The organism is Pseudomonas sp. PLMAX (assembly GCF_046042685.1).
Lineage (GTDB): Bacteria > Pseudomonadota > Gammaproteobacteria > Pseudomonadales > Pseudomonadaceae > Aquipseudomonas > Aquipseudomonas putida_AE.
In genome coordinates, this window is the sequence record NZ_CP064949.1 from 4840497 (window position 1) to 5300816 (window position 460320).

The following is a 460320-nucleotide window of genomic DNA, read 5'->3' on the forward strand; positions in this document are numbered from 1 at the left end:
TGTGTTCTCTTGAGATCAGGTCGTCTGTCAGGCCGCCATCGCCGGCAGGCCAGCTCCCACAAAATCGCTCTGCGCCATGGCGTCCACCAGGCCTGTTGACTACCATCGGCGGCAAGCACTTCATAACCCAGTCAGTGAGAAAAAAAACGATGGTCACCTGCTACCTGAAATATGTGCTGGACCCGTACAAGCTCGACGCATTCGAACACTACGGCAAACTGTGGATTCCACTGGTGGAGAAATTCGGTGGCCAGCATCACGGCTACTTCCTGCCGTCCGAGGGCGCCAACAATATCGCCCTGGCCATGTTCACCTTCCCGAGCCTGGCGGCCTACGAAACCTATCGCCAAGAGTCGATGAACGACGCTGAATGTATCGCCGCCTTCAAGTACGCAGAAGAAACCCGCTGCATCCTCAGTTATGAACGCTCCTTCTTTCGGCCCGTGTTCGGTGAGCCGAAACAGTAAACCGCTCAATCGTAGTCAACGAAAATGTCGCCTGTCGGGCGGCATTTTTTATTTCTCGAACATGGGCTGTCACTGCGCAATAAAACGTCAGATGAATGGTCAGCCAATACAGGGCGAGTTGCCATTGGTAGGACTAACTTTATAAGTCCGCATTGCCAACCCGGCATTCTTAACGCGGTGACCTCCCATGGAAAACATCTCTGTCACCCGCATCACTGGAACAGTTCTTGCCCTGACCATCGGATTGAGTACACCAACAGCACAGGCCGATGAGGCCTATGCCAAGACGTTGATCAAGAAGATGTCCGACTATATGTCAGCGCAAAAAAATATATCGTTCAACTATGACACCATCCTTGAAGTGGTCACCAAAGATAAGCAACGACTGGCACTGGCAGGTTCCGGCACAGTCGCTCTCACCCGGCCTGACAAGTTGCGCAGTACCCGCGCCAGTGGTTTTGCCGACCTGGAGATGGTGTTTGATGGCAAGACCCTGACCCTGTTGGGAAAAGGCAAGAATATCTACACCCAGGTCGAAGTCCCGGGCACGCTGGATCATTTGCTCGATACGCTACGGGATAAATACAACCGGCCGCTTCCCGGCGCAGACCTGTTCATGTCCAATCCCCAGGATCAATTAATGGCCGGCGTGACCGACATCAAGGATCTGGGCAGTGGCGTTATCGGCGGTACCGAATGCGATCACCTGGCTTTCAGGAAGAAAGAAGTTGATTGGCAGATCTGGATCGCCCAGGGCGACAATCCCTACCCTTGCCGTTATTCCATCACTTCAAAAACCATTGCCGGCAGTCCGCAGTACAGCATTCAGCTCAGCGACTTTAAAAGTGGCGATGCCGCACCGGCTGATGATTTCGCTTTCAACAATTCGACCAATGCCCAGAAAATCGAACTGAAAGACCTGCCCAACGCCGAGGACCTGCCCAGCAACTTTGTGCGAGGAAAAACCAAATGAACCTCTTGATCAAATCCTGCGGCTTCCTGCTGGTGGGATTGGTAGCGGTGTGCGCGCTGGAGCTTGGAGAAACCTTGTCGATTCCCGGCGTGCACAGTGTTATCCCTCAAGCCGAAGCGGTGGTCGGGCGTCCACTGACGCCGGTCAGTGTTGCCGGCGTCGCGAGGCGATCGGCGCGGCGCGATTAACCGCCTGCAAAACGATCAACGCTGCAAGTCCAGGCAGTAGGTGTAGTAGCCCGGATCGCGCACGTAACCCAGGGACTCATACAGACGCTGGGCACTGAAGTTGTCGGTGGCGGTTTCCAGGGTCATGCCCTTGGCGCCCATCAACCGGGCAAAGTCGCGGGCGGTGTTCATCAGCAGCGTGCCAACCCCTTTGCCCCGGGCGGCGGGCGTGGTGAACAGGTCGCCGAGCAGCCAGGTGCGGTGTGCGTCGATGGAGGAAAAGGTCGGGAACATCTGCACGAAACCCAGGGTTTCGCCGTCGGTATCCTCGGCGAGAAAGATCACCGACTCATCGCGGGCGATGCGTTCGGCGATGAAGTTGCGCGACTGTGGCAGGTTCGACGGCTGGCCGTAGAAGCCGCGATAGGCGTCGAACAAGGGGGCGATTTTTTCGATGTGGGAGGCGTCAGCGCGCAGGGCCAGGATAGGCATGAGGGTGCTCCATTGCGGTCTCGAGGATCTACAGCCTAGCAACCACAATAGAAATCTTCCTGAATACATCGCAACCTTGTGGGAGCGGGCTTGCTCGCGAAAGCAGAGTGTCAGTCGACACATGTATTGATTGACACACCGCCTTCGCGAGCAAGCCCGCTCCCACAATGGATCGCGGAAAGCAGTTAGACCCGCACGTTACGCCCCGGCAATGTCGTGCGCTGGCTGTTTTCCCAGTTCTCCACCAGCCCCACCGGCACATCCGCCGCCGGCAACATCTGCACCCCACGCACCAGATCCGAAGCCCGCTCGGCAAGCATGATGGTCGGCGCATTGAGGTTGCCGTTCGGCTCGGTCGGGAACACCGAGGAGTCGATCACCCGCAACCCCTGGATGCCGTGCACCCGTAGTTCTGAATCCACCACCGCCATGTCGTCCTCGCCCATGCGGCACGAGCCACACGGATGGTAAGTGCTTTCGAGGTTGTCACGGACAAAGGCATCGAGGTCTTCGTCACTGGTCACCAGCGCGCCGGGGGCGATTTCGCCGTCGCGGAAACGGTCCATGGCTTTCTGGCCGATGATCTCGCGGGTCAGGCGGATGCAGCGGCGGAAGCCTTCGCGGTCCTCTTCGCGCTCCAGGTAGTTGAAGCGGATTTCCGGATGCTCATACGGATCGGCCGAACGCACCCGCACATAACCCCGGCTTTTCGGTTTGTTGGGACCGGTGAGCACCATGAAACCGTGGCCCTTGATCGGCTTGTTGCCGTCGTAGCGCATCGCTGCCGGCAGGAAGTGGAACTGGATGTCCGGCCAGCGCAGGCCCTTCTCGGAGCGGATGAAGCCACCGGCCTCGAAGTGGTTGGTGGCCCCCAGGCCGTCCTTGAACAGCAGCCAGCGCAGGCCGATCATCAGTTTGCTCAGCGGGTCCATCTTGCTGTTGAGGGTCACCGGTTCCTTGCAGCCGAACTGGATGTACACCTCGGCGTGATCCTGCAGGTTCTCCCCTACCCCCGGCAGGTCATGGCGCACGCCGATCCCGGCCTTGCGCAGGACTGCGGCCGGGCCAATGCCCGAGCGTTGCAGCAGGTGCGGCGAACCGATCGGCCCGGACGCGATCAGCACTTCGCGGTTGCAATACACCTGGTGGGTCTGGCCACCGTGGTCATACATGACCCCCACCGCACGCTTGCCTTCGAGAATGACCTGGCGGGTCATCGCATGGGTGATCACCGTCAGGTTCGGACGGCCCATGGCCGGACGCAGGTAGGCATTGGCGGTGGAACAGCGCACACCGTTCTTCACGGTCATGTGCATCGCGCCGAAACCTTCCTGCATGTAGCCGTTGCAGTCTTCGGTCTTGATGTAGCCCGCCTCGGCACCGGCTTCGACCCAGGCTCCGTACAACGGGTTCTTCATGTTGTTGCCGTTGGTGGTGTGCAGCGGCCCGGTCTGCCCGCGATAGCTGTCGCCACCGGACTCGTAGCTTTCGGCACGCTTGAAGTACGGCAGGCAATGCTTGTAGCCCCAGCCCTGGGCGCCAAGGGATTCCCATTCGTCGAAATCCAGGGCGTGGCCGCGGATGTACACCAGGCCGTTGATCGACGAGGAACCACCCAGCACCTTGCCCCGTGGGCAGTGGATGCGCCGGCCGTTGAGGTAGGTTTCCGGCTCGGTTTCGTAGCGCCAGTTGTACTTTTTGGTGTTCATCGGGATCGAAAATGCGCTGGGCATCTGGATCACTACGCTCTTGTCACTGCCGCCGAACTCCAGGACCAGCACCGAGGTGGCCGGGTCTTCGCTCAGGCGGTTGGCCAACACACAACCTGCCGAGCCTGCGCCAATGATGATGTAGTCGTATTTTTGTGTAGACATTCTTTGCGTGGTCATAGCTATCTCCCGACCGTCGATTCAGTGAATACCGGTTGTGGTGACTGTTTGTGGGTCAGCGTGTCGCCGGTGGTGTATTGCGGGGAGGTCTTCTCGATCTGCTGGATCACCGCTTCTTCGCGCTTGAGGTCGATCGAGCGGCTCAGCCAGTAGTACGCCAGGCCCGAGACGATCAGCCCCACCAGCCAGGCGATGTCGATGCTGCCCAGCGCCTTGGCCAGCGGGCCGACATAGACTTCGCGCTGCTCGACGCCGTCGTAGATGTAGAAGAACGGAATCATCGAGAGGAAGCCGATGGCATAGGCGGCGATACCGCGCAGGCCCCAGCTGCCGTAGATGTTGCCGTGGGGCATGAAGAAGTGCGGGATGGCGTAGCGGCCCTTGCGCACGAAGAAGTAGTCGGTGAGGTTGACCGAGGTCCAGGGCACCAGGAAGTACAGCATCACCACCAGGTAGATGCCGAGCACCGACAGGCCTTTGCCGGAACTCTGGATGCTCAGGGCCACGCCCAGTTGCAACAGGATCACGAAGGCGATGGCGAGGATCCGCGCCTTGCGGGTTGGTTCGATGTGCTTGATCGAATCGACACAGGTCAGGGTGGTCAGCTTGGCGCTGTAGATGTTCATCGCGATCACCGGCAGGAACGCCAGGATGGTCACCACCACGACCGCGGTGCCGATCAGCGGCGACACGGTGTTGCCGACTTGACCCAGGGCCACCAGCACGTCGGTTGAGTGCAGGTGATCGGCCAGCCAGCCACCGACGGAAATCATCCACGCACCGGACAGCGAAGCACCGAGGAACACCACGGCGATCAACTTGCCGCTGGAGGTGTTCTTCGGCAGGTAGCGCGAGTAGTCCGATACGTACGGGGCATAGGCGATGTTGTAGCTCGCCGCCGCCGCGAACTGGGCGATGAAACCGGTCCAGTTGAAGCCCAGCGGCGCCGGGGCCACTTCGCCTTCGGCCAGTGCCGGCAAGACCGCATCCGGCACCCAGCCCATCACCACCGCCAGGGTCACCAGGCCGTACAGCGGCAGCGACAGGTACAACGCCCATTTGAAGCTGCGGTGCATCCAGTCATGGCCGAGGATGGCCAACACCGCCGCCGGAATGGTCACCGCCACCGCGATCACTGCGGGGTTGAAACCGAACAGCGTGTGCAGGCCCTGCATCATCAGGACCAGGTTGACGATGTTGAACCCGGCGAACACGAACAGCGTCGCCAGCAGCACGAGGATCACGCCGCGGTAACCGAACTGCGCACGGGACTGGATCATCTGCGGCAAGCCCAGGTGCGGGCCTTGGGATCCGTGAAACGCCATGAACAGCGTGCCGAACATGATGCCCAGGGTGCCGGCGAGCGTGGTCCACAGCGCGGTCAGGCCGACGCTCGGGCCGACGAAGCCGATGGTCATGGTGAAGAAGGTGAAGTTGCCGAGAAACCAGAACGGGCCCTGGCTCGACAGTTTGTCGGTGCGTTCGTCCTCGGGGATGAAGTCAATCGAATGCCCCTCGACGACGGACTTGTCATCGAGGGAGGACACACTCGTGGCGGACTTGGCGTTTGTGTTCATGATGGACTCTTATTGTTGGAAGATCATGACGAGATAACCGCATTCTTCGGGTGAACGACGCCCGGGGGGCCTCCATGCCGTTCCTGATGTTCAAACGTGTAAATGACGAAAAACCTGTAGGAGCGAGCTTGCTCGCGAAAGCGGTGGGTCAGGCAACATATTTGTCGAATGTGCCGGCCTCTTCGCGAGCAAGCTCGCTCCTACAAAGGGCAGGCGTCAGGCTGGCAGCGTGATCCACACCGCCTTGGTTTCGAGCAGGTAGTCGAGCTGCTCCGCGCCCAGGTCCTTGCCGAAGCCGGACTGCTTGTAGCCACCGAACGGCATCGACGGGTCCAGGGTGCCGTGGGCGTTGACGTAGACCGAGCCGGCCTTGAGGCGTGGAATCAGGCTGTGCACCTTGCCCAGGTCGTTGGAATACAGTGCCGCCGCCAGGCCGTAGACCGAGTCATTGGCCAGGGCCAGCGCCTCTTCCTCATCGTCGAAGGGTGCGGTGACCAGCACCGGACCGAAGATCTCTTCCTGGACGATGCGCATGTCGTTGCGGCAATTGGCGAAGATGGTCGGCTCGACGAAGAAGCCAGGGCCATCCACCGGTTGGCCGCCGTAGACCAGTTCGGCGCCTTCGGCCTTGCCGGTCTCGATGTACTCGGTCACGCGCTGCTTTTGCAGGGCCGAGACCAGTGGGCCGATGAAGCAGTCCGGGTCCAGGCCCGGGGCCATTTTCAGGGTGCGCGTATAGGCGATCAGCTCACCCAGGAATTGTTCGTAGACGCTGCTATGAATATAGGCCCGCGTGCCGGCGTCGCATACCTGCCCGGAGTTGAAAAACACCCCGTTGGCGACCGCTTGTGCCGCCGCCGGAATGTCGGCATCGGCAAACACGATGACCGGTGACTTTCCGCCCAGTTCCAGGGTCAGGCGCTTCATGTCGTCCAGCGCCGCGCGGCCAACGGTAAGGCCGACCGGGGTCGAACCGGTGAAGGTCAATTTGTCGATGCCGGGATGGGTGGTCATGGCCGCACCGACCACGCTGCCGCGTCCGGTGACGATGTTGATCACGCCGTCCGGAATGCCCGCTTCCTGCACCAGTTCCGCGAAACGCAGGGCCGACAGCGAGGTCAACTCGGCGGGCTTGACCACCACGGTGCAACCGGTGGCCAGCGCCGCGCCGAGTTTCCAGGCCATGGTTTGCAGCGGGAAGTTCCACGGCACGATGGCACCGACCACGCCCACCGCTTCCTTGCGGGTATAGGCCAGGTAATTGCCCGGCAGCGAAGGCTCGACGGTGCGGCCGTGGAGCTTGGTGGCCCAACCGGCGAAATAGCGCAGGGTATCGACGGTGCCCTGGATGTCGACGTCCCTGGCGAAGGCGACCGACTTGCCCATGTCGATCGATTCGATTTGCGCGAGTTCGGCGGCGTTCTGTTCGATCAAGTCCGCCAGGCGCTGGATCAGGCGTTCCCGTTGCGCCGGTTTGGCCTGGCTCCATTCGCCACCGTCGAACTGCGCACGGGCGGCTAACACCGCGCGGTCCAGGTCAGCGGTGGTGCCCATGGGAATGCGGGTGATCAGGCCTTCGGTGGAGGGCTCGATCACATCGGAAGTCTGGCCGTCGCTGGCTTCGACCCAGGCGCCGCCGATGAACATCTTCTGCACTTTGCTGAGGAAGGTCTGGGTGGCTTCGCTCACGCCGAATTTTTGCAGGTAACTCTTGACGATCGTGTCCATTTTTATTCTCTCTGCCCGGCAGTCAGGCACTGCCGGGGTATGGGTTTCGATGTTCAGGCCTGCTCTTAAGCCAGTGTCGCTTCACTCTCGGCGGCCGCACGTACCAAGCCACGCTCGTGAAAGATGAAACCGATGCTGTTGAGCAGCAGTTGCGCGGCGAGGATCGAGGTCATGCCGGTCGGGTCGTACACCGGTGCAACCTCCACCAGGTCCATGCCGACGATGTTGCCCTTGCTGCGCTTGGCCAGGGCCTGGATGATTTCCAGCACTTCGTAGTAGAGGAAGCCGCCGTGGCTCGGAGTGCCGGTGCCCGGGGCGATGGACGGGTCGAAGCCGTCGATGTCGATGGTGATGTAGTAGTTGATGTTCTCCGGGATCAGCGCCAGTACACCGTCGACGCCGAGGCGACGCACATCGCGCACCGAGAGGATCTTCGAGCCGGCTTCGTGGGCCGCTTCGTAGTCGTCGCGGTTGGACGACGAGACGTTGCGGATGCCCATCTGGGTCATGCCGACGATGTGGTTCATTTCCGAGGCGCGGCGCAGCGGGTTGCCGTGGCCGTAACGCACGCCGTGGCGCTCGTCGACGAAGTCCAGGTGCGCATCGAAGTGGATGATGTGGATCGGGCCACGGCCTTCGAAGGCCTTGATCACTGGCGCGTGTACCGAGTGATCGCCGCCGAGCACCACCGGCATCACACCGGCATCGAGGATCTTGCGCACGGCGTATTCGGTGTTCTTGTTACTGGTGGCCATGTCGGTGTGGACGATGTCGGCATCACCGACGTCGACCATGCGCACGTCCGAGGCGGTGAGGTACATCACGTCATCTTCGTGATCGTAGGCGCCGGCGTGGCCGAAGGAAAACAGCGTCGATGCTTCACGGATCCCGCGTGGTCCGAAGCGTGCGCCGGAGCGCCACTGGGTGCCCATGTCGTTGGGCACGCCAAGCACCGCGACGTCGGCATCCAGGGCATCCCAATCGGTGCACACCGGGGATTTGCCAAAGGTGCAATGACCCACGAATGGCAGGTTCAGACGACCGGATTCATAACCGTTGTTCGACATTTCTAGCCTCTCCACTTCTTGTTATCGGCTTGGCGGAACTGCAAGGCGACCGCCGTTGGAGTGACTATGGGCGCAGGTTTTCGTGGAAAAAATGCTAAACATCAGATACTCATATCGGCATTACCGATGCATCCACAGGCCGGAGGTCAACGTGATTCAACTGCACGATGTCGATCTGAAGTTGCTCAGGGTGTTTGCCACGATCGTCCGCTGCGGCGGTTTCTCCGCCGCCCAGGCGGCGTTGAATGCCGGGCAGTCGACGATCAGCGAACAGATGACCCATCTGGAAACCCGCCTTGGGGTCAAGCTGTGCCAGCGCGGGCGCAGCGGGTTCCGCCTGACCGAGCAAGGGGTGGCGATCCATGAGGCGACCCAGCGCCTGCTGTCGGCGGTGGAAAATTTCTGCATGGACGCCGACGTGCTCAAGCAGCACATCAGCGGCAAGCTCAACCTGGGGATCATCGACACCACCATCACCGACCCGGACTCGCCCATTCCGCGCACCACCCAGCGGTTCGTGTCGCGCGGGCATGACGTGCACCTGAACGTGTACGTCGGCACCCCCGCCGAGCTGGAAGAACGGGTGCTCGACGGTCGCCTGCACCTGGCCATCGGGCACTTTCCGATCCATGTGCCGGGCCTGCTGCAATCGCCGCTGTACCAGGAAGCGCTGGGCTTGTATTGCGGGCGCCGGCATCCGCTGTATGGCAGCCAGGCTGAGGGTGAGGAACTGCTCGAAGAAGTCGCGGCCGGGCGGATCGTCGTGCGCGGCTACATGCAGCAATACGACCTCGAACACCTGGGCGTGAGCAAGGCGGCCGCCACCGTGGACAACATCGAAGCCACTGCGATCCTGATCATTTCCGGCGCCTACCTGGGTTTCCTGCCGGAGCACTTCGCCGCGCAATGGGTCAAGAGTGGCGAGATGCACCAATTGGCCCCGGGGAGTTTGCGCTTGCGATCACCGTTCGACGTGATCACCCGGCGCGGCGTGGCACCGCCGCCGATCCTGCAGGCGTTCCTCGAGGACCTGGCGGCCAGTGCGCGTAAAACCGGCAACCCGTGACATCACGCTCGCCAAATTCCAAGAGCCCCCGGCATACTGATTTTCGTTTGCCAATTTTGCAGGTCCGTCATGCGCATCCACGTCACCTTCATCGACCGCGTCGGCATCACCCAGGAAGTGCTGGCCCTGCTCGGCGGGCGCAGCTTCAATCTGGACGCCGTGGAGATGGTGCCGCCGAACGTATACATCGACGCCCCGACCCTCGGCGCCGAAGTGCTGGAAGAGTTGCGCGAGGCGCTGTTCGGCGTGCGCGGCGTGCAGGCGGTGACCATGGTCGACATCCTTCCGGGGCAACGTCGGCGCCTGCAACTGGATGCCCTGCTCGCCGCCAGTTCCGACCCGGTGCTGGCGGTGGACGATCGCGGGCATGTGCTGCTGGCCAATCCGGCATTGATCGCCCTGTGCGGTCGCGAACCGGCCGGTGAATCCCTGAGCGCACTGTTCGACGACGCCGATCTGCAACGCACCTTGATCACCCACCACTTCCGCCTGCCCATGCACGAGGTCAGCCTCGGCGGCCACACCCTGCTACTCGATGCCATGCCGATCACCGACGCCGGCGCCCTGCTCACCCTGTACCAACCCAACCGCATCGGCGAGCGCCTGTCGGCGCTGCACCATGATCACGCCGAAGGTTTCGATGCGCTGCTCGGTGAATCGCCGCCGATCCGCTCGCTCAAGGCCCGCGCGCAACGGGTGGCGGCCCTCGATGCACCGCTGTTGATCCAGGGCGAAACCGGCACCGGCAAGGAACTGGTGGCCCGCGCCTGTCACGCCATCAGCGGTCGGCGGGACGCGCCCTTCCTGGCCCTGAACTGCGCGGCGCTGCCCGAAAGCCTGGCCGAAAGCGAGCTGTTCGGCTACGCCCCCGGCGCGTTCACCGGGGCGCAACGGGGCGGCAAGCTCGGGCTGCTGGAACTGGCCGACCAGGGCACGGTATTTCTCGACGAAGTCGGCGAGATGTCGCCGTATCTGCAAGCCAAGTTGCTGCGCTTCTTGAGCGATGGCTGCTTCCGTCGGGTCGGTGGCGATCGTGAGGTCAAGGTCAACGTGCGGATCCTCAGCGCGACCCACCGCGACCTGGAAAAGATGGTCAGCGAGGGGCACTTTCGCGAAGACCTGTTCTACCGCCTCAACGTGCTCAACCTGCAAGTACCGCCGCTGCGCGAACGGGGCCACGACATCCTGTTGATGGCCCAGCACTTCATGCAACAAGCCTGCGCACAGATCCAGCGCCCGGTCTGCCGCCTGGCGCCCAGCACCTTTCCCGCCCTGCTCGGCAACCGCTGGCCGGGGAACGTACGGCAACTGCAAAACGTGATCTTTCGCGCTGCGGCGATTTGTGAGAATCCGTTGGTGGATATTGATGATCTCGATATTGCCAGGACGGCGGTGGAGCGGCAGAACGATGGCGAGGTGGGCAGCCTCGAGGATGCCGTCGAAGGGTTTGAAAAGAATCTGCTGGAAAAACTGTATCGCAGCTATCCGTCCAGCCGCTTGCTCGCGGCGCGCCTGCAAACCTCCCATAGCGCGATCGCCATCCGGCTGCGCAAATACGGCATACCCAACAAATCGTAAGACAGCCTCGATCAAATGTGGGAGCGGGCTTGCTCGCGAAGGCGGTGTGTCAGGCACCTACAGAGTTGCTGACCCGACGCCTTCGCGAGCAAGCCCGCTCCCACAGGGATTGAGTGGCATTCGATATAGTCTTCGAATCGATACAGCGTATCGAAATCAAGACAATACCCTCTCAACCTGTCTGGCCCGGGCTTTGGCCCCTTCCCCTCTCCTGCCTGTATTGATTTCAATACGCCAGCCGCCCCCGAAACAGCCTTATAAAACACTAAGCCATTGATTTAAAACAACAAACCAACCTTGGCACCGCCCTTGCTATCTCTCCTCCAGCCAAGCTCAACGCGAGCCTGCCCATCGCCCTCCGCCACCTGCAGCGGATGAGTCTGAACAATGAGGAGTTGATATGAGCGAATTGCGTTTTACCGTCGATCACGAATGGCTGCGCACCGAAACTGACGGCACTGTCACCGTTGGCATCACGGCGTTTGCCCAGCAGGCCTTGGGGGATGTGGTGTTCGTTCAGGTGCCCGAGCTGGGCAGCTTTGATGCCGGTGCCGAAGTGTCGGTGCTGGAATCGGTGAAAGCCGCCAGCAGCATCGGCATGCCGCTGGACGGCGAGGTGCTGGAAGTGAATTCGGAATTGGACAGCACCCCGGAGCTGGTCAACGAAGACCCGCTGGGCGAAGGCTGGTTCTTCCGCTTCAAACCCGCTGACGCTGCGGCGGTCGGTCAACTGCTGGACCAGGCTGCCTACGAGCGCCTGATCCAAGACCAGACCGACGCGTGAGGACACCCCATGACCATCCGCCTCGACACCCATGACGAATTCATCGCCCGCCACATCGGCCCCCGCGCCGGTGACGAGCAGGCCATGCTCAACACCCTCGGTTTTGACTCCCTCGAAGCCCTGAGCGCCAGCGTCATCCCCGACAGCATCAAGGGCACCAGCGTGCTCGGCCTGGAAGACGGCCTGAGCGAAGCCGACGCCCTGGCGATGATCAAAGGCATCGCCGGCAAGAACCAGCTGTTCAAGACCTTCATCGGCCAGGGCTACTACGGCACCCACACGCCGTCGCCGATCCTGCGCAACCTCTTGGAAAACCCGGCCTGGTACACCGCCTACACCCCATACCAGCCGGAAATTTCCCAGGGCCGCCTCGAAGCCCTGCTGAACTTCCAGACCCTGATCAGCGACCTCACCGGCCTGCCGATCGCCAACGCCTCCCTGCTGGATGAAGCCACCGCCGCCGCCGAAGCCATGACCTTCTGCAAGCGCCTGAGCAAGAACAAGGGCAGCCACCAATTCTTCGCCTCCGTGCATTGCCACCCGCAGACCCTCGACGTGCTGCGCACCCGTGCCGAGCCGCTGGGCATCGAGGTGGTGGTCGGTGACGAGCGTGAACTGAGCGACGTGACGCCGTTCTTCGGCGCCCTGCTGCAATACCCGGCGAGCAACGGTGACGTGTTCGACTACCGCGAACTGACCGAGCGCCTGCACGCCGCCAACGCCCTGGTGGCCGTGGCCGCCGACCTGCTGGCCCTGACCCTGCTGACCCCGCCAGGCGAATTCGGCGCCGACGTGGCCATCGGCAGCGCGCAACGCTTCGGCGTGCCGCTGGGCTTCGGTGGCCCGCACGCGGCCTACTTCTCCACCAAGGACGCGTTCAAGCGCGACATGCCGGGGCGTCTGGTCGGCGTGTCGGTCGACCGTTTCGGCAAGCCGGCCCTGCGCCTGGCGATGCAGACCCGCGAGCAGCACATCCGCCGCGAGAAGGCCACGTCGAACATCTGCACCGCGCAAGTACTGTTGGCCAACATCGCCAGCATGTACGCCGTGTATCACGGTCCGAAAGGCCTGACGCAGATTGCCCAGCGTGTGCATCACCTGACTGCGATTCTGGCCCAAGGCCTGAAAGCGATCGGTCTGAACGTCGAGCAAGAAAACTTCTTCGACACCCTGACGATTGCCACTGGCGCCAACACCGCCAAGCTGCACGAGCAGGCCCACGCCCAACAGATCAACCTGCGCGTGGTCGATGGCGAGCGTCTGGGCCTGTCCCTGGACGAAACCAGCACCCAGGCCGACGTGGAAACGCTGTGGGCGCTGTTCGCCGACGGCAAAACCCTGCCGGACTTCGCCGCCCTCGCCGCTTCCGTCTCCAGCACCATCCCGGCCACCCTGGTGCGCCAATCGCCGATCCTCAGCCACCCGGTGTTCAACCGCTACCACTCGGAAACCGAGCTGATGCGCTACCTGCGCAAGCTGGCCGACAAGGACCTGGCGCTGGACCGCACCATGATCCCGCTGGGTTCGTGCACCATGAAACTCAACGCCGCCAGCGAAATGATCCCGGTGACCTGGGCCGAATTCGGCGCCCTGCACCCGTTCGCCCCGGCCGAACAGAGCGCCGGCTACCAGCAACTGACCGATGAACTGGAAGCGATGCTCTGCGCCGCCACCGGCTACGACTCGATCTCGCTGCAACCGAACGCCGGTTCCCAGGGTGAATACGCCGGCCTGCTGGCCATCCGCGCCTACCACCAGAGCCGTGGCGAAGACCGCCGCGACATCTGCCTGATCCCGTCCTCGGCCCACGGCACCAACCCGGCCACTGCGCAGATGGCTGGCATGCGTGTCGTGGTCACCGCCTGCGACGCCCGCGGCAACGTCGACATCGAAGACCTGCGCGCCAAGGCCATCGAGCACCGCGAACACCTCGCTGCGCTGATGATCACCTACCCGTCGACCCACGGCGTGTTCGAGGAAGGCATCCGCGAAATCTGCGGCATCATCCACGACCACGGTGGCCAGGTGTACATCGACGGCGCCAACATGAACGCCATGGTCGGCCTGTGCGCCCCGGGCAAGTTCGGCGGCGACGTGTCGCACCTGAACCTGCACAAGACCTTCTGCATTCCTCACGGCGGTGGCGGCCCGGGCGTCGGCCCGATCGGCGTCAAGTCGCACCTGACACCGTTCCTGCCAGGCCATGCGCAAATGGCCCGCAAGGAAGGCGCGGTCTGCGCTGCACCATTCGGCAGCGCGAGCATTCTGCCGATCACCTGGATGTACATCCGCATGATGGGCGGCGCTGGCTTGAAACGTGCTTCGCAGCTGGCGATCCTCAATGCCAACTACATTTCCCGTCGCCTGGAAGAGTACTACCCAGTGCTCTACACCGGCAGCAACGGCCTGGTCGCGCATGAATGCATCCTCGACCTGCGCCCGCTCAAAGACAGCAGCGGCATCAGCGTCGATGACGTCGCCAAGCGCCTGATCGATTTTGGCTTCCACGCCCCGACCATGTCCTTTCCGGTGGCCGGCACCTTGATGATCGAGCCGACCGAAAGCGAATCCAGGGAAGAACTGGACCGCTTCTGCGACGCCATGATCCGCATCCGCGAAGAAATCCGCGCAGTGGAAAACGGCACGCTGGACAAGGACGACAACCCGCTGAAGAACGCCCCGCACACCGCAGCGGAATTGGTCGGCGAGTGGTCGCATCCGTACAGCCGCGAGCAGGCTGTTTATCCGCTGGACACCTTGATCGACAGCAAATACTGGCCGCCCGTAGGCCGAGTCGACAACGTCTTCGGCGACCGCAACCTGATCTGCGCGTGCCCATCCATCGCCGACTACCAAGACGCATAACCCTGCGCGTAACCCCTGTAGGAGCTGGCTTGCCAGCGAAGCTTTAGGCGGCCTTGATGGCCCCTTCGCTGGCAAGCCAGCTCCTACAAGGTGTGTGCGCCCCCCCCCTTTCGAGAACAACAGAGGACCTTCACCATGTTCAGCAAGCACGACCAGATCAAAGGCTACGACGACCAACTGCTCGCAGCGATGAACGCCGAGGACGCGCGGCAGGAACACCACATCGAGCTGATCGCCTCGGAGAACTACACCAGCCAACGGGTCATGGAGGCACAAGGCAGCGGCCTGACCAACAAGTACGCCGAAGGCTATCCGGGCAAGCGCTACTACGGCGGCTGCGAACACGTCGACGTGGTCGAACAACTGGCCATCGACCGCGCCAAACGGCTGTTCGGCGCCGACTATGCCAACGTCCAGCCGCACTCAGGCAGCCAGGCCAACGCCGCGGTTTACCTGGCGTTGCTGCAGGCCGGCGACACTGTGCTGGGCATGAGCCTGGCCCACGGCGGTCACCTGACCCACGGTGCCAAGGTGAGTTTTTCCGGCAAGCTCTACAACGCCGTGCAATACGGCATCGATACCGCGACCGGGTTGATCGACTACGACGAAGTCGAACGCCTGGCCGTCGAGCATCAACCGAAAATGATCATCGCCGGGTTCTCCGCTTACTCCAAGACCCTCGACTTCCCGCGCTTTCGCGAGATCGCCGACAAAGTTGGCGCTTATCTGTTCGTCGACATGGCCCACGTCGCCGGGCTGGTGGCCACCGGTCTGTACCCGAATCCTCTGCCCTACGCCGACGTGGTCACCACCACGACCCACAAGACCCTGCGCGGCCCGCGCGGTGGCCTGATCCTGGCCAAGGCCAATCCCGAGCTTGAGAAAAAACTCAACGCCGCCGTGTTCCCCGGTGGCCAGGGCGGCCCGCTGATGCACGTGATCGCCGCCAAGGCCGTGTGCTTCAAGGAAGCGCTGGAGCCGGCGTTCAAGACCTATCAGGCGCAAGTGATCCGCAACGCCCAGGCCATGGCGCAGGTGTTTATCGAGCGCGGTTATGACGTGGTGTCCGGCGGCACCGACAACCACCTGTTCCTGGTCAGCCTGATCCGCCAGGGCCTGACCGGCAAGGACGCCGACGCTGCCCTCGGCCGTGCCGGCATCACCGTGAACAAGAACGCCGTGCCCAACGATCCGCAGTCGCCGTTCGTGACCTCGGGCCTGCGCATCGGTACGCCGGCGATCACCAGCCGCGGGTTCAAGGAAGCCCAGAGCATCGAGCTGGCCGGCTGGATCTGCGACATCCTCGATCACCTCGGCGATGCCGATGTCGAGGCTCAGGTCGCCCGTCAGGCCGCTGCGATGTGCAGCGATTTCCCGGTCTACCGCGACTAAGCACACACCGCAAAACCTGTAGGAGCTGGCTTGCCAGCGAAGACGTCGGCAAATTCAACATAGATGTTGATCGTTCGACCGCTTTCGCTGGCAAGCCAGCTCCTACAGGTCCGGTTCTTGTCTGACAGACCATGGGAAACCTATGAACAAAGTGCAAGTGGGCACCAAACTGCGCGGCGCGGAAAAGGTCGCGCGGATTCCGGTCAAGATCATTCCAACCGATGAATTCCCGCGCAAACCGGACTGGATCCGCGTGCGCATGCCGACCTCCCCCGAGGTCGACCGGATCAAGCAACTGCTGCGCAAACACAAGCTGCACAGTGTCTGCGAGGAAGCCTCGTGCCCGAACCTGGGCGAGTGTTTTTCCGGGGGCACCGCGACCTTCATGATCATGGGCGACATCTGCACCCGGCGCTGCCCGTTCTGTGATGTCGGCCACGGGCGTCCGAAACCGCTGGACGTCGATGAACCGGGCAACCTCGCCGTGGCCATCGCCGAACTGCGCCTCAAATACGTGGTGATCACCTCGGTGGACCGCGACGATTTGCGCGACGGTGGCGCCCAGCACTTCGTCGACTGCCTGCGCGAGATCCGCAAGCTATCCCCGGGCATCCAGCTGGAAACCCTGGTGCCGGACTATCGCGGACGGATGGACGTGGCCCTGGCGATTACGGCGCTTGAGCCGCCCGATGTGTTCAACCACAACCTGGAAACCGTGCCGCGCCTGTACAAGGCCGCTCGGCCGGGCTCGGATTTCGAGTGGTCGCTGGACCTGCTGCAAAACTTCAAGCAGCGGGTGCCGCACGTCCCCACCAAATCCGGGCTGATGCTGGGTCTTGGGGAAACCGACGAGGAAGTGATCGAAGTCATGCGGCGCCTGCGCGAGCACCATGTCGACATGCTCACCCTCGGCCAGTACCTGCAACCGTCGCGCAGCCACTTGCCGGTGCAGCGTTTCGTGCACCCGGACGTGTTTGCCTGGTTCGCCGAGGAAGGCGCGCGGATGGGCTTCAGGAACGTCGCGTCCGGGCCATTGGTGCGTTCGTCCTATCATGCCGATCAACAACTTCATGGAGGTGTGGCGGCTTTCAAGCCATGATGAGGTGACTTGTAATGGATTTCAGGAGGCCCGGCCCGATGCCCTTTGCCGCTCGATCATCGCTTTTGTTTTTAAGTCTTGCCCTACCGAGCCTCGCCGGTGCCGAGCCGAAGCCCGAGTACATGGTGTATTTGCGCACCATCGCTCCGGGCATCGAGCAGGACATCCGTTATGCCAGCGCCCACAATTTCACCGGTCACCCGCTCGACGGCTATGAAGCGCCCGAGTGCCTGTTGTCCCAGGAGGCCGCCAAGGCCCTCGGCCGGGTGCAAACGGCGCTGCAGGCGCAAGGCTATGGCTTGAAGGTGTTCGATTGTTATCGCCCCAGCCGCGCGGTCGCCGACATGGGGCGCTTCGCCACGGAGCCGGGCGATCCGCGCAAGGCCGAATTCTATCCACGGGTGGACAAGCAGGACTTCTGGCGCCTGGGTTATGTGGCGCGGGTGTCCAACCACTCCAAAGGTGGCACCGTCGACCTCAGCATGACGGGGCCGGGCGCCCTGCCCGCCGACACCTGGACGCCGTCAGTCACGCCAGTCGATTGCACGGCACCTTATGGTCAGCGTTGGCACGACGGCGCAGTCGACATGGGCACCGGTTTCGACTGCTTCGATGAGCGCGCCCATACCGATTCGACGTCGATCACGGAGGCGGCCATGGAAAATCGCCAGCGACTGACCCGCGCCATGGAACAGGAGGGATTCACCGGTTACTCCGCCGAGTGGTGGCACTTCACCTATACCCGTGATGCGTCGTTGAAGACCGTCATGGACTTCCCCATTACCCCGCTCGCGCCATGAACAGGCTTGGCAAAATCTGCGCGTGGCTGCTCCTGCTGCTGCCCTGTGCTGCGATGGCGCAAGGGCTCGATGGCAGTGGTCAGTTGATCGTGGTCACCAGCAACAACTGGAATGCCATCCAGGGCATCGCCCAACGGTATGAACGCCGCGGCAGCACCTTCGAAAAGGTCGAAGCGCCGTTTGCGGTGGTTCTCGGCAAACACGGCATGGGCTGGGGCAAGGGACTGCTCGACACCCGGCCACTTCAGGGGCCGGTGAAACAGGAAGGCGACGGCAAGGCGCCAGCGGGGTTGTTCAAACTGGGCAGCGCTTTTGGCTACGACGCTTCCGTTGAGACTCGCCTGCCCTACCTCGCACTGACCTCGACCATCGAATGCGTGGATGATAGTCGGTCCGCCCGTTACAACGAACTGGTCGACGGCGCCACGATTACAAAAGACTGGAACAGCGCCGAACGCATGCGCCGCAAGGATGACTTGTATCGCCAGGGCATCTTCATCGAGCACAACACACCGGCATCCCCGGCGGCCGGCTCGTGCATCTTCTTCCACATCTGGCGTGGCCCCACGGCACCGACCCGGGGTTGCACCGCGATGGACCCGACGGATATCGCACGCCTGCTCAGTTGGCTCGACCCGCGCCAGGCTCCGCTGCTGGTGCAATTGCCCGAGGCGCAATACGAGCAGTTGCGGGATCGCTGGCACCTGCCACCGCGCTGACCCCCAGCGGGCGCCTGGCCAGGCGGATCTTGCCCAGCGTGTCGACAAAGGGCGTGACGATCAGGCTGTACAGGCTCAAGTAACGGCCATGATCCGCCTCGCCGGTGCCGAAGCGGATGGGCTCCGGTTGCGCCTGGGTGACGTACAGCGTGCCGAACATCCAGTCCCAGAGTGACAGGTTGACCCCGAAGTTCTTGTTGAAATGTCGCGGTGCGTCGCTGTGGTGAATCTGGTGCTGGGCCGGGCTGTTCAGCACGTGCTCGACCCGCGGCCCGAATGACAGCCAGACATGGCTGTGGCGCAGATTGGCTGCCAGGGCGTTGAGGATGAACACCATGTAGGTCACGCCGAACAGCGTGTAACGGCTGATCTCCCCGCCGCAGGCGTACCAGAAGATGCCGGCAAAGGCGCTGACGAACACGATATCGATCAAGCGCTCGACCACCTTCTCGAGGAAATGCACCCGGCTCGCCGTCACCGGTACCAGCACGGTCGCCGAATGATGAACTTTGTGAAACGCCCACAGGTAGCGCGAGTGGTAAGCGCGGTGGGCCCAGTAATGGATGAAGTCCTGCAGCAGGAACACGCCCAGGCCATAGAGCAAGGACAGGGCCAGGTGCTCCTCGACCTGCACCCGTGCGCCCCACAGCCGGGTGAAAAAGCGCATGTAGTCCCCGGAGCGCAATACGTACGGATCGACCAGGCCGACGATGGGCACCACCAGCAGGACTTTGAGGATGGCGCGCACGAAGTAGTAACGGTAATCGAGCAGCGCCGAAGGATGAAAATGCACGCGGTTGCCGCCGATGAACTGCCAGAAGGTGGGAGCGTCGGTCAGCCCGCGGGATCTGCGCCAGCGAAACAGGCCGTAGGCCACGGCGTAAGAGGTGAAAAGGAAGGCCACACAGAGACGACCATTGAGGTCGAAGAGCCCCAGGAACTGGTCGCTGACAGGCGCGATCAGCCACCGGTGCAGGTACTGGTCGATCGGTGCGAGAACATCCATGAAAGGCTGCCCCCTGCGCAAGTAGAGCGTTGGGTAGGTTCGAAAAACGCTTATCGCTGGAGCACGGCTTGCCGGCGATGACGACCTTGAGAACGCCTTCGCCGGCAAGCCGGCTCCTACAGAATGTTATTGCGGATGTATCTTATTCAGGTCTTTGAATTTCGGCAACTGGCACAACCCCTGTCGAGGTCTTGGCCATCAGGAAATACAGGATTCCTGGCACCACCAGGCCGACGATCCAGGAAATATCCACGCCGCCAAGTTGCGCGACCATCGGTCCGGAATAGAAATGGGTGTCGACGAAAGGCAGCTGGATCAACACGCCGATCACGTACACGCTGATGCCCAGCATGTTCCAGCGACCATAGCGCCCTGCCGGGTCGGACAATGCCGGGATGTCATAACGCTCCTTGTTGATGAAGTAGTAATCCACCAGGTTGATCGCACTCCAGGGGGTGAAGAACGTCAGCAGGAACAGGATGAAGTACTTGAACGAATTGAGGAACGAGTACTGGCCCAGCAGTGCGAGGGTGGTGGACGCCGCGACGATAACCAGCACGAACAGCATGCGCTGGCCGGCGCTGATTTCCAGGCGACGGCGAAAGCCGCTGATGATGGTGGCCACGCACATGAAGCTGCCATAGGCATTGAGGGTCGACACCGTGACCTTGCCGAAAACCACGCTCAGGTACAGCAAGGAAGCCATCACCCCGGTACTGCCCAGGCCGACGATGGTCGCCACTTCATGTCCGCGAAAGTTCGCCCCCGCCAACGCCGCGGCGAATACGCCCAACACCATCGACGCCTGGGCGCCCAGCACGGTGCCGAGGCCGACGGCGGCGAAGGTTTTCCAGGATGAGGTGTTGCTCGGCAGGTAGCGCGAATAGTCCGCCACGTACGGGCCAAAGGCGATCTGCCAGGAAGCCGACAGCGACACCGCGAGCAGGAAGGTGCTCCAGCTGAAGTGGCGGTTTTCCAGCAACAGGCCGATGTCGTTGAGGCTGATCAAGCGGCTGAACAGATAGACGAACGCGATCACGCCCAACACGCTGGCCACCCGCCCGACCAGGTGGATCACCCGGTAACCGAACATCGTCAGCAGTGCGATGCAGGCGGCGAAAATCAGGATGCCGGCACTGTCGCTGACGCTGATCAACTGGGCAATCGCCTGCCCGGACAACACCGCACCGGTGGCGCTGAAGCCGAGGTACATCAGGCACACCAGCACAATCGGGATCGCCGCGCCGTACACCCCGAACTGCACGCGGCTGGAAATCATCTGCGGCAACCCGAGCTTCGGCCCTTGGGCGGCGTGTAGCGCCACCACGGCGCCGCCCAGTATTTGGCCGATCAGCAGGCCGATGAGTGACCAGAACACATCACCGCCCAACACCACGGCCAACGCCCCGGTGACGATCGCGGTGATCTGCAGGTTGGCGCCGAGCCACAGGGTGAACTGGCTATAGAGACTGCCGTGGCGCTCGGCCTCGGGGATGTAATCGATCGAGCGGGTCTCGATCAGGGGACTTCGTTGCTGACTATCGGTCATTATTGTTGTTCTCTTGTTAAAAGCACAATCGTGCACGCCGCACACCGCCCCTGTAGGAGCTGCCGCAGGCTGCGATCTTTTGACTTTGATTTTTAAAAACAAGATCAAAAGATCGCAGCCTGCGGCAGCCCTACAAAAAGCCTTTACCGTTTGGCCACCTGCCCCACAAACGGTGCCTTCGCCCACACCACCTTGCCGCCCACCAGCGTCAGCAACACCTGATTGCGCCCCAACTCGTCCTCAGGCACCTGCATGAAGTTCTTGTCCAGGACGATCAGGTCGGCAAACTTGCCCACCTCGACCGAGCCCGTCACTTTTTCCAGCCTGAGTTGCTCGGCCGCATTCAGGGTGATGGTGCGCAGCACCTCGGCACGGGACAGCGACGGGGCATCGTTGAGCCTGCCCGCGTATTGGGGGCCATAGCTGTGCGGGTTCTGTGGATCGCCCGCGCGGGTGACACCGATTTTCAGCGCGAGGAACTCGTCCAGCGGGTCCACCGGCCAGTCGCTGCCATACGCCACCCGGCCACCAGCGCGAGCGATGCTGCCCGAGGGTTCCATGCGGGAAAATCGCTCGGCGCCCAGATGTTCATTGGTCCCGTCCACCGTGGACGGTGCCTGCTGCGCCCACTGGAAAGACATGTTGGCGGTCACGTCCAGCGCCTTGAAGCGCCCGTAATCGGCCGGGTCCACCGACTCGGCGTGGGTGATGGCCGGGCGGAACGGGTTGCCGGGCAATTGCTGGCGCACGTAGGCGATGCCGTTGAGCGAGTCGCGTACTGCGCGGTCGCCGGTGGCGTGCAGGTGCGGATCGAGACCGGCCTGGACGGCCTTGAGCAGCAGCGGATTGAGAACCTGGGGCGGGAAATACAGCTCGCCACGGTTCTTGCCCGGCGCCCATTTCGGTGCCATTTCGGTGCCGGCGTTGTGCAGGTACGGCGTCAACATCGCCCCGGTGTCGGCCGGCGCATTGATGATGCCGTCCATGAACAACTTGACGTGACGCATGCTCACGCCCGGCGCGACCTTGGTTTCCCCCTGGTCGTAGGTGCTGGCCAGGGCCTTGGCCTCGGCGATGGTTTTATCCGGGTCTGCAGTGGCGGCGGCCGGGTCCAGCTTGATCGCCAGCAAGGCCCGGGCGGTGAGTTCGCCGGACTGCGCGAGGGAGGTGAATGCCTTGGCGTTCTCCGGTCCCGACATGGCATCGAAGAAACTGGTGATGCCCTGCTGGCGCATGGCGTCGAGCGCGGCGCGGCTTTGCATCAGCTTCTCGGCGTCGGTGGCCGGCGGAACCACGGCGGCCATGGCATCCGCCGCGCCGTCCTCGCAGATGCCGGTCGGATTGCCGGCACTGTCGCGCACGTACTTGCCATCGCCGGGGTTGGCCGTGCGCTTGTCGATGCCCGCCACCGCGAGGCCGCGGGAGTTGAGCAGCACGGTGTGGAAGTCGGTGGAGCGCACCTGGATCGGGCGCCGGGTCTTGAGCGCATCGAGGGTCGATTTGTCGGCATCGCCGTCGAGGCCGGTCATGCCCATGCGATCCCAACTGCCGACTTCGAGCCAGACGTCGTCGCCCTTGTCCTTGTCCGCATCCAGACAGGCCTGGATGGTTTCCTGGAACACCTTGCGGGTCATCGTCTGGTACTTCAGATCGCACAAGGTCATGGCGCGACCGCCGTCCCCCGGATGCATGTGCGCATCGATGAAGCCCGGCATCAGCATGCGCCCGGCCAGATCGATCACTTGCGTCTGGGTGCCGATGTAAGAAGCAGCGCCCTCATCGCTGCCGACATACAGGATCTTCCCGTCCTTGACGGCAACCGCCTGCTGCACCGAATCCTTGCCGTCGACGGTGTACACGTAACCGTTGCGCATGACCATGTCGGCACTGGTCGAACCCTGGCTCTGGCACCCCACCAGCGCCACGCAGGACACGACCGTCGCACCGGCAACGGCGATAAATAGCCCGGAGAATTTCAATGGCCTCACCTCTGTTTTTATAGTTTTTGAAGGGCCCTGCCAGTCTGCCGCGCAAGCCCTTGATATGCAGGGCATACCCTATAGGGCACGGCATTCGAATGGACCTCTGCAAATGAGGAGGGTAGGAATAAAGTTTGGGGTTTGTGATGTATGCATACCCTCCTGCCCAGATTTGCATAGGAGGGTGTGGAGCGCTAGCGCAAGCACTACCCTTCGCGTCGAGCATTTCGGTTGAAAAACTGAAGATATCGCTGCCGAAGTTGTACGTCAGTTAGCGGGTTAATACGCCCAGTCCTGATCCTGTGGATCAACATGCTTGGCATAACGCCTGGAACATTACCTGTCAGCCCACTATCAATTCGTGCCAATACACGGTCGGGGTCTATGGAAGGACTAACATTGGACGTGCTGGGAGACGGAACAGATAGAAGATTGCGAATATTGATTTCGGAATTTTGTTGATACACGCCTAATACTGCCTCGTGCTGCGGGTGGCGTGGGTTTCTAAATATGGCGTCCAGCTCTGAACCCGATGCTGCATCGAATTGCCTTTGGTTTCTTGTTGGGTAAACCAGCCTTCGGCGGTGCAGATTGGAGGTATAGTTATGCAGTACGATATTTGGTGTATCAGCGTACCTCGTAGAATAACTTCTCAACCGATTGGAGGTACCAGCCGTCGAGACGTGTTGGTCCATTGTGGCAATACCTAGATTCTCTATTGCGGCAGGACTAACAAAATATTCTCGACTGATTCTTCCTCCGACCGGAAGAGATAAGTTGGCTCTGGCTTTCCCTACCCATCCCGACACTAATGCTTTAACTCTGGATGGAAGAATGAAATGCCCACTCGGATCGCTATTATTTACCGGATCACCCAGACAATAGGCATACGAATTCACGCCCCCCTGCCCGAACGGACTGAAACCGTCCGGGCTGTGAAACCGCATCAGCACCGAATTGAACGCCCGATACCCCTTCCCCAACAAATAGTGCCCGGTCAGTGGATCCACAGGTTCGCCGTTGAATCCCAACAGACTGGCCAATTCGTCAACACCAGGGCGGTAGCCATAGGCGGAGTAGGCCATGGCCTTGGGCGCAATGGCAGTGGCAGTGGCAGTGGCAGTGGCAGTGGCAGTGGCAGTGGCAGTGGCAGTGGCAGTGGCAGTGGCAGTGGCAGTGGCAGTGGCAGTGGCAGTGGCAGAATGCAGCACCGAGCGTTGCTGATCAACGGCCAGTAACGCGGCTTCATCTATCACACCGTGGAGTCGTCGTTGCGCCAACAACTGGTCGCCGTTTTGGAACAGTGAATAACTAATTGTTCCTTGCACCTGGGTGGCCAAGTGACTTTTGCAGTAGAAGAGTTGCCGCTCGCAGGTACCTGTCAGCGTATGACCGATGAGTCGGTCCAGTGCGTCGTAGCGATACTGGTACATCAGCATTTCACGCGGACGTGACATCGGTGAGCACTCCTGAAGATCGAACGTCAGATGGACCGAGTATTGACGGTTCTACTCACGATGGGAACTAGCAGAACTGATAGGTGAACGGGCTGATAAAGCACCGGATCACCCACCGAAGTCCCCGACCCGCGACATTCAATCCCGGGGCACCGCAAGCGCATTTGGCGAACGCAGCACCGAACCCAGTTCCACCTTGCTCTTCACGCCCAACTGCAAGTAACAGTTGCGCAGGTAGGTGCGCACTGTGGAGGGGCTGAGGGAAAGAATTTTGGCAATCTCCTTATAGGAATGACCCGCCGCGAACAACATCGCCACCGTCCGCTCCCGAGGTGCCAGCACCGCACCGCGTGGCTGGGTTTCCAGCGACAGGATGACGTGCTCGGCGTTCGGGCTGAGGGTCAGTGCCGAGCGGCCCAGGTGCATGACGCAGGGCGCTTTGGGCAAGTGCGCGATGATTTTGTCGGGCAGCGTCGAGCCATTCCAGCCGGGCAACTCCCGTTGAATGACCGAGCACAACCCGGCGCCAATGTAGAGCAGGCCACCGTCGCGTCGTGCGACCCCAAAATCGCTGGCGCCGTTGCCGGTGTCGACGCAGATCATGTCCTGCACCTGGAATCGCCACAGCTGCAACAGGTGGTCGCAGAACGCGGAAAACAGATCGGCCTCGCCGTCGCTGAAGGCCATTGCATCGGCGCCACGGTAGAGGCAGACGAAAAACATCAAGCCGCTTTCCGGCAGCTCGAAGGTGATGCACATCAGGTGATAGAGATCATGGCGCCGGGCGAATGCATCCACTTCGGCGTTGGGGTCGTTGAAGCCGCTGTCGCGGATGACCTCGCCGGGACGGCTCAAGGTGTCATGGGAAAATCTGTCGCTGCCGGCGTTCTGTTGCCATTCGCCGGCAAACGAGTCAGGCAGGTCGATGCGCCCGTGCATCCAGCTTTGCGGCGGTGCGCTGGCGACCGAGGTGGACATCTCGCCCCACCAAGCCGAAGCGAATGGAACCAGTTGACGGAACGCCTGCAAGCCGTCGGCGATGAATTCGGCAGCGCCACGTTCGCGTGCCAGACGTCCCAGGTGCAGCACGCAACGGTTGAACGCCTGCAGGGTGTTGCCACCCAGATTACCCTGCTCCATCGTGCCGATCCTGTTCGCTGCATGGTTTGTCGCCGGGACCATGCCACAGGCGCCGCGATGGCGTCCACCGGCGGATTTGGGGATGAGACTGGCTCTATCGCTATATAGTTTTGTATATTGCGAAACTCAAATCGCCAAGAAGTCCCCATGAGCCGTATTCGCCAACACAACCAGCAGCTGATCCTGGAGGCCGCCAGCGCGGAATTTGCCGCCAGGGGCTTCGACGCCACCCAGACTCGCGACATTGCGGCGCGGGCCGGCGTGCCGAAAGCCAACCTGTACTATTACTTCCAGAGCAAAGAAAACCTCTACGCCAAGGTGCTGCTCGGGTTTGTCGAGCCGCTGCTGGAAGCCTCTGCGGTGCTGCGCGAGAGCGACGACCCGTTGGTGAGCCTGCCGGCCTACATCGAGGCGCGGATTCGTATCGCCCGGGAGCACCCGCACATTGCAAAGGTGTTCAGCGATGAGCTGTTGTTGAGCGCCAAGCACCTGCCCGAGGAATGTCGAGACCTGCTGTACGCCGAGGCCCGGCGCAACGTCGAATGCCTGGGCAGTTGGATCGAACGGGGTGTTCTGGCGCCAGTGGATCCGGAGCATCTGATGTTGTTCATCTGGTCGGCGACGCGCACGTACACCAACCTGGGATGGCAGATGGCGCATATCACCGGGCGCGGGACGCCACAGGACGAGGATTACGACAACGCGGCGGCGACCATTACCCGGCTGGTGCTGGGCGGCGTGGTGCCGTTTGTGGTGCGGGAAGACAGGGTTTTGAAGTTTGCGACTTGAACTGGGCGAGCGCTGCATTCCCCTGTAGGAGCCCGGCTTGCCGGCGAAGGCGCCCGCAAGACCAGCGCAATATTCAAGGACGCCTTCGCCGGCAAGCCGGGCTCCTACAAGGGGACTGCGTAGCTTAAAACAGGACTTTTGCGGCCGGGACCACGTCGATCCGCGCCACCGAACCGGTCAGGTGCGCCAGGTCCTTGTTGTGTTCGGCAATGATGTCTTCGGCGCTGAGGTTGCCGTTGTCGACCGTGGAGTGCGCGTCCGCCGCCAGCACTACGTCGTAGCCCAGTTTCAACGCCTGGCGCACCGTGGCGTTGACGCAATAATCGGTTTGCAGCCCGCAGATGACCAGGCGTTCGAAGTCATCGATCGGCAACAGCTTCTGCAGGTTGGTCTGGTAGAACGAATCCGGGGTGGTCTTGCGTACGCGCGCATCCTTCGCTGAAGTTTCCAGCCCTTCGGCCAGTTGCCAGCCCGCCGCCTCATGGGCAAAGGGACTGCCCTTTTCCTCGTGCTGGATGAACACCACCGGCACGCCGGCCTTTCGCGCCCGGGCAGAGAGATCGTTGATGGTGGTGATGACACGCGAGATCTGAAAACACTCGTACTCGCCTGCGCACAAGGCTTGCTGTACATCGATGATCAGCAGTGCAGTGGTCATGGTTCCTTCCTTGAAGAAGTCAGTGGATCAGGGACGAACATAAGTCCGTCCCCCTCCAAACACAAGCCTCAGTAGCCGAGCGACAACCCGGTATTACGCCGTGGATCGTTGGCCCCGTAGAAACGGTTCTTGCCCACCGGCTTGCCCTCCAGCGACGGCGCGCCCACCAGGATCGCCGCCAGGTGGTTGGCATCCTGGGGACCGGCAAACTTGTGGCCCCAGCTTTCGAGGATCTTCACCGTGTCCGGGCTGGTGGTGAAGGTCTCAAGGTTGGTTTCCTCCGGCAGCCATTGCTGGTGGAAACGCGGTGCATCGACCGCTTCCTGGATGTTCATGCCGTAGTCGATGACGTTGAGCATGGTCAGCAGGGTCGCGGTGATGATACGGCTGCCGCCGGGGGTGCCGACCACCATTACCACTTTGCCGTCCTTGGTGACGATGGTCGGGCTCATGGACGACAGCGGCGCCTTGCCGGGTGCGATGGCGTTGGCCTCGCCCTGCACCAGGCCGTACATGTTGGGTACGCCGATCTTCGAGGTGAAGTCGTCCATTTCATCGTTGAGGATGACCCCGGTCTTGCTCGCCATGACCCCGGCACCGAACCAGTCGTTGAGGGTGTAGGTCACCGACACCGCATTGCCCCATTTGTCGACGATGGAGTAATGGGTGGTGTTGCTGCCTTCATGGGGGGCTACGCCAGGCTTGAGGTCCTTGGACACCCCGGCCTTTTGCGGGCTGATGGCTTCACGCAGCTTGGTCGCGTAGTTTTTGTCGAGCAGATGCGCAATCGGGTTTTTCACGAAGTCCGGGTCGCCCAGGTAGCTGTTGCGGTCCACATAGGCGTGGCGCATCGCTTCGATCTGGTAGTGCATGCCCTGGGCCGAGTGATAGCCCAGGTCCTTCATCGGATAGCCTTCGAGGATGTTCATGATCTGGCAGATCACCACTCCGCCGGAGCTCGGTGGCGGTGCCGAGACCACATGGTAGCCGCGGTAGTCGCACTCGATGGGCGCCAGTTCGCGGGTCTTGTACTTGTCGAGGTCGGCCTGGGTGATGATGCCCTTGTTGGCCTGGCTGGAGGTGACGATGGCGTCGGCCACCCAGCCCTTGTAGAAGCCGTCGGCGCCTTTCTCGGAGATCTCCCGCAGGGTCTTGCCGAGGTCTTTCTGCACCAGTTTCTGCCCGACCTGCATCGGCTCGCCGTTGCTCAGGAAGATCGCGCCGGAATCCTTGATGTCCTTCTTGAACACGTCGGTGGCGTACTCCAGCAACTCGACGTCACCCTGCTCCAACTCGAAACCGTCTTCGGCGAGCTTGATGGCCGGGGCGATCACTTCCTTGCGCGGTTTGGTGCCGTATTTGGAGAGCGCCAGTTCCATGCCGGACACGGTGCCCGGCACGCCGACGGCCAGGTGACCGCGGGTGCTCAGGTCGGGGATGACGTTGCCATCTTTGTCCAGGTACATGTCGGCGGTGGCGGCCAGCGGGGCTTTTTCACGGAAGTCGAGGAACGTCTTGCGCCCGTCCGCCAGCTGGATGGTCATGAAACCACCACCCCCCAGGTTACCCGCCGCGGGATAGACCACCGCCAACGCGTAACCCACCGCAACAGCGGCGTCGACCGCGTTGCCACCGTTCTTCAGCACATCCACGCCCACATGGCTGGCCAGGTGCTGGGCGGTGACCACCATGCCGTTTTCGGCGGCGACCGGGGCCACGGAGGCCGCATGGGCCATCAGGCAGCTGAGCGCCAATGAGGTCGCAATCAGCGATTTGGCAAAAGGTTCGTACTTCATGAGTCGGTCTCTTCTTCTTATTTAAGTAGGAAAACGCATCAAAAGCCGTAGGCAAGTATGGTCGCGATTGCGTATTGCGCCTCCTCGGTGAAGCAGTATCCTTAACGCCTGTTCAACAATTCGGCGATGCTTGCGACATGACCTACACCTGCATCACCCTGGCGTCACCGGTCGGCGAGTTGAAGCTGGTGGCGAACGGTTCACGTCTGGCGGCCATCCTCTGGGAAAACGACAAACCGGGCCGTGTGCGCCTGGGGCCGATGAGTGAAGCGCCGGACAACCCGCTCCTGCAACGCACCGCGCAACAACTGCGCGAATACTTCGCGGGCACGCGCCAGTCTTTCGAGCTGGAGCTTGATTTTGTCGGGACGGACTTTCAGAAGAAGGTCTGGATGGCCTTGTTGACCATCCCCTTCGGCGAGACCCGCAGCTACAGCCAGATCGCCGAGCAGATCGGCCACCCGAGCGCGGTGCGGGCAGTGGGCGCGGCGAATGGGAGGAATCCGATTTCGATCATCGCGCCTTGTCACCGGGTGATTGGCGCGTCGGGGAAACTGACCGGGTTCGCCGGGGGGCTGGAGGCGAAGCAGACGTTGCTCAGCCTGGAAAGCCGAACACCTCGCCTGCCCGGGTTTTGATCTTTATGTAGGAGCTGCCGCAGGCTGCGATCTTTGACTTTGATTTTTTAAAAACAAGATCAAAAGATCGCAGCCCGGCAGCTCCTACAGGGGGGCGTTCGGTCAAGCAAGTTGCGCCTGGTATTCCTTCTCGTATTGGCCCGCCAGCGACTCTTTCTGCTTGTCGTCAAGCAACTTGCCGGCCATCTGGAAGAACTTCTGCTCCTCTTCCTCGAGATGGTGATGAACCTTTTCCGACAGCTTCTTTGCGGTCGCGAGCCAGGACGGGCTGGACATCTCTGTACTGTCCAGTTCTTCCATCATTTCATCCATCTCGTGGTGCTCGGCGATCGCGTGGCGGCTCAAGTCGACGCCGTTGTCGAACTCCATCAGCGGGATGTAGAAATGCCGCTCTTCGGCGGTTTCGTGAGCCTGCAGTTCTGACTTGAGCTGCTTGTACGCCTCGACTCGTTCAGGGCTATCGCCGCTGGTGCGGATCAAGGCTTTGGCGTAGGTACGCTGGCGCTCGTGGCTTTCGCGCAAGGCTTCGAAAATATTCACGGAATGTCCTCATCGGTCGCACTCTGGAATGGCGCGTCACAGTAAATGACATCTGCGTATTGGCGAGGGTTCCACTGGCTGAGGGTGCTGGAACAATGACAGGGACCACGATAGGCTGCCGGTTCACTGCCATAAGGATATAGCCATGAACCTGCGAATAGAGTTTTCGCCCACCCCCACGGAAGAAGAGCGCCAGGCCATCCTGCTGCCGCTGCGCGCCTACAACGCCTCGAAGGCCGACGGCGCGGTACCCGAGCACATCGCCCTGCTGGTGCGCGACGATAACGATGCGATCCTCGGCGGCCTTTATGCCCGGTTGTTTTACCAGTGGATGTTCATCGACCTGCTGTCGGTACCGGAACAGGCCCGGGGACAGGGCATGGGCACCCGGCTGATGCAGATGGCCGAAGAGCTGGCGCGGGAGAGGAAGTGCGTAGGACTGTGGCTCGACACCTTTGAATTCCAGGCGCCGGAGTTCTACAAAAAATGCGGCTATAGCGAGATCGGGCACATTGCCGATTACCCGCCGGGGTACAAGCATTTCTTCTTCCAGAAACGCCTGAGCTACTGACCACGACACAAAAACCCTGTGGGAGCAGGCTTGCTCGCGAAAGCGGTTTTTCATTCAACATCGATGCTGACTGACCCACCGGCTTCGCGAGCAAGCCCGCTCCCACATGGGGAATTGCATTGACCTTAAAGGCAGGTGGCCAACGCCGCCAACCGCCGCTTGGCGACAAAATCATCCTGCTGCGCGTAGTAACTCAGCACCGTGCCCGAGGCATCGGTGGTCACGTCGACAAAAGACTCCGCCGAGCGGGTGTACACGGTGGTGCTGCCCTTCTCTCCCGGTTCCAGGTACGCGGCAGCATCGACACCGAACACCGCTTCGTCCTGCCAGGAAAACTGCACGCACTGGGCGACGTCCTTGGCCGGCTTGTCCGAGTTGAGAGTCTTGTACGGGGCCTTGGTACGAGCGTCGTTCATCGCCGAGCTCGCGCATCCCGCCAGCAAGGTAACGGCCAGCGCAACCATCAGAATTCGCATTGCATTCACTCATCAGGAAAAAGCGGACTGTATCACCGTGGCACTGCGTATCGTTCTGCTTTACTTCATTTATACCGCGACAGCGCCTGACGATTCGCGCACCCTGTCGCGCCAATAGCGCTGTATTGCACTTTTCACTGGAAGCCCCATGACACCCAATGCCGAATTCTACAAACCGACCACTGAATACGCCGACAAACTGATCAGCCAGATCGGTCAGACACCTTCCTGGATCGCCAAGCGAATCGGCGTCACCGACAAGCGCATTCGTTACATCCTCGACGGCGAAAGAACCGTCAAGGGTGAAACCACGCCGATCCAGATGACCTATACCGAGCAGTTCGCCCTCGAGTGTCTGGCGGCAGCGGCCAAGGCCAGCAAGAAACAGTCTTCATAATCCGTTCCCAAGGAGTGACCATGGCGGCATCCGAGCAGCAACACGAACACGCACTGAAGAAGTTTCTCGACGAGCGTCCCGAACTGCGCGTCGAGCTCGACAACCTCAACCCGCTGCTGGCCCAGGCCAAGGGCGAAACCCTCGCGCAGTTTCGCGATGAACGCCTGCATGAGGCCTTCGAAGCCGAAGCCGAACAACAGGGTTTGTTTGCCTGGGAGCTGACGCTGCTTTTGACCGCCGCCACACCAGAGGAATACCAGGCCCAGCGCCTGGAAGTGCACAAGGAAGTGGCGGAAATGGCCGGCATGGACTGGCTGGAGTATTGCGACCTGTACGGGATAACCCCCTGACCACCGCTCGAGGACGTCACCGCCAATGCTGCCTTCCGCCTCCAGGCCCCACGCCAGCCCCGGACACCTGCACACGCAGAAATGGCGCGGACGAATCGGCATGAGCCTGGTGGCCATGCTCTCGGTGCTGGCCGGCATGACCGACGCGATCGGTTTCATGGCCAGCGGCGACTTCGTCTCGTTCATGAGCGGCAACACCACGCGAATGGCGGTGGCCATCAGTGCCGGCGACCTGGGGTTGACCCTGCGCCTGGTGATCCTCATCGCCACCTTCATTGTCGGCAATGCGCTGGGCATTATCGTCAGCCGCCTGGGCCGGCGCCGGTCACTGCCCTTGCTATTGTGCATTGCCGCCCTGCTGTGCGCCGCGGCGGCTTGGCCCTACGACAATCAACTGCCCGCCCTGCTGGCGGCGATCATCGCCATGGGCATGCTCAATGCTGCCGTGGAAGAGGTCAACGGCCTGCCGGTCGGCCTGACCTACGTCACCGGCGCCCTGTCGCGCTTCGGCCGTGGGCTGGGGCGCTGGATGCTCGGCGAGCGCCGCAATGGATGGAGGGTGCAATTGATCCCCTGGACCGGCATGTTTGCCGGTGCGGTGGTCGGTGCGGTGCTGGAACATCATTTCGGGCTCAAGGCGTTGTTTGCCAGCGGCTTGCTGGCGGCGGCGCTGGGGCTGTTGTCGTTGAAGATTCCACGGCGTTGGCAGTTGGGGTATATGCCCCGTTGATTGTTGTTGCCTGTGCGGGCCCCTTCGCTGGCAAGCCAGCTCCTACAGTTGATCTGTGGCGATCTGCAATTTTGTGACCGACGCATTTCCTGTGGGAGCGGGCTTGCTCGCGAAGAGGCCCGCACAGGCGATATCGATTTAGCCCATACGCCGATAAAGCTTTATCATGGCCGCAGTTTCGCTGATCGAGTCCGCCATGAAGTTCGCCATCGCCGTATTTTCCGCCGCCCATGCGCCCTCCTCGCGCCGCGCCTTGCTGTTCGCCCAGGCTGTGCTGGCCGGTGGGCATGAGATTGTCCGGCTGTTTTTCTACCAGGATGGCGTCTACAACGCGTCCGCCAGTGTGGTCACGCCCCAGGACGAGCTGGACTTGCCCAAACAATGGCGCGCCTTCGTCAGCGAACACCAACTGGACGGTGTGGTGTGCATCGCCGCCGCCCTGCGCCGTGGGGTGTTGAACGAAGAAGAAGCCAAACGCTATCAGCGCGAAGCTGCCGCCGTCGGCGCGCCGTGGGAATTGTCCGGGCTCGGCCAGTTGCACGATGCGGTGCAGGACGCCGACCGCCTGATCTGCTTCGGAGGTGCGTGAGATGGCCAAATCCTTGCTGATCATCAGCCGCCAATCGCCATGGTCCGGGCCGGGCGCGCGGGAAGCGCTGGACATCGTGCTGGCGGGCGGTGCCTTCGATTTGCCGATCGGCCTGCTGTTTCTCGACGACGGCGTGTTCCAGCTCGCCGCGAAACAGGACGCCAGGGCCCTGCAACAGAAAGACTTGAGCGCCAACCTGCAGGCTCTGCCGATGTTCGGCGTCGAAGAACTGTTCGTCTGTGCCGACAGCGCCGGCGAACGTGGCCTGGACCGTGGCGCCTTGTCGCTTGCGGAAGCCCGCGTGTTGGCCGCCGACGAAATCACTGCGCTCATTGACCGTTACGACCAGGTGATCACCCTCTGATGTCGACTTTGCATGTGTTGTCTCATTCCCCGTTCGGCGACGACCGCCTGAACAGTTGCCTGCGCCTGATCGGTAGCAACGACTCGCTGCTGCTGTGCGGCGACGCGGCCTATGCCCTGCAGCCCGGCACCGCACCTTTTACGGCGCTGAATGCCCGCGGCCTGGCACTCTACGTGCTGGCCGAAGATGCGCAGGCCCGGGCTATCGATGTGCCAGGCTGGGCAACAGCTGTGGGTTATCCGGCCTTCGTCGAACTGTCGATCCACCATGACAAGGTCAACAGCTGGTTATGAATGTATTGACGGTCGGCGCGCGCGCCATCGAGCTGGACAAGGACGGTTTTCTTGTGGAACTCAGCGACTGGTCGGCGGATGTCGCCAGTGCCCTGGCCGCCGCCGAAGACATCGAGTTGAGCCCCGAGCACTGGGAGATCCTCGAACTGCTGCGCAGCTTCTACGCCGAATTCCAGCTGTCGCCAGCCACCCGGCCGCTGATCAAGTACACCGCATTGAAACTCGGCCCGGACAAAGGCAACAGCCTGCACCTGAACCGACTGTTCAAAGGCACCCCTGCCAAACTCGCCGCAAAACTGGCGGGCCTGCCCAAACCGACGAATTGCCTATGACCGACTACCCAGCGCTGACCCTCGAAACGCCCGCCGAGCACCCGTTCGCCCAATTCGTGCGGATCCTCGGCAAAGGCAAGCGTGGCGCCCGCGACCTGACGCGTGAAGAAGCCCGCGCCGCCATGGGCATGGTGCTCGACGACAAGGTCGAGGACACCCAGCTCGGCGCTTACCTGATGCTTTTGCGCCACAAGGAAGAAAGCGCGCAGGAAATGGCCGGTTTCACCGAGGCCCTGCGTGAGCGCTTGCAGGCGCCGGCCCTGGCGGTGGATCTGGATTGGCCGACCTATGCCGGCAAAAAACGTCATCTGCCGTGGTATCTGCTGGCGGCCAAGTGCCTGGCACAGAACGGTGTGCGCATCTTCATGCATGGCGGCGGCGCGCACACTGCGGGTCGGCTCTACAGCGAACAACTGCTGGATGAGCTGAACATCCCGCTGTGCCGCGACTGGCAGCAGGTCGGCACGGCGCTGGACAACGGCGGCCTGGCCTTCATGCCGTTGGTGGACTGGGCACCGCAGCTGCAACGCATGATCGACCTGCGCAACACCCTCGGCCTGCGCTCGCCAATCCACTCGCTGGCGCGAATCCTCAACCCGCTAGGCGCCCGTTGCGGCCTGCAAAGCATCTTCCACCCCGGCTACCAGGCGGTGCACCGCGATGCCAGCGGCCTGCTCGGCGACACGGCGATCGTGGTCAAGGGCGATGGCGGCGAGATCGAGATCAACCCCGACGCTGACAGCCACCTGTACGGCACCCGCGGTGGCGAGAGCTGGGATGAGGAATGGCCGCAACTGTCGAGTCAGCGCCACGTCAAACCCGCCAGCCTGGAACCTGCGCATTTGAAGGCGGTATGGCGCGGCGATGTCGTCGACAGTTACCCGCAAATGGCCCTGATCTCGACCATGGCCCTGGCGTTGCGCGGCCTGGGCCAGAGCCGCGAGCAAGCGTTCGAAACTGCCCAGCAATACTGGGATGCGCGGGATAAATCGATTTAATCGATCATAACCCTTCAAGCTTTGCGCTTTTTTATCGAACCTAACAGCCTAGACTCTTCTCCAACGCTTATCGGTTGAGGAGTCTCGGACATGGGTTTGTTAGTTGAAGGTCGCTGGCAGGACAAATGGTACGAAAGCAGCAAGGACGGCGCGTTCCAGCGTGAACAGGCGCAGCGTCGCAACTGGGTCACGGCTGACGGCCAACCCGGCCCAAGTGGTGTCGGTGGCTTTGCTGCCGAGGCTGGCCGCTATCACCTCTACGTCTCCCTCGCTTGTCCGTGGGCGCATCGCACGCTGATCCTACGCAAACTCAAGGGCCTCGAAAGCCTGATCGATGTATCAGTGGTCAGCTTCTTGATGCTGGAAAACGGCTGGACCTTCGACAAGTCCCACGGCTCCACCGGCGACAAGCTCGATCACTTCGACTTCATGCACCAGCGCTACACCGCCGACACCGCCGACTACACCGGCCGCGTCACCGTGCCTGTACTGTGGGACAACCAGCAGAAGCGCATCGTCAACAATGAATCGGCGGAAATCATCCGCATGTTCAACGGCGCCTTCGATGAATTGACCGGCAATGACCTTGATTTCTATCCGGCTGCGCTGCGCGGTGAAATCGATGCGCTGAACGAGCGGATCTATCCGGCAGTCAACAACGGCGTGTACCGCGCCGGGTTTGCCACGTCGCAGAGCGCTTATGAACAAGCCTTCGATGAATTGTTTGCCGAGCTGGATCGACTGGAGCAGTTGCTGGGCGCCAACCGTTACCTGGCCGGTGAGTACCTGACCGATGCGGACATCCGTCTGTTCACCACGCTGGTTCGTTTCGATGCGGTGTATTACGGGCACTTCAAATGCAACCTGCGGCGGATCGCGGATTATCCGAACCTGTCGAACTGGCTAAGGGAGATTTATCAGTGGCCGGGGATTGGCGAGACGGTGAGTTTTGAACACATCAAGAATCACTACTATGGCAGCCACAAGACCATCAATCCGACGGGGATCGTGCCGAAGGGGCCGCAGCAGGATTTCACCGCGGGACATGACCGGGAGCGGTTGAGCGGGAAAGGAGTTTGGCGCAAGGCCTGAGATTGATAAAGGTTTGAGGGCCTCTTCGCGAGCAAGCCCGCTCCCACATTTAACCGAGTTCTAACTGAAGAATGCGATTGAATGTGGGAGCGGGCTTGCTCGCGAATGGAGGCGACTCGGTGCTCAGACTTGTGACTGAGCCCCTTCAAACCACGCCAGTTTCTCGCGCAGTTGCACCACTTCCCCCACGATCACCAATGTCGGCGCATGCACTTCATGCTCCGCCACCAGCCGTGGCAGGTCCGCCAACGTGCCGGTAAACACCCGCTGGTTGACCGTGGTGCCCTGCTGGATCAACGCCGCCGGGGTATCCGCCCCGCGACCATGCTTGATCAATTGCTCGCAGATGCTCGGCAAGCCCACCAACCCCATGTAGAACACCAGGGTTTGCGCCGGCGCGACCAGGTCGGCCCAAGGCAGATCGCTGGAACCGTCCTTCAGGTGACCGGTGATGAACCGCACCGACTGCGCGTAATCGCGATGGGTCAGCGGTATCCCGGCATAGGCCGCGCAACCGCTGGCCGCCGTGATGCCTGGTACCACCTGGAACGGGATGCCATGGGCCGCCAGTTCCTCGATCTCTTCGCCACCACGGCCGAAGATGAACGGATCGCCACCCTTCAACCGCACCACACGCTTGCCCTGTTTCGCCAGGTCGACCAATTGCTGGTTGATCTGGTCCTGGGGCACGGCGTGATCGGCGCGGCGCTTGCCGACGTAGACGCGCTCGGCATCGCGACGGCACAGCTCGAGAATCGCCGGCGCCACCAGGCGGTCGTAGAGCACCACGTCGGCTTGCTGCATCAGGCGCAAGGCCTTGAACGTCAGCAGGTCGGGATCACCTGGCCCTGCGCCCACCAGATAGACCTCACCGGTCGCCACTGGCGTTTCACCTTCGATTTTCGCCTGCAGCAAACACTCGGCCTCACTGCCCTGCCCGGCCAGTTGCCGGTCGGCAATCGGGCCCTGGAAGACGTCTTCCCAGAACGCGCGGCGCTGCTGCACATCCGGGAACAGCTTTTTCACCTGATGACGGAACCGCGCCGCCAGGCCAGCCAGCTGACCGTAGGTGGAAGGAATCCAGGTTTCGATCTTGGCGCGGATCAATCGCGCCAGTACCGGCGCATCGCCACCACTGGACACGGCAATGATCAACGGCGAACGGTCGACGATCGCCGGGAAGATCACGCTGCACAAGGCCGGCGCATCCACCACGTTGACCGGCACGCAACGCCGATGGGCATCCTTGGAGACTTGTGCGTTCAGCGCTTCGTCGTCGGTGGCGGCAATGATCAGCACGCAACCGTCCAGGTCCGCCTCGACGTAACCGCGCGTGAGGCACTCGCCATCATGGGCGCTGACCAGCTCACGCAGCTGCGTTTCGATCTCAGGTGCGACCACCCGCAGCAGCGCACCGGCATCGGCCAGCAGGCGGGATTTGCGCAAGGCAATTTCCCCCCCACCGACGACCAACACACGACTGCCGCGAAGGTTATGGAACAGCGGCAGATAGTTCATTTAGCCGATGACCTCGAGGCCACCCATGTACGGCTTGAGTACCTCAGGAATACGGATCGAACCGTCGGCCTGCTGGTAGTTCTCCAGCACCGCCACCAGGGTACGACCGACCGCCAGGCCGGAACCATTCAGGGTGTGTACCAGTTCCGGCTTGCCAGTTTCCGGGTTGCGGAAACGCGCTTGCATACGACGGGCCTGGAAGTCGCCGCAGTTGGAGCACGACGAGATTTCGCGGTATTTGTCCTGGCTCGGAATCCACACTTCCAGGTCGTAGGTCTTGACCGCGCTGAAGCCCATGTCGCCAGTGCACAGGGCAATGGTGCGATAAGGCAATTCCAGCAGCTGCAGGACTTTCTCGGCGTTGGCGGTCAGGCCTTCCAGCGCTTCCATGGAGGTCGACGGCTCGACGATCTGCACCATCTCGACCTTGTCGAACTGGTGCTGGCGGATCATGCCGCGGGTGTCGCGACCCGATGCACCGGCTTCACTGCGGAAGCACGGCGTGTGCGCGACGAACTTGATCGGCAGCAGTTTCGAATCGACGATTTCGCCGGCGACGATGTTGGTCAGCGACACTTCGGCGGTCGGGATCAGGTACAGGTCGGCTTCGCCTTCGCGGGTGATCTTGAACAGGTCTTCTTCGAATTTCGGCAGTTGACCGGTACCTTGCAGTGCCGGAGCCTGGACCAGATAAGGCGTATAGGCCTCTTCGTAGCCGTGCTCGGTGACGTGCAGGTTGATCATGAACTGCGCCAGGGCGCGGTGCAGGCGGGCGATCGGGCCGCGCAGCAACGCAAAGCGCGCGCCGGACAGCTTGGCGGCGGTCTCGAAGTCCAGCCAGCCGAATTTTTCGCCCAGGGCGACGTGGTCCTGCACCGGGAAGTCGAACGCGGTCGGCGTGCCCCAGCGGCGCACTTCGACGTTGCCGTCTTCGTCTTCGCCGATCGGCACCGATTCGTGCGGCAGGTTGGGAATGCCGAGCACGATGGCGTCCAGTTCGGTCTGGATCGCGTCCAGCTCGGTTTTACCGGCACTCAACTCGCCCGCCATGCGCTCGACGTCCGCCATCAACGGCGCGATGTCTTCGCCGCGTTGCTTGGCCTGACCGATGGATTTGGAGCGCGCGTTACGTTCAGCCTGCAGTGCTTCGGTGCGGGTCTGGACGGTCTTGCGCTGTTCTTCCAGCGCTTCGATGCGCGCGACATCCAGGGCAAAGCCACGGGATGCCAGGCGGTCCGCTACGTCCTGAAGGTTGCTACGTAACAGTTTGGAATCGAGCATGTCGGTCTCTCGTTATCAAAGTTTGGTCAAGGACAGGCCAGCCCAGGTGGCGAGCAGCCCGCCGAATACGCTGATGGCAGCATAGCCCAGGGCCAGAAGCACTTGCCCGCTTTCCAGCAGGCGCACCGTATCCAGTGAAAAGGATGAAAAAGTCGTCAGCCCTCCGAGGAAGCCGACGATCAACCCGGCGCGCACCTCGATCGGCACCTCCGGGCGTAGCAAAAACAGACCGTATAAAACGCCGATCAGCAAACAGCCGACGATATTAACGGCCAGCGTCGCGGTATAGAAGTGCCGCGGCCAATTAGCGTTGATCCAGTTGCCCGTGGCAAAGCGTAGCAAGGTGCCGGCGGTTCCGCCGATGGACACTGCAATGATCAGGGGGAGCACTATTTTCTCCGCTGCCGGGGGCTCAGTCGATCGAGCTTGGCCAGGTGATTGAGCTTCTCGCCGATCTTCAATTCCAGGCCGCGCGGCACCGGTTGATAGAAGGGTATCGGGTCGAGTTCTTCCGGGAAGTAGTCCTCGCCGGCGGCGTAAGCGTCGGGTTCATCGTGGGCATAACGGTATTCGTCGCCATACCCGAGCTGCTTCATCAGCTTGGTCGGTGCGTTGCGCAGGTGCAGCGGCACTTCCAGCGAGCCGTGCTCGGCGGCGGCACGCAGTGCGGTCTTGAAACCCATGTACACCGCGTTGCTTTTCGGCGCGCAGGCCAGATAGGTGATGGCCTGGGCCACCGCCAATTCGCCCTCGGGGCTGCCGAGGCGCTCCTGCACTTCCCACGCCGCCAGGCACAGGCTCAGCGCACGCGGGTCGGCATTGCCGATGTCTTCGCTGGCCATGCGCACCACGCGCCGGGCCAGGTACAGCGGATCGCAGCCGCCATCGATCATGCGCGCGAACCAGTACAGCGCGCCGTCGGGGTTGGAACCGCGCACGGATTTATGCAGCGCGGAGATCTGGTCGTAGAAGGCTTCGCCACCCTTGTCGAAGCGCCGACGGGTATCGCCGAGCAGGCTTTGCAGCAGGTCGGTGCCGATCTCGCTGTTGTCTTCGGCCAGGTCCGAGGCGTTTTCCAGCAGGTTGAGCAAGCGCCGGCCATCGCCATCGGCGGCCGACAGCAACATCTGGAAGCCTTCATCGCTGAGGGTCAGGTTGCGCTTGCCCAGGCCGCGCTCTTCGGTCAGCGCGCGGTGCACCAGTTTGCGCAATGCGGCTTCGTCGAGGCTCTTGAGCACATAGACCCGCGCGCGGGAGAGCAAGGCGTTGTTGAGTTCGAACGAGGGGTTTTCCGTGGTCGCGCCGATGAAGATCAGCGTGCCGTCTTCGACATACGGCAGGAACGCATCCTGCTGGGACTTGTTGAAGCGGTGCACTTCGTCGACGAACAGGATCGTCCGCCGGCCGTACTGCGCGGCCTGCTGTTTGGCGATTTCCACCGCCTGGCGGATTTCCTTCACCCCGGCCAGCACCGCCGACACCGTTTCGAAATGCGCCTCGGAGACTTCCGCGAGCAACCGCGCCAGGGTGGTCTTGCCCACTCCCGGCGGTCCCCAGAAAATCATCGAATGCAGGGCACCCTGCTCCAGGGCTTCGCGCAAGGGCTTGCCGCGAGCGAGCACGTGTTCCTGACCGACGTACTCGTCCAGGTTGGTCGCGCGCAGGCGGGCGGCCAGGGGCTGGGCGATGGGGGCGCTGCGAAACAGGTCCATGGCGTACGTTTAAAACCTCTAGTTAATCCTGAGATCGATGATTAACCCCTGTGGAGACATTGCGAAGGCGGTGTATCAGTCACCTTCAATGCTGAATGACACACCACCTTCGCGAGCAAGCCCGCTCCCACAAGGGGTTTTTGCGTTTTATTCCTGGATCACGTCCGCACCCTTGGGGATGTCGAACTTGAACTTGGAAGCCGGGATCGGCTCGTTGGCCTTCACCCCGGTGAACAGGATATTGGTGCGCTGGCCGACGCTGTCGATCAGCTGCATATCGTTGACCAGGCCATTGCGGAACGACAGGCGCAGGCTGTCGAACAGAGTGTCCTTGGTTTTCGGCTTCAAGGTGAAGTCGATCACGCCGCCGGCTTCCTTGGCGCTGATATCGAAGCTCTGGCTGATCTTCGACACGTCACCGGACAGCAGCAACGCCGGGGTCTGGGTCAGGCGCTGGTCGAGGTTCTTGATGGTGGCCTGTTCCAGGTCCGGGTCCCACAGGGTGACCTTCTTGCCGTCGGAGACCATGGTCTGCTCGGCGGGCGCATTGGTGTGCCAATAGAACAGGCCCGGGCGCTGCAGCGACATTTCGCCGGCGGTTTCCTGCAACTGGGTCCCCGAGCCATCGAGGGTCAGCTGGGAGAAACGCGCGGTCAGGGTCTGGGATTTTTCCAGCAATTGGGTCAGGCGTGCCACGTCCTTGTCATCGGCGTGGGCCGAGAGCGTGCTCAAAGCCAGTACCGGCAGCAACAGCATGCGGATCAGACGCATGGGAGTCCTCATAACATTCGTGGGAGTGCGGGCGGCGCCTCAGGACGCCGCCCCTTTTCAGTGTCGGGTCAGTCGCGTACCGGGCCGGGGGCCAGGACTTCACGCGAACCGTTGGTGTTCATGGACGTCACGACGCCGGCCATTTCCATGGCTTCGATCATGCGGGCGGCGCGGTTGTAGCCGATCTTCAGCTTGCGCTGCACCGCGGAAATGGACGCACGACGGCTTTCCAGGACGAACTGCACCGCTTCGTCATACAGCGCATCAGCTTCCGGATCATCGCCGTCGCCGCCACCGCTGCTGCCTTCAAAGCCGCTGCCCGCCTCTTCGACACCGTTGAGGATGTCGTCGTTGTATTCCGGCGCGCCACGCAGTTTCCAGGCCTCGACCACGCGATGGACCTCGTCGTCGGACACGAACGCGCCGTGAACCCGGATCGGCAGGCTGGTACCCGGCGGCATGTAGAGCATGTCACCGTGGCCGAGCAGTTGTTCAGCGCCGCCCTGGTCGATGATGGTCCGCGAGTCGATCTTGCTCGACACCTGGAACGCCATGCGGGTCGGGATGTTGGCCTTGATCAGGCCGGTGATCACGTCCACCGACGGACGCTGGGTCGCGAGGATCAGGTGGATACCCGCCGCCCGCGCCTTCTGGGCGATACGGGCGATCAGCTCTTCAACCTTCTTGCCGACGATCATCATCATGTCGGCGAATTCATCGACCACCACTACGATGGTCGGCAGCTTCTGCAGCAACGGCGCCTCGTCGTGGATGCTTTCGCGCTTGTAAAGCGGATCGCTCAATGGCTCGCCGGCATCCTGCGCTTCCTTGACCTTGGCGTTGAAGCCGGAGAGGTTGCGCACGCCCATCTTCGCCATCAGCTTGTAGCGTCGCTCCATCTCGGCGACGCTCCAGCGCAGGGCGTTGGCGGCGTCCTTCATGTCGGTCACCACCGGGCACAGCAGGTGCGGAATGCCTTCGTAGATCGACAGCTCGAGCATTTTCGGGTCGATCATGATCAGCTTGGCATCTTCCGGGCCGGACTTGAACAGGATCGACAGGATCATCGCGTTCACACCCACCGACTTACCGGAACCGGTGGTACCGGCCACCAGCAGGTGCGGCATCTTCGCGAGGTCAGTGATCACCGGCTTGCCGCCGATGTCATGGCCCAGGGCCAGGGTGACCGGGGACTTGAAGTTGTCGTACTCGGGGGTCGACAGCACTTCGGAGAAGCGCACGATCTGCCGGTCTTCGTTGGGAATCTCGATACCGACCGTGGTCTTGCCCGGAATCACTTCCACCACACGCACACTGGTCACGGCCAGGGACCGTGCCAGGTCCTTGGCGAGGTTGGCGATACGGCTGACCTTGACCCCTGCCGCCGGCTGGATCTCGTAACGGGTAATCACCGGACCCGGATGAATCGAGTCCACGGTGACTTCGACGCCGAATTCCTTGAGCTTGATTTCCAGCAGGTGGCCGACGGCCGCCAGGGATTCGGGCGAGTAATTGAGCTGTTTCTTTTCCGCCGGGTCGAGAATCGAGATCGGCGGCAAGGTGCCTTCCACGGCGCTGTCGACGAACAACGGCGCCTGTTTCTCTTTTTCCACGCGCTTGCTCGGCGCTGGCGGTTTGGGTGGCGCCGGGGCGATCACCGGCGGCACCTGCTTCTCGCGCTCGGACATGTGCTTGCTCAGGGCCTGCTCGCGTTCGATCAGGCGTTCCTTGACCTTGGCCTGCTCACGCTTGTCGGTGACGGTCGGCGCGACCACATCGTGCACGCGGTCATCGACTTCACGCAGTTGCGCAACCAGTTGCTTGCGCTCGACTCGGGCCGCCCACCAGCGATTGGCGGCGCCCTGGAACAGTTCGAACAGATCGAGGGTGATCTTGCCGGTGACGTCCATCACCTTGAACCATGACAGGTCGGTGAACACCGTGAGGCCGAACAGGAACAGGGCGATGAACAGCAGCGTGCTGCCCTGGATGTTCAGCGCGTTCTTCGCCAGGTCGCCAAGGCTCTCGCCCAGCGCCCCGCCAGCGCCGGCCGGCAGACCGGTGGCAGCATGGAAATGGATGTGCGCCAGCGCGGCACCGGATAGCACCAGGAACACCAGGCCGATCAGGCGCCAGGAGAACAGCCAGCCGCTCCACTCCCACGGCTCGTGGCGTTGACGGAAGATCTGGTAGGCCTTGATCGCCAGCAACAGCGGGAAGATATAGGCAAAGTAACCCAGCACCATGAACAGGATATCGGCGCTGTAGGAGCCCGCCGGGCCGCCGAAGTTCTGCACGTCATCGATCTTGCTGTTGTGGCTCCAGCCCGGATCGTCCTTGCCATAGGTCAGCAAGGCCATCATCAGGAACAGGCACAACGCTCCGATGGCGATCAATGCACCTTCCTTGAGGCGGTAGTGCAAGTGCTGGCGCCAGAGTGGAACAACTGTTTTGGGTGCTGCGGTGGATTTCTTCAAAACCTGCTTTTCCTGCGCCAACGGCGCGTCCATCTGTTAATGACTATGAAAAAACTGCCCAATCCAGGCAGGTAAAAAAGTTAACAGGCGTAACCGGGACTACTTTTAACACTGCGCATCGGTTTTCATAAACAGCAAATGCGCTGCCTATTTTGTTACAAACACTGTTACAGCGAGGCATTGTACGGGTTTGTACGGGCGATGCCATGCTGGCAACCCTTGGGTGTAGCATAGTCAACAGCACATGACGTGCGACTCAATTTGAGCACGCATTCTCTTTCGTGACAAAGGCTTATGAGGTGTTTTTATGAGCGAAGCGAAGCATTCCCGCCTGATCATCCTGGGTTCCGGTCCCGCGGGCTACAGCGCAGCCGTGTATGCCGCTCGCGCCAACCTCAAGCCCGTTGTCATTACCGGCATACAGGCAGGTGGCCAGCTCACCACCACCGTGGAAGTCGATAACTGGCCAGGCGATGTCGAAGGCCTGACCGGCCCGGTCCTGATGGAGCGCATGCAAAAACACGCCGAGCGCTTTGCCACCGAGATCGTTTACGACCACATCCATACCGCCAAGTTGCAACAGCGCCCCTTTGAACTCATCGGTGACAGCGGCACTTATACCTGTGACGCCCTGATCATTGCCACGGGTGCCTCGGCACAATATCTGGGGCTGCCCTCGGAAGAGACGTTCGCGGGCAAAGGGGTTTCTGCCTGCGCGACCTGCGACGGCTTCTTCTATCGCAAACAGGTGGTCGCGGTGGTGGGCGGTGGCAATACCGCCGTCGAAGAAGCGCTGTATCTGTCGAACATTGCCAGTGAAGTCCATCTGATTCACCGTCGCGACAAGTTGCGTTCGGAAAAGATTCTTCAGGACAAACTCTTCGAAAAAGCCGCCAAGGGCAATATCCGCCTGCACTGGAACCAGAACCTGGACGAGGTGCTGGGCGATTCCAGCGGCGTGACCGGCGCCCGCCTGCGCGACAGTCATACCGGTGCCATCACCGAACTGCCGCTGACCGGCGTGTTCATCGCCATCGGCCACAAGCCCAATACCGACCTGTTCGCCGGTCAACTGGAAATGCGCGATGGCTATCTGCTGGTCAAGGGTGGCAGCGAAGGCAACGCGACAGCCACCGCCATCGAAGGCGTGTTTGCCGCGGGCGACGTCGCTGATCACGTCTATCGCCAGGCCGTCACCTCCGCCGGCGCCGGCTGCATGGCCGCCCTGGACGCGGAAAAATACCGCGCCGACCTTCCCGTTGTTTGACCGCACACGTCACGGCGGGCCCTGCGCCCGCCCCGCCCGCCCCTTCTGCAAGCCCTGATGCCATGCTGACTTGGTTACAACGCAACACCCTGACGTTCCCGGCGCTGGAAAAGGCCATGCGTGATCCCAATGGATTGCTGGCCGCCGGTGGCGACCTGTCCGCCGACCGGTTGATCCAGGCTTACCGCCATGGCTGCTTCCCGTGGTTTTCCGAAGGCCAGCCGATTCTCTGGTGGTCGCCGGACCCTCGCACCGTGCTGTTTCCCGATGAACTGCATGTGTCCCGCAGCCTGAAAAAACTTCTGCGCCAACAACGCTACCAGGTGACCTTCGATCAGGATTTCGCCGCGGTCATCCGTGCCTGCGCCGCACCCCGGGAGTATGCGGACGGCACCTGGATCACCGATGCCATGCAGGACGCCTATATCGAGCTGCACAGGCGCGGCCATGCGCACTCAGTGGAAGTCTGGGACCAGGACGAACTGGTGGGCGGGCTGTACGGCCTGGCGATGGGCCAGCTGTTTTTCGGCGAATCCATGTTCAGCCTGGCCGACAACGCCTCCAAATTTGGCTTTGCCACACTGGTGCAACATCTGAAAGACTCGGGTTTTGTGCTCATCGACTGCCAGATGCCCACCGACCATTTGCACAGCCTGGGTGCCCGGGCGATTCCACGCCGCGAGTTTGCCGACTACCTGGCGCGGCATCTGGATCAACCCAATCATGCAACCTGGGTTTGCTGAGCGACTTTTGTCCGCGTGGCTTACACTTATTCAAAAGCTTATCCCGAGGGTTGATCATGACCGAGTTGGCGCGTTTGAAGTTTTATGCCACTCAACCCCACTCCTGCAGTTATCTGCCCGAGGAGCAGGCGACGACCCTGTTCCTCGACCCTAGCCAGCCCATGGATGTGCACGTCTATGCAGACCTGTCTGAAATGGGTTTTCGGCGCAGTGGCGACCATTTGTATCGCCCCCATTGCCAGAATTGCAATGCGTGCGTACCGGCGCGCATTCCAGTCGGGCAATTCACCCCCAATCGTCAGCAAAAACGCATTTTCAAACGCAACGCCGACTTGCAGGTGCGCCCCGCAAAGCCGGGCTTCAGCGAAGAGTATTTCGATCTTTACCAGCGCTACATCGAAGAACGCCATGCCGATGGCGACATGTACCCGCCCAGTCGCGATCAGTTTTCCACCTTCCTGGTGCGCGACCTGCCCTTTTCCCGGTTCTACGAATTCCGCCTCGAGGGCCGGTTGCTGGCCATTGCTGTCACCGACCTACTGCCGAACGGTCTGTCAGCGGTCTACACCTTCTATGAGCCCGCCGAAGAACGCCGCAGCCTGGGGCGCTACGCAATCCTCTGGCAAATCGCCGAAGCACGGCGGCTGGGGCTGAATGCGGTTTACCTGGGCTACTGGATCAAGAACTGCAAAAAAATGAGCTACAAGACCCAGTATCGCCCCATCGAACTGCTGATAAACCAGCGCTGGGTCGTCCTGAACTAGAGCAGGCCCTAAACCCCTTGGCTTGAACACCCTTTTTCGGGCACAATGCACGCCGCTTTTGCCTGGCGCAGTTGCACCGGGCCATTCATTGGACACCGAGGGCTTTACTGCATGTCGAAAGAAGACAGCTTCGAAATGGAAGGCACTGTCGTCGACACCCTGCCCAACACCATGTTTCGTGTGGAGTTGGAAAATGGGCACGTCGTAACCGCGCATATTTCCGGCAAGATGCGCAAGAACTACATTCGTATTCTTACCGGTGACAAGGTGCGCGTCGAGCTGACGCCCTATGACTTGAGCAAAGGGCGCATCACTTACCGCGCTCGCTAATCAGGTCAATACAAGACGCCCGGCTTATGCCGGGCGTTTTTGTTTGCCTGCGATTTGATGCAGCACACAAAACCAATGTGGAGCGGGCTTGCTCGCGAAAGCGGCGCATCAGTCAACATCGATGTGAATGTTAAGCCGCCTTCGCGAGCAAGCCCGCTCCCACAGGGGGTCGGTGTACACCTGACAGACAGCAAAAAGGCGCCAATCGGCGCCTTTTTGCTTTGTTGCGGTTTGACGTCAGGCCATTTCAGCCGTGGTTTCGAACTCGAAGGTCAGCTCGCCGTCCTTGATGTCGATGTGGACCACACCGCCATGTTCGGCCAGTTCGCCAAAGAGGATCTCCTCCGCCAGTGGACGCTTGATCTTGTCCTGGATCAGGCGCGCCATCGGGCGAGCGCCCATTGCCGAGTCGTAACCGCCAGCCGCCAACCAGCTGCGGGCTGCATCGGTGACTTCCAGCAATACACGCTTGTCTTCCAGCTGCGCCTGAAGTTCGGTAAGGAACTTGTCCACCACGCTCTTGATGACCTCATGGCTGAGGCGACCAAACTGGATGATGGTGTCCAGACGGTTGCGGAATTCCGGCGTGAAGCTCTTCTTGATCACTTCCATCGCATCGGACGAGTGGTCCTGATGGGTGAAACCGATCGAAGCACGGGCTGCGGTTTCGGCACCGGCGTTGGTCGTCATGATGACGATCACGTTACGGAAGTCGGCCTTGCGCCCGTTGTTATCGGTCAGCGTCCCGTGGTCCATCACCTGCAGCAGCAGGTTGAAGACTTCCGGGTGCGCCTTCTCGATTTCATCGAGCAACAGCACGCAGTGTGGCTGCTTGGTGATGGCTTCGGTCAGCAGACCGCCCTGATCGAACCCGACATAGCCTGGAGGTGCACCGATCAGACGCGATACGGTGTGGCGCTCCATGTACTCGGACATGTCGAAGCGAATCAGCTCGACCCCCAGCGCCTTGGCCAGCTGACGCGCCGCTTCGGTTTTACCGACACCGGTGGGACCGGCGAACAGGAACGAACCGACTGGCTTGTCAGGTGACTTGAGGCCGGCGCGGGATAGCTTGATCGCGGTCGCCAGCGAGTCGATCGCGGCATCCTGGCCAAACACCGTCAGCTTCAGGTCACGCTCAAGGTTACGCAGCAGCTCTTTATCGGAACTGGTGACGTGTTTTGGCGGAATACGCGCGATTTTCGCGACGATGTCCTCGACTTGAGGCACTTCGATGCGTTTGACGCGCATTTCGATCGGCTGCAGGCGTTGGTAGGCACCCGCCTCGTCGATCACATCGATCGCCTTGTCCGGCATGTGCCGGTCATTGATGTAGCGCGAGGCCAGTTCGGCAGCGGCGCGCAAGGCCTCATCACTGTATTCGATATTGTGATGGGACTCGAAACGCCCTTTCAGGCCGCGCAGGATACCGATGGTGTCTTCCACCGAAGGCTCCGACACATCGACCTTCTGGAAGCGACGTGCCAGGGCACGGTCCTTCTCGAAGATCCCGCGGAATTCCTGGAAGGTGGTCGAGCCGATGCAACGAATATCGCCGGACGACAGCAGCGGCTTGAGCAGGTTCGAGGCATCCATGACGCCACCGGACGCGGCACCGGCACCAATAATGGTGTGGATCTCGTCGATGAACAGGATCGCCTGCGGACGTTTTTTCAGCTCATTGAGCAGCGCCTTGAAGCGCTTCTCGAAATCGCCGCGGTATTTGGTCCCGGCCAGCAGGGCACCCAGGTCGAGGGAGTACACCACGCTGTTGGCCAGCAGGTCTGGCACCTGGTTGTCGACAATGCGCTTGGCCAGGCCTTCGGCAATCGCGGTTTTACCCACGCCCGCCTCGCCCACCAGCAGCGGATTGTTCTTGCGGCGACGGGCCAGGATCTGGGCGACGCGCTCGACTTCCAGCTCACGGCCTACCAATGGATCGATTCGACCCTGGCGCGCGAGTTCATTGAGGTTACTGGCATAAGCATCCAGAGGATTGCCTGAAGATGAAGACTCCCCGCCCTCGTCGTCCTGCATATCTTGCTCGCCCTCGGAGTGATCGCCGTGCCCTGGCACCTTGGAAATGCCGTGGGCGATGTAGTTGACGACATCGATACGGGCAACGCTCTGCTGTTTCAGCAGGAACACTGCCTGACTCTCTTGCTCACTGAAGATCGCGACCAGCACGTTGGCGCCAGTCACTTCGCGTTTGCCCGAGCTCTGTACGTGAAACACAGCACGTTGCAGGACACGCTGGAAGCCCAGGGTTGGCTGGGTCTCACGATCCTCGTCATGCACGGGGATCAGTGGCGTGGTGGAGTCGATGAACTCCTGCAGGTCATGCTTGAGTTTGTCGAGGTTCGCGCCGCACGCACGCAAAACGGTGGCGGCAGCCTCATTGTCCAATAGGGCCAGCAGCAGGTGTTCGACGGTCATGAATTCATGACGCTTCGAACGAGCCTCCTTGAAGGCAAGATTGAGGGTGACTTCGAGCTCGCGGTTTAACATAGCTTCACCTCATACCCAAGTGGTCGGCGATTAACCGTCCTTCTCGATTTCACAGAGTAGCGGATGCTGGCTTTCCCGGGCGTACTGGTTGACCTGCATGGCCTTTGTCTCGGCGATGTCGCGGGTAAACACTCCACATACTGCCCGCCCTTCTGTATGGACGGCCAGCATGACCTTGGTCGCCAGCTCGCGATTCAGGTTAAAAAACACCTCGAGCACTTCGACGACGAAATCCATCGGTGTGTAGTCATCATTGAACAAAACCACCTTGTACATCGGCGGCGCCTGTAAAGCAGGCTTGGCCTCCTGAACAGCAATGCCTGCGGAATCGTCGTCGTGTTCCTCCGGGCGATCTTTCTGGAGAGTCGGGCGATCCTGATTGAATGTTAGTCGAATCTGGCTGATTGCATGCATGGAAAGAAAGGTTCGTCAGTTGTGCAAATACAGTGGTGGGGGCGGTCTTGGGTGATTTCAACTCCGACTGCCTGGTCACCTTGACTATCGGCAAAACGGTGTTACAACCAATAGAGCCCACAGTGGGTAAAAAAGGTCCGCGGAGTCAACTTTTTTTCTAAGAAGTGACTGCGGATGTACTGGATGATACTCCAGTGATGGAGTCTGTTGCAGAGGGAGTTGGTATGTCAGGTGTCAAGGTCAGTGGCAAGGTGAAATGGTTCAACAACGCCAAGGGTTACGGTTTCATCAACGAGGATGGCAAGACAGAAGACCTGTTTGTCCACTACTCGGCCATTCAAATGGACGGTTATAGAACCCTGAAGGCCGGTCAACCCGTCGTCTTCGAGATCATCCAGGGGCCCAAGGGGCTGCACGCCGTCAACATTGGCAACCCTGTCGATAGCACAAATGCCGTGACCCCTGCTACGCAACAAACCGTTACCGTTTAACGCAGCAGCGTCATCCAGTCATAAAAAAACCGCCCGACTCAATCGCTTGAGCCGGGCGGTTTTCGCATTCCCGGATTTTCTTACATGTGCGAGATCAGCGCATCACCGAAGCCGGACGAGGAAACCAGCTTCGCGCCGTCCATCAGACGCTCAAAGTCATAGGTCACGGTCTTGGCGGAAATCGCGCCGTTGGTGCCCTTGATGATCAGGTCGGCCGCTTCGGTCCAGCCCATGTGGCGCAACATCATTTCAGCCGACAGGATCAACGACCCCGGGTTGACCTGGTCCTTGCCGGCGTATTTCGGCGCGGTACCGTGGGTGGCTTCGAACATGGCCACGGTGTCGGACAGGTTGGCGCCCGGTGCGATACCGATACCGCCCACTTCCGCCGCCAGGGCATCGGAGAGGTAGTCGCCGTTGAGGTTCAGGGTCGCGATCACATCGTATTCCGCCGGGCGCAGCAGGATCTGCTGGAGCATGGCGTCGGCGATGGCGTCCTTGACGACAACGTTCTTGCCGGTTTTCGGGTTCTTGAACTGCATCCAAGGACCGCCGTCGAGCAGGGTCGCGCCGAACTCTTCGGCCGCCACTTCATAGGCCCATTCCTTGAAGGCACCTTCGGTGAACTTCATGATGTTGCCTTTGTGCACGATGGTCAGCGAATCACGATCGTTGTCGACCACATATTGCAGGGCCTTGCGCGCCAGGCGCTTGGTGCCTTGCAGGGACACCGGCTTGACGCCGATACCGCAGTTTTCGTCGAAACGGATCTTGGTGACGCCCATTTCTTCTTTAAGGAACTTGATGACCTTGGTGGCTTCCGGGGTACCGGCCTTCCACTCGATGCCGGCATAGATGTCTTCGGAGTTCTCGCGAAAGATCGTCATGTCGACGTCGCCTGGCTTCTTGACCGGGCTTGGCACGCCTTCGAACCAGCGCACCGGGCGCAGGCAGACGTACAGGTCGAGTTGCTGGCGCAGGGCCACGTTGAGGGAACGGATACCGCCACCGACCGGCGTGGTCAGGGGGCCCTTGATGGAAACCACGTAATCCTTGACCGCGTCCAGGGTTTCCTGAGGCAGCCAGGTGTCCTGATCGTAGACCTGGGTCGCTTTTTCCCCGGCGTACACTTCCATCCAGGAAATCTTGCGCTCGCCGCCGTAAGCCTTTTTCACAGCAGCATCGACAACCTTGATCATGACCGGGCTGATGTCGACACCAATGCCGTCGCCTTCGATGAAAGGAATGATCGGGTTATTAGGAACATTGAGAGAATGGTCTGCATTGACGGTGATTTTGTCGCCGACGGCTGGAACCTGAATCTTCTTGTAACCCATGCTGAACTCCATTGATTGGATTGAACATCTGGCTTGGTTCGAGCGTAACCCAGTTAAATCGGCGCGCAAACCCTATGTTCTATCGATATGCCGCAAAGCCATACAACCTGCGCCCTACAAGCCTGAAATCAAAGGGAAAAGCGCCAAACTCAAGCACGACGAACGACCTTACGCCTTGCTCACCCCTGCGACCTTTAGACCAATGGACGACAAACGTTGTGTATGAACCATCGGCAGATTGCCAGCTACCTATGTATAATGCCGCCGCTGACTAAAGGGTCACGTCAGGTTGAACAGCTCTACGACGAGTGTTTCCACCCGATGAGACGGTCTGCTACCGCAGCCCGCCTACTTGACGCCCTACTTGATGCACCCAACATCACAGCAACGAAATCTCGATATTCGGCTCATGGATGACTTTGAACGAACGCGCTTACCCGGCGCCCCTCGAGTTTCTGCGCACGCTTTAGCAAAGAAGAGAGAGTTAATCCGAATATGCCCACCCGCTCGAAGATCATCTATACCTTCACCGACGAAGCTCCCGCCCTCGCCACCTATTCACTGTTGCCTATCGTAGAGGCGTTCACCGCCTCGGCTGATATCGCCGTTGAAACCCGCGATATCTCTCTTGCAGGGCGTATCCTGGCCAGCTTCCCCGAGCAATTGGGTGACAAAGCCGTAGCCGACCACCTCGCCGAACTGGGCGCCCTGGCCGTTACGCCTGAAGCCAATATCATCAAGCTGCCGAACATCAGCGCCTCGGTTCCGCAGCTGCAAGCCGCGATCAAGGAACTGCAGGCCCAGGGCTACGCCCTGCCGGACTATCCGGAAACCGTGAGCAGCGACGCCGACAAAGAAGCCAAGGCTCGTTACGACAAGGTCAAGGGCAGCGCCGTGAACCCGGTACTGCGCGAAGGCAACTCCGACCGTCGCGCGCCGCTGTCGGTGAAGAACTACGCGCGCAAGCACCCGCACAAAATGGGCGCCTGGGCTGCTGACTCCAAATCCCACGTTGCACACATGAGCAGCGGTGACTTCTACGGCAGCGAAAAAGCCGCCCTGATCGACGCTGCTGGCGCCGTGAAGATCGAACTGATCGCTCAAGACGGCACCACCACCGTCCTGAAAGAAAAGACCACCGTCCAGGTTGGCGAGATCCTCGACTGCGCCGTCATGAGCAAAAACGCTCTGCGTGCTTTCATCGCCGCTGAAATCGAAAGCGCCAAGGCCCAGGGCGTGCTGCTGTCGGTTCACCTGAAAGCGACCATGATGAAGGTCTCCGACCCGATCATGTTCGGCCAGATCGTTGCCGAGTTCTACAAGGACGCACTGGCCAAGCACGCTGACGTGCTGGCGCAGATCGGCTTCAACCTGAACAACGGCATCGGCGACCTGTACGCTCGCATCAAGGCCCTGCCGGCCGAGCAACAAGCGCAGATCGAAGCCGACATCCAGGCGGTCTACGCCGTTCGTCCATCCCTGGCGATGGTCAACTCCGACAAAGGCATCACCAACCTGCACGTGCCGAGCGACGTCATCGTCGACGCCTCGATGCCAGCCATGATCCGTGACTCCGGCAAGATGTGGGGCACCGATGGCCAGCTGCACGACACCAAGGCCGTGATCCCGGATCGCTGCTACGCCACCATCTACCAGTCGGTCATCGAAGACTGCAAGGCCAATGGCGCGTTCGATCCAACCACCATGGGCAGCGTGCCGAACGTTGGCCTGATGGCGAAAAAAGCCGAAGAGTACGGCTCCCACGACAAGACTTTCCAGATCAAGACCAACGGTGTAGTCCGCGTGACCGACACCAACGGCACCCTGCTACTGGAACAGTCGGTTGAAGCCGGCGACATCTTCCGCATGTGCCAGACCAAAGACGCGCCGATCCAGGATTGGGTCAAGCTGGCCGTCAACCGTGCTCGCGCCAGCAGCACGCCAGCGATCTTCTGGCTGGACCCGATGCGCGCCCACGACGGCGTGGTGATCGAGAAAGTCCAGGCTTACCTGAAGGATCACGACACTGCCGGCCTGGACATCCAGATCATGGCGCCAGTCGACGCGATGAAGTTCACCCTGCAGCGCACCCGCGAAGGCAAGGACACCATCTCGGTGACCGGCAACGTCCTGCGCGACTACCTGACCGACCTGTTCCCGATCATGGAACTGGGCACCAGCGCCAAGATGCTGTCGATCGTGCCGCTGATGAACGGCGGTGGCCTGTTCGAAACCGGCGCCGGCGGTTCGGCTCCGAAGCACGTACAGCAACTGCTGGAAGAAAACTTCCTGCGCTGGGATTCGCTGGGTGAATTCCTGGCCCTGGCCGCGTCCCTGGAACACCTGGGCGTGACCTACAACAACCCCAAGGCGCTGGTTCTGGCCAAGACCCTGGACCAGGCCACCGGCCAGTTCCTGGACAACAACAAGTCGCCATCGCGTAAAGTCGGCAACATCGACAACCGCGGCAGCCACTTCTACCTGGCGCTGTACTGGGCCCAGGCCCTGGCTGCCCAGACCGAAGACACTGCACTGCAAGCGCAGTTCGCGACCCTGGCCAAGACCCTGACCGAGAACGAGGCGACCATCGTTGCCGAGCTCAACGCCGTCCAGGGCAAGCCAGTGGACATCGGCGGTTACTACCACGCCGACGCCGAGCTGATCAGCAAGGCCATGCGTCCTAGCGCAACTTTCAACGCAGCGGTTGCAGCGTTGGTTTAAGGTTGTAAGGAAGCACCACAAACCCCGGCCATGTGCCGGGGTTTGTGTTTTCAGAATTCACACAATCCCCTGTAGGAGCTGGCTTGCCAGCGATGGCGGCCTACCATTCAACATTGAGGGCGGCTGATCCACCGCATTCGCTGGCAAGCCAGCTCCTATGTATGGACTCGCCCCCACTGTCTACCCGCTTTTAAAAAACCGTCGCCCCGTTGCATCTATGTATAAGGCCTATTCGTGGAAGCCGTCTTCGGCTTCTGGCCAAAATTGGAAAAGCTCGTGGTATGCCGATTACATTCAGGCCTCGAAGGCCAGTAGGAGCTTAGGCATCAATCCACGCCGGTCTTACCTGGGGTCAATTTTTTTCAGCAAAGGGTCGGACAGTTGGTACCTCGGTGGCAGAACTCTGTCGCTCAGTGGCTCATCGTTGCCTGCTGGCCATCTCCGGCGTGGCGACGATAAGTCTGGTCATTCTGTAGAAGCACCCAGACGATTCGCAGGTTGCGGTTGGCTAGCCTGATCGCAGCTTCCTTACGACCCAACCGGCTCATCCAGTGCAACAAGCTGGCGGTCATCGGGTTGCTGGGAATCAGGTCGTAGTTGTTGCAGCACCGCGTGGGCTCCTTGGATCATCAGGCTGCGTAAATAAGCATCACCTCGCTTGGTCATGTCCCCAGCCGGATCTTTTCCCCGCTGCTGTGCTGGTCAGGCACCATGCCAAAGTACGCGGCAAACTTGCGGGCATTGGGAAATCGCTCAGGCTTGGTTTCCTTGGCCACCAGGGCCGTGGCGGTGACTGGTCCGATGCCGCGCACAGTCATCAGTCGCTTCGCCGTCATGTCGGCGTTGGCGGCCACTTCCAGGCGTCCCGTCAGTACGCTGATGCGCTCGCCCAAATGGCGCCACTCGGCCAGCAGTTCGTCGATCAGTTCACGCAGCTTAGGGCCGGCACCGGCTGGGTAGCATCTTCCAGCACCCGCGGAATTTTCTGGCTGATCGCAACATCGCCTCTGCGCCAAGGCGACACCGTGCTCGAGCAGCAGGCCGCGCATCTGATTACTGACGGCCGTGCGCCGACGCACATAGCCCTGACGGGCGCGATGCAACGCCTGCATGGCCAGCGCCGCGACGCTTTTGACCGGTACTGCGCAGATTTTTTCATCGCGACCAGCCCGCAGAATCGCCAACGCATCGTTGCGATCATTTTTTGGCCCGCTGCGATGTTTGGCCACCAAACCGGCTGGAAGAATTCGCGCCGAATTACCTTGGTCTTGCAGTTGCCGGGCCCAGGCTTGAGCACCCGGACCGGTCTCCATCAAAACCACAACATGAGGCGGCAACTTTTGGAGAAACTCATAGAACGCCTCGCGCGACTTGATCCGTTGCTCGAAGCGCACCTGGCCGAGAACATCTTCACCGGCGACCTGAAAAACCTGCTTGGCCAGATCGACCGCCAAGGTTGTGCAGGCCGACAAATCGGTAGAAGACAGGGATTGATCAATCGAACTATGCTTTTTCATGGACTCGCCCTCGCTGTCGTTGGCTGTTTAGACTGCCACCGTGGCGCATTGACGCCTCGGCTGGGGCGAGTCCATCCAATTACAGGGGCAGCATTTCAACATTGAGGGCATTTTATGGAGTGGAAACCCCACATCACCGTCGCCACCATCGTCGAAGACAACGGCCGCTTCCTGATGGTCGAGGAGCTCAAGCACGGACGCGTGGTGCTCAACCAGCCCGCCGGCCACCTGGACCCGGACGAAACCCTGACCGAAGCCGCCGTGCGCGAAACCCTCGAGGAAACCGGCTGGGACGTCGAACCCACCGGCGTACTGGGCATTTATCTCTATACCGCCCCGAGCAACGGCGTGACCTACCAGCGGGTCTGCTTCATCGCCAAAGCACTGAAACACCACCCCGAGTATCAACTGGACGACGGCATCGTCGGCGCCAAGTGGTTGACCCGCGAGGAATTAATCGAGCAGCGCGACAACTGGCGCAGCGAGCTGATCATGCGTTGCATCGACGACTATCGGGCCGGTATTCGCTTTGGTCTCGAATTGATCCGTCCTTCTCTTTAGCCTTGCGGGCTTCGGCCTGTTAGAATCGCGTCCTTTTTCAAGACACTCATTGAATCCCTATGCGTGATCCAGCCCCTTCTGACACACAAAAGAAGCGCGTCATTGTCGGCATGTCCGGCGGCGTGGACTCTTCCGTTTCCGCCCTCCTGCTGATCGAGCAGGGCTATGAGGTGGAAGGCCTGTTCATGAAGAACTGGGAAGAAGACGACGGAACCGAATACTGCACCGCCATGGATGACCTGGCGGACGCCCAGGCCGTGTGCGACAAGATTGGCATCAAGCTGCACACCGCCAACTTCGCCGCCGAGTACTGGGACAACGTCTTCGAGCACTTCCTGGCCGAATACAAGGCCGGCCGTACGCCGAACCCGGACATCCTGTGCAACCGGGAGATCAAGTTCAAGGCGTTCCTCGACTACGCCATGATGCTCGGCGCCGACCTGATCGCCACTGGCCACTACGTGCGTCGCCGCGATATCGACGGCCGCACCGAGCTGCTCAAGGGCCTGGACCCGAACAAGGACCAGAGCTACTTCCTGCACGCCGTGGGTGGTGAGCAGATCGCCAAGACCCTGTTCCCGGTCGGCGAGCTGGAAAAACCGCAGGTGCGGGCGATTGCCGAGAAATACGAGTTGGCGACCGCGAAGAAAAAGGATTCCACCGGCATCTGCTTTATCGGTGAACGCCGCTTCAGCGATTTCCTCAAGCAATACCTGCCGGCGCAACCGGGCGAGATCAAGACCACCGAAGGCGAAATCATCGGCCGCCACCATGGCCTGATGTACCACACCATCGGCCAACGCCAGGGCCTGGGCATCGGCGGCCTGAAAGACGCCAGTGACGAGCCGTGGTACGTGCTGATCAAGGATCTTGCGCACAACGAACTGATCGTTGGCCAGGGTAACGATCACCCGTGGCTGTTCTCCCGCGCCCTGCTCGCCTCGGACATCTATTGGGTCAACCCGATCGACCTGAGCCAGCCGCGCCAGCTGACCGCCAAGGTTCGTTATCGCCAGAGCGACCAGCCCTGCACCCTGGAGAAGACCGCCACCGGCTACCGCGCGACCTTCGATGACCCGCAACGCGCGGTCACCCCGGGTCAGTCGGTGGTGTTCTACGACGGCGAGATTTGCCTCGGCGGCGGCGTCATTGAAGTGGCTGAACCCTGGACCAGCAAAGGCCAGGCTCAATGACCCCCACTCAGGAGCAACTGACGGCCCTCGGCGGTGTATTTCTCGCCGCGGTGCTGGTCGACAAGATTGCCAAGACCGGCCAGACCAACGAGGCCGGCCTGACCTGCATGCTCGGCAGCCTGCTGATCCGCGACCCCAAGGACACCCTGGAAGTCTACGGCGGCGACGACATCAACCTGCGCGAAGGCTATCGCGCATTGATCGGCGCCCTCGAACGCGATCCGAGCGCCCTGCAGCGTGAGCCGCTGCGTTATGCCCTGGCGATGCTTGGCCTGGAACGTCAATTGGCCAAGCGCAGCGACATGCTGGACGTGATCGGCAAACGCCTGCCGCAGATCCAGTCCCAGGTCGAGCACTTCGGCCCGGCCCACGAAAACGTGATCGCCGCCTGCGGCGCACTGTATCAGGACACCCTGAGCACCCTGCGCCAACGCATCCAGGTGCACGGCGACATGCGCAACCTGCAGCAACCGAGCAACGCCTCGAAAATTCGTGCCCTGCTGCTGGCCGGCATTCGTTCGGCTCGCCTGTGGCGGCAATTGGGCGGTCATCGCTGGCAGCTGGTGATCAGCCGCCGCAAACTGCTCAAAGAGCTTTACCCATTGATGCGTAACGAATAACCCGCATCGACAGCACTGAACTCAGCAATACGCGTAATACGCCGGTCAGTTGGCGACGGACCGGCGGATTTTTTCATGTATGATACGCGCCCCATTTCGTTGCCCGACTGTCCGAGAACACCCCATGCAGCTTTCTTCGCTCACTGCGGTTTCCCCTGTTGACGGCCGCTACGCCGGCAAAACCCAGGCCCTGCGCCCAATTTTCAGCGAGTACGGCCTGATCCGTGCCCGCGTCCTGGTTGAAGTGCGCTGGCTCCAGCGCCTGGCCGCTCACCCTGCCATCAGCGAAGTGCCGGCGTTCTCCGCCGAAGCCAACGCTGTGCTGAACACCCTGGCGGAAAACTTCTCCCTGGAGCACGCCGAGCGTGTCAAAGAGATCGAGCGCACCACCAACCACGACGTAAAAGCCATCGAATACCTGCTCAAGGAGCAGGCGGCCAAGCTGCCGGAACTGGCCAAGGTCAGCGAATTCATCCACTTTGCCTGCACCAGCGAGGACATCAACAACCTGTCCCACGCCCTGATGCTGCGCGAAGGCCGTGATGATGTGATGCTGCCGCTTATGCGCCAGACCGCCAACGCCATCCGCGAACTGGCCATCCGTTTCGCCGACGTGCCGATGCTGTCGCGCACCCACGGTCAACCGGCTTCGCCGACCACCCTGGGCAAAGAGCTGGCGAACGTGGTTTACCGCCTGGAGCGCCAGATCGCTCAAGTCGCTGCCGTACCGCTGCTGGGCAAGATCAACGGCGCTGTGGGCAACTACAACGCGCACCTGTCGGCCTACCCTGAGATCGACTGGGAAGCCAACGCTCGCGCTTTCATCGAAGACGAGCTGGGCCTGGGTTTCAACCCGTACACCACGCAGATCGAACCGCACGACTACATCGCCGAGCTGTTCGACGCCATCGCGCGCTTCAACACCATCCTGATCGACTTCGACCGCGACATCTGGGGCTACATCTCCCTGGGTTACTTCAAGCAGCGCACCATCGCTGGCGAAATCGGCTCGTCGACCATGCCGCACAAGGTCAACCCGATCGACTTCGAAAACTCCGAAGGCAACCTGGGTATTGCCAACGCACTGTTCCAGCACCTGGCGAGCAAGCTGCCGATCTCCCGCTGGCAGCGCGACCTGACCGACTCCACCGTACTGCGCAACCTCGGTGTCGGCTTTGCCCACAGCGTGATCGCGTACGAAGCCAGCCTCAAAGGCATCAGCAAGCTGGAGCTCAACGAGCAGAAGATTGCCGCTGACCTGGACGCTTGCTGGGAAGTGCTGGCCGAGCCGATCCAGACCGTGATGCGTCGCTACAACATCGAAAACCCGTACGAAAAGCTGAAAGAATTGACCCGTGGCAAGGGCATCAGCCCTGAAGCACTGCAGACTTTCATCGACGGCCTGGACATGCCAGCCGCGGCCAAGGCCGAGCTGAAACTGCTCACCCCGGCCAACTACATTGGCAACGCTGTAGCGCAAGCCAAGCGCATCTGATCGACCGCTAGAACCGTTTAAGACGCCCGGCCGCGCCGGGCGTTTTTATTCCCGTATGAAAAGTGCTTTTTTTCAATAGGTTACACATGAATCCTGACATTCCTCTTCAACTTCTGGGCGGTATCACGGCACGCGAGTTCCTGCGCGACTACTGGCAGAAAAAACCGTTGCTGATCCGTCAGGCGATTCCCGATTTCGAAAGCCCGATCGACGCCGACGAACTGGCCGGCCTGGCGCTGGAAGAAGAAGTCGAATCGCGCCTGGTGATCGAGAACGGCGAGCGCCCTTGGGAATTGCGTCGCGGTCCGTTCGCCGAAGACGAATTCAGCAAACTTCCGGAACGCGAGTGGACCCTGCTGGTACAAGCCGTGGACCAGTTCGTGCCGGAAGTCAGCGAACTGCTGGAAAACTTCCGTTTTCTGCCGAGCTGGCGCATCGACGACGTGATGATCAGCTTCGCCGCCCCCGGTGGCAGCGTCGGTCCGCACTTCGACAACTACGACGTGTTCCTGCTGCAAGGCCACGGCAAGCGCAACTGGAAAATCGGCCAGATGTGCGACTCCGAAAGCCCGCTGCTGCAACACGCGGACCTGCGCATCCTCGCCGAATTCGAAGCCACCGATGAGTGGGTCCTGGAACCGGGCGACATGCTCTACCTGCCGCCGCGCCTGGCCCATTGCGGCGTGGCCATCGATGACTGCCTGACCTACTCGGTCGGTTTCCGTGCACCGAGCGCCGCTGAAGTGCTGACCCACTTCACCGACTTCCTCAGCCAGTTCCTGCCGGACGAAGAGCGCTACACCGACGCCGACGCCCAGCCGGTGGCGGATCCGCATCAGATCCAGCACGACGCCCTCGATCGCCTCAAAGGCCTGCTGGCCGAGCACATGAGCGACGAGCGCCTGCTGCTGACCTGGTTCGGCCAGTTCATGACCGAGCCGCGTTACCCGGAACTGGTGGTCGGCCCGGAAGACCTCGAAGAAGACGACGTCCTCGGCGCGCTGGAACAAGGCGCGGTGCTGATCCGCAACCCGAGTGCACGCCTGGCCTGGTCGGAAGTCGATGACGACCTGCTGCTGTTCGCCAGCGGCCAGAGCCGTTATCTGCCGGGCAAACTGCGCGAGCTGCTGAAGATGATCTGCGCCGCCGACGCCCTGCACGTCGACAACCTGGGTGACTGGCTGGCCGACGAAGACGGCCGCGGCCTGCTGTGCGAACTGGTCAAGCAAGGTAGCCTGGGGTTCGCCGATGAATAAGATTCACGTACGTGTCGCAGACTGGCAGAAAGACAACGCCGAGATCCGGCGCATTCGTGAAGCGGTGTTCGTCGCCGAGCAATCCGTTCCGCCCGAGCTGGAATGGGATGCCGATGATGTGACGGCCGTGCATTTCCTCGCCCTCGAAGGCGACTTTCCCGTGGGCACCGCCCGCCTGCTGCCCGACGGTCACGTCGGCCGGGTGTCGGTCCTCAAGGACTGGCGCGGTCTGAAAGTCGGCGATGCACTGATGCACGCGGTGATCGGCGAAGCCGAAGAGCGCGGGCTGAAGCAGCAGATGCTCAGTGCCCAGGTGCAAGCCACGGCGTTCTATGAGCGCCTGGGCTTCCACATGGTCAGCGAGGAGTTCCTGGAAGCAGGGATTCCGCATGTGGACATGGTTCGCCATTCGGCCTGATAGCGAGTCGCGGCCTTCGCGAGCAAGCCCGCTGCCACAATTGGAATGCATTCCCCTGTGGGAGCAGGCTTGCTCGCGAAGAGGCCAGTAGGCACGCCACAAAACGCCCCGACATCACGCGATGCCGGGGCGTTTTGCTGTCTAGCATTAAACTTGCCCCCTCCCAGGCCGACACACTGCTATCACCCAAACCTGTAGGAGCGAGCTTGCTCGCGATGTAGGTGAACGATGACGCGTGCTGCCTGAAGCAACGTGTCGCGATCAAGTTTTTCGCGAGCAAGCTCGCTCCTACAGACATCCCAGGCCGACAAACTGGCAATATCAACATTTTGAAGCTGGCGGAGATAACGGATATGTCCCTACGCACCCTGCTCACCACACTGCTGGTGACCTGCAGTTTTTCGCTCATGGCCGCCACCGAAATCGTGCCACTGAACTACCACACCAGCGCCGACATGTTGCCGGTGGCACAGGATTTCATCGGCAAGGAAGGCCAGGTCAGCGCCTACGGCAATCAGCTGATCGTCAATGCCGATCAGCGCAAGATCGACGAACTTAAGGCCTTGATCGGTCAACTCGACACCGCGCCCAAACGCCTGTTGATCACCGTCGACACCAACGAAAACAACTCCCAAGGGAATCAGGGTTATTCGGTCAACGGCGCCAAACCGGGCCAGACCCGCATCATCAGCCACAGCACCGACAGCCGGGACGGTGGCATCCAGCAGGTCCAGGCCACCGACGGCATGCCAGCGCTGATCCAGGTGGGCCAAAGCGTACCGCTGACGAGCAGCCAGACCGACTCCTACGGCGACCTGCGCAGCCAGACCGAATACCGCAACGTCACCCAGGGCTTCTACGTCACCGCCAACGTCACCGGCGAGATCGTTCACCTGTCGATGAGCACAAACCGTGACCGAATGAGCCAGGAACGTCCCGATGTAGTGAACGTGCAAAGCACCGACACAACCGTCACCGGCCGCCTGGGCGAGTGGATCCTGCTGGCCGGGGTCAACGGTCAGACCCAGGCCGACAAACAGGGCGGAAGCCGCAGCTACTCGACCCAGAGCCGCAACGACATGACCTTGCGGGTGAAAGTCGATACTTTGGACTAAAGCCCCGAAAACTGACTGAGGAGTCGTATTAGACCAAAGATGTAGTGCCTGAAAAAAAGCACTACAAAACGTTTGACGAGCCTAAAAAGCAAAGGCATGATGGCCTCGCTCCCGCTAATCAGGGGCCCTGGCAAGGGCCTTCGAGGCGATGTTCGCATCTACCCCGCGAACCGCTTCGTGTCTGTACCGCCCACAAGGTGTGTTTGACGAGGTTGCCGACTGGAACGAAGTTGTCCCGAGGGACGGAAGCGTATTTAGGTAAACCCGGCATCACACTGAAGTTCGCACCAAGGCCCACGACGCCCGAATGCGCCCGCCAGTTCGCCCTTACCTGCTCACTTCCCCTCGAGCCCATCGTTCATCCCGTCGCCATCCCCGCCGAACCCGACTTGACCACCTAAGCTTCTGGTCAGCGAGCGCAGGAATTTTCCACCGCAGAACAACTTTTCATAAAGACGCGACGAGGTTTATCTCCCATGGCACTGACACGCGAACAGCAAATTGCAGCCCTCGAAAAAGACTGGGCTGAGAACCCGCGCTGGAAAGGCGTGACACGCACTTACTCCGCTGCTGACGTCGTCCGCCTGCGTGGCTCGGTTCAACCTGAGCACACCTTTGCAAAAATGGGCGCCGAGAAGCTGTGGAACCTGGTTACCCAGGGTGCCAAGCCAGCCTTCCGTCCTGAGAAAGATTTCGTCAACTGCATGGGCGCCCTGACCGGCGGCCAGGCTGTACAACAAGTCAAAGCCGGTATCCAGGCAATCTACCTGTCGGGCTGGCAAGTGGCTGCGGACAACAACTCCGCCGAATCGATGTACCCGGACCAGTCGCTGTACCCGGTTGACTCGGTACCGACCGTGGTCAAGCGCATCAACAACTCGTTCCGTCGCGCCGACCAGATCCAGTGGAAAGCCGGCAAGAACCCGGGCGACGACGGCTACATCGACTACTTCGCGCCAATCGTGGCTGACGCCGAAGCCGGTTTCGGCGGCGTACTGAACGCCTACGAGCTGATGAAGAGCATGATCGAAGCAGGCGCGGCCGGCGTTCACTTCGAAGACCAACTGGCTTCCGTGAAGAAATGCGGCCACATGGGCGGCAAGGTACTGGTTCCTACCCAGGAAGCCGTACAGAAGCTGACCGCTGCCCGTCTGGCAGCCGACGTTGCCGGTACCCCGACCATCATCCTGGCTCGTACCGACGCCAACGCCGCTGACCTGCTGACCTCCGACTGCGACCCGTACGACCAGCCATTCGTGACTGGCGAACGTACCCAGGAAGGTTTCTACAAGGTGCGCGCCGGCCTGGATCAAGCCATCGCCCGCGGCCTGGCCTACGCTCCGTACGCCGACCTGATCTGGTGCGAAACTGCCAAGCCGGACCTGGACGAGGCTCGTCGCTTCGCTGAAGCGATCAAGAAGGAATACCCGGACCAACTGCTGTCGTACAACTGCTCGCCTTCCTTCAACTGGAAGAAAAACCTGGACGACGCGACCATCGCCAAGTTCCAGCGCGAACTGTCCGCCATGGGCTACAAGCACCAGTTCATCACCCTGGCCGGCATTCACAACATGTGGCACAGCATGTTCAACCTGGCGCACGACTACGCCCGCAACGACATGACTGCCTACGTGAAGCTGCAAGAGCAAGAGTTCGCTGATGCTGCCAAGGGTTACACCTTCGTGGCTCACCAGCAGGAAGTGGGCACCGGCTACTTCGACGACATGACCACCGTGATCCAGGGTGGCTCGTCTTCGGTAACCGCGCTGACCGGTTCGACCGAAGAAGAACAGTTCCACTGATCTGCTTCACTTGAGACATCAGCCGCCGCGGGCCTTATAGAAAGCTAACCGCAGCGCTGCACACCTGACGCCCCGACTGGTTCGGGGCGTTTTTTTGCCCGCAATTCCCCCATACACCACAAAACCCTGTAGGAGCTGCGGACGAGTGAAACGAGGCTGCGATCTTTTGATTTTTTAGAAGCAACATCAAAGATCGCAGCCTCGTTTCACTCGTCAGCTCCTACAGTAATGCCGAAATAAGACAACTTCCCCACCCTAAACCCACTAAACAGTTTAAAAACCAGCACAAACAATATTGATTATCATTTAGCGAAAACTATGTTCGTTACATTCCTTACAAAACATAATTCCCGAAATGCCGGCTAATGCCCGCAACGCAAGGGCTACGGCGCTTTTGCCGCGCGCTATGTCCTTATTCCTATAAATAATTTCGCTATAGGAATTTTACTTGCTGGGTGTTTAGCCATAAAATCAGCGGGATTGATTGCTGCGACATATCGTCACTGCTTTGTTACTTTTTCAAGCTCAGAGACCTTTGCTCTCTGTTAAGGATTACCAGCATGCCCGAAGCGACAGGACTCATGGCCCACAACTGGGGCTTTGCCATTTTCCTTCTAGGCGTCGGCGGCCTCTGCGCCTTCATGCTCGGTGTCTCCAGCCTACTCGGGTCAAAAGCCTGGGGCCGCAGCAAAAACGAACCGTTCGAGTCCGGCATGCTACCTACAGGTGGCGCCCGCTTGCGGCTCTCAGCCAAATTCTATCTGGTCGCGATGCTGTTCGTGATCTTCGATATCGAAGCCCTCTTTCTCTTTGCATGGTCTGTGTCCGTCCGCGAAAGCGGCTGGACCGGATTCGTCGAAGCTCTCGTTTTCATAGCAATTCTGTTGGCAGGTCTTGTCTACCTATTCCGAGTGGGCGCCCTTGACTGGGCTCCGGAAGCTCGGCGCAAGCGGCAAGCGAAGCTGAAACAATGAGGCTTTGGCAATGCAATACAATCTCACCAGGATCGACCCCGATGCTCCTAACGAGCAGTATCCGATTGGCCAGCGGGAAACCGTTTCCGATCCGTTAGAAGATCAAGTCCACAAAAACATCTTCATGGGCAAGCTCGAAGACGTGCTTAACGGCACGATCAACTGGGGGCGCAAGAACTCCCTGTGGCCGTACAACTTCGGTCTTTCGTGCTGCTACGTGGAAATGACCACCGCCTTCACGGCGCCCCACGACATCGCGCGCTTTGGCGCCGAGGTTATCCGGGCATCGCCGCGCCAGGCGGATTTCATGGTTATCGCCGGTACCTGCTTCATCAAGATGGCGCCGATCATCCAGCGTCTCTACGAGCAAATGCTCGAACCTAAATGGGTCATCTCCATGGGTTCGTGCGCCAACTCCGGTGGCATGTACGACATCTACTCCGTCGTTCAAGGGGTGGACAAGTTCCTGCCCGTGGACGTCTACGTGCCTGGCTGCCCGCCCCGTCCTGAAGCTTTCCTGCAAGGTTTGATGCTGTTGCAGGAGTCGATTGGACAGGAGCGTCGTCCGCTTTCCTGGGTCGTTGGTGATCAAGGCGTCTACCGCGCCGAGATGCCTTCGGAGAAGGAAAAGCGCCGCGAACAGCGAATCGCAGTCACCAACCTGCGCAGCCCCGACGAAGTCTGATCCAGATCTGCTTCTTTAATAGAACGAGACACTGGCTTCATTCTTTACGTTGACCGAAAGCGATAAAATAACCATGACTACAGGCAGTGCTCTGTACATCCCGCCTTACAAGGCAGACGACCAGGATGTGGTCGTCGAACTGAACAACCGTTTTGGCCCGGAGGCGTTCACCGCCCAGCCTACCCGCACCGGCATGCCGGTGCTTTGGGTTGCCCGTGCCAAACTCGTCGAAGTCCTGACCTTCCTGCGCAACCTGCCCAAGCCGTACGTCATGCTCTATGACCTGCACGGCGTGGACGAGCGTCTGCGTACCAAGCGTCAAGGGCTGCCGAACGGCGTCGACTTCTCCGTGTTCTACCACTTGATGTCGATCGAGCGTAATAGTGACGTAATGATCAAGGTCGCCTTGTCCGAGAGCGACCTCAGCCTGCCGACCGTCACCAGCATCTGGCCGAACGCCAACTGGTACGAGCGCGAAGTCTGGGACATGTACGGCATCGACTTCAAAGGTCATCCGCACCTGTCGCGCATCATGATGCCGCCGACCTGGGAAGGTCACCCGCTGCGCAAGGACTTCCCGGCCCGTGCCACCGAGTTCGACCCGTTCACCCTGAACCTGGCCAAGCAGCAGCTCGAGGAAGAGTCCGCGCGCTTCAAGCCGGAAGACTGGGGCATGAAACGTTCCGGCCCGAACGAGGACTACATGTTCCTCAACCTCGGCCCGAACCACCCTTCGGCGCACGGTGCATTCCGCATCATCCTGCAGCTGGACGGTGAAGAGATCGTCGACTGCGTTCCGGACATCGGTTACCACCACCGTGGTGCCGAGAAGATGGCCGAGCGTCAGTCCTGGCACAGCTTCATTCCGTACACCGACCGTATCGACTACCTCGGCGGCGTGATGAACAACCTGCCGTACGTGCTCTCGGTCGAGAAGCTGGCCGGCATCAAGGTGCCCGAGAAAGTCGACGTCATCCGCATCATGATGGCCGAGTTCTTCCGGATCACCAGCCACCTGCTGTTCCTGGGTACCTACATCCAGGACGTCGGCGCCATGACCCCGGTGTTCTTCACCTTCACCGACCGCCAGAAAGCGTACACCGTGATCGAAGCCATCACCGGTTTCCGCCTGCACCCGGCCTGGTACCGCATCGGTGGCGTCGCCCACGACCTGCCGCGCGGCTGGGAAAAACTGGTCAAGGATTTCGTCGAGTGGATGCCCAAGCGCCTGGACGAATACCAGAAAGCCGCACTGGACAACAGCATCCTGCGCGGCCGGACCATCGGCGTCGCCGACTACAACACCAAGCAAGCCCTGGAATGGGGCGTCACCGGTGCCGGCCTGCGTGCCACCGGTTGCGACTTCGACCTGCGTAAGGCGCGTCCGTACTCGGGCTACGAGAACTTCGAGTTCGAAGTGCCGCTGGCCGCCAATGGCGATGCCTACGACCGTTGCATCGTGCGCGTCGAAGAGATGCGCCAGAGCATCCGGATCATCGACCAGTGCATGCGTAACATGCCGGAAGGCCCGTACAAGGCGGATCACCCGCTGACCACGCCGCCACCGAAAGAGCGCACGCTGCAGCACATCGAAACCTTGATCACGCACTTCCTGCAGGTTTCGTGGGGCCCGGTCATGCCGGCCAACGAATCCTTCCAGATGATCGAAGCGACCAAGGGCATCAACAGTTATTACCTGACGAGCGATGGCGGCACCATGAGCTACCGCACCCGGATTCGTACCCCAAGCTTCCCGCACCTGCAGCAGATCCCTTCGGTGATCAAAGGCAGCATGGTCGCGGACTTGATCGCGTACCTGGGTAGTATCGATTTCGTTATGGCCGACGTGGACCGCTAAGCATGAACAGCACGCTTATCCAGACAGACCGTTTCACCTTGAGTGAAACCGAGCGCTCGGCCATCGAGCACGAGCTGCATCACTACGAAGACCCGCGCGCGGCGTCGATCGAAGCCTTGAAGATCGTCCAGAAGGAACGTGGCTGGGTGCCGGACGGCGCCCTGTACGCCATCGGCGAGATCCTCGGCATCCCGGCCAGCGACGTAGAAGGCGTGGCGACGTTCTATAGCCAGATCTTCCGTCAGCCGGTTGGCCGCCACATCATTCGCGTCTGCGACAGCATGGTCTGCTACATCGGCGGCCACGAGTCGGTGGTCAGCGAAATCCAGAGCAAACTCGGCATCGGCCTGGGTCAGACCACCACCGATGGTCGTTTCACCCTGCTGCCGGTCTGCTGCCTCGGCAACTGCGACAAGGCGCCGGCGTTGATGATCGACGACGACACTTTCGGGGATGTGCAGCCAGCAGGCGTTGCCAAATTGCTCGAGGGCTACGTATGACCCTGACTTCCTTCGGTCCAGCCAACCGCATCAAGCGTTCGGCCGAGACTCACCCGCTCACCTGGCGTCTGCGTGACGACGGCGAAGCCGTCTGGCTCGACGAGTACCAGGCCAAGAACGGTTACGCCGCTGCGCGCAAGGCCTTCGCCGACATGGCCCAGGACGACATCGTCCAGACCGTGAAAGACGCAGGCCTCAAGGGCCGCGGCGGTGCAGGCTTCCCCACGGGCGTGAAGTGGGGCCTGATGCCCAAGGACGAATCCATCAACATCCGCTACCTGCTGTGCAACGCGGATGAAATGGAGCCGAACACCTGGAAAGACCGCATGCTGATGGAGCAACTGCCCCATCTGCTGATCGAAGGCATGCTGATCAGTGCCCGCGCGCTGAAAACCTACCGTGGCTACATCTTCCTGCGTGGCGAGTACACCACCGCCGCCAAGCACCTCAACCGTGCCGTGGAAGAAGCCAAGGCTGCAGGCCTGTTGGGCAAGAACATCCTGGGTTCGGGTTTTGATTTCGAGCTGTTCGTCCACACCGGTGCCGGGCGTTACATCTGCGGTGAAGAAACCGCACTGATCAACTCCCTCGAAGGCCGTCGCGCCAACCCGCGCTCCAAGCCGCCCTTCCCTGCCGCCGTTGGCGTGTGGGGCAAGCCGACCTGCGTGAACAACGTCGAGACCCTGTGCAACGTGCCGGCGATCATTGCCGACGGCGTGGACTGGTACAAATCCCTGGCCCGCGAAGGCAGCGAAGACATGGGCACCAAGCTCATGGGCTTCTCCGGCAAGGTCAAGAACCCGGGCCTGTGGGAACTGCCATTCGGCGTCACCGGTCGCGAGTTGTTCGAAGACTACGCCGGCGGCATGCGCGACGGCTTCAAGCTCAAGGCCTGGCAGCCAGGCGGCGCCGGTACCGGCTTCCTGTTGCCGGAACACCTGGACGCACAAATGTACGCCGGCGGCATCGCCAAGGTGGGCACCCGTATGGGTACCGGCCTGGCCATGGCGGTGGACGACAGCGTCAACATGGTATCCCTGCTGCGCAACATGGAGCAGTTCTTCGCCCGCGAATCCTGTGGTTTCTGCACCCCGTGCCGCGATGGCCTGCCATGGAGCGTCAAGCTCCTGATGGCCATCGAGAACGGTGAAGGCCAGCCAGGCGACATCGAGACCCTGCTGGGTCTGGTCGGCTTCCTCGGCCCAGGCAAGACCTTCTGTGCTCACGCACCGGGCGCCGTGGAGCCATTGGGCAGCGCAATCAAATACTTCCGCCATGAGTTCGAAGCCGGTATCGCGCCTGTCAGCGCCGCCGTCCCGCCTCTGGCAAGGCCGATCGTAGTCGGCGCGTAAACGCTTAAAAAAGGCGAAGGGTCCGTGCCCTTCGCTTTTCGTGCGATGACGCCTTTACCGGCTGTGTTGATTCGCGCGGATAACAAGATTCCATTAGCCACGCCCGCTGACACCGGGCCAACGAAGAACTTTGAACCATGGCCACTATCCACGTAGACGGCAAAGCGCTCGAAGTCGATGGGGCAGACAACCTGTTACAGGCATGTCTGTCTCTGGGCCTCGATATTCCGTATTTCTGCTGGCACCCTGCCCTTGGCAGCGTTGGCGCTTGCCGCCAGTGCGCGGTCAAGCAGTACACCGACGAGAACGACACCCGTGGTCGTATCGTCATGTCCTGCATGACCCCTGCCACCGACAACACCTGGATCTCCATCGAAGATGAAGAATCCAAGGCCTTCCGCGCCAGTGTTGTCGAATGGCTGATGACCAACCACCCTCACGACTGCCCGGTCTGTGAAGAAGGCGGTCACTGCCACCTGCAAGACATGACGGTAATGACCGGCCACAACGAGCGCCGTTACCGCTTCACCAAGCGTACCCACCAGAACCAGCAACTGGGCCCGTTCATTTCCCACGAGATGAACCGCTGCATCGCCTGCTACCGCTGCGTGCGCTTCTATAAGGACTACGCCGGCGGCACCGACCTCGGTGTATTCGGCGCCCACGACAACGTGTACTTCGGTCGCGTTGAAGACGGCACCCTGGAAAGCGAGTTCTCCGGCAACCTCACCGAGGTCTGCCCGACCGGTGTGTTCACCGACAAGACTCACTCCGAGCGCTACAACCGTAAGTGGGACATGCAGTTCTCGCCGAGCATCTGCCATGGCTGCTCCAGCGGTTGCAACATCTCCCCGGGCGAGCGTTACGGCGAACTGCGTCGTATCGAAAACCGTTTCAACGGTTCGGTAAACCAGTACTTCCTGTGCGACCGTGGCCGTTTCGGCTATGGCTACGTCAACCGCGAAGACCGTCCGCGTCAGCCGCTGCTGGCCAATGGTGCCAAGCTGAGCCTGGACGAAGCACTGGATAAAGCCGCCGACCTGCTGCGCGGTCGCAACATCGTCGGTATCGGTTCGCCACGCGCCAGCCTCGAAAGCAACTACGCGTTGCGCGAACTGGTCGGTGCCGAGCACTTCTACTCGGGTATCGAAGCTGCCGAGCTGGACCGCATCCGTCTGGTCCTGCAAGTGCTCAAAGACAGCCCGTTGCCAGTACCGAACATGCGCGACATCGAAGACCACGACGCCATCTTCGTCCTCGGCGAAGACCTGACCCAGACCGCTGCGCGCATGGCCCTGTCCCTGCGTCAATCGGTCAAGGGCAAGGCCGAAGACATGGCCGACGCCATGCGCGTCCAGCCTTGGCTCGACGCCGCGGTGAAGAACATCGGCCAGCACGCGCTGAACCCGCTGTTCATCGCCAGCCTGGCTGAAACCAAGCTCGACGACATCGCTGAAGAGTGCGTACACGCCGCTCCAGACGACCTGGCCCGCATCGGTTTCGCCGTGGCTCACGCCCTCGACGCCAGCGCGCCTGCCGTTGAAGGCCTGGACGCTGAAGCCCTCGAACTGGCCAAGCGCATTGCCGACGCCCTGCTCGCCGCCAAGCGCCCACTGATCATCGCCGGTACTTCCCTGGGCTCCAAAGCCCTGATCGAAGCCGCCGCGAACATCGCCAAAGCCCTGAAGCTGCGCGAGAAGAACGGTTCCATCAGCCTGATCGTGCCAGAAGCCAACAGCCTCGGCCTGGCCATGCTCGGTGGCGAGTCGGTCGACGCTGCGCTGCAAGCAGTCATCGACGGTAAAGCCGACGCCATCGTCGTGCTGGAAAACGATCTGTACACCCGTACCGACAAGGCCAAGGTCGATGCTGCCCTGAGCGCGACCAAAGTGCTGATCGTCGCCGACCACCAGAAGACCGCCACCAGCGATCGCGCGCAACTGGTCCTGCCAGCCGCCAGCTTCGCTGAAGGCGACGGTACCCTGGTCAGCCAGGAAGGCCGCGCCCAGCGTTTCTTCCAGGTTTTCGATCCGAAGTACATGGATGCGAGCATCCTGGTCCACGAAGGCTGGCGCTGGCTGCATGCCCTGCGCGCGACCCTGCTGAACCAGCCGATCGACTGGACCCAACTGGACCACGTCACCGCTGCCGTCGCTTCCAGCACCTCGATCCTGAACCGCATCGTCGATGCCGCACCGTCCGCCGCGTTCCGCATCAAGGGCATGAAACTGGCCCGTGAACCGCTGCGCTACTCCGGTCGTACCGCCATGCGCGCCGACATCAGCGTGCACGAACCGCGTACCCCGCAGGACAAGGACACCGCGTTCGCCTTCTCCATGGAAGGTTACTCGGGTTCCGCCGAACCGCGTCAGCAAGTGCCCTTCGCCTGGTCTCCGGGCTGGAACTCGCCGCAGGCCTGGAACAAGTTCCAGGACGAAGTCGGTGGTCACATCCGTGCTGGCGACCCGGGCACCCGCCTGATCGAAAGCACCGGCGACTCGTTGAACTGGTTCGCCAGTGTTCCGCGCGCGTTCAACCCGGCACCGGGTACCTGGCAGGTCGTGCCGTTCTTCCACCTGTTCGGCAGCGAAGAGAACTCTTCGAAAGCCGCGCCGGTCCAGGAACGCATCCCGGCTGCCTATGTTGCCCTGGCCAAGTCCGAAGCCGATCGCCTGGGTGTCAACGACGGTGCCCTGCTCAGCTTGAACGTGGCTGGCCAGACCCTGCGTCTGCCGCTGCGCATCAACGAAGAACTGGGCGCCGGTCTGGTGGCATTGCCTGCGGGCATCGCCGGCATTCCGCCAGCCATCTTTGGCAAATCCGTTGACGGTCTGCAGGAGGCAGCTCAATGACCTGGTTCACTCCTGAGGTGATCGACATCATCCTCGCGGTCCTCAAGGCCGTGGTGATCCTGCTCGCCGTGGTGGTCTGCGGCGCCCTGCTCAGCTGGGTCGAGCGTCGTCTGCTCGCCCTCTGGCAGGACCGTTACGGTCCGAACCGTGTGGGTCCGTTCGGCGCGTTCCAGATCGCCGCCGACATGATCAAGATGTTCTTCAAGGAAGACTGGACGCCTCCGTTCGCCGACAAGATGATCTTCACCCTGGCACCGGTAGTCGCCATGAGCGCCCTGCTGATTGCCTTCGCGATCATCCCGATCACCCCGACCTGGGGCGTGGCGGACCTGAACATCGGCATCCTGTTCTTCTTCGCCATGGCCGGTTTGTCGGTCTACGCGGTGTTGTTCGCCGGTTGGTCGAGCAACAACAAGTTCGCCCTGCTGGGCAGCTTGCGTGCCTCGGCGCAGACCGTGTCGTACGAAGTGTTCATGGGCCTGTCGCTGATGGGCATCGTGATCCAGGTCGGCTCGTTCAACATGCGCGACATCGTCGACTACCAGGCGCAGAACCTGTGGTTCATCATTCCGCAGATCTTCGGTTTCCTGACCTTCTTCATCGCTGGCGTGGCCGTGACTCACCGTCACCCGTTCGACCAGCCGGAAGCGGAACAGGAACTGGCCGACGGTTACCACATTGAATACGCCGGCATGAAATGGGGCATGTTCTTCGTCGGCGAGTACATCGGCATCGTGCTGATCTCGGCGCTGCTGGTGACCTTGTTCTTCGGTGGCTGGCACGGTCCGTTCGGCATCCTGCCGCAGATCCCGTTCATCTGGTTCGCACTGAAAACCGCGTTCTTCATCATGATCTTCATCCTGCTGCGCGCTTCGATTCCGCGCCCACGGTATGACCAAGTGATGGATTTCAGCTGGAAGTTCTGCTTGCCGCTGACCCTCGTCAACATGCTGGTGACCGCTGCGATCGTGTTGCTCAACACGCCCGCCGTCGCGGCTCAGTGAGGATAGAGAATCATGAAGTACATATTTGACATCGTGCATGGCTTCTACACCCAGCTTCGCAGCCTGGTGATGATCTTCGGCCACGCCTTCCGCAAGCGCGACACGCTGCAGTACCCGGAAGAACCGGTCTACCTGCCGCCGCGCTACCGTGGACGTATCGTCCTGACCCGCGACCCCGACGGCGAAGAGCGTTGTGTAGCCTGCAACCTGTGCGCCGTGGCGTGCCCGGTCGGTTGCATCTCGCTGCAGAAAGCTGAAACCGAAGACGGTCGCTGGTACCCGGACTTCTTCCGCATCAACTTCTCGCGCTGCATTTTCTGTGGCCTCTGCGAGGAAGCCTGCCCGACCACCGCGATCCAGCTCACGCCGGATTTCGAAATGGCCGAGTTCAAACGTCAGGACCTGGTTTACGAGAAAGAAGATCTGCTGATCTCCGGCCCCGGCAAAAACCCTGATTACAACTTCTATCGTGTTGCAGGTATGGCGATTGCCGGTAAGCCAAAAGGCTCCGCGCAGAATGAAGCCGAACCGATCAACGTGAAGAGCTTGCTGCCTTAAGGAAGAAAGATGGAATTCGCTTTCTATTTCGCATCGGGTATCGCTGTGGTGTCCACGCTTCGCGTGATCACCAACACCAACCCTGTGCACGCCCTGCTCTACCTGATCATTTCGCTGATCGCCGTGGCCATGACGTTCTTCGCCCTCGGCGCACCGTTTGCCGGTGTCCTGGAAGTGATCGCCTACGCTGGCGCCATCATGGTGCTGTTCGTGTTCGTGGTGATGATGCTGAACCTGGGGCCCGCCTCGGTTCAGCAGGAGCGCGTCTGGCTCAAGCCCGGCATCTGGCTCGGCCCGGTCGTACTCGGCGCCCTGCTGCTGGTGGAACTGCTGTACGTGCTGTTCGCCCACCAGAGCGGCCAGGCCGTCGGCCACACCACCGTAGACGCCAAGGCCGTGGGCATCAGCCTGTTCGGTCCTTACCTGCTGGTGGTCGAACTCGCCTCGATGCTGCTGCTTGCCGCAGCCGTGACGGCGTTCCATTTGGGCCGTAACGAAGCCAAGGAGCAATGACGATGCCTGCTATCCCCATGGAGCATGGTCTGGCGGTCGCCGGCATCCTGTTCTGCCTCGGCCTGGTCGGCCTGATGGTCCGCCGCAACATTCTCTTCGTGCTGATGAGCCTGGAGGTCATGATGAATGCCTCCGCCCTGGCGTTCATCGTTGCCGGTAGCCGCTGGGCGCAGCCGGATGGACAGATCATGTTCATCCTGGTGATCAGCCTGGCAGCCGCCGAGGCCAGTATTGGCCTGGCGATCCTGCTGCAACTGTATCGCCGCTTCCACACGCTCGATATCGACGCTGCCAGTGAGATGCGCGGATGAATCTTCTCTATCTGACTTTCGTATTCCCTCTCATAGGTTTCCTGCTGCTGTCGTTCTCCCGTGGACGCATCTCGGAAAACCTCGCCGCGCTGATCGGCGTCGGCTCCATCGGTCTGTCGGCGATCGTCACCGCCTACGTGATCTGGCAATTCAACGTCGCCCCGCCGGAAGGCGGCCACTACACCCAGGTGTTGTGGCAATGGATGGCGGTGGAAGGCTTCACGCCGAACTTCGCGCTGTACCTGGACGGCCTGTCGGTCACCATGCTCGGCGTGGTCGTCGGCGTCGGCTTCCTGATCCACCTGTTCGCGTCCTGGTACATGCGCGGTGAAGCCGGTTACTCGCGCTTCTTCGCCTACACCAACCTGTTCATCGCCAGCATGCTGTTCCTGGTGCTGGGCGATAACCTGTTGTTCCTGTACTTCGGCTGGGAAGGCGTGGGCCTGTGCTCGTACCTGTTGATCGGTTTCTACTACAGCAACCGCAACAACGGTAACGCGGCACTCAAGGCGTTCATCGTCACCCGTATCGGCGACGTGTTCATGGCCATCGGCCTGTTCATCCTGTTTGCCCAACTGGGCACGCTGAATGTCCAGGAACTGCTGGTGCTGGCACCGCAGAAATTCCAGGCCGGCGACTTCTGGATGGTCATGGCCACCCTGATGCTGCTGGGCGGCGCTGTCGGTAAATCCGCGCAACTGCCGCTGCAAACCTGGCTGGCGGACGCGATGGCCGGTCCTACCCCGGTTTCGGCACTGATCCACGCCGCAACCATGGTGACCGCCGGTGTCTACCTGATCGCCCGTACCCACGGCCTGTTCACCCTGGCGCCGGAAATCCTGCATCTTGTAGGTATCGTTGGTGGTGTGACCCTGGTGCTTGCAGGTTTCGCCGCTCTGGTCCAGACCGACATCAAGCGTATCCTCGCCTACTCGACCATGAGCCAGATCGGCTACATGTTCCTGGCCCTGGGCGTGGGTGCCTGGGATGGCGCGATCTTCCACCTGATGACCCACGCCTTCTTCAAGGCCCTGCTGTTCCTTGCCTCCGGTGCGGTGATCGTTGCCTGCCACCACGAGCAGAACATCTTCAAGATGGGCGGCCTGTGGAAGAAACTGCCTCTGGCCTACGCCAGCTTCATCGTCGGCGGCGCAGCCCTGGCGGCCCTGCCACTGGTGACCGCAGGCTTCTACTCCAAGGACGAAATCCTCTGGGAAGCGTTTGCCAGCGGTAACGAAGGCCTGCTGTATGCCGGTCTGGTCGGTGCGTTCATGACTTCGCTGTACACCTTCCGCCTGATCTTCATCGCGTTCCACGGTGAAGCGAAGACCGAAGCCCACGCCGGTCACGGCATTGCCCACTGGCTGCCACTGTCGGTGCTGATCGTATTGTCCACCGCCATCGGCGCGATGATCGTTCCGCCACTGCACGGCGTGCTGCCGCAGAGCGTCGGCCATGCCGGCGGCGAAGCCAAGCACAGCCTGGAAATCGCTTCGGGCGCCATCGCCCTGGCCGGTATCCTGCTGGCAGCCGTGCTGTTCCTCGGCAAGCGTCGCTTCGTCACCGCCATCGCCAACAGCGGCATCGGCCGTTTCCTCTCGGCCTGGTGGTTCGCTGCCTGGGGCTTCGACTGGATCTACGACAAACTGTTCGTCAAGCCATACCTGGCGATCAGCCACATCCTGCGCAAAGACCCGCTCGACCAGACCATCGGTCTGATCCCGCGCATGGCCAAAGGCGGTCACACCGCCCTGAGCCGTACCGAGACCGGTCAACTGCGTTGGTACGCCGCCTCGATGGCTGCTGGTGCCGTGCTGGTCATCGGCGCTGTCGTGCTGGTAGCGGTCTGATATGAACCTTGCGAATTTGCGAAAGGAAACGAACCCGTCATGATTCTGCCTTGGCTAATCCTGATTCCCTTCATCGGCGGCCTGCTGTGCTGGATGGGTGAGCGCTTCGGCGCCACCCTCCCCCGCTGGATTGCGCTGATCACCATGTCCCTGTTGCTCGCTCTCGGCCTCTGGCTGTGGGCCAACGGTGATTATTCATTTGCCCCGGCGCCTGGCGCCGACCCGACCTGGGCGCTTGAGTTCAAGCACGTCTGGATCGAACGCTTCGGCATCAACGTGCACCTGGCCCTCGACGGCCTGTCGCTGTTGATGATCATGCTGACAGGTCTGCTGGGTGTGCTCTCGGTACTCTGCTCGTGGAAAGAGATCCAGCGTCACGTGGGCTTCTTCCACCTGAACCTGATGTGGATCCTGGGCGGTGTCGTCGGCGTGTTCCTCGCCCTCGACCTGTTCATGTTCTTCTTCTTCTGGGAAATGATGCTGGTGCCGATGTACTTCCTCATCGCGCTCTGGGGTCACAGTTCTTCGGATGGCAAGAAAACCCGGATCTACGCGGCGACCAAGTTCTTCATCTTCACCCAGGCTTCCGGCCTGATCATGCTGGTGGCGATCCTCGGTCTGGTACTGGTCAACTTCAACGACACCGGCGTGATTACCTTCAACTACGCCGACCTGTTGAAGACCAAGATGTCGATGACCACCGAGTACATCCTGATGCTCGGCTTCTTCATCGCCTTCGCGGTCAAGCTGCCAGTCGTGCCGTTCCACTCCTGGTTGCCTGACGCTCACGCCCAGGCGCCGACCGCAGGTTCCGTCGACCTCGCCGGTATCTTGCTGAAAACCGCGGCCTACGGTCTGCTGCGTTTCGCCCTGCCGCTGTTCCCGAATGCCTCGGCCGAGTTCGCGCCGTTTGCAATGGCCCTGGGCCTGATCGGGATCTTCTACGGTGCGTTCCTGGCGTTCGCGCAAACCGACATCAAGCGTCTGATCGCCTTCTCGTCCGTTTCCCACATGGGCTTCGTACTGATCGGCATCTACTCCGGCAGCCAACTGGCGCTGCAGGGCGCGGTGATGCAGATGCTGGCGCACGGCCTGTCGGCGGCGGCACTCTTTATCCTCAGCGGCCAGCTGTACGAGCGCACCCACACCCGCGACATGCGTGAAATGGGTGGCCTGTGGTCGAAGATCGCCTACCTGCCGGCCCTCAGCCTGTTCTTTGCAGCAGCGTCCCTGGGCCTGCCGGGTACCGGTAACTTCGTCGGTGAGTTCCTGATCCTGATCGGTACTTTCCCGATCGCTCCATGGGTGACCATCATCGCCACCACCGGCCTGGTGTTCGGTTCGGTCTACTCGCTGATCATGATCCACCGTGCCTACTTCGGCCCGGCCAAATCGGACGCGGTACTGCATGGCATGGACGGTCGCGAAATGATCATGGTGGTCGGCCTGGCAGCACTGCTGATCTACATCGGCGTGTACCCGCAACCGTTCCTCGATACCTCTGCCGCGACGATGCATGGCGTGCAGCAGTGGCTCGGCACCGCCTTCACTCAACTCGCTTCGGCCCGGTAAGAGCGCTATGGAATTCACGACTCAACACTTTATCGCGCTAGCGCCGTTGTTGATCACCAGCGCCACGATCATCGTGGTGATGCTGGCGATTGCCTGGCGCCGCAACCACTCCCAGACCTTCCTGCTGTCGGTGGCAGGTCTGAACCTGGCTCTGCTGTCGATCCTGCCAGCCCTGAAAGTCGCGCCTCTGGCGGTGACTCCACTGCTGCAGATCGACACCTTCGCCTGCCTGTACATGGCGCTGATCCTGGTCGCCACCCTCGCCTGTGTCACCCTCGCCCACGCCTACCTCGGCGATGGCGGTTCGGGTTACCCGGGCAACCGTGAAGAACTTTACCTGCTGATCCTGATGGCCGCCGCCGGTGGCCTGGTACTGGTCAGCGCGCAGCACCTGGCCGGCTTGTTCGTCGGCCTGGAACTGCTCTCGGTACCGGTCTACGGTCTGGTGGCCTATGCCTTCTTCAACAAGCGCTCGCTGGAAGCCGGCATCAAGTACATGGTGCTGTCGGCTGCCGGTTCCGCGTTCCTGTTGTTCGGCATGGCCCTGCTTTACGCTGACGCCGGTTCCCTGAGCTTCAACGGCATCGGTCAGGCCCTGGCGGCCACCGGTCTGCCAAGTTCTCTGGCTCAACTGGGCCTGGGCATGATGCTGATCGGCCTGGCGTTCAAGTTGTCGCTGGTACCGTTCCACCTCTGGACCCCGGACGTTTACGAAGGTGCTCCGGCACCGGTGGCAGCGTTCCTGGCCACCGCGTCGAAAGTCGCTGTGTTCGCGGTGATGGTGCGTCTGTTCCAGATCTCGCCAGCAGCGAGCAGCGGTGTGCTGAGCGACGTACTGACCATCATCGCCATCGCGTCGATCCTGTTCGGTAACCTGCTGGCACTGACCCAGAGCAACCTCAAGCGTCTGCTGGGTTACTCGTCCATCGCGCACTTCGGCTACCTGCTGATCGCCCTGGTGGCGAGCAAGGGCCTCGCCGTGGAAGCCATCGGCGTGTACCTGGTCACCTACGTGATCACCAGCCTCGGCGCGTTCGGCGTGATCACCCTGATGTCCTCGCCGTACAACGGCCGCGACGCCGATGCCCTGTACGAGTACCGCGGCCTGTTCTGGCGCCGTCCGTACCTGACCGCCGTACTGACCGTGATGATGCTGTCCCTGGCCGGTATCCCGCTGACCGCGGGCTTCATCGGCAAGTTCTACATCATCGCCACCGGTGTCCAGTCGCAACAATGGTGGCTGGTCGGCTCACTGGTACTGGGCAGCGCCATCGGCGTGTTCTACTACCTGCGCGTCATGGTCACCCTGTACCTGATCGAACCAAACCTGCGTCGCCACGATGCCCAGCTGCACTGGGAACAACGCGCAGGCGGCGTGATGCTGCTGGCCATCGCGGTACTGGCGTTCTTCCTCGGCCTGTATCCACAGCCGTTGTTGAGCCTGGTACAGCAATCGGGGCTGGCGGGTTGATCGCTTAAGCTTTATGCGGTAGAAAACAGAAACGGCACCTTCGGGTGCCGTTTTTGCGTTTGGCGTATCAAGATCAAAAGATCGCAGCCTGCGGCAGCTCCTACAGGTGGATCGCATTTCAAGGTAGGAGCTGCCGCAGGCTGCGATCTTTTGATCTTTATTGCCCTCTTTTTTTTCAGGAAGTTACCTGCAGGGCGGTACGCAGTAGCTGACATTCAACAGGAGGCATTTGCCGTTAAATTTGAAGACCAGCTATCCAGAAAGAAAACCCGGTAACCGACGTTTAGGAACTGATGACATGCTTGATGACTTCGAAGGTACTCAAATCTGAGACTTCCGTCCTGCTGTCAAATGTTTGTTCGGCTGATGAAGTTTGGTGACTGGGATGGCCTCATCGCGAGCAAGCTCGCTCCCACAGGGGATCTTCTGTGGACACACTAATCGCGAACACCGCCGATCAATTGTAGGAGCAAGCTTGCTCGCGATGGCGTCGGAACAGGCACAAACGCAAACGGCACCTTACGGTGCCGTTAACGTTTCACAGCTCAGATATTACTTACGCGCCGCCTCCCACGATTTCAGCAGCTCGGCATAGCTCACGGTCTCACCCTGAGGCTTCTCGTTCGCCAGTTTCGGTTTCGGTGCACCCGGCTGATCGAACCAGTACTGCGCATCGCGCTCCGGGTTCATTTTCGGCGCGCAGGTGGCTTGGGCCTTCGAGCGTTCCAGACGGGACATGATCGCGTCCTGATCCTTGGCCAGGCCGTCCAGGGCTTCTTGCGGGGTTTTCTCGCCGCTCGCCGCTTCGGCGATGTGGCTCCACCACAGCTGCGCGAGACGCGGATAGTCCGGCACGTTGGTGCCGGTCGGGGTCCATTGCACGCGGGCCGGGCTGCGGTAGAACTCCACCAGGCCGCCGAGCTTCGGTGCCAGGTCGGTCATGGCTTGCGAGTTGATGTCCGACTCGCGGATCGGGGTCAGGCCGACGATGGTTTTCTTCAGCGAAACGGTTTTCGAGGTCACGAACTGCGCGTACAGCCAGGCCGCGAGTTTCTGTTTCTCAGGCGTGGATTTCATGAACGTCCAGGAACCCACGTCCTGATAGCCCAGCTTCATACCCTCTTCCCAATACGGCCCGCGCGGCGATGGTGCCATGCGCCATTTCGGCGTGCCGTCGGCGTTCATCACCGCCAGGCCCGGCTTGGTCATGTCGGCGGTGAAGGCGGTGTACCAGAAGATCTGCTGGGCGATGTTGCCTTGGGACGGCACGGGGCCTGATTCGGAGAAGGTCATGCCCGCCGCTTCCGGTGGCGCGTACTTCTTCAGCCAGTCGACGTATTTGGTGGTGGCGAACACCGCCGCCGGGCCGTTGGTGTCACCGCCGCGGGTCACGCTGGAGCCGACCGGGTGGCAATCCTCGACGCGGATGCCCCACTCGTCCACCGGCAAGCCGTTGGGGATGCCCTTGTCACCGCCACCGGCCATGGAGAACCAGGCATCGGTGAAGCGCCAGCCCAGGGACGGATCTTTCTTGCCGTAGTCCATGTGCCCGTAGACACGCTTGCCATCGATTTCCTTGACGTCTTCGCTGAAGAACTTAGCGATGTCTTCATAGGCCGACCAGTTCACCGGAACGCCTAGCTCGTAGCCGTACTTTTCCTTGAACTTGGCCTTGAGGTCCGCGCGCTCGAACCAGTCGGCGCGGAACCAGTACAGGTTGGCGAACTGCTGGTCAGGCAATTGATAGATCTTGCCGTCCGGCGCGGTGGTGAAGGAGATACCGATGAAATCCTTGATATCGAGGGTCGGCGAGGTGAAGTTCTTGCCCTCGTTGGCCATCAGGTCGGTGATCGATTCGGTCTTGCCATAACGGAAGTGCGTGCCGATCAGGTCCGAGTCGTTGACCCAGCCGTCATAGATGTTCTTGTCCGATTGCATCTGGGTCTGCAGCTTTTCCACCACGTCGCCTTCCTGCAGCAGGTCGTGGGTCAGCTTGATCCCGGTGATTTCGGTGAAGGCCTTGGCCAGCACCTTGGACTCGTATTCGTGGGTGGCGATGGTTTCCGATACTACCTTGATGTTCATCCCGCGAAACGGCTCCGCCGCCTTGATGAACCACTTCAGCTCTTCGAGTTGCTGATCGGCCGTCAGGGTGGACGGTTTGAATTCACTGCCGATCCATTTCTTCGCGGCGTCTTCATAGGCATCGGCCCAGGCAGACGCGCTCAAACCGCTGAGTGCCAGCATGGCTGCCAATGAAATGCTATGTCGCAGCTTATTGTTTTTGTCGAACATAGAGACCTCCTGTTTAAGTTTCGGAGCAACATTGCCGAGCGATTCGACTAGCCCCACCGCATCACAGCCAACAGCCACACCAGGGACATCGCGAAGGCGACCCAGATGCTCCAGTCGGTCACGCCGATTACCAGCAGATGCAGGTAGGCGCTGCCGAGAAGACCGATGAACAACCGATCGCCACGGGTGGTGGCAATCGGCAAAAAGCCTCGCCGAAGGATGCTCGGCGAACGCAACTCCCAGGTGGTCATGCCCACCAGGATCAAGGCAATGACAGTGAAGAACACCGCCGTCGGGACGGTCCAACTCATCCATTCCATCATCAGCTCCTCATACCCGGCCCAGGGCAAAGCCCTTGGCCACGTGGTTGCGCACAAACCAGATCACCAGCATGCCTGGCAGGATGGTCAACACCCCCGCCGCCGCCAGCACGCCCCAGTCGATGCCGGACGCCGAGACCGTGCGGGTCATCACCGCCGCGATGGGCTTGGCGTTCACCGAGGTCAGGGTTCGCGCCAGCAGCAGCTCGACCCAGGAAAACATGAAGCAGAAAAACGCCGTGACGCCGATGCCGGAGCCGATCAGCGGGATGAAAATCTTCACGAAGAACTTGGGAAAACTGTAGCCGTCGATGTAGGCGGTTTCGTCGATTTCCTTGGGCACGCCCGACATGAAGCCTTCGAGAATCCACACCGCCAGTGGCACGTTGAACAGGCAGTGCGCCAGGGCTACCGCGATGTGGGTGTCGAACAGGCCGATCGATGAATACAGCTGGAAGAACGGCAACAGGAACACCGCCGGCGGCGCCATGCGGTTGGTCAGCAGCCAGAAGAACAGGTGCTTGTCGCCGAGGAAGCGGTAGCGCGAGAACGCATAGGCCGCCGGCAACGCCACGCTCAGGGAGATGATGGTGTTCAGGCTCACGTAGTACGCCGAGTTGATGTAACCGGTGTACCAGCTCGGATCGGTGAAGATCACCTTGTAGTTGGCCAGGGTGAAATCCTGTGGGAAAAGTGTCAGGCCGCCGAGGATTTCGCTGTTGCTCTTGAAGGACATGTTCAGCAGCCAGTAGATCGGCACCAGCAGGAACAGGATGTAGATCAGCAGTGGAACAAGCTTTCTCATGCTCATGATGGCCTCAGCGGTTGGCGTCAGAGTGAGTCATGGCGGTATAGAACAGCCAGGACACCAACAGGATGATCAGGAAGTACACCAGCGAGAACGCGGCGGCCGGCCCCAGGTCGAACTGCCCGATCGCCATCTGCGTCAGGGTCTGGCTGAGGAAGGTGGTGGCATTGCCCGGCCCGCCCCCGGTCAGTACGAACGGCTCGGTGTAGATCATGAAACTGTCCATGAAGCGCAGCATCACGGCGATCAACAGCACGCTCTTGAGCTTGGGCAGCTGGATATGGCGGAACACCGCCCAGGCGGAAGCCCGGTCAATCCGCGCCGCCTGGTAATAAACATCCGGAATCGCCCGCAAGCCGGAGAAACACAACAGCGCCACCAGTGAGGTCCAGTGCCAGACGTCCATCACCAGCACGGTGACCCAGGCGTCCATGGTGTTCGCCGCATAGTTGTAGTTGATGCCCATGGCCTTGAGGCTCGCCCCCAGCAGGCCGATGTCGGCTCGGCCGAAGATCTGCCAGATGGTGCCGACCACGTTCCACGGGATCAGCAAGGGGATCGCCAGGATGATCAGCACCACCGACGACCAGCGCCCCTTGGTCGGCATGGTCAGGGCAATCGCGATGCCCAGGGGAATTTCGATCAGCAGCACGCACGCCGAGTAGATGAACTGGCGCAGCAGTGAATCGTGCAGGCGGGGATCGAGCAGCACTTGTTTGTACCAGTCGGCACCGACGAAGTAGCGGCTGGACTGATCGAAAATGTCCTGCACCGAGTAGTTGACCACGGTCATCATCGGGATCACCGCACTGAACGCCACCAGCAGGAACACCGGCAGCACCAGCCACCAGGCCTTGTTGTTCTGCACCTTGTTCATGGCTGCACCTCTTGGCTGGCATTGGCTTCGAGCAGGAAATCATCGGCATAGACCATCAGCCACTGCGCCGGAAAACTGATGTACGCCGTGCCTTCGGGCACCGGTTTGTCTTCGGCCAGGCGCACTTTCAGCGGCGCGCCGTCGAGGTTGAGAGTCATGATCTTGTAGGTGCCGAGGTCTTCGACGTGTACGACTTGTGCCCTCAGCGCGTCATCAAAGGGCTCGTCCCAGACATGGATGAACTCCGGGCGAATGCCGACTTTCAGGGTTTTCCACGTGGATTCGGCGATGCGTTTCTGCATGGCCTCGGACAAGGGCAGATGGGTCGAAGCAAACCCGACGCCACCCGGTTGCGGCCGGACTTCGATCAGGTTCATCCCCGGACTGCCAATGAAATAACCGACAAAGGTGTGGCTCGGCCGTTCGAACAATTCCCGCGGCGTGCCGAACTGCACAATCTGCCCGCCGTACATCACCGCGATCTTGTCGGCGAAGGTCGAGGCCTCCAGCTGATCGTGGGTGACGTAGACCATGGTGATGTTGAACTGCTCGTGGATCTGCTTGAGCTTGCGCCGCAGCTTCCACTTCAGGTGCGGGTCGATCACCGTCAGCGGCTCGTCGAAGAGGATCGCCGAGACGTCATCGCGCACCAGTCCACGGCCCATGGAGACTTTCTGTTTTTCGTCGGCGGTGAGGTTGCTGGCTTTTTTGCTCAGCAGGTTCTGCAGGTCGAGGACCTCGGCAATTTCCTGCACCTTGGTGTGAATCTTCGCCTCGGCCATGCCCTGGTTACGCAACGGAAAGGCCAGGTTGTCGAACACCGTCATGGTGTCGTAGACCACCGGAAACTGGAAAACCTGGGCGATGTTGCGTTTTTCCGGGGTCAGGTTGTTGACCGCCTTGCCATCGAACAGCACATGGCCCTGGGACGGGCTGAGCAAGCCGGAAATGATGTTGAGCAAGGTCGACTTGCCGCAGCCCGACGGGCCGAGCAACGCATAGGCGCCGCCCTGCTCCCAGATGTGATCCATCTGGCGGATCGCGTAGTCCTCGGGACCGCTCGGCGTGCTGGTGTAGCTGTGGGCGAGGTTCTGCAAACGGATTTCGGCCATCAGGCAACCCTCGCGACGCGCCGGCCGGGCGCCTGGACCAGCCGCCCCTGCGCATCGAACACGAACAGTTTATGGGTCGGGATGTAGATGCGGATCGGCGCATCGACGTCGTATTCGTGAACGCCGGGCAAGTGCAGCACCAGCAGGAAATGCTCGTTGCGCACGTGCAGGAAGGTTTCCGAGCCACTGATTTCCGCGACTTCGACGGTCACCGCCAGTTCCAGGTCGTCGTCGTTGCTCGGTACCAGCGAGATATGGCTGGGGCGCACGCCAAAACGGAACTCGCCCTCGCCCACCGGGCGCAAATCGACGTTGAGCGGGAAGTGCACGAAATTGGCGAAGCTCACTTCGTTGCCGGCAATGCGCCCCGGCATCAGGTTGATCGGCGGCTCGGAGAACAACTCCGCCGCCAGTACGGTCTGCGGCTGGTGGTAGACCTCGGAGGACTGGCCGCTCTGGATCACCCGACCTTCATGCAGAATCGTGGTGGTGCCGCCCAAGGCCAAAGCTTCGTTGGGCTCGGTGGTGGCATAGATGGCGATGGTGTGGCGCGCCTTGAACAGCTCGCGCATTTCCTGGCGCAGCTCTTCGCGCAATTTGTAGTCGAGGTTGACCAGCGGCTCATCGAACAGGATCAGTTCGGCATCCTTGACCAGCGCCCGGGCCATGGCCGTGCGTTGCTGCTGGCCACCGGACAGTTCCAGTGGATAACGCTGCAGGAATTTCTCGATGCGCAGCATCTTCGCGGTTTCCAGCACCTTGCTCTTGATCTGCTCATTGGAGACACCGGCCTGGCGCAACGGCGAGGCGATGTTCTCGAAGACGGTCATGGTCGGGTAATTGATGAACTGCTGATACACCATCGACACGTTGCGCAGGCGCACCGGGCGCTGGGTGACATCGACGCCATTCATCAGGATGCGCCCGGTGTCAGGCTTGTCCAGCCCGGCCATCAGGCGCATGAGACTGGTCTTGCCGGACAGCGTGCGCCCGAGCAGAACGTTGAAGGATCCGGGTTCGAAACGCAGGCACGCATCGTCGATCCAGGTCTGGCCCTCGACGGTGCGACTGACATGCTCCAGGGTTAATGACATGGCTCGGCCTTTTTTATTTTTGGAGTCAAGCGACCTGGGTGACAGAGCGACTTTCGTGCCAGAAATTTCAAGCCATTGAGCGGATTGGAGTTTTTATAAAACCGCGAAGAACCGGCGTTCGTAGCTGAACAGAAATGAACAACCTGAAGTGAACAATTGAACAGTTCACCGATTGACAATGAACAATAGTGAACAACAATCTACACACTGTTCACGACCCCCGTAGGAGCTGCCGCAGGCTGCGATCTTTGATCTTGAAAAACAAAATCAAAGATCGCAGCCTGCAACCTTCCACGAAATCGCATGCACCATAAAAACAATAAAAATGCTGATTCAGAGGCTGACTGTCATGGCCGTACCTGCCACCGCGCTATCCCACGACGCCATCATCCAGGACTCCTGGTCCCGCTGCCGCGCGTTCGGGCTCGATCACCAGAGCACCCCGGCGTTCGACCAGCTGCCGGCTGAAGGCATCGCGCAGTTGCTGGAGAGCCAGCATTCGTTGGTGCAGACCACCCATCAGGAAGTGCTGCCGTATTACGAAAACATCCTCAGCAACTCCAACTGCCTGATCATGCTCGCCGACAATCAGGGCCAGGTGCTGACGTCCTGGGGCACCCAACGGTTTATCCAGCCGAGCCTGACCCGTGGCTTCAGCGCGGGCGCCAGTTGGATGGAGCGCTGCAGCGGGACCAATGCGATCGGTACCGCCCTGGCCTGCGAGCAGGCGGTGCACATCGAGCACGATGAGCACTTCCTCAAGGCCAACCGCTTCATGACCGGTTCCGCCGCGCCGATTTTCGATGCCGAGCGCAAGGTCATCGCCGTGCTGGATGTATCCAGCGACAGCTACCTGCCGCCCTCCCATACCCTGGGCATGGTCAAGATGATGAGCCAGACCGTGGAAAACCGGCTGATCCTCAACCTGTTCCACGGCCAGCATTTTCAACTGACTTTCAACACCGGCCTGAACAACCTCGACAGCCAGTGGGCCGGCTTGCTGATTTTCGATGAGAGCGGCCAGGTGCTGTCCGCCAACCGCCGCGCCGACAACCTGCTTGGCGTGCGCCTGTCGCGGGTCAGCATCGAAAGCCTGTTCAAGGTCTCGCTGCTGGAGCTGCTGAATCAACCCGAAGGCCTGCCCTTCTCGCTCCAGGCCTCCGGACGCAATCGTTTCCAATGCTTGCTCAAACGTCCGAAACAGGTGCCGATCCAGGCCAGAGTGTTCGTGGAACCTGCCGTACAAGCACCGGCGGCGATCAGCCTCAATACTTTGCATTTTGGCGACAGCCGTGTAGAAAAAGCCGTGCGCCAGGCCGAGCGCTTGCTGGAAAAAGACATTCCGTTGTTGATTCATGGCGAAACCGGGGTCGGCAAGGAAGTGTTCGTCAAAGCCCTGCACCAAGCCAGCTCGCGCAGCAAACAGGCGTTCATCGCCGTGAACTGCGCCGCGATCCCCGCCGAACTGGTGGAATCAGAACTGTTCGGCTACGAAAAAGGCGCGTTCACCGGCGCCAACCAGAAAGGCAGTATCGGCCTGATCCGCAAGGCCGACAAAGGCACGCTGTTCCTCGATGAAATCGGCGACATGCCGCTGCCGACCCAGGCCCGATTACTGCGGGTACTACAGGAGCGGTGCGTGCAGCCCGTGGGCAGCAGTGAGTTGTTCCCGGTGGACATCCGCATCATTTCCGCGACCAACCGTTCTTTGCGTGAGCAGGTGCAACTGGGGCGTTTTCGCGAGGATTTGTACTACCGAATCGGCGGCCTGACCCTGGAACTGCCGCCGTTGAGAGAGCGCAGTGACAAGGAGGCGCTGTTCAAACGCTTGTGGGAACAGCACCGCGAACCGAGCCAGTGGGCCGGGCTGAGTCGCGAGGTGCTGGAACTATTCAGCCGTCACCCGTGGCCGGGGAATTTAAGGCAGGTCAGCAGCGTGATGCAGGTGGCGCTGGCCATGGCCGAGGAACAACCGGTGCGGCCGGAGCATTTGCCGGATGATTTCTTTGTCGATCTAGAGATGGAGCCGGTGGAGACGGCGGAGCCATTGGCGGTGGATCTTGATGATGCCGAGGCGTTGAATCGGCAGTTGCAGGCGGTCGGGGGGAATATTTCGCATTTGGCCCGGCGGTTGGGGGTTAGTCGCAATACCCTTTACAAGCGGTTGCGCCAGGCTGAGTGATGAGTTGGTCGGACGGGCCTCTTCGCTGGCAAGCCAGCTCCTACAGTGTCCGTGGTGTAGGAAATGTTGGCGAACGACGCGACCCTGTAGGAGCTGGCTTGCCAGCGAAGGCGCCAGATCAAACACCACTGGAACCCGCCAATTTGCCCAAAAACAAAAACCCGCACAAGGCGGGTTTTGTTTGTAACGCAAGCACCAATCAGTCAGCCAAACGCCAGGTCGTCCCGCCCTTGCCGTCTTCCAGCACCACGCCCATGGCGGTGAGTTGGTCGCGGATGCGGTCGGATTCGGCCCAGTCCTTGCCGGCACGTGCCGCCAGGCGCGCAGCGATCAGCGCTTCGACTTCAGCCGCATCCACACGCCCTTCGGCGCCAGCCTGCAGGAAGTCATCGGCTTCGAGCTGCAATACGCCCAACACGCTGGCCAGTTCTTTCAAACGGGCAGCCAGGCCGGCCGCTACGTTGAGATCGCTCTCGCGAAGGCGGTTGATCTCGCGGACCATCTCGAACAGCACCGCGCAGGCTTCCGGCGTGCCAAAGTCGTCGTTCATCACCTGGGTGAATCGCTCGACGAAGGCTTCGCCGCCCGCCGGCGCCACGCTCGGCAGGCCTTTCAACGCGTGGTAGAAACGCTCCAGGGCGCCCTTGGCGTCCTTGAGGTTGTCTTCCGAGTAGTTGATGGCGCTGCGGTAGTGGCTCGACACCAGCAGGTAACGCACGACTTCCGGGTGGTACTTGTCGAGCACGTCGCGAATGGTGAAGAAGTTGTTCAAGGACTTGGACATCTTCTCGCCATTGATGCGGATCATGCCGCAATGCATCCACGCGTTGGCGTAGGTCTTGCCGGTGGCCGCTTCGCTCTGGGCGATTTCGTTTTCGTGGTGCGGGAACTCGAGGTCGCTGCCGCCGCCATGAATGTCGAAGGTCTCGCCCAGGCAGCAGGTCGACATCACCGAGCACTCGATGTGCCAGCCCGGACGCCCGGCGCCCCATGGCGATTCCCAGCTTGGCTCGCCCGGCTTGGCGGCTTTCCACAGCACGAAGTCCAGCGGGTCCTGCTTGGACTCGTCGACTTCGATGCGCGCGCCGATGCGCAGGTCTTCGATTTTCTTGCGCGACAGCTTGCCGTAGCCCATGAACTTGCCGACGCGGTAGTACACGTCGCCATTGCCCGGGGCGTAGGCGTAACCCTTGTCGATCAGGGTCTGGATCATCGCGTGCATGCCAGGGATGTGGTCCGTGGCGCGCGGCTCCATGTCCGGCTTCTTGATGTTCAGGCGCGCTTCGTCTTCGTGCATCGCCGCGATCATGCGCTCGGTCAAGGCTTCGAACGACTCGCCGTTCTCATTGGCCCGGTTGATGATCTTGTCGTCGATGTCGGTGATGTTGCGCACGTAGGTCAGGTCGTAGCCGCTGAAGCGCAACCAGCGGGTCACCAGGTCGAAGGCGACCATGCTGCGACCGTGGCCCAGGTGGCAGTAGTCGTACACGGTCATGCCGCACACGTACATGCGCACCTTGTTGCCATCGAGCGGCTTGAAGACTTCTTTGCTCTTGGTGAGCGTGTTGTAGATCGTTAGCACGTTATTTCCTTGAATCACTGGCCCCAGGAGTCACGCAGGGTCACGGTACGGTTGAACACCGGAGCGCCCGGTTTCGAGTCCTTGATATCCGCGACGAAGTAACCTTCGCGCTCGAACTGGAAACGGTCTTCCGGCTGTGCATTGCCCAGCGAGGGTTCAGCACGACAACCGGTGAGTACCTGCAGCGAGTCAGGGTTGATGTTGTCCAGGAAACTGGCGCTGTCTTCGGCCTTCTCCGGGTTCGGAGAACGGAACAGGCGATCGTACAGGCGCACTTCGCACTCGACGCTGGCAGCGGCCGGCACCCAGTGCACCACGCCCTTGACCTTGCGGCCTTCAGGGTTCTTGCCCAGGGTGTCCGGATCGTAGGAGCAACGCAGTTCGACGATGTTGCCATCGGCGTCCTTGATCGCTTCGTCGGCGCGGATCACGTAGCTGCCGCGCAGGCGCACTTCGCCGTTCGGTTCCAGGCGCTTGTAGCCCTTTGGCGGCTCTTCCATGAAGTCTTCACGGTCGATGTAGATTTCCCGGGCGAACGGCAGGACGCGCACGCCCATGTCTTCTTTCGGGTGGCATGGCAGTTCGAGGTTCTCGACCTGGCTTTCCGGATAGTTGGTGATCACGACTTTCAGCGGACGCAGCACGCACATGGCGCGCGGGGCGCTCTGGTCGAGGTCGTCACGGATGCTGAATTCGAGCATGCCGAAGTCGACCACGCCGTCGGAGCGGTTGGTGCCGATCATTTCGCAGAAGTTGCGGATCGACTTCGGCGTGTAGCCACGGCGGCGGAAGCCCGACAGCGTGGACATGCGCGGGTCGTCCCAGCCGTTGACGTGCTTTTCATCGACCAGCTGCTTGAGCTTGCGCTTGCTGGTGATGGTGTAGTTCAGGTTCAGGCGGCTGAACTCGTACTGGCGCGGGTTGGCCGGTACTGGCAGGTTGTCGAGGAACCACTCGTACAGCGGACGGTGGCTTTCGAATTCCAGGGTGCAGATCGAGTGGGTGATGCCTTCGATGGCGTCCGACTGACCGTGGGTGAAGTCGTAGTTCGGGTAGATGCACCACTTGTCACCGGTCTGGTGGTGATGCGCGTGACGGATGCGATACATGATCGGGTCGCGCAGGTTCATGTTCGGCGAGGCCATGTCGATCTTGGCGCGCAGCACACGTGCACCGTCCGGGAACTCACCGGCGCGCATGCGGGCGAACCAGTCGAGGTTCTCTTCAACCGAACGATCGCGGAACGGGCTGTTCTTGCCCGGCTCGGTAAGGCTGCCGCGGTATTCCTTGGCTTGTTCAGGGGTCAGGTCGTCGACATAGGCCTTGCCGGACTTGATCAGCTCCACCGCCCAGTCGTGCAACTGGTCGAAATACTGCGAGGCGTAGCGCACTTCACCGGACCATTCGAAGCCCAGCCACTTGACGTCGCTTTCGATCGCGTCGATGTATTCCTGGTCTTCCTTGGCCGGGTTGGTGTCGTCGAAACGCAGGTGCGTGACGCCGCCGAACTCCTGGGCCAGGCCGAAGTTCACGCAGATCGACTTGGCATGGCCGATGTGCAGGTAGCCGTTGGGCTCAGGCGGAAAACGGGTGACGATCTGCGTGTGCTTGCCCGAGTCCAGGTCTGCCTGGATGATCGGCCGCAGGAAGTTGACCGGCACGGCAGGGCCGGTCTTGGCATTCGAGGTAGGGTCGACAGTGGGCTTGCTCATAGGATCCTTGAACGTACTGGTGCGTGGCCGTAATGAAGGCCGGACAAAACAAAGCCGCTATCATAGCCGATGCCGTCAAGTACCTGACAGAGCGCACCCTGTAAACCGTCGTATTTAATAGGCCGTAAATGAAAAAACAGCCTCGAAATTCGCGCCTGTCACGCTAAACTGCGCACCTTGGCCGAGACTGGCTGAACCGGTTGCGGGACCCAATGTCCCAACACCACGAATTCCTCTTGATGAGTAACGATCATGACCCAAGTCAAACTGACTACCAACTTCGGCGACATCGTCCTCGAACTGAACGCCGACAAAGCCCCGATCACCGTGGCCAACTTCGTCGAGTACGTTAAAGCCGGTCACTACGAAAACACCGTTTTCCACCGTGTCATCGGTAACTTCATGATCCAGGGCGGCGGTTTCGAGCCAGGCATGAAAGAAAAGAAAGACAAGCGCCCAAGCATCCAGAACGAAGCCGACAACGGTCTTTCCAACGACAAGTACACCGTCGCCATGGCCCGCACCATGGAGCCGCATTCGGCTTCCGCACAGTTCTTCATCAACGTGGCTGACAACAGCTTCCTCAACCACAGCGGCAAGAACGTGCAAGGCTGGGGCTACGCGGTATTCGGCAAAGTGACCGCCGGCACCGACGTTGTCGACAAGATCAAAGGCGTGGCCACCACGTCCAAGTCCGGCCACCAGGACGTACCGGCAGACGACGTGATCATCGAGAAAGCCGAGATCATTGAGTGATACTGCTGATTTCAGACTTGCATCTGGAAGAGGAGCGCCCGGACATTACCCGGGCGTTTCTGGATTTGCTCGCCGGACGCGCCCGTTCGGCGAGTGCTCTCTACATTCTGGGCGACTTTTTCGAGGCGTGGATTGGCGACGATGCCATGACGCCGTTCCAGCGTTCCATCTGCCAGGCCCTGCGCGAGTTGAGCGACAGCGGCACGGCGATTTTTCTGATGCACGGCAATCGCGACTTCATGTTGGGCAAGGCGTTCTGTAAACAGGCCGGCTGCACCCTGCTCAAGGATCCGACTGTCGTGCAATTCAATGGCGAACCCGTGCTGTTGATGCACGGCGACAGCCTCTGCACCCGCGACGAAGCCTACATGAAGCTGCGTCGCTACCTGCGCAACCCGATCACCCTGTTTATCCTGCGGCACCTGCCGCTGCGTACCCGCCATAAGCTGGCGCGCAAGCTGCGTAGCGAAAGCCGCGCGCAGACGCGGATGAAGGCCAATGACATCGTCGACGTCACGCCCCTGGAGATTCCGCGGATCATGCAGCAATACGGCGTGAAAACCCTGATCCACGGCCATACCCACCGCCCCGCCATCCACAAGCTGCAGCTGGGCGAACAGGCAGCCCGGCGCATTGTGCTGGGGGATTGGGACAAGCAGGGTTGGGCGTTGCAGGTGGATGAGCAAGGGTTTGCGTTGGCGCCGTTTGATTTCGTAAAACCGTAAAGATCAAAAGATCGCAGCCTTCGGCAGCTCCTACAGGTGTACACATAACCCTGTAGGAGCTGCCGAAAACTCGTCTTTTAGCAGTCAATGTCCTGCAGAAGCAGGCCCCGCCTTCGCCGCAAACGGCGGTTTCGCCAGCCAGACGATCACGATCAACCCCATGAACGCCCATCCCAGCAACGTGAAGTAATCCACGGTGGAGAGCATGTACGCCTGGCTGGTCAGCACATGATCGAGCTGCGCATACGCCTGGCTGCTCGCCCCACCCAATGAATGCAGGGCCTCGCGGGTTGCAGGCTCATAGGTGCTGATACTTTCGCTCATGTACGCATGGTGCTGGTCGGCCCGGCGGATCCAGATCCACGTGGTCAACGACGCCGCGAAGCTGCCGCCCAGGGTCCGCAGGAAGGTCGCAAGGCCCGCGCCATCGGCGATCTGGTTCGGCGGCAGGTCCGACATCAGGATGCTCAGGGTCGGCATGAAGAACAACGCCACGCCAATCCCCATGAACAACTGCACCAGGGCGATGTGCTGGTAGTCCACTTCGTTGGTGAAGCCGGCGCGCATGAAACAGCTCAAGCCGATGGCCAGGAACGCAATGCCCGCCAACAAGCGCAGGTCGAACTTGTGCGCGTATTTGCCGACAAACGGCGACATCAAGACCGGCAGGATCCCGATCGGCGCCACCGCCAGGCCGGCCCAGGTGGCCGTATAGCCCATCTGGGTTTGCAGCCATTGCGGCAGGATCAGGTTGATCCCGAAGAACCCGGCGTAGCCCAACACCAGCACCAGAGTGCCGATGCGGAAGTTGCGGTAGGCGAACAGCCGCAGGTTGACCACGGGGTGGCGGTCGGTCATTTCCCAGATCACGAACACCGCCAGCGCTATCAGCGAAATGGCCGCGCCGATGAGGATGAAGTTCGATTCGAACCAGTCGAGGTCGTTACCCTTGTCGAGGATGATCTGCAACGCCCCGACGCCGATAACCAGGCTGATCAAGCCGACGTAATCCATCGGCTGATAACTGGTCACCACCGGCCGTGCCTTGAGCTGCGAACGCACGACCATGACCGCGAAGATGCCGATCGGCACGTTGATGAAGAAGATCCACGGCCAGCTGTAGCTGTCGGTGATCCAGCCGCCTAGGATCGGGCCTGCAATCGGCGCGACCACCGTGACCATCGCCAGCAACGCCAGGGCCATGCCGCGCCTGGCCGGTGGATAAACGGCGATCAGCAACGTCTGGGTCATCGGGTACAACGGCCCGGCCACCAGGCCTTGCAGCACCCGGAAGCCGATCAATTCCGGCATCGAGGTGGAAATACCGCAGAGAAACGAAGCCAGCACAAACAGCACGGTCGCCCACAGGAACAGCTTCACCTCACCGAACCGCCGGCTGAGCCAGCCGGTCAGCGGCAACGCGATGGCGTTGCTCACCGCAAAGGAGGTGATGACCCAGGTGCCCTGCTCCGAACTGACACCCAGGCTGCCGGAAATCGTCGGCAGCGCCACGTTGGCGATGGTGGTGTCGAGCACCTGCATGAAGGTCGCCAGCGACAGGCCGATGGTGCTCAGCACCAGGCTTGGGGGCGTGAAAGACGCGTTATTGCTCATCGCGAATCCTTTGAAACCTTATTGGCGCTGCGTCTGTTACAGACGCAGCTGACCTTTTTTGTGGGAGCGAGCCTGCTCGCGATGGAGTGTCAGTCGACATTGATGTAGCTGACCCACCATCGCGAGCGAGCTCGCTCCTACAGGGGGGCGGGGTGATGGTGGATTGGCGAATCAGCGATGCACGGTCTTGCTGACCGCGGCGCTGTTGTCGTGGATCAACTGGGTGATCATGGCGTCGGCCTCGGTCAATTGGCGGTCATAGATGCCGGTGCTGAACGACGCCTTTTGCGGCGGCTGTTGCGCCAGCACCGGGCCGCTCTGGTCACGCAGGTTCACATCGACCAGGGTCGACAGGCCAACGCGCAACGGATACTCGGCCAGCTGCTGGGCGTTGATATGAATGCGCACCGGTACCCGCTGCACGATCTTGATCCAGTTGCCGGTGGCGTTCTGCGCCGGCAGCAAGGCAAAGGCGCTACCCGTGCCGGCACCGAGGCTGTCGACGGTGCCGCTGTATTTCACGCTGCTGCCATAGAGATCGGCTTCGATGTCCACCGGTTGGCCGATACGCATGTCACGCAGCTGGGTTTCCTTGAAGTTGGCGTCGATCCACAGTTGATCCAGCGGGATCACCGCCATCAGCGCCTCGCCCGGTTGCACCCGTTGCCCAAGCTGCACGCTGCGCTTGGCAACGTAGCCGGTGACCGGCGCGATCAGGGTGCTGCGGGCGTTGTTCAGGTAGGCCTGGCGCAATTGCGCCGCGGCGGCCATCACGTCCGGGTGCGAGAAAACCACGGTGTCATCCACCAGCGCGCTGGAAGTCTTGAGCTTCTGTTGCGCATTGGCCAGGGCGTTCTGTGCCGAGGTCAGGTCGTCACGGGCGTGGGACAGTTCCTCCTGGGAAATCGCCCCGCCGACGGCAAGGTTTTTCCGCCGATTGAAGTTGTCCTGGGCTTTTTGCACTTCGGCCTGTTGCGCGTTGACCTGGGCTTTCATGCCGTCGACGTCGCTGTACAGGCCGCGAACCTGACGCACGGTGCGGGCCAGGTTGGCCTGGGCACTTTGCAGGCCGACTTCGGCGTCATTCGGGTCGAAGTTCACCAGCACCTGGCCTTCGTGGACCAGATCGCCATCGTCGGCGCCGATGCTGACGACCGTACCGGTGACCAGCGGGGTGATTTCCACCACGTTGCCGTTCACATAGGCGTCGTCGGTGCTTTCGCTCCAGCGCCCGTAGAACTCGTGGTAAGCCCAGACGCCCGCGCCGCCCAATACGACCACCGCGGCCAGGACCAGCAGCATGAACTTGCGCTTGCCCGAATCGGGATTGGCAGGTTGGGTTTCAGGGGTTGAAGTTGTATCGGCAGTGGCCATGACAAATACCTTGAATTAGTGGGTCAGCGTGGCTGGCGCGGCGTTGGCCGAGGCAATGGCCTCAGGCTGGAAACCGCCACCCAGCGCCTGTATCAGCTGGATCGACAGGTCGATCTGCTCGGCATTCAGGTTGGCCAGCTGACGCTGGGCCTGAAGCAACTGCTGCTCGATGCTGAGCACGTCCAGGTAGTTACCGATGCCGGAACCGTAGCGCTGGACCACGGTGTTGTAGGAATCCTGGGCGATGTCGGTGGCGTGCTGCTGGGCAGCGATCTGCCGACCGATATCACGCAACTGGTTGATGCTGTCGCTGACGTCGCCCAGCGCCCTGACCAGGCTTTTGTTGTACTGCGCCACCGCCAGGTCGTAGTCGGCGTCGCGGGAATCGAGGTCGGCGCGCAGGCGGCCACCGTCGAAAATCGGCACGGAAATCGTTGGTGCGACATTGAAGAAGCGGCTGGCCGAACCAAACATCGCATCCCCCAACAGGGATTCGGCACCGGCCGCGGCGCTGAGGTTCAAGTTCGGATAAAACTGCGTCTTGCCGGCGTCGATATTCTTGCTCGCCGCCTCTACCCGCCAGCGCGCGGCCACCAGGTCCGGACGCCGTCCGAGCAGTTCGGCCGGCAGTACCGACGGCAAGGCCACGGCACCGGGCTTGAGAATGTTCGGCCGGGCGATTTCATTGCCGCGATCCGGGCCTTTCCCCAGCAGTACGGCTAGCGCTATCTTGGCGCTTTGCAGGCGTTTTTCGGCGTCGATCAGATTGGCCTGGGAGGTGGCTTCCAGGCTTTCGGTCTGCTGGAACTGATACTGGCTGTCGATCCCGGAGCTCAGGCGACGCTGACTCAGGTCGAGCATTTGTCGGGTGCGCTTGAGGTCTTCGGCGGACAGGTAATGGACGATGTGCGCCTGGCCCAGATCGCTGTAGGCGCGGGCCACGTCGGCGGACAGGGTCAACTGCGCGGCCTGCTGATCGACTTCGGCGGCACGGGCCTGGCCCAGCGCGGCTTCCCAGGCATCACGCTGACCGCCCCAGAGGTCGAAGTTGTAATTGAAGGTGGCGCTGACGTTGCGCACGGTGGCGTAGTTGTCGCCCTGCCCCAACGGGTCCTGGTCCCGGGCCAGGCGCGAACGGCTGACGCCGGCGCTGGCATCCAGGGTCGGCATCCGCGCGGCGTCGGCGGCGTAGGCCGCGGCGCTGGCCTGGTGGGCGCGGGCGTCGGCGATCTGCATGTCGGGGCTGTCGCGCAGGGCTTCGCGGATCAGGCCGTCGAGCTGCGGATCGCCGAGACTGGTCCACCAGTTGCTTTTCGGCCAGGCCGCCGGCGACAGCGTCACGCCGCTGAGGGATTGCCCCGCCTTGAGGTTTTTCGCGTCGAGGCTGACGCCTTCGGTGGTCAGGCCACTGTAGCTGGCACAACCGGCCAGGCTCATGGCCAACAGCACCAGGCTCAGGCCGGTGCGCAAGGTTTTACTGTTCATTGGTCACCTACCCGCAGCAGGGTGATCGAGTCACCGGCCGCTATCAGGATTTTCTTGAGGATCGACTCCAGGGTTTTCAATTCTTCCGGCGTGATGGCGCCGGCCAGTTCATTCATGGCCTGGGCGCCGATGTGCGGCAGACGATCAGCCAGTTTCTGGCCTTCGTCGGTCAGCACCAGCCGAACCTGACGACGGTCTGCTTCAGAGCGTTGGCGGGCGAGGAAACCTTTCTGTTCCAGACGATCGAGCATGCGGGTCATCGAACCGCTGTCCAGGGACAGGTGCCGGCACAGCTCGCCAGGCGAATCGACGCCGTACTGGGCGATGATGATCAACACCTTGAACTGCGCGGCGGTGATGCCGTGGGGTTCCATGTGCGTGTCGATGATGCGGTCCTTGAGCAGCGCAGCGCGCCCAAGCAGCAGGCCGAGGTGGCAATTATGGAAATCGTCTGGCGTGAAATGTTTCATCTGAACACCAATTAGCTGCCTAGGCAGTGAATGTATGTCTAGATATTACTGCCTAGGCAGTCAATGTCAACGTAATAGTTAGGTTGCTTTGTAATTAATTGAGCAATGACGTAGGGTATTGCGTCATATAAAGGGACGTCGTCGCCCTGAAACCCGCTGGAAGCAAAACTACCTATCTGGTTAAACTACGCCGCCGCGGCTCCCGGAGCCCGCCTGAAGATCACGGGGACATCACAGTGGCCGTTAGACCGCCCAAGCATTCGCGACTCACACCGCGCTGGCCATCGTTGCGCCGCCTGTTCGACAAGGGATCGGCCGGAGCGGACCGTCACTGCGCGAATGCCCGGGTCATTCACGACTACTTCCACCACAAGGCCGGTTCCCAGGGCTACACCCTCAGCCACAGCCAGCAACGGGTGATCGACTGCATGGCGCAGCACGCCTCGACGCTGTTGGGCACGCCGGGCAAAAAACTGCCCGGGCTCTACCTGCATGGCGCTGTCGGGCGTGGCAAGAGCTGGCTGCTCGACGGTTTTTTCCAGGCGATCCCCCTCGCCCAGAAGCAGCGATTGCACTTCCACGGTTTTTTCGCCCGCCTGCACCAGGGCATGTTCAGCCATCGCGAGCAACCGGATGCGCTGGCGACCACGCTGGATGAGTTGCTGAGCGATTGCCGGGTGCTGTGTTTCGACGAGTTTCACGTCCACGACATCGGCGATGCGATGCTGATCACGCGGCTGTTCAAGGCGCTGTTCCAGCGCGGGATCCTGCTGCTGGTCACCTCCAACTACCCGCCGGAAGGCCTGCTGCCCAACCCGCTTTACCATGCGCGCTTCAAACCGGTGATCGACCTGATCAATGCGCGCATGCAGGTCATGGAAGTCGGCGGGCCGCACGACTATCGCAGTCAGGCCAGAACCCACGCGCATCAGCTGTTCACCCAGGGCCGATACGTCTGGCCCGCGACGCTGGCGCAACGCCAGGCAGCGAACCTGCCGGCGCCGAACGGGCCGGCCATTGCCCTGCCGGTCGGCGCGCGCCATCTCTCGGCCCGCTACTGCGAAGGACGCACTATCGGCTTCACCTTCGGCGACCTGTGCGATCACCCCACAGCGGTCATGGATTATCTGGAACTGTGCCGGCGCTTCGATCACTGGATCATCGACGACCTGCCCGACCTCGCCGACTGCACGATTGCCGCGCAGCAGCGTTTCATCAATCTGGTCGACGTGTTGTATGACCAGGACAAGCACCTGACTTTGCTGGGCCAACGCTCCCTGCGTGAAAGTTTGGGTGGTGACGCGATTGACCTGGCGCGTACGCGTAGTCGGTTGGGGCAGTTGGTGGAGTTGCGGGAGGGGGTGTGACGGGGGGCAGGTGAAGCAAGATCAAAAGATCGTCCGAGCGCGGCCCGAACCTTCGGCAGCTCCTACAGGAGACCGCGTACGCTTGACATCAGGTCGGCTCGTAGGCCGCCTCGCTTTGGCTTTTGATCTGCTTTTGATTTTGATTTTCTTGCCCCATCGAGAGGCCGAGTGGAGGTTCTGCGCAGTGGGCAACCCGGCATGGATGCCGGGTTAGCCGCGCTGGGCCCAGAGTGTGTAAAAACTGATTCAAGCATGGTCGGCGCGTAGCGCCGACGGTGGTTGGCTGGCTAATTACACCTAAAGTGCTCTCCGTAGCTCCATTACGCTTCAATGCCACTCGTAGGGCTTCTCTGCTCGTCCATCGAGCAAAACAGGAGCCCTTTCAGGCCGTCAACGCTTTCATCAGGTTCTGCGCACCGAGGATTTTCATCACTCGCTTCAAGTTGTAAGCGAGCACATTCAAACTCATTTCGGTGCTCACTCCGGCAAGCCGTCGGGTCAAAAAGTGTGTCGCACCCATCCATTGTTTGAGCGTCCCGAAGGGATGCTCGACGGTCTGCTTGCGGATGCTCATCATCTGCGGCGTATTGGCCAGGCGAACCTGCATTTCCTCCAGCACAGTTTCATGTTCCCAGCGACGTATCTTTCGCTCTCTGGCCGGAGTGCATTGCGCCTTGATCGAACAGGACCGGCAGTTAGAGCTCCAGTAACTGTTCAACGTCCTGCCATTATCGACGTAAGAGTTGCGCCAGATCAGCGCTTCATGGGCTGGGCAGACGTACACATCGTTATCCGCGTCGTAAACAAATTCATTATTGCCGAAGCGACCTTCGTATTTGGCGCGCGAGCTCAGCGTCTTCGGTACATAAGCACTAATCCCTGCCTCGTGGCAGGCAAGGATCTCCCCGCTTTTGTAATACCCTCGGTCAGCCACCACCGACAACGATTGGAGTTTCATCGCCTCACGGGCCTGCAGCGCCATTGAACTGAGCTGATCACGGTCGTGACCCTCATTGGTCACCTCGTGCGCGACGATCAGATGGTGCTTGGTATCGACCGCCGCTTGGACGTTGTAACCCACGATGCCTTTGCCGCTCGTCATCATGGAGCGCGCGTCCGGGTCGGTCAGTGAGACCTGTTTGTCCGGCGACGCCTCAAGCTGTATTTCAATCGCTTGAAGCGCCTTCATCTGCTCCTTCAGTTTGGCGATTTTCTCCTCCAGCCCCCCTTTGGGCCCTGAAGGCTTGGTCTCTTCTCGATCAGCCGCATCCAGCGCCTTCAGATAATGGGCAATGCTCGATTCGATTTCTTCCATCCGACGCTTCAGCTTGGCGCTGGTGAAATTGCGGTCGCGGTGGTTCACCGCCTTGAATTTACTGCCGTCGATCGCAACGAGGTTTTCCGAGAAAAGCCCCAGTTGCTGACACAGCACGACAAACTGCCGACAGACGCCTCGAATGGCCTTGCCGTTGTCTTTGCGAAAGTTGGCGATGGTCTTGAAGTCCGGCATCAGCCGACCGGTAAGCCACATCAGTTCGACGTTGCGCTGCGCCTCGCGCTCAAGGCGCCGGCTCGACTGGATGCGATTGAGATAGCCGTAGATGTAGATCTTCAGCATGACTGCGGGGTGGTAAGCCGGTCGGCCCGTTTCAGCAGGGACGGCGCTTTGAAAACCCAAGGCGATCAGGTCGAGTTCATCCACGAAGACATCGACAACACGCACAGGATTGGTGTCGCTGACGTAATCGTCCAGGCTCTCGGGGAGCAAGGTACTTTGACCTCGGTGTTCACCTTGAATAAAGCGTTTCATGGGCAACCCTTGCGATGAAATCCTGGGGAATCATAGCAAGGGTTGGCTTGGATGTTTTGACACACTCTGGGCCAAGGATGGCCCATCGCGGCGGGCCCACGGAGCAGGACCGGAGCGAGGGTATGCCGAGCCACAGCGAGGCACCGAACGCCAGGGGCAAGAGCCCTTGGTTACTTGGGGCTTTTCCAAGTGACTCGCTGTAAGAGCGAAACCCTAGGTGGCCGTTACCGCAGGAATGGATATGTACACCATCAAAACATCAAGATCGGGTTAGCTGCGAGAGATGTTTAGCCGGCCAGGCCGACAAACATATCCTGCACGTCGTCATGGTTATCGAGGCCTTCCAGGAAAGCTTCGACTTCAGCCATCTGCTCATCGCTCAAGCCGCTGACCGGGTTCTTCGGCTGATAGCCCAGCTTGGCCGACAACACGGTGAAACCTTGCTCAGGCAGGGCTTTCTGCACGGCATCCAGGTCCGTAGGTTCGGTCAGGAACAGCGTCGCGCCGTCTTCGCCCGGCTCGAAATCCTGGGCACCGGCTTCGATGGCGGCCATCTCCGGATCGGCGTCCGGGGTGTCCGGCGAGGCCTCGATCATGCCCACGTGGTTGAAGTCCCAGGCCACCGAACCGGAAGCGCCCAATTGGCCCTTGCGGAAGGCCACGCGGATTTCAGCGACGGTACGGTTGATGTTGTCCGTCACGCACTCGACGATCAGCGGCACCTGGTGCGGCGCGAAGCCTTCATAGGTCACGCGATGGTATTGCACGGTCTCGCCCAACAGACCCGCACCCTTCTTGATGGCACGATCCAGCGTTTCCTTGGGCATCGAAGCTTTCTTGGCCTGTTCGACCACCAGACGCAGGTGTGCGTTGGTGGCGGTATCGGCACCGTTGCGCGCAGCAATGGTGATTTCCTTCACCAGTTTGCCGAAGATCTTGCCCTTGGCGTTGGCTGCCGCTTCTTTGTGTTTAACCTTCCACTGTGCGCCCATTAATCACTCTCTTGTCTATGGCGCCGAAACATCTATTGGCCGACGCATGCCGCCAAGTTTATACGGCCTAAAGTTGGCAATCGACCAAAAAATCTCATCCACGGATCGACATTTTTACCGATGGTTGTAGGGCGATTCTGAAATTTCGCTTTGCCATGTCCACAAGGCCTGCGGGTTTCGTACCCTCGCAGTCCCTACTCCATGGTAGAAGCGCGATCGATGCACAACGACAAGGAAAGTCCCTTCACCCTGACACTCCTCGACGACCACCTCAGTTTGCAAGTGGTGCAGTTCAGCGGTCGCGAGGCCCTCAACCAACCCTATCGATTCGATATCGAAGTGATCGGCCTGGCACCGGCCCTCAACCTTGAACGGCTGCTGCAACAACCGGCGCTGCTCGACCTTGGGCAAGGCCAGGGCATTCATGGCGTGCTGCATAGCGCCAGCTGCGAACATCGAGGGCGTGGCCGGATAGGCTATAAACTGGTGCTGGTGCCGGCCCTTCAAGCACTGGATCGATACCGATCGCGGCGGGTTTTCCAGCGCCTCAGCGTGCCCATGATCCTGCGCCAGCTGCTGGAGGAGCATGGCTTGCCTGTAGACAGCTATCGCCTGGACCTGGCAGACGGGCACTATCCCCTGCGGCCGTTTTGCATTCAGTACGAAGAAACCGCCCTGGCCTTGCTGCAGCGCCTGTGCGAGGAAGAAGGCATTCACTACCACTTCGAACATTCCGCTCAGAGCCATGTGCTGGTGTTGGCCGACGACAACATGAGCTTTCCCCAGGAGCCGCTGCTGATGCCGTTCCAGGGTGATGACAGTGCTCAACCGGCGATCAGCGAGCTGTATCAGCGCCACGCTGCACAAGCCGTTTTCCCACGAACGAATGCGAAAAATCGCGGTGCTTCGCAGGTCGGTGAAGGCGCAGCCAATCACGCTTTCACCCACACGAGCGCGCCCCGCTCCACTCAGGAGCAACGTCATCACGATCAACTCGACCGCCGCGATCTGCAGCGCATGCGTTGCCAGCAGTTGCAGCTTCACGGCCAAAGCAATCAGCCCCTGTTACGCAGCGCCCGCATCGTGCAGGTTGAAGACCATCCCGTGCCGGGGTTCAACGATCAATGGCTGGTCTGCGAGGCGCGGCACCAGGGGCAGCAGGGTTCGATCCTGGCTGAGGACAGCAGGCCCCGGCGCTATCACAATCAGTTCACGGCCATTCCCTGGTCGACGGTATTTCGCCCCCCCTTGGACCAGGCCAGGCCGCGCATCCCCGGCTTTCAGCCTGCACGGGTCTGTGGTTCGGCCGGACAGCACGCGGCACAGGATGATCAAGGTCGTTTGCAGGTAAGTTTGTGGCCCGACACGGATGTCGATCCCGCAGAGGGCCTCTGGCTACCTGTCGCACTGACAGTGTCCCAAGCCCCAACGGAACCGATCCAGCTGCCCATGGCCGGCAGCGATGGCTGGGTCAGTTTCCTCGACAGCGACCCCGACCGTCCGGTGTTCTGCGCCAGCACCGGACAGCGCCGCAGCCCGCCAGCGGTGCGCGCCGACACCCGCCACAGTGACACCCGCCTGCTGCTCGACTGGCTGATCAATCGCCCGGATGACTGAGCCTCAGCCCTTGTCCGCCTTGCCGGCCGCGGCGGCGAATTTCGCCAGGCGTACGTCCAGGTGCCGTGGCCGACGCCCGTGGTCCTCGGCGCGCTCCTTGCGGCGGATGGCGTTGCGCACCATCAACGAGCCGAGGTAGCGAATCGGTTCCGGCGGGAAAAAGCCCAGCGGTCCGTTTACCAGCGGCGAGCGGGTCCAGGGGTTATCCAGGCCCTGGACCATGGAAGCGAGGATCTGCCCGCCCATGTGGCAAGGCCCCACCCCGCTGCCCGAATAACCAAAGCCGTAGAACACGTTGCCACTGGCGCTCATCTGCCCGAAGAACGGCAACCCGGTCACCGAGCGGTCCGAGGGACCGTTCCAGGTCGCTTCGACCCTGACCCCGGCAAAGGCCGGGAAGAAATCCGCCAGGCTGTGCTGCAACAGGCCGGCATAGGGCGACGGTTGATCGAACACCGGCAGCATGCGCCCACCATAGGCGAAGGTGTTGCCTCCCTTGCCGAGCATGATCCGGCCGTCCGGGGTGTTGTGGTAGTAGTGCACGAAAATCCGCGAATCGAGCACCGTGACGCCGCTGGTCAAACCGATTTCGCTGAGCAGGTCGGGCCGCGGTTCGGTGATCAGCATGTCACTGGAAACGATCGCCACGCTGCGTTCGAACTGCGGGAAGGCCCGGGCCATCCAGGCGTTCATCGCCAGCACCACCCGGTCGGCGCGAATAGTCCCGTGCGGGGTCTGTATCCCCGCAGGCTTGCCCTCCTCCAGCCCGGTCATGGCGGTGTTTTCGTGAATCCTCACGCCCAGTTGCAAGGCGACCCGGCGCAAGCCACGCACCAGCTTGCCCGGTTGCACACTGGCGGCCGCCGGGGAAAACCAGCCTTCCAGGTGCTTGGCCGAACCGGCCATGCGCTGCACATCGGCCACGGGGCGCTGGGTGAACGAGTTGATGCCGTGGCGTTCCAGCGCGGCAATGACCGCGTCGGTGGAGCCGCATTGCGCGCGGTTGGTGGCGGTGTAGAGGGTGCCGTCAAGACGATAATCGGCGTCCACCCCATACTGCTCGCAGAAGGCGCCGATGGCGTGGATGCTGCGTTCGGACTCCTTGACCAGCCGCACCGCCTCCTCAACGCCGAACAGTCGCTCAAGGGTGAAGTACTTGGCCGACCACGACAGCGCACATCCACCGTTGCGCCCACTGGCACCGGCGCCGCAGATGTCCGCTTCGATCAGTACGACGTCCAGTTCCGGGTCCTGTTCCTTGAGCATGATCGCGGTCCACAAGCCGGTATAACCGCCGCCGACGATGCACACGTCGGCGCGGCTGTCGCCTTGCAGTGGCGGACAGGTTTCCGATGCATCCGCCTTCAAGGCCTGGTCCAGCCAAAAGGGTCTCATGGGTCAATCTCCAGTCAATTGTCCACACGCCAGCCTGCCGCAAGCGCAGCAGGCGACGCGGGAGAGGATTCAGGTACGCAGGGGTTTGATGGTCATCGCCCGGTTGGGGACGTAGGCAAAGTGAGTACCCTGGCCCCCGGGGCGGCTGTTCCAGTGGGGGACCAGCACCAGCGCCGAGAACAGCGCGCAGCCAGCGAAGACAATGAACACGGTGACGGTATCGAAGTAGCCTGGCAGCAATCCGCCGAGAATCGCCCCCACCGACCCGCAACCGTTGACGAACCCGGCCGCCGTGGCGCCAGCCTTGGCGGTACCGAAATCGATGGCGGCCGCGCCGCTGATCATCGAGTCAGGTCCGTAGAGGGTCAGACCCATGACGAACAACAGCGCCACCACCAGCATCACACTGCCGGTTTGCAGGGCGCCCATGAAGAAGGCGAGCGAGACGGTCAGCGCCAACAGGCTGATGACGCAGGCCGGCATGCGCCGGGCGCCGAACAGCTTGTCCGAGGCCAGGCCGATCATGATCGGCCCGAGCAACCCGGCCAGTTCGAACGCGGTCGGAATGATCGCGGCGCCGACCTTGCCCACCGAGGGCATCTGTTCGAAAACGATCACCGGGCCCCAGAGCAGGATCGCATAGCGCGCCGGTTTCAACATGAAGTACGCCAGGCCAAGGATCAGCACGGTGCGGTTGCGCAGGATTTCCTTGAGCGGCTCCAGCACGCTGATCTTGCTTTGGGCATAAGCCTCTTCTGCGCTCAGTTCGGGCTCCGGCTCCACGGCCGGCAAGCCCACGTCTTCAGGTTTGTTGCGTTGGAAAATAAAAAACAGCACGGCGACCAGCCCAACCACCGCCGCACTGGAAATGAACGCTGCGTGCCAGGAGCCGATCAGCGTGTAGGCCCACCATCCGGCGAATGGCGATGCCACCAGTCCGCCAAAGGCGTAGCAGGAGCTCCATAGACCCAGCACCCGCCCGCGTTGCTCGGACGGAAAGAAACTGCCGAGGTTCTTGCACAGCCCCGACCATCCGGTGGACTGCGCCAAGCCTTGAATCAGCATGCAGGTGGCGAAGATCGGCAAGGTGGCGAAACTGCCCATCACCAGCGCTGCTGCCGCCGAAATCAGCAAGCCGCCAAGGACCACCACCCGCGGCCCGAAGCGGTCGGCCAGGATGCCCCAGGTGAATTGGCCGATGGCGTAGGCGGTCAGGTAAATGGCGTCGAGGTTGGCCATGGCCATCTTGTCGAGCATGAACGTCGGGTCTTCGCCGATGCCGAGCTTGGCAACGGAAAACGCTTTGCGGGTGAAGTAGAAAGCGGCGTAGGCGAGCCAGGTGATCGCGAAGATCTGCACGCGCCAACGCTTGATGGTGCCGATGTGCTTGTTCATTGTGGTTCTGACCTCAGGGTGTGAGTGTGCCGGCAGAATTGGAAGAAAACGCCTGTGTTTTTATTGTTGAGCACTGCGAAATCACCTTGTCCCTGTGGGCGATTCCGGTCAGATGAGTCCTGTTGTTGCACGCACAGGCTCATGGCACCCGCGCTGTTCGACTGAGCAGTCACCGGGGCTGAGGTCGATCAAAACAATTACTGATTAATAAGTGAAATCGATTTATCGTATTTCCAAAATAAGCTCAGCTTGTTACTGGAGATTCCCATGTCGGTTTCCCACGCCCAGCTCAAAGCCTTCCATGCCGTGGCCGTGCATGGAAGCTTCACCAAAGCCGCCGAGCGTTTGTTTCTCACCCAGCCGGCGATTTCCGACCAGGTGCGCAAACTCGAAGAACGCTACGGCGTGTTGCTGTTCCATCGCAACAAACGCTCGGTACGCCTCACCGACCTGGGCGAGCGTTTGTTGAGCGTCACCCAGAAATTGTTCGTGATCGAAGCCGAGGCCCAGGAGCTGTTGCAGGATTCCCAGGCGTTGCAGACCGGCAGCCTGATCCTGGCGGTGGATGCGCCGGTGCATGTGCTGCCACAGATCGCCCGGTTCTGCGAGCGCTACCCCGGCATCAGCGTGAAGATCGAAACCGGCAACACCGATGAATCGCTGTTCCGCCTGTTCAACTATCAGGCCGACCTGGCGTTGCTCGGCCGCGAGGTGAGTGACGAGCGATTGATCTCGCTGCCGCTGCGCAATGATCCGATGGTGGCGTTCGTGTCGCGCAATCATCCGTGGGCGGATCGCGAGTCCATCACCCTCGCGGACCTCGACGATACGCCGCTGGTGCTGCGGGAAATCGGTTCGGTGACCCGCCAGACCCTGGAAGAAGAAATGGCCGGCGCGGGGTTTCGCATTCGCCCGGCGATTCAGGTCGAAGGTCGCGAAGCTGCGCGGGAGGCGGTGGTGGTGGGAATTGGTGTGGGCGTGGTGTCGGCGGCGGAGTTCGGTGCGGATTCGCGGGTGTGCGCGTTGCCGATTATCGATTGCAAGCGGCGCTTGACCGAGACGCTGGTGTGCTTGCGTGAACAGAGTTCGCGGCGGGTGGTGGCGACGTTTCTGCAGATGGTTCGCGAGAGTCTTGTGTAGACAGGTCTGGCCTCTTCGCGAGCAAGCCCGCTCCCACATTTGATTGCATTCCTCCAGGCAGAACGCGGTCAAATGTGGGAGCGGGCTTGCTCGCGAATGCAGGCGACTCGATTTATCGGCCAGGCGCCAAGCCGAAAAACGCCTGAATCAGGCGCAAATCCCGCCGCCGCTCCATGCACCCCATCATGTGCCGATTGACCAACCCGTCACCAATGATCGGCACCGCCGCCACCCGCGGGTCATGGCTGACCTCCACCGACGACACCACCCCCACTCCCAACTCGGCAGCGACCGCCTCGGTCACCGCTTCCCGGCTGTCCAGCTCCAGCAACACCCGCGGATTGACCTGTGCCTGGAGGCAGGCTTCATCGAAGGTGCGTCGGGTGATCGAACTTGGCTCACGCAGCACCATGATCACCTGGTCCAGTTCCTTGAGCGGCACGCCTTGAGTGCGCCGCGCCCAGGGATGACCTTCGGGCACCAGGGCGCAGATCCGCGATTCGCTCAGGGCTTGCAAATGCAGGCCCTTGCGCGGCTCGACTTCGGTCAATACCGCCACGTCGGCATGCTCGGACAACAGCGCCGCCAGGGTTTCCTGGGCATTGCCCAGGCGCAGGTTGACGGTGATCCCCGGATAACGCGCGCGCAGGCTCGCGAGCATCGGCATGACCATGTGCGGGCCGTCCGCCGCCACTTCCAGGCGCCCGGTGAGCAACTGCCGGTTGGCCTCCAGCATCGCTTGCGCCTCCTCGGCCAGGCCGAACATCGCCCGGGTGATCGCCGCCAGCTTGGTGCCCTCCTCCGTCAACTCCACTCGTCGTGCGGTGCGGCGCAACAGCGTGATCTGGTAGTGCTCTTCCAGCGACTTGATGTGCCCGGTGACCGCCGGCTGACTAATGAATAGCCGCGCGGCGGCGCGGGTAAAGCTGCCCTCCCGGGCCACGGCATCGAACGCGCGGAGCTGAAACAGGTTCATGAATAACTCTCACTGATGGCTGGCATAACAACAAACAATTTGATTGATAACTCGGCAAATTGCAATTTAAGCCCCGTAGCTTCATCCCATCGATTGCGAGGACACGAGAATGAGTACTGCCGCACCCATCCTGCTCACCCCCGGCCCGTTGACCACGTCGCCCCGCACCCGTCAGGCGATGATGGTTGACTGGGGTTCATGGGATGACCGCTTCAACCAGCTGACCGCCAGCCTCTGCGAACAACTGCTGGCGATCATCAACGGCGCCGCCAGCCATCACTGCGTGCCACTGCAAGGCAGCGGCACCTTCGCCGTCGAAGCGGCGATCGGCACCCTGGTGCCCCGTGACGGCAAGATCCTGGTGCTGATCAACGGTGCCTACGGCAAACGCTTGGCGAAGATCTGCGAAGTACTCGGGCGCTCGTTCAGCACTTTCGAAACCGCCGAAGACGAACCGACCACCGCCGCCGACGTCGAACGCCTCCTGCGCGCCGATACCGGCATCACCCACGTTGCCCTGATTCACTGCGAAACCAGCACCGGCATCCTCAACCCGCTGCCGGAAATCGCCCAGGTGGTCGAGCAGCACGGCAAGCGCCTGATCATCGATGCGATGAGCTCCTTCGGCGCGCTGCCGGTAGACGCTCAACAGGTGCCGTTCGATGCGCTGATCGCCGCTTCCGGCAAATGCCTGGAAGGCGTGCCGGGCATGGGTTTCGTGTTCGCTCGCAAAGAATCCCTGGCCAACGCCGCCGGCAACTCGCACTCCCTGGCGATGGACCTGTACGACCAGCACACCTACATGGCCAAGACCGGGCAATGGCGCTTCACCCCGCCGACCCACGTGGTTGCCGCGCTGCACGAAGCCCTGCTGCAATACAACGAAGAAGGCGGCCTGCCCGCCCGGCACCAGCGCTACGCCGCCAACTGCCAGGCCCTGATGGAAGAGATGGCCGGGCTGGGCCTGCGCAGCTTCCTGCCGGCCGCCATCCAGGCGCCGATCATCGCCACCTTCCATGCGCCGAAAGATCCGCGTTACCAGTTCAAGGAGTTCTACGAACGAGTCAAGGCCAAGGGTTACATCCTCTACCCGGGCAAACTGACTCAGGTCGAGACGTTCCGTGTGGGCTGCATTGGTCATGTGCAACCTTCAGAAATGCGCGAAGCCGTGGCTGCTATCGGCGAAGTACTTCGCGAGATGGAAGTGCTAGAGATCTAACCCACATCACTTTTCCCCTGTGGGAGCGGGCTTGCTCGCGAAAGCGGAGTGTCAGTCGACATCATTGCTGATTGTCAGACCGTATTCGCGAGCAAGCCCGCTCCCACAAAAAGCAACCCATCATTAGCCAGTTGCCACAGGATCTGATCACCATGAACTACACCAACCCAACCAAACTGCAGGCCGCCATCCTCGACTGGGCCGGCACCGTGGTCGACTTCGGCTCGTTCGCGCCGACGCAGATTTTCGTCGAGGCTTTCGCCGAGTTCGACGTCCAGGTCTCCATCGAAGAGGCCCGTGGCCCGATGGGCATGGGCAAGTGGGACCACATCCGCACCCTGTGCGACCAGCCGCAAGTCGCCGAGCGCTATCGCAAGGTGTTCGGCCGTACGCCGACCGACGATGACGTCACCGCCATCTACCAGCGTTTCATGCCCCTGCAGATCGAGAAAATCGCCGAACACTCGGCGCTGATTCCCGGCGCCCTGGACACCATTGCCGGCTTGCGTGAACAGGGGATCAAGATCGGTTCCTGCTCCGGTTATCCGAAACAGGTCATGGACAAGGTCGTCGAACTGGCCGCCACCAACGGCTACGTGGCCGACCACGTGGTCGCCACCGACGAAGTGCCGAACGGCCGCCCATGGCCCGCCCAGGCATTGGCTAACGTGATCGCGCTGGGCATCGACGACGTCGCCGCGTGCGTGAAGATCGACGACACCGTGCCGGGCATCCTCGAAGGCCGTCGTGCCGGCATGTGGACCGTCGCGCTGATCTGCTCGGGCAACGCGCTGGGCCTGGACTATGAAGGCTATCGCGCCCTGGGCAGCGATGAACTGGCCAGCGAGCGCAAGCGCATCCACGCCCTGTTCGAAGGCTCGCGCCCGCACTACATGATCGACACCATCAGCGATTTGCCTGAAGTGATTGCCGACATCAACAAGCGCCTGGCCAAGGGCGAAATGCCGCAAACCAACTGACCAAACGCGTATCGCCCTCTGTAGGAGCTGCCGCAGGCTGCGATCTTTTGATCTTGTTTTCAAGATCAAAAGATCGCAGCCTGCGGCAGCTCCTACAAGGCATTCAGCGTCAGAGAGCCTTCAAGCAAACCCGGTGAAACAGGATTACAGTTAAAGCACACCGTCGATCAAGAACGGGTGGCTTCAAACCGGACCTGTGAGGAACACCGTATGCCGTGGAAAAACTCCGACTCGCGCTACAGCACCGTCTCGATCGCACTGCATTGGTTGATGCTGGTCCTGCTGGCGCTGGTTTACGCCTGTATCGAACTGCGCGGCCTGTTTCCCAAGGGCAGCGGTGGTCGAACACTGATCGTCGAATCGCACTTCATGCTCGGCCTGACCGTCTTCGTGCTGGTCTGGCTACGCCTGTTCGCCCGCAGCCTTGGCCCGGCACCGCAGATCTTTCCGGCGTCACCCAAGTGGCAAACGCTGCTGGCCAAATTGATGCACTGGGCGCTGTACCTCTTCATGATCGCCATGCCGATCCTGGGCTGGCTGGTCACCAGCGCCAAAGGTAACCAGGTGATGTTCTACGGCTTCGACCTGCCCCTGCTGGTCGCGCAAAACAAGGACCTGGCCAAGCAGATCCAGGGCTGGCACGAACTCGGTGGCACCCTCGGTTACTGGCTGATCGGCCTGCACGCCGTCGCCGGGCTGTATCACCACTATGTGGTGGGCGACAACACCCTGCTGCGAATGATGCCCAAGCGGGTCAACAGCAATACCGGAAGCTGACGCATATCAAATGTGGCAGCGGGCTTGCTCGCGAAGGCAGTGTGTCAGTCAATCAATGATGCGACTGATGCACCGCCTTCGCGAGCAAGCCCGCTCCCACAATGGATTGCGGTGCTTTTCAGGTTTTGGAGCTGAAACCCCGGCGGCCCTGCAAACCACCGGTGTGGATAAAGATCAGCCGCGTGCCTGGGGCAAACTTGCCTGCCTCTACCTGCTGTTTCAGCGCCAGCAACGCCTTGCCGGTGTACAGCGGTTCCAGTGGAATGCCGCTGGCCTGTTCGGTCTGCTCGATGAATTCAAGCAATAGCGAATCGACCTTGGCAAAACCACCGCGGCTGGCGTCGAACAGTTCGTAAGACGGATCACTCACCCCCGCCTGCGCCAGGATGCGCTCGACCTGCTGTGCCACCCCATGATCGTCCGGCACCGCCAGCGCACCGTAGACCGAGTGCTCGCCCGCTTCGGCCATGACCAGGCCAGCCAGGGTCGTGCCGGTGCCGCAGGCCAGCCACCAACCGTCGTAGTCGTTCCAGCCCAGGTCATTCAGTTGCCGGCAGGCCAATGCCTTGAGCGGCAGGCAGCCCTGTGCACCCGGCAACCCGCCGCCGCCTTCAGGCACCGCCAGTAAGTCGGGATACTGCGCCTGCCATGGCTCCCAGAAACCCGCCTCATGCCGCGCCCGATAGCCGGCAAAACCGAGCCAGTGCAGGTGCATGCCGAACGCCTGCAAATCGTTCACCGTCGGAGTTTGCTGAGGGTGCCCGCGCAACAGGCCGACCGTGGCGAAACCGAATCGCTTGCCGGCAGCGGCCAGGGCATGCAGGTGATTGGAATGGGCGCCGCCGAGGCTGATGATGCCCTTGGCGCCTGCCTGGTCAGCGGCTTTGAGGTGTTCGGTGAGCTTGAACCATTTGTTGCCGCTGATCAGCGGGTCGATCTGGTCCAGGCGCAGGATGGCGAGTTCGATGTTGGCGGTGGTGAGCCAATCAAGGTGGAGGCGATCGAGTGGGGCTTGGGGTAGCCAGTCGGAAGGAACAATCATCAGCGCTGGGCGACCTGAAAAACCCCATTCTACCAGCCGATAAAAAACCCTGTAGGAGCTGTCGAGTGAACGAGGCTGCGATCTTTTGATTTTTAAAAGCAAGATCAAAAGATCGCAGCCTTCGGCAGCTCCTACAGTTCGGCAGCCAGTCGCGAACCCTGATTGATCGCCCGCTTGGCATCCAGCTCCGCCGCGACATCCGCGCCGCCGATCAGATGCACGTTCTGCCCCGCCGCCACCAGGCCTTCCTGCAACTCGCGCAGCGGGTCCTGCCCGGCGCAGATCACAATGTTGTCCACGGGCAGCACCTGCGGTTCACCGGTTTCGCCGATGCGAATGTGCAGGCCTTCGTCGTCGATCTTCAGGTATTCGACGCTGTTGAGCATCTGCACCTGCTTGTTCTTCAGACCGGTGCGGTGGATCCAGCCGGTGGTCTTGCCCAGGCCGTCGCCGACTTTGGACTTCTTGCGTTGCAGCAGGAACACTTCGCGGGCCGGTGCATGGGGCGCCGCCTTGATGCCGGCGACACCGCCGCGGGCTTCCAGGTGCGTGTCGATGCCCCACTCCTTCCAGAATTCATCGCGGTTCAGGCTGGTGGCCTGGCCCTGGTGAACCAGGAATTCCGAGACGTCGAAGCCGATACCGCCAGCGCCGATCACCGCGACTCGCTTGCCCACCGGTTTGCGCTCGAGCAGCACGTCCAGGTAGCTCAGCACCTTGGCATTTTCCACCCCCGGAATCGCCGGCAAGCGCGGCGCAATACCGGTCGCCAGGATGATCTCGTCGTAGCCGCCCTCGACCAGTTTCGCCACATCGACGCGGGTGTTCAGGCACACCTCGACGTTAGTGGTCTGCAGCTTGCGACCGAAGTAACGCAGGGTCTCGAAGAACTCTTCCTTGCCCGGCACCCGCTTGGCCACGTTGAACTGGCCGCCGATTTCGCTGGCCGAATCGAACAGCGTCACCGCATGGCCACGCTCGGCCGCCACGGTGGCGGCGGACAAGCCGGCAGGTCCGGCACCGACCACGGCGATTTTCTTGATCTGCTGCACCGGCACATAGTTGAGTTCGGTTTCGTGGCAGGCGCGCGGGTTGACCAGGCAGCTGGTCAACTTGCCGCCGAAGGTGTGGTCCAGGCAGGCCTGGTTGCAGCCGATGCAGGTATTGATTTCATCGGCGCGGCCCTCGGCGGCCTTGTTGACGAAGTCCGGGTCGGCGAGGAACGGCCGCGCCATGGAGACCATGTCGGCATCGCCCTCGGCAAGGATCTGCTCGGCGACTTCCGGGGTGTTGATGCGGTTGGTGGTGATCAGCGGAATGTTCACCGAGCCGCGCAGTTTGGCCGTGACCTTGCTGAAGGCCGCGCGCGGCACCTTGGTGGCGATGGTCGGGATTCGCGCTTCGTGCCAGCCGATGCCGGTGTTGATGATCGTCGCACCGGCCTGCTCGATGGCCTTGGCCAGCAGCACGATTTCGTCCCAGGTGCTGCCGCCCTCGACCAAGTCGAGCATCGACAGGCGGAAAATGATGATGAAGTTCGGGCCAACCGCCTCACGCACGCGACGCACGATTTCCACCGGCAGACGCATGCGGTTTTCGTAGCTGCCGCCCCAGCGGTCGGTGCGGTGGTTGGTGTGGGCGGCGAGGAACTGGTTAATGAAATAACCTTCGGAACCCATGATCTCGACGCCGTCGTACTCGGCCTGCTGGGCCAGGGTCGAGCAGGTGACGAAATCGCGGATCTGCTTCTCGATGCCTTCCTCGTCCAGTTCCTTGGGCTTGAACGGGTTGATCGGCGCCTGGATCGCGCTCGGCGCAACCTGTTTCGGGCTGTAGGCATAACGACCGGCGTGGAGGATCTGCATGCAGATCTTGCCGCCCGCCTCGTGCACCGCGCGGGTGACGATGCGGTGCTTGAGCGCTTCTTCCTCGGTGGTCAGCTTGGCCGCGCCGGAATACACACCACCCTCGTCGTTCGGGCCGATACCGCCGGTGACCATCAGGCCGACTCCGCCACGGGCACGCTCGGCGAAGTACGCCGCCATGCGCTCGAAACCGCCGGGCTTTTCCTCGAGGCCGGTGTGCATCGACCCCATCAGGGTGCGGTTGCGCAACGTGGTGAATCCCAGGTCCAGCGGGGCCAACAGGTGCGGGTAATGGGCGGCGGTCATCGGTAACTCCACAGCGAGCGATCACGGGAAAAGCGGAAGCTCTACGGCCCCCGTCAGTCATGTTCGACAGACTAAGAGCCGCGCAGCTGCGGCTCAATGACCGAAACTGACAACTTGATGATCGAAATGTGCAGCGACGCTCAAGCCGGTGCTCCCAGCAACTGGCTCAGCACGGCGCGCAACTTGCCGGGTTTCACCGGTTTGTTCAGCAGCGGCGCTTCGAGCCGTTGCAACGAGCGCCGGCACTGGTCCGTACGATCCGCGGTGATGATCACGGCAGGAATGGCCTGGCGGTAATGCTCGCGCAAATGCCTGACCACATCACAGCCCACCACGCCGTGGTCAAGGTGATAGTCCGCCAGGATCAGTTCCGGCGCCCGCCCCGCCAGGGCCGCCAGCGCCGAGTGTTCATCGGTGGCGGTGACCACGTCGCAGCCCCACTGCCCGAGCAACGCACTCATGCTTTCGAGGATGCTCACTTCATTGTCCAGCACCAGCAATCGCCGGCCCGGCAGCGGATTACCCGTGCCCGGTTGCGGCGCCGCGAGGCTGATGGGCAAAGGCACCTCGCGGGATATCGGTACCTCGATGCTGAACATCGATCCGCGGCCCGGAAGCGAGTGCACCTGGATGCGGTAGTCGAGGATTTTCGCAATGCGCTCGACGATCGCCAGCCCCAGCCCCACGCCCTTGCGGTCGGCGGCGCGGCCCACGTCCAGCTGATTGAATTCGAGGAAGATGGAGTCCAGGCGATCGGCGGGAATGCCGCGTCCGGTGTCCCACACTTCCAGGCGCAGCTTGTCGCCCCGGCAACGGGCCCCCAGCAGGATGCTGCCTTCGTCGGTGTAGCGACAGGCGTTACTGAGGAAGTTGCGCAGGATCCGGGTCATCAGGCGCAAGTCGGTGCGAATGGCGTAATCGCCCATGTGCACGCGCAACCGCAAGCCGGCGGCCTGGGCCACGGACTGGAACTCCGAGACCAGTGGCCCGAGCAATTCGTCGAGGCGATACAGCGCGACATCCGGCTTGACCGCCGCTTGATCGAGGCGGGAGATGTCCAGCAAGTCGGTGAGCAGGTCCTCGGCGCCTTCCAGCGCCTGATGGGTACGCTCGACCAGCACCTGCTCGACCTCGGGCAGCTTGCGCTCACGCAAGGTCGAGATCAGCAACCGCGCGGCGTTGAGCGGTTGCAGCAGGTCATGACTCGCCGCAGCGAGGTATTTGTCCTTGCTGCGGTTGGCGGCCTGCGCGGCGTCCCGGGCATCGCGCAGGGCTTCGGCGATCTGTTTACGCTGGGTGATCTGTTGTTGCAGGTTGCGGTTGGCTTCCAGCAGTTCGTCGGTGCGCGCGGTCACGCGCTGTTCCAGTTGGTCGTTGAGTTGCTGCAGGCGTTCCTGGGCAAGCTTGCGTTCGGTGATGTCGGCGACGAAACCTTCCACCAGCCCTTCCTGGTCGGGCTTGAGCAGCAGGTTCATCAGCACGTCGAGATGGCTGCCGTCCTTGCGCCGCAACTGGGTTTCATAGCCGTGCAGGCTGCCCTGGTGGGTGAGAATTTCGCCGATGTCTTCCAGCTCCTGGGCACCACCGACAAACAGGTTGCTCGCCAGGTCCGCCAGGGAGAACAGCACCTCCTGCGGGTCCTGATAACCAAGCATGCGCGCCAGGGCCGGGTTGGCGGCGCGCATGCCGTCGTGCAGGCTGGCCTGGAAAATCCCGTGGACCGCGTTTTCGAACAACCATTTGTAGCGGTTGCGCTCGGCTTCCAGTTCGTCGAGGCGCGCGGCCAGTTCCGGGTAATGGCTCTTGCGCGCCGAATGACTGCCTAATCCGAGTAATCCGGCCAGCGCCCGTTGTTGCTCGTCAGAGGGCTTCGCCATAGACGACCTCGACATCACGCTGACTGGATTCGCGCGGGTTGGTGAGGATGCACGGGTCATCCATGGCGTGTTGCGACAGGAATGGAATGTCCGAAGTCCTGACCCCATGCAGCCCGAGGGTTTCGTGGAAACCGATCGCATGCTTGAGAGCGATCAGGTGCTCGACCAGGCGCCCGCAGATCTGCCGGTGATTGAGGCCCCGGCAGTCGATGCCGAACGTCTCGGCGATGACCTTGAAACGGTCCGGCGCCGAGTCGTAGTTGAACGCCACCACGTGCTCCACCAGCACCGCGTTGCACAGGCCATGGGGCAGGTCGAGAAAGCCGCCGAGGCTGTGGGACATGGCATGCACCGCGCCAAGGATCGCGTTGGAGAACGCCAGCCCGGCCTGCATGCTGCCGAGCATGATTTTCTCACGCAGGGCGATGTCCGTTGGGTTGGCGATCATCTGCACCAGGTTGCCGTTGATCAGGCGCATGGCTTCCAGCGCATGGGGATCGGTCAGCGGCCCGTGCCCGGTCGACACGAAGGCTTCGATGGCATGCACCAGCGCGTCGATGCCGGTACAGGCCGACAGGAACGGGTCCATGCTCAGGGTGGTTTCCGGGTCGATCAGCGACACGTCCGGCACCACCGCCTTGCTGACGATGGAGAACTTCATGCGTTCCTGCTGATTGGAAATGATCACGAATTGCGAGACGTCGGCCGAGGTGCCGGCGGTGGTCGGAATCAGGATCAGCGGCGGGCTGGGCACGCGGATGGTGTCCACGCCTTCGAACTCGAGGATGCTGCGACCATGGGCGACGACAATGCCGATGCCCTTGCCGCAATCCATCGGGCTGCCGCCGCCGACGGCGACGATCACATCGCAGTGGTTTTCCCGGTACAGCTCGGCACCGAGCATCACCTCTTCCACTCGCGGGTTGGGCGAGACGCCGCTGTACAGGCAGTATTCGATGCCCAGGGCTTGCAGGCTGGCTTCGACATCCGCCACCCATCCGGCGGCAATCACCCCCGGGTCGCTGACCACCAGCACCTTGCGCGCGCCAAAGGTCTTGGCGTAGTTGCCGACGTTGTGCCGGCAACCGGCACCGAAGATGATTTCAGGCGAAACGAATTTACGCAGCTGGCTGAGACTCTGGCTCATTGGAAAGCCTGTTTTTATTGTTTTGGAAGGTAAGGCCCACACTAACGCATCCGGCTGCGAATGCAATCAGACCAATGGCTGGGTTCACCACAGGTCCCACATTGGAATTGTGTTGCCGGGGTCACCGCGGTAGATCAGCTGCGAAGCCTTCGCATTGCGCAACGTCAGGTGTTCCATGCCCTGCCCCGGCGCTTCTGCTTCCTCGCGAGCCTTGATGATGACGCCATGGTGAGGCGACTTGCTGCACACAGGGTCGGCATTGGCCGCGTCGCCGGTGAGCATGAACGCCTGGCAGCGGCAGCCCCCCAGGTCCTTGTGTTTTTCATCGCAGGAACGACACGGCTCCTTCATCCAGTCATCGCCACGAAAACGGTTGAAACCCAAGGATTGGTTCCAGATGTGCTCGATGCTGTGCTCGCGCACGTTGGGAAACTGCACCGGCAATTGCCGGGCGCTGTGGCAAGGCAGCGCCGTGCCGTCCGGGGTGATGTCGAGAAACAGGTTGGCCCAGCCGTTCATGCAAGTCTTGGGACGTTCTTCGTAGTAATCGGGGGTGACGAAAATCAGCTTGCAGGGATGCCCCTGGGCCTCAAGACGCTCGCGATATTCATTGGTGATGCGCTCGGCCCGTTGCAGTTGCTCCCGGGTCGGCAACAGGCCGACGCGGTTGAGCTCGGCCCAGCCATAGAACTGGCAGGTGGCCAATTCGACGAAATCCGCTTCCAGCTCCAGGCACAGATCAATGATCCTGGCGATGTCATCGATGTTGTGCCGATGGGTGACGAAGTTCAGCACCATCGGATAACCCTGGGCTTTCACCGCCCGGGCCATCGCCAGCTTCTGCGCGAAGGCCTTGCGCGAGCCGGCGAGCATGTTGTTCACCGCTTCGTCGGCGGCCTGGAAACTGATCTGGATGTGATCGAGCCCGGCGACCTTGAAGTCGCGCACCTTCTGCTCGGTCAGGCCGATGCCCGAGGTGATCAGGTTGGTGTAGTAGCCCATGTCTCGTGCAGCTTTGATCAACTCCGCCAAGTCCTGGCGCACCAATGGCTCACCACCGGAAAAACCCAGTTGCGCGGCGCCCATTTCGCGCGCCTCACGGAACACGCGAATCCATTCTTCGGTACTCAACTCTTCACCTGATTTGGCAAAGTCCAATGGGTTGGAGCAGTACGGGCATTGCAGCGGACAACGATAAGTCAGCTCCGCCAACAGCCACAGCGGTGGCCCCGGACGCGTCTCATTCGATCCAGAACTGAGCACGGGCCACCTCCAGAAACGCCAGCACATCCTCGTCGATTCCCGGCACACCGGGGAAACTCGCGGAGAGTAAATCAATGATCGCCGCCACACTGCGCTGACCGTCCAGCAGATCGAGAATCTGCCCGGCACTGGCATTGAGCTTGATCATGCCTTCTGGGTACAGCAGCACATGGCAGTCCTGACGCGGCTCCCACTGCAAGCGAAAACCCGGGCGCAGCGTCGGTGAATGCGCGCGTTTGACCAGGCTCACAGCGCGATCCCCCGATGCCAGACGCGCTCGGTTGTCACCGTGTGATACGGCGGGCGCTCCAGCTCATAGGCCATGCTCATGGCGTCGAGCATGCTCCACAGCACGTCGAGCTTGAATTGCAGAATCTGCAGCATGCGTTGCTGGGCCTCGAGGGTGACGTAGTGGGCCAGGGTGATGCGCAAGCCGTGTTCGACATCCCGTCGGGCCTGGCTCAGGCGCGTGCGGAAGTAGTCGTAGCCGGCGGGGTCGATCCATGGGTAATGGGTCGGCCAGGCATCGAGTCGCGACTGATGGATCTGCGGCGCGAACAGCTCGGTCAACGAGCTGCTGGCCGCTTCCTGCCAGCAGGCACGCCGGGCGAAATTGACGTAGGCATCCACGGCGAAACGTACGCCGGGGAGCACCAGTTCCTGGGAGAGGATCTGCTCGCGGTCGAGTCCCACCGCCTCGCCCAGGCGCAGCCAGGCTTCGATACCGCCCTCGCTGCCAGGCGTACCGTCATGATCGATGATCCGTTGCAGCCATTCCCGGCGCACTTCGCGGTCCGGGCAGTTGGCCAGGATCGCCGCGTCCTTGAGCGGGATGTTGAGCTGGTAGTAGAAGCGATTGGCGACCCAGCCCTGGATCTGTGCGCGGCTGGCGTGGCCGGCGTACATGGCTTGGTGGAAGGGGTGATGGATGTGGTAGCAGGCGCCCTTGGCGCGCAGGGCCTGCTCGAATTCGCTGGGGGTCATGGGGGTGTCGGTCATTGCCGGTCTCCGGATTTGGCGGTGTCTGAACTGACGCCTTCGCGGGCAAGCCCGCTCCTACAGGCTTTGAGTACACCGCAGAACCCTGTGGGAGCGGGCTTGCTCGCGAAGGGGCCATTAGCTACAACACAATGCTCATGCCGTCATAAGCCACTTCAATCCCCCGCCGCTCCAGCAGGGCCCGCTCGGCCGAGTCTTCATCGAGGATCGGATTGGTGTTGTTGATGTGGATCAGCACCTTGCGCTGGCCGGGGAAACCCTCCAGCACTTCCAGCATGCCGCCGGGCCCGCTTTGCGCCAAGTGGCCCATTTCGCTGCCCAGGTTCTGCCCGACTTCGCAAATACGCATCTCGTCGTCGCGCCACAGGGTGCCGTCGAGCAACAGGCAATCGGCGCGCTGCATCCAGGCCAGCACCTCATCGTCGATCTGCCCAAGGCCCGGCGCGTAGAACAGCGAGGCGCCGCTAAGCGGGTCTTCGATGAACAAACCGATGGTGTCGCCCGGTTGCGGGTTGCCGCGATTGGGTGAATACGGCGGCGCGTTACTGACCAATGGAATCGCGCGAAACTGCAACTGTGGGCAGGCCGCGATCTGGAAGGGCTCGCGGTCCAGTCCGACCGGTTGCCACTGCAAGCCGCCGTTCCAGTGACCGAGCATGGTGAACAACGGGAAGCCGCTGCTCAGGTCCTGATGAACCCGCTCGGTGCACCACACGTCATGCGGGCAGCCTTCACGCAGGCTCAGCAGCCCGGTGCAGTGATCGATCTGGCTGTCCAGCAGCACCACGCCGGCGATGGCGCTGTCGCGCAGGCGACGCGCCGGCTGCAGCGGCGCAAAACTGTCGAGTTGTGCGCGGATGTCCGGTGAAGCATTGCACAGCACCCAGTCCACACCGTTGTCGCTCAGGGCGATCGACGACTGCGTGCGACGCTGGGCCCGCATACTGCCATTGCGCACACCGGCGCACTGGCGGCAGTTGCAGTTCCACTGCGGGAAACCACCGCCGGCGGCGGAACCGAGAACGCGGATGTGCATGGGCAATGCTCCAGAAGGCAGGCCCGGCCAACGCCACGGCTGGCCGGGTGATCAATCAACGGTTGGCGAAATACATCGTCACTTCGAAGCCAATGCGCAGATCGGTAAACGCGGGTTTAGTCCACATGGGTCATTCCTCTTCTTGTGCCGGGCGATTCCGGTAGAGCCATTAATGCACGGTGGGCCGGGGGGTCGAATGCTACTTTCGAAGGAGGTTTGGGGGTGATTTGGTAGGGGGGGGTGACACAAATTTCCAATACCCCACATACCCATGTGGGAGCGGGCGTGCTCGCAAAGGCGGCGTCACAATCAAAAACTGGTTGACTGAAACTCCGCTTTCGCGAGCAAGCCCGCTCCCACATTTTGTTTCGCGGTGAATTCAAGGGATCAGAAGAACCCCAACGGATTGATGTCGTAGCTCACCAGCAGGTTCTTGGTCTGCTGGTAATGGTCGAGCATCATCTTGTGGTTCTCCCGGCCGACACCGGACTTCTTGTAGCCGCCGAACGCCGCATGCGCCGGGTACAGGTGGTAGCAGTTGGTCCACACGCGCCCGGCCTTGATCGCCCGGCCCATGCGGTAGGCGCGGTTGATGTCGCGGGTCCAGAGGCCGGCACCGAGGCCGAACTCGCTGTCGTTGGCGATGGCCAGTGCCTCGGCTTCGTCCTTGAAGGTGGTGACGCCCACCACCGGCCCGAAGATTTCTTCCTGGAACACGCGCATCTTGTTGTGGCCCTTGAGCAGCGTCGGCTGGATGTAATAGCCGCTGGACAGGTCGCCCTCCAGACGCTCGGCCGCGCCGCCGGTGAGCAGTTCGGCGCCCTCCTCCTGGGCGATGGCCAGGTACGAGAGGATCTTGTCGTATTGCTGTTCGGAAGCCTGGGCGCCGACCATGGTCTCGGTGTCCAGCGGGTTGCCGCGCTTGATCTTGACGATCTTCTTCATGACTTCGGCCATGAAGGGTTCGTAGATCGACTCCTGCACCAGGGCCCGGGACGGACAGGTGCACACTTCGCCCTGGTTGAAGAACGCCAGCACCAGGCCTTCGGCGGCTTTTTCGATGAACGCAGGTTCCGCGTTCATGATGTCTTCGAAGAAGATGTTCGGCGACTTGCCGCCCAGCTCAACGGTGCTCGGAATGATGTTCTCGGCGGCGCAATGCATGATGTGCGCGCCCACCGGGGTCGAGCCGGTGAAGGCGATCTTGGCGATGCGCTTGCTGGTGGCGAGGGCCTCCCCGGCTTCGCGACCGAATCCCTGGACGATGTTCAGCACGCCGGCAGGCAGCAGGTCGGCGATCAGTTCGGCGAAGACCATGATCGACAGCGGCGTTTGTTCTGCGGGCTTGAGCACGATGCAGTTGCCTGCAGCCAATGCTGGCGCGAGTTTCCAGGCAGCCATCAGCAGCGGGAAGTTCCACGGAATGATCTGCCCCACCACGCCCAGGGGTTCGTGGAAGTGATAGGCGGTGGTCAGTTCGTTGATCTCGGCGGCGCCGCCTTCCTGGGCGCGGATGCAGCCGGCGAAGTAACGGAAATGGTCGGCCGCCAGGGGCACGTCGGCGTTGAGGGTTTCGCGCACGGCCTTGCCGTTGTCCCAGGTTTCGGTGACGGCGAGGATTTCCAGGTTCTGCTCGATGCGGTCGGCGATTTTCAACAGCACCAGGGAGCGGTCCTGGGCCGAGGTCTTGCCCCAGGCATCGGCGGCGGCATGGGCGGCGTCCAGGGCCTTGTCGATGTCGGCGGCGCTGGAGCGCGGGAATTCGGCGATCACCTCACCGTTGACCGGCGAGGTGTTGGTGAAGTACTCGCCATTGACCGGCGCGACGAATTCGCCACCGATGAAGTTGCCGTAGCGTGGCTTGAACGTCACGACGGCGCCAGGTGTTCCGGGTTGGGCGTAGATCATGGTGGGCCTCTGTCTGGGTCGATGCCTGTCGTACCGACAGGCGATGCACCGATACTAGTGAGCCCCGCACGCCAGACGAATGCATCGTTGGCAGGAGGAGCTCTCGTCATTTGGTCGTAGGCGTTGCACACACCCAAATGTGGGGGGGTTATGCGGTGGACTGGGGATTAGTGTTTGGCAACGAGGTCTTTGGGCAACTTGAAGGTCCAGAGCATGCCGCCCTGGTTGAAGTCCTTGACCCGCTTGGCCACTTCGCCGCCCCACAGCGGCACGGCGCCGCCCCAGCCGGAGAGCACCGAGACGTACTGTTCGCCGTCCATTTCCCAGGTCACGGGCGAGCCGAGCACGCCGGAGCCGGTCTGGAATTCCCAGACCTTCTCGCCGGTCTTGGCATTGAACGCCTGCAGGAATCCTTCCGGCGTGCCGGTGAACACCAGGTTGCCCTTGGTGGTCAGCACACCGCCCCACAGCGGCGCGAAGTTCTTGTGGCGCCAGACTTCCTTGCCGGTTTTCGGGTCGATCGCCCGCAGCACGCCGATGTAGTCTTCATTCAACGGCTTGATGGTGAAACCGGCACCGAGGAACGCCGCGCCTTTCTTGTAGGCGATGCCTTCGTTCCAGATGTCCATGCCCCATTCGTTGGACGGCACGTAGAACAAGCCGGTGTCGCGGTTGTAGGCCATCGGCATCCAGTTTTTCGCGCCGAGGAAGGCCGGCGCGACGAACACCGAGCTGCCCTTGGCTTCCGTGCCCGGTGCGCCAGGACGGCTGGCTTCGTTGTAGATCGGCCGACCGGTCTTATCCAGGCCGGTGGCCCAGGTGATCTTGTCCACGAACGGGAAGCCGCGGATGAATTTGCCGTTGGTGCGGTCCAGCACGTAGAAGAAACCGTTGCGGTCAGCGGTGGCCGCCGCCTTGATTTCCTTGCCGCCCTCGGTGTAGTTGAACGACACCAACTCGTTGACGCCGTCATAGTCCCAGCCGTCGTGGGGCGTGCTCTGGAAGTGCCACTTGATGGTGCCGTCGTCCGGGTTGAGCGCCAGGCGCGACGACGAGTAGAGGTTGTCGCCAGGGCGCAGGTGCGAGTTCCAGGGCGCCGGGTTGCCGGTGCCGAACAACAGCAGGTTGGTTTCCGGGTCGTAATAACCGCCCAGCCAAGGCGCGGCGCCCCCGGTCTTCCACAGGTCGCCCGGCCAGGTCTTGCCCGCTTCGCCGCCGGAGATGCCGTTTTCCACGGCCTTGCCGTCCTTGTAGACGTAACCCATGTGGCCTTCCACCGTTGGCCGGCTCCACAGCAAAGTACCGTTCTTCGGGTCGTAGGCTTCGATCTTGCCGACCACGCCGAATTCGCCACCAGCCACGCCGGTGATCAGCTTGCCGTTGATCACCAGCGGCGCGGCGCTGATCGAGTAGCCTTCCTTGTGGTCGGCGACTTTCTTGCTCCAGACCACCTTGCCGGTGTCCTTGTTCAGCGCCACGAGCTTGGCGTCGAGGGTGCCGAAGATCACCAGGTCGCCGTACAGCGCGACGCCACGGTTGATCACGTCGCAGCAGGGGCGGATGTCATCCGGCAGGCGCGCATCGTATTGCCAGAGCTTCTTGCCGGTACGCGCATCCACGGCGAACACCCGCGAATAGGAGCCGGTCATGTACATCACGCCGTCCTTGATCATCGGCTGCGCCTGCTGGCCGCGCTGCTTTTCCCCGCCGAAGGAGAACGCCCACACCGGTCGCAGCTCCTTGACGTTGTCGACGTTGAGGATCTCCAGCGGGCTGTAGCGCTGACCCTGTACGCCGAGGCCGTTGGTGACGATCTGCTCGGGGTTCTTGGGATCCTGGAGAATGTCCTGGTCGGAAACCCCGGCCAAGGCCTGGCCGGACAACAGCATGGCACTGAGCAGCAGGCTCAAGACGAAGGGCTGGCGACGTGCGGGTTGAGTCATGACGGCTTCCTCTGCAGTTTTTGTTATTTCCGGGAAATTTTCCCGGTCTGGTGCAGATTCTTGGGCGCCGCCGCCCGGACAACAATTGCCCGCAATGTGGAGTTTTCTAGTTCCTTGGTACAGGGTCGGATGCGGTGACTAGCGGATTTTGTGCCCTACACAAGTCCCCTGTGGGAGCGGGCTTGCTCGCGAAAGCGGTGGGTCAATTAGCATGTTCGTGGCTGACACAACGCCTTCGCGAGCAAGCCCTCCCAAGGATTTAGTGGGTCAGTTGTTTGAGTTGGAGTCGACTCGGGTCATCTGCACTCGCTCGTAACGCGGGTACAAATGACTGACGCTGCGGATCAATTCGTAGCGGCTGAGGTTGATCCCGGCAAAGCGCTCGGGAATCGGGCTGCGGATCATCTCGCTCATGTCGCTGCCGTTGGCCGCGCCGTCGCGCATCAACTGATCGAGCCAACCCAGGTAGTCGCGCATTTGCGCGAAGGGCTGCGGATCGCTGGCGACCGGGCCGTGGCCGGGCACGATCAGTGTCCAGGGTAAAGCCTGCAGGGTCGCGATGTCGGCCAGCCACACCGCCAGCCCCGGACTGTTGGGCGTGGTCAGCGCCCGCTGATAAAACACCAGGTCCCCGGCAAATAGCACGCCGGTTTTCTGGTCGAGAATAGCCAGATCCGCACCTGTATGCCCACCCAGGCTCAGCAGGCGCAAATCGTGATTCCCAAAACTTTCCACACCCGGCGTCAGCGCCTGCGTCGGCAACACCACTTCGGTGCCGCGCATCCAGTCGCCCACCAGCCGGTACATGTTCTCGGCCATGGCATCGCCCTGCTTTTGCAGCAGCTCGCTGGTGCCGGCCAGTGCGCCAATCGGCACGCCGGTAAACGCCTGGTTGCCCAGCACATGGTCGGGGTGATGATGGGTCAACAGCACCTGGATCACCGGCTTGTCGGTGGTCGCCGCGATGGCCCGGCGCATGGCCTCGCCATAACGCCTGGACGGCCCGGTATCGATCACCACCACGCCCCGCTCGGTCACGATGAACGCCGTGTTGACGATGTTGCCACCGTTGCCTTTGGCGAAATTATCGGTGCTGCCTTCGAGCAGCCAGGTGTCTTCGGCGATCTGCCTGGGCTTGAGCGAGTACTCGAGTTCGGCCATGGCCGGCAGGCCCAGGCCGATCAACAACAGCAGCATCCAGCGCATGACAGGCTCCTTGGATTCAGGGGATCGACGCATCGAACCGATTGCCGCTGTTATCGCGCAACAACAGGCGCGTCGGCCCTGCCCCTTCGATATCGAAGGCCAGGCTGGGGTTTTCGCTGACGGCGGGGAACAGTTCGAGGCGGGCCAAAAGCTGATCGTGCTGATTGCGCAACTCGGCATGGTTGAGGAAAAATTCCGGGATGCCGCTGACCATGCCGTTGTCCATTGGATGCGCCACCTGCAGGCGCACGCGGTTGAATGCCTCCCGCGGGTAACGGCCGCCCAGCACTTCGCCGATGTGTTCTTCCCAGCCCGCCTGGGTGCGTACCACGCTGGGCGCGGTGCAGCCGCCGCCTGCCGCGTCGATCAGGGTCGAACCGACATGCCACACCCCGTCACGGGTCAACACCGCCGCGCGCAAGGGCGTGGCCTGTTCGACGCGGATGCGGATCGACAGCCACGGCAACACACCATCCAGCGGTTCGAAATCGACGATTTTCGGCAGGGGATTGAGTTCCGCCCAGGCAAGGATTTTCACCACCTCGCCCTTGAACGCCCGGGCGTCGATTTCCAGGGGCACTTGCCGGGCGTCTTCGGCGAATGGCGGTGCCAGCAGCTTGACCCGCTGATCGAACACGAACGGCGCATCGCCAAGCATCTGCTTGTGATAGAAGGCCCACATCACCGACGGTACCGGATCCTGGCCCGGATCGATGTCCACCGCCCGGACGGCCGGGCTCAGGATCAACCACGCGGCCAACAGACAACTCCCTCGCCAGATCATCCCTTGCTCCTATTGGTACATCTCGGGCACGTCGTAACGCAGGCCGTAATGGCCATAGATGGTTTTCACCGAGCCTTCGCGGATCAGGCCTTCCAGCGCCTCCTCCACGGCGTAGGCCAATTGCCGGTTGCTTTCGTGCACCGCCATGCCGATTTCCCAGAGTTGCTTGCCCATGTTCGGGTAGGCGTTTTCCGCCAGGGTCAACTGCGGGTTGGCCGCTTCATGCACTTGCCAGTCGATCTCGCCGCGCATGGCCATGACCGCGTCGACCTCGCCGGCCTTCATCGCCGCAAACGCCTGGGGCACGCCCGGGTAGTGGCGGGTCTTGCCGGCGAGCATGCCGTTGAACACCGAGGTCAGGTAGAACGACGGCACGCTGTCGACCTCGACGCCGATCGGGTGTTGCTCGAACACCGCGACGCTGGCCACCTTATCCAGCCGTCGACGGTCGTAGGCGACCTGCCACTGCTCGTTCTGGTATGGGCCGAACATCACCACATGGCCGTTTTCCATCTCGCCGAATTCGTTGCGTTTCTGCGCGTAATCGCGGTCGTACGGCACCCGCATCATCAGGTCGGCCAGTTGCTGGTTGTGCAGCGGGCTGGCCCGCCAGATGTAATCGCGCAGGTCGTCGTCGAGCTTTTCCCCGGCGGGCGCCCAGATCAGCGTCAGGCGCACGCCCAGCGCCTTGGCCAGCGCCTGGGCCAGTTCGACATCGACACCCCGGGGCTGACCGGCGTCTTCAAAACTGTAAGGGGCAAAATCCTTGTAGACCGCCACTTTCAGCTCCCCGGCAGCGATCATTTCGTCATAGTTGCGAACCTGCGCCTGCACCGACTGGCAGCACAGCCATACAGCGCCGATCAACACCGCGAGCAGGCGCATGGGTCACTCCTCGACGTGGACGCTGTCCAGGTAACTGCGCACCGCCCACAGGGCTTCCTGGCTCAGATAGTCGGCCATCTTCGGCATGTACACGCGGCCGTCACGCACCGCGCCATGGCGCACCCGTTCGACGAACCATTCATCGCCCGCCTCGCCGACATCGAGCATGCGCAGGTCCGGCGCGATACCACCGGACTTGGCTTCCAGGCCATGGCAGGCCGCACAGTTCTGGTTGTAGGCCGACGAGCCGATTTCCACTGCCTTGTCGTGCTCCGGGGAACTGCGGTAAGGGTTCACGGCGGCCCAGCCGTCGCCATCCACCTGGACGCCGGCATCCTTGATCGGGGTCAGGCCTTTGGTCTCAACGGCTTGTGGCACCACATTGCCGTGGGCCCATACGGAACCTGCACTGATAAAGCCGGCCAGCAGTCCGGCAACGAGCAAGGCGTTGCGTTTTGTTGTCATTGTTATGCCCTCTGGATTGCACGCAAGACCTCTTGGCAGAGGCTATGGCAACCATCTTAGGAACCCCGACGCGCTGACCCCATGCTGCTTTGGTGGCCGCCGTCTAGTCCCTTGGTAGTAAGGCCTTGGAGGGACGCCCAAATCAGGTGGCCCCTGGGAATTTTTCCCGGCAACGGCGGGACATTTTCCGTATCCGCCACACGGCGGGCGCCCCACCCTGTGCAGGCCAAAACCTCCACTGGGAACTGCCACCATGACAATAAGATCGCTACCCGCCCTTTCCCCCCTGACCGTCGCCGTGCAGACATTTTTGCTGGCCGCCAGCCTGTCCCTGAGTGCTACTGGTCATGCCGAGCCCACCCCGGCCACCGCTGGCAAAAACGTCAGTTGGGAAGACATTGCCAACGACCACCTGACGACGAAAGACGTGCTGCAATACGGCATGGGCACCAATGCCCAGCGCTGGAGTCCCCTGGCCCAGGTCAACGACAAGAACGTGTTCAAGCTGACCCCGGCCTGGTCCTATTCCTTCGGTGACGAGAAGCAGCGCGGCCAGGAATCCCAGGCCATCGTCAGGGACGGCGTGGTCTATGTCACCGGCTCGTATTCGCGGGTATTCGCCCTGGATGCCAAGACTGGCAAACGCCTGTGGACCTACAACCACCGCCTGCCGGACAACATTCGTCCGTGCTGCGACGTGGTCAACCGCGGCGCGGCGATCTATGGCGACAAGATCTACTTCGGCACCCTCGATGCGCGGCTGATCGCCCTGGACAAGAACACCGGCAAAGTGGTGTGGAACAAGAAGTTCGGCGACCACGCCGCGGGCTACACCATGACTGGCGCCCCGGTGCTGATCAAGGACAAGACCAGCGGCAAGGTGCTGCTGATCCATGGCAGTTCCGGTGATGAATTCGGCGTGGTCGGCCAGCTCTACGCCCGCGACCCGGACACCGGCGAAGAAGTCTGGATGCGGCCTTTCGTCGAAGGCCACATGGGCCGCCTGAACGGCAAGGACAGCACCCCCACCGGCGACGTCAAGGCGCCGTCGTGGCCGAACGATCCGACCACCGAGACCGGAAAGGTCGAAGCCTGGAGCCATGGCGGCGGCGCACCCTGGCAGAGCGCCAGTTTCGATGCCGACACCAACACCATCATCGTCGGCGCCGGCAATCCGGGCCCCTGGAACACCTGGGCGCGCACCTCGAAGGACGGCAACCCGCACGATTATGACAGCCTCTACACCTCCGGCCAGGTGGGCGTCGACCCGAGCACCGGCGAGGTCAAATGGTTCTACCAGCACACGCCGAACGATGCCTGGAACTTCTCCGGCAACAACGAGCTGGTGCTGTTCGACTACAAAGACAAGGACGGCAAGACGGTCAAGGCCACCGGCCACGCCGACCGCAACGGTTTCTTCTACGTGGTCGACCGCAACAACGGCAAATTGCAGAACGCCTTCCCCTTCGTCGACAACATCACCTGGGCCAGCCACATCGACCTCAAGACCGGCCGCCCGGTGGAGAACGAAGGCCAGCGCCCGGCCAAGCCATTGCCGGGAGAGACAAAGGGCAAGCCGGTGGAAGTCTCGCCGCCGTTCCTCGGCGGCAAGAACTGGAACCCCATGGCCTACAGCCAGGACACCGGGCTGTTCTACATTCCGGGCAACCAATGGAAAGAGGAATACTGGACCGAAGAGGTCAACTACAAGAAAGGTTCGGCCTACCTGGGCATGGGGTTTCGCATCAAGCGCATGTACGACGATCACGTCGGCACCCTGCGGGCGATGAACCCGACCACCGGCAAGGTGGTCTGGGAGCACAAGGAACACCTGCCGCTGTGGGCCGGCGTGCTGGCGACCAAGGGCAACCTGGTGTTCACCGGTACCGGCGACGGTTTCTTCAAGGCCTTCGATGCGAAAACCGGCAAGGAGCTGTGGAAATTCCAGACCGGTAGCGGCATCGTCTCGCCGCCGATCACCTGGGAACAGGACGGCGAGCAGTACATCGGCGTGACCGTCGGCTACGGCGGCGCGGTGCCGTTGTGGGGCGGCGACATGGCAGAGCTGACCAAACCGGTGGCCCAGGGCGGCTCGTTCTGGGTGTTCAAGATCCCGAGCTGGGATAACCAGACGGCGAAACGCTGATCCCCACCGCCAGCAACCTGCGCCTACAACGCGAACCTGTAGGAGCCGGCTTGCTGGCGATTGCGCCCCTCCTCACAACGAGACGCCCGCCATGAAGTACCTTCCCCTGCTGCTATTGCTAAGCGCCCTCCCGACCCACGCCGACAACGGCGACGACACCCCCCTGATCATCAACGGCTGCACCATCGCCGAACACAGCCAGTGCCCCGGCGCCAACCTCAAGGGCGCCAACCTGAGCAACCAGGACCTGCGCAACATGAACCTCAGCGGCGCCGACCTGCGCGAGGCCGAGCTGCGCCACGCCCGCCTCGACCTCGCCAACCTGGAAAAGGCCCGCCTACAGGGTGCTAATCTGACCCGCGCGAGCCTGCAGCAAAGCAATGCGCGCCTGGCGGATTTCACCGGCGCCACGCTGGTGGCGATCCAGGGCTGGGGGATGTTCGCCCAGGGCGCGCAATTCGCCAACGCCGACCTCAGCGCCGCCTACCTGCAATTCGCCCGCCTCTCCGGCGCCAGATTGCACAACAGCAACCTGCGCGCCGCCGACCTGGAGATGACCTGGCTGAGCAAGGCCGACCTCAAGGATGCCAACCTGAGCGACGCCAACCTGCAGGAGGCCAAGTTGGGTGAAAGCAACCTGGAGCACGCCAACCTCAGCGGCTCGCGCCAGCACTATGCGAATTTTCAGGATGCGAACATGGAGGGCTGTACGGGGTGCCCGACGACTTGGGACAAATGACCAGAATTCAACACAACCCCCTGTGGGAGCGGGCTTGCTCGCGAAAGCGGAGTGTCATTGAGCATTTTCGTGATTGACACACCGCATTCGCGAGCAAGCCCGCCCCACAGGGGATGGGTGTTGAATGGACGAGCGAGTCACCCCGCCTTGCGCACCACCCCCATATCAATCCCCAGATGCACCAGCTCGGCATGGGAGCTCACCTGCAACTTGCTCTTGAGCAACGTCAGGTGATTGGAAACCGTCTTGCTGCTGATGCTCAGTTGCTCGGCTATCTGCCGCGCCGGGGTGCCCTTGGCGAGCATCACGAAAATCTCCAGCTCGCGCTGGGTCATGCTCTGCAGGCGCGGGTCGCTGGCGTCCTGTTGCGCATGGCAAGCCAGTTGCGTGGCCAGCGGCTGTTCGATGTAGGCATGCCCGGCGAGTACGCGCCGCACCGCCTCGATCAACACTTCTGGCGCCGAGCTTTTGGTCAGGTAACCCGCGGCCCCGGCGTCCAGTGCCTGGCGCACCAGCGGCAGTTCATCGTGCATGCTGAAAAACAGCACCCGCAGTTGCGGCAAGCGCTGGCGCAAGCGCCGGGTGGTTTCCAGGCCGCTGATGCCGGGCAAGCCGAAATCCATGATCACCAGCTGCGGCACGCTCTCCTGAACCCGCAGCAACGCCTCCTCCCCCGTTGCCGCCTCACGCACCTGCAGCGCCGGCAACAGGGCGCGCAACAGGCTGGCGTAGCCCTGGCGGACTACCGCATGGTCATCGACCAGCAAAATACTCATGAAACCTCCAGGGGCATGCTCAAGGCCAGCGCCCAACCGGCGCCGGGGTGACTGATGATGCGCAACTCGCCGCCCAGGCTACGGGCGCGTTCGCGCATCGAATACAAGCCGACGCCGGGGCGCTGGGGTTGCGCGGCGCCGCGACCGTTATCGCGCACCAGCAGGCGCAGGCGCGCGCCCTGATGTTGCAGGCGCACCCGCACCTGGCTGGCGACGGCATGCCGGGCGATGTTGGTCAGGGCTTCCTGCAGCAAGCGGTACAGATGGGTCTTGTCTGGCGCCGACAGCGTTGGTAACTGCGCACTGAGGCGCAGTCGACAATCGATGCCCTGGCGGCGCTGCCATTGCTCCACCAGCAAGCGGATGGCGTCGGCCAGCGACAGGTGTTGCAGGACCACCGGATAGAGGTTGTGCACCAATGCCCGAAAGCCCTGTTGCAGGTGTTCGCAGTTGTGCTCCAGTTCCACCATGGTGCGCTCGACGGTTGCCGGCTGATCGGCCACCAGGCGCAGCAGACAAGCCTGGGCACGGATGCCGGCCAGGTACTGACCGAGATCGTCGTGCAGGGTCTGGGCCAGTTGGGTGCGCTCCTGTTCCTGTACGGCCAGCAAGGCCTGGGTCAGCCGGGCGTTGTCGCTGCCGGCCTGTTCCAGCGCCGCGGTCATGCGGTTGAAATGCACCGCCAGTTGGCGAGCCTCGGGCCCCCCTTCGGTGCGCAGGCGCACCTTGAGCTGGCCGGCGCACACCTGCTGCAGCGCCCGCAGCAACTCATCGAGCAAGCCCATGCCGCGGCGCACGGCCCAGCGGATGGTCAACAGACTGACCAGCAGGGCCATCGCGCACAGGCTGAGCAGCTGTTGCAGGGAATCCCGGACTTCGTCGATTTCATCCCGCGGGTCGACTGCGATCTGCACCCGTCGGCCATCGGCCAGATCGAGAACGCTTGCGCCGTGTCGGCCCTCAGTGAACAACAAGCGTGCGAGCCAGGCATCGAGTCCGTCCTGCACGGCTGGCCGGGGTTGTTCATCCGCCACCAGCCAGTGCACACGCACATGGCGCAGGCCTTGAGTCAGCCGTGGTTGCAGGCTGACCGGGTCACGGGCGGCGGTTTCGCTCAGGTACTCGACCACCGCTTCGGCCGATTGCAGTTCACGCTCCACATCCGCCAGCGCCTGATGCACCAGCAACGCCGTGCACGCCAGGGTGACCAGCGCGAAAAAGCCGCAGACCCACAGGTTGATCCGCCACAGGGCCGACATGCCTAGCGCCCCGGTGTCGCGGGCATCACCTGCATCGGTGCGGGACGCGGGCCATGGAGCCGGTCGACGCCGATCAGGGTGAGAATCAGCAGGAGCGGCAACAGCAGTGCCTTGACGATACGCATGCCCAGTCCCCTCCAGAGTCGTGGTCGTTATTGCCCATGCTAAAACCGCGCCGCCCGGTACGGGCTACTACCTTGGTACTGGCTGGTTGGTACTTTCTGCATATTTTCACGCCTGCCCGGGCTTCCTATGCTGGCGCTACCTGTAATGGAGTGCCCTATGCGCCAGCTTGCCCCTTACGCCCTGATCTACCTGCTGGCGATTGCCTGCGCCGCCGGGCTGGTCACCCAGAGCCAGGCGGCGGACGCGCCCTTGCAGGTGCGCATCGGCTACCTGGGTTATCGCCCGGACCCTGGCCCGCTGCTGTCGAACGTCATTGCCGAACCCACCGACGCCGGGCTGCGCGGCGCCGAACTGGCGATCACCGACAGCAACAGCACTGGGCGTTTTCTCAATCACGCCTACAGTCTGGTCAGCGCCAGCGTCGACAACCCGCAAGCCTTGCTCGAAGCGGCAAAATCCCAGCATGAACAAGGCCTGCGCTTGTTCGTGGTGAACGCACCGGCCAGCAGCCTGCGCCAACTCAGTGCTGCGCTGCCCGACAGCCTGCTGTTCAACGCCGGCAGCCCCGACGACAGCCTGCGCAGCACCGATTGCCTGCCCAACGTGCTGCACAGCCTGCCGAGCCGGGCGATGCTCGCCGATGCGCTGGCGCAATTTCTGGTAGTGCGCAAATGGCAACGAGCGCTGCTGATCGTCGGCCCGACCACCGACGATCAAGCCTACGCCGCCGCCCTGCGCCGAGCGGCCAAGCGCTTCGGCCTGCAACTGGTGGCGGAGAAAGCCTGGAGTTTCGACAACGATCAACGGCGCAGCGCCCAGGCCGACATGCCGCTGTTCACCCAGACCGCCGAATACGATGTGGTGCTGGTGGCCGATGAGCGCGGCGATTTCGGCGAATACGTGCCCTACCAGACCTGGTACCCGCGCCCGGTCGCCGGGACTCAGGGCCTGACCCCGGTGGGTTGGCACAAGACCGTGGAAACCTACGGCGCCGCCCAGCTGCAGAAGCGCTTCGAAGCCCTGGCCGGCCGCTGGATGAACGACCGCGACTTCGCCGCGTGGATGGCCGTGCGCAGCATCGCCAGCGCCGTGAGCAAATCGCGCCAGACCGAGCCGATGGCGATCCGCGACCTGGAAATCAGCGACCAGTTGCCGCTGGACGGTTTCAAGGGCCGCAAGCTCAGCTACCGCCCCTGGAACGGCCAGTTGCGCCAACCGATTCCGATCGTGCAGCCGCGGGCGCTGGTCAGCACCTCGCCCCAGGACGGTTTCCTGCACCCGTTCAACGAGATGGACAGCCTGGGTTACGACAAGCCCGAGGTCAGCTGCCGCTTTCCCTGAATACAACAACTACAACAAGGAAACTGCCATGCGCCGCACTCTTCTTTCCTGCGCCCTGCTGCTCGCCGCCAGCCACGCCGTCGCCAGCACCGCCTGGGTCTCCAATGAAAAGGACAACAGCCTCAGCCTGATCGACATGCAGACCCTGCAAGTCACCGACACCCTGCCCGTCGGCCAACGCCCCCGTGGTCTGCTGCTGTCCCACGACAACAAGCTGCTGTACATCTGCGCCAGCGACTCGGACCGGGTCCAGGTGATGGACGTGGCCACCCGCAAGATCATCAAGGAGCTGCCCTCGGGCAAGGACCCCGAGCAATTCGCCCTGCACCCCAACAACCGCTGGCTGTATGTCTCCAATGAAGACGATGCGCTGGTCACGGTGATCGACACCGAGACCTCCAAGGTCCTCGGCCAGATCAACGTCGGCGTCGAGCCCGAAGGCATGGCCGTCAGCCCCGACGGCAAGTGGGCGGTGAACACCAGCGAAACCACCAACATGCTGCACTGGATCTACACCAGCACCCAGACCCTGGCCGACAGCACGCTGGTGGATCAGCGCCCGCGCTTCGTCGAGTTCTCGCCGGACGGTTCACAGCTGTGGGCTTCAGCGGAAATCGGCGGCACCGTGACCATCCTCGACGTCGCCAGCCGCAAGATCCTCAAGACCCTGAACTTCCAGATCAAGGGCGTGCATCCGGACAAGGTCCAACCCGTGGGCGTCAAGCTCAGTGCCGACGGCAAGTACGGCTTCGTCGCGCTCGGCCCGGCCAATCATGTGGCGGTGATCGATGCCAAAACTTTCGAGATTCTCGACTATCTGTTGGTGGGTCGACGGGTCTGGCAGATGGCATTCACCCCGGATCAAAAACAGCTGCTGGCCACCAACGGCGTCAGCGGCGACGTCTCGGTGATCGATGTCGACAGCCTCAAGGTCAGCAAATCGGTGAAGGTCGGACGATATCCGTGGGGCGTGGTGGTGACCCCATGAACGCCCTGGAAGTCAGCGACCTGAGCTTTGCCTACGGCCCTCGGGAGGCCCTGCGCCAGGTGAACTTCAGCCTGGCGCCCGCGCGTTTCGCCGCGCTGCTGGGGCCCAACGGCGCCGGCAAATCCACCCTGATCGCGCTGCTGACAAGGCTCTATGACCTGCAGCACGGGGATATCCGGGTCGGCGGCTGTTCATTGCGCAGCGCCCCGCGCCCGGCGCTGAAACAACTGGGCGTGGTGTTCCAGCAAAGCACCCTGGACCTGGACCTCAGCGTCGAGCAGAACCTGCGTTATCACGCCGCGTTGCATGGCTTGTCCCGGCGCCAGACGCGCCTGCGGGTCGACGCGGAACTGGCCCGCCAGGCCCTGGGCGAGCGCCGCGGCGAACGGGTGCGCGAACTCAATGGCGGCCACCGCCGTCGAGTGGAAATTGCCCGTGCACTGCTGCACGAGCCGCGCCTGTTGCTGCTCGACGAAGCCAGCGCCGGCCTTGATCCGGCCAGTCGCCTGGCGCTCAACCAGCACATTCGCAAGCTGTGCCACGAGCAACGCATCAGCGTGCTCTGGACCACCCACCTGCTCGACGAAGTACAGGCCAGCGACGACCTGTTGATCCTCCATCAGGGCCGCCTGGTGGCCAGCGGACAGGCCGATGCACTGAGCCTGGAGCACGGCGGCGACCTGGACTCGGCCTTCACTCGCCTGACCACCTCAGGAGCTGCCCAATGAACGCGTACTGGCAATGTTTGCGCGGCATCGTCCTGCGCGAATGGCTGCGTTTCGTGCTGCAACGCACGCGGTTTCTCAGCGCCCTGGTGCGGCCATTGCTATGGCTGTTGGTGTTCGCCGCGGGCTTTCGCGCCGCGCTGGGCATCGCCATCATCGAACCCTACGACACCTACATCCCGTACGAGGTCTACATTATCCCCGGGCTGGCCTGCATGATCCTGCTGTTCAACGGCATGCAGGGCTCACTGTCGATGGTCTACGACCGCGAGATGGGTAGCATGCGCGTCCTGCTCACCAGCCCCCTGCCCCGGACCTTCCTGCTGTGCAGCAAGCTACTGGCCACATCGCTGATTTCGCTGCTGCAGGTGTACGCCTTCCTGGCGATTGCCTGGCTCTACGGCGTGCAGCCGCCGGCCATGGGTTTGCTTCTCGCCCTGCCGGCGCTGCTGCTGGTGGCCTTGATGCTCAGCGCCCTGGGCCTGTTGCTGTCGAACGCGATCCGCCAGTTGGAGAACTTCGCCGGGGTGATGAACTTCGTGATCTTCCCGCTGTTTTTCCTGTCATCGGCGCTTTATCCGCTGTGGAAAATGCGCGAGGCCAGCGAGTGGCTGTACTGGTTGTGCGCGCTGAACCCGTTTTCCCATGCGGTAGAGCTGGTGCGTTTTGCCTTGTATGAGCGGTTCAATCCGCTGGCGTTGGCGGTGTGCGTGGGCCTGACCCTGCTGTTTTCGCTACTGGCCGTACTCACCTTCAACCCGCAACACGCCGCCCTGCGCAAATCCACCTGACCACGAAATTGAGCATGGAAAATTAATACTTTAGTACTGGTCCTACCTGTCTATCGTCGCATTCCCAACGCCTCGCGACTGGCATGTAATGGCTGCATAACTATAAGGACCAGACCCCATGCCGCGTGCCCGACGTCACCTGCTGCGTCCCACTCTCGCTGCGCTGTCGCTGGGCCTGTGGCTGGGCGGTGCACAGGCGCAAGCCCCGCTGTTTTCCCTTGATGGCTATCGCATCGACCTGTACCGCAGCCCCACGCCGGAACAACTGCCAGGCGCGACCATCATCGACACCCCAGCCCTGCAAGCGCTGCTCGGGCAAAAGCCGCGCCCGCTGCTCATCGACGTCTACCGTCGCCAATGGCTGCAAGGCCGCTTCATCGAAGACCAGCCCCACGAAAACCTGCCCGGCAGCCACTGGCTGGCGAACACCGGCGACGGAGAGCTGACGGCGCAATGGCAGGCCTACTTCGCCGACCACCTGAAAAAGCTGACCGCCGGCGACCCGGGGCAACCGTTGGTCTTTTACTGCCGGGCCGACTGCTGGTTGAGCTGGAACGCCGTCAAGCGCGCAGCCTCTTTGGGCTATAAGACACTGTATTGGTACCGCGATGGCCTCGACGCCTGGCAAGCCGCCAGCCTGCCGGTCGCACCCGCTTTGCCCGAACCCTTTCCCTGAGCTTTACGCGTGCCTGTAGTTGCCACACCATAATCAAAATAATGAGGTGAAAGGCCATGTACAAAATTCTGATTGCCGACGATCACCCGCTGTTTCGCGAAGCCATACACAACGTCATCAGCGATGGTTTTGCCGGTAGCGAGGTGATGGAAACCGCCGACCTGGACAGCGCCCTGGCGTTGACCCAGGAGCACGATGACCTGGACCTGATCCTGCTCGACCTGAACATGCCCGGCATGCACGGGCTCAATGGCCTGATCAACCTGCGCAACGAAGCGCCGACCATTCCGGTGGTGATCGTCTCCGCCGAGCAGGACAAGCAGATCGTCCTGCAGGCCATCACCTACGGCGCCGTGGGTTTCATCACCAAGTCCTCGCCCCGCGCCCAGATGACCGAGGCCATCCAGCAGATTCTCAATGGCAATGTCTACCTGCCCCCGGACATTATCCGCACCACCAAAAGCAGCACCCACCGGCGCATGAACGATGCCCCGAGCTTCCCGCCGGAACTGCTCCAGGCCCTGACCCGCAAGCAGTTGCAGGTGCTGGAACGGATGACCAAGGGTGAATCGAACAAGCAGATCGCCTACACCCTGGAAATCGCCGAAACCACGGTCAAGGCCCACGTCTCGGCAATCCTTCGCAAGCTCAACGTGCACAACCGGGTGCAGGCGATCCTGAGTGCCGGGGATATTGATTTCGGGTCTTATTTGCGGCGTTGAATTCATCGGCAACCGGAAAACCGCGTCGACCCCTTCGCGAGCAAGCCCGCTCCCACACTGGATCTGCGTCGTACACAAAATCCGTGTTTGGCAAAGATCAAATGTGGGAGCGGGCTTGCTCGCGAAGAGGCCAGCCCCGACACCAGAGAAATCAAGGCCTGGCGAGCAAATGACTCATCGCCGTCTTCAGCTTCATCGGCCGCACCGGCTTGTGCATCAGGGTATGCCCCAGTTCGCGGATCTGCTGCTTGAGCTCGTTGCTGTAATTGGCGGTGATCATCATGGCCGGGATCGCGCAGGCGCGGCGGGCGTTGATCCGCGCGACGGCATCGACGCCGTTCTGGTCGTTGTCCAGGTGATAGTCGGCAATCAACAGGTCGGCGCCGGCATGGTAGTTGTCCACTTGCCGCGCCAGGTCATCTTCCGACAGCGCCGTCACCACACGGCAGCCCCATCCCTCCAGCAACGTACGCATGCCGGCGCAAATGGTCGCATCGTTGTCCAGCACCCAGACCCGCGCCCCGCGCAGCCGTTCGAGCATCGGTTCGCTCATCGGCAGGCTCGGCAATGGCTTGGGCGCGGTGGCGCTGATCGGCACCTCCACTGCGAACATCGAGCCCCTGCCCGGCCATGAACGCACGTGGATGCGGTGCCCGAGGATGCCGGCGATTTTCTCGACAATCGCCAGCCCCAGGCCCAACCCACGATCCTGATCCGGACGTTGCACGTCGCCGCGCTTGAACTCCTGGAAGATTTCTTCCAGGCGATTTTCGGCAATGCCCATGCCGCTGTCCCAGACCTCGATCGACAGGCTGCTTTGATGCCGCCGACAACCCAGCACCACACGACCGCTGTAGGTGTAGCGAATGGCGTTGCTCAACAGATTGCGCAGGATGCGCGCCAGTAACTGGATGTCGCTGCGCACCAGTGCCGAACACGGGATGAAATGCAGTTGCAGGCCCTCGCTGCGCGCCACCTCGGTGTATTCGGCGGCGAGATTTTCCAGCAGTTCGCTCAAGGCGAACGGCGCCACATCGGCCTTGATCACGCCGGCATCGAGCTTGGAAATATCCACCAGGGTGCCCAGCAGACTCTCCACATCTTCCAGGGAATTGCTGACATTGCGCACCAGATGCTGGTTGGCGATCGGCTCGCGGCGCTCCAGCAAGGCGCTGGTGAACAACCGCGCGGCGTTCAGCGGTTGCAGCAGGTCGTGACTGACCGCGGCGAGGAACTTGGTCTTCGACAGGTTGGCCTGTTCCGCCTCCAGTTTGGCCTCACGCAAGCGTGACTCGACCCGCCGGCGCTCGTCGATTTCACGCAGCAACTGGTCGTTGAGCTGGGTCAGTTCGGCGGTGCGTTCGCGCACCCGCAGTTCGAGGTTCTGATAGGCCTGGTGCAGCGCTTCGGCGGTACGCCGGCGTTCGGTGATGTCGCGGATCAACACGAAGATGCCCACCACCTCGCCACTGGCCAGGCGATTGGGCACGTAGGAGCGCAACATGTAGCGCTCCTGGTTGTTGACGTTGGTCTCGGCGAATTCGAAGGTCACGCTCTCCCCGGCCAGCGCCCTGGCCACGTAGGACTCCAGGCGCTGGTAATGCTGCTCGCTGTGCACCTCGCGCAGGCTCTGGCCGAGCATCACGCCGCGCGGCCAGCAGTACCATTCTTCGTAGACCTTGTTGGTGAACTCGTAGACCAGGTCGGCATTGAGGTAGGCGATCAGCGCGGGCACATGGTCGGTGATCAGGCGAATCCAGCGCTCGCTTTCGCTCAGGGCCTGGGCGTGCTGGTAGCGTTCAGTGATGTCGGTGAAGGTGTTGACGAAACCACCGGCCGGCAGTGGATGGGTGCGAATTTCCAGGACCCGGCCATCGTACAGGCGCTGTTCGCATTCCTGCACGGGACGCCCGTTCGCGCCACGACTGGCCGGGGTCAGCAGGGTCAACTCGCTGTCGGCGATGACTTCGGCAAAGGGCCGATGGGCCGCCACCGGCGCCAGGCCGCTGAGCTCCAGGAACCGCCGGTTCCACAGCTCCAGGATGCCCTCGGCGTTGACCATGGCCACGCCTTGGGACAGGTTGTCCACCGCCCGTTGCAGCAAGTGCGACTTTTGCGCCACCGCCTGCTCGCGGCGCATGGTTTCGCTCTGCTTGACGTCGGTGATGTCGGTGAACAGGATCACCCGCCCGCCCTCCTGGGTCGGCCGTTCGCTGACCTGCAGCCAGCGCCCGTCCTGCAGGCGATACAGCAGGTTCTCGTCGGCGTGCCCGCGCGGCTCCTCGGTAAACGGCCCGTTGTTCATCATCAGGCGCTTGACCTCGCCCAGGCGCATGCCGGCGTTGATCCGCACCCGGCTGTGGGTCCAGAACGCCCTGAAGCGGCTGTTAAACAGGACAATGCGTTGATCGGCATCGAACAGCACGAAGGCATCGGAAATGCTCTCGATGGCGTCGATCAGGTGTTGATGGGCGGTTTCGGCACGCAGGCGGGCTTCGCTGAGCAGGTGGTTGCCCGCCTTGAGCTCGGCCATGGCCTGGTTCAAGGCATCGGTGCGTTCACGCACCTGCTCGGCCAGCACCACCGAATGCTGGAACGCGGCATAGGGATCGTTGCCGCGGGTGATGCCGGACTCGATGCGCTCGATCAGCGCCGCGTTGATGCGCTGCAGTTTCTGATTGTCGTGCTGCAGGACGGCGATTTGCGCCCGCAGTTCAGCGCTGTCCAAGGGAGCGGCCGCGGGCAATGGCAACGCCGGTGAAGGTCTGGTTGATGTGCATGCCATTGAACTGTTCTCCGTAGGTGTTGAAGCCCATCACCCGCTGTTCGCGCAGGAAACTGCCGATCTGCTCCAGGCTGCCGGCGTCTTCCAGCTCCAGGCGCCTGAGGAAACAGTCACAACCGATGGTCAGCAACAGATCGCCGAGGCGCTCCTGCAAGCCGTCGAACAGGCGCTGCAGGTTCGGCAGCATCGGCCCCGGGGTCATGGCGGTGAGGACGATGCCGTTCTCTACGGCGCAATAAAAACTCAGGCTCAGGTCCGGATGCACCTGCTGGATGGCGCGAACGTAGTATTGATCGTTGATGCGCACCGCCAAGGGGTGTGCGGCGAAGATCCGGTGGTCGAGCTCGGCCACCGGCACGCCGATGTGCCGGGCGTACTCGGCGGCGGCCGGCTCGGCGTTGAGTTCGAAGACTCGCCGCGAGGTGCTGTCGGCGCCGGTGACCACCAGCTTCTCCGCGCGCGGCAGGATGTGATGGGTGGTGAACACTTCGAAGTCCAGCCAGGTATTGACCAGCACCACCACCGCCGCACCGCTGCGAAAGCCGCCGTCGAAGTAGACATGGGTGTGGGTCAGGTAGTTGTCGTCACCGGCCGAGCCGCCGAAATGCGGAATATCGCCCAACGCCGCACTCAAGGCGGCGAGGACCATTTCCTCGCGGCTGGACAGGCCATCGAGCAAGGTCAGGGCAAAGCTGTTGCCCTTGATCGGGGCCAGGGTGTTGCTGCGACAACCGTTGACCAGCCGCTCGACCATCTGCTGCGCGTCGATCAGGCTGAAGTGCTCCATTTCGTCGATCAGTTCCAGGGCGATGGAAAAGTAACGATGATCGAAGCCCACCGCCGTCACGCAATTGCGCCCATAACCCTGCGGGGTGATTTCCCCGGCGCTGGTGCATCCCGCCAGGCGTATGCCGCCGAACCCTTGTTGCAAGGCGCCGCCCAGGGCCTGCAAGTCGTATTCGGCGGAACAGAAGAACAACACGAACCCCAGGTGTGGGTGCAGCAACTGCCGCGCCAGCTCCTGCGCCACCTGTTGGGGATCGGTGGCCTGGGACATCGCACTGACGATCCCTTCGTTCTGGACCTGTTGCATGGTCGCCCCTCGCAGGTGCGTGTGTATGAGGCACGAGTGTACGAAGCCTGCGAAGGGCCACGAATGCTACTTGGGTAGCAGGCAGGCGCTTCAATGGGATGAGAGCTGTGTCGCAGATCCCGCGAACACCACCCCTGTAGGCCGGCGAAGGCGTCATTGAAATCGCCTTCGCCGGCAAGCCGGGCTCCTACAAGGGGTTCGTGGTTTACCAGGTCAATACCGCCCCAAGCGCAACGGTATCGGTGTCTTCGTTCTGCGCACTGTTGTCATGGCCGTTGATTTCGAACTGGTTGTACTCGGCTACCAGCTTGAGGTTGTCGTTCACGTCATGGAACAGCGCAACACCGCGGGTCTCGTAGTCGGCGCCGCTGCCGACCACGCCGTTGCCATCGTCATTGGTCTTGCCGTAGGACAACGCCAGGCGGTTCTTGCCCAGCTTGTAGGAGCCCTGCAACAGGTAGCCGTCGCTGTCGACGTTGCGCAGGGTCGGCTCGCCGGCGTTGTTGGTGAAAAACGGATTGATGCCCTTGGCCTGGAAACCGGAGCCGGTCAGGGACAAGCCGCCCATCTTCGCCTGCACGCCGTAACCGACGCCTTTGGACGTGACGGTGTCGACGGTGGAATCGGTATTGTCCGAGGTCTGGTAGCTGCCGTTGACCCAGCTGTAGATCTTCGCCCCGGCGAGGTCGAACTGGTAGGTGATCTCGCTCTCGGTGCGCGGGTTTTCCTGGTAGGCCTTGCCGGTGGGGCTGCTGTCGTTGGTGTCCACCGGGTCCATGATGCCCACCGCCACGCGCAAGCCGTCCATCACCGGCGTGCGGTAGGTGATCTGCGAGGTCGGGAACGGATAGGGGTAACCGGTGCCGATGTTGCCGAACGACACCCCGCCACCGTCCACCAGGCCCAGGGTATCGCTGACCTGACCGTAACCGGCGAGCAACTCGTCGAGCAGGATGTTGGAGCGGGCGAACAGGCCGAAGTCCTTGCCGATCAGCACTTCGCCCCACTCAGGGTTGGCCACGGTACCGTAGAACTGCCGCACATCGATGGCGGTGTCGGTGCCATTGGTTTCACTGTCGTTGATGGTGACCCAGAACGAGGCGCGAGCCCCGAGCTTGAGGTCATCGACCTGCTTGCCCATGTTGAAGCCCAGGTAGTTGGGCAAAAAACCCATCTTCACCCGCGATTGTCGGCGATCGTACTGCTCGCCGGCGCGGTCGACATCGCTGTTGACGTAGAAGGCATTGATGTAGCCGTCGGTGGAGAACGTGGTCTGGTCTTTGTCGTACAGCATGATCTCCGCCTCGGCCATGGCGCTCAGGCCGAAGGAAGACAGGCTGGCAATCAAGGCAGGCAAAAAACGCTGGGTGAAGTTCTTGTTGTTGTGCATGGCGCGCTCCGCGACTGGGACGAGTTGTCGGGGGCGATTATCGAAAGCGCGAGGGCAGCGCCATACGCTGCCTTGGGGGTGGAATCGAGGTGCTTTGGCATGGCCGCATGCGCGCGATAACTGTGGCCTAAGACCGTCTGTCGGCAAGGCTCACCACTTAGGGTGTAGGCCTGTAGCACCATGAAAAATGCCCGAGTCTTGCGACCCGGGCATTCGTTCCTCGACTGTGCTGCCGGCGTCAGAAACTCGCCTTGACCGACAACATGAAGTTGCGTGGATCGCCGTAGTAGTTACCGAAGGACTCGGTACCGATGGTGGTGTAGTAGCGTTTGTCGAACAGGTTGTTGCCATTAAGCGCAACCGACCAGGTGTCGTCGATGCGGTAGCCGATGCGGCCGTTCCAGATCGCATAACCCGACTGGGTGATTTTCTCGCCGCTAGAGGGCGAAACCCGGAAGTTATCGCTTTGCGCGTTGACCCCGGCGCCAATGGTGAATCGCTCCAGTGACCCGCCCAGGGCGTAATCGCCCCACACGCGCAACAAATGCCGCGGCACATAACTGTTGAACGCCGCGCCATTGAGGCTGCTGTCGATGTCGTCGAGGGTCTTGGTCTGGGTGTAGGTATAACCGGCCAGCAGTTGCAGGCGTTCGATGACTTCACCGCTGATCTCGGCCTCGAAACCCTGGGCGCGGACCTTGCCGGCGTTGACGTAGCAGTAGCCATCGGAGGACGGGCAGGACGAGTTGAAGTCGGTCTGCGCCTGGTCTTTCTGGATCGTACGGAACAGATTGAAGGAACTGTTCAGTCGACCGTCGAACCAGGCGCCCTTGATCCCCAGCTCGTAGCTCTGGCCCACCAGCGGCTTGAGCGCCGAACCGTCTTCGGAGCGGTAGTTGCCTTGCGGGGTGAAGATTTCCGCATAGCTGGCGTAGGCCGTCAGGTTTTCGTTGAGGTCCAGCAGCACGCCGGCAAATGGCGTTACCTGCCCGGTCTCCGTGGTGCTGGAGTGTTCCGAGGTACCGGTGTTGATGAAGTCGGAATCGGTATCGGAGTTGTACCAGCTCACCCGACTGCCGACGACGAATGTCAGCGGGTCAGCCAGTTTCAAGCGCAGGGTCGAGTACACGCCCTTCTGTTTGGTCACCGAATTGACCGGCCCGCCGCGGGACGAGTTATCGATGAAGTAACTGTCATCCGGCTCGGGGATATGCTTGTCGGGATTGAACACATTCTGGCGCTGCGGCAGAAACGCCACCGAGTAGAAGTCGTCCTTTTTCGAACGGCTGGCGTTGAAGCCCACCACCAGTTCATGGCGTTGACCGAAGGCGTCGAACTTGCCATCCACGTAGGCGTCCAGGCCGTAGTCGACCTGATCGTAGTCATACATGCTGCCCAGCATGCCGGTGGTATTGGTGCCGGGCGTCACGGCACCGGAAGCGAAGGCGTACTTGATGTCCTGGGTGTTTTTTGTGTAAACGCTGGCGACCTTCAAGGCCCAATCGTCGTTGAGCTGGTGAGTCAGGTCGCTGAACACGGTGGTGCGCTGGCTGCGCCAGGTGTTCCACGAAGGATCGAGGCAGGTCGAGCGGCTGAGTTTCAGGTCGCTGCCGTCCCGGTAACGCGGCAGGCCGCCCCAGCAAGGGTTGGCATCCACGTCTTCATAAGCGACGCCCAGGCCGAGGGTGGTGTCGGGGCTCAGGTCAAGGTCGAGCGCGCCGTAATACACCTGGTCCTTGCGACTGGCGTCGTCGACGAAGTAATGCCGGCTCTGCTCGGCCACCACGGCCCGCCCGCGCAAGGTGCCGGATTCGTTCAGCGGGCCACCGGTGTCGACCTGGCCGCGATAGTTGTCCCAGCTGCCACCGGACAGGGTGATGTCGGTGTGCGCCGAGGTCTGGCCGCGCTTGCGCACGAAGTTCACCCCGCCTGCGGTACCGCCCGCGCCTTTCATCATGCCCGCGGCGCCGCGGAGGATTTCCACCCGGTCGTAATACGCCATGTCCTGGCTGAAACTGTCGGCCTGGACATAGAGGTTGCCCATGTCCAGGGGCACACCGTCGTACTGGTACTGGCCCGACATGCGGAAGCCACGGGAATAAAAGTACTTGCCGCCCATGGTCGAGTCGTAGACGGTGATGCCCGGGGTCTTTTCCATGACCTGGTCGATGGTGTTGAGGTTCTGGTCATCGAGCATCTTGCGCGTCATCACCGTGACCGATTGCGGCGTCTCCCTGAGCGAGTGTTCGCCCTTGCCGAGGGTGACTGCACCTGTGGTGTAGGAGCCGCTGTATTCGGTGGTCGCGCCCAGCACTTGGCCATTGATGTTGGTCGCGCCCAGTTCCAGCGCCGAGCCGACAGTCGGAACCGGCCGCAGCACATAAGTCCCATTGGCCTGGGGCTCGGCCTGCAGGCCGCTGCCGCCGAGGATCCGCGCAAAGCCTTCGCTGACGCCAAACGCACCCTTGAGCCCGGGGGATTTCAGCCCGTCGGTTTGGCGCGCATCGAACGACAGCGCAGCCCCCGCTGCGCTGGCGAAATGACTGAGGACTTCGGTCAGGCCGCCGCCGGCAATGTCAAAGGACTTGATTGAGCTGTGCTGTTGCGCCGGCGGCTGTGCCGCCATGGTTATCGTTGACCAGACGCCCGCCGTCGTTGCCGCCAAGAACCCGACCTTTACTGCGGTCGTCAAACGACCCGGTTTGTACACCCGAAACATGCTTGCCCTCCCCCAAAAACAATCGGTAAACGCTCATTGAGGGATGAGCCGAACGTTGCGTATGAAAAGTGCAAAGGCAGACAAACTTTTTTCAACTCAGTGTGAAAGCGCACTGGCAGGCGCCGACACATCGACCCAATATCGGCTGTAGCGGGTGATCCGTAGCGAGAAGCCACTCTCCAGTGCAGCCAGCGCCAGGTCGGTGTCATCAATGGGGAAAGCGCCGGAGACCTTCAGCTGGGCAATGTGCGGATCGCAGCGCAGCACGCCGGTGCGATATCGCGAAAGGTCGGCCAGCAACTCGCTCAAGGGACGATTGATGGCAATGATGCTGCCCTGTTGCCAGGCTCCCACCGACGCATCGTTGCGCCGTACCGCCGCCAATGAGTGGCCATCGAAGTCCAGGGACTGACCGGCTTCCAGACGTACCATGGAGCCTGCGGAACGGACCTCCACGGCCTTCTCGAGTACCGCCACCCCACCGCCCTGCCCATTGGAGCGGACGAGAAAACGCGTGCCGAGCGCGAGCACCTCGGCATGATGGGTGAGCACCTTGAACGGCCGCTGCAGGGGATCGGTCGCGGTCGTCACCTGGATCTCGCCGCGCAACAGTTCGAGCACACGTTGACGACCGTCGAAACGCAGGTTGACCGAGGTGTCGGTGTTGAGCAGCAACGTGCTGCCGTCGGCCAGGCGAAACTCACGGCGCTCACCCACGGCGGTACGAAAATCGGCAAACAGGTTCTGCGAGGTCTCGCTGCGCAAGCCCAGCCAGCCCAGGGAACCGGCGGACGCGAGCACCAATACACTGCGCAACACCTGGCGACGGGATCGATCAGCGCCGCGCAATGCGGGTGACGCCAGGGAACCCGGCACACTCGCCATCTGCTCGCCGACGTCGACCATGCGTTGCCAGGCCTGGCGATGGGCAGGATCACCGGCCAGCCAGTCGTTCCAGGCGGCCAGGTCGGAATCGCTGGCGATACCCGAACGAAGTCGGGCATACCAGCGGGCAGCGGCGCCAATCGCCTGTAACTCGGCGGGCGAAAGGCTCATGCCAGTTGCAACTGAATCTGCATCAGGCAGCAATGCTCCATGGCCTTGGCCATGTAGTTGTTGACCGTGCGGGTGCTGATATTCAAGCGCTCGGCAATCTGCGGGTAGGTCAGGCCGTCGAACTGGGACAGGATGAACGCCTGCTTGACCTTGGTCCCCAATCCTTGCAGCAGGCGGTCGATTTCCACCAGCGCTTGCAGCAGGATCGCCTGTTCCTCCAGCGAAGGCTGCTGCCACTCAGGCATGGCGGCCAAGGCTTCCAGGTAGGACTGTTCCAGCGAGCGACGGCGAAACAGATCGATCAGCAAGCCCTTGGCGATCATCGACAGGTAAGGTCGCGGCTCACGAATCTCCAGCGCATTTCGCGCCTTGATCACCCGCACAAAGGTGTCCTGCGCCAGGTCCGCCGCATCGAACGCATTGCCCAGGCGCTGGCGCAGCCAGCCATTGAGCCAACCGTGGTGCTCGCAATACAGATCATTGACGGCGCTGCGCAGGGATAAATCGTTGGCGGACATGAGGTGGAATAGTTCGCGAGTGATAATGACTCGCATTGTCAGTCGTGCGCAGGGTAATTTGCAATAGCCACAACGGCCAACCCGCCTCGCCGCACTGGAAGGTGGGGCCAGGCAACGGCTACGCTGATATCATTCAAGTACTTACAAGCCAGGTAGAAAACATGAACCGTCAAAAAAAGCTGCAGCAGTTGTTCAAGGCCAAGGCCAAGAAGGCCAGCGCCAAACTGGCACCGAAAAAACCGAAATACATCAGCAAGGCTGACCGATTGAAACTGGCGGCTGAAGCCGGTGACGCCTCGATCAATTCCCCTAGCGAAAATTGATCCAGTTCGGCGCGCTCGAACTCATCGCCACACAGCTCGCGTAACGCTTGCAGGCCTTGACGCTGGCAGGCTCCGGTGGCACCGACACCAGCACGGTCAACACCAGGAAAAACAGGATCAAGAACGGTACGTAATAGGCGAGATGACTTTTTATTTTCATTGTCAGTGCGCTCGTGGCCCTTGAATCGAAACTGCGTGGGCAGTCCCCTTTGTAGAGGCGCCTTCGAGTGAGCGAAGGCGCCCTGTCACGCTGTCAGCGCTCGTCCACCGTGATGAACTCGCGACGTTCTGCCATGAATGCCGGCACGTCGTCCTCATTGGTGAAGAACTGCTCGTACCACTCGCGCAACTGGTAGACCGGGCCATCGGTTTCGGCCAGTACCGGCTTGTCGATGCGGATCTTGTGCTTCCAGATCACCACGTCCTGGTAGAACGAGTCGCGGTTGCCCTGGACATAGGCCCTGGCCACTTCCTGGTTCTGTTCTTCGGTCCAGCCCGGCACCCGCTTGACCATGCAACCAAAGCGCAGGTCGAAGCTGTTCGGTGTCACCGGCACGTGGCTGTTGAGCAGGATGGCGTGGATGCGCACGTCGCCGAACATCGAGCTGATGTGGGTGAAGTGGGTCGCCGGCCCGTAGTAGGCCGACGGCGCGATCAAGTCGCCGCCCAGGCGCTCGGAGTCGCCATGGAAAATCTGATGGCCGATGTGGCCTTCGAAGACGTTGGCGAAATACTTGGTCGGCGTGCCGTGCACCGGCCCGAAGTGCTGGGCGTCCACCAGGTTATCGACCAGCTCCCGTGGGTTGGTCTCGATGTGCATGGTGTCGATGTTCCAGTCGTGCACCCAGTCCGGATCGTCCATCTCGGGCAGGTGCGGAATGACCACGCCCTCCTTCGGCGCGCGGCCTTCGGGGTTGTTCCAGACGAACAGCAGGTTGTTTTCCTCGCAGGTCAACCAGCTGCGGGTCTTGGCCTTGGGCGGGATGCGCTCGCAGTAGGGAATCTCCACGCATTTACCGCCGGTGTCGTACTTCCAGTGGTGGAACGGGCATACCAGCCGGTCATTCTCGATGGTGCCCTGGGACAGGTCGGCGCCCATGTGCGGGCAATAGGCATCGAGGATGCTGATGTTGCCCTGGCTGTCGGCGAAGGCCACCAGGCGGGTGCCAAAGACTTCCAGGGTGTGGGGCTTGCCATCACGGTAATCGCTGGCATTGCCCAGGCAGTGCCAGCCGCGGGCGTAACGGTGGGTACGCTGGGCGTTCTCGATGTTGATTTCAGCGAGTTTGGTCATTGTTGTTGTTCCTCGGTTGCAGACTTGGGCAGGCAATGCCCCCAAGAAATACAGGGTGATCCCATGGCCGACATCATTGGGTAGCCGCGCCGGCAGGTCATCCTTCAGTTGGACTAGATCAAACGCGATCCACTCTCAATGGGCGCCCCAGTCACCAGGGGCGCCGCACTGGACGGTTACTGGCCGAAGCGCCGGGCAGCCTCCGGGCCGAAGTCCCGGGGACTGAAGCCGGTTTTGTTCAGCAGGTAGCCATTGCGCTGTTCGTTGATCAGGTTGAACGCCAGGTAGCTGCCGGCGTTGAGGTCGTAGTACAGGCCGACGCCCGCTTGTGGCCGCTGGCTTTCGTAGGCGTAGAAGTAATTCAGCATCGAGGTCCGCCACAGCTCGCCACGGTTGTCATAGTTGTCGGCGAGCATCGGGAACCAGGTGTCCTCGTCGATATACAACTTGCGCTTGCCATACAGGTGGCGATAACCCGGCTTGAGGGTGCCTTCGAGCTCCCACACCCGATGGCGCTCATAACGCATCGCATCGGGATTGATGTGGCCCGGCGTCAGCAGATCGGCGTACTTGAGGTTGGCCGCGTGCAGGCGGTAGGTGTTGTAGGGGATGAACATCTCGCGCTTGCCGACGATCTTCCAGTCGTAACGCTGCCCGGAACCGTTGAACAGGCGCACCTCGTCGACGGTGATCGAGCCGCCGCTGCCAGGGAACGACATGTCGAAGCCATAGCCGGGCGACTGGCGCACCCGCCGCGTGCCCGGATCGTAACGCCAGGCCTGGCGCGGTTCGGTCTTGTCATTCCAGAACTCGGTGCCGGTATTGATCTCGCCCTTGTCCCGTTGCGGCAGCAGGGTTTCGTTGAGATAGAACGACGAGTTGCCGGTGGTCTCGCCAATCCTGCCCGGCTCCAGCGCCGGTGCCAGGTTGCGCGAATGCACGCGTCCCCAGTTGATGTTGCCATCCTTGAGCACGTAGGCGTTGTCGGAGGTGTATTCCTCGGTCCAGGCACGCAGGGTAAAAGCCGAGGCGTTCTTCAACAGTTCCAGGCCGCTGCGCGGTACCGGAAAGGCTGTGCCGCCGGTTTTGCCCACTACCCCTTCACCCTCATCCACCAGGCGAGCAATGCTGGCGTTCTCGCGGGTGGCTTTGCAAACCGCGTCGTCGAAGCGGAAATCCCGGTGCGAGGGGTAGATCGGCATCTTGTAGGTGCCCGGGAACAGCTTGAACAGGGCTTTCTGGCCGTCGGACAGGTAGTCGTTGTACTGCGCGATGTTCTGCGCGGTAATCACGAACAGCGGTTTTTCGTCCGGGTACGGGTCTACCGGGTGGTTACCAGTGCCCTTGAAATCAACGTGGGGCGGTGCGCCCAGCCATTTGCCGCTGAACGCTGGAATGCTGCCGTCGGCGTTGCCGGCTTTTTCCGCGCCCACGCACGTCAGGTCTGTGCCCAGGCGGGAGGCATCTTCGGGTGCGGCATTCACCGTGCCGATGGCACAGCCCAATATCAACGCCAACGCCCAGCCAGGGGACTGATTACTGCCGGTCATTTTTATTCTCCTTAGGTTCGACAACGGTGGCCCAGTATCGACAGCCCGGTAACCCGGCAGCATCGTCCGCACGGACTAACGCATTTTGGTACGCCCCCTCGTCATAGCCGCGCCGCCGCCGGCTGCGGCGCGCCCAGGGCGACCACACTGTTGAGCATGATCCGCACCAGCTCCGTCTGGCGCCGCACGCCGGTCTTGGAAAAAATCGAGCGCAGGTGCGCACGCGCGGTATTGCGGCGGATATTCAGGAATTCCGAGGCCTCCTCCAGCGACAGGCCGTTGGCCAGTTCCAGGGCCAGCGTGGTTTCCGCCGGGGTCAGGTTGTACAGTTGCGACGTCAGCACCGTGCTCACCAGCGACTTGCTCACGGCATCGCGCACATACACCACGACCGTGGGTTTGCCATTGCCTTCGAGCAGGTCCCCCGAGGGAATCAACTCCACCACCACGCCCAGGCTGACCTGCCCGGATGGACGGGAAATCGAGGTCGCCTCGGCCACCTGCACCCCTCTGCTGGCGCCCTGCCTGGCGCGCTGGAAGGCATTGCGCACCAGCCGCGCCAACTCCCGATTGTCGCTGGGGTAAGTCGCTTCCAGCCGCCCACCGACCACCTTGAGGCCGTCCTGGCTGTCGAGGATTTCCCGGGCCACGGGATTGAGTTGCACCACAGTGCCGTGCTCATCGAGCACGATGGTCGCCACCGCCAGGCGGCTGATCGTCTGTGAATAAAGGCTGCCCAGCGACTCGCTGCGGTCGAGCAGCGAATACATGTGCAAGGCCCGGCGCAGGTGGGGCAACAACATGGCACACATGGCCCGCTCGGCGTCACTGAACCGTGGCTGGGCCCGTGGTCGATTGATTCGGAAACGCACCGTGCCGCCATCCGGCATGCGGATATCGGCTCCGAGCATGTGGTAGCAATCGTAGGGTTGACAGTACAACAGGTAAAACGCCGAGCTGGCCCATTCGCTGTCGCTGATCAGTTCGTCGACGGTGAACACCGTGTCGGTGGGCAAGCCGTCGAACAGGGTGGATTTGGCGTAGTAGGCGTAGTGGTTGATACCGCCCTTGCCCAGTTCGACATCGCCGGCGACCACCATCGGCGACAACAGCGGCTCGTCCTGGACCCGCAGGATCAAAGTGACGAAATTGGCCTTGAACAACGCTCGTACCTCGCGCAACGCGTCGCTCAAGCTGCGGGTATCCATCGCCGAATCGTAGATGTTGCCGATGATCCGTTCGTACTCGGCCAACTCCAGGCCCATGAGCGCCAGGACCTGTGCATTGGGCATACAACTTTGCATAACCATTCCCCAGCAGGGGGCCCGAGTCTCGGGCCCCATGGATTTAATCGAGCGGACGGCGCTGCCCCGCTCGCTTCATGGCAACTCGAACAGGCCGGCGGCGCCCATGCCGCCACCGATGCACATGGCAATCACCACATACCGCACGCCGCGACGTCGCCCTTCGAGCAAGGCATGGCCGACCATGCGCGCGCCGGACATGCCGAACGGGTGACCGATGGCAATCGCCCCGCCATTGACGTTCAGGCGATCTGTCGGGATCTGCAGCGCATCGCGGCAATGCAGCACCTGGCTGGCGAAGGCCTCGTTGATCTCCCACAGGCCGATGTCCTTGACGCCCAGGCCAAAGCGCTTGAGCAGCTTGGGAATGGCGATCACCGGGCCGATGCCCATTTCCTCAGGCGCGCAGCCACCCACGGCAATGCCGCGGTAGATGCCCAGTGGCGTCAGCCCGCGGCGCTTGGCCTCGGCGCGACTCATCAGCAGGCTGGCCGCGGCGCCGTCGGAGAATTGCGAAGCGTTGCCGGCGGTGACGTACTCGCCCTGCTCGATCCAGGCGCCGTCCTTCCACACCGTTTTCAAGCCCGCCAGGTCTTCCAGGCGCGTATTGGGCCGGTTGCACTCGTCTTTCACCACTTGCACGCGTTCATGGCCATTGGGCTGGCCATCGGCGGCGAACAGCAGTTTATCCACGGTCAGGCCGACGATTTCATCGTCGAACAGGCCGTCTCGCTGAGCGGCGGCGGTGCGCAGCTGGCTAAGCAGCGAATATTCATCCTGGGCGGCGCGGCTGATGCCATAACGGCGCGAGACGATCTCGGCCGTCTCGATCATCGGGATATAGGCGCTGGGCATCACCTGCAGTACGGCTTCGGAACGGGCGCGATAGGCGTTCTTGTGTTTGGTCTGGGTCAGCGACAGCGACTCCACACCGCCGCCAATGGCGATGTTCATCTCGCCGGTCATGATGCCCTTGGCGGCCATGCCGATGCTCATCAGGCCCGAAGCGCACATGCGATCCACGGCCATGCCCGGCACGCTGTCCGGCAAACCGCCGGTGTAGGCGCAGAGCCGACCGATGTTGAAACCCTGGGTGCCCTGCTGCACCGACGCGCCCATGATCACATCCTCGACCTCGGCAGGCTCGATGCCGGCGCGCTCGACTACCGCGTGCACCACATGGCCGCCTAGCACCGGGGCCTCAGTATCGTTGAACGATCCGCGAAACGACTTGGCCAACGCGGTACGGGCGGTGGCGACGATGACGACTTCATTCTGGTCCATGGCTAACTCACTCGGAAATGGCATTGAAGGTGTAGCGGCTGATGGTGTCGATCACGCAGCCGGGGCGAGCCTGGCCTTCGACTTCCATGGTCATGCGCACCACCAGTTGCACGGCGTCGCCCAGTTGTTCGGCACGCAGGATCTGGCCGCTGCCGCGCACCCGCGAGTCGACCTTGACCGGCGCCGGGAAACGCACCCGGTCGCTGCCGTAATTCACGCCCATCGCCATGTTTTCAAGGATCAGCAACTGCGGCATGAACAGATTGGCCAGGGACTGGGTCAGGTAGCCGTGAGCAATACAGGAGCCGAACGGGCCGCTGGCGGCGCGCACCGGGTCGACATGAATCCACTGGTGATCGCTGGTGGCTTCGGCGAACAGGTCGATGCGTTGCTGGCTGATGGTCAGCCATTCGGTGTGGCCCAGGTCCAGGCCCTCGGCCGCAAGCAGCGCCTGGGCGCTGTTGAATACGTGACTCATGTGCCCATCCTCACGCTTGTTGTGAACTGACGGACAGCACTTCGCCGACCATGTAGGAGGCATAGTCGCTGGCCAGGAACATCATGACGTTGGCCACCTCCCAGACTTCGGCGGCGCGGCCAAACGCCTCGCGCCCGGCCAGGCTGGCGAGCAACTCTTCGCTGGAGGCTTTCTTGAGAAAATCGTGCAGGGCAATCGATGGCGACACCGCGTTGATGCGCACGCCGAACTCGGCGGCTTCCAGGGCGCTGCAGCGGGTCAGCGCCATCACCCCGGCCTTGGCGGCGGCGTAATGGGCCTGTTCCTTCTGCGCCCGCCAACCGAGCACCGAAGCGTTATTGACGATGGCCCCGGCGCCACGGCGCTGCATGTGCGGCAACATCGCCCGGGTCATGCGGAAGGTGCCGGTCAGAGTCACATCGAGCACCCGCAACCACTCTTCGTCGCTCATTTCCATCACGCGTTTCTGGCCACCCAGGCCGGCGTTGTTGATCAGCACATCAACCCCGCCCAACGCCTCTTCGGCCGCGGCCACCAGGGCCTGGACTTCGTCTTCGACGGTGACATTGCACAGCTGGCCATAAATCGCCTGCAACCCGGTCTCGGCCTTGAGACGCTCCACAGCCTCCTCCAGCCGCCGTGCATGCACATCGGAAATCATCAGCGCCCGACATCCTTCCTCAGCACTGCGCCGTGCCGCCGAATAACCGATACCGGCACCTGCCGCCGCGGTAATCAACACCGACTTGCCGGCCAGCAATTGATGACCGGGAACATAAGGGGGGGCTTGTTTCACAGCGTCTACCTCCGAAGAAATCAATACGCTGCAGTTGTACGGAGGGAGCGATGCGGACGCATCGTCAAAATGGGGTATGAAGATCAAAAGATCGCAGCCTGCGGCAGCTCCAGGTGACCGGGTTCCCCCTGTAGGAGCGAGCTTACTGGCGAAAAACCTGAGAGCAGCGCGGGGTGTCAGGATCCTCGCGTCATCGTTGACCTCCATCGCGAGCAATCGAGCGTCGACCGGCTGCTCCTACAGTGGATCGGGTTCCCTTGTAGGAGCGAGCTTGCTCGCGAAAAACCTGAGAGCAGCGCGGGTTTCAGGATCCTCGCGTCATCGTTGACCTCCATCGCCAGCAATCGAGCGTCGACCGGCTGCTCCTACAGGTGACCGGGTTCCCTTGTAGGAGCGAGCTTGCTCGCGAAAAACCTGAGAGCAGCGCGGGGTGTCAGGATCCTCGCGTCATCGTTGACCTCCATCGCGAGCAATCGAGCGTCGACCGGCTGCCCCTACAGTGAATCGGGTACGGCCGTGGGAGATGGGTCGGCTGTCAGGACGCCATCGCCGGCAGGCCGGCTCCCCCAGTGGTCGGGGTTTCAGCTTCCCCAGACTTTCTGTGGCTTCGGCGCTTCGGCAAGGATGGCGTCCACCGCCGCGCCGATCTCTTCGACTTTCCACAACGCGCCCTTGTCGCAGGTGACGCCCGTGCGCCAGCCGTCGCCCAGGGAGATACGTCCACCCTGGCTTTCGAAGACCTGCCCGCTGACGTGGGCCGAGGCCGAGCTGCCCAACCAGACCACCAACGGCGCGACGTTTTCCGCGGCCCAGGCGTCGAAGCTGCCGTCCTCGGGTTTTTTCACTACGTCGGGCATCGCACCCTCGGTCATCGAAGTGCGGGCGGCCGGTGCCAGCGCGTTGGCGGTGACGCCGTAGCGCGCCAGTTCCGCCGCTTGCACCAGGGTCAGCGAGGCAATGCCACCCTTGGCCGCCGAATAATTGGACTGCCCCACCGAGCCTTGCAACCCGGCGCCGGAGCTGGTGTTGATGATTCGCGCGTCCACCGGCTTGCCGGCCTTGGCCAGGTCGCGCCAGCGCCGACCAAGGATGTTGGCCAGGCAGTAATGACCCTTGAGGTGCACGCGCATGACCATGTCCCAGTCCTCTTCACTGAGGCTGATGAACATGCGGTCACGCAACACGCCGGCGTTATTGATCAGCACATGCACTTCGCCGAACGCCGCCAGTGCCGCATCGACGATGCGCTGCGCCGTGGCCAGGGTGGTTATGTCGTCGTTGTTGGCGATGGCCTGGCCACCGTTGGCGCGAATCTCGCCCGCCACATCCTCCGCGGCCTCGGCGCGAATATCGTTGACCACGACACTGGCCCCTTGCGCGGCGAATGCCAGGGCGTAGGCGCGACCGAGTCCGCCGCCGGCCCCGGTGATGATCACGGTGCGGTCTGCACAGATAGCCATGTTTGACTCCTCAAAATAGTGGGTAGCTGCTCGCCCGAAGTGGCGGCCCCCCCGCATGGAAAATTACAAGCGTTCGATGATGGTCACGTTGGCCTGGCCGCCGCCCTCACACATGGTTTGCAAGCCGTAGCGACCACCACTGCATTCCAGTTCGTTGAGCAGCGTGGTCATCAATCGTGCGCCAGTGGCGCCCAACGGATGGCCCAGGGCAATCGCGCCGCCATTGACGTTGGTTTGCGCCGGGTCGTAGTCGAGCTCCTTGGCCCAGGCCATGACCACCGAGGCGAAGGCTTCGTTGATCTCGACCCGGTCGATGTCAGACATGCTCAGTCCGCTCTTGGCCAGGGCCCGGCGGGTGGCGGCAATCGGTGCGGTGAGGTGCCAGATCGGATCGTCGCCGAGCACCGTCAGGTGATGAATCCGCGCCCGTGGCGTCAGGTCGTAGCGTGTGAGTGCCGCCTCGGACACCACCAGCAATGCTGCCGAAGCGTCGCAGGTCTGGCTGGACACGGCGGCGGTGATCGACGGAAACTGCGGGTCCACCGGTTGCAATTCGGCCATCTTCGCCAGGCTGCTGTGGCGCGGCGTTTCATCCACCGCCAACCCTTGGCAACTGACGATTTCCCGGGCGAACCGGCCGCTGGCGATGGCCGCCAAGGCACGTTCGTGGCTCTGCAGGGCAAAGGCTTCCATCTGCTCGCGGCTGATCTGCCAGTGATCGGCAATCCGTTGCGCGGCATAGAACTGGTTGACCGGCTGCAGGCCAAAACGCGCCCGCCAGCCGACGCTGCCCGAGAACGGGTCGGCAAAGCCCAGGGGCTGGCCGGCGAGCATCGCCGAGGAAATCGGGATCTGGGTCATGGTCTGCACCCCGCCCACCGCGACCACGTCCTGGGTGCCGCTCATCACCGCCTGCGCGGCGAAATGCAGCGCCTGTTGCGACGAACCGCACTGGCGATCCACGGTGGTTCCGGGCACCGTCAGCGGCAGGCCGGCGGCCAGCCAACTGGTACGGGCGATGTCGCCGGCCTGAGAACCGATGGTGTCGACGCAACCGAATATCACGTCGTCGTAGTCCTCCGCGGGGATCACGTTGCGCGCGACCAGGGCCTTGAGCACATGGGCGCCCAGGTCTATCGCGTGGATCTCGCTCAAAGAGCCCTTGCGCCTGCCGGTGGGGCTGCGCAGTGCATCAACAATGTAGGCCTGGGCCATGACTCATTCCTCGAAAGTATGCCCTGGCTCCAGGCCAGTGGCGTCGGCGAACAGGTAGTCGCTGACACGGGTTTTGTGAAAGCCGCGGTCGCCCCAGGACGCATCGAGGGCCCAGGCGCGCTTCATGAACATCTGCAGGTCCACTTCCCAGGTGTACCCCATCGCCCCGTGCACCTGGATGCCCTTGCGCGCGGCGATCCAGCTCGCCTCGTTCGCCGCCAGGCGTGCTTGAGAAACCCGGACACCGGCGTTGACGTCGCCCCGGGCCAGGGCATGGGCGGCGCGATAAAGCACCGGCTTGGCCTGCTCGATATAACGGGCGACATCGGCCAGGTGATGCTTGACCGCCTGGAAACTGCCGATCGGCTTGCCGAACTGTTTGCGCTGGGCCACGTAGTCCACCGACAGGTCGAGCATGCGCTGCGCCAGCCCCAGCAATTGCCCGGCCACCGACAGCGCACCACGGTCCAGCATGCGCTCCAGCAAGGCACGGCCCTGCTCGCCACTGGCAATGCAGGTCTGCGCCGACGGAGTCCAGGTCACTTGGCCCAGGCGGCGTGAGGCATCGATACTCAGGTGGTTGTCCACGTTGACTTCGCAGCGCGGCACCACATGGATCTCGTCGCCGTGGGTGAGGATCAGCACTTCGGCCAGTTGTGCATCGCTGACCAAGGCATTGACCGGATGACTGATCGCCATCCGCAAGCTGCCGTCGGCAATCCGTGGCAGCAGGTCGGCACGCGCCGGATGCACCGCAGGCAGACCGGCGAGCAAGCCGGTGGCGACATAGGCGGTGTCGGCCAATGAGTCGGGAATGGCGTAGTAGCCCAGCTCCTGTGTCATCAATGCCCAGGTCACATCGTCCATGCCCAGGCCGCCTTCGGCCTCGGGCACCGACAAGGCGGTGAGGCCCTGGCCGGCAATCTTGTTGCGCAGGTCCCGGGAGCGCCCGGCATCGGTCTCCCAGATTTCCCGGAGCATCTCCGGCGCGGCTTCGGTCATCAGGAAACGACTGATGGCTTCGCGGAACGCCAACTGGTCATCGTTGAAAGTGAAGTCCATGGCGGTTCCTTATTTCGGCAAACCGAGCATGCGCTCGGCGATGATGTTGCGCTGGATTTCGTTGGTGCCGGCGTAGATCGGCCCGGACTGGGCAAACAGAAAACCTTCCAGCCAGCCCGCCGCATCGCCCGCTGACGCGCCCTTTGTGACCAGCTCGCCACGGGTGCCGAGAATGCGCATGGCGGTCTCGTGCATCTTCAGGTCGAGCTCCGACCAGATGATCTTGTTGATGCTCGACTCGGCGCCGATCTGCTCGCCCCGGCTCAGGCGTCCTACGGTGTAGTAAGCCGACATCGCATAGGCCTCGGCGCACATCCAGGTCTCCAGCACGGCATCGCGCAGACCAGGGTCGCGGTCGGCACTGACGCGATGGGCCTTGTACAGTTCGACCAGCTTGCGTGCCGTGGACTGGAAGCGCGCCGGTGAACGCAGCAGCAAACCACGCTCGAAGCCGGCGGTGGCCATCGCCACGTGCCAGCCCTGCCCCTGGGTACCGATGAGGTTGTTCACGGGGACCCGAACGTCATCGAAAAACACCTCGGCGAAGGCTTCCTTGCCGTTGAGTGCCTTGATCGGGCGAATGCTCACCCCCGGCGTATTGAGCGGCACCATGATGAACGACAGGCCGTGATGACGGGTTGATCCCGGCTCGCTGCGGAACAGGCCGAACAGCCAGTCGGCGAAGTTCGCCCGGCTCGACCAGGTCTTCTGCCCGTTGATCACGTAATGGTCGCCGTCGAGTACCGCCTTGCTGGTGATCGCCGCCATGTCGGAACCGGCGTTGGGCTCCGACCAGCCTTGCGCCCACATGTCCAGGCTTTCGGCCATGCGTGGCAAGAAACGCTGCTTTTGCTCCTGGGTGCCAAACTCCATCAGGGTCGGGCCGAGTAACAGCTGGCCGTTCTGGTTGATGCGCATCGGTGCGCCTGCACCGTAATACTCTTCCTCGAAGATCAGCCACTCGATCAAGTCGCTACCGCGACCGCCCAGTTCGGCCGGCCACATCACCATCGACCAACGGCTCTCGAACAGCTTGGCCTCCCAGGCGCGGTGCTGTTCAAAACCTTCGCGACTGTCGTAACTGGCGAAGGGCTCACTTGGCAGATTGTCCGCCAGCCAGGCCCGTACTTCGGCGCGGAAGGCGTTTTGCTTGGGGGTGTAAGTCAGGTCCATGGCGATCTCTCAGAACTTGGCGTCGCGTTTTTCGACGAAGGCCCGCCGCGTTTCCGCAGAATCCGGGCTGCTGTAGGCCTGCATGGTGAAGCCCTGCTCCCAGCGGTATTTGTCTTCCAGGTTGCCGTCTTCGATGCCGTTCAAGGCTTCCTTGGCGATGCGGATCATCGCCGGGCTCTTCTCGGCGATTTTCGCCGCGATGCCCAGGGCGGTTTCGCGCAACTGGTCCTTGCTGACGACGCGCTCGATAAAGCCGTATTGCAGCGCCTCTGGAGCGCCGATACTGTCGCCGGTGAAGAACAGGTAGCGGACTTTCTGCACCGGGAACAGGCGCTGCAAATGCGCACCGCCGCCCATGGCGCCGCGGTCGACTTCCGGCAGGGCGAAGGTCGCGCAGTCAGAGGCGACGACGATGTCCGCCGCACCGGTGATGCCGATGCCGCCGCCGAGGACGAAACCATGGACCGCGACAATCACCGGCACCGGGTTGCGGTGCACGGCCTTGAAGGTGGCGTAGTTACCGGCGTTGACCTCGACGATCCGCTCCGGGTACTGGTCCAGCTCCTTGATGTCGACACCGGCGCAAAAGCCCCGGCCTTCGGCGCGGATCACGATCACCCGCACTTCGGGGTTGGCCCCAAGGGCGTCGATCTCCCGCGCCAGGGCGTGCCATTGCTGGCTGTCGAGGGCATTGACCGGTGGCTTGGCGATCACGAGTTCAGCGATCCCCTGATTGAGTTGTGTGGTAAATGCCTGGTTCACAGGGGTTCTCCAATACTGGCGGGACGGTTCGATGGGAGGGTCTGGCTGCGGGCCAGGAGCGCGTCCAGGCACTGCTGGGCCTCGCTGGCGATGCCTTCGATGACTTCGCGGCAACTGAGTAACTCGCCGATGGCCGCCGCGACCTGGCCGCTGGGCAGGATGCCCTCGTCCGGGGCGCCGTCGATCATCGAGCGCTGCAACAGCACCGGCTGGTTGGCGGCCATCACCACTTGCGACAGCTGTGACGGGTCTTCACGCAACGCGCGGATGAAGACAGAAGCCATGTGCCCAAGGCTCATACCGGTCTGCTGCTTCCACTGCCAGGCGCTGCCCAGGGCAATGCGCAGGCGACCGAAGGGGCCCGCCTGCTCCAGGTGATTGATGAAGCGGTTTTCGATCATGCGGTGGCGCATGCCATCCACCGCCGTGGTCACGCGCACCCGTTGCGGATCGTTGACCTTCAGGTAGCGTTCCAAGGTCGCGGCCGGGGTCGGCGATTCGCGGGTCATGAGAAACCGCGTGCCCATGGCGATGCCGGCGCCACCGGCGGCCAGCACCGAGGCCAGGCCACGGCCGGTGGCGAATCCGCCGGCAGCGATCACCGGTACCTTCACGGCCGCCAACACCTGGGGCAGCAGGATCGAGCTGGGCACGCCGCCGGTATGGCCGCCGCCCTCGCCGCCCTGGATGGTGATCAGGTCGGCACCCAGCTCCACCGCCTTGAGCGCATGCTTCAAGGCACCGACGGTGGGAATGCACAGCACCTTGGCCGCCTTGAAGCGCGCGATGGTCTGCTTGTCCGGACCGCGCCCGTAACTCACGGCGCGCAGCCGATACTTGATCGCCAGGTCGACGCACTGCGTGGCGTTGTCCTGGAACATATGGAAGTTGAGACCGAAATTGCTGCCACCGGTGGCGTCGATCACCTTGCGGATTTCGCCTTCCAGTTCAGCAGCCGCAATGGTCGCCCCGGCCAGGAAACCGAAGCCCCCGGCCTGGGTCGAGGCGATCACCAGGTTGGCGTCGGCAACCCAGCCCATGGCGGTCTGCACGATCGGATAACGGCAACCGAGGGCCTCGGTCAGCGGCGTTTCGAGCCAGCGGTTCATTGGCTTTTATCCTCGGCCTGCTTGTTGGCCCGGGCCATGCCCTTGGCGTCGAAACCGCCCAGTTTGTCGCCGGACAACAGCTCGTTATGGGCATGGGCAAAGTGGTGCCAGGCGAACACCGCATCCATCGCCGTGCGCTTGCCTTGCAGGTCCTCGACGTGGTTGATCGCCTGCTTGGTCAGGGCCAGGCCCATGCGCGGCTGACGGGCAATGCCGGCAGCCAGGGCATAGGTGGCCTGCTCCAGTTCATCACGAGGCACCAGGCGGTTGACCATGCCCACCTGCCAGGCCCGGTTGGCGCTCATGCGATCACCGGTGAAGAGGAATTCCTTGGCAATGCGCGGGTTCATTTCATAGGGATGGGCGAAATACTCCACGCCCGGAATGCCCATGCGCACCACTGGGTCCTGGAAGAACGCGTCGTCACTGGCGACGATCAGGTCGCAGACCCAGGCCAGCATCAGGCCACCTGCGATACACGCGCCATGGACCATGGCGATGGTCGGCTTGGGCAGTTCGCGCCAGCGTCGGCACATGCCCAGGTACACCTCCTGCTCGCGGGCATACAGCTGCTCGCCACCGGGTTTGTTGGTGTGGTCCCACCACAGGTGTGCGCGCTCGAACGGCTTGTCGATATCGCGCCCCGGCGTGCCGATATCGTGGCCCGCCGAGAAGTGCTTGCCGTTGCCACGCAGGACGATGACCTTGACGCTGTCGTCGTTCACCGCCTGGCGAAAAAAGTCGTCCAGGGCGTAGGTCATCTGCGAGTTTTGCGCGTTGTTGAAGGTCGGCCGGTTCAGCGTCAGCGTGGCAATACCCTCGCCCACGCTGTACAGCACCGGGGTGTCCGTCTCGTAGACGGCGTTGTCCTGGCGGACGATGAATTCACTGTCGCTGCTGTGCATGGTCGCTGTCCTTGCCTCAGGCCGTACGGATGCCGGGCGGGTTGCCCTTGATCGCCGTGGCGCGGTAATCGTGGGGGTCGAGTCGGCGGATCAGCGCCAACTGCTCTTGAGTGGGGTGCGCGGTCTCGCGCAATTGCGCCGACTTGAGCAACGGGAAGCCGGTGTTGTCCTGGACCTGTTCGAAAGTCACGCCGGGGTGCAACGAGCGCACCTGCACCGCACGGTCCGGGCCATCGAAATCGAGGACGCAGAGGTCGCTGACCACGCAACGGATGTCCATCAGGTCGCGACGCGCGCCTTCGGGCCAGCGCTCGGCCTTGAAGCCGACACCGGAGATCATGTCCACTTCGCCGCTGACGAACACCCGGCTGTTATGGCTGGGCACGAAGAACGAGTTGAGGTGGTTGATGCTGTTGCCTGGCAGGCCGCGCACGCCGAGGATCGCCGTCTTGGGCTTTTGATAGTCGCCGACGCAGGACAGGTTGGTCTGGCCCCAGCGGTCGATCTGGGTCGGCCCGATCATTGCGTGACGGCGCCCGCCCCACACGCATTCGAATACTCGTTCGAACGACATGTAACCCGAATAACGCGCAACGTAGTCGCCACGCGGGCCCAGCGGGATCGGTTCTTCGACCAGGAACGCCTCGCTGTCGGTCATCAACAGTTCCGGGCTGTGGGTCAGTTTGGCCAGGCTGGCGCCCAGGCGCGGAATCACGCCCAGGCCCGAGGCAATCACCTCGCCATTGCCACGCCAGGCCTCGGAGGCGGCGACGATCATCAGTTCAGCGAGGGTGAAATCACAGGTTGCAGACATGGTCGATAATCCTCAGAACACGGGAAGGGGCAAGGCGCCCATGGAGTCGGCACCGCCGTTCTGTGCCTGATAGGCCTGCTCGCCACCGGCGATCCAGGTCTGCACATAGTCCTGCCAGCCGTTTTCCGCCTGGCTGCTGGCGACATAGCCCTTCAGGTGCTTCATGTCCCAGCCGTAGTCAGGGGCGCAGAGCGTCGGATGCGCACCCAGAGGTGCATGCACCACGCCGCTGACCAGATAGCGCTCGAAGGTGTTGAAACGGGCCTGCTCGGCGTTCAGCGCAAGGCGGTCTTCCAGGCGTTCGCACGAGACAAAGCACTGCTGGGCGGCGCGGGCGAACAGGTGATCGAAATACGGGTCCGGCCCGGTCACAAGGCAGTTACCCAGGCGGTCGGCGACATTGACGTGCAGGAACGCCACATCGAGGTTGAGCGCCGGCATCGCCAGCAGCACCTCGCCATCGGCGTAGGGCGACTGGATGGTCTTGAGTGCCGGGTTCAGGCGCGTCACGTCGGTGGCCAGGCCGCAACGGGTGGGCAGGAACGGCAAACGCATGCCGGCGGCGCGCAGGCCCCACTGGAACATGCCTTCGTCGAGCTCCATCAACTCCAGCTCGCCGGCTTCGCGGGCCTTGCGGTAGTAGGGTTCCAGCGGAATGGCATCGAGGGTGGCGAAGCCGAACACCAGTTTTTTGACCTTGCCGGCGGCGCACAGCATGCCCACTTCCGGACCGCCGTAGGCGACCACGGTCAGGTCCTTCACCGGTGAGCGCAGGATCTCGCGCACAATCGCCATCGGCTTGCGCCGCGGGCCCCAGCCGCCGAAACCGATGGTCATGCCATCGCGCAATTGAGCGACCGCATCGGCCGCTGTCAGTTGTTTGTTCATCATGACAATTCCTTAGTGTTGGCCGACCGAAAAGTCGTGCCCCCAAATGCTCACGCGGGTGAACTCGAAAGCCGAATGCTCGGCCCAGTCGACTAGCAACCCGCCAAAGCCGTACTCCAGATCGAAGCCGGACGGCGTCTTCATGTAGAAACTGGTCATGCGGTCGTTGAGGTGCTGGCCGAGGGTGGCCGACAGGTTCACCGCATGGGCGTGCAGTCGATCGTGGGCGCGGCCGACTTCGGTCATCGAATCGACCTCGACCATCACGTGCACGCAACCGGACGGCACCGGGTACTCGGCCAGTGCCAGGCTGTGGTGGCGAGCGTTCTGGCAATGCAGGAAGTGAATGCGGATCGGTGCTACCGAAGGGTCGGGACGGAAGTTGAAAATGTCCGACAACTCGAAGCCCAGCACATCCTTGGCGAACGCCAGGGTGGCGTCGAAGTTCGGCGCCGGCAGCACGGTGTGGCCCAGGCCCATGTCGCCGGTGATGAAACGCGGCACGCCCTGGGGCGACACGAACGGCAGGCAGTCGGAGCGATGGCCCCAGCTCAGCTCATGGCAGTTGCCCGACGGGTCGGTCACCTTGACCAGCGCCTGGACGCCGCGCTGCTCGATCTCGGTGGCGGAGCCTGGCTGCCATTCGATGCCGGCAGCGCTCAGGTGCTCGAGGGCGACCGTGAAGGCTGTCTCGTTGGCCAACTCCCAGCCAGAGGCCAGGTAACGCGCCTCGCTGCCTTCGACGATCAGCATGCGAAACGGACGCTCGTCCATTTTCACGTACAAGCCACCGCCCGGCGCCGGGTTCACTTGCATGCCGAGCACGTCTTCGGCGTAACGCTGCCAATGACTGAGGTTTTCGATCTGCGAGACGAAATAGCTCAAACCGCGAATGTCGATCATGCCTGGGTCCTCGTTGGCTGAATGACTTTTGTGGGGAGCATTGTGCGAAGCACTGGCCGAGGCTTCATCGTCCGTTGAGACTAAGCAGGCGAAGGCGTGGGCAGATGCCACATTGGCGGGCAGGATGGACGCCCACTGTAGGAGCTGGCTTGTCGGGTCGCCGCATCGCAGCGAAAGCGCCGGGTCAGGCAACACATGAGTTGCCAGGACGGACGCCTTCGCTGCCGTTCAGCGCACGCGAATCTTCGGGTCATCCGCCCCGCGGCGCAGGGTCTTGAGGAAGCCCTCCAGCGGTGCGGGTTCGGCGATTTGCGGCAGGGCGTCCCTGTCCGGGCGTTGCGCCCAGAAGGCATCCCAGGACGGAAACAGCTCGTGGAAGCTGCCGGCGTACGGCTCGCGCCCTGGCCAGCGCATTTTCAGGCCGCCGATCGGTGGTTTGTTGAGGTCGGTCGCGTACCAGTAGCACGGCAAGCGGCGACGGAAACACCAGCGCCCGTCGATCCGTTCGTAGTCGTCCCAGTACAGCATCTGCATGATCACCCACTCGGGACCGGTCTCATGTTCGTTCTTCGAATAGACCACGCCGGTGGCGTGATCGGCATCGCTGAACTCGATGATGTGCTGCCCCAGGTGATGGGAGGTGCCATGGAACTGCTTGCGCATGGTTTCGTCCAGCCATGCCTTGAGGTGCACACGACCGCTCTTGTCGCGACCCACGCGCACATCCGGGGCGAAGCAGTTGGCCATGGCATCCATGTCGCGCATGTCCAGGGCCAGGGCGTACTTGCCGGCCAGTTGGCGGATCGCGTCCAGCGACTCCAGGCGATCGATGCGCTCAAGTAAAGCGTTGGCGTCCTGGCTCATCAGTCGAGCACCGTGTACAGGTCCGAACCGCGTCCGCCGTCCACCGCCAGGCTGGCACCGGTGACATACGAAGCCTCGTCGCTGGCCAGGAACACGATGGCGTTGGCCAGCTCCACCGGCAGGCCGACCCGTTTCATCGGGATGACTTTTTCGGTGTTGCTGCGGGTCTTGGCGTCGGCCAGCATGCCGGCCGTGGCCGGGGTGTCGACCACCCCGGGAATGATCACGTTGCAGCGGATGTTGTGCGGTGCGCCTTCGCTGGCCGCCGCCCGGCTGAAGTTGATCACCGCCGCCTTGGCCGCCGAGTAACCGGCCATCCAGGCCGTGCCGAACAGGCCGCAGATCGACGCGATGTTGACGATCGAACCGCCGCCCTGGGCTTTCATCAACTGCATCGCGGTGCGGGTGCCCCAGAAGGTGCCGTCGACGGTGGTGCCAAAGTTGGCGTGCCAGTCGGCGGTGGTCATGCTGTCGATACCGCCCCAGGTGTAGGCCATCGCGTTGTTGACCAGGATGTCCAGGCGACCGTGACGTTGCGCGGTGGCTTGCAGCGCACCGACGTAGGCCTGTTCATCGCTGACGTCGGCCACGGCAATCTCGGCCTGCCCGCCTTGGGCACGGATTTTCTCCTGCACGCCTTGCAGCGGCTCAATGCGCCGCCCGCACAGCACCACCGTGGCGCCCTCTTCGGCGAACCGCAGCGCAGTGGCTTCGCCGATGCCGGAACCGGCGCCGGTGACGAAGGCGATTTTTCCTTGTAGACGCTTGCTCATGAGTGACTCCCTGATCAGATAAAGGCCATGCCGCCGTTGACGGCGATGTTCTGCCCGGTCATGAAACTGGCGTCTTCGCTAGCCAGGAACACCGCGACCCTGGCGATCTCGTCGGTCTCGCACATACGGCCCAGGGGCACGTTTTTCAGCAGCGCCTGCATGTAGTCATCGGGAATGCCGGCCATCATCGGGGTGTTGGTCGGCCCTGGTACCAGGGTGTTGACGCGGATGCCGCAGGCGGCCAGTTCACGGGCGATCGAACGGGTCAGGCCCATGACCCCGGCTTTCGAGGCGCAGTAGTGGCTCGGGCCTTCGCCGGTCAGCGCGGCGGTGCTGGAGAGGTTGATGATCGCGCCCTTGCGGCCACCCTTGACCATCAATTTGGCGCCTTCACGGCAGCACAGGAAGGTGCCGCCCAGGTTCACACCGATCACCCGCGCCCAGCTCTCGTCCGTGGTTTCGAGAAAGCTGTCCAGCCCGCCCACGCCGGCGTTGTTGACCAGGATGTCGAGGCCACCGAAGTGCTCCTCGGCCTGCCCCATGGCATCGGCCACGGAGGCGCCGTCACCGACGTTGCAGGCCAGGGCGAGCACCTTGTCGCCCAAGTCTGCCAGGCTCTCGGCCAGGGCCGCCTGGTTCAGGTCGACAGCCACCACCTTCGCGCCTTCGGCGACAAAACCACGCACGATGGCCTGGCCCATGCCTTGGGCGGCACCGGTCACGAAGGCCACTTTATCGAGTAACTTCATAGCAATCTCCAAGTGTGCGAATACGCTGCGGCCCGCTGTAATGGAGCCGTCACTTGCATGATTAGCGGCCAGGGCCTCGGCCCACATCGTCCGATGGGACTAGCGCCGCGTGGTCTGAACGGACGATGTGAATGACGGCGTCAGCGCCCAGCATTCGCTAGCGCGCACCACGCCAGGCGCTGTATTCCCCTTCAATTCACTGCGGCAATCTGCCGCAGCGCCTGGTGCCGTTGTGCCTCATGAATCCGCAGACAATGGAGAACCCCATGAACCAACCCGTAGACCTGCCCCTGCCCGTCGGCCATTACGCGACCCTGCCCAACGGCCTGCGCCTGCACTATCTGGATGAGGGCGCCGGCCCCGTGGTGCTGTGGCTGCACGGCAGCGGGCCGGGCGCCAGTGGCTTCAGCAACTTCAAGGGCAACTACCCGCAATTGGTCGCTGCCGGCTATCGCAATATCGTGCTCGACCTGCCGGGTTTCGGCCGTTCGGACAAACCCGAGGACGTGCAGTACAACCTGGACTTCTTCGTCGACTGCGTGGCGGCGTTTTTGGAGTCCGTCGGTGTGCGGCGTTGCACGCTGCTGGGCAATTCGCTGGGCGGCGCGATCGCCCTGGGCCTGGCCCTGCGCCTTCCACAACTGGCCCAGAGCCTGATCCTGCTGGCACCGGGTGGTGTCGAGGAGCGCGAGACCTACTTCAAGATGGAGGGCATCGTGCGCATGGTCAGCCTGTTCAGCGCCGGCCCCATCGGCATGGAGGAGATGCGCAGCATGATGAGCCTGCAGTTGTTCGATGCGTCGATCCTGCCGGAAAGCCTGCTGCAGGAACGCGTGGCGGTGGCGGTGACACAGCCGAAGAACCTGTTCAGCACGATGATGGTGCCGAACATGGAAGCGCGCCTGGGCGAGATCCAGTGCCCGATCCTTGGCTTCTGGGGCAGCAACGACCACTTCAACCCAATCAGTGGCGCCCAGCGCATCATCGACGGCGCACCGAATGCGCGGTTCATCGTGCTCAACCGGTGTGGGCATTGGGTTCAGGTGGAGCATCGGGAATTGTTCAACCGTAGCTGCATTGAGTTTCTGCAGCACGGTTGAACCGGCGACGCGTTGTGCGAGGCTTGCCAGCGATGGTGGCATAAGCGTCACCACCGCCATCGCCGGCAAGCGGGCTCCTACAGATGTGTGTCACACCACAAACCCAACATACCCCCACAAAACCTGTAGGAGCTGGCTTGCCAGCGATGACGGCATAACGGCCACCACCGCATCGCCAGCAAGCCGGCTCCTACAGATGTGTGTCACACCACGAACCCAACATACCCCCGCAAAACCTGTAGGAGCTGGCTTGCCAGCGATGACGGCATAACGGCCACCACCGCATCGCCAGCAAGCCGGCTCCTACAGATTTTCGTACCGCCAACAATCCGCGTACACCCGCAATCCTGTAGGAGCTGGCTTGCCAGCGATGACGGCATAACGGCCACCACCGCATCGCCAGCAAGCCGGCTCCTACAGATGTGAGTCACACCACGAACCCAACATACCCCCGCAAAACCTGTGGGAGCTGGCTTGCCAGCGATGACGGCGTAACGGCCACCATCGCATCGCCAGCAAGCCGGCTCCCACAGGCAAACCAAACCCTGGTGTATCTGTTACCCTGCCGCCTTCTGGCTGTTCAACACTGCGTCGCCGGGCTTACCCAGTACGCAGGAGGTGCCGCCGGGGGTATACATCATGGCCACGCAGCGGTTGCAGGCGGTGCAGATCGAGTCGCGGCTGGCGCCAGTGGCGAGTTTGTTGACGTAGTCGTTTTCGGCCAGCAACACCCGACCCATGGCGACCAGGTCAAATCCCTCGGCCATGATTTTCTCGATGCTCGCCAGGCTCTTGGCACCGCCCAGATAGGCCAACGGCATTTTCACCGCCGCACGTACCTTGCGTGCATGTTCCAGCAGATACAGCTCGCGGAATTCCACGGTCGGCTCCTTGCGACGCTGGATAGCCATGGCCAGGGCGATGATCTTGTTCTTCTGCTGCACGCGGTTTTCCTTGGGGAAGGAGGAACCGAACATGGTGGTGATCGACTCGGCATTCATCCCCGCGCTGAGCACCAGCAGGTGCGCGCCCTCCTCTTCCAGCATGCGTGCGATCTGCGCGCCGTCTTCGGCGCTGTTACCGGCGCGCACGCCTTCGGTCACGCTGTATTTGCAGATGACCGCCATCTCCTTGCCGACTGCATCCAGCACCGCTCGCAACACCCGACGCGGAAAGCGCAGGCGGTTTTCCAGGTTGCCGCCGTATTGGTCGCGACGCTTGTTATACATCGGCGAAATGAACTGACTGAGCAGGTAGCCGTGGCCCATGTGGATCTCCACGGCATCGAAACCCGCCTGACGCGCCAGGCGTGCGCCTTGGGCGAAGTCGCGCACCACTTGTCGCATGTCGTCTTCGTTCATCGCCTGCTTGAGGAACATGCCGCTCATCAAGCCGATCTTGTTGAAGCCGCCGCTGGCTGACAGTGGGCGCTTGGTCGAGCGTTCGCGGATGAAGGTGAAGCAACCACCATGGGTGATCTGTGCGCTGGCCAGGCCACCGGCCTGATGCACCCCGTCGGTCAGGGCCTTGAAGTGCGGCAGGCTGGATTGGCTGAGGGTCAACTGGTTGGGCAAGGTGCGACCATCGCTGCTCACCGCGCAATAGGCCACAGTGGTCAGGGCGGTGCCGCCTGCGACCAGGGCCGAGTGCAGCTTGACCAGTTGTTTGGACGGCACGCCCTGGGCACTCATGCCCTCGTTGGTGGCGGCCTTGATGAAACGGTTTTTCAGGGTCAACGGGCCAATTGCGATCGGGCTGAACGGTGATGGCGTCGGACGAGGATTCATGACAGGCCTCTCTTTATTGTTATCAGGCTAAAAGCGAACGACTGCGGCACCGGATCGCGACGCAGCCATGATCATCAAAAGGTGTACTTGGCGTTGAACGACAGGTAGTCGCGGTCGGCCAGCAAGCGGCCCTGGGCGACGTCCGGCGAGCTCAGGTAGGCGACATAGGTCATGCCGACCTGGAAGTTGCCCAGGTACTTGAAGTCGCCACCCACGGTCAGGCGCTTCTCGTCGCGCCCCAGGCCCTGGTAGGCGCTGCCGTCGACGTTCTGCGTCCACACCACCTTGGTGTTCAGGTCCAGGCCCGTGGCGATGGACGGATAGTCCATGTAGGCGCCGACGCCCAGCAGGGTCGAGCCACGGGTCTGGGTCTTCGATTCGAACTGGTCGAAGGTGCCATCCACGCCGACTCCGCCGCCGGTGATCGTCAGGCTGTCCACTCCGTCGATGTGTTGATGCACCACTTCACCCATGAAGGTGGTCTGCTGGGCGAGCAGGCTGGGGCCGAGGATGTACGAGGCGTTGAGGTTGCCCTGCCAGATCTGCCCAGTGGTCGGCGCGCCATTGTTGAGGTAGACCGAGGCGCCATCGCGATAGCTCAGGTCACCGGCGTACTGCACCGAATCGCCGACCTTGGAGCTGAAGCTGACACCCGTCAGCTTGACGTCTTCGAAGTAGCCCAGGCGATAGGACGGCGCAGTGCCGTCATGCCCGATGCCCTTGAGCGAGGAGTATTGGGTGGTGCCGGTGAAGTCGAAGAACAGCGAGCCGACGCGCTCGTTATAGCGGTAATGAAACAGCCCGACTTCGGTGTTCTCGGTGATCCGGTAGCGCACACCCAGGCCCCATTGGCCGCTGTCCTTGGCGTCTTTCTCACCGGCGTAGCCGACTGCCAGGCCGTTGGGCAGACGGTCGACCTGCCCGGCACCGAGACGGAAAAACTCGGCGCCGGGACCGAAGGTGTCGCTGCCGAAATAATCGCCCACTGGATTGAGCTGGGTCTTTTCCCACTCGTACTGGTAGTAGCCCACCAGCGCCAGGTCTTCATTCAGCGACCATGATCCGGACACCTGCCCCACGGGCAGGTACGAGTCCTTGGCCTCGGTGCCCGGCACGTTGAACTTGGTCGCATCCACCGGGGCCTGGCCCTGGCTGATGTTGGCCCAGAACAGGCTCTCGCCCCAGGCCACCAGGTGCCGCCCGGCCTTGAGCGACAGGTACTGGGTCTCGCCGAGCTCGAAGTTGCCGTACACATACGCATCGAGCAGTCGCGCCGCGCTGCCGCTCAGGCGCCGGGTCTCGTCGCTGAAGCCGTCGTTGTGGCCGGTCTTGTTCACCGTTTCCGGCGAGTCGTTGGCATTCTTCTGGTTGTAGACATCGTCGTAGAACTGACTGCCGCGCAGCACCGCCCCCAGGTTGTCGTGCCGAAGTTGCAACTCGCCGAACAGGCTCAGGCGGTTGTTGATCAGCGAGCCGCGCTTGAAGTTGCGTGTGCCGTCGTCGTTGTTCGGGTCGTTGAGGTATTGACTGGCCTGCTTGGCAGTGCGCATGGAGGCGGTGTAGTTGACCGTCAGCGACGAATCCAGGGTGGTGTTCTCCCCCAGTTCGATACTCGGTGCGGCGCTGGCCGTGGCGCTGGCGATGGTGATGGCCGTTGCCAACAGGCAGCGGCCACCGCTCAGGTTCCGCGAATGGCGCGCGACAGTATTTCCCGTGAACATGCTCCTCTCCTTTTGTTGTTGTTTTTTTCGTGTTGGCGAGATGGCTGCGCCTTACGCCGGAACGCTGTTGGCCAGCGCCGCGCGCAGTTCGTTCTTCGCCACCTTGCTCGACGGATTAAGTGGCAAGGCGTCGAAGAAACGCACCTGGCGCGGCACCTTGTAATTGGCCATTTGCTCCCGGCTCCAGGCGATCAGTTGCGCCTCGTCGAGTTGCCGCCCTTCACGCAGCACCACACAGGCACAGCCGACCTCGCCCATGCGCTCATCGGCGATGCCGATCACCGCCACCTGGGCAATGGCCGGGTGTCTGATCAGCGCGGCTTCGATTTCCGCCGGGTAGCAGTTGAAGCCGCCGACGATGTACATGTCCTTGAGGCGGTCGGTGATGATCAGATTGCCCGCCTCGTCCAGGCGCCCGACGTCGCCGGTATGCAGCCAGCCTTCGGCGTCGATGGCTTCGCGGGTCGCTTCGGGGTTCTGGAAATAACCCTGCATGATGTGGAACCCGCGCAGGCAGATCTCGCCGGTCTGCCCGGCCTCCAGCACCTGGTTGTGCGGGTCGCGGATGCTCACTTCGGTGCCGGCGATCGGCTGTCCGCTGGTGCCGGCAATAACCTTCGCCGAGTCTTGGGGATCGCATATCGTCGCCAGCCCGCCGCATTCGGTCAGGCCGTAGGCGGTGGTCACCACGGCGAACCCCAGCTCGTTGCGCATGCGCTCGATCAGGCTCGGCGGGATGCTCGCCGAACCGGTCACCGCGATGCGCAGGCTCGACAGGTCGGTCTGCTGCAGCTGCGGATGGGCCAGCAGCGAGAGATACAGGGTCGGAGCACCGGGCAGCACGCTGATGCGTTCTCGGGCGATGCGCTGGAACACCTGCTCGGCGTCGAACACCGCATGGGGCAGAATGGTCGCTCCGCCGATCAGGCAGGTCAGCCAGCCGGCCTTGTAGCCGAACGCATGGAAGAACGGGTTGACGATCAGGTAGCGATCTTCCGGCAGCAGGCCGATGACCTTGACGTATTCGGTGAAGGCCCGCAGGTTCTGGCCATGGCCGCTCATCACGCCCTTGGGTTTGCCGGTGGTGCCGGAGGTGAACAACAGGTCGCACATGGCCTCGGGCTTGATCTCCATGGCCCGGCGCCTGGCGCTGTCTGCATCGATAGTCGCCGCGCCGAGCAGGAACTGGGCAAGGCTCAGGTCCGAAGGCAACCCGGGGGTGTCGCCATCGAGCAGCACCAGGTGTTCGAGGCTGGCCGGCCGATGGGGCGCGAGCAACGCCGGGTAGTCCACGTCGAGAAAACGCTGCTGGACAAACAATACTCGGCAGCCGCTGCGCTCCAGCACATCGGCGGCCTCAAGGCCCTTCATGCGCGTGTTGATCGGTACCAGCACCGCCCCGGCGCACTGGATGCCCAGCGCCGCGAGGATCCAGTCGCCGCTGTTCGGCGCCCAGATGCCAATCCGGTCGCCGGCCTGGATGCCCAGGGCCAGCAAACCCCGGGCAAAGCCCATGACGCGCTCGGGCAGCTCGGCGTAGTCGATGCATTGGCCGTTGTCCTCGATGGCCGTGCGCCCGGCAAAACGTTCGGCACTGCTGAAGACCAATTGGGCAAGGGTGGCAGGGGCGGCGCTCAGGGGCGCGGCAAGGTTCAGGCTCTGATTCATCGTGGGCTCGCGCTGGGCATAATTGAAGGCATCAATCGGGAAAGCGGATACGCAGTTGCGCGCTGGTGGGCACCGCCTGGCAGGCCAGGATCCAGCCTTCGGCCAGGTCGCCCGCGTCCAGTGCATCGTTGTGCAGCAGCTCGACCTCGCCGCTTACCAGGGTGCACATGCACGAGGCGCAGCCACCGACTCGGCAGGCGCTGGGCGGGTTGAGGCCGGCACGCTCCATGGCGGCCAGCACGGTCTCGCCGCTGTCGCAGGCCAGTTGGTGGTCTTCTCCGTCCAGGCGCACCGCCAATTGCGCGGCCACGGCCGCTTCGCTGCTGGTCGCCAGCGGCAGCTCGCCTTCACCGGGCAGCGAGACGAAGCGCTCGACGTGCACCCGGCGATCCGGCATGCCCAGGCCCTTGAGCGCGCTGACCGCCGCGTCCATGAACGGGCCAGGGCCACAGATGAATGCCTGGGCATCGATGAACGGCCGCGCCAGCTCCGCCAGTTGCCCGACGCTCGGGATGCCCTGCACCGAATCGAGCCAATGGACGATCTGCAGGCGTTGCGGATGAGCGCTGGCCAGCTGGCGGAGTTCGTCCTTGAAAATCACCGAGGACTCATCGCGGTTGGCATAGATCAGCAGCACCCGACCAGTTCCGGCGAGCAACGCCGAACGCAGGATCGACAGCACCGGGGTCACGCCACTGCCGCCGCCAAACAGCAGCAAGTCGCCGTCGAGACTGCGCGGCACGAACACCCCGGCCGGTGGCAGCACCTCCAGGGTCTGGCCGGCCTGCAACTCGCCGCACAGCCAGTTCGAGGCGCGGCCCTCGTGCACGCGCTTGACCGTTACCCGCAACGGCTCATCCAGCAACGGCGTGCTGGACAATGAATAACAACGGGGCAGCCAGCCGTCCTCGAAAGGCACGCGCAAGGTCAGGAACTGGCCTGGTTGATAGCGAAAACGTTCGCCCAGGTGCTCCGGCACGTCGAACACCAGGGAACGCGCATCGGCGGTTTCCTCGATCACGCGGGCCACGCGCAGGGCAAGATAATTGTTCATAGGTCAGCTACTCATGACCACCTGGCCGTGCAGCACGGACAGGTGTAAACCAGGGGTGTCGAAACGCTCGCCATGGCCTCAGACGTAAGGGTCCGGGTTGGGCAGGCCGAGCAGCACCGCGCCGTAGCTGCGCCCGTAGGCCATGTAGTTGTTGGCGATGTGCCCGCGGGCCTGGTGCAGGTCGCGGAACAGCCGCGCCACCGGGTTTGTGTTGTACAGGCCGGAGGCGGCCATGCTGCGCAGCAGGTCGTTGGCCCGTTCGGCGCAGATGTTGGTCACATAGGCCGACTGGTAGCGATACAGCAGGCGGGTCTCGGTGTCCGGGTACTCGCCGGCACGTGCCAGACTCATCAGGTGGTCATAGTTGCGCTCGAGCACCAGGCGCAGGCTGTCGACGGTGATCATCGCTTCGGCCACGGCGGTTTGCGCCACCGGATCGTCAGCGGTCCGGGCGCCGTGCTTGCCGATGTGTTTGGCGGCGTTGTCTCGGAACTCGTTGATCGCGCCCTGCAGGGCACCGAGGGCCGAGGTCGAGACGGCGCGGGAGAACACCTGGGCGAACGGAATCGCGTAGATCGGATTGGTGTTGACCAGACGCCCGGGAGTCGCTTCGAGGGTGCAGTTGTTGGTGCGTTGCACGCGATGGGCCGGGACGAATACATCCTCGACCACGATGTCATGGCTGCCGGTGCCGCGCAGGCCCAGCACGTCCCAGTTGCGTTCGATCTGATAGTCGCTGAGCGGCAGCAGGAAGGTGCCGTGCTCGGCGGGCATGTCGCCATCGGGCGGCAGGATGCCCCCCAGGAACACCCATTGGCAGTGTTCGCTGCCGCTGGAGAAACCCCAGCGCCCGCTGATGCGGTAACCACCTTCAACCACCGTGACCTTGGCCGCCGGCATGTAGGTCGAGCAGATCAGCGCATTGTGGTCATCGGCCCAGACTTCGCGCTGCGCTTCGATCGGGTAACGCGCCAGTTGCCAGGGGTGAACCCCCATCACGCCGTAGATCCACGCCGTGGACATGCAACCCTCGGCGAGGATGGTCTGGATTTCGAAGAAGGTCCGCGGATCCACTTCATAACCGCCGAACGCCCTTGGCTGCAAGGCCCGCAACAAGCCGGCGGACTGCAACTCGAGGACGCTCTCCACCGGCACCTTCAAGTCCTTGTCGGCCTGCGCCGTGCGCGCCTTGAGTGCCGGCACCAGGCTGCGTGCACGTTCCAGCAGATCACGTTCGTCCTGGGTCTTTTCTCGCATGCTGTGCATCACTCAATTCTCCCGATCTCACTGCGCCACTGCGCGAGTTGAGACGGATCATCGGATTGAGCGGGTAATCCTTCATCGTCAAAGCGGACTAGGGGTGGGGTTGGGTATCGGGGTTTGGCGGGTATATCCGTTTCTTCGGTAACGACGGCTCATGGTTGCGCCCTGACGGCGGGTCACTTGTAGGAGCGAGCTTGCTCGCGAAAAACCTGAGAACACCGCGGGGTGTCAGGCTGCCCGCGTCATCGTTGACCTCCATCGCGAGCAAGCTCGCTCCTACAAAGGGCGAAACCCTGGGTGGCCGTTACCGCAGGAATGGATATGCACACACCGCCCGCTAGTCCATTGAGACGATGCTGGCCACGGCCGTTGCGGCGATATTCAATCCATCGACAATCGACCCCACGGAGCAAGGGCCCATGAGTATTTTGCAGCGTTTCCAGATGCACGGCAGCGTCGCCATCGTCACCGGCAGCGGCCGGGGTATCGGGCGGGCGATTGCCCTGGCGTATGCCGAAGCCGGCGCCGATGTGGTGTGCTCGGCGCGTTCGCTGGACGAGGTAGAGGCCGTGGCCGAGGAGGTTCGCGGCCTGGGCCGGCGCGCGCTGGCCATCGCCTGTGACGTCAACGATGCCGGGCAACGCCAGGCACTGGTGCGCCACAGCGTCGAGCAAATGGGCCGCATCACGCATCTGGTCAACAACGCAGGCGGCGGCGGTCCCAACGATCCGCTGGCAATGCCCCCTGAGCAGTTCGCCCAGGTGCTGAATTTCAACGTGACCACCAGCTACGACTTCTGCCAGTTGTGCGTGCCGCTGATGCGCGAGGCCGGTGGCGGCAACATCATCAATATCAGCTCGGTGGCGGCGCGTTATGCCCAACGCCATTTCAGCGCCTACGGTACAGCCAAGGCGGCCCTCAGCCACTTGACCCGCTTGCTGGCCCAGGACTTCGCGCCGCAGATCCGCGTCAACGCCGTCGCCCCCGGCCCGACCCTCACCGAAGCACTGAACGGCGTGATGCCCACCGCCATGCGCGAGGCCATGGAAGCCAACACCCCGCTCAAATGCCTGGGCACCCCGCAGGACATCGCCGCCGCCGCGCTGTACCTGGCCAGCCCCGCTTCGGCCTGGGTGACCGGCAAGATCATCGATGTCGATGGCGGTGCCGACTCGTCGGTGTGGCCCGGCTGAACCACTCCTTTGGGCTCGCCCCTGATGATGTCGGGGCGGGCCTTTTTTTTCTCCCACCCCACTGGAGCCCTCGCCATGGACGCCCATTTGATCAACGCGCTCGGTGACGAACTGTTCAACGCCCTGCGCAGCCGGCAGACGCTGGCCCCCCTGACCCGCCGTTATCCGCAGATCACCCTGGAGCAGGCCTACCGGATTTCCCTGCACTTCCTGCAACGCCGCGAAGCCCTCGGCGAGCAAGTGATCGGCAAGAAAATCGGGGTCACCAGCCGCGCCGTGCAGGAAATGCTCGATGTCCACCAACCTGATTTCGGCTTCCTCACCAACGCCATGCAGGTCGAGGACGGCTGCGATGTCAGCCTGGCCCTCTACAACCTGATCCAGCCGCGGGCCGAAGGCGAAATCGCCTTCATCCTCGGTGAAGACCTGCAAGGCCCGGGCATCAGCGCCGAAGACGTGCTGGCCGCCAGCCAATGGGTCGTGCCGTGCTTCGAGATCGTCGATTCGCGGATCGACGACTGGCAGATCCGCATTCAGGACACCGTCGCCGACAACGCCTCCTGCGGCGTGTTCGCCCTCGGCAGCCAGCACATCGACCCGCGCTCGCTGGACCTCGCTGCCGTGCACATGCAAATGAGCAAGAACGGCCAACCGGCGGGTTCCGGCCTGGGCTCGGCGGTGCAGGGTCATCCCTGCGCGGCAGTGGCCTGGCTGGCCAATACCCTGGGCGAGCTGGGCATCCCGTTCCGCCGTGGCGAAATCATTCTGTCCGGTGCCCTGGCGCCGCTGGTACCTGTGGTCGCCGGCGACCATATCAGCCTGTCCATGACCGGGCTCGGCGAAGCCAGCCTGCGCTTTGTCCCGTGATCGCCCTTCCCTTTCCAGGAGCCAGAAAAACATGAGCAAGAAGATCAAATGCGCGCTGATCGGGCCGGGCAACATCGGCACCGACCTGTTGTACAAGCTGATGCGCAGCGAGGTGCTGGAGCCGGTGTGGATGGTCGGCATCGACGCCACCTCCGAAGGCCTGGCACGGGCCCGCGAGCTGGGCCTGAAGACCACCGCCGACGGCGTCGACGGCCTGCTGCCCCATGTCCTCGAAGACCAGATCCAGATCGCCTTCGATGCCACCTCGGCCTACGTGCACGCGCAGAACTCGCGCAAGCTCAATGCCCTGGGCGTGTTGATGATTGACCTGACCCCGGCAGCCATCGGCCCGTACTGCGTGCCACCGGTCAACCTCAAGGCGCAACTGGGCCTGGGCGTGATGAACGTCAACATGGTCACTTGCGGTGGCCAGGCCACCATTCCTTTGGTGGCCGCGGTGTCCAGCGTGCAGCCGGTGGAGTACGCCGAGATCATCGCCACCGCCGCGTCGAAATCGGTCGGCCCCGGCACCCGGAAAAACATCGACGAGTTCACCCGCACCACCTCAAGCGCCGTGGAGAAAGTCGGCGGCGCGAAGAAAGGCAAGGCGATCATCATCATCAACCCCGCCGAGCCGCCGCTGATCATGCGCGACACCGTGCATTGCCTGACCGAGAGCGAACCCGACCAGCCGGCGATCACCGCCGCCATCGAGGCCATGATCGAGCAAGTGCAGCGCTACGTGCCCGGCTACAAGTTGGTCAACGGCCCGGTGTTCGACGGCAACCGGGTGTCGATCTTCATGGAGGTCGAAGGCCTGGGTGACTACCTGCCCAAGTACGCCGGCAACCTCGACATCATGACCGCCGCCGCCGCGCGCACCGCCGAGATGTTCGCCGAGGAAATCCTCAAGGGCGAGCTGGTGTTGCAAGCCACCGCCCAACCCGCCCACGCATAAGGAGCCGACCATGGATCTTCGCGGCAAAAGCATCACCGTTCACGACATGTGCCTGCGCGACGGCATGCACCCCAAGCGCCACCAGATCAGCCTGCAACAGATGAAAGACATCGCCTGCGGCCTCGACGATGCCGGCGTTCCGCTGATCGAAGTCACCCACGGCGACGGCCTGGGCGGCAGTTCGGTGAACTACGGTTTCCCGGCCCACACCGACGAGGAGTATCTGTCGGCGGTGATCCCGCTGATGAAAAAGGCCAAGGTCTCTGCCCTGCTGCTGCCGGGGATCGGCACCGTCGATCACCTGAAAATGGCCCATGAATTGGGGGTCAACACCATTCGCGTGGCCACCCATTGCACCGAGGCTGACGTCAGCGAGCAGCACATTTCCCACGCCCGCGGCCTGGGCATGGACACTGTCGGCTTCCTGATGATGGCCCACATGAACAGCCCTGAAGGCCTGGTAAAGCAGGGCTTGCTGATGGAAAGCTACGGCGCCAACTGCATCTACCTGACCGACTCGGCGGGTTACCTGCTGCCCCACGACGTCAGCGCCCGGGTGGCGGCGATGCGCGCGGCCCTCAAGCCGGAAACCGAGATCGGTTTCCATGGCCACCACAATCTGTCGATGGGCGTGTCCAACTCCATCGCCGCGATTGCCGCCGGGGCCAACCGCATCGACGCCGCCTGCGCGGGCCTCGGTGCCGGTGCCGGCAACACGCCGATGGAAGTGCTGGTGGCGGTGTGTGACCGCATGGGCATCGACACCGGCGTCAGTGTGTTCGGTATCCAGGACGTGGCCGAAGACCTGGTGGTGCCGATCATGGACTTCCCGATCCGCAGCGACCGCGATGCCCTGACCATGGGTTACGCCGGGGTCTACGGTTCGTTCCTGCTGTTCGCCAAGCGCGCCGAGAAGAAGTACGGCGTGTCGGCCCGGGAGATCCTCGTTGAAATGGGTCGCCGCGGCATGGTCGGCGGTCAGGAGGACATGATCGAGGACACCGCCATGACCCTGGCCCGGCAGCGGCGGCAGGCATAAGACCCTGCTGGCAGATCCACCGCTTTCGCGAGCAAGCCCGCTCCCACATTTGATTCGCGGCGCACGACACAAACCTCCTGTGGGAGCGGGCTTGCTCGCGAAGAGGCCATGCCAGTCACCCTCCAGGGCGACTGGCACACCGCTTTCGTCAACGCCAATCGGCGACGATGCCGTGCTCCAACGCAAACGGCTGCGCCGCAATGGTCCGCCGCTGAAACCCCGGTGCCTGTTTGTCTGTAGCCAGCCACAACATCACCGCCGCCGGTACATGGGGCGGCGCACTGCCGGCGCGTAAGGCAATCAGCCCCTTGTCGCCGATGGTGGCCTTGAGCGATTCGGTGGTCACCACGCCCGGATTGAGGGTATAGGCGCGCACGCCAGCCTCGCCCAGTTCCGTGCTCAATACCCCGGACAACCGCGACACCGCCGCCTTGCCCGCGCCATAGGCGTAACCCCAGCCACCCTTGCCCGCCGCCACCGGTGGGTCGCTTTCGCCGGCGCCGGAGGTGACGTTGATCACCACCCCGCCACCGCGGGTCACCATGTGTTCGGCCACCGCCCGGGTCAGCAGGAACGGGGTGAGGATGTAGCCCTTGAACATCCGCTCCAGGGTCTGGGCCTGCAGGTCCATGAACTCGGCGTTGAGGTCGCTGCCCTGGTAGATCGCATTGTTGATCAGCACGTCGATGCGCCCGTACTCGGCCAGCACCGCCTGGCAGGCATGCAGCGCCGAATCGCTGTCGAGCAGGTCCATCGGCACTACGAGCACCCGGCAACCGAGCTCGCGCAAGGTCTGGGCAGTGCCGTTGAGGCTACCGGCCAGCGGTGCTCCCGCGGCATCGCGCAGAGCATGCTCATGTTGTTCGCCCTCGTTGAGGGTACGGGCGCTGATCGCCAGGTCGAAACCGGCGCGGGCGAACGCCAGCGCCGCCTCGCGACCGATGCCACGGCTGGCGCCGGTGATGAATGCCACCTTGTTCATGCAAGTTCCTTTTTAGAAGCGCGGGGCGCGGACCATGGCGTCCATGCCGCCGTCGACGAACACGACGCTGCCATGGACAAAAGATGCCTGGGGCGATTGCAGGAAGGCTACCACTGCGGCAATTTCTTCAGGGTGCCCAGCGCGGCCCAGGGGCGCGACGAAATCGCGGGTCGCCTGGCCAAATCGGGCATCGTCCAGCGAGGCCTGGTGCAACGGGGTTTCTACCGCGCCCGGCGCCACCACGTTCAATCGCAGGCCCAGCTTTCCCCAGCTCACCGCCAGGCTGCGCACATGCTGGCTGATGGCATATTTGGAGGCGGCATAAGCGACGTGAGGCTGGCCGAGGGTGTTGGCCAAAACCAGCGCCTGGGCCTCATCGCCAGCGATCATCGCTTCGATCTGCGGTTGGCCGTCGGGGCCCGAATGGGTCGCCGCAACGGAACCGATCACCAGCGCCGCCGGTTGTTGGCCCTTGGCCAACGCCCCTTGCAGGCCGTCGAGCAACTGGCTGACGCCGAAGTAATTGACCGCCAGAATCAGGCCGCAGTTTGGCGCGGTGACACCGACGCCGGCGCAGCAGACCAACCCGTCGAGGACCCCGCCGCTGAGTTCAAGCACTTGCCCGATGGCGGCGTCGCGCCCTTGGGCGGTGGACAGGTCGGCGATGACTTCGGCGTTGCTGCGATCGATCCCGATGACCTGGTGGCCGGCGGCGCGCAGGGCGGCGGATACGGCGGCGCCGATTCCCGAGGCACTGCCGGTGATGGCTGTAATTGGCATGGTGGTTCTCCGTGATGGGTCCGCCCAGTATCGACAGGGCGATCACGGGACGGCATCGTCCGTGCGGACTAAAATCAAGCGGCGTCAACGACCGCGCCGCAGGGCAGGATGGCCCGGCGGCGGGTCTGCAGGCTCAGGCCTGGCGATAGATCGGCACGGCCAGTTGCAGCGGGGGCACCTTGATTTTCTCGGTCATTTTCAACGCCAGTTGCGGCTTGCCCAAGGCCACCACGCTGTTGAGCATGATGCGCACCAGTTCGGTCTGGCGCCGCACGCCGGTCTTGGAGAAGATCGAGCGCAAGTGCGCCCGCGCAGTGTTACGGCGGATATTCAGGACCTCGGCCGCTTCCTCAAGGGACAAACCGTTGGCCAGCTCCATGGCCAGGGCGGTTTCGGCCTTGGTCAGGTTGAACAGCTGCTTGGTCACCACTTCGCTGGCCAGGGATTTGCTCGAGGCATCGCGGATGTACACCAGCGCCGCCGGCTGGCCCTTCTCCTCGGCCCAGTCCAGGGACGGAATCGATTCGACCACCACGCCAAGGTTGACCAGCCCCGACGGCCGCGTTACCGACATGGCCTCGGCGCTTTTCGGCGCGTCCGGGCAGAATGCGCCGCGAATCAGGCGCTGCAATTCACGGTTGTCGCTGGGATACGTCGCTTCCAGGCGCCCGCCCACCAGTTTCAAGCCGTCGGAGCGGGCCAGGATTTCCTGGGCCACCGGGTTGATCTGCAACACGCTGCCGCTCTCGTCGAGCACCAGGGTCGCCACCGATAAGCGGCTGATGGCCTGGGAGTACAACTCACTCAGCGATTCGCTGCGATCCAGCAGGTTATGCAACTGCGAGGCACGCCTCAGGTGTGGCAGGAAACTGGCGCACACTGCCCGGTCATGGGCCGAGAAGTTGGGAGCCCGTTTCGGGCGGGTTATGCGAAAGCGCAGCTTGCCCCCGTCCGGGGTTGAAATGTCGGCCAGCATCAGGTGGTACACGTCATGGGGCTCGCAGAATGTCTTGAAGTAGCCGTTCTGCTCCCACTGTGAGGAACTCATGATGTCGTCCACGGTGAATACGTGGTCCAGCGGCTGATTGGAGAAAGGCGAATTGGTTTGCGGGTAGGTCATGTAGCAGACATCGCCGGCACCTTCGATGTCGCCGACGATGATCATCACACCGACATCGGGTTGATCCGGCACCCGCAGGATCAGGGTGACGAAGTTGGCATCGTAGAGTTTGAGAAAGCTCCTGAGGGCCGTGGCCATCAGTTTCGGATCGAGGGCGCCTTCGTAGATTTCGCCCACCAACTGGTTGTAGCGCACGAGGTCGAGGCCAAGACTGGCCAGGGCTTCATGGGTCAAGTCAGCGTTCTGCATAGTCTTATCTCGCTCGGGTAAGGACTGCGCCCTTCCCTTGTTATTTTTATAATTTCGGCCGGGGGAACCCTGGGTTCCCCCCTCTCGACTGCTACTTGCCTGCCAGTTTTCACTAGCGCCTGCGGACTCCACAATAGGTCCGGCAGGTTTATTTTTCGTTCGCGGTATCACGCGCCGCCGGGCTGTTTTTCAGGCGGAACTGCCCTTGTGCCGGCGCAGGCGCGTGTACCCGTTCAGTCACCAGTGGGCGCCCGCGATTGAACCAGGCGGCCAATGCCGGCAGGAGGAAAATCGCCCCCAGCACGTTGACCAGGAACATGAACGACAACAGCACACCCATGTCGGCCTGAAACTTCAGCGGTGCGAACGCCCAGGTGCAGACGCCGATCGACATGGTCACGGCCGTGAACACCGCCGCAGTACCGCGTTGGCACATGGCCTCGTAGAACGCCTCCCGCAGGTTGGCGCCGCGCAGCATCTCGTGCTGGATACGTTCGTACAGGTAAATGCCGTAGTCGACGCCCACGCCCACCCCCAACGCCATCACCGGCAAGGTTGCGACTTTCAGGCCGATCCCGAGCATTGTCATCAGCGCGTTGCACAGGATCGCGACAATCGCCAGCGGCACCAGAATGCACAGCACCGCGCGGATCGACAAGAAGGTCAGCCAGCAAAACAATGCCACCGATCCGAATAATGCGCCGAGCATGATCACTTCGGCGCGCTTGACCGCCTCGTTGGAGGCCGCCATCACCCCGACGTTGCCGCCGGCCAGGAGGAATTCGACTTGCGGCGAGCTGACTTCGGCAATGATCCGCTTGGCTTCGGCGATCGCATGGCTGACGGTGCTGCCTTCGTGATCGGCCAGGAACACCAGGATCTGCATCTGCTGGCAACCGTCGGTAACCAGTCCGTCATCCGGCATATAGGCCCGCGCGCCCTGGCTCAGGCCCCTGGGCGATCCCGGAATCGCCGCCCAGCGCGGGTTGCCTTCGTTATTGCCGGCGATCACCCGCTTGCCCATGTCCGCCACACTCTGGATCGACTGCACGCCGGTGACCGTGCGCATGCGGAAATCGAAAGCTTCCACCGCACGCATCACATCCGGCGACAGGCAACCTTCTTCGACGCCATTGACCTGGACGAACACCGACATCACATCAAGCCCGATGGAGTAGCTGCTGATGATCCTGGCGTTGTCCTGGTTGTAGCGCGAATCGGCCCGCAGCTCCGGCGCACCGGCGCCAATGTCGCCCACCGCCAGGTCGCGGGCCTTGTAGGCCCCGGCCGCCAGCAGCAACAGGCTGACCACAAACACCCCCAGGGCCGGCCCCGGTTCGGCCAGCGCCGACAGGCGCCACCACAGGCGGTGCCTGCCCGCCGGACGCGATTTCGCCCGACGCAACAGCGCAGGTTCCAGGCGCAAGTACGAAATGATCACCGGCAGCATCAGTTTGTTGGTGATGATCATCAACATCACGCCGATGCAGGCCGTCACCCCCAGTTCGTGAACGATGGGAATGTCGATCAGCATGATCACCGCGAAGCCCAGGGCGTTCATCAGCAAGGCCAGGGAACCGGGGATGAAGATCTTGCAGAACGCCGATCGCGCCGCGTCCTTCGATGTATTGCCGGCCAGCACGTCCTGCTTCCAGGCGTTGGTCATCTGCACCGCATGGGACACGCCGATGGAGAAGATCAGGAACGGCACCAGGATCGACATCGGATCGATACCCAGGCCCAGCAGCGGCAACAGGCCGAGCAACCAGACCACCGGCAGCAACGCCACCACCAGCGCCACCACCGTCAGGCGCAGGGAGCGCGAATACAGCCACAGCAGCAACCCGGTAATGATGAAGGCCACCACAAAGAAGCCGATCACCGTGTTCAGCCCTTCGACCACATCCCCCACCAGCTTGGCGAAGCCGACGATGTTGATCTCGATATCCGCGCTGTTGTATTTGGCTCGAATGTCTTCCAGGCGCTTGGCGATCTCGACATAGGACACCGGCTGGCCGGTCTTGGGGTCGATGTCCTGCAGGTCGGCGCGGACCATGGCCGACTTGAGGTCGTTGGCCACCAGGCGACCGACCTGTCCGGAGGCAGCGGTGTTGCTGCGCACCTGCGCCAGGTCCTCCGGGGTGCCGGCGAAGCGCGGTGGCACCACCACGTCGCCGAAGAAACCTTCCTCGGTGATTTCGATGTAGCGCACGTTGGCGGTGAACAGCGACGTCACACTGGGGCGGCTGACCCCGGAGATGAAAAACACGTCGTCGGTGACCTTGCGCAGGGTCTCGAGGTACTCGGTGTTGTAAATGTCACCCTCGCCCTTCCAGCGTACGCTCACCAGGAAGCGGTTGGCGCCGGTGAAGTAATGGCTGAACTTGAGGAAGTTGATCATGAAGTCATGACGTACCGGGATCTGTTTGTTGAAGCCCGGATCCAGTTGCGTGTGGGTGGCGCTGTAGCCCAGGCCCAGCGTTACCAGAACGAATAGCAACAGCAGTCCCTTGCGCCAGGCCATCAGGTAGTCCGCGCACGTTTCGACGCAGCGCGTCACCCAGTGTTTACCTTGATTCATTGCCCCGCCTCTCATTTACTGGGTGGCCTGTGTGGCCACTAGGGCAGCGACGCTGCCACTTGAACCCTGCAATACGCCGCGCTCGCCACCGACCAGCAGCCGCGAGCCGACCATCGTCGCCGAGGTCAACGTACCGAGGCCGGCCAGGCGTCCGACGCCGACCAGCGCACCCTGTGCATCCAGGCGCACCACCGAGCTGCCGGCACCGACGATCACCAGGCCCGAGTGGTCGGGCAGCAATGCATGGCCATACAACGGCAGTTGATTGCCGACCTTGACCTGGGTCCAGCTGTCGCCGAAGTCGTGGCTGACGAACACGTGCCCGCGCATGCCATAGGTCACCCAGTTGTTCGCGCTGAGGCGCACGATGCCAAACAGCGAGCCGCTGTAGAACGCCGGCAAGCTCTGCCAGTGCTGGCCGGCGTCGGTGGTGCGCAGGACCAGGCCCTGCTCGCCCACCAGCATGCGCCGGCCATCGTCGCCACCGGCCATGCTGTTGAGGTGGGCGTTGTCGATGTCCAGGGATTGCGGCGTCCAGGTCTTCCCGGCGTCAGCCGATTGATAGAACTTGCCGAAGCTGCCGAACGCCATGACGCTGTCGCCACCGCCGGTCCAGATACCCAGCAGCGGTTCGCCCAGGTCGCTGTCGTAGCGCATTTCCTGCCAGTTGCTGCCGGCATCCTCGGAACGCAGGATCCAGCCGTCATGCCCGACGGCCAGCAAGCGCTTGTCGTCCAGTGCCACCACGGCGGTCAGGGTGGCGTTGCGCTGGGTGGCGACGCTCGCAGGCTGCCAGCTGACACCCTGGTCATCGCTGAGCAGGACGCTGCCCCGCTCGCCCACGGCGACCACGCGCGCGCCAAGATTGAGCAGGCCGTTGATCTGTACCCGGTCCGGGCGCGTGGCCAGCAGTTCCGCTTGCGGTGGGGATTTGGGGGAGAAGGTGTAGCCAATGGTCAAGGCGACCACCAGGCAAACCGCGTAGCCGATCACCGAGCGCATGGGCAACGCTCCTGCTCGGGGTTGGCGTGGATAAGGCAAGTCATAGGGCCGATCCTCTTGTTTTTGTCACGCGCCAGGGCATGCGAGGCAATCGAGATGGGCGTTGCCTCTGGGGCAATAGTCGGCGCAAGGGAGGGGGGGCACATCGTCCAAATGGCTTATGCAATGGCGGGAATGGCGTGGGGTGGGATGTTGTGTTCGGCGCAGGACAACTGTGGGAGCGAGCTTGCTCGCGATGGGGCCATACCTGCCTGCATCATTGCCGACTGGTCTACGGATGCCATCGCCGGCAAGCCGGCTCCTACAGGGGATCTTCGGCGGGAATCAGGCCATGTACAGGATCACCAAATCGTTGATCACCGACGGCCGGTCCTGGCCCACCACATGGATGTTGAGCTCCAGGGTCAGTTGGGTACCACGGGCGAGGATTTCGACTTTTTTCACCCGCGCCCGCGAATGGATGCGCGAGCCGGCCGGTACCGGCGCCGGGAAGCGCAGGCGGTCGGAGCCGTAGTTGATCTGGGTGCTGAAACCGCTGATCTCGAAGCCCAGCGCCAGTTTCATCCGCGACTGCAGCACCTGTACCAGCGCGCCATGGGCGATGGTGCCGCCGAACGGGCTTTGCAGGCGCGCCCGCTCCGGATCGGTATGGATCCAGTAATCGTCGCCCGACAATTGGGCGAAGGCGTCGATCAGTGCCTGGTCGACCACCACCACGTTGCTCCAGTCACTGAACTGCTCGCTGACCAACTCTTGCAGGGCCGGGCCATCGTTGAGGTCAATCTGCCGGGCGACAGGCTGTTGCGAGGTCGCAGGTTCCGGTTCACTGTCCTGCGCAGGCAGGGGCTCAAATGCTGCTGCCTCCTTGTCCACGCCAGTAAAGCGCAGCAGGCGATTGCCCTTGGCGTCGACTTCGGCAAACACCGGCCGCAAGGGCATGCCGATGCGGATCTCGGTTTCGTCGAGGCCGACCAGGTTGGTGTTGATGCGCACCCCTTCGGCCAGTTCGACCACCGCCAGTTTCTGCGGCATCTCATCGATGAAGTCGGGCAAGGTGGCGATGCGCGTCACGGTGTAGCTGTACAGCGTTGCGGCGCCGTCGACTTCGCGCCAGGCCAGGTCATGCTCCAGGCATACCGGGCAATGCCGGCGCGGGTAGAAGTTCCAGTGCGCACAGGCGTTGCATTGCTGGATCAGCAGGCGGCGAGCCTTCAGGCCCTCCCAGAAGGGCGCGGAAATCGGCGTCGCAACCGGCATCGGTTTGTTGTTGGACATGTGCTTATGCTCCCTGAAGTATCAATGCGCCCTGCTCGCTCATCACGCCACCGGTGCCGGAGACGTAGACGCTGTCGCAGCGACCCAGTTGGCGTTCACCGGCGGTGCCGGCGATCTGCGTCACCGCCTCGATCACCTGGCTCATGCCACCGGCGGAGGCCGACTGGCCGAAACTGAGCTGCCCGCCATGGGTGTTCATCGGGAAATCGCCACGCCAGGTCAGGTCGTGTTCGCGCACGAACGCCATACCCTCGCCCTTGCCGCAGAAACCGGCATCTTCCAGGGTGAGCAACGTGGTGATGGTGTAGCAGTCGTAGATCTGCGCGGCATCGACGTCCTTGGGCTTGAGCCCGGCCATGGCAAAGGCCCGCTGCGAAGCCGGGCCGATGGGCGTGTGCAGCATGTCCTCGGCATAGGACGGCGACTTGAATGCCAGGTGTTCGCCAAACCCGGTAATGAACGCCGGACGCTTGCGCGCCCTCGCCGCCACTTCCTTGCTGGTGATAATCAGCGCGGCACCACCGGCCACCGGCATGACGATTTCCAGGACGTGCAACGGGTCGGCGACCATTTTGCTGGCCAGCACCTGCTCAATGGTCAACGGCTGGCCATAGAACATCGCTTGCGGGTTGGCCAGGGCGTTGGTGCGCTGGTCGACGGCGATCTTGGCCATCGCCCGCTGGTCATAGTCGTACTGCGCGGCATAACGCTGGGCGATCATGGCGTAGCCGGTGTTCTGGCCCATGTGCCCGTATGGCAGGTCGAATTCGGCTTCGGGTGCACCGAATGCCGTGCTGTGCCCACCAAAGCGCATGGAGCGGGCCATCCAGCCAGGATCCTCGTCGGGGCCAAATGGCGCCATGCGCGCGGGGATGACGCACAGCACGGCCTGGCACAACCCCAGTTCGATGGCGGCGGCGGCGCGCCAGACCATGCCCACCGAGGTACAGCCACCCAGGTCCACCACTTCGGCGAAGTTCAGGCGCAGGCCCAGGTACTCGGCAGCCATAGCTGGTACGAACACCGAGGCTTCATGAAAATGCGGGCCGTTGATCACCAGCCCGTCGAGGTCCGAGGCCTTGAGCCCGGCATCGCGCAGCGCCTGGGCCGCGAGGTCGGCGACTTGTTCAAGGTGAAACATCTTGGGTGCGGTGGAGTACTTCTCCGGTTTGTACTGTGCGCTGCCAACAATGGCCGCATGCCCCTTGAGCCCCATAGTGCCTCCATGCCGAAGCGTTACGCTGCGGCTTTTTCCAGGTTGTATTTGAGGTCCGGGCGCCATCGAGCGCCGCGGAGCTTGAGTGGTCGGTCAGAAGGTGTATTTCATCGAGAACGTGGCGTAGTCGCGGTCGGCGAACGGACGGTCGATCGCATCGGCTTCACCCAGGTAGGCGATGTATCTCAAGCCGAGTTCCAGGTTGCCCAGGTACTTGAAGGTCGTGCCCGCGCTCAGGCGTCGGTCGCCGGCGACGCCGGAGATGCTTCCGGCCATTGGCGTGGAGCCGCTGAAGACGTTGGAGAAGCTGAGGGGGACTTCCAGATCCCAGCCTTGGAAAACTCCCGGATAACTGAACGATGCGCCCACGGTGTAGGCACTTGAAGACTTGGTGCGGTAACCCGCGGCTGTGCTGTAGGTATAGTCATCGGAAGGAGCCACCAGGGGTGCCAGGGAAGGTAACAGGTTGACGCCTTGCAGGTTGGGCGCCGCCGAAGTGGACTCGACGCTGTCGACCTGCACGCGGATGATTTCGGCAGTCAGGCTGGTCTGGCTGGCCCACGGGCGATCGCCGAGGATTCGGATCGCCGACAACTGCATCTGCTGGCCCTTGCCCTTGGCCGGCACCGCGCCGAGGCCGGTATTGACCATCACCGGCGCCCCGTCGCGGTACGACCATTCGGCGCCGACCTGGGTGTCGCCAATCTTGGTCGAGGCGCTGATACCGGTCAGCTTGATGTCTTCGAAATACTTGATCTCGTAACCATTGCTGACGAAGGCGTTGCGGCCACCGCCCACTGGCAGCGGGTCGTAGCCGACCAGGGCGGTGGCCGGGTTCTTGTCGTGGTAGTTGACGTGAAACAGCGACAGCTCGAGGGCCGGTACCGGGCGGTAGCGCATCTGCACGCCCCACTGACCACCATCACTCGGCTTGTCGGTGCCACGGTAGGCGATCTTCTGGCCGTTGGCGTAGATAAACTCGCGACCTGGCCCAACCACGTCGCTGCCCGACAGGTAGCTGCCCACCGGCGGCAGTTCCGTGCCCTTCCATTCGTATTGCACGTAGGCACCGAAGGTCAGTTGGGGGTTCAGTCGGAACGAGCCGGAGAACTGGCCCACCGGCAACAGGACTTCCTTGACCTCGACACCCGGCTGCGACGCTTTTACCGCGTCGGAAGGGTTTTGTACGCCGTTCACACCCGGGTAGAACAGACTCTCGCCCCAGGATTCGATGTGCCGCCCGGCCTTGACGTCGAGCATGGTGTCGTTGTCAAAGCGCCAGCCGCTGAACACATAGACGTCCAGCAGTTTGCTGCGGCCGCCACTGTAGTAGCGGGTGTCACTGGTGAACTCGTCGTTGTCGCCGTTCTTGTTCACAGTGGCAGGCGAGTCGTTATCGTTCTTGCGGTGGTAGACGTCGTCGTAGAAGGTACTGCCGCGCACCACGGCGCCGTAGTTGTCCTTGCGCAGGATCATTTCCGCCAGCGCACCCACGCGGTTGGTGGTCAGGCTGCCACTGTCGAAGTTGCGGTTGGCATCGTCGGCGTTGACCGTCAGCAAGCGATCGCTCTGACTGCCAGTGCGCACACCGATGCCGTAGCTGGTGGTCACCGACCAGTCGATGGTCGCGCCATTGTCGAACTCGATCGTATCGCCCGCCCACACCGGTGTTGACACCAGCGCAATGGCCGCCGCCAGGCTGGTGAGCTCAAACGCACGCGAACCGATGACCGTGGAGTTATTGTTGTTCTTGTTGATCACACTGACTCTCCTCAATGACAACCGGCTGGCTGCCTGGAATGTTCAACACTGCTGCCGTGCTGCCCGCTCAAAAAACCTTGAGCGGGGTAGCAGCGCACGCTCCCCTTACAGCACGCCGATAGCGATATCGCCCCCGGTCCTCTTCCCGTTCCAGCGACCCTTCGGCCACCAGGTAGTTGGCATGGGCCAACGTTTCGCCCAGCGCCATCAGTTCGTCGAAACGACCCGACAGCTTGGGAAACAACACGGCCATCAGTTCGAGCACGGTGCGCGGCTCGTCACAGTTGGCCAGCACCTGCGCCAGATGCCCTTGGTGGTGGGCATGCAGTTGATCCAGGCGCTCATGCAAATTGAAAAACGGCCGCTCGTGCGCCGGCAGCACCAGCACGCTGTGGGGCAAACTGCGCAGGTGCTCGATGGAATCGAGCCAGTCACGCAGCGGGTTGGCCAACGGCTCCGTGGCATGCACGCCGACGGTGGAGGTAATGCGCGGCAGCACCTGGTCGCCGGAGATCAGCAAGCCGTCATCGGCGGCGTACAGGCAGGCATGTTCCGGCGAGTGGCCGCGACCGATGACCACCTGCCAGGTGCGGCCCCCGATAGCCAGGACGCTGCCCTCGCACAAACGGCGGTAATGGTTGAGTGGCGCGGGCAGGAAATGCGCATTGCTCATCACCGCGAACATCTCGCTGCTGTGCTCGTCGGTCACCCCGGCCTTGCGGTAGAAATCGAGGAAATCCCAACCCGGTGGCTGATCGGCGGGAAACTTGAGATGCAATGAGTGGAACTCGCTGGCGGTCATGTACACCGGGCAATGAAAACGTTCGCTGAGCCAGGCGGCGACCCCGGCATGGTCGGAGTGAAAGTGGGTGCAGACCACTGCCAGCACCGGCAGCCCGCCGCACACTTCGCTGAGCACCCGATCCCAGACCTCACGGGTTTGCGCGGTGTTCATGCCGGTGTCCACCACCACCCAGCCATCGGTGTGTCGCAGCAGATAGAGGTTGATGTGGTCCAGGCGAAACGGCAGCGGCATGCGCAGCCACCACACGCCCGGCGCCACTTCGCGCACCTGCCCGGAGTCCGGCGCCTGCGGCCAGGGGTACCGCAGGCCGCTGCGCAGTTCGTGACCGTTGGCGTCGAGATCAGCCATGGTCGGCCACCGCGAAGGGGGTCAGGCCGGCACGCGCCAGGGCTTCTGGCGAATAGGGCACATAGCTGCGGGCCTGTTCGTCGCGAATGAACAGCGGATCGCTGCATCGAGTCGGGCAGTAACCCTGGCGCTGCAGATCGACCTTGCGCAGCTTGTAGCTGGCCGTCAGGTCTGCCGCCTGGGTGACCCGTACGAACACCGGTGCCGCATAACGCGGCAGGCGCGCTTCACTGAGGGCGTACAGGGCGGCGGGATCGAAAACCTGGCCTGCCTGCATCAGCACGGCGGCCATGCCGGCGCGTCCTTCATGGCCCGGCACCTGGACGCCATAGATGTTGATCAGCTCCAGGCCCGCCAGATCGCCCAGGGCGTCGGCCACTTCCAGGGTCGAAACGTTTTCGCTTTTCCAGCGATAGGTATCGCCGATGCGGTCGACGAAGTAGCAGTAACCGTCGGCGTCCTCACGCACCAGGTCGCCGGAACTCCAGTAGGCATCACCCTCGCGAAACACATTGCGGCGGATCTTGCTCTCGGTCGCCTCGGCCGAGGTGTAACCCTCGAAACGCCCGCCGCCGATCTCTGGGTGATCAACGATAAAGCCCATGGCCTCGCCAACCTCACCCACTTTGCAGACTTGATAGAAGCCGTTTTCATCCCGTGGATGGCAGTCGTTTTCGATGTCGTAACGCACCAGCCGCAGGTTGGTCTTGTTCCAGTCCGGCACCCGTCCGCAGGAACCGAAATAGTTGTCGACGTTGATCAGTGCCGAATTGGCTTCGGTGGCACCCCAACCCTCGTACACCTGGATCGGGCCGAAGCGTTCCAGCCAGCGCTGCCAGGAGTCCGGCGACAGCCCGGCGCCGAGCATGCAGCGCAGGCTGTGTTCGCGCTCGCCCGCCTGAACCGGCTGATTGAGCAGATAGCGGCAGATCTCGCCGATGTACTGGAAGATGCTGATCTGGTGTCGCGCCACATCCTTCCAGAACTCGCGCACGCTGAACTTGCGGCGCACCACGATGGCGGCACCTGCGCGCAGCGCGGTAGAGGTCACCGAGGTGGCCGCGGCGCCGTGGTACAGCGGCAGGCAGCAATAGAACACGTCCTTGCAGGTGGCTTGCAGGGTGACTTCCATCACATCGCCCGAGGACATCCAGCGCATGTGGCTGTAGCGCGCAGCCTTGGGCAAGCCGGTAGTGCCCGAGGTAAAGATCAGCAGCATCGCGGCCTGGGCTTCGATGTGCGCGCGGATATCCCGGGGAAACGGCGTGCGCGGGGCTTTCTCCAGGCGTGCAGCGAAATGCCCGTCGATGCCCCTGGGCAGCGGGCCGCTCCAGGGATTTTCCGCGTCGCGAATCAGCCAGCACGGCAGGTCCGGAAAACCTTCGGTGGCCTGCACATTCACCAGGCATTCCTCGCCGATCACCAACGCCTTGGCGTCGGTGGTTTGCAACGCATGCAACAGCGCACGGCCGTTGACCTGGGTATTGATGAAGGCCACCACCACCCCGAGCTTGACCAGGCCGAACCAGGTGCAGAAGAACGCCGGGCGGTTTTCCATGGCCAGGGCGCAGACATCGCCGGCGCGCAGGCCATTGGCATAAAAGGTGTGGGCCATCTGGTTGGCCCGTGCATCGACCTCGGCGTAGCTCAGGGTCTGCTCGCCGTAGATCAGAAACGTGCGCTCACCCTGCTCGCTCCCCCGTTGTTCCAGGCGGTCGGCCACGGTGTAGTGATCACCCGGCTTGATCAGCCCGGCGGCGGCCGAGCGCTGGTCGAGCAGTGCCTGGGTCTGTTCCCGTGGGACCGCGCGTGTCGGCAGGCCGTGGCTCAAGTCATTCAGGTTCATTGCGCCACCTCCTGGGCATTGGCTTGATAGGTGCTGTAATCCGAGTAGCCCGCCGGGCCCGGCGTGTACAGGGTCTTGCGGTTGAAACCCGACAGCGGCAGGCCACGCTGCAAGCGCTCCACCAGATCAGGGTTGGCAATAAAGTGACGACCAAACGACACGGCAGCCCCCTCGCCCGACGCGAGAGCGGCACTGGCCGAAGGGCCGTCGAAACCATCGTTGAGGATCAAGGCATGGGGACTGTGCTGGCGCGCCAGGGCGAAGGCATCGAGCTCGGCCAGGGGCGAGCGCATGATGTGCAGGTACGCCAGGCCCAACGGTGCCACGGCTTCGCACAGGGCGGCCGCCGTCTCGGCCGGATCGCGGTCGTCGATGTCGTTGTAGGGGTTGCCGGGGCACAGGCGAAAACCGACACGGCCGGCGCCGATGGCGCTGGCCATGGCCTCGATCACGTCCTTGGCGAAACGCACCCGCCCGTTCACATCACCGCCATAGACATCGCTGCGCTGGTTGCTGCCGGAGGCCATGAACTGCATCGGCAGGTAACCGCTGGTGCAGTGCAGTTCAACGCCGTCGAAGCCGGCCAGGCGCGCATTCAATGAGGCCTGGCGATAGTCTTCGATGACCTCGCCGATGCCTTGCAGGGTCAGCGCCTGTGGCTCGTCAGTGTCCACCAGCCCGGCAGCGTCGCTGAACACCTGGGTGCGTGCACGCAATGCCGAAGGTGCTACCGTGGCCGCCCCGGCCGGCTTGTTGTGGCGGCTGGCGGCGCGGCCGACGTGCATCAGCTGCAAAACGATGCGCCCACCCTCGGCATGCACCGCCTCGGTGACCCGTCGCCAGCCGACGATCTGCTCGTCGCTGTAGATGGCCGGGGTGCGACAATAGCCCAGGCCGCTGGCGGACGGCGCAGTGCCTTCAGCCACGATCAAGCCGGCACCGGCCCGCTGGCGGTAGTATTCGACCATATCGCCGCCGGGTATCGCATCGGCAAGGGCACGGCTGCGGGTCATGGGGGCCATGACGATGCGGTTGGCCAATTGCAGTTCGCCCAGGGCGATCGGCTCGAACAAGACGCTCATTTCAATTCCTCAGCTTCTTATTGTTTTCAGGCTGTCCCAGGGCTTGCCACAACGTGGGCAAACGCTGGCAAGGCAGCGGATACGGGCTGAATGATTGACGTTGGGCGCGAGCGAAACATCGTCCGACAAGACTAGGTTTGCCAACGTGCGCGGCGGCTTGCCTGCAAAGCCGAAAATGGTCTGAATGGACGATGAAAAAAACCCGGTGCACGTAGAGCATCGCGCCAACTAGAACAAAACCGGGAGCACCCGCAGTGAACCAGTCCACCCCCGTCACATGGCGAACGCATTACGCGCTGTTCGTGCTCGCCAGCATCTATGTGTTCAACTACATCGACCGTCAGTTGATGGCGATCCTGATCGAGCCTGTAAAGCTTGAGTTCGGCATTTCCGATACCGGCATCGGCTTGCTGTCGGGGGTGACCTTTGCAGTGTTCTACACCGTGTTCGGCTTCCCGCTGGGACGCCTGTCGGACCGCATCGGGCGCAAGCCGGTGATCGCCTTCAGTTGCATCGCCTGGAGCCTGATGACCATGCTTTGCGGCATGGCCGGCAACTTCCTGACCCTGGTGCTGGCGCGGATTGGCGTGGCCGTGGGCGAAGCCGGCGGCACGGCGCCGTCGGTGGCGATGGTCTCGGATTTGTATCCGGCCAATCGCCGCTCCACAGCCCTGGCATTCCTGATGCTCGGTTCCAGCCTGGGGGCGGTTGTCGGCCTGGGGCTGGGCGGCTGGATCGCCCAACACCATGGCTGGCGCTACGCCTTCCTGTTGATCGGCGCTCCCGGCATTTTCCTCGGCCTGCTACTGCTGTTGACTGTGCGTACGCCCAAGCGAGTCGTACCGCTGAGCAGCGCCACATTGCCACATGACGGCTGGCTCAAGACCCTCACTGAGCTGTTTCGCATGCCCTCGTTCCTGTGGCTGGTGCTCACCGGCGGCGCGGCGGCGATTGCCGGCTACGCCATCGGTACCTGGAGCCCGAGTTTCCTGATCCGTTCCCACGGTCTGAACATGCAACAGGCCGGATTCCTGGTCGGCGTGGTAGGCGGCGGTGGAGCGGCCATCGGTACGCTGGTCTGCGGCATGCTCACCGACCGCATGGCACGGCGCGATGTCGGCTGGCAAATCGGCGTGCCGCTGCTGGGCACGTTGATCAGCATCCCGTTCGCCCTGGCGTACTTCCTCTGGCCGCAAGGCACGGCATTCCATATCGGCAGCATCGCCGTGCCGCAGGCGTTCCTGTTCTACAGCGCGTTCGCCTTCTTTGGCGTGTGGTGGGCAACACCCTGCCTGAGCGCCATTACCCATCTTTTCCCGGCGACACGCCTGGCCCAGGCCACGGCGATTTTCGTCATGTCCATGACCCTCCTGGGCGTGGGTATCGGGCCGCTTTTCGTTGGCATGCTCAGCGATTTCTTCGTGCCCACCCTGGGCAGTGAATCGTTGCGCTACGCCCTGGCCTCATCGGTGTCGATGCTGGCGCTGGCCAGCGTATTCCTGGCCCTGGCGTTGCCGCGTTATCGTCAACAGATGAAGAGCCCCGCTGCGTCCCTCGCGGTGATCCGGCCCGTGACTGCCTGAGCGTCTACGCACATCACCATGCCGCTGCAACCCTTGCCAGGTTGCAGCGGCTTTTTAATGGTTCCTCACGTATTGGCGGGAAACTTGGATGACGCCATTTCTGTAGGAGCGAGCCTGCTCGCGAAAAACCTGAGAGCACCGCGGGGTGCCAGGCTCCCCGCGTCATCGTTGACCTCCATCGCGAGCAAGCTTGCTCCTACACGGTCTTCGTTCCTGTTCAGCACAGTGGGTTTCTGTAGGAGCGAGCTTGCTCGCGAAAAACCTGAGAGCACCGTGGGGTGTCAGGTTCCCCGCGTCATCGTTGACGACCATCGCTGGCAAGCCAGCTCCTACAGTGGATCGAGTGAGGCCGTGGGAGATGGGTTGGCTGTCAGGCCGCCATCGCCGGCAGGCCAGCTCCCACAATGGATTGGGTATAGCCGCGAGAGATGGGTTGGCTGCCAGGCCGCCTTCGCTGGCAAGCCGGCTCCTACAAAAAAGAGGATCACCATGAGCACCAGCGCCATACAGATCTGCAACCTGCTCTACCGTTACGCTGAATACCTGGACAGCGGACAACTGGTCGAGGCGGCCGAGCTGTTTCGTCATGCCCGGATCAAGCTGCAAAGCCAGGACGCCTTCCTCGGTCACAGCGCTTTGCTGGGCATCTGGCAACAACGAATCAAGCGCTACCCCTGCGGCACACCCCGCACCCGACACATCATCAGCAACCCGATCATCGACCTCGACGAAGTCGCAGGAACCGCTAAGGTGCGCTCCTGCTACACCGTGCTGCAAGCCACCGACACCCTTCCCCTGCAACCCATCGCCAGCGGGCGCTACCTCGATGAGTTTGAACGCATGGACGGCGTCTGGCGCTTCAGCTTTCGTGATTATTCGCATCTGGACATGATGGGGGACTTGAGCGCGCATCTGTCGATGTAGATCGCGCAATCGCCAACACAAAGGGCCTGCTTCCATCCCCGGAAACAGGCCCATGCACAAGCAAATTGCGGCTATAAACCGTGAGCATAGAAATGCGGGTTGTCCAGGCCGGGCTTGCCATGACGCAGCACATCGCCGCCAAGGGTGCAGATCTGTCCACCGGCAGCCACCAGCACCGCATGCCCGCGGCAGTATCCCATTCCATGGTTAGTGACCTCCCACACGTTGGAAATTAATGCCCCCGCCCGGGTGGTCTGGGAAGTGCTCATCGATCTAGACAACTACCACCAGTGGAACAGCTTCTGTCCGCACATTCGCTACGGCCTGCAGATCGGCGACGAGGTGATTCGATCGAACACTTCGGCCAGATCGACGTACTGATCAATTCCGCCTACGCCCACGGCGCCTGGGGCAGTTCCTGCGAGGCGTCAATGGCCGACTGGCGCAATGCGATGGACGTCAACCTGTTCGGCACCATGCACATGACCCAGGCGGTGCTGCCGCAGATGAAGAAACAGAAGTCAGGCAGCATCGTCATGATCAACACCATGGCCACCCGCACCCCCAACCAGCTGGAGTCCGGTTATGCCGTCTCCAAAGGCGCGCTGAAAACCGCCGTGCAATACCTGGCCCAGGATCTCGGCCCGTTCGGCATCCGCGTCAACTCCACCTTCATGGGCTGGATGTGGGGCGCGCCGGTCATCGGTTACTTCGAGAGTGAAGCCAAGCGCCTGGGCGTCCCGATGGAGTCGCTGGTCGAGCAGGTCACGCAACAGATTCCATTGCGTAGCTTGCTCGCGAAAAACCTGAGAGCACCGCGGGGTGTCAGGCTGCCCGTGTCACCTTTGACCTCCATCGCGAGCAAGCTCGCTCCTACAGGTAACGCGTTACCTATTGCTCCCGGGATTACGTGAAGAACCAAAAAAAAGCCCCACCGGATACCGATGGGGCTTTTGTCATTGCAACGACCCGAAGCTTAACGCCCGATCGCCCGCGCCGCATCCGCGGTGTATTGGTCCGGGGTGAACTTGCCTTCGTTGAGGATCGGCCCCTTTTTCGCTTCGTTGGTCATGCCATAGCCGGTGTACTGGCCGGAGTTCAGGTCCATGAAGAACTGCGAACCGGCCTGCCAGCCGCTCATGTCGGGGTGGTAGTAGTAGTTGATCATGGCGTGCTTCCACAGCTGCCCACGGGCGTCGTAGTTGTCGGCCAGGACCGCGTTCCAGGTGTCTTCGTCGATGAACAGCACGCGCTTGCCATAGACATGGCGATAGCCTTCCTTCAAGTCCGCTTCCAACACCCACACGCGACGTAATTCATAACGCATCAAATCGGGATTGGGATGGTTGGGGGTCAGCATGTCGGCGTGCTTGACGGTGCCGGCGTTGGGCTTGAAGGCGTTGGCCGGCGTGTAGATCTCGCGCTTGCCGATCAGCTTCCAGGTGAACCGCTCTGGCGAGCCGTTGAACAAACGGTCTTCGTCGATGGTCATGGTGCCGTTGGTGCCGATCATCGGCTGATCGAAACCGTAGCCCGGCAGTTGCCGTACGCGCCGGGTCGATGGGCTGTAGGTCCAGGCCTGGCGCGCATCGGTGCCGAAGTTGTAGGGTTCATGGGAAATACTGATGGTGCCGTTGTCCCGGGCCGGCTTGAGGGTCATGTTGTTGCTCATGGCCGCAATCTTGTCTTCGGTCTTGGAGTCGGCGGCCGGTGAGTTCCCCAGTGCCAGGTTTCGCGCGTAGGCTCGCCCCCAGCCAATGCTGCCGTTGGGCAGGACCGAGGCCAGGTCGGAGGTTTTTTCCTCGGTGTAGGCACGTGCCGGCAGTTGGTGATTCCACAGCAGTTCCATGCCGTTCTTGGGGATCGGGAACGGCACCTGGCCGATCCCGGTGAAACCGGCACCGTCGTTGACCAACTGAGCGTGCAGCGCATTGTCCATCACCCGACGGCAGACGTAATCGGGGTAGCGGAAATCCCGGTGGCCGGGGTAGATGTTCATCTTGTAGGTGGTCGGGTACTTCTTCAGCAGGGCCTTCTGCCCTTCGGTCAGGTGCGCCTCGTACTGGCTCATGTTCTGCGCGGTGATCACCAGGATCGGCTTCTCCGCCGCATAGGGATCCACCGGCTGGTCGCCGGAGAATTTCACATGATTCCAGCCCGGTACTTCACCCAGGTATTTGCCGGTGTACGGCGGAATGGTGCCCTCGGCGTTGCCAGCCTGCTCGGCGCCGACACAGGTCAGCTCCTTGCCCAGCTTGGCCGCTTCCTGGGGTGACACCGCCGCGTGCGCATAACCCATCAGCCCGCTATTGGCTGTGACTGCGACCGCGAGCATGAGACCTGTTCTTGTTATTTTCATGTGATGCCTCCTACGCTGATAAGGCTGTGTGGAATGGACCCATTGTTCGTGTTCTGCCGGCCCGGACATCGTCCGGAAAGACTAAGGCGGTGTTACGCGCCCAACTTTTCTTGCAGCTGTGCCTTGAGCACCTTGCCGGTGGCATTGCGGGGCAAGGGTTCGCGAACCCGAAAGACCTGCGCCGGCACTTTGTAAGCGGCCAGGCGCTCGGCGATGAATGCGCAGATCTGCGCCTCCTGGGGCAGTGTCGAGGCCTGGCCATGCACGGCCAGCCCTACCGTCTCGCCCAGCAGCGGGTCGGCAATGGCGAACGCCGCCGCCTCCAGGACTCCGGGCATATCGAGGACGCAGGTTTCGATTTCCGCGGCGGAAATCTTCTCGCCACCGCGGTTGATCAACTCCTTGACCCGGCCGGTGATGTGGAGGAATTGCTCTTGGTCGAGGTAACCGATATCGCCAGTGTCCAGCCAACCGTCGCGCAGGCTTTGCGCAGTGGCTTCGGGCAGGTTCCAGTAGGCGCTCATCAAGGTTGGGGAACGCAACCAGATCACCCCGCGAGTGCCCGCCGCCTGGGGCTGGTCAGGGCTGTCACCGATACGGATATCGACGATCGGCAGTGCCCAACCCGCTGCCTGCGGCTTGTACACGAACGGATCGCCACCGATGGCCGCGCCGATGCCATTGCTTTCGGTCAGGCCATACCCGGCACCGCCGATGACGTCAGGCTTGAGCTTGAGCATGTCGTCCAGTACCCCGGCGGACGACGCTGCGCCGCCCAGTCCGAGACCGAACAGGCTAACGGTTTGCTCGCCGCCAAAACGGGGTGACGCCAGCAGTTGCTGCATCATCACCGGCGCCCCATTGAACTGGGTACAGCGCTCATCGCGAATGAGGTCGATGGCACGTTCGACATCCCACTTGTACATCAGCATCAAGCGCCGACCGCCGCGTAATGCCGACAAAAACTGCGCATGCAAGCCGCTGACATGGAACAGCGGCACAGCCGCCAGCGTGGTGGGTGGATAGCCGCTGTTGAGCACCACACCGATACGCTCGGGCGAGCTCATGGCGCAAAACGCGCCTTGGAAATCCAGGGCAAACACCGCCTGGCAAATGGCCCGGTGACTCGACACGGCGCCCTTGGCGCGGCTGGTGGTGCCCGAGGTGTAGAGGATCAGCGCTGGCGCGTCAGGATCGATTTCAAGAGTGGGTACCGGTAGTGCCGGAGCGCTGATCAAGTCCTCGAAACGCAGGCAGTACTCGGGCAACGTTGCTTCCTCGGCCCCGACGACGATGGTGGCGCGCTGCTCGCGGGCCAGGTCTTCGTGCAGGGTTTTCAGACGCGCTTCGTCGCACAACAACAGGCGCGAACCGCTGTCCTGCAACGCATACTGCAACTCGTCGCGCAGGCCCCAACTGTTGAGCGGCACACACACCGCGCCACAGCGCACGATCGCGGCGAAGGCCACCAGCCACGCCGGCTGGTTGCGCATGGCAATCGCCACCCGCTCGCCCGGTTGCAGGGTAAAACGGGCGACCATCTGCCCGGCCAGGCGGTCGACCTGATCGAAGAACTGGTTGAAGGTCAGGCGCTGTGACTGCCAGACCAGAAATTCACGGTCACCGTGAACCCGACCGGCGTCGAACACCTGCAGCAAGTCGTGCGCGGCGTGACGAAAGTAACGTGGAGCGCCGTCATCGGGCGTCACCACTTCGAACGGCGCACCGGGGGCGATCAGTTCGCGCCATGCGGTTTGCCAGCGTTCAATGCTCATGTTTGTTTTCTCCAGAACGGGCGAAAGACCTGTGGGGGCGACCAGCACATTCAATATCTTCATGGCCTGACACTCCGCCTTCGCGGGCAAGCCCGCTCCCACAGGGGTGTTGCGTCGTACTCAAGTGCCGGGTACCCCTGCGATTCCATGTGGGAGCGGCACATTCGACATCCTCGTTGCCTGACACTCCCCTATCGCGGGCAAGCCCGCTCCCACAGGGTGGTGCGTCGTGCTCACATGCTGGGTACACCAGCAATTCTTGTGGGAGCGGGCTTGCTCGCGAAGAGGCCGGTGCATTCAACATCCTCTTTGCCTGACACTCCGCCATCGCGAGCAAGCCCGCTCCCACAGGGGGGGGGTTACGCGTTAGAGGCGTAGCGTTCGCAATGGAAATCCCGATCGCCCAGGCTGCTCTGCGCCACGCGCACGCGCTTGAGATACAGGCCGACATCCAGTTCGTCGGTGACGCCAATGCCGCCGTGCATCTGCACTGCTTCGTTGGCGACCTTGATGGCCGTGTCGCCGGCCTTCCATTTCGCCAGGCTGACCAGTCGGGCGCGTGCCCCGGCGTCGAGGCTGGCGTCGTCCAGGGTCGCCAGCGCGGCCATCAGGGCGCTGCGGCTCAGCGCCAGGTCGACATAAAGTTGCGCGGCGCGGTGTTGCAGGACCTGGAAGGTGCCAATCGGCGTGTCGAACTGCACGCGGGTCTTGAGGTACTCCAGGGTGGTTTCGAACAATTGCTCGGCCATTCCCAACAGCTCCGCAGCCAGGCAAGTGCGACCACGGTCCAGCGCGGTTTCCAGCGCAGTCCAACCTTCGCCCAACTTACCCAGTAGCGCATCGCTGCCCAGTTGCACGCCGTCCAGTTGCAGGCGTGCGCTGTTGCGCGAATCGATCAGCGCCAGGGCGCTGACGGTCAAACCCTTCGCATCGGCCGGCACCAGGAACAGGCTGATGCCCTGGGTCTCACCCGACTGCCCGGACGTGCGCGCCGCCACCACATAGGCGTCGGCACCGAGGCCATCGACCACCCAGAACTTTTCTCCGTGCAGGCGATAGCCCTGCCCTTCGGCCTTGGCCTCGAGGGCAATACGACGCGGGTCGTGGCGCGACTGTTCGTCCACGGCCAGGGCCAGGCGCTGTTCGCCACCGATCAGCGCCGGTAACCACTGCGCCTGCTGCGCCGAATTGCCTGCAACTTGCACCAGCGAACCACCCAGTACCACGCTGGACAACAGCGGCGTGGCCGACAGGTTGCGGCCCATGGATTCGAAGATCGGCCCGAGGCCCTTGCAACCAAAATCCAGGCCACCGAACGTTTCGGGAAAGGCGATCGCGCTCCAGCCCAACCCCACCGCGTCACGCCACAGTTGCGGGTCGAAACCCAAGGCCACCGCCTCGTCACGCAGTCGACGCTGGGCACTCACCGGACTGCGGGCGGCGAGAAAATCCCGGGCGCTGTCGGCCAGCAGGCGCTGGTCATCGTTGTAACGCAGGCTCATGGGGTGACTCCTTTTTTAGCGTCGGGCAAGCCCAGCACGCGCTTGGCGATGACGTTCAACTGGACCTCCGAGGACCCGCCGGAAATGGTCAGCGCATAGCTGTTCAACCAGGAGCGGGTCACCGCCAGTTGCTGCTCGCTGAACGCCGCACTGTCCCAACCGAACGCGTGCCCGGCCATGGCATCGAGCAGCACTTCGAACTTATCGCGCTCCTGTTCGGTGTGCACCAGCTTCATGATCGACATCAGGCCGCCGATGTCATCGCCGGCCCGCGCCTCTTCACCCATGCGCTGCACGGTCAGATTGTAGGTATGCTCGTTCATCGCACAGGCCGTGGCCCGCGCCTGCAGTGCGTGTTCGCTCTGAGTCCGTGGCGCCGGCACGTACTCGCGCATCAGCGCCAGCAGGTCGAAGTGCGACGGCAGGCTGAACTCGCCGAATTTCGACATGGCCTTGCGTTCGTGCTGCAACAGGTACTTGGCCAGGTTCCAGCCGCCGTTCAACGGCCCGATCAACTGGCTCTTGGGCACCTTCACGGCGTCGAAGAACACCTGGCAGAACGCCGACTTGCCACTGATCAGATCGATCGGCTGCGGCTTCACGCCGGGACTGCGCATGTCCAGCACGATCAGGCTGATGCCCTCGTGTTTCGGCGCGCTGAAGTCGGTGCGTACCAGGGCGTACATCCAGTCGGACTTGTCGCCGTAGGAGGTCCAGATCTTGCTGCCGTCCACCACGAAATGGTCACCGGCATCGCGGGCGGCCATTTTCAGGCTGGCCAGGTCGGAGCCGGCGTTCGGCTCGGAGAAGCCCTGGCACCAGCGCACTTCACCGCGGGCAATCGGCGGCAGAAGATCGCGCTTCTGTTGCTCGCTGCCGTAAGCCAGCAGCACCGGACCGAGCATCCAGATGCCCAGGTTGATCTGCGGCGGTCGGCACTTGAGGCGGCGCATCTCGCTTTCCAGCACCGCCAGTTGTTCGTCACTCAGGCCGGCGCCGCCGTATTCCTCGGGCCACTCAGGGCAGAACCAGCGCTTGTCGCGCATGCGTTCAAACCACAGGCGTGCGTCTTCACAGGGAAACTGCGGGTTCTGGCTGCCCCACACCACATCGCCTTCACCCATGCCGGTGCGCATCGACGGCGGGCAGTTGGCCTCCAGCCAGGCACGGGTGTCCTGGCGAAATTGCTCGATAGTGCTCATGAAAGTCCCCTTCGACCCGCCCCGGATCCGGGGCGAGTGCGGTTCTTGTTGTTGATGGACGAGCGTCAGCGTTGGGTGCGCGGCATACCGAGGCCAAACTGGGCGATCAGTTCGCGCTGGATTTCATTGGTGCCGCCGCCAAAGGTCAGAGTCGTTGCAGAGCGCAATTCATACTCCAGGTCACCTTCCAACAGCGTCGCCGCCGAACCGCTGCGCATCGAGCCATTGGCACCGACGATCGCCGCCAGCTTGCGCAGGATCTCGATGGCCGACTCCGAGCCGAACACCTTGGTGGTCGAACTCAGCGCGACGCTCATGCGGTCGAGCTCAAGGTCGGCGGCAATGCGCATGTTGATCAGGCGCATCGCCTCCAGGCGCGCATAACACTCGGCCAGCGAGCTGCGCACCCAGGCCTTGTCCATCGCCCGACGGCCCTGTTCATCGCGAGCCCGCGCCCACAGGTAAACCCGGCGAAACAGCGCCACCACCTTGTCCGACCAGGTACCGAGGCCCAGGCGTTCGTGGTTTAACTGCGAGGTGATGAGTTTCCAGCCACCGTGCAACTCGCCCACCAGCATGTCGTTGGGCACCCGCACGTTGTCGTAGTAAGTGGCCGCCGTCGGATTGCCCACGGTGTGGATCAGGGTGTGGGAGAAACCCGGCGTCGTGGTATCGACGATCAGCAGCGAGATGCCTTTGTGCCGCGCCTGGGTCGGATCGGTACGGGCCGCCAGCCAGACGAAATCGGCCGATTCGGCACCCGAGGTCCACAGCTTGTTGCCATTGACCAGGAAGCCTTGATCGTCCTGGCGGGCGCTGGTTTTCAGCACCGCCAGATCGCTGCCGGCATCGGGTTCGGAATAACCGATGGCGAACATGATTTCGCCCGCGGCGATCCCGGGCAGGAAGCGCTCTTTCTGCAGCTCACTGCCATGGGCCATCAAGGCCGGGCCCACGGTGCTGATGGTCACGAACGGCAGCGGCGCGCCGGCGATGTTGGCTTCTTCGAAGAAGATCAACTGTTCGGTGGCGGCATAGCCCTGGCCGCCGTGGGCCTTGGGCCAGCCGACCGCGAGCCAGCCGTCGCGCCCCATCTGGCGGATGGTCTGGCGATACAGCTCGCCGCCTTCCTTGCCGCGCAGCTGCTCGCGCATGTCCTTGGTCATCAGGGCCTGGAAATAGTCCCGCACCTTGTGGCGCAGGGCATGTTGTTCGGGAGTGAGGTCGACGAACATCTGCTGCTCCTTAGGCTGCGCCGAGAATCAGGCCGCTGGTGGGTACGCCGGTGCCGGCGGTGACCAGCACGTTCTGCACATCTGCCACCTGGTTGACCGCCGTGCCACGCACCTGGCGCACCGCTTCGGCGATGCCGTTCATGCCGTGGATGTAGGCCTCGCCCAGTTGCCCGCCGTGGGTGTTGATCGGCAGTTTGCCGCCACGGGCGTGGTGCCCGGCGCGGATGAATTCCTTGGCTTCGCCGCGTTTGACGAAGCCGAACTCTTCCAGCTGCGGCAGCACGAACGGGGTGAAGTGGTCGTAGATGATCGCGGTCTGGAAAGATTCGGGACCAAGGCCCGACTGGCGATACAGCTCGCGGGCGACCACGCCCATTTCCGGCAGCCCGGTAATGTCGTCGCGGTAGAACGAAGTCATGCTCTGCTGGCCGTGGCTGATGCCCTGGGAACCGGCCTTGATGGTCACCGGTTTCTGCCGCAGGTCACGGGCGCGCTCGGCCGAGGTGATGACCATCGCTACCGCGCCATCGGACTCCTGGCAGCAATCGAGCAGGTGCAGCGGTTCGCAGATCCAGCGCGAGGCCTGGTGTTCTTCCAGGGTGATCGGCTTGCCGTGGAAAAACGCCTGGGGGTTGGTCGCGGCGAAATCCCGCGCGGCCACCGCGATCCGGCCGAAGTCTTCGCTGGTGGCGCCATAGGTGTGCATGTAGCGCTGGGCGAACATGCCGACCCAGGCGGCCGGCGTATGGAAGCCGTGGGGCATGTACCAGCCATAGTTGACGTTGTCGAAGATCGGCGAAGCCGCGAAGCCGTAGTTGCCGGTGCCGAAGCGGTACCAGGAACGCTCGTTCATGGCCCGGTACACCACCACCACTTTCGCCACGCCGGTGGCCACCGCCATCGCCGCGTGCATCACCGGCCCGCAGGCCGCGCCGCCGCCATGGGGCACCTGGGAGAAGAACTTGACGTCCTTGCAGCCGAGCAGGCGGGCAATTTCGTACTCCGGGACCTTGTCCACCGAGTAGGAGCTGAAGCCCTCTACTTCGGACGGGTCGATGCCGGCATCCTTGAGCGCACTCAAGGTGGCCTCCATGGCCAGGCGCAATTCGGTGCGTCCGGAGTTCTTGGAAAATTCGGTCGCGCCGAGGCCAACGATCGCGGCGCGCCCGGAAATCGATGAATCAGTCATCTGTGTCTCTCCGGCTGTCAGGGCAGGATCAGCGCGACCGTGCCGGTCACGTGGTTGCCCATGGAATTTTTGCCGCTCAAGGTGATTTCCACCGAGCGGGTTTCGGCGTCGAGTGCGCTGACGCTGCCGTTGAAGGTCATGCAGTCGCCGGGATAATTCGGCGCGCCGAGCTTGATTTTCAGCGCGGTGAACTGCGCCAGTGGCCCGGCCCACTGCTCGATGAACCGCTGCACCAGCCCGTTGGTGGTGAGGATGTTCATGAACACGTGGGGTGAGCCCAGGGCACGGGCCGCCTCGGCGTCGTGGTGACCGGGGAAGTAATCACGGGTGGCAATCGCGCCGCCGTTGATCAGGGTCACCGTGATCGGCACCGCAAGCTCCGGCAGTGCTTCGCCGGGGCGCACGTCTTCAAAGCGCTTGGTGTTCTTCGAGGTCATATTTCCATCCCAGCTTGTCGTTATCGTTGAGCCAGTCGCCCAGGCGTTCCAGGCTTGCCGCCGAGCCACCCAAGGCAAGGGACAGGCCGCGACTCCAGTAGAGAAAACGGTGGATCGGGTACGTCAGGTCGACGCCGATGCCGCCATGCACGTGTTGTGCGATATGGCCGATGCGGTGCCCCGCTTCACAGGCCAGCCAGGCCGTGGCCAGTGCCTCGCTGGGTGCCGTCAAGCCGGCATCGATGCGGTAGGCCAGTTGCCACAGCGTGGTGCGCAAGGCTTCGACGGCGATATGGGTGTCGGCCATGCTCATCTGCACCGCCTGGAAGCTGCCGATGACGCGCTCGAACTGCCGGCGCTCGCTGACATAGGCCACGGTGCGGCGGATCTGCTCTTCGCTGACCCCCAGTTGCAGGGCCGCCAATGCCGCTGTGCAACGCAGCTCCAGCCAGGCGACGGCCTCGGCCGGCAGTAGCGCGGTGGCGTTCACGGTCAAGCCTTCGATGTGCAGGTCCGTGGCGGCTTCGCCATGGGTCAGCACTGCCGACACCCGCCGAATTTCAGGCGCCGCCAAGTCGAGCAGGAGCAAGCGCGGCTGCCCTTCGGCCTGCACCAGTACCAGTGCGGCACTGGCCTGGTCACCCAGGGACAAGGCCGCGACCCGGCCACTGATCGACCAGCCCCCGGTGTTCGTCTGCGCCTGCAACTCAATGCCCCGAGCACTGCTCAAGCCATCCAAAGACAGGCTAAGCAATGCCTCGCCGGAAGCCGCTTTGGCCACCCACCCGACACTGTCGCCAGCGTCGAAACAGGCCAGGGTCGCGGACGCCAATTGATGACGCCACAACGGCACCTGGGCCAGGGCTTTACCCTGGGCCTGCAGCACCAGCATCAGTTCGGTCATGCCCAGGCCGCTGCCGCCGTACTCTTCGGGAATCGCCAGGGCGTGCAACCCGGTCTCGATGCACAACGCCCACAGAGGCGCCATCATCGATTCGCCGCTGGTGTCCCACTGGCGCATGTACTCGTCATGGCAATGGTCGACAAACAGGCCGTCGGCCATCTGCGCTATGGCGCGCTGGTCTTCGCTCAATTCGAAATCCATGGGTGGCTCCTATGCCTCTACCGGCCGGAACATCGGCAGGGTCTGTTGGTCATCGAAGGTCTGGAACTCGACCTGCAGGCGCTGGCCGATCTGCAATTGCTCACGCTCGATACCCACCAGCCCGGCGATCAGGCGCACGCCCTCCGCAAGCTCGATCAGGCCGATCGGGTTGGGGTAATCGAACGGCGGCACTTCGGGGTAGTGCATCACCACGAACGAATACAAGGTGGCGCGGCCGCTGGCCTCAAGGGTGTCCCAGTCGAAGCTGTGGCACTCGATGCACACGGGCGCCGGTGGATGGCGCAGGGTCTGGCAGGCGGTGCAGCGCTGGATCAGCAACTGACCCTTGGCGCAGCCTTCCCAGAAGAACCGGGTGTCGTCGCTGATGCCTGGCAGCGGGCGCTTGGCCTTGACCGGCGCCGCTTCAACCTTGGCCGGTGCCTGGGCATTGGCCGCGCGGAACTTGAACACGCGAAACAGCAACTGGCCCACCGGCTCGTCGCCGCCGGCTTTTTCGACGAAGTGGCTCATCACCAGGGTGACGAAAAAGCCGGTGCCCAGGGCGGTGGTTTTCTCATCGCCCACCGAATCCAGGCGCGTGGTGTAGTAGAGCTTTTCACCCAAACGCAGCGGGCGGGTGAAGCTCAGTTCGGAGTTCACCGCCACGGTGGAGGCATAGCCGTAGGCTTCCATTTCCTTGAGCACCTCGTACGGGTTCTCGTCGGTGGAGCCAGGCGGATAGTTGTTGGCGTGCAGGCCTTCCATGGTCCACACCTGCAGCATCGCAGGCGGCGCGATCAGGCCCTCGTGCCGGGTGCCCAGGGCAAATTCCGCGTCGGTGTACAGCGGGTTGTCCACGCCCATGACTTCGCACCACTGGCGAATCATCGGGGCATTGACCTCGTCCCAGGCGTACACGCGGCCGTACTCGCGCCCCACCAGGGCGCGCACATTGGATAGCAATTGTGGATCAGCCAAAGTCGTCTCCTTCACATTGAAGGCGGCCACCGAACCCGGTCGCCGCAATAGGTCGATCAGGTGGGCAGCACCTGCGCGGCGCCGAGAAATGCCGGGCGTTCACCACCGCCATGCAGCAACAGGTTGCAACCGCTGGCGTAACCGGCCAGCGGCGATGCGATATAGAGGCAGGCGTTGGCGATGTCTTCGGCCACCGCCATGCGGCCGGCCGGAATGCCCGCAGCGACGGCGGCGATACCGGCCTCGGAGCCGTAGTGCAGGTGCGCCTGATCGGTCAGCACCAGTCCCGGACTGACCGTGACCACCCGCACCTTGGGCCCCCACTCCACCGCCAGCGATTGCACCAGCGCCAGCACCCCGGCCTTGGCCGCGCCGTAAGCGGCGGTACCCGGCGATGAGCGCAGCGCACTGATGCTGCCAATGAAGACGATGCAACCGCCCTGGGTCTGTGCCTGCATCAGCCGGTTGGCGTGCTGGGCGACGTTGAGCGGCGCGATCAGGTTCAGGCCGATGATGCTTTCGTGGAACCTCGGCGAAGCTGTGGCCGCGTCGGTGGCAGGGCTGCCGCCGGCGTTGTTGATCACCACGTCGAGGCGGCCGAAGTCGCGCTCGATGGTGGCGAACAGGCGTTGCAGGGAATCGTGGTCGCGCACATCGGTGGCAATGAAGGTCGCGCGCTTGCCACCCACTGTCGGCACCTGTTCAGGTTCGCGCCGGGCACAGACGATCACCCGTGCGTTCGCGGCCAGAAATCCAAGCGCGATACCGGCGCCGATGCCCTTGGTGCCACCGGTGATCAGCACCACCTTGCCGCTGTAATCAAGACCCGAATGCAGCTCCATCATGTGCTCCTTTTCTACTGACAAGAGCCACTCTAGGGACGAACCGCGGGCCAAACTACGTCTGAACGGACGATGAAAATTCAACGCCGTGAACAGGACACTGGCGCCTTTCACACCTTGCCTGGTCTTCGAAGATGCCCATGTCCGACTCCTGCGCTGCACCGGTTCTGCTCGAACGCCCACTGCCCGGCGTGGCCCTGCTGCGGCTCAATCGCCCGCAGGCGACCAACGCCCTGAGCCTGGAATTGCAGGCGCTGCTGTCGCGTTATTTCAGTGAGCTGGCGCTTGATCCCGAAGTGCGCTGCATCGTGCTGACGGGCGGCGACAAGGTGTTTGCCGCCGGTGGCGACATCAACAGCATGGCCGGGGTCGGCGCCATCGATATCTACAAGCGCCACACCGAACGGGTCTGGGGCCCGATCCAGCACTGTCCGAAACCAGTGATCGCGGCCGTCTGTGGCTACGCCTACGGCGGCGGTTGCGAACTGGCAATGCACGCCGACCTGATCGTCGCCGGGCGCAGCGCGCGCTTCTGCCAACCGGAAATCCGCATCGGCATCATGCCCGGCATCGGCGGCACCCAACGGCTGGTGCGGGCGGTGGGCAAGGTCAAGGCGATGCGCATGGCGCTCACCGGGCAACCGATCAGCGCCGAGGAGGCCTGGGTCGCCGGCTTGGTCAGCGACCTGGTGGACGACGACCAGGTCCAGGCCCACGCCCTGGAGCTGGCACGCGTCATCGCCGCGATGCCGGCCCTGGCCGCCGAGCAGATCAAGGAAGTGATCCTGGCCGGCATGGACGCCCCGCTGGAAGCTGGCCTGGCCTTGGAGCGCAAAGCCAATGCATTGCTGTTCGCGTCACGGGATCAGAAGGAAGGCATGCAGGCGTTTATCGACAAGCGTCCGGCGCAGTTTGAGGGGTTTTAGCAAGAAACCTGTGGGAGCGAGCCTGCTCGCGATGGGGCCAGCCATTCAACTTCTCTGCTGACTGACCCGCCGCCATCGCGAGCAGGCTCGCTCCCACAGGGATTTCTACAGGTCTTGCGATCCCCTGTAGGAGCGAACATCAGAAGACGGTTTCAGGAGCCGCTAGATACTCATCACCATCTGCCCACTATCAACACGCAACTCAACACCATTGATCGCCCGCGCCTCGTCGCTGGCCAGGAACAGCACGCTGGCCGCCACATCCTCGGGGCGGCACATGCGGTTCATCGGATCGCTGTCGATGGTCAGGCGGTTGGGGTCGACGCCTTCGGGGAAGCCGCCGCGGGTCATGTCGGTGAGTACACCATCGGGGTGCAGGGTGTTGCAGCGGATGCGGTATTTGCGCCGCCGGCACATCACCGCCACCGAACGCGACAACGCCGCCACTGCGCCCTTGGAGGCGCTGTAGGCGAGGTAATCGTCGCGCCCGGCCAGGGCTGCGATGGACGACAGGTTGATGATCGAGCCACCGCTGTCCTTCATCAACGCGATGCCTTCGCGGCAGCCCAGGAACACGCTGTCGGCGTTCACGCGCATTACTTTGTGCCAATCAGCCAGGCTGGTTTCCTCGATCGAGCCGGCGATCAGGATGCCGGCGTTGTTGACCAGGATATCCAGGCGACCGTAGTGCTCGCGCACATGGTCGATGACCTGGCGCCACTGGTCTTCGCTGCTGACGTCGTGGCGAATGAAGGCGGCGGTTGGCCCGATTTCAGCGGCCAGGGCCTGGCCGGCTTCGACGTCCAGGTCGCTGATCAGTACCTGGGCACCTTCGGCCGCCAGCAGGCGCGCGCTGGATGCGCCGATGCCCCTGGCGCCGCCGGTGACCAGCGCAACCTTGCTGTGAACACGCCCGTTCTTCCTGGTTTGCTCGAGGGTCATCATGGGGTCTCCTGTGCGAGGGTTGTTTGCGATTGCTGGCTGCGGGCACGGGCGACGGCGGCACCGGCTCGACGGCCGGAGAACACGCAGTCGGCCAGGGACAGGCCACTGATGTACAGGTGCGAAGGGATGCCCAGGGCACTGCGTCCGGCGGCGTACAATCCAGTGATGGCCTGGCCTTGCTGGTCGAGCACCGCGCCGCTGCGCTCATCCACGCGCAAGCCGCCCAAGGTCAGGGCGCCCAGGGGGAATACTGGATTGGTCACCGAGATATCACAGGCATAGAACGGTCCTTGTTCAAGCACCTGGCGCCCGCCTTCGGACTTGCCGAACGGCTCCGGCGCCTCGCCACGGGCGGCGGCGTTGGCCGCCAGCACCGAGTCGCGCAGCACGGCGGGGGCCATGGACGTTGCACTGGCCAGCTCGGTCAGGCTCTTGCCCTTGCGCACCTTGAACAGCATCAGCGCCAGGGCCGGAAAGCTCTGGAACCACCAGTAGCCGCCGAACAGCGCTTCGCGGATGGCTTTCTTGCGCAGCGGCGCATCCAGCACCAGCCACGCCTTGCCGCCCTGTTCTTCCATCAAGGGTTGGCCGAGGGTGGCGCCGTAGACTTCTTCGTTGCAGAAGCGCCGACCCTCGCGATTGACCACGATGCCTTTGTGCCAACTGTACGGCGGGTTGATAAAGCGCCACGCGGATACCCGCTCAAGCCCCGCACCCTGGCCACCGACACTGGTGCCCAGGCGCAAGCCACTGCCATCGCAGCCGGTGGCGCCGACCTTGAAGTTGCGCCGGAACTTCGGCGCGTGCTGTTCGAGTAGCTGGCGATTGAAGATGAAACCGCCGGTGCTGAGGATCACACCATCGCGCGCCCGCACCCGGCGTGGCTGGGCGAAGTCCCGTTCCAGCTGGCAAACCTTCTTGCGCAGTTTGTTGCAATAGCCAGGGGCGAAGTTCTGCAAGCGTTCGGCGCGGGCCGCCAGTCGTGCATGCAGCTTTGCTTCCTTGCTGCCTTCGGGCATGCACCAGAACTCGGCGCCCAGTACCCGCCCTTGGGGATCGATCACCAGTCGTCGCGCTGCCGCCTGCAAAAGCGTCTTCGCTCCGGCCTTCAGGCACGCGGCCTTGAGGTGGGCAAACAGCACCGCGCCGCCCTGCCCTTTGCCCACGGTGCGATGCCCTCGTGGTGCAGGCGGCAAGGGACCGCCGTGATCAGGCACCAATTCGTTACCCGAGTAATAGAGGAAGTAGCCGTCGGGTGGGTATGAGGTCTTGCCCCCGCCTGGTGGCATCTGATGGGCGTAGGGCGCGCCGTGGCTTTCCAGCCACTGCAGGTTGCTCACGCTGTCTGTGCAGAAGCGCCAGAGGGTGTCATCGCTGACCACGCCCCGGGTTTCGTGCTTGAGGTAATCGAACATGGCTTCGGGGCTATCGTTGAAACCCGCTGCCTGTTGATGGAGCGTGCCACCACCGGCGTACACCACCCCGCCGCTCTTGGCGCTGGCGCCGCCGCCGGTGAAGCGGTCGGCGATCAACACGTCGGCGCCCTGGGCCCGGGCTTCCAGCGCGGCGCAGGCACCGGCCGCGCCCCAGCCGACGATCACCACGTCGCATTGTTGGTCCCACGTCACACTGTTGCCATCGGCCACTTGCAAGGGTGGCAGCACGTCGGTGCTGGGGAGGTTATCGGACATTGGCATAACCCCTCCTAACGCTGGCTGGCCAGGTGGTTGGCGGCGACATAACCGAAGGTCATCGCCGGTCCCAGGGTGCCGCCGGCGCCCGGATAGCTGGTGCCCATCACCGACGCCGAGCAGTTGCCGATGGCGTACAGGCCAGCGATGGTCGAACCGTCATCGCGTACCACCTGGGCATGTTCGTTGGTCAACAGGCCGCCCTTGGTGCCGATGTCCCCGGCGTCCAGGCGCATGGCGTAGTACGGGCCTTTTTTCAAGGGTGCCAGGCAAGGATTGGGCTTGATGTTGCAGTCGCCGTAATAGCGGTCGAAGACGTTGCCGCCACGGGCGAAGTCGAGGTCCACGCCGCTCTCGGCGTAGCCGTTGACCTTGCTGACGGTGGCTTCCAGGCCAGCGCTGTCGACGCCGATCTCCCGGGCCAGGCCGGTAAGTGTGTCGGCCTTCCAGTACAGGTTGTTGAGCCATTCCTTGCGCAGGCGGCTGTCGGGCATGATCTGGCCCGGCATCAGCGGGCCCATGGCGTAGTTGAAACGGAAATGCGCGTCGAAGATTACCCAGGCCGGCACCGATTTGCCGCCGGTTTTCTGGTTGTCCTGGTGCATGGCATCGACGAATTCCAGGTACGGCGCCGCTTCGTTGACAAAGCGTTGGCCCAGGCCGTTGACCACGATGGCACCGGGGAACGCACGCTCGGCGAAGATCCCCCGGGGCTTGTCTTCACCCGGCACGGCAATGGTAGGTGCCCACCAGGCCCAATCCATCAACGCGGTGGCCGCGCCCTGGGCCATGCCAGCTTCCAGGGCTGCGCCGGTGTTGTTGCCGGGAGGCGTCGCGCTCCAGGCCTTGCGGGTCGGCTTGGGCAGGTACTGGTCGCGCAGGACCTGATTTTGTTCAAAGCCTCCGGAGGCCAGGATCACCCCCAGGCGTGCATGCAGTTGCATCTCGGCGCCGTCACGCCGCACGGTGACTCCGGTGACCCGACCGTTATCGGTGACCAGGCCGCAGAAATCGGTGTTGAGCCACAGCGGCACGTCGCGGTCCATCAGCGAGCGGCGCAGCGAGGCCACCAATGAGCTGCCCAGAGATGCGCGGCGATCCATCTTGCTCTTGCGCCGCCATTTGAAGTCCAGCTTGTAGCGCAGCATCAGCTTCATGATCAGCAGGCGCCAGCCAAAACTGCGGGCCATGGCCTTGTGCGCATCGCGCGCGGTCCAGGCGATGCACCCCATCAGCAGGGTTGAAGGTGACGGCTTGCGCAGGTTCGCCAGTTCATCACCCAACAGGCTGGTGTCGAACATCTCCGGGTCGAGGGTCCGCCCGCCGGGCAGCGCCCCCGGCAGGTGCGGATAATAATCTGGGTATTTCGCTGCCACCGCGTAGCGCACCCGGCTGATACGGGTGAGCTGTTCGATCATCTTCGGCGCATTGTCGAGGTAGGCACGCAGGCGCGTTTCATCGACATGTTCGCCTGCCGCGGCCTTGAGATAAGTCAGCGCCGTGGCGTAGCTGTCGTTGCCGCGCTGGCGAGCGAAGTAGTGGTTGTTGGGGATCCAGATACCGCCCCCGGAGATCGCCGAAGTGCCGCCGTACTGGTCGCTTTTCTCCAGCACCAGCACGCGCATTCCCTGGTCGGCGAGGAACACCGCCGAAGTCATCGCACCTGCGCCCGAACCAACGACGATCACGTCGTAGTGGGTCTGAGACTGAACTTGAGCCGTCATTGTTGTTATGCCATTAGCTGAGGTCAGGAAGAAACCGCCGACCACGCAGGGTGCGCTGGCGGAGTGCAGCCCCATGATCGGGGCTGCGGGGGGATGGGCTCATCGTCAAAGTGGACTAGGGGCCTGGTCGTACACACCCCCTGTCATTCCATGTGCTCACCCTGTAGCTGCCTTGCCAGCGAAGAGGTCGGCAAATCCAGCATCTCAATCGGCTGACATATCGCCTTCGCCGGCAAGCCGGCTCCTACAAGGGAACCCAATCCCGGCAACACCCAATCACCCTGTAGGAGCTGGCTTGCCAGCGATGAGGCCGGCACAGCTAACATCTCCATCGCCTGACACGCCGCCATCATGAGCAGGCCCCCACAGGTATGGGATTAAAGAGCGGCGCGTCTGGCGGCCCACGGATGCGCCTGCTCCAGCTGGCTGGCCAGGCGCAGCAGTACGTCTTCGCCGCCTAAACGCGCGGTGAACATCATGCCCACCGGCAGGCCGTTGTCGCTCTGGCCCAAAGGTAGCGAGATGGCCGGCTGGCCGCTGACGTTGGCCAGCACGGTGAAGCCGGCGCTGCCCATGGCATTGTGGGCGTAGCTGTCCCAGGGCTGGTCGAGGGACAGCAGGCCGAGCTTGGGTGTGAGGCTGCCGGTGACCGGCGACAGGATCACGTCGTAGCGTTCGAAGTGCTGCTCCATTGTCGCGCCGATGTTCTCGAACGATTGGCGGGCGCGGTACAGGTCCTCGCCGCTGGTGCCCTTGGAACGCTCCAGGTTGACCAGGGTGATCTTCTCCAGATCCTGCGCCGTGGCTGCGCGGCCGAGCACCTGTTCACGGTCGTGGATCAGGGTTCGCACCGCCGTCCCGATCACCGTGCCGTGGGCGCCGAACAACTGGCGCGGATCGACCCCGAGGGTCAACTCGTCGATCTCGTGCCCAAGGGCTAGCAGTTGCTTGATGGTCTGTTCCAGGGTGGCGGCAATCGCCAGTTCCAGCGGCGCACCGGTCAGCGATTGGCGCACCACGGCTACCCGCAACTTGCCCGGTTCGCGCTGCAGCTCTTGCACATAAGGTCGTACCAAGGGTGGGCTCCAATAGGCACTTCCCGCTTCATGGCCTTGCCCGACATCGAGGAACAGCGCGGTATCGCGGACCGTGCGCGAGACCACGTTACCCACGCTGGCGCCAAACCAGCCTTCGAAATGCAGCGGTCCGCTGGGGGTGCGATAGCGACTGGGCTTAAGCCCGACCAGGCCGCAATACGAAGCCGGAATGCGGATCGAGCCGCCGCCATCGGTGGCGTGGGCCACGGGCACGATCCCCGCTGCCACCGCCGCCGCCGCGCCACCGGAGGAGCCGCCCGCACTCATGGCCAGGTTCCAGGGGTTATGGGTCTGGCCCCAGGCCAGGGATTCGGTGGTGGTGGTCAGGCCGAACTCGGGGCATGTGGTCTTGCCGAACGGCACCGCGCCGGCCTGTTCATACCGGCTGATCAGGGTACTGGTGCGGGTGGCGGGCGGTGAGTCCTTGAACATCCGGCTTCCGTTGCTGGTGACGGTCCCTTGCAGCGAGGTATTGAGGTCCTTGATCAGCAGTGGCACGCCGGCCAGGGCGCCCTGGTTTAAGGTGCCGGCCGCGCGGCGCTGGGCAAGCATGGCGCGTGCGTAGGCTTCATGCAGCATGTTCACCGCATTGACCCGGGGGTTGACCTCGTTGTAACGGGCCAGTGTCGCCGTCAGCAGGTCCTCCGCACTCAGCTCGCCGCTGCGGATCGCCTGGCTCATCGCCCAGGCGTCCATGGCCTGGTAGTCGCTGGCCGAAAGTCCCGCCGAGCGGGCGTCGGCAAACCGCCCCAGAAGTCCGACGCCGACCGCCACGGCACCGGCCTTGAGCACGCTGCGGCGCGGCCAGCCAGTGGCGGAGTTGAGTGGTGCGTTTTCGTGGTTATCCATGGTAGTGATCGCGCCCTGATTGATGATTATTATATTTGTCGTGCATGAGACACCTTGCAGGAGCCAGGCTTGTCGGCAGGGACTCAGGGTGTTCAAGCTACATTGAATCGCGCCGACAACTGATCCAGTGCCCGCGCCAGTTGCTCCAGGTCCGCGGCGGCCACCGCGCTGCGCCCGGCATTGGCCGACAGCGCACCGGTGCCGCTGGAAACGCTCTCGACCCTGGCGACCATTTCCCGAGTGACCCGCACCTGTTCGGTGATCACCGTGGCGATGGTGTCCACGCTGCGGATCACATCATCGGTGCCGCTGCGAATCTGCGCCACCGAATCGCCGGCCTCATGGGCCAGGTTGACGCCGTCACGCACCCGGCTGACCACCCGCCCCATGCCGTCGACCACCGCCAGCGTGCCTTCCTGGATGCGCTGCACGGTGAGGTCGATTTCGCCAATCGAGCTGGCGGTGCGTTGGGCCAACAGGCGAACTTCGTCGGCGACCACGGCAAACCCGCGCCCCGCCTCCCCTGCCCGCGCGGCCTCGATGGCGGCGTTCAACGCCAGCAGGTTGGTTTGCTCGGCAATGCTGCGAATCACCTTGAGCACGTGGCTGATCTCCCCGGAGAACCCTTCCAGCTGGCGAATGTGCACGGCAGTGTCACTGATCACGTCGCTGATGCGGTTCATCTCCTGGGCCATGTCGCGAATAAATTCCTCGCTCTTGCCCGAGCGCCGCGCCGAATGCTGGGTGATGTCGCGAGACACGCCGACATGGTTTTCCACTTCGCTGATCGACCCCGAGAGGTCCTCCACCGCCCGGGAAATCCCGCGCACCGCGTCCGCCTGTTGCTGGGTGGCCGTAGAAGCCGACTCCGCCGACTCAGCCATGTGCGCCGCTTCGTGACTGACCCGCTGCACCAGCTCGCGCATCTGTGAAATGAGCCCGTGCAGGCCGTCACGCATCAGCGCAATGTCGCGCAGCATCAGCGCGAACTCGTCGCCGCCCTTGATCTCGATCGGTTGCACCAGATCGCCACTGGCGATGGCCCGCACGCAGGCACCGGCCTGGGCGAAGGCACGCTTGAGCCGACGCAGCGTGGAAAACGCCGTGAGGCTGCCCACCAGCCCGCCTACCACCGCCAGTGCCAGGTAAGCCAGCAACGTCGAACGATAGCGATACTGCGCCGCCTCGTAGGCCTGCGCCGCGCGCAGCTTCTGCAAGGCCTGCAGCTTGCTCAGCTCAGCCACGGCGGCATTGCCCCGGGGCTCGGCCATGCGCAGAAAGGACAGAATGCCCGGCAGGCGAAAATCGCCGACGCGAAAGGATTCCAGAAGGATGCCCAACTCGTCCTGCCATGCCCGGTAATGCTGGTCGAACGCATCAGCCGCCTGCTGCTCTTCGCCACTCAATGAGCGTTGGCGATAGCTCGCCCAAATCTTCGCCAGCGCCACATTGTTACTCTCGATGGCGCTCAGGGTGGCTTCCACCGGACGGTCAAACGCCGCCACCAGCGGGCCTTGCGGGTCTTGCTGGATCGCCAGCAGAACCTGGCGACGACTTTCACCGAGGCGATGTTCGATGTCACCAAACATCAACAAGGTCGCCAGGTTGTCCTCGTTGATGGCCCGCAGGCTGTCGCGCGCCTGCTGCAAACCGTAGGCGCCGAACAGTACCGCCAGGGCAAACAACAAGGTGGCCAACAGCGCCCAGAGCCACAGGCGCTGGGCGATCGTAATTGCCTTGAACATGATCAATGGCCTGTCCCCTGGAGCGGATGGGGCGCAAGGCACCCCAGCCTGGAATTAGTCGCGAGTGACCCCGGCCAGCATCGCCGCCAGAAAGTGCTCGCCATAGGGCGGCAACAGGCCCCATTCCCGGCGCGGGTCGTGGGCCGAGGCCTTGAACACCGTGCGCAGGTGACTGAATTCGAGAAAGCCTTCGCGGCCATGGTAATGGCCCATGCCCGAGGCACCGATACCACCGAACGGCGCATCGTGCAGGGCGGCATGCATCATCACATCGTTGATCGTGACCCCGCCGGACAGGGTGTGCTCGAGCACATGACGTTGCTCCTGTGCATCCTCGCCGAAGTAGTACAGCGCCAACGGACGTGGCCCTGCGTTGATTTGTGCGATGACCTGATCGAGCTCGTCATAACCCAGCACGACCATGGCCGGGCCAAAGATTTCCTCGTGCATGATCAGGCTGTCCTGGACCGGATCCACCACCACCCGCAGCGGACGACGACGGTCCTGGGGATCCACGGCGAGGGGTTCGGGCAGGCACTCGATGCGCGCACCGCGCGATTGCGCATCCTCGACCAGGCCCTCGACCCGCTCCAGATGGCGCTGGTTGACCACTGCCACCACATCCGGGTTGCCGGCTACCGTCGGGATGAGATCGCGATAAGCGCTGCGCAATGCATCGAGGAAAGACTCGAGGCGGGCCTTGGGCACAAACACCAGGTCCGGGGTGATACAGATCTGTCCGCCATTGCCGGCCTTGCCTGCGGCGATGCTGAAGGCGGCCTTGTTCAGGTCGGCGCTGGACGAGACGATCACCGGCGACTTGCCACCCAGCTCCAGGGTCACCGGCACCAGGTTTTTCGCGGCATTGCCCATTACCCGCCGGCCAATCGCCGTGCTGCCGGTAAACACCAGATGATCAAAAGGCTGGCTGCTGAACGCCTCGCCCAACTCCGGGCCGCCATTGACCACGGCCACCACCAGCGGGTCGAGGTGTTCGGCGCACAGGCGCGCCACCAGTTCAGCGGTGCGCGGCACCACTTCCGACGGTTTGAGGATGGCCCGGTTGCCCGCTGCCAGCGCCGAGGCCAGAGGACTGAACAAGGTGTACAGCGGGGCGTTCCAGGTGCCGAGGATGCCCACCGTGCCTTTGGGCTGGTGCATGACCCAGGCCCTGGCGCCGAGCTGGTCATAGGGGGCAAACATTTCCCGCGGCTCGTCCTGCATCCACCCTTGCAGATGATCGCGGGCATATTTGAGCGAAGCCAGTGAACCCAGCACGTCATTCATCAGGGAAAAGCCGGCGGGCCGTCCGCCAAAGTCCTGGTCGATCGCCGTGGTCAATGCCCCGTGGTTGTCGACCAGCAGGTCGATCACTTGCTGCAGGCGCTGGCGGCGGGTGTCGACGCTGACACTGCCGGCGCCGGCAAAGGCTTCTTTCTGGCGCGCCAGCAGGCTGGAAAGGTCGTCCGAAGACGTGGCTGAACTCATTGTTATCCCCTTGCAGGTTGGCTCGATGGCCGGTGAGCGCCCGATGCGCCTGGCGCCACCCTAGCCTCGCACACGCCTGCGCCGCCTCGTCCAATCGGACGAGGCGGTGCATTAGCGTTAGTCCGTTGAGACGATGTTCAAGGCCTGCAAACGTCCAATACTGGCCATACGAAAACCTCCACCCCATGAGGCCAGTCATGGCAATGCAAAATATCAGCTTCGATCCCCAGGCATTTCGCGCCGCGCTCGGCACGTTCACCACCGGGGTCACGATCATCACCACCCAGACCGAAGACGGCTCGCCCGTGGGCATCACCGCCAACAGTTTCAACTCGGTGTCGCTCAACCCGCCGCTGGTGCTCTGGAGCCTGTCCAAGCAAGCGCGCAGCCTGCCGATCTTCAGCAGCGGCAAGCACTGGAACGTGCACGTGCTGTCCACGGAGCAGGAGACCCTGTCGGGACGATTCGCCACCCAGGGCGAGGACAAGTTCGCCGAGATCCAACTGGACAATGGCATCAGCGAGGCACCGTTGCTGCAGGATTGCACGGCGCGCTTCCAGTGCCGCACCGCGTTTCAGTACGAAGGTGGCGACCATGTGATTTTCGTCGGCGAAGTCCTCGCCTTCGATCACAGCGACCGCGCGCCGTTGGCGTTCCAGAGCGGCCAATATGCCCTGGCCACGCGCAAGCCCCGCAGCGAACTGCGCCTGGCGACCACGCCGCCACCGCCCGAGTGCAGCTACACAGAGGACTTGCTCGGCTACCTGCTGGGGCGCGGCCATTACCAGGCGCTCAATGCCCTGCGCCAACTGCTGAACAGCCAGCAGCTGGACGAACAGACGTTCTTCGTCCTGTCGATCCTGTGTATCCGCGACAACATGACGCTGGAGGAGATCAACACCTTCGTCACCTACACCGGCCGCGAAGTGACGCTGGCCAGCATGCGTTTTCTCGAGCGCCAGCGCCTGGTGGCCTTCGAAGGGCCGGCACAAGCGCCGCGTTTTGTCCTCACCGCCCAGGGCCGCGAAGTTTCGTTGCATCAGCTGGCGCTGGCCAAGGCCGTGGAAGAAGACCTGTCGGCCAAGCTCGGCGCCGCCGATGCCCAAGCCTTGAAGGTGTTGCTCAAGCGCCTGATTCACGTGAGCGACCCGGGCCTGCCTGACCTGTGGGCGCCGCGATGACCGCTCGCGCAAGTACGCTGCCGGCCGCCACGGTCGGCTGGGGCAGCCATGGCCTGCTGTTGCTGCTGGCCATGGTGTTTGCCGACAACTTTGTCGGGCGCCAGATACTCGCGGTCATGGTCGAACCGATCAAGGCCGAATTCGGCGTCAGCGACACGGCCATCGGCTTGATCTCTGGCTTGGCGTTCGCGGCCGTCTATGCACTCATGGGCCTGCCGGCCGGGCGGCTGGTGGACCGCATGCCGCGTATCCGCCTGCTGGCCATGTCCTGCCTGCTCTGGGCCGTGGCCACCATGGCGTGCGGGCTGGCGGGCAGCTTCCTGGCGCTGGCCGTTGCGCGAATGCTGGTGGCTATCAGCGAATCGCCGACCACTTCGGCCTCGCTTTCGTTGATCGCCGACCTGTATCCGGCCCATCGTCGCTCCTTCGCCATCAGTTGTTTTACCGCGGCGCCGACCTTTTCCTCGATCATCGGTTTGAGTATCGGTGCCTGGGTGGTCGAGCACTATGGCTGGCGCACGGCGTTCATTGCCCTGGGCATGCCGGCCCTGGTGTTTTGCACCCTCCTGGCGTTTTTCGTGCGCGAGCCGCAGCGTGGCCGCTGGGACCTCACGCCACACACCCACACAGCGCCCGCGCTGCTTGGCATGGGCGCCGAAGCCCGCAAGCTCTGGGCATTGCCGGCCTACCGCTGCCTGATTCTCGCGGGCGGCCTGACCACGCTCAGCTCCTATGCCATTGCCATGTGGAACACCAGTTTCCTGGTGCGCTCCCACGGCTTGTCACTGCAACACGCCGGCTTGCTGGCGGGGGTGATCTGCGGGACCTCGGCCGGGATCGGTGGTCTGTTCAGTGGCTGGTTGAGCGACCGCCTGTGCCGTCGCGATCCCCATTGGCAGGTGTCCATTCCCGTAGGGGGCCACCTCGCGGCCACCTGCGCCCTGGTCCCCTATCTACTGTGGTCCGACTCCGTGCTGGTGCATCTGGGCGACGTGCCGATCCCAGACGCCATGCTCTGGTGTGCGCTGTATTCCTTCTTTGCCGTGTGGTGGGTCGCGCCCTCCTACAACCTCGTCACGCAACTGGTGCCAGCGGGTAGGCGCGGTACCGCCATGGCGCTGCAAACCATCGTCAGCACGCTGCTCGGTATTGGCGTCGGCCCCTTGTTGACCGGCTTGTGCAGCGACATGTTGCTACCGCTGTTTGGCCAGGAGTCATTGCGCTATGCATTGCTGCTGGTGAACCTGCCAGTGATTTGTGCGGTGCTGCTGCTGATGCGCACGGCGCACCATGCTCGCGCAACAGGCTATCGCCACGCGGGATAATTTTTCCAGTTGACGGGACATCCATGCCAACCACCAGCGCATCAGCCAACCCAGTACACAGTGCCCGCGATCGACTGCTGGACGCGGCACTCGAACTCTTCGCCACCCACGGCTATCAGGCCATCGGCTTGCGCGACCTGGCGAGCTACCTGGGGTTGCATGCCGGGTCGCTCTACCACCACATCGAAAACAAGCAGGCCCTGTTATTCGAGCTCATCGAGTCGGCCTTGTCGGACTTGCTGCTGGACACGCTGCGGCGAATGAAAGGCGCACGCAACCCTCGCGCACGTCTGCGGCTGTTCATCCAGGCCTTCGTCGCTTTCAACTGTAATGAAAAATACAGACTGACCCTGGTCACCCGTGAGTTTCCCAATCTGAACGATGAACAGAAGCTGCAGGTTATCCAGCTGAAAAACCGCTACGCCGCGCTTTTAAACGCCATCATCACTGAAAGCTACGGCGAGAAAGGCGCGGCCTGTAGGGACATCTGCCCGACGACCAGTGCTGTCATTGCCATGCTGTTTGGCCAGTCGCAGTGGTACACCCTCGACTCCACCGAATCACAGCTGACAGAAACACTGACAGAGGTAGTGGCGTGCATTATCGCCAACAACCAGAAGATCAAAACACCTGCGACGCGGCCAATAACGCGAGGCGCTGTCAATTTTCCCCACCCACCGCCTGATTCGCTTTATCCTTGACGCAAATCGATGACAAGCCTGTAGAGGGCTATTGACTGTTCCCCCATGCGCAAACTTTTGTACCTGACGTTCTCCATGGCGCTTGTCGCCGCTCTTACGACCTACGCAATGTGGGCCGCGGATCGCCCGACGGGGCTGTACCTCTCAGATCTGCGGATCGATGTCGCCGTCGACCAGGGCACGCCCGCTGACCGCGGCAACTTGCTGGGCATCCAGCCCGAGCTGTTTCCCACCGACTACCAAAGCCCCGAACGCTTGCACCGCAAACTCGCCGCCTACTTGCAGAAGGCCCGGGACCAGGGGCTGTTGAATGAAAAAACCATCGTCGTATTGCCCGAACATGTCGGCACCTGGCTGATGGTCAGCGGCGAAAAGGACGAGCTGTACCAGGCCGGCACGTTCAAGGAAGCCATGAACTGGCTGGCCGTGAGCAACCCGCTGAAGTTCGTCCGCGCGCTGATTGGCGCCGAGGGCGAGAGCCGTATCGACGACGCGCACCTGCGCATGAAAGCCAAAGGCATGGCCAAGGATTACCAGGCGTTGTTCGGCGGACTGGCCAAGGAGTTTGACGTCACCCTGGTGGCCGGCTCCATCGTGCTGCCCGAACCCAGTGTCGTCGACGGCACGTTGAAAATCGGCCGTGGCGCGTTGTTCAACAGCAGCGTGGTGTTCGGCCGCGATGGCCTGCCCATCGGCCAACCCCAGCGCCAGATGTATCCGGTGTTCGAACAGCAGGAGGCGATCAAGGCCAACGGCGAACACAGGCTCAATGTCGTCGACACCCCGGCCGGGCGCCTGGGCGTGCTGATCGGCAGCGACAGCTGGTACCCGGACAACTACCGCAAACTCGATACTCAACAGGTACAGCTGGTTGCTGTCCCGGCGTTTGTCTCCGGTCGCGGTACCTGGGACCAGCCGTGGCGTGGCTACAAGGACTCATCGACACCCGCCTCCGTCAGCCTCAAGGCCGGGGAAGTCAGTGAAGGCCAGGCCTGGCAGCGCCTGAACCTGAGCACTCAAGCACCCGCCAGCCAGGCCATCGCCGGCATCAATGTATTCCTGCGTGGACAGTTCTGGGATCAGGGCAGCGCCGGGCAGAGTTTTCTCAGCAGCAACGGCCGGCATTTCGCCGACGGCAAGGCCCGCGGTGCGCGTCTGCTGAATCTTTGGCTGTAGGCCATGAAACCCACCCCCATGCGCCTGGGTGATCTGTCGGTGGGTTTTGTTCACAGCCTGGCCGACGCTGTGCGCAGTCACGGGGCAGACCCGCAGCCACTGCTCGAGCAATACGGCCTGGATGCGGCCCGGTTGAGTGAAGCCGGTGCCCGTCTCTCGATCCCGCGCTACATGCGCCTGGGCCACGCAGCCATCCAGTTGACCGGCAACCCGGCGCTCGGCTTGCAGATGGGCCTGCTCAGTCGCCTGAGCCAGGCCGGCCTTGCCGGCGTGACTGCCGCCCAGGCGCCGACGGTGCGCGAGGCGGCGCGCTGCCTGATTCGATTCGAAGCCTTGTATGGCTCCAACTATCGCGGTCAATCGAGCTTCCACGAAGATGCCCAGGGTGCCTGGTTGCGCTTCTACTCAATCAGCCCCTACAACAGCTACAACCGCTTCGTGGTGGATTCGATCATCTGTGGCTGGTTGCAGCAATTGTCCAGCGTCAGCCCTGCCCCGCTGCGCGCCGAACGCATCGACATCGAGTTCGAGGATCCCGGTTACCGCGCGGCCTACGAGGTGCTGGGCGACTGCCCGATCCAGTTTGGCGCCGAGCACAATCAACTGCGCCTGAGCCTGGCCAGCCTTGCCCAGCGCAACCCCGAGCATTGCCCGAGCACCTGGCGGCACCTGCTGCAACTGTGTGAGCGGGAGCTGGAGCAACTGACACGCACCCGCAGCCTGGGTGAACGCATCACTCAGTTGTTGGGGCCGTTGCTCAATGGTGGCCGGGAACCCGACCTGGAAGAAGTGGCGGCGCGCCTGAAGCTGCCGGTCTGGACCTTGCGCCGCAAACTCGCCGAAGAAGGCACGCAATTTCGCGCGATCCTCAACGACACCCGTCGCGACCTGGCCATGACCTACATCCGCGATACCGAACTGGCGTTCGGCGAAATCGCCTATCTGCTGGGCTTTTCCTCAGCCGAAGCCTTTCAACGCGCCTTCAAGCGCTGGACCGCCCAGACGCCCGGCGAGTTTCGCCGTAGTCGCAGAGAGACAGCCATCAGCAGCAAGCTTTAAGCTGAACGTTAAAGCTCGGTCGCGTCTTCGGCGGGTTCCAGCGGGTCCAGTTCAAACGCCTGATACTCGAGCAGTTCTTCTTGATAATCGTCCATTTTCGAATCCCCCACAGCTCATGAAAAAACGTCTGAATAAATGACCAGCGCCTTGAGCCTAAAGTGCCCACGTGAAAGAAAAATGACGCGGACACGACAGTTCGTCGCTTACAGATAAAACGTAGCAGGCGGGAGGGAATTTATCACAGGATTTTTTTGCTGCAGGCCGCAGGACGACGGTCTGTTTGACGCGGGTCAATCTTTGTAGCGGTTACGGGGCCCGCGCGAAGTCGCCTGGCCCCGTGGCGCAATCACTGGCCAGTGACGGGCATGGCCTGGATCGGTTCCGAAGGTGGCGACATGTCGCTTGGGTTGGCGGGTGGCGTGATGCTTTCCGTGGAGGGCGCTGGCTCAGCGCTTGGGGTCGAGGTAATCGGTGCAGCCTCAGGCGGCGGCGCAACCGGCTCGGAAGCGGCTGGAGCGACTTCAGGGGCCTTGGCGGCTTCTGGCGCCGGGGCAGGCTCTGGTGCAGATTCCGGTGCCAACGGCGCTGGCGCCGGTGCCGGTGCCGGTGCCGGTGCCGGCTTCGGCTCGGGCACGCCCAGGTCGGTTTTCGGCTTGTCGGGGATGTGCGCCGCGGCTTTCACTTCCTTGGGCAGGAACAGCTCGACCAGGGCGAAGAAACGCTCGTAGAACTTCGCCGAGGTGACGGTTTCGCTCGCGACCTTGACCATCGAGTCGTCCGACGAGCCGATCGGCATCGACACCGAGCCCAGCACGCCGACACCGAGGCTGGCCGAGTTGTTGGTTTTCTTCAGCGCGTACTTGTCCTGCAGGGCGTTGGCGAACACGGTGGCATGGTGCTCCGTCGTGCCGTCTTCGGTGCAGACCACGCTGAAACTGATTTCCATGTGGTTTTCGCCGGTCTGCTGGAAGCTCTTGTGTCCACTGACCAGCTTCGGATCACTGCTGGTGATGATATAGCCCTGGCTCAGCAAGGCTCGACGAGCCGCTTCACAGGAGGCCGAATCGGTCACCGGATAGTTGCGGGAAAAGGTTCCGGAATCATCGAAGTTCTCATGCTCGTAGATGGCGGCTTTCTTCGACGAACAACCGGCAGCAGCAGCCAGCACCAAGGCCAGCCCGACAACCCGCATGGGAATTGATTTAAACATTGAACATCCTGAGAGAAACGGTTCGGGGCGTATTGTGCAACAGATCGATGCTTAGCGGCGTACCGATTGTGTCTTAAAACAGTTACAGGGGTGTTGACCCGATGGTCGGGAGAAAATTACCCCGCATCGTGCAATACAGGCGAAAAAAAACCCCGGCCTAACGGCCGGGGTCTTCATATCACGCGGACTGAGATCAGAAACGCTTGATCTCGGCCTGGCTTTCCAGCTGCTTGCGGTAAGCCGCGAAGTCTTGCTGGCCAACGCGCGAAGCGAGGAAGCGACGGTATTGAGCCTTCTCTTCTTCGGTCGGCGTTGCGGCCTCGTTCACACCGTTCAGACGCACGATCATCAGGCTGCCATCGGGCAAGGTGACGCTGCTGAAAGTCGGCTTGTCCTTGGCGGCAGGCTTGGGCATGCGGAACAGCGCCTGCAGCACAGCCGGGTCAACGCCTTCCTGAGCGCGGGTCGCAGCTTCGGTAACCTTCCAGCTTTGACCGTCGATCGGCTTGTCCAGAGGGGTCTTGCCATCACGCAGGCTGGCAATCAGCTCGTCAGCACGGGTCTTGGCGGCAGCAATGGCATGCTCCTTGGCCAATTGCATGCGGATCGGACCTTCCACCTTTTCCAGTGACAGTTGTTCAGGCTTGAGGTGTTCCTTCGCACGCAACACGATCACGGTGTCGGGGTCGAGCTCGATGGCGGTGCTGTTGGCACTCTCATCGAGTACTTCCGGGCTGAACGCTGCGGTGATCACGGCACGGTTGGCCGCAATGCCTTCGCCACCTTCACGGCCGAATGGCGCGGAAGTATGAACGGTCAGCTTCAAGTCCTGCGCAGGCTGGACCAGATCGGAGGCTTCGAACGCGGCGTCTTCCAGTTGCTTGGTCGCCTCGACGAAACGCTGCTCGACCTGCTGGGCCTTCAATTCGCGGGTCAGCTTGTCTTTCAGGCTGGCCAACGTCGGCACTTCAGGCGCTTCCACGCCCAACAGCTTGATCAGGTGGAAACCGAAGTCGGTGCGAACCGGCTCGGAAACCTGGTCCTGGGCCAACGCATACAGGGCTTTCTCGAACGCCGGGTCATAGACGCCAGGACCTGCGTAGCCCAGGTCGCCGCCGTTGTTCGCCGAACCCGGGTCCTGGGAGAATTCCTTGGCCAGGGCGTCGAACTGCTCACCCTTGTCCAGGCGGGCCTTGATCTCTTCGATCTTGGCCTTGGCCTGCGCTTCGGTGGTCTTGTCGTTCACTTCGACCAGAATGTGCGCAGCCCGGCGTTGCTCGGACAGGTTCGCGGTTTCTTTCTGATACGCCGCTTGCAGGTCTTCGTCCTTGACGCTGACCTGGTCAAAGAAGGAAGCCTTCTTCAACTCCAGGTAATCGATGACCACCTGATCCGGCGTCATGAATTCCTTGGCGTGCTCGTCGTAGTAGGCCTTGACCTCTTCGTCGGTCAGCTTCACGGTCGACGGGTCGACCTTGATGTTCAGGGAAGCGAAATCGCGGGTCTGTTTTTCCAGACGGGCGAAGGCCAGGACCTGGGCATCGGTAACAAAACCGCTACCCGCCACACCGGCGCGCAGTTGCCCGATCAGCATTTCCTGAGCCAGCATCTGGCGGAACTGCATGCGGCTGTAGCCGAGCTGACGAATCACCTGGTCGAAGCGCTCAGGGCTGAACTTGCCATCCACCTGGAATTCAGGTGTTTGCAGGATGACCTGGTCCAGCGCCGCTTCGGAGAAAGCGAATTTGGAGTTTTCTGCGCCTTGCAGCAGCAGTTTGCGGTCGATCAGGCCTTTGAGGGCCGATTCGCGCAGCATTTTTTCGTCGAGCAAAGAGGCGTCGAAATCCTTGCCCAGCTGTTGCATGAGTTGACGGCGTTGCATATCGACCGCCTGGCTCAGCTCGTTCTGGCTGATTTCTTCACCATTGACCTTCGCCGCTTCGTTCTTGCTCGTCGTGGCCTGGAAAATGGCGTCGAAACCGGTCAAGGCCATCAGTGCAACGATGACCCCGATAATGGTCTTGGCAATCCAGCCTTGTGAATTGTCCCTGATATTTTGCAGCATGCGTCCCCCATAAACGGTTGAACTTCAAAATTAGGCAACCGTGGAGCGTGGGTAGAATCCGGATAGAAGAAAGGCGCATCCGAGGATGCGCCTTCTCGTAACTGGCGGAGCGGACCGATGACTCGTCTTGACAAGCCTCGGCGTCTCGGACCGGCGAACTGCCGACTGGACTACCGCTCCGCTGCCAGGTCAGGCTTGACCCCGACCCGGATAGGCAAAAACCTGAATGGAACTTAGTTGACAGCTTCTTTCAGTGCTTTACCGGCTTTGAAACCTGGTTTTTTGGCAGCTGCGATTTCCAGCGTCTTACCGGTCTGTGGGTTACGACCGATGCGAGCTGGACGATCAGTTACGGAGAAGGTACCGAAACCAACCAGAACCACGGAGTCGCCAGCCTTGAGAGCGCCAGTGACGGATTCGATTACAGCGTCCAGCGCACGGCCAGCAGCAGCTTTCGGGATATCAGCGGATGCAGCGATAGCATCAATCAGTTCCGACTTGTTCACTCTAAGTCCCCTTATATCTATTTGAGTATGATTCTAAGTTTTTTTGGTGAAAGCAAAAACGAGTGCTGAATGGCCTACAGACACTTAAGAGCCGCTTTATAACAAGGGCTCTAAAAAGCTGTCAAGGAAGCCCCCCAGGCAAATACGTACTAATGCGTGCTAATTCTTTCCTTAGAATCTGCGTCACGTTTCTCATCCTTCGCGACTATCTCCGGAGCCACATCCGGTAAGGGCTCCGGGGCGTATTGCAGCGCAATTTGCAGGACCTCGTCAATCCATTTAACTGGTTTAATCTGAAGATCTTGCTTGATATTGTCCGGAATTTCCTTCAAATCGCGAACATTCTCTTCAGGAATGATCACGGTCTTGATTCCGCCACGATGCGCGGCCAGCAGTTTTTCCTTCAAGCCGCCAATCGCCAATACCTGGCCGCGCAGGGTAATTTCACCCGTCATGGCAACATCTGCACGAACGGGGATGCCGGTCAGTGCCGAGACCAATGCCGTGCACATGCCCACGCCGGCGCTAGGGCCGTCTTTCGGGGTCGCCCCTTCCGGCATGTGGATGTGCGTGTCGCGCTTCTCGTGGAAGTCCAGGGGAATGCCCAGGCTCTTGGCCCGGCTGCGCACAACGGTCAGGGCTGCGGTGATCGATTCGACCATCACGTCACCCAGGGAACCGGTCTTGATCAACTGGCCTTTACCCGGGACGACAGCGGCTTCGATGGTCAGCAACTCACCCCCCACCTGAGTCCACGCCAGGCCGGTCACCTGACCGATCTGGTCCTGCTGCTCTGCCAGGCCGTAGCGGAATTTACGCACGCCCAGGAAGTGTTCCAGATCGTCTGCAGTGACCTTCACAGAGAAGCGTTTTTCCAGCGCATGCTCTTTGACCGCCTTGCGGCAGACCTTGGCAATCTGGCGCTCCAGGCCCCGTACACCGGCTTCGCGGGTGTAGTAGCGGATGATGTCGCGGATCGCTTCGGCGTCGAATTCCAGCTCGCCTTTCTTCAGGCCGTTGGCCGTGATCTGCTTGGGCGAGAGGTACTTGACGGCGATGTTGATCTTCTCGTCTTCGGTGTAACCCGGCAGACGAATCACTTCCATCCGGTCCAGCAGCGCCGGTGGAATGTTCATGGAGTTGGAGGTGCACAGGAACATCACATCGGACAGATCGTAATCGACTTCCAGATAGTGATCGTTGAAGTTGTGGTTCTGCTCCGGATCGAGCACTTCCAGCAACGCTGACGCCGGATCGCCACGCATGTCGCTGCCCATCTTGTCGATTTCATCGAGCAGGAACAGCGGGTTGCGCACACCCACCTTTGTCATTTTTTGAATCAATCTTCCTGGCATCGAACCGATGTAAGTACGGCGATGACCACGAATTTCCGCTTCATCGCGCACGCCGCCGAGGGCCATGCGCACGAATTTACGGTTGGTGGCGTGGGCAATGGACTCCGCCAGCGAGGTTTTACCCACCCCGGGAGGACCTACCAGGCACAACACCGGACCACGAATCTTCTTCACGCGCTTCTGCACGGCGAGGTATTCGAGAATGCGTTCCTTGACCTCTTCGAGGCCGTAGTGATCGGCGTCGAGAATGTCTTCTGCGCGAGCCAGGTCAAGGCGCACTTTACTCTGGGCCTTCCACGGCACCTGGACCAGCCAGTCGATGTAGGAACGCACCACAGTCGCTTCGGCGGACATCGGCGACATCTGCTTGAGCTTGTTCAGCTCGGCCGTCGCCTTGGCCAGGGCGTCTTTCGGCAGGCCGGCGGCATCGATGCGCTTTTTCAGCTCTTCGACTTCGTTATGCCCTTCGTCGCTGTCACCGAGCTCTTTCTGAATGGCCTTCATCTGCTCATTCAGGTAGTACTCGCGCTGACTGCGCTCCATTTGCTTTTTGACACGACCGCGGATGCGTTTTTCGACCTGCAGCAGGTCGATCTCGGCATCCAGCAAGGCCAGCACGTGCTCGACACGGGCCGACAAATCGATGATTTCGAGAATTTCCTGCTTCTGCTCGATCTTCAGCGCCATGTGCGCGGCCATGGTGTCGACCAGGCGGCCTGGCTCATCGATGCTGTTGAGCGACGACAGGACTTCAGCCGGGACTTTCTTGCCCAACTGCACATATTGTTCGAACTGCGACAGCAGGCTGCGCACGAACACTTCCGACTCGCGCTCAGGCGCATCGACCTCGTCGATCAACGACACTTCGGCGCGGCAGTGGCCGTCCACTTCGCTGAAGCGCTCCACGGCGCCACGCTGCTCGCCTTCGACCAGAACCTTGACCGTGCCGTCAGGCAGCTTGAGCAGCTGCAGAACGGTCGCAATCGTACCTACGCGATAAAGTGCGTCTTCGCCGGGATCGTCGTCAGCAGGGTTTCTCTGGGCCAGCAGAAGGATCTGCTTGTCGCCCGTCATCGCGGCCTCGAGGGCTTCGATGGATTTCTCGCGCCCCACGAACAGCGGGATAACCATGTGCGGATAAACCACGACATCACGCAATGGCAGGAGAGGCAATTCGATGGTTGTCTTCATGATTTCGCCTCTACGGCGGCCATAAGGCCGGAAACAGATGGATGTAAGCTTGAAACCAAGATGGGGGCTGCCTTGAAAAAAAACAAGCACAAAGACAGTGTTAAAAAGTGCAAAAAGCAAAGGGGCCCGAAGGCCCCTTCTTTGTACCGGCTGCGTGACGCTTAGGCGTCTGGCGCGGCCTTGGCAGCAGGCTCACTGTTTTCATAGATATACAGCGGCTTGGACTTGCCTTCTATAACGCTTTCGTCGATCACCACTTTACTCACCTCGGACTGCGAGGGGATTTCATACATGGTGTCGAGCAGTACACCTTCGAGAATCGAACGCAGGCCACGGGCACCGGTCTTGCGTTCCAGGGCACGTTTTGCGACCGATTTCAGTGCGTCGGCACGGAATTCCAGGTCTACGCCTTCCATCTCGAACAACTTGGCGTATTGCTTGGTCAGTGCGTTTTTCGGCTCGGTGAGGATCTGCATCAACGCAGCTTCATCAAGCTCGTCCAGCGTGGCCAGGACCGGCAGACGACCGACGAATTCCGGGATCAGACCGAACTTGACCAGATCGTCAGGCTCGACTTCACGCAGGGACTCACCGACTTTCTTGCCTTCTTCCTTGCTGCGCACTTCTGCACCGAAGCCGATGCCGCCTTTGGTGGAACGGTTTTGAATAACCTTTTCCAGACCAGAGAACGCACCACCGCAGATGAACAGGATGTTACGGGTGTCGACCTGAAGGAATTCCTGCTGCGGATGCTTGCGACCACCTTGAGGTGGAACGGAAGCGACCGTACCTTCGATCAACTTGAGCAGGGCCTGCTGCACGCCTTCACCGGAAACGTCCCGGGTGATCGACGGGTTGTCGGACTTGCGCGAGATCTTGTCGATCTCATCGATGTAGACAATGCCCATCTGGGCCTTTTCCACGTCGTAATCGCACTTCTGCAACAGCTTCTGAATGATGTTCTCGACATCTTCACCCACGTAACCCGCCTCGGTGAGGGTGGTTGCGTCGGCAATGGTGAACGGAACGTTCAGCAAGCGGGCCAGTGTTTCGGCAAGCAGGGTTTTACCCGAGCCTGTCGGGCCGATCAGCAAGATGTTGCTCTTGCCGAGCTCGACGTCGTCGCTCTTCTTGTCACGCTGGTTAAGACGCTTGTAGTGGTTGTACACCGCTACGGCCAGAACCTTTTTCGCACGCTCCTGACCAATCACATACTGATCAAGGATGCCGCTGATTTCTTTAGGCGAAGGCAATTTATGCGCGCTGCTCTCGGCCTGGGCTTCCTGCACCTCCTCACGGATGATGTCATTGCACAGGTCGACGCACTCGTCGCAGATAAAGACCGAGGGGCCGGCAATCAATTTGCGCACTTCATGCTGGCTTTTGCCACAGAAGGAGCAATAGAGCAGCTTGCCGTTGTCCTCGCCGTTGCGGGTGTCAGTCATTCGTTCGATCCAAATCCGATAGGCTTGCAACACAAGATGAAGGCTATTGCGGGCTTTTTCAAGCCCGCTGGTGATCGGACCCGCCGACCACCCCTATTTTGAGCTGCTTATTTTACGCGGGGCGCTGGTTGATCACTTCATCGATCAAGCCGTATTCCTTCGCAGCTTCTGCACTCATGAAGTTGTCGCGGTTGGTGTCGCGCTCGATTTCTTCCAGAGTACGCCCGCTGTGCTTGGCCATCAGCGTGTTCAGACGCTCGCGGATGAAGAGGATTTCCTTGGCATGGATTTCGATATCCGATGCCTGGCCCTGGAAACCGCCCAGTGGCTGGTGAATCATCACACGCGAGTTCGGCAGGCAGTAACGCTTGCCTTTGGCACCGGCCGTCAGCAGGAACGCGCCCATGCTGCACGCCTGACCGATACAGGTGGTCGACACGTTGGGTTTGATGAACTGCATGGTGTCGTAGATCGACATGCCCGCCGTCACCGAACCGCCCGGGGAGTTGATATAGAGATGGATGTCCTTGTCCGGGTTTTCCGCTTCAAGGAACAGCAGTTGCGCACAGATCAGGTTGGCCATGTAGTCCTCTACCGGACCCACCAGGAAGATCACTCGCTCCTTGAGAAGACGCGAGTAGATGTCGTAGGCGCGCTCGCCACGAGCGGACTGCTCGACAACCATCGGGACCAGGCCACCTGCGGCCTGGATATCAGAGTTCTGCTGAATATACGAATTACGGAACATGCTCTGCAGTCACTCCCAAATAGTTATGTCTTGAATACGCATAAGCCAGCTCGAGAGCTGGCTTATGTGTGTGCTTCTTAGCGCAAAAATGATCAGTCGGCTTGTGGAGCTTCTACCGGCTTGACCGCTTCTTCGTAAGAGACCGATTTGTCGGTCACGCTAGCTTTCTGCAGAACAGTATCCACAACTTGCTCTTCCAGCACAACCGAACGAACTTCGTTCAGTTGCTGGTCGTTCTTGTAGTACCAGGACACAACTTGCTCAGGCTCCTGATAAGCCGAAGCCATTTCCTGGATCATCTCGCGAACGCGGGCTTCGTCAGGCTTCAGGTCGAATTGCTTGACCACTTCAGCCACGATCAGGCCCAGGACAACACGGCGCTTGGCTTGCTCTTCGAACAGCTCGGCCGGCAGTTGGTCAGGCTTGATGTTGCCGCCGAACTGTTGAACAGCCTGCACGCGCAGACGGTCGACTTCGTTGGACAGCAGGGCCTTTGGCACTTCGATCGGGTTGGTGGCCAGCAGACCGTCCATGACCTGATTCTTGACCTTGGATTTGATCGCCTGGCGCAGTTCGCGCTCCATGTTCTTGCGAACTTCGGTGCGGAAGCCTTCCAGACCGGTTTCCTTGATGCCGAATTGAGCGAAGAACTCTTCGTTCAGCTCTGGCAGTTTTGGCTCGGAAACGGTGTTGACGGTCACGGTGAACTCGGCGGTTTTGCCAGCCAGGTCCAGGTTCTGATAGTCCTCAGGGAAGGTCAGGTTCAGAACGCGCTCTTCGCCGGCTTTAGCGCCAACCAGGCCGTCTTCGAAGCCAGGGATCATGCGGCCGGAACCCAGGACCAGCTGGGTGCCCTTGGCGGAACCGCCAGCGAACACTTCACCGTCGACCTTGCCAACGAAATCGATGTTCAGCTGGTCTTCGTTTTGAGCGGCGCGATCAGCCACTTCGAAACGGGTGTTCTGCTTGCGCAGGATGTCCAGCATCTTGTCCAGATCGGCGTCAGCCACGTCAGCGCTCAGGCGCTCTACGGTGATACCTTCGAAACCGGCAACGGTGAACTCAGGGAACACTTCGAATACGGCTACGTATTCCAGGTCCTTGCCCGCTTCCAGGGATTTTGGTTCGATCGACGGCGAACCCGCCGGGTTCAGCTTCTGCTCAACCACAGCTTCGTAGAAGGAAGACTGGATCACGTCGCCTACAGCTTCCTGGCGAGCGTCAGCACCGAAACGGCGCTTGATTTCGCTCATTGGCACTTTGCCTGGACGGAAGCCAGCAATCTTGGCCTTTTGGGCGGTCTGCTGCAGACGCTTGTTGACCTGGCTCTCGATGCGCTCAGCCGGCACGGTGACGCTCATGCGGCGCTCAAGAGCAGTAGTATTTTCAACAGAAACTTGCATGGATATTCCTCGTTGCACAGACGTTAGCCGGCCGTTTCCGACCCCAGAATCAAGGGCATGCATTCTAGTGGGTCAAACTCAAGAAGTCACCCTACTGAAAACGGGTAAAAACGCAGCAGGCAATTTATAGGTGCGAATGCACGAATGCACCTCGCCCCGATGGCAAATACAATCAATCACGCCAGGGCTCTGCGCCAACCTTTCTATATATAGAGGAGGTCGCCAATCATCTCCCTGGCAGCCGATCTCGCAAGCAAGGCCGGCGGGCAACACGGCATCATCGCGAAACATAAAAACGACGAAACGCCCTGCCCTTGCGACCCGGTACCTGCGGTCGCTGAATCTGCTGAAACAAAAAAGGCGCCAGACTATTAATCTGGCGCCTTTTCGAAATATGGGGTGGACGATGGGGATCGAACCCACGACAACGGGAGTCACAATCCCGTGCTCTACCAACTGAGCTACGCCCACCATATTGCGTAACAAAGAAGCCAAATCACTTCTTTGTTGAACCTCAACCAGGCCAGGCGGCATGGATGAAGTCTTGTTTGGTGCGGATGAAGAGACTCGAACTCTTACGCCTCGCGGCGCTGGAACCTAAATCCAGTGTGTCTACCAATTCCACCACATCCGCGGGATGAAGCCTTTAAAGCAAAGGCGCCAGACTGTTAATCTGGCGCCCTTCGAAATATGGGGTGGACGATGGGGATCGAACCCACGACAACGGGAGTCACAATCCCGTGCTCTACCAACTGAGCTACGCCCACCATATCGCGTTACTTGTGCCAAAGCTGCCTAATGGCGCACCCGGCAGGACTCGAACCTGCGACCATCCGCTTAGAAGGCGGATGCTCTATCCAGCTGAGCTACGGGCGCCTTGTTAATCTGTACTCTTGGAGGACTACAAACTAAGTGCTTTTCAGTCTTGCAGAACCGTAATCCCGCTCAACCTTCTCAACCAGTGCTAGGCTGTGCCCGACAAGTGCGACGAATAGTATAGAGCCCCCCGCAGGTCGTCAAATCCTTTTTGAAAAAAATTCATTTAATTAAAGGGGTTAGCGGAATTTGCAGACCAAGCGCCTTTGCCCTCACCGCATGACATGCGAGAATGCGCTCTCTTTTTTTCCCCTCTCGATGGTTAATCACGCGCAATGACTGCACAACTTATCGACGGCAAATCGATCGCCGCCAGCCTGCGCCAGCAGATCGCCCAACGCGTCAACGAGCGTCGCCAGCAAGGTCTGCGCACGCCGGGCCTCGCGGTGATCCTGGTCGGCAGCGATCCTGCCTCTCAGGTTTATGTCTCGCACAAGCGTAAAGACTGTGAAGAGGTCGGCTTCCTGTCCCAGGCCTATGACCTGCCTTCCGACACCACCCAGCAAGCGCTGGCCGACCTGATCGATCGCCTCAATGACGATCCGGCGATTGACGGCGTCCTGCTTCAGCTTCCCCTGCCGGAACACCTGGATGCCTCCAAATTGCTGGAACGCATTCGCCCGGATAAAGACGTCGATGGTTTCCACCCTTATAACGTCGGCCGCCTGGCCCAGCGCATCCCGCTGCTGCGTCCCTGCACCCCGAAAGGGATCATGACGCTGCTGGAAAGCACCGGCGCCGATCTCTACGGGATGAACGCGGTGGTGGTCGGCGCTTCCAATATCGTCGGACGCCCGATGGCGATGGAACTGTTGCTGGCCGGTTGCACCGTGACCGTCACCCACCGCTTCACCAAGGACCTGGCCGGTCACGTCGGCCGTGCCGACCTGGTGGTCGTCGCCGCCGGCAAGCCGGGCCTGGTAAAAGGTGAGTGGATCAAGGAAGGCGCGATCGTGATCGACGTTGGCATCAACCGCCAGGAAGACGGCAAGCTGGTGGGTGACGTGATCTACGAAACCGCCCTGCCCCGTGCCGGCTGGATCACGCCGGTGCCGGGCGGCGTCGGCCCGATGACCCGCGCCTGCCTGCTGGAAAACACCCTGTACGCCGCTGAAGCCCTGCACAGCTGAGGCGCAGGTAGAGGCAACCAGCGACACAAGGAACCCCGCCAATGGCGGGGTTCTTTTTTGCCCGCGGAACGGGATGACCATCCGCCGGAAAATGACGTTTTTTTCACGTTTCGAGGGTCTTTCACTCTGCCCTCGAACAACCATCGACAGTTATTCAGCCATACTCCAGAATGTCGCGCTTTTCGGGAAATAGCCCGTTACAAAACGGCTTATCAACACTTTATTGAGTCTGCCAGCGTGAAAATCCGTCTTTCCATCCTGAGCCTATTTTTTGCAGTTACAGGGACTTTCCTCACGCCAATCGCCAGTGCCGACGAGACCACCGCAGCGCCGCGGGATACCAAGTCACTCAAGCTCGCTTCCGGCAGCTCCTTGCTGCTGGACATGCAGACCAACAAAGTCATCTATGCCAGCAACCCGGACGTCGTCGTCCCCATCGCTTCGGTCAGCAAACTGATGACCGGCCTGGTCGTGGTTGAAGCCCGGCAGAACATGGACGAATACATCAACATCGACATCAGCGACACGCCGGAAATGAAAGGTGTGTACTCCCGGGTAAAACTCAGGAGCGAACTGCCGCGTCGGGAAATGCTGCTGATTGCCCTGATGTCCTCGGAAAACCGGGCCGCCGCCAGCCTGGCCCATCACTATCCAGGCGGCTATGCCGCGTTCATTGCCGCGATGAACGCCAAGGCCCGGGCCCTGGGCATGACCAACACCCATTTCGTCGAGCCGACCGGTCTCTCCGCGCGCAACGTATCGACCGCGCGCGACCTGAGCAAACTGTTGATCGCCGCGCACAAATACCCGTTGCTGACCGAGCTGAGCACCACCAAGGAAAAAACCGTCACCTTTCGTAAACCCGTCTATAGCCTGGGTTTCCGCAATACCGACCATCTGGTGCGCAAGCCGGACTGGGACATCCAGCTGACCAAGACCGGTTTCACCAACGCAGCAGGCCACTGCCTGGTGCTGGTGACCCGGATGAGCAACCGTCCGGTTGCCCTGGTGCTGCTCGACGCTTATGGCAAATACACGCACTTTGCCGATGCCGCGCGCATCCGCAATTGGGTTGAAACCGGCAAGAGCGCTGCCGTGGCTTCCGCCGCTTTACAGTACAAATCGGACAAGAACCTCAAGCAGCGCCAGAGTGGCGTGGTTGAAGCTTCGAAGTAAGCCGGCTGCTACAGCAGACAAAAGCCCCGATCAATCGGGGCTTTTTTCGTCCGCGATTAATCGTTGGGCAGTGGCATCTGGTCGTCATCCGGAATGCCATCACCCTTGCTTGGGTCGTGCCATCCCTGCGGATGCTCGGTGGGTACCACCGTTGGCCGCGCCAGCGGATCGCGCATCGGACTCTCCGGATCCATCACCGGGTCGATGTCCTGCTCAGGAGTGGTCGGTACGGTTTCCGGACGCTTGTCGTTGAAACTCGAATCGGTAGACATACGCACCTCCAGGAGGCAATCAGGGTTTCAGGTCACCGAGTGGATCGTAGGGTTTGGCCGGCGCCTTGGAATTGTCATCCGGCTTTACGTCCCTCGGTGCCTTGGCCGGCCCGATGGGATCGACCGCCGGGTCAGCGAGGTCCGGGGAGTCGGGATCAAAGTCCAACTCATCGCCGGACGAATGCTCGGACGAGTGAGGACCGTCGGGGGTATTGGAATGGGCCATGGCGCCTCCTGAGGGCCCGGGAAAATCCGGGCCTTCCCTATAAGAGGCTGGCAATGGGCGCAGGTGCCCGGCGGGTGACGAACGGGCCTACTGCGCGCCCAGCGCTTTTTTCGCCTTGGCGGCAGCCTGTTCCTGGCCTGCCTGGGCGAGATCGCTGGCGGCCTTGAGCCAGCGTTGCTGATCGACCTGGGCAGGCAGTTGGGTCGGATTCTGGATCAACACCGCCCATCCACCGGCATCCTTGAATGCCGATTCGAACGAGCCGAAGCTCATCATCAACCGCTGATCCATGCCTGCGCGCAGCAAGACGGTCTGCTTCTGCCGGTTGTAGCCGGTCAAAATCGCGTAACGCGGCTCGGCCCACAGCGCCGAGCCTTCAGTGAAGCGCACCATCACCGGGTACCCGGCCGCGACCTGGGTCAGCAAGGCCGGCAGGCTGCTGTCGAGGGGATAGACCACCATCCCGTATTCGCGGGCGAGGTTCTGCATGTTCTGTTGCAACTGGGCTTCGGCGCCCGGCAAGCGCAGCGGTTTATCGAGGAGCCCCGGGGTAATCACGATGCCCTGCTGCGACAGCATGCTCGCCAAAACCTGCGGCCCGCTTTGGTTCGCCACCCCCTTGTAGAACCGCCCGCTGAGTTCGACCCGCTCCGGCAGGCGCTGGATCTGCGGCGCAACGCTTCCCGCGCATCCCCCCAGACTGGCAACGCACCCGACAATCAGCGCCGCCGATAGCATTCGAGAAATCACTCGCACCATCATCACTCTCTTGATCAGTTGCCTGGCAATCGCATTCCCGGCTTGGCCGTCGATCATAGGATGCCGCACCGCAGCGGTATAGCCTTAACCGGCAGTTGTTTGCATTCGATAGAGCAAACTGGTTGGTGATAGGCGACCTTTGGTCAATAGCCTGAAACACGCCAGCGACTAGACTGTCACTTGGATAGTGAGTGTGCCCGCTGCAGGGCAAAGAGGAGGCCTGGATGAGCCTGGCAATGACAATTGTAATGCTGATTTCCGGCTGGCTGGCGGTGGCCGCCGCCATGTTGTGGGGCGTCCTGCGCATTACCCGCCGGCACCATCACAATCCGGTTCAGCCAACGGAAACCACCAAGCCCCCCCGCAGTCACGCCAACGCCCACTGACACCCTATAAAAACACTGCCCTTAGGAGCTGCCGCAGGCTGCGATCTTTGATCTTGAAAAATCAAAGTCAAAAGATCGCAGCCTGCGGCAGCTCCTACAGGGGCGTCAGCGTGTCAGTCAGGCCTCAGAAGCAACCCGCTTCTGCCTTGCCCGCCGGGACATCATGTTCAACACCTCGATCGCTGCCGAGAACGCCATCGCGGCATACACGTAGCCCTTCGGTACGTGGGCGCCAAAACCTTCGGCGATCAGCGTCATGCCGATCATGATCAGGAAGCCCAGGGCCAACATCACGACCGTCGGGTTGTCATTGATGAACTTGGCCAGGGGATCCGCCGCCAGCAACATCACCAGCACCGACACCACCACGGCAATGATCATGATCGGCAAGTGCTCGGTCATGCCGACAGCGGTGATGATGCTGTCGATGGAGAACACCATGTCCAGCATCAGGATCTGGCCGATCGCCGCGGCGAAGCCCAGGGTTACGGTCGAAGTAGCCGACTTCGGATCTTCCGGCGCCGGGTCCATGCTGTGATGGATCTCGGTGGTGGCTTTCCACAACAGGAACAGGCCGCCGGCGATCAGGATCATGTCCTTCCAGGAAAACGCATGGCCGAGAATCTCGATCACCGGCGAAGTCAGCTGAACGATGAACGCGATGGTGCTGAGCAAGCCCAGGCGCAGGATCAGCGCCATGCCGATACCGATGCGCCGCGCCTTCTGCCGATGCTGCTCGGGCAGTTTGTTGGTCAGGATCGAAATGAAGATCAGGTTATCGATGCCGAGCACGATTTCCATCACCACAAGGGTGGCCAGGGCGACCCAGGCAGTGGGGCTGGCGGCTAGCTGTAAAAGGTATTCCATGGGTCAGTCCTGACTCGTTGTAAGACGGTTTAGATTTCCTGGGAGGAAGATTCGGATTTTTCCGCCTCTTTTTCCGATGATTCTTTTTTGCTGATCAGCCCGCCGGTGGCTTCGCTGAGCGCTTGCTCGGCGGCTTTGTGCGTATCGTCGATCGCCTGCTTCGCGCTTTCGGCAGCCGCACCCATCAACTGCTGGGCACTTTTTTCCGCCTGGTCGCAACCGGCCAGAACCAGTAAAGACGTGATCAGCAGCGCCGTCGCTTTTAGTTTCATATGATTTTCCTCGATATAACGAACGCGGCCGAAACGATGGCCCGTTGATAGCGAGGGATTCTAGGGAAATGAATACTTCAGGAAAATTCGTATTTTTAGCGGTTATACTTCGGTTTTTACGAACCGTTGATTCCCATGCTCAACTATCGGCAATTGCATTACTTCTGGGTGGTCGCCAAGACAGGCAGCATCGTGCGCGCCTGCGAGCAACTGAACCTGACGCCACAAACCATCAGCGGGCAGATATCGCTGCTCGAACAGACCTATGGCATTGAGCTGTTCCGTCGGGTTGGTCGGCAGCTTGAGCTGACGGAGGCCGGGCGACAGACCCTGACCTACGCCGAGCAGATGTTTCAGCTGGGGGGCGAACTGGAATTGATGTTGCGGGCGCAGCCCAACGAGCAGCAGATCCTGTTTCGCGTGGGCGTGGCCGACGTGGTGCCCAAGTCCATCGTCTACCGCCTGATCGCGCCGACCATGGAATTGAATGAGCCGCTGCGCATCACCTGCCGCGAAGACAAGCTTGAGCGGCTGCTGGCCGACCTGGCCATCCAGCGCCTCGACCTGGTGATATCCGACAGCCCGATGCCATCGCACCTGGACATCAAGGGCTACAGCCAGAAACTTGGCGAATGCGGGATAAGTTTTTTTGCCACCGCCGAATTGGCCGCGCGTTACGGTCAGGATTTTCCCCGCGGCCTGCACGGCGCGCCCCTGCTGATACCCGGGCCGGAAACCGTGGTGCGCAGCCGCTTGCAACGCTGGTTCGCCGAGCAGCAGATCCAGCCGCAGATCGTCGGCGAGTTCGACGACAGTGCCTTGATGCAGGCTTTCGGCCAGTCCGGCAGCGGTATTTTCATCGGCCCGAGCGTGATTGCCGACGAAGTGAAACGCCAATACGGCGTGCAGGTGATTGGCCAGACCGACGCAGTCAGCGAGTCGTTCTACGCCATTTCGGTGGAGCGCAAGGTCAAGCACCCTGGCATTGTCGCCATTACCGAAGGTGCCCGACGCGAGTTGTTTACCGAACTGTGACGCCTCAGGCGCAAACTTCGCGGGGTTTGAACGTCATCAGGGCAATCGCCAGCAGGACCGAGGCGAGGATAAGCGCGGCCGCCGCGAAGCCAAGACCCTGCAGCCCTACGCGGTCAATCACCGACCCGCCGATCATCGCGCCCAGGCCAATGCCCAGGTTGGCGCCGGCAATGTTCAGCGAAGCGGCGAACGCTGGCGCTTCCGGAGCGGCTTTCATCAAGCGCACGTGACTGACCAGGAACATCGCCGCCTGGGTCACGCCCCAGATGCCCATCGCCGCCGCCAGACCGAGGGGCGAATGAATGTTCGGCACCAGGGCCACCAGGCCGGCAATCATCAACGCACAGAACATCATCGACGCCATCAGCGGGTGACGATCCACCGCACGCCCGCCCAGCGAGTTGCCGATCAACCCGACCGCGCCGAAGCCCATCAGGCACCAGCCGACCACAGTGCCGTTGAACCCGGCCAGGCGCTCGAGGATGTCGGCCAGGTAAGTGTAGGCCGTGAACATGCCGCTGAATACCACCACCGACAGCAACACATGCCCCAGCATCAGCGGGCTGCGCAGGATCTTGAACTGCGAAAGGAAGCTCACCTGATGCTGGTGCAGGTTGGTTTTCGGCAGGTAGATAAACAGCAGCAGCGCCTTGGCAAACGCGATGACCGCCAGGATGGCGAACGCACTTCGCCAGCCGAACGCATCGGAAATCAACGTACCTACTGGAATGCCGAATACCGTGGCGCAGACAATGCCGAAGCCGATCTTGGCGATGGCGCGGCCGGCGTATTCCGGCCCGACGATGTCCACCGCAGTCTCGCTGGCCAGGGCCCAGAACACCGGCAACCCCAGCGCCGGGACCAGCCGGGCAAACGCCATCACCCAGATGTTCGGCGCCAGCGCCGCCAGGGTGTTGGCCAGGCCGAACAGGATCAGCACCGAGATGAACAGCTTGCGCCGCTCGAAGCGGGCGAAATACGCCGTGAGGAACGGCCCGAAGGCGGCGACGGTGAAGGCGAACAGGGTGACCAGCAGGCCGGCTTGCGGGATGCTGACGTCCAGGTCCCGGGCGATGGCCGGCAACAGGCCGACGATGACAAATTCCGTGGTCAGCACCGTAAAACCGGCGGCTGACAACAGAAGAATGGGCAACAGCATGCACAACTCCAGAAAAACGACGACACCAGCGATAGCCCGAAGGCCCACTGGCAGAGATGAAATGAGGATGGCGAATGTTAACAGAGTGATAACGGATGCGGTTGCACGAACCTGCAAATTGCATTGCGTAGCCGAGCGGCAGTTCGTCACAGGTCTGAAGGATCGTGCCTACGCTGTGATAAAGTCCGCGCCCTGCAAAACGTAACACCCTGTGTTCATCGATCTTTCATGACGTCGATGGCGCGACCTTCTTCGGTTTCCTGCCTGTGGTCTGCCCCGCAGCAGCGGCGAAACCTTGCACTTATAAAAAAATACGAGATGCCGTTTTATGACCGCTTCATCCCCTTCTCTATTGCAACGCCTGAAACACCTGAGCCTGGTCACGCAAATCGTGATCGGCCTGGTCGCCGGTATTGCCCTGGCCCTGTTCGCGCCTGAAACGGCGAAGTCCACCGCATTTATCGGCAAAGTGTTCGTCAGCGCGCTGAAAGCGGTCGCGCCGATCCTGGTGTTCGTGCTGGTCATGGCGTCGATCGCCAACCACAAGCACGGCCAGGAAACCCACATCCGGCCGATCCTGTTCCTGTACCTGCTGGGGACTTTCGCCGCCGCCGTGGTCGCGGTGGTTGCCAGCATGATGTTCCCTTCCAGCCTGGTGCTGTCGGCCCACGACGTTGCGGTGACCGCACCGGGCGGCATCGGTGAAGTGTTGCAAAGCCTGCTGCTGAGCGTGGTCGACAATCCGGTCAGCGCCCTGATGAACGCCAACTTCATCGGCATCCTGGCGTGGGCCATCGGCATGGGCATCGCCATTCGCCATGCCGGCAACACCACCCGCGAAGTGCTGGGCGACCTGTCCAATGGCGTGACCGTGATCGTGCGCCTGGTGATCAGCTTCGCCCCGCTGGGGATCTTCGGCCTGGTGGCCTCGACCCTGGCCACCTCCGGTTTCGGCGCCTTGATCGGCTACGCGCATCTGCTGGCCGTGCTTCTGGGCTGCATGCTGTTCGTGGCGCTGGTGATGAACCCGCTCATCGTGTTCTGGAAACTGCGCAGTAATCCGTATCCACTGGTGCTGACCTGCCTGCGCGAAAGCGGCATCACCGCGTTCTTCACCCGCAGCTCGGCGGCGAACATTCCGGTCAACCTGGAGTTGAGCAAGCGCCTGGGCCTGCACGAAGACACCTACTCGGTGTCGATCCCGCTGGGCGCCACCATCAACATGGCCGGTGCTGCGATCACCATCACCGTGCTGAGCCTGGCGGCCGTGCACACCCTGGGCATCGCCGTGGACATCCCGACCGCCATTCTGCTGAGCGTGGTGGCGGCCATCTGCGCCTGTGGCGCGTCGGGCGTGGCGGGTGGTTCGTTGCTGCTGATCCCGCTGGCGTGCAGCCTGTTTGGCATCCCGAGCGAAATCGCCATGCAGGTGGTGGCGGTCGGTTTCATCATCGGCGTGTTGCAGGACTCGGCGGAAACCGCGCTGAATTCGTCCACTGATGTGCTGTTCACCGCGGCGGCTTGCCTGGGTGAAGAACAGAAGGCTGAGCGTCTGGCCTGACACATCCCCCAGAGCCCGGCTTGCCGGCGAAGGCGTACTTCAGATCGCCTTCGCCGGCAAGCCGGGCTCCTACAGAAAGCAGAACGCAAAAAAAGCCCGCCAAGGCGCAAACCTGGGCGGGCTTTTTTGTACCTGGACGGTTTAGAACGCGCCCATGTAGTCGCGCTTGCCCACTTCCACGCCGTTATGACGCAGCAGCGCATAAGTGGTGGTGACGTGGAAGAAGAACTGCGGCAAGCCGTAGGTCAGCAGGTAAGCCTGGCCGGAGAAACGCTTCTCTTTCGGCGTGCCTGGACGGGTCACGATCTCGATGCCTTCCTTGCCATTGATCTGCTCAGGCGAGAACTCGCCGATGTAGGCCAGGACCTTGGCGATCAGCGCTTGCAGCTCGGCGAAGGTGGTTTCGGTGTCTTCGTACTTCGGCACTTCAACTTCGGCCAGACGCGAAGAAACGCCCTTGGCGAAATCAACGGCGATCTGCACCTGACGCACCAGCGGGAACATGTCCGGGTACAGACGGGCCTGCAGGAAGGCGTTCGGGTCGATGTTCTTGGCGGTAGCGTGGGCTTCGGCCTTGTTCAGCACATCGCTCAGGGCGTTGAGCATTTGTTTGAAAACAGGGACGGAAGCGTCGTACAGGGAAATGGTCATGGCAGTCTCGTGTGATGACAGGAGGAAAACGTCGGCCGATTATAGCCGTGCGCCGCCCTCCCGGAACGGCTCTTTTTCATTTGCCTGGGCGCGGCTCTTTGGGCATGCCCAAGGCACGCTCGGCGATGATGTTGCGCTGGATTTCGTTGCTGCCGCCGTACAGGGTGTCGGCGCGGCTGAACAGGTACAGCGACTGCAGGCGGGTCAGTTGATAAGGCGCGGCTTCGAGCAATTCCGCCTCGGCGCCGAGCACGTCCATCGCCAACTTTCCGAGGCTGGCGTGCCAGGTCGACCAGAACAGTTTGTAGATGGTCGCCTCCTTGCGCAGCGAACCGTCCTGGCTACCCGAGAGCATGCGCAGCGAGTTGTAGCGCATGATCCGCAGCCCGCTCCAGGCCTCGGCCAGGCGCTGGCGCAGGATGGGATCGCGAGAAGCGCCATTGGCCTTGGCGATGGCGATGATCTCGTTGAGCTCGTTCTGGAACTGCATCTGCTGGCCGAGGGTCGACACACCGCGCTCGAAGCCGAGCAACGCCATGGCGATTTTCCAGCCATCGCCCGGTGCGCCGATGATGTTGGCGGCGTCGGTAAGGGCGTCGTCGAAGAACACTTCATTGAACTCCGAGGTGCCGGTCAGTTGCTCGATGGGCCGCACGGTAATTGCCGCCTGGGCCATCGGCACCAGCAGGAAGGACAAACCGCGATGGCCGACGCTGCCCGGTTCGGTGCGGGCGATGACAAAGCACCAGTCCGACTCATGGGCCAGGGAGGTCCAGACTTTCTGCCCGTTGATCACCCACTGCCCCGTCGCTTCATCCAGCGTCGCGCGGGTCTTGACGTTGGCCAGGTCGGAACCGGCGCCCGGTTCCGAGTAACCCTGGCACCAGAACGAACGGCCGCTGACGATGCCCGGCAAAAAGCGCTGTTGCTGTTCGACTGTGCCGAACGCAGCGATGGTCGGCCCGGCCAGGCCTTCACCGATGTGGCCCATGCGTCCGGGCCCGCCGGCGCGGGCGTACTCTTCGTGGAAGATCACCTGTTGGGTGATCGACAACCCACGCCCGCCATGCTCCGGCGCCCAGCCGACACAGGTCCAGCCACCTTCGGCGAGTTTGCGTTCCCAGGCTTTGCGCTCTTCGGGAAACATGTGCTCGTCGCCCGGCCCTCCGCGAAAACGCAGGGGCTCGAATTCGCCGCATAGGTTGTTGCTCATCCAATCGGCGACTTCCTGGCGAAAGTGCTCGTCCTGCTCGCTGAAACTGATTTTCATGGCTGCTCTCCCAGAATCACCGAAGCAATGCGCTCGCGATGCCAGGCCGGTAGCCCGAGAAAGCTCTCGCTGGCGCGGGCGCGCTTGAAGTAGAGGTGCGGGTCGTATTCCCAGGTGAAACCGACGCCGCCATGCAACTGGATCGACTCGGATGCGCAGTGGAAAAAGGTTTCCGAGCATTGGGCCTTGGCCAACGCAGCCGCCAGTGGCAGTTCGGACGCTACCTGCGGATCACCCTGCGGATCCAGGACTTCCTGGGCCACGCACGCCGCGTAATAGCTGGCGGACCGCGCGCATTCGACTTGCAGCATCATGTCGGCGGCGCGGTGCTTGAGGGCCTGGAAACTGGCGATGGGGCGACCGAACTGCTGGCGTTCCTGCATATAGGCCACGCTGAGGTCGAGCACCTGCTGCGAGCCGCCGGTCTGCTCGGCAGCCAAGGCGATGCAGGCCAGTTGCAGGACTCGCTCCAGGTGCGACCAGCCGTTGCCGAATTCACCCAGCAGGCAATCGGATTCGAGGTACAGGTCCTTGAGTTCGATTCGTGCCTGGCGCCGGGTCTGGTCCATGGTCGCCAACATTTGCCGTTCGATGCCTGCCCGCGTGGCGTCAACAGCGAACAGGCTGATGCCCGCGGTGCCGGTCGATCCGGGTTGCCGTGCGGCAATGATCAACAGGTCGGCGCCATCGCCGTCCAGCACATGCTTGAGCGTGCCGTCGAGAACAAAGCCGGCACCCTCCGCCACTGCCGCGGCCTGGATATCGTCGGCCGACCAGCCATTGGTACTGCTGAACGCCAGGGTCGCGGTCACGCTGCCGTCGGCGATCGACGGCAACCATCGCTGCTTCTGCTCATCATTGGCGGCCAGCAACAGCGCCGGCGTGGCCATGCAGGCGGTGGCGAAAAACGGCGAGCACAGCAAGCGCCGGCCCATCTGCTCCAGCAGAATTGCCAATTCGACATAACCGAGGCCGAGGCCGCCATAGGCCTCTGGAATATGAATCGCCGGCCAGCACATTTCCTGGCATAACCGCTGCCAGAGGGCTTCGTCGAAACCCCGGTCGCTGACCATCGCCGCGCGCACGGCGGCGGAATCCGATACATCGGCGAGGAAACCCTCGGCCGACTCGCGGATCATTTCCTGTTCGTCGCTGAATGCAAACTCCATCGCGGCGCCTTCTGCTCGTTTAGCGGGGCGCGCGTGGCGCAACACCCCTTTGAGCATGAAGTTTGGCGCCGCCCGGACGCGACAGAATCGTCAGCCTTGCCTAGTCCGAACAGGCGATGTCAAAGTGCGCCTACGCAAGTGAAAAACATGAATCGGCTAAGGATGCAGAACCATGAGCACTGAGCAAGAGACGACTTTCGACGAGCCGCGGCTCAACACTACGGAAATCCGCATTCTGGGCTCCCTGATCGAAAAACAGGCCACCAGTCCGGAAACCTATCCCCTGACCCTCAATGCCCTGGTGATCGCCTGCAACCAGAAAACCAGCCGCGAGCCGGTGATGAACCTCACCCAGGGCCAGGTCGGCCAGAGCCTGCGCGCCCTCGAAGGGCGCGGCTTCACCCGACTGGTGATGGGCAGCCGCGCCGATCGCTGGGAGCACAAGGTTGACAAGGCACTGGAACTGGTGCCAGCGCAGGTGATCCTGACCGGGCTGTTGTTTTTAAGGGGGCCGCAGACGGTCAACGAACTGCTGACCCGCAGCGGGCGCATGCATGATTTCGAGGATGCCGAGCAGGTCGTGCATCAGCTCGAACGCCTGATTGCCCGCGGCCTGGCCGTGCTGATCCCGCGTCAGGCCGGCCAGCGTGAAGATCGTTATACCCACGCGCTGGGTGATCCGGCGGATATCGAAGCGATTCTCGCGGCACGGCAAAATGCGCCGGAGCGCGGTGCTGGCGGCGCTGTGTCGGTTGAGCGAATCGAAGAGCTCGAAGCGCGAATCGCCGCGTTGGAAGAGCGTTTGGCACGCCTTGAGTAAAAGCTTGAATCAATAGGCAAGGCTGCTGCGAGCAAACTCCACGGCCTTTTCAAACTGCTCATCGGTCGGGCGCACGCCGGTATAGAGCACAAATTGCTCCAGTGCCTGGATCGCAATCACTTCGAGCCCGGTGATGACATGCTTGCCCTCGGCACGCGCGCGCAGGATCAGCGGGGTTTCCGCAGGAACCGCGACAACATCGAAGACGATATCCGCGGCAGTGATGACCTCGGCATCGAACGCCAGCTGATCGGCTTGCGGGCCGGTCATGCCGATGGGCGTGACGTTGATGAGCATTTGCGGGCGCCGGTCACCCAGCTCGGCTTGCCAGGGGTAGCCCAACGACTTGGCCAACGCCTGGCCGGCGCGTTCGTTGCGGGCCACGATCAGGCCATTTTTGTAACCGCCATCGCGCAAGGCGCTGGCCACCGCCTTGGCCATGCCGCCACTGCCCAGCAGGGCAAATGAGGTGTCCTTGGGCACCTGGTGGGTCTCCAGCAACTGGGCTATGGCGATGTAGTCGGTGTTGAAGGCCTTGAGATGGCCGTCGGTATTGACGATGGTATTGATCGACTGGATGGCCGCAGCAGAAGGGTCCAGTTCGTCGACCAGGGCAATGCAGGCTTCCTTGAACGGCATCGATACGCCGCAACCACGAATACCCAGGGCGCGGATGCCGCCAACGGCGCCCGGCAAGTCCTGGCTCGAGAACGCCTTGTAATAGAAATTAAGCCCCAGTTGCTCATACAGATGATTGTGAAATCGCAGGCCAAAGTTCCCGGGCCGTCCGGAGAGGGACATGCACAGCTGGGTGTCTCTGTTGGGGTTCATCTGCATGAGAATCTCCTTGCATTGCACTTTCGGATGGACGGGATTAGCCAGTCCATCGGGTTCTGATCAATCATGGTCGCACGCCTTGATCGACGCCGCGCGAGCGTAAGTTCGCCGACACAGACCTTACACAAAATTTACCTGGCAGCTGTGCTGATTTTCAAAAAAAAGCTGTCTTAGAAGTATCCCCGCGACATTCCTTGAGTCTATGGCAGACGCAAGCGCCGGGTCGAAGAACCGAGGAATCATCATGATTCGTAGAATCCCCACAGTGGCCTTGCTGATCGGCGCCCTGGCTGTCGCAGGGCAAGCAGAGGCGCATGGCGGCGGTGGTGGCTGGGAAGGACCGGCGGTGTTTGGCGCGATCGTCGGCTCGGCCATCGTTGGCTCGGCAATCATCAACAGCAACCGGCCTGTGTATGTAGCGCCGCAACCGGTCTACGCGCAGCCGGTTTACGCTCAACCGCAACCGGTGTACATGGCGCCACCTCCACCGGTCTACTACCAGCCCGCACCGGTATATGTGGGGCAACCCATCTACTATCGCCCGGCGCCGGTCTACTACGGTCCACCGCGTGGCTACTATGGCCCGCCTCGTGGCTATTACGGCCCTCCCCACGGTTACGGCCGCTGGTAACCGCGGGTTTTCTGTAGGAGCGAGCTTGCTCCGGGCGGCGTTCCGACGATGGGCGTGAACGATGACACGCGCTCCAGTGTTCACCAAAGCGTCGTCGCAACGCCGCCCGCAGCGAACTCGCGCTCGTAATTTACCGTTCGTCGTCACAGGTCTGGAAAAATCCTGTCGGTGTCGCTATCGGGACAGTCTCGACCGTTGATGTTGGCAAGATGGGTTCGTACCTGTACGGCCGATAACAACAAGGACGAGCTCATGCCCACACAAAACCCGCACCGCATCAATGGCCTGTGTACCTCCAGCAAGGTCTACAACGCCCTGACCGAACTCAAGCACCTGGAAGGCCATCGCAGCGCCAAATTCCTTTCACTGCTGACCCAGAACCTGGTGCGCAAAGGCCTGCTCAACGAGCAGGAAGTGGTGCATATGCTCGATCAGGTGGTCGACTGAGCGCCAGCCGCCTGGCAGACCTCACTAGCATCAATGACCACTATTGAAAGCGTTGATTGTTCCTCGAGACGCCCGGACCGTAAGGTGACTTCACAGATTAGTGGAGGTCCTTATGATGTCTCAGGTTCAGATCATGTCCGTTATCGGCAGCGCCGTTCCCGCACCGCTCAGAGCGCTTGGCTTGCTCGCCTGCTGGTACCTGGTCCAGGACGGCGAACAGATCAGCGGCCCGCTCACCTCGCTGCCCGACGCCCAGGCGTTGTCCCAGCGAATCGGCACGGGACAGGCAGGCAAGCTCAGTGCCTAAGGCAGCTGGACCCGCGGTTTGGTCTCGATGAAAATGGCCCAGCTCGACATGAACAGGGCCGCGATCAACGGGCCGATGACAAATCCGTTGAGACCGAACAGCGCCAGGCCACCCAGGGTCGAGATCAGGATCATGTAGTCCGGCATCTTCGTGTCCTTGCCCACCAGGATCGGTCGCAGGACGTTGTCCACCAGGCCAATCACGAACACCCCGAACAATCCCAGCACCACGCCCTGCCAGACCTCGCCGGTCAGCAGGAAAAACGCCGCCACGGGAGCCCAGACAATCCCTGCCCCGATCGCCGGCAACAACGACAGAAACGCCATCAACACCGCCCAGACCAGTGCGCTGGGAATGTCCAGGAACCAGAAAATCAAACCGCCCAATGCGCCCTGGGTGATTGCCACCAGCAGGTTGCCCTTCACCGTGGCCCGCACCACGCGATTGAACTTGAGCTGCAGACGGCGCTTCTGGTGTTCCTGCAACGGCACGGCCATGCGCACCTTGCGAGCAAGTTCGGCCCCGTCGCGCAGGAAGAAGAACAGCAGGTAGAGCATGATGAAAAAGCTGACAATGAACTGGAACGTGCCCTGGCCAAGACTGAACACCTGATTCGTCACCTCGCCACCGGCCATCGCGCTCTTGACGATTTTCTCCCGCAGCCCGTTCAACTCACCCACGCCGAACCGATCAAGCAAATGCTGGAAATACGGTGGCAGGTTGTGCTTGAACTGCGACACATAGCCGGCAATGTCCAGCTCACCGCTCTCGACGCTCTTGTACAGCGCCGCGCCTTCCTGAACCAGCAGCATGCTGATGATGATCACCGGCAGAATCGCGATCACCAGACAGATGCTCAAGGTGCACAGCGACGTCAGGTTGCGCTGCCAGCCGAACTTCAGTTGCAACCGGCGCTGCATCGGCGCAAAGACAATCCCCAGGATCACCGCCCAGAACACCGCACCGTAGAACGGTAGCAGGATCCAGATGAACGCAATGCTCACCAACACCAGCAAAACCGCCAGCGATTTATCTTTCAGCGTCTCTTCGTTCATGTCCGATCCATGTCAGTTCACCGGCACGCAACGTTGTGCCCTGATGGTTAGGCCACTACGGCGCGCGCGAGTGCCGTGCGCTTGGTGAAAAAGCATGGCAAGGGAGCTGTCGAAGAGACAGTCGTCAAATTCCAGGCAAAAAAAAAGGGGAGCACATGCCCCCCCGAGGTTTAAAGCGTTGTATCGCGGCTGTTAACTCAGCCTTCAATCTCGATCAGGATCTCGCCCGGGTTCACCCGGTCGCCCTTGGCCACGTGGATGGCGGTGACTTTGCCGGCGATGGCGGCCTGGACTTCGGTTTCCATCTTCATCGCTTCGGTGATCAGCACAGCCTGGCCCGCCTTGACGGTGTCGCCCTCCTTGACCAGCACATCGACGATGTTGCCTGGCATGGTGGTGCTGACGTGGCCCGGGGCCGACGCCTGCTTGCGTTTGCTGCTGCCGCCGCTGACGAATTCATTGAGCGGTTCGAACACCACTTCTTCCGGCATGCCGTCGATGGACAGGTAGAAGTGGCGCTTGCCTTCAGCCTTGACGCCAACACCGGTGATGTCGACGCGGTAGGTTTCGCCGTGGACGTCGATGACGAACTCGGTCGGCACGCCTTCACCGCCGGCCGAGGCGACGCCACCGGCTTCAGGAATCGGCAGCAGCACTTCAGGGGTCAGGGTGCCTGCTGCACGCTCTTCAAGGAACTTGCGCCCGATGTCCGGGAACATGGCGTAGGTCAGTACGTCTTCTTCAGACTTGGCCAGGGCTCCGATATCGGCGCGCAGCTTGGCCATTTCCGGCTTGAGCAGGTCGGCCGGACGCACGTCGATCACTTCCTCGCTACCGATGGCCTGGCGACGCAGTTGCTCGTTCACCGGGGCTGGCGCCTTGCCGTAACCACCTTGCAAGTAAAGCTTCACTTCGTTGGTGATGGTCTTGTAGCGCTCGCCGGCCAGCACGTTGAAAAACGCCTGGGTGCCGACGATCTGCGAAGTCGGGGTCACCAGTGGCGGGAAGCCGAGGTCTTCACGAACCCGCGGGATCTCTGCCAGCACTTCACCCATGCGGTTCAGGGCGCCCTGCTCTTTCAACTGGTTGGCCAGGTTGGAAATCATCCCGCCCGGTACCTGGTTGACTTGAACGCGGGTATCGACGGCGGTGAATTCGCTTTCGAACTGGTGGTACTTCTTGCGCACGGCGTAGAAGTACAGGCCGATTTCCTGCAGCAGCTCCAGGTTCAGGCCGGTGTCGAACTCGGTGCCCTTGAGCGCAGCAACCATCGACTCGGTGCCCGGGTGGCTGGTGCCCGAGGCGAAGCTGGAGATCGCGGTGTCGATGTGGTCGGCGCCGTTTTCGATGGCCTTGAGCTGGCACATGGTCGCCAGGCCGGCGGTGTCATGGGAGTGAATGAACACGGGCAGCGACTGTTCGGCTTTCAACGCCCGCACCAGCTCGCCGGTGGCGTACGGGGTCAGCAGGCCGGCCATGTCCTTGATCGCCACCGAGTCGCAACCCATGGCTTCCATTTGCTTGGCCTGTGCCACGAACGCATCGATGGTGTGCACCGGGCTGGTGGTGTAGGCGATGGTGCCCTGGGCGTGCTTGCCGGCGGCTTTCACCGCTTCGATGGCCACGCGCAGGTTACGCACGTCGTTCATGGCGTCGAAGATGCGGAACACGTCGATGCCGTTGACCGCTGCCTTGGCGACGAAGGCCCTGACCACGTCGTCGCTGTAGTGGCGATAACCCAGCAGGTTCTGGCCACGCAAGAGCATTTGCAGGCGGGTGTTAGGCAACGCGGCGCGCAGCTGGCGCAGACGCTCCCACGGATCTTCCTTGAGGAAACGTACGCAGGCGTCAAACGTCGCGCCGCCCCAGCATTCCAGCGACCAGTAGCCAACCTTGTCGAGCTTGTCGCAGATCGGCAGCATGTCTTCGGTGCGCATGCGGGTCGCGAGCAGCGATTGGTGGGCGTCGCGCAGGATGGTGTCGGTTACATGAATCTTCTTGCTCATTGTTCTATTCCTCACAGGCCTGCGTGGGCGGCGATGGCGGCGGCGATGGCCAGGGCCAGCTCTTCGGGTTTGCGCTTGATCGAGTAGTTGGTCAGTTCAGGGTGGCTTTCGACGAAGCTTGTATTGAACTGGCCGCTACGGAATTCCGGGTTACGCAGGATTTCCTGGTAGTAGGCGGCGGTGGTCTTGACGCCTTGCACACGCATGTCGTCCAGCGCGCGCAGGCCACGGTCCATCGCTTCTTCCCAGGTCAGCGCCCATACCACCAGTTTCAGGCACATGGAATCGTAGAACGGTGGAATGGTGTAGCCGGTGTAGATCGCCGTGTCGGTACGTACGCCCGGACCGCCGGGTGCGTAGTAACGGGTGATCTTGCCGAAGCTTGGCAGGAAATTGTTTTTCGGGTCTTCGGCGTTGATCCGGAACTGCAGGGCGAAACCGCGGTGCTGGATGTCTTCCTGTTTCACCGAGAGCGGCAGGCCGGACGCAATGCGGATCTGCTCGCGGACGATGTCGATGCCGGTGATTTCTTCGGTGATGGTGTGTTCCACCTGCACCCGGGTGTTCATTTCCATGAAGTACACCTCGCCCTCGGCGAGCAGGAACTCCACGGTACCGGCGTTCTCGTAACCCACGGCCTTGGCTGCACGCACCGACAGGTCGCCGATGTAGGCGCGCTGTTCCGGGGTCAGTTGCGGGCTCGGGGCGATTTCGATGAGTTTCTGGTTGCGGCGCTGGATCGAGCAATCACGCTCGAACAGGTGCACCACGTTGCCAAAGCTGTCGCCGAGGATCTGCGCTTCGATGTGCTTGGGATTGACGATGCACTTTTCCAGGAACACTTCCGCGGAACCGAACGCCTTGGTGGCTTCGGAAATGACTCGCGGGAATGCCTGTTCGAGTTCTTCACGGCTGTTGCAGCGACGGATACCGCGACCGCCACCACCGGAAGTGGCCTTGAGCATCACCGGGTAACCGATGCGGTCGCCTTCGGTCAGGGCTTCTTCAATACCAGCGACGTTGCCTTCGGTACCCGGCGTGACCGGAACACCTGCCTTGATCATGCTGCGGCGAGCTTCGGTCTTGTCACCCATGCGGCGAATGACTTCAGCCGATGGACCGATGAACTTGATCCCGCGTTCGGCGCAGATGTCTGCCAGTTCGGCGTTTTCCGAGAGGAAACCGTAGCCTGGGTGCAAGGCATCGCAACCGGTTTCCACAGCCAGGTTCACCAGCTTGCGCGGGTTGAGGTAACCGGCCAGTGGCTCGGCACCAATACTGTGGGCCTCATCCGCACGCTTGACATGCAGGGCATGGCGATCGGCGTCGGAATAGATCGCGACCGAGCGAATGCCCATTTCGGCACAAGCGCGTACGATTCGTACGGCAATCTCACCACGGTTGGCGATCAGGATCTTTTTTATCACTTGGAGTTTCCCTTGATCCGGTGGTACCCACGACCTGTTGACAGGTCGACGCGTGACCAAATGTTTCAGTTTGGTCGCAACGCCACACTAGCGCTCACAAGGGATTAACAAAAATGAATAATTATTGGGTCATGCATAAGTAAAGACTTATAGTTGACACATTCGCCAGTGGCCAGAGTGTGCAAAAAATGCGTAAGTCCTTGATGCGTATGACATTGCGTCAGTTGCAAATCTTCAACGAGGTCTGCGACCTGAGGTCCTACAGCCGCGCAGCCGACGAAATGTCACTCACGCAACCAGCCGTCAGCCTGCAGATTCGTCAACTTGAAGAGCTGGTGGGCCAGCCGCTGTTCGATTATGTCGGCAAAAAACTCTACATGACCGAAGCGGCGGAAGCCTTGCAACGTGCGAGCCGGGACATCTTCGGTCGCCTGGAAAACCTCGACATGCAGCTGTCGGACATGCAGGGCTCGCTGCAAGGCCAACTGAAACTGGCGGTGGAATCCAGCGCCAAGTATTTCGTACCGCACCTGTTTGCCGCCTTCAAGCGCCAGCATCCGGAAGTAAACCTGCAGCTGACGGTGGTCAATCGCGCCCAGGTGATCCGGCGACTGTCGGACAACCGCGACGACCTGGTGATCATGTCCATGGTACCGCAGGACATGGGGCTGGAGTTCCTGCCGTTCCTGAACAACCCGATCGTTGCGGTCGCACCGCCGGACCATCCGCTGTGCCACCTGGGGCCATTGCGCCTGCAGGATCTTGAGCCTTACACCCTGCTGATGCGCGAGGTCGGGTCGGGAACGCGAATGGCCTGCGAGGAATACTTCAAGGAAAAGCGCGTGCACTTCAACCAGACCCAGGAGGTTTCTTCAGCCGAAGCCCAGCGTGAATGCGTGCTGGCGGGTCTGGGCGTGGCACTGTTGACGCGCCACGCCCTGAACCTTGAGTTGGCCACCGGCGGCCTGATCGAGTTGCCGATCGAGGAACTGCCGCTCTACCGCAGCTGGTGCCTGGTACAGGCCAAGGCCAAACGCCTGTCACCGGTGGCTCACGCTTTCCTTGCGTTCATTCGTAGCGAAAGGATTCAGATCAGCGCGCTGGTTGAGCGCTTCGACGGGAAGTTGTCGGCGCCGCCTGCCAGTAATTGAGTTCCAGTTCAGCAAAATCGGCAATCTCGGCGAGAAGCTGGCGCTGTTCGCAGCGATCTTCGATTGCACGGCGGAACGCCATGCGGCGCTGGTCTTCCTGCTGACGACGGGTTTTGACGGCGCTGTTGCGTTCTTCGTAGGGCTGGGCCATTTCGAGTCTCCCAAGTCGAGTACGGGAGTTTCAAGATAGGCGCGAGGGATGACGGTTTGGCGGCGAGCGGGTTACAGGAACATGAAATTCAAAAGATCGCAGCCTGCGGCAGCTCCTACAGAGATTTGTGACCACCTGTAGGAGCTGCCGCAGGCTGCGATCCTTTGATCTTAGTCGTCCAGCGCTTTCACCGACTTGGGTGACAAACGCAAGCTGCGCAGGCTGCGCTTGACGCTCTTGAGGTGGTTGACCAGGCTCGGCCCGCGGGCCATGGCCACGCCCATGGCCAACACATCGATCACCACCAGGTGGGCGATACGCGAGGTCAGCGGCGTGTAGATTTCGGTGTCTTCGTGAACGTCGATGGCCAGGTTGACGGTCGACAACTCGGCCAAAGGCGTCTGGCTCGGGCACAAGGTGATCAACGAGGCGCCGCTCTCACGCACCAGGTTGGCAGTGATCAGCAAATCCTTGGAGCGCCCGGACTGGGAAATGCAGATTGCCACGTCACTCGGCTTGAGGGTGACCGCCGACATCGCCTGCATGTGCGGATCGGAATACGCCGCCGCTGTCAGCAGCAAACGGAAAAACTTGTGCTGCGCATCCGCCGCCACCGCCCCGGAGGCGCCGAAACCATAGAATTCGACGCGCTGGGCCTGGGACATGAGCGTCACCGCCCGCTGCAATTCCAGCGGATCGAGCTTTTCCCGGACCTCCATCAGCGTGTGCAGGGTGGTGTCGAAAATCTTCAGGCTATAGTCGGCGACCGAGTCGTCCTCATGGATCGCGAACTGCCCGAAACTCGCCCCTGCCGCCAGGCTCTGGGCCAGCTTGAGTTTCAAGTCCTGGAAACCCGAGCAACCGATGGCGCGGCAAAAGCGCACGATGGTCGGCTCACTGATACCCACGCTGTGGGCCAGGTCGGCCATGGAACTGTGCATCACGGCCGCAGGATCGAGCAAAACGTGATCGGCGACCTTGAGTTCCGACTTGCGTAACAGGTGGCGAGACTGGGCGATGTGTTGCAGCAGATTCAAAGGGCTGGACTCTTTTTTATTTGGCAGGCGCCGGGGATGTAGCACGCTTGTAGTTATACTACATGAATCGTCTTTTTGCCTGCTGAATAAGTAACTGAATTGTCTTTGTCACACCCTGTTTTAGCGGTATGAGCCTTATGTAGCAGTAAATCCGGCCTTTGCCGCCAAGGATTTTTTGCGAAAAAAAAGCCCGCAGTGTGAGCGGGCGAAAGACCAAAGAAGCTATATGCGCAGTCGCTTCTAAGTGGAGGAAGCCGCTTGGGGGATCAGCTTCCTCGGTACGTTGAATAGCTGTAGGGCGAAATGAGCAGCGGCACATGGTAGTGATCCTGCTCGGCAGAGATACCAAAACGCAGCACCACCACATCCAGGAAAGCAGGCTCCGGCAACTGGACGCCACGGGCGCGGTAGTAGTCGCCTGCATGGAACTGAACCTGATAGACCCCGGTGCGGTAGTCATCGCCCTGCAGCAGCGGTGCATCGACACGGCCATCGCTGTTGGTTATCGCGCTGGCGACCAATTCCAGCTGCGAGCCTTCAACGCGGTACAGCTCGACCTTGATCGAGCTGCCCGGGCACCCGTGTGCAGCGTCCAAAACGTGTGTAGTCAAACGTCCCATTGATTCTGCGCGCCTGCCTGCATGTAAGCAGTCAGACCTCGCGCCTCCCGAAGTCAGTTGAAAGGAGACCGCACCGATTCGGAGCACGAAAAGCTGCGGCGAGCGACTGATTAAGACATTTCTCAAAAAAATTGTACACAATAAAAACGACATTTCGTCCGACACCGTCACCACACGGGCTTTTACCGTCGATTTTCCAGCGATCCTTGCGCCTGCGCCGCTTTCGAACCATTAGCTGACCAATCAGGCAAATTTCTTGCACTGGTCGGGTGACAGCCCAGAATCCGCACCACTGATGACCGTTGATGAAAAATGCAAAAAATCAGGCTTACAAAATGAATATAAAGTTGTATACAATCAACCCATCGCTGTGACGCCACCCTGCCATTTCACCCTCAGGCGCGCCACACCACCTGTCAACACGAACAAGAAGGAAGACTGCAGTGAGCGCTGACTACCCTCGCGACCTGATCGGTTACGGCAGTAACCCTCCGCACCCACACTGGCCGGGCAACGCCCGCATCGCCCTGTCGTTCGTACTCAACTACGAAGAAGGTGGCGAGCGCAACATCCTGCACGGCGACAAAGAGTCTGAAGCCTTCCTCTCGGAAATGGTCTCGGCGCAGCCGCTGCAAGGCGCGCGCAACATGAGCATGGAATCGCTCTACGAGTATGGCAGCCGCACTGGCGTCTGGCGGATCCTGAAACTGTTCAAGGAATTCGACATTCCGCTGACCGTGTTCGCCGTGGCCATGGCCGCCCAGCGTCACCCGGACGTGATCCACGCCATGGTCGAGGCCGGCCACGAGATCTGCAGCCACGGCTACCGCTGGATCGACTACCAGTACATGGACGAAGCCCAGGAACGCGAGCACATGCTCGAAGCGATCCGCATCCTCACCGAAATCACCGGCGAGCGCCCACTGGGCTGGTACACCGGCCGCACCGGCCCGAATACCCGCAAGCTGGTGATGGAAGAAGGCGGTTTCCTCTACGACAGCGACACCTACGACGACGACCTGCCCTACTGGGAACCGAACAACCCGACCGGCAAGCCGCACCTGGTGATCCCGTACACCCTGGACACCAACGACATGCGCTTCACCCAGGTCCAGGGTTTCAACAAGGGCGACGATTTCTTCGAATACCTCAAGGATGCGTTCGACGTGCTCTACGCCGAAGGCGCCGAAGCCCCGAAAATGCTGTCGATCGGCCTGCACTGCCGCCTGATCGGCCGTCCGGCGCGTCTGGCTTCGCTCAAGCGCTTTATCGAATACGCTAAAAGTCATGAACAGGTGTGGTTCAGCCGCCGCGTCGACATCGCGCGCCACTGGCACGAAACCCACCCGTACCAAGGGGCCGCGAAATGAGCGCCTTTCAAACATTGAAACCCTCGACCCTGAGCCGCGACGCCTTCGTCAAAGCCTTCGCCGATATCTACGAACATTCGCCATGGGTGGCCGAGAAGGCCTTCGACCTGGGCCAGGACGCCTCGATCGACGAGATCGAAACCCTGCACCAGCGCATGAGCGACATCCTGTTGAGCGCCGATCACGCCAGCCAGCTGGCCCTGATCAACGCTCACCCGGACCTGGCCGGCAAAGCCGCCGTCCAGGGGCAACTCACCGAAGCCAGCACTAATGAACAGGCTGGCGCCGGTATTCACCAATGCACGGCCGAAGAGTTCCAGCGCTTCACCGAGCTGAACGACGCCTACAAGGCCAAGTTCAAGTTTCCCTTCATCATGGCGGTAAAAGGCAGCAACCGGCATCAGATCCTCGCGGCGTTCGAAACGCGCATCCACAACCCGGAAGATACCGAGTTCAAGTGCGCGCTGGCGCAGATCAACAAGATCGCCCTGTTCCGATTACTGACCCTATAGCGACCTTGGCCCGAGCGTATCTGAACGCACAAATCGCCCAGGGCCCTGAGAGCATCCCAAGCCACTTATTTAAAGGCAGACAAGAAGAATGAAAGCTTACGCCGTACCTTTCGAGAAGTTCGTCAACCTGGCCGACGCCCGTCTGGGCACCAAGATCATCTCGGTCACCGATGACTGGTTCGCAGACGCCAACCGTCTGTTCCAACCGACCCCGGCCGTGTGGAAGGAGGGCGTGTTCGATGACAACGGCAAGTGGATGGACGGCTGGGAGTCGCGCCGCAAGCGCTTCGAAGGCTACGACAGCGCGGTGATCCGCCTGGGCGTGCCTGGCTCGATCAAGGGCGTGGACATCGACACTTCATTCTTCACCGGCAACTTCCCGCCGTCGGCCTCCCTGGAAGCCTGCTTCCTGGCCTCGGGCGAGCCGGACGCAAACACCCAGTGGACGGAAGTGCTGTCCGCCGTCGAACTGCAAGGCAACAGCCATCACTACCACGAAATCAGCAACGACCAGGCGTTCAGCCACCTGCGCTTCAACATCTACCCGGACGGTGGTGTTGCCCGTCTGCGCGTGTACGGCATCCCGTTCCGCGACTGGTCGGCTGTTGGCGACAACGAGCAAGTCGACCTGGCCGCAGCCCTCAACGGTGGCCGCGCCCTCGCCTGCTCCGACGAACACTTCGGCCGCATGAGCAACATTCTCAACCCGGGCCGTGGCATCAACATGGGCGACGGCTGGGAAACCGCACGTCGTCGTACCCCGGGCAATGACTGGGTGATCGTCGCCCTGGGCCACCCGGGCGAGATCGAGAAAATCGTCGTCGATACCCTGCACTTCAAGGGCAACTACCCGGACAGCTGCTCGATCCAGGGCGCATTCGTCAAAGGCGGTACCGACAGCCAGATCGAAACCCAATCGCTGTTCTGGCGCGAACTGCTGCCAAGCCAGAAGCTGGAAATGCACGCCGAACACACCTTCGCCGAGCAGATCAAGGCCCTGGGCCCGATCACCCACATCCGCCTGAACGTGTTCCCGGATGGTGGTGTGAGCCGACTGCGCGTTTTGGGCAAAGTCGCGAAGGCGTCAGAACCAACAACACAGAACTCAACGAAAAGAAGAACAGCATGCGCACACTGACGATTGAACCGCTGACCAAAGAAGCCTTCGCCCCTTTCGGTGACGTGATCGAAACCGACGGCAGCGATCACTTCATGATCAATAACGGTTCGACCATGCGCTTCCATAAACTGGCGACGGTGGAAACCGCCACGCCTGAGGATAACGCGATCATCAGCATTTTCCGCGCCGACGCGCAGGACATGCCATTGACCGTGAGCATGCTGGAGCGTCATCCGCTGGGCAGCCAGGCTTTCATTCCGCTGCTCGGCAACCCCTTTCTGATCGTGGTCGCGCCACTTGGCGATGAACCTGTATCAGGCTTGGTCCGCGCCTTCGTCACCAACGGCAGGCAGGGCATCAATTACCATCGCGGCGTTTGGCACCACCCGGTGCTGACGATCGAAAAGCGGGATGACTTCCTGGTGGTTGATCGCAGTGGCACAGGCAATAACTGCGATGAGCATTTTTTCAAAGAGGATGAGCGTTTGATCCTCGCCCCCCACCAATAAGAGAAGGTCTGATCACTCGACAACAAGAGTGACAGGCGAGAGGTAAAGACTGTGGAAGCACATCTGTTGGAATGGCTGAACCTGAGCGTGCGCTGGGTTCACATGATTACTGGCGTGGCCTGGATCGGCGCATCGTTCTACTTCGTCTGGCTGGAAAACAACCTCAATCGGGTCAACCCGAAAAGCGGTCTGGCCGGTGATTTGTGGGCGATCCACGGCGGCGGTATCTACCACCTGGAAAAATACAAACTGGCTCCACCGACCATGCCGGACAACCTGCACTGGTTCAAATGGGAAGCCTACTTCACCTGGATGTCGGGGATCGCGCTGCTGTGCGTGGTGTTCTACTCCAACCCGACGCTCTACCTGCTGGCTCCGGGCAGCACCCTGAGCGGTCCTGAAGGCGTGGCCATCGGTATCGGCTCGCTGTTCATCGGCTGGTTCATCTACTCCTTCCTCTGCGACTCGGCCCTGGGCAAACGCCCTGCCCTGCTGGGTTTCATCCTGTTCGTGCTGATCATCGGCGCGGCCTATGGCTTCAGCAAGGTGTTCAGCGGTCGTGGTGCGTACCTGCACGTCGGTGCGATCATCGGCACCATCATGGTCGGCAACGTGTTCCGCATCATCATGCCGGCGCAACGTGCACTGGTGGCGGCCATCGCCGAGAACCGCACGCCGGATCCGGCCCTGCCGGCCAAAGGCCTGTTGCGTTCGCGTCACAACAACTACTTCACCTTGCCGGTGCTGTTCATCATGATCAGCAACCACTTCCCGAGCACCTACGGCAGCCAGTACAACTGGTTGATCCTGGCCGGGATCGCGGTACTGGCGGTGTTGGTGCGTCACTACTTCAACACCCGTCACGATAGCCACAAATATGCCTGGACCCTGCCGGTGGCAGCGGTGGGCATGATCTGCCTGGCCTATGTGTCCGGTCCGAAGCCGATGTCCAGCGCACCTGAAGTGGCCAAGGCACCTGCCGCAATCGAGTACCAGCCGCTGCCGGAAACTGCAGTGGGCGGTGGCTTGAAACCGGCTGAAGCCAAACCTGCCGAGGCACCTGCAGCCGCACCGGCGCAAGCGTCCAACGCAGGCCCGGGCTTCGACAAGGTGCACAGCGTGATTCAGGAACGTTGCGCGGTTTGTCACTCGGCCAAACCGACCAGCCCGCTGTTCAGCGCAGCTCCGGCCGGTGTGATGCTCGACACCCCCGAGCAGATCCGCCAGAACGCGGCGCGGATCCAGGCTCAAGCCGTCGCCAGCCAGATCATGCCACTGGGCAACATCACCCAGATGACCCAGCAGGAACGTGACCTGATCGGCGCCTGGATTGTGCAGGGTGCCCCGACCAATTAATCGTTGAAAAGCTTCGCTGGCAAGCCAGCTCCTACAGGAGCTGGCTTGCCAGCGATTGGCCGCAACGCGGTCCCCCTGATGCACAAAATCACAAGAATAAAAATGATCCGAGGTGTTGCATGTCCGAGCTCTCCCCAGCACGCATCCCCGACGCACCCGCCATTCAGCGTTTGCCCCTCTTGCAACTGATCCTGGTCGGTTTGCAACATGTTCTGCTGATGTACGGTGGCGCCATCGCGGTGCCGCTGATCATCGGACAGGCCGCTGGCCTGAGTCGTGAAGAAATCGCCTTCCTGATCAACGCCGACCTGCTGGTCGCCGGCATCGCCACCATCGTCCAGTCACTCGGTATCGGCCCCATGGGCATTCGCATGCCGGTGATGATGGGCGCCAGTTTCGCCGCCGTCGGCAGCATGGTCGCCATGGCCGGCATGCCCGGTATCGGCCTGCAGGGGATCTTCGGTGCGACCATCGCCGCCGGGTTCTTCGGCATGCTCATTGCGCCGTTCATGTCCAAGGTCGTGCGCTTCTTCCCTCCTCTGGTGACCGGCACGGTCATCACCTCGATCGGTTTGTCGCTGTTCCCCGTGGCCGTGAACTGGGCCGGCGGCGGCGCCGATGCCGCTCAATTCGGTTCACCGATCTACCTGACCATCGCCGCGCTGGTGCTGGGCACCATCCTGCTGGTGCACCGCTTCATGCGCGGGTTCTGGGTCAATATTTCGGTGCTGATCGGCATGTGCCTGGGTTACGTGCTCTGTGGCGTGCTGGGCATGGTCGACCTCAGCGGCATGGCCCAGGCGCCATGGCTGCAATTCGTCACGCCGCTGCACTTCGGCATGCCGAAATTCGAACTCGCACCCATCCTGTCGATGTGCCTGGTGGTGGTGATCATTTTCGTCGAATCCACCGGGATGTTCCTCGCCCTGGGCAAGATCACCGGCCAGGAAGTCTGCCCGCGCATGCTGCGCCGTGGCCTGCTGTGCGACGCCGGCGCCTCGTTCTTCGCCGGCTTCTTCAACACCTTCACCCACTCCTCCTTCGCGCAGAACATCGGCCTGGTGCAGATGACCGGTGTGCGTTGCCGTTCGGTGACCATCGTCGCCGGCGGTTTGCTGATCGTCCTCAGCCTGCTGCCCAAGGCCGCGTTCCTGGTAGCTTCGATCCCACCGGCGGTGCTGGGCGGCGCGGCGATCGCGATGTTCGGCATGGTCGCCGCCACCGGGATCAAGATCCTCCAGGAAGCCGATATCGGTGACCGACGCAACCAGTTGCTGGTGGCGGTGAGCATCGGCATGGGCCTGATCCCGGTGGTGCGTCCGGAATTCTTCGCCCACCTGCCCCTGTGGATGAGCCCGATCACCCACAGCGGTATCGCCATGGCCACGCTCAGTGCCCTGACGCTGAACCTGCTGTTCAACATCCTTGGCGGCGCCGAACGCGCGGCCATCAACGACTGCCACGCCCACTAAGTCAGAAGCACACCCCCCCTGTAGGAGCCGGCTTGCCGGCGAAAGCGGAGTGCCAGGCGAGATTGATGTTGGATCTTATGGCCTCTTCGCTGGCAAGCCAGCTCCTACAGGTAGGGTGTTTCTGCGCCTTGAAAATAAGAAAAAGAGGGAGCAACAGATGATTCGTACCCAGACAAACCTGTTGTTGGCGGGCGGTCTTTTGGCCGCCACTCAAGCCATGGCCGGCGATTTGCTGCTGTGGCAAACCAACAGCCTGAGCTATCTGTACGGCAAGGATTTCGCGGTCAACCCGTCGATCCAGCAGACGGTGACGTTCGAGCACGCCGACCGCTGGAAGTACGGCGACAACTTCATGTTCATCGACAGCACCTACTACAACGGCGAGCAAGACCGCAACAAAGGCGTTCACGCCTATTACGGCGAGTTCAGCCCGCGCCTCTCCCTGGGCAAGATCCTCGACCGCCGTTTCGAATTCGGCCCGATCAAGGACGTGCTGCTGGCCATGACCTACGAGAACGGCGAAGACGACACCGAGGCCTACCTGATCGGCCCCGGTTTCGACCTAGCGATGCCGGGCTTCAACTATTTCACCCTGAACTTCTATAACCGCCAGACCGAAGGCTCGCGCCCCGGCGACGATGTCTGGCAGATCTCACCAGCTTGGTCCTACACCGTTCCATTGGGCAATTCGAGCCTGTTGATCGACGGTTACCTGGACTGGGTGGTGGACAACGACCAGAACGCCCACGGCACCTATCACGCCAACGTGCACTTCAACCCGCAGATCAAGTACGACCTGGGCAAAACCCTTGGCTGGCGGGAAAAACAGGTGTACGTCGGCGTCGAATACAGCTACTGGAAAGACAAGTACGGCATCGAAAACAACGGCAACCTCGACACCAATGAAAACACCACCAGCCTGCTGGTGAAGGTGCATTTCTAAGATGACCCGCAACCGTGCCCCACACCTGTCGTCGGTGCGCCGTTGCGGGGCACTTGAGACCTGGCCGAGGAGTCAGTATTCTCCGCGGCCGCCTGAATCCGCTTTAAAAAAAAGCCCGGATTTAATTCCTGACCAGAAAGCCAACTTATCCCGGCCCTGGACGGTACCAAGGCATCCCCAAACCACTCTCAATCGACTGTTTTTGAGCAGCCGAGCGGGAGTTTTTTGGTTTTCTGAAAGCCTTGGCGCAGCTCTTGCTAACAGCACTAAAGCTGACCGAATGGATGATTTTTTGCAGCTACAGAAAAAGGCGCCACACCAGAGCGTCGACCTTAAAAAAATAACGCGGAACCACTACTTTTTGGGAGCAACCGAATGAAACGTACGTGCACTAGCCTGATGCTGGCGGGATCATTGCTGGCGGGGGGTCAGGCCATGGCCGGCGACTTGCTGCAGTGGCAGAACAACAGCCTGACCTATCTGTATGGCAAGGACTTCCAGGTCAACCCGCGCATCCAGCAGACCGTGACCTTCGAGCACGCCGACGGCTGGAAATACGGCGACAACTTCTTCTTCATCGACAAGATTTTCTACAACGGCAAGGAAGACTCTTTCGCGGGCGAGAACACCCACTACGGCGAATTCAGCCCGCGCCTGTCGTTCAACAAGATCTTCGACCAGAAACTGGAATTCGGCCCGATCAAGGACGTGCTGCTGGCCATGACCTATGAGTTCGGCGAAGACGACACCGAGTCGTACCTGATCGGCCCGGGTTTCGACCTGGCGATCCCCGGCTTCGACTACTTCCAGCTGAACTTCTACAACCGTCACACCGAAGGCGACCGCCCGGGTGACGATGTCTGGCAGATCACTCCGGCATGGTCCTACACCATCCCGGTGGGCGACTCGGACGTGCTGATCGACGGCTTCATGGACTGGGTCGTCGACAACGACGTGAACGACAAAGGCGAATACCACGCCAACCTGCACTTCAACCCACAGGTCAAATACGACCTGGGCAAGGCGCTGAACCTGGGCGCCAAGCAGTTGTACGTCGGTGTCGAGTATGACTACTGGAAAAACAAGTACGGTATCGAAGACAGCCAGGGTTTCAAGACGGATCAGAGCGTGACCAGCTTCCTGGTCAAGGTGCACTTCTGATTTAAAATCAAAAGATCGCAGGCTCCGCCAGCTCCTACAGGGAAACGCATTCCAACGTAGGAGTTGCCGCAGGCTGCGATCTTTTGCGTTATCACGCCAACCCCATAAACCGGCAAAGTTCATCGCGCTTGGCCAACGCATCCCGCCGCCCCAGATCAATCAATTCGCTGCAATACCCCGCCTCGAACAGCAGATAACTCAACACCCCTGCCCCACTGGTTTTGGTCGCCCCCGGCCCGCGCAGGAACAGGCGCAGCGCCGCCGGCAATTCCTGGCGATGGCGGGCGGCAATTTCGTCGATCGGTTGACTCGGTGAAATCACCAGCACCTCTACCGGTGCCACGCCAAGCGCACGGGTAGGTGTGCCGTCGGGCAGGAGGTGGCTGAACTGATTCAAACGCCGCAGCAACTCGATGTCGCTTTCCAGGCTGTCGATGAAGGTACTGTTGAGCATGTGCCCGCCAATCTGCGCCAGGGTCGGTTGCTGCCCGGACCAGGCGCGCTGCAGCGGTTGCTCGGGATCGATGCCCCGCGGGTTGCCACTGACCCCCACCACCAGCACTCGACTGGCGCCCAGGTGCAACGCCGGGCTGATGGGAGCCGATTGGCGTACCGCGCCGTCGCCGAAATACTCCTCGCCGATTTTCACCGGGGCGAACAGCAGCGGAATGGCCGAACTGGCGAGCAAATGGTCGACGGACAATTGGGTGGGAATGCCGATGCGGCGATGGCGCAACCAGGCGTCGATGGTGCCGCCACCCTGGTAGAAGGTGACAGCCTGGCCGGACTCATAGCCGAAGGCCGTGACGGCAACCGCGTGCAACTGTCTTTGGGCGATGGCTTCGGCGATGCCGTTCATCGGTAATATGTCGTCGAGCAATCCGCGCAACGGCGAGCTGTCGAGCAACGCCACCGGCACCTGCGCGCCAAGGCCCAACAAACTGTGACTGACGAACCGGGTGGCCTGGCTGATCACGCCCGGCCAGTCGCTGCGCAACACTTGGTGACTGCGAAACCCCTGCCAGAATGCCGTCAGGCGCTCGATGGCCGCGCGAAAATCCATCGCCCCGCTGGCCAGGCTGACCGCATTGATAGCCCCGGCGGAGGTGCCGACAATCACCGGAAAAGGATTGTCCGCGCCCAAGGGCAGCAACTCGGCAATCGCCGCCAGCACACCCACCTGATACGCCGCCCGAGCCCCGCCGCCGGAAAGAATCAACCCTGTGACCGGTTCAGCAGGACTCATCGCAACGCTCCATGGTGCAGGTCGGGATCGGCCGTTCAGCCGCGTTTTGCGTACAGCTTCGGTTCACCGGGCGGCCGGCTCTTGAAACGGCGATGAGCCCAGAGGTATTGCTCCGGGCAGTCACGCAAGACGCCTTCGATCCACTGGTTGATGCGCAGGCAGTCCGCTTCCTCGGTTTCACCTGGGAAGCCTTCGAGCGGCGGGTGAATCACCAGGCGATAACCACTGCCGTCCGCCAGGCGTTCCTGGGTGAACGGCACCACCAGCGCCTTGCCGAGTCGCGCGAACTTGCTGGTGGCGGTGACAGTGGCGGCCTGGATGCCGAACAACGGCACGAAAATGCTTTGCTTGGCGCCATAATCCTGGTCCGGTGCGTACCAGATCGCCCGGCCGGCACGCAGCAACTTGAGCATGCCGCGCACGTCCTCGCGCTCCACCGCCAGGGAATCCAGATTGTGCCGCTCGCGACCGCGACGCTGCACATAGTCGAACAGCGGGTTCTTGTGTTCGCGGTACATGCCGTCGATGGTGTGCTGCTGGCCGAGCAGCGCGGCACCGATTTCCAGCGTGGTGAAGTGCACGGCCATCAGGATCACGCCCTTGCCGTCACGCTGGGCATTCTTCAGGTGCTCCAGGCCTTCGATATGTGCCAGTTTCGCCAGCCGCTCACGCGACCACCACCAGCTCATCGCCATTTCAAAGAAGGCGATACCGGTGGAAGCGAAGTTTTCCTTGAGCAGACGCTTGCGCTCGGCCGCGGATTTTTCCGGGAAGCACAGCTCGAGATTGCGCTTGGCAATGCGCCGCCGGTCGGCCGCTGCCCGATACATCAAGGCACCCAGGACCCGGCCGATCCACAGCAATGCAGGGTACGGCAGCTGGACAATCAGCCATAACAGCCCCAGGCCGCACCAGAGCGGCCAGAAACGCGGCATCAGAAAGGTTGTTCGAAAACGCGGGCGATCCATTAAAGGTTCCGAAAAGACGATGGCCGCGCATTCTACATCGTTCGACCCGGCTTGCGGCTCGCCGGCGTTCTCGTTATAAGTCTGGGCACTTTTAGTGACAAGTCGTTGTATGCCGAACATGAGCCAAACCGAACCGCTAGACCAAGATCCCGTGTTCCAGCTGAAGGGCAGCATGCTCGCCATTACCGTGCTGGAACTGGCCCGCAATGACCTTGAGGGCCTCGATCGGCAACTGGCCGCCAAGGTTGCCCAGGCGCCGAACTTCTTCAGCAACGCGCCGTTGGTACTGGCCCTGGACAAGCTCCCGGCCAATGGCGGCGCCGTCGATCTGCCCGGCCTGATGCGCGTTTGCCGCCAGCATGGCCTGCGTACCCTGGCGATCCGCGCCAGCCGCATCGAAGACATCGCGGCCGCCATTGCGGTCGACCTGCCGGTGCTGCCGCCATCCGGAGCCCGTGAACGGGCGCTGGACCTGAACGAAGGCGTCGTGGCGAAAAAGCCGGAAAAACCCGCGGAACCGAGCATCAAGCCGACGAAAATCATCACTTCGCCAGTACGTGGTGGCCAGCAGATCTATGCCCAGGGCAGCGACCTGGTGGTGATCTCCTCGGTCAGCCCGGGGGCGGAACTTCTCGCCGATGGGAACATCCATGTATACGGCCCGATGCGCGGTCGTGTGCTGGCCGGCGTCAAAGGCGACACCAAGGCACGGATTTTCTGCCAGCAAATGAGCGCTGAACTGATCTCCATCGCCGGTCATTACAAGGTTTCCGAAGATCTGCGCCGCGACCCGTTGTGGGGTTCGGGCGTGCAGGTCAGCCTGTCAGGCGACGTGTTGAACATCATTCGGCTTTAACGGATACTGCCGCATTTTCCAAGCATCTCTAAAACGTAGCGAAAACGGCTCAAACGAAGTAGGAAACCGGCTACAAACAGTGTTTACCGGGGGTAAACGCCATTTGCGGCCCATTCCAGCCAAGGCTGTCCAACTGCTGTAGTTTTTCAAGAGATGTTTTTCAGGGGCTAAAAGTCCTTTTTCCTTAGGGGTGAAACACCTTGGCCAAGATTCTCGTGGTTACATCCGGCAAGGGTGGTGTGGGTAAGACCACCACCAGCGCCGCTATCGGTACCGGCCTCGCTCTGCGCGGTCACAAAACAGTCATCGTCGACTTCGACGTCGGTTTGCGTAACCTCGACCTGATCATGGGTTGCGAGCGCCGCGTGGTGTATGACTTCGTCAACGTGGTCAACGGCGAAGCCAACCTGCAACAGGCCCTGATCAAAGACAAACGCCTGGAAAACCTCTACGTGCTGGCAGCCAGCCAGACCCGCGACAAAGACGCGCTGACCGTCGAAGGCGTAGAAAAAGTCCTGATGCAACTCAAGGAAGACTTCGAGTTCGTGGTCTGCGACTCCCCGGCGGGTATCGAAAAAGGCGCCCACCTGGCCATGTACTTCGCTGACGAAGCGATCGTCGTGACCAACCCGGAAGTGTCCTCGGTGCGTGACTCCGACCGCATGCTCGGCCTGCTGGCCAGCAAGTCGCGCCGTGCCGAGCGCGGCGAAGACCCGATCAAGGAACACCTGCTGATTACCCGTTACCATCCAGAGCGCGTGAGCAAGGGTGAAATGCTCGGCGTCGAAGACGTCAAGGAAATCCTCTCGGTGGCCCTGCTCGGCGTGATCCCTGAATCCCAGGCGGTGCTCAAGGCATCCAACCAGGGCGTTCCGGTGATTCTCGACGACCAGAGCGATGCCGGCCAGGCCTACAGCGACACCGTAGACCGCCTGCTGGGTAAAACCGTGGAACATCGTTTCCTCGATGTACAGAAGAAGGGATTCTTCGAGCGCCTGTTTGGAGGCAATTAAACAATGAACCTTTTTGACTTCTTTCGTGCCAACAAAAAGCAAAGCACCGCGTCGGTAGCGAAAGAGCGTCTACAGATCATCGTGGCGCACGAACGCGGCCAACGCAGCACCCCGGACTACCTGCCGGCCTTGCAGAAGGAACTGGTGGAGGTGATTCGCAAGTACGTCAATATCGGGTCCGATGACGTGCATGTCGCACTGGAAAGCCAGGGCAGCTGCTCGATTCTGGAACTCAATATCACCCTGCCAGATCGCTGAGTCGATCCGGCTGGAGCCACGGCGGTTCAGGCCCATCAGGTATCCTGTTGGGCCTGAACCGCCGTTGGCGTTTGTTACGAGGCTGTTTGATGCCGCTGTCCAATATCCACATCATCCATGAGGACGCCGCTGTCCTGGTGGTCAACAAACCCACCCTGTTGCTCTCGGTGCCCGGTCGGGCCGACGACAACAAGGACTGCCTGATTACCCGCCTGCAGGAAAACGGCTACCCGGAAGCGCGAATCGTCCATCGCCTGGATTGGGAAACGTCCGGCATTATCCTGCTGGCCCGCGATCCCGACACGCACCGTGAACTGTCTCGACAATTTCACGACCGCGAAACCGAAAAGGCCTACACCGCCTTGTGCTGGGGTCAGCCGGAGCTCGACAGTGGCAGCATCGACCTGCCGCTGCGCTACGACCCCCCGACCAAGCCACGCCACGTGGTGGACCATGAATTCGGCAAACACGCCCTGACCTTCTGGCGAGTGCTGGAGCGCTGTGGCGATTGGTGCCGCGTCGAACTCACACCGATCACCGGACGCTCGCACCAATTGCGCGTGCACATGCTGTCGATCGGTCACCCGCTGCTGGGCGACGGACTCTACGCCCATGAGCAAGCCCTGGCCGCCTGGCCACGACTGTGCCTGCACGCGAGCATGCTCAGCTTCACTCACCCTCAAAGCGGTGAGCGACTGCGCTTCGAGTGCCCTGCGCCTTTTTGAGCCAATGAACCCTCGAGCTCATTGAAAACGCCCTTCCTCCGAAGGGCGTTTTCATTTCTCGTTACAAGTACCCAGATATGGAAATTTGGTGAAAACATTGTCATAAAAATGTAATAAATCGTAAAATGATGGCAATCAGACAGCAGGCAGGAAGCCCCCGTGCTTAGCAGTAAAAAGCTTCAATCCGACTACCCCATCACCTTTGTATCCGGCAACACCACCCTGCACCTGAGTCGTCCGCCCAGCGTCGAAGCACAACAGGCGCTTGAACAACTCATAAAAAAACGCAAAACCAACAAGCTCACACGCGCGAGTGCGCCGCTGGCCTCTGGTCCCACACCTTTGTTTGCCAAGGTCCAGCCATTGGATACATTCAAGGCAAAAGTACGCGTCACCCTAGGTAAACCGCAGCGCAATGGTCGATTCGACTGGCCACTGGAGGAGTTGGTGAACACCCGGGAAGCCCAACGCCGCGGCGTTTCAATGCCCGCGCTGGAGGGTTATGGCTATACACGGGATCGGCTGGGCCTGACCCGCGAATACTTCATCCTCACGCACCTGCTCGATAAGCACATCGACGGCATGCAGTGGCTTAGACGCAACCCGGACCAGGTCGAAACTTTCATTTTGAACGCGTTCGAACTGCTCAGCTCGCTGTCCCGAAAGAACATCACGCACATGGACTTCTGGGCCGGCAATATCATGGTCCCCGAAACGTCGCAAAAACCGCTGAAAGCCATAGACTTCGAAAACTGTTTTGCCGAGCGCACCCCTCACTCCAGTGCGACACTCGGCTTTCAGCTGGGGTTCTTCTATCACCGCGAGATCTACAAGCTGATTACCGAAGCCGACTATGACCACTTGGTTGGTGAATACATCCAGGCGCTCCCCGGTCTTTCGCGAGAACAGTTCGATGAGGCTTATCACCCGAGCAAACATGAGCATGTCGGGCGTAAACAGCGACGTGAAGTCTTCCTCAGCGGCAGACTGATCACCGGCTGACAGCCGCACCAGGCCATTCGCGGCGCAAATACTTCCAGTCAACAGTGCACCTGCATTGCCCCAGGCCAATACGGTAAACTTGCGTCTCTGTTGCCTGGAGCTACTTATGCGCGAAGCGCTGACCCCCCTGGAAAAAACACCGCACCAGTTGCTCTACCTCATCTATGGCAACCAGGATGTCTACCGGCGCGAAGCCAAGTTCAGCATGCTCACCGCCCTGGCACAGCTCAAACGGGGTGAGTCGCTGTGCATCAGGGTCATGACCGATCGTCCCGAGGATTATGCTGGCTGGCCGGTCGACACCATCGCCCTGGACGAGCAGACCCTGGCCCAATGGCAGGGTGAAAACGGCTATCACCACCGGCGCAAGGCCTGTGCTATCGCCCAAGGGCTGAAGCTTGCACAGAAGACCCTGTTCGTCGACACCGACACGCTGTTCCTCGAATCGCCCCATCGCGTCTTCGAACGGATCGGGCCCGGGCGCTACGTCATGGACCGTTTCGAGTACGACTGGAGCTACGTCTGCGAACGCCCCGACTACGTCAAACTCGGGCGTTGCCTGCAAGCTCATGGCATCTCCTCCGACAATAGTTTCAAGCTGTATAACAGCGGGCTGTGCGGTGTCACTGACAGCGATACGCCCCTGCTGGAAAAATCGATCCGCCTGATTGATGAATGGACCCAGGGCTCTTTCGACATCCATACCATCGAGCAGATCGCCCTGTCGTTCGCCATGCGCAACCAGCCCGTTCAGGAGGCGAAGAAATTCGTTTATCACTACTTCGCTGAAAAACGCTTCTTCCACGCCATGCAGAAGCATTTTTTCAGCCGCCATGGCGAGCAGTTCCGCCCAGAGCTCCCAGCCTTGTGCACTGAGGTCCCGCGCTGCAAACCCGTGCCCTCACCCTGGAACCGCCTGCGCATCAAGTGGAAACTGCGCAACAAGCACAAGAGCGTGAAAAAGGTCGGTCGTGACCTGCTGTATGGCAGCGCGGCGCCTGATCATCCGTATTACGAAGTGTGCCGCCATGAGTGGTGGGAGTCCGCTTCCCGGGAGATCCTGCGCTGGGAAGAAGACCAACAGCAAAGGTTCTTCGGCACGGAAAAGGGTCGCTGGCCGAAACACCTGCCCCGGCCAACCAAGTCTTCGGACGAACAAACCATCATTGCCTACCTGCGCGAGCGGATGAATCATTGACGGCTTGGCGGGCTCGGCGCTGAAAGCTCTTGCCCAATGCGCCGGGCCAATACGTTAAACTGGCGCCATTGCTGTCTGGAGCTACTTATGCGCGAAGAGTTGAACCAAGGCCTGATTGATTTCCTCAAGGCCTCCCCTACCCCGTTCCACGCTACCGCCAGCCTTGTTCAGCGCCTGGAAGCGGCGGGCTTCCAACGCCTGGACGAACGCGAGCCATGGAACACCGAGGCCAATGGACGCTACTACGTCACCCGCAACGACTCGTCGATCGTCGCGATCAAGATGGGCCGGCACTCGCCGCTGCACGGTGGCATTCGCCTGGTTGGCGCCCATACCGACAGCCCATGCCTGCGGGTCAAGCCTCAGCCGGAACTGCAACGCCAGGGTTTCTGGCAATTGGGCGTCGAAGTCTATGGCGGCGCCCTGCTGGCCCCCTGGTTCGACCGCGACCTGTCCCTGGCCGGCCGCGTGACCTTCCGTCGTGACGGCAAGGTCGAAAGCCAGCTGATCGACTTCAAGGCGCCGATCGCGATCATCCCCAACCTGGCCATTCACCTCAATCGTGAAGCCAACATGGGTTGGGCGATCAATGCCCAGACCGAGCTGCCACCGGTACTGGCGCAATTCGCCGGTGACGAGCGCGTGGATTTCCGTGCCGTGCTCACCGACCAGCTGGCCCGCGAACACGGCCTGAACGCCGACGTCGTGCTGGATTACGAACTGAGCTTCTACGACACCCAAAGCGCGGCGGTCATCGGCCTGCATGGTGATTTCATTGCCGGTGCGCGCCTGGACAACCTGCTGTCCTGTTATGCCGGCCTGCAAGCACTGCTGACCACCGATACCGACGAAACCTGCGTGCTGGTCTGCAATGACCATGAGGAAGTCGGTTCGTGCTCGGCCTGTGGCGCCGACGGCCCGATGCTGGAGCAGACGTTGCGGCGCCTGCTGCCCGAAGGCGACGAATTCGTGCGCACCATCCAGAAATCCCTGCTGGTCTCGGCCGACAACGCCCACGGCGTGCACCCCAACTACGCCGACAAACACGATGCCAATCACGGCCCGAAACTCAACGCCGGCCCCGTGATCAAGGTCAACAGCAACCAGCGCTACGCCACCAACAGCGAAACCGCCGGGTTCTTCCGTCACCTGTGCATGGCCGAAGAAGTGCCGGTACAGAGCTTCGTGGTGCGCAGTGACATGGGTTGCGGCTCGACCATCGGGCCGATCACCGCCAGCCACCTGGGCGTGCGTACCGTGGACATCGGCCTGCCGACCTTCGCCATGCATTCGATCCGCGAACTGTGCGGCAGCCATGACCTGGCGCATCTGGTCAAGGTGCTGAGCGCGTTCTACGCCTGCCGCGAATTGCCGTAGGTTCCTGTAGGAGCTGCCGCAGGCTGCGATCTTTTGACTTTAAAAATCAAAAGATCGTCCGAACGCGGCCCGAGCCTGCGGCAGCTCCTACACGGATCGTAGATAATCCACCTAGACTTTAACTATCCCTTTTGACAAGGCAGTCGCCATGATCACGATGTCCTCGTTCCACGGCATGCTCATCCCCATTCTCATCGGGATGATCATGCTGGCAGTCGGTTTCAACTTTCGCGACAAGAACGCGGGCGTGCTCGCCATGTGGCTCGGCATGCTGCTGATCCTCGCCACGGTGATCTTCAAGATCCTCGCCAAACTCAACGAATAAATCCCCACCCCGGCTCGCATTGGTCCAGACGGGCTCGTACACTCGGTCGATCTGCCCATTTCGAGGTTGACCGCCTAGTGTTCGCTCGTCTATTCGCCCTGCCGTGCCTTTTCCTTATCTGCCTGATGACGCTGATGCCGTCAGCGCCTGCCCAGGCCGTCGGGCTGCCGAGCCTGCTTGGCAGCCCGGCAAAAACCCAACCCGAGGCGCAGGAACCCCTCGGGCAATCCCTGGATGAAGTCATCAAGTCGCTGGAGAACGATCAGCAGCGCAGCAAGCTGCTGGCGGATCTGAAGAAGCTGCGCGACGCCACAAAAAAAGCCCAGCCGGTCGCCGAGGAAGGCGTACTGGGCCTGATTGGTGGAACCCTGGCCAGCTTCGAAAAGCAGTTTTCCGGCGTCGACAGCCCGCTCAATCGCTGGTCCAGCGAGTTCGACCTGGCCAAGGATGAATTGACCGCGCTGATACTGCCGGCCAACGAGTGGCTGCCGATCATCTTCGCCTTTGCCATGATCCTGATGGTCTGGAGCCTGCTGGCGGCGGCGCTGATCTGGGTCAGTCATCGAGTGCGCATGCGCTTTGGCCTGACCGAAGAACTGCCGCAACACCCCAGGGCCCTGGACATGCTACGTTTCGCCCTGCGCAAGCTGGGGCCGTGGCTAATCGCGCTGGTCATCACCGTCTACATGAGCTACGCCCTACCCTCGTCACTCGGTAAAAGCCTGGCCATGGTGCTGGCGTATGCGCTGGTGGTCGGCACCTGTTTCTCGGCGATCTGCGTGATTGCCTTTTCCCTGCTCGACGGCCCGCACCGTCACCGCGCCCTGTACATCCTGCGGCACCAGGCCTTCCGGCCGCTGTGGCTGATCGGCAGTTTCGCCGCTTTCGGTGAAGCCTTGAACGACCCGCGCCTGGTGGAAAGCCTTGGCGTGCACCTGGCACATACCGCGGCGACGGTGGCCAACGTATTGGCCGCATTGTCCACGGGGTTGTTCATCCTGCGGTTCCGCCGCCCGATTGCCCACTTGATCCGCAACCAGCCGCTGTCCCGGCGCCTGACCCGCCGTGCCCTCAGCGACACCATCGATATTCTCGGCACCTTCTGGTACGTACCGGCGCTGGTGCTGGTGGGGATTTCCCTGTTCGCCACCTTCGTCTCGGCCGGCGACACCAGCACCGCGCTGCGCCAGTCGCTGATCTGCACCGTGTTGCTGGTGTTGTGCATGGTCATCAATGGCCTGGTACGCCGTCACGCCCTCAAGCCGCAACGCGGGGCGAAGCGTCATGCCCTGTACTCGGAACGCCTGAAAAACTTCTTCTATACCCTGGCCCATCTGCTGGTCTGGCTGGCATTCATCGAGCTGGGCCTGCGGGTCTGGGGCATGTCATTGATCAGCTTCACCGAAGGCGAAGGCCATGAGGTCAGCGTCAAACTGTTCAGCCTGGTCGGCACGCTGATCTTTGCCTGGCTGATCTGGATCCTCAGCGACACCGCCGTGCATCACGCCCTCACGCGCTCGCGCAAAGGCCTGGCCAACGCCCGCGCACAGACCATGATGCCGCTGATCCGCAACGTGCTGTTCGTGGCGATCTTCATCGTCGCGCTGATCGTCGCCCTGGCGAACATGGGCATGAACGTCACGCCACTGCTGGCCGGTGCCGGTGTGATCGGCCTGGCCATCGGTTTTGGCGCGCAATCGCTGGTGGCCGACCTGATCACCGGGCTGTTCATCATCATCGAAGACTCCCTGGCCATCGACGACTACGTGGACGTCGGCGGCCACCTGGGTACCGTCGAGGGCCTGACCATTCGTACCGTGCGCCTGCGGGACATCGACGGCATCGTCCACACCATTCCGTTCAGCGAAATCAAGAGCATCAAGAACTACTCCCGGGAATTCGGCTACGCGATCTTCCGGGTCGCGGTGCCTGCCAACATGGACATCGACAACGCGATCAAGCTGATGCGCGACGTCGGCCAGAAAATGCGTACCGACCCGCTGCAGCGGCGCAATATCTGGTCGCCCCTGGAGTTTCAGGGCGTGGAGAGTTTCGAGTCCGGCAATGCGATCCTGCGGGCCCGGTTCAAGACCGCCCCGATCAAGCAGTGGGAAGTTTCACGGGCATTCAACCTGTCGCTCAAACGACATCTGGATGAAGCCGGACTGGACCTGGCCACACCGCGCATGAGCATCCATGTGGTGACGGCGGGCGGCGGTGAAGAAAAGGGTTAAACAGTTAAACGCAGGCCAAAAAAATCCCCGAACCAGTCGGGGATTTTTTATGTTCGATCAATCAGCCCGAGGGCGGATCAATCTTCGCGGTAGCGACGCAGCTTCAACTGCTTGCCGGCAACGCGAGTGTCCTTCAGCTTGGTCAGCAACTTCTCCAGACCATCTTCCGGCAGCTCGACGAGGCTGAAGCTGTCACGCACCTGGATGCGACCGATGGCTTCACGGGCCAGACCACCTTCGTTGAGGATGGCGCCCAGCAGGTTCTTGGCAGCGATACCATCACGCGCACCCAGCGCGGTACGGCAACGAGCACGGCCTTCGCCCAGTGGCATCGGTGCGCGACGCTCGCGGTCACCACGCTCTGGACGATCACCGGAACGCTCTGGACGATCGCCACGCGGTGCGTTGTTCGGCACCAGTGGACGTTCTTTCTCGATGGCGGCCAGGTTCAGCGCTTGACCGTTGGTAGCCTTGCGCAGCAGGGCTGCGGCCAAGGCACGCGGGCTGCAACCGATGTCGGCGGTCAGGCGATCGAGCAGATCACCGTGGGTCGATTCGGCTTCAGCCACCAGCGGCGACAGGCTGTTGGTCAGCTTCTTGATGCGCGCATCCAGAACGGCTTGAGCGTCCGGCAGGCGAACTTCAGCAACCTTCTGACCGGTTACACGCTCGATCACTTGCAGCATGCGGCGCTCACGTGGAGTCACCAGCAGCAGCGCACGACCTTCGCGACCAGCACGGCCGGTACGGCCGATACGGTGAACGTAGGATTCCGGATCGTACGGCATGTCAACGTTGAACACGTGAGTGATGCGCGGAACGTCCAGGCCACGAGCAGCAACGTCGGTCGCCACAACGATGTCCAGACGGCCATCCTTGAGGGAGTCGATCACGCGCTCACGCTGGTTCTGGGCAATGTCACCGTTCAGCGCAGCGGCTTTGTAGCCTTTGGCTTCCAGGGCACTGGCCAGGTCCAGGGTCGCTTGCTTGGTGCGCACGAACATGATCAGGGCGTCGAAGTCTTCCACTTCCAGCAAGCTGAGAACGGCAGAAGTCTTCTGGTCAGCGTGAACCAGCAGGTGAGCCTGCTCGATCGCGGTAACGGTCTGGGTCTTGCTCTGGATCTTCACGTGCTTCGGATCGCGCAGGTGGCGCTCAGCGATGGCACGGATCGATTGCGGCAAGGTGGCCGAGAACAATACGGTCTGACGGGTTTCCGGCATGGCCTTGAAGATGACTTCCAGGTCGTCCATGAAGCCCAGCTTGAGCATTTCGTCAGCTTCGTCGAGAACCAGGTGGTTCACGGTCGCCAGTACTTTTTCGTCGCGACGCAGGTGGTCGCACAGACGGCCCGGAGTGGCGACAACGATCTGTGCGCCATTACGGATTGCTTTCAATTGTGGGCCCATCGGCGCGCCGCCGTAGACAGCCACAACAGTTACGCCCGGCATTTGCTTGGCGTAGGTTTCGAAAGCGGTTGCAACTTGTAGCGCCAACTCACGAGTTGGGGCCAGGATCAGAGCTTGCGGCTCGCGCTTGGACGGATCAATGCGGTGCAGGATAGGCAGGGCAAAGGCAGCGGTTTTACCGGTACCGGTTTGCGCCTGGCCAATCATATCGTGACCGGCGAGAATGATCGGGATCGACTGCTGCTGAATGGCCGAAGGCTCTTCATAGCCGGTAGCGACTACTGCAGCGACAATATTAGGGTGAAGTTCAAGAGCGGCGAAGCCGCCGATTTCCTGGGTCATGGGTCTGCCTCTAAGTGCATCCGCAAAGACCCATGCTCCAAAGCTGCGCATGCCGTGTTGAGACTCAAGAGTCGCCCTGGCAGCTTTGTCGGCGGGGATTTGCGAAAACGAATGAATGAAAAAGAATCGTTCAGGAAGAGTTCGCTGGGCGAACGTGCAACCGAATATGACTTCGGGGAATTGCGCCACCTAAACGCGGCCCGGCTAAAGGCCGGCGCGCACTATACCGGAATTTGCCGAAAAAGGGAGCTTTTTTTATCGCAAAACTCCCATATAAGGCGTTCTGTCACAGGCTTTGCGGATAATCGCGCCAGCGTCTACTTTTCAAAGGCCCTGCCCTGCGGGCGATGACGCTAAAACGGTTCACCCACCCGCCACAAACCCCGGGTCTGCGCGCCCATCTCCCGCTCGAGGAAATGCCGCATGAAAGAGCTCAATACCAGCCGCGTGAGCCGTGAAAAGCGCGGTCATGTCCTGATGATCGGACTGGACCGGGTCGCCAAGCGCAACGCCTTCGATCTCGACCTTCTCAACGAGCTGAGCCTGGCCTACGGCGAGTTCGAAGCCGACATCGATGCACGGGTGGCCGTGGTCTTCGGTCATGGCGAACATTTTACCGCCGGCCTGGACCTGGTCAGTGCCAGCGCGGCGCTGACCGAAGGCTGGCAAGCCCCGCCCGGCGGCTGCGACCCGTGGGGAGTTTTCGCCGGGCCCAGGGTCAACAAACCGGTGATCGTCGCCGCCCAGGGCTACTGCCTGACCATCGGCATCGAATTGATGCTGGCCGCCGATATCAACCTGTGTGCCAGCAACACCCGCTTCGCGCAGATGGAAGTGCAGCGCGGCATCTTCCCCTTCGGCGGGGCCACGTTGCGCCTGCATCAGGTGGCTGGCTGGGGCAACGCCATGCGCTGGATGCTCACGGGCGACGAGTTCGATGCCCATGATGCGCTGCACCTGGGGTTGGTGCAGGAAGTCATGGCCAGCGAGGATTTGCTGCCGCGAGCGATTGAACTGGCCGAGCGCATTGCCCGGCAGGCGCCGCTGGGGGTCCAGGCAACGTTGCTGTCTGCCCGGCAGGCCCGCTACGAGGGCGAGACCGCCGCGGCGCGAGGGCTGCCGACGCTGGTGAAGAAGTTGCTGACCAGCGAGGATGCGCAGGAAGGTGTGCGGTCGCTGGTTGAGCGGCGGCCCGGCATTTTCAAAGGTTGCTGAAAATCCGTGTAGGAGCTGCCGCAGGCTGCGATCTTTTGATCTTTAAAATCAAAAGATCGCAGCCTGCGGCAGCTCCTACAGGTGATCTTCATGTCGCCGGGCGAATCGCCTTGATCAACGCCTGCAACGAATACCCCAACCGCGGCGCCAGCGCTTCGGCCCGCGCGGTCAGGGCCTCCATGTCCAGCACCTGATCCAGTTCCGATGGCACGATCAGGATCACGTTGCCCTCCTTCACCGGCAGCTCCCAGTAATGTCGGTGATAAAGCCCGCGCAGCAACGCAGCGCCCAGTGGCTTGCCATCGTCGGTGGCCCATTGGTTGATCACCAGCCAGCCTCCCGGATTCAGGCGTTTCTGGCAGTTTTCCAGGAACGACCAGGCCAGGTGCCCGACACCCGGACCGACGTCGGTATACAGGTCGACGAAAATCAGGTCGGCAGGTTCAGCGGTGTCGAGCAGCTCCAGGGCATCGCCCACGCGGATATACAGGCGCGGATCATCGACCAGCCCCAGGTATTCGATCGCCAGGCGCGGCACATCCGGGCGCAGCTCGATGGCTTCGACATCTTCCAGCGGCAGGAACTTGAGGCAGGCCTGGGTCAGCGTGCCGGCACCGAGCCCCAGGAACAGCGCGCTTTCCGGCTGTTCATGGCACAGCGCGCCAATCAGCATCGCCCGGGTATAGTCGTACTCGAGCCAGCTCGGATCAGCGGTGAACACGCAACTTTGCTCGATGGCATCACCGAATTCGAGAAAACGGTAATCGGCCACTTCCAGCACGCGGATCACGCCAAATTCGTCCTGCACCTCGGCGAGCAGATGCTCGACGCGCTCCTCAGTCATTTCGTCTCCTGATCGTCACCGGGCCTTCTTGGGCAAACAGCAACGCGATAAACCGCAGCGGAAGCGGCAAAGGCGCGATTGTCGGCGAAGCGACGGGAACAGGTCACGCACTAATTGCTGATAACATGGACGTCCGAGCGGAAAACACTAGAGATCATGATGAGCCAACCCTGGAGCCCTGACAGCTGGCGCGCCCTGCCGATCCAGCAACAACCCCAATACCCCGACGCGGCGCATCTGCAGCACGTCGAGCAGACCCTGGCCAGCTACCCGCCGCTGGTGTTTGCCGGGGAAGCCCGGGAATTGCGCCGTCAGTTTGCCGAAGTGACCCAGGGGCGCGCGTTCTTGCTGCAGGGCGGCGACTGCGCCGAAAGTTTCGCCGAGTTTTCCGCCGCGAAGATCCGCGACACCTTCAAGGTGCTGCTGCAAATGGCCATTGTCATGACGTTCGCGGCCGGTTGCCCGGTGGTCAAGGTCGGACGCATGGCCGGACAGTTCGCCAAGCCTCGTTCGGCCAATGACGAGACCATCGACGGCGTGACACTGCCGGCCTACCGTGGCGATATCGTCAACGGCATCGGTTTCGATGAAAAGAGCCGCGTGCCGGACCCGGAACGCCTGCTGCAGTCCTACCACCAGTCCACCGCCACTCTGAACCTGCTGCGCGCTTTCGCCCAGGGCGGGTTTGCCGACCTGCACCAGGTACACAAGTGGAACCTCGATTTCATTGCCAACTCGGCCCTGGCGGAAAAGTACAGCCACCTGGCCGACCGCATCGATGAAACCCTGGCGTTCATGCGCGCCTGTGGCATGGACAGCTCGCCACAACTGCGCGAAACCAGTTTCTTTACCGCCCACGAAGCGCTGCTGCTCAATTATGAGGAAGCCTTCGTTCGTCGCGACAGCCTGACCAACGATTATTACGACTGTTCGGCGCACATGCTGTGGATCGGCGACCGCACCCGCCAGCTCGACGGCGCGCATGTCGAATTCCTGCGCGGGGTGAACAATCCGATCGGGGTCAAGGTCGGCCCGAGCATGAACCCCGAAGACCTGATCCGCCTGATCGACGTGCTCAACCCCGACAACGATCCCGGTCGCCTGAACCTGATCGCACGGATGGGCGCGAACAAGGTCGGCGATCATTTGCCACAGCTGATCCGCGCCGTGCAGCGTGAAGGCCGACAGGTGCTGTGGAGTTCCGACCCGATGCACGGCAACACCATCAAGGCCAGCAGCGGCTACAAGACCCGCGACTTCGCGCAGATCCTTGGCGAAGTGAAGCAGTTCTTCCAGGTCCACGAAGCCGAAGGCAGTTACGCCGGCGGCATCCACATCGAGATGACCGGGCAGAACGTCACCGAGTGCATCGGTGGTGCGCGGCCGATCACCGAGGACGGTTTGTCGGATCGCTACCACACCCATTGCGACCCGCGGATGAATGCCGATCAGTCGCTGGAGCTGGCGTTTTTGATTGCTGAAACTTTGAAGCAAGTTCGGCGGTAGTTTTTGATCACCTGATGTACCGCTATCGCCAGCAGGCTGGCTCCCACATGGGTTTTGTGTACGACACAGGTCCAATGTGGGAGCCAGCCTGCTGGCGATTGGGCCAGATCATTCATCCCTCTATCTGTGCCAATGCCACCCGCAACCTGTACGCGCTCGCCCTAGGGCAACTCAACTGCACCCGCTCCAGCCCCAACCAATCCGCCATCCGTCGCAGATTCACAGCCAACGCCAACATTCCCTCATCATCCAGCCCCGCCTCCTCCTCATGCACGGCATGCACCGCCAATCGCCCGGCAGCCCGCTCGGCACGCAGATCGACCCGCGCGGCAATCCGCTCATTGTGAAGAAACGGCAGCACGTAATAGCCATAGACCCGCTTGTCCGGCGGCGTGTAGATCTCCAGCCGGTAGCGAAAATCGAACAGGCGCTCGGTACGGCTGCGCTCCCAGATCAGCGAATCAAAAGGTGACAGCAACGCGCTGGCCTCGACCTTGCGCGGCACCTTGGGCCCGGGCAGGCAATAGGCCGGTTGCTTCCAGCCCTGGACTTCGCAGATGAGCAACTCGCGCGCCTCGACCAACTCCGCCAGACGCGGACGACTGTCGGCAGGATTCAGACGGAAGTAGTCGCGCAAGTCCTTCTCGGTACCCACGCCCAAGGCTGTCGCGGCATGCAGCAGCAAACCGCGCTGGGCCTCGGCTTCATTGAGCAGCGGCTGTGCCAGAACCTGCGAAGGAATGACCCGCTCCGGCAGGTCATAAAGCCGTTCGAAGCCACGCCTGCCCGCCACTGTCACCTCGCCGGCGGCGAACAACCATTCCAGCGCATGCTTTTCCGCGCTCCAGTCCCACCAGGGCCCTGCCCGTTCCTGGCGGGTCGACAGGCTGCCGGCACCCAACGCACCGCGCTCTTCAACGCAGGCCAGCACCCGGCGCACGGTGTCCTGCTGTTCGCGACCGAAACGCGCCAGTTGTTGATAAATGTCTTCGCCACGGCTGGCCCGCCCCATGCGCCAGCGCATCAGCGGGTACAGCGACAAGGGCAGCAGGGACGCTTCATGCCCCCAGTACTCGAACAAGGTACGGTGTCGCCCCTGGCTCCAGGCCGCCCGGTCGAGCAAGTCGGCTGAATAATGCCCAAGCCGGGAAAACAGCGGCAGGTAGTGCGAGCGCACCAGTGCATTGACCGAGTCGATCTGCAAAATGCCCAGGCGCTCGATCAAGCGGTTGATCGCGGCAGGCTTGACCGACGCTGGCGACTGGCGCCCGGCAAAACCCTGGGCGGCCAGCGCCAGGCGTCTGGCTTGTTTCAAGGAAAAAGACAGGGAAGCAGGCATCTGAAGGCTCATCGGCAAGGCTCTCCCCACCTTAGCGGCAGGCGGGGAAAACGCCAATGGCCACGTCTCATCGCTTGAGTGGATCATCCCAGAACGGGCGAGTCGCCTCCCGGCGGACATCGGCTCGACTCAAGCCAATATCGCGCAGGCAGTCATCGCTCAATTGCGCCAGCTCGCTGCGATCCCTGCTCAGTTGGCGCCAGCGCTGCAGTCGTGTGATCGCTGCCCAGACTGGCTCTCGGAGCCTGTGGAGTGCAGTTCGCACGCCATGCCTCGCGCGTATTCCTTCAATGCTTCGTCGTTCCATGACACCACTCCTCGATGTTGGGGAGAGGATCTTCGGCCAGTGTAAAAACAGGCTCCAGCAAAGCTCTATGTCCATCTGTTTCGGGCTCGCGACAACCCCGTCAGCCCGGGCCTTCGCCGGGATGACGGGGTAGTGTCGGGACATTTCATGGGGTGTCGAGCCTACTTTCCATTGCCCATCGGGTCTTGCCAGAAGTGCAGTTCTGCTTCGTGAGCGACGTCAGCACGACTCAAGCCGATGTCCTTCAACGCTTCATCACTCATGCTCGCCAGCATTTCGCGCTCACGGTGCAGCTCGTACCAGCGGCCGACCTTGTGCAACAGATCGGAAATCAGGTGAACCGAATGTTTTTCAGCGCCATGGATTTCATGTTGACCTTTCATCTTGTTGCCCTCCGTTTGGATGGCTCAAGTCTCTGCCCGGGACTAAGATCAATCCAACGAATGTTTCTGATGGTAACCATCTCGGAGATTGATGCATGTCGGCCTACCCGAGTATCGATACCGAAGTGCTGCGCACCTTTGTCGCCATCGCCGACCAGGGTGGTTTCACCCGCGCCGGTGAATTGGTCCATCGCACCCAGTCAGCTGTCAGCATGCAGATGAAGCGGCTGGAAGAAGATGTGCTGCAGCGCCAGTTGTTCCAGCGCGACGGACGCCAGGTGCGGCTCACAGCTGAAGGCCAGGTGTTGCTGGGTTATGCGCGGCGAATCCTCAAGCTGCACAGCGAGGTGTTCAACACCCTGCGCGAGCCACACATGGTCGGCACGGTGCGCATCGGCACCCCGGACGACTACGTGATGCGTTTCCTGCCGGGGATCCTGCGTCAGTTTGCCCAGTCCTACCCGCTGGTGCAGATCGAAGTGCACTGTGAATCATCAAAACAACTGCTGATGCGCCAGGACCTGGACTTGTCCATCGTCACTCGCGAGCCGGGCAGCGAAATCGGCCAGTTGTTGCGCAAGGAACGTTTCGTCTGGGCTGAGGCGCAGTGCTACAGCGCCCACGAGCAGACGCCCTTGCCCCTGGCGATGTTCAACAGTGATTGCTTCTGCCGGATGTGGGCCTGCAACGCCCTCGATGCCCAAGGGCGCGATTATCGCGTGGCGTATAACAGCGACAGCCTGTCGGCGATCATGGCGGTGGTCAGCGCCGGCCTGGCCGTCACCGCGCAACTGGAAAGCCTGATCACCGCGGACATGCGCATCCTCGGCGAAGCCGAGGATCTGCCGGTGCTGCCCGAGGCCAGCATCATGCTGGTGCGCAACCTGCATAATCCGTCACCGATCACCGAGTGCCTGGCCGAGCACATCGTCGAAGGTTTCAAGCTTTAAAAACAAGCATGACCGCACATAACAGCAGAAAGCCGCAAAACAAGGCGCGCAGCAGGCGCTCCGGCAGGCTGTGGGCGATCTTCACGCCCCAACTGATGCTCATCAACCCACCGATCGCCAGTGGCACACCAATCATCCAGTTCACCTGGTGATGCACCCCATAGGTAACCAGGGTGACGCCGGTGCTCGGTAGCGCCAGTGCCAGGGACAGGCCCTGGGCAACCACCTGGGTGGTGCCGAACACGCTGGTCAACACCGGTGTCGCCACCACGGCCCCGCCCACGCCAAACAACCCGCCCATGGTGCCGGATGCCGCACCGAGTACGCCCAGCCAGGGCCATGAATGGTTCATCTGTGCCGAAGGCGGCGTGCTGGCCATGAACATGCGCGCCAGGTTGTAGGCGCAAAGCGCGATCAGGAAGGCGACAAATCCGATACGCATGGTTTGCGCATCGACCCCTACCGCCCAGATCGATCCGAGCCAGGCGAAACAGAATCCCATCAAGGCGAGCGGCAGCGCGTGGCGCAACTCGATCCTGTTGCGCTGGTGATAGCGCCACAGTGCCAGCATCACGTTCGGCACCACCATCACCAGCGCCGTCCCCTGGGCAATCTGCTGATCCAGACCGCACAACACGCCCAGCAACGGAATCGCGATCAATCCCCCGCCAATGCCAAACAGGCCGCCGAGGGTTCCCAGGGCTGCGCCGAATACCAGACACATCACAAATTCAATCACAGCGTATTTCTCCACACGTCAGGCGATTCATCCTACGCAACTGGTTCTAGCGGGGAAACGCACAGCAACGCACAATGGCTATGCCAAACTCGCACAAGCATCGAGCCAAACATGAATCCCAATCAACTGACCGAACAACTGGGCCTGTTTCTGGATGTGCTGGAAACCGGCAGCTTTTCCGCAGCGTCCCGCCGTCATCCACTGACGCCCTCGGCAGTGGCGCGGCGCATCGACAGCCTGGAAAGCGCCGTCGGCAGCCAGTTGTTCATTCGCAGTACCCACGCGGTGCGCGCGACGCCGGCGGGGCTGGCGTTTGCCGAACGGGCACGGCGGATAGTCGCCGAACTGCGCCTGGCCCGGGCCGAAGCGGTGTCCCTGAGCAGTGCTCCGGAAGGCCTGATTCGTATCGACGCACCGGCTGCGTTCGGGCGGCGACATCTCGCACCGGTGATTGCCGATTTCCTGCTGCTTTATCCCGGCCTCGACGTGCAATTGCAGCTGATCGACAGTTTTGTCGACATGCAGGGCTTGAACCTGGGCAAGGTCGACCTGGTGTTGCGCGCCGGGCAATTGGCCGATACGCGGTTGGTGGCCACGCCGCTGGCGAGCATGGTGCGTGTCGCCTGCGCCAGCCCCGACTACTTGCAGCGCCGCGGCGTGCCGAAAGATCCGGCGCAGCTGGTCGAACATGACGGTCTCGACTGGGCCGGCCTGGCCCCGCCCTTCGCCTGGCGCTTCGAACGGGATGGCCAGATGCAACTGCATCGGCCGTCGCGCGTGCGCATGAGCGCCAACAATGCCGAAGCGCTGATCTACAGCGCACTGGCCGGCCTGGGCATCGCCCACCTGCCGACCTGGCTCGTCAGCGAATACCTGTTGCGTGGCGAACTGCTGCCGTTGTTCTGCGAAAACGGCCTGCCCAAACCGGAAAGCTCCGGGATCTACGCCTTGCGCTTGCAGCAGCAGCCTAACTCCCGCAGTCGCCTGTTGCTGGAGTATCTGAAAACCCGCTTCAGCCCCATTCCGCCCTGGGACCTGGCGTTGCAAACCAACCTGGGCCGGCATTAGTCGAAAATTGCTGGCGCGTTAAAGATTTGACCGCTAGTTTTATCAGGATCACTGATCAAGGCTTCCAAAAATGACCACCAAGCGCGACACCCCGGATAACTGCGACGACCTGCTGCTGGACAATCAGGCCTGCTTCGCCCTGCATTCCACTTCGCTGATGCTGACCAAGGTCTACAAACCCTTGCTGCAGGCGTTGGGCCTGACTTATCCGCAATACCTGGCGATGATGGTGCTGTGGGAACAGGACGGCTTGACCGTAGGTGAAATCAGCGCGCGCCTGTTGACCGATCCCGGCTCGCTGACCCCGCTGCTCAAGCGCCTGGAAGCCGAAGGCGTGCTCAGCCGCACCCGCAGCCGTGAGGACGAGCGCGTGGTGATCGTCGAACTCACCGAACAGGGCCGCGCCTTGCGCGACAAGGCCCGGGGCATTCCCCAGTGCATCCTCGGCGCCAGTGGGATGACCCTGGAGCGACTGCAAAAGCTTCAAGCGGAACTGCAGGAACTGCGTCGGCATCTGCAAGAAAACCTCTGACTTTCAAACCACCGAAAATCCCTTTGGGAGCGGGCTTGCTCGCGAAGGGGGGCGTGTCAGGCGACATGGATGTTGCCTGACACGCCCCCTTCGCGAGCAAGCCTGCTCCACAGTTTGTTTTGCGCTTGTGCTGGAAAATCAGCTGATCTGCATTTTTTCAAAATTTATCTTGCGCACTAAACATTAGCGCGATACATTTATTTCGCACTTACTTAGCGCGCAAACATTTAGCGCAACCAACCAAACCCATACGAGGCTTTCACCATGCAAACTCTCTACACCGCAATCGCAACCTCCACCGGTGGCCGTGACGGTCGTGCGATCTCCAGCGACAACATTCTCGACGTCAAGCTCGCCACCCCGAAAGAACTCGGCGGTGCTGGCGGCGCGGCGACCAACCCGGAGCAACTGTTCGCCGCCGGCTACTCCGCCTGCTTCATCGGCGCACTGAAATTCGTCGCCAGCCAGACCAAACGCAAGATCCCCGACGACGCCTCGATCACCGCCCACGTCGGCATCGGCCAGATCCCTGGCGGTTTCGGCCTGGACATCGACCTGCACATCAGCCTGCCAGGGCTTGAACAAGCCGACGCACAAACCCTGGTCGAGGCGGCCCACCAGGTCTGCCCGTACTCCAACGCCACCCGCGGCAACGTCGAAGTACGTCTGCACGTCACCGTCTAACCGCTGATCACCCAGGCCCGAACAGGAAACGAACATGAACGCTTTCAGCAAAGTCTTGACCGGTACCCTTCTCGCCCTGTCCGTGCACAGTGCATTCGCCGGCGACGTTGAACGCAACACCCAGGCATTCCTCGATGTGCTGAATGCAGGTACCGGCAAGCCGCTTGAACAACTCAGCCCGAAAGACGCCCGCGCCGTGCTGACGGGCGCACAGGCCGGGGTGAAACTGACGCTGCCAAAAGCCGATGTCAGCCAGAAGACCATTCAAGTGGACGGCCAACCGCTGAACCTGACCATCGTCAGGCCGGCCGGGGTCAAGGGTGAGCTGCCCGTGTTCATGTTCTTCCACGGCGGTGGCTGGGTGCTGGGGGATTTCCCGACCCACGAGCGGCTGGTGCGTGATCTGGTGACGGGTTCGGGTGCCGCGGCCGTGTTCGTGAACTACACGCCATCTCCGGAAGCCCATTACCCGGTGGCGATCAACCAGGCTTACGCCGCGACGAAATGGGTGTCCGAGCACGGCAAGGAGATCAACGTCGATGGCAAGCGCCTGGCAGTAGCCGGCAACAGTGTCGGCGGCAACATGGCGGCGGTGGTTGCGCTGATGGCCAAGGACAAGGGCACTCCGGCAATCAAGTTCCAGGTGTTGCTGTGGCCGGTCACGGATGCCAACTTCGAAACCGCTTCCTACAACCAGTATGCCGAAGGGCACTTCCTCACCAAAAATGCGATGAAGTGGTTCTGGGATAACTACACCACCGACGCCAACCAGCGTAACGAAATCTACGCCTCACCTCTGCGCGCAACCACTGCCCAGTTGAAAGGGTTGCCGCCAGCGTTGGTGCAGACCGCCGGTGCCGACGTGTTGCGCGACGAAGGTGAAGCCTACGCCCGCAAACTCGACGAGGCTGGCGTGGCGGTGACATCGGTGCGCTACAACGGCATGATCCACGACTACGGTTTGCTCAACGTGGTGAGCCAGGTGCCGGCGGTGCGATCGGCGATGTTGCAGGCCTCTGAAGAGCTCAAACAACATCTGAAATAACACGCTTTACTGTAGGAGCCCGGCTTGCCGGCGAACGCGACCTCAAATACGCCTTCGCCGGCAAGCCGGGCTCCTACAAACAGACACAAAAAAGCCCGACTCAATGGTCGGGCTTTTTCATTCCTCAAGCAGTGCTTATTTGGCACGGCCTTTGTAGGAACCGCCTTCGCGGGTATCGATCTCGATCATGTCGCCGATTTCGATGAAGTCAGCAACCGACAGCTCGGTACCGTTCTTCAGTTTGGCAGGCTTCATCACCTTGCCGGAAGTGTCGCCGCGAGCGGAACCTTCGGTGTAGTCAACCTGACGCACGATGGTGGTCGGCAGCTCTACGGAAACCAGACGATCTTCGAAGAACACGGCTTCGCAAACATCGGTCATGCCTTCTTCAACGAAAGGCAGAACGGCTTCGATGTCTTCAGCGTTCAGTTCGTACATGGTGTAGTCGGTGGTGTCCATGAACGTGTAGCTGTCGCCGCTGATGAAGGACAGGGTCGCTTCTTTGCGGTCAAGGATCACGTCGTCCAGCTTGTCGTCGGCGCTGTAGACGGTCTCGGTCTTGTAACCGGTCAGCAGGTTTTTCAGCTTGGTCTTCATGATCGCGCTGTTACGGCCCGACTTGGTGAATTCAGCTTTCTGAACCAGCCAAGGATCGTTGTCGATACGGATCACGGTACCGGGTTTGAGTTCTTTACCAGTTTTCATTGCGAATATCCGAATTTGGATGGGATTTACAAAAATCTAGGCCGCGTATCATATCCAATTTACATAAAACTGTACCAGCGCCGCGGCAAGATCGGTCTGCAAGGCCTGTTCCAGACACCAGGTCTCGGCGTGTTTTTGCAGCTGTGGCCAGTGTTTGCGGGTCGATTGCCAGTGGTCGGTCATTGTCTCACCGGCATTCCAGGCCCGCCAGAGACCGCTGATCGCCTCGCCGGCCGCAGGCGGCAGGTCCTTGACGTATAGCGCGAGGAAGGCTTCGAGCTTGTCCAGATGAACATCTTCCTCCTGCTGATAGATGTGCCACAGCATTGGCCGCCCTGCCCATTGCGCGCGGACAAAGGAATCTTCGCCGCGTACGGCGTTGAAATCACAGCACCAGAGCAAATGGTCGTACTGGTCCTGTCGGACGAACGGCAGTATTTGCACGGTCAAGGCATCGCGTACATGCAGCGACCCGACCTGCAGGTCCTGCACATTCAGCCAGCGCTCGACATCCCCCAGGATGCGCCCTTGCGGCACCAGCAGATGAGTGGGCGTCGAATCGCTGGCCAATGTGTCCAGCCAACTGGCCAAGCCGGCATTTTCATAGGCAAACAGCGAAATCAGTAGCGCACCCGGTGAGCGGTCGACCCCCAGGTCTTGCAGGAAGGCCCGCTGAGCCTCGGCACTCTGCTGAAACTGTCGACGCCGTTCGAGCAATCCGCTTTCACGCAGCAGGCCACCCGTATCTTTGTGGAACCCCGGGAAGAAAAAGTGCTTCTGTACGTGTTTGTATTTGACCGACGGCAAGCCGTGGCAGCCGATCACCCAGTCCTCGGCGCTCAAGTAGTCGAGGTTCATCCACAGCGGTGTTTTTTCCCGCTGGGCCATGGCGTCCATGTAGGCGCCGGGCAACTGGCAAGCAAACGCGGCGATCACCACATCGGCCGCCTCGACCGGTTGCCAGTCCGCCGACCATTGGCACACTTCGACACCTTCCTGCCATTGTTGGCCTGCGTGAATGTCGATTTCCGGGCACAAGCGTTCGAAGGCACGCAGGTCGTCGACCCACAAACGCACCCCCAGCCCATGTTCGGCCACCAGTTGCCGCGACAGCCGCCAGGTCACGCCGATGTCGCCATAGTTGTCGACCACGGTGCAAAAAATATCCCAGCGGGTTTTCATATCAGGCATTCCAGGCTCCCGTTGGCAAAGGCACCGATTGTCCGCATAAATCAGTCGGTGCAGAAGAGCCGACGACGATTAATCTTCGTGCGACAATCCTCACTCGCCCGCGACCCTTCGCCAGGAGGCAACCATGCCCTACCGCCCTACTCCGCGCCGATCCTTTTCGATTCAACTCAATGCCCTGCAACTGACTGGCAGTATCGCCCTTGGCATGTGGCTGGGTTTCATCGCCATTGTGTTGACCGTCTGGCTGGTGTCCCGGCTGTTTTTCAGCGAACAACTGGCACCGGTCGCAGCCGCGGTGGAGCAACTGGCCAAACCGCCGGTGGTGACTCGACCGGTGCCGGATATCCCGGCACAGAGCCCATTGTTCGAGCAGTATGAAGAAAACCTGCGCAGGAACGAGCAGGCGCAACGACTCGACCAGGCACGCGCCAGCAACCGCAACCTGGCGAACCCCAAATGCCAGTTCTGGTTGCAACAGGACCAGACGGCACCCAGCGAAAAAAGCCGAGCCAACGTCCTGCAATTCTGCGATTGATCATGAATAAGCATACCGTGCACCAACTGATTCTCGACAAGCTGCGAGTCGATCTCGACATTGCCGAGCGCGCCGCGCAAACCGCCTACGAAACCGCGACCCACGAAGAAAACATCGCCGAAAACAAGTACGACACCCTGGGCCTGGAAGCGTCTTACCTGGCCGCCGGGCAGGCCAGGCGGGTCGAAGAGATTCGCCTGTCACTGGCGCTTTGCCAGAACCTGCCACTGCGTCCCTATGACGATCAACGGGGTATCGAGATCGGTGCCCTGCTCGGCCTGGAAGACGATAAGGGCCGCGAGCAGTGGCTGTTCCTGGCACCGGATGCGGCGGGTCTGAAGGTTGACCTGGTGGGGCAACTGATTACCGTCATCACCCCGCGCTCGCCGCTGGGCAAAAGCCTGCTGGGCAAGTTCGAAGGCGACGAGGTGGAGATTCTGGTGGCGGGCGCTCGGCAACAGTTCGCTGTCACCGAGGTGGTTTGACTGGCTGTCCTGCCGGCGCAGCAGGACGGGCTATCAGTGAACAGGCAGTTCGACGCCGTCGAACAGCTCTTCCAGCTCCTGCTTGTTGTGGCACTGGATGGCCTTGGCCATGACTTCGCGGGTCAGGTGCGGAGCGAACTTCTCGATGAAGTCGCACATGAAGCCCCGCAGGAAGGTGCCGCGACGGAAACCGATCTTGGTCACGCTGGACTCGAACAATTCGCTGGCGTCGAGCACTACCAGATCGCTGTCGAGTTTGGTATCGACGGCCATTTTCGCCACGATGCCCACACCCAGGCCCAGGCGCACGTAGGTCTTGATCACGTCGGCGTCAGCGGCGGTGAACACCACCTTGGGCGTCAGGCCGCGGTGGCTGAAGGCTTCGTCGAGCTTGGAACGGCCGGTGAAACCGAACACGTAGGTGACGATCGGGTATTCGGCCAGGGCCTCGAGGGTCAGTTTCGACAGCTTGGTCAGCGGGTGTCCCTGGGGTACGACTACACAGCGGTTCCAGCGATAGCAAGGCATCATAACCAGGTCGCCGAACAGCTCGAGGGCTTCGGTGGCAATGGCGAAATCCACGGTGCCATCAGCGGCCATCTCGGCGATCTGCATGGGCGAGCCCTGATGCATGTGCAGGGCAACATCCGGGTACTGCTTGATGAAGTTGCTGATCACCGGCGGCAAGGCGTAGCGCGCCTGGGTGTGGGTGGTGGCGATCGACAGTGTGCCTTTCTTCTCGTTGGAGAATTCCTGGGCGATCTGCTTGATGCTTTCGACCTTGCGCAGGATTTCGCCAGCGGTGGTGATGATGCGCTCACCGGCCGGAGTGACGCGGGTCAGGTGCTTGCCGCTGCGGGCGAACACTTCGACACCCAGTTCGTCTTCCAGCAAGCGGATCTGTTTACTGATGCCCGGCTGAGAGGTGTAGAGACTTTGGGCTGTAGCGGAAACGTTGAGGTCGTGGTGCGCCACTTCCCAGATGTAGCGCAGTTGTTGGAGCTTCATATGAATCCCTCAAAGCAGGTAGACGCCACGGGCATCAGCGACGGTATATAACTATATTAATGGTTTGAAGAATAAATCTAGAACTTTTTATCAAAAGGCCATTATTCGTGTTCTAGCGATCCCCTTGGCGACGACGTTGCACCAGCGGCACCAGGTAGACCGGCACCGTGGACAGTTGCAACACCCGGGCGGCGGTCCGGCCCAAGGGCGTTTCCGCCCCGGCACCATGGCTGTGACTACCGACGATCAGCAAATCCACCGAGAGTTTGTGCGCCTGGTCGAGGATCACCTGCGACGGATCACCCTGCAGCACCCGCACCGCCTTGATCCGCTCAAGGTCCTGCTCGCCCTCGTCGCCCAGCTCTTCGCGAAAATTGTCGAGCACCCGCTGCTCGATGCTGGCGATCACGGTGTTAAGACCCTGGCTATGGAATTCGTTCAACGCCTGCTCGTCGAGATAACTCTGCAGCACCGATTCGGCGAACAAGCCCATGGGTTCGACGGCGTGCACCACATACAGGTCGGCATTGAATGTTCGCGCCAATTCCAGGGCATGCTGCATCACCACAGGTGCATACAGCCCGAGGTCAGTGGCATACAGCATCGAACGAATCATATGACCTCCTCGCGTGCCAACATGGCGGAGATTGATTCAGCTTAGCAGTGCCTTGGCGAGTACGACGTCCGGCGTAACACGTTGAACGGCGGGCTTAAACCTTTTGCTCGTTGCTTATGCCATGTGGCACATGGCCGGTGGCGACCACTTCGCGGGCCAACTCGCAATGGCCGGCCTGATCGTCGAAAAACACGTCCGCGGCGAAGGCTTCAAGGAAGGCCGACTTGGTCAGTCCACCGAGGAACAGCGATTCATCCAGGCGAATATCCCACTCGCGCAACGTGCGGATCACCCGTTCATGGGCCGGCGCCGAGCGCGCCGTGACCAGTGCCGTGCGAATCGGACAGGCGTCATCCGGGAATTCGCGCTGCAACAGATTAAGGGCGGCGAGGAAGCCCTTGAACGGCCCGCCGCGCAAGGGCTCGCGAGCCGCTTCGCGCTCGCTGGCCTGGAACGCTTCCAGGCCCCCGGCTTGATAGACGCGTTCGGACTCGTCGGAAAACAGTACGGCATCACCGTCAAAAGCAATGCGCAGTTCATCGCTGGCCGCACGGCTGGCGCCACCGGACAGAATGGTCGCCGCGGCGAACCCGGCGTCCAGCGCACTGCGCACGTCTTCGGCGTGGGTTGAGAGAAACAGGTCGCAGCCAAAGGCCTTGAGGTAGGGATATGGACTGCGCCCGCCGACAAACGCCGCACGGGAAATCGCCAGGCCATAGTGGTGGATCGAGTTGAACACACGCAGGCCGGTGTCGGCGCTGTTGCGCGACACCAGGATCACCTCGACCCGGGCGCGGCCGAGGTGGGCATTGAGGGCGAGGAGTTTCTGCACCAGCGGGAAGGCGTCGCCAGGCTCGAGGATTTCGTCTTCGTGTTCGATCTGATATTGCCGGTAGGCCTCGACGCCACTCGACAGATAGACCTTGTGGCTTTCACTCAGGTCGAACAACGCTCGCGACGAAATCGCCAGCACCAGCTTGTCATCTATGGTCTTTGGCATCCCCTTCCCCCTCTGATAGATCGACTCAGGTATTACGTCGATCGATGAAACTCAAGCTGCGATACATCGCCTCGATGCGCGGCATGTCACAGCCGACGGCCTTCGCCGCTGCCAGTGGCCGCGCATATATGGCCTCCAGTTCCAGCGGCCGCTTGTGCAGAAAGTCGTGGTACATGCTGGGCCAGTAGTCGGGCATTCGCTGCGTCACCTGCAAAAGCTGATCGGCATAGGTGGCGGGCACCTCGTGACCGCAGGCGTTTGCGCCCTGGATAACCTCGGCCATCAGCGACCGGATCAGCTCATGGCTGTCCGCATCGGCCATCAGTGGCGTAGTGCTCGCCCCGAGCAGCACGGACAGGCCGTTGTACGGGATATTCCAGACCAGTTTCTGCCAGCGCGCCTGGTGCAGGTTCGCCATGGCCTGGGCGTCGATGCCGGCCGCACGGAACAGCCCAACCCCCTCCTCGACAATGGCCGCACGCTCAGGCTGACCCGGCGCCGGCCCGCTGTGATAGCCGACATACACCGCCCCCAGCGCCTGATGGGTAATGACCCCCGGCCCCTGGCGATGCACGCAGATATAGCAGAGCCCGCCCAGCACATGCAGAGCGTCGGGCAGCAGTTCACGCAGGTCGTCTTCGACGTCCAGGCCATTTTGCAACAGCAACACCCTGGCATTCGGCGCGGCGGCCTGCACGATGGCCGGCGCGAGGTCGCGGTTACTGGTGGTTTTGGCGCCAACCAGCAACCAGTCGCAGGGTGGCATGTCTTCGGCCGCCGAATAGGCCTGCACCGGATTCAGCGCCAGCGCGCCATGTACCGCGCTGTGCAGCTGCAACCCGCGCTCAGCCACCGCGGCAAACTCACTGCGCAACAGAAAATGCACATCGAACCCGGCCTGCGCCAGCATCACCCCGTAGAACCCGCCAATGGCACCGGTCCCGATTATGCCGATTCTCGGCTTGGCAACTGCTCCCGTCATGGCAACTCCTCTGCTGTTCTACTGAGCGCCTGCCCCAAGGCCGTGTTCAGCTCGGTGCGGGTCAGGCGCGACTTTAGTGCCCCGAAGAATTCGCCGTCGCGTACGACAAACAGCGCCGGCAAGTGAAAGACCTGATAACGCTCGACCACCCCGCCATTGTTGCCAGCGTCGATCCAGCACAATCGATCGACATCCAGATCGAGCGCAGGCAGCTGCTCGCGGGCAAAACGGCAACTGGCGCAGCCGACACTGGTGAAAATCACCAGCGATACGCCGTTCATTGCCAGCAGCCGTTGGTCGGCGTCGAAATCGGTCAGTTCCAATTCGACCACTATACTGGGGGAAACAATGTCAGATGGCCGACACATGGAGTCCGTGCTCATGGGACGTTTTCTTCCTCATCCTGACGATATACCTGTCGAGTTGACGTTGCTCAAACCTGAGTGCATCTCCCGCCAACAGCTGCACACTATCAGCCTCGGGGGCATGGCTTGCAATTATCACCGCGCCTGGCGCCACGGTACGGCGCTGCAGGTACGCATGCCAAGCCTGAACCCGGACCTGTGTTTCCTGGGCTACGTAGCCTGGTGCCTGCGACGCAAGCGCGGCTACCTGGTCGGCATTGCCTTCGTCGACGAACAGACGCTTTTCAGTGCCCGCATGGGCGAGCAGGTGTGCCAGATCGAGCGCTACTGCCGTCAGCATGATGCCCACAACGATCTGCAGGATATCCAGGCCCTGGCCCTCGAGTGGGTCCAGCAACATGCCGACGAGTTCTCCCACGACACGGTTCGCAAGGCTTTTGCACAGGCTGTGCTGGATTAAACCGGGCCAGCCCATTGTCGAGCCACGGTGTAACGCGCTAAGGTTCCGTTCCCCGACGCGCTTAATTTGCTGTGCTCCGCCGCGCGGGTTCGCTGGCGGCCGGCACCCGTGACCTGACGAGTAAACGATGGCTGATTTACCGATCAACGACCTAAACGTCGCTTCCAACGAGACGCTGATCACTCCCGACCAGCTCAAGCGTGATATACCCCTGAGCGATGCCGCCCTGCGCACCGTCACCAAGGGTCGCGAAGTCATTCGCAATATTCTGGATGGCACCGACCATCGCCTGTTCGTGGTCATCGGGCCCTGCTCGATCCACGACATCAAGGCGGCCCACGAGTACGCCGAGCGCCTGAAGGTTCTTGCGGCGGAAGTGTCCGATACCCTGTATCTGGTCATGCGCGTGTATTTCGAGAAGCCACGCACCACCGTTGGCTGGAAAGGCTTGATCAACGACCCGTACCTCGACGACTCGTTCAAGATCCAGGATGGCCTGCATATCGGTCGCCAGCTGTTGCTGGACCTGGCCGAAATGGGCCTGCCGACCGCCACCGAGGCGCTCGACCCGATCTCCCCGCAATACCTGCAGGACCTGATCAGCTGGTCGGCCATCGGCGCGCGCACCACCGAATCCCAGACTCACCGGGAAATGGCCTCCGGCCTGTCCTCGGCCGTCGGCTTCAAGAACGGCACCGATGGCGGCCTGACCGTAGCCATCAACGCCCTGCAATCGGTTTCCAGCCCGCACCGTTTCCTGGGCATCAACCAGGAAGGTGGCGTGTCGATCGTCACCACCAAGGGCAATGCCTACGGTCACGTGGTATTGCGCGGCGGCAACGGCAAGCCTAACTACGATTCGGTCAGCGTCGCCCTCTGCGAGCAGGCACTGAACAAGGCGAAGATCAAGCCCAACATCATGGTCGATTGCAGCCACGCCAACTCCAACAAGGACCCGGCCCTGCAACCGCTGGTGATGGAGAACGTCGCCAACCAGATCCTCGAAGGCAACCAGTCGATCATCGGCCTGATGGTCGAAAGCCACCTGAACTGGGGCTGCCAGGCCATTCCGAAAGACCTCGCCGACCTGCAATACGGCGTGTCGATCACCGATGCCTGCATCGACTGGACGGCCACCGAGAACACCTTGCGCAGCATGCATGCCAAGCTCAAGGAAGTGCTGCCAAAACGCGAGCGCACCTGACCGACGCTTGTTGCAGACAAAAAAACGCCGGGCTGAGCCCGGCGTTTTTTTATGCATCCGATTCGTTGCAGGTCACTGGCTCAGCTTGGCAGCATGACGCTGGTGACGCTCCATGTAGCGCTCGACGTAGGAGCACGAGGGAATGACGGTATAGCCCATTTCCTCGGCGTACTGCAGCGCCTGTTCGGTCAGGGCCGCGGCGATGCCGCGACCGCGCAATGCGTTGGGCACAAACGTGCGATAGATATCCAGGGTCTGTTTCCCCAGATCCATATAGGTCAGGTAGGCACGATGACCGTCCACATTGGTCTCGAATTGATGACCAGCCTGGTCATGGTGGATGGACAACGCCTCGCTCATCACTACTCCTCGCGGGTCTGGATTTCTGACCCCTACCTTACCGATGTTTTTCCGGCGAAGGAACAACTACGCCACCCCGTGCCTGAATCGACACCGAGAAAAGCTACACCGATCTCGCGCAACCGAGCACGTACAAATAGTAGGCGCCATTGGCAGAAATGCTCAAGGTTCGCTCGTCATCATGCTGGTTGGCGGGTGCTGCTGTGGATAACGCAGGAACAGCTCGACCGAGGGTCTTGCAGCGGTCGGTAGCCTGAACATTGCCGGATGTTGAGACATAAGACGAGCGCCCCTCGTTAAAGTCACCTGTAACATGGAGAAAGATATGAGAGACGCCACGCAAATTCCGAACAAAAGTGTAGACGAATGCATCTAGATGGACTTTAGCCAAGACCGCAAAAAGAGCTTTGGGCATGGGGAACTTTTCCGTGGCGGCTCGCTCATCTCGGGCCTTCTAGCTGGATATTTTTTATACAACGCAGTTAAAAGTTGCTCGAAAAAGAATCAACGCCTACAATTTTTTTTGCTTCTTGCTTCACGTCAGTTTACTTACGACAAGTAATGGGTAGTATGTACGCCGGCTATTTCCTCACTCGGAGGAGACAGCCACTTACTAGAAAGTCCTTGAAGGGGAACACGATGAACAACGTTCTGAAATTCTCTGCTCTGGCTCTGGCCGCAGTTCTGGCTACCGGTTGCAGCAGCGCATCGAAAGAAACCGAAGCACGTCTGACCGCTACTGAAGACGCAGCAGCTCGCTCCCAGGCTCGTGCAGACGAAGCTTACCGTAAAGCTGATGAAGCTCTGGCTGCTGCTCAAAAAGCACAACAGACTGCTGACGAAGCTAACGAGCGTGCTCTGCGCATGCTGGAAAAAGCTAGCCGCAAGTAATAGTCCTTCGGGATTATTATCAAGCCGACCCATTTTTTGGGTCGGCTTTTTTATTGCCTGCTGTTTCCTGCAGCCAATAAAAAACCCGCCGACGCGGCCTGCGTCGGCGGGTTTGTTTCAGGCATTACTGCAGCGGATCGATCGGTGCACTCGTCACCATCGGCGCGGTCGTATTCGGCACGCCGATTTCCACCGGCAGGCCATCTTCGGCCGCGACAACATCACGTACCACATCCCAGTTCATGCGCAGGTTGTTGGTGATGTCTTCACGCTTGAGCATCGCGTTGATCACGGCAGTGTGCTTGTCGACCACCGACGGGTTGCCCTTGTCGTCCAGCGGTGTGTGCGCTTCCAGGTAAACCTTGCCGCCACTCACGCCGAACTTGTAGGAGTCGTTGATGATCCGCACGGACGTCCCGACCGGCACCATGCCCGCCATCTCCAGCACGTTGTTGTTGAACATGCGGAAGCAGCCGTGGCTGGTGCGCATGCCGATGCCGAACTTCTTGTTCGAACCGTGGATCAGGTAGCCTGGAGTCCCAAGGGTGAACTTGAACGGCCCCAGGGGGTTGTCCGGGCCGGCCGGCACCACATTTGGCAGCGGATCACCATCGGCGGCATGCTCGGCCTTGATCGACGCCGGAGGCGTCCAGGTCGGGTTCGGCGTCTTGGCGATGATGCTGGTGTGGGCAATCGGCGAGCCCCAGCCTTCACGACCGATCCCCAGCGGGAAGGTGTAGACCACGTTCTTGCCTTTCGGGAAGTAGTAGAGGCGGTACTCGGCCAGGTTGATGACAATGCCTTCACGCGGGCCCGGCGGCAGGATGAAGCGGGTCGGCAGCACGATTTCAGTGCCGGCGCCAGGCAGCCATGGATCGACGCCAGGGTTGGCCGCGACCATTTCCGAATAACCCAGGTCGTAGGTAGTGCCCAGGTCGGCGAAGGTGTCTTCGTACTTGGCCTGGATCACTTGCACCTGACCGACGATGTCTTCACCAGGCGGTGGCAGGGGTAGCTCCAATGCTGCGACGGGACCCGCTACACAGAGGGCGGCAAGTGTCAGGCAGCGGGTGACGGCGGGAAAGCGCGGCAACATCCGGAAAATCCTTTGCATGATCGACAGAGGGTATAAGAACGCGATTGTACACCGCCGGCCGTTATTTCGGGGAGGTCGCGGGTAGTGCAGGCGATGCAAGGCATTTCCTGGCGGCCTGTTGATTGTTGATGGAGCACATATCCATTACTGCGGTAACGGCCGTCTATGGCTTGCCTCTGACCTGTAGGAGCTGGCTTGTCAGGTCGCCGCATCGCAGCGATGGTCGTCAACGATGACGTGCGCTGTCTGAATGAATGCGGTGTCCAGACGTTTTTCGCGAGCAAGCTCGCTCCTACAGTTTGATCGGAGTACATCTACAGGAGATGGGTCGGCCATGAGGCCGCCTTCGCTGGCAAGCCAGCTCCTACAGTTTGAGCGGAGTACATCTACAGGAGATGGGTCGGCCATGAGGCCGCCTTCGCTGGCAAGCCGGCTCCTACAGTTTGAGCGGAGTACATCTACAGGAGATGGGTCGGCCATGAGGCCGCCTTCGCTGGCAAGCCAGCTCCTACAGTTTGAGCGGAGTACATCTGTGGGAGATGGGTCGGCCATGAGGCCGCCTTCGCTGGCAAGCCAGCTCCTACAGGGTTTTCACCCGCCAACGAAACCGCCGTCACCGCAGAAAGGATCAAAGCTCGAACCGCAACTCCGGCCAGATTGGCGACGTGCCGCGCTTCTGCGATTCAAGAATGGCCCGGCACAACGAGCACAGGCGCTGGTCCTGGAACACCCGGCGGTCGACGTTCGACCAGCGCGGCTGAGCCGGCAGCAGACTGCCGCACAGGGTCCGGTCCGCCGAGCCGCCCAGCTCCAGTTGTCGGGTCACCAGGTGTACCCGCACTTCCTGGCAGGCGAACAGATCCAACTGTTCGTCAGGCTCGATCAGTTGATAGGCATAAAGTGACCAGGCAGAACGCGGCATCGGGGGCTCCAAATCGGGGGCGCCACCTTAGCCGAAAGCCTGCTCCTAGAAAAGTGTCATAACAGCGGTTTTAGCGTAGGCCAGACATTTTCCAGCAACTTGTCCTGGGCCCCGGCTGCCGGGTGTATGCCATCGGCCTGCATCAGGTCCGGATGGCCGCCCACGCCGTCGAGGAAAAACGGTACCAGCGGGATTTTTTTCTCATCGGCCAGGTTGCTGTAAACCTCAGTGAAGGCCTTGGTGTAGCGAGCGCCGTAATTGGGCGGCAATTGCATGCCGAGCAGCAGCACCTTGGCGCCCGCCTGCTGGGACTGCTGAATCATCGACGCAAGATTTTGTTGCAATTGCGATGGCAGCAGTCCGCGCAGGCCGTCATTGCCCCCCAACTCCAGGATCACCAGATCCGGCTTATGCTCTGCAAGCAGCGCCGGCAGGCGTGCCTGGCCTCCGGCGCTGGTGTCGCCGCTGATGGACGCATTGACCACCTTATCGTCGAAACCTTCGCGCTTGAGCCGCTGCTCGAGCAACGACACCCACCCCAAGCGGGTATCCAGCCCGAAACCGGCGCTGATACTATCGCCAACGATCAGGACTGTACCCGCCGCTGCGTTCTGGGCCATGCACATCAAGGCCAGGCCAGCACTCAAAAACCACACACGCATCGGATTCTCCATGGGCGCAAGCATTCTCACCGCGAAGAACCTCAGCAAAGTGGTCCCTAGCGCGGAAGGTGAACTGACTATCCTGCACGAACTCAGCCTGGAACTGAACAAGGGCGACAGCCTGGCCATCGTCGGCGCCTCCGGTTCCGGCAAATCCACCCTCCTCGGCCTGCTCGCCGGCCTCGACTTGCCAAGCAGCGGCGAAGTCACCCTCGCCGGCCAGGGCCTGAGCAACCTCGACGAAGACCAGCGCGCACGCATCCGTGCCGAGCATGTGGGCTTCGTCTTCCAGTCGTTCCAGCTGCTCGACAGTCTCAACGCCCTGGAAAACGTCATGCTGCCGCTGGAGCTCGATGGCCGCCAGGATGCCCGCGGCCGCGCCACCGAGCTGTTGCAGCGGGTCGGCTTGGGGCAACGCCTGACCCACTCGCCACGCCAGCTCTCCGGTGGTGAACAGCAGCGCGTGGCGATTGCCCGGGCGTTTGCCGCCGAACCCGATGTGCTGTTCGCCGACGAGCCCACCGGCAACCTCGACAGCCACACCGGCGAGCGCATCAGCGACCTGCTGTTCGAACTCAACCAGGAGCGCGGCACGACCCTGGTGCTGGTGACCCACGATGAACGCCTGGCACACCGCTGCCGGCGCCTGATCCGTCTTGAAGCCGGCCTGCTGGTCGCCCCCCTGGAGCCTTGATGGCACGTCTGCCGCTGTTGCGCCTGTTCAGTCTCGCCGTCCGCCAGTTGCTGCGCGATGCCCGCGCCGGTGAATTGCGCGTGTTGTTCTTCGCCCTGGTCGTGGCCGTGGCGGCAAGTACCGCCATCGGTTACTTCGGCGCCCGCCTCAATGGCGCGATGATGCTGCGCGCCACCGAGTTTCTCGGCGCCGACCTGCTGCTCGAAGGCAGTTCGCCAGCACGCCCCGAACAGATCAGGAGCGGCACCGAGCTGGGCCTGCAGCATGCGCAAGTGGTGGAGTTCTCCAGCGTCATCGCCACCGACAACGGCATCCAGCTCTCCAGTATCAAAGCCGCCGACGACGTCTACCCACTGCGCGGCGAACTGAAAAGCGCCCCTGAGCCTTTCGCCCCGGAAGAACCCGGCGGCGGGCCGAAACCCGGTGAAGCCTGGGTCGAGGCGCGATTGCTGACGGCGCTGGACCTGAAGATCGGCGACAGCATCGACGTCGGCATGAAAACCCTGAAGCTGGCACGAGTGCTGACCTACGAGCCCGATCGCGCCGGCAATTTCTACAGCCTGACGCCGCGGGTGTTGATCAACCTCGGTGACCTGCAGGCGACTGGCGTGGTGCAACCCGGCAGTCGGGTCAGCTACCGCGAACTCTGGCGCGGCGATGCAGCGGCGCTGGAAACCTATCGTCAACTGATCAAGCCCGGCCTGGCGGCCAACCAGCGGATCCAGGATGCCCGCGATGGCAACCGGCAGATTGGCGGCGCCCTGGGCAAGGCCGAGCGCTACCTGAACATGGCCAGCCTGGTGGCGGTGCTGCTGGCCGGGGTGGCCGTGGCGTTGTCGGCGACTCGCTTCGCCACTCGCCGCTTCGATGCCAGCGCGCTGTTGCGTTGCCTTGGCCTGTCCCGTCGGGAAACCATGGTGTTGTTCAGCTTGCAACTGACCGTGCTCGGCCTGCTCGCCAGCCTCAGTGGCGCCGTCATCGGCTGGCTGGCGCAGCTGGGACTGTTTGCCCTGCTGCATGACTTGCTGCCGACCGACGTGCCACCGGGCGGCCTGTTCCCCGCCATCGCCGGGATTGGTACCGGACTGGTGGCCCTGGCCGGTTTTGCCCTGCCGCCGCTGGCGGCATTGGGTCGGGTTCCGCCCTTGCGTGTATTGCGCCGGGACCTGCTGCCGATTCCCTCCAGCACCTGGATGGTCTACGGCGCTGCATTGGGCGCTCTCGGGCTGATCATGTGGCGCCTGAGCCTGGACCTGGTACTGACCTTCGCCCTGCTCGGCGGCGGCGTGGTCGCGGCACTGGTACTGGGCGGCCTGCTGTTGCTGCTGTTGAAAAGCCTGCGCCGCCTGCTGGCCCGCGCCTCCCTGCCGTGGCGCCTGGGGCTGGGCCAGTTGCTGCGCCACCCATTGGCAGCCGCTGGGCAGGCCCTGGCATTCGGCCTGATCCTGCTGTCGATGGCGTTGATCGCCCTGCTGCGCGGCGAATTGCTGGACACCTGGCAGAACCAGCTACCGAAGAACGCACCGAACTATTTTGCCCTGAACATCCTGCCGGCGGACAAGCAAGCGTTCACCGATCGCCTGATCGCGTTGTCGGCGAAATCGGCGCCACTGTATCCGGTAGTCCCGGGGCGGCTGATCAGCATCAACGGCGAACCGGTGCAGCAAATCGTCACCAAGGAATCGGCCGGTGACCGGGCCATCCAGCGTGACCTGAGCCTGACCTGGGCGGCCGACCTGCCTGAGGGCAACACGATCACCGCCGGCAACTGGTGGCCGCAGCAGCCGCCGGATGAAATCCCCGGCGTGTCGGTGGAGGGCAAGGTCGCCGAAAGCCTGAAGCTCAAGCTCGGCGATCATCTGGTCTTTACCGTGGGCGGGGCCAATCGCGAGGCCAAAGTCACCAGCCTGCGGGAGATCAACTGGGACAACTTCCAGCCGAACTTCTTCATGATCTTCCAGCCCGGCACCTTGAAGGATCTGCCGGCCACCTACTTGACCAGCTTCTATCTGGCGGCGGGGCATGACCAGCAGATCGTCGACCTGTCGCGCAGTTTTCCGGCGGTGACGATCCTGCAGGTCGAGGCGTTGCTGGCGCAACTGCGCAGCATCCTCGCCCAGGTCACCCTGGCGGTGGAGTACGTGTTGTTGTTCGTGCTGGCGGCGGGCATGGCGGTGCTGTTCTCAGGTTTGCAGGCGACGCTGGATGAACGCATCCGCCAGGGCGCGCTGCTGCGAGCGCTGGGGGCCGAACGGCAACTGCTGGTGAAGGCGCGACGTATCGAGTTCGGCTTGCTGGGTGCGGTCAGCGGCTTGCTGGCGGCGCTGGGCTCGGAAGTCGTCAGCCTGGTGCTCTACCGCTACGCCTTTGATCTGCCCTGGCATCCGCATCCGTGGCTGCTGGTGCTGCCGTTGATCGGCGCTGTGCTGATCGGTGGCGCCGGCGTGTTCGGCACCCGGCGCGCCTTGAACGCCAGCCCCCTGACAGTCCTGCGCGAGGGTTGATAGACTCAGGCGCTCCTGATTCGAAGAAAAGTTGCCATGAGCCGTTATCGCCCTCCCCGTTCCGCCGGCACCGCGCTGATCACCCCCGAAGGTGAAGCGCGGATGCGCGCCGAGTTTCATGAACTGTGGCACGTCCGCCGCCCCCAGGTGACGCAAGCGGTCAGCGAAGCGGCAGCCCAGGGCGATCGCTCGGAAAACGCCGAGTACACCTACGGCAAAAAGATGTTGCGCGAGATCGACAGCCGCGTGCGCTTCCTGACCAAACGCCTGGAAGCCCTCAAGGTCGTCAGTGAAAAACCCAGCGACCCGAACAAGGTGTATTTCGGCGCCTGGGTCACGATCGAGGACGAGGACGGCAAGGAGTCGCGCTATCGCATCGTCGGGCCGGATGAGCTGGATTTGAAACAGGGCCTGATCAGCATTGACTCGCCATTGGCCCGCGCGCTGATCGGCAAGGCACTGGACGCCGAAGTACGGGTCCAGACACCGACGGGTGAGCAGTGTGTGTATATCGTGGCGATCGACTATCCGTGAGCCGCAGCGCCATGAGCCGCAGCGCCATGAGCCTCAGCGACGGGTAATCAGCGACGGGTAATCAGCCCTTGCCGGGCGACGCGGGTCAGTTGCCGGATCATTTCAGGGGCGTCTTCGACGCTGGGCGACTGAATCACCGCCAGGTCGAAACTGTCCGTGGCAAAGCGCGCCAGGGATTCACCGTCTTCGACAAACTGGATCAGGAAGGCGGCGGGCCCACCGGTACGCCGTGGCCAACCATCGAGGTAACGCAGGAGCGTCGGCTGATGTTTGCCGCCAAGCAGGATTTTTGGATTGCGCTGGGTGAGATGTGCCGTGATCGGCGCAGGACGTACAACGGGGTTTAGTGCATTCATCGTGTCGTGTCTCTGCCTCAAAAAGTCTGCATGGCAGGTGAGAGGCAACACCGAACCAGCGCTTTAGCGGTATTTCGAAGCCTGCTTCAAGCTTCTGTCGGCAACTGAGTGAAGTCACCTGGCGCCCCGCAAGTAGCTGTTTAAATCGGCGCATGGGCAGCATCCTAGAGAAGCTGACCGGACAGTGTCAAGAATGACGCCCAACAAAAAAGGCTCGTCCAATCCAGCGACGAGCCTTGTTCTAAACCAGCCTTGCCCCTGACAGGGCCTGCATCAGAGGCGATCGCGAGCGATCCCGCTGCGAATGCGCAGGATATCGGCGAGCACCGCCAGGGCGATTTCCGCCGGGGTCTTGCTGCCCAGGTTCAGCCCGATGGGCGCATGGATCCGCGCCAGTTCCGCCTCCTCCAGCCCACCAATGCGCCGCAGCCGTTCGAAACGCTTTTGCGAAGTCTGCAGGGAGCCCATCACGCCGATGTAGAACGCGTCGGTGCGCACCGCTTCCATCATCGCCAAGTCATCGATGCGCGGATCGTGGGTCAGCGCCACCACCGCCGTGTCGCTGTGGCAGCCGCCGTCGGCGATGAACACCGACGGCAGTTGACGACGAATTTCCACGTTGTCCAGCACCACGCCTTCCAGCACTTCGTCCCGCGGATCGCACAGAATCACCTCGAAACCCAGGCCCACGGCAAACTCCGCGCAGGCCTGCGCGACACTGGAGTAGCCGGCCAGCAGCAGGCGCTGCGCCGCGCCGACGCGCAGCCTGACGCGATCGATCTCGCGTTCGACGCGCACACCCTGCTCGCGATCATCCAACAGACTGCGCGCGCCGCTGGCCAGGTCGACTTCACGGATCAGCCGACGCCGGCCCAACAGCGCCGACTCCAGCTCCCGCAGATGCGCCTGCACCTCACAGACCGGCTCAAGCTTCTCCACCAGCACATCGAGCACACCGCCGCAGGGCAGGCTGACCCGCGAGCGCGGGTCATCGCCTTCGCCGTAGCGCACGACGCTGACCGCTTGCTCGAATGCACCTTCGCCGACGCGCGCGAGGAAGTCTTCCTCGACACAGCCGCCGGACAACGATCCGATCCACTGCCCGCCGGCATTCACCGCCAGCAACGAACCCGGCGCCCGGGGCGCCGAGCCGTAGGTGGCAAGCACAGTGCACAGCCAGACACGCTGCCCGCCTATCGACCACGCCAGCGCCCGCCGCACCACCTGCAGATCCAGATGCTGCATGTCAGTGCGCCTTGTGCTCGAGCGGCGGCGCGTCGGCCCGCAGCTTCTGCACATCGCCCAAGGCCAGGTCACCCGGTTGACCGCCCCAGCCCTGGCGCAGGTAATTCAACAGATCGGTCAGCTGCTCATCACTCAGCTTCTGCGCGAAACCCGGCATCGGCTGCATGTGTTCGAAGCCGGAGAATTTCTGCTCGCCAATGCCATCGTCGATCACCCGCACCAGGTTGCGCGGGTCTTCCAGGCGCAAGGTGGTATTGCCACGCATGGCCACGGCGATGTGCGGCTTGCCCTCGCCACCTGGCGCGTGGCAACCGGCACAGACGTTCAGGTAGTCCTGACGGCCGCGCTGGGCACTGGCGCTGAGCTGGTCCAGCGGCACGTCGGTCAGGACTTTCGCCGCCGGTGGTTGATCACCGAGCAGGAAGGTCGCCATCGCCGCCAGGTCCGGGTCGCTGAGGCCCTGGGTGCTGTTGTGGAACACCGGGAACATCTCGTTGAACATGGTGCCCTGGGCGCTCATGCCGTGCTTGAGGAACGAGCTCAGGTCCTGGTGATTCCAGCCGCGCGCGGCCAGGTCCGTGGCCAGCAGGCTTGGCGCCAGATAGCCGTTGAGAATGCCGCCGGTCATGCGTTTGTCCTGCTGCATCGCGCCGGGCAAGCCACGTGGGGTGTGGCATTCGCCGCAGTGACCGAGCACGTCGACCATGTACTGGCCGCGCTTCCAGGCTTCGCTCTTGCCTTCGGCCGGTTCCAGCTTGACGTCCTTGCCGTACATCATGTTCCAGCCCATCAGGCCCAGGCGCACGTTGAACGGAAAGCTCAGGCTGGTGACCGGCGCGACACGTTCGATCGGCGCGACGGTTTTCAGGTAGGCGTGAATCGCGTCGGAATCTTCACGCGGCATCAGGTGATACGAGGTGTACGGCATCGCCGGGTACAGGTTGGCGCCATCACGACGCTTGCCTTCGGTGAGCGCAGCGAAGAATTCGTCATCGTTGTACAGGCCGATGCCGTGCTCTTTGCTCGGGGTGATGTTGGTGCCGTAGATCGTGCCGAACGGCGAAACGATCGGCAAGCCACCTGCGTACGGCGCGCCACCCGGCGCGGTGTGGCAGGCCATGCAGTCGGCGGCGCGGGCCAGGTAAGCCCCACGAGCCACCTGATCGTCCGCCTGCGCCAGCAACACAGGCGCAGCCAGGCCGACCGCCAGCGTCAGGCGGGTCATTAGATGCTTCATGCTCAACCCTCCTTGACCAGGCCGAGATCGGTCAGCACGTTGCGCGTGGCGCTGTAGTAGCGCACGTACCCGGTGCAACGGCAGATGTGATGACCGAGGCTGTCCTCGATGACTTTTTCCAGCTGGCTCTTGACGATCGGCTGGCGCTGCAGCTTTTCCACCAGCACCGTCGCGGCATTGACGAAGCCCGGTGCGCAATAGCTGCACTGGAAGGCGAATTCGTCGACGAAGCGCTGCTGGATCGGGTTCAGCTCGGTGACCTTGCCCTGCTCGTCACGGCTCGCATGGCCTTCGATGGTGCGCACTTTCTTGCCTTCGAAATAGTGCGCGCCGGTGATGCAGGTGCGCACTTCCTCGCTGGTGCCGTCGGGGTTGTCGACGATCACCACGCAGGCATGGCAGATACCCTGGCCGCAGCCCAGGCGCGAGCCGGTGAGGTTCTTGTATTCGTGCAGGTAGTCGATCATCGGCAGGTCATCAGGGATGTCCACCGGGCCGACGGTTTGACCGTTGAGGGTCAGTTGAAGCGGACGGTTAGCCATTGAGGGCCTCCTTGATGCGTGCAGAAGTGATAGGCAGGTCGCGAACGCGCTTGCCAATGGCGTGGGCCACGGCGTTGCCGATGGCGCCGACCACCGGGATCATCACCACCTCGGCAATGCCCTTGGACGGGTCGCTTGGCGACAATGGCGGGAGGATTTCCGCGGTCTGTTTCCACACCGCCACGTGCCGCGCCATCGGCAGGCGGTAACGGTTGAAGTTCCAGTCACCCTCCCCCGGCCCGCCTTCGTACAGCGGCATTTCTTCCATCAAGGCATGCCCGATGCCCATGGCGATGCCACCTTCGAGCTGGCCCTTGACCAGTTCCGGCACCAGCACCCGGCCGCACTCGACCCATGAGTGGTGATTGAGCACCGACACTTCGTTGGAACCCTTGTTGACCTTCACTTCCACCAGCGTCGCCACCGGGCTGTAGTAAGTCACCGCCGCGTTGTTCAACTGGGTCGCCGGGTAGGCGATGCTCTGCCGGTCCAGCAAATGGAAACCGGCACTGCTCATCTGCGCTTTCTTCGCCTTCGGCGCACCGTCACCGTACTTGACCGCCAAGCCATCGAGCGGCAGACGCTCACGCACGCCATCGATGCTGTACTCAGCCTCGGCCCAGCTCCAGCGGTTGAAGCCGTGCACCGTGGCACCGGTGACCAGGCCGCGCTCGTGGGCACGTTTGGCCAGCACGTCGAACGGCAGCGGTTCCATGCCGTTGGCGGTGAGTTTGCCATCGACCCAATGGGCGTCTTCGCGGCGCACCACGTAAGGGTTGGCCTGGCCGCCGTACGGGCCTTGTCGCCAGATCTCCAGCGCCGCCGGCCACAAACCGTGGTTGAACAGCACGCGCGCCGCTTCACGGGTGGCATGGCTGAAGTAGTAGGCGGAGTTGGTCGCCGACGAGGCCGACGCGACCTTGCCGACCCAGCGCGGGTTACGCAGGAAGTTATCCTGCTCGGCCTGGCTCATGATGTACGGGTTGCCGCCGCTGATCAGTTGCAGCTCTTTCCATTCGGTTTCGCCGGTCTTCACTTCGTGCGCCGGGTTGCCGAGGAAATCGGCCACCACCATCGCCTGGGAGGTGGACATGCCGGTACCGATTTCGATACCGATGTGGCGCAGGGTGATGCGACCGTCAACGGTGTATTCGATGCTGGCCATCGGCGCTTCGGAACCGGTGCCGAAGTCTTTCTGGCAAATGGCGAAACCGACGCCATACCAGTTATCCGGGTCGGCGGCTTCGCGCTGTTGCTTGATCGCGTTGCGGTTTTTCCAGACTTCGTTGACAGCGGCCTTGTCGAGAATTTCGTGCAGGCGCAAGGCACCGGCCGGCACCGCACCCTGGGTGTTCTTCATGCCCGAACGCAGGGCGTTCTTGCGGCGCAATTCGATGGCATCGACACCCAGGCGATCGGCGATTTCGTCGACCATCATCTCGGTCGACGCCATGCTCTGCAGGGTACCGTAGCCACGCATCGACCCGGCCTCTACCGCGCGCGAGTGATAGGCAGTGACCTGCAGGTCGTTCTGCGGCATGTAGTAGATCGACTGCGCCGCCGTGGCGCCGACTGCTGCCACGGACGGGCTGTAGTTGACCCGGCCGCCGCCGTCGACGCTCATTTCGGCGCGGAAGATCTTGAAGCTGTGATCGGTCTTGTCCACGGCCAGTTGGTAGCGGATGTCGAACGGGTGACGCTTGATGCCACTCTGGAACTGCTCGTAGCGGTCGTTGGCCAGGCGCACCGGCACACCCGCGCCGTACAACGCTGCCAAGGCTGCGTAGTAGACGAAGATGTTATGGTCTTTCGAGCCGTAGCCGACGGTATAGCCAGGGTGCATGTTCAGGTTGGCCAGGCCGAAACGCGACGGCGCGATCATCTTCGCGGTCTCGGTCGCGGTCTCCAGCGGGCATTGGGTTGCCACGACAAAGTGCAGGGTCCTGGTCGCCGGGTCGTACCAGCCGTTGCCGTTGTCCGGCTCCATGGCGGCCGGCTCGATCGACGGGGTCTTGTAGCGTTCGTCGAACACCAGCCAGTTGTCCGGCGGCGTATCGATCTGCTGCTTCATGCGGTCGGCGTAGAACAGGCCGCGCTCGGTCAGGTTGCCGTGCAGGTTCGGCTGGGAATTCCACACCGGGCGACGGTTCTTCAGCATCGGGAACAGGATCGAGTCCTTGAGGCTGGCGAATTCGTCTTCGTCGGCCGAGGTCGGGCCACCCACGCGCACGTAGCGGAAGCTGCCGTAGGGATCGCCTTCGTAATATGGCACCTGGGCGCCGTAACGAATTGCTTTGTCATTGAACTTGAGCTGGGCCTTGGCCTGGCGGAAACGTTCGAAATCGTTCCAGATCAGGATCGCCACCGGGTGACCGATGAACATCGGCACCTTGCCTTCAGGCAGCAATGGATCCGGCGCGTGCTCTTCCGGGAAGACGATGCCGTCCTTGACCAGGTCGTCGGCGGTGACGATGCGGTCAGGCTGCAGGTCGGCGCCGAGCCACGACAGGTCATAACCTGCGTAGATGCGGTCGGCCTTGATGGTTTTCAGCAGCATGGCGTGGCCTTGCTGTTGCGGCCAGCCCGGCATGTCCTTGGCACGGATGTCGCGGGCAAAGACCTTGCTGCCGCAGACCTTGGACAAGGCATCGTTACGGGCGCGCGCCTGGCCGTTGTTGCCGAGCCACTGCTCGGACGGCACGGTCACGCTGTTTTCCATCAAGGCGGCCAGCGCCTGACTGCCGAGCGGTGCAAGCGTCACGCTCACACCCGCCACCAGCCCGCCCTGGAGGAACGAGCGCCGGGATATTTCACGGTTGGACATGGATCATCCTATGGGCGGTCATGGGGGCCGCCCTTCTGGTTATGTTCTGGAAATCTCGAGTCTTGCAGAAGCCCTTCTTGACGATGCAAAGGGCTGTGATGACAGTGCAAAGCTGACCGAAAGGTTAACTTTAAAGGTTTATGCGCTGGCGGAAAACAAAAAACTGACCAAGGAATCAAAAAACCGCGGCTTTTCGACGCAGCAGATCGATGAACAGGCCCAGCTCCCGACTGATGTGTTCGCCCTTGCGCAACAACAACCCGAACGGCGCCAATTGCACATCCAGCTCAACCGGCAACGCCACCACCAAGCCCATTCTAAGGTAGTCGCGCAATGCGGTTTCCGACAGGACCATGATCGCGTCGGTCAGTTGAATCAGCTGCTGCATGGAGTACACCGAACTGCATTCGATGATGTCCGCCGGCAGTGGCAAGGCCAGGCGCTGCAAGGCCTGGTCCAGGCCGATGCGCGCCGGGCTGGTTTCCGGTTGCAGGATCCACGGCCAGCCGTTGACCAGTTCGGCCATCTCCAGTGTCTCGCGCCGGGCCAGCGGGTGGCCGGCATGCACCACCACCAGCAGGCGCTCGTTTCCCAGTTGTTCGAATGCATAGTGCTCGCTGTCGGTGGCGGCATTGCGCCGGGCGATGGCCAGGTCGATGCGGCCCTGTTCCAGCAACTGGATCACCTGGTCGCTGGTGTCGCCCATGATGCGAATCCGCAGCTGCGGGTTGAGCGCCTTGATCTCGGCAATCGAATCCATCACCAGGTCCGGCGCCGCGCCCATGATGGTGCCGATCGACAGATAGCCGTAACCGCCCTGTTGCCGCGCGATCAGGTCCTCGGCGCAACGGTCGAGGCCACTGATGGCCGACTCGGCAAAGCGAATCAATTCCTGACCCAGCGCCGTCGGTCGCATGCCCCGGGGTAAACGCTCGAACAGGTCGCAACCAAACATGTCTTCAATTTCATGGAGCATGCGGGTGGCGGCCGGTTGCGACATGTTCAGGCTTTGCGAAGCGCGGTGCAGGTTCTGGCTGGAATTGAGCGTCACCAGCATGTGCAGGTGCTTGTAGCGCAGGCGGTTGAGCAGGCTGCGGGAGATGATGGGCGTGGTCATGACAGGCCTTGTTATCGATACCCTTAGGGTATCAGTTGTTAGCTAGATTCGATTTGTAACGCATCGATCAGCGGCCGTACAGTCTTCCCCATAAGAACAAATGCCCTACCAAAGGAAAACCGCGATGAAGACTCTACCCGCGCCTCTGCTCGCCAAGATTTCCTGGCGGCTGCTCCCGTTTCTCCTGCTGATGTACATCATGGCCTTCCTCGACCGCGCCAACGTCGGGTTCGCCAAGCAAGCCTTCCAGGCCGATACCAATATCAGTGACGCCGCCTTCGCCTTCGGCGCCGGGGTGTTCTTCGTCGGTTATGCCCTGCTCGAAGTGCCGAGCAACCTGATCCTGCACCGCGTCGGCGCCCGTTTGTGGATGTGCCGGATCATGGTCACCTGGGGCCTGGTCTCCGCGGCCATGGTCTTCGCCCACACCGAAACCAGCTTCTACATCCTGCGCTTCCTGCTGGGCGTGGCCGAAGCCGGATTTTTTCCCGGCGTGATCCTCTACCTCACCTACTGGTTCCCCAGCGCCGTGCGCGGCAAGGCCATGGGTTTCTTCTACTTCGGCGCGCCGCTGGCGTTCATCTTCGGCAGCCCGTTGTCCGGCCTGCTGCTGGAGCTGGACGGCTTTGTCGGCTTCCACGGCTGGCAGTGGCTGTTCGCCGTTGAAGGCTTGATGGCCACGGCGGTAGGCATCTGGGCGTACTTTTACCTGGACAACCGCCCGGCGGACGCCAAGTGGCTGACGGTCGAAGAACGCCAGCAGGTGCAGAACCTGCTCGATCAGGAAGACAGCCACAAACAGAATCACGGTCGCAGCCTGCTCAACGTGATCTGCCAGCCGTCGGTGCTGTACCTGTGCCTGATCTACCTCTTGATCCAGGCCAGCGTCTACGGCGTGGTGTTCTACCTGCCGACCCAGGTCGGCGGATTGCTGGGCACCAAGGTCGGGCTGATGGTCGGGCTGGTCACGGCGATCCCATGGATTTGCGCGCTGGTGGCGGCTTACCTGATTCCCGGCTACAGCGACCGCACCGGCGAACGCCGCCGCACCGCCAGCCTGACCCTGCTGATGGCCGCCGCCGGTATCGCCTGCTCGGTGACCTTCAGCAGTCCGTTCCTGGGCATCGTCGCCCTGTGCTTCGCCGCGTCCGGTTTCATCGCCGTGCAACCGGTGTTCTGGACCTTCCCTTCCAGCTACCTCGCCGGCAGCGCCGCGGCGGCCGGCATCGCCCTGATCAACTCGTTCGGTGCCCTCGGCGGCTTCATCGCCCCGGTGCTGAAGAACTGGGCCGAAGGCGCCTTCCATTCTCCGGCAGCCGGCCTGTACCTGCTGTCCGCCACCACCGTCATCGCCGCGTTGCTGGTCCTGGGCGTGCGTTCGCCCGGGCATGAAGCTTCGAACAAACCGGCCACCGTTTAAACCTGACCGCCGTTAAAAAAAGGAATCACACCATGGGCATTCCAACCATCAAGCACGTCCGCGCTTTCACTCTGCGAGGCGGCGGCGCGGATTACCACGATCAGGCCGATGGCCACTGGATCGACGATCACATTGCCACGCCGATGAGCAAATACCCGGAGTACCGCCAGAGCCGCCGCACCTTCGGCATCAACGTGCTCGGCACCCTGGTGGTGGAGATCGAAGCCAGCGACGGCACGGTCGGTTTTGCGGTGACCACGGGCGGCGAGCCGGCCGCCTACATCGTCGAGAAACACCTGGCGCGCTTCCTCGAAGGCGCGAAAGTCACCGACATCGAAAAGATCTGGGACCAGATGTACCAATCGACCCTGTATTACGGGCGCAAAGGCATCGTGATCAACACGATTTCCGGGGTCGACCTGGCGCTGTGGGACTTGCTCGGCAAGATCCGCCAGGAGCCGGTGCACCAGTTGCTCGGCGGCGCGGTACGCGATGAATTGCAGTTCTACGCCACCGGCGCCCGCCCGGACCTTGCGCAGAAAATGGGTTTTATCGGCGGCAAGATGCCGCTGCACCATGGCCCGGCCGAAGGCGAGGAAGGCCTGCGCAAGAACCTCGAAGAACTGGCGACCATGCGCGAACGGGTCGGGCCGGACTTCTGGCTGATGCTCGATTGCTGGATGAGCCTGGACCTCAACTACGCCACCAGACTGGCGGTCGGCGCCCACGAACATGGCTTGAAGTGGATCGAAGAAGCCCTGCCGCCGGACGATTACTGGGGCTACGCGGCCCTGCGCAACAACGTGCCCAAAGGCATGCTGGTGACCACCGGCGAACATGAAGCCACCCGTTGGGGCTTCCGCATGCTGCTGGAGATGGGCTGCTGCGACATCATCCAGCCGGATGTCGGCTGGTGCGGCGGCCTCACCGAACTGGTGAAGATCTCGGCCCTGGCCGACGCCCACAACGCCCTGGTCATTCCCCACGGCTCGTCGGTGTACAGCTATCACTTCGTGGCCACCCGGCATAACAGCCCGTTCGCCGAATTCCTGATGATGGCGCCCAAAGCCGACGAAGTGGTGCCGATGTTCCATCCGCAATTGCTCGGCGAACCGGTACCGGTGAACGGTCGCATGCGCCTGTCGGCACTCGACCAGCCGGGATTCGGCGTGACCCTCAACCCGGAATGCCAACTGCATCGGCCGTATAGCCGCTGAGCCAGGAGTTCGTGATGAACATGCCGCACAACGCTTTCAAGGCCGCCCTGAACAAACCTGCGCCGCAATATGGCATCTGGGCCGGGTTCGCCACCGGCTACGGCGCCGAGATCGTCGCCACCACCGGTTATGACTGGATGCTGATCGACGGTGAACACGCACCCAATACCGTGCCCGGCGTACTCGCCCAATTGCAGGCCGTGGCGCCCTACCCCACGGCACCCATCGTGCGCGCCGTGAATGGCGACGCCAACCTGATCAAGCAGTTGCTGGATATCGGTGCGCAGACGCTGATGATCCCGATGGTCGAAACCGCCGAACAGGCCCAGGCCCTGGTCCGCGCCATGCGGTACCCACCCCACGGCATCCGTGGCGTCGGCGGCGGCCTGACCCGCGCCACGCGCTGGGACGGAGTACCCGACTATCTGAACACCGCCCATGAACAGCTGTGCCTGATCGTGCAGGTGGAATCGCGGCTCGGCGTGGAAAACGTCGCAGCCATTGCCGCCGTCGAAGGCGTCGACGCGGTGTTCATCGGCCCGGCGGATCTGTCCATTGGTCTGGGCCATGCCGGCAATCCCGGTCACCCGGAAGTTCAGGAACGCATTCAACACGCGGTCAACGCGACGCTGGCGGCCGGCAAGGCCTGCGGCATCCTCGCACCCAATGAAGAAGACGCGCGGCGCTATCAGGGCTGGGGCTGCCAGTTCATCGCCGTGGCCATCGACATCAGCCTGCTGCGCCAGAGCGCGATGGCCACCCTTGCCCGCTACCGCACACCGGCCACCGAACACGCGCCGTCGCGTACCTACTGATCAGCCAAGGAGTCGTTCCATGTCATCCGTGCCTGTTTACGAAAACTTCATCAACGGCCAGTTCGTGGCCAGCGCTGCCCACATTGACGTGATCAACCCGGCCACCGGTGCCTTGTTGTCGAAGGTGCCGGCGTCGAATGCCGAAGACGTCGATCGCGCCCTCGCTGCGGCGCGCTCCGCGCAAAAGGACTGGGCGCGCAAGCCGGCGAATGAGCGCGCCGGTTACCTACGGCGCATCGCCGCCAAACTGCGGGAAAACGTTGCGCACCTGGCGCGCACCATCACCCTGGAACAAGGCAAGATCAGCGGCCTGGCCGAAGTCGAAGTCAACTTCACCGCCGACTACCTCGACTACATGGCCGAGTGGGCACGGCGCATCGAAGGTGAAATCATCACCAGCGACCGCCAGAACGAAAACATCTTCCTGTTCCGCAAACCCCTGGGGGTGGTGGCGGGGATCCTGCCGTGGAATTTCCCGTTCTTCCTGATCGCCCGCAAGATGGCCCCCGCCCTGCTGACCGGCAACACCATCGTCATCAAACCGAGTGAAGAAACGCCGAACAACTGCTTCGAGTTCGCCCGACTGGTGGCAGAAACCGACCTGCCGCCCGGTGTGTTCAACGTGGTTTGCGGTGACGGCCAGGTTGGCGCGGCGCTCAGCGGGCACAAAGGCGTGGACATGATCAGTTTCACCGGCAGCGTCGCCACCGGTTCTCGGATCATGGCCGCCGCCGCACCGAACATCACCAAGCTCAATCTGGAACTGGGTGGCAAGGCCCCGGCCATCGTGCTGGCGGATGCCGACCTGGACCTGGCGGTGAAGGCCATTCGCGATTCGCGGATCATCAACAGCGGCCAGGTGTGCAATTGCGCCGAGCGGGTGTATGTCGAACGCAAGGTGGCGGATCAATTCATCGAGCGTATCGCCGCCGCCATGAGCGCGACCCGCTATGGCGACCCGATTGCGCAACCCGATGTGGAGATGGGCCCTCTGATCAATCGCCAGGGCCTGGACAGCGTCAACCGTAAAGTCCGTACAGCACTGAGCCAGGGCGCCAGCCTGATCAGCGGCGGACAGGTTGCCGACCTGCCGAACGGCTTTCACTTCCAGCCCACGATCCTGGCGGGCTGCCGCGCCGACATGGAGATCATGCGCGAGGAGATCTTCGGTCCGGTGCTGCCGATCCAGATCGTCGATGACCTGGATGAAGCCATCGCCCTGGCCAACGACTGCGACTATGGCCTGACCTCGTCGATCTACACCCGCGACTTGAGCAAGACCCTGCACGCCATGCGCGAGCTGGATTTTGGCGAAACCTACGTCAATCGCGAGAACTTCGAAGCGATGCAGGGGTTTCATGCCGGGGTGCGTAAATCGGGGATTGGCGGGGCGGATGGCAAGCATGGGTTGTATGAGTACACCCATACTCATGCGGTGTATCTGCAGGGCTGAATATCTGCGGTGTTGCTGATGCCGCCTTCGCGAGCAAGCCCGCTCCCACATTGGTTTCTGTGTCGAACACACAATCAAATGTGGGAGCGGGCTTGCTCGCGAAGACGTCAGATCAGTCAACACAAGACCATCAGAAGTCCACAGTCGCCGAAAGCAAATAGGTCCGCGGCGTCGACAGCGTCAACCCCGGCTCACTGTCATCCGAAGCCCCCGCCGAACTCCAGTAGCGCTTATCCGCCACGTTCTCGATATTGCCCCGCACGGTAATGATCTTTTCATCGACCCTGAACGCATACCGCGCCCCCACGTCGAAACGCTCCCAGGAATCGATTTCCTTGTTGTTGGACTGGTCCAGGTACTGCGAGCTGGAGTAGATGCCGCGACTGGTCAGGGTCAGGCCCTGGACGTTCGGCACGTCCCACTCGGCGCCCAGGTTGACGTTGTACTTCGGCGTGGCCGGCGCGCGGTTGCCGTCGAAGGTGCCATTGGTGGTGTCGTTCAACTCGCTGTCGATGTACATCACCCCACCGAGCAGCCGGAATCCGTCGAGCGGTTCGCCGAACACGCTCACCTCAACACCATCGTTCTGCCGCTTGCCGTTGGGGCCGAAGACCCGCGTTGTGGCGTTGGTCTCGTAGGCCGGTTGCTTGATCCGGAACACCGCGGCGGTGACCGCGAACGCACCGGCGTCGTACTTGGCGCCGACCTCGACCTGACGGCTGATGAACGGCGGGAAGATTTCATCCTCGTTGATCGAGGTGGACGGGGCGATCTTGCCCTGGCTCAGGCCTTCCATGTAGTTGGCGTACACAGATAATTTGTCGGTGGCCTTGAACAGGATGCCGCCCGATGGCGAGAATTTTTCCTCGTCATAGGCGGTGTCGCCCTTGACGTCATCCGACCAGTCATCCACCTGCACCCGCTGCCAGCGGCCACCGAGGGTCAGCAGCAACCGGTCATCGAAGAAACCCAGGGTGTCGGACAAGGCCACGCTGCTGAAGCGGTTCTCGGTATAGACCTCTGGGTCGAAGCGCGTGGGCCGTACGGGTGTCGGGGTTTCCACGGGGTCGTAAAGGTTGCTGGGGGCCGCAGCGTAACGGGCGCCGCCATTCTCGAAGTCCATGTAGAAATAGCTGGCGGCCAGGTTGACCTGATGGCTGACCGGGCCGGTATGAAACCAGTTGCGCACGCCGGCCGTGGCCGTGCGCACGTTTTCGTCGCGGGTGAAGTCCCGCGGCAGCACACTGAAATCACCCGCATCGTTGGTGACCGCTACGGCATGCCTGAGAAAGTCATGGTTGCTTTTGCGCGCGCCCACACCGCCGTACAACAGCACTGAATCGCTGACATCGAATTCACCGTTCAGCGTGCCGAAAGTGTCCGTGGTGCGCGCCTGGCTCCAGGGCTGCGCATAGTTGTCGCGGACATCGTTGGCATTCGGCACCTTCGCGTTGACGCCAATCTGCACGCGCTCCTGGGGGGCATCGGTATTACGTTCGGTGTGGCCGATGTCGGTCGAGAGGCGCAGGCGGTCACCGCGAAAATCCAGGCCCAGCACGGCCATCTCGCGGTCGACGCTCTGGTGATCCCAGTCGGTGTCGCCAGACTGCTTCACGCCGTTGAAACGAATGCCGAACATGTCCTCCTCACCAAAGCGCCGGCCTACATCCACGGCACCGCCAAGCTGGTTGTTGGAGGCGTAACTGCCGGTGAACGAGGTGATCGGCTGGTCGGTCGCACGCTTTGGCACCACGTTGATTCCGCCGCCCACGCTGCCCCGTGGCGAGATGCCGTTGACCAGCTGGCTGGGGCCCTTGAGGATGTCGACGCGGTCGGCCATCTCCATGTCGATGGTATAGGTCGGCAGGACACCGTACAGACCGTTGTAGGAAACATCGCTGTTGAACAGGCTGAGTCCGCGAATGGTGAACTGCTCATAACGCCCTCCCGCCGGGTTGGTGGCGCGTACCGAAGGATCACTGGCCACCAGGTCGCCCAGGGTACGCGCCTGCAGGTTTTTCACCGCCTCGCTGGTGTAGGTGGTCATGCTGAACGGCGTTTCCATGAAGTCTTGCGAGCCGAGCAAGCCTTGCGAACCACGGCGTGCAACCTGGCCACCGGCGTAAACCGGGTCGACGGCGTCACCCGCTGTCGCGTAAATGGAAGTGGCGCCCAGTTGCAGGCTGCTGCCCGATGGTTCGGGAATCAGGATGTACGCCTGCTCGCCCACCGGTTGCAGTTGCAGGCCGGAATTCTGCAACAGGCGCACGAAGCCCTCCTCCACCCCATAGTTACCGGAAAGTCCCGCACTGCTGCGACCGCTGACCAGCGCCGGATCGACCGACAGGTTGACCCCGGCCAGCCCCGCGAACCGGGTCAGCGCATCACTCAGGCTGCCGGCCGGCACCTGATAACTGCGACGAGTGGCGTCTTCGGCCCAGGCATGGGTGATGAAGATCGGGCTGGCACTCAGGCTCAACAACAGGCTCAGGCGCAACAACGGGCGCAGACCGGACGACGCCGGGCGTGGACGGCAAGACTTTACGGCGGGCATTGAAAAGGCTCTCTTGTGCGTTCAGTTGCCTTGAATGACAAGCGAGTCGAAAAAAGGGGACAGGCTTCACGCAACTTTTTTGCGCGGCGTCAGCGTCACCCAGTAACGGGTACGCATTTGCACCTCCAGCGGCAGGCTGGCCGCGAGCAGCGCGAGGATGCGATCGGTGTCGTCCAGGCGGAAACTGCCAGTGACCCGCAGCGCTTCGAGTTCCGGCGCCCAACGCAGGACACCCGGTCGGTAGCTGTCGAGTTCGCGCAGGAATTCTCCCAGTGGCTGGTTGCTGGCCATCAGCACGCCTTCGCGCCAGCCGGGTTGCAACACATCAAAAGCCTGTATCGCCGCGGCGCCTGCCGCTTGCAGGTTGACCTGCTGACCCGCGCGCAAGGTGAGCGCCGCGCCCTGCAAGGGTTGCAACTGCACGGCACCGCTGAACACCGATACCCGGCATCCGCGGCTGCCTTGGCGCACGCAGGCTTCGCCTTGACTGACGGTCACCTGACCGAACCGGGTCTGGATCATCAAGGGCGATGCACCCGGCACCTTCAGCGACATTTCGCCCTCCACCAGTTTCACCCGACGATTCGGCAAATCCACATCGACGGCGCTGGCCGTATTGAGCTGCAGGACACTGCCATCGGCCAGGCGTACCTGCTTGCGCTCGCCGGTGGCGGTGTGCAGGTCGGCGCGCCAGACGTCCAGGGGCAATTGCCGGCTGATCAGCCAGGCTGCCGGCACCAGCGCCACCGCGCCCAATGCGCGTTTGAGCACTACGCGTCGCGCAGGATCGGGGCGATCGAGGCTGCTCATGGCCAGCGCGGGAGGCAGGTCGGCAAAGCGCTGGCGCAAGGCTTGGGCCTTTTGCCAGGCGTGTTCATGACTGCGGCAGCTGTCGCGCCAGCGTTGCAGGTTCGCCCGGTCCTGATCGGTGGCACCTCCAGACTCGAGCAACGCCAGCCACTGCGCGGCGGCGCGCACGGCCTGGCGAACGTCGGCCGCCGGGCTGTTCACAGGTCCACCAACAGGCAATGCTCATAGGCTTGGGCCATGTAGCGTTTGATCGTGCGTTCCGACACCGACAGGCGCTCGGCGATCTGCTGGTAGGTCAAGCCCTCGAGCTGACTCCAGAGAAACGCCCGGCGCACGGCCCTGGGCAAACCATCGAGCAGTTCGTCCAGCGCTTGCAGGGTTTCCAGCAGCAGCCAACGCTGTTCCGGGGACGGCGCACATTCTTCGGGCAGGGACGCCAACGCACTCAGGTAAGCCTGTTCCAGACTGCGCCGTTGGTAGAAATTGCTTAGCAGGCGTTTGCCCACCGTCAGCAGATAGGCACGGGGCTCTTGCAGGTCGGCAATGCGCTGGGAGCTGGCGAGCAAACGCAAGAAGGTATCCTGGCTCAGGTCCGCCGCATCACAAGCGTTGCCCATGCGTCGCCTCAGCCAGCTCTCAAGCCAGCTACGGTGATCGCGGTACAGGTCGTGAAGGGTTTGCTCCTTCGCCATCGCTGCATCACTCATCTGAAGAAACCCTGTGCCAGGCGTTATCGTAAATGAGAGTGATTCTAATTAATGTCGCGAGGCAGCACCAAGTGCTTTATGCAGCGGATGCGCAGAAAGATTCGAAGGGAGGCGTTACAGAGGAGAAAAAGCCAAATTCCAGACACAAAAAACCCCGGCCTTTCGACCAGGGTCTTTGCTATCGACTCGAAGTAGCCAGTGGCTTTCTTCGTAGCTCCAAGGCGTTCAGTGGGCCTTGGAGCAGATATGGCGCAGCGGACGGGACTCGAACCCGCGACCCCCGGCGTGACAGGCCGGTATTCTAACCGACTGAACTACCGCTGCGTATCGCTTTGAGCAGATGCTCAAGTAACTCGTCTGATTGAAAACTCAGTAGCTTTTCAATCTCGAGCCAGGTAGGCCTGACTCGGAAAATATGGCGCAGCGGACGGGACTCGAACCCGCGACCCCCGGCGTGACAGGCCGGTATTCTAACCGACTGAACTACCGCTGCGCGTCGGTGCAGGCATTTCAGCCTACGGCTTGCTTTCGCAAGTTTCTCGGGAGTGGTGGGTGATGACGGGATCGAACCGCCGACATTCTGCTTGTAAGGCAGACGCTCTCCCAGCTGAGCTAATCACCCGTTTGCATCTCCGAGGCCGCGAAATTTACGCAGGTAGCGAACCTAAGTCAATAGCAGGATTGAAGTTTTTCTGAAAAAGACAAAATCGTGGCATCACTTACAAGGGTTGCAAACCTTCAGACCGCTTTCGCGAGCAAGCCCGCTCCCACAGTGAACCGCGTTTCTTCAGGCAAAACGCAGTCCACTGTGGGAGCGGGCTTGCTCGCGAAGACGGCGGTACATTCAACATCAATGCCTGAGGAAAGAATCGATCTACTCGCTGTAAATCATCTTCTTGGTCATGCCGCCATCGACCACAAACTCCTGGCCAGTGACGAAACCAGCATTCTTCGACAGCAGCCAGGCCACCATCGCCGCCACATCCTCAACCGTCCCTACCCTGCCCGCCGGATGCTGGGCATGATCGGCGTCCGTCAGCGGCTCGGCACGACGCACCGAAGGGTCCCGCGCATCGATCCAGCCGGGGCTGACGGCATTGACCCGAATCTCCGGACCGAGGCTGATCGCCAGTGCGTGAGTCAGGGCCAACAAACCGCCCTTGCTCGCGGCATAGGCCTCGGTGTCCGGTTCCGACTGCCCGGCGCGGGTCGAGGCCAGGTTGACGATCGCCCCGCTATGGGCCCGCAGGTACGGCGCACAGTGCTTGGCCAACAGCATCGGCCCACTGAGGTTCACCGCCAGCACCCGGTTCCAGTACGCCAGGTCGAGGCTTTCCAGGGTGATGTTATGCGGATCGGCCACCGCTGCATTGCACACCAGCGCATCCAGGCGCCCGAACTGCCCCAGCACCTCGGCAACGCCCAGGGCCACCTGCCCTTCGTTGGAGACGTCCATGGCGATGAACCAGGCGTTGTCGCCCAGCACCTTCGCCACCTTCGAGCCACGATCGCGATCCAGGTCCGTGAGCACCACTTGCCAGCCTTCGCTGATCAACCAGGCCGCAATACCCAGGCCAATGCCCCGCGCCGCGCCGGTCACCAGCGCGACGCGACCATTGGAACCCGGTGGCGTGGACAACTCGATCACAAGGCAGCCAACCCGCGCGCCAGGTCGGCTTGCAGGTCTGCCACGTCTTCCAGGCCGACCGCAATGCGGATGAGGCTGTCACGGATGCCCGCAGCTTCACGCTCTTGTGGCGCCAGGCGGCCGTGGGAGGTGGTGCTCGGGTGGGTGATGGTGGTCTTGCTGTCGCCCAGGTTCGCCGTGATCGAAATCAGGCGGGTCGCATCGATGAAGCGCCAGGCGCCCTCTTTGCCGCCCTTGACCTCGAAACTCACTACCGCGCCGAAGCCCTTCTGCTGACGCAGGGCCAGCTCGTGCTGCGGATGGCTCTTGAGACCGGCGTAATGGACTTTCTCGATGCCGTCCTGCTGCTCCAGCCACTCGGCCAGCTCCTGGGCGTTGGCACAATGGGCCTTCATCCGCAGGTTGAGGGTTTCCAGGCCCTTGAGGAAGATCCAGGCGTTGAACGGGCTCAGGGTCGGCCCGGCGGTACGCAGGAAGCCAACCACTTCTTTCATCTGCTCGCTGCGCCCGGCCACGACCCCGCCCATGCAACGGCCCTGGCCGTCGATGAACTTGGTCGCCGAGTGCACGACGATGTCCGCACCCAGTTTCAGCGGCTGTTGCAGCGCCGGGGTGCAGAAGCAGTTGTCGACCACCAGCATCGCGCCCTTGGCGTGCGCGATGTTCGCCAGTTCGGCGATATCCACCAGCTCAGCCAACGGGTTGGACGGCGATTCGACGAACAGCAACTTGGTGTTGGTCTTGATCGCCGCGTCCCAGCCGGACAGGTCCGCCAGGGGCACGTAGTCGACTTCGACGCCGAAGCGCTTGAAGTACTTCTCGAACAGGCTGATGGTCGAGCCGAATACGCTGCGCGACACCAGCACGTGGTCGCCGGCACTGCACAGGCTCATCACCACCGCCATGATCGCGGCCATGCCGGTGGCGGTGGCCACGGCTTGCTCGGCGCTTTCCAGGGCGGCGATACGCTCTTCGAAGGCACGTACGGTCGGGTTGGTGTAGCGCGAGTAGACGTTACCCGGCACTTCGCCGGCAAAACGTGCGGCGGCGTCGCCAGCGGTGCGGAATACATAGCTGGAAGTGAAGAACATCGGATCACCGTGTTCGCCTTCCGGCGTACGGTGCTGACCGGCACGTACGGCCAGGGTATCGAACGCTACGCCTTCGAGGTCGCTGTCCAACCGACCGGCATCCCAATCCTGACTCATGCTGTCACTCCTTGCCTTATTCGGTAGTAGATACGAAACCGGCCCTGTAGGAGCGTGGCTTGCCCGCGAAGGATCCTTTGGATACGCCAAAAGCTTCGCGGCAAGCCTCGCTCCTACAAGGCCGGCTTTACTCAGTTGTTGTACAGATCGATGATCGCGCTGACCGCCTGGGTCTTGACCTTGGAGGCATCGTTACGTGCCTGTTCGATCTTGTTCAGGTAAGCCTCGTCGACGTCGCCGGTCACATACTTGCCGTCGAACACCGCGCAATCGAAGTTCTCGATCTTGATCTTGCCGCCACCGACCGCTTCGATCAAGTCAGGCAGGTCCTGATAGATCAGCCAGTCGGCGCCGATCAGGTCCGCAACGTCCTGGGTCGAACGGTTGTGGGCGATCAGCTCGTGGGCGCTCGGCATGTCGATGCCATAGACGTTCGGGAAACGCACGGCAGGGGCTGCGGAGCAGAAATAGACGTTCTTGGCGCCCGCTTCGCGTGCCATCTGGATGATCTGCTTGCAGGTGGTGCCGCGCACGATCGAGTCGTCCACCAGCATCACGTTCTTGCCGCGGAATTCCAGTTCGATGGCGTTGAGCTTCTGGCGTACGGATTTTTTCCGCGCAGCCTGGCCCGGCATGATGAAGGTCCGACCGATGTAGCGGTTCTTCACGAAACCTTCGCGGAATTTCACGCCCAGGTGGTTCGCCAGCTCCAGGGCCGCGGTGCGGCTGGTGTCCGGGATCGGGATGACCACGTCGATGTCGTGATCAGGACGTTCGCGCAGGATCTTCTCGGCGAGCTTCTCGCCCATGCGCAGGCGGGCCTTGTACACCGACACGCCGTCGATGATCGAATCCGGACGCGCCAGGTAGACGTGTTCGAAGATGCACGGGGTCAGGGACGGGTTGGTCGCGCACTGACGGGTGTGCAGCTTGCCGTCTTCGGTGATGTAGACCGCTTCGCCCGGTGCCAGGTCGCGAATCAGGGTGAAACCGAGCACGTCCAGGGACACGCTCTCGGAGGCGATCATGTACTCGACGCCTTCGTCGGTGTGACGCTGGCCGAACACGATCGGGCGGATGCCGTGCGGGTCGCGGAAACCGACGATGCCGTAGCCGGTCACCATGGCCACTACCGCGTAGCCACCGACGCAGCGGTTGTGCACGTCGGTAACGGCAGCGAACACGTCTTCTTCGGTCGGCTGCAGCTTGCCGCGCTGGGCCAACTCGTGTGCGAACACGTTCAGCAGTACTTCCGAATCGGAGCTGGTGTTGACGTGGCGCAGGTCAGATTCGTAAATCTCCTTGGCCAGCTGTTCAACGTTGGTCAGGTTACCGTTGTGCGCCAGGGTGATGCCGTAAGGCGAGTTGACGTAAAACGGTTGAGCTTCGGCCGAAGTCGAGCTGCCCGCGGTCGGATAGCGCACATGGCCAATGCCCATGTGGCCGACCAGGCGCTGCATGTGACGCTGCTGGAACACGTCACGCACCAGGCCGTTGTCCTTGCGCAGGAATAACCGGCCATCATGGCTGGTCACGATACCGGCAGCGTCCTGGCCGCGGTGCTGGAGGACGGTTAGCGCGTCATACAGCGCCTGATTGACGTTCGACTTACCGACGATACCGACGATGCCACACATGCGACGCAACCCCTACTTAATGGATCTGAACTGAACAACACTCACTGAGGCGTTTTGGCCATCGGCAAGAGCTGCTCCTTGAACGGTATATCAGCGGGTACGCTGATACCGCTGGCAAGCCACTGACTGCTCCACCCGAGAATCAGGTTCTTGGACCAGTCGGCGACCAATAAAAATCTTGGCACGAGCTGGGACTCTTTCCACCACCCGTCCTGCTGTACCGGCCCCAGGCTCAACAGCCCGACCGCCACGACCACCAGCAACACGCCACGCGCCGCGCCGAAGGCCATGCCGAGGAATCGATCGGTCCCGGACAACCCGGTGACGCGAACCAACTCGCCGATAAGATAATTGATCATTGCGCCTACGATCAGCGTGGCGACAAACATGATGGCACAGCCCGTGATTATACGAGCCGATGGGGTCTGGATGTATCCGGCGAGGTACTCGGACAATGAGCCACCAAACATCCAGGCAACGGCTCCTGCGATGATCCAGGTCACGAGCGACAGTGCTTCCTTGACGAAGCCGCGGCTCAGACTGATCAATGCGGAGATGGCGACGATTGCAACGATCGCCCAGTCAACCCAGGTAAATGGCACAGTGCAGCCTACAGACGGATAAGGCGGCGCATTTTAGCAGAGCCCATGCTTATCGGTAAGCTGCGATTGTCAGTGCATTTCAAATCGTGTCGATAGATTTAGCCACGCTCTGGCTGAAAGCGCACGACAAAGCCCTTGAGGTTCTGCTGGCGGTTCAGCAAGTCGCGCAGGCGATCGGCTTCTGCACGCTCGATCAGCGGCCCGACGAACACCCGATTCTTGCCATCGGCAGTGCGGATGTAGGCATTGTAACCCTGGCTGCGCAGGGTTTTCTGCAGCTTTTCCGCACTCTCACGATTGGCCAGGCTGGCCAGTTGCACCGACCAGCTGACCGACAGGCCATTGGCGTCGACACGGCTTTGCGTGGTATCCGGCTTGCCCGGTGCGGCGCTGATCGGTTGCGACGGCGCCGTGGCAGGCTTGGCAGCCAGCGCCGGGACGGGCGCAGGTGCCGGGGGCGGCGTGACTGGCTTGACGGTGGGCGCCGGAGCGACAGGCGCAACCGGTGCAACCGGCGCTTCCTGCTGGGCGATTTCCTCGTCGCTCGGCACGGGCTCCTGCGGCAGGGCCTGGGGTTCAGGCACCACCACCGGCTCCACCTGCACTTGCGGCATCACCGGCGCTTGCGGCGCCGCCGGGGCCTGGACCGTCACCTGGCGCTGCTCGTCCTGGCGGGAAAACAGCATCGGCAGGAAAATCACGGCCAACGCCACCAGAACCAGGGCGCCGACCATGCGCTGCTTGTAAGCCTTATCCAGCAATGCCATTTGCCGCTTCCTCCGTGGAGCGCCGGGCCAGCCACTCGAGGGCCTCGGCAACACAATAGAATGATCCGAACAACAGAATCTCGTCGTCGCTCGTCGCCTGTGCACACTGCCCTTCCAGGGCGGCGGCCACGCTGTCATAGGCCGTCACCGCAGCACCGCGCTTGTCCAGTGCCTCGCGCAAGTCGGCCACCGGTCGCGCCCGAGGCGAATCCAGCGGCGCAACGGCCCAGTGCTCGACACTAGCACTCAATTCGCCAATAACACCATCCAGATCCTTGTCCGCCAGCAATCCGAACACCGCCAGGCGCTTGCCAGCCGGTGGTCGGCTGACCAGGCGACGGGCCAGGTACTCGGCGGCATGGGGGTTATGCCCCACATCCAGCAACAAGTTAAGGCGCTTGCCCTGCCACTCGACCTGCCGGCGATCGAGACGACCGACCATCCGCGTCGCTTGCAGCGCCTGGACAATCTGCGCCTGCACCCAAGGTAAACCGAGCAGCAGATAGGCCTGCAACGCCAAGGCGGCGTTTTCCATCGGCAGGTCGAGCAACGGCAGGTCGCGCAGCTCGACTGCACGCCCTTGCGCGTCGACACCACGCCACTGCCAGCTGTGGTCAGTCATACCCAGGTCGAAATCGCGCCCACGCAGGAAAAACGGGCAGTTGAGCTCGCGCGCCTTGTCCAGCAGGGGTTGCGGGGGATTCAGGTCACCGCAGAGCGCGGGCGCGCCCTGACGGAAGATGCCGGCCTTCTCGAAAGCCACGGACTCACGGGTATCACCCAGGTAATCCGCATGATCGACGCCAATGCTGGTGACCAGCGCCATGTCGGCGTCCACCACGTTGACCGTGTCCAGACGCCCGCCCAAGCCGACTTCCAGCACCACGGCGTCGAGCCTGGACTGTTGAAACAGCCAGAACGCTGCCAGGGTACCCATCTCGAAATAGGTCAGGGATGTGTCGCCGCGGCCGGCCTCGACCGCCGTGAAAGCCCGGCACAGCTCGGCGTCAGTAGCTTCGACGCCATTGACCTGCACCCGCTCGTTGTAACGCAGCAGGTGCGGAGAACTGTAGACACCGACGTTCAGGCCCTGCGCCCGCAGCAATGACGCCACGAACGCACAGGTCGAGCCCTTGCCATTGGTGCCGGTGACCGTGATCACCCGAGGCGCCGGCTTGCCCAGTCCCATACGGGACGCTACCTGCTGCGAGCGCTCAAGGCCCATGTCGATGGCCGAAGGGTGCAACTGCTCAAGGTAGGCGAGCCACTCGCCAAGGGTACGTTCGGTCATAGGTTGGCAGGTACCGGTGGAACGACGATTGGCTCGATGGGTGCAGCGACGAATTTCGGCGTCGGCAGGCCCATCATTTGCGCCAGCAGGTTACCCAGGCGCGGCCGCAGTTCCTGACGGTGAATGATCATGTCGATCGCGCCGTGCTCCAGCAGGAACTCGCTGCGCTGGAAGCCTTCCGGCAGTTTTTCGCGCACGGTCTGCTCGATCACGCGCGGGCCGGCAAAGCCGATCAGGGCTTTCGGCTCGCCGACGATCACGTCGCCCAGCATCGCCAGGCTGGCGGAAACACCACCGTAGACCGGGTCGGTCAGCACGGAGATGAACGGGATGCCTTCTTCACGCAGACGCGCCAGGACCGCCGAGGTCTTGGCCATTTGCATCAGGGAGATCAGGGCTTCCTGCATCCGCGCGCCACCGGAGGCGGAGAAGCAGATCATCGGGCAGCGATTTTCCAGGGCGTAGTTGGCGGCGCGCACGAAGCGCTCACCGACGATGGCGCCCATCGAACCACCCATGAAGGAGAATTCGAACGCCGACACCACCACCGGCATGCCCAGCAGGGTACCGCTCATCGAGATCAGCGCGTCTTTTTCGCCGGTCTGCTTCTGCGCCGCGGTCAGGCGATCCTTGTACTTCTTGCCGTCGCGGAATTTCAGGCGGTCAACCGGCTCCAGGTCGGCGCCCAGCTCGGTACGACCTTCGGCATCGAGGAAAATGTCGATGCGCGCGCGTGCGCCGATACGCATGTGGTGATTGCACTTGGGGCAAACGTCCAGGGTCTTTTCCAGCTCCGGACGATACAGCACAGCCTCGCAAGACGGGCATTTGTGCCAAAGACCTTCAGGCACCGAGCTCTTCTTGACCTCGGAACGCATGATCGAAGGGATCAGTTTGTCTACTAACCAGTTGCTCATGCTTTCTTTCTCCAGTACCGGCGGCCCGAACGCTCTGGTTCGCAGCCCCGCGTATGCCCTTGAGCTAAATTCATGTGTGCGGCGATGTTCGATGGGTGCCGGGTCAGTGAAGCGTGACCTGCGTACAGCCCATCAATCCTCAGCCGTTTTGTACAGTGCAGTGGACGGCGGCAGTCTGCCAGCCGTCACATCAAGGTGCCACGGACTGCCTTGATGAATGCCTGAATCTTTGCGTGATCCTTGATGCCCTTGCTCGCCTCTACCCCGCCACTGACATCCACGGCATACGGTCGAACCCGCGCCACCGCCTCGGCGACGTTATCCGGGGTCAGGCCGCCCGCCAGGATGATCGGCTTGCTCAAGCCTTGCGGTATCAATGACCAGTCGAATGCCTGACCGGTTCCACCGGGAACACCTTCGACATAGGCGTCGAGCAAAATACCGCTGGCACCCGGATAAGCGTCGCAAGCCGCCGCGATATCGTCCCCGGCCTTGACCCGCAGCGCCTTGATGTACGGACGATGCCAGCCTTCGCAGTCGGCAGCGCTTTCATCACCATGGAACTGCAACAGGTCCAGCGGCACCGCGTCGAGGATTTCTCCCAGCTCGCAACGGCTGGCGTTGACGAACAGGCCCACGGTGGTGACGAACGGCGGCAACGCCTTGATGATCGCGCGCGCCTGCTGGAACGTCACGTTCCGCGGGCTCTTGGCGTAGAACACGAAGCCGATGGCATCGGCCCCGGCCTCGACCGCCGCCAACGCATCCTCTATGCGGGTAATCCCGCAAATCTTGCTGCGAACGGCTGACATGTCGATTAATCCCCACGGCAAATCCGAGAAAGTCCCGGATGGTAACAAAAGCGTTCGAAGGCGTCAGCCGTCAAGTTCGCTGAAACCGGTGAGGAAATGTGGGCCAATGAAACGCTCCGGCAGCTGGAACTCGTCACGGTACTCGACCTGCACCAGATACAGGCCGAACGGATGCGCTGTCACCCCGCCGGAACGGCGAATACGGCTCTCCAGCACTTCCTTCATCCACTCCACCGGACGCTCGCCGGAACCGATGGTCATCAGTACGCCGGCAATGTTGCGCACCATGTGGTGCAGGAAGGCGCTGGCACGGATATCCAGCACGATCATCTTGCCGTGACGCGTGACGCGCAGGTGATGAAGCTCCTTGATCGGCGACTTGGCCTGGCACTGGCCGGCACGGAAGGCGCTGAAATCGTGGGTGCCCACCAGGTAGCGGGCCGCTTCGGCCATGCGCTCGACATCCAGCGGGCGGTGGTTCCAGGTGATTTCTTCGTTCAGGTGCGCCGGACGGATCTGGTCGTTGTAGATCACATAGCGATAGCGCCGGGCAATGGCCTTGAACCTGGCATGGAAATGCGCCGGCATGACCTTGGCCCAACTGACGCTGACATCGTGGGGCAGATTTATATTGGCCCCCATGACCCAGGCCTTCATCGAACGCTCGACCTGCGTGTCGAAGTGCACGACCTGGCCACAGGCGTGCACGCCGGCATCGGTGCGCCCGGCGCAGAGCAGCGAAACGGGCGAGTCGGCCACCTTGGACAAGGCGTTTTCGAGGGTTTCCTGCACCGTGAGCACGCCCGAGGCCTGGCGCTGCCAGCCACGATAACGCGAGCCCTTGTATTCAACGCCCAACGCGATCCGGAAAAAGCCGTCGGCCGCCATTTCGGCGGCCGGGTTATCTATGTTTGCCAAGGAGGGACAGCCTGCTGATGTGCGCAAAGGGGGGCATTATAAGGCGGCCAGACGAGGACGCCAGTACAACAGGCGGTACTGCGGCGAATGGTAGGGCCCCTTCGCGAGCAAGCCCGCTCCCACACTGGACCGCGTTTCTTCAGGCAAAACGCGGTCAAATGTGGGAGCGGGCTTGCTCGCGAAGGCGTCCTGATAGCCACCATCACATCACCCGCAAACAAAAACGGCAGCCTCGATGGGCTGCCGTTCTGCTTGCAACAAATGACTCAAGCCAGACGCGCCAGCATCTCCCTGGCTTCGCTCTTCTGGCCGTCGTCGCCTTCGGTCACCACCTCGTTGAGGATGTCGCGGGCACCATCGTTGTCGCCCATGTCGATATAGGCCTGGGCCAGGTCGAGCTTGGTGGCGACTTCGTCTGTGCCGGACAGGAAATCGAACTCCGGCTCGTCATCCACGGTGGCCAGGGCGTCATCTACCGTGAAGCTCGGCTCGCTGATGCTCCGGGACAGGTCGTCCAGTTCGGCGCTGACGTCATCCAGCTCAGTGCTGAACGCCTGCGCAGGCGGCGTTTCGTCCATTTCATCGGCCAGCGACAAGTCGAAATCGGCCGGCAGGTCCAGATCGTCGAGGGTCACTTGTGGCACGTCTGGTACTGGCGCGGCCGGCAGGTCCTTGATGTCTTCGTCCAGGCTCAGCAGGAAATCATCCTCGGCCAGGATCGCCGGCGAAGGCTCGCCACCAAGATCCATGTCCAGGTCGAACTCCGACAGGTCATCGAGGTTTTCCTTGATTTCAGTCTGTTGCTGCAAGACCGACTCGAAACTCAGGTCATCGTCCTGGGGGAAGTCTTCCAGGTCGGCCAGGGTTGCTTCCGGTGCTGGCTCTGGCAATGGCTCCGGCGCTGGCTCTGGCGCAACCGTGACCGGCGTGACATTTTCCAGGTCATCCAGGCTCAGGTCGAAAGCGCTGTCGAAATCGTCATCGGCGGCCGCCGGCGATTGCGGCTCGTCGAGCAACAGGTCCTTGACGTACTGCGCGTCCAGTTCCGCAGCAGCGGCGGCAGCGGCAATACCGCCGGCAGCGACCAGTGCCATGGCCGGGAAACGGCTCTTGAGTTTTTCGACCTGGGCATAGTTGTCGCCGTTGGCCACCAACTGCCGCTCCTGGACCACAAACGCGTCGCGATCACCCTGCAAGCCGTAGACTTCCATCAGCTTAAGGCGCAACTCGCTGCGTTGCGGCTCCTGCTTGACGCCCTCTTCCAGCAGCGCGGCGGCCTGATTCAGGCGACCACCGTCGATGTGCGACTGCGCCCGGCCCAGCACGTCGTCGGAATGCTCGGCGGCGGGTGACACCAAGGGTGCAGCAATCGGCGGCGTGACTACAACCGGGGCAATCACCGGGGCTGCAGCTGGCGCTGGAGCAGGCGCCGTGGCCAGTTTCGGGGTCGGCGGCTCGACGTCCAGGTCCTCGAAGATGCCTTTGGACAGGTCAAGCTCGCTGGAGAACTCCTGTTCTTCGGCCAGTGCGCGGGCCATGCGCAGGTGTTTTTCGGCTTCCTGCTGGGCTTTGCGGCGACGGGCCAGCAACAGCAGCAACAGCAGCACCACGATTGCCCCGCCACCCGCCAGCCCCAACAGCAACGGATTGGTCAGCAACTCATTGAATTTCTGATCGTTGGAGGCAGCAGGCGTCGGTTCGATCGGTGTATCGGCTGGAGCCGCAGTTGGAGCTGCAGCCGCTTCCGGCGCCGCTGCAGCCGGAGCTGGCGTTTCGACGGGGACTGGCGCCGGCGCTTCGGCAGGCGTTGCCGCAGGATCGGTCGCCGGCTCAGCCGGGATCGCCGCTACGGTCGCCGTCTCCGCAGGCGCCCCGGCCGCACCGTCGGCCTGCAATTTGGCCAGTTGGTTGTTCTTCAGCTCGATGAGACGTTGCAGCTTGTCCATCTGGCTTTGCAGATCGGTCATGCGGCTTTTCAGTTCAGCGCTGTCTCGGCGCTTGGTATCGAGGCTTTCCTGGGTCACCGCCAGCTGGTTGTTCAAGGCCTTGGCATCGCCCGCGGCGCCCTTGGCACCGGCCTTGCCGGATTCGGCGGACACCAGGCTCAGTTTGTCCTCGGCGGCTTGCGCCGAAGGTGCGTCACCGCGACCGCGATTGGTCGCATCAAGCTGCTGCTGGCCAGTACCCGGCTTGGCGACATAACGACGCCCCTGACGCCAGGCGGTGTTTTGTGCAGCCACTTCGGCGATGGCCTTGGCTTGCGGCAGGCTCGTGGTTTGTGCCTGATCCGGCAGACGCAGCACCTGGCCGGTCTTGAGCCGGTTGATGTTGCCATCGATGAAGGCATCCGGGTTCAGCGCCTGGATGGCGAGCATGGTTTGCTGGATCGAACCGCCATTGCGAGCCTTCGCGGCGATTTCCCACAGGGTATCGCGCTTTGTGGTGGTGTATTCGGACGGCTTAGTCGCACCGGTGACGGGCGTCGTACCGGTTTGAACAGGTGCAGGCTGCGCAGCCGCGTCAGCAGTCTGCGGCGAGAATTTGGACGGATCGAGCAGCACGCTGTAATCGCGCAGCAGACGACCATTGGGCCACATCACCTGAACCAGGAATTTCACCATCGGTTCGCTCAGGGGCTTGCTGGAGGTCACGCGCAGGATGCTTTTACCGCTGGCGTTGAGCACCGGGGTAAAGGTCAGGTCGTTGAGAAACGCCTGGCGGTCGACACCGGCCTTGGCGAAATCTTCTGGTGAAGCCAGGCTCGGCACCACTTCGGCGGCGGTGAGTTCCTTGACGTCGAGCAACTCGATTTCCGCCACCAGCGGCTGGTTCAGCGTCGATTTCAGGGTCAGTTCCCCGAGCCCGAGGGCATGCGCCATACCGGAGGACAGCGCCGAGGCGGCCGCTATTGCTAACACCAGTTTGCGAACTTGAACCATAGCTTATCCTTAGTTTTTACATTCCTCGGCCAGCGAGGTAGGTAGCCGCTGCCGTAAGGCATTGCGCGCGGGCGAAGGTCGCCGCGCGCGATCGTTTCATGCATGCCCTGCAACGCCCTGCAGGGTGGCTCGCCTTCGGCATTACGGCCAGGCATGGCGCTCGTTTGGAAGTATCTTTTACAGCAGGTCTTTTATCAACAACTCGGCCAGCTGCACAGCATTGAGGGCCGCGCCTTTGCGTACGTTATCTGACGTCAGCCACAGATTAAGTTCCGACGGTTCGTCGATCCCCAGGCGCACCCGACCAACGTAGACCACATCCTGCCCCACGGCATCACCGACCGCTGTCGGGTAGTCGCCGGCTTCCACCAGCTCGATGCCGGGCGCGTCTTCGAGTGCGGCATTGACCTTGACCAGATCGATGTCGCTCGCGGACTGCAGAGTCACGCTATAGCTATCGCCAAAAAACACCGGGGCTTGAATGCAAGTCACGGAAATCTTCAAAGAAGGCAGCGCCATGACCTGGCGCAGCTCGCGCACCAGGCGCTTTTCCAGCACGGTATGGCCCTGCTCATCTGGCTTGCCGACCTGGGCCAGCAGGTTGAATGCCATCTGCCGGTCAAAGAAGGTCGGCTCCAGTGGGCGCACATTGAGCAGTTCGGCGGTTTGCCGGGCCAGTTCGGTCACGGCTTCGCGGCCCTGGGCCGACACTGCCAGGCTGGCGGTCAGGTTGATGCGCTGCAAATCGAGCAAACCCAGCAAGGGGGCGAGCACGACTGCCAGGGTGGTGGCCGACGGGCTCGGGCTACTGACCTGAAATGGCTTTTTCAGGCCGGCCAGCACCTGCGCATTCGCTTCCGGGACCACCTGTGGCGCCTGGTCCGCCGGCAAGGCGCCGGAGAGGTCGATCAGCGAGCAACCGGCGGCGGTGGCACGGGCGGCATAACTCAATGTCACGGCGGGACCGGCGGCAAAAAACACCAGCTGGACCTTGCTGAAGTCGAACTCATCGACTTCGCGCACCCGCACGTTCTTGCCGCGATAGGGCACCGAACTGCCGGCGGATTCGCTGCTGGCCAGTAAATGCAGGGTGCCGATCGGGAAATCGCGCTCTTCGAGAATCTGCACCAGCGTTTCGCCGACAGTACCGGTGGCGCCGATCACGGCAATATCAATGGTCTGGCTCATGGTTCTACCTCTGGCGAAACGGGGGGAGCGGCACTTTACCGGGTGGTGGATGTACAGGCAATTCGGGCGAGCCCTTCGGCGCCCGTTATGGCCCCTTCGCGAGCAAGCCCGCTCCCACATTTGATCTGTGTTCGCCGCAGATCAAATGTGGGAGCGGGCTTGCTCGCGAAGGGGGCCGATTTGACGATGACAAACCCGCAGGTTGTCGGGGATAAAAAAACCCGCGCCTCTCGCAAGGCGCGGGTTTTTCATTGCATCAAACGATCAACGCTCGAGCAGGATCCGCAGCATGCGACGCAGCGGTTCGGCCGCGCCCCACAGCAGCTGGTCGCCGACGGTGAACGCGCCGACGAACTGCGAGCCCATGTTCAGCTTGCGCAGACGGCCTACCGGGATGTTCAGGGTGCCGGTGACCTTGTTCGGGCTCAGCTCCTGAATGCTGGTTTCGCGGCTGTTCGGCACCAGCTTGACCCAAGGGTTGTGCTGGCTGATCAGCCCTTCGATATCGGCGATCGGCACGTCTTTGTTCAGCTTGATGGTCAGCGCCTGGCTGTGGCAGCGCATGGCGCCGATGCGCACGCAGATGCCATCCACCGGGATCGGGCTCTTGAAGCGACCGAGGATCTTGTTGGTTTCGGCCTGGGCCTTCCACTCTTCACGGCTCTGACCGTTCGGCAGTTCCTTGTCGATCCACGGGATCAGGCTGCCGGCCAGCGGTACGCCGAAGTTTTCGGTCGGGTATGCGTCGCTGCGCATGGCTTCGGCCACACGACGGTCGATGTCGAGGATCGCGCTGGCCGGATCGGCCAGTTGATCGGCGACAGCGGCGTGGGTCGCACCCATCTGCTTGATCAGTTCACGCATGTTCTGCGCGCCGGCACCGGAAGCCGCCTGATAGGTCATGGCGCTCATCCACTCCACCAGGCCAGCCTCGAACAGGCCGCCCAGGCCCATCAGCATCAGGCTGACGGTGCAGTTGCCGCCGATGTAGTTCTTGGTGCCCGCGTCCAGCTGCTGGTCGATGACCTTGCGGTTCACCGGGTCCAGCACGATGACCGCGTCATCCTGCATGCGCAGGCTGGAAGCGGCGTCGATCCAGTAACCCTGCCAGCCGGCTTCGCGCAGCTTGGGGAATACTTCGCTGGTGTAGTCGCCACCCTGGCAGGTCAGGATCACGTCGAGGGTTTTCAGCTCTTCAATGCTGTAAGCGTCCTTGAGCGGAGCAATATCCTTGCCCACGGACGGGCCTTGGCCACCGACATTGGAAGTGGTGAAAAACACCGGCTCGATAAGATCGAAATCCTGCTCTTCCAGCATCCGCTGCATGAGCACGGAACCGACCATACCGCGCCAACCGATCAGACCTACACGTTTCATCGCAACTACACCTTCTTGAAAAGTGGGCCGCTGCTTCCGGGGGTAAAAGCGGCAGCGGGCCCGAGAGATTACAGATTCCGCAGCGCGGCGACTACTGCGTCGCCCATTTCCTGCGTACCGACTTTAGTGCAACCGGTCGACCAGATGTCACCGGTGCGCAAGCCCTGGTCCAGGACCAGGCTGACGGCTTTCTCGATGGCATCGGCCGCGGCCTGCTGGTTGAAGCTGTAGCGCAGCATCATCGAGACCGACAAAATGGTCGCCAACGGGTTGGCGATGCCTTGGCCTGCGATATCCGGCGCCGAACCGTGGCACGGCTCGTACATGCCCTTGTTGTTGGTGTCCAGGGACGCCGACGGCAGCATGCCGATGGAACCGGTGAGCATCGACGCCTGGTCGGACAGGATATCGCCAAACATGTTGTCGGTGACGATCACGTCGAACTGCTTCGGCGCGCGCACCAGTTGCATGGCGGCGTTGTCGACGTACATGTGGCTCAGTTCGACCTGCGGGTAGTCCTTGGCCACTTCCTCGACGATTTCACGCCACAGCTGGCTGGAAGCCAATACGTTGGCCTTGTCCACAGAGCAGAGCTTCTTGCCGCGGACCATGGCCATGTCGAAACCGACTCGGGCGATGCGGCGGATTTCGCTTTCGCTGTACGGCAGGGTGTCGTAGGACTGACGCTCGCCGTTTTCCAGGGTGCGGGTGCCACGTGGCGCGCCGAAGTAGATACCGCCGGTCAGCTCGCGAACGATCAGGATGTCCAGGCCGGCAACGATTTCCGGCTTCAGGCTGGAGGCCTCGGCCAGTTGCGGGTAGAGGATCGCCGGGCGCAGGTTGCCGAACAGGCCCAGTTGCGCACGGATTTTCAGCAGGCCGCGCTCAGGGCGGATGTCACGCTCGATGGTGTCCCATTTCGGGCCTCCCACGGCGCCCAGCAATACCGCGTCGGCGGCGCGGGCACGCTCCAGGGTTTCGTCAGCCAGTGGCACGCCGTGCTTGTCGATGGCCGCGCCGCCGATTACGTCGTGGCTCAGCTCGAAGCCCAGGGCGAACTTGTCGCTGGCCAATTCCAGCACCTTGACCGCTTCGGCCATGATTTCCGGGCCAATACCGTCACCTGGGAGAATCAGAATCTGCTTGCTCATGCTTTCCTCATGTCATCAGTCGGTGCGCCCTGGGGGCGCGCCCGGAAAAATTCTATCGCTCGGCCATCAATACCAGCACATCCGTGCTGAACGAACCATCGGCCTCAATCTCGAAATATTCGCGTACTTCGTTGCCCATCGACTGCTGCAATTCGCGGATCGCCGCGCGCATCACCTGTGGCGTGCGCATGCGCTCGACCCAGGAGCTGTATTCCAGGCGCAGCCGCTGGCGGGTGGTGCTGCGGGTATGCAGCCCGGCCTCACTGACCTGGCGCAGCCACTCGCCGGCGCTATAGTCGCGCACATGGCTGGTGTCGCGCAGCACTTCGACGCTTTGCAGGTAAGTGTCGAACAATGGACTGCCCGGCGACAACACGTCGACGAATGCCGCAACACCGCCCGGCTTCAATACCCGGCGCACTTCCCGCAGGGCCAGGCCGAGATCGCTCCAGTGGTGTGCCGAATAACGGCTGAACACGAAGTCGAACTCGCCATCGGCGAATGGCAGGCGCTCGGCGGCGCCGTTGACCGTGGTGACGTTGCTCAAGCCACGATCGACGGCAGCAGCGGCCACCACGTCAAGCATCTGTTGCGACAGGTCGTAGGCCACCACTTCCTTGACCAGCGACGCCACCTGGAAACTCACATGACCGGCGCCGCAACCGAGGTCCAGGACCCGGGCTTCGCCCTGCCCTGCCAGTTCGGCCTGTAGCAGCGCGAATTCGGTGCCTTGAGCGTGTACGGCGCTGCTCAGGTAGGCCGCGGCCTGTTCACCGAATTGCTTCTGGACTACCTGGCTGTGCTGGGCGGTGCTGGTCATGGGAACTTCCTTTTTGGGGTTTAGCCTTGTGTCGTCTGAGCTGCCGTCTTCGCGAGCAAGCCCGCTCCCACAGGGTTTTGTCTACGCCACAAATCCAATGTGGGAGCGGGCTTGCTCGCGAAGAGGCCGGCCCTGCCTGAATCAATTTTTACGCGTCGCGAAACAACCACGGCTGGCTCGCACGATGCTTGGCTTCAAACGCCGCAATCGCATCGCCGTCCTGCAAGGTCAGGCCGATATCGTCCAGGCCGTTGAGCAGGCAGTGCTTGCGGAAGGCATCGATCTCAAAGTTCAACACCTTGCCGTCCGGACGGGTCACGGTCTGGGCCTGCAGATCGATCTGCAACTGATAGCCGGGGTTGGCCTCGACCTGCTGGAACAGCTCATCGACTTCGGCATCGCTCAAGATGATCGGCAGCAAGCCGTTCTTGAAGCTGTTGTTGAAGAAGATGTCGGCATAGCTCGGCGCGATGATGCTGCGGAAACCGTATTCTTCCAAAGCCCATGGCGCGTGCTCGCGGCTGGAGCCGCAACCGAAGTTCTCGCGGGCCAGCAGTACGCTGGCGCCCTGGTAACGCTCCGCGTTGAGGACGAAGTCCTGGTTCAGCGGACGCTTGGAGTTGTCCTGATACGGCTGCCCCACATCCAGGTAGCGCCACTCGTCGAACAGGTTCGGACCGAAACCGGTGCGCTTGATCGACTTCAGGAACTGCTTCGGGATGATCTGGTCGGTGTCGACGTTGGCACGATCCAGAGGCGCGACAAGTCCAGTGTGCTGGGTAAAAGCTTTCATGCTGCGCTCCTTTAGATCAATTCACGGACGTCGACGAAACGACCGTTCACAGCGGCGGCCGCGGCCATGGCCGGGCTGACGAGGTGGGTACGGCCACCGGCGCCTTGACGGCCTTCGAAGTTTCGGTTCGACGTGGAAGCGCAATGCTCGCCGGACTCCAAACGGTCCGGGTTCATCGCCAGGCACATCGAGCAACCCGGCTCGCGCCATTCGAAACCGGCTTCAAGGAAGATCTTGTCCAGACCTTCGGCTTCGGCCTGCGCCTTCACCAGGCCCGAGCCCGGCACCACGATGGCTTGCTTGATGGTCGAGGCCACTTTGCGGCCCTTGGCGATGACGGCTGCGGCGCGCAAGTCTTCGATCCGCGAGTTGGTGCAGGAGCCGATGAATACGCGGTCCAGCTGAATGTCGGTGATCGCCTGGTTGGCAGTCAAACCCATGTACTTCAAGGCGCGCACGATCGAATCGCGTTTGACCAGGTCCATCTCCCTGGCAGGGTCCGGCACGTTTTGATCCACCGCCAGGACCATCTCAGGCGAAGTGCCCCAACTGACTTGCGGCTTGATCTGGGTCGCGTCGAGTTCAACGATGGTGTCGAACTTGGCGTCTTTATCAGAAACCAGGTCTTTCCAGGCTTCGACGGCCACGTCCCATTCCGCGCCTTTCGGGGCGAATGGACGGCCCTTCACGTAAGCCACGGTTTTTTCGTCAGCGGCGACCAGGCCAACGCGAGCACCGGCCTCGATGGACATGTTGCAGATGGTCATGCGGCCTTCGACGGACAGGTCACGAATCGCGCTGCCGGCGAACTCGATGGCGTGGCCGTTACCGCCGGCGGTGCCGATCTTGCCGATCACGGCGAGGACGATGTCCTTGGCGGTCACGCCGAACGGCAACTTGCCTTCGACGGAAACCAGCATGTTCTTCATTTTCTTGGCGACCAGGCACTGGGTAGCGAGCACATGCTCGACCTCGGAGGTGCCGATACCGTGAGCCAGGGCACCAAACGCGCCGTGGGTCGAGGTATGGGAGTCGCCGCAGACCACGGTCATGCCCGGCAAGGTGGCACCCTGCTCCGGGCCGATGACGTGGACGATGCCTTGGCGGACGTCGTTCATCTTGAATTCGACGATGCCGTATTCATCGCAGTTGTCGTCGAGGGTCTGGACCTGCAAACGCGAAACCTCGTCGGCAATGGCCGCGATGCCGCCCTTGCGCTCAGGGGTGGTCGGTACGTTGTGGTCCGGGGTCGCGATGTTGGCATCGATGCGCCATGGCTTGCGCCCGGCCAGCCGCAGGCCTTCGAAGGCTTGTGGCGAGGTCACTTCATGGATGATGTGACGATCGATGTAGATCAGCGCGGAGCCATCGTCGCGCTGCTTGACCAAATGCGAATCCCAGAGCTTGTCGTAGAGCGTTTTGCCGGCCATCAGACGGTTTCCTCATCAGCTTCTTTCTATGCCCTGGGTCTTGAGCGATTCAATAACCCCTTGGCTTGTGAGGCTGATCCTATGGGGTTACATTAAATAACTCAAATTCATATTTTTTATGCTTTGGATAACCAACTGGAATACGAGCATGGACCTGGCCAACCTTAATGCCTTTATTGCCATCGCCGAGACCGGAAGCTTCTCCGGAGCCGGCGAACGCTTGCACCTGACTCAGCCGGCGATCAGCAAGCGCATCGCCGGGCTGGAGCAGCAACTGAAGGTGCGGCTATTCGATCGGCTGGGCCGCGAAGTCGGCCTGACCGAAGCCGGCCGCGCCCTGCTGCCCCGGGCCTACCAGATTCTCAATGTCCTCGATGATACGCGCCGCGCCCTGACCAACCTCACCGGGGAGGTGAGCGGTCGCCTGACCCTGGCCACCAGTCACCACATCGGCCTGCACCGTTTGCCACCCTTATTAAGGGAGTTCACCCGGCGCTATCCCGAGGTGGCGCTGGATATCCAGTTTCTCGATTCGGAAGTCGCCTACGAAGAAATCCTCCACGGAAGGGCCGAACTGGCGGTGATCACCCTGGCGCCGGAACCCCACGCCCTGGTCAAGGCCACGCCGGTGTGGGACGACCCGCTGGACTTCGTGGTCGCCCCCGAGCATTCGCTGCTCAACAATGGCAAGGTCAGCCTCGTGGATATCGCCCGCCATCCGGCGGTGTTTCCCGGCGGCAACACCTTTACCCACCACATCGTCCAGCGCCTGTTCGAAGCCCAGGGCCTGACGCCGAACATCGCCATGAGCACCAATTACCTGGAAACCATCAAGATGATGGTGTCGATCGGCCTGGCCTGGAGCGTCCTGCCACGGACCATGCTCGATGACCAGGTTGCGCGGATACCTTTGCCGGGCATACAACTGACTCGCCAGCTAGGCTATATCCTGCACACTGAAAGGACGCTATCGAATGCAGCACGGGCCTTCATGGCCTTGCTGGATGGCCAGATCGATCTGCCAGGGACTCAAGGCTAACTTGTGCTACTCCTATAGAGCCGCGAATTCCTGTACCCGATACACAATTCAGCCCAAGGCTTGCCAATGCCGAAATCTGTTGACCGTATTCCGCCAATGCCGCGCATCCAGGCGCTTGACCCGAAAAGCTCCGAACAGAGCTGGGAAAGTGCCTCGCAATTGCTGGCCGCGCTCAACGGCGCGCGCCTGGGCGCCTGGTATTGGGACATCGAGCGTGGGCAGATCAGCTGGTCCCGGGGCACCCAGGCACTGTTTGGCTTCGATCCCCGGCAACCGTTGCCGGCCGACCTGGAATACCTTGACTTGTTGCCTGTGGAAGACCGGGCCAAGACCCTTCGCGCCTTCCATGCCGTGATCGGTGGCGCGCCGCTGGAGCAAGCGATGCACCACCGCGTTCGCTGGCCCGACGGCAGCCTGCACTGGCTGGAGATCAGCGGCAGCCTGCTGCCGGACAAGCACGGCCGTCCACGGATGATTGGCGTGATCCGCGAAATCACCCACCAACGCCAGCGCGAACAGGCGCTGAGTAGCTCGGAGAAACGCTTCGCCACGCTGTTCCACCTGTGCCCGAACATGGTCCTGCTGACGCGCCAGGAAGACGGCCTGATCACCGAAGCCAACCAGTATTTCGAAAGCCTGTTCGGCTGGCCGGTCCAGGACGCGATCGGCCGTACCACCCTGGAACTGGGCCTCTGGGTGAACCCCGAACAACGCGCACAACTGGTCAAGGCCACCAAGGCCAAAGGCGAGCTGACCAGCATGGAGGTGCAGTTTCGCGCCAGCAACGGGCAGATCCACGATGGCATCCTCAGTGCGCAAAAGGTCGAACTCGAAGGCCAGCCCTATCTGCTCAGCACCTTCCTCGACACCACCGAACGCAAAGCCGCCGAACACGCCCTCAAAGACAGCCAGGAGCGCCTCGACCTGGCCCTGGACTCGGCGCAACTGGGCACCTGGGACTGGCACATTCCCAGCGGCATGCTGTATGGCTCGGCCCGCGCCGCACAGTTGCACGGCATGGAGGCCAAGCCGTTCCATGAATCCTTCGACGAGTTTTTCGAAGGCGTGCCCGGTGAAGAACGCGACACCATGCGCGATGCCTACCGCAGCCTGCGCGAAGGCCCGGCCGGCAACTACCAGCTGACCTATCGGGTGCAAATGCCGGATGGCAGCTCACGCTATCTGGAGAGCCGCGCCCGCCTCTACCGCGATGAAAACGGCGTGCCCTTGCGCATGGCCGGCACCCTGCTCGACATCACCGACCAGGTCGAGCGCGAACAACGCCTGGTGGCCTCCGAAGAGAAATTCGCCACCCTGTTCCAGGTCAGCCCCGACCCGATCTGCGTGACCCGCCAGGACACCGGGCAATTCATCGAAATCAATTCCAGCTTCACCCAGACCTTCGGCTGGAGCGCCGCCGATGTGATCGGGCGCAGCGCCGACGAAATCGGCCTGTGGGACGCCTCGGCAAAAAGCCTGCAACGGATCGAACAGGTGATCCGCGAGCAAGGCCTGAACAATGTGGCGATCCTCGTCCAGCACAAGGACGGGCAGTCGCTGACCTGCGTGATCTCCAGCCGCCAGATCAACGTCAGCGAACAGCCGTGCGTCGTCACCACGCTGCGCGACATCACCCAGCAGCAACGCTCGGAAGCGGCGCTCAAGGCCAGCGAAGAGAAGTTCGCCAAGGCCTTCCACTCCAGCCCCGACGCCATCACCATCACTGAACGCGATACCGGACGTTATCTGGAGGTCAACGACGGTTTCTGCCGCCTGACCGGCTACCGCGCCGACGAAGTGATCGGCCGCACCGTGTACCAGGTGGGGATCTGGGCCGAAGAGAAACAGCGCTCGACCTTACTCGCCGAACTGCAGATCAAGGGCCGGGTACATCACCTGGAGATGCTCGGGCGCAACAAGCGCGGCGAGTTGCTGACGGTCGAGGTCTCAGTAGAACCGATCACCCTCAACGAAACCGCGTGCCTGCTGCTGACCGCCCGGGACGTCAGCCTGCTGAAAAATGCCGAGGCGCAGATCCGCCACCTGGCCTACCACGACCCCCTGACCAACCTGCCCAACCGCGCCCTGCTGATGGATCGCCTGAGCCAGCAGATCGCCCTGCTCAAGCGCCACAACCTGCGCGGCGCGTTGATGTTCCTCGACCTCGACCACTTCAAGCACATCAACGATTCCCTCGGCCATCCGGTGGGCGACACGGTGCTGAAAATCATCACCGCGCGCCTGGAAGCCAGCGTGCGCATGGAAGACACCGTCGCGCGCCTGGGCGGTGATGAGTTCGTGGTGTTGCTCAGCGGCCTCGAAGGCACGCGCAACCAGGTCAGCGATCAGGTCCGCGAGCTGGCCGATACCATTCGTGAACTGCTGTCCGAACCGATGTTCCTCGACGGCCAGCGCCTGCAGGTGACGCCGAGCATCGGCATTGCCTTGATTCCCGACCACGGCTCGACGCCGACCGACTTGCTCAAGCGCGCCGACATCGCCCTTTATCGGGCCAAGGATTCGGGGCGCAATACCGCGCAGATGTACCACAACACCATGCAGAAGGCCGCGAGCGAACGCCTGCGCATGGAAACCGACCTGCGCCTGGCATTGTCGCGCGGTGAGTTTCGCGTGCATTACCAACCCCAGGTGGACGCCCGGGATAACCGCATCGTCGGCGCCGAAGCGCTGGTGCGCTGGAACCATCCCGAACTCGGCGCACAGTCGCCCACCGAGTTCATCAAGGTCCTGGAAGACAGCGGACTGATCCTCGAGGTCGGCACCTGGATCGTCGATGAAGCCTGCCAGGCCTTCAAGAAACTGATCGCCGACGGCCTGGTGGACCCGCTGCAATTCAGCCTGTGCGTCAACATCAGCCCGCGCCAGTTCCGCCAGAACGATTTCGTCGAGCGCATCGAAAGCAGCCTCGCCACCTACGGCCTGCCCTGCTCGCTGCTGAAACTGGAAATCACCGAAGGCATCGTCATCCAGAACCTGGAAGACACCATCAACAAGATGCTGCGCCTGAAAAAGCTCGGCGTGAGCTTTGCCATGGACGATTTCGGCACCGGCTACTCCTCGCTCACCTACCTCAAGCGCCTGCCGGTCGACACCCTGAAAATCGACCAGTCGTTCATCCGCGACGCCACCACCGACCCCAACGACGCCGAGATCATCCGCGCCATCGTCGCCATGGCCCGCAGCCTGGAACTGAAGATCATCGCCGAAGGGGTGGAGACCCTGGAACAGCTGGAGTTCCTGCAAGGCTTGGGCTGCCATCTCTACCAGGGGTACCTGCATAGCCGGCCGCTACCGGTGGAGGATCTGCAGAAGCTCCTGTAGGAACGAACTCACTGGCTGAATATCCCTTTCCTACACGCATGCCGGAAGCGTCCGATTTACGCCTGACTGCCTCGTATAGAACCCTTGCGCTGCACTTTGCCCTGCCTTCATTCCTTCGGAGGCAGGCGCAATTTGATCGTCATCAGACAAGGAGTTGCAGCCATGGCCAAGGGATATTTCATTCGCAAGGGCGACAAGACCAGTTGCGGTGGCGAGGTGCTGGAAACCGATACCCGCATCATGATGTTCGGCTTCGCCCATGCTCGCGAGGGGGATCCGGTTTCCTGTGGCAAGAACGACGAAACCTACAAGATTGTCGGTGGTATTTCGTCCTTTGACAGTCACGGTAGGCTGGCAGCTGGCTCGCTGGATAGCCGCAGCAGCTGTCCCTGCAAGGCCGGGCTTAACCCCTCGTTTACCAACATCAGCTATGAGTCCATACAGGGTGCAGCGCCGCAAGCCGTGAGGAGCGACCCTCAACAGGAAGCCGCGCCGGTTGCGCCCAACCACCCGGTCACACCGCAACCATCCAGTTTCACTTCAGCGCGGGCACCCACACCCACGCTCAGCGAACGGCCGGGGACAGTCTGTGAAAACCTTTGGCGCGGGTATCAGCAAAGGGTCGAAAACGTCGTGGCGCCGGGCGGCAAACTGATCGCCGATCCGAAGACGCGCAACAAGGCGATCAATGCCGCCTACGCGCAATTGTGGCGCCTCGATCCACGATTTCAGTGGGCAGGGCTGGCGGCCTTCGCCTCGAAACAAGTGGGTTGTGGGTTGCTGCATGCGGCCGAAACGATCGAGAAGATGCAGGCGGAAGAGCAGGCGATTCAGCAACTGAGGGACAGTGCCAGACAAGGATTCGGAGGCTTGTTCAGCCGCAGCGAGTGGGAAAAGCGCGCGAAAATTCGCGAGTTCGAGCAGCGCCAGCACGAGTACGAACAGGCCAACCGTGACAACCCGGTGTGGGGCTTCACCCACTGGGGTGCCGACATGCCCTTGACGTACTCGCAGCGGATGTACCGGTTTGTGTACGAGATGCTGGCGATGGGCAATACCACGCTGTTCCTGGATGTGTATCCGTTGCATGTGTTCTACAGGGAACGTGGGCTGGAGGCGCTGAAGGATTGCCTGCCTTCACGGAAAAACATCTATGGGAGTGGGCAGTATCCGGTGCTGTGGCCGGTCGGACAGGAAAAGCTGAGATTCGGGACTGACCATAAGGAAATCCTGCAAGCCTTTGAAGCGATTGAAACAGGTAACATCGCTGAAAGCGTTGAGCATCTGGCCAAACACGAACAGCGAAATATTCTGCAACCCGCGATGTATGACGACTGGGGGCTGAAATGGCTGCTGCGCGGTAACCATGCCTCATACGTCACTAACTTGCCCTCCGGTGCTGCCCAAGCCATTGAACTGACGCTGGCTAGCCAATGCAGCCCCGTCGATGACAGGCGCACTATTGGTTTTGGCAACAACCCCGTTGCCAACCTGGCCAACATCGACCAGCGCATGGCTTTCGTGCTGAGGGCGGCGCAGCAATTTGATGATCTGCTGCAGGGCGACCAGCGCGAGCAGATTGAGCAATCGATTCGGGATATTGCCTGGGGTGGAGGCGTGCGATGAACCTGATGCAACGCATGGGTTGGCGACACGGCATATTGGCACTGCCAGTCGCGGTCCTCGTGACACTGGCCGCGATTGAGGCCCTATCGAATGAACCGGAAATTTCGCTGGTAATTGGTGAGCCGTACGAAGCCATGCGCCAGCGTTCCAGCGCAAGAATCGATCCAGTCATATCTGGGCACTCCTGGTTCAATGTTCCCAAGTCTGATGCCCGCCTGCGTTTCGCAGATCCTGAGTTTGGCTTTGTAACCCCACTGGCCCGGTTCTTCACAGTGGGTTTTGGACGTGATGAACGGATAGACGGTGTCCGTATGTCCCCACAAGTCGAGCCACTGCTGCTCGACGATACCCTCAAGGTCGTACTGGATCTGCAAGACCAATTACGCAAGGCCGGCTGGACACCCATCCGCATCAAGGAAGATCCACCGTTCGCCGACACGCCAGAGTGGCGAGCCCGATTGCGCGACGTGAACAAGGGCGGAACATCCTATTGGCATGCAGACGACAAGTACCAGGTGATGCTGGTGGTTGGTCGTTTCAGGGACGAGAAGCGCCCAACCGAGGAGCGCTACCTAATCACGCTATCACTAGCCACTCCATGGACGAATCCCTGAGTTTACCTCGTCGTGACAAAACCACGCTTTCAGCATTAAACCCACTCACCAGGCTTCGTAACCGAATCCATCCCAAGATGCCATGTACATTCAGTAACTATATCCCCAGGCCCTACCATCCATGGCCGAGACATCTCCAACGTGCCCTGTATCTACCAGGGATTCAATCCCCCTTCCTACACACATTCCGGAAACGTCCGATTTACGCCTGACTGCCTCATATAGAACCCTTGCGCTGCACTTTGCCCTGCTTCCATTTCTTAGGAGGCGGGCGCAATTTGATCGGCAACAGACAAGGAGTTGCGGCAATGGCTAAAGGATATTTCATTCGCAAGGGCGTCAAAACCAGTTGCGGTGGCGAGGTGCTGGACACCGATACCCGCGTGACGATGTTTGGCTTCGCCCATGCTCGCGAAGGGGATCCGGTTTCCAGCAATCATCTTTCCTACTTGGTCGGTATCCCGTCTGGTGCCGCTGAAGCCATCGAACTGACGTTGGCCAGTCAATGCCGCCGTATCGATGACGGACGTACCGTGGGTTTCAGCAACAGCCTCACTGCCAACCTGTCCTATGTTAATCAGCGTATGGCCTTCGTGCTCAGAGCTGCCGAGCAGTTTGATGATCTCTTGCATAGCGACAAACGCGAGCAGTTGGAGCAATCGATTCGGGATATCGCCTGGGGCGGCGGCGTGCGATGAACCTGATGCAACGCATGGGCTGGCGATGCGGCATGTTAGTACTGGCAGTCGCGGCCCTCCTGACACTGGCCGCGATCGAGGCCCTATCGGATGAGCCGGAAATTGCCCTGTTGATCGGCGAACCTTGGGAGGATATGCGCCGTCGCTCCAGTGCGGCCATTGATCCAGCCATTCCCGGACACTATTGGGGGCGGCAGGCCAAGTCTGATGCTCGCCTGCGCTTCGCAGACCCTCAATACGGCTTTGTGACCCCATTGGCCCGTTTCTTTACCGTGAGTTTCGATGATGAGCGGGTCAGCAGTGTCCGCATGTCCCCACAAATCGAGCCGCTGCTGCTCGACGACACACTCAAGGTCGTGCTGGATCTACAGGAGCAATGGCGCAATGCTGGCTGGGTACCCATCAGGGTCAATGACTTCCCACCGTTCGCGGACATGCCGTATTGGCGTGCCCAATTACGCGATGCAAACAAAGGCGGCACATCCTACTGGCATGCAGGCACCCAGTATCAGGTGATGATGGTGGTCAATCGTTTCACGGATTACAGGCACCCCACCGAGGAGCGTTACCTCATCACGCTGTCACTGGCCACGCCATGGACGAATCCCTGACATGCTTCGAGCATTAACCCCACACACCAGGCGCCATCACCAAATCCATCCCAAGATGCCATCTACACTCAGTAACCATATCCCCAGCCCCAACTATCCAAGGCCGAGACCTCTCCAACGTGCCCAGCATCTACCAGATCAAACCCGCGTTCCAAAACCTCCTGCGCCCCCTGGTCCAGCGCCTGTTCGACAACGGCACCACCGCCAACCAGATCACCCTGATCGCCGGCATCGGCTCGATCCTGGTGGGCTTGGTGATCGCAAGTTTCGTGCATCACCCCTGGGTCTTTGCACTGGTACCCATCTGGATGATCGTGCGCATGGCGCTCAACGCCATCGACGGCATGCTGGCTCGGGAATTCAACCAGCAGTCGCGTTTGGGGGCGTATTTGAATGAGCTGTGCGACATCACTGCCGACTGCGCCCTGATCCTGCCGTTCGCCCTGCTGCCCGGCGTCAGCCTGTGGCTGGTGTTGCTGGTGGCGCTGCTCGCCTTGTTCAGCGAGTACAGCGGCGTGCTGGGGCCGATGGTCGGGGCTTCGCGGCGCTATGACGGGCCCATGGGCAAAAGTGACCGGGCGTTTGTCCTGGGGGTGGTGGCCGCTGGCATCGTACCGGGCTGGATCAGCCCGGTCTGGATCAACGCGGTGTTCGCGATCATCGCGATGCTACTGGTCTGCACCTTGGTCAATCGGGTCCGCCAGGGCCTCAGGGAAGTACACATCGACAGCTCTTCAGCCGAAGGAAATGGCAATGCGTGAAGCACTACAACAGACATTTACTACCCACGACGACGTGCAACTGTTCTACCGACACTGGCCCGGCACCCCTGAACCGGGGGAGCCGCGCAAGGCCGTGTTGCTGTTTCACCGCGGTCACGAACACTCCGGGCGCATTGCCCATCTGGTGGATGAACTGGACCTGCCCGGTTTTGACTTCTTCGCCTGGGATTCCCGGGGCCACGGCCTCTCGCCCGGTGCCCGGGGTGACAGCCCCGGTTTTGCCACCAGCGTGCGGGACGTGCAGACCTTCTGCGAGCACCTGGGCGCGACCTATCAGATCGACGAAGAAAATATTGCGGTGATCGCGCAAAGCGTCGGCGCGGTGATCGTCGCCACCTGGGCCCACGATTACGCGCCGCGCATCCGAGCGCTGGTGCTGGCGTCCCCGGCGTTCAAGGTCAAGCTCTATGTGCCCTTCGCCCGCCAGGGATTGGCACTGATGCGTCGATGGCGCGGCAATTTTTTCGTCAACAGCTACGTCAAGGCGCGCTTTCTCAGCCACGACCCGCTGCGCGTCGCCAGCTACGACAGCGATCCGCTGATCACCAAGGCCATTTCAGTCAATGTCCTGCTCGGTCTCTACGATGCCGCCGAACGGGTCGTGGCCGATGCCCAGGCCATAACAATACCCACCCAGCTGTTGATCTCCGGTGCCGACTTCGTCGTGCATCGCCAACCCCAGGAACAGTTCTTCGAGCGCCTGGGCAGCCTGCGCAAGGAAAAACACATCCTGCCGGGGTTCTTCCACGACACCCTGGGCGAAAAGAACCGCGGGCACGCCGTCGCCAGCGCACGTCGCTTCATCCAGCAGAACTTCGCACAGCCGAGCGAACGCCCCAGCCTGCTGAATGCCGATCGCCTGGGCCTGACCTGCGCTGAATCCGAATCGCTGGCCGCGCCGCTGCCGCACAACTCACTGCGCGACCTGTATTGGCGCATGACCCGCGCCAGCATGCGCCTGGGCAGCCAACTGTCGTCCGGGATCAAGCTGGGGTTCGACACCGGTTTCGACTCCGGGAGCACCCTGGACTACGTCTACCGCAACACAGCCACGGGCAAGTCGGGTGTCGGCCGCCTGATCGACCGCAATTACCTCGATTCCATCGGCTGGCGCGGCATTCGCCAACGCAAGCTGCACGTCGAAGAACTGCTGCGCCTGGCGATGCAACAATTACGCGACCAGGGCCGCGAAGTGCGCATCGTCGACATCGCCGCCGGCCACGGACGCTACATTCTCGAAGCCCTGCAGGGCGTCAGCCCGTTACCCGAGTCGATCCTGTTGCGCGACTACAGCGACATCAACGTGCGCGACGGCAGCGCGCTGATCCGCGAAAAAGGCCTGGAAGGGATCGCACAATTCGTCAAGGGCGACGCCTTCGACCGTGCAGACCTGGCTGCGCTGCAACCCAAGCCGACCCTGGCGGTGGTCTCCGGTCTGTACGAGCTGTTCGCCGACAACCAAATGGTCGCTGGTTCCCTCGTCGGCCTGGCCGAAGCGGTGGAGCCTGGCGGATACCTGGTCTACACCGGTCAACCCTGGCATCCGCAACTGGAACTGATCGCCCGCGCCTTGACCAGCCACCGTGAAGGTCAGGCCTGGGTCATGCGCCGGCGCACCCAGGTGGAAATGGACCAACTGGTGGAGGCCGCCGGCTTTCGCAAGGTCGGCATGCGCGTCGACGAGTGGGGCATTTTCAGCGTGGCTCTCGCGCAACGGGTGTCTTGATGCTGCGCAATGTGACGACGGCGCGCGAGCCCGGTTTGCTCAAACCTGCGCTGCTCTGGCTGCTGCTCCTGGCGCCGTTGTTCTTCGGCACCTACGGGTTTGCCACCTGGTTCACCACCCAGCGCGACGATGTCGGCAGCCTGGTGTTCGGCTGGGAAAACCACATGCCGTTCTGGGCCTGGACCATTGTTCCCTACTGGTCCATCGACTTGCTGTACGGGTTGTCTCTGTTACTACCCGACAGTCGCCAGGAACTCAAGCGCCACGCCTTGCGCCTGCTGACCGCGCAACTCATTGCGGTCAGCTGTTTCCTGATCTGGCCGTTGCGCTTCACTTTCGCCCGGCCGGAACTGGACGGCGTATTCGGCTGGCTGTTCGATGTCCTGGCAGGCTTTGACAAGCCATTCAATCAGGCGCCATCCCTGCACATCGCCTTGCTGGTGATCCTGTGGACCTGCTATCACAGACACTTGCAGGACCTCTGGCGCGCAGTGATGCATGCCTGGTTCATCCTCATCGGGATCTCGGTGCTGACCACTTACCAGCACCACTTCATCGATCTGCCGACCGGCGTGCTGCTTGGCTGGCTGTGTGTCTGGCTGTGGCCGCTGGAGGGACCTGGCCCTTTGCAGCGCGCCCGACTGCCAACCGGGAAAAAACGCTGGCAACTGGCGCTGTATTACCTGGTGGGGGCTGCTGCTTTTGCCGTCCCGGCCTTCAGCTTCGGGGGCATCTGGCTGTGGCTGACCTGGCCTGCATCGGCCTTGCTGCTGGTGGCGCTCAATTACGCCGTGCTGGGTGCAGAAGGTTTTCAGAAAGGCGCCGATGGACGCCTGTCCCCTGCCGCACGCTGGTTGATGGCGCCCTACCTGGCTGCCGCTTGGCTCAATTCGCGCCTGTGGACGCGCAACAATCCACTACCCGACCAGGTAATCGATGACGTCTGGCTCGGACGCATACCGACTGGCCGGGAACTCAAGGGCAGCCCCTTCAGTGCCGTGTTCGACCTGTGTGCCGAACTGTCGCTCGATCCTGGCAGCGTCGCCTATCGCACGCTACCGGTGCTGGACTTGACCACCCCCACCCCCTTGCAATGCCAGGAAGCCGCGCTGGCCATCGAAAGCCTGCGCCAGCACGGGCCGCTACTGGTCTGCTGCGCCTTGGGTTATTCGCGCAGCGCCACCGCAGTCGCCGCCTGGCTGCTGCACACCGGGCGGGCCAGCAGTGTCGCCGAAGCCTTTTTGGTGATCCAGCGCGCACGCCCGGGGATTGTTCTGGGTCTCCTGCACCGAGAGGCGCTGGCGCCGCTGGCGACCCGCATGGAGAAGAAAGGTGTCCATTGATATGCAACTGCAGGTGACAGCCAGTCTGTTGCGTCGTGGCGACTCCCTGGATCGATTGTCCAGCGGCCTCACCCTGCTCGGCGCCTTGCTCGGCCTGGGCCAGTACCTGATGCCCGGCCCGGGGTTGTGGAGCCTGGCCTGCAGCGGCGGACTACTGGTGCTCGGCCTGTGGCAAAAATACTGGGCACTGCGGGTAGCCTTCGACGCCGATCTGTTCCGCCATCTGGCCGACCGTGCCGAAGACCTGCCCCAGCGCACCCAAGACCTGGACCAGGCGCTGACGACCCTGGGCCTGCAACCTGCCGAGCGCGGCGGCCGCCCCTGGAGCGAACGCATCGCCGGCGCCTTGAAACTGTTACGCCGCCAGGCATTGCTGGTGGCGGCCCAACTGTTGTTGACCCTGGTGTTCATCCTGGCCGGCCCCTGGCTGGCCTATGCCGGATAAGGAGTTCTCATGCTGGAACCCGTGGTTGCCACCCTCATCACCTCGGCCGCGCGCCTGCTCACCGGAGCGCGCAGCCTTTGGCTCGGTTGTGCGCCGCAACCGGTACAGCGCATCTACTTCGCCAACCACAGCAGTCATGGCGATTTCGTGCTGTTGTGGGCCTCCTTGCCGCCGACCTTGCGCCGCATCACGCGACCGGTTGCCGGTGCGGATTACTGGCTCAAGAGCCCCCTGCGCCGGTACATCATCAACCGGGTGTTCAACGGCGTGCTGATTGACCGCGAGCGCAAGGACAGTACCGACAATCCCTTGCAGCCGATGCTCGACGCCCTGGAGCGCGGCGATTCGCTGATCCTTTTTCCGGAAGGCACCCGCAATCCCGAAGACGGCCTGTTGCCCTTCAAGAGCGGGCTGTATCACCTGGCAAAGCAGTATCCCCAGGCGCAGGTAATCCCGGTGTGGATCGCCAACCTCAACCGCGTCATGCCCAAGGGGCGTGTGCTGCCGCTGCCGCTGTTATGCACCATCAGCTTTGGTGCCGCGCTGGCCATCGACGAAGACGAAAGCAAGGCGCAGTTCCTCGAACGCAGTCGCGAAGCGCTGCTGAGCCTGGCCGGGGAGCATGCCTGACATGGACAGACAGACCTTGATGTTGTTCGCCGGGATTGGCGCGTTCCTGCTGCTGGCCTCGATCATCGGCCTGGTGCTCAAGCGCCGCACCCGCGGTACCGACAACCCGGTGATCGACAACCTCAACGCGCGGATCAACGCCTGGTGGGTGATGGTACTGGTGATCGGGGTCGCCTTCTGGCTCGGCACCGGCGCGGTGATCCTGCTGTTCTACACCGTGTCGTTCTACGCCCTGCGCGAATTCCTCACCCTCACGCCCACCCGCCGCAGCGACTACCCGGCATTGGTCGCGGCCTTCTACCTGGCGCTGCCGCTGCAGTACCTGTTGATCTACTACGACTGGTACGGGCTGTTTTCGATCTTCATTCCGGTCTACGTGTTCTTGCTCCTGCCGATCCTCGCGTCCCTGGGCGGCGACAGCACGCACTTCCTCGAGCGCGCCTCGAAAGTCCAGTGGGGCCTGATGATCGCGGTGTTCTGCGTCTCCCATGTACCCGCCTTGCTGACCCTGGACATCGCCGGCTATGAGGGGCGCAACCTGCTGTTGATCGCCTATCTGGTGATCGTGGTGCAGATGTCGGATGTGCTGCAGTACGTGTGCGGTAAACTGTTCGGCAAACGCAAGATCGCCCCGAACCTGTCGCCCTCCAAGACCCTGGAAGGGTTTGTCGGCGGCATTGTCCTGGCCTCGCTGATCGGCTGTGCCTTGTGGTGGATCACGCCGTTCACCCCCTGGCAGTCACTGGTCATCGCCCTGCTGATCAACTTGCTGGGGTTCGCCGGCGGCATCGTCATGTCGGCGATCAAGCGCGACCGCGGCGTCAAGGACTGGGGGCATATGATCGAAGGCCATGGCGGCATGCTCGATCGACTGGACTCGGTGTGCTTTGCCGCACCGATTTTCTTTCATCTGGTGCGTTACGGCTGGACTTGATCTGAGCGAATTACAAGCACAAAAAAGGGCGCCTGATGGCTAATGCCGATCAGTTAAGCCATCTCGCTTGACCTTTGGCCGCAAGAAATCAAAATCCGATGCCTGAACTGGCATCGGATTTTTTTATGCGTCTCGCTCGGGCACTGGAACTGACCCACAACTTCGCTTCCACTCCAAACTCAATCGAGGGATTGGATTCCTTACTCGATCCTTCTTTGGTCGAGCAGGCGCTTGAACAGGCCGGCGTGGCGACGCTGCGCAAGCGGCGCTTGCCGCTGGAAATGATGCTCTGGTGCGTGATTTCCATGGCGTTCTTCCGGCGCATGTCGGCGTGGGATGTGGTCAGTCGCATGAACATCATGCTGCCGGGGCAACGCCCGTTAGTGGCCCCCAGCGCCGTAGTCCAGGCACGTCAGAGACTAGGTAGCGAAGCCGTACGACAAGTCTTCGACCTGACTCAGAAAAGTTGGCATGAAGCAGCTGACCATCCGACTTGGGCCGGTTTGCGCTTGTTGAGCGTCGACGGTGTCGTCTGGCGAACGCCTGACACCCGCGAAAATCGAGCGCGCTACGATTCGGCCAGTAACCAGCACGGCGACACCGGTTTTCCCCAGGTACGCATGGTCTGTCAGATGGAATTGACGAGCCACATGTTGATCGGCAGCGCATTTGATGGCTATCGCAGCAACGAAATGAAACTGGCCGAACAACTGATCGACACCACGCCCGATCACTCGTTGACCCTATTCGATCGAGGTTTCTACTCCCTGGGATTGCTGCACCAGTGGCAGCAAGCAGGCACCGAGCGCCATTGGCTGATGCCACTGCGCAAGGGTGCGCAGTACGAAGTTGTTCAGCGTTTGGGCCGTCAGGATGCCATGGTCTCGTTAAGCACTTCGCCGCAGGCCCGCAAGCAATGGCCGGGACTGCCCGAGCGCCTGATTGCGCGCCTTCTGAGCAAAACCGTCAAGGGCAAGGTGCGTCAGATCCTGACGTCGATGACCGACCCGCTGCGCTTCCCGTCTGACGAAATAGTCGACCTGTACAGCCAGCGATGGGAGATCGAATTGGGCTTTCGGGAGATGAAACAGACGCTGCTCAACAGCAGCTATACCTTGCGCAGCAAGACACCCGAGATGATCGAGCAGGAGCTGTGGGGCGTGTTGCTGGGCTACAACCTGTTGCGCTATCAGATGGTAGAAATGAGCCGTCACTGTCCGGGAATTTACCCGTGCGAAATGAGTTTTACCGCCTGCACCTGGGCAATTTTAGGGTTTATCAACAGCGTCTCGGCCGACCGCTCCGGGAACATCCCCAAATACCTGGCCGAGCTTCATGCTTCAGCGCCGCACTATGTCCTGCCTCATCGGCGAGAGGAGCGTATTTATCCCCGAACCATCCGGCTCAAATCGCCGAAGTATCCGATCAGAAATAAAAATGCCAGTCAGCTTAACTGACTGGCATTACGCCTGATGGCGCCCTTTTTCTGCTCTTGCTTAGTGTTGCAGAGCCGGTTTTTGCGTCCCGTTGATCGGGATGCGCTTGGCTTTCGCCTCTTCCGGAACCACCCGCAACAGGTCGATGCTCAACAGACCGTTGCGCAGGTCCGCGGCCTTGATCTCGATGTGATCGGCCAGGCGGAACGACAGCTTGAACGCACGCTGGGCGATGCCCTGGTGCAGGAAGGTCACGTCCTCATTGGCGTCGCGTTTGCCACCGCTGATGGTCAGCACACCCTTCTCGACTTGCAGGTCCAGGTCTTCTTCCTGGAAGCCGGCCGCCGCCACGACGATGCGGTATTGATCGTCGCCGTGTTTTTCAACGTTGTAGGGTGGGTAGGTGCTGCCCGGCTCGTTGCGCAGCGCGGTTTCGAACAGGTCGTTGAAACGGTCGAAACCGACAGAGGAACGGAACAGTGGAGCCAGGGAAAATGCAGTACTCATGGTTCAAATCTCCTGAAACAATCAGCAAGGTTTTTTGTCTCCGCGACCCGAATTCGGCATCGCGTAACCCTTAGATAGGGACCGCTGAGTGCATTTCAAGAGATTTTTTGAAGATTTTTTTCAGGCCGCTTCAGCCACCTGGAGCCCCAGCAAACGCGACACCTGGTCCAGTTCCGTCTCACGGCGCAGCACGCTGAACAGCTCGACCGCCTCGGGATAGTTGCGCGTCAGCATGGCCAGCCATTGCTTCAGGCGACCGGGCGATTGACGCGCGGTCATCTGCGCCTTGGCTTGCAGCCAGAAATCCTGGATCAATGGCAACAGCTCGGCCCAGGTCATCTCGACGACCTCTTCACCGGCCTTGGCCGCGACAATCTGCCGGGCCAGGTCGGGGCGCGAGACCAGGCCGCGACCGAGCATGATGTCTTCCACACCACTGATTTCCCGGCAACGGCGCCAGTCTTCGACGCTCCAGATATCGCCGTTGGCGAACACCGGCACCTTGACCACTTCCTGTACGCGCGGGATCCACTCCCAATGCGCCGGCGGCTTGTAGCCATCGACCTTGGTCCGGGCATGCACCACGATATGCTCGGCGCCGCCCTCGGCCAGCGCCGTGGCGCAGACCAGCGAACCGTCCGGGCTGTCGAAGCCCAGGCGCATCTTGGCGGTCACCGGAATGTGCGCGGGCACGGCGCGTCGCACGTGCTCGACGATCTGGTTGAGCAGCTCGGGCTCCTTGAGCAACACCGCGCCGCCACGGGACTTGTTCACCGTCTTGGCCGGGCAACCGAAGTTCAGGTCGATCACTTCAGAGCCCAGTTCGCAGGCCAGCGCGGCGTTTTCCGCCAGGCACACAGGATCCGAACCCAACAGCTGCACACGCAGCGGCACACCGGAGGCCGTCCGGGCACCGTTGAGCAATTCCGGGCCGAATTTGTGGAAGTAGGCCGGCGTGAGCAACTGGTCGTTGACCCGAATGAACTCGGTCACGCACCAGTCGATGCCACCCACTCGGGTCAGTACGTCGCGCAGGATGTCGTCGACCAGCCCCTCCATGGGCGCCAGGGCAATTTGCATGGGGAAAACACTACTCAAGGAAAAAACGTGCGGTAGTTTACCGGGTTTCACCCCCCTGTAGGAGCTGCCGCAGGCTGCGATCTCTTGACTTTGATTTTAAGATCAAAAGATCGCAGCCTGCGGCAGCTCCTACAGGGGGATTGTGTCAGGCAGGGGTTTGGATGGCGGGGCCATAGCCTTCGATGAATTCGGCCGGCATGCGCTTGGGTTTGCCGCTGGACAGTTCAATGCAGACGAAAGTGGTCTGGGCGCGCAGCAGGGTGGTGTTGTCGCTGGGGCGCTTCAACTGGAAATGCCGGGTCATTTTCAGGCGCTGGTCCCAATCGACGATCCAGGTCGCCAATTGCAACTCGTCGCCTTCATAGGCGGCTGCCAGATAATCGATCTCGTGGCGCACCACCGCCATCGCCCGGTCCAGGCGCCGATACTCGACCAGATCCAGGCCAAGGCGCTGGGAGTGGCGCCACGCACAGCGTTCGAGCCAGGTCACGTACACCGCGTTATTGGCGTGCCCCAGCCCATCGATGTCCTCGGCCCCCACTTGCAGATCAATGATAAACGGCGTTGCCCGATCCCAGCCCATGCCCCACTCCCCGGTCAGATTGATTCGACCGGGGCAGTGTAACGGATGCTCAGGCCGATTGGCGCGATTGCAGGCTGCGACCAGCCAGCAGTGATAACACGCCATCAATGACCCGTGGGTCGGCCAGTACCCGCTGATGGCCGCCTTCCTGCAGGCGCAGCAGACAACTGTCGAACCAGGCTTCGTGGATCAGTTGCGATTCCTTGACCGGAACGTGGGTGTCGTCTTCGGCATGCACGATCAGGCCTGGCATGTCGAGCTGGTAGTGCGCGACATCCAGCATCGCAGCGCGCATGCCGACATCGGTCTCGACCTGGCGGATGAACGCCGAACGGGCTTTCGGCGGCAGCCCTACATAGCGGGCGAAACCGCGCAATACTCCGAGAATCCGCGCCGGGGCAGCAATGCTGACCAGGGTTTCGGTGCGCAGGCCCAACTGCACGGCGAGCATCGCACTGGCGCCGCCCATGGAGTGGCCGATGACCGCTTGCAGCGGCGGTAACTCGGCGGCGGCTTCGAGCATGGCACGGGCGAACAGCACCACGTTCGCCTCGCGCCCGGGAGAGCGACCATGGGCCGGGCCGTCCAGGGCGACCACCGAATAACCGGCATCGACCAGCGCCGTGATCAGGCTCGCGAACTGCGTGGGCCGCCCTTCCCAGCCGTGCATCAGCAATACTGCCGGGCCCTGCCCCCAACGCAGTGCCGACAGACCGAAACGCAAGGTGATGCGCTCCGACTTTGCCAGCAGCGGCAGCTCCCAGTCACGGGGCGGGAAGTCGCGCGGCGTCATGAACGCCAGGCGCATCTTGCTCGCCACCAGCTTCGGGGCGAACCAGCCCAAGGTGCCATTAACGCCACGAACCCACTTCAACGTGCTCATCGCATTCTCCCCAGGCCGCAGCCTTCAGATCAACGCACCGCCGACTTGGCCGCGCGCAGCAATCGATCGGATAAATCACCGGGGCCCAGCGCCCGTGCCAGCGCCAGGCCGCCCACCATCAAGGCCAGGTCGGCCAGGGCTTTGTCGGTGTCTTCAGGACTGGCCGCCAACTGCGCGACCATCAGCTCCATGTGTTCATTCAGCGCGATTCGAAACGCCTCGGGCAGGCGACCGAGCTCACCGATCGAGGCCGGGATCGGGCACGCCGACTCGCTGGAGTCGCGGTGCTTGCGTGACAGATAAAACGCTGCGACCAGGGTGCGGCGCTCTTCACCGGTCAATTGGGCATCCATGTCGGCAATCAGGTCACGGCGGTGACCCAGCAACTGCTTGAACGCCTCCAGCATCATGGCGTCCTTGCTTTCGAAGTGCGCATAAAAGCCGCCGACCGTCAGGCCGGCTGCGCCCATCACTTCGCCAACGCTCGGCTCGGCCGGACCACGCTGGATCAGCGCGGCGCTGGCAGCCTTGAGGATGCGTTCGCGGGTTTGAGCTTTTTTATCGTTCATCGTTGCCTCCGAATATTACGACTAGAATATTATTCTCATAATAATATTCTGCAAGTCATGGATGTGACCGCTGGTCTGAAGAACAGTTTGAGAGGAAGAGGGAGATTTGGCCAAACGCCAGACAAACAAAAGGGCCATTCAATAATTGAATGACCCTTATAAAATCCCGCAGAGCGGGTAATCGTGGCGTCCCCTAGGGGACTCGAACCCCTGTTACCGCCGTGAAAGGGCGGTGTCCTAGGCCACTAGACGAAGGGGACACAAACCCTTCTATACAACTGATCAGTGCTGAGAGCTGATCGATTCAAGGCCGGTGTGGCCAGACCTTGAACTTGTAAAATTGGTGGAGCTAAGCGGGATCGAACCGCTGACCTCCTGCATGCCATGCAGGCGCTCTCCCAGCTGAGCTATAGCCCCGGATTTTTCGCCTCGCGGCGGAACGACATCTTGCAACATCGTTTCTGTAAAACTGGCGTCCCCTAGGGGACTCGAACCCCTGTTACCGCCGTGAAAGGGCGGTGTCCTAGGCCACTAGACGAAGGGGACGCAAACCCTTCTATACAACAGATCAACGCTGAGTGTTGATCGCTTCAAGGCCGGTGTGGCCAGACCTTGAAGTGTAAATTGGTGGAGCTAGACGGGATCGAACCGTCGACCTCTTGCATGCCATGCAAGCGCTCTCCCAGCTGAGCTATAGCCCCTCATCGTTGATGCATCTTCGATGTCATCGCTGAGGACGGGGCGAATCTTAAGGGTGTATCGAAAGCCTGTCAAACTTATTTTTCAAAAAATTTAAAATTTTTTGCCGACATAACAACCACTTACCGCCCTCGCCCGTAAATCCGGGAGGTTTACACAGAACACGGACCTGTAGGAGCTGCCGCAGGCTGCGATCTTTTGACGTTGGCTTTATAGAAGCAAGATCAAAGATCGCAGCCTGCGGCAGCTCCTACAGGGGGAAATCAGGCGATCGCGCCCAACAGCTTTTCCCACTCCTTGTTTTCTTTCTTCGACACGCCGCCCAGCAGGTCGATCGCCTGGCGCAGACGGAAACGGGTCAGGTCCGGCCCGAGGATTTCCATTGCATCAAGCACCGACACCGAACTGGCCTGCCCTGTGATCGCGGCGAACATCAGCGGCATGGCGTCACGCAGCTTCAGCTCCAGGGATTCGACCACCGCCTGGATGGTCGCGGTGATGTTGTCTTTTTCCCACTGGCGCAGGCTTTCGAGTTTCCACAGGATCAACTGCATCAACTGGCGAACCTGGTCACCCGACAACTTCTTCGATTCGAACAGCTTGGCATCGGGGTTCACGCCACCGGCAAAGAAGAACCCGGCCAGTGGTGCCACCTGGCTGAAGGTCTCGACGCGGCCCTGAACGTGCGGCGCGATCTTCATCATGTATTCGGAGTTGAACGCCCACTTCTGCACGCGCGCGGCGAATTCTTCCACCGGCAGGTCACGCAGCCACTGGCCGTTGAGCCACGACAGCTTCTCGATGTCGAAAATCGGCCCGCCAAGAGAGACGCGCTTGAGGTCGAAGTTGTCGACCATTTCCTGCAGCGAGAACTTCTCGCGCTCGTCCGGCATCGACCAGCCCATGCGGCCCAGGTAGTTGAGCATGGCTTCAGGCATGAAGCCCATGCGCTCGTAGAAAGTCACCGACGTCGGGTTCTTGCGCTTGGACAGCTTGCTCTTGTCCGGGTTACGCAGCAGCGGCATGTAGCACAGCTCTGGTTGTTCCCAGCCGAAGTACTCGTAAAGCAGGATCAGTTTCGGTGCCGATGGCAGCCACTCTTCGCCGCGCAATACGTGGGTGATGCCCATCAGGTGGTCGTCGACCACGTTGGCCAGGAAGTACGTCGGCAGGCCGTCGGTCTTCATCAGGACTTGCATGTCCATGCGGTCCCACGGGATTTCCACGTCGCCACGCAGCATGTCCGGCACCACGCAGACGCCTTCGCTCGGCACCTTCATGCGGATCACGTGCGGTTCACCAGCGGCCAGGCGGCGCGCCACTTCTTCCTTGGACAACAACAGCGCGCGGCCGTCGTAACGCGGGGTTTCGCCACGGGCCATTTGTTCGGCGCGCATCTGGTCCAGCTCTTCGGCGGTGCAGAAGCACGGGAAGGCATGGCCCATTTCGACCAACTGCTGGCAATACTTCTGGTAAATATCGCCGCGCTCACTCTGCCGGTACGGACCGTGCGGGCCGCCGACGTCCGGGCCTTCGCTCCAGTCGATGCCCAGCCAGCGCAGGGCGTCGAAAATCTGCTGTTCCGATTCGCGGGTCGAGCGCAGCTGGTCGGTGTCCTCGATCCGCAGGATGAACTCACCGCCGTGCTGCTTGGCAAAGCAGTAGTTGAACAATGCGATGTAAGCGGTACCTACGTGGGGGTCCCCGGTAGGCGATGGCGCGATGCGCGTGCGGACGGTGGTCATGGCAAGTCTCGAAAAAGAAGGTCAAACAAAGGGCGAATGGTAACAGGCGACACCCGCCCCGCTCCAGTGAACAGGGCATTTAAGCCAAGGTTGCGTCTACAACGCGCGTATAGCGTGGTGAATGGCCGAATATCAGCCGATGGCATTTACCGTTTATCGGCTGTATGCCAGATTCACCTGCTGATAACTTTCCTTACATTTTCTCGACTACAGTTTGCCCATGCCTGCCCAACTCAAGCGTCGCCTGTCCATCTTCCTGTTGATTGTCCTGCTGATCGCCGGGGGCTTTTTTGCCCATTGGTTTTTCAACGGGCGGTTTTATGAAAGCACTGACAACGCCTATGTCCAGGGCGAGATCACCCGCGTGTCGAGCCAGTTGGGTGCACGAATCGATCAGGTGCTGGTGCAGGACAACCAGCACGTCGAGAAAGGCCAGTTGCTGATCAGGCTCGAAGGCGACGATTTCCGCCTCGCCGTCGACCGCGCCAATTCGACCCTCGCCACCCGCCAGGCCGAACGCCTGCAAGCCCAGAGCAAACTGACCCAGCAGGCCAGCCTGATTGCCGCCAGCGATGCGCAAGTGGCATCCAGCCAGGCAAGCCTGGGCCGCTCCCAGATCGACCTGACCCGCGCCGAGACCTTGCGCAAGCCCGGTTATGTCTCCGAAGAGCGCGTGACCACCCTCTCCGCCGACAACCACATCGCCCGCTCGCAACTGACCAAAGCCCAGGCGGATGCCCAGGGACAACGCCAGCAGGTCAACGCATTGACCGCTGAAATCAAACGCCTCGACGCGCAGATCGCCAATGCCAGGGCCGACCTGGCCCAGGCCGAGCTGAACCTCACCCGCAGTGAAATCCATGCGCCGATCAGCGGCTTGATCGGCCAACGTGCCGCCCGTGAAGGCCAGTACGTGCAGGCCGGCGCCTACCTGCTGTCGGTAGTGCCCGATGAAGACATCTGGATCCAGGCCAACTTCAAGGAAACCCAGATCGGCCACATGCAGCCCGGGCAGAAGGCTGAGCTGACCTTCGACGCCTACGGCGACACGCCGATCGAGGCGCGGGTCGACAGCCTGTTCGCCGCCTCGGGTGCGCAGTTCAGCCTGCTGCCGCCAGACAATGCCACCGGCAACTTCACCAAGGTCGTACAACGAATTCCGGTAAAACTGACCTTCGCCGCCGACAACCCGCTGCGCGGCAAGATTCGCCCGGGCATGTCGGTCACCGCCAAGGTGAACATCAAGGATGCACCGGACAACGCCAGCGCCAAATTGAGCAGCCAAGACAACCCTGACGATGGCCGGTGATCAACTGATCCGCCCGGTCGGCGAGCCGACCCGGCGGGACTGGATCGCGGTGATGAGCGTGATGCTCGGCGCCTTCATGGCGGTGCTCGACATCCAGATCACCAACTCCTCGCTCAAGGACATCCAGGGCGCGCTGTCGGCAACCCTGGAAGAAGGCTCGTGGATTTCCACCTCGTACCTGGTGGCGGAAATCATCATGATTCCCCTCACCGCCTGGCTCGTGCAGCTATTGTCGGCGCGGCGCCTGGCGGTGTGGGTGTCCCTCGGCTTCCTCGTCGCCTCCTTACTGTGTTCCATGGCCTGGAGCCTGGAAAGCATGATTGTCTTCCGCGCCCTCCAGGGGTTTACCGGCGGCGCCCTGATTCCGCTGGCGTTCACCATGACGCTGATCAAACTCCCTGAACATCACCGTGCCAAAGGCATGGCCATGTTTGCCATGACCGCCACCTTCGCCCCCTCCATCGGCCCGACGCTGGGCGGCTGGCTGACCGAAAACTGGGGCTGGGAATACATCTTCTACATCAACATTCCGCCCGGCCTGATCATGATCGCCGGCCTGCTGTACGGCCTGGAGAAGAAGGAAGCGCACTGGGAACTGCTTAAAAGCACCGACTACGCCGGCATTGTCACCCTGGGCGTCGGCCTGGGCTGCTTGCAGGTGTTTCTCGAAGAAGGCCATCGCAAGGACTGGCTGGAGTCGGACCTGATCGTGAGCCTGGGCAGCATCGCCCTGATCAGCCTGATCACCTTCGTGATCGTGCAGTTTTCCAAACCCAATCCGCTGATCAACCTCGGCATCCTGGGCAATCGCAACTTCGGCCTGTCGAGCATTTCCAGCATCGGGATGGGGGTTGGCCTGTACGGCTCGATCTACCTGTTGCCGCTGTATCTGGCGCAGATCCAGAACTACAACGCCCTGCAGATCGGCGAAGTGATCATGTGGATGGGCGTGCCGCAGCTGTTCCTGATTCCGCTGGTGCCCAAGCTGATGAAGTATGTCTCGCCGAAATGGCTGTGCACGGTGGGCTTCGGACTCTTCGGGCTGGCGAGTTTTTCTTCGGGCGTACTGAATCCGGACTTCGCCGGGCCGCAGTTCAATCAGATCCAGATCATTCGCGCCTTGGGCCAGCCGCTGATCATGGTCACCATTTCCCTGATCGCCACGGCGTACATCCTGCCCCAGGATGCGGGGTCGGCGTCGAGCCTGTTCAACATCCTGCGCAACCTCGGCGGCGCCATCGGCATCGCCCTGCTCGCCACGCTGCTGGATGCGCGAACCAAGACTTACTACGATTATTTGCGCGAAGCGATCGTGCCGACCAACCCGCAGGTGGCGGAGCGGATGGCGTCACTGACGGATCGGTTCGGCAGTGAAGCCGCAGCTTTGGGCAAGCTCAGTGAGATCGCCCACCAGCAGGCGTCGATCATGGCCTATAACGATGCGTTTCATTTTGTCGGGATAGCGCTGGGGATCAGCATGCTGGCGGTGTTGTTGACCAGGAAGTTGCCGGAGGGGTTGAAGGCTGGCGAAGCCCATTGAGGCCACCGCAACCTCTGTAGGAGCTGGCTTGCCAGCGAATCGATGGTGGCCCTGATGCCGCCTTCGCTGGCAAGCCAGCTCCTACAGGTCAACGGTGTCCTTGCTTTTTCAGACTGTGATCAAGCGCTCGCGCAACTTGGCAATCTCATCACGCATCTGCGCCGCCGCTTCGAACTCCAGGTCCCGCGCCAGCTGGTACATCTTCTCTTCCAGCGCCTTGATGCGCTTGGCAATCTCGCCCGGCGAGCGCAATTCGGCTTCGTACTTGGCGTTTTCCTCGGCGGCCTTGGCCATGCCCTTGCGCTTCTTGCTGCGCGAGCCCGGCACGGTGGCGCCTTCCATGATGTCGGCCACGTCCTTGAACACGCCCTTGGGCGTGATGCCGTTGGCCAGGTTGAAGGCGATCTGCTTGTCGCGGCGACGCTCGGTTTCGCCAATCGCCCGCTCCATGGAGCCGGTGATCCGGTCGGCATACAGGATCGCCCGGCCATTGAGGTTACGTGCCGCCCGACCGATGGTCTGGATCAGCGAGCGCTCGGAACGCAGGAAACCTTCCTTGTCGGCATCGAGGATCGCCACCAGCGACACCTCCGGCATGTCCAGGCCCTCGCGCAGCAGGTTGATCCCCACTAGCACATCGAAGGTGCCCAGGCGCAAATCGCGGATGATTTCCACACGTTCCACGGTGTCGATGTCCGAGTGCAGGTAGCGCACGCGCACGCCGTGATCGGCCAGGTAATCGGTCAAATCTTCGGCCATGCGCTTGGTAAGCGTCGTCACCAGCACCCGCTCTTCCAGGGCGACGCGCTTGGTGATTTCCGATAGCAAGTCGTCGACCTGGGTCAGTGCCGGGCGGATCTCGATTTGCGGGTCCACAAGGCCGGTGGGGCGCACCACCATGTCAATGACACGCCCGGCGTGTTCGGCTTCGTAGTTGCCCGGCGTTGCCGAGACGAAAATCGTCTGCGGGCTGATACTTTCCCACTCGTCGAAACGCATCGGCCGGTTGTCCAGCGCCGACGGCAGGCGGAAGCCATATTCCACCAGCGTCTCCTTGCGTGACCGGTCGCCTTTGTACATCGCGCCAACTTGCGGCACGCTGACGTGGGATTCGTCGATCACCAGCAAGGCGTCGGCCGGCAGGTAATCGTACAGGGTTGGCGGCGGCGCCCCGGCTTCACGACCGGACAGGTAGCGCGAGTAGTTCTCGATGCCGTTGCAATAACCCAGCTCGAGAATCATCTCCAGGTCAAACCGGGTGCGCTGTTCCAGGCGCTGGGCCTCCACCAGCTTGTTGTTGGAACGCAGGTATTCCAGGCGCTCCTGCAACTCGACCTTGATGCCTTCGACGGCGCCCATCAGGGTTTCGCGGGGCGTCACGTAGTGGCTTTTCGGGTAGAAGGTGAAACGCGGCAGCTTGCGGATGACTTCTCCGGTCAGCGGATCGAAGGCCGACAGGCTTTCCACTTCATCGTCGAAGAGTTCGATGCGGATCGCTTCGAAATCCGATTCCGCCGGGTGGATATCGATCACATCGCCGCGCACACGGAAGGTCGCACGGGCGAACTCCATGTCATTGCGGGTGTATTGCAAGTCAGCCAGGCGCCGCAGCAGTTCACGCTGGTCGAGCTTGTCGCCACGATCCACGTGCAGAACCATCTTCAAGTAGGTTTCCGGGCTGCCCAGGCCATAGATGCACGACACCGTGGTGACGATGATCGCGTCCTTGCGCTCCAGCAAAGCCTTGGTCGCGGACAACCGCATCTGCTCGATGTGATCGTTGATCGAGGCGTCTTTCTCGATGAAGGTGTCCGAAGACGGCACGTAGGCTTCGGGCTGGTAGTAGTCGTAGTAGGAGACGAAGTACTCCACGGCGTTGTTCGGGAAGAACGCCTTGAACTCACCGTACAACTGCGCAGCCAGGGTCTTGTTCGGCGCCAGCACCAGGGTCGGGCGCTGCACCTGGGCGATCACGTTGGCGATACTGAAGGTCTTGCCCGAACCGGTCACACCGAGCAACGTCTGGTGCGCCAGCCCGGCTTCGATGCCCTCGACCATCAGGCGGATGGCTTCCGGTTGATCGCCGGCGGGCTCGAAACGGGTGACTAGCTGGAATTCAGACATGTAGAACCTCTGGGATCACTCTTGCCGGTGAAACCGACACGAACGAGAAAGACCACAAACGACCGATGTCGCCCGAGGAAAAAACTGGATTGCGCTCAATGTGGAGCCGATTGCCAACGCTTTCAAGGCAAACGTCCTACAACGGGTAAAGACTTAGACGACGCCAATCGACTAACGGTCGAAAAATAATCGGAAAAACTTACCTTAAAAGCGGATTCGTCTGTCGCCATCACTCGCGGATGGCCTCTATACTAGCTCCCCGTTTGTGCACCGCTCTAGTGCATTCGGCTGGAGCGCGACACGTCCCTCCACTCTCCATTCAGAGCCGCCGCAAAAATGAGCCTGTTCTCCGCTGTCGAAATGGCACCACGCGATCCAATCCTGGGCCTCAACGAAGCATTCAACGCCGATACCCGTACCAACAAGGTCAACCTGGGCGTCGGTGTTTATTGCAACGAGGAGGGGAAAATTCCACTCCTGCGCGCCGTTGTCGAAGCCGAAACCATTCGCGTCGCTCAACACGCTTCCCGTGGCTACCTGCCAATCGACGGCATCGCCGCCTACGACCAGGCCGTGCAAAAACTGCTGTTCGGCAATGATTCGCCGCTGATCGCCGCTGGCCGCGTCATCACCACCCAGGCCGTTGGCGGTACCGGCGCCCTGAAAATCGGTGCCGACTTCCTCAAGCAACTGCTGCCCAACGCCGTCGTGGCGATCAGCGACCCGAGCTGGGAAAACCACCGCGCGCTGTTCGAAACCGCCGGATTCCCGGTGCAGAACTATCGTTACTACGATGCCGCGACCCATGACGTGAACCGCGCGGGCCTGCTGGAAGACCTGAACGCCCTGCCGTCCGGCTCGATCATTGTCCTGCACGCCTGCTGCCACAACCCGACCGGCGTGGACCTGAGCCCGGCGGACTGGAACAACGTCCTGGAAGTGGTGAAAGCCAAAGGTCACGTGCCGTTCCTCGACATGGCGTACCAGGGTTTCGGCGATGGCATCGACGAAGACGCCGCTGCCGTGCGCCTGTTCGCCGAATCGGGCCTGACCTTCTTCGTTTCCAGCTCGTTCTCCAAATCGTTCTCGTTGTACGGCGAGCGCGTTGGCGCCCTGTCGATCGTCAGCGAATCGAAAGAAGAAAGCGCACGCGTCCTGTCGCAAGTCAAACGTGTGATCCGCACCAACTACTCCAACCCGCCGACCCACGGCGCAAGCATCGTGGCTGCCGTGCTCAACAGCCCGGAACTGCGCGCCCAGTGGGAAGCCGAGCTGGCCGAAATGCGCCTGCGCATTCGTGGCATGCGCACGCAGATGGTCGACACCCTGGCGAAAAACGCGCCGCAGCGCGATTTCAGCTTCGTCGGTCGTCAGCGCGGCATGTTCTCCTACTCCGGTCTGTCCGTTGAACAAGTGCATCGCCTGCGCAACGAATTCGGCATCTACGCCCTGGACACCGGCCGCATCTGCGTGGCTGCGTTGAACCAGAGCAACATCAAGGTTGTGACGGATGCGATTGTTCAGGTGATCTGACTTTCGCGTGATACGAAAAACGGGAAGCCTTTGGGCTTCCCGTTTTTTATTTGTCGCAGATAATTCTCAAAGCCATGACCTCCCCCTCTAAACTGCACACAGATCAAAATGTGGGAGCGGGCTTGCTCGCGAATGCGTTCTGACTGCCACATTAATGTTGAATGTGCTGTCGTCTTCGCGAGCAAGCCCGCTCCCACAAGTTATGTGTACACCCGAGATACTTATGAGAGCCGATATGAAAAACGATGACCTACGCGCCGACCGCGATGACCTGGATGACTTCATCCCCCGCACCCCGGCCAAACAACGCGGCAACAACCTGGTGATGCAAGTCGCTGCCGGCGTGTTTCTCGGCGGCCTGGCCCTGTGGCTGGTGCAGCTGGGCGCCACCGCGCTCTACGCCAAACTGATGCTGGGCACCATTACCTTCGGCGGCTAGGCCAGTTCGCTCGCGCGCTGGCTGGCAGCGTCGTCATAGGCGACATACAGCGATTCAGCAACCTGGCTCTTGATCGCCCTGGTGCTTTCCAGGCCCAGGACAAACCCCTCGGCCTTCCCCCCTGCACGGTTCAGCTCATCGGCGTTGCTGGCCTGGGTGATGGCATCGAACAGTTTTTCGGCATGCGGGCCGACCCCCTTGGGCAGGCTGATTTGCGCGATGCTCATGGGAACACCCCGTTGTTTCGAGGTTGTGTGGCGGTCAAGCAAGTCATGGCGCGTACCTTATCGGCGAATGGCCGGCAGCGCGTGTAACCACTTCCGGGCCGCCATGTTAGCCCCCACAGGCAATTCCGGTAACCGCCAATCACCGATAAACCACCGTCCGTCCCGAGAAAACCCTCCCGTTGCTATCAAATACTTGACTTCTCTTTTTGAATCAGTAACATAGGCGCCATTCCGCGATAGCTCAGTTGGTAGAGCAAGTGACTGTTAATCACTGGGTCCCTGGTTCGAGTCCAGGTCGTGGAGCCAGACAGCAAAATCGAAAAGCCCCTGAATCGAAAGATCCAGGGGCTTTTTTGTGGCCGATGTAAAAGTAAAAAGATCGCAGCCTGCGGCATGTAGGAGCTGCCGCAGGCTGCGATCTTTTGATCTTAAGCGTTTAAACCGTCAGACATGCTCACTGCTTTTGGCATGCACCGCCCGTGGCTCGCCATGCCCGTGATCCACCTCAACCACTGGAATTTCCTTGCCATCACAGTCATGCAACTTGCCGTCGCTGAAGTAATCCCCTTCGCGCAATGCCGCCAGGTCCTGGTAGCGCAGTACCCGCTCGGTACCCGCCGCAAACACCGACTGCTGGTCGGAGTTACCGGCGGTGAGGTGGTTGAAGGTCAGGTTGAGCACGATGGCCATGATTGCCGAAGAGCTGATGCCCGAATGGAAGATCGTCGCGAACCAGCTTGGGAAGTGATCGTAGAAGTTCGGCGCGGCAATCGGGATCATGCCGAAACCGATGGAGGTCGCGACAATGATCAGGTTGACGTTGTTGCGGTAGTCGACCTTGGACAGCGTACGAATGCCGCTGGCCGCGACGGTGCCGAACAGCACGATACCGGCCCCGCCGAGGACCGAAGTCGGCACGGCGGCGATGACGCGCCCCATGAACGGCAGCAGGCCGAGGATCACCAGGAACAGGCCGCCGGTGGCCACCACATAGCGGCTCTTGATCCCGGTCACCGCCACCAGCCCGACATTCTGGGCGAAGGCGCTTTGGGTGAAGGAGCCGAAGATCGGTGCGATCATGCTCGACAGCATGTCCGCGCGCAGACCATTGCCCAGGCGCTTGGAATCGACCTTGGTATCGATGATTTCACCCACGGCCAGGATATCGGCGGACGTCTCCACCAGGGTCACCATGACCACGATGCACATCGACAGGATCGCCGCGAAGTGGAAGGTCGGCATGCCGAAGTGGAAAGGTGTAGGGAAACCGAACATCGGGCCCTGGCCGACGGAGGAGAAATCCGCCATGCCGAGGAACACCGCGACGACCGTACCGATGACCATCGCCAACAGGATCGACAACCGGGAGATGGTGGCGCTGCCGATCTTGCTCAGCAACAGCACCAACACCAGCGTCATCGCTGCCAGGCCGATGTTGGCCATGCTGCCAAAGTCAGGGGCATGACTGTTGCCACCCATGGCCCAGCGTGCCGCCACCGGCATAAGCGTCAGGCCGATGGTGGTAATCACGATACCCGTGACCAGCGGCGGGAAGAACTTGGTAATTCGCGAGAACACCGGTGTGATCAGCAACCCGATCAGGGACGCGGCTATCACCGCCCCCAGGATCGACTGAAATCCACCCTCGCCTCCACTGCTGACGATCGCCACCATGGTCGCGACGCCGGAAAACGACACGCCCTGCACCAGCGGCAACTGACAACCGAAAAACGGTAGACCCAGGGTTTGCAGCAACGTGGCCAGCCCCCCCGCAAACAATGAAGCAGCAATCAACAATCCAATGTCCGCCGGCGAGAGGCCGGCCGCCTGACCAATGATCAAAGGCACCGCGACGATGCCACCGTACATGGTCAGAACATGTTGCAGGCCGTAAGCCATATTCGCGCCGATCCCGAGATTCTCATCTTCAGGCCGTTGGTGTGAAACATGGGGCGTTTTCATGTTAGGGGGTTCCCTGGTTTTTGTTATGCGCACACTGTATTCAATACTCAGGACAAATGTCCATAGAGTTGTATACAACTTGCCAGTCAAATTATGAACGGTCGTTCATGCAGACTGTGTGCCACCACGCTCCTTCTCATAAAAAACCTTGAAATACATCCGTCCGGCCCATTGTCCTGCGCCCACTAGTCTTTTGAATTCATGGCGACCATCGGTAGTAATCGCCGCCTTCCAAATACATATAAAGTATGCATAATGAAGCCATTCGAAATTCAGTATCACAAGGCGAAGAACGCGGCCAACAAACTCAAGCATCTGGGCATCAGCCTCGCAGAGACAGAGCCCGTGTTCTACGACGAACGTGCCCTGACCTTGCAGGACGATCACCATGATGAACCGCGCTGGATCATCATGGGGCTGGATGGCAAGGGGCGTTTGCTGGTCGTTGCGTACACCTACCGTGAACCGAATTTCGTTCGAATCATTTCCGCGCGCCTCGCCAGCAAAAACGAGCGCCGCCAGTATCTGGAGGCTTGACCCATGAAAGACGAGTACGACTTCAGCCATGCCAGCCGCGGGGCGGTTGCCCCCGGCAAAGGCAAGACCCGCATCACCATCATGCTCGACGACGTCGTCATCGAGGCAGCGCGAGCGCTCGCGCAAAGCGAGGGTTATGGCTACCAGACCGCGATCAACAACACGCTGCGCCGGGCGTTACTGACCGAACACGACAAGGCAGGGACCGGAACTGTTAAACACCTGAAAAAGGGGATCACCGGCTCTGATCTGAAAACCCTGGAAAAAAAGCTCGCGCAAGCCCTTAGCGAAATTCAGCGGCTAATGGAGCCCGAAGCCCGTCCGTAGGCACGAAAAAGGGGCAGGCTGATCCAATCTGCCCCTTTTTTGTGTGCACGATGATCCGCCTATTGCGGCACTATCAATCTCTCAAGTGTGCGCATCAATGTCGCATTGTTTGGCACCCGAATCCCGAACTCGCTTTCCAGTACACCCATCAACTCCTGCACATCGGTCACTTCCCGGCGTTCGCTGTCATGCCCCATGCGATGGATCGCAAAGCTGCCGTTATTGAGGGTACGACGCCAGCCCTCCCCCGTACGCGCCACCATCAGTTGCCGGGCGAAGGACGATTCGGGGTGGGTCGAGACATACCAGTTGCCGACGGCGTAATCGATGTCCTCCTGGCGTTGCAGGTCGAAGATGTACATCGCGCGCCACTCCTCCCCGACCTTCGCGCGAAGGGTGTAGCCGTCGGCATGCTGCTCGATCCGATACGGCTCGTGAGGCGTCGACTGTTCATCACGGCTGTCGAGCAACAGCGGTGCGGTGGGCACCATGCCGCCGAAGCCGACGTCAGTGATGTAGCGCACGCCATCGAGCGTCACCAGGCTCAAGCGGTGCGTTCGAGCGGTCCAGGCGCCTTCTGGCTGGCCCATCACCACACGCCCGCTGATGCCCCGCGCTTCGTAGCCAAGCGCCTGCAGCAAAGCCAGAAACAGACAGTTGAGCTCGTAGCAGTAACCGCCACGTCCATCCTGCAGGACCTTTTGCTCGATCGACGTCAGATCGATGCGCACCGGCTCGCCCGCCAGCGTAGTGAGGTTTTCAAACACAAAGGCGCCGGTGTGGCGCAATTGAAGCAGGCGCAGGGTGTCAAGGGTCGGTGCCGGGGGAGCATCGAAGCCCAGACGTTGCAGGTATGACGCAAGGTTAGTCAGACGTGGCTCGCTCATCGCTTGATCCTTATGCACGCAAGCTGCGGATCGCTCCGCCAGGGGGGCTATGTATAAAGGATGAAGGGCCACGGCCGACAATTGATTTAGCCAATCGGCCGGCAAGACAATTCACCGGCGCTTGCGCGAGCCCAATTGAATCCAGGTGGGCGCATGGTCGCTGGCATGGGGCTCGTTGCGCACCCAGGCATCGACCCCGGCTTCTTCGAGGTAAGGACTCAAGGCCGGGTTGAGCAACAGGTGATCGATGCGCAAGCCGGAGTTCTTTTGCCAGTGCTGGCGAAAATAGTCCCAGAAGGTGTAGACCCTCTCCTGCGGATACAGATGACGTACGGCATCGGTCCAGCCCTGGTCCAGCAGACGCTGATAACACTCACGGCTCTCGGGTTGCAGCAAGGCATCCTTGAGCCAGGAACGCGGGTTATAGATGTCGAGATCGGTGGGCACCACATTGTAGTCACCCGCCAGCACCACCGGATGCTCGCTGCCCTGCAGCGATTGCGCGTAGCGTATCAGGCGCTCGAACCAGGCCAGTTTGTAATCGAACTTCGGTCCCGGTTGCGGATTGCCGTTGGGCAAGTACAGGCATCCCACCAGCACACCGTGGACGGCCGCTTCCAGATACCGACTGTGATTATCGTCGTCATCGCCCGGCAGACCTCGGCGGCTTTCCAGCGGCTGCGCATCCCGGGCCAGTATCGCCACCCCGTTCCACGACGCTTGCCCCTGCCAGATCGCCCCGTAGCCGATGGCCTCAAGCTGCGCGGCGGGAAATGCGCTGTCGACCGACTTGAGCTCCTGCAGACAGGCGATGTCCGGCTGCTCACGCTCCAGCCAGGCCAACAGATTCGGCAGGCGGGCGCGCATGCCGTTGACGTTGAACGTCGCGATTCGCAACTTTTTCATGACCACCGTCCCGTTTGGCTGGGCCTTTTGGGTGTGACCGCGCCGCCTGCCAGGTGTTCGGTCGGTCACGGCCTGTGCCACTCGTCATCCAGCCGGCACCAACCACCCTGCCCTTCACACCAACTTCAGGTAACGACTCATCTTTTGGAGACGGACCATGATCAACACCAAAATCACTTCGCTGTTTCTCGCTGGATTGCTCTGCGCGGCGCCCTTGGCCACCTTCGCAGAATCCGGCGATGGCGCTGACGCGACGGGCACCAAATCCGGAGCTACCAGCGGCCCGGTCATGCCGCCCGACAACACGCCAAGCTCGCCCTCGGGCGGCAACGCCGGTGACGGTGGCGCAACCGGCTCTTCGAGTGGGAGTGCGGGTGGCAGCAGCAGTTCGGGTGCCGGAGGGGTACCGGGGCCGGCGGCGGGACTGGCGGGGCTGGCGGCGGGACGGGTAGCTGAACGCGTAAAGGCAGCCGATGGTGATTCAGCGTCGGCTGCCTTGATAGGATGCGCCTACATCTGCTTGACCGCCGGAGGATTCCACTTGCCATTCAACGCCTCGGCCTTCGGACCGTACAAGCGCATGGTCAGGTTGAACGGCCCCTTGGGCGCCGGCAGCCAATTGGCTTCCAGCTCCTTGCCGGGGCTTTCGTTCTGGAAATAGATATCCAGCGAACCGTCGGCGTTGCTCTTGAACGGCATCCAGCTGCTGACCGCGAAGCGGTTGAGCCCGTTGCCCACCTGGAAACCTTCGGGGTCGTACAGCGTGATCGACCAGAAGGCGTTCACCGGAGGCGCCTCGTCCTTGGGGAAATGCAGTACGTACTTGTGCGCTCCATCGAGGGTCTTGCCGTTTTCATCGCCCATATTCAACGGATAAATCGCGTCTTCGGGCAAGTTGGCGCCGAGCCCCATCTGCGCCACGATCGCGCGCTTGAGGTAGTAGTTGCCGTAGACGCCCATGGTGTCGGTGTTCATCGACCACCCGTTGACTACTCGCGCCAGGGTCGGCACTTTCCACGCCATCAGTGCTTGTGCGTCCTTGGGTGCAGTCTCCAGGGCGGCTTTTATTTCAGGGGCCAGCGCATTCATGTCGAACGACTTGCCCGGCTCGATGCCGATACGCTTGAGCTGCGCCAGTAGCGGCTGATCGGTGCTGTGGGCGGGATGCACCTTGAGCAGCTCGGCGGCATAGGCGAAGTAGTCGGCCGCCGACAGGGTGTCGACCTGGATTTTCGGTGGGGTCGTCATGTCCACGGCCGGGTCGATCTTGACACTGACCGGCTCTGCGCCCTTGCCCAGCCGCGACAACGGCGTCACGGTGTAGCCGGCCTGGATCTTGTGCACCGCCGCGTAGTCCGCCGCGCCATCGGTCTTGGTTCGCCCGATGACCCAGACAAAGGGCGTCGGCGCCGGCAGGTGGTTGAGTCCAGCAGGCACAGTGCCGGTCCAGCCCGGTGGCGTTACCAGGAATTGCGCGGCGTCGGTACCCGTGGTGCGCCATCCGGGCGATGCGAATACGTCACTCCACATGTCGAGCATCGGCAGCAAGTAAAAACGTCCGGCGGTGTCCGGGGCGGCGATGACCAGCGGCTCCTTGGTCAGGTCGAGCCATGCAATGGAATACAAGGTGTCGAAGTTCGAGCGCACCACCCCTTTGAAATTCGCCGGCGGGTACTCGGGCACACTGACAAACATGTTCATCGGGCCCTTGCCGAACTCCTTGCCCGGTTCGATGTTGGTGAATTGCTTGCGGGTGATGTCCATGGTCAACAGCGGATAAAAATAAACGTAGGCATCCACGCCGATGGCGTGGGCTTCTTCTGCGGTCATTTTCGCTTGCGCATGACTGACCAGCGGCAAGACAGCACTGGACACAAGGGTAAGGGCAATGGCGGTCAATGCTTGGGTTATCGACATGGTGGCGATCGTCCGTGCGATGGGGAGATCTGCCGGAAGCGGCAGAGCTTCCGAAACTCTAGACGATCAATTGCCCAAGTTCTGACAGGCGGACAATCGGGCAATTGAACCTCGCATCAACGATCCGATCGCATCAGCGCCTCGACCCCGCCCTCCATCGACAACACCGCCGAACGGTTTCTACCCGAATGTTTGGCCTGATACAGGGCAGCATCCGCGCGCTGGATGAACACCTCCATGCTGTCACGCCCCGTAGGCACGAACGAATAACAACCGAGGCTTACGGTCACGTATCCGGTAGGCGAGCCCGTATGGACGATGTTCTTGCCCATGACGCTGCGGCGAATCTGTTCGGCGAGGGTCATGGCACCATGGAGATCGGTGTCAGGCAGCAACACCGCAAACTCTTCTCCACCGTAACGCACCGCCAAATCGGCCTTGCGATGGCAGCAGCTCTTCACGGCCCGTGCCACTTCGGCCAAGCAGTGATCGCCCACCACATGACCGTAGGTGTCGTTGTAGCGCTTGAAGAAATCGATATCGAGCATGATCAGGCTCAACGGGCTGTTTTGCCGGGCGCCGCGGCCGAATTCGATATCCAGGGCCCGCTCGAACAGCCTCCGATTGGCCAGGCCGGTCAGGCTGTCGTGGGTGGCAATCAGCTCCAGCGCCTGCTGAGCCATGCGCAAATCCGCCTCGACCTGCTCACCGACACGCACCTGGCGAATGAACACCCAACCGATCAGGCCCACGCCCAGCATCACCAGCACGACGATCGCGCTGGAACGAAACGCCGTGTCGTACCAGTCCGCCAGGATCGAGTCCCGGGACGAGGCCGCCGAGACCACCAACGGGTAGGCCTCCAGCTGCCGATAGCCATACAGGCGGACAATGCCATCCACTTGGGAAGCGAACATCGCGTTGCCGGAAGTCGCCTGGGGCAACAGGTTCTGAAAGATTTCCCCCTTGGCCAATGAGGTACCGATCTGCGCCTGCACATAGGGTCGACGGGCCAGCAGCGTGCCATCGGTCAGTGCCAGAAACATCGCGCCGTTGTCGTCGATACTGAAGCTTTTGAAGAACTGCTCGAAGTACGACATCTTGATCCCGGCCAGCAGCACCCCCTGGAACTGGCCATTGCGGTCGTTGACCCGCCGGGAGATCGGAATGATCCATTCGCCATTTTCCCGACTGCGGATGGCCGGGCCGATGTGCGCCACGGTCGAGACGTTCTGTTGGTGAAACTTGAAGTACTCGCGATCTGCCACGCCGCTGCCGCGAGGCAGTGCCGCAAATGAGGTGACGACCCACTGGCCCTTTTGGTCGAACAGCAGGATGCCGTGCAATTGGCTGAGCGCCTGCACCCGTCGGGTGAAGGTCTTCTGCAAGCGCGGACGCTGGGCCGCGCCGAACCCGTCGGCCTGGATCCAGTCAACCAGGCTGGCCAGCACCAGGTCGGCTTGCATAAAGGTGTCTTCGGCCTGCTGTGCCATGGCCCGCGTCAGGTTCGACGAAGCGACCTGGGCCTGGCTCAGGTCGTGGCGCCGGGATTGTTCCAGTTGCAGATAAAGCAAGGCGCACAGGCACAGGCACACCGTGCCGATAAACCACACTGCCGCCTTGCGCAGCGGGATGCGCTTCAGGGCGACGCCGGGGGCGTGGTACAGGTCATCAAGGCGTGTTGGCAAAAATGCGCTCCCTGAAAGGGCAAGGCATGAGCGATACCCCATGCCCCTGGTTTCGGGCGCCAAGTCTACGGTGTTCCAAACGGGAAAAGGGCACCAGACGCCAAATGGTTGCCCCGCCCACCTGGAAACAGTCAGAGGGCCTGACGCAGGACAACAACCTGATCGCCCTCAAGCAGCTAGGATGTGTCTTACACCACGTCAGGGAATTGAACATGAGCAAGGCAGACGAGCTCGCGATAAAATTGAAACAGACCCGATCTACCGGCATTGATCAGGCGATCGACAGCTGGCCGGGCCAGGTCTACGAGCTGTATCACCAGATCGAGGCCTGGCTGCAGCCTTTGACCGAGGCCGGTCTGGTCCTGCGGCGCAACCCCACTCACGCCTTCGAGAGTCACCCGCTGGGTGACACGTTCGACTATGCCATCGACCAACTGGTGATCAGCGCCAATCGCCTGAGCATCACGTTCGACCCTGTTGCGCGCTTTACGGCGGATGGCGAAGGGCGAGTCGAAATTCACTGCCAGGGCAACGAACTTGCCCTGTTGCGCACCGTGGACGAACACGGTGCAACACATTGGTGGCTGCAAGGGATCGAGCAGGCTGCCACGCGACCGGATGCGGTGGCGTTGACTGAAAACAGCCTGCTGTCGGTGGTACAGGCAGGACTGGCGCTCTGATCAGCGCAAAGGTGGAACCCGGATATCCCCGGCGCGGCATTGGGTCTTCACGCCTTTGCCGCAAGAGGCAAACGCCAGGTCCTTGTCCATGCAGACCCGAACCTCCGACAATTCCGGCCCCCTGCAGATCACCACAATGCCATCCGCCGGAATCTGCGGATTGCTCTGGCGGAACATCCGCGTTATGTCCGCTGCAGTAAAATAATGCGTGGTGCTCAAGGGTTGCAGTTGCTCGGGAATGCTGACCGCGCCCAGGGCCTTGTCGGAGGCCTCCAGGTACCCGTCGGCGCCGAGGCCGCTGCACGTGCCGTGCTTGGCCCATTCGTGCTCGAGTAGTTTCCTCGACGGGTACAACATCAAGCCCTTGGCCAGCTCCTCTGCCGAGAGCTTCTCCCTCGGCGCGCAGGACTTCGGCCAACCGCCCCCGGTGTATTGCGGCCAGAGGCCGTGAAGTACAAAGCCATAGCCTTTGCCGGAACATTGCGCGTCGTCAGCATGGGTCAGGCAGTAAGTGGGTGACCAGGACAGCGCCAACAGGTAGTAATCAAACACCCCTGCCACGGATGCCGGCCCGCCATTTCGCGAGTCCCGGGCGCTGCTCGTGCCGACGCTGGCGAACGTCAACAGGATCAGCGCGACCACGGCGTAAAGTCTGTTCATCGGCACGCTCCCGCAGGGTGGCTTGACCGACGATGGGTCGATCAAAAGCCGCTACTTTGGCATAGCCGCCAGCGCTTTCGCACCACGAGAGTGAGTCGAAATAATTAATGTCGTGTGATCCGTCAGAGCAACCTGTCGAGCTCTTGCAGCGTCATCCGGGGGATCACTCGCGGTGGAATTTTCGAGATATCGGACAGGTTGTAAACCTGAAAATCCTTGTTCACCACCTGCTGCGACAGGATCTTGAGCGACGGCAGGATTCGCGTATGAAAATGCTCATCGAGCACACAGGGAGAAGCGAAACTGCCCGACCTCTCATAGAAGCGCCCCGCCGTCGGGTCCAGGTCGACGCCCACCAGGAATACCCGGGTAAATCCCAGGTGGTAGGCAAGCTGCAAAGCCAGGTAGGCGACGGTACGGGCGTCAAAAAAACCACGTTTGAGATTCTTGCTGAAACCCAGGGTTTTGTTGCGGCCACTGCCTAGCCTGCGGACCCTGACCAGGTCCTTGTCTGTCCTGAAAAACTCGCTCCACGAAAGCTTGGGTGCCCGGCTCAGCAAGTACAGCTTGCCCTGAGGCTTTACCGAGGTGTGCCAGATATGTTTTTCCCACAACGCAACCCGCTCGCTGAGGCGCATGGCTTCGGTAAACAGTTCCGGTTGCTGCTCGGAAAAACCCTGATCCGTACAGACATAGAAGTACGGCTTGATCCCCGTCCCGGTGAATTTCGAAATGGCACCATTCATGGTGATCATTGGAACGCCGGCATACTTGTGTAACGGGAAATCTTTTGCCGACGCACCCGACGCCACGATGAACACGGGACCCGTTTGAGTGTTGCGGCACTCATCCAGATCATGCACCCGAAACGAATCTGTGATGTGTGTCATTTTTTTATCGGCAACATCCATCGTCAATGTCTCTATCCCTGTTATTGATCAACTGTGACCCACTTCCATGTCGATAGTTTTCAGCGGGTAAACCTTCGGCTCGGCATCTCGAAAAGACGCCTGGGGTTACGATTTGTCCTGGCCTGTGACCACCATTGGCGGTTCTGCACGTTGCAACTCCAGAGCGGGCAACTTGGACGGCTGGTTCAAGAGTCGCAGCACCGGGGAATCGTAACCGTAAACGTCGGGTTTGAACGTCACCCGTCCGTCGGTATTCAGGTCCACCGTCCAATAGGCCAGCAGCACGGGCACCTTGACGGGAAGCTTGATGTTTTCGGTTCTACCGTTGGCCAGTTGCTTTTGAATACCCGCCGAATTCCAGCGCACAGGGTCGTTGAACAGCAGTTCGACCAACTGCAACGGATTCTCCACCCGGATGCAGCCGGAGCTGGTGGCCCGCATGGATTTGGCAAACAGCTCGCGATGGGGGGTGTCGTGGAGGTAGATCGCATAGTCGTTGGGGAAGCGGATGACCACCTGCCCCAGTGAGTTTTCCGGACCGGCGTCCTGGCGCAGCGTGATGCCGCGCGCGTTGGACCAGTCGACGGTCGACGGATCGAGCGTGTTGCCTTCGCGGTCCAGGGCGCGAATCCGGTTGGCCGCGAGGTAGCCCGGATTCTGCTGGATCTTGGGCAGCATATCCTTGACCAGAATCGTCGGCGGAACGGTCCAGGTGGGGTTGAAGGTGACGTAGGTTATTTCCGACTGGAACACCGGCGTGCTGCGAAACGGTTTGCCGACCTGCACCCGGGAACGCCAGACCGGCTGGCCGTCGCGGTACAGGGCGACCTTGTAGCCGGCGATATCGACGATGACAAACGTGCCTTGCAGCTTATAGAGCAGCCAGCGCGCCCGCTCCATGTTCACCCGAACCTGATCGATTCGCGCCTCGACCGGCACATTCAGTGCCGCCAGCGTCGTCGCCCCCGCCACGCCATCGGCGCCGAGGTACTGTTCGAGCTGATACTTCTTCACCGCGGCGATGACACTGTCGTCGTAATCGGTACGCTTCGATTTGTGCGGGTCCAGATAACCGGCTGCCACCAGGCGTGCGCGCAATTGCCGGACCGCGGCATTGTCCATGCCGGGCTTGAGCGACTGCCCTTCGGCGACTTTTGGCCAACCACCGGCGTCACGAATCTGGCGCAACTGCGCAAGGCTCTCGCGCAGGCTGCGATAAACCGCCTCCTGAGGTGGCGCCAGAACGAACGCACGAGCGACGTCGTGATCATCCAGGGCAGTAAAGAAGCTGTTCATATCCTCGCGCGGGTCAATGCCCTCGGGCTCGAAGTTCCAGTGAAAATCCAACCGGGCCGGATCTACCTTGCCACGGCGCAACTGCAGCAGCGCCGTGATGTACGTACGAGTTGCCGCGATGTCGAAAGCCGCCCATTGCGCCGGCGTCGGCGCCGTGGCCTGCAGCGCCAGTTGCGCCTGGGCCAGTTCGCCAGCCCGGTAATCCTCGGGGATCAGGCCATCGGCCTGGGTACCATCAAGTCCTTGGAGCAACTGGCTGACATCTCGCCCGTTGGTCCAGGCGGCGCGGAAATTGCGATGCGAATAGAAATCCAGGACTACCCGGGCGACATCCACCCGTTGATGTTTGCGCGAGGTCAACAGAGGCGGGAATGAAGATTGCAGCGGTTCGAGCTCCGCCTGGATGGCCTGACCAACGACGTCATCGGGCGCAGCACCGAGCACACTCACTGGCGCCGGAGATACCGGCACGATCGGCGAAGTTTCACCCATCGCAGCGCCGCTGATCAGAAAGACCATAAAAAATACACGGCTTATGACGAATGACCTTGTTAATTGACCCATGGATAATCCTTAATCGCCTGTAATCAAAGGGCTAGCGTCCAACTCACTGCTAGACTCGAAATATTCCTGAAGAGACATTTTTATGGCGCTACATCGCTTTGGCCTGACAGCCCTGTTGCTGACGTCGGCTATCCTCCCGTCAGCCTACGCCGATTCGCTCGAAGTCGCGCTGGCCAAAGCGGCTCCAAACGCCAATGCCAAGGTCATTGCCCTGGCAGTTCGCGCCACACAGTGTACCCGCGCCCAAGGCTCTGTTCCGGCACAGAGACTAGCAGTGATCGATTATTCCCTACCTTCGACCGAACAACGCCTGTGGGTGTTCGATCTGAAAAAACGCAAGCTGCTGTTCCACGAACTTGTCGCCCATGGCCGCAACAGCGGCGAAAACATGACCACCCAGTTTTCCAACCAGAATGAAAGCTTCGCCACCAGCCTTGGCCTGTACCGCACCCAACAGAGTTACGTCGGCAAGAACGGCTATTCCTTGCGCATGGAAGGCCTGGAGCCTGGCTTCAACGATAACGCCTTTGACCGGGCCATCGTCATTCACGGCGCGCCCTATGTCAGCCCGGTGCTGGCTCGCGCCAACGGCCGGATCGGCAGGAGCCTGGGTTGCCCGGCGGTCAGGCCCGCCATCGCTCATCGCCTGATTGACTCGATGAAGGATGGACAGCTGCTGTTTTCCTACTATCCGGACCAGCGTTGGCTGAAATCGTCTTCTTACATCAATTGCGGCGGCGGTACTGTAGCCTCGTCGGACAAAGTCACTTCACGCCAGTAAACGGCCCACGCAAGCGGTCATCGGCCAAAGACGGGAACCACGTCAGGGAAATTGCGTGTAAGCACGCTTATAATCCGCCGGTTCGCCCGCATTCGAGACCGGTATGACCGCTATCCATATCAAGTTCCCCTCCCTGACGCTCAAGGCCGGCGCCCGGGCACTGGCACGCATTCGCCAGAACGGCTTGAGCGCCGCCGATGTCGGCACGCTGCCCGGTGCCGCCGGCGGTCCCAAGGCCTTGGGCATTCAGGGACTGGACCTGGCCTTGTTTGGCGAATGGTTGCCGGCGGTGCCGCGCGAGCGCTCGTTGATCGGTGCATCGGTGGGCTCCTGGCGTTTCGCCAGTGCCTGCCTGCCGGATGCCGCCGAAGGCCTGCGGCGCCTCGGTCAGCTGTACACCGAGCAGAACTTTGCCAAAGGCGTGACCATGGCGCAGATCAGCGAAAGCTCCCGGCGCATGCTCGATGATCTGCTCGACGGGCGTGACGCGGCTGTGCTCGACAACCCCCATTACCGCTTGAATATCATGGTGGTCAAAAGCCACGGACTGCTCGCGGACGACCACCGGGGCCGACTGGGCCTGGGCCTGTCGTCAGTGATCGCCGACAACCTGCGCGGTCGTGCGCGGCTGTCCCGGCACTTCGAGCGGCTGATCATCCACGATCCGCGCCTGGCACCGCCGGTCAACGCGCTGAACGACTTTCCGTCGCGCTTCGTCGCCCTGGACAGCGCCAATCTGCGCCAAGCCCTGCTCGCCTCGGGTTCTATCCCGATGGTGATGGAAGGCGTGCGTCATCTTCCTGGCGCAGGTACGGGTACATTCCGCGATGGCGGTCTGCTGGACTATCACCTGGACTTGCCCTATAGCGGCAACGACATCGTGCTTTATCCGCACTTCACCGACCGGGTGATTCCCGGCTGGTTCGACAAGACCCTGCCATGGCGTCGCGCCTGCCCCAAGCGCTTGCAGGATGTGCTGCTGCTGGCGCCTTCGAAGGAGTACCTGGCGCGCCTGCCCTATGGCAAATTGCCAGACCGCAATGACTTCAAGCGTTTCATGGGCGACGCCCCGAGCCGCCAGAAATACTGGCGCACGACCATGGATGAAAGCCGCCGCCTGGGCGACGAGTTTCTCGAACTGGCGGCCAACGGTCGTCTCGCCGAACGCTTGCTGACCCTTTAGTCAGGACAAGCTGTTAAACTCGCCACCTGCCCACATCGCCGCGGCGATCGCCACCTGAACAGAGCTGAAACCACTGTGGAAATCTTCAAAGAATTTACCTTCGAATCCGCCCACCGCCTGCCCCACGTCCCGGACGGCCACAAGTGCGGCCGCCTGCACGGTCACTCGTTCAAAGTGGCGATTCACCTCAGTGGCGACCTCGATCCGCACACCGGCTGGATTCGTGACTTTTCGGAAATCAAGGCGATCTTCAAGCCGCTGTATGAGCGTCTGGATCACAACTACCTGAACGATATTCCTGGCCTGGAGAATCCGACCAGCGAAGTGCTGGCCAAATTCATCTGGGCGGAACTCAAGCCGCTGCTGCCGGAATTGAGCGCCATCCGGATTCACGAGACTTGCACCAGCGGTTGCATCTATCGCGGCGAGTGAGCCAATCGATCAAAAAAACCACCGAGACCGGTGGTTTTTTTATGCCTATGCTTTTTGGCTCGCATCCGCCAAGAGGACACGCACATGACTGACTGGCCGCTGGCTCAAAGCTATCGCTTCAATGGGCATTCCGTTCGCTATGCCGTGCGCGGCGATGGCCCGCCGCTGGTGTTCGTGCATGGCACGCCCTTCTCTTCCCATGTCTGGCACCGGATTGCGCCGCACTTCATCACCACGCATCGGGTGCACTACTTCGACCTGCTGGGCTACGGGCAATCGGAAAAGGTCGATGGCGACGTCTCCCTGGGTGTGCAAAACCAGTTGATGGCGCAGTTGCTGGAACACTGGGGCCTGGATCACCCGGACGTGGTGGCCCACGACTTTGGCGGGGCCACTGCCCTGCGCTGCCATTTGCTCAACGGCAAGGATTACCGCAGCCTCACGCTGATCGACCCGGTGGCACTGACGCCCTGGGGTTCGCCGTTCGTGCAGCATGTGCGTCAGCACCAAGCTGCGTTCAGCGGTGTGCCGGACTACATTCAGCGGGCCATAGTCCCGGCCTATATCCGCGGGGCGATCAAGCGCGACATCCCGGATGACGAACTCGCACCCTATGTGCAACCGTGGCTGGGCGATCCGGGGCAGGCGGCGTTCTATCGCCAGATCGCGCAGATGGACGAGCGCTGCACCCGCGAGGCCGAGGGGCTGTACCCGACGATTCGCTGCCCGGTGCAGATTCTCTGGGGCGAGGACGACCAGTGGATTCCCATCGATCGCGGGCGGGCCCTGCAGGCCATGATTCCGGGGGCGCAGTTCCATGCGGTGGCCAAAGCCGGGCATCTGGTTCAGGAAGATGCACCGGAAGCCGTTGTCGCTGCATTGATGCGTTTTTTGCCGTTGAACATGACGGTCTGATAGCGCCCGCGAAAAGACCGCTGGCGGCATTTGCCGCTGCCGAGCTAACGTAGAGATATCGTCCAAACGGTTCTCTGAAAGGATCTGCCCGATGCACATCATCAACGCCCGGCTGCGCAACCAGGAAGGCCTGCATGAACTGCACCTGGAAAACGGCCTGATCAGCAACATCGCCCGGCAGACCGAAGCGCCGACCTTGGGCCCCGACGACCTGGACGCCGGTGGCAACCTGGTGGTGCCGCCCTTCGTCGAACCGCACATCCACCTCGACGCCACCCTCACCGCTGGCGAGCCGCGCTGGAACATGAGCGGCACGCTGTTCGAAGGCATCGAATGCTGGGGCGAGCGCAAGGTCACCATCACCGAGGAAGACACCAAGGTGCGCGCCAGGAAAACCCTCCAGGCCCTTGCCGCCCACGGCATCCAGCACGTGCGCACCCACGTCGACGTCACCGACCCGCAGCTCACCGCGCTCAAGGCCATGCTCGAGGTGCGCGAAGAAAGCCGGCATCTGGTCGACATGCAGATCGTCGCATTCCCCCAGGAGGGCATCGAGTCGTACCGCAATGGCCGCGAGCTGATGGAGGAAGCCATCCGCATGGGTGCCGATGTGGTGGGCGGCATTCCGCATTTCGAGTACACCCGCGACCAGGGCGTCAGCTCGATAAAATTCCTCATGGACCTGGCCGAGCGCACCGGTTGCCTGGTGGACGTGCATTGCGATGAAACCGATGACCCGCAGTCACGCTTCCTCGAAGTGCTGGCCGAAGAAGCCCGCAGCCGCGACATGGGCTCGCGGGTCACCGCCAGCCATACCACGGCGATGGGCTCGTATGACAACGCCTACTGCGCCAAGCTGTTTCGCCTGCTCGGGCACGCGGGGATCAGCTTCGTCTCTTGCCCCACCGAAAGCATCCACCTGCAAGGGCGTTTCGACAATTTCCCGAAACGCCGGGGCGTGACCCGGGTCAACGAGCTGCTGGAAGCCGGCATGAACGTGTGTTTCGGCCAGGATTCGATCGTCGACCCCTGGTACCCCCTGGGCAATGGCAACATCCTGCGGGTGCTCGAAGCCGGCCTGCACATCTGTCACATGCTCGGTTATCGCAACCTGCAAAACGCCCTGGACCTGGTCACCGTCAACAGCGCCAGGGCCATGGCATTGGGTGAGCGCTACGGGCTTGAACCCGGACGGCCGGCGAACTTGCTGATCCTGTCCGCGGAGAACGATTACGAGGTCATTCGCAGCCAGGGCTTGCCGCTGTATTCGGTGCGTGGCGGCAAGGTGTTGATGAAGCGGACGATGCCGGTGGTGGAGTTCTCCGGCGAGCAGATCTGAAGGTTGCGGTGACTGGGCTGGCTTCTTCGCGGGCAAGCCCGCTCCTACAGTGGATTGCGAACACTGACCCACTGTGGGAGCGGGCTTGCTCGCGAAGGCGACTTCAAATTCAACCGATCAATCGAGCCGTACCAAACAGGCTGACCCGACTCAGCTCTCCCAGCTCTTCTTCCAGCAAAATCGGCGCCGTGCCACCAGGCATCGTCACCTTCACCTCGCCAGCGCGGACCCAACCGACCCGCCACGCCGCACACGCCACCGCCGTCGCACTCGTCCCCGAGGACGCCGTCGGCCCTTCGCCCCGCTCGAACACTCGCGCAACCACGCGCTGCCCTGTCTCGTGCATCGCCCATTGCAAATTGATCCCCGCCGCACAAGGCTGCCCGGCCCCGGTCGGCATGGCGAACGCGATACGCGTCAGCCCTTCGCCCATCGCCGGCTCGCGCATCTGCTCATTGCTCGGCAAGGCCTCGGCGCTGTCCACCAACGTCACGCAATGGGGATTGCCGACCCGTACGAACTGACTGCGCGACCAGGCGCCATTAAGCGCCGACAATTGCCGCACGTGACTGAGCTCACAGCCGTTCAATTGCGCAGCTTCAACGCCAACGGCACTGACCGCCGACGGCCCGAATCCAGGCTGGCCCAGGTCGAGCCGGAAACCCTGCACGCCCTCGACTTGCGCAGCTTTCACTGCGGTCTGCCCCGGTGAAGGCGTGTCGGATTTGTCGTGATGCACCCTGAGCACGCAGGCTTCGTCGCCGGGAAAAAGCCCCTGGTCGCTCAACGCCTGGGAAAAAATCGTCAGCCCGTTGCCGCTGCGCTCGGCCAGGGTGCCGTCGGTATTGACGATCAACAGATCAAAGGGCGGCGCTGACTGAAAGGGGCCGACCAGCAAGCCGTCGCTGCGATGATCCTTGCTGCCCGGCGGTTGCGTGCCGGGCGCCCAGGCACAGCACGCTTCGATGGCCGCCAGCGTCCAGGCCTCACGGGTCTGTGCGGCATGGTCGGCCTGATCGGGCACATCGATGCCCTGCCGGCGCAGCGTCTCTGGCGCCACCACCCCGTAGATATTGCCCCGTGCATCGTACATCCGCGCCATGGCGCCCCTCCCTGCTGGATATTTGGCTTTGGCACAACATATCGCGAAACAGGGTCCGGCTGTGCAAGGATGTCAGCCTGTCGGCGTGCAGGACGCCACGACCGCTGAACGAACCCACGGGGCAAGTCATTGTCCCTTGCAGACGCGACGTTTTTTGCCAAGGATTGATATGACCAACCTCAACACCCGGACCTCATTCGTGCCAGGACGCCAGGAACAGATGTCCACGCGCATCGCCTTTTTCATCGCCGGGTTCGGTATCGCCGCGTGGGCGCCGCTGGTGCCCTATGCCAAGGCGCGGGCCGGGCTGGATGAAGGCACCCTGGGTTTGCTACTGCTGTGCCTGGGCGTCGGCTCGATACTGGCCATGCCCGTGGCCGGCCTCCTGGCCTCGCGCTTCGGTTGCCGCAAGGTGGCGACCGGCGGCACCCTGTTGATCTGTGCGGCGCTGCCGCTGCTGGCTACGGTAACGTCGATTCCAGCCCTGATTGGCGCACTGTTCATGTTCGGCGCGGGCCTGGGCACTGTGGATTCGACGGTGAACCTGCAAGCGGTGATCGTCGAACGGGCCAGCGGCAAAAACATGATGTCGGGGTTCCACGGCTTGTTCAGCCTGGGCGGAATCGTCGGCGCGGCGGGCGTCAGTGCGCTGCTCGGCCTGGGGCTCGCGCCGCTGGGCGCGATGCTGGTGGTCATTGTCCTGCTGCTGGTTGCGCTGTTGAAGGCTGCACCGCACATGCTGCCCTATGGCAGCGAAAGTTCGGGGCCGGCGTTCGCGGTTCCCCACGGCATCGTGCTGTTTATCGGCGGGATGTGTTTCATCGTGTTCCTCGCCGAAGGCGCCGCCCTGGACTGGAGCGCGGTATTCCTGGCGCAGGAACGCGGGATCGACAAGGCCTATGCCGGTTTGGGCTACGCAGCATTTGCCCTGACCATGACGGTGGGTCGCCTGACCGGCGATTCGATAGTGCGGCGCCTGGGTGCGACCCGGGTCATTGTCTTCGGCGGGGTGACGGCGGCGGCCGGGCTGTGCCTGGCCACGTTCGCCCCCAGTTGGGAAGCGGCGCTGGTGGGTTATGCATTGCTGGGCGCCGGCTGTTCCAACATCGTGCCGGTGCTGTATACCGCAGTAGGCAAGCAAACCGTGATGCCGGAAAGCATCGCCGTGCCGGCCATTACCACCTTGGGTTACGCAGGCATACTCGCCGGGCCCGCGGTGATCGGATTTGTCGCCCATGCCGCCAGTTTGAGTTTTGCCTTCGGCTTGATGGCGCTGTTGTTGCTGGCGGTGGCGATTGGCGGGAAGGTGTTGAAGGTTTAAAAGCTTCGCTGGCACCTCGGTCTGTCAGAACCCTACGCTGGCCTGCACAAAGAACGTGCGCGGCGTCCCCACATACATGCCCGCATTGTTGTCGCTGGAGCGGGTGAAGTACTGCTTGTCGAAGATGTTTTTCACCCCGGCCCCGAGCTTCAGGTTCGACACCTGCGGACCGAAATCGTAGCCCGCACGGGCGTTCCAGGTGACGTAGCCCGGAATGTCGCCGTACTGCCCATCCGCCGTGCCTTCGGTGATGTAGTTGTTGCTGAAGCTGCCGTCAGCGTTCACCGCCACACCCGGCGAGCGTTGTTTGGACTGGGCGAAGGCATCCAGGTTGTAGGTCCAGCGATTGATGTCGTAGCGCAGCCCGGCCGTCGCCACCTGGCGCGAGTAGAACGGCAGGTCCCGGCCCTTGAAGTCCGGAATCTCGCCTTCATAGACAGCGCGGGTGTAGGTGTAGCCGGCGTTGGCGGTCAGGCCGGCCAGGCGCGGGTCGAGCGCCGCCATGTCATAGTGCACCGAAGCCTCGATCCCCTGGTGCGTGGTGGCGCCGAGGTTGGTCCAGCCGGCATCGTTGCTGATGTATTGCAGTTCTTTATCGAAGTCGATGTAGAACAGCGTCACTTCACCGCCCCACACTTCATCGTTGTAGCGCGTACCGAGCTCGTAGGTCTTGGCTTTTTCCGGCTCAAGGCCATTGGCGGTCTCGTCACCCGTGCCGCCCTGGCCCAGCTGGAAGTACTGCAGGCTGCCGAACGAAGTCTCGTAGTTGGCGAACAGTTTCCAGGCATCGGAGATGTGATACATCACGCTCAGGGCCGGCAGCGGCTCGTTGCTTTCGATACTGCGGTTCTTCTCCGGCACCGGCCTGCCAGCGGTGTCGAGCACTGGGCGGTCATGCCAATCGGTGCTGATGTGTTCGAAACGGATACCCGGGGTGACGGTCCAGTTGCCGACGTCGATCTTGTTGTCGATGTACACCGAGTTGGCTTCAGTGCCACCGGTACGGTCCTGATAGACGTGGCCATCCGAACCCGGACGCACCACCGGCTCGTTGTTGACCAGCGCCAGGCGGCTGGCTTCTTCGTGCATGGCTTCTTTCAGGTAGCGATAACCGACGCTGACTTCCTGGGTGCTCGGGCCGACATCGAACACATGGGAGACCCGTGGTTCGATACCGAAGGTGTAGTAGGTGCGAGGGAACGAGCCGAGGGTTTTCTGATCGCGAGCGGCGATGTTGCTGCCACGAAAACTGTCGGTGTAGTAGGTCAGCACCTCGGCCTGGGTGCGGTCGTCAAGTTGCCGAATCCACTTGAACGACACATCCTTGCGCCGGCCGCTGAAGTTGTCGTGGTCGCGGTCGGACTGGAACGGATCGGCGTCATATTGGGCCTGGGTCAGGCCGCCGGGCATGTCGGCGCTGGCGTCGTAGTAGTGGAAATTGAGACTGAAGTCATCCACATCGGTCGGCGCCCAGTGCGTCTTGAGGATCACGTCGTCGATGTCATTGCCGTTGTTGCTTTTGCGGTAACCGTTGCCGTTCACCGCGGAATACAACAGCGCCACGCCCATGCCGTTGTCGGCGGTGCCGCCGGCGAAAACTGTATCGATGTGCTTCCAGCCACCATGCTGGGAGGTTTCCAGGGTGCTGCCGATTTCCGCCGAGGCTGTTTCCGGGATTGCTCGCGTCACGAAGTTGATAACCCCGCCGACGTTCTGTGGCCCGTAACGCACGGAGCCTGCGCCACGTACCACGTCGATGCTGTCGAGGTTGCCGGAGGAAATCGGCGCCATGGACAATTGCGGCTGGCCATAGGGGGCGAAGGCTGCCGGTACGCCATCGATCAACACAGTCGAGCGTGGCGACAGGCGCGAGGTCAATCCGCGCACGCCGACGTTCAGCGAAATATCGCTACCACCGGTGCCGTTGGCCTCCTGCACCTGCACACCCGGCACACGCTTCAAGACGTCGCCGACATTCATCGCGCCCTGCTCGACCATGGCCTCGCGGCGAATCACGGTACGGGCACCGGGGTGGTTCTGTACCACCGCGGCATCGGCATCACCGAGCCAGTCGCCCACCACCTTGATGTCGGTCACGCCGAGCTCCAGCGGGCCGTTCGCCGCAGAGGTCGCTGCCGCGGCTGGCAGCAGCGTCACCGAGCCTTCATCGATCTGGTACTGCAGGCCGCTGCCTTGCAGCAACTGGCGCAGCGCTTCTTCCGGCGCGATATTGCCTTCCACCGCCGGGGCCTGTTTGCCGGCCACCAGTTCAGGGCTGAAAAATACCTGCAGCGAGGTTTGCTGGCCCAGCTGACTCAGGGCCTGACCCAGGGGTTGCGCCGGAATGTGGATAGCGTCGGCAGCGAATGCCTGAGGCAGCGCCAGGTTGACCGCCAGTGCAAGGGCCAGCGGCAACCAAGTGGATTTGTTGTTTTTAGCGGTGGTCTTTTTCACGTCGAACGTAATCCTGAAGATCGCAAGAGTGTGCGCTTGTTAATGCAAACCAGTTGCAGTTGAACAGGAAGACGATGAACTCGAAAAAAACCTGAATTTTATTTTGAAATTATTTCCTGGCTGCCGTCGTCGAGGGTGCGCACGGCCACCGGCAGGATGTTAGGCAAGGCCTTGAGCAAGGCGTCGGTATTGTCGGACTTGAACACGCTGGTCAGGCGCAGATTGCCCACGGCGGCATTGCCGACCTTGAGCGGCTTTTCCCGATAGCGCGAGACCTGCTCGGCAACGTCGGCCAGGCTGGCGTTGTTGAACACCAGTTTGCCGCTGCGCCAGGCCGTCAGTTCGGCGGGATTGACCGCGTAGGCCGGCGCGACCTTGCCCGCGGCATCGACATGGCTGCCCAGGCCGGCGGTCAGGCTGATGAAGTCGTTGGCGGCGGCGTCGCGTCCCTGCACCTTGACCGTGCCCTGCTCCACCACCACCCGAGTGTCGCTGCTGCCCCGGCGCACATCGAAGCGCGTGCCGGTGACGATGACCTTGCCGCTACCCGCCTCGACCACAAAGGGCCGGTTGCTGTCGTGTTCGACGCTGAACAGCGCTTCGCCTTCGCTCAGTTCAATGGCGCGACGATCCTTTTCAAAACGCACCTGAATGCGGCTGCGGCTATCCAGATCGACCGTCGAACCGTCGGGCAAGGCGACCTGGCGACGCTCGCCCAGCGCCGTGGAAAACTCGGCGGTGTAGGGCGAAGGTTGCTGCAAAACGTTGAATAGCCCCAGGCCGACGGCCATCGCCAACACACTGGCCGCCACCGCGTAGCGCAGCAACGGGCGTCGTTTGCTGCGATTCGGCGCTTCCTCGCACAACGCCTGCAGACGCGCCGTCGGCAGCAGGTCGGCGGCGCTCCACAGGCCCTGGAGCACTTCGAATTCATTGCGGTGTTGAGGATGCTGGTTCAGCCAGCTGTCGAATTGGCGATACGCCTCGACATCGACCGCGGGTTCCTGAAAACGCACAAACCACCGCGCCGCTTCATCGCGAACCGCTGTTTGCCCGCACGCACAATCACGAGTATCCATCATGGAAGTTCCTGTTTGGCCGGGGATGAGAAATCACGCGGTATGCGGTTGGTGTAGGAGCTGCCGAAGGCTGCGATCTTTTGATCTTCGGCCACTTCAAGACCGCCAAAGATCGCAGCCTGCGGCAACTCCTACGGGTATTTTCAAGGCCACCGCACATCATGACTGCAACTCATCCAGGCGGTCGCGCAGATGCCGCAGCGTGCGGATCATATACTTTTCCACCATGTTCTTGGACAGTCCCAGGCGTTCGGCGATTTCAGCCTGGGTCAGGCCTTCGATTTTCTGCCAGACAAACACCTTGCGGCAGTTGACCGGCAGCTCGGTGAGCGCCCGTTCGATGGAATCCGCCAACTGGATCGCTTGCATGAAATGCTCCGGGTCGCCGGATGACGACACACTGAGATCGATCGCCTCCGACTCCATGGCGCCCCGCCGATCCTCACGCCGATAACCGTCCACCGCAATGTTGCGCGCCGTCTGGTGCAGATAGGCCCGGGGCTGCTGCACCACCGCCGAATCCGACTCGAGCACCCGCACGAAGGTATCGTGGGCCAGGTCCTCGGCCTGTTGACGGTTTCTCAGGCGACGGGTCCAGGTGCCAACCAACTCTTCGTAATGCTCGAAAAAGCCGTGTCTGCGGGGCAGCTTGGGGGTCATTGCGGTGTGCTGTGGGTGCGAGGGCGTGAATAGTAATGCTTCCTATTAAGCCAAGGCAACGGTTTGCGGCCGGGCGGACTAACGGTCGATCAACGACTAACGCTCGATAGCCTTTGCGCCGCGAGCGCCCGGCAGTTCAACACGCGCCACCAACCCCGCGCCGCTGCGATTGCGCAGCGTCAGCTCCCCCCCCTGCTCGCGCACGATCGCCCGCGCGGCGGACAGTCCCAGCCCCACGCCACCGGTATCCCGGTTGCGTGAAGTCTCCAGTCGGTAAAAGGGATCGAACACCTGTTCGAGGGCGGACTCGGGGATACCGGGGCCCTCGTCGCTGACTTCGATGCAGACCCTGCGCCCATCCCCCGTCAGCCCGATGGCCGGTTTCTGGCCATATTTCACGGCGTTTTCCAGCAGGTTGACGATCACCCGCTTGATCCCGAGCGGACGGCCTTCGTACACCAGATGGGCTGGACCGCTGAAGTCGACGACGATGTCCTGGTCGCGAAAGTCGTCGACGATCGTCTGCAGCAGTTCCGAAAGGTCGAATGCAGTGCTCTGCTCCCCGTGGCTTTCATCCCGGAAAAAACCCAGCGCCGCGTTGATCATCGTCTGCATCTCTTCGATGTCGCGGACCATCTTGCGCTGCTGTTCCAGGTCTTCCATGAATTCGCTGCGCAGGCGCATCCGCGTCAGGGGCGCGCGCAAGTCGTGGGAGATCGCCGCGAGCATCTGTGTGCGCTCGCCGAGAAAGTGGCGGATCTGTGCCTGCATGGTGTTGAAGGCAATGATTGCCTGGCGTATCTCATGGGGGCCTTCGATCTTGATCGGCGGCGCGCGCAGGTCATCGCCAAAGCGCCGTGCGGCGCTGGCAAAACGCTGCAGCGGATTGGCCAGTTGCCGCGTGGCAATCCAGGCGACCAGCAGGGTTGCCACCAGCCCCAAGGCAATGATGATCGGGATGCGTACATTGGAATCGAGCCCCCAGCTGCGTTCCGGGGGCGTGAACGACAGCCAGCTGCCATCGCGTAGCTGAACCAGGGCCACGTAGTGCGCCTGGGGGCTGTCGTCCGGCCAGTCGCCGGGGTTGAAGACCTGGATGTCCCGGGGGGCATCACCGAGCAACTCTTGCAGCGGCGAATGTTCAGTCCCCACCTGCGTACCGTTCGAGGGCAGATGGAAATCGCCCCGCCGTTCGTGCCAGACCACCTCAAGCGTCGGATGGCTCGCGGCGAGGGCCAATGACGAGCGCAACGGGACGGGCGCCGCCTCGATCACCCGGACGTTCGCGGCGATCTGCTCCAGCAGGCCGGTGCGGTCGATCGGCGGGCGCCCCCAGGTGCCCGCCAGCTGCACGAACAGGCCATTGAGGGCCAGCGAAGCGAGCATGGCGGCGACGATTGTCAGCGCAATCCGCGACCTGAGGGTATCGAGGCGCCGAATCACGAGCGGGTCACCTTGGCGCAGAACATATAGCCCCCATTACGCACCGTGCGAATGAGGTCCGGGCGCTTGCTGTCGGGCTCGATCTTGCGACGCAGGCGACTGACCTGCACATCGATACTGCGGTCATAGGCCTCGTGGTTCTGGCCGCGAGCCAGGTCGATCAGCTGTTCCCGGGTGAGAATGCGCTGCGGATGCTCGAGAAACACCAACAGCAGATCGAACTCGCCAGCGGACAACGGAATCATCACGCCCTCGGGCGAGCGCAATTCGCGGCAGGTGATATCCAGGTGCCAATCGGCGAACGTGATGATCGGCCGCGTCGGCTCGCGCCCCGGACTTTTCTCGCCGGCGCGACGCTGAACGGCGCGCAGTCGGGCGAGCAATTCCCGCGGGTCGAAAGGTTTGGTCAGGTAATCGTCGGCGCCCAATTCCAGGCCGACGATACGGTCGCTCAGTTCACCCATCGCGGTCAGCATGACGATTGCAATGTCCGTCTGCGCGCGTAATTTCTGGCACAGGCTCAGGCCACCTTCGCCGGGAAGCATCAGGTCAAGGATGATGATGTCCGGACGATTTTTTTCGATCATCGTCCACATGGCCTCGCCATGGGTGGCCAGGTCCACCTCGTAGGCATGCTGGACAAAAAACTGCTTCAGCAGGGACAGGATTTCCACATCGTCGTCGACGATCAGCAGTCTGCTCACGTTCAGGGGATCCAGGGTCAAAAAAAGAGCGTATCTAAAACCATTCCGCGGCCAGGGTCATATATTTCAACCCGGAAACATTCCTGCCCGCCCGACATCAATCGGACATACGGTCGTTACTGCCCTGCGGCACCCTGCGCAGATTCCAATTCATGAGGTCTTCCATGCAGGGATCGAATTACGCGACCGAGACAACCGACAGCACTCATACGGTGATCCTCAACCAGCGCACCAGTGCGCCAGCGAACGACGAGCCGATTCTATTCCAGCAGGCGTGCCTGGGACTGACCGATGATCGGACCCACGTCGTGTTGCGCCGCTATTTCGAGCAATACAGCCCGAGCACCGGGACCTGGGTGGAATACATCCACCGCGTTCCGATTGCCGAGTTCACCCAGTGGATCATGGCCAACGGCGATCTGCGTATCGAATGCTCGGAAGACCTGCCTAGCTCCCCCCTCCACCCAGGAACCCCTTGATGAGAAAACTCTTCTCGCTGCCGCTTTTGGCAGTCGCCAGCATCGCCCTCTCAGCGTGCAGCAGCAAAACCGTCGCGCCGGACAACTATTCAGGTTTTTTGAACGACTACAGCACCTTGACGGAGCACCAGTCGCCCTCGGGCCAATCCGTGTTGAGCTGGGTAAATCCAAAGCTTGAGCTCGACCGCTACACCCAGGTCTACATCGAACCGAGCCGCTACTACCCGGAGCCCAAGCCGAGCGAACGCCTGCCACAGACCACCCTTGGCGACACCACCTGGTACTACGATGCGGTGCTCAAGCATGAGCTGGGCAAGGTCTTGACCGTGGTCAACACTCCGGGACCCCAGACCCTGATCGTGCGACCGGCAATCACCCGGGTGTCTGCCAGCACCCAGGGCCTGCGCTTTTACGAATGGCTACCGATCACCCTGGTTGTCGCAGGCGTCAGTACCGCCACCGGAATCCGTGACCAGGACAGTGAAATTGCCACCGAGGTCGCCTTTCTCGATGGCGGGAGCAAAACCCTCGTCGCCACGGTAGTGCGCAAAGGCACGGGAATACCGCTGGAAAACGACAAGCAGGTGATTACCACGGCGAACGTCAAGGGCGTGCTCGACGGCTGGGCCAGCGACCTGCGCAATTCGTATGTGGCGATGCGCAAGTAAAAGGCAGGCAGACAAAGCAATCTGGCAGGAATCCAAAGGCAGGCATCGACTGGCTGTAGCAAAGTGCAACAATGCCAGTCACCGGCTTTTCTCCAGGAATGCACCCATGTCCAGCGCCAAAGCATCGCCCAAAAGATCACCGCTTGTCCGGCTCGCCCTGGCCATTTCCCTGAGCGTCCTCGGCCTGCCCTTGTGCATGAGCAACGCCCAAGCCCACGGTGGCCACGCCGAAATGGTGCCGCTACAGGCGGGGCTGGAGGAGTTCGGTGCCACCGTCAAATGGGACGACTACTCGAACCTGTTCACCATTGCCAAGGACGGCGTCTATCTCAAGGTCAAGCCGGACAGTAAAGTGGCCATGCTCAACGGCAAGCGCATGGAGCTGACGGTGCCCGTGGTGTTCAAGGGCAAGACGGCGTACATGTCCAAGGACTTCATCAACCAGGTCTTCCAGTCCGGCCTGGACACGACGTTCATCGTCGAGACCCGCCCCAACCCGCTCAACCCCCTGAGTGCGGCTGAAATCACCACGGCGGTGGACATCGTCAAGCAATCGGAACACTACAAGCCAGGTTTTCGCTTCACCGAAGTATCGGTCAAGGAACCGCCGAAGGATCAGGTGTGGAACTTTGTCTTCACCGGGCAAAACGTCACCCAGCCGCGCCAGGCCACTATCGTGGTACTCGACGGCAAGCATGTGATCGAAGCGCTGGTGGATCTAGACAGCAAGACGCTCAACGCCTGGAAGCCGATCGAAGGCGCCCACGGCATGGTGTTGCTGGATGATTTCGCCACGGTGCAGACCGCTGTCGAGACCAGCCCCGAATACGCGCAAGCCTTGGCCAAGCGCGGCATCAACGATGTGAAGAAGGTCGTCGCGACGCCGCTGACCGTCGGTTACTTCGACGGCAAGGACGGTCTGGCCCAGGACAAGCGCCTGCTGAAGATCGTCAGCTACCTCAACGTCGATGACGGCAACTATTGGGCGCACCCGATCGAGGGCCTGGTGGCGATTGTCGATCTGGAGCAGAAAAAGCTCATCAAGATCGAAGACGAAGCGCTGATTCCGGTGCCGATGAAACCCACGCCCTACGACGGACGCGGGCGCAAGGGCGTAGCGGTCAAGCCGCTGGAAATCATCGAACCCGAAGGCAAGAACTACACCATCACCGGCAACAGCATTCACTGGCAGAACTGGGATTTCCACGTTCGCCTCGATTCGCGGGTCGGCCCGATCCTGTCCACGGTCACCTATGACGACCAGGGCAAGAAGCGCAAGATCATGTACGAGGGCTCACTGGGCGGCATGATCGTGCCTTACGGCGACCCGGACGTCGGTTGGTACTTCAAGGCCTACCTCGACTCGGGCGACTACGGCATGGGCACCCTGACCTCGCCAATCGCTCGCGGCAAGGACGCCCCGGAAAACGCCGTGCTGCTGGACGCCACCATCGCCGACTACACCGGCGCACCGACCGCGATCCCGCGAGCCATGGCGGTGTTCGAACGCTACGCCGGACCGGAATACAAACACCAGGAAATGGGCCAGCCCAACCTCAGCACCGAGCGGCGCGAACTGGTGGTGCGCTGGATCAGCACCGTCGGCAACTACGACTACATCTTCGACTGGGTCTTCCAGCAGAACGGCACCATCGGCATCGACGCCGGCGCCACCGGCATCGAAGCGGTCAAGGGCGTGAAATCCAGGACCATGCACGAAGACACCGCCAAGGAAGACACGCGCTATGGCACCCTGCTCGACCACAACATCGTCGGCACCACGCACCAGCACATCTATAACTTCCGCCTCGACATGGACGTGGACGGCGAGCAAAACTCCCTGGTAGAGGTGAACCCGGTAGTGCTGCCCAACGACCGAGGCGGCCCGCGTACCAGCACCATGCAGACCGAAACCCGCGTGGTCAGCACCGAGCAGCAAGCGGCGCAGAAATTCGACCCATCGACCGTGCGCCTGCTGACCAATTTCAGCAAGGAAAACAAGGTCGGCAACCCGGTGTCCTACCAGCTGATTCCCTATGCCGGTGGCACGCACCCGGTGGCCAAGGGCGCCAACTTCGGCACCGATGAATGGCTGTACCACCGCCTGAGCTTCATGGACAAACAGCTGTGGGTGACGCAATACAACCCGGAGGAAAAGTACCCGGAAGGCAAGTACCCGAACCGCTCGGACAAAGACTCGGGACTGGGGCAATTCACCCAGGATAACCATTCGATCGAGAACACCGACGACGTGGTCTGGCTGACCACCGGCACCACCCACATCGCCCGGGCCGAAGAATGGCCGATCATGCCGACCGAATGGGTGCATGTGCTGCTCAAGCCGTGGAATTTCTTCGATGAAACCCCGACGCTGAACCTCAACTCCCCGAAATAATCATGCGAATGCAAAACCTGTGGGAGCGGGCTTGCTCGCGAAGACGGTGTGTCAGTCGGCGTATATGTTTAATGACACGCCGCCTTCGCGAGCAAGCCCGCTCCCACATGGATAATCGTTGCCAGTGAAATATCACGCATGCTGTTTGCGATACTCCCCCGGCGCTATGCCGAAACGCGATTTAAATGCCGTCGAGAAATAGCTCGAATCGGAAAAACCCCACGAATACCCCAGCACCGACAATTTCTCTTCCTTGCGCGATTGGCGCAGGGATTCGGCGCACAGGTCCAGCCGGCGGTTCTTGATGTAGCGCGCCACCACCAGGCCTTTTTTGGCGAACATCCGGTACAGGCCACGGGTCGACATGCCGACTTCCCGCGCCAGCCATTCCGGGCACAGTTCTTCGCAGCGGATGTGCTGGTCGATGAAGCTCAGGGTCTTGCGGAAGGTCCGCTCGTGCGGATCGGTGCAATCGTCGGTCTGGCTGATGGCCGGGCGCAACAGACTGACGATCGCCTCCAGGGTCGCTTCGCTTTCCTGCCGGGTCAGATGCTGTTGGCGCGTGGCGTCGAGGATCAACCGATGGGAGAGCATGGCAATGGGCGACGACGCAGCGATGCGGTGGCCGCACTTGACCTGGTTGAAGCGCAGGGTCTGTTCGACCAGTTGATACGGCAGGATCAACGACAACTGCCGGGAGTTTTCGCTGTAGGTGAAGTCACTGGGTCGCGCCGCATCGATCAAGGTGATGTCCCCGGCGGACAGCAGCACCCGGTCGTCGCCCTGGGCCATGCCCGCAGTGCCATCGAGCTGGAACACCGCAAAGTATTTGCCACCCTCGCCCGCCGCCACTTCCTGCGGCGTGCGGTACAGCCGCGCCTGGCAGGCGTCGACGAAGCTGAGCTTGAGGGCATCGCTGCGGTATTCGCGGATCTGGCCCGCAAAACCGGTGCCCAGGGGTTGTGCGTTGAAGGCGCCACAGATCTGGTTGATCTGATGGATCCACTGATCGAACCCATCCTGGCGCTGTGCAGTTGTAGAAATCATGTCAGGCCTCACGCAGGCTTGTTTTTATTGTCTACGTCAATCAAAAGATTCTCCTGAACAGCGACTCTCCTTTACCCTCGACGGGTTATTTCAACCCGCCAAAGCGTCGATAAAAGCTCTCGCCCACATCCGGCAACGGGCCGTCGGCGGTTTCCAGTGCACTGTTCAGCCATTCCTCGGCCTTGGCGTAGATCAAACGGTAAATGTTGCGGCACAACTGTCGGGCCGCGCGTCCTTCCCAATCGCCGGGCAACAACTCGTCCGGCAGTTGCGGGTCACGCAGCAGCAATTTGCGGTATTCGTGAATAAGCAGGATCCGCGCCAGGAAGCAGTCCGAAGGCTGCAGGTTTTCCTGCTCGCGAAGTGCTTGCCAGAGCGGTCGGAACAGCTGGATGAACTCGCTGTAGTGGGTCGCCAGTTCCTCGATGTTCCAGCTCTCGCGCACCTGCAGCCTCAGGGCCTTGGAGGCCAGTACGTCCTGGGCGGTGGTTTCGAAGACGATGGTTTCTTCCTGGGCGCCGAGGTCCAGCAGCGTGGCGTTGACATCGGTGCGGTCGCTGCGCGGACAGGCCAGCACCACCGGCGAAATCGCACCAAAACCTTGCCATTCCAGCTCTTCGCGCACTTGTTTGCGCTTGTCCTGGGTTAGTTGCGACAGCATCACCAGGCACCAGGAACCATCCCAGGCCGGCATCGTGGTGCTGTAGACCCGCTTGAACGCCTTGTCGAAACGCCGGCGACCGGTGCCGGTCAGGCTGTAGTAACTGCGCCGACCGACCTTTTCGGCGGTCAGCCAGCCTTCCTTGGTCAGGCGGAAAATCGAGGTGCGGATCAGCCGTTCGTTGATGCCGATCGGTTCGAGCAACTGGATCAGGCTGCCCAGCCACACGGTACCGCCATGGGGCTCGATGGCATCACCGTACAACGTGATGATCAGCGAACTGGCGCGGATCGGCGTCTGCTCTTGAAAGCGGGTGATCAGGTGATTCAAGGGTGTCAGGGACGACATGGGCGTACCGAGCAAAAAAAGAAAAGGAATATACCGGTAGGAGCTGCCGGAGGCTGCGATCTTTTGATCTTGATCTTTCAAAAATCAACATCAAAAGATCGCAGCCTGCGGCAGCTCCTACGGGGGAATCAACCGCCTTTAGGGCGATGGCCGCTGTCGCTGATACGCGGGCGATCCGGCTCTGGCTCCGCAAGCGGTTCGCAGACTTGCATCTGTTCCAGGCACCGCCTGGCCAGCTGTTGATACTCACGAGTCCCCGCCTGTTTCCACGCCACTTCCTGATCGCTGAGGGTGCGCTTGACGCTGGCCGGTGCGCCCATCACCAGCGACTGCTCCGGGCATTCGAAGCCGGCCTTGACGAAGGCCGCCGCCGAAACGAAGGACCGCGGGCCGATGCGTGCGTTGTCCATCACCACCGCATTCATCCCCACCAGCGCATCGGCGCCGATCCGGCAACCGTGCAGCACCGCGCCGTGGCCGATGTGACCGTTACGCTCCACCACCGTGTCGCTGTCGGGAAAGCCGTGCATCACGCAGGTGTCCTGGATGTTGGCGCCCTCCTCCAGCACGATCCGCCCGAAGTCGCCGCGCAGGCTGGCCAGCGGCCCTACATAACAGTGGGGGCCGATGATCACGTCGCCGATCAACACGGCGGACGGATGCACATAGGCACTCGGATCAACCACCGGGGTCAGGCCATCAAGGCTGTAGCAGGTCATGGCAGCTTCCTTCACAAAGCGATGCGGATATTGACTTGTTTTGTATCATATCTCTTTTACATTCATAAAGAAAAAAAAGCGTATCACTTAAATGAGGCTTTTCCGACGACCTGCGCCGCGCCGCAAAAACAGCCATTAAACCCAATAAAATAGGGATAAACCCCGCCATTCAGAGCGATACGACATCACTCGATCACAGCTCACGCCACACCAATAAGACACATTAAACAAACTTTCGTATTGCATTTACGTATCACATTGCAGGTATACTCCGGCAAAACCGGCCCCCTGCGGCCGATCCAATAACAAGCCGGCATCACCGCCGAGCGTTCACCGTGAGGGCATCCGCCATGCCTCAAACCCTTGCCGTCGAATTCATCGAGCCTGGCGTACGCCTGATTACCCTGCAGCGCCCACAAGCGCTGAACGCCCTGAACACGCAGCTGCTGGGCGAACTGGCGGACGAATTGAGCGTGGCCCAAGCCGATCCCGAGACCCGTGCCGTGGTCCTGACCGGTAGTCGCAAGGCCTTCGCCGCCGGTGCCGACATCAAGGAAATGGCCGAGCGCGACCTGGTCGGCATCCTCGACGACCCGCGCCAGGCCTCCTGGCAGGCCATTACCCGCTTCAACAAACCGCTGATCGCCGCGGTCAACGGCTTCGCCCTCGGCGGTGGCTGCGAACTGGCGATGCACGCCGACATCATCATTGCAGGTGTTGACGCCCGCTTCGGCCAGCCGGAAATCAATCTCGGGATCATGCCCGGCGCAGGCGGCACCCAACGCCTGCTGCGCGCCGTCGGCAAATCCATGGCCATGCAGATGGTCCTGACCGGTGAGCCGATCGACGCCCGCCAGGCCCAGCGCGCCGGCCTGGTCAGCGAAGTTACCCAGCCGGAATTCACCGTCGATCGCGCCCTGCAGATCGCCCGCCACATTGCCGGCAAAGCCCCGCTGGCAGTACGCCTGGCCAAGGAAGCGCTGCTCAAGGCGATGGACACGGACCTGGCCAGCGGCCTGCGTTTCGAGCGCCATGCCTTCACCGTGCTGGCCGGCACCCGCGACCGCGACGAAGGCATCGCCGCCTTCCAGGAAAAACGCACGCCGACCTTCACCGGTCAGTAATCACCGAATTCGAGATCGCCAAGAGAGCGCCAAGACCATGAACTTCGAACACATCCTGTTTTCCATCGAGGCCGGCGTCGCCCTGCTCAGCCTCAATCGCCCGGAGCAGCTCAACAGCTTCAACACCCAGATGCATGGCGAAGTGAAGGAAGCGCTCAAGCAAGTGCGGCAGAACCCCGACGTGCGCGTGCTGCTGCTGACCGGAGAGGGTCGTGGCTTCTGCGCCGGCCAGGACCTGAGCGACCGCAATGTCGCACCAGGCAGCGCCGTGCCGGACCTGGGCGAGTCCATCGAGAAGTTCTACAACCCGCTGATCCGCCAGCTGCGCGACCTGCCGATGCCGGTCATCTGCGCGGTCAACGGCGTGGCCGCCGGTGCCGGCGCGAACATTCCGCTGGCCTGCGACCTGGTGCTGGCAGCGCGTTCGGCCAGCTTCATCCAGGCGTTCTGCAAGATCGGCCTGATCCCCGACTCCGGCGGCACCTGGACCCTGCCGCGCCTGGTCGGCATGGCCCGCGCCAAGGCACTGACCCTGCTCGGCAATCGCCTGACTGCCGAGCAGGCCGAACAATGGGGCTTGATCTATCGCTGCGTGGAAGATGCCGAACTGCGCGATGAAGCCCTGAAACTGGCGCAACACCTGGCCACCCAGCCGACCTACGGCCTGGCGCTGATCAAGCGCAGCCTGAACGCCAGCATGAGCAACAGCTTTGATGAACAGCTGGAGCTGGAGCGTGACCTGCAACGCCTGGCCGGGCGCAGCGAGGACTATCGCGAAGGTGTCGGCGCCTTCATGGAAAAACGCACCCCAAGCTTCAAGGGGCGCTGAGTCATGACCGCACTGAACACTTGCGCACGTATCGCCGTGATCGGCGCCGGGGCCATGGGCGCCGGCATTGCCCAGGTCGCGGCGCAGGCCGGGCATCCGGTGCTGCTGCTGGACAATCGTCCCGGCGCTGCGGCCCAGGCCATTGCCGGCATCGACCGGCAACTGGGCAAACGGGTCGAGAACGGCAAGCTGTCCGCCGATGCGCGCAGCGCGACGATTGCACGCCTGCACGCCGTGGAAGCGATCGAAGCCCTGGCCGATTGCGAGCTGATCATCGAAGCCATCGTCGAGAACCTCGAGGTCAAGCGCGCGCTGTTCCGCCAGCTGGAAGAGATTTGCGGCGAGCGCTGCATCCTGGCCAGCAACACCTCGTCGCTGTCGATCACCGGCATCGCCGCGCAACTCGTTCACCCGCAACGCCTGCTCGGCCTGCACTTCTTCAACCCGGCGCCGGTCATGCCGCTGGTGGAAGTGGTCTGCGGCCTGGCCAGCGATCCGGTGTTGGCCGAGTGCCTGTACGACACCACCAAGGCCTGGGGCAAAAAACCGGTGCACACCCGCTCCACCCCGGGTTTCATCGTCAACCGCGTGGCCCGGCCGTTCTACGCAGAAAGCCTGCGCATGCTCCAGGAAGGTGCCGCCGACTGCGCGACCCTGGATGCGCTGATGCGCGAGGCCGGCGGCTTTGCCATGGGAGCGTTCGAGCTGACCGACCTGATCGGCCATGACGTCAACTATGCCGTAACCTGCTCGGTGTTCGATGCCTATTACCAGGACACGCGCTTCCTGCCTTCGCTGATCCAGAAAGAGCTGGTGGACGGCGGGCGCCTGGGGCGTAAAAGCGGCCAGGGATTCTACAGCTACGCCCAAGGGGCCGAGCGTCCGCCCGCCGCCGAGATCAGCAGTGCTGCGGCCGTCGAAGCGTGCATTGCCGAAGGCGACCTCGGCATCGTCCAAGGTTTGCTTGCACGTCTGCGCGAGCAAGGCGTCGACGTCATCCCGCGCGATGGTCGCGGCTTGCTGCGAGTCGGTGACGCGGTGCTGGCCTTGAGCGACGGGCGCATGGCCTGTCAGCGCGCCAGGGAAGACGGATTGCGCAACCTGATCCTGCTGGATCTGACCCTCGATTACAGCAAGGCCCAACGCATCGCCATCAGCCATGCGGCGGGCATTGATCCGCTGGCTCTGGAACAAGGTATCGCCCTGCTGCAACGCGCCGGCCTCAAGGTCAGCCTGCTCAGCGACAGCCCTGCCCTCGCCGTCCTGCGCACCGTGGCGATGCTGGCCAACGAAGCGGCCGATGCCCTGCTGCAAGGCGTGGCCTCGGCGGCCGACATCGACCTGGCGATGCGCGCCGGGGTCAATTATCCACAGGGGCCGTTGGCCTGGGCCGACGCCATCGGGCTCGAGCAGATCCTGACCGTGCTGGACAACCTGCAAGCCACCTATGGCGAAGAACGCTACCGGCCGTCGCTACTGCTGCGCCGTCGGGTCGCCCAAGGGAGAACGTTCCATGACTAACCACGAAGCGATGAACCTGGCCGTCAACTGTGCACAAACGCTGCTCCAGCGTGACGCCGCCAGCCAGGGGATGGGCATCCGCCTACTGTCCGCGGCCCCCGGTTGCGCCCGTGTGGGTATGACCGTGCGTGCAGACATGGTGCAGGGCCACGGCACCTGCCACGGCGGCTATCTGTTTGCCTTGGCCGACTCGGCATTCGCCTTTGCCTGCAACAGCTACAACGAAGCCACGGTGGCCATCGGCTGCAGCATCGACTACATCGCCCCGGCGCGCCTGGGTGACACGCTGACGGCCGATTGCATCGAGCAAAGCCGCTCCGGCCGCACCGGCAACTACGACGTACGCATCGAAAACCAGCAGGGCCAGCTAATCGCCCTGTTCCACGGCAAATCCTACAAAGTGCGCGGCTCGGTGCTGGCGCAGGAGACCCCCAATGAATGACGCCCTGATCATCGACGCGGTCCGCACCCCGATCGGTCGCTACGCCGGAGTCCTGAGCAGCGTGCGCGCCGACGACCTCGGCGCGGTGCCCCTGCGCGAACTGCTGCGCCGCCACCCGCAGGTCGACTGGAGCAGCGTGGACGATGTGATCTACGGCTGCGCCAACCAGGCCGGCGAAGACAACCGCAACGTCGCGCGCATGTCGGCGCTGCTGGCCGGTTTGCCGGTCAGCGTGCCGGGTACCACCCTCAATCGCCTGTGCGGTTCAGGGCTGGATGCCATCGGCACCGCCGCCCGGGCGATCCGCAGCGGCGAAACCGGGTTGATGCTGGTCGGTGGCGTCGAGTCGATGTCCCGCGCGCCATTGGTGATGGGCAAGGCCGAGCAGGCGTTTTCCCGTGCAGCGGAGGTTTTCGACACCACCATCGGCTGGCGTTTCGTCAATCCGCTGATGAAAAAGGCCTACGGCATCGACTCCATGCCGGAAACCGCAGAGAACGTCGCCGAACAGTTCAACATCTCCCGGGCCGACCAGGACGCCTTCGCCCTGCGCAGCCAGCAACGCGCCGCAGCGGCCCAGGCCAACGGCCGCCTGGCCAGGGAAATCGTCGCGGTGGAAATTCCCCAGCGCAAAGGCCCGGCCAAAGTGGTCGAGCACGACGAGCATCCGCGTGGCGACACCACCCTCGAGCAGTTGGCCAAACTGGGCACGCCGTTTCGCGAAGGCGGCAGCATCACCGCCGGTAACGCCTCCGGGGTCAACGACGGCGCCTGCGCGCTGTTGCTGGCCAGCCCCGAAGTCGCCAAACGCCACGGCCTGACCGCCCGCGGTCGCGTTGTCGCCATGGCCACCGCCGGCGTCGAACCACGCATCATGGGCATCGGTCCGGTACCGGCCACGCGCAAGGTGCTGGAAGTGGCCAACCTGAGCCTGGCGGACATGGACGTCATCGAGCTCAACGAAGCCTTTGCCGCCCAAGGCCTGGCCGTACTGCGCGAACTGGGCTTGAGCGACACCGACCCACGGGTCAACCCCAACGGCGGCGCCATCGCCCTGGGCCACCCGTTGGGCATGAGCGGCGCACGCCTGGTCACCACCGCCCTGCATGAACTTGAGGAACGCAATGGCCGCTACGCCCTGTGCACCATGTGCATCGGCGTCGGCCAGGGGATCGCGCTGATCATCGAGCGTCTATCCCACTAAAGAATCGCGATTCCCGGGGAGCCGAGAGGTATCCTTGGGGCATGCACTCAAAGCCCCTGCATGCAGGGGCTGGAACACAAAAACAATTCGAGTGAACACATGAACATGCCAATTGCCCAAGCCGTGCTTGATCCCGTGCTGGACCCGCTGGAAACCGCCAGCATCGACGAGCTGCGCCAGCATCAGCTGGAGCGCCTGCGCTGGAGCCTGAACCACGCCTACAACAATGTGCCGCTGTACCGTCAGCGCTTCGATGCGCTGGGCGTGCACCCGGACGACATCAAGTCCCTCGACGACCTGGCGAAATTCCCCTTCACCACCAAGTCCGACCTGCGCGACAACTACCCCTACGGCATGTTCGCCGTGCCGATGCACGACGTGGTGCGCCTGCACGCGTCCAGCGGCACCACCGGCAAACCGACCGTGGTCGGCTACACCCAGAACGACATCGACACCTGGGCCAACGTGGTGGCGCGCTCGATCCGCGCCGCCGGTGGCCGGCGTGGCGACAAGGTGCACATCTCCTACGGCTACGGCCTGTTCACCGGCGGCCTCGGCGCCCACTACGGCGCCGAACGCCTGGGTTGCACGGTGATCCCCATGTCCGGCGGCCAGACCGAAAAACAAGTGCAGTTGATCAAGGATTTCCAGCCGGACATCATCATGGTCACGCCGTCCTACATGCTCAACATCGCCGACGAGATCGAGCGCCAGGGCATCGACCCGCACAAACTGGCCCTGCGCCTGGGCATCTTCGGCGCCGAGCCATGGACCGCCGAACTGCGCAGCGCCATCGAGGCGCGCATGGGCATCACCGCCCTGGACATCTACGGCCTCTCGGAAATCATGGGCCCGGGCGTGGCGATGGAATGCGCCGAAACCAAGGATGGCCCGACGATCTGGGAAGACCACTTCTACCCGGAAATCATCGACCCGGTCACCGGCGAAGTGCTGCCGGACGGGCAGATGGGCGAACTGGTGTTCACCTCCCTGAGCAAAGAAGCGCTGCCGATGATCCGCTACCGCACCCGCGACCTGACGCGCCTGCTGCCGGGTACGGCGCGGCCGATGCGGCGCATCGACAAGATCACCGGGCGCAGCGATGACATGCTGATCATCCGCGGAGTCAACGTGTTCCCGACGCAGATCGAGGAGCAGGTGCTCAAAGTCAAACAACTTGCCGAGTGCTATGAGATCCATCTGTATCGCAATGGCAACCTGGACAGCGTGGACGTGCACGTCGAGTTGAAGGCCGAGCATCAGCACCTGAGCGATGAACAGCAGAAGGCTATTTGCGGGGAGTTGAGCAAGCACATCAAGACGTATATCGGGATCAGTTCGCGGATCGTGTTGCAGCCGTTCCACTCGATCAAGCGTTCCGAGGGCAAGGCTTGCCACGTATTGGACAAACGCCCTAAAGCATGACTGCTGCACCCCTTATGGCCCCGCTTTTGCGGGGCTTTTTTTTGGGTTTTTTTCATGAAAAACAGACACCCCTCTCTGTAGGAGCTGGCTTGCCAGCGAAGGCATCCGTCCAGTCGATAAATTTGCCAACTAAGCCACCGCTTTCGCTGGCAAGCCAGCTCCTACAGGGGAACGGTATTTCATGAAGGACCGCTCAACCTGAAAGCGATACAAAAAATAAATACGACACGTCATTTTCTGTTTGATATTAAATTCTGTATCGCTTATAAAGTTCTCCATGCCTTCAACAGATTCACGGCGGGAGACCCCCCATGTACGCACAGCTCGTAGAAACAGGCGTAAAGCGCATAAAAGACCTCTCGGAGATGTCCGAACAGGAACGCGCCTTCCAGGAAAAAATCGATTCAGAAATCAAGATCGAAGCGAAGAACTGGATGCCAGATGCCTACCGCCAGACCCTGATCCGGCAGATTTCCCAGCACGCCCACTCGGAAATCGTCGGCATGCTCCCGGAAGGCAACTGGGTCACCCGCGCGCCAAGTCTCAAACGCAAACTGCAATTGATGGCCAAGATCCAGGACGAAGCCGGTCACGGCCTGTACCTGTACAGCGCCATGGAAACCCTGGGTGCCGACCGTGATGAAGAAATCGCCAAGCTGCACAGCGGCAAGGCCAAGTACTCGAGCATTTTCAATTACCCGACGCTGAACTGGGCCGATATGGGCGCGGTGGGCTGGCTGGTGGATGGCGCGGCGATCGTCAACCAGGTCGTGCTGCAACGCACCTCCTACGGCCCCTACTCCCGGGCCATGGTGCGCATCTGCAAGGAAGAGAGCTTCCACCAGCGCCAGGGCTACGAAATTCTCCTGACCATGATGCGTCACGGTACCCAGGCGCAAAAAGACATGGTCCAGGACGCGATCAACCGCCTGTGGTGGCCGTCGCTGATGATGTTCGGCCCGAGCGACGAACACTCGCCGAACAGCGCGCAATCCATGGCCTGGAAAATCAAGCGCCAGAGCAACGACGAACTGCGCCAGCGCTTCATCGACCAGACCATCCCGCAGCTGGAACTGCTGGGCTGCACTTGCCCCGATCCGGACCTTGCGTGGAACGCCGAACGCGGCCACTACGACTTCGGCGAAATCCAGTGGAGCGAATTCTACGAAGTGCTCAAGGGCAACGGCCCGTGCAACACCGAACGCGTCGCCACCCGCCGCAAGGCGATCGAAGACGGCGCCTGGGTTCGTGAAGCCGCCGTCGCCCACGCCCGCAAAAAACAAAACAAGAACGCCGCCTGATCCGGCCCGTTTGATGATCTTGATCTTCGGCGACTCCCATGCCGCCAAACGATCGCAGGCTGCGCCAGCTCCTACAGGAGCCGGTGATCCCATGTAGGAGCTGCCGAAGGCTGCGATCTTTTGATCTTCAGCCCCGTCAGCAAAAAACCGAACAGATGTGGAGTAATTGAAATGTCCGAGTGGACCCTCTTCGAAGTCTTCGTGCGCAGCAAGCACGGCCTCAACCACAAACACGTCGGCAGCGTGCATGCCGCCGACACCACCATGGCCATCGAGAACGCGCGTGAGCTGTACACCCGTCGCAGCGAAGGCGTGAGCCTGTGGGTGGTGCCTTCGGCATTGATCACCGCTTCTTCGCCGGATGAAAAAGACCCGCTGTTCGATCCGTCGGACGACAAGGTCTACCGCCACGCCAGCTTCTACGAGCTGCCGGCCGAAGTCGGGCACATGTGAGGTCGACCATGAACAACAAGACTGATCTGATCGAATACCTGCTGCGCCTCGGCGACAGCGCCCTGATCCAGGGCCAGCGCCTGTGCCAGTGGTGCGGCAAGGCGCCAGCGCTGGAAGAAGAGTTGGCGCTGATGAACGTCGGCCTCGACCTGGTGGGCCAGGCGCGCAACTGGCTGGACTACGCCGCCGAACTGCTGGACGACGGCCGCGACGCCGATCACCTGGCGTTCCGCCGCGACGAACGTGCCTACCGCAACCTGCTGCTGGTGGAACAACCCAACGGCGACTTCGCGGTGACCATGCTCAAGCAGTTCCTCTATGACGCCTGGCATTTGCCGGTGTTGCAGGGCCTGAGCCAGTCCAGCGACGAACGCATTGCCGGGATCGCTGCCAAGGCCGTGAAGGAAGTGACCTATCACCTGCGCCGCTCCGGCGAATGGATCGAGCGTATGGGTGACGGCACCGAGGAAAGCCACCAGCGCATGCTCGCGGCCATCCCCGAAGTCTGGCGCTTCACCGTAGAACTGATCGCGGCCGATGACAGCGAGCTGCGCCTGTGCGAAGCCGCCATCACTCCGGACATCGCCAACATCGCCACCCAGTGGCAAGCCAAGGTCAACCAGATCTTCACCAGCGCCACCCTGCCCGTGCCGGCCGCGCCAAGCTATTTCTATCTGAACGCACGCAAGGGCCTGCACACCGAACACCTGGGCATCCTGCTGGCCGAAATGCAGTTCCTGCCACGAGCGTACCCCGATGCAACCTGGTGAGCTGATCGCCAGCGACCTCGGCGCCCGGCCGGCTCAGCCGACCGACCTGGCCGCTGCGTGGGCGATCCTGGCCGAAGTCATGGACCCGGAAGTGCCGGTGGTCAGCGTCGTCGACCTCGGCATCGTCCGCGACCTGGACTGGCAGGCCGGCCATCTGCACGTAGTGGTCACGCCGACCTACTCCGGCTGTCCGGCCACCGAAGTGATCGAGGGCGATATCCGCCAGGCCCTGGAACTCGCCGGATTCAAGGCGCCGCAACTCGAGCGCAAATTGACCCCGGCCTGGACCACCGACTGGATCAGCGCCAGCGGCCGCGAACGCCTGCGCGCCTACGGCATCGCGCCGCCCGAAGGCAGCACCAGCAAACGCAGCCTGCTCGGCGAGAGCCCGCTGGTTCTTTGCCCGCAATGCGGCAGCGCCCACACCGAGGTGCTCAGCGAGTTTGGTTCCACCGCGTGCAAGGCGCTGTACCGCTGCGTCGATTGCCGGGAACCGTTCGACTATTTCAAGTGCATCTGAGCGGCGAATCGGCCGACCCAGCTGGAGAACAACAATGAGCAAATTCCACAGCCTGACCATCAAGGATGTGCGCACCGAGACCCGTGATGCGGTGTCCATCGCCTTCGAGATTCCGCAGGATCTGCAAGACAGCTTTCATTACACCCAGGGCCAGCACCTGGTGATGCGTACCCAACTGGACGGCGAAGAAGTGCGCCGCTCCTATTCGATCTGCACCGGTGTCAACGACGGTGAACTGCGCGTCGCCATCAAGCGTGTGGCCGGTGGACGCTTTTCCGCGTTTGCCAACGAACAGCTCAAGGCCGGGCACAGCCTGGAAGTGATGCCGCCCGCCGGGCATTTCAGCGTGGAACTCGACCCCGCTCGCCACGGCAACTACCTGGCGGTCGCGGCCGGCAGCGGCATCACGCCGATCCTGTCGATCATCAAGACCACCCTGCAAACCGAGCCCAACAGCCGCGTCACCCTGCTGTACGGCAACCGCTCCAGCTCCGGCGCACTGTTCCGCGAACAGCTTGAAGACTTGAAGAACCGTTACTTGCAGCGCTTGAACCTGATCTTCGTGTTCAGCCGCGAGCAGCAGGATGTCGACCTGTACAACGGCCGGATCAACGCCGAGAAATGCGAGCAACTGTTCAGCCGCTGGCTCGACGTCAAGGCCCTCGACGCCGCTTTCATCTGCGGCCCGCAGGAAATGACCGAAACCGTGCGCGACAGCCTCAAGGCCAAGGGTATGGCGCCCGAGCGAATCCACTTCGAACTCTTCGCCGCTGCTGGCAGCCAGCAGAAACGCGAGGCCCGCGAAGCGGCGCGCCAGGTGGATGCAGCAGTCAGCCAGATCACCGTGATCAGCGACGGCCGAGCCCTGGCCTTCGACCTGCCGCGCAACAGCCAGAGCATCCTCGACGCCGGCAACGCCCAGGGCGCCGAACTGCCCTACTCGTGCAAGGCCGGCGTGTGCTCGACCTGCAAGTGCAAGGTCGTCGAGGGCGAAGTGGAAATGGACAGCAACCACGCCCTGGAAGACTACGAAGTGGCCGCCGGTTATGTGCTGTCGTGCCAGGCCTTCCCGATCAGCGACAAGGTGGTGCTGGATTTCGACCAGCTCTGAAACAACGCAAAACCCTGTAGGAGCTGGCTTGCCAGCGAAGAGGCCCTTGAGATCACTGTATGTTTTCAGGCCGCCTTCGCTGGCAAGCCAGCTCCTACAGGGGGCCGGTGATCGACCCGAACACACTGTTTCACCCAAAACAAAAACAACAAAGGAGCGCGCGTCATGACACCCCAGGAAATAGAACTCATCCGCCAGCACCCGGATTTCATCCAGCTGGTGCGCCGTAAACAGAAGCTGTACTGGTCACTGAGCCTGGCCATGCTGGTGATCTACTACGGCTTCGTGCTGCTGGTGGCTTTCTCCCCTTCTACCCTCGGCCAATCCCTGAGCGGCGGCGTGACCACCGTGGGCATGCTGGTGGGTGTCGTCATCGTCGGGCTGGCCTTTGCGCTGACCGGGTTCTATGTCTATCGCGCCAACAACGTGATCGACCCGCTGAATGAAAAACTCAAGCAGGAGTGCGCCCGATGAGCCGTCTTCTTGCGTTGTTCCTGCTGCCGCTGGCGGTGGTCACTGATTTGGCGGTGGCCGCCGACGGCGCTTCCCGACCATTGAACTGGAACGCCATCGGCATGTTCATGGTGTTCGTCCTGTTCACCCTTGGCGTGACACGCTGGGCTGCCCTGCGCACCCGTTCCGCCAGCGACTTCTACACGGCCGGCGGCGGTATGACCGGTTTCCAGAACGGTCTGGCGATCGCCGGTGACATGATCTCGGCAGCCTCGTTCCTCGGCATTTCCGCGATGATGTTCCTCAATGGCTACGACGGCTTGCTCTACGCCCTGGGCGTATTGGCCGGCTGGCCGATCATCCTGTTCCTGATCGCCGAACGCCTACGCAACCTCGGCAAGTACACCTTTGCCGACGTGGTTTCCTACCGGCTGGAACAGACGCCGGTGCGCCTGACTTCGGCGTTCGGCACCCTGACCGTGGCCCTGATGTACCTGGTGGCGCAGATGGTCGGCGCCGGCAAGCTGATCGAGTTGCTGTTCGGCATCGACTACCTCTACGCCGTGATGCTGGTCGGTGTATTGATGGTGTTCTACGTGACCTTCGGCGGCATGCTCGCCACCACCTGGGTGCAGATCATCAAGGCCGTGATGCTGTTGTTCGGCACCAGCTTCATGGCGTTCATGGTGCTCAAGCATTTCGGTTTCAGCACTGAAGCGATGTTTGCCGGCGCCACCGCCGTGCATGCCAAGGGCAACGCGATCATGGCCCCCGGCGGCTTGCTGTCCAACCCGATCGATGCGATTTCCCTGGGGCTGGGCATGATGTTCGGCACCGCCGGCCTGCCGCACATCCTGATGCGTTTCTTTACCGTCAGCGATGCCAAGGAAGCGCGTAAAAGCGTGTTCTACGCCACCGGTTTCATCGGCTACTTCTACTTGTTGCTGATCATCGTCGGCTTCGGCGCCATCGTCATGGTCGGCACCGATCCGGCATTCCGTGACGCCAGCGGCGCGATCATCGGCGGCGGCAACATGATCGCCGTGCACCTGGCCCAGGCCGTGGGCGGCAACCTGTTCCTCGGCTTCATCTCGGCGGTCGCCTTCGCCACCATCCTGGCGGTGGTTGCCGGGCTGGCACTGTCCGGCGCCTCGGCGGTGTCCCATGACCTGTATGCCTGCGTGATGCGCAAGGGCCAGGCCACGGAACAGCAGGAAATGCGCGTATCGCGTATCGCCACCCTGTGCATCGGTGTGCTGGCGATCATCCTCGGCCTGCTGTTCGAGTCGCAGAACATCGCCTTCCTCTCGGGCCTGGTGCTGGCCATCGCCGCGTCGGTGAATTTCCCGGTGCTGTTCCTCTCGATGTACTGGAAAGGCCTGACCACCCGCGGCGCCGTCGTCGGCAGCCTGTCCGGACTGGTCTCGGCGATTGTCCTGCTGGTGCTGAGCCCGGCGGTGTGGGTCAACGTGATGCATCACGACAAGGCGCTGTTCCCGTACTCCAACCCGGCGCTGTTTTCCATGAGCCTCGCGTTCTTCAGTGCTTGGCTGTTTTCCGTCACCGACACTTCGCCCCGTGCAGCCCTTGAGCGCGGCCGTTATCTGGCGCAGTTCATCCGCTCGATGACCGGTATCGGTGCCTCTGGCGCCAGCAAACACTGAATATTGGCAGGGAATAAAAATAATGAAGCCCGCACGTAACGCACCTTGTGAATCACTGTTTTCCCTGGCCGCCGCATTGAGTCTGCCCCTGTTCGCGCCAAGCGCCATGGCCGACTTCATCGGCGACAGCAAGGCCCGTATTGAAATGCGCAACCTCTACCTCAACCGCGATTTCCGCCAGGACAACGCGCCGCAAGCCAAGGCCGAAGAATGGGCCCAGGGCTTCACGGCGCGTGTCGAATCCGGGTTCACCGACGGCACCTTCGGATTCGGTCTCGACGCCCTGGGCGAGTTGGGGATCAAGCTCGACTCCAGCCCGGATCGCCGTGGCACTGGCCTGCTGCCCTTTGGTCCGCAGAGCCATGAACCCGACGACGACTACAGCGAACTGGGCCTGACCGGCAAACTGCGCGTATCGAAAAGCCTGTTGAAGCTCGGCACCCTGCAACCCTTGTTGCCCGTGGCAACTTATAACGACACCCGCCTGCTGGGTTCGACCTTTGAAGGTGGTTTGCTGACCAGCCAGGAAATCGACGGCCTGACGCTGAACGCCGGACGCCTGACCAAGGCCAATCTGCGCGACTCCTCCAGCAACGATGACATCGGCTACGCCGCCGCGAGCAGCGATCACTTCGACTTCGGCGGCGGCAGCTACGCATTCAGCCCGCAACTGAATGTGAGCTACTACTACGGCAAGCTCGAGCAGATCTATCGGCAGCAGTTCGCCGGACTGGTGCATACGCAACCACTGGGCAACGGTTTCAACCTGCGCAGCGACCTGCGTTATTTCGACAGCCGCGGCGACGGCGCGGAAAAGGCCGGACGCATCGACAACCGCAACTTCAACGGCATGTTCACCGTATCCCAGGGAGCCCACAAGGTCAGTGCCGCCTACCAGCAGTTGTCCGGCGACAGCGCCTTTCCGTTCCTCAACGGCGGCGATCCGTATGTGGTCAACCTGGTGACCTTCAACACCTTTACCCGCGCCGAGGAAGATTCGTGGCAGCTGCGCTACGACTATGACTTCGCCGCCCAAGGCATTCCCGGCCTGACCTTCATGACCCGCTACACCGATGGTCGCCACGTCAAGGCAGGCACCGTCGACAACGGGCGCGAGTGGGAACGCGACACAGATATCAGCTACGTCATCCAGAGCGGTGTGTTGAAGAACGTCAGCCTGCGCTGGCGCAACGTGACCTTCCGCTCCGGCAATGGCCTGACGACCGCCCTCGATGAGAACCGATTGATCGTCGGTTACACCCTGGCGCTTTGGTAATTCCGCAAGGGTGCGGTCGCGACCGCACCCAGACTTTTCACAATCAGGAGCAATCGTGATGTCCTCCTCACCTACACTGCATGCCCCGACCCTGCAGAGCTTCATCGCCGGTCGCTGGATCGGCCAACACGGCGCACAAGTCCTGCGCAGCGCCCTCGATGGCCATGAAATCTTCCGTACCCATGAAGAGCGTCCGGACTTCGCAGAAGCCATCGAACACGGTCGCCGCCAAGGCGTCAGCGGCCTGATGGCGCTGGACTTCCAGCAACGCGCCCAGCGCCTCAAGGCCCTGGCCCTGTACCTGAGCGAACGCAAGGAACAGCTCTACGCGATTTCCCACCACAGCGGCGCCACCCGTGCCGACAGCTGGATCGACATCGAGGGTGGCAACAGCACCCTGTTCACCTACGCCAGCCTTGGCGCGCGGGAGCTGCCGTCGGGTAACGTGGTGCACGAAGGCCCGGCGCTGCAGCTGAGCAAAATGGGCACCTTCGCCGGCACCCACATCCTGGTGCCGCGCGGCGGCGTGGCGGTGCACATCAATGCCTTCAACTTCCCGATCTGGGGCATGCTGGAAAAATTCGCCCCGAGCTTCCTCGCCGGCATGCCATGCATCGTCAAACCGGCCAGCGCCACCAGCTACCTGACCGAAGCCGTGGTGCGCCTGATGGACGAATCCGGCCTGCTCCCGGCGGGCAGCCTGCAACTGATCATCGGCGGCACCGGCGACCTGCTCGACCGCCTGCAGGGCCAGGACGTGGTGACCTTCACCGGTTCCGCCGACACCGCGGCCAAGCTGCGGGTCAACCCGAACCTGATCCGCAACTCGGTGCCGTTCACCGCCGAAGCCGACTCGCTGAACTGCGCGATCCTCGCCCCGGACGTCACCCCGGACGACGAAGAGTTCGAGCTGTTCATCAAGGAAGTCGCCCGGGAAATGACCACCAAGGCCGGGCAGAAATGCACCGCCATCCGCCGCGCCATCGTCCCGGCCAAGCACATCGACGCCGTTGCTACCCGCCTGCGTGATCGCCTGGCCAAAGTCGTGGTCGGCGACCCGTCGGTGGAAGGTGTGCGCATGGGTGCGCTGGCCTCCCACGACCAGCAGAAAGACGTGGCCGAACGCCTGGAAGCCCTGTTGCAGAGCAGCGATATGCTGTTCGGCGCCCGCGACGGTTTCGAACCGCGTGGCGAGAATGTCGACAAGGGCGCGTTCTTCGCCCCGACCCTGCTGCAAGCCCGCGACCCGCACGCCGAAGGCGGTGCCCACGATATCGAAGCGTTCGGCCCGGTCAGCACCCTGATGGCCTACGACGACCTGGACGAAGCACTGGCCCTGGCCGCGCGCGGCAAGGGCAGCCTGGTCGCCAGCCTGGTGACCAAGGACCCGCAGATCGCCGCCAAGGCCATTCCGGTGGCGGCTGCGTTGCATGGGCGTCTGCTGGTACTGGATCGCCACTGCGCCGGCGAATCCACCGGCCACGGCTCGCCGCTGCCGCAACTCAAGCACGGCGGCCCGGGTCGCGCCGGCGGCGGTGAAGAACTCGGCGGCCTGCGCGCAGTGAAGCACTACCTGCAACGCGCGGCGGTACAAGGCTCGCCGACCATGCTGGCAGCGGTCACCGGCGAATACGTGCGCGGCGCCAAGGTCATCGAAACCGAGGTGCACCCGTTCCGTCGCTACTTCCAGGACCTGCAGATCGGCGAGTCGCTGCTGACTCACCGTCGCACCGTCACCGAAGCGGACCTGGTGAACTTCGGCTGCCTGTCGGGCGACCACTTCTACATGCACTTCGATGACATCGCGGCCAAGGAATCGCAGTTCGGCAAGCGCATCGCCCACGGTTACTTCGTGCTGTCGGCGGCGGCCGGGCTGTTCGTATCCCCTGGCGTCGGCCCGGTCCTGGCCAACTACGGCCTGGACACCCTGCGCTTCATCAACCCGGTGGGTATCGGCGACACCATCCAGGCGCGCCTGACCTGCAAACGCAAGATCGACCAGGGCAAGAAGAGCCCGCAAGGCATTCCGCAAGGGGTGGTGGCGTGGGATGTGGAAGTGACCAACCAGTTGGGTGAGCTGGTGGCCAGCTATGACATTCTGACCTTGGTCGTAAAACGCGAGGATTGATCAGTTATCTGGTTGACCGCAGATCTTGTGGTCAACCACGGATCAAATGTGGGAAGGGGCTAGCTTCCACAAAGGTTCCTCGCCGTGCCACACATTCCTACTCATTCCTCGGAAAAACCAACGGTAATCCAGGAAATGTCTGACTGCGCACCCGTATCCACTTGGATACAGTCGCGCAATGAATTATCTTGTCCAGCAAACAGCGATTTTTTCCGCATGGCACACCTCAATCCGTGTTTTGCGGGCAAGGATTGCCATTGCTCGTCGCATTGAACGCGCGTTCGCGGGTAATTTGGGCGATATCAAGTCAGTGGGTGATGGCGTTTGCGAAATGCGCGTGGATGTGGGTGCCGGATACCGGGTTTACTTCACGATGCGCAAGACTGTCATCATCATCCTGCTCGCCGGGGGCGACAAATCATCACAAAACGCTGATATCAAACGTGCAAAAAAAATGGCAAAGGAGGTTTAACCATGAGCCAGACTTTGACGATTTTCGACATGGCGACTTTGCTCGACAGCGATGAGGCCATCAGCGAATACCTGTCCCAGGTGCTAGCGGATGGTGACAATGAGGAGTTTCTTCGTGCCATCGGGTACGTGGTAAAGGCGCGTGGCATGACACAGGTAGCCAAAGATTCCGGAATGGGTCGCGAAAGTCTGTACAAGGCCTTCGCTCCAGGCGCAAAACCCCGCTTCCATACGGTTTTGAAAGTGATTCACGCACTGGGTATCGATCTCTATGCGCAGCCGGGTCATGTCATCAATCACTCGAACCCTGAATGAATCACAGGGTTTGAGGTGGTTCGGGCCGCGTTCCGACGAGCTTTTGACTTTCAGTGCCCGCGCAACCATTCGATAAACAACGCAAACAACTCCGACTGCGACCCCACCTCCAGCTTCAGATACAGATTCTTGCGGTGCATGCGCACGGTTTCCGGTGAGATGTTCATCTGGCTGGCCGTGGATTTCACCGAGTGGCCCCGGAGCACCATGTGCGCCACTTCCCGCTCGCGTTCGGTGAGCAGGTCGCAACCGAATTGCTCGAACGCCGATTGCACCCGATGCTTGAGATCGTCGCGCAGGCCTTGATCGTTATCGCCCTGGATCTCGCTGCTACGCTGCAGGCCACGCCGGCTGAATTCGCTGATGAATTCTCGCACCAGCGGTTCGACGGCGCGCAGCAGGTTCAATTGCTCGACGCCCAGGCAGTCGCCGCCGAAACCTTGAAACAGGCTCACGGAGATTTTCGTGTCATTGCCCGTATCGACGATGTAGTAGCTGTCTTCCGAACAGTTCGCCTTCAGGTAGTAGGTCTTGTAATAGTCGCTGTCGAAGAAGTTGTCCGGCGCAATGTCCGCAAGGTGATAGAAGCCCTGCGCCAGCCCCTGCTCCACCGCCAGGCAGAACGGGTCGAGCAGATACCCCCCGGCAAAATAGCGCTCGAGAATCGACACCTGGTACTCCTGCGCAATGCCGCGCTGATGCAGCAACTGCGGCGCGCGGTCCTTGCGCTCCAGGCTGATCATCACCGACTCGATGGACACCAGTTGGCCCAACGCCGTCACCAGGTATTGCAGCGCGTCAGGCTCATCGACATGGGCGAAGGCCTCGCGCATGCCCCCATGCCATTTATGCAATGCCCCGAAGGGCACCGCGATCAGCGTATCGTCGTTTGGTCTGCTCATGCCCCGCAGTCTAGCGGCTGAACACCCCCTTGGTAACAGCCGGACTGACGAAATCATTGGCCGGCGTACTGTCCGCTGGCCTCAAGCTCGGCCGCCACTTCGAGAATGCAAACTCGCAGGATCTCGACGATTTCATCGACCTGGGCATAGGTGAGGATCAGCGGCGGCGACATCACGTTCAGGTGCATGATCGGCCGCACCAACAATCCCCGGGCCTGGGCGCGCACATGGATTTTCTCGCCGATGTTGATCTCGTCGGCGAACAACGCCTTGGTGCGCTTGTCGGCGACGAACTCCACGCACGCCATCAGTTTCAGGCAGCGCACATCACCCACCAGGGGCAGATCGCGCAAGGTGGCCAGGCGCTGTTCCAGGTAGCCGCCGACATCGTCGACGTGGGCCAGCAGGTTTTCCCGCTCGATGATCTCGATGTTCTTCAGCGCCGCCGTGCAGCAGACCGGATGGCCGCTGTAGGTGAAGCCGTGGGTAAAGCAACGGCTCTTGCCCGGCTCGGCGATGACCTTCCAGATGCGGTCGGAAAAGATGCACGCCCCCAGCGGCAGGTAGGCCGAGGTCAGGCCCTTGGCGGTGGTGATGATGTCAGGCTGCACGTCGAAGACATCGAGAGAGGCGAAAAACTTGCCCAGGCGCCCGAACGACGTCACCACCTCGTCGGCGACAAAGAGGATGTCGTAGCGCTGGCAGACTTCCCACATGCGCTTGAGGTAACCCTTTGGCGCAATGATCACCCCGCCTGAGCCCATCACTGGCTCGGCGAAGAAGCCGGCGACCTTGTCGGCGCCGATCGAGTGGATCTTGTCTTCGAACTCCTTGACCAGGAACTCGAGGAACTGCGCCTCGTCCATGCCCTCCGGCGCGCGGTAGGGGTTGGGGTTGGACACGTGGTGAATCAGCGGATTGGCGTAATCGAACTCCGGCACCCGGTCGGCGGCCTTGTTGCCGATCGACATGGTCAGGGTGGTGGAGCCGTGGTACGCGTTGAAACGGGCGATGACGTGCTTCTTTTCCGGTTTGCCACGGCAGTTCTGGTAGTACTGGATCAGCCGGTACGCGGTGTCCACGGCGGTTGAGCCGCCGGTAGTCAGGAACACGTGGTCGAGGTCGCCGGGGGCCAGGCTGGCGAGTTTCTCGCACAGCTCGATGGCGACGTTATTGGACATGTCGGAAAACGGGTTGGAATAGGCCAGTTGCCGCACCTGGTCGGCGATGGCCTCGGCCATTTCCTCACGGCCCAGGCCGATGTTGGTGCACCACATGCCGCCCACGGCATCGAGAAAGCGGTTGCCCTGGGTATCGTAGATATAGGCGCCGTCACCGGCAACGATGTTCAGGGAACCTTGCTCGGCGTGTTCGTCGAACACGTGATAGCCGTGCATATGGTGGGCCTTGTCGGCCTTGACCAGCCGGGACTCGTCCGCGGGGGAAAAAACGCTGCGTGTTGGCGTCGCCATAAAAACCTCTAACCGGATTGATTAACGATCGAACGAATCAGATGCCGCTTTTCACGGTGCTCCAGACCCGGGTCATGGCCCGCATGTCCTTGGCGTCCTGGGTCTTCTGCGGGAACAGACGCTCGCGGGTGGCTTCATCGGGGTAAATCGCCGGGTTGTTGCGCACATCGGCGTTCAACAATGGCGTGGCTGCCGCGTTGCTGTTGGCGTAATGGATGTAGTCGGTGACGTCCGCCATCACCTGCGGCTGCATCAGGTATTCAAGAAACTTGTGCGCATTGGCGACATGGGGCGCGTCGGCCGGGATGTACATGTTGTCGAACCAGATCAACGAGCCTTCCTTGGGAATGAAATACGACAGGTTGATGTTCAGCTTGGCTTCTTCGGCGCGAGCCATGGCCGTCGCGTAGTCGCCTGACCAGGTCATGGCCATGCACACATCACCGTTGGGCAGGCTGGTGAGGTAATTGACCGAATCGAACTTGCGGATATACGGCCGAACCGACAGCAGCAGTTCCTGCGCCGCCTTCAGGTCCTCGGGCTTGGCGCTGCGTGGATCGCGGCCCAGGTACTTGAGGGCCAGGGGGATCACTTCGGTGGGCGCATCGACCAGGGTCACGCCGCAGTCGGCGAAGCGCGAGACGATCTTCGGATCGAAAATCATTGCCAGCGAGCCGATCGGCGCATCCGGCATGCGCTCCTTGATCTTGTCGACGTTGTAGGTGATGCCGTTGCTGCCCCAGGTATAAGGCGCCGAATAGGTCGGGCCCGGGTCGAACCCTTGCAGGTCGTGCAAGACTTTAGGGTCGAGGTTGCTCCAGCCCGGCAGCAGTTTCTTGTCCAGTGGCTGGAACACCTTGGCCTGGATCAGCGGCGGCGCAAGGGAGGCATTGAGCACGACCAAGTCATACCCGGAGTGGCCGGTGAGCAACTTGGCCTGCACCGTTTCATAGGCATCGAAGGTGTCGTAGATCACCTTGATGCCGGTGGCCTTTTCGAAATCAGCCAGGGTTTTCTCGCCGATGTAGTCCGCCCAGTTGTACAGCCGCAGCGTATTGCTGTCGTTCACCTCGCCAGCGTGGGCACTCAGGGTCAGGGGTACAACAAACAGACTGGAAATCACCTTAAGCAGTGTCTTGCCCATAGCAAATGCACCTTATCAAGCGAGTTCGGCTCTGGATGAGCGGATGACCCTACTATTGGTGGATTCGCCGGACCGCACCATACCCCGAATGGGTGTGTGGGCGGCTCTGACGGCGCGATATGGCAAAAAGCATCAGGTCGGTTGACCCGTTTTGTCATAGCTGTGGGGCTAAGCTGACGCTTAAAGTGGCCGTCGAACCGACTCTGCAAGAGCCAGCAATGACCGACCTGATCAAGCAAGACCATCACGATGGCGTGCTGACACTGACCATCGATCGCCCGGACAAGCTCAATGCCCTGACCAATGGCATGTACACGCGCTTGGCCGACCTGCTGTTTGCGGCTGACGAGAACGACGAAATCCGCGTGATCATCGTGACCGGTGGCCCGAATTGCTTTACCAGTGGCAACGACCTGGTGGACTTCCTGCAAGATCCGCCGACGCACCTGGACAGCCCGGCATTCCGCCTGATGCGCGCCGTGACCCACCTGCAGAAGCCGTTGATTGCGGCAGTGTGCGGGGCGGCCATCGGCATCGGCACCACCCTGCTGCTGCATTGCGATCAGGTGCTGGTGACCCGCAACGCCAAGCTGCGCACGCCGTTCGTCAATCTGGGCCTGTGCCCCGAGTTCGGCGCCAGCCTGCTGCTGCCACGCCGCCTGGGCCAGGCCCGCGCCGCGCGCCTGCTGCTGTTGGGCGACAGCCTCGACGGCAACGAGGCGGTGGCCTGGGGCCTGGCCAACGAAGCCTTCGATGACGGCGAGCAATGCCTGGCCGCGGCAGAAAAGATCGCCCAGCGCTTTCTGGCCATGCCTCCGCAAGCCTTGCGTCAGTCCCGGCAACTGATGACGCAGGCCGGCATGGCCGAACTGCAAGCCACCCTGCGCGAAGAAAACCTGCTGTTCATCCAGCGCCTCAATACCGTCGAGGCGAAAACGGCCTTGAACGCCCTGCTCAATCGCAGTACAGATAAGAATCCACCGAAAGGAACACAGCCATGAACACTCCGGAAATTTACGTCGTCAGCGCCGCCCGTACCGCCATTGGCACCTTCGGCGGTTCCCTCAAGGACGTGCCACCGGCCGAGCTCGCGACCACCGCCGTGAAAGCCGCCCTGGAACGCGCCGCCGTGGACCCGGCGCTCGTCGGCCACCTGGTGATGGGCCACGTGATCCCGACCGAAACCCGTGACGCCTACATCTCCCGGGTCGCCGCGATGAACGCCGGCATCCCGAAAGAAACCCCGGCCTACAACGTCAACCGCCTCTGCGGCTCCGGCCTGCAGGCGATCATCAGCGCCGCGCAGACCCTGATGCTGGGCGATGCCGACATCGCCGTCGGCGCCGGTGCCGAGTCCATGAGCCGCGGGCCGTACCTGCTACCATCGGCTCGTTGGGGCGCGCGCATGGGCAACGTCCAGGCCGTCGACTACATGCTGGGCATCCTGCATGACCCGTTCCACAACATCCACATGGGCATCACCGCGGAGAACGTCGCCGAACGCAACGGCATCACCCGCGAAATGCAGGATGCCCTGGCCTTCGAAGACCAGAAACGCGCCGCCCATGCAATTGCCAACGGCTACTTCGTTGATCAGATCGCGACCGTCGAGATCCCGGATCGCAAGGGCACCAAGCTGTTCAGCGTCGACGAGCATCCACGCGCCACGTCCCTGGAACAGTTGGCGGCGATGAAGCCAGCCTTCAAGAAGGACGGCTCGGTCACCGCCGGCAACGCCTCCGGCCTGAACGACGGTGCTGCGGCACTGGTCATGGCCACCGGCGCGGCGGTACAGGTCAACAACCTGCGCCCACTCGCCCGCCTGGTCAGCTACGCCCACGCCGGCGTCGAACCGACACTGATGGGCCTGGGCCCAATCCCGGCCACCCGCCTGGCACTCAAGCGCGCCGGCCTGACCGTCGCCGACATGGACGTGGTCGAAGCCAACATCGCGTTCGCGGCGCAAGCCTGTGCGGTCAGCCAGGAACTGGATCTGGATCCGGCCAAGGTCAACCCGAACGGCTCGGGCATCGCCCTGGGTCACCCGGTGGGCGCGACCGGCGCCATCATCGCCACCAAGGCCATCCACGAACTGCACCGCACCGGCGGCCGTTACGCGCTGGTGACCATGTGCATCGGTGGCGGCCAGGGTATCGCGGCGATCTTCGAACGCGCCTGACCCCCTGCTCCCTGTAGGACCTGTAGGAGCTGTAGGAGCTGTAGGAGCTGTCGAGTGAAACGAGGCTGCGATCTTTTGATCTAAAAAAATCAAGGTCAAAAGATCGCAGCCTGCGGCAGCTCCTACAGGACCGTCTCAACCGTCAACATCACCGCGCCGCCGCTTCGACCGCCATCCACGACCCGCCCCCTCCTCCAAACGGACACCTGACAGCCGGCAGCAAAAAATCATTTGCGACTAAATATGACATGCGTCATATTACGTTCGTAATTAAACCCACAGGTACCTCTTCATGACCAGCATGCCCACTGTTGAGCCCGACCTTGCCGTCCCGGTGAACACTCGCAAGCCGCTGTTCAAACGCCTGCTCCTGCCGACATTGGGCATCGCCGCGCTGGTGCTGGCCGGCGTGTATGCCGCGCACTGGTGGACCAATGGCCGGTTCATCGAGGAAACCGACGACGCCTACATCGGTGGCGACGTGACGGTGATCGGGCCAAAAGTGGCGGGTTACATCGAAGAAGTGCTGGTGACCGACAACCAGAAGGTCAAGGCCGGCGACGTACTTATCCGTCTCGATTCGCGGGACTACCGCGCCAACCTGGCCAAGGCCGAAGGCGCGGTCGCGGCGGAAGAAGCCCTGCTCGCCAATCTCGACGCCACCGAACAACTGCAACAGGCCGTGATCGGCCAGGCCCGCGCCGGCATCGATGCCGCCGGTGCCGAAACCGCTCGCTCGCGCGACGACGATGCGCGCTATAAAAAGCTCGTCAGCACCAGCGCCGTCTCAGTGGAAAGCGCGCAACGGGCCAACGCCACGTTCAAGACGGCCCAGGCCCAAAGCAACCGCGCCCAGGCCGAACTGCTGGCCGCGCAACGGCAATTGAATGTGATCGCCACCCAGAAACAGCAAGCCCGCGCCGCCTTGATCCAAGCCAAAGCCGAACGCGACCTGGCGCAGTTGAACGTCGGCTACACCGAATTGAAAGCTCCCGTGGATGGCGTGATCGGCAACCGCCGCGCCCGCACAGGCGCTTATGCCCAAGCCGGCTCGCAACTGCTGTCGGTGGTGCCGTCCAGCGGCTTGTGGGTCGATGCCAACTTCAAGGAGGACCAACTGGCGCACATGATCCCCGGGCAACGGGTGACCATCCGTGCCGACGTGCTCTCCGGCCAGGAATTCCATGGTCACCTGGACAGCCTGGCGCCGGCCAGTGGTTCGCAGTTCAGCGTATTGCCGCCGGAAAACGCCACCGGCAACTTCACCAAGATCGTCCAGCGGGTACCGGTACGCATCCACCTCGACCCGGCCGACAGCGTGCTTGGCCACCTGCGTCCCGGCCTGTCGGTCACCGCCGAAGTGGACACGCGCAAGGAGCCTGAAACCCCAGCCGTAGCCAGCGCGCCATGAGCCGCGCCCTCGCCGCTCCGGCCCAACCGTTCAATGCCGCGAGCATGGCGACGGCGACCAAGGTCTTCGCCTTCGCCAGCATGTGCATCGGCATGTTCATTGCGCTGCTGGATATCCAGATCGTCTCGGCATCGCTGCGCGACATCGGCGGCGGGCTCTCCGCCGGCACCGACGAAACCGCCTGGGTGCAAACCAGTTACCTGATCGCCGAAATCATCGTGATTCCGCTGTCGGGTTGGCTTTCGCGAGTGTTCTCGACACGCTGGCTATTTTGCGCGTCGGCAGTGGGATTTACCCTGACCAGCCTGCTTTGCGGCGCGGCCTGGAACATCCAGAGCATGATCGCCTTTCGTGCGCTGCAAGGCTTTCTCGGCGGCTCGATGATCCCGCTGGTGTTCACCACGGCGTTCGTTTTCTTCACTGGCAAACAACGGGTGATCGCCGCCGCGACCATCGGCGCGGTCGCGTCCCTGGCCCCCACCCTGGGGCCGGTGATCGGTGGCTGGATCACCGATATATCGTCCTGGCACTGGCTGTTCTACATCAACCTGGTACCGGGGATTTTCGTCGCGGTGGCCGTGCCGATGCTGGTGAAGATCGACCAGCCGGAATTGTCGCTGCTCAAGGGCGCCGACTACCTGAGCATGGTGTTCCTGGCGCTGTTCCTCGGCTGCCTGGAATACACCCTGGAAGAAGGCCCGCGCTGGAACTGGTTCAGCGACCGCACCATCCTGACCACCGCGTGGATCAGCGGCCTGGCCGGCCTGGCGTTCATCGGCCGCACCCTGCACGTGGCCAACCCGATCGTCGACCTGCGTGCCCTCAAAGACCGCAACTTCGCCCTCGGCTGTTTCTTCTCGTTCGTCACCGGCATCGGCCTGTTCGCCACCATCTACCTGACACCGCTGTTCCTCGGCCGGGTCCGTGGTTATGGCGCGCTGGACATTGGCCTGGCGGTTTTCTCCACCGGCGTGTTCCAGATCATGGCGATTCCGCTGTATGCCTTTCTGGCCAACCGCGTCGACCTGCGCTGGATCATGATGTCCGGCCTTGGCCTGTTCGCCTTGTCGATGTGGGATTTCAGCCCGATCACCCATGACTGGGGGGCCAGGGAACTGATGCTGCCGCAAGCCCTGCGCGGAATTGCCCAGCAACTGGCGGTCCCGCCCGCCGTGACCTTGACCCTCGGCGGCCTGGCACCGGCGCGACTCAAGCATGCTTCGGGGTTGTTCAACCTGATGCGTAACCTGGGCGGTGCCATTGGCATTGCCGCGTGCGCGACCATCCTCAATGACCGCACCAACCTGCATTTCACCCGGTTGGCGGAAAACCTCAACAGCACCAACGAAGCACTCAACCAGTGGCTGTCCCAGGTCGGCAACAACTTCGCCGCCCTCGGCCAGAGCGGCGACCTGGGTGTCACCGCGAGCCTGCATCAGCTCTGGTTGCTGACCTACCGCGAAGCGCAAACGCAAACCTACGGTGATGCGTTCCTGATGATCATGGTCTGCTTCATCATCGCCACGGCGATGGTGCCCTTGATGCGCAAGGTGCAGCCACCGGCTGCGCCGAGTGCGGATGCGCATTGAGGTCTAGGGTGTTTCAACAGTATTTCCCGCTCCATCAATGTCGCTCGTCGTCACTGGCCAGTAGCTGGCCAGGCCCAACCCAACCACTTCGGTGTTTGTGGCATGCTGCACACACCCTACGGGAAAAGTGAACTGGCCGTTATTAATAATAGGGCTTCGCGTCGGCTCTCTATGCATGACACTGACTACGCTTCCCGGCGGGAAGGGTAACTGCACTTGGCTTACCTGGCCTACTACATCCCCGCGAAGTTCTCGTTGGTAAAGCAACTCACCCTCTTTTGACTTCACCACAACCGCCAAGTAAACCGATGAAAAGGACTCATGAGGGACAACCGCATAAAAAACCAGATCAATTTTACGCGATACCCGGTTAACATTGATATAACCCACAACGCGATCAGCGTTACCCTTGAAAGTCCATCTAAATTCCAGACCATTAGCATAACGAGTAATCGGCGGCCTAGTGAATCCAATGGTGCGATATTTCCGCAACAACTCACCCCGCAAGGGTTGATCGAACGTATTGATCGCCCGCTGCAGATCCTGTTTAATAGGATAGTCATCATGAAGAGCAAGATGCGGTGACGCTTCAAAAGTCGCAGCACATCTTTCAACTGCCTGCTTAAGATTTTTCCATGCTTCAGTAGCCAATTTAGAGTTTACCAGCCCCTGCTCAGTCACAACCAGGAAATTGATCTCTGCGTCGGTATCAATCACTGCGGAGGGCTTACTATTAGATACACTTAGACCCACCGCTTCCCTATGATACACCTCGATAGAAAAGCCCGGTGCAATCGGAATACTCTTGGAGAGCAACTCTGTTTTATCACCAAACATTTCAAGGGAAAATACAACCCCCCCACCAGAGTCTTTCACCACAAACTGCGCATATACCTTACCAGGAAAGAGGTTATGCGGTTCGTTACCAACAACATCAACTAACAGGCGCCCTGCTGAAACCTGCACTGTAAGCCTGCAGAAAATTCCGTAAAAACCATTGAACACGATCGTTTGATCGGCCAAAATACTTGCACTTCGTCGTGCATACGAGCAGTCAAAGTTACTTGCCACCTCAGTGACTACCACATAATTATTTTTGGGCCAATCATCACCAGCAGGAGGTAATTGCACAGCATGAACCCCAACGGGAATATCATCAACCAGAACTGTTGAGTGGTTAACCTTTACAATTCTAGCGCCCCCGACTACATCTCTTATTAAAATACACTTACCCAAAACCTTACTATAAATATCTGGAGTAAATGTAAACGACACGCTCGACCTTAACCCGGTTACACTCAGGTCTTTAGAACTGACCAAATCCAAAGGACTTCTTAGCTTCAACTGGGTCTGAACCGATTTAAGGCTACTTTCTTTAACCAGCAAATAAAGCGACAAGACGGGGAATGCATTACTATAGCTGTTTTCGATTACTTGACGCTGCAACGGTAAAGCCTTGACATACTGCATGGCCGGGGAAAAATCGACGTTACCGATATCGATACCCACCTTACTCAGCAAGTCCATTGTCGGATGATCACTGGCAACAAAATTGTCCGAATTACTGATTTGCCGATATCGACGATAAAACTCGATTACTCCTGACTCGCCCATGGACTTGACTAAAAGCATATAAAAAAACTGGATCAGGTGCCCCGCTCCCGCCACATCGTTCAGACCTTTATTAAACGCAATACGGGCATTCTCGTAAAGTTTCTCCTCCCCATTTTCGTAAAGCCAGCCTTTCGTGTAAAACTCCTCTCCCATGTACTTTTGTTGATAAAGTGTCGCCAATACGTTATGGAAAATCTCGTGCATTTGGATGACCGAATGGTTAAAGAAATGACCTTGGTAGCCATGGGCAACCTCATGAAGACTTCCAAAGTTTTCTGGCACGGGTCTCAACCAAAAAGCCTCTACCGAACTTGTGGACTCAGCAGTCCAATCACGACCATAATAAGCGGCACCTCCACCATTCTTATCTGCCTTCATGAAGTAACGATTGGGAATGTTCTTGTCAGGCACATTCGACTCAGATGAAATCCCGACAAGATGATTAAAAAACTCAAACATTCCATCATAGTATTTACCCAGGCTGTCCAACCCAGAGGCCTGATGCAATGCCCTTAATGCGGCCTTGTCGCGAGCCGGTATTAAAATTTTTGTATAATCAGATTCAAATAACGCGTATTGCGTCCCCTGCCCATCCCAAAAATTTAAAAAACCGCTCGGATTGACTCCCTTCTTGTAAATCGGCAGTACTTTCCAATCGCCCACGATTTCTATATCAACAGTAACAATCTGACCTGCTTCATCAGTGAAAGGCGTAGTTAAAAATAGAACCGAGGGATGACTGCAAAGCACTTCACTCCATTCCATAGTCACATTGCGATGAAGCTCAGTTTTCTGATCATCATTCAACAATTGAAGATTGATTCCGATTGTCGACGCCGGGCGCGGTTGCCGAAAGCGTACTTTAGCACCCGCAGAAACCACTGCGCCCACGGTATATTTATCGTGGTGTATGCCCTTATCCATGCCAGCGTTAATCAACCAGTCTGGACGTTCAAGGCTTTTATACAGGTGGGATAAACGAGCGCCTTTTTCTTTTGACATTACAATTTTCCTCGTAGAGAAGCCCGGAACAACGAAGAGATGCTAGAGCCAACGGGTAAACCAATGACACTGTCAAAAATACCAGCTTATTAGATCATCTGTTTATAAACTGCCCAGACGCAGCATAAAAACGTTATAAATACTCATCGTGTGGGAAGGTTAAGACCATTCCTCGAAACGACTCAAATCCATATTTCCTGCAAAAAAACGCCCCCAAACAGGAGGCGTTTTCAACATCAGAACAACAGCGAAAAAAATCAGGCCTGAGGCGTCTTGCGAAAGCCCACTGCCAGACGGTTCCAGCCGTTGATAGTATTGATCGCCACAGTCAGGTCGACCATTTCCTTGGGCGTGAACTGGGCGCTGACCACTTCGTAGTCTTCGTCCGGCGCATGGGTCAGGCTCAACTGGGTCAGGGTTTCGGTCCAGAGCAGCGCGGCGCGTTCGCGGTCGGTGAAGAATGGCGCCTCGCGCCAGGCCGTCACGGCGAACAGGCGGCGTGGGGTTTCGCCGTCCTTGATCGCGTCGGCGGTGTGCATGTCGATGCAGAAGGCGCAGCCGTTGATTTGTGAAGAGCGCAGCTTGACCAGTTCGATCAGGCTTTTTTCCAGCGGCAGTTTTGATACCGCCGATTCCAGGGCGATCATGGCCTTGAGGGCGTCTGGGGAAGCGGTGTAGAAATCGATACGCTGTTGCATGGCATGTTCCTGGGCAAGTGGGTGTGGCACTAAGTTAGCCCCCGGGGCGGCGTGCACAAATAGCCAATCCTGCAGAAGTCGAGGAGGCCAATGGCCCCTCGCGTCCATCAGACCCGACTACGCAGCCACTGCAAGAACCCTTTCTTCGGCACAACGACGGGCACATCCGCGATCAGCGACTGGGCCTTGTTCAGGCGGAATTCCATCAAGGATTTCATCGCATCGTTGATGTCCTGGCGGGCATCCAGACAGGGCTTCAAATACTGCTTTTCGATGCGATAAAGCGTGCATGGGGTTTTCGCGGTGAAATGGGCGGGCAGCGCGCTGTCGGTGAGAATACCGGCCTCGCCGATCACCTCCCCCGGCCCCATGCGTCCGGATTCGATAGGTATACCGTTGCGGTTCAGCGTGACCGAAACCACCCCGGATTCGATGATGAACAGGTGATCGCTGATCTCCCCCGCCTCCAGGATCGTCTCGCCGATGCGGAAGGTTTGCAGGGCCATGTTCTGGCTGAAGGTTTCTTTCTCTTCGTGGCGCAGGGTGGAAAACAGCGGCGAGCTGTCGAGTAGCGCCCGTGGCCGCGTGATGTCGCTTGAGGGGCTGGGTTCGACACTCGACAGCAGATGGATCCCCGATGCTCGCAAATGCCGGTACGCCAGGTCGAACAGTTGATTGCGTGCCGAGCGCTTTTCGCTCATCGAGGCGACAAAGCCGCTGATTTCGTATTCGTTGCCGGAAGCATTGGAGCTTTTGAGCGCGACTTTGGGGCCGGGTGAAGTCAACATGTTCCGGCAGCCCTGCATCGCGCGCTCGAGGGCATCGATCACGGTTTGTGGGCGGACGTGGGGGCTGACCTGCAGGCTGATCGACAGGCCGAACATATCGCTGGGCCGACTGAAGTTGGTGATCTTGGCCTTGGCCGCCAGCGAGTTGGGAATCACGATCATGCTGCCCTGGGAGGTCTGCAATCGCGTGGCCCGCCAGTCGATATCGATGACCCGGCCTTCGGTGCCGTCGATGGCGATCCAGTCATCCAGTTGATAGGGCTTGGTGGTGTTCAGCACGATCCCGGAAAATACGTCGCTGAGGGTGCTTTGCAAGGCCAGGCCGACGATGATCGCCAGGGCGCCGGAAGTGGCCAGTACGCCCTTGACCGGCAGATTGAGCACATAAGCCAAGGCGGCGATGACCGCGACAAGAAAAATCACAGCACCCAGCAGGTCCTGCAGCAGTCGCCCGGTATGTCCCACCCGTTGCATCAGTCCCGCACCGATCAGTACGGTCAGGGTGCGCGCAGCGAACAGCCACCAGCCGATCTGCAACCCCGTGGCCGCCAGATGCAAGGGTACATTGTCGACCCAGGGTGCGGGTTCCAACGGGTTCATGCCTTCGTTGAACAGCACCAGGCTGTACAGGGTGAAAATCACCGGCCGAACCAGAAGCTTCACGTTGTGGCCACGGGTACCGATCAAGCGCCACAACAACAGATCGATCAGGATCAAGGCGAAAGCGCAGATCAACGGGTGTTCGGTGAGCAATGACAGCATCAAGCAGCTCCGGCACGGGACAATGAGCGAAAGATCTCACAGATTGGCCAGAGTGTAGGAGCAATTGGTGGCTTCGGAACACCACAAACTACTGTGGGAGCGGGCTTGCTCGCGAATGCAGAGCGTCAGGCGATATTGATGTGCCTGACACACCGCGTTCGCGAGCAAGCCCGCTCCCACAGGGGTATGAGTGTTGCCTGGTTTATTTACTGTTGGTCAGCGTGCTGTAGCTGGTCATCAGGTTGCGGTAGTCCGGAATGTGGTTGGAGAACAGCGTGCCCAGGCCTTCGATGTCGTTGCGCCAGTCGCGATGCAGCTCACAGGCCAGGCCGAACCAGGTCATCAGCTGCGCGCCAGCGGTGGACATGCGGTTCCACGCCGATTCACGGGTCAGCTCGTTGAAGGTGCCGGAGGCGTCAGTGACGACGAACACATCGAAGCCTTCGGCCAGCGCCGAGAGTGCCGGAAACGCCACGCACACTTCAGTGACTACGCCGGCAATGATCAGTTGCTTCTTGCCGGTGGCCTTGATCGCCTTGACGAAGTCTTCGTTGTCCCAGGCATTGATCTGGCCGGGACGCGCGACATAGGGCGCGTCCGGGAACAGCGCCTTGAGCTCGGGCACCAGCGGGCCGTTGGGGCCGGTTTCGAAACTGGTGGTGAGGATGGTCGGCAGCTTGAAGTACTTGGCCAGGTCGGCCAGGGCCAGCACGTTGTTCTTGAACCGGTCCGGGTCGATGTCGCGCACCAGCGACAGCAGGCCTGTCTGGTGATCCACCAACAGAACGGCGGCGTTGTCCTTGTCGAGACGTTTGTAGGAAGTTGTCATGGCAATGGTCCTCGCGTGTTATCGATGCCGAATAAAAAGTCGGCGTGGGTGTCCCGGTTAGCGCTGGGAATCCAGCGTTTCATGTTCGTTCGCCACTTGTTGAGCCTTGAGGTAACTCTCGATCAACAATTGATAATGCGGCATGGCCTGGGCGTAGACGGCGGCCCACTGCTCGGCGTCCGGACGGTTCCACGAGCCTTGCAGCTCTGAGAGCGTAGCCATGATGTCGATCGGCACCACCCCGGCCTGGGCCAGGCGGGCAACTGTCAGATCAGTGGCCAGTTTGGAGTGGTTGCCCGAGGCATCGACCACGGCGAACACTTTGTAGCCTTCATGCACCGCGGCAATGGACGGAAACGCCAGGCATACGCTGGTCAGGGTGCCGGCGATCACCAGGGTTTTCTTGCCGGTGGCTTTCACTGCCGCGTGAAACTCCGGATTGTCCCAGGCGTTGATTTCCCCTTTGCGCGCCACGTACTGGGCATGCGGTGCAGCCTCGTGGATTTCCGGAATCAGCGGCCCGTTTGGCCCTTGGGGCACGGAAGCGGTGGTGATCACCGGCATCTTCAGCAAGGTGGCCGCCTTGGCCAGGGCAATGGCGTTGGCGCGCAGTTGCGGTACATCCATGTCCTTGACGATCTGGAACAGTCCGCTCTGGTGATCGATCAACAGCATGGCGCTGTCATTGGGGTCGATCGTCGGTTTCTGGCCATTGAAATTGGCTGCATTGACGGTGTTCATCAGTGTTTCCTCTTTTTGACAGGCAACAGCCATCCCTGGCCTGGGAACCGGCCTACTCATCCTGTGTAGAGCGGGTTGTTGAAGCGAAACGGATTAACCGTGCATCTGGCCGAAGCGACCAGACTGGAAATCGGCGAACGCCTGGTGGATTTCCTGCTCGGTGTTCATCACGAACGGACCGTGTCCGACGATCGGCTCGTCGATCGGTTCGCCGCTGAGCAGCAGCACCACCGCGTCCTCGCTGGCTTCGAGGGTCATCTGATCGCCCTTGCGGTCGAACAAGGCCAACTGCCCTTGGCGCACCGACTCCAGGCCGTTGACCTCGATCGTGCCGCGCAACACCACCAGTGCGGTGTTGCGTCCTTCATGCAGATCCAGCGTGAGCAACTTGCCGGCATTCAGGCGCAGGTCCCAGACGTCGATGGGGGTAAAGGTGCGCGACGGCCCTGTGTGTCCTTCAAATTCACCGGCGATCAAGCGCAGGCTGCCGGCGTTGTTCTTCAAGGCAATGCTCGGGATGTCGCTATCGAGAATCGTCTGGTAACCGGCGTCGGCCATCTTGTCCTTGGCCGGCAGGTTGACCCACAACTGGACCATTTCCAGGGTGCCGCCGCTCTTGGCAAAACCTTCGGAGTGAAACTCTTCATGGAGAATCCCCGAGGCCGCGGTCATCCATTGCACGTCGCCGGGGCCGATCTTGCCGCCACTGCCGGTGGAGTCGCGGTGTTCCAGTTCACCCTTGTAAACGATAGTCACGGTTTCGAAACCCCGGTGCGGATGCTGACCAACGCCACGTCGCGCGGTGGTCGGTGTGAATTCCGCGGGGCCGGCGTGATCCAGCAGCAGGAACGGGCTGATGTGCTTGCCCAGGTTGTCGTAGGAAAACAGCGTGCGAACCGGAAAACCGTCGCCGACCCAATGGGCCCGTGGGCTGGTGTAGATACCGATGATGTTTTTCATGGTGTCTCCTGATGAGGTGAGTGAAGCCATGGACAGAGCTTAAAACTGCGACCTTTGTTGCGCTAGACTGCAAAAATCAGCTTTAGCGTTCTATCTGGAGAACGATGATGGAAGACCTCAACACTCTCTATTACTTCACCCAAGTGGTCGAACATCAGGGTTTCGCCGCGGCCGGACGGGCCCTGGACATGCCCAAGTCCAAGCTCAGCCGACGCATCGCCGAACTCGAAGAACGCCTCGGCGTACGCTTGTTGCACCGCAGCAGTCGGCATTGTTCGCTGACGGAAATCGGCCAGGCGTATTACCAGCGTTGCCTGGCAATGCGGGTGGAGGCGGAAAGCGCCGCCGAACTGATCGAACGTAACCGCTCCGAGCCCCAGGGCGTGGTGCGCATCAGTTGCCCGACGGCGCTGCTCAATTCATGGGTCGGGCCGATGCTGACCCGCTACTTGCTCAAGTATCCGCTGGTGGAGCTGTTCATCGAGAGCACCAACCGCCGGGTCGACCTGATCCACGAAGGGTTCGACATCGCCTTGCGCGTGCGATTTCCGCCGCTGGAAGACACCGACATGGTGATGAAGGTGCTGGGCAACAGCACCCAGAGCGTGGTGGGCAGCCCGGCCTTTTTGCCGCGCCTGTCGACACCCGCCTCCCCGGCCGACCTCAGTGGCTTGCCGAGCCTGCACTGGGGGGCGGCGCAACGTGAGTATCAGTGGGAATTGTTCGGTGGTGATGGCAGCAGCGCGCTGATCAGGCACTCGCCACGGATGGTCACCGATGACCTGTTGGCCTTGCGCCACGCGGCGGTGGCCGGCATCGGGATTGTCCACCTGCCCAGTGTGGTGGTGCGGGATGAGATCAAGGCCGGCCAGCTGATCGAACTGGTGCCGGGCTGGGCGCCCAGGAGTGGCGTCATTCATGCGATCTTCCCGTCGCGGCGTGGCCTGCTGCCGTCGGTGCGTAGCTTGATCGACTTTCTGGGCGAGGAGTTCAGCCGCAGCGATATTGCCTGACAGCAGCTGCAGGTTTTCAGCTGCAAGCGTCAAGTTGATTTGAGGGGTAGCGGAGATTTTATTCTGAACATAATATGGTTTGAAAATTACAACCATAATATTCGCTTTCTTCAGAGGACTTTTACATGCAAAGCCCAAACCGCGAGGCCACGCTTGCCCAATGGGTCGCCCAGGAACAGGCCATGCGCGCCCGCCTGGCCGGGCCTGGCAGTTTGTCCATGGCCGAAGTCAGCGCGCTGACGCCCGCCGAATTTTTCGAGGGCATCGGCAACGGTGAACTGCCCTCGCCGCCCATAGGCACGCTGATGGATTTCATCCCTGTCGAATGGTCCGCCGGGCTGTTCGTCTTCCAGGGCACTCCGGATGCGCGGCATTACAATCCGCTGGGCACCGTGCACGGCGGTTATGCCGCGACTTTGCTGGATTCGTGCATGGGCTGCGCGATCCATACGCAACTGAAAAAAGGCCAGGGTTATACGACGCTGGATCTGCGCATCAGTTATGTCCGGGCGTTGAACAGCGCCAGCGGACCGGTGCGGGCCGAGGGCAAGATTGTGCATCTGGGGCGTTCGACGGCGCTGGCCGAGGGGCGGATTTATGATGTGGATGGACGGCTGTATGCGACGGGGACGACGACTTGCATGATTCTTGAGGCTCGGGGTTAAGCCTGTAGGCCGAGTCGTCCCATCGTCAGAACGCCGCCAGGGGCAAGCCCAAGGGCCTGGCGCCAGCCTTGGATTAAACCGCCGGGTTCAAGCCGCAGCCCTGCTCAAGACTGCGGTCCAGGCGCGTCATGACTTGGTGCAACTGATCGACGGCGGCGTCGATCAGTGCGGCATCGCCCTCGCCACAGGCACGCTCCAGTTGCTCGCAACACGCCACCAGCGCCTGCGCCCGGACCATCTGCGCGCCACCTTTGATGCGGTGCGCCAGGTCCTTCAAGCCGTGGTAATTACCACTGGCATGTTCTTGCCGCAGACGTTCGCGATCATCGCGATTGGCAACGGCCAGGTCATGCAACAACTGAGTGATCAGTTCATTGTCGGCCCCTGTGTAGCGTTGCAAGCCGCTTAAATCGATTTCGCTGTTGGAAGGCGCTGCGCTCAGGCCTGGCGACTCGCTGGAAAAACGCGTGGCCAACCAGGCGCTCAGATCGACCAGTCGAATGGGTTTGAACAGGCAATCGTCCATCCCCGCTTCGATACAACGCATTTTCTCCTCGGGTTGAGCGTTGGCGGTGAAGCCCAGGATCACCGTTGGCGACCCCAGCTGGAAGCGTTCCTCATCGCGGATCGCACCCGCCAGTTCATAACCGCTGACCACCGGCATGTTGCAGTCGGTGACGACCAGATCGCAAGCGTGTTCACGCCATTGCTCGAACCCTTGCTGGCCATCCTCTGCGAGCAGCACCCGGTGCCCCAGGTAACTCAGTTGCCGCGAAAGCAGCAAGCGGTTGGCCGGGTAATCGTCCACCACCAGAATCGTCAGCGGCCGGGTCCTTGCCGTCGATTCACTCGGCGCCATTTCAGTGCCGGGCAACGTCTGCAATGCCTGCAGTTCAAGGCTGATGTCCAACCGGGTTCCGCGTCCCAGGACGCTGGAGAGTTGCAAGCGCCCGCCCATCATTTCGCACAGCGTGCGGCTGATCACCAGACCCAGGCCGGAACCCTGACGGCCTGATTGCTGACGGTTGCCGGCCTGTACGAACGGGCTGAACAGGCGTTGCTGGTCAAAGGCGCTGATACCGCTGCCGCTGTCCTCGATACGCACACTGACCGCGAGACGCTCCGCCGACGCGGGCACGACTCGCAAGCGCAGGCTGACCTCGCCTTTGTGGGTGAACTTGATGGCATTGCTCAGCAGATTGGACAGCACTTGCTTGAATCGCGTGGGATCGATCAACACATCGCGGTCGCTGTGCTCGTCCAGTTCGACCCGCCACTGCAAGTTCTTCTGCCGGGCCAGGCCTTCAAAGACCCGGCACACCGACAGCACCAGCGCCTGCAGATTGGCTCGCTCCGGCGTCAGCGACAAGTGCCCGGACTCGATACGGGCAATGTCGAGGATGTCGCCGATCAAGGCCAGCAACTGTTGCCCGGCATCTGCCGCCACCTCGATGGCCGGGCGATCGGTCACGCCCTCATCGGCGCTTTTCAGCGCCAGTTCAAGCATGCCGATAAGGGCATTCATCGGCGTGCGGATCTCATGGCTCATGGTTGCCAGGAACGTGGTCTTGGCCCGGTTGGCATCGTCGGCGGCGTCCTTGGCCTCCTGCAATCGGGCCAGCCATTGCTGGCGCTGACGGATCTGCCGGCGCTGCCAGGCGATCCAGGCCAGGGCCAGCAAGAGCAAGGCGCCGGCCACCGCGAACGCCTGGAAAATGCTCTGGCGGTGGCGCAGCCAATAGCTCTGTTCCACCATCAGGTCATTGCGCCAGGGCAGTATCAGTTCGTCGATTTCTTCCGGGGGGATACTGAGCAAGGCCTTGTCCAGGATCGAGTGCAACTCGCTGGCCTCGCGCCCGGTCGCCAGGGTACTGCGCGCGGGATCGATGCCCACCGTGCTGGTGACCTGGAGGCGATCACGGTACTGCCGGGAGATCAGGTAACGGGCGCTGATCAATGAGTTGATGGCACCTTGTGCCTTGCCTTGGGCGACCATTTCCATGGCATCGGCCGACAAGGGCGCATCCACACACCGGATCAACGGGAAGTGTTGGCGAACGAACTCGCCTGAGATATTGCCCTGGGTCAGCGCCAGGGTTTTTCCGGCCAGGTCATCCAGGGTCCTGGGGCTGTCCGGCGCCAGGCGCGTCACCAGCACCGATGGGCTGGTCAGGAACGCCCGGGTAAACAGCAGGTCTTCCTCACGCAGGGAACTCAGGCCGATACCCGCCAGCACATCGACCTCGCCACGCTTGATCGCTTGCACCATCTGCGCCACCGACGGCATGGCGCGGATGTCGAATTGCAGACCGGTGCGCAAACTGATTTTCGCCAGTACATCGACTCCGATGCCACGAAACCGGCCTTCACTGTCCAGGAAAGTAATCGGCGGGATGTTCTCGTTGATCGCCACGCTCACTCGCGGGTGCCGGTCGAGCCATCGCTGCTCGGTCACACTCAGTTGCAGGGACTGCGTGCCCGGCATGGACACCCCGCTCGCTCCCCAGCGGCGCTGGATGTTCATCTGTTCATTGGCCGTTATCAACGCCAGGGCCTTGTCGACAATGCGCAGCAGCGCCGGGTTGTCGCCGGCCATGGCAAAGGCGAAGCGCCCGGATTCCATGGGCGAGAAGTCAGCCAGCTGGACGTTGTTCAGGTAGTTTTTGCTGATCAGGTAATGGGCGCTGATCGCATCGCCCAGGTACACATCCGCCTGGCCGAAGGCGACGGCCCCGACAGCCGCCAGTGTCGAGGGGAACAGCTGAACCTGGGCCTCGGGATAGAACCGCTGGACGTTTTGTTCAGGCAAGTAGTGGTAGAGCATCGCCAGGCGCTTGCCGGCCAGTGTCGGGTCCAGCACCTGGGGTGCATCAACGCGGGTCACCAATACCGGCTGATCCACCGCATAGGCGCGGGACATTTTTAGTTGCGGGTCCTGGGACTCGTAGCTGTTGGAGGTTCCCAGCAGGTCTGCCGCGCCTTGCTTGACGGCTCGAACGGCGTCTTCGCGCGATGGATAGCGCCGGACTTCGATCTCTACCCGCAGCAACTGCCGGAGCAGATCGGCGTAGTCGGCGGTCACCCCCTCGAGCGTGTGGTCGGTGGTGATGTCGAAAGGTGGATAATCCGGGGCTGAAACGGCCAGCACCAAACGGCCTTTTTGCTGCAACCAGCGCGCATCGGCGGCCGACAACCGCAGCACTTGGCCCTCCACGCTGGAACGGCCCAGCAAGGTCAAGGTTTGCGGCTGCGCGCAGACACTCGATACCCAAAGGCAAAGGGCCAACAGCAGGTATCGAATGGCGTTCATTCAGATCAAGTGATGACGTTGGGCAAGATCCCTCAGGTGCACCGACGACTCCACGTTGAGTTTTTCAGTCAAGCGGGTCTTGTAGGTGCTGACGGTCTTGTGGCTCAGGTGCATGATTTCGGCGATTGCCTTGTTGCTCTTACCCTGGGCCAGTTGCTGGAAAATCGACAACTCGCGATCTGAAAGCCTGTCGATCATCTGTTTTTCACTGCGTTGCGCCTGGCTCAGGGACACAGAGCTTGTGGGCAACCGGGTGAAATAGGTGTAACCGGCCATCACGGCCTGCACGGCTTTTTGCAAATGCTCCAGATCGTTGGTCTTGGCGACGTAGGCCATGGCACCGGCGCGCATGCAACGATCCTGGAAAAACGCCGCTTCCTGGGCAGTGAATACCACCACCTTACATGGCATCTCCTCCATCTGGATCCGTGCCAGTACATCCAGGCCGTCGAGCAACGGCAGGATGAGGTCCAGCACCACCAGATCCGGTTTATGTTCGCGGAGCAACGGCAAGACTTCGTTACCGCAGGCCGCTTCGTGGATACGCTTGTATCCCATATGCCTGAGTACGCTTTTGACTGCACCGCGAACCACCGGATGATCGTCCACAGCCATCGCTGACTTCATGGCAACTCCCTATGCATAAACACGACGTGCGGGCACTGACGGCCCATGGGCAAGAACCCGAAATGAACACAGCAGCTGCGCATAGACTCTTGCACGTAAAAACCGATCGGACTACCTGACAGAAATGACAGTTGCGACGAACGGTAGAGGTCGATCAACGACCGCCATCAACCGCTGGATAGTCGCCAGGTCCGGCAGCAAGGCATGGCTTACTTGGACTTTTTGCCTTGCAAAAGGCGCGGTGGGGCGCAGTTGCGCGCGCTCGCCGTCGAAAATCAGCGCGTGCGCCACCTGCCGGTTGTCGAGACAGAAATCCAGCAGGTCGAGCTTGCCGTCGGCCATGCCAGCATTGATGACCAGCAGATCGAAGGGTTCGCAACCGTACTCGACCAGGTTCAGCAGCTCTTCGAGGCTGTGCACCGGCGCCACGCGAAAATAATCGAGCTGGTTGAACAGCCGCTCGATTTTCATCCGGTTGAAGTGTTGTGGGTCAGCGATCAGGATGCGTAAGGACTTGTTGGGCAACGTGCCCCCCCGGGTCAGATTGATGAGGGGGCAAGACTACGGAAGACCTGCCGAGCGTTCTGTAGGAAAAATCCGAAATACTGCCCGCTTAATCTGACGCTGGTGATACGTGGGGGAATCGCAGGGTTCTTCAGGGCCTCATCGCCAGCAGGCTGGCTCCCACAATAGATCTGCGTACACAGGTCAAATGTGGGAGCCCGCCTGCTGGCGATGGCGGCCTCACAGCCGCCGAAGTTCTCAGCTGGCAGTCGCCAACAACAGATCCACCACCGAACGATGCCCACGGTTCTTGCCATGGTCATACAACGACCCGGCGATCTCGTCCGCACGAATCGGCAGGATCGACAGCAAGGTATCGCTCAAGCCATGGCTGGCCTGGCAGAAGCCCTGCATATAGATGCCGGCCTTGCAGCGCTCGTCGGTGATCAACTTGTAGTTGCGGTCCACCTCGAAATCACCCAGGTACTGTTCCAGCGGGGCCAGCAGCTTGCGGTGCATCTGCCGCTCGTAACCGGTGGCCAGCACCACGGCGTCGTAGTGACGGACCGCAACTTCGCCGGTGGCTTTGTTGCACATCGTCAGTTCAATGCCGCGTTCGGTGGCGGTGGCTTTTGAGAGAGTGGTCAGGGTACGGAACGCATGGCGGGCAACGCCCGAAACTTTCTGCCGGTAGAAAATCCCGTAGATCCGCTCGATCAAGTCAATGTCCACCACCGAATAGTTGGTGTTGTGGTACTCGTTGACCAGGCGCTCACGCTCGCTGCTCTCCTGCTGGAACACCAGGTCGGTGAACTCCGGCGAGAACACTTCGTTGACGAACGGGCTGTCGTCCGCCGGCTTCAGGGCCGAACCGCGCAGGATCATGTCGACCTGCACCGACGGGAAGCTGTCGTTGAGGTCGATGAAGGCTTCCGCCGCGCTCTGCCCGCCACCGATAATCGCGATACTCATCGGCTGGTTGTTCACGCACGGCTGCTTGGCCATCTGCGCCAGGTACTGCGAATGGTGGAACACGCGGTTGTCGCCCTTGAGCGCCTTGAACGCCTCGGGAATACGCGGCGTACCGCCCGCGCTGACCACCACCGAACGGGTGGTGCGCACCTGTTGATGCCCGGTGCTATCGCGGGAAATCACCCGCAGCGCTTCGACCTGCTGGTTGTGCAGCACCGGTTCGATGGTCAGCACTTCTTCGCCGTAACGGCTCTGCTTCTCGAATTGCATGGCCACCCAGCGCAGATAGTCGTTGTACTCCATGCGGCACGGATAGAAGGTGCCCAGGTTGATGAAGTCCACCAGGCGCCCGTGGGCCTTGAGGTAATTGACGAACGAATAAGGACTGGTCGGGTTGCGCAGGGTCACCAGGTCCTTGAGGAAGGAAATCTGCAGCTCGCTCTGGGTCGACAGGGTGTTGCCATGCCAGCTGTAGTTGGCCTGCTTGTCGAGAAACAGTACATCCAGCTCGCCCTGGGTCGGCCCGCGCTCCTGCAGGGCGATGGCCAGCGCCAGGTTCGAAGGGCCGAAACCAACGCCGATCAGGTCGTGAACGATGGGCGATGCAATTGCCTGTGTCATTTCCAGTGTCCTCTGGATAAGCCCCCGAGCGGCGGGGAGATAAGCCTAAGTGACCTGACCGGCCTTGAGCAGGACAGCAGGTCGTCTGTTGATTAGGAACGAGGACAGTGAAATAAAATTTAACAAGAACGGATGTACGCGAAGATCAATGGGCATCCCATTGGCGCATCCGCACCCGGCAATGCTTCATCGCATTGACGATGTGTTTTTCGACCAAGGCCTTGGAAATGCCCAGGTGTTCGGCGATCTGCGGGTGCGACAGGCCTTCGATCTTGCGCAGCAGGAAACTCTCGCGGCACAGGCGCGGCAATTCCGCCAGGGCGCGCTGGAGCATGTCCAGGCGCTGGCCGTGATCGAGGCTGCTGAGGGGCGACGGGCTGAAGTAGCGCTCTTCGTTGTCGAGCACGTCCAGCGACTCGACCTGACGCAACGCATTGCGCCGGTGATCGTCGATGACCAGGTTCAAGGCCGTGCGATAGAGGAAGGCCCGGGGTTGCTCGATCGGCGTGTCGCTGGAGCGCTCCAGGACTCGCAGATAAGCGTCATGCACCACATCTTCGGCGACCTGGCGGTTGCCGAGCTTGGCGTTGAGGAAACACACCAGCTCTCGATAGTAGTTTTCCAACATGACTCCCGTCCGCACGGGTGCGGTTACTGTCCTTGAGCCCGCTACTCGACCACAAAAGCTGGCAGTGGCACGATAGTGGCAGTTTGAGATGCGTAATTTATAGTAATTCTCATATAGATTTAAAGTATTGCTTTGGCTTGCCCGACAAATAGTCATGGTCTACGGCTTGCACGCCCCCGTAGGAGCTGCCGAAGGCTGCGATCCTTTGATCTTTAAAATCAAAAGATCGCAGCCTTCGGCAGCTCCTACAGGGCAGGTGTAACGCCGTGTGTCCGGGCCTAAATTCCCTGCTGCTGTCCTCGTCTACAAGGACAGCTCCATGTCCCTGCCGGCTCCACGGCAGTGTTCAACTGCTTTGGAACCCTGCATGAAACGTCCCCGTCACACCCGACGCGCCCTGCTTGTAGCACTCAGCCTGATCCCCGTTCTCGCCGTCGCCGCCTGGCAGTTCATCCCGCCCGGGCGCGACCAGTTCGCCACCGTGCAGGTCACCCGCGCCGACATCGAAAGCAGTGTCACGGCATTGGGTACCCTGCAACCCAGGCGTTATGTCGACGTCGGCGCCCAGGCGTCCGGGCAGATCCAGAAGATCCATGTGGAAGTCGGTGACCGGGTCAAGGAAGGTCAGTTGCTGGTGGAAATCGACCCTTCCACGCAACAGGCCAAACTCGATGCGGGGCGCTTCTCCATCGAAAACCTCAAGGCGCAGCTCCAGGAGCAACGCGCGCAACACGACCTCGCCCAGCAGAAATACCAGCGCCAGCAACACCTCAAGGCCGGCAACGCCACTCGCGAAGAAGACGTGCAGACCGCCCAGGCCGAACTGCGTGCCACCCAAGCGCGCATCGACATGTTCCAGGCACAGATCCGCCAGGCCCAGGCCAGCCTGCGCAGCGATCAGGCCGAGCTCGGCTACACGCGGATCTATGCGCCGATGTCCGGCACCGTGGTCGCGCTGGATGCCCGGGAAGGCCAGACCCTCAATGCCCAGCAGCAGACCCCGTTGATCCTGCGTATCGCCAAGCTGTCGCCGATGACCGTGTGGGCCGAGGTCTCCGAAGCCGACATCGGCCACGTCAAACCCGGCATGAACGCGTGGTTCACCACACTCAGCGGCGGCACCAGACGCTGGCAAAGCACCGTGCGGCAGATTCTGCCGGTTCCGCCCAAACCCCTGGACCAGACCAGCCAGGGTGGCGGCAGCCCCGCCAGCTCGAGCAAAAGCGGCAGCGCGCGGGTGGTGCTGTACACCGTGCTGCTGGACGTCGACAACGCCGACAACGCACTGATGGCGGAAATGACCACCCAGGTATTTTTCGTCGCCGATCAGGCGCAGAACGTGCTGACTGCGCCGATCGCCGCCCTGCAGGCCGGCGCGCAAGCCGACAGCCAGACCGCGCAAGTGGTGGCGAAAAACGGCAGCATCGAACAACGCAACGTGCGCACCGGCATCAGCGACCGCCTGCGGGTGCAGATCCTCGACGGCCTGCAGGAGGGCGATCATCTGTTGATCGGCCCGGCCGACGGGAGTGGCGGTTGAATGCAGACGCCCCTGATCTGCCTTTCGGACATCCGCAAAGCCTACGGCGGTGGCGACGCCCCTGAAGTCCATGTGTTGCGCGGTATCGACCTGTCGATCCATGCCGGCGAGTTCGTGGCGATCGTCGGCGCCTCCGGTTCCGGCAAGTCGACACTGATGAACATCCTCGGCTGCCTCGACCGCCCGACCTCAGGCGAATACCGTTTCGCCGGAGAAAACGTCGCCGCCCTGGGCAGCGATGAACTGGCCTGGCTGCGCCGTGAAGCCTTCGGGTTCGTGTTCCAGGGTTACCACCTGATCCCGTCGGGCTCGGCCCAGGAAAACGTCGAGATGCCGGCGATCTACGCCGGCACTCCGGCCGCCGAGCGCCATGCCCGCGCCGCGGCCCTGCTCGAACGCCTGGGCCTGGCCACGCGCACCGGCAACCGCCCGCACCAACTGTCCGGCGGCCAGCAGCAACGGGTGTCCATCGCCCGCGCCTTGATGAACGGCGGCCATATCATCCTCGCCGACGAACCCACCGGCGCCCTCGACAGCCACAGCGGCAAGGAAGTCATGGCGCTGCTCGACGAGCTGGCGAGCCAGGGCCACGTGGTGATCCTCATCACCCACGACCGCGAAGTGGCGGCGCGGGCCAAGCGCATCATCGAGATCCGCGACGGCCTGATCATCAGCGACAGCGCCCGGGACAATCCCGCCGCGCAAACCTCGGCCAATCCCGGTGCGCTGCAGGCCGTGGACCTGCGCAAGCGCCTGACGGAAGGCGCGCAAGCCAACGGCGCCTGGAAAGGTGAACTGATCGACGCGGTGCAAGCCGCCTGGCGGGTGATGTGGATCAACAAGTTCCGCACTGCGCTGACCCTGCTGGGGATCATCATCGGCGTGGCGTCGGTGGTGGTGATGCTGGCCGTCGGCGAAGGCAGCAAGCGCCAGGTCATGGCCCAGATGGGCGCGTTCGGCTCCAACATCATTTATCTCAGCGGCTCCTCGCCCAACCCGCGAACGCCGCTGGGCATCGTCACCCTGGACGAAGTCAAGGCGGTGGCGAGCCTGCCCCAGGTGATGCGCATCATGCCGGTCAATGGCCAGGAAGCCGGGGTACGTTTCGGCAACCTCGACCACCTGAGCTACGTCGGCGGCAACGACACCAACTTCCCGGCGATCTTCAACTGGCCGGTGGTCGAAGGCAGTTACTTCACCGAGGCCGATGAACAGAACGCAGCTGCGGTCGCGGTGATCGGCCACAAGGTGCGGACCAAACTGCTCAAGGACGTGGCCAACCCCATCGGCCAGTACATCCTGATCGAAAACGTGCCGTTCCAGGTGGTCGGCGTGCTCGCGGAAAAAGGCGCCAGCTCCGGCGACTCCGACAGCGACGACCGCATCGCCATCCCCTACTCCGCCGCCAGCGTGCGGCTGTTCGGTACCCACAACCCGGAATACATCGCGATTGCCGCGGCCGATGCGCGCAAGGTCAAGGAGACCGAGCACGCCATCGAACAGTTGATGCTGCGCCTGCACAACGGCAAGAAGGATTTCGAGCTGACCAACAACGCAGCGATGATCCAGGCCGAAGCACGCACGCAAAACACCCTGTCGCTGATGCTCGGGTCGATTGCCGCGATTTCGCTGCTGGTGGGCGGCATCGGCGTGATGAACATCATGCTCATGACCGTGCGCGAACGCACCCGCGAGATCGGCATCCGCATGGCCACCGGTGCCCGCCAGCGGGACATCCTGCGCCAGTTCCTCACCGAAGCGGTGATGCTCTCGGTGGTCGGCGGCCTGGCCGGGATCGCCCTGGCGCTGATCGTCGGCGGCGTGCTGATCCTCAGCGAAGTCGCCGTGGCGTTCTCCTTGATAGCGGTGCTGGGCGCCTTCGGCTGCGCCCTGGTCACCGGTGTTGTCTTCGGCTTCATGCCGGCCCGCAAAGCTGCCCGACTCGACCCGGTCACGGCCCTTACCAGTGAATGATCTCTCGATGAAGCCGCAACTGAGTGTGTTGACCCTCTGCCTGTTGCTCGGCGCCTGTGGCAGTCCTGCCCAGCGCCCGGACAGCGGCATAACGCCGCCCGCCGCCTGGCAATCGCCGCACACCGCGGGCGCCATCCACGACAATCAGCAATGGTGGAACCGCTTTGGCAGCCCGCAACTGGGTCGCCTGATCGAACAGGCCCGGGTGGGCAGTTACGACCTGGCCTCCGCCATCGCCCGGGTGCGCCAGGCTCAGGCGCAAACGGTGGTCGCGGCGGGCTCACAGCTGCCGGAGGTCAAGGCCGCGCTCAATGCCAACCGGCAGAAACTGCTGCGCGGCGATGGCTACAGCCAACTGGATGCGGACAGCGACAACAGCGCCGTCGATTACTTCAACGCCAGCCTCAGTGCCAGCTACGAAATCGATTTCTGGGGTGGCCAGCGTGCGTCCCGTGACAGCGCACAATTTGCCTTGCAAGCCAGCGAGTTCGATCAGGCCACCGTCGAGTTGACGCTGCTCAGCGGCGTGGCCAACACCTATGCGCAAACCTTGTCGTTGCAGGAGCAGAGTCGCATTGCCGAGCTGAACCTGGCCAACGCGCAGAACGTGTTGAAACTGGTGCAGACCCGCTTCGACTCAGGTTCCGCGACCGCCCTGGAACTGGCCCAGCAAAAAAGCCTGGTGGCGGCGCAGCAACGCCAATTGCCGCTGGTGCAACAACAGGCCAGGGACGCGCAGATCAGCCTCGCCACCCTCCTCGGCCGCCCGGTGCAGGAACTGGCGCTGGTCCAGGAACACTTCGATCAATTGTCCTGGCCCGCCATCGACGCCGGTGTCCCCAGTGAATTGCTCAGCCGGCGCCCGGACATCGCCCGGGCCGAAGCGCAACTGGCCGCCGCCCAGGCCGACGTCACCGTCGCCCGCGCCGCCATGCTGCCGACCGTTACCCTGAGCGCGGAAATCGGCTCGGGTGCCGACAGTGCTGGCGACATCCTGCGCAGCCCTTTTTACAACCTCACCGCCGGGCTGCTGGCGCCGGTGTTCGACAACGGGCGCCTGGGCGCCCAACGCGACAAGGCTTTGGGCCGTCAGGAAGAACTGCTGGAGACCTATCGCGGGGCGATCATCAATGGATTCGCCGACGTGGAAAAAGCCCTCAACAGCATTCGCGGGCTGGACGGACAGCGGCAATGGCAAAGCGAGGAACTGAGCCAGGCGCAGACCGCGTTCAACATTGCGCAAAGCCGATATGAAGCGGGGGCCGAGGATTTGCTGACGGTGCTGGAGACGCAACGCACGCTGTATGCGGCGCAGGATTTGAATGTGCAGCTGAGGTTGGCGCGGATGCAGGCGAGTATTGCGTTGTACAAGGCGCTTGGCGGTGGGTGGCAGGCCTTGTGATCGTGATATTGCCGCAATACCTGTAGGAGCTGGCTTGCCAGCGAAGAGGCCGGCACATCCAATATCAATATCTCCTGTCTGGCCGCCTTCGCTGGCAAGCCAGCTCCTACAGGTTTTTTGTGTGCCGCATGGTTGGGGTGCGGTTAACTCGAAACCGTCTTGGCCTTCAGATTCCGCGCATACCAAGGCCGCTGCGGCACCTTGCGGAACAGATCCGCGAGCTTCTTTTCATCCTCACCAAAGGTAATCCGCAACGCCAGTTTCATGGTCTCCGGGTCCATCTCCACCGACTTCCCCGCCTGCAACCCCGGCGTGGTGCTGCAACCATGGGTCCCCGGGCCGAGCCACGGATCATCGATCTCGACCCACCGTCCCGGCGCGAACCACTGCACGCCGTTGACCTCAAGCCGACTCACCTCCCCCGGATGAAAACGCTCATGGGCGCGGAACCAGTCTTCCAGGCGATCGTCGATCCAGCCGTGGAAGTGCCAGAACACCGGGTTCACATGGGACGAGAACGGATCGCCGAGGAAGTCGTTTTCCGGCGCATACCAGCGCGCGGAAAAGTCCGACGGATCGCGGGCGAACGGTACCGGCTGGCCGTTGGACGGATCGCGCGGCACCGAGGCCCAACGCATGTGCAGCCAGTCGTGCAGGCCCAACTCGACCTCTGAGCCGAACTGCCCCAGGGTCAGCTTCGACAGGTAACGCGGATCGCGGTATTGCGACTCCCAGACCTGGAAATTGCTGTGGTAGGTCTCGGCGGTCTTGATGTCGCTGACCCACTGCGAATACTCGTCATCGTCTTCGGCCAACCAGGTCGGCGGCAGCGCCGTACCGTCGTGGTTGTCGAAATAATTGGCGAAGCCGATGCGGTCCCGGGCCAGCTCCGGTTGCGGCAAGGGGAACTGCGTCCACGACGGCAAGTCCATCATCGAACGCGCCGTGCCGAGCATGTGCCGGTGCATGAAGAAAAAGTCCACCCCCGAGCCGTTGCGATCCTTGCGCTTGCCCCGGGCGTCACGCTCCTGGTCCCGCGGCCCGGGCTGCCAGCCGATGCCGCGCAAGGCGTTGCGTTTGTCTTCGGGCAAGGTGTGCCATTTGTCCCGGGACGCATGCCAGAGCTGGTGGAACAACCGATGTTCCTGGGACGTCAGCCAGGCCAGCAGTGGCGGATTCAGACCGGTTCGCTCGCGGGCTTCGGGGAACACTTTCTTGACCGCGACGAAGCGATTGTCCTGGGCCGTCAGCATCAAGGGACGATCCAGATCCAGCACGCGACCACTGAGGCTGCCGCTGCCGGCGTTACCGAAACCGGCCCAGACTTCGTCCAGTGCCATGCTGAATTCGTAATCACAGCTGCCACGGGCGCTGAGCAAGCGCCAACTCAATTGGGCCGGCTTGAACCCGGCCACATCGCCGAGCACCCGATAACGCGGCGCTTCGCTGGCACGCAAACGCTCGGCGGTGTCGAGAAAGCCGATCAGGCCACGGCCCTTGTGGCCGATGTCGAGAAACAGCTCCAACCCGTCCTGTGGCAAGCCCTCAAGCCCGGCATCGCGACCTTCGAAACGGATCTGCCAGACCCCGCGCAGGGTGTCCGCCAGGCGTTGGCCGGCGACATCCGCCACATCGAATGAAGCTTCCCCCGGCGTGATCGTCGGGTCCGGCTTCGTCCATTCACGATGCCCGTAAAAAGCCGCAGGCACGGCAGCGCCGGTCAGCGCCAGGCCTGCCATGAACCATCGTCGAGAAATCGTCATTGCCCTACCTGTGTCAGCCATGAAGCAGGCTTTATCCAAGCTAGAACGTTTGTTGCCCGCACAAATTTAAAAGCGGTCTACTGTAGGAGCTGGCTTGCCAGCGAAGAGGCCAGCACAAACACTAAATTACTCACCCGGTCACTCGTTCCCCCCAGATAGCAAAGGCGAACCTGACTGAGACGGCAATGACAAAACCACGTTCGAAAAAGGCTCTTTTCATCGGCCTGCCGCTGGCCCTGGCGATCAGCGCGGGCGCAGGCTTTGCTGCCTGGGACTACTGGTTCAAGGACAATCCCGGCTACCCGGTCAAGGTGATGAAACAGGCCGATGATCTGCATGATCGCCTTCTCTCGTTCGACAGCCACATCACCATCCCCATGGACTTCGGCACCGCCGGCAATGAAGCCGACAAGGACGGCAGCGGCCAGTTCGACCTGGTCAAGAGCGGGCGCGGACGCCTGTCCGGCGCGGCCCTGACGATTTTCGGCTGGCCGGAAATCTGGAACGGCGCCAACGCGCCGCATCGCCCCACCGCCGGGTTCATCGAAGAGGCACGCTTCGAGCAGGAAACCCGCTACAAGATCATCAGCGCCCTGGTGCGGGATTTTCCCAATCAGGCCGCCATCGCCTACACCCCCGACGACTTCCGCCGCCAGCATGGCGAAGGCAAGTTCGCGATCTTCATGAGCATGCTCAACGCCTACCCGCTGGGCAACGACCTCAACGCCCTGGACAAATGGGCGGCGCGGGGCATGCGCATGTTCGGCTTCAGTTATGTGGGCAACAACGCCTGGGCCGATTCGTCCAGGCCGTTGCCGTTCTTCAACGATTCCCGGGACGCCCTCGGCGGTCTCTCGGACATCGGCAAGCAGGCCGTGCAGCGCCTCAACGACCTCGGCGTGATCATCGATGTGTCGCAGATGTCGACCAAGGCCCTGGAGCAAGTGGCCCGTTTGAGCCGCACGCCGATGGTCGCCTCGCACTCTGCCCCGCGCGCCCTGGTGGACATCCCGCGCAACCTTAGCGACCACGAGATGCAGCTGATCAAGGACAGCGGCGGCGTGGTGCAGATTGTCGGTTTCCCGACCTACATCCGCCCGCTGAGCCAGGCCACCCAGGACAAACTCAACGCCCTGCGTGCGCGTTTCGACCTGCAACCGCTGCAGGGCCTGGAGATGGCGTTGATGCCGGGCGACCCGATCATCACTGTGTGGTCGGAACAACGGTTCGGCGAATACGCCAGCCAGCTCTACGCGATCGTCGACGAAGAACCCAAGGCCACCCTCAAGGACTATGGCGACGCGATCGACTACGCGGTGAAGAAAATCGGCATCGATCACGTCGGCATCAGCTCCGACTTCAACGATGGCGGCGGCCTGGACGGCTGGAAGGACGTCAGCGAGGCACGCAACGTGACCGCCGAGTTGATCAGCCGCGGTTACAGCGAGGCCGATATCGCCAAGCTCTGGGGCGGCAACTTCCTGCGGGTCTGGGACCAGGTCGAGAAATCCGCCCGGCCCGTCGCGAAAAACTGATGCCACTTTTGCCAAGCGAAGCCCAAGCCATGACCAACCGTCGTTCCTTCCTCAAGCAGGCCGGCATTCTCGCCGCCGGCCTGCCCCTGGCTGCTGGCGTGAACCTGCCTGCGCTGGCCGGCAATCCCCAGCCCTTGCCAAAGGGCAAATGGGCGCAATTGCGCTCGTTGTTCAATCAGGACCCGGACTACCTGCATTTCGCCAATTTCCTCGTCACCTCGCACCCCACGCCGGTGCGCAACGCGATCGACATGCACCGCGCCAATATCGACCGCAACCCTGGCAGGGCCATGGACTGGGACCTGCAGGAAACCGAGAAACGCGAGCACAACGTGCGGGTCTGGGCCGGTCGTTACCTCAATGCCAAGCCTGAGCAGATCGCGCTGACCGGCAGCACCACCGAAGGCCTGGCGATGATCTATGGCGGCATTCATGTGCGCCCGGACCAGGAAATCCTGGTCAGCGAACACGAGCATTACTCCACCAACTACACCCTGGAGTTCCGTCAGCAACGCCAAGGCACGAAAGTGCGCAAGCTCAAGTTGTTCGACAACAGCCGAGACATCTCGGTGGATGAGGTGCTCGCTTCGATCACCCAGGGCATCCGCCCCGAAACCCGCGTGCTGGGCATGACCTGGGTGCAATCGGGCAGCGGCGTGAAACTGCCGATCGGCGAAATCGGCAAGCTGGTCGAAGAGCAGAACCGCCAGCGCGACGAGAAAGACCAGATCCTGTATGTGGTCGACGGCGTGCACGGCTTTGGCGTCGAGGACCTTGAGTTTCCCGATATGCACTGCGACTTCTTCATCGCCGGCACCCACAAATGGATGTTCGGCCCCCGGGGTACCGGGATCATCTGCGCCCGCTCCGCCGAGGTCAGGGACGTCACGCCGATCATTCCGACCTTCAGCGAATCCACCGACTTCGCCACCATCATGACCCCCGGCGGCTATCACAGCTTCGAACACCGCTGGGCCGCAGACGAAGCATTCAAGCTGCACCTGGACCTGGGCAAGGCCGAGGTCCAGGCGCGCATCCATGAACTCAACAGCTATGCCAAAAATCGCCTGCTGGAACAGCCACGGATCGAACTGGTCACGCCAAAGAGCCCGCAATTGTCCGCCGGCTTCACCTTCTTCCGCATCAAGGACCAGGACTGCGAAAAGGTCGCCGGCCAACTGATGCAGAACCGCGTGGTCTGCGACTCGGTGGACCGCGACGTCGGCCCGGTGATCCGCATCGCCCCCGGCCTGCTCAACAACGAACACGAAATCGACCGCTTCATGGCCCTGCTGAACAAAACCGCCTGAAGGCATGACGCGAAACCCTGTGGGAGCGGGCTTGCTCGCGAATGCGGTGTGTCAGTCGACACTCATGTTGCCTGACACACCGCATTCGCGAGCAAGCCCGCTCCCACAGTGGACCTCGCACGACACCCGTTTTTTTCTTCGATCGAGATGAGTCATGAACCGAAATCTGCTGACCGCCGGACTGGCTGCCCTCCTTGCCAGCCTGCTGCCATCCATTGCCCAGGCCGCCACCGCCCCACCAGCGGGCAAGGTCTTCAAGGACTGCAAAAACTGCCCTGAAATGGTCGTGCTGCCCTCCGGAACCTTCACCATGGGCACCCCCGATGACGAAGTCGGCCGCGAGCCCGATGAAGGTCCGATGCATGAAGTCACCTTCGCCAAGCCCTTCGCCATGAGCCGCTTCCAGATCACCGCCGGTGAATGGGACAGCTATGTGAAAGAAAGCGGCGTGACCATCGCCAACGGCGATACCCGCCCAGGCCGCGAGTGCGTCGCCAGCAAGCCGCGCTACCCGCAGAGCCCGCGCCAGCCGGCGGTGTGCATGAACTTCGACGACGTGAAAAACTATGTCGCCTGGCTGTCGAAAAAAACCGGGCAGAAGTACGGCATGGTCAGCGAGGCCCAACGTGAATACGCCGCACGCGCAGGCACCAAAGGCCCCTTCCCCTTCCCGTTCGATGAAGGCAAGGGATACAGCATCGCCAAACACGCCAACACCTACGGCCCGGCCGACGGTTTCAGCTTCAGCTCGCCGGTGGGCAGCTACCCACCGAACGCCTTCGGCATGTACGACATGCACGGCAACGTCTATGAATGGGTTGAAGACTGCGAACACCCGAACTATGTCGGCGCCCCCACCGACGGCAGCGCCTGGCTGGAAGCCAACTGCGAAGCCGTGCGCATCCGCGGCAACGACTGGGGTGAAGCCCCGGTGTTCTCCCGCTCCGGCAACCGCAACAGCCAGTACCCGCAGGAGCGTGGGGACTGGATGGGCTTTCGCGTAATCCGCGAACTCTAGGCCCGACAGGGTCACCGCATAATCGTTCTTCGCGAGCAAGCCCGCTCCCACACTTGAACGCATCCCGCCTGACGAAACACGGTCGAATGTGGGAGCGGGCTTGCTCGCGAAGACGTAGCGTCAGTCGCTGAAGAAATCAACTGACAACCCACAGTCACCACCAGTCGCCCACTGTCTAAATTAACCCCTCGACCAGACGTTCTACTGGGTATCTGCCTTCCGACCCAAGGAACCGTCTTCCATGACCCAGCCCACCCGCGGCGCCATCGGCGAACTGTTCGCCCTGCTCAAACCCTTTCGACTCATCGTCGCCGCGTCCATTTTCCTGGGCATGGTCGGCGGCCTGAGCGTCACGGTGTTGCTGGCGACCATCAACAATGCCCTGCATTCAGACAGCGGCCTGACCCAGGGCGTGGTCGCGCTGTTCGCCGGCCTGTGCCTGCTGGCGCTGGCCAGTTCGATCTGCTCGGACATCGGCACCAACTACGTCGGCCAGCACATCATTGCCAAGCTGCGCAAACAGTTGGGCGAGAAGGTGCTGTCGGCGCCGATCGAACAGATCGAGCGCTATCGCAGCCATCGCCTGATCCCGGTGCTGACCCACGACGTCGACACCATCAGCGACTTCGCCTTCGCCTTCGCGCCGCTGGCGATTTCCGTCACCGTGACCCTGGGATGCATGGGTTACCTGGCGATCCTGTCGTGGCCGATGTTCCTGATCATGGTCGCCGCGATCCTGATCGGCACCGCGATCCAGGCCTATGCCCAGAGCAAGGGCGTGCAAGGTTTCATGGCCGCCCGCGAGGCTGAGGACGAGCTGCAAAAGCACTACAACGCGATTGCCGAAGGCGCCAAGGAACTGCGCATTCATCGCCCACGCCGCCAGCGCATGTTCACCGCGGGCATCAAGGGCACCGCCGAATTCATCTGCAACACCCAGGTGCGTTCGATCAACACCTTCGTCATCGCCAAGACCTTCGGCTCGATGCTGTTCTTCGTGGTCATCGGCCTGGCCCTGGCCCTGCAAACCTTCTGGCCGAGCGCCGACAAAACCGTGATGAGCGGCTTCGTCCTGGTGCTGCTGTACATGAAAGGCCCGCTGGAGCACTTGATCAGCACCCTGCCGATCGTCAGCCGCGCGCAGATCGCCTTCCGCCGTATCGCCGAACTGTCCGAACAGTTTTCCACCCCGGAACCGCACCTGCTGCTCAGCGACCAGGGTAAGGTCAAGCAGGCCGTGCACGAACTGCAACTGGCGGACGTACGCTACGCCTTCCCGGCGGTCGAGGGGGCGGCGCCGTTCCAGCTGGGCCCGGTCAACCTGTCGATCAAGCAGGGCGACATCACCTTCATCGTCGGCGAGAACGGCTGTGGCAAGACCACCCTGATCAAGTTGCTGCTGGGTCTATACACGCCGCAACAGGGGCAGATCCGGGTCAACGGCGAGGCCATCGACGCGCACAACCGCGACGACTATCGCCAGCTGTTCACCACCATCTTTGCCGACTACTACCTGTTCGACGACGTGGTCCAGGGCGACACGCAGATCCCCGAAGACGCCAACAAATACCTGCAGCGCCTGGAGATCGCGCACAAGGTCAGCGTCAAGGACGGCAACTTCACCACCACCGACCTGTCCACCGGCCAGCGCAAGCGCCTGGCGCTGGTCAATGCCTGGCTGGAAGAGCGCCCGGTACTGGTGTTCGACGAGTGGGCGGCCGACCAGGACCCGACCTTCCGGCGGATTTTCTACACCGAGCTGCTGCCGGACCTCAAGCGCCTGGGCAAGACCATCATCGTGATCTCCCACGACGACCGCTACTTCGACGTCGCCGACCAACTGGTGCGCATGGAAAGCGGCCGGGTCGTGACCGAGCTGACAACCGCCTGATCAAGTCTGGCGCCATTCAAGTGTGGGAGCGGGCTTGCTCGCGAAAGCGTCGTGTCAGGCGACATCAATGCTGACTGACACACCGCCTTCGCGAGCAAGCCCGCTCCCACAGGTTTTGCGCAGTTCCGAACCTTCAAAAAATTATTTTTCCGGTTTCCTGTCAGTGCTCCGTCTTAATAATCATTCCCATTAACAAAAACTTCACAAACACTTTTCAGGAGCACAGGCAAGTAATGCGATCTCTTCCACGCCGTACACCTCTCGCGCTGGCCGTACAGCGCCCGTCACTGCATAAAATCCTGTTGACCAGCGTTCTGCTGACCGCCACCTTGCTGGGGAGCTCGATGGCCAATGCTGCACCTGTGAAAGTCAGTATTTCGGTTCAGCCGCTGTCCAGCGCCCTGACCCAGCTGGGCATGCAGACCAACCTGCAGATCCTCTACAGCCCGGACCAGGTGGCCGGCATCAAGTCCCGTGCGGTGTCCGGCTCGCTGGAGCCTTCCGCGGCCCTGGCCGAGATGCTCAAGGGCACCGGCATTTCATTCCAGATCAACGGCAACAGCGTGACACTGGTGTCCGGCGGCTCGTCGAGCCTGCAACTGGGCGCCACCACCATTTCCGGCCAGGCCCTGGGACTGACCACTGAAGGCACCGACTCCTACACCACGGGCGCGACCACCACCGCCACCAAGCTGCCACTGACCATTCGCGAAACGCCGCAATCGGTGACCGTGGTGACTCGTCAGCAGATGGACGACCGCGGCGTGACCAGCGTCGCCGATGCGCTGCGCAACACCCCGGGTATCACCACCCAGAAATACGACAGCGACCGTACCGAGTTTTCCGCCCGAGGCTTTGCCATCACCAACTTTCAGTACGATGGCGTCAACCTTCCCTACGACGGCGTCTACGGTGAAAACCCCAACAACAGCGATGACGCTGCCAGCCTCGACCACATCGAAGTCATCAAGGGCGCGACTGGCCTGATGACTGGCGCTGGCGACCCGGCGGCCACGGTCAACCTGATCCGCAAGAAGCCCACCAAGGAATTCAAGGCGTCGGTCAGCGCCACTGCCGGTTACTGGGACAACTACCGTACCGAAGGCGACGTCTCCGGCTCGCTGAACGATACCGGCAGCGTGCGCGGCCGCTTCGTTGGCGCCCTGCAGGACAAAGATTCGTACATCGACCACTACAGCCAGAAGAAAGACCTGTACTACGGTGTTCTCGAAGCCGACCTGACCGACGACACCCTGCTGACCCTGGGCGTCGACAAGTCCAGCGCCACCCCGCGCGGCAGTTCCTGGACCGGTAACACGGTTTACTACGCCGACGGCGGCAAAACCGACTTCTCCCGCGGCTTCAACCCGGGC

Annotated in this window: 416 protein-coding genes, 12 tRNA genes and 3 pseudogenes (2 of these 431 running past the window's edge); 192 read left to right on the top strand and 239 right to left on the bottom strand. The window is 61.8% G+C overall.

Going from position 1 to position 460320, the window contains the following annotated elements; translation table 11 throughout:
• From DKB71_RS21970 to DKB71_RS21985, 4 genes are all read left to right on the top strand, one after another.
• Nucleotides 1-13 carry the 3' portion of a LysR family transcriptional regulator gene (locus DKB71_RS21970; RefSeq protein ID WP_408597398.1) on the top strand. It extends 893 nt beyond the left edge of the window, so 13 of the gene's 906 nt are visible here — the last part of the coding sequence; its start codon lies beyond the left edge, outside the window; its stop codon occupies nt 11-13.
• A 136-nt stretch (nt 14-149) separates the two neighbouring features.
• A complete protein-coding gene (locus tag DKB71_RS21975; RefSeq protein ID WP_274076586.1) occupies nt 150-467 on the top strand; it encodes an NIPSNAP family protein in 318 nt (105 codons plus the stop codon).
• Between the two features lie 187 nt (nt 468-654).
• A complete protein-coding gene (locus DKB71_RS21980) occupies nt 655-1440 on the top strand; it encodes a DUF2092 domain-containing protein (RefSeq protein ID WP_408597400.1) in 786 nt (261 codons plus the stop codon).
• Nucleotides 1437-1628, top strand: a complete 192-nt coding sequence (locus DKB71_RS21985; RefSeq protein ID WP_408597402.1) for a hypothetical protein — start codon at nt 1437-1439, stop codon at nt 1626-1628. Before DKB71_RS21980 ends, DKB71_RS21985 begins: the two co-directional genes overlap by 4 nt.
• Nucleotides 1629-1643: 15 nt before the next feature.
• Here DKB71_RS21985 and DKB71_RS21990 read toward each other — a convergent pair whose 3' ends face one another.
• The 5 genes from DKB71_RS21990 to speB all read right to left on the bottom strand — a co-directional run bounded on the left by DKB71_RS21990 (nt 1644) and on the right by speB (nt 8360).
• A complete protein-coding gene (locus DKB71_RS21990; protein WP_323609257.1) occupies nt 1644-2099 on the bottom strand; it encodes a GNAT family N-acetyltransferase in 456 nt (151 codons plus the stop codon).
• Between the two features lie 185 nt (nt 2100-2284).
• Nucleotides 2285-3973, bottom strand: coding sequence for a choline dehydrogenase (gene betA / locus DKB71_RS21995; protein ID WP_408601147.1), 1689 nt, complete (start codon nt 3971-3973; stop codon nt 2285-2287).
• A 17-nt stretch (nt 3974-3990) separates the two neighbouring features.
• Nucleotides 3991-5565 carry a cytosine permease gene (locus DKB71_RS22000; RefSeq protein ID WP_323609256.1) on the bottom strand — a complete coding sequence of 525 codons (1575 nt, stop codon included), beginning with the start codon at nt 5563-5565 and terminating at the stop codon, nt 3991-3993.
• 216 nt (nt 5566-5781) lie between these two features.
• A complete protein-coding gene (locus tag DKB71_RS22005) occupies nt 5782-7293 on the bottom strand; it encodes an aldehyde dehydrogenase family protein (protein ID WP_408597405.1) in 1512 nt (503 codons plus the stop codon).
• Nucleotides 7294-7358: 65 nt separating this feature from the next.
• Nucleotides 7359-8360 carry an agmatinase gene (speB, locus tag DKB71_RS22010; protein ID WP_408597407.1) on the bottom strand — a complete coding sequence of 334 codons (1002 nt, stop codon included), beginning with the start codon at nt 8358-8360 and terminating at the stop codon, nt 7359-7361.
• Nucleotides 8361-8511: 151 nt separating this feature from the next.
• Here speB and DKB71_RS22015 point away from each other — a divergent pair, with 151 nt between their 5' ends.
• The 8 genes from DKB71_RS22015 to DKB71_RS22050 all read left to right on the top strand — a co-directional run bounded on the left by DKB71_RS22015 (nt 8512) and on the right by DKB71_RS22050 (nt 18663).
• Entirely contained in the window at nt 8512-9426 is a 915-nt protein-coding gene (locus DKB71_RS22015; protein ID WP_274076579.1) for a LysR family transcriptional regulator, read from the top strand.
• Between the two features lie 69 nt (nt 9427-9495).
• Nucleotides 9496-11004, top strand: a complete 1509-nt coding sequence (locus tag DKB71_RS22020) for a sigma-54-dependent transcriptional regulator (protein ID WP_408597410.1) — start codon at nt 9496-9498, stop codon at nt 11002-11004.
• Nucleotides 11005-11404: 400 nt separating this feature from the next.
• On the top strand, nt 11405-11788 hold the full coding sequence (gene gcvH / locus DKB71_RS22025) for a glycine cleavage system protein GcvH (RefSeq protein WP_274076577.1): 384 nt from the start codon (nt 11405-11407) through the stop codon (nt 11786-11788).
• 9 nt (nt 11789-11797) lie between these two features.
• Nucleotides 11798-14653 carry an aminomethyl-transferring glycine dehydrogenase gene (gcvP, locus tag DKB71_RS22030; protein ID WP_408597412.1) on the top strand — a complete coding sequence of 952 codons (2856 nt, stop codon included), beginning with the start codon at nt 11798-11800 and terminating at the stop codon, nt 14651-14653.
• A 135-nt stretch (nt 14654-14788) separates the two neighbouring features.
• A complete protein-coding gene (gene glyA, locus DKB71_RS22035) occupies nt 14789-16045 on the top strand; it encodes a serine hydroxymethyltransferase (protein WP_408597414.1) in 1257 nt (418 codons plus the stop codon).
• A gap of 142 nt (nt 16046-16187) precedes the next feature.
• Nucleotides 16188-17144 carry a lipoyl synthase gene (gene lipA / locus DKB71_RS22040; protein ID WP_408597416.1) on the top strand — a complete coding sequence of 319 codons (957 nt, stop codon included), beginning with the start codon at nt 16188-16190 and terminating at the stop codon, nt 17142-17144.
• 38 nt (nt 17145-17182) lie between these two features.
• Nucleotides 17183-17944: a M15 family metallopeptidase gene (locus DKB71_RS22045; RefSeq protein WP_408597418.1), complete on the top strand. Its 762-nt coding sequence runs from the start codon at nt 17183-17185 to the stop codon at nt 17942-17944.
• Nucleotides 17941-18663: a L,D-transpeptidase gene (locus DKB71_RS22050; RefSeq protein WP_408597420.1), complete on the top strand. Its 723-nt coding sequence runs from the start codon at nt 17941-17943 to the stop codon at nt 18661-18663. Before DKB71_RS22045 ends, DKB71_RS22050 begins: the two co-directional genes overlap by 4 nt.
• Here the strand turns inward: DKB71_RS22050 and DKB71_RS22055 are convergent.
• The 5 genes from DKB71_RS22055 to DKB71_RS22075 form a co-directional block, all read right to left on the bottom strand.
• Complete coding sequence (locus DKB71_RS22055; RefSeq protein WP_408597422.1) at nt 18566-19669, bottom strand: sterol desaturase family protein; 1104 nt, start codon at nt 19667-19669, stop codon at nt 18566-18568. The genes DKB71_RS22050 and DKB71_RS22055 overlap by 98 nt on opposite strands.
• Nucleotides 19670-19811: 142 nt before the next feature.
• The gene (locus DKB71_RS22060; protein ID WP_408597424.1) at nt 19812-21218 is read right to left on the bottom strand and encodes a purine-cytosine permease family protein; all 1407 of its coding nucleotides are present in this window, start codon (nt 21216-21218) and stop codon (nt 19812-19814) included.
• 143 nt (nt 21219-21361) lie between these two features.
• Complete coding sequence (locus DKB71_RS22065) at nt 21362-23197, bottom strand: amidohydrolase (protein ID WP_408597426.1); 1836 nt, start codon at nt 23195-23197, stop codon at nt 21362-21364.
• Nucleotides 23198-23403: 206 nt separating this feature from the next.
• A complete protein-coding gene (locus DKB71_RS22070; RefSeq protein WP_408597428.1) occupies nt 23404-24654 on the bottom strand; it encodes an RHS repeat-associated core domain-containing protein in 1251 nt (416 codons plus the stop codon).
• 138 nt (nt 24655-24792) lie between these two features.
• Nucleotides 24793-25794 (bottom strand): helix-turn-helix transcriptional regulator, encoded by a 1002-nt coding sequence (locus DKB71_RS22075; RefSeq protein WP_408597430.1) that lies wholly within the window; start codon nt 25792-25794, stop codon nt 24793-24795.
• Nucleotides 25795-25941: 147 nt separating this feature from the next.
• Here DKB71_RS22075 and DKB71_RS22080 point away from each other — a divergent pair, with 147 nt between their 5' ends.
• Nucleotides 25942-26583: a TetR/AcrR family transcriptional regulator gene (locus DKB71_RS22080; protein WP_408597432.1), complete on the top strand. Its 642-nt coding sequence runs from the start codon at nt 25942-25944 to the stop codon at nt 26581-26583.
• A gap of 124 nt (nt 26584-26707) precedes the next feature.
• On the opposite strand, the gene DKB71_RS22085 is transcribed toward DKB71_RS22080, so the two are convergent.
• Together DKB71_RS22085 and ggt are read right to left on the bottom strand one after the other, a co-directional pair.
• Nucleotides 26708-27241, bottom strand: coding sequence for a cysteine hydrolase family protein (locus tag DKB71_RS22085; protein ID WP_323608419.1), 534 nt, complete (start codon nt 27239-27241; stop codon nt 26708-26710).
• 68 nt (nt 27242-27309) lie between these two features.
• Nucleotides 27310-29037: a gamma-glutamyltransferase gene (gene ggt, locus DKB71_RS22090; RefSeq protein WP_408597435.1), complete on the bottom strand. Its 1728-nt coding sequence runs from the start codon at nt 29035-29037 to the stop codon at nt 27310-27312.
• A gap of 137 nt (nt 29038-29174) precedes the next feature.
• Between ggt and DKB71_RS22095 the strand changes: the two genes are divergently transcribed.
• Entirely contained in the window at nt 29175-29675 is a 501-nt protein-coding gene (locus DKB71_RS22095; protein WP_408597437.1) for a methylated-DNA--[protein]-cysteine S-methyltransferase, read from the top strand.
• 102 nt (nt 29676-29777) lie between these two features.
• Here the strand turns inward: DKB71_RS22095 and DKB71_RS22100 are convergent, their stop codons facing one another.
• Nucleotides 29778-30215, bottom strand: coding sequence for a hemerythrin domain-containing protein (locus DKB71_RS22100; RefSeq protein ID WP_408597439.1), 438 nt, complete (start codon nt 30213-30215; stop codon nt 29778-29780).
• Between the two features lie 145 nt (nt 30216-30360).
• On the opposite strand from DKB71_RS22100, the gene DKB71_RS22105 reads away from it, so the two are divergent.
• Complete coding sequence (locus DKB71_RS22105; protein ID WP_274074780.1) at nt 30361-30786, top strand: N-acetyltransferase; 426 nt, start codon at nt 30361-30363, stop codon at nt 30784-30786.
• A gap of 125 nt (nt 30787-30911) precedes the next feature.
• On the opposite strand, the gene DKB71_RS22110 is transcribed toward DKB71_RS22105, so the two are convergent.
• Nucleotides 30912-31262, bottom strand: a complete 351-nt coding sequence (locus DKB71_RS22110; RefSeq protein ID WP_046817189.1) for a hypothetical protein — start codon at nt 31260-31262, stop codon at nt 30912-30914.
• Nucleotides 31263-31410: 148 nt separating this feature from the next.
• Between DKB71_RS22110 and DKB71_RS22115 the strand changes: the two genes are divergently transcribed.
• The 9 genes from DKB71_RS22115 to DKB71_RS22155 all read left to right on the top strand — a co-directional run bounded on the left by DKB71_RS22115 (nt 31411) and on the right by DKB71_RS22155 (nt 36407).
• Nucleotides 31411-31659, top strand: coding sequence for a hypothetical protein (locus DKB71_RS22115; protein WP_034146936.1), 249 nt, complete (start codon nt 31411-31413; stop codon nt 31657-31659).
• A gap of 20 nt (nt 31660-31679) precedes the next feature.
• The gene (locus tag DKB71_RS22120; RefSeq protein ID WP_274074779.1) at nt 31680-32009 is read left to right on the top strand and encodes a DUF6388 family protein; all 330 of its coding nucleotides are present in this window, start codon (nt 31680-31682) and stop codon (nt 32007-32009) included.
• Between the two features lie 25 nt (nt 32010-32034).
• Complete coding sequence (locus tag DKB71_RS22125; RefSeq protein WP_408597442.1) at nt 32035-32739, top strand: YoaK family protein; 705 nt, start codon at nt 32035-32037, stop codon at nt 32737-32739.
• A gap of 196 nt (nt 32740-32935) precedes the next feature.
• Nucleotides 32936-33328 (top strand): sulfurtransferase complex subunit TusD, encoded by a 393-nt coding sequence (tusD, locus tag DKB71_RS22130; protein ID WP_408601148.1) that lies wholly within the window; start codon nt 32936-32938, stop codon nt 33326-33328.
• Nucleotide 33329: 1 nt separating this feature from the next.
• A complete protein-coding gene (gene tusC / locus DKB71_RS22135; protein ID WP_408597444.1) occupies nt 33330-33692 on the top strand; it encodes a sulfurtransferase complex subunit TusC in 363 nt (120 codons plus the stop codon).
• Entirely contained in the window at nt 33692-33985 is a 294-nt protein-coding gene (tusB, locus tag DKB71_RS22140) for a sulfurtransferase complex subunit TusB (RefSeq protein ID WP_408597446.1), read from the top strand. Before tusC ends, tusB begins: the two co-directional genes overlap by 1 nt.
• The gene (locus tag DKB71_RS22145; RefSeq protein WP_077185887.1) at nt 33982-34317 is read left to right on the top strand and encodes a TusE/DsrC/DsvC family sulfur relay protein; all 336 of its coding nucleotides are present in this window, start codon (nt 33982-33984) and stop codon (nt 34315-34317) included. The genes tusB and DKB71_RS22145 overlap by 4 nt, the downstream gene beginning before the upstream one ends.
• Complete coding sequence (locus DKB71_RS22150; RefSeq protein WP_408597448.1) at nt 34314-35315, top strand: glycosyl transferase family protein; 1002 nt, start codon at nt 34314-34316, stop codon at nt 35313-35315. The genes DKB71_RS22145 and DKB71_RS22150 overlap by 4 nt, the downstream gene beginning before the upstream one ends.
• Nucleotides 35316-35405: 90 nt before the next feature.
• Nucleotides 35406-36407 carry a glutathione S-transferase family protein gene (locus DKB71_RS22155; RefSeq protein WP_408597450.1) on the top strand — a complete coding sequence of 334 codons (1002 nt, stop codon included), beginning with the start codon at nt 35406-35408 and terminating at the stop codon, nt 36405-36407.
• A gap of 123 nt (nt 36408-36530) precedes the next feature.
• Here DKB71_RS22155 and cysG read toward each other — a convergent pair whose 3' ends face one another.
• The 6 genes from cysG to DKB71_RS22185 form a co-directional block, all read right to left on the bottom strand.
• Nucleotides 36531-37925: a siroheme synthase CysG gene (gene cysG / locus DKB71_RS22160; protein ID WP_408597452.1), complete on the bottom strand. Its 1395-nt coding sequence runs from the start codon at nt 37923-37925 to the stop codon at nt 36531-36533.
• Nucleotides 37926-39206 (bottom strand): serine--tRNA ligase, encoded by a 1281-nt coding sequence (serS, locus tag DKB71_RS22165; RefSeq protein ID WP_408597454.1) that lies wholly within the window; start codon nt 39204-39206, stop codon nt 37926-37928.
• A gap of 15 nt (nt 39207-39221) precedes the next feature.
• Nucleotides 39222-39596, bottom strand: coding sequence for a fluoride efflux transporter CrcB (gene crcB, locus DKB71_RS22170; RefSeq protein ID WP_274074770.1), 375 nt, complete (start codon nt 39594-39596; stop codon nt 39222-39224).
• Entirely contained in the window at nt 39596-40918 is a 1323-nt protein-coding gene (locus DKB71_RS22175) for a replication-associated recombination protein A (protein ID WP_323608411.1), read from the bottom strand. Before DKB71_RS22175 ends, crcB begins: the two co-directional genes overlap by 1 nt.
• 147 nt (nt 40919-41065) lie before the next feature.
• Nucleotides 41066-41689: an outer membrane lipoprotein chaperone LolA gene (lolA, locus tag DKB71_RS22180; RefSeq protein WP_274074768.1), complete on the bottom strand. Its 624-nt coding sequence runs from the start codon at nt 41687-41689 to the stop codon at nt 41066-41068.
• Between the two features lie 68 nt (nt 41690-41757).
• A complete protein-coding gene (locus DKB71_RS22185; RefSeq protein WP_408597457.1) occupies nt 41758-44199 on the bottom strand; it encodes a DNA translocase FtsK in 2442 nt (813 codons plus the stop codon).
• Nucleotides 44200-44473: 274 nt separating this feature from the next.
• Here DKB71_RS22185 and trxB point away from each other — a divergent pair, with 274 nt between their 5' ends.
• The 4 genes from trxB to infA all read left to right on the top strand — a co-directional run bounded on the left by trxB (nt 44474) and on the right by infA (nt 47270).
• Nucleotides 44474-45433, top strand: a complete 960-nt coding sequence (trxB, locus tag DKB71_RS22190) for a thioredoxin-disulfide reductase (protein ID WP_408597459.1) — start codon at nt 44474-44476, stop codon at nt 45431-45433.
• Between the two features lie 62 nt (nt 45434-45495).
• Nucleotides 45496-46176, top strand: coding sequence for a leucyl/phenylalanyl-tRNA--protein transferase (aat, locus tag DKB71_RS22195; RefSeq protein WP_274074765.1), 681 nt, complete (start codon nt 45496-45498; stop codon nt 46174-46176).
• 56 nt (nt 46177-46232) lie between these two features.
• Complete coding sequence (locus DKB71_RS22200) at nt 46233-46940, top strand: arginyltransferase (protein ID WP_408597461.1); 708 nt, start codon at nt 46233-46235, stop codon at nt 46938-46940.
• Nucleotides 46941-47051: 111 nt separating this feature from the next.
• Nucleotides 47052-47270, top strand: a complete 219-nt coding sequence (gene infA, locus DKB71_RS22205) for a translation initiation factor IF-1 (RefSeq protein ID WP_002553999.1) — start codon at nt 47052-47054, stop codon at nt 47268-47270.
• Nucleotides 47271-47507: 237 nt separating this feature from the next.
• Here infA and clpA read toward each other — a convergent pair whose 3' ends face one another.
• Nucleotides 47508-49778, bottom strand: a complete 2271-nt coding sequence (gene clpA / locus DKB71_RS22210) for an ATP-dependent Clp protease ATP-binding subunit ClpA (RefSeq protein WP_046817173.1) — start codon at nt 49776-49778, stop codon at nt 47508-47510.
• A gap of 30 nt (nt 49779-49808) precedes the next feature.
• Entirely contained in the window at nt 49809-50192 is a 384-nt protein-coding gene (gene clpS / locus DKB71_RS22215) for an ATP-dependent Clp protease adapter ClpS (protein WP_020799529.1), read from the bottom strand.
• 224 nt (nt 50193-50416) lie between these two features.
• Between clpS and cspD the strand changes: the two genes are divergently transcribed.
• Nucleotides 50417-50683, top strand: coding sequence for a cold shock domain-containing protein CspD (gene cspD, locus DKB71_RS22220; RefSeq protein WP_408597464.1), 267 nt, complete (start codon nt 50417-50419; stop codon nt 50681-50683).
• An 80-nt stretch (nt 50684-50763) separates the two neighbouring features.
• Here cspD and icd read toward each other — a convergent pair whose 3' ends face one another.
• Nucleotides 50764-52020, bottom strand: a complete 1257-nt coding sequence (icd, locus tag DKB71_RS22225; protein ID WP_008015544.1) for an NADP-dependent isocitrate dehydrogenase — start codon at nt 52018-52020, stop codon at nt 50764-50766.
• Nucleotides 52021-52515: 495 nt separating this feature from the next.
• Between icd and DKB71_RS22230 the strand changes: the two genes are divergently transcribed.
• Nucleotides 52516-54741 carry an NADP-dependent isocitrate dehydrogenase gene (locus DKB71_RS22230; protein WP_408597466.1) on the top strand — a complete coding sequence of 742 codons (2226 nt, stop codon included), beginning with the start codon at nt 52516-52518 and terminating at the stop codon, nt 54739-54741.
• A gap of 410 nt (nt 54742-55151) precedes the next feature.
• On the opposite strand, the gene DKB71_RS22235 is transcribed toward DKB71_RS22230, so the two are convergent.
• Both DKB71_RS22235 and DKB71_RS22240 read right to left on the bottom strand, forming a co-directional pair.
• Nucleotides 55152-55313: a hypothetical protein gene (locus DKB71_RS22235; protein WP_408601185.1), complete on the bottom strand. Its 162-nt coding sequence runs from the start codon at nt 55311-55313 to the stop codon at nt 55152-55154.
• Nucleotides 55270-56258: pseudogene (locus DKB71_RS22240) on the bottom strand (IS110 family transposase). The gene DKB71_RS22235 and the pseudogene DKB71_RS22240 overlap by 44 nt, the downstream one beginning before the upstream one ends.
• A 114-nt stretch (nt 56259-56372) precedes the next feature.
• Here DKB71_RS22240 and DKB71_RS22245 point away from each other — a divergent pair.
• The 21 genes from DKB71_RS22245 (at nt 56373) to nuoN (ending at nt 80218) form a co-directional block, all read left to right on the top strand.
• Nucleotides 56373-56819 (top strand): NUDIX hydrolase, encoded by a 447-nt coding sequence (locus DKB71_RS22245; RefSeq protein WP_274074761.1) that lies wholly within the window; start codon nt 56373-56375, stop codon nt 56817-56819.
• A gap of 59 nt (nt 56820-56878) precedes the next feature.
• Entirely contained in the window at nt 56879-58012 is a 1134-nt protein-coding gene (gene mnmA, locus DKB71_RS22250) for a tRNA 2-thiouridine(34) synthase MnmA (RefSeq protein ID WP_274074760.1), read from the top strand.
• Complete coding sequence (gene hflD / locus DKB71_RS22255) at nt 58009-58632, top strand: high frequency lysogenization protein HflD (RefSeq protein ID WP_046817168.1); 624 nt, start codon at nt 58009-58011, stop codon at nt 58630-58632. The genes mnmA and hflD overlap by 4 nt, the downstream gene beginning before the upstream one ends.
• Nucleotides 58633-58756: 124 nt before the next feature.
• Nucleotides 58757-60127, top strand: coding sequence for an adenylosuccinate lyase (gene purB / locus DKB71_RS22260; RefSeq protein ID WP_007940861.1), 1371 nt, complete (start codon nt 58757-58759; stop codon nt 60125-60127).
• 86 nt (nt 60128-60213) lie between these two features.
• Nucleotides 60214-61383: a JmjC domain-containing protein gene (locus tag DKB71_RS22265; protein WP_408597469.1), complete on the top strand. Its 1170-nt coding sequence runs from the start codon at nt 60214-60216 to the stop codon at nt 61381-61383.
• Nucleotides 61376-61801 carry a GNAT family N-acetyltransferase gene (locus tag DKB71_RS22270; protein WP_032831798.1) on the top strand — a complete coding sequence of 142 codons (426 nt, stop codon included), beginning with the start codon at nt 61376-61378 and terminating at the stop codon, nt 61799-61801. Before DKB71_RS22265 ends, DKB71_RS22270 begins: the two co-directional genes overlap by 8 nt.
• Nucleotides 61802-62154: 353 nt before the next feature.
• Nucleotides 62155-62916: a secretin N-terminal domain-containing protein gene (locus DKB71_RS22275; RefSeq protein WP_408597472.1), complete on the top strand. Its 762-nt coding sequence runs from the start codon at nt 62155-62157 to the stop codon at nt 62914-62916.
• Nucleotides 62917-63392: 476 nt separating this feature from the next.
• Nucleotides 63393-64718: an isocitrate lyase gene (gene aceA, locus DKB71_RS22280; RefSeq protein WP_046817165.1), complete on the top strand. Its 1326-nt coding sequence runs from the start codon at nt 63393-63395 to the stop codon at nt 64716-64718.
• Nucleotides 64719-65278: 560 nt separating this feature from the next.
• Nucleotides 65279-65692, top strand: coding sequence for an NADH-quinone oxidoreductase subunit A (locus DKB71_RS22285; protein ID WP_007905050.1), 414 nt, complete (start codon nt 65279-65281; stop codon nt 65690-65692).
• A 10-nt stretch (nt 65693-65702) separates the two neighbouring features.
• Nucleotides 65703-66377 carry an NADH-quinone oxidoreductase subunit B family protein gene (locus tag DKB71_RS22290; protein ID WP_046037844.1) on the top strand — a complete coding sequence of 225 codons (675 nt, stop codon included), beginning with the start codon at nt 65703-65705 and terminating at the stop codon, nt 66375-66377.
• 73 nt (nt 66378-66450) lie between these two features.
• A complete protein-coding gene (gene nuoC, locus DKB71_RS22295; RefSeq protein ID WP_274074757.1) occupies nt 66451-68235 on the top strand; it encodes an NADH-quinone oxidoreductase subunit C/D in 1785 nt (594 codons plus the stop codon).
• A gap of 2 nt (nt 68236-68237) precedes the next feature.
• On the top strand, nt 68238-68735 hold the full coding sequence (gene nuoE, locus DKB71_RS22300) for an NADH-quinone oxidoreductase subunit NuoE (protein WP_008053447.1): 498 nt from the start codon (nt 68238-68240) through the stop codon (nt 68733-68735).
• On the top strand, nt 68732-70087 hold the full coding sequence (gene nuoF / locus DKB71_RS22305; RefSeq protein WP_034146908.1) for an NADH-quinone oxidoreductase subunit NuoF: 1356 nt from the start codon (nt 68732-68734) through the stop codon (nt 70085-70087). The genes nuoE and nuoF overlap by 4 nt, the downstream gene beginning before the upstream one ends.
• Nucleotides 70088-70224: 137 nt before the next feature.
• Nucleotides 70225-72939 carry an NADH-quinone oxidoreductase subunit NuoG gene (nuoG, locus tag DKB71_RS22310; protein WP_323608399.1) on the top strand — a complete coding sequence of 905 codons (2715 nt, stop codon included), beginning with the start codon at nt 70225-70227 and terminating at the stop codon, nt 72937-72939.
• On the top strand, nt 72936-73943 hold the full coding sequence (gene nuoH, locus DKB71_RS22315) for an NADH-quinone oxidoreductase subunit NuoH (RefSeq protein WP_274074755.1): 1008 nt from the start codon (nt 72936-72938) through the stop codon (nt 73941-73943). Before nuoG ends, nuoH begins: the two co-directional genes overlap by 4 nt.
• Nucleotides 73944-73955: 12 nt before the next feature.
• Nucleotides 73956-74501 carry an NADH-quinone oxidoreductase subunit NuoI gene (gene nuoI, locus DKB71_RS22320; RefSeq protein WP_007970449.1) on the top strand — a complete coding sequence of 182 codons (546 nt, stop codon included), beginning with the start codon at nt 73956-73958 and terminating at the stop codon, nt 74499-74501.
• A gap of 9 nt (nt 74502-74510) precedes the next feature.
• A complete protein-coding gene (gene nuoJ, locus DKB71_RS22325; RefSeq protein ID WP_274074754.1) occupies nt 74511-75014 on the top strand; it encodes an NADH-quinone oxidoreductase subunit J in 504 nt (167 codons plus the stop codon).
• A gap of 2 nt (nt 75015-75016) precedes the next feature.
• Nucleotides 75017-75325, top strand: coding sequence for an NADH-quinone oxidoreductase subunit NuoK (gene nuoK, locus DKB71_RS22330; RefSeq protein WP_007946416.1), 309 nt, complete (start codon nt 75017-75019; stop codon nt 75323-75325).
• Entirely contained in the window at nt 75322-77175 is a 1854-nt protein-coding gene (gene nuoL / locus DKB71_RS22335) for an NADH-quinone oxidoreductase subunit L (protein ID WP_408597477.1), read from the top strand. Before nuoK ends, nuoL begins: the two co-directional genes overlap by 4 nt.
• A gap of 39 nt (nt 77176-77214) precedes the next feature.
• Nucleotides 77215-78747 (top strand): NADH-quinone oxidoreductase subunit M, encoded by a 1533-nt coding sequence (gene nuoM, locus DKB71_RS22340; protein ID WP_274074752.1) that lies wholly within the window; start codon nt 77215-77217, stop codon nt 78745-78747.
• Between the two features lie 7 nt (nt 78748-78754).
• Nucleotides 78755-80218 carry an NADH-quinone oxidoreductase subunit NuoN gene (nuoN, locus tag DKB71_RS22345; RefSeq protein WP_274074751.1) on the top strand — a complete coding sequence of 488 codons (1464 nt, stop codon included), beginning with the start codon at nt 78755-78757 and terminating at the stop codon, nt 80216-80218.
• Between the two features lie 552 nt (nt 80219-80770).
• Here the strand turns inward: nuoN and DKB71_RS22350 are convergent.
• Genes DKB71_RS22350 through DKB71_RS22375 form a run of 6 tightly spaced genes read right to left on the bottom strand, consistent with a single transcriptional unit; the run spans nt 80771 to nt 86724 of the window.
• The gene (locus tag DKB71_RS22350) at nt 80771-82513 is read right to left on the bottom strand and encodes an ABC transporter substrate-binding protein (protein WP_274074750.1); all 1743 of its coding nucleotides are present in this window, start codon (nt 82511-82513) and stop codon (nt 80771-80773) included.
• A gap of 47 nt (nt 82514-82560) precedes the next feature.
• On the bottom strand, nt 82561-82833 hold the full coding sequence (locus DKB71_RS22355) for a DUF2160 domain-containing protein (protein WP_408597480.1): 273 nt from the start codon (nt 82831-82833) through the stop codon (nt 82561-82563).
• Between the two features lie 10 nt (nt 82834-82843).
• A complete protein-coding gene (locus tag DKB71_RS22360; RefSeq protein ID WP_274074748.1) occupies nt 82844-83644 on the bottom strand; it encodes a carbohydrate ABC transporter permease in 801 nt (266 codons plus the stop codon).
• A gap of 7 nt (nt 83645-83651) precedes the next feature.
• Entirely contained in the window at nt 83652-84518 is an 867-nt protein-coding gene (locus DKB71_RS22365) for a carbohydrate ABC transporter permease (protein WP_020801179.1), read from the bottom strand.
• Entirely contained in the window at nt 84515-85630 is a 1116-nt protein-coding gene (locus DKB71_RS22370) for an ABC transporter ATP-binding protein (RefSeq protein WP_408597483.1), read from the bottom strand. Before DKB71_RS22370 ends, DKB71_RS22365 begins: the two co-directional genes overlap by 4 nt.
• A complete protein-coding gene (locus DKB71_RS22375; protein ID WP_408597485.1) occupies nt 85630-86724 on the bottom strand; it encodes an ABC transporter ATP-binding protein in 1095 nt (364 codons plus the stop codon). The genes DKB71_RS22370 and DKB71_RS22375 overlap by 1 nt, the downstream gene beginning before the upstream one ends.
• 349 nt (nt 86725-87073) lie before the next feature.
• Between DKB71_RS22375 and DKB71_RS22380 the strand changes: the two genes are divergently transcribed.
• Nucleotides 87074-88906 carry a sigma-54-dependent Fis family transcriptional regulator gene (locus DKB71_RS22380; RefSeq protein WP_408597487.1) on the top strand — a complete coding sequence of 611 codons (1833 nt, stop codon included), beginning with the start codon at nt 87074-87076 and terminating at the stop codon, nt 88904-88906.
• A gap of 199 nt (nt 88907-89105) precedes the next feature.
• Here DKB71_RS22380 and cysS read toward each other — a convergent pair whose 3' ends face one another.
• Together cysS and DKB71_RS22390 are read right to left on the bottom strand one after the other, a co-directional pair.
• Entirely contained in the window at nt 89106-90488 is a 1383-nt protein-coding gene (gene cysS, locus DKB71_RS22385; RefSeq protein WP_408597489.1) for a cysteine--tRNA ligase, read from the bottom strand.
• Nucleotides 90489-90502: 14 nt separating this feature from the next.
• Complete coding sequence (locus tag DKB71_RS22390) at nt 90503-92200, bottom strand: glutamine--tRNA ligase/YqeY domain fusion protein (RefSeq protein ID WP_323628693.1); 1698 nt, start codon at nt 92198-92200, stop codon at nt 90503-90505.
• 252 nt (nt 92201-92452) lie between these two features.
• Here DKB71_RS22390 and DKB71_RS22395 point away from each other — a divergent pair, with 252 nt between their 5' ends.
• Together DKB71_RS22395 and lpxH are read left to right on the top strand one after the other, a co-directional pair.
• A complete protein-coding gene (locus DKB71_RS22395; RefSeq protein WP_008053603.1) occupies nt 92453-92956 on the top strand; it encodes a peptidylprolyl isomerase in 504 nt (167 codons plus the stop codon).
• Complete coding sequence (gene lpxH, locus DKB71_RS22400; protein ID WP_408597492.1) at nt 92953-93681, top strand: UDP-2,3-diacylglucosamine diphosphatase; 729 nt, start codon at nt 92953-92955, stop codon at nt 93679-93681. Before DKB71_RS22395 ends, lpxH begins: the two co-directional genes overlap by 4 nt.
• 84 nt (nt 93682-93765) lie before the next feature.
• On the opposite strand, the gene DKB71_RS22405 is transcribed toward lpxH, so the two are convergent.
• From DKB71_RS22405 to DKB71_RS22420, 4 genes are all read right to left on the bottom strand, one after another.
• Complete coding sequence (locus DKB71_RS22405; RefSeq protein WP_408597494.1) at nt 93766-95295, bottom strand: DHA2 family efflux MFS transporter permease subunit; 1530 nt, start codon at nt 95293-95295, stop codon at nt 93766-93768.
• A 171-nt stretch (nt 95296-95466) separates the two neighbouring features.
• Nucleotides 95467-96669, bottom strand: a complete 1203-nt coding sequence (locus tag DKB71_RS22410; protein WP_408597496.1) for an efflux RND transporter periplasmic adaptor subunit — start codon at nt 96667-96669, stop codon at nt 95467-95469.
• Nucleotides 96670-96684: 15 nt separating this feature from the next.
• On the bottom strand, nt 96685-98154 hold the full coding sequence (locus tag DKB71_RS22415) for an efflux transporter outer membrane subunit (protein WP_408597498.1): 1470 nt from the start codon (nt 98152-98154) through the stop codon (nt 96685-96687).
• Nucleotides 98151-98624: a MarR family winged helix-turn-helix transcriptional regulator gene (locus DKB71_RS22420; RefSeq protein WP_408597500.1), complete on the bottom strand. Its 474-nt coding sequence runs from the start codon at nt 98622-98624 to the stop codon at nt 98151-98153. Before DKB71_RS22420 ends, DKB71_RS22415 begins: the two co-directional genes overlap by 4 nt.
• Before the next feature lie 236 nt (nt 98625-98860).
• Between DKB71_RS22420 and zapE the strand changes: the two genes are divergently transcribed.
• Nucleotides 98861-99991 carry a cell division protein ZapE gene (zapE, locus tag DKB71_RS22425; protein WP_408597502.1) on the top strand — a complete coding sequence of 377 codons (1131 nt, stop codon included), beginning with the start codon at nt 98861-98863 and terminating at the stop codon, nt 99989-99991.
• Between the two features lie 382 nt (nt 99992-100373).
• On the opposite strand, the gene DKB71_RS22430 is transcribed toward zapE, so the two are convergent.
• Nucleotides 100374-101801: an IS1182 family transposase gene (locus DKB71_RS22430; RefSeq protein ID WP_408596762.1), complete on the bottom strand. Its 1428-nt coding sequence runs from the start codon at nt 101799-101801 to the stop codon at nt 100374-100376.
• Nucleotides 101802-102088: 287 nt separating this feature from the next.
• On the bottom strand, nt 102089-102793 hold the full coding sequence (locus DKB71_RS22435; protein WP_008063883.1) for a YebC/PmpR family DNA-binding transcriptional regulator: 705 nt from the start codon (nt 102791-102793) through the stop codon (nt 102089-102091).
• 219 nt (nt 102794-103012) lie between these two features.
• On the opposite strand from DKB71_RS22435, the gene DKB71_RS22440 reads away from it, so the two are divergent.
• Nucleotides 103013-104410 carry a type VI secretion system Vgr family protein gene (locus DKB71_RS22440; protein WP_408597505.1) on the top strand — a complete coding sequence of 466 codons (1398 nt, stop codon included), beginning with the start codon at nt 103013-103015 and terminating at the stop codon, nt 104408-104410.
• Between the two features lie 3 nt (nt 104411-104413).
• Here DKB71_RS22440 and DKB71_RS22445 read toward each other — a convergent pair whose 3' ends face one another.
• Nucleotides 104414-105805 (bottom strand): FAD-dependent oxidoreductase, encoded by a 1392-nt coding sequence (locus DKB71_RS22445; RefSeq protein ID WP_408597507.1) that lies wholly within the window; start codon nt 105803-105805, stop codon nt 104414-104416.
• Nucleotides 105806-105874: 69 nt separating this feature from the next.
• Nucleotides 105875-107200, bottom strand: a complete 1326-nt coding sequence (locus DKB71_RS22450) for an MFS transporter (RefSeq protein ID WP_274074736.1) — start codon at nt 107198-107200, stop codon at nt 105875-105877.
• A 267-nt stretch (nt 107201-107467) separates the two neighbouring features.
• On the opposite strand from DKB71_RS22450, the gene DKB71_RS22455 reads away from it, so the two are divergent.
• Nucleotides 107468-108340 (top strand): LysR family transcriptional regulator, encoded by an 873-nt coding sequence (locus tag DKB71_RS22455; RefSeq protein ID WP_274074735.1) that lies wholly within the window; start codon nt 107468-107470, stop codon nt 108338-108340.
• A 112-nt stretch (nt 108341-108452) separates the two neighbouring features.
• On the opposite strand, the gene DKB71_RS22460 is transcribed toward DKB71_RS22455, so the two are convergent.
• Nucleotides 108453-109316 (bottom strand): LysR substrate-binding domain-containing protein, encoded by an 864-nt coding sequence (locus DKB71_RS22460; RefSeq protein WP_408597510.1) that lies wholly within the window; start codon nt 109314-109316, stop codon nt 108453-108455.
• A 109-nt stretch (nt 109317-109425) separates the two neighbouring features.
• Here DKB71_RS22460 and DKB71_RS22465 point away from each other — a divergent pair, with 109 nt between their 5' ends.
• The 3 genes from DKB71_RS22465 (at nt 109426) to DKB71_RS22475 (ending at nt 112292) form a co-directional block, all read left to right on the top strand.
• Nucleotides 109426-110535 carry a 2-aminoethylphosphonate--pyruvate transaminase gene (locus DKB71_RS22465; RefSeq protein WP_408597512.1) on the top strand — a complete coding sequence of 370 codons (1110 nt, stop codon included), beginning with the start codon at nt 109426-109428 and terminating at the stop codon, nt 110533-110535.
• Nucleotides 110536-110687: 152 nt separating this feature from the next.
• Nucleotides 110688-111515 carry a phosphonoacetaldehyde hydrolase gene (phnX, locus tag DKB71_RS22470; RefSeq protein WP_408597514.1) on the top strand — a complete coding sequence of 276 codons (828 nt, stop codon included), beginning with the start codon at nt 110688-110690 and terminating at the stop codon, nt 111513-111515.
• A 210-nt stretch (nt 111516-111725) separates the two neighbouring features.
• Complete coding sequence (locus DKB71_RS22475; protein WP_274074731.1) at nt 111726-112292, top strand: cytochrome b; 567 nt, start codon at nt 111726-111728, stop codon at nt 112290-112292.
• A 118-nt stretch (nt 112293-112410) separates the two neighbouring features.
• On the opposite strand, the gene DKB71_RS22480 is transcribed toward DKB71_RS22475, so the two are convergent.
• The 15 genes from DKB71_RS22480 to pedF form a co-directional block, all read right to left on the bottom strand.
• Nucleotides 112411-113334: a 1-aminocyclopropane-1-carboxylate deaminase/D-cysteine desulfhydrase gene (locus DKB71_RS22480; protein ID WP_408597516.1), complete on the bottom strand. Its 924-nt coding sequence runs from the start codon at nt 113332-113334 to the stop codon at nt 112411-112413.
• 131 nt (nt 113335-113465) lie between these two features.
• Entirely contained in the window at nt 113466-115505 is a 2040-nt protein-coding gene (locus DKB71_RS22485; RefSeq protein WP_408597518.1) for an FAD-dependent oxidoreductase, read from the bottom strand.
• A 140-nt stretch (nt 115506-115645) separates the two neighbouring features.
• On the bottom strand, nt 115646-117382 hold the full coding sequence (locus tag DKB71_RS22490) for a NahK/ErcS family hybrid sensor histidine kinase/response regulator (protein ID WP_323628683.1): 1737 nt from the start codon (nt 117380-117382) through the stop codon (nt 115646-115648).
• Complete coding sequence (ercA, locus tag DKB71_RS22495; RefSeq protein ID WP_274074728.1) at nt 117366-118529, bottom strand: alcohol dehydrogenase-like regulatory protein ErcA; 1164 nt, start codon at nt 118527-118529, stop codon at nt 117366-117368. The genes DKB71_RS22490 and ercA overlap by 17 nt, the downstream gene beginning before the upstream one ends.
• An 84-nt stretch (nt 118530-118613) precedes the next feature.
• The gene (gene pqqE, locus DKB71_RS22500; RefSeq protein ID WP_408597521.1) at nt 118614-119792 is read right to left on the bottom strand and encodes a pyrroloquinoline quinone biosynthesis protein PqqE; all 1179 of its coding nucleotides are present in this window, start codon (nt 119790-119792) and stop codon (nt 118614-118616) included.
• Entirely contained in the window at nt 119770-120042 is a 273-nt protein-coding gene (pqqD, locus tag DKB71_RS22505) for a pyrroloquinoline quinone biosynthesis peptide chaperone PqqD (RefSeq protein WP_408597523.1), read from the bottom strand. The genes pqqE and pqqD overlap by 23 nt, the downstream gene beginning before the upstream one ends.
• Nucleotides 120039-120791 (bottom strand): pyrroloquinoline-quinone synthase PqqC, encoded by a 753-nt coding sequence (pqqC, locus tag DKB71_RS22510; RefSeq protein WP_408597525.1) that lies wholly within the window; start codon nt 120789-120791, stop codon nt 120039-120041. The genes pqqD and pqqC overlap by 4 nt, the downstream gene beginning before the upstream one ends.
• A gap of 121 nt (nt 120792-120912) precedes the next feature.
• Entirely contained in the window at nt 120913-121827 is a 915-nt protein-coding gene (gene pqqB, locus DKB71_RS22515) for a pyrroloquinoline quinone biosynthesis protein PqqB (RefSeq protein WP_323628680.1), read from the bottom strand.
• 55 nt (nt 121828-121882) lie between these two features.
• The gene (pqqA, locus tag DKB71_RS22520; protein ID WP_003253598.1) at nt 121883-121954 is read right to left on the bottom strand and encodes a pyrroloquinoline quinone precursor peptide PqqA; all 72 of its coding nucleotides are present in this window, start codon (nt 121952-121954) and stop codon (nt 121883-121885) included.
• A gap of 260 nt (nt 121955-122214) precedes the next feature.
• Entirely contained in the window at nt 122215-123735 is a 1521-nt protein-coding gene (locus DKB71_RS22525) for an aldehyde dehydrogenase family protein (RefSeq protein ID WP_274074723.1), read from the bottom strand.
• 167 nt (nt 123736-123902) lie between these two features.
• Nucleotides 123903-125678 (bottom strand): PQQ-dependent methanol/ethanol family dehydrogenase, encoded by a 1776-nt coding sequence (locus tag DKB71_RS22530; protein WP_274074722.1) that lies wholly within the window; start codon nt 125676-125678, stop codon nt 123903-123905.
• 267 nt (nt 125679-125945) lie between these two features.
• Nucleotides 125946-126884, bottom strand: a complete 939-nt coding sequence (locus DKB71_RS22535) for a quinoprotein relay system zinc metallohydrolase 1 (RefSeq protein ID WP_408597528.1) — start codon at nt 126882-126884, stop codon at nt 125946-125948.
• Between the two features lie 16 nt (nt 126885-126900).
• Entirely contained in the window at nt 126901-127668 is a 768-nt protein-coding gene (locus tag DKB71_RS22540; RefSeq protein ID WP_408597530.1) for a quinoprotein dehydrogenase-associated SoxYZ-like carrier, read from the bottom strand.
• 9 nt (nt 127669-127677) lie between these two features.
• Nucleotides 127678-128553 carry a substrate-binding periplasmic protein gene (locus DKB71_RS22545; protein WP_408597532.1) on the bottom strand — a complete coding sequence of 292 codons (876 nt, stop codon included), beginning with the start codon at nt 128551-128553 and terminating at the stop codon, nt 127678-127680.
• Nucleotides 128554-128556: 3 nt separating this feature from the next.
• Complete coding sequence (gene pedF / locus DKB71_RS22550; RefSeq protein WP_274074718.1) at nt 128557-129018, bottom strand: cytochrome c-550 PedF; 462 nt, start codon at nt 129016-129018, stop codon at nt 128557-128559.
• A gap of 253 nt (nt 129019-129271) precedes the next feature.
• Here pedF and exaA point away from each other — a divergent pair, with 253 nt between their 5' ends.
• On the top strand, nt 129272-131164 hold the full coding sequence (exaA, locus tag DKB71_RS22555) for a quinoprotein ethanol dehydrogenase (RefSeq protein WP_408597534.1): 1893 nt from the start codon (nt 129272-129274) through the stop codon (nt 131162-131164).
• A 91-nt stretch (nt 131165-131255) separates the two neighbouring features.
• Entirely contained in the window at nt 131256-131903 is a 648-nt protein-coding gene (locus DKB71_RS22560) for a pentapeptide repeat-containing protein (protein ID WP_408597536.1), read from the top strand.
• A gap of 137 nt (nt 131904-132040) precedes the next feature.
• On the opposite strand, the gene DKB71_RS22565 is transcribed toward DKB71_RS22560, so the two are convergent.
• From DKB71_RS22565 to DKB71_RS22575, 3 genes are read right to left on the bottom strand one after another with little or no spacing between them, the layout of a single operon-like run.
• Entirely contained in the window at nt 132041-132679 is a 639-nt protein-coding gene (locus tag DKB71_RS22565; RefSeq protein WP_274074715.1) for a response regulator transcription factor, read from the bottom strand.
• Nucleotides 132676-133938: a histidine kinase gene (locus DKB71_RS22570; protein ID WP_408597538.1), complete on the bottom strand. Its 1263-nt coding sequence runs from the start codon at nt 133936-133938 to the stop codon at nt 132676-132678. The genes DKB71_RS22565 and DKB71_RS22570 overlap by 4 nt, the downstream gene beginning before the upstream one ends.
• A gap of 2 nt (nt 133939-133940) precedes the next feature.
• Nucleotides 133941-134063: a hypothetical protein gene (locus DKB71_RS22575; protein ID WP_274074713.1), complete on the bottom strand. Its 123-nt coding sequence runs from the start codon at nt 134061-134063 to the stop codon at nt 133941-133943.
• A gap of 157 nt (nt 134064-134220) precedes the next feature.
• On the opposite strand from DKB71_RS22575, the gene DKB71_RS22580 reads away from it, so the two are divergent.
• The 6 genes from DKB71_RS22580 to DKB71_RS22605 all read left to right on the top strand — a co-directional run bounded on the left by DKB71_RS22580 (nt 134221) and on the right by DKB71_RS22605 (nt 139307).
• On the top strand, nt 134221-135405 hold the full coding sequence (locus tag DKB71_RS22580; RefSeq protein WP_406592653.1) for an ABC transporter substrate-binding protein: 1185 nt from the start codon (nt 134221-134223) through the stop codon (nt 135403-135405).
• Nucleotides 135406-135433: 28 nt separating this feature from the next.
• Nucleotides 135434-136393, top strand: a complete 960-nt coding sequence (locus tag DKB71_RS22585) for a YVTN family beta-propeller repeat protein (protein WP_408597541.1) — start codon at nt 135434-135436, stop codon at nt 136391-136393.
• A complete protein-coding gene (locus DKB71_RS22590; RefSeq protein WP_408597543.1) occupies nt 136390-137121 on the top strand; it encodes an ABC transporter ATP-binding protein in 732 nt (243 codons plus the stop codon). The genes DKB71_RS22585 and DKB71_RS22590 overlap by 4 nt, the downstream gene beginning before the upstream one ends.
• Nucleotides 137118-137909, top strand: coding sequence for an ABC transporter permease (locus DKB71_RS22595; protein WP_408597545.1), 792 nt, complete (start codon nt 137118-137120; stop codon nt 137907-137909). Before DKB71_RS22590 ends, DKB71_RS22595 begins: the two co-directional genes overlap by 4 nt.
• A gap of 118 nt (nt 137910-138027) precedes the next feature.
• A complete protein-coding gene (locus DKB71_RS22600) occupies nt 138028-138585 on the top strand; it encodes a PQQ-dependent catabolism-associated CXXCW motif protein (protein ID WP_408597547.1) in 558 nt (185 codons plus the stop codon).
• A gap of 56 nt (nt 138586-138641) precedes the next feature.
• Nucleotides 138642-139307: a response regulator transcription factor gene (locus DKB71_RS22605; RefSeq protein ID WP_046817100.1), complete on the top strand. Its 666-nt coding sequence runs from the start codon at nt 138642-138644 to the stop codon at nt 139305-139307.
• 151 nt (nt 139308-139458) lie between these two features.
• On the opposite strand, the gene nahK is transcribed toward DKB71_RS22605, so the two are convergent.
• The 6 genes from nahK to DKB71_RS22635 form a co-directional block, all read right to left on the bottom strand.
• Nucleotides 139459-142053: a hybrid sensor histidine kinase/response regulator NahK/ErcS' gene (nahK, locus tag DKB71_RS22610; protein WP_408601149.1), complete on the bottom strand. Its 2595-nt coding sequence runs from the start codon at nt 142051-142053 to the stop codon at nt 139459-139461.
• A complete protein-coding gene (nosP, locus tag DKB71_RS22615; protein ID WP_408597549.1) occupies nt 142022-143185 on the bottom strand; it encodes a nitric oxide-sensing protein NosP in 1164 nt (387 codons plus the stop codon). The genes nahK and nosP overlap by 32 nt, the downstream gene beginning before the upstream one ends.
• A 205-nt stretch (nt 143186-143390) precedes the next feature.
• Entirely contained in the window at nt 143391-144575 is a 1185-nt protein-coding gene (locus tag DKB71_RS22620; protein ID WP_408597551.1) for a porin, read from the bottom strand.
• Between the two features lie 238 nt (nt 144576-144813).
• Nucleotides 144814-147294 (bottom strand): TonB-dependent siderophore receptor, encoded by a 2481-nt coding sequence (locus DKB71_RS22625; protein ID WP_408597552.1) that lies wholly within the window; start codon nt 147292-147294, stop codon nt 144814-144816.
• 96 nt (nt 147295-147390) lie between these two features.
• Complete coding sequence (locus tag DKB71_RS22630) at nt 147391-148350, bottom strand: FecR domain-containing protein (protein WP_408597554.1); 960 nt, start codon at nt 148348-148350, stop codon at nt 147391-147393.
• Nucleotides 148347-148868 (bottom strand): sigma-70 family RNA polymerase sigma factor, encoded by a 522-nt coding sequence (locus DKB71_RS22635; protein WP_046817094.1) that lies wholly within the window; start codon nt 148866-148868, stop codon nt 148347-148349. Before DKB71_RS22635 ends, DKB71_RS22630 begins: the two co-directional genes overlap by 4 nt.
• Nucleotides 148869-149029: 161 nt before the next feature.
• Between DKB71_RS22635 and DKB71_RS22640 the strand changes: the two genes are divergently transcribed.
• The gene (locus DKB71_RS22640) at nt 149030-149191 is read left to right on the top strand and encodes a DUF2986 domain-containing protein (RefSeq protein WP_274074703.1); all 162 of its coding nucleotides are present in this window, start codon (nt 149030-149032) and stop codon (nt 149189-149191) included.
• Here DKB71_RS22640 and DKB71_RS22645 read toward each other — a convergent pair.
• The 21 genes and pseudogenes from DKB71_RS22645 to DKB71_RS22745 form a co-directional block, all read right to left on the bottom strand.
• Entirely contained in the window at nt 149178-149351 is a 174-nt protein-coding gene (locus DKB71_RS22645; protein ID WP_274074702.1) for a hypothetical protein, read from the bottom strand. The genes DKB71_RS22640 and DKB71_RS22645 overlap by 14 nt on opposite strands.
• A gap of 93 nt (nt 149352-149444) precedes the next feature.
• Nucleotides 149445-150485, bottom strand: a complete 1041-nt coding sequence (locus tag DKB71_RS22650; protein WP_408597556.1) for a Rieske 2Fe-2S domain-containing protein — start codon at nt 150483-150485, stop codon at nt 149445-149447.
• Between the two features lie 176 nt (nt 150486-150661).
• Nucleotides 150662-152035: a DUF1329 domain-containing protein gene (locus DKB71_RS22655; protein WP_274074700.1), complete on the bottom strand. Its 1374-nt coding sequence runs from the start codon at nt 152033-152035 to the stop codon at nt 150662-150664.
• A gap of 101 nt (nt 152036-152136) precedes the next feature.
• A complete protein-coding gene (locus DKB71_RS22660; RefSeq protein WP_274074699.1) occupies nt 152137-153339 on the bottom strand; it encodes a helix-turn-helix transcriptional regulator in 1203 nt (400 codons plus the stop codon).
• A gap of 75 nt (nt 153340-153414) precedes the next feature.
• Entirely contained in the window at nt 153415-154623 is a 1209-nt protein-coding gene (locus tag DKB71_RS22665; RefSeq protein WP_323607349.1) for an acetyl-CoA C-acyltransferase, read from the bottom strand.
• A gap of 7 nt (nt 154624-154630) precedes the next feature.
• Nucleotides 154631-155101 carry a MaoC family dehydratase gene (locus tag DKB71_RS22670; protein WP_274074697.1) on the bottom strand — a complete coding sequence of 157 codons (471 nt, stop codon included), beginning with the start codon at nt 155099-155101 and terminating at the stop codon, nt 154631-154633.
• A gap of 10 nt (nt 155102-155111) precedes the next feature.
• Complete coding sequence (locus DKB71_RS22675; protein WP_323627872.1) at nt 155112-155897, bottom strand: SDR family oxidoreductase; 786 nt, start codon at nt 155895-155897, stop codon at nt 155112-155114.
• 386 nt (nt 155898-156283) lie between these two features.
• Nucleotides 156284-156361 (bottom strand): annotated as a pseudogene (locus DKB71_RS22680) (outer membrane lipoprotein carrier protein LolA); the annotation flags it as partial.
• 117 nt (nt 156362-156478) lie between these two features.
• On the bottom strand, nt 156479-157357 hold the full coding sequence (locus DKB71_RS22685; RefSeq protein ID WP_408597559.1) for an SDR family oxidoreductase: 879 nt from the start codon (nt 157355-157357) through the stop codon (nt 156479-156481).
• Between the two features lie 63 nt (nt 157358-157420).
• Complete coding sequence (locus DKB71_RS22690) at nt 157421-158572, bottom strand: acetyl-CoA C-acetyltransferase (protein ID WP_408597561.1); 1152 nt, start codon at nt 158570-158572, stop codon at nt 157421-157423.
• Nucleotides 158573-158575: 3 nt separating this feature from the next.
• The gene (locus tag DKB71_RS22695) at nt 158576-159634 is read right to left on the bottom strand and encodes an acyl-CoA dehydrogenase family protein (protein ID WP_274074694.1); all 1059 of its coding nucleotides are present in this window, start codon (nt 159632-159634) and stop codon (nt 158576-158578) included.
• Nucleotides 159635-159643: 9 nt separating this feature from the next.
• Nucleotides 159644-160807 (bottom strand): acyl-CoA dehydrogenase family protein, encoded by a 1164-nt coding sequence (locus tag DKB71_RS22700; protein ID WP_274074693.1) that lies wholly within the window; start codon nt 160805-160807, stop codon nt 159644-159646.
• Between the two features lie 9 nt (nt 160808-160816).
• Nucleotides 160817-161569, bottom strand: a complete 753-nt coding sequence (locus tag DKB71_RS22705) for an enoyl-CoA hydratase family protein (RefSeq protein WP_274074692.1) — start codon at nt 161567-161569, stop codon at nt 160817-160819.
• Nucleotides 161566-162678: a nitronate monooxygenase gene (locus DKB71_RS22710; protein ID WP_323607348.1), complete on the bottom strand. Its 1113-nt coding sequence runs from the start codon at nt 162676-162678 to the stop codon at nt 161566-161568. The genes DKB71_RS22705 and DKB71_RS22710 overlap by 4 nt, the downstream gene beginning before the upstream one ends.
• A complete protein-coding gene (locus tag DKB71_RS22715; RefSeq protein ID WP_274074690.1) occupies nt 162675-163583 on the bottom strand; it encodes an enoyl-CoA hydratase in 909 nt (302 codons plus the stop codon). The genes DKB71_RS22710 and DKB71_RS22715 overlap by 4 nt, the downstream gene beginning before the upstream one ends.
• A gap of 16 nt (nt 163584-163599) precedes the next feature.
• Complete coding sequence (locus DKB71_RS22720; RefSeq protein WP_274074689.1) at nt 163600-164397, bottom strand: CoA-transferase subunit beta; 798 nt, start codon at nt 164395-164397, stop codon at nt 163600-163602.
• 12 nt (nt 164398-164409) lie between these two features.
• Nucleotides 164410-165285, bottom strand: coding sequence for a CoA transferase subunit A (locus DKB71_RS22725; RefSeq protein ID WP_274074798.1), 876 nt, complete (start codon nt 165283-165285; stop codon nt 164410-164412).
• Nucleotides 165286-165297: 12 nt separating this feature from the next.
• Nucleotides 165298-166188, bottom strand: coding sequence for a VOC family protein (locus tag DKB71_RS22730; RefSeq protein ID WP_408597565.1), 891 nt, complete (start codon nt 166186-166188; stop codon nt 165298-165300).
• A gap of 228 nt (nt 166189-166416) precedes the next feature.
• Nucleotides 166417-167052 carry a nuclear transport factor 2 family protein gene (locus DKB71_RS22735; RefSeq protein ID WP_408597567.1) on the bottom strand — a complete coding sequence of 212 codons (636 nt, stop codon included), beginning with the start codon at nt 167050-167052 and terminating at the stop codon, nt 166417-166419.
• A complete protein-coding gene (locus tag DKB71_RS22740) occupies nt 167052-167825 on the bottom strand; it encodes an SDR family NAD(P)-dependent oxidoreductase (RefSeq protein ID WP_274074686.1) in 774 nt (257 codons plus the stop codon). Before DKB71_RS22740 ends, DKB71_RS22735 begins: the two co-directional genes overlap by 1 nt.
• A gap of 14 nt (nt 167826-167839) precedes the next feature.
• Complete coding sequence (locus DKB71_RS22745; protein WP_323627868.1) at nt 167840-168574, bottom strand: 3-oxoacyl-ACP reductase family protein; 735 nt, start codon at nt 168572-168574, stop codon at nt 167840-167842.
• Between the two features lie 266 nt (nt 168575-168840).
• On the opposite strand from DKB71_RS22745, the gene DKB71_RS22750 reads away from it, so the two are divergent.
• Complete coding sequence (locus tag DKB71_RS22750; protein WP_274074684.1) at nt 168841-169674, top strand: alpha/beta fold hydrolase; 834 nt, start codon at nt 168841-168843, stop codon at nt 169672-169674.
• Nucleotides 169675-170231: 557 nt separating this feature from the next.
• On the opposite strand, the gene DKB71_RS22755 is transcribed toward DKB71_RS22750, so the two are convergent.
• From DKB71_RS22755 to DKB71_RS22775, 5 genes are all read right to left on the bottom strand, one after another.
• Nucleotides 170232-171461, bottom strand: a complete 1230-nt coding sequence (locus DKB71_RS22755) for an NADH:flavin oxidoreductase (protein ID WP_274074683.1) — start codon at nt 171459-171461, stop codon at nt 170232-170234.
• Nucleotides 171462-171535: 74 nt separating this feature from the next.
• Nucleotides 171536-173182: a DUF1302 domain-containing protein gene (locus tag DKB71_RS22760; RefSeq protein WP_408597571.1), complete on the bottom strand. Its 1647-nt coding sequence runs from the start codon at nt 173180-173182 to the stop codon at nt 171536-171538.
• 51 nt (nt 173183-173233) lie between these two features.
• The gene (locus DKB71_RS22765; RefSeq protein WP_408597573.1) at nt 173234-174850 is read right to left on the bottom strand and encodes a FadD3 family acyl-CoA ligase; all 1617 of its coding nucleotides are present in this window, start codon (nt 174848-174850) and stop codon (nt 173234-173236) included.
• 31 nt (nt 174851-174881) lie between these two features.
• Nucleotides 174882-175904 carry a ferredoxin--NADP reductase gene (locus DKB71_RS22770; protein WP_274074680.1) on the bottom strand — a complete coding sequence of 341 codons (1023 nt, stop codon included), beginning with the start codon at nt 175902-175904 and terminating at the stop codon, nt 174882-174884.
• 78 nt (nt 175905-175982) lie between these two features.
• On the bottom strand, nt 175983-177170 hold the full coding sequence (locus DKB71_RS22775; protein WP_408597575.1) for an acyl-CoA dehydrogenase family protein: 1188 nt from the start codon (nt 177168-177170) through the stop codon (nt 175983-175985).
• Between the two features lie 416 nt (nt 177171-177586).
• Between DKB71_RS22775 and DKB71_RS22780 the strand changes: the two genes are divergently transcribed.
• The 4 genes from DKB71_RS22780 (at nt 177587) to dmpG (ending at nt 181224) form a co-directional block, all read left to right on the top strand.
• Nucleotides 177587-178360, top strand: coding sequence for a glucose 1-dehydrogenase (locus DKB71_RS22780; RefSeq protein ID WP_408597577.1), 774 nt, complete (start codon nt 177587-177589; stop codon nt 178358-178360).
• Between the two features lie 75 nt (nt 178361-178435).
• A complete protein-coding gene (locus DKB71_RS22785) occupies nt 178436-179227 on the top strand; it encodes a fumarylacetoacetate hydrolase family protein (RefSeq protein ID WP_408597579.1) in 792 nt (263 codons plus the stop codon).
• 31 nt (nt 179228-179258) lie between these two features.
• A complete protein-coding gene (locus tag DKB71_RS22790; RefSeq protein ID WP_077185967.1) occupies nt 179259-180185 on the top strand; it encodes an acetaldehyde dehydrogenase (acetylating) in 927 nt (308 codons plus the stop codon).
• A 10-nt stretch (nt 180186-180195) separates the two neighbouring features.
• Nucleotides 180196-181224, top strand: coding sequence for a 4-hydroxy-2-oxovalerate aldolase (gene dmpG / locus DKB71_RS22795; protein WP_408597582.1), 1029 nt, complete (start codon nt 180196-180198; stop codon nt 181222-181224).
• A 148-nt stretch (nt 181225-181372) separates the two neighbouring features.
• On the opposite strand, the gene DKB71_RS22800 is transcribed toward dmpG, so the two are convergent.
• The 11 genes from DKB71_RS22800 to DKB71_RS22850 all read right to left on the bottom strand — a co-directional run bounded on the left by DKB71_RS22800 (nt 181373) and on the right by DKB71_RS22850 (nt 196271).
• Entirely contained in the window at nt 181373-182206 is an 834-nt protein-coding gene (locus DKB71_RS22800) for an SDR family NAD(P)-dependent oxidoreductase (RefSeq protein ID WP_408597584.1), read from the bottom strand.
• A gap of 12 nt (nt 182207-182218) precedes the next feature.
• Nucleotides 182219-182986 carry an SDR family oxidoreductase gene (locus DKB71_RS22805; protein ID WP_274074673.1) on the bottom strand — a complete coding sequence of 256 codons (768 nt, stop codon included), beginning with the start codon at nt 182984-182986 and terminating at the stop codon, nt 182219-182221.
• A 133-nt stretch (nt 182987-183119) separates the two neighbouring features.
• Nucleotides 183120-184355: a helix-turn-helix transcriptional regulator gene (locus DKB71_RS22810; protein WP_274074672.1), complete on the bottom strand. Its 1236-nt coding sequence runs from the start codon at nt 184353-184355 to the stop codon at nt 183120-183122.
• Nucleotides 184356-184503: 148 nt separating this feature from the next.
• Nucleotides 184504-186936, bottom strand: coding sequence for an efflux RND transporter permease subunit (locus DKB71_RS22815; RefSeq protein WP_408597587.1), 2433 nt, complete (start codon nt 186934-186936; stop codon nt 184504-184506).
• A 15-nt stretch (nt 186937-186951) separates the two neighbouring features.
• The gene (locus DKB71_RS22820; RefSeq protein WP_408597589.1) at nt 186952-187938 is read right to left on the bottom strand and encodes a WD40/YVTN/BNR-like repeat-containing protein; all 987 of its coding nucleotides are present in this window, start codon (nt 187936-187938) and stop codon (nt 186952-186954) included.
• Between the two features lie 324 nt (nt 187939-188262).
• Nucleotides 188263-189213, bottom strand: a complete 951-nt coding sequence (locus DKB71_RS22825; protein ID WP_274074669.1) for an OB-fold domain-containing protein — start codon at nt 189211-189213, stop codon at nt 188263-188265.
• A gap of 4 nt (nt 189214-189217) precedes the next feature.
• Nucleotides 189218-190429, bottom strand: a complete 1212-nt coding sequence (locus DKB71_RS22830; protein ID WP_274074668.1) for a thiolase family protein — start codon at nt 190427-190429, stop codon at nt 189218-189220.
• Between the two features lie 93 nt (nt 190430-190522).
• Nucleotides 190523-192190 carry a DUF1302 domain-containing protein gene (locus DKB71_RS22835; RefSeq protein ID WP_274074667.1) on the bottom strand — a complete coding sequence of 556 codons (1668 nt, stop codon included), beginning with the start codon at nt 192188-192190 and terminating at the stop codon, nt 190523-190525.
• Nucleotides 192191-192257: 67 nt separating this feature from the next.
• Nucleotides 192258-193343 (bottom strand): MBL fold metallo-hydrolase, encoded by a 1086-nt coding sequence (locus tag DKB71_RS22840; RefSeq protein ID WP_408597592.1) that lies wholly within the window; start codon nt 193341-193343, stop codon nt 192258-192260.
• A complete protein-coding gene (locus tag DKB71_RS22845) occupies nt 193336-195189 on the bottom strand; it encodes a long-chain-acyl-CoA synthetase (protein WP_408597594.1) in 1854 nt (617 codons plus the stop codon). Before DKB71_RS22845 ends, DKB71_RS22840 begins: the two co-directional genes overlap by 8 nt.
• Nucleotides 195186-196271: an alkene reductase gene (locus tag DKB71_RS22850; protein WP_408597596.1), complete on the bottom strand. Its 1086-nt coding sequence runs from the start codon at nt 196269-196271 to the stop codon at nt 195186-195188. Before DKB71_RS22850 ends, DKB71_RS22845 begins: the two co-directional genes overlap by 4 nt.
• 254 nt (nt 196272-196525) lie before the next feature.
• On the opposite strand from DKB71_RS22850, the gene DKB71_RS22855 reads away from it, so the two are divergent.
• A complete protein-coding gene (locus tag DKB71_RS22855; RefSeq protein WP_274074663.1) occupies nt 196526-197854 on the top strand; it encodes an MFS transporter in 1329 nt (442 codons plus the stop codon).
• A gap of 489 nt (nt 197855-198343) precedes the next feature.
• Nucleotides 198344-198778 (top strand): nuclear transport factor 2 family protein, encoded by a 435-nt coding sequence (locus DKB71_RS22860; RefSeq protein WP_408597598.1) that lies wholly within the window; start codon nt 198344-198346, stop codon nt 198776-198778.
• A 71-nt stretch (nt 198779-198849) separates the two neighbouring features.
• Here DKB71_RS22860 and DKB71_RS22865 read toward each other — a convergent pair whose 3' ends face one another.
• Nucleotides 198850-199047, bottom strand: a complete 198-nt coding sequence (locus tag DKB71_RS22865) for a hypothetical protein (protein ID WP_408597600.1) — start codon at nt 199045-199047, stop codon at nt 198850-198852.
• Nucleotides 199048-199068: 21 nt separating this feature from the next.
• On the opposite strand from DKB71_RS22865, the gene DKB71_RS22870 reads away from it, so the two are divergent.
• Entirely contained in the window at nt 199069-199692 is a 624-nt protein-coding gene (locus DKB71_RS22870; RefSeq protein WP_408597602.1) for an SDR family NAD(P)-dependent oxidoreductase, read from the top strand.
• 62 nt (nt 199693-199754) lie between these two features.
• On the opposite strand, the gene DKB71_RS22875 is transcribed toward DKB71_RS22870, so the two are convergent.
• The 10 genes from DKB71_RS22875 to DKB71_RS22920 all read right to left on the bottom strand — a co-directional run bounded on the left by DKB71_RS22875 (nt 199755) and on the right by DKB71_RS22920 (nt 211402).
• Nucleotides 199755-201137, bottom strand: a complete 1383-nt coding sequence (locus tag DKB71_RS22875; protein ID WP_178134576.1) for a DUF1329 domain-containing protein — start codon at nt 201135-201137, stop codon at nt 199755-199757.
• A 92-nt stretch (nt 201138-201229) separates the two neighbouring features.
• A complete protein-coding gene (locus DKB71_RS22880) occupies nt 201230-202912 on the bottom strand; it encodes a class I adenylate-forming enzyme family protein (protein ID WP_408597604.1) in 1683 nt (560 codons plus the stop codon).
• Nucleotides 202913-203271: 359 nt separating this feature from the next.
• Nucleotides 203272-204414, bottom strand: a complete 1143-nt coding sequence (locus DKB71_RS22885; protein ID WP_408597606.1) for an acyl-CoA dehydrogenase family protein — start codon at nt 204412-204414, stop codon at nt 203272-203274.
• Nucleotides 204411-205616, bottom strand: coding sequence for an acyl-CoA dehydrogenase family protein (locus DKB71_RS22890; protein ID WP_408597608.1), 1206 nt, complete (start codon nt 205614-205616; stop codon nt 204411-204413). The genes DKB71_RS22885 and DKB71_RS22890 overlap by 4 nt, the downstream gene beginning before the upstream one ends.
• Nucleotides 205617-205681: 65 nt before the next feature.
• Complete coding sequence (locus tag DKB71_RS22895) at nt 205682-206851, bottom strand: acyl-CoA dehydrogenase family protein (protein ID WP_408597610.1); 1170 nt, start codon at nt 206849-206851, stop codon at nt 205682-205684.
• A gap of 10 nt (nt 206852-206861) precedes the next feature.
• The gene (locus tag DKB71_RS22900) at nt 206862-208040 is read right to left on the bottom strand and encodes a lipid-transfer protein (RefSeq protein WP_274074649.1); all 1179 of its coding nucleotides are present in this window, start codon (nt 208038-208040) and stop codon (nt 206862-206864) included.
• Nucleotides 208041-208057: 17 nt separating this feature from the next.
• A complete protein-coding gene (locus DKB71_RS22905; RefSeq protein ID WP_274074648.1) occupies nt 208058-208477 on the bottom strand; it encodes a MaoC family dehydratase in 420 nt (139 codons plus the stop codon).
• The gene (locus DKB71_RS22910) at nt 208449-209582 is read right to left on the bottom strand and encodes an acyl-CoA dehydrogenase family protein (RefSeq protein ID WP_408597613.1); all 1134 of its coding nucleotides are present in this window, start codon (nt 209580-209582) and stop codon (nt 208449-208451) included. The genes DKB71_RS22905 and DKB71_RS22910 overlap by 29 nt, the downstream gene beginning before the upstream one ends.
• 9 nt (nt 209583-209591) lie before the next feature.
• Nucleotides 209592-210560, bottom strand: coding sequence for a bifunctional MaoC family dehydratase N-terminal/OB-fold nucleic acid binding domain-containing protein (locus DKB71_RS22915; protein ID WP_408597615.1), 969 nt, complete (start codon nt 210558-210560; stop codon nt 209592-209594).
• Nucleotides 210561-210616: 56 nt separating this feature from the next.
• On the bottom strand, nt 210617-211402 hold the full coding sequence (locus DKB71_RS22920; RefSeq protein ID WP_046817037.1) for an SDR family oxidoreductase: 786 nt from the start codon (nt 211400-211402) through the stop codon (nt 210617-210619).
• 140 nt (nt 211403-211542) lie between these two features.
• Between DKB71_RS22920 and DKB71_RS22925 the strand changes: the two genes are divergently transcribed.
• Nucleotides 211543-212328, top strand: coding sequence for an enoyl-CoA hydratase (locus DKB71_RS22925; protein WP_408597618.1), 786 nt, complete (start codon nt 211543-211545; stop codon nt 212326-212328).
• 162 nt (nt 212329-212490) lie between these two features.
• Here the strand turns inward: DKB71_RS22925 and DKB71_RS22930 are convergent, their stop codons facing one another.
• From DKB71_RS22930 to DKB71_RS22955, 6 genes are all read right to left on the bottom strand, one after another.
• On the bottom strand, nt 212491-213273 hold the full coding sequence (locus tag DKB71_RS22930) for an SDR family oxidoreductase (RefSeq protein ID WP_408597620.1): 783 nt from the start codon (nt 213271-213273) through the stop codon (nt 212491-212493).
• Nucleotides 213270-214970, bottom strand: a complete 1701-nt coding sequence (locus DKB71_RS22935; protein ID WP_408597622.1) for an FAD-binding protein — start codon at nt 214968-214970, stop codon at nt 213270-213272. Before DKB71_RS22935 ends, DKB71_RS22930 begins: the two co-directional genes overlap by 4 nt.
• Nucleotides 214971-214978: 8 nt before the next feature.
• Nucleotides 214979-216688 (bottom strand): FAD-binding protein, encoded by a 1710-nt coding sequence (locus DKB71_RS22940; RefSeq protein ID WP_408597624.1) that lies wholly within the window; start codon nt 216686-216688, stop codon nt 214979-214981.
• Nucleotides 216689-217065: 377 nt separating this feature from the next.
• The gene (locus DKB71_RS22945; protein WP_408597626.1) at nt 217066-218634 is read right to left on the bottom strand and encodes an amidase; all 1569 of its coding nucleotides are present in this window, start codon (nt 218632-218634) and stop codon (nt 217066-217068) included.
• 92 nt (nt 218635-218726) lie between these two features.
• On the bottom strand, nt 218727-220379 hold the full coding sequence (locus tag DKB71_RS22950; RefSeq protein WP_408597628.1) for a methyl-accepting chemotaxis protein: 1653 nt from the start codon (nt 220377-220379) through the stop codon (nt 218727-218729).
• 54 nt (nt 220380-220433) lie between these two features.
• The gene (locus tag DKB71_RS22955; RefSeq protein ID WP_408597630.1) at nt 220434-221867 is read right to left on the bottom strand and encodes a coniferyl aldehyde dehydrogenase; all 1434 of its coding nucleotides are present in this window, start codon (nt 221865-221867) and stop codon (nt 220434-220436) included.
• A gap of 197 nt (nt 221868-222064) precedes the next feature.
• On the opposite strand from DKB71_RS22955, the gene DKB71_RS22960 reads away from it, so the two are divergent.
• The 5 genes from DKB71_RS22960 to DKB71_RS22980 are packed head-to-tail and all read left to right on the top strand — an operon-like array spanning nt 222065 to nt 227309.
• Nucleotides 222065-223048 carry a flavin reductase family protein gene (locus tag DKB71_RS22960; protein WP_274074638.1) on the top strand — a complete coding sequence of 328 codons (984 nt, stop codon included), beginning with the start codon at nt 222065-222067 and terminating at the stop codon, nt 223046-223048.
• The gene (locus tag DKB71_RS22965; protein ID WP_408597633.1) at nt 223045-224373 is read left to right on the top strand and encodes a spinster family MFS transporter; all 1329 of its coding nucleotides are present in this window, start codon (nt 223045-223047) and stop codon (nt 224371-224373) included. The genes DKB71_RS22960 and DKB71_RS22965 overlap by 4 nt, the downstream gene beginning before the upstream one ends.
• Before the next feature lie 23 nt (nt 224374-224396).
• Nucleotides 224397-225074, top strand: a complete 678-nt coding sequence (locus DKB71_RS22970) for a TetR/AcrR family transcriptional regulator (RefSeq protein WP_408597635.1) — start codon at nt 224397-224399, stop codon at nt 225072-225074.
• A 45-nt stretch (nt 225075-225119) separates the two neighbouring features.
• Nucleotides 225120-226250, top strand: a complete 1131-nt coding sequence (locus DKB71_RS22975) for a carbon-nitrogen hydrolase family protein (RefSeq protein ID WP_274074635.1) — start codon at nt 225120-225122, stop codon at nt 226248-226250.
• A gap of 3 nt (nt 226251-226253) precedes the next feature.
• The gene (locus DKB71_RS22980; protein WP_408597637.1) at nt 226254-227309 is read left to right on the top strand and encodes an AraC family transcriptional regulator; all 1056 of its coding nucleotides are present in this window, start codon (nt 226254-226256) and stop codon (nt 227307-227309) included.
• 346 nt (nt 227310-227655) lie between these two features.
• On the opposite strand, the gene DKB71_RS22985 is transcribed toward DKB71_RS22980, so the two are convergent.
• The 11 genes from DKB71_RS22985 to DKB71_RS23035 all read right to left on the bottom strand — a co-directional run bounded on the left by DKB71_RS22985 (nt 227656) and on the right by DKB71_RS23035 (nt 238108).
• Nucleotides 227656-228519: a DUF2242 domain-containing protein gene (locus tag DKB71_RS22985; RefSeq protein WP_408597639.1), complete on the bottom strand. Its 864-nt coding sequence runs from the start codon at nt 228517-228519 to the stop codon at nt 227656-227658.
• 193 nt (nt 228520-228712) lie between these two features.
• Nucleotides 228713-230584 carry a SurA N-terminal domain-containing protein gene (locus DKB71_RS22990; protein ID WP_408597641.1) on the bottom strand — a complete coding sequence of 624 codons (1872 nt, stop codon included), beginning with the start codon at nt 230582-230584 and terminating at the stop codon, nt 228713-228715.
• Nucleotides 230585-230817: 233 nt separating this feature from the next.
• On the bottom strand, nt 230818-231090 hold the full coding sequence (locus DKB71_RS22995) for an HU family DNA-binding protein (protein WP_002552737.1): 273 nt from the start codon (nt 231088-231090) through the stop codon (nt 230818-230820).
• Between the two features lie 149 nt (nt 231091-231239).
• Nucleotides 231240-233636, bottom strand: a complete 2397-nt coding sequence (gene lon, locus DKB71_RS23000; RefSeq protein ID WP_046817997.1) for an endopeptidase La — start codon at nt 233634-233636, stop codon at nt 231240-231242.
• A 161-nt stretch (nt 233637-233797) separates the two neighbouring features.
• On the bottom strand, nt 233798-235081 hold the full coding sequence (gene clpX / locus DKB71_RS23005; RefSeq protein ID WP_046817996.1) for an ATP-dependent Clp protease ATP-binding subunit ClpX: 1284 nt from the start codon (nt 235079-235081) through the stop codon (nt 233798-233800).
• A 112-nt stretch (nt 235082-235193) separates the two neighbouring features.
• Entirely contained in the window at nt 235194-235829 is a 636-nt protein-coding gene (gene clpP, locus DKB71_RS23010) for an ATP-dependent Clp endopeptidase proteolytic subunit ClpP (RefSeq protein ID WP_274074631.1), read from the bottom strand.
• Nucleotides 235830-235921: 92 nt separating this feature from the next.
• Complete coding sequence (gene tig, locus DKB71_RS23015) at nt 235922-237232, bottom strand: trigger factor (protein WP_323607340.1); 1311 nt, start codon at nt 237230-237232, stop codon at nt 235922-235924.
• Between the two features lie 395 nt (nt 237233-237627).
• Nucleotides 237628-237703, bottom strand: a tRNA-His gene (locus tag DKB71_RS23020).
• A 78-nt stretch (nt 237704-237781) separates the two neighbouring features.
• Nucleotides 237782-237866: transfer RNA gene (locus DKB71_RS23025), tRNA-Leu, on the bottom strand.
• A gap of 57 nt (nt 237867-237923) precedes the next feature.
• A tRNA-His gene (locus DKB71_RS23030) sits at nt 237924-237999 on the bottom strand.
• A gap of 32 nt (nt 238000-238031) precedes the next feature.
• Nucleotides 238032-238108 (bottom strand) — tRNA-Arg (locus tag DKB71_RS23035).
• 275 nt (nt 238109-238383) lie between these two features.
• Here DKB71_RS23035 and folD point away from each other — a divergent pair.
• Together folD and pbpG are read left to right on the top strand one after the other, a co-directional pair.
• Nucleotides 238384-239238, top strand: coding sequence for a bifunctional methylenetetrahydrofolate dehydrogenase/methenyltetrahydrofolate cyclohydrolase FolD (gene folD / locus DKB71_RS23040; protein WP_274074629.1), 855 nt, complete (start codon nt 238384-238386; stop codon nt 239236-239238).
• Between the two features lie 237 nt (nt 239239-239475).
• On the top strand, nt 239476-240414 hold the full coding sequence (pbpG, locus tag DKB71_RS23045; RefSeq protein WP_408597645.1) for a D-alanyl-D-alanine endopeptidase: 939 nt from the start codon (nt 239476-239478) through the stop codon (nt 240412-240414).
• 56 nt (nt 240415-240470) lie between these two features.
• Here pbpG and DKB71_RS23050 read toward each other — a convergent pair whose 3' ends face one another.
• The 3 genes from DKB71_RS23050 to DKB71_RS23060 all read right to left on the bottom strand — a co-directional run bounded on the left by DKB71_RS23050 (nt 240471) and on the right by DKB71_RS23060 (nt 241728).
• Nucleotides 240471-240686, bottom strand: a complete 216-nt coding sequence (locus DKB71_RS23050) for a hypothetical protein (protein WP_274074627.1) — start codon at nt 240684-240686, stop codon at nt 240471-240473.
• A gap of 19 nt (nt 240687-240705) precedes the next feature.
• Complete coding sequence (locus DKB71_RS23055; RefSeq protein ID WP_274074626.1) at nt 240706-240912, bottom strand: DUF6021 family protein; 207 nt, start codon at nt 240910-240912, stop codon at nt 240706-240708.
• Nucleotides 240913-240999: 87 nt separating this feature from the next.
• Nucleotides 241000-241728 (bottom strand): peptidase C39 family protein, encoded by a 729-nt coding sequence (locus DKB71_RS23060; protein ID WP_408597648.1) that lies wholly within the window; start codon nt 241726-241728, stop codon nt 241000-241002.
• A 179-nt stretch (nt 241729-241907) separates the two neighbouring features.
• Here DKB71_RS23060 and DKB71_RS23065 point away from each other — a divergent pair, with 179 nt between their 5' ends.
• Nucleotides 241908-242057, top strand: a complete 150-nt coding sequence (locus DKB71_RS23065; RefSeq protein WP_408601186.1) for a hypothetical protein — start codon at nt 241908-241910, stop codon at nt 242055-242057.
• Between the two features lie 117 nt (nt 242058-242174).
• Here the strand turns inward: DKB71_RS23065 and DKB71_RS23070 are convergent, their stop codons facing one another.
• Complete coding sequence (locus tag DKB71_RS23070) at nt 242175-242924, bottom strand: TerC family protein (protein ID WP_274074624.1); 750 nt, start codon at nt 242922-242924, stop codon at nt 242175-242177.
• A 29-nt stretch (nt 242925-242953) separates the two neighbouring features.
• Nucleotides 242954-243196, bottom strand: a complete 243-nt coding sequence (locus DKB71_RS23075; protein ID WP_274074623.1) for a hypothetical protein — start codon at nt 243194-243196, stop codon at nt 242954-242956.
• Between the two features lie 135 nt (nt 243197-243331).
• Between DKB71_RS23075 and nhaR the strand changes: the two genes are divergently transcribed.
• Nucleotides 243332-244231 carry a transcriptional activator NhaR gene (gene nhaR / locus DKB71_RS23080; protein WP_274074622.1) on the top strand — a complete coding sequence of 300 codons (900 nt, stop codon included), beginning with the start codon at nt 243332-243334 and terminating at the stop codon, nt 244229-244231.
• A gap of 4 nt (nt 244232-244235) precedes the next feature.
• Here nhaR and DKB71_RS23085 read toward each other — a convergent pair whose 3' ends face one another.
• A complete protein-coding gene (locus tag DKB71_RS23085) occupies nt 244236-245390 on the bottom strand; it encodes an MFS transporter (protein WP_274074621.1) in 1155 nt (384 codons plus the stop codon).
• A 328-nt stretch (nt 245391-245718) separates the two neighbouring features.
• Between DKB71_RS23085 and sstT the strand changes: the two genes are divergently transcribed.
• The gene (gene sstT / locus DKB71_RS23090; RefSeq protein ID WP_408597651.1) at nt 245719-246951 is read left to right on the top strand and encodes a serine/threonine transporter SstT; all 1233 of its coding nucleotides are present in this window, start codon (nt 245719-245721) and stop codon (nt 246949-246951) included.
• A gap of 141 nt (nt 246952-247092) precedes the next feature.
• Here sstT and DKB71_RS23095 read toward each other — a convergent pair whose 3' ends face one another.
• The 3 genes from DKB71_RS23095 to DKB71_RS23105 all read right to left on the bottom strand — a co-directional run bounded on the left by DKB71_RS23095 (nt 247093) and on the right by DKB71_RS23105 (nt 250041).
• On the bottom strand, nt 247093-247602 hold the full coding sequence (locus DKB71_RS23095) for a DUF1993 family protein (RefSeq protein ID WP_408597653.1): 510 nt from the start codon (nt 247600-247602) through the stop codon (nt 247093-247095).
• A gap of 76 nt (nt 247603-247678) precedes the next feature.
• Nucleotides 247679-248872, bottom strand: coding sequence for an acyl-CoA dehydrogenase family protein (locus DKB71_RS23100; protein WP_408597655.1), 1194 nt, complete (start codon nt 248870-248872; stop codon nt 247679-247681).
• Nucleotides 248869-250041: an acyl-CoA dehydrogenase family protein gene (locus DKB71_RS23105; RefSeq protein ID WP_408597657.1), complete on the bottom strand. Its 1173-nt coding sequence runs from the start codon at nt 250039-250041 to the stop codon at nt 248869-248871. The genes DKB71_RS23100 and DKB71_RS23105 overlap by 4 nt, the downstream gene beginning before the upstream one ends.
• Before the next feature lie 172 nt (nt 250042-250213).
• Here DKB71_RS23105 and DKB71_RS23110 point away from each other — a divergent pair, with 172 nt between their 5' ends.
• Nucleotides 250214-250861, top strand: a complete 648-nt coding sequence (locus DKB71_RS23110) for a DUF480 domain-containing protein (protein ID WP_323609190.1) — start codon at nt 250214-250216, stop codon at nt 250859-250861.
• Between the two features lie 9 nt (nt 250862-250870).
• On the opposite strand, the gene DKB71_RS23115 is transcribed toward DKB71_RS23110, so the two are convergent.
• On the bottom strand, nt 250871-251698 hold the full coding sequence (locus DKB71_RS23115) for a shikimate 5-dehydrogenase (protein ID WP_408597660.1): 828 nt from the start codon (nt 251696-251698) through the stop codon (nt 250871-250873).
• Between the two features lie 244 nt (nt 251699-251942).
• Between DKB71_RS23115 and DKB71_RS23120 the strand changes: the two genes are divergently transcribed.
• The 3 genes from DKB71_RS23120 (at nt 251943) to DKB71_RS23130 (ending at nt 253083) form a co-directional block, all read left to right on the top strand.
• A complete protein-coding gene (locus DKB71_RS23120; protein ID WP_274074614.1) occupies nt 251943-252329 on the top strand; it encodes a hypothetical protein in 387 nt (128 codons plus the stop codon).
• Between the two features lie 252 nt (nt 252330-252581).
• Complete coding sequence (locus tag DKB71_RS23125) at nt 252582-252776, top strand: hypothetical protein (protein ID WP_274074613.1); 195 nt, start codon at nt 252582-252584, stop codon at nt 252774-252776.
• Between the two features lie 115 nt (nt 252777-252891).
• The gene (locus DKB71_RS23130; RefSeq protein WP_274074796.1) at nt 252892-253083 is read left to right on the top strand and encodes a hypothetical protein; all 192 of its coding nucleotides are present in this window, start codon (nt 252892-252894) and stop codon (nt 253081-253083) included.
• Here the strand turns inward: DKB71_RS23130 and DKB71_RS23135 are convergent.
• From DKB71_RS23135 to DKB71_RS23145, 3 genes are all read right to left on the bottom strand, one after another.
• Entirely contained in the window at nt 253080-254138 is a 1059-nt protein-coding gene (locus DKB71_RS23135; RefSeq protein WP_274074612.1) for an AI-2E family transporter, read from the bottom strand. The two genes, DKB71_RS23130 and DKB71_RS23135, sit on opposite strands and share 4 nt — an antisense overlap.
• Before the next feature lie 197 nt (nt 254139-254335).
• Nucleotides 254336-256144 carry a sodium-extruding oxaloacetate decarboxylase subunit alpha gene (gene oadA, locus DKB71_RS23140; protein WP_274074611.1) on the bottom strand — a complete coding sequence of 603 codons (1809 nt, stop codon included), beginning with the start codon at nt 256142-256144 and terminating at the stop codon, nt 254336-254338.
• An 11-nt stretch (nt 256145-256155) separates the two neighbouring features.
• Nucleotides 256156-257571 (bottom strand): acetyl-CoA carboxylase biotin carboxylase subunit, encoded by a 1416-nt coding sequence (locus DKB71_RS23145; protein ID WP_046817975.1) that lies wholly within the window; start codon nt 257569-257571, stop codon nt 256156-256158.
• A gap of 188 nt (nt 257572-257759) precedes the next feature.
• On the opposite strand from DKB71_RS23145, the gene DKB71_RS23150 reads away from it, so the two are divergent.
• Nucleotides 257760-258722, top strand: a complete 963-nt coding sequence (locus DKB71_RS23150) for a LysR family transcriptional regulator (protein ID WP_274074610.1) — start codon at nt 257760-257762, stop codon at nt 258720-258722.
• On the opposite strand, the gene DKB71_RS23155 is transcribed toward DKB71_RS23150, so the two are convergent.
• The 3 genes from DKB71_RS23155 to uraH form a co-directional block, all read right to left on the bottom strand.
• Nucleotides 258664-258873: a PA3496 family putative envelope integrity protein gene (locus tag DKB71_RS23155; RefSeq protein WP_274074609.1), complete on the bottom strand. Its 210-nt coding sequence runs from the start codon at nt 258871-258873 to the stop codon at nt 258664-258666. The genes DKB71_RS23150 and DKB71_RS23155 overlap by 59 nt on opposite strands.
• Nucleotides 258874-259043: 170 nt before the next feature.
• The gene (gene hexR, locus DKB71_RS23160; RefSeq protein ID WP_008056956.1) at nt 259044-259910 is read right to left on the bottom strand and encodes a transcriptional regulator HexR; all 867 of its coding nucleotides are present in this window, start codon (nt 259908-259910) and stop codon (nt 259044-259046) included.
• Nucleotides 259911-260176: 266 nt separating this feature from the next.
• Nucleotides 260177-260530 (bottom strand): hydroxyisourate hydrolase, encoded by a 354-nt coding sequence (gene uraH / locus DKB71_RS23165; RefSeq protein ID WP_008031462.1) that lies wholly within the window; start codon nt 260528-260530, stop codon nt 260177-260179.
• 443 nt (nt 260531-260973) lie between these two features.
• Between uraH and puuE the strand changes: the two genes are divergently transcribed.
• The 9 genes from puuE (at nt 260974) to DKB71_RS23210 (ending at nt 268973) form a co-directional block, all read left to right on the top strand.
• Nucleotides 260974-261900, top strand: coding sequence for an allantoinase PuuE (gene puuE / locus DKB71_RS23170; RefSeq protein WP_274075359.1), 927 nt, complete (start codon nt 260974-260976; stop codon nt 261898-261900).
• Nucleotides 261897-262412, top strand: coding sequence for a 2-oxo-4-hydroxy-4-carboxy-5-ureidoimidazoline decarboxylase (gene uraD / locus DKB71_RS23175; protein ID WP_274075360.1), 516 nt, complete (start codon nt 261897-261899; stop codon nt 262410-262412). Before puuE ends, uraD begins: the two co-directional genes overlap by 4 nt.
• 88 nt (nt 262413-262500) lie before the next feature.
• The gene (gene alc / locus DKB71_RS23180; protein ID WP_408597666.1) at nt 262501-263550 is read left to right on the top strand and encodes an allantoicase; all 1050 of its coding nucleotides are present in this window, start codon (nt 262501-262503) and stop codon (nt 263548-263550) included.
• Nucleotides 263538-264041, top strand: coding sequence for an ureidoglycolate lyase (locus DKB71_RS23185; protein WP_007960046.1), 504 nt, complete (start codon nt 263538-263540; stop codon nt 264039-264041). The genes alc and DKB71_RS23185 overlap by 13 nt, the downstream gene beginning before the upstream one ends.
• 51 nt (nt 264042-264092) lie before the next feature.
• Nucleotides 264093-265397 (top strand): urate hydroxylase PuuD, encoded by a 1305-nt coding sequence (locus tag DKB71_RS23190; protein ID WP_274075362.1) that lies wholly within the window; start codon nt 264093-264095, stop codon nt 265395-265397.
• A 119-nt stretch (nt 265398-265516) separates the two neighbouring features.
• Nucleotides 265517-266869 carry a nucleobase:cation symporter-2 family protein gene (locus tag DKB71_RS23195; protein ID WP_323609180.1) on the top strand — a complete coding sequence of 451 codons (1353 nt, stop codon included), beginning with the start codon at nt 265517-265519 and terminating at the stop codon, nt 266867-266869.
• 157 nt (nt 266870-267026) lie between these two features.
• Nucleotides 267027-267812, top strand: a complete 786-nt coding sequence (locus tag DKB71_RS23200) for an outer membrane protein OmpK (RefSeq protein ID WP_408597669.1) — start codon at nt 267027-267029, stop codon at nt 267810-267812.
• A gap of 1 nt (nt 267813) precedes the next feature.
• Nucleotides 267814-268191, top strand: coding sequence for a hypothetical protein (locus tag DKB71_RS23205; protein WP_408597671.1), 378 nt, complete (start codon nt 267814-267816; stop codon nt 268189-268191).
• On the top strand, nt 268188-268973 hold the full coding sequence (locus DKB71_RS23210; RefSeq protein ID WP_046817966.1) for an outer membrane protein OmpK: 786 nt from the start codon (nt 268188-268190) through the stop codon (nt 268971-268973). Before DKB71_RS23205 ends, DKB71_RS23210 begins: the two co-directional genes overlap by 4 nt.
• Before the next feature lie 91 nt (nt 268974-269064).
• Here the strand turns inward: DKB71_RS23210 and DKB71_RS23215 are convergent, their stop codons facing one another.
• Together DKB71_RS23215 and DKB71_RS23220 are read right to left on the bottom strand one after the other, a co-directional pair.
• Nucleotides 269065-270219, bottom strand: a complete 1155-nt coding sequence (locus DKB71_RS23215) for a patatin-like phospholipase family protein (RefSeq protein WP_408597674.1) — start codon at nt 270217-270219, stop codon at nt 269065-269067.
• Between the two features lie 35 nt (nt 270220-270254).
• On the bottom strand, nt 270255-271187 hold the full coding sequence (locus DKB71_RS23220; RefSeq protein ID WP_274075368.1) for a lipid A biosynthesis lauroyl acyltransferase: 933 nt from the start codon (nt 271185-271187) through the stop codon (nt 270255-270257).
• A gap of 118 nt (nt 271188-271305) precedes the next feature.
• On the opposite strand from DKB71_RS23220, the gene minC reads away from it, so the two are divergent.
• The 9 genes from minC to DKB71_RS23265 all read left to right on the top strand — a co-directional run bounded on the left by minC (nt 271306) and on the right by DKB71_RS23265 (nt 280175).
• Nucleotides 271306-272043: a septum site-determining protein MinC gene (gene minC, locus DKB71_RS23225; RefSeq protein WP_274075369.1), complete on the top strand. Its 738-nt coding sequence runs from the start codon at nt 271306-271308 to the stop codon at nt 272041-272043.
• 200 nt (nt 272044-272243) lie between these two features.
• Nucleotides 272244-273056, top strand: coding sequence for a septum site-determining protein MinD (gene minD, locus DKB71_RS23230; RefSeq protein WP_008056976.1), 813 nt, complete (start codon nt 272244-272246; stop codon nt 273054-273056).
• Nucleotides 273057-273059: 3 nt separating this feature from the next.
• Nucleotides 273060-273314 carry a cell division topological specificity factor MinE gene (gene minE, locus DKB71_RS23235; protein ID WP_007974947.1) on the top strand — a complete coding sequence of 85 codons (255 nt, stop codon included), beginning with the start codon at nt 273060-273062 and terminating at the stop codon, nt 273312-273314.
• Nucleotides 273315-273403: 89 nt separating this feature from the next.
• The gene (locus tag DKB71_RS23240) at nt 273404-274039 is read left to right on the top strand and encodes an RluA family pseudouridine synthase (RefSeq protein WP_020800410.1); all 636 of its coding nucleotides are present in this window, start codon (nt 273404-273406) and stop codon (nt 274037-274039) included.
• A gap of 159 nt (nt 274040-274198) precedes the next feature.
• Nucleotides 274199-275041: a hypothetical protein gene (locus DKB71_RS23245; protein WP_408597678.1), complete on the top strand. Its 843-nt coding sequence runs from the start codon at nt 274199-274201 to the stop codon at nt 275039-275041.
• Nucleotides 275042-275147: 106 nt separating this feature from the next.
• Entirely contained in the window at nt 275148-276239 is a 1092-nt protein-coding gene (locus tag DKB71_RS23250) for a hypothetical protein (protein ID WP_408597680.1), read from the top strand.
• Between the two features lie 87 nt (nt 276240-276326).
• Nucleotides 276327-277616: a M18 family aminopeptidase gene (locus tag DKB71_RS23255; RefSeq protein WP_046817960.1), complete on the top strand. Its 1290-nt coding sequence runs from the start codon at nt 276327-276329 to the stop codon at nt 277614-277616.
• Between the two features lie 148 nt (nt 277617-277764).
• Nucleotides 277765-277941: a hypothetical protein gene (locus tag DKB71_RS23260; RefSeq protein WP_274075372.1), complete on the top strand. Its 177-nt coding sequence runs from the start codon at nt 277765-277767 to the stop codon at nt 277939-277941.
• A 77-nt stretch (nt 277942-278018) separates the two neighbouring features.
• On the top strand, nt 278019-280175 hold the full coding sequence (locus tag DKB71_RS23265) for a mechanosensitive ion channel domain-containing protein (RefSeq protein ID WP_408597683.1): 2157 nt from the start codon (nt 278019-278021) through the stop codon (nt 280173-280175).
• A 77-nt stretch (nt 280176-280252) separates the two neighbouring features.
• On the opposite strand, the gene DKB71_RS23270 is transcribed toward DKB71_RS23265, so the two are convergent.
• A complete protein-coding gene (locus DKB71_RS23270) occupies nt 280253-281926 on the bottom strand; it encodes a DEAD/DEAH box helicase (protein ID WP_007973525.1) in 1674 nt (557 codons plus the stop codon).
• A 423-nt stretch (nt 281927-282349) separates the two neighbouring features.
• Between DKB71_RS23270 and DKB71_RS23275 the strand changes: the two genes are divergently transcribed.
• Nucleotides 282350-283141 carry a crotonase/enoyl-CoA hydratase family protein gene (locus tag DKB71_RS23275; protein WP_406592579.1) on the top strand — a complete coding sequence of 264 codons (792 nt, stop codon included), beginning with the start codon at nt 282350-282352 and terminating at the stop codon, nt 283139-283141.
• An 88-nt stretch (nt 283142-283229) separates the two neighbouring features.
• On the opposite strand, the gene DKB71_RS23280 is transcribed toward DKB71_RS23275, so the two are convergent.
• Nucleotides 283230-283985, bottom strand: a complete 756-nt coding sequence (locus tag DKB71_RS23280; protein ID WP_408597686.1) for a spermidine synthase — start codon at nt 283983-283985, stop codon at nt 283230-283232.
• A gap of 159 nt (nt 283986-284144) precedes the next feature.
• Between DKB71_RS23280 and DKB71_RS23285 the strand changes: the two genes are divergently transcribed.
• Nucleotides 284145-285491 carry a class II 3-deoxy-7-phosphoheptulonate synthase gene (locus DKB71_RS23285; RefSeq protein WP_110749138.1) on the top strand — a complete coding sequence of 449 codons (1347 nt, stop codon included), beginning with the start codon at nt 284145-284147 and terminating at the stop codon, nt 285489-285491.
• Nucleotides 285492-285603: 112 nt separating this feature from the next.
• Here the strand turns inward: DKB71_RS23285 and DKB71_RS23290 are convergent, their stop codons facing one another.
• The 3 genes from DKB71_RS23290 to DKB71_RS23300 all read right to left on the bottom strand — a co-directional run bounded on the left by DKB71_RS23290 (nt 285604) and on the right by DKB71_RS23300 (nt 287520).
• Nucleotides 285604-286830 (bottom strand): winged helix-turn-helix domain-containing protein, encoded by a 1227-nt coding sequence (locus tag DKB71_RS23290; RefSeq protein WP_408597688.1) that lies wholly within the window; start codon nt 286828-286830, stop codon nt 285604-285606.
• Between the two features lie 67 nt (nt 286831-286897).
• Nucleotides 286898-287137 carry a DUF1127 domain-containing protein gene (locus DKB71_RS23295; RefSeq protein ID WP_408597690.1) on the bottom strand — a complete coding sequence of 80 codons (240 nt, stop codon included), beginning with the start codon at nt 287135-287137 and terminating at the stop codon, nt 286898-286900.
• A 161-nt stretch (nt 287138-287298) separates the two neighbouring features.
• Nucleotides 287299-287520 (bottom strand): DUF1127 domain-containing protein, encoded by a 222-nt coding sequence (locus DKB71_RS23300; protein ID WP_274075379.1) that lies wholly within the window; start codon nt 287518-287520, stop codon nt 287299-287301.
• 95 nt (nt 287521-287615) lie between these two features.
• Between DKB71_RS23300 and DKB71_RS23305 the strand changes: the two genes are divergently transcribed.
• Nucleotides 287616-288470 (top strand): LysR substrate-binding domain-containing protein, encoded by an 855-nt coding sequence (locus DKB71_RS23305; protein ID WP_274075380.1) that lies wholly within the window; start codon nt 287616-287618, stop codon nt 288468-288470.
• Here DKB71_RS23305 and DKB71_RS23310 read toward each other — a convergent pair.
• Nucleotides 288460-289194, bottom strand: a complete 735-nt coding sequence (locus DKB71_RS23310; RefSeq protein ID WP_408601150.1) for a sulfite exporter TauE/SafE family protein — start codon at nt 289192-289194, stop codon at nt 288460-288462. The two genes, DKB71_RS23305 and DKB71_RS23310, sit on opposite strands and share 11 nt — an antisense overlap.
• 126 nt (nt 289195-289320) lie before the next feature.
• Between DKB71_RS23310 and DKB71_RS23315 the strand changes: the two genes are divergently transcribed.
• The 4 genes from DKB71_RS23315 to DKB71_RS23330 all read left to right on the top strand — a co-directional run bounded on the left by DKB71_RS23315 (nt 289321) and on the right by DKB71_RS23330 (nt 292538).
• Nucleotides 289321-290277: a LysR family transcriptional regulator gene (locus DKB71_RS23315; RefSeq protein ID WP_274075381.1), complete on the top strand. Its 957-nt coding sequence runs from the start codon at nt 289321-289323 to the stop codon at nt 290275-290277.
• A 70-nt stretch (nt 290278-290347) separates the two neighbouring features.
• Nucleotides 290348-290809, top strand: a complete 462-nt coding sequence (locus DKB71_RS23320) for a MarR family winged helix-turn-helix transcriptional regulator (protein WP_274075382.1) — start codon at nt 290348-290350, stop codon at nt 290807-290809.
• 264 nt (nt 290810-291073) lie between these two features.
• Nucleotides 291074-291493 carry an organic hydroperoxide resistance protein gene (locus DKB71_RS23325; protein ID WP_110749149.1) on the top strand — a complete coding sequence of 140 codons (420 nt, stop codon included), beginning with the start codon at nt 291074-291076 and terminating at the stop codon, nt 291491-291493.
• Between the two features lie 34 nt (nt 291494-291527).
• A complete protein-coding gene (locus tag DKB71_RS23330; protein WP_323627253.1) occupies nt 291528-292538 on the top strand; it encodes an alpha/beta hydrolase in 1011 nt (336 codons plus the stop codon).
• Nucleotides 292539-292673: 135 nt separating this feature from the next.
• Here DKB71_RS23330 and DKB71_RS23335 read toward each other — a convergent pair whose 3' ends face one another.
• Both DKB71_RS23335 and earP read right to left on the bottom strand, forming a co-directional pair.
• The gene (locus DKB71_RS23335; RefSeq protein ID WP_017125860.1) at nt 292674-293243 is read right to left on the bottom strand and encodes an elongation factor P; all 570 of its coding nucleotides are present in this window, start codon (nt 293241-293243) and stop codon (nt 292674-292676) included.
• 48 nt (nt 293244-293291) lie between these two features.
• The gene (earP, locus tag DKB71_RS23340; protein ID WP_408597695.1) at nt 293292-294434 is read right to left on the bottom strand and encodes an elongation factor P maturation arginine rhamnosyltransferase EarP; all 1143 of its coding nucleotides are present in this window, start codon (nt 294432-294434) and stop codon (nt 293292-293294) included.
• A gap of 124 nt (nt 294435-294558) precedes the next feature.
• Between earP and DKB71_RS23345 the strand changes: the two genes are divergently transcribed.
• Entirely contained in the window at nt 294559-294969 is a 411-nt protein-coding gene (locus DKB71_RS23345; RefSeq protein ID WP_274075385.1) for a hypothetical protein, read from the top strand.
• Nucleotides 294970-294971: 2 nt separating this feature from the next.
• Nucleotides 294972-295454 carry a transcription elongation factor GreAB gene (locus tag DKB71_RS23350; RefSeq protein ID WP_408597697.1) on the top strand — a complete coding sequence of 161 codons (483 nt, stop codon included), beginning with the start codon at nt 294972-294974 and terminating at the stop codon, nt 295452-295454.
• Between the two features lie 33 nt (nt 295455-295487).
• On the opposite strand, the gene cysB is transcribed toward DKB71_RS23350, so the two are convergent.
• From cysB to DKB71_RS23375, 5 genes are all read right to left on the bottom strand, one after another.
• Nucleotides 295488-296462, bottom strand: a complete 975-nt coding sequence (cysB, locus tag DKB71_RS23355; RefSeq protein WP_008049066.1) for an HTH-type transcriptional regulator CysB — start codon at nt 296460-296462, stop codon at nt 295488-295490.
• Between the two features lie 112 nt (nt 296463-296574).
• Nucleotides 296575-297078, bottom strand: coding sequence for a universal stress protein (locus DKB71_RS23360; protein ID WP_274075387.1), 504 nt, complete (start codon nt 297076-297078; stop codon nt 296575-296577).
• A gap of 94 nt (nt 297079-297172) precedes the next feature.
• A complete protein-coding gene (locus DKB71_RS23365; RefSeq protein ID WP_274075388.1) occupies nt 297173-298078 on the bottom strand; it encodes a 5'-nucleotidase in 906 nt (301 codons plus the stop codon).
• A 25-nt stretch (nt 298079-298103) separates the two neighbouring features.
• Nucleotides 298104-299060 (bottom strand): putative 2-dehydropantoate 2-reductase, encoded by a 957-nt coding sequence (locus tag DKB71_RS23370; protein WP_408597700.1) that lies wholly within the window; start codon nt 299058-299060, stop codon nt 298104-298106.
• Nucleotides 299057-299443, bottom strand: a complete 387-nt coding sequence (locus DKB71_RS23375) for a thioredoxin family protein (RefSeq protein WP_323606808.1) — start codon at nt 299441-299443, stop codon at nt 299057-299059. Before DKB71_RS23375 ends, DKB71_RS23370 begins: the two co-directional genes overlap by 4 nt.
• Between DKB71_RS23375 and DKB71_RS23380 the strand changes: the two genes are divergently transcribed.
• Together DKB71_RS23380 and DKB71_RS23385 are read left to right on the top strand one after the other, a co-directional pair.
• Nucleotides 299442-299885, top strand: a complete 444-nt coding sequence (locus DKB71_RS23380; RefSeq protein ID WP_274075391.1) for a PilZ domain-containing protein — start codon at nt 299442-299444, stop codon at nt 299883-299885. The two genes, DKB71_RS23375 and DKB71_RS23380, sit on opposite strands and share 2 nt — an antisense overlap.
• A gap of 127 nt (nt 299886-300012) precedes the next feature.
• Nucleotides 300013-301089, top strand: coding sequence for a 3-deoxy-7-phosphoheptulonate synthase (locus DKB71_RS23385; protein WP_274075392.1), 1077 nt, complete (start codon nt 300013-300015; stop codon nt 301087-301089).
• A gap of 72 nt (nt 301090-301161) precedes the next feature.
• Here the strand turns inward: DKB71_RS23385 and DKB71_RS23390 are convergent, their stop codons facing one another.
• Nucleotides 301162-301449, bottom strand: a complete 288-nt coding sequence (locus DKB71_RS23390) for a GNAT family N-acetyltransferase (protein ID WP_020800382.1) — start codon at nt 301447-301449, stop codon at nt 301162-301164.
• 103 nt (nt 301450-301552) lie between these two features.
• Entirely contained in the window at nt 301553-301864 is a 312-nt protein-coding gene (locus DKB71_RS23395; RefSeq protein ID WP_274075393.1) for a hypothetical protein, read from the bottom strand.
• 224 nt (nt 301865-302088) lie between these two features.
• On the opposite strand from DKB71_RS23395, the gene oprI reads away from it, so the two are divergent.
• Nucleotides 302089-302340 (top strand): outer membrane lipoprotei OprI, encoded by a 252-nt coding sequence (gene oprI / locus DKB71_RS23400; protein WP_003183784.1) that lies wholly within the window; start codon nt 302089-302091, stop codon nt 302338-302340.
• 124 nt (nt 302341-302464) lie between these two features.
• Here oprI and DKB71_RS23405 read toward each other — a convergent pair whose 3' ends face one another.
• The 3 genes from DKB71_RS23405 to DKB71_RS23415 all read right to left on the bottom strand — a co-directional run bounded on the left by DKB71_RS23405 (nt 302465) and on the right by DKB71_RS23415 (nt 305020).
• On the bottom strand, nt 302465-303436 hold the full coding sequence (locus tag DKB71_RS23405) for a L,D-transpeptidase family protein (protein WP_274075394.1): 972 nt from the start codon (nt 303434-303436) through the stop codon (nt 302465-302467).
• Nucleotides 303437-304064: 628 nt separating this feature from the next.
• On the bottom strand, nt 304065-304358 hold the full coding sequence (locus DKB71_RS23410; RefSeq protein ID WP_008055299.1) for a hypothetical protein: 294 nt from the start codon (nt 304356-304358) through the stop codon (nt 304065-304067).
• 56 nt (nt 304359-304414) lie between these two features.
• Entirely contained in the window at nt 304415-305020 is a 606-nt protein-coding gene (locus DKB71_RS23415) for an arylesterase (RefSeq protein ID WP_406592570.1), read from the bottom strand.
• A gap of 10 nt (nt 305021-305030) precedes the next feature.
• Here DKB71_RS23415 and DKB71_RS23420 point away from each other — a divergent pair, with 10 nt between their 5' ends.
• From DKB71_RS23420 to greB, 3 genes are read left to right on the top strand one after another with little or no spacing between them, the layout of a single operon-like run.
• Nucleotides 305031-305714 (top strand): ABC transporter ATP-binding protein, encoded by a 684-nt coding sequence (locus DKB71_RS23420; protein WP_274075396.1) that lies wholly within the window; start codon nt 305031-305033, stop codon nt 305712-305714.
• The gene (locus DKB71_RS23425; protein WP_274075397.1) at nt 305714-308218 is read left to right on the top strand and encodes an ABC transporter permease; all 2505 of its coding nucleotides are present in this window, start codon (nt 305714-305716) and stop codon (nt 308216-308218) included. Before DKB71_RS23420 ends, DKB71_RS23425 begins: the two co-directional genes overlap by 1 nt.
• Before the next feature lie 36 nt (nt 308219-308254).
• Nucleotides 308255-308752 (top strand): transcription elongation factor GreB, encoded by a 498-nt coding sequence (gene greB / locus DKB71_RS23430; protein ID WP_408597707.1) that lies wholly within the window; start codon nt 308255-308257, stop codon nt 308750-308752.
• 47 nt (nt 308753-308799) lie between these two features.
• Here the strand turns inward: greB and DKB71_RS23435 are convergent, their stop codons facing one another.
• From DKB71_RS23435 to DKB71_RS23460, 6 genes are all read right to left on the bottom strand, one after another.
• The gene (locus DKB71_RS23435; RefSeq protein ID WP_274075399.1) at nt 308800-309108 is read right to left on the bottom strand and encodes a class I SAM-dependent methyltransferase; all 309 of its coding nucleotides are present in this window, start codon (nt 309106-309108) and stop codon (nt 308800-308802) included.
• A 273-nt stretch (nt 309109-309381) separates the two neighbouring features.
• Entirely contained in the window at nt 309382-310353 is a 972-nt protein-coding gene (locus tag DKB71_RS23440; protein ID WP_408597709.1) for an XdhC family protein, read from the bottom strand.
• Nucleotide 310354: 1 nt separating this feature from the next.
• On the bottom strand, nt 310355-311590 hold the full coding sequence (locus DKB71_RS23445) for a c-type cytochrome (RefSeq protein WP_408597711.1): 1236 nt from the start codon (nt 311588-311590) through the stop codon (nt 310355-310357).
• A 2-nt stretch (nt 311591-311592) separates the two neighbouring features.
• Entirely contained in the window at nt 311593-312132 is a 540-nt protein-coding gene (locus DKB71_RS23450) for a (2Fe-2S)-binding protein (protein WP_408597713.1), read from the bottom strand.
• Nucleotides 312125-314956: a xanthine dehydrogenase family protein molybdopterin-binding subunit gene (locus DKB71_RS23455; RefSeq protein ID WP_408597715.1), complete on the bottom strand. Its 2832-nt coding sequence runs from the start codon at nt 314954-314956 to the stop codon at nt 312125-312127. Before DKB71_RS23455 ends, DKB71_RS23450 begins: the two co-directional genes overlap by 8 nt.
• 175 nt (nt 314957-315131) lie before the next feature.
• Nucleotides 315132-316073, bottom strand: a complete 942-nt coding sequence (locus DKB71_RS23460) for a LysR family transcriptional regulator (RefSeq protein WP_408597717.1) — start codon at nt 316071-316073, stop codon at nt 315132-315134.
• Between the two features lie 124 nt (nt 316074-316197).
• Between DKB71_RS23460 and DKB71_RS23465 the strand changes: the two genes are divergently transcribed.
• The 4 genes from DKB71_RS23465 to aldA are packed head-to-tail and all read left to right on the top strand — an operon-like array spanning nt 316198 to nt 320978.
• Nucleotides 316198-317493 carry an MFS transporter gene (locus tag DKB71_RS23465; protein WP_274075404.1) on the top strand — a complete coding sequence of 432 codons (1296 nt, stop codon included), beginning with the start codon at nt 316198-316200 and terminating at the stop codon, nt 317491-317493.
• A 32-nt stretch (nt 317494-317525) separates the two neighbouring features.
• Nucleotides 317526-318710: an L-rhamnonate dehydratase gene (rhmD, locus tag DKB71_RS23470; RefSeq protein WP_274075405.1), complete on the top strand. Its 1185-nt coding sequence runs from the start codon at nt 317526-317528 to the stop codon at nt 318708-318710.
• Nucleotides 318711-318724: 14 nt separating this feature from the next.
• Nucleotides 318725-319525: an HpcH/HpaI aldolase/citrate lyase family protein gene (locus DKB71_RS23475; RefSeq protein WP_323627242.1), complete on the top strand. Its 801-nt coding sequence runs from the start codon at nt 318725-318727 to the stop codon at nt 319523-319525.
• Nucleotides 319526-319544: 19 nt separating this feature from the next.
• The gene (aldA, locus tag DKB71_RS23480; protein WP_408597720.1) at nt 319545-320978 is read left to right on the top strand and encodes an aldehyde dehydrogenase; all 1434 of its coding nucleotides are present in this window, start codon (nt 319545-319547) and stop codon (nt 320976-320978) included.
• Between the two features lie 130 nt (nt 320979-321108).
• On the opposite strand, the gene DKB71_RS23485 is transcribed toward aldA, so the two are convergent.
• The 22 genes from DKB71_RS23485 to leuC all read right to left on the bottom strand — a co-directional run bounded on the left by DKB71_RS23485 (nt 321109) and on the right by leuC (nt 344547).
• Complete coding sequence (locus DKB71_RS23485) at nt 321109-323532, bottom strand: TonB-dependent siderophore receptor (protein WP_408597722.1); 2424 nt, start codon at nt 323530-323532, stop codon at nt 321109-321111.
• Between the two features lie 66 nt (nt 323533-323598).
• The gene (locus tag DKB71_RS23490; protein WP_408597724.1) at nt 323599-324543 is read right to left on the bottom strand and encodes a FecR domain-containing protein; all 945 of its coding nucleotides are present in this window, start codon (nt 324541-324543) and stop codon (nt 323599-323601) included.
• A complete protein-coding gene (locus DKB71_RS23495) occupies nt 324540-325049 on the bottom strand; it encodes a sigma-70 family RNA polymerase sigma factor (RefSeq protein WP_274075410.1) in 510 nt (169 codons plus the stop codon). Before DKB71_RS23495 ends, DKB71_RS23490 begins: the two co-directional genes overlap by 4 nt.
• A gap of 247 nt (nt 325050-325296) precedes the next feature.
• Nucleotides 325297-325373: transfer RNA gene (locus DKB71_RS23500), tRNA-Asp, on the bottom strand.
• 92 nt (nt 325374-325465) lie between these two features.
• Nucleotides 325466-325542, bottom strand: a tRNA-Asp gene (locus tag DKB71_RS23505).
• Nucleotides 325543-325595: 53 nt separating this feature from the next.
• A tRNA-Val gene (locus DKB71_RS23510) sits at nt 325596-325671 on the bottom strand.
• Nucleotides 325672-325923: 252 nt separating this feature from the next.
• Nucleotides 325924-326697, bottom strand: a complete 774-nt coding sequence (locus DKB71_RS23515; RefSeq protein WP_408597726.1) for an SDR family oxidoreductase — start codon at nt 326695-326697, stop codon at nt 325924-325926.
• Entirely contained in the window at nt 326694-327905 is a 1212-nt protein-coding gene (locus DKB71_RS23520) for an O-succinylhomoserine sulfhydrylase (RefSeq protein ID WP_274075412.1), read from the bottom strand. The genes DKB71_RS23515 and DKB71_RS23520 overlap by 4 nt, the downstream gene beginning before the upstream one ends.
• A 131-nt stretch (nt 327906-328036) precedes the next feature.
• Nucleotides 328037-329542, bottom strand: a complete 1506-nt coding sequence (gene purF / locus DKB71_RS23525) for an amidophosphoribosyltransferase (protein WP_274075413.1) — start codon at nt 329540-329542, stop codon at nt 328037-328039.
• A 41-nt stretch (nt 329543-329583) separates the two neighbouring features.
• The gene (locus DKB71_RS23530; RefSeq protein WP_274075414.1) at nt 329584-330144 is read right to left on the bottom strand and encodes a CvpA family protein; all 561 of its coding nucleotides are present in this window, start codon (nt 330142-330144) and stop codon (nt 329584-329586) included.
• Between the two features lie 98 nt (nt 330145-330242).
• A complete protein-coding gene (locus DKB71_RS23535) occupies nt 330243-330911 on the bottom strand; it encodes an SPOR domain-containing protein (RefSeq protein ID WP_408597729.1) in 669 nt (222 codons plus the stop codon).
• Complete coding sequence (gene folC, locus DKB71_RS23540) at nt 330895-332202, bottom strand: bifunctional tetrahydrofolate synthase/dihydrofolate synthase (protein WP_408597731.1); 1308 nt, start codon at nt 332200-332202, stop codon at nt 330895-330897. Before folC ends, DKB71_RS23535 begins: the two co-directional genes overlap by 17 nt.
• Complete coding sequence (accD, locus tag DKB71_RS23545) at nt 332199-333119, bottom strand: acetyl-CoA carboxylase, carboxyltransferase subunit beta (protein ID WP_274075417.1); 921 nt, start codon at nt 333117-333119, stop codon at nt 332199-332201. Before accD ends, folC begins: the two co-directional genes overlap by 4 nt.
• 185 nt (nt 333120-333304) lie before the next feature.
• Nucleotides 333305-333931 carry a phosphoribosylanthranilate isomerase gene (locus tag DKB71_RS23550; protein ID WP_408597733.1) on the bottom strand — a complete coding sequence of 209 codons (627 nt, stop codon included), beginning with the start codon at nt 333929-333931 and terminating at the stop codon, nt 333305-333307.
• 63 nt (nt 333932-333994) lie between these two features.
• A complete protein-coding gene (gene truA / locus DKB71_RS23555) occupies nt 333995-334819 on the bottom strand; it encodes a tRNA pseudouridine(38-40) synthase TruA (RefSeq protein WP_274075521.1) in 825 nt (274 codons plus the stop codon).
• 296 nt (nt 334820-335115) lie between these two features.
• Entirely contained in the window at nt 335116-337788 is a 2673-nt protein-coding gene (locus DKB71_RS23560; RefSeq protein ID WP_408597735.1) for a FimV/HubP family polar landmark protein, read from the bottom strand.
• Between the two features lie 177 nt (nt 337789-337965).
• Nucleotides 337966-338976 carry an aspartate-semialdehyde dehydrogenase gene (locus DKB71_RS23565; RefSeq protein WP_274075420.1) on the bottom strand — a complete coding sequence of 337 codons (1011 nt, stop codon included), beginning with the start codon at nt 338974-338976 and terminating at the stop codon, nt 337966-337968.
• Between the two features lie 264 nt (nt 338977-339240).
• Nucleotides 339241-340353: an aspartate-semialdehyde dehydrogenase gene (gene asd / locus DKB71_RS23570; protein WP_007975660.1), complete on the bottom strand. Its 1113-nt coding sequence runs from the start codon at nt 340351-340353 to the stop codon at nt 339241-339243.
• 68 nt (nt 340354-340421) lie between these two features.
• Nucleotides 340422-341504, bottom strand: coding sequence for a 3-isopropylmalate dehydrogenase (leuB, locus tag DKB71_RS23575; RefSeq protein ID WP_408597738.1), 1083 nt, complete (start codon nt 341502-341504; stop codon nt 340422-340424).
• Between the two features lie 52 nt (nt 341505-341556).
• Nucleotides 341557-342324: a class I SAM-dependent methyltransferase gene (locus DKB71_RS23580; protein ID WP_274075422.1), complete on the bottom strand. Its 768-nt coding sequence runs from the start codon at nt 342322-342324 to the stop codon at nt 341557-341559.
• Between the two features lie 148 nt (nt 342325-342472).
• Complete coding sequence (gene leuD, locus DKB71_RS23585; protein ID WP_077185516.1) at nt 342473-343117, bottom strand: 3-isopropylmalate dehydratase small subunit; 645 nt, start codon at nt 343115-343117, stop codon at nt 342473-342475.
• Between the two features lie 11 nt (nt 343118-343128).
• Nucleotides 343129-344547, bottom strand: a complete 1419-nt coding sequence (leuC, locus tag DKB71_RS23590) for a 3-isopropylmalate dehydratase large subunit (RefSeq protein ID WP_408597740.1) — start codon at nt 344545-344547, stop codon at nt 343129-343131.
• 148 nt (nt 344548-344695) lie between these two features.
• Here leuC and DKB71_RS23595 point away from each other — a divergent pair, with 148 nt between their 5' ends.
• The 13 genes from DKB71_RS23595 to DKB71_RS23655 all read left to right on the top strand — a co-directional run bounded on the left by DKB71_RS23595 (nt 344696) and on the right by DKB71_RS23655 (nt 359794).
• The gene (locus DKB71_RS23595) at nt 344696-345586 is read left to right on the top strand and encodes a LysR family transcriptional regulator (protein WP_408597742.1); all 891 of its coding nucleotides are present in this window, start codon (nt 344696-344698) and stop codon (nt 345584-345586) included.
• 66 nt (nt 345587-345652) lie between these two features.
• On the top strand, nt 345653-348928 hold the full coding sequence (locus DKB71_RS23600) for a PAS domain S-box protein (protein ID WP_408597744.1): 3276 nt from the start codon (nt 345653-345655) through the stop codon (nt 348926-348928).
• A gap of 162 nt (nt 348929-349090) precedes the next feature.
• Complete coding sequence (locus DKB71_RS23605) at nt 349091-350554, top strand: PAAR domain-containing protein (RefSeq protein ID WP_408597746.1); 1464 nt, start codon at nt 349091-349093, stop codon at nt 350552-350554.
• Nucleotides 350551-351168, top strand: a complete 618-nt coding sequence (locus tag DKB71_RS23610; RefSeq protein ID WP_408597748.1) for a hypothetical protein — start codon at nt 350551-350553, stop codon at nt 351166-351168. The genes DKB71_RS23605 and DKB71_RS23610 overlap by 4 nt, the downstream gene beginning before the upstream one ends.
• Nucleotides 351169-351476: 308 nt before the next feature.
• The gene (locus DKB71_RS23615; protein ID WP_408597750.1) at nt 351477-351866 is read left to right on the top strand and encodes a DUF2515 family protein; all 390 of its coding nucleotides are present in this window, start codon (nt 351477-351479) and stop codon (nt 351864-351866) included.
• Complete coding sequence (locus tag DKB71_RS23620) at nt 351863-352477, top strand: hypothetical protein (RefSeq protein WP_408597752.1); 615 nt, start codon at nt 351863-351865, stop codon at nt 352475-352477. The genes DKB71_RS23615 and DKB71_RS23620 overlap by 4 nt, the downstream gene beginning before the upstream one ends.
• A gap of 119 nt (nt 352478-352596) precedes the next feature.
• A complete protein-coding gene (locus tag DKB71_RS23625) occupies nt 352597-353238 on the top strand; it encodes a CDP-alcohol phosphatidyltransferase family protein (protein WP_408597754.1) in 642 nt (213 codons plus the stop codon).
• Nucleotides 353231-354985, top strand: a complete 1755-nt coding sequence (locus tag DKB71_RS23630; protein WP_408597756.1) for a bifunctional alpha/beta hydrolase/class I SAM-dependent methyltransferase — start codon at nt 353231-353233, stop codon at nt 354983-354985. The genes DKB71_RS23625 and DKB71_RS23630 overlap by 8 nt, the downstream gene beginning before the upstream one ends.
• The gene (locus tag DKB71_RS23635; RefSeq protein ID WP_408597758.1) at nt 354985-356328 is read left to right on the top strand and encodes a phosphatase PAP2/dual specificity phosphatase family protein; all 1344 of its coding nucleotides are present in this window, start codon (nt 354985-354987) and stop codon (nt 356326-356328) included. Before DKB71_RS23630 ends, DKB71_RS23635 begins: the two co-directional genes overlap by 1 nt.
• Complete coding sequence (locus DKB71_RS23640; protein ID WP_408597760.1) at nt 356318-356773, top strand: hypothetical protein; 456 nt, start codon at nt 356318-356320, stop codon at nt 356771-356773. Before DKB71_RS23635 ends, DKB71_RS23640 begins: the two co-directional genes overlap by 11 nt.
• Nucleotides 356774-356782: 9 nt before the next feature.
• Nucleotides 356783-357403, top strand: a complete 621-nt coding sequence (locus DKB71_RS23645) for a lysophospholipid acyltransferase family protein (RefSeq protein WP_408597762.1) — start codon at nt 356783-356785, stop codon at nt 357401-357403.
• 1 nt (nt 357404) lies between these two features.
• Nucleotides 357405-358337 (top strand): phosphatidate cytidylyltransferase, encoded by a 933-nt coding sequence (locus DKB71_RS23650; RefSeq protein WP_408597764.1) that lies wholly within the window; start codon nt 357405-357407, stop codon nt 358335-358337.
• A 125-nt stretch (nt 358338-358462) separates the two neighbouring features.
• Nucleotides 358463-359794: an IS4 family transposase gene (locus DKB71_RS23655; RefSeq protein ID WP_408597766.1), complete on the top strand. Its 1332-nt coding sequence runs from the start codon at nt 358463-358465 to the stop codon at nt 359792-359794.
• Between the two features lie 39 nt (nt 359795-359833).
• Here DKB71_RS23655 and DKB71_RS23660 read toward each other — a convergent pair whose 3' ends face one another.
• The 10 genes from DKB71_RS23660 to gltX form a co-directional block, all read right to left on the bottom strand.
• Nucleotides 359834-360280 carry an Hsp20 family protein gene (locus tag DKB71_RS23660; protein ID WP_323606846.1) on the bottom strand — a complete coding sequence of 149 codons (447 nt, stop codon included), beginning with the start codon at nt 360278-360280 and terminating at the stop codon, nt 359834-359836.
• A gap of 120 nt (nt 360281-360400) precedes the next feature.
• Nucleotides 360401-361360 carry a tRNA-dihydrouridine synthase gene (locus DKB71_RS23665; RefSeq protein ID WP_274075434.1) on the bottom strand — a complete coding sequence of 320 codons (960 nt, stop codon included), beginning with the start codon at nt 361358-361360 and terminating at the stop codon, nt 360401-360403.
• Between the two features lie 145 nt (nt 361361-361505).
• The gene (locus tag DKB71_RS23670) at nt 361506-361943 is read right to left on the bottom strand and encodes a thioesterase family protein (protein WP_323627165.1); all 438 of its coding nucleotides are present in this window, start codon (nt 361941-361943) and stop codon (nt 361506-361508) included.
• Between the two features lie 49 nt (nt 361944-361992).
• Nucleotides 361993-362826: an alpha/beta fold hydrolase gene (locus tag DKB71_RS23675; protein WP_408597769.1), complete on the bottom strand. Its 834-nt coding sequence runs from the start codon at nt 362824-362826 to the stop codon at nt 361993-361995.
• A gap of 29 nt (nt 362827-362855) precedes the next feature.
• Entirely contained in the window at nt 362856-363395 is a 540-nt protein-coding gene (locus DKB71_RS23680) for a TetR/AcrR family transcriptional regulator (protein ID WP_274075437.1), read from the bottom strand.
• A 184-nt stretch (nt 363396-363579) separates the two neighbouring features.
• Nucleotides 363580-363655: transfer RNA gene (locus DKB71_RS23685), tRNA-Glu, on the bottom strand.
• Nucleotides 363656-363736: 81 nt separating this feature from the next.
• Nucleotides 363737-363812, bottom strand: a tRNA-Ala gene (locus tag DKB71_RS23690).
• Nucleotides 363813-363865: 53 nt separating this feature from the next.
• Nucleotides 363866-363941: transfer RNA gene (locus DKB71_RS23695), tRNA-Glu, on the bottom strand.
• Nucleotides 363942-364020: 79 nt separating this feature from the next.
• Nucleotides 364021-364096, bottom strand: a tRNA-Ala gene (locus tag DKB71_RS23700).
• A 261-nt stretch (nt 364097-364357) separates the two neighbouring features.
• The gene (gene gltX / locus DKB71_RS23705) at nt 364358-365839 is read right to left on the bottom strand and encodes a glutamate--tRNA ligase (RefSeq protein ID WP_323627166.1); all 1482 of its coding nucleotides are present in this window, start codon (nt 365837-365839) and stop codon (nt 364358-364360) included.
• Between the two features lie 220 nt (nt 365840-366059).
• On the opposite strand from gltX, the gene DKB71_RS23710 reads away from it, so the two are divergent.
• Together DKB71_RS23710 and DKB71_RS23715 are read left to right on the top strand one after the other, a co-directional pair.
• Nucleotides 366060-367148 carry an HlyD family secretion protein gene (locus DKB71_RS23710; protein WP_323606849.1) on the top strand — a complete coding sequence of 363 codons (1089 nt, stop codon included), beginning with the start codon at nt 366060-366062 and terminating at the stop codon, nt 367146-367148.
• 49 nt (nt 367149-367197) lie between these two features.
• The gene (locus DKB71_RS23715; RefSeq protein ID WP_274075522.1) at nt 367198-368688 is read left to right on the top strand and encodes an MDR family MFS transporter; all 1491 of its coding nucleotides are present in this window, start codon (nt 367198-367200) and stop codon (nt 368686-368688) included.
• 108 nt (nt 368689-368796) lie between these two features.
• On the opposite strand, the gene uvrB is transcribed toward DKB71_RS23715, so the two are convergent.
• The gene (gene uvrB / locus DKB71_RS23720) at nt 368797-370812 is read right to left on the bottom strand and encodes an excinuclease ABC subunit UvrB (protein WP_274075440.1); all 2016 of its coding nucleotides are present in this window, start codon (nt 370810-370812) and stop codon (nt 368797-368799) included.
• 336 nt (nt 370813-371148) lie between these two features.
• Here uvrB and DKB71_RS23725 point away from each other — a divergent pair, with 336 nt between their 5' ends.
• The gene (locus DKB71_RS23725) at nt 371149-372345 is read left to right on the top strand and encodes an amino acid aminotransferase (RefSeq protein ID WP_274075441.1); all 1197 of its coding nucleotides are present in this window, start codon (nt 371149-371151) and stop codon (nt 372343-372345) included.
• A 235-nt stretch (nt 372346-372580) separates the two neighbouring features.
• Entirely contained in the window at nt 372581-372784 is a 204-nt protein-coding gene (locus DKB71_RS23730) for a hypothetical protein (RefSeq protein ID WP_111282164.1), read from the top strand.
• Here the strand turns inward: DKB71_RS23730 and DKB71_RS23735 are convergent.
• Nucleotides 372781-373011, bottom strand: coding sequence for a hypothetical protein (locus tag DKB71_RS23735; protein WP_408597773.1), 231 nt, complete (start codon nt 373009-373011; stop codon nt 372781-372783). The two genes, DKB71_RS23730 and DKB71_RS23735, sit on opposite strands and share 4 nt — an antisense overlap.
• A gap of 230 nt (nt 373012-373241) precedes the next feature.
• Here DKB71_RS23735 and DKB71_RS23740 point away from each other — a divergent pair.
• Nucleotides 373242-373317, top strand: a tRNA-Asn gene (locus DKB71_RS23740).
• A 138-nt stretch (nt 373318-373455) separates the two neighbouring features.
• On the opposite strand, the gene DKB71_RS23745 is transcribed toward DKB71_RS23740, so the two are convergent.
• A complete protein-coding gene (locus DKB71_RS23745) occupies nt 373456-374973 on the bottom strand; it encodes a nucleobase:cation symporter-2 family protein (protein ID WP_274075443.1) in 1518 nt (505 codons plus the stop codon).
• A gap of 255 nt (nt 374974-375228) precedes the next feature.
• Between DKB71_RS23745 and DKB71_RS23750 the strand changes: the two genes are divergently transcribed.
• Both DKB71_RS23750 and DKB71_RS23755 read left to right on the top strand, forming a co-directional pair.
• The gene (locus tag DKB71_RS23750) at nt 375229-375510 is read left to right on the top strand and encodes a BrnT family toxin (RefSeq protein WP_274075444.1); all 282 of its coding nucleotides are present in this window, start codon (nt 375229-375231) and stop codon (nt 375508-375510) included.
• Nucleotides 375511-375513: 3 nt separating this feature from the next.
• Complete coding sequence (locus tag DKB71_RS23755) at nt 375514-375837, top strand: BrnA antitoxin family protein (protein WP_408597776.1); 324 nt, start codon at nt 375514-375516, stop codon at nt 375835-375837.
• Nucleotides 375838-375896: 59 nt separating this feature from the next.
• Here the strand turns inward: DKB71_RS23755 and DKB71_RS23760 are convergent, their stop codons facing one another.
• Nucleotides 375897-376724, bottom strand: a complete 828-nt coding sequence (locus DKB71_RS23760) for an arylamine N-acetyltransferase family protein (RefSeq protein ID WP_408597778.1) — start codon at nt 376722-376724, stop codon at nt 375897-375899.
• A gap of 111 nt (nt 376725-376835) precedes the next feature.
• A complete protein-coding gene (locus DKB71_RS23765; protein WP_274075447.1) occupies nt 376836-377630 on the bottom strand; it encodes an exodeoxyribonuclease III in 795 nt (264 codons plus the stop codon).
• Nucleotides 377631-377787: 157 nt separating this feature from the next.
• Between DKB71_RS23765 and DKB71_RS23770 the strand changes: the two are divergent.
• Nucleotides 377788-378086: pseudogene (locus tag DKB71_RS23770) on the top strand (hypothetical protein).
• A gap of 54 nt (nt 378087-378140) precedes the next feature.
• On the opposite strand, the gene DKB71_RS23775 reads toward DKB71_RS23770, so the two are convergent.
• Both DKB71_RS23775 and DKB71_RS23780 read right to left on the bottom strand, forming a co-directional pair.
• The gene (locus DKB71_RS23775) at nt 378141-379547 is read right to left on the bottom strand and encodes a DUF1254 domain-containing protein (RefSeq protein WP_408597780.1); all 1407 of its coding nucleotides are present in this window, start codon (nt 379545-379547) and stop codon (nt 378141-378143) included.
• A 116-nt stretch (nt 379548-379663) separates the two neighbouring features.
• Nucleotides 379664-381235 (bottom strand): diguanylate cyclase, encoded by a 1572-nt coding sequence (locus DKB71_RS23780; RefSeq protein WP_408597782.1) that lies wholly within the window; start codon nt 381233-381235, stop codon nt 379664-379666.
• A gap of 212 nt (nt 381236-381447) precedes the next feature.
• On the opposite strand from DKB71_RS23780, the gene DKB71_RS23785 reads away from it, so the two are divergent.
• Nucleotides 381448-381915 (top strand): hypothetical protein, encoded by a 468-nt coding sequence (locus DKB71_RS23785; RefSeq protein ID WP_408597784.1) that lies wholly within the window; start codon nt 381448-381450, stop codon nt 381913-381915.
• Here DKB71_RS23785 and DKB71_RS23790 read toward each other — a convergent pair whose 3' ends face one another.
• The 3 genes from DKB71_RS23790 to DKB71_RS23800 all read right to left on the bottom strand — a co-directional run bounded on the left by DKB71_RS23790 (nt 381916) and on the right by DKB71_RS23800 (nt 385346).
• Complete coding sequence (locus tag DKB71_RS23790; RefSeq protein WP_408597786.1) at nt 381916-382575, bottom strand: ribonuclease T2 family protein; 660 nt, start codon at nt 382573-382575, stop codon at nt 381916-381918. It lies immediately after the preceding gene.
• A 122-nt stretch (nt 382576-382697) separates the two neighbouring features.
• Nucleotides 382698-383486: a lipopolysaccharide biosynthesis protein gene (locus DKB71_RS23795; protein ID WP_408597788.1), complete on the bottom strand. Its 789-nt coding sequence runs from the start codon at nt 383484-383486 to the stop codon at nt 382698-382700.
• A gap of 105 nt (nt 383487-383591) precedes the next feature.
• Nucleotides 383592-385346, bottom strand: coding sequence for a murein L,D-transpeptidase (locus DKB71_RS23800; RefSeq protein ID WP_408597790.1), 1755 nt, complete (start codon nt 385344-385346; stop codon nt 383592-383594).
• Nucleotides 385347-385428: 82 nt separating this feature from the next.
• Between DKB71_RS23800 and DKB71_RS23805 the strand changes: the two genes are divergently transcribed.
• From DKB71_RS23805 to codA, 5 genes are all read left to right on the top strand, one after another.
• A complete protein-coding gene (locus DKB71_RS23805) occupies nt 385429-386127 on the top strand; it encodes a murein L,D-transpeptidase catalytic domain family protein (protein ID WP_274075455.1) in 699 nt (232 codons plus the stop codon).
• 103 nt (nt 386128-386230) lie between these two features.
• Nucleotides 386231-387310, top strand: a complete 1080-nt coding sequence (locus DKB71_RS23810; protein ID WP_323606857.1) for a patatin-like phospholipase family protein — start codon at nt 386231-386233, stop codon at nt 387308-387310.
• Between the two features lie 75 nt (nt 387311-387385).
• A complete protein-coding gene (gene queD / locus DKB71_RS23815; RefSeq protein ID WP_008056290.1) occupies nt 387386-387742 on the top strand; it encodes a 6-carboxytetrahydropterin synthase QueD in 357 nt (118 codons plus the stop codon).
• 84 nt (nt 387743-387826) lie between these two features.
• Nucleotides 387827-388657, top strand: a complete 831-nt coding sequence (locus tag DKB71_RS23820) for an alpha/beta fold hydrolase (protein ID WP_408597793.1) — start codon at nt 387827-387829, stop codon at nt 388655-388657.
• Between the two features lie 91 nt (nt 388658-388748).
• Nucleotides 388749-389996, top strand: coding sequence for a cytosine deaminase (gene codA, locus DKB71_RS23825; protein ID WP_408597795.1), 1248 nt, complete (start codon nt 388749-388751; stop codon nt 389994-389996).
• Between the two features lie 109 nt (nt 389997-390105).
• On the opposite strand, the gene DKB71_RS23830 is transcribed toward codA, so the two are convergent.
• Nucleotides 390106-391098: a diaminopimelate epimerase gene (locus DKB71_RS23830; protein WP_408597797.1), complete on the bottom strand. Its 993-nt coding sequence runs from the start codon at nt 391096-391098 to the stop codon at nt 390106-390108.
• A gap of 169 nt (nt 391099-391267) precedes the next feature.
• Between DKB71_RS23830 and DKB71_RS23835 the strand changes: the two genes are divergently transcribed.
• Nucleotides 391268-392419, top strand: coding sequence for an MFS transporter (locus DKB71_RS23835; protein WP_274075460.1), 1152 nt, complete (start codon nt 391268-391270; stop codon nt 392417-392419).
• Between the two features lie 24 nt (nt 392420-392443).
• Here DKB71_RS23835 and DKB71_RS23840 read toward each other — a convergent pair whose 3' ends face one another.
• From DKB71_RS23840 to DKB71_RS23860, 5 genes are all read right to left on the bottom strand, one after another.
• The gene (locus DKB71_RS23840; RefSeq protein ID WP_274075461.1) at nt 392444-394873 is read right to left on the bottom strand and encodes a TonB-dependent receptor; all 2430 of its coding nucleotides are present in this window, start codon (nt 394871-394873) and stop codon (nt 392444-392446) included.
• 98 nt (nt 394874-394971) lie between these two features.
• Entirely contained in the window at nt 394972-395955 is a 984-nt protein-coding gene (locus DKB71_RS23845; protein ID WP_408597800.1) for a FecR family protein, read from the bottom strand.
• 156 nt (nt 395956-396111) lie between these two features.
• The gene (locus DKB71_RS23850; protein ID WP_274075463.1) at nt 396112-396612 is read right to left on the bottom strand and encodes a sigma-70 family RNA polymerase sigma factor; all 501 of its coding nucleotides are present in this window, start codon (nt 396610-396612) and stop codon (nt 396112-396114) included.
• Nucleotides 396613-396708: 96 nt separating this feature from the next.
• Nucleotides 396709-398055, bottom strand: coding sequence for an ATP-binding protein (locus DKB71_RS23855; RefSeq protein WP_408597802.1), 1347 nt, complete (start codon nt 398053-398055; stop codon nt 396709-396711).
• The gene (locus DKB71_RS23860; RefSeq protein ID WP_408597806.1) at nt 398052-398759 is read right to left on the bottom strand and encodes a response regulator; all 708 of its coding nucleotides are present in this window, start codon (nt 398757-398759) and stop codon (nt 398052-398054) included. The genes DKB71_RS23855 and DKB71_RS23860 overlap by 4 nt, the downstream gene beginning before the upstream one ends.
• Before the next feature lie 164 nt (nt 398760-398923).
• On the opposite strand from DKB71_RS23860, the gene DKB71_RS23865 reads away from it, so the two are divergent.
• The 3 genes from DKB71_RS23865 to tynA all read left to right on the top strand — a co-directional run bounded on the left by DKB71_RS23865 (nt 398924) and on the right by tynA (nt 402301).
• A complete protein-coding gene (locus DKB71_RS23865; protein WP_274075466.1) occupies nt 398924-399238 on the top strand; it encodes a hypothetical protein in 315 nt (104 codons plus the stop codon).
• Nucleotides 399238-399906: a DUF3313 domain-containing protein gene (locus tag DKB71_RS23870; RefSeq protein ID WP_408597808.1), complete on the top strand. Its 669-nt coding sequence runs from the start codon at nt 399238-399240 to the stop codon at nt 399904-399906. Before DKB71_RS23865 ends, DKB71_RS23870 begins: the two co-directional genes overlap by 1 nt.
• Before the next feature lie 106 nt (nt 399907-400012).
• Nucleotides 400013-402301, top strand: coding sequence for a primary-amine oxidase (gene tynA / locus DKB71_RS23875; RefSeq protein WP_408597810.1), 2289 nt, complete (start codon nt 400013-400015; stop codon nt 402299-402301).
• Nucleotides 402302-402433: 132 nt separating this feature from the next.
• Here tynA and feaR read toward each other — a convergent pair whose 3' ends face one another.
• The 3 genes from feaR to paaY form a co-directional block, all read right to left on the bottom strand.
• Nucleotides 402434-403348: a transcriptional regulator FeaR gene (gene feaR, locus DKB71_RS23880; RefSeq protein ID WP_323627184.1), complete on the bottom strand. Its 915-nt coding sequence runs from the start codon at nt 403346-403348 to the stop codon at nt 402434-402436.
• An 85-nt stretch (nt 403349-403433) separates the two neighbouring features.
• Nucleotides 403434-404357 (bottom strand): phenylacetic acid degradation operon negative regulatory protein PaaX, encoded by a 924-nt coding sequence (paaX, locus tag DKB71_RS23885; RefSeq protein ID WP_274075470.1) that lies wholly within the window; start codon nt 404355-404357, stop codon nt 403434-403436.
• 128 nt (nt 404358-404485) lie between these two features.
• Nucleotides 404486-405076, bottom strand: coding sequence for a phenylacetic acid degradation protein PaaY (gene paaY, locus DKB71_RS23890; RefSeq protein WP_408597813.1), 591 nt, complete (start codon nt 405074-405076; stop codon nt 404486-404488).
• Between the two features lie 350 nt (nt 405077-405426).
• On the opposite strand from paaY, the gene paaF reads away from it, so the two are divergent.
• From paaF to DKB71_RS23975, 17 genes are all read left to right on the top strand, one after another.
• Entirely contained in the window at nt 405427-406200 is a 774-nt protein-coding gene (paaF, locus tag DKB71_RS23895) for a 2,3-dehydroadipyl-CoA hydratase PaaF (protein WP_274075472.1), read from the top strand.
• A 37-nt stretch (nt 406201-406237) separates the two neighbouring features.
• Entirely contained in the window at nt 406238-407029 is a 792-nt protein-coding gene (gene paaG / locus DKB71_RS23900) for a 2-(1,2-epoxy-1,2-dihydrophenyl)acetyl-CoA isomerase PaaG (protein ID WP_408597816.1), read from the top strand.
• Between the two features lie 3 nt (nt 407030-407032).
• Complete coding sequence (gene paaH, locus DKB71_RS23905) at nt 407033-408550, top strand: 3-hydroxyacyl-CoA dehydrogenase PaaH (RefSeq protein WP_408597818.1); 1518 nt, start codon at nt 407033-407035, stop codon at nt 408548-408550.
• On the top strand, nt 408543-408992 hold the full coding sequence (paaI, locus tag DKB71_RS23910) for a hydroxyphenylacetyl-CoA thioesterase PaaI (RefSeq protein ID WP_408597820.1): 450 nt from the start codon (nt 408543-408545) through the stop codon (nt 408990-408992). Before paaH ends, paaI begins: the two co-directional genes overlap by 8 nt.
• Entirely contained in the window at nt 408985-410196 is a 1212-nt protein-coding gene (pcaF, locus tag DKB71_RS23915) for a 3-oxoadipyl-CoA thiolase (RefSeq protein WP_408597822.1), read from the top strand. The genes paaI and pcaF overlap by 8 nt, the downstream gene beginning before the upstream one ends.
• A 99-nt stretch (nt 410197-410295) precedes the next feature.
• Nucleotides 410296-411621, top strand: coding sequence for a phenylacetate--CoA ligase PaaK (gene paaK / locus DKB71_RS23920; protein WP_408597824.1), 1326 nt, complete (start codon nt 410296-410298; stop codon nt 411619-411621).
• Nucleotides 411622-411932: 311 nt separating this feature from the next.
• A complete protein-coding gene (gene paaA, locus DKB71_RS23925; RefSeq protein ID WP_274075478.1) occupies nt 411933-412922 on the top strand; it encodes a 1,2-phenylacetyl-CoA epoxidase subunit PaaA in 990 nt (329 codons plus the stop codon).
• Between the two features lie 171 nt (nt 412923-413093).
• Complete coding sequence (paaB, locus tag DKB71_RS23930) at nt 413094-413375, top strand: 1,2-phenylacetyl-CoA epoxidase subunit PaaB (RefSeq protein ID WP_007943393.1); 282 nt, start codon at nt 413094-413096, stop codon at nt 413373-413375.
• 8 nt (nt 413376-413383) lie between these two features.
• Nucleotides 413384-414145 carry a 1,2-phenylacetyl-CoA epoxidase subunit PaaC gene (gene paaC / locus DKB71_RS23935; protein WP_408597827.1) on the top strand — a complete coding sequence of 254 codons (762 nt, stop codon included), beginning with the start codon at nt 413384-413386 and terminating at the stop codon, nt 414143-414145.
• The gene (gene paaD, locus DKB71_RS23940) at nt 414132-414665 is read left to right on the top strand and encodes a 1,2-phenylacetyl-CoA epoxidase subunit PaaD (RefSeq protein ID WP_408597829.1); all 534 of its coding nucleotides are present in this window, start codon (nt 414132-414134) and stop codon (nt 414663-414665) included. The genes paaC and paaD overlap by 14 nt, the downstream gene beginning before the upstream one ends.
• A 34-nt stretch (nt 414666-414699) precedes the next feature.
• Entirely contained in the window at nt 414700-415776 is a 1077-nt protein-coding gene (gene paaE / locus DKB71_RS23945) for a 1,2-phenylacetyl-CoA epoxidase subunit PaaE (protein WP_408597831.1), read from the top strand.
• Between the two features lie 165 nt (nt 415777-415941).
• On the top strand, nt 415942-416250 hold the full coding sequence (locus DKB71_RS23950; protein ID WP_007978006.1) for a DUF485 domain-containing protein: 309 nt from the start codon (nt 415942-415944) through the stop codon (nt 416248-416250).
• Nucleotides 416247-417893: a cation acetate symporter gene (locus DKB71_RS23955; protein WP_323606874.1), complete on the top strand. Its 1647-nt coding sequence runs from the start codon at nt 416247-416249 to the stop codon at nt 417891-417893. The genes DKB71_RS23950 and DKB71_RS23955 overlap by 4 nt, the downstream gene beginning before the upstream one ends.
• Nucleotides 417894-417915: 22 nt before the next feature.
• Complete coding sequence (locus tag DKB71_RS23960) at nt 417916-419169, top strand: OprD family porin (protein WP_323606875.1); 1254 nt, start codon at nt 417916-417918, stop codon at nt 419167-419169.
• Between the two features lie 58 nt (nt 419170-419227).
• Nucleotides 419228-421297: a phenylacetic acid degradation bifunctional protein PaaZ gene (paaZ, locus tag DKB71_RS23965; RefSeq protein WP_408597834.1), complete on the top strand. Its 2070-nt coding sequence runs from the start codon at nt 419228-419230 to the stop codon at nt 421295-421297.
• Between the two features lie 178 nt (nt 421298-421475).
• On the top strand, nt 421476-421769 hold the full coding sequence (locus tag DKB71_RS23970) for a type II toxin-antitoxin system RelE/ParE family toxin (RefSeq protein ID WP_408597836.1): 294 nt from the start codon (nt 421476-421478) through the stop codon (nt 421767-421769).
• Between the two features lie 2 nt (nt 421770-421771).
• Nucleotides 421772-422083, top strand: a complete 312-nt coding sequence (locus tag DKB71_RS23975; protein WP_408597838.1) for an addiction module antidote protein — start codon at nt 421772-421774, stop codon at nt 422081-422083.
• A gap of 50 nt (nt 422084-422133) precedes the next feature.
• Here DKB71_RS23975 and DKB71_RS23980 read toward each other — a convergent pair whose 3' ends face one another.
• Genes DKB71_RS23980 through DKB71_RS23990 form a run of 3 tightly spaced genes read right to left on the bottom strand, consistent with a single transcriptional unit; the run spans nt 422134 to nt 425601 of the window.
• Nucleotides 422134-423042: a LuxR C-terminal-related transcriptional regulator gene (locus DKB71_RS23980; RefSeq protein WP_408597840.1), complete on the bottom strand. Its 909-nt coding sequence runs from the start codon at nt 423040-423042 to the stop codon at nt 422134-422136.
• On the bottom strand, nt 423039-424457 hold the full coding sequence (locus DKB71_RS23985) for an aminotransferase (protein ID WP_408597842.1): 1419 nt from the start codon (nt 424455-424457) through the stop codon (nt 423039-423041). Before DKB71_RS23985 ends, DKB71_RS23980 begins: the two co-directional genes overlap by 4 nt.
• A gap of 37 nt (nt 424458-424494) precedes the next feature.
• Nucleotides 424495-425601 (bottom strand): polyamine ABC transporter substrate-binding protein, encoded by a 1107-nt coding sequence (locus tag DKB71_RS23990; protein ID WP_408597844.1) that lies wholly within the window; start codon nt 425599-425601, stop codon nt 424495-424497.
• 218 nt (nt 425602-425819) lie between these two features.
• Between DKB71_RS23990 and DKB71_RS23995 the strand changes: the two genes are divergently transcribed.
• The 4 genes from DKB71_RS23995 to DKB71_RS24010 all read left to right on the top strand — a co-directional run bounded on the left by DKB71_RS23995 (nt 425820) and on the right by DKB71_RS24010 (nt 430780).
• On the top strand, nt 425820-426602 hold the full coding sequence (locus DKB71_RS23995) for an enoyl-CoA hydratase-related protein (protein WP_408597846.1): 783 nt from the start codon (nt 425820-425822) through the stop codon (nt 426600-426602).
• Nucleotides 426599-427780 (top strand): acetyl-CoA C-acyltransferase family protein, encoded by a 1182-nt coding sequence (locus tag DKB71_RS24000; RefSeq protein ID WP_274075491.1) that lies wholly within the window; start codon nt 426599-426601, stop codon nt 427778-427780. The genes DKB71_RS23995 and DKB71_RS24000 overlap by 4 nt, the downstream gene beginning before the upstream one ends.
• A gap of 292 nt (nt 427781-428072) precedes the next feature.
• Nucleotides 428073-429191, top strand: coding sequence for an HlyD family secretion protein (locus DKB71_RS24005; RefSeq protein ID WP_408597849.1), 1119 nt, complete (start codon nt 428073-428075; stop codon nt 429189-429191).
• Nucleotides 429188-430780, top strand: coding sequence for a DHA2 family efflux MFS transporter permease subunit (locus DKB71_RS24010; RefSeq protein ID WP_274075493.1), 1593 nt, complete (start codon nt 429188-429190; stop codon nt 430778-430780). The genes DKB71_RS24005 and DKB71_RS24010 overlap by 4 nt, the downstream gene beginning before the upstream one ends.
• A gap of 3 nt (nt 430781-430783) precedes the next feature.
• Here DKB71_RS24010 and DKB71_RS24015 read toward each other — a convergent pair whose 3' ends face one another.
• From DKB71_RS24015 to DKB71_RS24040, 6 genes are all read right to left on the bottom strand, one after another.
• On the bottom strand, nt 430784-433396 hold the full coding sequence (locus tag DKB71_RS24015; RefSeq protein WP_408597851.1) for a putative mucin/carbohydrate-binding domain-containing protein: 2613 nt from the start codon (nt 433394-433396) through the stop codon (nt 430784-430786).
• Between the two features lie 257 nt (nt 433397-433653).
• Nucleotides 433654-434094, bottom strand: a complete 441-nt coding sequence (locus tag DKB71_RS24020; RefSeq protein ID WP_274075494.1) for a carboxymuconolactone decarboxylase family protein — start codon at nt 434092-434094, stop codon at nt 433654-433656.
• Nucleotides 434095-434201: 107 nt separating this feature from the next.
• A complete protein-coding gene (locus DKB71_RS24025) occupies nt 434202-435644 on the bottom strand; it encodes a mechanosensitive ion channel domain-containing protein (protein ID WP_274075495.1) in 1443 nt (480 codons plus the stop codon).
• A 202-nt stretch (nt 435645-435846) separates the two neighbouring features.
• A complete protein-coding gene (gene ycaC, locus DKB71_RS24030; RefSeq protein WP_274075496.1) occupies nt 435847-436473 on the bottom strand; it encodes an isochorismate family cysteine hydrolase YcaC in 627 nt (208 codons plus the stop codon).
• Nucleotides 436474-436530: 57 nt separating this feature from the next.
• A complete protein-coding gene (locus DKB71_RS24035; protein ID WP_274075497.1) occupies nt 436531-437214 on the bottom strand; it encodes an isochorismatase family protein in 684 nt (227 codons plus the stop codon).
• Nucleotides 437215-437307: 93 nt separating this feature from the next.
• Nucleotides 437308-438174 (bottom strand): pirin family protein, encoded by an 867-nt coding sequence (locus tag DKB71_RS24040; protein WP_323606881.1) that lies wholly within the window; start codon nt 438172-438174, stop codon nt 437308-437310.
• Nucleotides 438175-438278: 104 nt separating this feature from the next.
• Here DKB71_RS24040 and DKB71_RS24045 point away from each other — a divergent pair, with 104 nt between their 5' ends.
• Nucleotides 438279-439187, top strand: a complete 909-nt coding sequence (locus DKB71_RS24045) for a LysR substrate-binding domain-containing protein (protein ID WP_274075499.1) — start codon at nt 438279-438281, stop codon at nt 439185-439187.
• Between the two features lie 125 nt (nt 439188-439312).
• Nucleotides 439313-439852, top strand: coding sequence for a PaaI family thioesterase (locus tag DKB71_RS24050; RefSeq protein ID WP_323627209.1), 540 nt, complete (start codon nt 439313-439315; stop codon nt 439850-439852).
• Nucleotides 439853-439925: 73 nt separating this feature from the next.
• On the opposite strand, the gene DKB71_RS24055 is transcribed toward DKB71_RS24050, so the two are convergent.
• From DKB71_RS24055 to DKB71_RS24075, 5 genes are all read right to left on the bottom strand, one after another.
• Nucleotides 439926-443162: a transporter substrate-binding domain-containing protein gene (locus DKB71_RS24055; RefSeq protein ID WP_408597855.1), complete on the bottom strand. Its 3237-nt coding sequence runs from the start codon at nt 443160-443162 to the stop codon at nt 439926-439928.
• Nucleotides 443163-443789 (bottom strand): response regulator, encoded by a 627-nt coding sequence (locus DKB71_RS24060; RefSeq protein WP_408597857.1) that lies wholly within the window; start codon nt 443787-443789, stop codon nt 443163-443165.
• Between the two features lie 111 nt (nt 443790-443900).
• Nucleotides 443901-444314 carry a response regulator gene (locus tag DKB71_RS24065; RefSeq protein WP_408597859.1) on the bottom strand — a complete coding sequence of 138 codons (414 nt, stop codon included), beginning with the start codon at nt 444312-444314 and terminating at the stop codon, nt 443901-443903.
• 237 nt (nt 444315-444551) lie between these two features.
• Nucleotides 444552-445886 (bottom strand): lysine N(6)-hydroxylase/L-ornithine N(5)-oxygenase family protein, encoded by a 1335-nt coding sequence (locus DKB71_RS24070; RefSeq protein ID WP_408597861.1) that lies wholly within the window; start codon nt 445884-445886, stop codon nt 444552-444554.
• Between the two features lie 145 nt (nt 445887-446031).
• Nucleotides 446032-446514, bottom strand: a complete 483-nt coding sequence (locus tag DKB71_RS24075; protein ID WP_168758677.1) for a sigma-70 family RNA polymerase sigma factor — start codon at nt 446512-446514, stop codon at nt 446032-446034.
• A 367-nt stretch (nt 446515-446881) separates the two neighbouring features.
• Here DKB71_RS24075 and DKB71_RS24080 point away from each other — a divergent pair, with 367 nt between their 5' ends.
• From DKB71_RS24080 to DKB71_RS24090, 3 genes are read left to right on the top strand one after another with little or no spacing between them, the layout of a single operon-like run.
• Entirely contained in the window at nt 446882-448054 is a 1173-nt protein-coding gene (locus DKB71_RS24080) for an efflux RND transporter periplasmic adaptor subunit (protein ID WP_408597863.1), read from the top strand.
• Nucleotides 448055-450028, top strand: a complete 1974-nt coding sequence (locus tag DKB71_RS24085) for a MacB family efflux pump subunit (protein WP_323627214.1) — start codon at nt 448055-448057, stop codon at nt 450026-450028.
• Between the two features lie 7 nt (nt 450029-450035).
• The gene (locus DKB71_RS24090; RefSeq protein ID WP_408597866.1) at nt 450036-451430 is read left to right on the top strand and encodes an efflux transporter outer membrane subunit; all 1395 of its coding nucleotides are present in this window, start codon (nt 450036-450038) and stop codon (nt 451428-451430) included.
• A 143-nt stretch (nt 451431-451573) separates the two neighbouring features.
• Here the strand turns inward: DKB71_RS24090 and DKB71_RS24095 are convergent, their stop codons facing one another.
• Nucleotides 451574-453193: a PvdJ/PvdD/PvdP-like protein gene (locus DKB71_RS24095; RefSeq protein WP_408597868.1), complete on the bottom strand. Its 1620-nt coding sequence runs from the start codon at nt 453191-453193 to the stop codon at nt 451574-451576.
• 185 nt (nt 453194-453378) lie between these two features.
• Here DKB71_RS24095 and pvdM point away from each other — a divergent pair, with 185 nt between their 5' ends.
• The 5 genes from pvdM to DKB71_RS24120 form a co-directional block, all read left to right on the top strand.
• The gene (gene pvdM, locus DKB71_RS24100) at nt 453379-454728 is read left to right on the top strand and encodes a pyoverdine-tailoring dipeptidase-like protein PvdM (RefSeq protein ID WP_408597870.1); all 1350 of its coding nucleotides are present in this window, start codon (nt 453379-453381) and stop codon (nt 454726-454728) included.
• Between the two features lie 29 nt (nt 454729-454757).
• Nucleotides 454758-456038, top strand: coding sequence for an aminotransferase class V-fold PLP-dependent enzyme (locus DKB71_RS24105; RefSeq protein WP_408601151.1), 1281 nt, complete (start codon nt 454758-454760; stop codon nt 456036-456038).
• A gap of 154 nt (nt 456039-456192) precedes the next feature.
• Entirely contained in the window at nt 456193-457056 is an 864-nt protein-coding gene (locus DKB71_RS24110; RefSeq protein WP_408597872.1) for a formylglycine-generating enzyme family protein, read from the top strand.
• A 241-nt stretch (nt 457057-457297) separates the two neighbouring features.
• On the top strand, nt 457298-458947 hold the full coding sequence (locus DKB71_RS24115) for a cyclic peptide export ABC transporter (RefSeq protein WP_408597874.1): 1650 nt from the start codon (nt 457298-457300) through the stop codon (nt 458945-458947).
• A gap of 233 nt (nt 458948-459180) precedes the next feature.
• A protein-coding gene (locus DKB71_RS24120; RefSeq protein ID WP_408597876.1) for a TonB-dependent siderophore receptor crosses the window boundary here: on the top strand, nt 459181-460320 show its 5' end (the start). It continues 1329 nt past the right edge of the window; the window shows 1140 of its 2469 coding nt (coding positions 1-1140); it begins with the start codon at nt 459181-459183; its stop codon lies off the right edge, out of view.

Bases quoted from the DNA above. Each gene is read 5' to 3' on its own strand.
- DKB71_RS21975 (WP_274076586.1), top strand. From the start codon at position 150: ATGGTCACCTGCTACCTGAAATATGTGCTGGACCCGTACAAGCTCGAC.
- DKB71_RS21980 (WP_408597400.1), top strand. From the start codon at position 655: ATGGAAAACATCTCTGTCACCCGCATCACTGGAACAGTTCTTGCCCTG.
- DKB71_RS21985 (WP_408597402.1), top strand. From the start codon at position 1,437: ATGAACCTCTTGATCAAATCCTGCGGCTTCCTGCTGGTGGGATTGGTA.
- DKB71_RS21990 (WP_323609257.1), bottom strand. From the start codon at position 2,099: ATGCCTATCCTGGCCCTGCGCGCTGACGCCTCCCACATCGAAAAAATC.
- betA (WP_408601147.1), bottom strand. From the start codon at position 3,973: ATGTCTACACAAAAATACGACTACATCATCATTGGCGCAGGCTCGGCA.
- DKB71_RS22000 (WP_323609256.1), bottom strand. From the start codon at position 5,565: ATGAACACAAACGCCAAGTCCGCCACGAGTGTGTCCTCCCTCGATGAC.
- DKB71_RS22005 (WP_408597405.1), bottom strand. From the start codon at position 7,293: ATGGACACGATCGTCAAGAGTTACCTGCAAAAATTCGGCGTGAGCGAA.
- speB (WP_408597407.1), bottom strand. From the start codon at position 8,360: ATGTCGAACAACGGTTATGAATCCGGTCGTCTGAACCTGCCATTCGTG.
- DKB71_RS22020 (WP_408597410.1), top strand. From the start codon at position 9,496: ATGCGCATCCACGTCACCTTCATCGACCGCGTCGGCATCACCCAGGAA.
- gcvH (WP_274076577.1), top strand. From the start codon at position 11,405: ATGAGCGAATTGCGTTTTACCGTCGATCACGAATGGCTGCGCACCGAA.
- gcvP (WP_408597412.1), top strand. From the start codon at position 11,798: ATGACCATCCGCCTCGACACCCATGACGAATTCATCGCCCGCCACATC.
- glyA (WP_408597414.1), top strand. From the start codon at position 14,789: ATGTTCAGCAAGCACGACCAGATCAAAGGCTACGACGACCAACTGCTC.
- lipA (WP_408597416.1), top strand. From the start codon at position 16,188: ATGAACAAAGTGCAAGTGGGCACCAAACTGCGCGGCGCGGAAAAGGTC.
- DKB71_RS22045 (WP_408597418.1), top strand. From the start codon at position 17,183: ATGCCCTTTGCCGCTCGATCATCGCTTTTGTTTTTAAGTCTTGCCCTA.
- DKB71_RS22050 (WP_408597420.1), top strand. From the start codon at position 17,941: ATGAACAGGCTTGGCAAAATCTGCGCGTGGCTGCTCCTGCTGCTGCCC.
- DKB71_RS22055 (WP_408597422.1), bottom strand. From the start codon at position 19,669: ATGGATGTTCTCGCACCGATCGACCAGTACCTGCACCGGTGGCTGATC.
- DKB71_RS22060 (WP_408597424.1), bottom strand. From the start codon at position 21,218: ATGACCGATAGTCAGCAACGAAGTCCCCTGATCGAGACCCGCTCGATC.
- DKB71_RS22070 (WP_408597428.1), bottom strand. From the start codon at position 24,654: ATGTCACGTCCGCGTGAAATGCTGATGTACCAGTATCGCTACGACGCA.
- DKB71_RS22075 (WP_408597430.1), bottom strand. From the start codon at position 25,794: ATGGAGCAGGGTAATCTGGGTGGCAACACCCTGCAGGCGTTCAACCGT.
- DKB71_RS22080 (WP_408597432.1), top strand. From the start codon at position 25,942: ATGAGCCGTATTCGCCAACACAACCAGCAGCTGATCCTGGAGGCCGCC.
- DKB71_RS22085 (WP_323608419.1), bottom strand. From the start codon at position 27,241: ATGACCACTGCACTGCTGATCATCGATGTACAGCAAGCCTTGTGCGCA.
- ggt (WP_408597435.1), bottom strand. From the start codon at position 29,037: ATGAAGTACGAACCTTTTGCCAAATCGCTGATTGCGACCTCATTGGCG.
- DKB71_RS22095 (WP_408597437.1), top strand. From the start codon at position 29,175: ATGACCTACACCTGCATCACCCTGGCGTCACCGGTCGGCGAGTTGAAG.
- DKB71_RS22105 (WP_274074780.1), top strand. From the start codon at position 30,361: ATGAACCTGCGAATAGAGTTTTCGCCCACCCCCACGGAAGAAGAGCGC.
- DKB71_RS22110 (WP_046817189.1), bottom strand. From the start codon at position 31,262: ATGCGAATTCTGATGGTTGCGCTGGCCGTTACCTTGCTGGCGGGATGC.
- DKB71_RS22115 (WP_034146936.1), top strand. From the start codon at position 31,411: ATGACACCCAATGCCGAATTCTACAAACCGACCACTGAATACGCCGAC.
- DKB71_RS22120 (WP_274074779.1), top strand. From the start codon at position 31,680: ATGGCGGCATCCGAGCAGCAACACGAACACGCACTGAAGAAGTTTCTC.
- DKB71_RS22125 (WP_408597442.1), top strand. From the start codon at position 32,035: ATGCTGCCTTCCGCCTCCAGGCCCCACGCCAGCCCCGGACACCTGCAC.
- tusD (WP_408601148.1), top strand. From the start codon at position 32,936: ATGAAGTTCGCCATCGCCGTATTTTCCGCCGCCCATGCGCCCTCCTCG.
- tusC (WP_408597444.1), top strand. From the start codon at position 33,330: ATGGCCAAATCCTTGCTGATCATCAGCCGCCAATCGCCATGGTCCGGG.
- tusB (WP_408597446.1), top strand. From the start codon at position 33,692: ATGTCGACTTTGCATGTGTTGTCTCATTCCCCGTTCGGCGACGACCGC.
- DKB71_RS22145 (WP_077185887.1), top strand. From the start codon at position 33,982: ATGAATGTATTGACGGTCGGCGCGCGCGCCATCGAGCTGGACAAGGAC.
- DKB71_RS22150 (WP_408597448.1), top strand. From the start codon at position 34,314: ATGACCGACTACCCAGCGCTGACCCTCGAAACGCCCGCCGAGCACCCG.
- DKB71_RS22155 (WP_408597450.1), top strand. From the start codon at position 35,406: ATGGGTTTGTTAGTTGAAGGTCGCTGGCAGGACAAATGGTACGAAAGC.
- cysG (WP_408597452.1), bottom strand. From the start codon at position 37,925: ATGAACTATCTGCCGCTGTTCCATAACCTTCGCGGCAGTCGTGTGTTG.
- serS (WP_408597454.1), bottom strand. From the start codon at position 39,206: ATGCTCGATTCCAAACTGTTACGTAGCAACCTTCAGGACGTAGCGGAC.
- DKB71_RS22175 (WP_323608411.1), bottom strand. From the start codon at position 40,918: ATGGACCTGTTTCGCAGCGCCCCCATCGCCCAGCCCCTGGCCGCCCGC.
- lolA (WP_274074768.1), bottom strand. From the start codon at position 41,689: ATGCGTCTGATCCGCATGCTGTTGCTGCCGGTACTGGCTTTGAGCACG.
- DKB71_RS22185 (WP_408597457.1), bottom strand. From the start codon at position 44,199: ATGGACGCGCCGTTGGCGCAGGAAAAGCAGGTTTTGAAGAAATCCACC.
- trxB (WP_408597459.1), top strand. From the start codon at position 44,474: ATGAGCGAAGCGAAGCATTCCCGCCTGATCATCCTGGGTTCCGGTCCC.
- aat (WP_274074765.1), top strand. From the start codon at position 45,496: ATGCTGACTTGGTTACAACGCAACACCCTGACGTTCCCGGCGCTGGAA.
- DKB71_RS22200 (WP_408597461.1), top strand. From the start codon at position 46,233: ATGACCGAGTTGGCGCGTTTGAAGTTTTATGCCACTCAACCCCACTCC.
- infA (WP_002553999.1), top strand. From the start codon at position 47,052: ATGTCGAAAGAAGACAGCTTCGAAATGGAAGGCACTGTCGTCGACACC.
- clpA (WP_046817173.1), bottom strand. From the start codon at position 49,778: ATGTTAAACCGCGAGCTCGAAGTCACCCTCAATCTTGCCTTCAAGGAG.
- clpS (WP_020799529.1), bottom strand. From the start codon at position 50,192: ATGCATGCAATCAGCCAGATTCGACTAACATTCAATCAGGATCGCCCG.
- cspD (WP_408597464.1), top strand. From the start codon at position 50,417: ATGTCAGGTGTCAAGGTCAGTGGCAAGGTGAAATGGTTCAACAACGCC.
- icd (WP_008015544.1), bottom strand. From the start codon at position 52,020: ATGGGTTACAAGAAGATTCAGGTTCCAGCCGTCGGCGACAAAATCACC.
- DKB71_RS22230 (WP_408597466.1), top strand. From the start codon at position 52,516: ATGCCCACCCGCTCGAAGATCATCTATACCTTCACCGACGAAGCTCCC.
- DKB71_RS22235 (WP_408601185.1), bottom strand. From the start codon at position 55,313: ATGACCGCCAGCTTGTTGCACTGGATGAGCCGGTTGGGTCGTAAGGAA.
- DKB71_RS22245 (WP_274074761.1), top strand. From the start codon at position 56,373: ATGGAGTGGAAACCCCACATCACCGTCGCCACCATCGTCGAAGACAAC.
- mnmA (WP_274074760.1), top strand. From the start codon at position 56,879: ATGCGTGATCCAGCCCCTTCTGACACACAAAAGAAGCGCGTCATTGTC.
- hflD (WP_046817168.1), top strand. From the start codon at position 58,009: ATGACCCCCACTCAGGAGCAACTGACGGCCCTCGGCGGTGTATTTCTC.
- purB (WP_007940861.1), top strand. From the start codon at position 58,757: ATGCAGCTTTCTTCGCTCACTGCGGTTTCCCCTGTTGACGGCCGCTAC.
- DKB71_RS22265 (WP_408597469.1), top strand. From the start codon at position 60,214: ATGAATCCTGACATTCCTCTTCAACTTCTGGGCGGTATCACGGCACGC.
- DKB71_RS22270 (WP_032831798.1), top strand. From the start codon at position 61,376: ATGAATAAGATTCACGTACGTGTCGCAGACTGGCAGAAAGACAACGCC.
- DKB71_RS22275 (WP_408597472.1), top strand. From the start codon at position 62,155: ATGTCCCTACGCACCCTGCTCACCACACTGCTGGTGACCTGCAGTTTT.
- aceA (WP_046817165.1), top strand. From the start codon at position 63,393: ATGGCACTGACACGCGAACAGCAAATTGCAGCCCTCGAAAAAGACTGG.
- DKB71_RS22285 (WP_007905050.1), top strand. From the start codon at position 65,279: ATGCCCGAAGCGACAGGACTCATGGCCCACAACTGGGGCTTTGCCATT.
- DKB71_RS22290 (WP_046037844.1), top strand. From the start codon at position 65,703: ATGCAATACAATCTCACCAGGATCGACCCCGATGCTCCTAACGAGCAG.
- nuoC (WP_274074757.1), top strand. From the start codon at position 66,451: ATGACTACAGGCAGTGCTCTGTACATCCCGCCTTACAAGGCAGACGAC.
- nuoE (WP_008053447.1), top strand. From the start codon at position 68,238: ATGAACAGCACGCTTATCCAGACAGACCGTTTCACCTTGAGTGAAACC.
- nuoF (WP_034146908.1), top strand. From the start codon at position 68,732: ATGACCCTGACTTCCTTCGGTCCAGCCAACCGCATCAAGCGTTCGGCC.
- nuoG (WP_323608399.1), top strand. From the start codon at position 70,225: ATGGCCACTATCCACGTAGACGGCAAAGCGCTCGAAGTCGATGGGGCA.
- nuoH (WP_274074755.1), top strand. From the start codon at position 72,936: ATGACCTGGTTCACTCCTGAGGTGATCGACATCATCCTCGCGGTCCTC.
- nuoI (WP_007970449.1), top strand. From the start codon at position 73,956: ATGAAGTACATATTTGACATCGTGCATGGCTTCTACACCCAGCTTCGC.
- nuoJ (WP_274074754.1), top strand. From the start codon at position 74,511: ATGGAATTCGCTTTCTATTTCGCATCGGGTATCGCTGTGGTGTCCACG.
- nuoK (WP_007946416.1), top strand. From the start codon at position 75,017: ATGCCTGCTATCCCCATGGAGCATGGTCTGGCGGTCGCCGGCATCCTG.
- nuoL (WP_408597477.1), top strand. From the start codon at position 75,322: ATGAATCTTCTCTATCTGACTTTCGTATTCCCTCTCATAGGTTTCCTG.
- nuoM (WP_274074752.1), top strand. From the start codon at position 77,215: ATGATTCTGCCTTGGCTAATCCTGATTCCCTTCATCGGCGGCCTGCTG.
- nuoN (WP_274074751.1), top strand. From the start codon at position 78,755: ATGGAATTCACGACTCAACACTTTATCGCGCTAGCGCCGTTGTTGATC.
- DKB71_RS22350 (WP_274074750.1), bottom strand. From the start codon at position 82,513: ATGTTCGACAAAAACAATAAGCTGCGACATAGCATTTCATTGGCAGCC.
- DKB71_RS22355 (WP_408597480.1), bottom strand. From the start codon at position 82,833: ATGGAATGGATGAGTTGGACCGTCCCGACGGCGGTGTTCTTCACTGTC.
- DKB71_RS22360 (WP_274074748.1), bottom strand. From the start codon at position 83,644: ATGAGCATGAGAAAGCTTGTTCCACTGCTGATCTACATCCTGTTCCTG.
- DKB71_RS22365 (WP_020801179.1), bottom strand. From the start codon at position 84,518: ATGAACAAGGTGCAGAACAACAAGGCCTGGTGGCTGGTGCTGCCGGTG.
- DKB71_RS22370 (WP_408597483.1), bottom strand. From the start codon at position 85,630: ATGGCCGAAATCCGTTTGCAGAACCTCGCCCACAGCTACACCAGCACG.
- DKB71_RS22375 (WP_408597485.1), bottom strand. From the start codon at position 86,724: ATGTCATTAACCCTGGAGCATGTCAGTCGCACCGTCGAGGGCCAGACC.
- DKB71_RS22380 (WP_408597487.1), top strand. From the start codon at position 87,074: ATGGCCGTACCTGCCACCGCGCTATCCCACGACGCCATCATCCAGGAC.
- DKB71_RS22390 (WP_323628693.1), bottom strand. From the start codon at position 92,200: ATGAGCAAGCCCACTGTCGACCCTACCTCGAATGCCAAGACCGGCCCT.
- DKB71_RS22395 (WP_008053603.1), top strand. From the start codon at position 92,453: ATGACCCAAGTCAAACTGACTACCAACTTCGGCGACATCGTCCTCGAA.
- DKB71_RS22405 (WP_408597494.1), bottom strand. From the start codon at position 95,295: ATGAGCAATAACGCGTCTTTCACGCCCCCAAGCCTGGTGCTGAGCACC.
- DKB71_RS22410 (WP_408597496.1), bottom strand. From the start codon at position 96,669: ATGGCCACTGCCGATACAACTTCAACCCCTGAAACCCAACCTGCCAAT.
- DKB71_RS22415 (WP_408597498.1), bottom strand. From the start codon at position 98,154: ATGAACAGTAAAACCTTGCGCACCGGCCTGAGCCTGGTGCTGTTGGCC.
- DKB71_RS22420 (WP_408597500.1), bottom strand. From the start codon at position 98,624: ATGAAACATTTCACGCCAGACGATTTCCATAATTGCCACCTCGGCCTG.
- DKB71_RS22430 (WP_408596762.1), bottom strand. From the start codon at position 101,801: ATGAAACGCTTTATTCAAGGTGAACACCGAGGTCAAAGTACCTTGCTC.
- DKB71_RS22435 (WP_008063883.1), bottom strand. From the start codon at position 102,793: ATGGGCGCACAGTGGAAGGTTAAACACAAAGAAGCGGCAGCCAACGCC.
- DKB71_RS22440 (WP_408597505.1), top strand. From the start codon at position 103,013: ATGCACAACGACAAGGAAAGTCCCTTCACCCTGACACTCCTCGACGAC.
- DKB71_RS22445 (WP_408597507.1), bottom strand. From the start codon at position 105,805: ATGAGACCCTTTTGGCTGGACCAGGCCTTGAAGGCGGATGCATCGGAA.
- DKB71_RS22450 (WP_274074736.1), bottom strand. From the start codon at position 107,200: ATGAACAAGCACATCGGCACCATCAAGCGTTGGCGCGTGCAGATCTTC.
- DKB71_RS22455 (WP_274074735.1), top strand. From the start codon at position 107,468: ATGTCGGTTTCCCACGCCCAGCTCAAAGCCTTCCATGCCGTGGCCGTG.
- DKB71_RS22460 (WP_408597510.1), bottom strand. From the start codon at position 109,316: ATGAACCTGTTTCAGCTCCGCGCGTTCGATGCCGTGGCCCGGGAGGGC.
- DKB71_RS22465 (WP_408597512.1), top strand. From the start codon at position 109,426: ATGAGTACTGCCGCACCCATCCTGCTCACCCCCGGCCCGTTGACCACG.
- phnX (WP_408597514.1), top strand. From the start codon at position 110,688: ATGAACTACACCAACCCAACCAAACTGCAGGCCGCCATCCTCGACTGG.
- DKB71_RS22475 (WP_274074731.1), top strand. From the start codon at position 111,726: ATGCCGTGGAAAAACTCCGACTCGCGCTACAGCACCGTCTCGATCGCA.
- DKB71_RS22480 (WP_408597516.1), bottom strand. From the start codon at position 113,334: ATGATTGTTCCTTCCGACTGGCTACCCCAAGCCCCACTCGATCGCCTC.
- DKB71_RS22485 (WP_408597518.1), bottom strand. From the start codon at position 115,505: ATGACCGCCGCCCATTACCCGCACCTGTTGGCCCCGCTGGACCTGGGA.
- DKB71_RS22490 (WP_323628683.1), bottom strand. From the start codon at position 117,382: ATGGCGAAGCCCTCTGACGAGCAACAACGGGCGCTGGCCGGATTACTC.
- ercA (WP_274074728.1), bottom strand. From the start codon at position 118,529: ATGAGCCAGAGTCTCAGCCAGCTGCGTAAATTCGTTTCGCCTGAAATC.
- pqqC (WP_408597525.1), bottom strand. From the start codon at position 120,791: ATGACCGACACCCCCATGACCCCCAGCGAATTCGAGCAGGCCCTGCGC.
- pqqB (WP_323628680.1), bottom strand. From the start codon at position 121,827: ATGCACATCCGCGTTCTCGGTTCCGCCGCCGGCGGTGGTTTCCCGCAG.
- DKB71_RS22525 (WP_274074723.1), bottom strand. From the start codon at position 123,735: ATGATCTACGCCCAACCCGGAACACCTGGCGCCGTCGTGACGTTCAAG.
- DKB71_RS22530 (WP_274074722.1), bottom strand. From the start codon at position 125,678: ATGACTCAACCCGCACGTCGCCAGCCCTTCGTCTTGAGCCTGCTGCTC.
- DKB71_RS22535 (WP_408597528.1), bottom strand. From the start codon at position 126,884: ATGCGCTGGATGCTGCTGTTGTTGATCGGCCTGGGCCTGCCGGCCATG.
- DKB71_RS22540 (WP_408597530.1), bottom strand. From the start codon at position 127,668: ATGATCTGGCGAGGGAGTTGTCTGTTGGCCGCGTGGTTGATCCTGAGC.
- DKB71_RS22545 (WP_408597532.1), bottom strand. From the start codon at position 128,553: ATGCGCCTGCTCGCGGTGTTGATCGGCGCTGTATGGCTGTGCTGCCAG.
- pedF (WP_274074718.1), bottom strand. From the start codon at position 129,018: ATGACAACAAAACGCAACGCCTTGCTCGTTGCCGGACTGCTGGCCGGC.
- exaA (WP_408597534.1), top strand. From the start codon at position 129,272: ATGACAATAAGATCGCTACCCGCCCTTTCCCCCCTGACCGTCGCCGTG.
- DKB71_RS22560 (WP_408597536.1), top strand. From the start codon at position 131,256: ATGAAGTACCTTCCCCTGCTGCTATTGCTAAGCGCCCTCCCGACCCAC.
- DKB71_RS22565 (WP_274074715.1), bottom strand. From the start codon at position 132,679: ATGAGTATTTTGCTGGTCGATGACCATGCGGTAGTCCGCCAGGGCTAC.
- DKB71_RS22570 (WP_408597538.1), bottom strand. From the start codon at position 133,938: ATGTCGGCCCTGTGGCGGATCAACCTGTGGGTCTGCGGCTTTTTCGCG.
- DKB71_RS22575 (WP_274074713.1), bottom strand. From the start codon at position 134,063: ATGCGTATCGTCAAGGCACTGCTGTTGCCGCTCCTGCTGATTCTCACC.
- DKB71_RS22580 (WP_406592653.1), top strand. From the start codon at position 134,221: ATGCGCCAGCTTGCCCCTTACGCCCTGATCTACCTGCTGGCGATTGCC.
- DKB71_RS22585 (WP_408597541.1), top strand. From the start codon at position 135,434: ATGCGCCGCACTCTTCTTTCCTGCGCCCTGCTGCTCGCCGCCAGCCAC.
- DKB71_RS22590 (WP_408597543.1), top strand. From the start codon at position 136,390: ATGAACGCCCTGGAAGTCAGCGACCTGAGCTTTGCCTACGGCCCTCGG.
- DKB71_RS22595 (WP_408597545.1), top strand. From the start codon at position 137,118: ATGAACGCGTACTGGCAATGTTTGCGCGGCATCGTCCTGCGCGAATGG.
- DKB71_RS22600 (WP_408597547.1), top strand. From the start codon at position 138,028: ATGCCGCGTGCCCGACGTCACCTGCTGCGTCCCACTCTCGCTGCGCTG.
- DKB71_RS22605 (WP_046817100.1), top strand. From the start codon at position 138,642: ATGTACAAAATTCTGATTGCCGACGATCACCCGCTGTTTCGCGAAGCC.
- nosP (WP_408597549.1), bottom strand. From the start codon at position 143,185: ATGCAACAGGTCCAGAACGAAGGGATCGTCAGTGCGATGTCCCAGGCC.
- DKB71_RS22620 (WP_408597551.1), bottom strand. From the start codon at position 144,575: ATGCACAACAACAAGAACTTCACCCAGCGTTTTTTGCCTGCCTTGATT.
- DKB71_RS22625 (WP_408597552.1), bottom strand. From the start codon at position 147,294: ATGTTTCGGGTGTACAAACCGGGTCGTTTGACGACCGCAGTAAAGGTC.
- DKB71_RS22630 (WP_408597554.1), bottom strand. From the start codon at position 148,350: ATGAGCCTTTCGCCCGCCGAGTTACAGGCGATTGGCGCCGCTGCCCGC.
- DKB71_RS22635 (WP_046817094.1), bottom strand. From the start codon at position 148,868: ATGTCCGCCAACGATTTATCCCTGCGCAGCGCCGTCAATGATCTGTAT.
- DKB71_RS22640 (WP_274074703.1), top strand. From the start codon at position 149,030: ATGAACCGTCAAAAAAAGCTGCAGCAGTTGTTCAAGGCCAAGGCCAAG.
- DKB71_RS22645 (WP_274074702.1), bottom strand. From the start codon at position 149,351: ATGAAAATAAAAAGTCATCTCGCCTATTACGTACCGTTCTTGATCCTG.
- DKB71_RS22650 (WP_408597556.1), bottom strand. From the start codon at position 150,485: ATGACCAAACTCGCTGAAATCAACATCGAGAACGCCCAGCGTACCCAC.
- DKB71_RS22655 (WP_274074700.1), bottom strand. From the start codon at position 152,035: ATGACCGGCAGTAATCAGTCCCCTGGCTGGGCGTTGGCGTTGATATTG.
- DKB71_RS22660 (WP_274074699.1), bottom strand. From the start codon at position 153,339: ATGCAAAGTTGTATGCCCAATGCACAGGTCCTGGCGCTCATGGGCCTG.
- DKB71_RS22665 (WP_323607349.1), bottom strand. From the start codon at position 154,623: ATGGACCAGAATGAAGTCGTCATCGTCGCCACCGCCCGTACCGCGTTG.
- DKB71_RS22670 (WP_274074697.1), bottom strand. From the start codon at position 155,101: ATGAGTCACGTATTCAACAGCGCCCAGGCGCTGCTTGCGGCCGAGGGC.
- DKB71_RS22685 (WP_408597559.1), bottom strand. From the start codon at position 157,357: ATGGCTATCTGTGCAGACCGCACCGTGATCATCACCGGGGCCGGCGGC.
- DKB71_RS22690 (WP_408597561.1), bottom strand. From the start codon at position 158,572: ATGGCCCAGGCCTACATTGTTGATGCACTGCGCAGCCCCACCGGCAGG.
- DKB71_RS22695 (WP_274074694.1), bottom strand. From the start codon at position 159,634: ATGGACTTCACTTTCAACGATGACCAGTTGGCGTTCCGCGAAGCCATC.
- DKB71_RS22700 (WP_274074693.1), bottom strand. From the start codon at position 160,807: ATGGACCTGACTTACACCCCCAAGCAAAACGCCTTCCGCGCCGAAGTA.
- DKB71_RS22710 (WP_323607348.1), bottom strand. From the start codon at position 162,678: ATGAACCGCTGGCTCGAAACGCCGCTGACCGAGGCCCTCGGTTGCCGT.
- DKB71_RS22715 (WP_274074690.1), bottom strand. From the start codon at position 163,583: ATGCACAGCAGCGACAGTGAATTCATCGTCCGCCAGGACAACGCCGTC.
- DKB71_RS22720 (WP_274074689.1), bottom strand. From the start codon at position 164,397: ATGTCTGCAACCTGTGATTTCACCCTCGCTGAACTGATGATCGTCGCC.
- DKB71_RS22725 (WP_274074798.1), bottom strand. From the start codon at position 165,285: ATGAACAAACAACTGACAGCGGCCGATGCGGTCGCTCAATTGCGCGAT.
- DKB71_RS22730 (WP_408597565.1), bottom strand. From the start codon at position 166,188: ATGATCGACATTCGCGGTTTGAGCTATTTCGTCTCGCAGATCGAAAAC.
- DKB71_RS22735 (WP_408597567.1), bottom strand. From the start codon at position 167,052: ATGAGCCAGGACGCCAACGCTTTACTTGAGCGCATCGATCGCCTGGAG.
- DKB71_RS22740 (WP_274074686.1), bottom strand. From the start codon at position 167,825: ATGAGCAAGCGTCTACAAGGAAAAATCGCCTTCGTCACCGGCGCCGGT.
- DKB71_RS22745 (WP_323627868.1), bottom strand. From the start codon at position 168,574: ATGAAGTTACTCGATAAAGTGGCCTTCGTGACCGGTGCCGCCCAAGGC.
- DKB71_RS22750 (WP_274074684.1), top strand. From the start codon at position 168,841: ATGAACCAACCCGTAGACCTGCCCCTGCCCGTCGGCCATTACGCGACC.
- DKB71_RS22755 (WP_274074683.1), bottom strand. From the start codon at position 171,461: ATGAATCCTCGTCCGACGCCATCACCGTTCAGCCCGATCGCAATTGGC.
- DKB71_RS22760 (WP_408597571.1), bottom strand. From the start codon at position 173,182: ATGTTCACGGGAAATACTGTCGCGCGCCATTCGCGGAACCTGAGCGGT.
- DKB71_RS22765 (WP_408597573.1), bottom strand. From the start codon at position 174,850: ATGAATCAGAGCCTGAACCTTGCCGCGCCCCTGAGCGCCGCCCCTGCC.
- DKB71_RS22770 (WP_274074680.1), bottom strand. From the start codon at position 175,904: ATGAACAATTATCTTGCCCTGCGCGTGGCCCGCGTGATCGAGGAAACC.
- DKB71_RS22775 (WP_408597575.1), bottom strand. From the start codon at position 177,170: ATGCACAGCATGCGAGAAAAGACCCAGGACGAACGTGATCTGCTGGAA.
- DKB71_RS22780 (WP_408597577.1), top strand. From the start codon at position 177,587: ATGAGTATTTTGCAGCGTTTCCAGATGCACGGCAGCGTCGCCATCGTC.
- DKB71_RS22785 (WP_408597579.1), top strand. From the start codon at position 178,436: ATGGACGCCCATTTGATCAACGCGCTCGGTGACGAACTGTTCAACGCC.
- DKB71_RS22790 (WP_077185967.1), top strand. From the start codon at position 179,259: ATGAGCAAGAAGATCAAATGCGCGCTGATCGGGCCGGGCAACATCGGC.
- dmpG (WP_408597582.1), top strand. From the start codon at position 180,196: ATGGATCTTCGCGGCAAAAGCATCACCGTTCACGACATGTGCCTGCGC.
- DKB71_RS22800 (WP_408597584.1), bottom strand. From the start codon at position 182,206: ATGAACAAGGTGGCATTCATCACCGGCGCCAGCCGTGGCATCGGTCGC.
- DKB71_RS22805 (WP_274074673.1), bottom strand. From the start codon at position 182,986: ATGCCAATTACAGCCATCACCGGCAGTGCCTCGGGAATCGGCGCCGCC.
- DKB71_RS22810 (WP_274074672.1), bottom strand. From the start codon at position 184,355: ATGCAGAACGCTGACTTGACCCATGAAGCCCTGGCCAGTCTTGGCCTC.
- DKB71_RS22815 (WP_408597587.1), bottom strand. From the start codon at position 186,936: ATGAATCAAGGTAAACACTGGGTGACGCGCTGCGTCGAAACGTGCGCG.
- DKB71_RS22820 (WP_408597589.1), bottom strand. From the start codon at position 187,938: ATGCGCTCGGTGATCGGCTACGCGGTTTGCCTGGTGGTCGCCTTGACC.
- DKB71_RS22825 (WP_274074669.1), bottom strand. From the start codon at position 189,213: ATGTCCAACAACAAACCGATGCCGGTTGCGACGCCGATTTCCGCGCCC.
- DKB71_RS22830 (WP_274074668.1), bottom strand. From the start codon at position 190,429: ATGGGGCTCAAGGGGCATGCGGCCATTGTTGGCAGCGCACAGTACAAA.
- DKB71_RS22840 (WP_408597592.1), bottom strand. From the start codon at position 193,343: ATGGCTGATCTCGACGCCAACGGTCACGAACTGCGCAGCGGCCTGCGG.
- DKB71_RS22845 (WP_408597594.1), bottom strand. From the start codon at position 195,189: ATGAACCTGAATGACTTGAGCCACGGCCTGCCGACACGCGCGGTCCCA.
- DKB71_RS22850 (WP_408597596.1), bottom strand. From the start codon at position 196,271: ATGAGCGTCTTGTTCGAGCCGATCGCCCTGGGCGAACTGCAATTGGCC.
- DKB71_RS22860 (WP_408597598.1), top strand. From the start codon at position 198,344: ATGAGCACCAGCGCCATACAGATCTGCAACCTGCTCTACCGTTACGCT.
- DKB71_RS22865 (WP_408597600.1), bottom strand. From the start codon at position 199,047: ATGAGCACTTCCCAGACCACCCGGGCGGGGGCATTAATTTCCAACGTG.
- DKB71_RS22875 (WP_178134576.1), bottom strand. From the start codon at position 201,137: ATGAAAATAACAAGAACAGGTCTCATGCTCGCGGTCGCAGTCACAGCC.
- DKB71_RS22880 (WP_408597604.1), bottom strand. From the start codon at position 202,912: ATGAGCATTGAACGCTGGCAAACCGCATGGCGCGAACTGATCGCCCCC.
- DKB71_RS22885 (WP_408597606.1), bottom strand. From the start codon at position 204,414: ATGAGCCTGCGTTACAACGATGACCAGCGCCTGCTGGCCGACAGCGCC.
- DKB71_RS22890 (WP_408597608.1), bottom strand. From the start codon at position 205,616: ATGAGCACTATCGAGCAATTTCGCCAGGACACCCGTGCCTGGCTGGAG.
- DKB71_RS22895 (WP_408597610.1), bottom strand. From the start codon at position 206,851: ATGTTCGTCGACCTCACTCCCGAACAACATGCCCTGCGCCACAAGGTG.
- DKB71_RS22900 (WP_274074649.1), bottom strand. From the start codon at position 208,040: ATGACTGATTCATCGATTTCCGGGCGCGCCGCGATCGTTGGCCTCGGC.
- DKB71_RS22905 (WP_274074648.1), bottom strand. From the start codon at position 208,477: ATGACCTCGAAGAACACCAAGCGCTTTGAAGACGTGCGCCCCGGCGAA.
- DKB71_RS22910 (WP_408597613.1), bottom strand. From the start codon at position 209,582: ATGGATTTCGAATTGAGCGAAGACCAGCGCGCCATAGCGCAGATGGCC.
- DKB71_RS22920 (WP_046817037.1), bottom strand. From the start codon at position 211,402: ATGGAGCTGCATTCGGGTCTTGATTACAGCGGCAAGGTGGTGCTGATC.
- DKB71_RS22925 (WP_408597618.1), top strand. From the start codon at position 211,543: ATGTCCGACTCCTGCGCTGCACCGGTTCTGCTCGAACGCCCACTGCCC.
- DKB71_RS22930 (WP_408597620.1), bottom strand. From the start codon at position 213,273: ATGATGACCCTCGAGCAAACCAGGAAGAACGGGCGTGTTCACAGCAAG.
- DKB71_RS22935 (WP_408597622.1), bottom strand. From the start codon at position 214,970: ATGCCAATGTCCGATAACCTCCCCAGCACCGACGTGCTGCCACCCTTG.
- DKB71_RS22940 (WP_408597624.1), bottom strand. From the start codon at position 216,688: ATGACGGCTCAAGTTCAGTCTCAGACCCACTACGACGTGATCGTCGTT.
- DKB71_RS22945 (WP_408597626.1), bottom strand. From the start codon at position 218,634: ATGGATAACCACGAAAACGCACCACTCAACTCCGCCACTGGCTGGCCG.
- DKB71_RS22950 (WP_408597628.1), bottom strand. From the start codon at position 220,379: ATGTTCAAGGCAATTACGATCGCCCAGCGCCTGTGGCTCTGGGCGCTG.
- DKB71_RS22955 (WP_408597630.1), bottom strand. From the start codon at position 221,867: ATGAGTTCAGCCACGTCTTCGGACGACCTTTCCAGCCTGCTGGCGCGC.
- DKB71_RS22960 (WP_274074638.1), top strand. From the start codon at position 222,065: ATGGCAATGCAAAATATCAGCTTCGATCCCCAGGCATTTCGCGCCGCG.
- DKB71_RS22965 (WP_408597633.1), top strand. From the start codon at position 223,045: ATGACCGCTCGCGCAAGTACGCTGCCGGCCGCCACGGTCGGCTGGGGC.
- DKB71_RS22970 (WP_408597635.1), top strand. From the start codon at position 224,397: ATGCCAACCACCAGCGCATCAGCCAACCCAGTACACAGTGCCCGCGAT.
- DKB71_RS22975 (WP_274074635.1), top strand. From the start codon at position 225,120: ATGCGCAAACTTTTGTACCTGACGTTCTCCATGGCGCTTGTCGCCGCT.
- DKB71_RS22980 (WP_408597637.1), top strand. From the start codon at position 226,254: ATGAAACCCACCCCCATGCGCCTGGGTGATCTGTCGGTGGGTTTTGTT.
- DKB71_RS22985 (WP_408597639.1), bottom strand. From the start codon at position 228,519: ATGTTTAAATCAATTCCCATGCGGGTTGTCGGGCTGGCCTTGGTGCTG.
- DKB71_RS22990 (WP_408597641.1), bottom strand. From the start codon at position 230,584: ATGCTGCAAAATATCAGGGACAATTCACAAGGCTGGATTGCCAAGACC.
- lon (WP_046817997.1), bottom strand. From the start codon at position 233,636: ATGAAGACAACCATCGAATTGCCTCTCCTGCCATTGCGTGATGTCGTG.
- clpX (WP_046817996.1), bottom strand. From the start codon at position 235,081: ATGACTGACACCCGCAACGGCGAGGACAACGGCAAGCTGCTCTATTGC.
- clpP (WP_274074631.1), bottom strand. From the start codon at position 235,829: ATGTTCCGTAATTCGTATATTCAGCAGAACTCTGATATCCAGGCCGCA.
- tig (WP_323607340.1), bottom strand. From the start codon at position 237,232: ATGCAAGTTTCTGTTGAAAATACTACTGCTCTTGAGCGCCGCATGAGC.
- folD (WP_274074629.1), top strand. From the start codon at position 238,384: ATGACTGCACAACTTATCGACGGCAAATCGATCGCCGCCAGCCTGCGC.
- DKB71_RS23050 (WP_274074627.1), bottom strand. From the start codon at position 240,686: ATGTCTACCGATTCGAGTTTCAACGACAAGCGTCCGGAAACCGTACCG.
- DKB71_RS23055 (WP_274074626.1), bottom strand. From the start codon at position 240,912: ATGGCCCATTCCAATACCCCCGACGGTCCTCACTCGTCCGAGCATTCG.
- DKB71_RS23060 (WP_408597648.1), bottom strand. From the start codon at position 241,728: ATGATCGACGGCCAAGCCGGGAATGCGATTGCCAGGCAACTGATCAAG.
- DKB71_RS23065 (WP_408601186.1), top strand. From the start codon at position 241,908: ATGACAATTGTAATGCTGATTTCCGGCTGGCTGGCGGTGGCCGCCGCC.
- DKB71_RS23070 (WP_274074624.1), bottom strand. From the start codon at position 242,924: ATGGAATACCTTTTACAGCTAGCCGCCAGCCCCACTGCCTGGGTCGCC.
- DKB71_RS23075 (WP_274074623.1), bottom strand. From the start codon at position 243,196: ATGAAACTAAAAGCGACGGCGCTGCTGATCACGTCTTTACTGGTTCTG.
- nhaR (WP_274074622.1), top strand. From the start codon at position 243,332: ATGCTCAACTATCGGCAATTGCATTACTTCTGGGTGGTCGCCAAGACA.
- DKB71_RS23085 (WP_274074621.1), bottom strand. From the start codon at position 245,390: ATGCTGTTGCCCATTCTTCTGTTGTCAGCCGCCGGTTTTACGGTGCTG.
- sstT (WP_408597651.1), top strand. From the start codon at position 245,719: ATGACCGCTTCATCCCCTTCTCTATTGCAACGCCTGAAACACCTGAGC.
- DKB71_RS23095 (WP_408597653.1), bottom strand. From the start codon at position 247,602: ATGACCATTTCCCTGTACGACGCTTCCGTCCCTGTTTTCAAACAAATG.
- DKB71_RS23100 (WP_408597655.1), bottom strand. From the start codon at position 248,872: ATGAAAATCAGTTTCAGCGAGCAGGACGAGCACTTTCGCCAGGAAGTC.
- DKB71_RS23105 (WP_408597657.1), bottom strand. From the start codon at position 250,041: ATGGAGTTTGCATTCAGCGACGAACAGGAAATGATCCGCGAGTCGGCC.
- DKB71_RS23110 (WP_323609190.1), top strand. From the start codon at position 250,214: ATGAGCACTGAGCAAGAGACGACTTTCGACGAGCCGCGGCTCAACACT.
- DKB71_RS23115 (WP_408597660.1), bottom strand. From the start codon at position 251,698: ATGCAGATGAACCCCAACAGAGACACCCAGCTGTGCATGTCCCTCTCC.
- DKB71_RS23120 (WP_274074614.1), top strand. From the start codon at position 251,943: ATGATTCGTAGAATCCCCACAGTGGCCTTGCTGATCGGCGCCCTGGCT.
- DKB71_RS23125 (WP_274074613.1), top strand. From the start codon at position 252,582: ATGCCCACACAAAACCCGCACCGCATCAATGGCCTGTGTACCTCCAGC.
- DKB71_RS23130 (WP_274074796.1), top strand. From the start codon at position 252,892: ATGTCTCAGGTTCAGATCATGTCCGTTATCGGCAGCGCCGTTCCCGCA.
- DKB71_RS23135 (WP_274074612.1), bottom strand. From the start codon at position 254,138: ATGAACGAAGAGACGCTGAAAGATAAATCGCTGGCGGTTTTGCTGGTG.
- oadA (WP_274074611.1), bottom strand. From the start codon at position 256,144: ATGAGCAAGAAGATTCATGTAACCGACACCATCCTGCGCGACGCCCAC.
- DKB71_RS23150 (WP_274074610.1), top strand. From the start codon at position 257,760: ATGCGTAAGTCCTTGATGCGTATGACATTGCGTCAGTTGCAAATCTTC.
- DKB71_RS23155 (WP_274074609.1), bottom strand. From the start codon at position 258,873: ATGGCCCAGCCCTACGAAGAACGCAACAGCGCCGTCAAAACCCGTCGT.
- uraH (WP_008031462.1), bottom strand. From the start codon at position 260,530: ATGGGACGTTTGACTACACACGTTTTGGACGCTGCACACGGGTGCCCG.
- uraD (WP_274075360.1), top strand. From the start codon at position 261,897: ATGAGCGCCTTTCAAACATTGAAACCCTCGACCCTGAGCCGCGACGCC.
- alc (WP_408597666.1), top strand. From the start codon at position 262,501: ATGAAAGCTTACGCCGTACCTTTCGAGAAGTTCGTCAACCTGGCCGAC.
- DKB71_RS23185 (WP_007960046.1), top strand. From the start codon at position 263,538: ATGCGCACACTGACGATTGAACCGCTGACCAAAGAAGCCTTCGCCCCT.
- DKB71_RS23195 (WP_323609180.1), top strand. From the start codon at position 265,517: ATGTCCGAGCTCTCCCCAGCACGCATCCCCGACGCACCCGCCATTCAG.
- DKB71_RS23200 (WP_408597669.1), top strand. From the start codon at position 267,027: ATGATTCGTACCCAGACAAACCTGTTGTTGGCGGGCGGTCTTTTGGCC.
- DKB71_RS23205 (WP_408597671.1), top strand. From the start codon at position 267,814: ATGACCCGCAACCGTGCCCCACACCTGTCGTCGGTGCGCCGTTGCGGG.
- DKB71_RS23210 (WP_046817966.1), top strand. From the start codon at position 268,188: ATGAAACGTACGTGCACTAGCCTGATGCTGGCGGGATCATTGCTGGCG.
- DKB71_RS23215 (WP_408597674.1), bottom strand. From the start codon at position 270,219: ATGAGTCCTGCTGAACCGGTCACAGGGTTGATTCTTTCCGGCGGCGGG.
- DKB71_RS23220 (WP_274075368.1), bottom strand. From the start codon at position 271,187: ATGGATCGCCCGCGTTTTCGAACAACCTTTCTGATGCCGCGTTTCTGG.
- minC (WP_274075369.1), top strand. From the start codon at position 271,306: ATGAGCCAAACCGAACCGCTAGACCAAGATCCCGTGTTCCAGCTGAAG.
- minE (WP_007974947.1), top strand. From the start codon at position 273,060: ATGAACCTTTTTGACTTCTTTCGTGCCAACAAAAAGCAAAGCACCGCG.
- DKB71_RS23240 (WP_020800410.1), top strand. From the start codon at position 273,404: ATGCCGCTGTCCAATATCCACATCATCCATGAGGACGCCGCTGTCCTG.
- DKB71_RS23250 (WP_408597680.1), top strand. From the start codon at position 275,148: ATGCGCGAAGCGCTGACCCCCCTGGAAAAAACACCGCACCAGTTGCTC.
- DKB71_RS23255 (WP_046817960.1), top strand. From the start codon at position 276,327: ATGCGCGAAGAGTTGAACCAAGGCCTGATTGATTTCCTCAAGGCCTCC.
- DKB71_RS23260 (WP_274075372.1), top strand. From the start codon at position 277,765: ATGATCACGATGTCCTCGTTCCACGGCATGCTCATCCCCATTCTCATC.
- DKB71_RS23270 (WP_007973525.1), bottom strand. From the start codon at position 281,926: ATGACCCAGGAAATCGGCGGCTTCGCCGCTCTTGAACTTCACCCTAAT.
- DKB71_RS23275 (WP_406592579.1), top strand. From the start codon at position 282,350: ATGAAAGAGCTCAATACCAGCCGCGTGAGCCGTGAAAAGCGCGGTCAT.
- DKB71_RS23280 (WP_408597686.1), bottom strand. From the start codon at position 283,985: ATGACTGAGGAGCGCGTCGAGCATCTGCTCGCCGAGGTGCAGGACGAA.
- DKB71_RS23285 (WP_110749138.1), top strand. From the start codon at position 284,145: ATGAGCCAACCCTGGAGCCCTGACAGCTGGCGCGCCCTGCCGATCCAG.
- DKB71_RS23290 (WP_408597688.1), bottom strand. From the start codon at position 286,830: ATGCCTGCTTCCCTGTCTTTTTCCTTGAAACAAGCCAGACGCCTGGCG.
- DKB71_RS23295 (WP_408597690.1), bottom strand. From the start codon at position 287,137: ATGGAACGACGAAGCATTGAAGGAATACGCGCGAGGCATGGCGTGCGA.
- DKB71_RS23300 (WP_274075379.1), bottom strand. From the start codon at position 287,520: ATGAAAGGTCAACATGAAATCCATGGCGCTGAAAAACATTCGGTTCAC.
- DKB71_RS23305 (WP_274075380.1), top strand. From the start codon at position 287,616: ATGTCGGCCTACCCGAGTATCGATACCGAAGTGCTGCGCACCTTTGTC.
- DKB71_RS23310 (WP_408601150.1), bottom strand. From the start codon at position 289,194: ATGTGTCTGGTATTCGGCGCAGCCCTGGGAACCCTCGGCGGCCTGTTT.
- DKB71_RS23315 (WP_274075381.1), top strand. From the start codon at position 289,321: ATGAATCCCAATCAACTGACCGAACAACTGGGCCTGTTTCTGGATGTG.
- DKB71_RS23320 (WP_274075382.1), top strand. From the start codon at position 290,348: ATGACCACCAAGCGCGACACCCCGGATAACTGCGACGACCTGCTGCTG.
- DKB71_RS23325 (WP_110749149.1), top strand. From the start codon at position 291,074: ATGCAAACTCTCTACACCGCAATCGCAACCTCCACCGGTGGCCGTGAC.
- DKB71_RS23330 (WP_323627253.1), top strand. From the start codon at position 291,528: ATGAACGCTTTCAGCAAAGTCTTGACCGGTACCCTTCTCGCCCTGTCC.
- DKB71_RS23335 (WP_017125860.1), bottom strand. From the start codon at position 293,243: ATGAAAACTGGTAAAGAACTCAAACCCGGTACCGTGATCCGTATCGAC.
- earP (WP_408597695.1), bottom strand. From the start codon at position 294,434: ATGCCTGATATGAAAACCCGCTGGGATATTTTTTGCACCGTGGTCGAC.
- DKB71_RS23345 (WP_274075385.1), top strand. From the start codon at position 294,559: ATGCCCTACCGCCCTACTCCGCGCCGATCCTTTTCGATTCAACTCAAT.
- DKB71_RS23350 (WP_408597697.1), top strand. From the start codon at position 294,972: ATGAATAAGCATACCGTGCACCAACTGATTCTCGACAAGCTGCGAGTC.
- cysB (WP_008049066.1), bottom strand. From the start codon at position 296,462: ATGAAGCTCCAACAACTGCGCTACATCTGGGAAGTGGCGCACCACGAC.
- DKB71_RS23360 (WP_274075387.1), bottom strand. From the start codon at position 297,078: ATGATTCGTTCGATGCTGTATGCCACTGACCTCGGGCTGTATGCACCT.
- DKB71_RS23365 (WP_274075388.1), bottom strand. From the start codon at position 298,078: ATGCCAAAGACCATAGATGACAAGCTGGTGCTGGCGATTTCGTCGCGA.
- DKB71_RS23370 (WP_408597700.1), bottom strand. From the start codon at position 299,060: ATGACGGGAGCAGTTGCCAAGCCGAGAATCGGCATAATCGGGACCGGT.
- DKB71_RS23380 (WP_274075391.1), top strand. From the start codon at position 299,442: ATGGGACGTTTTCTTCCTCATCCTGACGATATACCTGTCGAGTTGACG.
- DKB71_RS23375 (WP_323606808.1), bottom strand. From the start codon at position 299,443: ATGAGCACGGACTCCATGTGTCGGCCATCTGACATTGTTTCCCCCAGT.
- DKB71_RS23385 (WP_274075392.1), top strand. From the start codon at position 300,013: ATGGCTGATTTACCGATCAACGACCTAAACGTCGCTTCCAACGAGACG.
- DKB71_RS23390 (WP_020800382.1), bottom strand. From the start codon at position 301,449: ATGAGCGAGGCGTTGTCCATCCACCATGACCAGGCTGGTCATCAATTC.
- DKB71_RS23395 (WP_274075393.1), bottom strand. From the start codon at position 301,864: ATGCCCAAAGCTCTTTTTGCGGTCTTGGCTAAAGTCCATCTAGATGCA.
- oprI (WP_003183784.1), top strand. From the start codon at position 302,089: ATGAACAACGTTCTGAAATTCTCTGCTCTGGCTCTGGCCGCAGTTCTG.
- DKB71_RS23405 (WP_274075394.1), bottom strand. From the start codon at position 303,436: ATGTTGCCGCGCTTTCCCGCCGTCACCCGCTGCCTGACACTTGCCGCC.
- DKB71_RS23410 (WP_008055299.1), bottom strand. From the start codon at position 304,358: ATGCCGCGTTCTGCCTGGTCACTTTATGCCTATCAACTGATCGAGCCT.
- DKB71_RS23415 (WP_406592570.1), bottom strand. From the start codon at position 305,020: ATGCGTGTGTGGTTTTTGAGTGCTGGCCTGGCCTTGATGTGCATGGCC.
- DKB71_RS23420 (WP_274075396.1), top strand. From the start codon at position 305,031: ATGGGCGCAAGCATTCTCACCGCGAAGAACCTCAGCAAAGTGGTCCCT.
- DKB71_RS23425 (WP_274075397.1), top strand. From the start codon at position 305,714: ATGGCACGTCTGCCGCTGTTGCGCCTGTTCAGTCTCGCCGTCCGCCAG.
- greB (WP_408597707.1), top strand. From the start codon at position 308,255: ATGAGCCGTTATCGCCCTCCCCGTTCCGCCGGCACCGCGCTGATCACC.
- DKB71_RS23435 (WP_274075399.1), bottom strand. From the start codon at position 309,108: ATGAATGCACTAAACCCCGTTGTACGTCCTGCGCCGATCACGGCACAT.
- DKB71_RS23440 (WP_408597709.1), bottom strand. From the start codon at position 310,353: ATGCAGCATCTGGATCTGCAGGTGGTGCGGCGGGCGCTGGCGTGGTCG.
- DKB71_RS23445 (WP_408597711.1), bottom strand. From the start codon at position 311,590: ATGAAGCATCTAATGACCCGCCTGACGCTGGCGGTCGGCCTGGCTGCG.
- DKB71_RS23450 (WP_408597713.1), bottom strand. From the start codon at position 312,132: ATGGCTAACCGTCCGCTTCAACTGACCCTCAACGGTCAAACCGTCGGC.
- DKB71_RS23455 (WP_408597715.1), bottom strand. From the start codon at position 314,956: ATGTCCAACCGTGAAATATCCCGGCGCTCGTTCCTCCAGGGCGGGCTG.
- DKB71_RS23460 (WP_408597717.1), bottom strand. From the start codon at position 316,073: ATGACCACGCCCATCATCTCCCGCAGCCTGCTCAACCGCCTGCGCTAC.
- DKB71_RS23465 (WP_274075404.1), top strand. From the start codon at position 316,198: ATGAAGACTCTACCCGCGCCTCTGCTCGCCAAGATTTCCTGGCGGCTG.
- rhmD (WP_274075405.1), top strand. From the start codon at position 317,526: ATGGGCATTCCAACCATCAAGCACGTCCGCGCTTTCACTCTGCGAGGC.
- DKB71_RS23475 (WP_323627242.1), top strand. From the start codon at position 318,725: ATGAACATGCCGCACAACGCTTTCAAGGCCGCCCTGAACAAACCTGCG.
- aldA (WP_408597720.1), top strand. From the start codon at position 319,545: ATGTCATCCGTGCCTGTTTACGAAAACTTCATCAACGGCCAGTTCGTG.
- DKB71_RS23485 (WP_408597722.1), bottom strand. From the start codon at position 323,532: ATGCCCGCCGTAAAGTCTTGCCGTCCACGCCCGGCGTCGTCCGGTCTG.
- DKB71_RS23495 (WP_274075410.1), bottom strand. From the start codon at position 325,049: ATGAGTGATGCAGCGATGGCGAAGGAGCAAACCCTTCACGACCTGTAC.
- DKB71_RS23520 (WP_274075412.1), bottom strand. From the start codon at position 327,905: ATGAGTCAGGATTGGGATGCCGGTCGGTTGGACAGCGACCTCGAAGGC.
- purF (WP_274075413.1), bottom strand. From the start codon at position 329,542: ATGTGTGGCATCGTCGGTATCGTCGGTAAGTCGAACGTCAATCAGGCG.
- DKB71_RS23535 (WP_408597729.1), bottom strand. From the start codon at position 330,911: ATGGCATTGCTGGATAAGGCTTACAAGCAGCGCATGGTCGGCGCCCTG.
- folC (WP_408597731.1), bottom strand. From the start codon at position 332,202: ATGACCGAACGTACCCTTGGCGAGTGGCTCGCCTACCTTGAGCAGTTG.
- accD (WP_274075417.1), bottom strand. From the start codon at position 333,119: ATGAGCAACTGGTTAGTAGACAAACTGATCCCTTCGATCATGCGTTCC.
- DKB71_RS23550 (WP_408597733.1), bottom strand. From the start codon at position 333,931: ATGTCAGCCGTTCGCAGCAAGATTTGCGGGATTACCCGCATAGAGGAT.
- truA (WP_274075521.1), bottom strand. From the start codon at position 334,819: ATGGCGGCCGACGGCTTTTTCCGGATCGCGTTGGGCGTTGAATACAAG.
- DKB71_RS23560 (WP_408597735.1), bottom strand. From the start codon at position 337,788: ATGGTTCAAGTTCGCAAACTGGTGTTAGCAATAGCGGCCGCCTCGGCG.
- DKB71_RS23565 (WP_274075420.1), bottom strand. From the start codon at position 338,976: ATGAGCCAGACCATTGATATTGCCGTGATCGGCGCCACCGGTACTGTC.
- asd (WP_007975660.1), bottom strand. From the start codon at position 340,353: ATGAAACGTGTAGGTCTGATCGGTTGGCGCGGTATGGTCGGTTCCGTG.
- leuB (WP_408597738.1), bottom strand. From the start codon at position 341,504: ATGAGCAAGCAGATTCTGATTCTCCCAGGTGACGGTATTGGCCCGGAA.
- DKB71_RS23580 (WP_274075422.1), bottom strand. From the start codon at position 342,324: ATGACCAGCACCGCCCAGCACAGCCAGGTAGTCCAGAAGCAATTCGGT.
- leuD (WP_077185516.1), bottom strand. From the start codon at position 343,117: ATGAAAGCTTTTACCCAGCACACTGGACTTGTCGCGCCTCTGGATCGT.
- leuC (WP_408597740.1), bottom strand. From the start codon at position 344,547: ATGGCCGGCAAAACGCTCTACGACAAGCTCTGGGATTCGCATTTGGTC.
- DKB71_RS23595 (WP_408597742.1), top strand. From the start codon at position 344,696: ATGGACCTGGCCAACCTTAATGCCTTTATTGCCATCGCCGAGACCGGA.
- DKB71_RS23600 (WP_408597744.1), top strand. From the start codon at position 345,653: ATGCCGAAATCTGTTGACCGTATTCCGCCAATGCCGCGCATCCAGGCG.
- DKB71_RS23605 (WP_408597746.1), top strand. From the start codon at position 349,091: ATGGCCAAGGGATATTTCATTCGCAAGGGCGACAAGACCAGTTGCGGT.
- DKB71_RS23610 (WP_408597748.1), top strand. From the start codon at position 350,551: ATGAACCTGATGCAACGCATGGGTTGGCGACACGGCATATTGGCACTG.
- DKB71_RS23615 (WP_408597750.1), top strand. From the start codon at position 351,477: ATGGCTAAAGGATATTTCATTCGCAAGGGCGTCAAAACCAGTTGCGGT.
- DKB71_RS23620 (WP_408597752.1), top strand. From the start codon at position 351,863: ATGAACCTGATGCAACGCATGGGCTGGCGATGCGGCATGTTAGTACTG.
- DKB71_RS23630 (WP_408597756.1), top strand. From the start codon at position 353,231: ATGCGTGAAGCACTACAACAGACATTTACTACCCACGACGACGTGCAA.
- DKB71_RS23635 (WP_408597758.1), top strand. From the start codon at position 354,985: ATGCTGCGCAATGTGACGACGGCGCGCGAGCCCGGTTTGCTCAAACCT.
- DKB71_RS23645 (WP_408597762.1), top strand. From the start codon at position 356,783: ATGCTGGAACCCGTGGTTGCCACCCTCATCACCTCGGCCGCGCGCCTG.
- DKB71_RS23650 (WP_408597764.1), top strand. From the start codon at position 357,405: ATGGACAGACAGACCTTGATGTTGTTCGCCGGGATTGGCGCGTTCCTG.
- DKB71_RS23655 (WP_408597766.1), top strand. From the start codon at position 358,463: ATGCGTCTCGCTCGGGCACTGGAACTGACCCACAACTTCGCTTCCACT.
- DKB71_RS23660 (WP_323606846.1), bottom strand. From the start codon at position 360,280: ATGAGTACTGCATTTTCCCTGGCTCCACTGTTCCGTTCCTCTGTCGGT.
- DKB71_RS23665 (WP_274075434.1), bottom strand. From the start codon at position 361,360: ATGCAAATTGCCCTGGCGCCCATGGAGGGGCTGGTCGACGACATCCTG.
- DKB71_RS23670 (WP_323627165.1), bottom strand. From the start codon at position 361,943: ATGGGCTGGGATCGGGCAACGCCGTTTATCATTGATCTGCAAGTGGGG.
- DKB71_RS23675 (WP_408597769.1), bottom strand. From the start codon at position 362,826: ATGAGCACGTTGAAGTGGGTTCGTGGCGTTAATGGCACCTTGGGCTGG.
- DKB71_RS23680 (WP_274075437.1), bottom strand. From the start codon at position 363,395: ATGAACGATAAAAAAGCTCAAACCCGCGAACGCATCCTCAAGGCTGCC.
- gltX (WP_323627166.1), bottom strand. From the start codon at position 365,839: ATGACCACCGTCCGCACGCGCATCGCGCCATCGCCTACCGGGGACCCC.
- DKB71_RS23710 (WP_323606849.1), top strand. From the start codon at position 366,060: ATGCCTGCCCAACTCAAGCGTCGCCTGTCCATCTTCCTGTTGATTGTC.
- uvrB (WP_274075440.1), bottom strand. From the start codon at position 370,812: ATGTCTGAATTCCAGCTAGTCACCCGTTTCGAGCCCGCCGGCGATCAA.
- DKB71_RS23725 (WP_274075441.1), top strand. From the start codon at position 371,149: ATGAGCCTGTTCTCCGCTGTCGAAATGGCACCACGCGATCCAATCCTG.
- DKB71_RS23730 (WP_111282164.1), top strand. From the start codon at position 372,581: ATGAAAAACGATGACCTACGCGCCGACCGCGATGACCTGGATGACTTC.
- DKB71_RS23735 (WP_408597773.1), bottom strand. From the start codon at position 373,011: ATGAGCATCGCGCAAATCAGCCTGCCCAAGGGGGTCGGCCCGCATGCC.
- DKB71_RS23745 (WP_274075443.1), bottom strand. From the start codon at position 374,973: ATGAAAACGCCCCATGTTTCACACCAACGGCCTGAAGATGAGAATCTC.
- DKB71_RS23750 (WP_274075444.1), top strand. From the start codon at position 375,229: ATGAAGCCATTCGAAATTCAGTATCACAAGGCGAAGAACGCGGCCAAC.
- DKB71_RS23755 (WP_408597776.1), top strand. From the start codon at position 375,514: ATGAAAGACGAGTACGACTTCAGCCATGCCAGCCGCGGGGCGGTTGCC.
- DKB71_RS23760 (WP_408597778.1), bottom strand. From the start codon at position 376,724: ATGAGCGAGCCACGTCTGACTAACCTTGCGTCATACCTGCAACGTCTG.
- DKB71_RS23765 (WP_274075447.1), bottom strand. From the start codon at position 377,630: ATGAAAAAGTTGCGAATCGCGACGTTCAACGTCAACGGCATGCGCGCC.
- DKB71_RS23775 (WP_408597780.1), bottom strand. From the start codon at position 379,547: ATGTCGATAACCCAAGCATTGACCGCCATTGCCCTTACCCTTGTGTCC.
- DKB71_RS23785 (WP_408597784.1), top strand. From the start codon at position 381,448: ATGAGCAAGGCAGACGAGCTCGCGATAAAATTGAAACAGACCCGATCT.
- DKB71_RS23790 (WP_408597786.1), bottom strand. From the start codon at position 382,575: ATGAACAGACTTTACGCCGTGGTCGCGCTGATCCTGTTGACGTTCGCC.
- DKB71_RS23795 (WP_408597788.1), bottom strand. From the start codon at position 383,486: ATGGATGTTGCCGATAAAAAAATGACACACATCACAGATTCGTTTCGG.
- DKB71_RS23800 (WP_408597790.1), bottom strand. From the start codon at position 385,346: ATGGGTCAATTAACAAGGTCATTCGTCATAAGCCGTGTATTTTTTATG.
- DKB71_RS23805 (WP_274075455.1), top strand. From the start codon at position 385,429: ATGGCGCTACATCGCTTTGGCCTGACAGCCCTGTTGCTGACGTCGGCT.
- DKB71_RS23810 (WP_323606857.1), top strand. From the start codon at position 386,231: ATGACCGCTATCCATATCAAGTTCCCCTCCCTGACGCTCAAGGCCGGC.
- DKB71_RS23820 (WP_408597793.1), top strand. From the start codon at position 387,827: ATGACTGACTGGCCGCTGGCTCAAAGCTATCGCTTCAATGGGCATTCC.
- codA (WP_408597795.1), top strand. From the start codon at position 388,749: ATGCACATCATCAACGCCCGGCTGCGCAACCAGGAAGGCCTGCATGAA.
- DKB71_RS23830 (WP_408597797.1), bottom strand. From the start codon at position 391,098: ATGGCGCGGATGTACGATGCACGGGGCAATATCTACGGGGTGGTGGCG.
- DKB71_RS23835 (WP_274075460.1), top strand. From the start codon at position 391,268: ATGACCAACCTCAACACCCGGACCTCATTCGTGCCAGGACGCCAGGAA.
- DKB71_RS23845 (WP_408597800.1), bottom strand. From the start codon at position 395,955: ATGATGGATACTCGTGATTGTGCGTGCGGGCAAACAGCGGTTCGCGAT.
- DKB71_RS23850 (WP_274075463.1), bottom strand. From the start codon at position 396,612: ATGACCCCCAAGCTGCCCCGCAGACACGGCTTTTTCGAGCATTACGAA.
- DKB71_RS23865 (WP_274075466.1), top strand. From the start codon at position 398,924: ATGCAGGGATCGAATTACGCGACCGAGACAACCGACAGCACTCATACG.
- DKB71_RS23870 (WP_408597808.1), top strand. From the start codon at position 399,238: ATGAGAAAACTCTTCTCGCTGCCGCTTTTGGCAGTCGCCAGCATCGCC.
- tynA (WP_408597810.1), top strand. From the start codon at position 400,013: ATGTCCAGCGCCAAAGCATCGCCCAAAAGATCACCGCTTGTCCGGCTC.
- feaR (WP_323627184.1), bottom strand. From the start codon at position 403,348: ATGATTTCTACAACTGCACAGCGCCAGGATGGGTTCGATCAGTGGATC.
- paaX (WP_274075470.1), bottom strand. From the start codon at position 404,357: ATGTCGTCCCTGACACCCTTGAATCACCTGATCACCCGCTTTCAAGAG.
- paaY (WP_408597813.1), bottom strand. From the start codon at position 405,076: ATGACCTGCTACAGCCTTGATGGCCTGACCCCGGTGGTTGATCCGAGT.
- paaF (WP_274075472.1), top strand. From the start codon at position 405,427: ATGCCTCAAACCCTTGCCGTCGAATTCATCGAGCCTGGCGTACGCCTG.
- paaG (WP_408597816.1), top strand. From the start codon at position 406,238: ATGAACTTCGAACACATCCTGTTTTCCATCGAGGCCGGCGTCGCCCTG.
- paaH (WP_408597818.1), top strand. From the start codon at position 407,033: ATGACCGCACTGAACACTTGCGCACGTATCGCCGTGATCGGCGCCGGG.
- paaI (WP_408597820.1), top strand. From the start codon at position 408,543: ATGACTAACCACGAAGCGATGAACCTGGCCGTCAACTGTGCACAAACG.
- pcaF (WP_408597822.1), top strand. From the start codon at position 408,985: ATGAATGACGCCCTGATCATCGACGCGGTCCGCACCCCGATCGGTCGC.
- paaK (WP_408597824.1), top strand. From the start codon at position 410,296: ATGAACATGCCAATTGCCCAAGCCGTGCTTGATCCCGTGCTGGACCCG.
- paaA (WP_274075478.1), top strand. From the start codon at position 411,933: ATGTACGCACAGCTCGTAGAAACAGGCGTAAAGCGCATAAAAGACCTC.
- paaB (WP_007943393.1), top strand. From the start codon at position 413,094: ATGTCCGAGTGGACCCTCTTCGAAGTCTTCGTGCGCAGCAAGCACGGC.
- paaC (WP_408597827.1), top strand. From the start codon at position 413,384: ATGAACAACAAGACTGATCTGATCGAATACCTGCTGCGCCTCGGCGAC.
- paaD (WP_408597829.1), top strand. From the start codon at position 414,132: ATGCAACCTGGTGAGCTGATCGCCAGCGACCTCGGCGCCCGGCCGGCT.
- paaE (WP_408597831.1), top strand. From the start codon at position 414,700: ATGAGCAAATTCCACAGCCTGACCATCAAGGATGTGCGCACCGAGACC.
- DKB71_RS23950 (WP_007978006.1), top strand. From the start codon at position 415,942: ATGACACCCCAGGAAATAGAACTCATCCGCCAGCACCCGGATTTCATC.
- DKB71_RS23955 (WP_323606874.1), top strand. From the start codon at position 416,247: ATGAGCCGTCTTCTTGCGTTGTTCCTGCTGCCGCTGGCGGTGGTCACT.
- DKB71_RS23960 (WP_323606875.1), top strand. From the start codon at position 417,916: ATGAAGCCCGCACGTAACGCACCTTGTGAATCACTGTTTTCCCTGGCC.
- paaZ (WP_408597834.1), top strand. From the start codon at position 419,228: ATGTCCTCCTCACCTACACTGCATGCCCCGACCCTGCAGAGCTTCATC.
- DKB71_RS23970 (WP_408597836.1), top strand. From the start codon at position 421,476: ATGAATTATCTTGTCCAGCAAACAGCGATTTTTTCCGCATGGCACACC.
- DKB71_RS23975 (WP_408597838.1), top strand. From the start codon at position 421,772: ATGAGCCAGACTTTGACGATTTTCGACATGGCGACTTTGCTCGACAGC.
- DKB71_RS23980 (WP_408597840.1), bottom strand. From the start codon at position 423,042: ATGATTTCGTCAGTCCGGCTGTTACCAAGGGGGTGTTCAGCCGCTAGA.
- DKB71_RS23985 (WP_408597842.1), bottom strand. From the start codon at position 424,457: ATGGCGACGCCAACACGCAGCGTTTTTTCCCCCGCGGACGAGTCCCGG.
- DKB71_RS23990 (WP_408597844.1), bottom strand. From the start codon at position 425,601: ATGGGCAAGACACTGCTTAAGGTGATTTCCAGTCTGTTTGTTGTACCC.
- DKB71_RS23995 (WP_408597846.1), top strand. From the start codon at position 425,820: ATGACCGACCTGATCAAGCAAGACCATCACGATGGCGTGCTGACACTG.
- DKB71_RS24000 (WP_274075491.1), top strand. From the start codon at position 426,599: ATGAACACTCCGGAAATTTACGTCGTCAGCGCCGCCCGTACCGCCATT.
- DKB71_RS24005 (WP_408597849.1), top strand. From the start codon at position 428,073: ATGACCAGCATGCCCACTGTTGAGCCCGACCTTGCCGTCCCGGTGAAC.
- DKB71_RS24010 (WP_274075493.1), top strand. From the start codon at position 429,188: ATGAGCCGCGCCCTCGCCGCTCCGGCCCAACCGTTCAATGCCGCGAGC.
- DKB71_RS24015 (WP_408597851.1), bottom strand. From the start codon at position 433,396: ATGTCAAAAGAAAAAGGCGCTCGTTTATCCCACCTGTATAAAAGCCTT.
- DKB71_RS24020 (WP_274075494.1), bottom strand. From the start codon at position 434,094: ATGCAACAGCGTATCGATTTCTACACCGCTTCCCCAGACGCCCTCAAG.
- DKB71_RS24025 (WP_274075495.1), bottom strand. From the start codon at position 435,644: ATGCTGTCATTGCTCACCGAACACCCGTTGATCTGCGCTTTCGCCTTG.
- ycaC (WP_274075496.1), bottom strand. From the start codon at position 436,473: ATGACAACTTCCTACAAACGTCTCGACAAGGACAACGCCGCCGTTCTG.
- DKB71_RS24035 (WP_274075497.1), bottom strand. From the start codon at position 437,214: ATGAACACCGTCAATGCAGCCAATTTCAATGGCCAGAAACCGACGATC.
- DKB71_RS24040 (WP_323606881.1), bottom strand. From the start codon at position 438,174: ATGAAAAACATCATCGGTATCTACACCAGCCCACGGGCCCATTGGGTC.
- DKB71_RS24045 (WP_274075499.1), top strand. From the start codon at position 438,279: ATGATGGAAGACCTCAACACTCTCTATTACTTCACCCAAGTGGTCGAA.
- DKB71_RS24050 (WP_323627209.1), top strand. From the start codon at position 439,313: ATGCAAAGCCCAAACCGCGAGGCCACGCTTGCCCAATGGGTCGCCCAG.
- DKB71_RS24055 (WP_408597855.1), bottom strand. From the start codon at position 443,162: ATGAACGCCATTCGATACCTGCTGTTGGCCCTTTGCCTTTGGGTATCG.
- DKB71_RS24060 (WP_408597857.1), bottom strand. From the start codon at position 443,789: ATGAAGTCAGCGATGGCTGTGGACGATCATCCGGTGGTTCGCGGTGCA.
- DKB71_RS24070 (WP_408597861.1), bottom strand. From the start codon at position 445,886: ATGACACAGGCAATTGCATCGCCCATCGTTCACGACCTGATCGGCGTT.
- DKB71_RS24075 (WP_168758677.1), bottom strand. From the start codon at position 446,514: ATGTTGGAAAACTACTATCGAGAGCTGGTGTGTTTCCTCAACGCCAAG.
- DKB71_RS24080 (WP_408597863.1), top strand. From the start codon at position 446,882: ATGAAACGTCCCCGTCACACCCGACGCGCCCTGCTTGTAGCACTCAGC.
- DKB71_RS24085 (WP_323627214.1), top strand. From the start codon at position 448,055: ATGCAGACGCCCCTGATCTGCCTTTCGGACATCCGCAAAGCCTACGGC.
- DKB71_RS24090 (WP_408597866.1), top strand. From the start codon at position 450,036: ATGAAGCCGCAACTGAGTGTGTTGACCCTCTGCCTGTTGCTCGGCGCC.
- DKB71_RS24095 (WP_408597868.1), bottom strand. From the start codon at position 453,193: ATGACGATTTCTCGACGATGGTTCATGGCAGGCCTGGCGCTGACCGGC.
- pvdM (WP_408597870.1), top strand. From the start codon at position 453,379: ATGACAAAACCACGTTCGAAAAAGGCTCTTTTCATCGGCCTGCCGCTG.
- DKB71_RS24105 (WP_408601151.1), top strand. From the start codon at position 454,758: ATGACCAACCGTCGTTCCTTCCTCAAGCAGGCCGGCATTCTCGCCGCC.
- DKB71_RS24110 (WP_408597872.1), top strand. From the start codon at position 456,193: ATGAACCGAAATCTGCTGACCGCCGGACTGGCTGCCCTCCTTGCCAGC.
- DKB71_RS24115 (WP_408597874.1), top strand. From the start codon at position 457,298: ATGACCCAGCCCACCCGCGGCGCCATCGGCGAACTGTTCGCCCTGCTC.